Annotated in this window: 387 protein-coding genes, 9 tRNA genes, 1 rRNA gene, 1 other RNA gene, 3 pseudogenes and 2 riboswitches (2 of these 403 only partly in view); of the genes and pseudogenes, 108 read left to right on the top strand and 293 right to left on the bottom strand. The window is 43.1% G+C overall.

Going from position 1 to position 461,373, the window contains the following annotated elements:
* Window positions 1-361 carry the 3' end of an aldo/keto reductase gene (locus tag NSQ99_RS06460; RefSeq protein ID WP_340835813.1) on the top strand. 605 nt of this gene lie to the left of the window's left edge, so only the last 361 of its 966 coding nucleotides appear in the window; the start codon falls outside the window, past its left edge; it ends in the stop codon at window positions 359-361.
* 117 nt (window positions 362-478) lie between these two features.
* On the opposite strand, the gene NSQ99_RS06455 is transcribed toward NSQ99_RS06460, so the two are convergent.
* Window positions 479-1,468, bottom strand: coding sequence for a Gfo/Idh/MocA family protein (locus NSQ99_RS06455; protein ID WP_340835811.1), 990 nt, complete (start codon window positions 1,466-1,468; stop codon window positions 479-481).
* A gap of 20 nt (window positions 1,469-1,488) precedes the next feature.
* The gene (locus tag NSQ99_RS06450) at window positions 1,489-1,989 is read right to left on the bottom strand and encodes a CYTH domain-containing protein (protein ID WP_340835809.1); all 501 of its coding nucleotides are present in this window, start codon (window positions 1,987-1,989) and stop codon (window positions 1,489-1,491) included.
* Between the two features lie 138 nt (window positions 1,990-2,127).
* Between NSQ99_RS06450 and NSQ99_RS06445 the strand changes: the two genes are divergently transcribed.
* Window positions 2,128-3,306 (top strand): ParB/RepB/Spo0J family partition protein, encoded by a 1,179-nt coding sequence (locus NSQ99_RS06445; protein WP_340835808.1) that lies wholly within the window; start codon window positions 2,128-2,130, stop codon window positions 3,304-3,306.
* A gap of 70 nt (window positions 3,307-3,376) precedes the next feature.
* Here the strand turns inward: NSQ99_RS06445 and NSQ99_RS06440 are convergent, their stop codons facing one another.
* The 4 genes from NSQ99_RS06440 to NSQ99_RS06425 all read right to left on the bottom strand — a co-directional run bounded on the left by NSQ99_RS06440 (window position 3,377) and on the right by NSQ99_RS06425 (window position 7,611).
* Entirely contained in the window at window positions 3,377-4,984 is a 1,608-nt protein-coding gene (locus NSQ99_RS06440; protein WP_340835807.1) for a Na/Pi cotransporter family protein, read from the bottom strand.
* Between the two features lie 185 nt (window positions 4,985-5,169).
* Complete coding sequence (hisJ, locus tag NSQ99_RS06435) at window positions 5,170-5,991, bottom strand: histidinol-phosphatase HisJ (protein ID WP_340835806.1); 822 nt, start codon at window positions 5,989-5,991, stop codon at window positions 5,170-5,172.
* A gap of 132 nt (window positions 5,992-6,123) precedes the next feature.
* The gene (locus tag NSQ99_RS06430; RefSeq protein ID WP_340835804.1) at window positions 6,124-6,621 is read right to left on the bottom strand and encodes a pyridoxamine 5'-phosphate oxidase family protein; all 498 of its coding nucleotides are present in this window, start codon (window positions 6,619-6,621) and stop codon (window positions 6,124-6,126) included.
* A gap of 135 nt (window positions 6,622-6,756) precedes the next feature.
* On the bottom strand, window positions 6,757-7,611 hold the full coding sequence (locus NSQ99_RS06425; protein ID WP_340835802.1) for a VOC family protein: 855 nt from the start codon (window positions 7,609-7,611) through the stop codon (window positions 6,757-6,759).
* A gap of 264 nt (window positions 7,612-7,875) precedes the next feature.
* Between NSQ99_RS06425 and NSQ99_RS06420 the strand changes: the two genes are divergently transcribed.
* The 3 genes and pseudogenes from NSQ99_RS06420 to NSQ99_RS06410 all read left to right on the top strand — a co-directional run.
* Entirely contained in the window at window positions 7,876-9,615 is a 1,740-nt protein-coding gene (locus NSQ99_RS06420) for a collagen-like triple helix repeat-containing protein (protein WP_445670486.1), read from the top strand.
* A 407-nt stretch (window positions 9,616-10,022) separates the two neighbouring features.
* Window positions 10,023-11,933, top strand: coding sequence for a collagen-like protein (locus NSQ99_RS23240; protein WP_445670485.1), 1,911 nt, complete (start codon window positions 10,023-10,025; stop codon window positions 11,931-11,933).
* Window positions 11,934-12,205: 272 nt separating this feature from the next.
* A pseudogene (locus NSQ99_RS06410) lies at window positions 12,206-13,411 on the top strand (BclA C-terminal domain-containing protein); the annotation flags it as partial.
* Between the two features lie 110 nt (window positions 13,412-13,521).
* Here NSQ99_RS06410 and NSQ99_RS06405 read toward each other — a convergent pair.
* Window positions 13,522-15,339, bottom strand: coding sequence for a patatin-like phospholipase family protein (locus NSQ99_RS06405; protein ID WP_340835799.1), 1,818 nt, complete (start codon window positions 15,337-15,339; stop codon window positions 13,522-13,524).
* A 92-nt stretch (window positions 15,340-15,431) separates the two neighbouring features.
* On the opposite strand from NSQ99_RS06405, the gene NSQ99_RS06400 reads away from it, so the two are divergent.
* The gene (locus NSQ99_RS06400) at window positions 15,432-15,914 is read left to right on the top strand and encodes a GNAT family N-acetyltransferase (RefSeq protein WP_340835797.1); all 483 of its coding nucleotides are present in this window, start codon (window positions 15,432-15,434) and stop codon (window positions 15,912-15,914) included.
* A gap of 89 nt (window positions 15,915-16,003) precedes the next feature.
* Here NSQ99_RS06400 and NSQ99_RS06395 read toward each other — a convergent pair whose 3' ends face one another.
* The 3 genes from NSQ99_RS06395 to NSQ99_RS06385 form a co-directional block, all read right to left on the bottom strand.
* Window positions 16,004-17,242 carry an MFS transporter gene (locus tag NSQ99_RS06395; protein ID WP_340835796.1) on the bottom strand — a complete coding sequence of 413 codons (1,239 nt, stop codon included), beginning with the start codon at window positions 17,240-17,242 and terminating at the stop codon, window positions 16,004-16,006.
* 133 nt (window positions 17,243-17,375) lie between these two features.
* A complete protein-coding gene (locus NSQ99_RS06390) occupies window positions 17,376-18,230 on the bottom strand; it encodes a polysaccharide deacetylase family protein (protein WP_340835795.1) in 855 nt (284 codons plus the stop codon).
* A gap of 30 nt (window positions 18,231-18,260) precedes the next feature.
* Window positions 18,261-19,460, bottom strand: a complete 1,200-nt coding sequence (locus tag NSQ99_RS06385; RefSeq protein ID WP_340835794.1) for an acyltransferase — start codon at window positions 19,458-19,460, stop codon at window positions 18,261-18,263.
* Window positions 19,461-19,729: 269 nt separating this feature from the next.
* On the opposite strand from NSQ99_RS06385, the gene mgrA reads away from it, so the two are divergent.
* Both mgrA and NSQ99_RS06375 read left to right on the top strand, forming a co-directional pair.
* Window positions 19,730-20,740 (top strand): L-glyceraldehyde 3-phosphate reductase, encoded by a 1,011-nt coding sequence (gene mgrA, locus NSQ99_RS06380; RefSeq protein WP_251668034.1) that lies wholly within the window; start codon window positions 19,730-19,732, stop codon window positions 20,738-20,740.
* A gap of 11 nt (window positions 20,741-20,751) precedes the next feature.
* The gene (locus NSQ99_RS06375; protein ID WP_251668032.1) at window positions 20,752-21,588 is read left to right on the top strand and encodes an AraC family transcriptional regulator; all 837 of its coding nucleotides are present in this window, start codon (window positions 20,752-20,754) and stop codon (window positions 21,586-21,588) included.
* A 107-nt stretch (window positions 21,589-21,695) separates the two neighbouring features.
* Here NSQ99_RS06375 and NSQ99_RS06370 read toward each other — a convergent pair whose 3' ends face one another.
* Window positions 21,696-22,856, bottom strand: a complete 1,161-nt coding sequence (locus NSQ99_RS06370; protein ID WP_340835793.1) for a serine hydrolase domain-containing protein — start codon at window positions 22,854-22,856, stop codon at window positions 21,696-21,698.
* 202 nt (window positions 22,857-23,058) lie between these two features.
* Here NSQ99_RS06370 and NSQ99_RS06365 point away from each other — a divergent pair, with 202 nt between their 5' ends.
* Window positions 23,059-23,814: a YheC/YheD family protein gene (locus tag NSQ99_RS06365; protein ID WP_340838741.1), complete on the top strand. Its 756-nt coding sequence runs from the start codon at window positions 23,059-23,061 to the stop codon at window positions 23,812-23,814.
* A 389-nt stretch (window positions 23,815-24,203) separates the two neighbouring features.
* Window positions 24,204-26,110: pseudogene (locus NSQ99_RS23235) on the top strand (exosporium glycoprotein BclB-related protein).
* 95 nt (window positions 26,111-26,205) lie between these two features.
* On the opposite strand, the gene NSQ99_RS06350 reads toward NSQ99_RS23235, so the two are convergent.
* Both NSQ99_RS06350 and NSQ99_RS06345 read right to left on the bottom strand, forming a co-directional pair.
* Entirely contained in the window at window positions 26,206-26,577 is a 372-nt protein-coding gene (locus tag NSQ99_RS06350; protein ID WP_340835791.1) for a sensory rhodopsin transducer, read from the bottom strand.
* 182 nt (window positions 26,578-26,759) lie between these two features.
* Window positions 26,760-30,272, bottom strand: a complete 3,513-nt coding sequence (locus NSQ99_RS06345; protein ID WP_340835790.1) for a glycosyl hydrolase family 18 protein — start codon at window positions 30,270-30,272, stop codon at window positions 26,760-26,762.
* Window positions 30,273-30,751: 479 nt separating this feature from the next.
* On the opposite strand from NSQ99_RS06345, the gene NSQ99_RS06340 reads away from it, so the two are divergent.
* On the top strand, window positions 30,752-31,549 hold the full coding sequence (locus NSQ99_RS06340) for a hypothetical protein (RefSeq protein ID WP_340835789.1): 798 nt from the start codon (window positions 30,752-30,754) through the stop codon (window positions 31,547-31,549).
* Window positions 31,550-31,631: 82 nt separating this feature from the next.
* Here the strand turns inward: NSQ99_RS06340 and NSQ99_RS06335 are convergent, their stop codons facing one another.
* The 10 genes from NSQ99_RS06335 to NSQ99_RS06290 all read right to left on the bottom strand — a co-directional run bounded on the left by NSQ99_RS06335 (window position 31,632) and on the right by NSQ99_RS06290 (window position 44,122).
* Window positions 31,632-32,495, bottom strand: coding sequence for a sulfurtransferase (locus tag NSQ99_RS06335; RefSeq protein WP_340835788.1), 864 nt, complete (start codon window positions 32,493-32,495; stop codon window positions 31,632-31,634).
* 76 nt (window positions 32,496-32,571) lie between these two features.
* Entirely contained in the window at window positions 32,572-33,360 is a 789-nt protein-coding gene (gene map / locus NSQ99_RS06330; RefSeq protein WP_340835787.1) for a type I methionyl aminopeptidase, read from the bottom strand.
* Between the two features lie 119 nt (window positions 33,361-33,479).
* Window positions 33,480-33,668, bottom strand: a complete 189-nt coding sequence (locus NSQ99_RS06325; RefSeq protein WP_251668016.1) for a hypothetical protein — start codon at window positions 33,666-33,668, stop codon at window positions 33,480-33,482.
* A gap of 253 nt (window positions 33,669-33,921) precedes the next feature.
* Window positions 33,922-34,062 (bottom strand): hypothetical protein, encoded by a 141-nt coding sequence (locus tag NSQ99_RS06320; RefSeq protein WP_340835786.1) that lies wholly within the window; start codon window positions 34,060-34,062, stop codon window positions 33,922-33,924.
* A gap of 36 nt (window positions 34,063-34,098) precedes the next feature.
* Window positions 34,099-34,494, bottom strand: a complete 396-nt coding sequence (locus NSQ99_RS06315) for a PaaI family thioesterase (protein ID WP_340835785.1) — start codon at window positions 34,492-34,494, stop codon at window positions 34,099-34,101.
* Window positions 34,487-36,262 (bottom strand): long-chain-fatty-acid--CoA ligase, encoded by a 1,776-nt coding sequence (locus NSQ99_RS06310; RefSeq protein WP_340835784.1) that lies wholly within the window; start codon window positions 36,260-36,262, stop codon window positions 34,487-34,489. The genes NSQ99_RS06315 and NSQ99_RS06310 overlap by 8 nt, the downstream gene beginning before the upstream one ends.
* Window positions 36,263-36,277: 15 nt before the next feature.
* Complete coding sequence (locus tag NSQ99_RS06305) at window positions 36,278-38,062, bottom strand: acyl-CoA dehydrogenase family protein (RefSeq protein WP_340835783.1); 1,785 nt, start codon at window positions 38,060-38,062, stop codon at window positions 36,278-36,280.
* Between the two features lie 28 nt (window positions 38,063-38,090).
* Complete coding sequence (locus NSQ99_RS06300) at window positions 38,091-39,299, bottom strand: acetyl-CoA C-acyltransferase (protein WP_340835782.1); 1,209 nt, start codon at window positions 39,297-39,299, stop codon at window positions 38,091-38,093.
* Between the two features lie 19 nt (window positions 39,300-39,318).
* Complete coding sequence (locus NSQ99_RS06295; protein WP_340835781.1) at window positions 39,319-41,757, bottom strand: 3-hydroxyacyl-CoA dehydrogenase/enoyl-CoA hydratase family protein; 2,439 nt, start codon at window positions 41,755-41,757, stop codon at window positions 39,319-39,321.
* A 7-nt stretch (window positions 41,758-41,764) separates the two neighbouring features.
* A complete protein-coding gene (locus NSQ99_RS06290) occupies window positions 41,765-44,122 on the bottom strand; it encodes a (Fe-S)-binding protein (RefSeq protein ID WP_340835780.1) in 2,358 nt (785 codons plus the stop codon).
* A gap of 200 nt (window positions 44,123-44,322) precedes the next feature.
* Between NSQ99_RS06290 and NSQ99_RS06285 the strand changes: the two genes are divergently transcribed.
* From NSQ99_RS06285 to NSQ99_RS06275, 3 genes are all read left to right on the top strand, one after another.
* Window positions 44,323-45,150 (top strand): electron transfer flavoprotein subunit beta/FixA family protein, encoded by an 828-nt coding sequence (locus NSQ99_RS06285; RefSeq protein ID WP_251668002.1) that lies wholly within the window; start codon window positions 44,323-44,325, stop codon window positions 45,148-45,150.
* A gap of 1 nt (window position 45,151) precedes the next feature.
* Complete coding sequence (locus NSQ99_RS06280; protein ID WP_251668000.1) at window positions 45,152-46,153, top strand: electron transfer flavoprotein subunit alpha/FixB family protein; 1,002 nt, start codon at window positions 45,152-45,154, stop codon at window positions 46,151-46,153.
* Between the two features lie 94 nt (window positions 46,154-46,247).
* A tRNA-Asp gene (locus tag NSQ99_RS06275) sits at window positions 46,248-46,324 on the top strand.
* 130 nt (window positions 46,325-46,454) lie between these two features.
* Here the strand turns inward: NSQ99_RS06275 and NSQ99_RS06270 are convergent.
* The 8 genes from NSQ99_RS06270 to NSQ99_RS06235 all read right to left on the bottom strand — a co-directional run bounded on the left by NSQ99_RS06270 (window position 46,455) and on the right by NSQ99_RS06235 (window position 56,997).
* Complete coding sequence (locus NSQ99_RS06270) at window positions 46,455-47,117, bottom strand: hypothetical protein (RefSeq protein WP_251667999.1); 663 nt, start codon at window positions 47,115-47,117, stop codon at window positions 46,455-46,457.
* 342 nt (window positions 47,118-47,459) lie between these two features.
* Window positions 47,460-49,544, bottom strand: a complete 2,085-nt coding sequence (locus NSQ99_RS06265; RefSeq protein ID WP_340835778.1) for a methyl-accepting chemotaxis protein — start codon at window positions 49,542-49,544, stop codon at window positions 47,460-47,462.
* 196 nt (window positions 49,545-49,740) lie between these two features.
* Window positions 49,741-51,066, bottom strand: a complete 1,326-nt coding sequence (gene ltrA / locus NSQ99_RS06260; protein ID WP_251670020.1) for a group II intron reverse transcriptase/maturase — start codon at window positions 51,064-51,066, stop codon at window positions 49,741-49,743.
* 689 nt (window positions 51,067-51,755) lie between these two features.
* Window positions 51,756-52,793 carry a LacI family DNA-binding transcriptional regulator gene (locus NSQ99_RS06255; protein ID WP_340835777.1) on the bottom strand — a complete coding sequence of 346 codons (1,038 nt, stop codon included), beginning with the start codon at window positions 52,791-52,793 and terminating at the stop codon, window positions 51,756-51,758.
* Window positions 52,794-52,886: 93 nt separating this feature from the next.
* Complete coding sequence (locus NSQ99_RS06250) at window positions 52,887-53,723, bottom strand: carbohydrate ABC transporter permease (protein WP_251667992.1); 837 nt, start codon at window positions 53,721-53,723, stop codon at window positions 52,887-52,889.
* Window positions 53,723-54,565 (bottom strand): carbohydrate ABC transporter permease, encoded by an 843-nt coding sequence (locus NSQ99_RS06245; protein ID WP_340835775.1) that lies wholly within the window; start codon window positions 54,563-54,565, stop codon window positions 53,723-53,725. The genes NSQ99_RS06250 and NSQ99_RS06245 overlap by 1 nt, the downstream gene beginning before the upstream one ends.
* Before the next feature lie 91 nt (window positions 54,566-54,656).
* The gene (locus NSQ99_RS06240) at window positions 54,657-56,021 is read right to left on the bottom strand and encodes an ABC transporter substrate-binding protein (RefSeq protein WP_340835774.1); all 1,365 of its coding nucleotides are present in this window, start codon (window positions 56,019-56,021) and stop codon (window positions 54,657-54,659) included.
* A 322-nt stretch (window positions 56,022-56,343) separates the two neighbouring features.
* Entirely contained in the window at window positions 56,344-56,997 is a 654-nt protein-coding gene (locus NSQ99_RS06235; protein WP_251667986.1) for a histidine kinase, read from the bottom strand.
* 108 nt (window positions 56,998-57,105) lie between these two features.
* Between NSQ99_RS06235 and NSQ99_RS06230 the strand changes: the two genes are divergently transcribed.
* The 8 genes from NSQ99_RS06230 to NSQ99_RS06195 all read left to right on the top strand — a co-directional run bounded on the left by NSQ99_RS06230 (window position 57,106) and on the right by NSQ99_RS06195 (window position 63,544).
* Window positions 57,106-59,505 (top strand): Na+/H+ antiporter subunit A, encoded by a 2,400-nt coding sequence (locus NSQ99_RS06230; RefSeq protein ID WP_340835773.1) that lies wholly within the window; start codon window positions 57,106-57,108, stop codon window positions 59,503-59,505.
* A gap of 2 nt (window positions 59,506-59,507) precedes the next feature.
* Window positions 59,508-59,933 (top strand): monovalent cation/H+ antiporter subunit B, encoded by a 426-nt coding sequence (locus tag NSQ99_RS06225; RefSeq protein ID WP_251667982.1) that lies wholly within the window; start codon window positions 59,508-59,510, stop codon window positions 59,931-59,933.
* A complete protein-coding gene (locus NSQ99_RS06220; protein WP_251667980.1) occupies window positions 59,933-60,271 on the top strand; it encodes a Na(+)/H(+) antiporter subunit C in 339 nt (112 codons plus the stop codon). The genes NSQ99_RS06225 and NSQ99_RS06220 overlap by 1 nt, the downstream gene beginning before the upstream one ends.
* Entirely contained in the window at window positions 60,264-61,742 is a 1,479-nt protein-coding gene (locus tag NSQ99_RS06215) for a Na+/H+ antiporter subunit D (protein WP_340835771.1), read from the top strand. The genes NSQ99_RS06220 and NSQ99_RS06215 overlap by 8 nt, the downstream gene beginning before the upstream one ends.
* Window positions 61,743-61,781: 39 nt before the next feature.
* Window positions 61,782-62,258 (top strand): Na+/H+ antiporter subunit E, encoded by a 477-nt coding sequence (locus NSQ99_RS06210; RefSeq protein ID WP_340835770.1) that lies wholly within the window; start codon window positions 61,782-61,784, stop codon window positions 62,256-62,258.
* On the top strand, window positions 62,258-62,542 hold the full coding sequence (locus tag NSQ99_RS06205; protein ID WP_340835769.1) for a Na(+)/H(+) antiporter subunit F1: 285 nt from the start codon (window positions 62,258-62,260) through the stop codon (window positions 62,540-62,542). The genes NSQ99_RS06210 and NSQ99_RS06205 overlap by 1 nt, the downstream gene beginning before the upstream one ends.
* Window positions 62,535-62,915, top strand: a complete 381-nt coding sequence (gene mnhG / locus NSQ99_RS06200; protein WP_340835768.1) for a monovalent cation/H(+) antiporter subunit G — start codon at window positions 62,535-62,537, stop codon at window positions 62,913-62,915. Before NSQ99_RS06205 ends, mnhG begins: the two co-directional genes overlap by 8 nt.
* 302 nt (window positions 62,916-63,217) lie before the next feature.
* Window positions 63,218-63,544, top strand: a complete 327-nt coding sequence (locus NSQ99_RS06195; protein WP_340838738.1) for a single-stranded DNA-binding protein — start codon at window positions 63,218-63,220, stop codon at window positions 63,542-63,544.
* Window positions 63,545-63,839: 295 nt separating this feature from the next.
* Here NSQ99_RS06195 and NSQ99_RS06190 read toward each other — a convergent pair whose 3' ends face one another.
* Window positions 63,840-64,400: a hypothetical protein gene (locus NSQ99_RS06190; RefSeq protein WP_251667965.1), complete on the bottom strand. Its 561-nt coding sequence runs from the start codon at window positions 64,398-64,400 to the stop codon at window positions 63,840-63,842.
* A 60-nt stretch (window positions 64,401-64,460) separates the two neighbouring features.
* Window positions 64,461-65,186 (bottom strand): hypothetical protein, encoded by a 726-nt coding sequence (locus NSQ99_RS06185; RefSeq protein WP_251667963.1) that lies wholly within the window; start codon window positions 65,184-65,186, stop codon window positions 64,461-64,463.
* A gap of 299 nt (window positions 65,187-65,485) precedes the next feature.
* Between NSQ99_RS06185 and NSQ99_RS06180 the strand changes: the two genes are divergently transcribed.
* The gene (locus NSQ99_RS06180; protein WP_340834498.1) at window positions 65,486-66,445 is read left to right on the top strand and encodes an IS30 family transposase; all 960 of its coding nucleotides are present in this window, start codon (window positions 65,486-65,488) and stop codon (window positions 66,443-66,445) included.
* Between the two features lie 704 nt (window positions 66,446-67,149).
* Here NSQ99_RS06180 and NSQ99_RS06175 read toward each other — a convergent pair.
* The 7 genes from NSQ99_RS06175 to NSQ99_RS06145 form a co-directional block, all read right to left on the bottom strand.
* The gene (locus tag NSQ99_RS06175) at window positions 67,150-67,734 is read right to left on the bottom strand and encodes a sugar O-acetyltransferase (protein ID WP_340835767.1); all 585 of its coding nucleotides are present in this window, start codon (window positions 67,732-67,734) and stop codon (window positions 67,150-67,152) included.
* 55 nt (window positions 67,735-67,789) lie between these two features.
* Complete coding sequence (locus NSQ99_RS06170) at window positions 67,790-68,311, bottom strand: DUF402 domain-containing protein (protein WP_340835765.1); 522 nt, start codon at window positions 68,309-68,311, stop codon at window positions 67,790-67,792.
* Window positions 68,312-68,379: 68 nt separating this feature from the next.
* Complete coding sequence (bshB2, locus tag NSQ99_RS06165; RefSeq protein ID WP_340835763.1) at window positions 68,380-69,036, bottom strand: bacillithiol biosynthesis deacetylase BshB2; 657 nt, start codon at window positions 69,034-69,036, stop codon at window positions 68,380-68,382.
* Window positions 69,037-69,048: 12 nt separating this feature from the next.
* Complete coding sequence (locus tag NSQ99_RS06160; RefSeq protein WP_251667957.1) at window positions 69,049-69,393, bottom strand: YojF family protein; 345 nt, start codon at window positions 69,391-69,393, stop codon at window positions 69,049-69,051.
* A gap of 319 nt (window positions 69,394-69,712) precedes the next feature.
* Window positions 69,713-70,495: a hypothetical protein gene (locus NSQ99_RS06155; protein ID WP_340835762.1), complete on the bottom strand. Its 783-nt coding sequence runs from the start codon at window positions 70,493-70,495 to the stop codon at window positions 69,713-69,715.
* Entirely contained in the window at window positions 70,492-71,034 is a 543-nt protein-coding gene (locus tag NSQ99_RS06150; protein ID WP_251667954.1) for an RNA polymerase sigma factor, read from the bottom strand. The genes NSQ99_RS06155 and NSQ99_RS06150 overlap by 4 nt, the downstream gene beginning before the upstream one ends.
* A 235-nt stretch (window positions 71,035-71,269) precedes the next feature.
* Window positions 71,270-72,067 carry a DUF4097 domain-containing protein gene (locus tag NSQ99_RS06145; RefSeq protein ID WP_251667953.1) on the bottom strand — a complete coding sequence of 266 codons (798 nt, stop codon included), beginning with the start codon at window positions 72,065-72,067 and terminating at the stop codon, window positions 71,270-71,272.
* Between the two features lie 306 nt (window positions 72,068-72,373).
* On the opposite strand from NSQ99_RS06145, the gene NSQ99_RS06140 reads away from it, so the two are divergent.
* On the top strand, window positions 72,374-73,777 hold the full coding sequence (locus NSQ99_RS06140; RefSeq protein WP_251667949.1) for an MATE family efflux transporter: 1,404 nt from the start codon (window positions 72,374-72,376) through the stop codon (window positions 73,775-73,777).
* Window positions 73,778-74,428: 651 nt separating this feature from the next.
* Here the strand turns inward: NSQ99_RS06140 and larC are convergent.
* The 8 genes from larC to gndA all read right to left on the bottom strand — a co-directional run bounded on the left by larC (window position 74,429) and on the right by gndA (window position 83,289).
* Complete coding sequence (larC, locus tag NSQ99_RS06135; protein ID WP_340835759.1) at window positions 74,429-74,908, bottom strand: nickel insertion protein; 480 nt, start codon at window positions 74,906-74,908, stop codon at window positions 74,429-74,431.
* A 377-nt stretch (window positions 74,909-75,285) separates the two neighbouring features.
* A complete protein-coding gene (locus NSQ99_RS06130) occupies window positions 75,286-76,404 on the bottom strand; it encodes a LarC family nickel insertion protein (RefSeq protein WP_340838737.1) in 1,119 nt (372 codons plus the stop codon).
* 41 nt (window positions 76,405-76,445) lie between these two features.
* On the bottom strand, window positions 76,446-77,213 hold the full coding sequence (gene larB, locus NSQ99_RS06125; protein ID WP_432806933.1) for a nickel pincer cofactor biosynthesis protein LarB: 768 nt from the start codon (window positions 77,211-77,213) through the stop codon (window positions 76,446-76,448).
* A 43-nt stretch (window positions 77,214-77,256) separates the two neighbouring features.
* Complete coding sequence (locus NSQ99_RS06120; protein ID WP_251667935.1) at window positions 77,257-78,735, bottom strand: gluconokinase; 1,479 nt, start codon at window positions 78,733-78,735, stop codon at window positions 77,257-77,259.
* A gap of 41 nt (window positions 78,736-78,776) precedes the next feature.
* Window positions 78,777-79,583, bottom strand: coding sequence for an ATP-dependent sacrificial sulfur transferase LarE (gene larE / locus NSQ99_RS06115; protein ID WP_251667933.1), 807 nt, complete (start codon window positions 79,581-79,583; stop codon window positions 78,777-78,779).
* A 113-nt stretch (window positions 79,584-79,696) separates the two neighbouring features.
* Window positions 79,697-80,467, bottom strand: a complete 771-nt coding sequence (locus NSQ99_RS06110) for an SDR family oxidoreductase (protein WP_340835757.1) — start codon at window positions 80,465-80,467, stop codon at window positions 79,697-79,699.
* Between the two features lie 11 nt (window positions 80,468-80,478).
* On the bottom strand, window positions 80,479-81,747 hold the full coding sequence (locus NSQ99_RS06105; protein WP_251667923.1) for a lactate racemase domain-containing protein: 1,269 nt from the start codon (window positions 81,745-81,747) through the stop codon (window positions 80,479-80,481).
* Window positions 81,748-81,873: 126 nt separating this feature from the next.
* Window positions 81,874-83,289: an NADP-dependent phosphogluconate dehydrogenase gene (gene gndA / locus NSQ99_RS06100; protein WP_251667912.1), complete on the bottom strand. Its 1,416-nt coding sequence runs from the start codon at window positions 83,287-83,289 to the stop codon at window positions 81,874-81,876.
* Window positions 83,290-83,523: 234 nt separating this feature from the next.
* Between gndA and NSQ99_RS06095 the strand changes: the two genes are divergently transcribed.
* Window positions 83,524-84,687 carry an ROK family transcriptional regulator gene (locus NSQ99_RS06095; RefSeq protein WP_251667910.1) on the top strand — a complete coding sequence of 388 codons (1,164 nt, stop codon included), beginning with the start codon at window positions 83,524-83,526 and terminating at the stop codon, window positions 84,685-84,687.
* Between the two features lie 203 nt (window positions 84,688-84,890).
* Window positions 84,891-85,046: pseudogene (locus NSQ99_RS06090) on the top strand (GntT/GntP/DsdX family permease); the annotation flags it as partial.
* Between the two features lie 82 nt (window positions 85,047-85,128).
* On the opposite strand, the gene NSQ99_RS06085 reads toward NSQ99_RS06090, so the two are convergent.
* From NSQ99_RS06085 to NSQ99_RS06050, 8 genes are all read right to left on the bottom strand, one after another.
* On the bottom strand, window positions 85,129-85,800 hold the full coding sequence (locus tag NSQ99_RS06085) for a DUF4956 domain-containing protein (protein ID WP_340835755.1): 672 nt from the start codon (window positions 85,798-85,800) through the stop codon (window positions 85,129-85,131).
* A 29-nt stretch (window positions 85,801-85,829) separates the two neighbouring features.
* Window positions 85,830-86,540: a polyphosphate polymerase domain-containing protein gene (locus tag NSQ99_RS06080; protein WP_251667903.1), complete on the bottom strand. Its 711-nt coding sequence runs from the start codon at window positions 86,538-86,540 to the stop codon at window positions 85,830-85,832.
* Window positions 86,541-89,636 carry an exopolysaccharide Pel transporter PelG gene (gene pelG / locus NSQ99_RS06075; RefSeq protein ID WP_251667901.1) on the bottom strand — a complete coding sequence of 1,032 codons (3,096 nt, stop codon included), beginning with the start codon at window positions 89,634-89,636 and terminating at the stop codon, window positions 86,541-86,543.
* Entirely contained in the window at window positions 89,596-91,050 is a 1,455-nt protein-coding gene (gene pelF / locus NSQ99_RS06070; RefSeq protein WP_251667899.1) for a GT4 family glycosyltransferase PelF, read from the bottom strand. The genes pelG and pelF overlap by 41 nt, the downstream gene beginning before the upstream one ends.
* Window positions 91,051-91,058: 8 nt before the next feature.
* On the bottom strand, window positions 91,059-92,909 hold the full coding sequence (locus tag NSQ99_RS06065; RefSeq protein ID WP_251667897.1) for a DUF2194 domain-containing protein: 1,851 nt from the start codon (window positions 92,907-92,909) through the stop codon (window positions 91,059-91,061).
* Window positions 92,887-93,804: a hypothetical protein gene (locus NSQ99_RS06060; RefSeq protein ID WP_251667895.1), complete on the bottom strand. Its 918-nt coding sequence runs from the start codon at window positions 93,802-93,804 to the stop codon at window positions 92,887-92,889. The genes NSQ99_RS06065 and NSQ99_RS06060 overlap by 23 nt, the downstream gene beginning before the upstream one ends.
* Before the next feature lie 7 nt (window positions 93,805-93,811).
* Window positions 93,812-95,992, bottom strand: a complete 2,181-nt coding sequence (locus tag NSQ99_RS06055; protein ID WP_251667893.1) for an NAD-dependent epimerase/dehydratase family protein — start codon at window positions 95,990-95,992, stop codon at window positions 93,812-93,814.
* 99 nt (window positions 95,993-96,091) lie between these two features.
* Window positions 96,092-98,674, bottom strand: a complete 2,583-nt coding sequence (locus NSQ99_RS06050) for a right-handed parallel beta-helix repeat-containing protein (protein ID WP_340835750.1) — start codon at window positions 98,672-98,674, stop codon at window positions 96,092-96,094.
* Window positions 98,675-99,192: 518 nt separating this feature from the next.
* Between NSQ99_RS06050 and NSQ99_RS06045 the strand changes: the two genes are divergently transcribed.
* Complete coding sequence (locus NSQ99_RS06045; RefSeq protein WP_340835749.1) at window positions 99,193-100,416, top strand: MFS transporter; 1,224 nt, start codon at window positions 99,193-99,195, stop codon at window positions 100,414-100,416.
* Between the two features lie 124 nt (window positions 100,417-100,540).
* Here NSQ99_RS06045 and NSQ99_RS06040 read toward each other — a convergent pair whose 3' ends face one another.
* Both NSQ99_RS06040 and NSQ99_RS06035 read right to left on the bottom strand, forming a co-directional pair.
* Complete coding sequence (locus tag NSQ99_RS06040; RefSeq protein ID WP_251667887.1) at window positions 100,541-101,830, bottom strand: hypothetical protein; 1,290 nt, start codon at window positions 101,828-101,830, stop codon at window positions 100,541-100,543.
* On the bottom strand, window positions 101,820-103,418 hold the full coding sequence (locus NSQ99_RS06035) for a hypothetical protein (RefSeq protein ID WP_251667884.1): 1,599 nt from the start codon (window positions 103,416-103,418) through the stop codon (window positions 101,820-101,822). Before NSQ99_RS06035 ends, NSQ99_RS06040 begins: the two co-directional genes overlap by 11 nt.
* 209 nt (window positions 103,419-103,627) lie before the next feature.
* On the opposite strand from NSQ99_RS06035, the gene NSQ99_RS06030 reads away from it, so the two are divergent.
* The 5 genes from NSQ99_RS06030 (at window position 103,628) to NSQ99_RS06010 (ending at window position 108,959) form a co-directional block, all read left to right on the top strand.
* The gene (locus NSQ99_RS06030; RefSeq protein WP_251667882.1) at window positions 103,628-104,158 is read left to right on the top strand and encodes a GNAT family N-acetyltransferase; all 531 of its coding nucleotides are present in this window, start codon (window positions 103,628-103,630) and stop codon (window positions 104,156-104,158) included.
* Between the two features lie 13 nt (window positions 104,159-104,171).
* Window positions 104,172-105,098 (top strand): hypothetical protein, encoded by a 927-nt coding sequence (locus NSQ99_RS06025; RefSeq protein ID WP_251667880.1) that lies wholly within the window; start codon window positions 104,172-104,174, stop codon window positions 105,096-105,098.
* A gap of 204 nt (window positions 105,099-105,302) precedes the next feature.
* On the top strand, window positions 105,303-106,724 hold the full coding sequence (locus NSQ99_RS06020; protein WP_251667878.1) for a spore germination protein: 1,422 nt from the start codon (window positions 105,303-105,305) through the stop codon (window positions 106,722-106,724).
* A gap of 13 nt (window positions 106,725-106,737) precedes the next feature.
* A complete protein-coding gene (locus NSQ99_RS06015) occupies window positions 106,738-107,838 on the top strand; it encodes a GerAB/ArcD/ProY family transporter (protein WP_251667876.1) in 1,101 nt (366 codons plus the stop codon).
* Window positions 107,835-108,959, top strand: coding sequence for a Ger(x)C family spore germination protein (locus tag NSQ99_RS06010; RefSeq protein WP_340835746.1), 1,125 nt, complete (start codon window positions 107,835-107,837; stop codon window positions 108,957-108,959). Before NSQ99_RS06015 ends, NSQ99_RS06010 begins: the two co-directional genes overlap by 4 nt.
* A gap of 19 nt (window positions 108,960-108,978) precedes the next feature.
* Here the strand turns inward: NSQ99_RS06010 and NSQ99_RS06005 are convergent.
* From NSQ99_RS06005 to NSQ99_RS05995, 3 genes are all read right to left on the bottom strand, one after another.
* Window positions 108,979-109,052: transfer RNA gene (locus tag NSQ99_RS06005), tRNA-Ala, on the bottom strand.
* A 131-nt stretch (window positions 109,053-109,183) separates the two neighbouring features.
* Window positions 109,184-109,612 carry a VOC family protein gene (locus NSQ99_RS06000; RefSeq protein WP_251668052.1) on the bottom strand — a complete coding sequence of 143 codons (429 nt, stop codon included), beginning with the start codon at window positions 109,610-109,612 and terminating at the stop codon, window positions 109,184-109,186.
* 99 nt (window positions 109,613-109,711) lie between these two features.
* Window positions 109,712-110,419 (bottom strand): DNA alkylation repair protein, encoded by a 708-nt coding sequence (locus tag NSQ99_RS05995; RefSeq protein WP_251667872.1) that lies wholly within the window; start codon window positions 110,417-110,419, stop codon window positions 109,712-109,714.
* Window positions 110,420-110,557: 138 nt separating this feature from the next.
* Between NSQ99_RS05995 and NSQ99_RS05990 the strand changes: the two genes are divergently transcribed.
* Window positions 110,558-111,295: an HAD family hydrolase gene (locus tag NSQ99_RS05990; protein WP_251667870.1), complete on the top strand. Its 738-nt coding sequence runs from the start codon at window positions 110,558-110,560 to the stop codon at window positions 111,293-111,295.
* A 177-nt stretch (window positions 111,296-111,472) separates the two neighbouring features.
* Here the strand turns inward: NSQ99_RS05990 and NSQ99_RS05985 are convergent, their stop codons facing one another.
* From NSQ99_RS05985 to NSQ99_RS05930, 12 genes are all read right to left on the bottom strand, one after another.
* Window positions 111,473-113,269, bottom strand: coding sequence for a hypothetical protein (locus NSQ99_RS05985; RefSeq protein ID WP_340835744.1), 1,797 nt, complete (start codon window positions 113,267-113,269; stop codon window positions 111,473-111,475).
* A gap of 8 nt (window positions 113,270-113,277) precedes the next feature.
* Window positions 113,278-114,171, bottom strand: coding sequence for a hypothetical protein (locus NSQ99_RS05980; protein ID WP_340835743.1), 894 nt, complete (start codon window positions 114,169-114,171; stop codon window positions 113,278-113,280).
* Between the two features lie 2 nt (window positions 114,172-114,173).
* Window positions 114,174-114,425 carry a hypothetical protein gene (locus NSQ99_RS05975; RefSeq protein WP_251667858.1) on the bottom strand — a complete coding sequence of 84 codons (252 nt, stop codon included), beginning with the start codon at window positions 114,423-114,425 and terminating at the stop codon, window positions 114,174-114,176.
* Window positions 114,426-114,655: 230 nt separating this feature from the next.
* A complete protein-coding gene (locus tag NSQ99_RS05970) occupies window positions 114,656-115,267 on the bottom strand; it encodes a hypothetical protein (RefSeq protein WP_251667856.1) in 612 nt (203 codons plus the stop codon).
* A gap of 309 nt (window positions 115,268-115,576) precedes the next feature.
* Entirely contained in the window at window positions 115,577-117,187 is a 1,611-nt protein-coding gene (locus NSQ99_RS05965; protein WP_251667854.1) for a Na/Pi cotransporter family protein, read from the bottom strand.
* Window positions 117,188-117,517: 330 nt separating this feature from the next.
* Complete coding sequence (locus NSQ99_RS05960) at window positions 117,518-118,264, bottom strand: ABC transporter permease (protein ID WP_251667853.1); 747 nt, start codon at window positions 118,262-118,264, stop codon at window positions 117,518-117,520.
* A gap of 12 nt (window positions 118,265-118,276) precedes the next feature.
* A complete protein-coding gene (locus tag NSQ99_RS05955; protein WP_340835742.1) occupies window positions 118,277-119,203 on the bottom strand; it encodes an ABC transporter ATP-binding protein in 927 nt (308 codons plus the stop codon).
* A gap of 36 nt (window positions 119,204-119,239) precedes the next feature.
* Entirely contained in the window at window positions 119,240-119,656 is a 417-nt protein-coding gene (locus NSQ99_RS05950) for a DUF3021 domain-containing protein (RefSeq protein ID WP_340835741.1), read from the bottom strand.
* The gene (locus tag NSQ99_RS05945; protein ID WP_340838736.1) at window positions 119,646-120,107 is read right to left on the bottom strand and encodes a LytTR family DNA-binding domain-containing protein; all 462 of its coding nucleotides are present in this window, start codon (window positions 120,105-120,107) and stop codon (window positions 119,646-119,648) included. Before NSQ99_RS05945 ends, NSQ99_RS05950 begins: the two co-directional genes overlap by 11 nt.
* A gap of 188 nt (window positions 120,108-120,295) precedes the next feature.
* Window positions 120,296-120,973: a histidine phosphatase family protein gene (locus NSQ99_RS05940; RefSeq protein WP_340835740.1), complete on the bottom strand. Its 678-nt coding sequence runs from the start codon at window positions 120,971-120,973 to the stop codon at window positions 120,296-120,298.
* Between the two features lie 152 nt (window positions 120,974-121,125).
* The gene (locus NSQ99_RS05935) at window positions 121,126-121,446 is read right to left on the bottom strand and encodes an ArsR/SmtB family transcription factor (protein ID WP_340835739.1); all 321 of its coding nucleotides are present in this window, start codon (window positions 121,444-121,446) and stop codon (window positions 121,126-121,128) included.
* 1 nt (window position 121,447) lies between these two features.
* Window positions 121,448-121,870, bottom strand: a complete 423-nt coding sequence (locus NSQ99_RS05930) for an SRPBCC family protein (RefSeq protein WP_340835738.1) — start codon at window positions 121,868-121,870, stop codon at window positions 121,448-121,450.
* Between the two features lie 338 nt (window positions 121,871-122,208).
* Between NSQ99_RS05930 and NSQ99_RS05925 the strand changes: the two genes are divergently transcribed.
* Window positions 122,209-123,378, top strand: a complete 1,170-nt coding sequence (locus tag NSQ99_RS05925; RefSeq protein ID WP_340835737.1) for a glycoside hydrolase family 27 protein — start codon at window positions 122,209-122,211, stop codon at window positions 123,376-123,378.
* Window positions 123,379-123,563: 185 nt separating this feature from the next.
* Here NSQ99_RS05925 and NSQ99_RS05920 read toward each other — a convergent pair whose 3' ends face one another.
* The 5 genes from NSQ99_RS05920 to NSQ99_RS05900 all read right to left on the bottom strand — a co-directional run bounded on the left by NSQ99_RS05920 (window position 123,564) and on the right by NSQ99_RS05900 (window position 128,222).
* Window positions 123,564-124,397: an AraC family transcriptional regulator gene (locus NSQ99_RS05920; protein ID WP_340835736.1), complete on the bottom strand. Its 834-nt coding sequence runs from the start codon at window positions 124,395-124,397 to the stop codon at window positions 123,564-123,566.
* Between the two features lie 145 nt (window positions 124,398-124,542).
* Complete coding sequence (gene phnE, locus NSQ99_RS05915; RefSeq protein ID WP_340835735.1) at window positions 124,543-125,352, bottom strand: phosphonate ABC transporter, permease protein PhnE; 810 nt, start codon at window positions 125,350-125,352, stop codon at window positions 124,543-124,545.
* Window positions 125,353-125,366: 14 nt separating this feature from the next.
* Window positions 125,367-126,182, bottom strand: coding sequence for a phosphonate ABC transporter, permease protein PhnE (phnE, locus tag NSQ99_RS05910; RefSeq protein WP_340835734.1), 816 nt, complete (start codon window positions 126,180-126,182; stop codon window positions 125,367-125,369).
* Window positions 126,175-126,954, bottom strand: a complete 780-nt coding sequence (gene phnC / locus NSQ99_RS05905; protein WP_340835732.1) for a phosphonate ABC transporter ATP-binding protein — start codon at window positions 126,952-126,954, stop codon at window positions 126,175-126,177. Before phnC ends, phnE (NSQ99_RS05910) begins: the two co-directional genes overlap by 8 nt.
* Before the next feature lie 149 nt (window positions 126,955-127,103).
* Window positions 127,104-128,222 carry a phosphate/phosphite/phosphonate ABC transporter substrate-binding protein gene (locus tag NSQ99_RS05900; RefSeq protein WP_251667836.1) on the bottom strand — a complete coding sequence of 373 codons (1,119 nt, stop codon included), beginning with the start codon at window positions 128,220-128,222 and terminating at the stop codon, window positions 127,104-127,106.
* 186 nt (window positions 128,223-128,408) lie between these two features.
* Between NSQ99_RS05900 and NSQ99_RS05895 the strand changes: the two genes are divergently transcribed.
* From NSQ99_RS05895 to NSQ99_RS05880, 4 genes are all read left to right on the top strand, one after another.
* Window positions 128,409-130,001 (top strand): bifunctional metallophosphatase/5'-nucleotidase, encoded by a 1,593-nt coding sequence (locus NSQ99_RS05895; RefSeq protein WP_340835730.1) that lies wholly within the window; start codon window positions 128,409-128,411, stop codon window positions 129,999-130,001.
* Window positions 130,002-130,180: 179 nt separating this feature from the next.
* Complete coding sequence (locus NSQ99_RS05890) at window positions 130,181-131,080, top strand: AraC family transcriptional regulator (protein ID WP_251667832.1); 900 nt, start codon at window positions 130,181-130,183, stop codon at window positions 131,078-131,080.
* 247 nt (window positions 131,081-131,327) lie between these two features.
* Complete coding sequence (locus NSQ99_RS05885) at window positions 131,328-131,546, top strand: PspC domain-containing protein (protein ID WP_251667830.1); 219 nt, start codon at window positions 131,328-131,330, stop codon at window positions 131,544-131,546.
* A gap of 87 nt (window positions 131,547-131,633) precedes the next feature.
* Complete coding sequence (locus tag NSQ99_RS05880) at window positions 131,634-132,293, top strand: PspA/IM30 family protein (protein ID WP_340835729.1); 660 nt, start codon at window positions 131,634-131,636, stop codon at window positions 132,291-132,293.
* Window positions 132,294-132,388: 95 nt separating this feature from the next.
* Here NSQ99_RS05880 and NSQ99_RS05875 read toward each other — a convergent pair whose 3' ends face one another.
* The 8 genes from NSQ99_RS05875 to NSQ99_RS05840 form a co-directional block, all read right to left on the bottom strand.
* Window positions 132,389-132,688 (bottom strand): hypothetical protein, encoded by a 300-nt coding sequence (locus NSQ99_RS05875; protein WP_340835728.1) that lies wholly within the window; start codon window positions 132,686-132,688, stop codon window positions 132,389-132,391.
* 91 nt (window positions 132,689-132,779) lie between these two features.
* Window positions 132,780-133,385: a class I SAM-dependent methyltransferase gene (locus NSQ99_RS05870; RefSeq protein WP_340835727.1), complete on the bottom strand. Its 606-nt coding sequence runs from the start codon at window positions 133,383-133,385 to the stop codon at window positions 132,780-132,782.
* Between the two features lie 228 nt (window positions 133,386-133,613).
* Window positions 133,614-136,001 (bottom strand): glycoside hydrolase family 16 protein, encoded by a 2,388-nt coding sequence (locus NSQ99_RS05865; RefSeq protein ID WP_340835723.1) that lies wholly within the window; start codon window positions 135,999-136,001, stop codon window positions 133,614-133,616.
* A 380-nt stretch (window positions 136,002-136,381) separates the two neighbouring features.
* Window positions 136,382-137,953 (bottom strand): response regulator, encoded by a 1,572-nt coding sequence (locus NSQ99_RS05860; RefSeq protein ID WP_340835721.1) that lies wholly within the window; start codon window positions 137,951-137,953, stop codon window positions 136,382-136,384.
* Between the two features lies 1 nt (window position 137,954).
* Window positions 137,955-139,793, bottom strand: coding sequence for a sensor histidine kinase (locus NSQ99_RS05855; RefSeq protein ID WP_340835719.1), 1,839 nt, complete (start codon window positions 139,791-139,793; stop codon window positions 137,955-137,957).
* 196 nt (window positions 139,794-139,989) lie between these two features.
* Complete coding sequence (locus tag NSQ99_RS05850; RefSeq protein ID WP_340835718.1) at window positions 139,990-141,657, bottom strand: extracellular solute-binding protein; 1,668 nt, start codon at window positions 141,655-141,657, stop codon at window positions 139,990-139,992.
* Between the two features lie 38 nt (window positions 141,658-141,695).
* On the bottom strand, window positions 141,696-142,580 hold the full coding sequence (locus tag NSQ99_RS05845; RefSeq protein WP_251667814.1) for a carbohydrate ABC transporter permease: 885 nt from the start codon (window positions 142,578-142,580) through the stop codon (window positions 141,696-141,698).
* Between the two features lie 16 nt (window positions 142,581-142,596).
* Window positions 142,597-143,517, bottom strand: coding sequence for an ABC transporter permease (locus NSQ99_RS05840; RefSeq protein ID WP_251667812.1), 921 nt, complete (start codon window positions 143,515-143,517; stop codon window positions 142,597-142,599).
* Window positions 143,518-143,664: 147 nt separating this feature from the next.
* On the opposite strand from NSQ99_RS05840, the gene NSQ99_RS05835 reads away from it, so the two are divergent.
* A complete protein-coding gene (locus NSQ99_RS05835; RefSeq protein ID WP_340835715.1) occupies window positions 143,665-144,423 on the top strand; it encodes a glycoside hydrolase family 16 protein in 759 nt (252 codons plus the stop codon).
* A 265-nt stretch (window positions 144,424-144,688) separates the two neighbouring features.
* Window positions 144,689-145,474: a class I SAM-dependent methyltransferase gene (locus tag NSQ99_RS05830; RefSeq protein ID WP_340835713.1), complete on the top strand. Its 786-nt coding sequence runs from the start codon at window positions 144,689-144,691 to the stop codon at window positions 145,472-145,474.
* A gap of 102 nt (window positions 145,475-145,576) precedes the next feature.
* Here the strand turns inward: NSQ99_RS05830 and NSQ99_RS05825 are convergent, their stop codons facing one another.
* From NSQ99_RS05825 to NSQ99_RS05810, 4 genes are all read right to left on the bottom strand, one after another.
* Window positions 145,577-146,332, bottom strand: coding sequence for a stalk domain-containing protein (locus NSQ99_RS05825; protein ID WP_340835711.1), 756 nt, complete (start codon window positions 146,330-146,332; stop codon window positions 145,577-145,579).
* 170 nt (window positions 146,333-146,502) lie between these two features.
* Window positions 146,503-147,276, bottom strand: a complete 774-nt coding sequence (locus tag NSQ99_RS05820; RefSeq protein ID WP_340835709.1) for a helix-turn-helix domain-containing protein — start codon at window positions 147,274-147,276, stop codon at window positions 146,503-146,505.
* Window positions 147,277-147,546: 270 nt separating this feature from the next.
* Window positions 147,547-148,461, bottom strand: coding sequence for a formylglycine-generating enzyme family protein (locus NSQ99_RS05815; protein ID WP_340835706.1), 915 nt, complete (start codon window positions 148,459-148,461; stop codon window positions 147,547-147,549).
* A gap of 133 nt (window positions 148,462-148,594) precedes the next feature.
* The gene (locus NSQ99_RS05810) at window positions 148,595-149,227 is read right to left on the bottom strand and encodes a glycoside hydrolase family 11 protein (protein ID WP_251667790.1); all 633 of its coding nucleotides are present in this window, start codon (window positions 149,225-149,227) and stop codon (window positions 148,595-148,597) included.
* Window positions 149,228-149,616: 389 nt separating this feature from the next.
* Between NSQ99_RS05810 and NSQ99_RS05805 the strand changes: the two genes are divergently transcribed.
* Complete coding sequence (locus tag NSQ99_RS05805; RefSeq protein ID WP_340835123.1) at window positions 149,617-150,969, top strand: transposase; 1,353 nt, start codon at window positions 149,617-149,619, stop codon at window positions 150,967-150,969.
* Window positions 150,970-151,085: 116 nt separating this feature from the next.
* Here NSQ99_RS05805 and NSQ99_RS05800 read toward each other — a convergent pair whose 3' ends face one another.
* Entirely contained in the window at window positions 151,086-152,498 is a 1,413-nt protein-coding gene (locus NSQ99_RS05800) for a SulP family inorganic anion transporter (RefSeq protein ID WP_340835702.1), read from the bottom strand.
* A gap of 188 nt (window positions 152,499-152,686) precedes the next feature.
* Between NSQ99_RS05800 and NSQ99_RS05795 the strand changes: the two genes are divergently transcribed.
* Both NSQ99_RS05795 and NSQ99_RS05790 read left to right on the top strand, forming a co-directional pair.
* Window positions 152,687-153,295 carry a stalk domain-containing protein gene (locus NSQ99_RS05795; RefSeq protein ID WP_340835700.1) on the top strand — a complete coding sequence of 203 codons (609 nt, stop codon included), beginning with the start codon at window positions 152,687-152,689 and terminating at the stop codon, window positions 153,293-153,295.
* Between the two features lie 136 nt (window positions 153,296-153,431).
* Entirely contained in the window at window positions 153,432-153,989 is a 558-nt protein-coding gene (locus tag NSQ99_RS05790) for a glutathione peroxidase (protein ID WP_340835699.1), read from the top strand.
* Window positions 153,990-154,292: 303 nt separating this feature from the next.
* Here the strand turns inward: NSQ99_RS05790 and NSQ99_RS05785 are convergent, their stop codons facing one another.
* The 7 genes from NSQ99_RS05785 to NSQ99_RS05755 all read right to left on the bottom strand — a co-directional run bounded on the left by NSQ99_RS05785 (window position 154,293) and on the right by NSQ99_RS05755 (window position 163,209).
* Entirely contained in the window at window positions 154,293-154,880 is a 588-nt protein-coding gene (locus tag NSQ99_RS05785; protein WP_340835698.1) for a DJ-1/PfpI family protein, read from the bottom strand.
* A 54-nt stretch (window positions 154,881-154,934) separates the two neighbouring features.
* Window positions 154,935-155,015, bottom strand: a riboswitch (ZMP/ZTP riboswitch).
* Window positions 155,016-155,187: 172 nt separating this feature from the next.
* Window positions 155,188-157,470, bottom strand: a complete 2,283-nt coding sequence (locus NSQ99_RS05780; protein ID WP_340835697.1) for an MMPL family transporter — start codon at window positions 157,468-157,470, stop codon at window positions 155,188-155,190.
* A 29-nt stretch (window positions 157,471-157,499) separates the two neighbouring features.
* Window positions 157,500-158,126, bottom strand: a complete 627-nt coding sequence (locus tag NSQ99_RS05775) for a TetR/AcrR family transcriptional regulator (protein ID WP_251667753.1) — start codon at window positions 158,124-158,126, stop codon at window positions 157,500-157,502.
* Between the two features lie 134 nt (window positions 158,127-158,260).
* Window positions 158,261-159,019, bottom strand: a complete 759-nt coding sequence (locus NSQ99_RS05770) for an ABC transporter ATP-binding protein (protein ID WP_340835696.1) — start codon at window positions 159,017-159,019, stop codon at window positions 158,261-158,263.
* Window positions 159,020-159,023: 4 nt separating this feature from the next.
* Complete coding sequence (locus NSQ99_RS05765) at window positions 159,024-161,345, bottom strand: ABC transporter permease (RefSeq protein ID WP_340835695.1); 2,322 nt, start codon at window positions 161,343-161,345, stop codon at window positions 159,024-159,026.
* 15 nt (window positions 161,346-161,360) lie between these two features.
* Window positions 161,361-162,002: a TetR/AcrR family transcriptional regulator gene (locus NSQ99_RS05760; RefSeq protein ID WP_340835694.1), complete on the bottom strand. Its 642-nt coding sequence runs from the start codon at window positions 162,000-162,002 to the stop codon at window positions 161,361-161,363.
* Between the two features lie 247 nt (window positions 162,003-162,249).
* A complete protein-coding gene (locus tag NSQ99_RS05755) occupies window positions 162,250-163,209 on the bottom strand; it encodes a helix-turn-helix transcriptional regulator (RefSeq protein ID WP_340835693.1) in 960 nt (319 codons plus the stop codon).
* Between the two features lie 103 nt (window positions 163,210-163,312).
* Here NSQ99_RS05755 and NSQ99_RS05750 point away from each other — a divergent pair, with 103 nt between their 5' ends.
* Window positions 163,313-164,224, top strand: a complete 912-nt coding sequence (locus NSQ99_RS05750; protein ID WP_340835691.1) for an SDR family oxidoreductase — start codon at window positions 163,313-163,315, stop codon at window positions 164,222-164,224.
* A 191-nt stretch (window positions 164,225-164,415) separates the two neighbouring features.
* Complete coding sequence (locus tag NSQ99_RS05745) at window positions 164,416-165,120, top strand: glycosyltransferase (protein ID WP_340835689.1); 705 nt, start codon at window positions 164,416-164,418, stop codon at window positions 165,118-165,120.
* Window positions 165,121-165,204: 84 nt separating this feature from the next.
* On the opposite strand, the gene NSQ99_RS05740 is transcribed toward NSQ99_RS05745, so the two are convergent.
* A complete protein-coding gene (locus tag NSQ99_RS05740) occupies window positions 165,205-165,576 on the bottom strand; it encodes a PH domain-containing protein (RefSeq protein ID WP_251667740.1) in 372 nt (123 codons plus the stop codon).
* A gap of 117 nt (window positions 165,577-165,693) precedes the next feature.
* Window positions 165,694-166,635: a ribonuclease Z gene (gene rnz / locus NSQ99_RS05735; protein WP_340835687.1), complete on the bottom strand. Its 942-nt coding sequence runs from the start codon at window positions 166,633-166,635 to the stop codon at window positions 165,694-165,696.
* A gap of 307 nt (window positions 166,636-166,942) precedes the next feature.
* On the opposite strand from rnz, the gene NSQ99_RS05730 reads away from it, so the two are divergent.
* From NSQ99_RS05730 to ssuE (NSQ99_RS05700), 7 genes are read left to right on the top strand one after another with little or no spacing between them, the layout of a single operon-like run.
* Window positions 166,943-167,746: an ABC transporter ATP-binding protein gene (locus NSQ99_RS05730; RefSeq protein ID WP_340835685.1), complete on the top strand. Its 804-nt coding sequence runs from the start codon at window positions 166,943-166,945 to the stop codon at window positions 167,744-167,746.
* Window positions 167,747-167,763: 17 nt separating this feature from the next.
* The gene (locus NSQ99_RS05725) at window positions 167,764-168,594 is read left to right on the top strand and encodes an ABC transporter permease (RefSeq protein ID WP_340835683.1); all 831 of its coding nucleotides are present in this window, start codon (window positions 167,764-167,766) and stop codon (window positions 168,592-168,594) included.
* A 54-nt stretch (window positions 168,595-168,648) separates the two neighbouring features.
* Window positions 168,649-169,992 carry an LLM class flavin-dependent oxidoreductase gene (locus NSQ99_RS05720; RefSeq protein WP_340835682.1) on the top strand — a complete coding sequence of 448 codons (1,344 nt, stop codon included), beginning with the start codon at window positions 168,649-168,651 and terminating at the stop codon, window positions 169,990-169,992.
* A gap of 13 nt (window positions 169,993-170,005) precedes the next feature.
* Window positions 170,006-171,046, top strand: coding sequence for an ABC transporter substrate-binding protein (locus NSQ99_RS05715; RefSeq protein ID WP_340835680.1), 1,041 nt, complete (start codon window positions 170,006-170,008; stop codon window positions 171,044-171,046).
* Window positions 171,047-171,095: 49 nt separating this feature from the next.
* Window positions 171,096-172,424, top strand: a complete 1,329-nt coding sequence (locus NSQ99_RS05710) for an LLM class flavin-dependent oxidoreductase (protein ID WP_340835678.1) — start codon at window positions 171,096-171,098, stop codon at window positions 172,422-172,424.
* 60 nt (window positions 172,425-172,484) lie between these two features.
* On the top strand, window positions 172,485-173,699 hold the full coding sequence (locus tag NSQ99_RS05705; protein WP_340835677.1) for an MFS transporter: 1,215 nt from the start codon (window positions 172,485-172,487) through the stop codon (window positions 173,697-173,699).
* 23 nt (window positions 173,700-173,722) lie between these two features.
* Window positions 173,723-174,244, top strand: coding sequence for an NADPH-dependent FMN reductase (ssuE, locus tag NSQ99_RS05700; protein WP_340835675.1), 522 nt, complete (start codon window positions 173,723-173,725; stop codon window positions 174,242-174,244).
* A 237-nt stretch (window positions 174,245-174,481) separates the two neighbouring features.
* On the opposite strand, the gene NSQ99_RS05695 is transcribed toward ssuE (NSQ99_RS05700), so the two are convergent.
* The 3 genes from NSQ99_RS05695 to NSQ99_RS05685 all read right to left on the bottom strand — a co-directional run bounded on the left by NSQ99_RS05695 (window position 174,482) and on the right by NSQ99_RS05685 (window position 180,792).
* Window positions 174,482-178,936, bottom strand: coding sequence for a carbohydrate binding domain-containing protein (locus tag NSQ99_RS05695; protein WP_340835673.1), 4,455 nt, complete (start codon window positions 178,934-178,936; stop codon window positions 174,482-174,484).
* Between the two features lie 75 nt (window positions 178,937-179,011).
* Window positions 179,012-179,890, bottom strand: coding sequence for a carbohydrate ABC transporter permease (locus tag NSQ99_RS05690; protein ID WP_340835672.1), 879 nt, complete (start codon window positions 179,888-179,890; stop codon window positions 179,012-179,014).
* 17 nt (window positions 179,891-179,907) lie between these two features.
* The gene (locus tag NSQ99_RS05685) at window positions 179,908-180,792 is read right to left on the bottom strand and encodes an ABC transporter permease (protein ID WP_251668048.1); all 885 of its coding nucleotides are present in this window, start codon (window positions 180,790-180,792) and stop codon (window positions 179,908-179,910) included.
* A gap of 219 nt (window positions 180,793-181,011) precedes the next feature.
* Between NSQ99_RS05685 and NSQ99_RS05680 the strand changes: the two genes are divergently transcribed.
* Window positions 181,012-182,727 (top strand): sensor histidine kinase, encoded by a 1,716-nt coding sequence (locus tag NSQ99_RS05680; protein WP_340835670.1) that lies wholly within the window; start codon window positions 181,012-181,014, stop codon window positions 182,725-182,727.
* A 10-nt stretch (window positions 182,728-182,737) separates the two neighbouring features.
* Entirely contained in the window at window positions 182,738-184,369 is a 1,632-nt protein-coding gene (locus tag NSQ99_RS05675; protein ID WP_340835667.1) for a response regulator, read from the top strand.
* Between the two features lie 83 nt (window positions 184,370-184,452).
* On the opposite strand, the gene NSQ99_RS05670 is transcribed toward NSQ99_RS05675, so the two are convergent.
* The 4 genes from NSQ99_RS05670 to NSQ99_RS05655 all read right to left on the bottom strand — a co-directional run bounded on the left by NSQ99_RS05670 (window position 184,453) and on the right by NSQ99_RS05655 (window position 189,353).
* Entirely contained in the window at window positions 184,453-186,132 is a 1,680-nt protein-coding gene (locus NSQ99_RS05670; protein WP_445670538.1) for an extracellular solute-binding protein, read from the bottom strand.
* A 266-nt stretch (window positions 186,133-186,398) separates the two neighbouring features.
* The gene (bglS, locus tag NSQ99_RS05665) at window positions 186,399-187,112 is read right to left on the bottom strand and encodes a beta-glucanase (protein WP_340835666.1); all 714 of its coding nucleotides are present in this window, start codon (window positions 187,110-187,112) and stop codon (window positions 186,399-186,401) included.
* A 192-nt stretch (window positions 187,113-187,304) separates the two neighbouring features.
* Entirely contained in the window at window positions 187,305-188,471 is a 1,167-nt protein-coding gene (locus tag NSQ99_RS05660) for a cobalamin-independent methionine synthase II family protein (protein WP_340835665.1), read from the bottom strand.
* A gap of 177 nt (window positions 188,472-188,648) precedes the next feature.
* A complete protein-coding gene (locus NSQ99_RS05655) occupies window positions 188,649-189,353 on the bottom strand; it encodes an SDR family oxidoreductase (RefSeq protein ID WP_340835664.1) in 705 nt (234 codons plus the stop codon).
* Window positions 189,354-189,499: 146 nt separating this feature from the next.
* Here NSQ99_RS05655 and NSQ99_RS05650 point away from each other — a divergent pair, with 146 nt between their 5' ends.
* Window positions 189,500-192,526 (top strand): hybrid sensor histidine kinase/response regulator, encoded by a 3,027-nt coding sequence (locus NSQ99_RS05650; protein ID WP_340835663.1) that lies wholly within the window; start codon window positions 189,500-189,502, stop codon window positions 192,524-192,526.
* A gap of 87 nt (window positions 192,527-192,613) precedes the next feature.
* Here NSQ99_RS05650 and NSQ99_RS05645 read toward each other — a convergent pair whose 3' ends face one another.
* Together NSQ99_RS05645 and NSQ99_RS05640 are read right to left on the bottom strand one after the other, a co-directional pair.
* Window positions 192,614-194,878: an excinuclease ABC subunit UvrA gene (locus NSQ99_RS05645; RefSeq protein ID WP_445670481.1), complete on the bottom strand. Its 2,265-nt coding sequence runs from the start codon at window positions 194,876-194,878 to the stop codon at window positions 192,614-192,616.
* Window positions 194,879-194,960: 82 nt separating this feature from the next.
* A complete protein-coding gene (locus NSQ99_RS05640; protein WP_340835658.1) occupies window positions 194,961-196,415 on the bottom strand; it encodes a purine-cytosine permease family protein in 1,455 nt (484 codons plus the stop codon).
* A gap of 465 nt (window positions 196,416-196,880) precedes the next feature.
* On the opposite strand from NSQ99_RS05640, the gene NSQ99_RS05635 reads away from it, so the two are divergent.
* Window positions 196,881-197,708 carry a helix-turn-helix domain-containing protein gene (locus tag NSQ99_RS05635; protein ID WP_340835656.1) on the top strand — a complete coding sequence of 276 codons (828 nt, stop codon included), beginning with the start codon at window positions 196,881-196,883 and terminating at the stop codon, window positions 197,706-197,708.
* Between the two features lie 130 nt (window positions 197,709-197,838).
* Here the strand turns inward: NSQ99_RS05635 and NSQ99_RS05630 are convergent, their stop codons facing one another.
* From NSQ99_RS05630 to pepV, 7 genes are all read right to left on the bottom strand, one after another.
* Complete coding sequence (locus NSQ99_RS05630) at window positions 197,839-202,116, bottom strand: InlB B-repeat-containing protein (RefSeq protein WP_340835653.1); 4,278 nt, start codon at window positions 202,114-202,116, stop codon at window positions 197,839-197,841.
* Between the two features lie 482 nt (window positions 202,117-202,598).
* Window positions 202,599-203,582 (bottom strand): dimethylarginine dimethylaminohydrolase family protein, encoded by a 984-nt coding sequence (locus tag NSQ99_RS05625; RefSeq protein ID WP_340835652.1) that lies wholly within the window; start codon window positions 203,580-203,582, stop codon window positions 202,599-202,601.
* A gap of 127 nt (window positions 203,583-203,709) precedes the next feature.
* Window positions 203,710-205,161 (bottom strand): amino acid permease, encoded by a 1,452-nt coding sequence (locus tag NSQ99_RS05620; RefSeq protein WP_251667713.1) that lies wholly within the window; start codon window positions 205,159-205,161, stop codon window positions 203,710-203,712.
* A gap of 156 nt (window positions 205,162-205,317) precedes the next feature.
* A riboswitch (Lysine riboswitch) is annotated at window positions 205,318-205,497 on the bottom strand.
* A gap of 221 nt (window positions 205,498-205,718) precedes the next feature.
* Window positions 205,719-207,437 (bottom strand): 23S rRNA (uracil(1939)-C(5))-methyltransferase RlmD, encoded by a 1,719-nt coding sequence (gene rlmD / locus NSQ99_RS05615; RefSeq protein ID WP_340835649.1) that lies wholly within the window; start codon window positions 207,435-207,437, stop codon window positions 205,719-205,721.
* A gap of 102 nt (window positions 207,438-207,539) precedes the next feature.
* Entirely contained in the window at window positions 207,540-208,781 is a 1,242-nt protein-coding gene (locus tag NSQ99_RS05610) for an MFS transporter (RefSeq protein ID WP_340835647.1), read from the bottom strand.
* Between the two features lie 80 nt (window positions 208,782-208,861).
* Complete coding sequence (locus NSQ99_RS05605; protein ID WP_340835645.1) at window positions 208,862-209,338, bottom strand: MarR family winged helix-turn-helix transcriptional regulator; 477 nt, start codon at window positions 209,336-209,338, stop codon at window positions 208,862-208,864.
* Window positions 209,339-209,603: 265 nt separating this feature from the next.
* Complete coding sequence (pepV, locus tag NSQ99_RS05600) at window positions 209,604-211,031, bottom strand: dipeptidase PepV (protein ID WP_340835643.1); 1,428 nt, start codon at window positions 211,029-211,031, stop codon at window positions 209,604-209,606.
* Window positions 211,032-211,154: 123 nt separating this feature from the next.
* Here pepV and NSQ99_RS05595 point away from each other — a divergent pair, with 123 nt between their 5' ends.
* The gene (locus tag NSQ99_RS05595; RefSeq protein WP_251667706.1) at window positions 211,155-211,457 is read left to right on the top strand and encodes a hypothetical protein; all 303 of its coding nucleotides are present in this window, start codon (window positions 211,155-211,157) and stop codon (window positions 211,455-211,457) included.
* Between the two features lie 111 nt (window positions 211,458-211,568).
* Here the strand turns inward: NSQ99_RS05595 and NSQ99_RS05590 are convergent, their stop codons facing one another.
* The 5 genes from NSQ99_RS05590 to NSQ99_RS05570 form a co-directional block, all read right to left on the bottom strand.
* Window positions 211,569-211,793 carry a hypothetical protein gene (locus NSQ99_RS05590; RefSeq protein WP_251667705.1) on the bottom strand — a complete coding sequence of 75 codons (225 nt, stop codon included), beginning with the start codon at window positions 211,791-211,793 and terminating at the stop codon, window positions 211,569-211,571.
* A 33-nt stretch (window positions 211,794-211,826) separates the two neighbouring features.
* A complete protein-coding gene (locus NSQ99_RS05585; RefSeq protein WP_340835640.1) occupies window positions 211,827-214,475 on the bottom strand; it encodes an ABC transporter permease in 2,649 nt (882 codons plus the stop codon).
* Window positions 214,472-215,155 (bottom strand): ABC transporter ATP-binding protein, encoded by a 684-nt coding sequence (locus tag NSQ99_RS05580; protein ID WP_251668044.1) that lies wholly within the window; start codon window positions 215,153-215,155, stop codon window positions 214,472-214,474. The genes NSQ99_RS05585 and NSQ99_RS05580 overlap by 4 nt, the downstream gene beginning before the upstream one ends.
* Window positions 215,156-215,326: 171 nt before the next feature.
* Window positions 215,327-216,322 (bottom strand): sensor histidine kinase, encoded by a 996-nt coding sequence (locus NSQ99_RS05575; RefSeq protein WP_340835638.1) that lies wholly within the window; start codon window positions 216,320-216,322, stop codon window positions 215,327-215,329.
* Between the two features lie 3 nt (window positions 216,323-216,325).
* Window positions 216,326-217,009, bottom strand: a complete 684-nt coding sequence (locus NSQ99_RS05570; RefSeq protein ID WP_251667702.1) for a response regulator transcription factor — start codon at window positions 217,007-217,009, stop codon at window positions 216,326-216,328.
* Window positions 217,010-217,319: 310 nt separating this feature from the next.
* Here NSQ99_RS05570 and NSQ99_RS05565 point away from each other — a divergent pair, with 310 nt between their 5' ends.
* Window positions 217,320-218,063, top strand: coding sequence for a MerR family transcriptional regulator (locus NSQ99_RS05565; RefSeq protein WP_251667701.1), 744 nt, complete (start codon window positions 217,320-217,322; stop codon window positions 218,061-218,063).
* A 105-nt stretch (window positions 218,064-218,168) separates the two neighbouring features.
* Here NSQ99_RS05565 and ltrA (NSQ99_RS05560) read toward each other — a convergent pair whose 3' ends face one another.
* The 4 genes from ltrA (NSQ99_RS05560) to NSQ99_RS05545 form a co-directional block, all read right to left on the bottom strand.
* Entirely contained in the window at window positions 218,169-219,494 is a 1,326-nt protein-coding gene (gene ltrA / locus NSQ99_RS05560; protein WP_251670020.1) for a group II intron reverse transcriptase/maturase, read from the bottom strand.
* Window positions 219,495-220,212: 718 nt separating this feature from the next.
* Window positions 220,213-221,037 (bottom strand): carbohydrate ABC transporter permease, encoded by an 825-nt coding sequence (locus tag NSQ99_RS05555; protein ID WP_340835636.1) that lies wholly within the window; start codon window positions 221,035-221,037, stop codon window positions 220,213-220,215.
* Entirely contained in the window at window positions 221,037-221,909 is an 873-nt protein-coding gene (locus NSQ99_RS05550) for a carbohydrate ABC transporter permease (RefSeq protein WP_340835635.1), read from the bottom strand. Before NSQ99_RS05550 ends, NSQ99_RS05555 begins: the two co-directional genes overlap by 1 nt.
* Window positions 221,910-222,019: 110 nt before the next feature.
* Window positions 222,020-223,342: an ABC transporter substrate-binding protein gene (locus tag NSQ99_RS05545; protein ID WP_340835634.1), complete on the bottom strand. Its 1,323-nt coding sequence runs from the start codon at window positions 223,340-223,342 to the stop codon at window positions 222,020-222,022.
* 222 nt (window positions 223,343-223,564) lie between these two features.
* Here NSQ99_RS05545 and NSQ99_RS05540 point away from each other — a divergent pair, with 222 nt between their 5' ends.
* Window positions 223,565-225,331: a cache domain-containing sensor histidine kinase gene (locus NSQ99_RS05540; protein ID WP_340835633.1), complete on the top strand. Its 1,767-nt coding sequence runs from the start codon at window positions 223,565-223,567 to the stop codon at window positions 225,329-225,331.
* Between the two features lie 20 nt (window positions 225,332-225,351).
* On the top strand, window positions 225,352-226,857 hold the full coding sequence (locus NSQ99_RS05535) for a response regulator (protein WP_251667696.1): 1,506 nt from the start codon (window positions 225,352-225,354) through the stop codon (window positions 226,855-226,857).
* 361 nt (window positions 226,858-227,218) lie between these two features.
* Here the strand turns inward: NSQ99_RS05535 and NSQ99_RS05530 are convergent, their stop codons facing one another.
* The gene (locus NSQ99_RS05530) at window positions 227,219-227,911 is read right to left on the bottom strand and encodes a Crp/Fnr family transcriptional regulator (protein ID WP_251667695.1); all 693 of its coding nucleotides are present in this window, start codon (window positions 227,909-227,911) and stop codon (window positions 227,219-227,221) included.
* 123 nt (window positions 227,912-228,034) lie between these two features.
* On the opposite strand from NSQ99_RS05530, the gene NSQ99_RS05525 reads away from it, so the two are divergent.
* From NSQ99_RS05525 to NSQ99_RS05515, 3 genes are all read left to right on the top strand, one after another.
* Complete coding sequence (locus NSQ99_RS05525) at window positions 228,035-229,204, top strand: MFS transporter (RefSeq protein ID WP_251667694.1); 1,170 nt, start codon at window positions 228,035-228,037, stop codon at window positions 229,202-229,204.
* Between the two features lie 87 nt (window positions 229,205-229,291).
* On the top strand, window positions 229,292-230,005 hold the full coding sequence (locus NSQ99_RS05520) for an AzlC family ABC transporter permease (protein ID WP_340838734.1): 714 nt from the start codon (window positions 229,292-229,294) through the stop codon (window positions 230,003-230,005).
* Window positions 230,002-230,325, top strand: coding sequence for an AzlD domain-containing protein (locus tag NSQ99_RS05515; protein WP_340835629.1), 324 nt, complete (start codon window positions 230,002-230,004; stop codon window positions 230,323-230,325). Before NSQ99_RS05520 ends, NSQ99_RS05515 begins: the two co-directional genes overlap by 4 nt.
* A gap of 129 nt (window positions 230,326-230,454) precedes the next feature.
* Here the strand turns inward: NSQ99_RS05515 and NSQ99_RS05510 are convergent, their stop codons facing one another.
* Both NSQ99_RS05510 and rbsK read right to left on the bottom strand, forming a co-directional pair.
* Window positions 230,455-231,348 (bottom strand): Cof-type HAD-IIB family hydrolase, encoded by an 894-nt coding sequence (locus NSQ99_RS05510; protein WP_340835627.1) that lies wholly within the window; start codon window positions 231,346-231,348, stop codon window positions 230,455-230,457.
* Between the two features lie 73 nt (window positions 231,349-231,421).
* Window positions 231,422-232,357 (bottom strand): ribokinase, encoded by a 936-nt coding sequence (gene rbsK, locus NSQ99_RS05505; protein ID WP_340835624.1) that lies wholly within the window; start codon window positions 232,355-232,357, stop codon window positions 231,422-231,424.
* A gap of 578 nt (window positions 232,358-232,935) precedes the next feature.
* On the opposite strand from rbsK, the gene NSQ99_RS05500 reads away from it, so the two are divergent.
* From NSQ99_RS05500 to NSQ99_RS05485, 4 genes are all read left to right on the top strand, one after another.
* Window positions 232,936-233,361 carry a DUF1641 domain-containing protein gene (locus NSQ99_RS05500; protein WP_251667690.1) on the top strand — a complete coding sequence of 142 codons (426 nt, stop codon included), beginning with the start codon at window positions 232,936-232,938 and terminating at the stop codon, window positions 233,359-233,361.
* A 35-nt stretch (window positions 233,362-233,396) separates the two neighbouring features.
* Window positions 233,397-234,587, top strand: a complete 1,191-nt coding sequence (locus tag NSQ99_RS05495; protein ID WP_251667689.1) for an NAD(P)/FAD-dependent oxidoreductase — start codon at window positions 233,397-233,399, stop codon at window positions 234,585-234,587.
* 111 nt (window positions 234,588-234,698) lie between these two features.
* A complete protein-coding gene (locus NSQ99_RS05490; RefSeq protein WP_340835620.1) occupies window positions 234,699-235,868 on the top strand; it encodes a benzoate/H(+) symporter BenE family transporter in 1,170 nt (389 codons plus the stop codon).
* A gap of 73 nt (window positions 235,869-235,941) precedes the next feature.
* Complete coding sequence (locus NSQ99_RS05485) at window positions 235,942-236,691, top strand: NAD-dependent protein deacylase (protein WP_340835619.1); 750 nt, start codon at window positions 235,942-235,944, stop codon at window positions 236,689-236,691.
* Between the two features lie 107 nt (window positions 236,692-236,798).
* On the opposite strand, the gene ltrA (NSQ99_RS05480) is transcribed toward NSQ99_RS05485, so the two are convergent.
* The 3 genes from ltrA (NSQ99_RS05480) to NSQ99_RS05470 form a co-directional block, all read right to left on the bottom strand.
* A complete protein-coding gene (gene ltrA / locus NSQ99_RS05480) occupies window positions 236,799-238,061 on the bottom strand; it encodes a group II intron reverse transcriptase/maturase (RefSeq protein WP_340835617.1) in 1,263 nt (420 codons plus the stop codon).
* A 163-nt stretch (window positions 238,062-238,224) separates the two neighbouring features.
* A complete protein-coding gene (locus NSQ99_RS05475) occupies window positions 238,225-238,398 on the bottom strand; it encodes a hypothetical protein (RefSeq protein ID WP_251671621.1) in 174 nt (57 codons plus the stop codon).
* 184 nt (window positions 238,399-238,582) lie between these two features.
* A protein-coding gene (locus tag NSQ99_RS05470; protein WP_340835616.1) for an IS3 family transposase occupies window positions 238,583-239,703 on the bottom strand; the annotation gives its coding sequence in 2 pieces (ribosomal slippage) (window positions 238,583-239,454 and window positions 239,454-239,703; 1,122 coding nt in all).
* A 428-nt stretch (window positions 239,704-240,131) separates the two neighbouring features.
* Between NSQ99_RS05470 and NSQ99_RS05465 the strand changes: the two genes are divergently transcribed.
* Window positions 240,132-241,067 carry an MBL fold metallo-hydrolase gene (locus tag NSQ99_RS05465; RefSeq protein WP_251669062.1) on the top strand — a complete coding sequence of 312 codons (936 nt, stop codon included), beginning with the start codon at window positions 240,132-240,134 and terminating at the stop codon, window positions 241,065-241,067.
* Window positions 241,068-241,188: 121 nt separating this feature from the next.
* Here NSQ99_RS05465 and NSQ99_RS05460 read toward each other — a convergent pair whose 3' ends face one another.
* The 10 genes from NSQ99_RS05460 to NSQ99_RS05415 form a co-directional block, all read right to left on the bottom strand.
* Window positions 241,189-242,136, bottom strand: a complete 948-nt coding sequence (locus tag NSQ99_RS05460; RefSeq protein ID WP_340835611.1) for an alpha/beta fold hydrolase — start codon at window positions 242,134-242,136, stop codon at window positions 241,189-241,191.
* Window positions 242,137-242,445: 309 nt separating this feature from the next.
* On the bottom strand, window positions 242,446-242,913 hold the full coding sequence (locus tag NSQ99_RS05455) for a hypothetical protein (RefSeq protein ID WP_251669071.1): 468 nt from the start codon (window positions 242,911-242,913) through the stop codon (window positions 242,446-242,448).
* A 27-nt stretch (window positions 242,914-242,940) separates the two neighbouring features.
* Window positions 242,941-244,056 carry a hypothetical protein gene (locus tag NSQ99_RS05450; protein ID WP_340835609.1) on the bottom strand — a complete coding sequence of 372 codons (1,116 nt, stop codon included), beginning with the start codon at window positions 244,054-244,056 and terminating at the stop codon, window positions 242,941-242,943.
* Window positions 244,057-244,766: 710 nt separating this feature from the next.
* The gene (locus tag NSQ99_RS05445) at window positions 244,767-247,196 is read right to left on the bottom strand and encodes a heavy metal translocating P-type ATPase (protein WP_340838732.1); all 2,430 of its coding nucleotides are present in this window, start codon (window positions 247,194-247,196) and stop codon (window positions 244,767-244,769) included.
* A gap of 79 nt (window positions 247,197-247,275) precedes the next feature.
* Complete coding sequence (gene copZ / locus NSQ99_RS05440; protein WP_340835608.1) at window positions 247,276-247,482, bottom strand: copper chaperone CopZ; 207 nt, start codon at window positions 247,480-247,482, stop codon at window positions 247,276-247,278.
* A 93-nt stretch (window positions 247,483-247,575) separates the two neighbouring features.
* On the bottom strand, window positions 247,576-247,908 hold the full coding sequence (locus NSQ99_RS05435; RefSeq protein ID WP_251669084.1) for a metal-sensing transcriptional repressor: 333 nt from the start codon (window positions 247,906-247,908) through the stop codon (window positions 247,576-247,578).
* 312 nt (window positions 247,909-248,220) lie between these two features.
* Window positions 248,221-249,069, bottom strand: coding sequence for a carbohydrate ABC transporter permease (locus tag NSQ99_RS05430; RefSeq protein WP_251669086.1), 849 nt, complete (start codon window positions 249,067-249,069; stop codon window positions 248,221-248,223).
* A 3-nt stretch (window positions 249,070-249,072) separates the two neighbouring features.
* Window positions 249,073-250,041, bottom strand: coding sequence for a carbohydrate ABC transporter permease (locus NSQ99_RS05425; protein ID WP_251669087.1), 969 nt, complete (start codon window positions 250,039-250,041; stop codon window positions 249,073-249,075).
* Window positions 250,042-250,102: 61 nt separating this feature from the next.
* Entirely contained in the window at window positions 250,103-251,521 is a 1,419-nt protein-coding gene (locus tag NSQ99_RS05420; RefSeq protein ID WP_251669089.1) for a carbohydrate ABC transporter substrate-binding protein, read from the bottom strand.
* Between the two features lie 106 nt (window positions 251,522-251,627).
* Window positions 251,628-252,416, bottom strand: a complete 789-nt coding sequence (locus tag NSQ99_RS05415; protein WP_340835605.1) for a response regulator transcription factor — start codon at window positions 252,414-252,416, stop codon at window positions 251,628-251,630.
* 563 nt (window positions 252,417-252,979) lie between these two features.
* On the opposite strand from NSQ99_RS05415, the gene NSQ99_RS05410 reads away from it, so the two are divergent.
* From NSQ99_RS05410 to NSQ99_RS05400, 3 genes are read left to right on the top strand one after another with little or no spacing between them, the layout of a single operon-like run.
* A complete protein-coding gene (locus tag NSQ99_RS05410; protein ID WP_251669093.1) occupies window positions 252,980-253,309 on the top strand; it encodes a PadR family transcriptional regulator in 330 nt (109 codons plus the stop codon).
* On the top strand, window positions 253,302-253,859 hold the full coding sequence (locus NSQ99_RS05405) for an HAAS signaling domain-containing protein (protein ID WP_251669095.1): 558 nt from the start codon (window positions 253,302-253,304) through the stop codon (window positions 253,857-253,859). The genes NSQ99_RS05410 and NSQ99_RS05405 overlap by 8 nt, the downstream gene beginning before the upstream one ends.
* A 1-nt stretch (window position 253,860) precedes the next feature.
* On the top strand, window positions 253,861-254,709 hold the full coding sequence (locus NSQ99_RS05400) for a DUF4097 family beta strand repeat-containing protein (RefSeq protein ID WP_340835600.1): 849 nt from the start codon (window positions 253,861-253,863) through the stop codon (window positions 254,707-254,709).
* 59 nt (window positions 254,710-254,768) lie between these two features.
* On the opposite strand, the gene NSQ99_RS05395 is transcribed toward NSQ99_RS05400, so the two are convergent.
* The 12 genes from NSQ99_RS05395 to NSQ99_RS05340 form a co-directional block, all read right to left on the bottom strand.
* The gene (locus tag NSQ99_RS05395; protein ID WP_340835598.1) at window positions 254,769-256,337 is read right to left on the bottom strand and encodes a glycoside hydrolase family 43 protein; all 1,569 of its coding nucleotides are present in this window, start codon (window positions 256,335-256,337) and stop codon (window positions 254,769-254,771) included.
* A gap of 23 nt (window positions 256,338-256,360) precedes the next feature.
* Complete coding sequence (locus NSQ99_RS05390; RefSeq protein WP_340835596.1) at window positions 256,361-257,359, bottom strand: endo-1,4-beta-xylanase; 999 nt, start codon at window positions 257,357-257,359, stop codon at window positions 256,361-256,363.
* A gap of 112 nt (window positions 257,360-257,471) precedes the next feature.
* Entirely contained in the window at window positions 257,472-259,541 is a 2,070-nt protein-coding gene (locus NSQ99_RS05385; RefSeq protein WP_340835594.1) for an alpha-glucuronidase family glycosyl hydrolase, read from the bottom strand.
* A 462-nt stretch (window positions 259,542-260,003) separates the two neighbouring features.
* Complete coding sequence (locus NSQ99_RS05380) at window positions 260,004-260,930, bottom strand: carbohydrate ABC transporter permease (protein WP_251669104.1); 927 nt, start codon at window positions 260,928-260,930, stop codon at window positions 260,004-260,006.
* A 27-nt stretch (window positions 260,931-260,957) separates the two neighbouring features.
* Complete coding sequence (locus NSQ99_RS05375; RefSeq protein ID WP_251669323.1) at window positions 260,958-261,866, bottom strand: ABC transporter permease; 909 nt, start codon at window positions 261,864-261,866, stop codon at window positions 260,958-260,960.
* A gap of 158 nt (window positions 261,867-262,024) precedes the next feature.
* Window positions 262,025-263,716 carry an ABC transporter substrate-binding protein gene (locus NSQ99_RS05370; RefSeq protein WP_340835592.1) on the bottom strand — a complete coding sequence of 564 codons (1,692 nt, stop codon included), beginning with the start codon at window positions 263,714-263,716 and terminating at the stop codon, window positions 262,025-262,027.
* Between the two features lie 602 nt (window positions 263,717-264,318).
* Entirely contained in the window at window positions 264,319-266,052 is a 1,734-nt protein-coding gene (locus NSQ99_RS05365; protein ID WP_340835590.1) for a sensor histidine kinase, read from the bottom strand.
* A 15-nt stretch (window positions 266,053-266,067) separates the two neighbouring features.
* Window positions 266,068-267,633, bottom strand: coding sequence for a response regulator (locus NSQ99_RS05360; protein ID WP_340835588.1), 1,566 nt, complete (start codon window positions 267,631-267,633; stop codon window positions 266,068-266,070).
* Window positions 267,634-267,822: 189 nt separating this feature from the next.
* A complete protein-coding gene (locus tag NSQ99_RS05355; protein ID WP_340835585.1) occupies window positions 267,823-268,818 on the bottom strand; it encodes a phage lytic cycle repressor MrpR family protein in 996 nt (331 codons plus the stop codon).
* 362 nt (window positions 268,819-269,180) lie between these two features.
* The gene (locus NSQ99_RS05350; protein ID WP_340835582.1) at window positions 269,181-270,668 is read right to left on the bottom strand and encodes a methyl-accepting chemotaxis protein; all 1,488 of its coding nucleotides are present in this window, start codon (window positions 270,666-270,668) and stop codon (window positions 269,181-269,183) included.
* A 17-nt stretch (window positions 270,669-270,685) separates the two neighbouring features.
* On the bottom strand, window positions 270,686-271,240 hold the full coding sequence (locus tag NSQ99_RS05345; RefSeq protein WP_251669114.1) for a hypothetical protein: 555 nt from the start codon (window positions 271,238-271,240) through the stop codon (window positions 270,686-270,688).
* 212 nt (window positions 271,241-271,452) lie between these two features.
* Window positions 271,453-272,559 carry a M24 family metallopeptidase gene (locus NSQ99_RS05340; protein ID WP_340835579.1) on the bottom strand — a complete coding sequence of 369 codons (1,107 nt, stop codon included), beginning with the start codon at window positions 272,557-272,559 and terminating at the stop codon, window positions 271,453-271,455.
* 283 nt (window positions 272,560-272,842) lie between these two features.
* On the opposite strand from NSQ99_RS05340, the gene NSQ99_RS05335 reads away from it, so the two are divergent.
* The gene (locus NSQ99_RS05335; RefSeq protein ID WP_340835577.1) at window positions 272,843-275,236 is read left to right on the top strand and encodes a cellulase family glycosylhydrolase; all 2,394 of its coding nucleotides are present in this window, start codon (window positions 272,843-272,845) and stop codon (window positions 275,234-275,236) included.
* 134 nt (window positions 275,237-275,370) lie between these two features.
* On the opposite strand, the gene NSQ99_RS05330 is transcribed toward NSQ99_RS05335, so the two are convergent.
* From NSQ99_RS05330 to NSQ99_RS05305, 6 genes are all read right to left on the bottom strand, one after another.
* Window positions 275,371-275,496, bottom strand: coding sequence for a hypothetical protein (locus NSQ99_RS05330; protein WP_340835575.1), 126 nt, complete (start codon window positions 275,494-275,496; stop codon window positions 275,371-275,373).
* An 81-nt stretch (window positions 275,497-275,577) separates the two neighbouring features.
* Window positions 275,578-275,892 carry an MTH1187 family thiamine-binding protein gene (locus NSQ99_RS05325; protein WP_340835572.1) on the bottom strand — a complete coding sequence of 105 codons (315 nt, stop codon included), beginning with the start codon at window positions 275,890-275,892 and terminating at the stop codon, window positions 275,578-275,580.
* A 211-nt stretch (window positions 275,893-276,103) separates the two neighbouring features.
* The gene (locus NSQ99_RS05320) at window positions 276,104-277,441 is read right to left on the bottom strand and encodes a hemolysin family protein (RefSeq protein WP_251669122.1); all 1,338 of its coding nucleotides are present in this window, start codon (window positions 277,439-277,441) and stop codon (window positions 276,104-276,106) included.
* A gap of 142 nt (window positions 277,442-277,583) precedes the next feature.
* Window positions 277,584-277,736: a hypothetical protein gene (locus NSQ99_RS05315; RefSeq protein WP_340835570.1), complete on the bottom strand. Its 153-nt coding sequence runs from the start codon at window positions 277,734-277,736 to the stop codon at window positions 277,584-277,586.
* 60 nt (window positions 277,737-277,796) lie between these two features.
* Window positions 277,797-278,846 (bottom strand): anthranilate phosphoribosyltransferase, encoded by a 1,050-nt coding sequence (locus NSQ99_RS05310; protein WP_340835567.1) that lies wholly within the window; start codon window positions 278,844-278,846, stop codon window positions 277,797-277,799.
* Window positions 278,843-279,439, bottom strand: coding sequence for an ANTAR domain-containing response regulator (locus NSQ99_RS05305; RefSeq protein WP_340835566.1), 597 nt, complete (start codon window positions 279,437-279,439; stop codon window positions 278,843-278,845). The genes NSQ99_RS05310 and NSQ99_RS05305 overlap by 4 nt, the downstream gene beginning before the upstream one ends.
* 323 nt (window positions 279,440-279,762) lie before the next feature.
* Between NSQ99_RS05305 and nirB the strand changes: the two genes are divergently transcribed.
* From nirB to cobA, 4 genes are read left to right on the top strand one after another with little or no spacing between them, the layout of a single operon-like run.
* Window positions 279,763-282,204 carry a nitrite reductase large subunit NirB gene (gene nirB / locus NSQ99_RS05300; RefSeq protein ID WP_340835565.1) on the top strand — a complete coding sequence of 814 codons (2,442 nt, stop codon included), beginning with the start codon at window positions 279,763-279,765 and terminating at the stop codon, window positions 282,202-282,204.
* 11 nt (window positions 282,205-282,215) lie between these two features.
* The gene (gene nirD, locus NSQ99_RS05295; protein WP_340835563.1) at window positions 282,216-282,533 is read left to right on the top strand and encodes a nitrite reductase small subunit NirD; all 318 of its coding nucleotides are present in this window, start codon (window positions 282,216-282,218) and stop codon (window positions 282,531-282,533) included.
* 18 nt (window positions 282,534-282,551) lie between these two features.
* Window positions 282,552-283,391, top strand: coding sequence for a formate/nitrite transporter family protein (locus NSQ99_RS05290; protein ID WP_340835560.1), 840 nt, complete (start codon window positions 282,552-282,554; stop codon window positions 283,389-283,391).
* Window positions 283,392-283,395: 4 nt separating this feature from the next.
* Window positions 283,396-284,199, top strand: a complete 804-nt coding sequence (cobA, locus tag NSQ99_RS05285; protein WP_251669134.1) for a uroporphyrinogen-III C-methyltransferase — start codon at window positions 283,396-283,398, stop codon at window positions 284,197-284,199.
* 76 nt (window positions 284,200-284,275) lie between these two features.
* On the opposite strand, the gene NSQ99_RS05280 is transcribed toward cobA, so the two are convergent.
* The 21 genes from NSQ99_RS05280 to NSQ99_RS05180 all read right to left on the bottom strand — a co-directional run bounded on the left by NSQ99_RS05280 (window position 284,276) and on the right by NSQ99_RS05180 (window position 312,644).
* Entirely contained in the window at window positions 284,276-284,986 is a 711-nt protein-coding gene (locus NSQ99_RS05280) for an alpha/beta fold hydrolase (RefSeq protein ID WP_340835556.1), read from the bottom strand.
* Window positions 284,987-285,273: 287 nt separating this feature from the next.
* Entirely contained in the window at window positions 285,274-285,480 is a 207-nt protein-coding gene (gene copZ, locus NSQ99_RS05275) for a copper chaperone CopZ (RefSeq protein WP_340835553.1), read from the bottom strand.
* A 261-nt stretch (window positions 285,481-285,741) separates the two neighbouring features.
* Window positions 285,742-286,524 (bottom strand): ABC transporter permease, encoded by a 783-nt coding sequence (locus NSQ99_RS05270; RefSeq protein WP_340835551.1) that lies wholly within the window; start codon window positions 286,522-286,524, stop codon window positions 285,742-285,744.
* Window positions 286,496-287,413 (bottom strand): ABC transporter ATP-binding protein, encoded by a 918-nt coding sequence (locus tag NSQ99_RS05265; RefSeq protein WP_340835550.1) that lies wholly within the window; start codon window positions 287,411-287,413, stop codon window positions 286,496-286,498. The genes NSQ99_RS05270 and NSQ99_RS05265 overlap by 29 nt, the downstream gene beginning before the upstream one ends.
* Complete coding sequence (locus tag NSQ99_RS05260) at window positions 287,410-287,610, bottom strand: PLDc N-terminal domain-containing protein (RefSeq protein ID WP_251669144.1); 201 nt, start codon at window positions 287,608-287,610, stop codon at window positions 287,410-287,412. Before NSQ99_RS05260 ends, NSQ99_RS05265 begins: the two co-directional genes overlap by 4 nt.
* On the bottom strand, window positions 287,610-288,731 hold the full coding sequence (locus NSQ99_RS05255; protein ID WP_340835549.1) for a helix-turn-helix domain-containing protein: 1,122 nt from the start codon (window positions 288,729-288,731) through the stop codon (window positions 287,610-287,612). The genes NSQ99_RS05260 and NSQ99_RS05255 overlap by 1 nt, the downstream gene beginning before the upstream one ends.
* 201 nt (window positions 288,732-288,932) lie before the next feature.
* Window positions 288,933-291,047 carry a methyl-accepting chemotaxis protein gene (locus NSQ99_RS05250; RefSeq protein ID WP_340835547.1) on the bottom strand — a complete coding sequence of 705 codons (2,115 nt, stop codon included), beginning with the start codon at window positions 291,045-291,047 and terminating at the stop codon, window positions 288,933-288,935.
* A gap of 220 nt (window positions 291,048-291,267) precedes the next feature.
* Complete coding sequence (locus tag NSQ99_RS05245) at window positions 291,268-291,486, bottom strand: hypothetical protein (protein ID WP_340835546.1); 219 nt, start codon at window positions 291,484-291,486, stop codon at window positions 291,268-291,270.
* 152 nt (window positions 291,487-291,638) lie between these two features.
* On the bottom strand, window positions 291,639-293,801 hold the full coding sequence (locus NSQ99_RS05240; protein WP_340835544.1) for a heavy metal translocating P-type ATPase: 2,163 nt from the start codon (window positions 293,799-293,801) through the stop codon (window positions 291,639-291,641).
* The gene (locus tag NSQ99_RS05235) at window positions 293,794-294,153 is read right to left on the bottom strand and encodes an ArsR/SmtB family transcription factor (protein ID WP_340835541.1); all 360 of its coding nucleotides are present in this window, start codon (window positions 294,151-294,153) and stop codon (window positions 293,794-293,796) included. Before NSQ99_RS05235 ends, NSQ99_RS05240 begins: the two co-directional genes overlap by 8 nt.
* 535 nt (window positions 294,154-294,688) lie before the next feature.
* Window positions 294,689-295,744: a LacI family DNA-binding transcriptional regulator gene (locus tag NSQ99_RS05230; protein ID WP_340835539.1), complete on the bottom strand. Its 1,056-nt coding sequence runs from the start codon at window positions 295,742-295,744 to the stop codon at window positions 294,689-294,691.
* Between the two features lie 144 nt (window positions 295,745-295,888).
* A complete protein-coding gene (locus tag NSQ99_RS05225) occupies window positions 295,889-298,642 on the bottom strand; it encodes a beta-galactosidase (RefSeq protein ID WP_340835536.1) in 2,754 nt (917 codons plus the stop codon).
* A gap of 245 nt (window positions 298,643-298,887) precedes the next feature.
* Complete coding sequence (locus NSQ99_RS05220; RefSeq protein ID WP_251669162.1) at window positions 298,888-299,892, bottom strand: carbohydrate ABC transporter permease; 1,005 nt, start codon at window positions 299,890-299,892, stop codon at window positions 298,888-298,890.
* A complete protein-coding gene (locus NSQ99_RS05215; protein WP_251669163.1) occupies window positions 299,879-300,808 on the bottom strand; it encodes a carbohydrate ABC transporter permease in 930 nt (309 codons plus the stop codon). The genes NSQ99_RS05220 and NSQ99_RS05215 overlap by 14 nt, the downstream gene beginning before the upstream one ends.
* A 93-nt stretch (window positions 300,809-300,901) precedes the next feature.
* On the bottom strand, window positions 300,902-303,517 hold the full coding sequence (locus tag NSQ99_RS05210; protein WP_340835532.1) for a DUF5696 domain-containing protein: 2,616 nt from the start codon (window positions 303,515-303,517) through the stop codon (window positions 300,902-300,904).
* A 6-nt stretch (window positions 303,518-303,523) separates the two neighbouring features.
* Window positions 303,524-304,147, bottom strand: coding sequence for a Yip1 family protein (locus NSQ99_RS05205; RefSeq protein WP_340835530.1), 624 nt, complete (start codon window positions 304,145-304,147; stop codon window positions 303,524-303,526).
* A gap of 52 nt (window positions 304,148-304,199) precedes the next feature.
* Window positions 304,200-305,612, bottom strand: a complete 1,413-nt coding sequence (locus NSQ99_RS05200; RefSeq protein ID WP_340835528.1) for a hypothetical protein — start codon at window positions 305,610-305,612, stop codon at window positions 304,200-304,202.
* Between the two features lie 101 nt (window positions 305,613-305,713).
* Window positions 305,714-306,604, bottom strand: coding sequence for a carbohydrate ABC transporter permease (locus NSQ99_RS05195; protein ID WP_251669181.1), 891 nt, complete (start codon window positions 306,602-306,604; stop codon window positions 305,714-305,716).
* A gap of 1 nt (window position 306,605) precedes the next feature.
* A complete protein-coding gene (locus NSQ99_RS05190; protein WP_251669183.1) occupies window positions 306,606-307,535 on the bottom strand; it encodes a carbohydrate ABC transporter permease in 930 nt (309 codons plus the stop codon).
* Between the two features lie 42 nt (window positions 307,536-307,577).
* Entirely contained in the window at window positions 307,578-310,391 is a 2,814-nt protein-coding gene (locus tag NSQ99_RS05185) for an extracellular solute-binding protein (protein ID WP_340835526.1), read from the bottom strand.
* Between the two features lie 177 nt (window positions 310,392-310,568).
* Window positions 310,569-312,644, bottom strand: a complete 2,076-nt coding sequence (locus tag NSQ99_RS05180) for a hypothetical protein (RefSeq protein WP_251669187.1) — start codon at window positions 312,642-312,644, stop codon at window positions 310,569-310,571.
* 716 nt (window positions 312,645-313,360) lie between these two features.
* Between NSQ99_RS05180 and NSQ99_RS05175 the strand changes: the two genes are divergently transcribed.
* Window positions 313,361-315,706, top strand: coding sequence for a glycoside hydrolase family 2 protein (locus NSQ99_RS05175; protein ID WP_340835522.1), 2,346 nt, complete (start codon window positions 313,361-313,363; stop codon window positions 315,704-315,706).
* Window positions 315,707-315,805: 99 nt separating this feature from the next.
* Here the strand turns inward: NSQ99_RS05175 and NSQ99_RS05170 are convergent, their stop codons facing one another.
* From NSQ99_RS05170 to NSQ99_RS05125, 10 genes are all read right to left on the bottom strand, one after another.
* Window positions 315,806-316,348 carry an HPP family protein gene (locus NSQ99_RS05170; RefSeq protein WP_251669191.1) on the bottom strand — a complete coding sequence of 181 codons (543 nt, stop codon included), beginning with the start codon at window positions 316,346-316,348 and terminating at the stop codon, window positions 315,806-315,808.
* An 86-nt stretch (window positions 316,349-316,434) separates the two neighbouring features.
* Window positions 316,435-317,166 carry an ABC transporter permease gene (locus tag NSQ99_RS05165; RefSeq protein ID WP_340835519.1) on the bottom strand — a complete coding sequence of 244 codons (732 nt, stop codon included), beginning with the start codon at window positions 317,164-317,166 and terminating at the stop codon, window positions 316,435-316,437.
* Entirely contained in the window at window positions 317,167-317,877 is a 711-nt protein-coding gene (locus NSQ99_RS05160; RefSeq protein WP_340835517.1) for an ABC transporter permease, read from the bottom strand.
* Window positions 317,877-318,785: an ABC transporter ATP-binding protein gene (locus NSQ99_RS05155; protein WP_340835515.1), complete on the bottom strand. Its 909-nt coding sequence runs from the start codon at window positions 318,783-318,785 to the stop codon at window positions 317,877-317,879. The genes NSQ99_RS05160 and NSQ99_RS05155 overlap by 1 nt, the downstream gene beginning before the upstream one ends.
* A 214-nt stretch (window positions 318,786-318,999) precedes the next feature.
* Window positions 319,000-320,319, bottom strand: a complete 1,320-nt coding sequence (locus NSQ99_RS05150) for a HAMP domain-containing sensor histidine kinase (protein ID WP_340835514.1) — start codon at window positions 320,317-320,319, stop codon at window positions 319,000-319,002.
* Between the two features lie 32 nt (window positions 320,320-320,351).
* Complete coding sequence (locus tag NSQ99_RS05145) at window positions 320,352-321,020, bottom strand: response regulator transcription factor (protein WP_340835512.1); 669 nt, start codon at window positions 321,018-321,020, stop codon at window positions 320,352-320,354.
* 645 nt (window positions 321,021-321,665) lie between these two features.
* Window positions 321,666-322,328: an MBL fold metallo-hydrolase gene (locus NSQ99_RS05140; RefSeq protein WP_340835511.1), complete on the bottom strand. Its 663-nt coding sequence runs from the start codon at window positions 322,326-322,328 to the stop codon at window positions 321,666-321,668.
* A gap of 89 nt (window positions 322,329-322,417) precedes the next feature.
* Window positions 322,418-322,849 (bottom strand): MerR family transcriptional regulator, encoded by a 432-nt coding sequence (locus NSQ99_RS05135; RefSeq protein ID WP_251669204.1) that lies wholly within the window; start codon window positions 322,847-322,849, stop codon window positions 322,418-322,420.
* A 297-nt stretch (window positions 322,850-323,146) separates the two neighbouring features.
* Window positions 323,147-323,881, bottom strand: coding sequence for a glucose 1-dehydrogenase (locus NSQ99_RS05130; RefSeq protein WP_340835509.1), 735 nt, complete (start codon window positions 323,879-323,881; stop codon window positions 323,147-323,149).
* A gap of 203 nt (window positions 323,882-324,084) precedes the next feature.
* The gene (locus tag NSQ99_RS05125; RefSeq protein ID WP_251669209.1) at window positions 324,085-324,858 is read right to left on the bottom strand and encodes an alpha/beta fold hydrolase; all 774 of its coding nucleotides are present in this window, start codon (window positions 324,856-324,858) and stop codon (window positions 324,085-324,087) included.
* A 191-nt stretch (window positions 324,859-325,049) separates the two neighbouring features.
* Here NSQ99_RS05125 and NSQ99_RS05120 point away from each other — a divergent pair, with 191 nt between their 5' ends.
* The 3 genes from NSQ99_RS05120 (at window position 325,050) to NSQ99_RS05110 (ending at window position 328,112) form a co-directional block, all read left to right on the top strand.
* Window positions 325,050-326,654 (top strand): alkaline phosphatase family protein, encoded by a 1,605-nt coding sequence (locus NSQ99_RS05120; protein ID WP_340835506.1) that lies wholly within the window; start codon window positions 325,050-325,052, stop codon window positions 326,652-326,654.
* A gap of 83 nt (window positions 326,655-326,737) precedes the next feature.
* Window positions 326,738-327,325, top strand: coding sequence for a Crp/Fnr family transcriptional regulator (locus tag NSQ99_RS05115; protein WP_251669212.1), 588 nt, complete (start codon window positions 326,738-326,740; stop codon window positions 327,323-327,325).
* 52 nt (window positions 327,326-327,377) lie between these two features.
* Window positions 327,378-328,112, top strand: a complete 735-nt coding sequence (locus NSQ99_RS05110) for an SDR family oxidoreductase (protein ID WP_251669214.1) — start codon at window positions 327,378-327,380, stop codon at window positions 328,110-328,112.
* Between the two features lie 2 nt (window positions 328,113-328,114).
* Here NSQ99_RS05110 and NSQ99_RS05105 read toward each other — a convergent pair whose 3' ends face one another.
* Window positions 328,115-328,594: a DinB family protein gene (locus tag NSQ99_RS05105; protein WP_340835503.1), complete on the bottom strand. Its 480-nt coding sequence runs from the start codon at window positions 328,592-328,594 to the stop codon at window positions 328,115-328,117.
* Between the two features lie 178 nt (window positions 328,595-328,772).
* Between NSQ99_RS05105 and NSQ99_RS05100 the strand changes: the two genes are divergently transcribed.
* Window positions 328,773-329,324: a CGNR zinc finger domain-containing protein gene (locus NSQ99_RS05100; protein WP_340835501.1), complete on the top strand. Its 552-nt coding sequence runs from the start codon at window positions 328,773-328,775 to the stop codon at window positions 329,322-329,324.
* Window positions 329,325-329,516: 192 nt separating this feature from the next.
* Here the strand turns inward: NSQ99_RS05100 and NSQ99_RS05095 are convergent, their stop codons facing one another.
* The 5 genes from NSQ99_RS05095 to NSQ99_RS05075 all read right to left on the bottom strand — a co-directional run bounded on the left by NSQ99_RS05095 (window position 329,517) and on the right by NSQ99_RS05075 (window position 335,603).
* Window positions 329,517-330,869: a glycoside hydrolase family 30 protein gene (locus NSQ99_RS05095; protein ID WP_340835500.1), complete on the bottom strand. Its 1,353-nt coding sequence runs from the start codon at window positions 330,867-330,869 to the stop codon at window positions 329,517-329,519.
* Between the two features lie 64 nt (window positions 330,870-330,933).
* Window positions 330,934-332,559 (bottom strand): sugar ABC transporter substrate-binding protein, encoded by a 1,626-nt coding sequence (locus NSQ99_RS05090; protein WP_340835498.1) that lies wholly within the window; start codon window positions 332,557-332,559, stop codon window positions 330,934-330,936.
* A gap of 75 nt (window positions 332,560-332,634) precedes the next feature.
* Window positions 332,635-333,522: a carbohydrate ABC transporter permease gene (locus NSQ99_RS05085; protein ID WP_340835495.1), complete on the bottom strand. Its 888-nt coding sequence runs from the start codon at window positions 333,520-333,522 to the stop codon at window positions 332,635-332,637.
* Between the two features lie 17 nt (window positions 333,523-333,539).
* Window positions 333,540-334,502 carry an ABC transporter permease gene (locus NSQ99_RS05080; RefSeq protein ID WP_251669226.1) on the bottom strand — a complete coding sequence of 321 codons (963 nt, stop codon included), beginning with the start codon at window positions 334,500-334,502 and terminating at the stop codon, window positions 333,540-333,542.
* Between the two features lie 99 nt (window positions 334,503-334,601).
* Window positions 334,602-335,603: a LacI family DNA-binding transcriptional regulator gene (locus NSQ99_RS05075; protein WP_251669228.1), complete on the bottom strand. Its 1,002-nt coding sequence runs from the start codon at window positions 335,601-335,603 to the stop codon at window positions 334,602-334,604.
* Between the two features lie 376 nt (window positions 335,604-335,979).
* Between NSQ99_RS05075 and NSQ99_RS05070 the strand changes: the two genes are divergently transcribed.
* On the top strand, window positions 335,980-336,537 hold the full coding sequence (locus tag NSQ99_RS05070) for a DUF1697 domain-containing protein (RefSeq protein WP_340835493.1): 558 nt from the start codon (window positions 335,980-335,982) through the stop codon (window positions 336,535-336,537).
* 129 nt (window positions 336,538-336,666) lie between these two features.
* Here the strand turns inward: NSQ99_RS05070 and NSQ99_RS05065 are convergent, their stop codons facing one another.
* The 10 genes from NSQ99_RS05065 to NSQ99_RS05020 all read right to left on the bottom strand — a co-directional run bounded on the left by NSQ99_RS05065 (window position 336,667) and on the right by NSQ99_RS05020 (window position 347,973).
* Window positions 336,667-337,878, bottom strand: coding sequence for a response regulator (locus tag NSQ99_RS05065; RefSeq protein ID WP_340835490.1), 1,212 nt, complete (start codon window positions 337,876-337,878; stop codon window positions 336,667-336,669).
* Window positions 337,838-339,703, bottom strand: a complete 1,866-nt coding sequence (locus NSQ99_RS05060) for a cache domain-containing sensor histidine kinase (RefSeq protein WP_251669233.1) — start codon at window positions 339,701-339,703, stop codon at window positions 337,838-337,840. Before NSQ99_RS05060 ends, NSQ99_RS05065 begins: the two co-directional genes overlap by 41 nt.
* Window positions 339,693-339,833 (bottom strand): hypothetical protein, encoded by a 141-nt coding sequence (locus NSQ99_RS05055; RefSeq protein ID WP_340835488.1) that lies wholly within the window; start codon window positions 339,831-339,833, stop codon window positions 339,693-339,695. The genes NSQ99_RS05060 and NSQ99_RS05055 overlap by 11 nt, the downstream gene beginning before the upstream one ends.
* Window positions 339,823-340,836, bottom strand: a complete 1,014-nt coding sequence (locus NSQ99_RS05050; RefSeq protein WP_251669237.1) for a substrate-binding domain-containing protein — start codon at window positions 340,834-340,836, stop codon at window positions 339,823-339,825. The genes NSQ99_RS05055 and NSQ99_RS05050 overlap by 11 nt, the downstream gene beginning before the upstream one ends.
* A gap of 61 nt (window positions 340,837-340,897) precedes the next feature.
* Window positions 340,898-342,061: a multiple monosaccharide ABC transporter permease gene (gene mmsB / locus NSQ99_RS05045; RefSeq protein ID WP_432806947.1), complete on the bottom strand. Its 1,164-nt coding sequence runs from the start codon at window positions 342,059-342,061 to the stop codon at window positions 340,898-340,900.
* Between the two features lie 3 nt (window positions 342,062-342,064).
* The gene (gene mmsA, locus NSQ99_RS05040; protein WP_251669239.1) at window positions 342,065-343,594 is read right to left on the bottom strand and encodes a multiple monosaccharide ABC transporter ATP-binding protein; all 1,530 of its coding nucleotides are present in this window, start codon (window positions 343,592-343,594) and stop codon (window positions 342,065-342,067) included.
* Window positions 343,595-343,685: 91 nt separating this feature from the next.
* On the bottom strand, window positions 343,686-344,795 hold the full coding sequence (gene chvE, locus NSQ99_RS05035) for a multiple monosaccharide ABC transporter substrate-binding protein (RefSeq protein ID WP_340835484.1): 1,110 nt from the start codon (window positions 344,793-344,795) through the stop codon (window positions 343,686-343,688).
* A gap of 228 nt (window positions 344,796-345,023) precedes the next feature.
* Window positions 345,024-345,458: an Hsp20/alpha crystallin family protein gene (locus NSQ99_RS05030; protein ID WP_340835482.1), complete on the bottom strand. Its 435-nt coding sequence runs from the start codon at window positions 345,456-345,458 to the stop codon at window positions 345,024-345,026.
* Window positions 345,459-345,616: 158 nt separating this feature from the next.
* A complete protein-coding gene (locus tag NSQ99_RS05025) occupies window positions 345,617-347,083 on the bottom strand; it encodes an MFS transporter (protein ID WP_340835479.1) in 1,467 nt (488 codons plus the stop codon).
* Window positions 347,084-347,217: 134 nt separating this feature from the next.
* Window positions 347,218-347,973 carry a hypothetical protein gene (locus tag NSQ99_RS05020; protein ID WP_251669247.1) on the bottom strand — a complete coding sequence of 252 codons (756 nt, stop codon included), beginning with the start codon at window positions 347,971-347,973 and terminating at the stop codon, window positions 347,218-347,220.
* 747 nt (window positions 347,974-348,720) lie between these two features.
* Between NSQ99_RS05020 and NSQ99_RS05015 the strand changes: the two genes are divergently transcribed.
* Both NSQ99_RS05015 and NSQ99_RS05010 read left to right on the top strand, forming a co-directional pair.
* The gene (locus NSQ99_RS05015; RefSeq protein WP_340835476.1) at window positions 348,721-350,202 is read left to right on the top strand and encodes a catalase; all 1,482 of its coding nucleotides are present in this window, start codon (window positions 348,721-348,723) and stop codon (window positions 350,200-350,202) included.
* A gap of 289 nt (window positions 350,203-350,491) precedes the next feature.
* Window positions 350,492-351,220 (top strand): hypothetical protein, encoded by a 729-nt coding sequence (locus NSQ99_RS05010; RefSeq protein WP_340835473.1) that lies wholly within the window; start codon window positions 350,492-350,494, stop codon window positions 351,218-351,220.
* Window positions 351,221-351,697: 477 nt separating this feature from the next.
* On the opposite strand, the gene NSQ99_RS05005 is transcribed toward NSQ99_RS05010, so the two are convergent.
* Window positions 351,698-352,582, bottom strand: coding sequence for a helix-turn-helix transcriptional regulator (locus NSQ99_RS05005; protein WP_251669253.1), 885 nt, complete (start codon window positions 352,580-352,582; stop codon window positions 351,698-351,700).
* 139 nt (window positions 352,583-352,721) lie between these two features.
* Between NSQ99_RS05005 and NSQ99_RS05000 the strand changes: the two genes are divergently transcribed.
* A complete protein-coding gene (locus NSQ99_RS05000; RefSeq protein WP_251669255.1) occupies window positions 352,722-352,910 on the top strand; it encodes a hypothetical protein in 189 nt (62 codons plus the stop codon).
* 74 nt (window positions 352,911-352,984) lie between these two features.
* Here NSQ99_RS05000 and NSQ99_RS04995 read toward each other — a convergent pair whose 3' ends face one another.
* The 6 genes from NSQ99_RS04995 to NSQ99_RS04970 all read right to left on the bottom strand — a co-directional run bounded on the left by NSQ99_RS04995 (window position 352,985) and on the right by NSQ99_RS04970 (window position 358,796).
* Window positions 352,985-353,233: a hypothetical protein gene (locus NSQ99_RS04995; protein WP_251669256.1), complete on the bottom strand. Its 249-nt coding sequence runs from the start codon at window positions 353,231-353,233 to the stop codon at window positions 352,985-352,987.
* A 99-nt stretch (window positions 353,234-353,332) separates the two neighbouring features.
* Complete coding sequence (locus NSQ99_RS04990) at window positions 353,333-353,935, bottom strand: helix-turn-helix domain-containing protein (RefSeq protein ID WP_251669257.1); 603 nt, start codon at window positions 353,933-353,935, stop codon at window positions 353,333-353,335.
* A gap of 217 nt (window positions 353,936-354,152) precedes the next feature.
* The gene (locus tag NSQ99_RS04985; RefSeq protein ID WP_251669327.1) at window positions 354,153-355,097 is read right to left on the bottom strand and encodes a ring-cleaving dioxygenase; all 945 of its coding nucleotides are present in this window, start codon (window positions 355,095-355,097) and stop codon (window positions 354,153-354,155) included.
* 57 nt (window positions 355,098-355,154) lie between these two features.
* The gene (locus NSQ99_RS04980; RefSeq protein WP_432806949.1) at window positions 355,155-356,138 is read right to left on the bottom strand and encodes a ring-cleaving dioxygenase; all 984 of its coding nucleotides are present in this window, start codon (window positions 356,136-356,138) and stop codon (window positions 355,155-355,157) included.
* A 200-nt stretch (window positions 356,139-356,338) separates the two neighbouring features.
* Window positions 356,339-358,063 carry an ABC transporter ATP-binding protein gene (locus tag NSQ99_RS04975; protein WP_340835469.1) on the bottom strand — a complete coding sequence of 575 codons (1,725 nt, stop codon included), beginning with the start codon at window positions 358,061-358,063 and terminating at the stop codon, window positions 356,339-356,341.
* Window positions 358,056-358,796, bottom strand: a complete 741-nt coding sequence (locus NSQ99_RS04970; protein WP_340835468.1) for a MerR family transcriptional regulator — start codon at window positions 358,794-358,796, stop codon at window positions 358,056-358,058. The genes NSQ99_RS04975 and NSQ99_RS04970 overlap by 8 nt, the downstream gene beginning before the upstream one ends.
* Window positions 358,797-358,992: 196 nt before the next feature.
* On the opposite strand from NSQ99_RS04970, the gene NSQ99_RS04965 reads away from it, so the two are divergent.
* Entirely contained in the window at window positions 358,993-359,322 is a 330-nt protein-coding gene (locus tag NSQ99_RS04965) for an antibiotic biosynthesis monooxygenase family protein (protein ID WP_251669261.1), read from the top strand.
* A gap of 152 nt (window positions 359,323-359,474) precedes the next feature.
* Here NSQ99_RS04965 and NSQ99_RS04960 read toward each other — a convergent pair whose 3' ends face one another.
* From NSQ99_RS04960 to NSQ99_RS04945, 4 genes are all read right to left on the bottom strand, one after another.
* On the bottom strand, window positions 359,475-360,521 hold the full coding sequence (locus tag NSQ99_RS04960; RefSeq protein WP_251669263.1) for a siderophore ABC transporter substrate-binding protein: 1,047 nt from the start codon (window positions 360,519-360,521) through the stop codon (window positions 359,475-359,477).
* 270 nt (window positions 360,522-360,791) lie between these two features.
* Window positions 360,792-361,559 carry an iron ABC transporter ATP-binding protein gene (locus NSQ99_RS04955; RefSeq protein WP_340835464.1) on the bottom strand — a complete coding sequence of 256 codons (768 nt, stop codon included), beginning with the start codon at window positions 361,557-361,559 and terminating at the stop codon, window positions 360,792-360,794.
* Complete coding sequence (locus NSQ99_RS04950) at window positions 361,556-362,512, bottom strand: iron chelate uptake ABC transporter family permease subunit (RefSeq protein ID WP_251669267.1); 957 nt, start codon at window positions 362,510-362,512, stop codon at window positions 361,556-361,558. Before NSQ99_RS04950 ends, NSQ99_RS04955 begins: the two co-directional genes overlap by 4 nt.
* On the bottom strand, window positions 362,499-363,455 hold the full coding sequence (locus NSQ99_RS04945; protein WP_340835461.1) for an ABC transporter permease: 957 nt from the start codon (window positions 363,453-363,455) through the stop codon (window positions 362,499-362,501). The genes NSQ99_RS04950 and NSQ99_RS04945 overlap by 14 nt, the downstream gene beginning before the upstream one ends.
* 220 nt (window positions 363,456-363,675) lie before the next feature.
* On the opposite strand from NSQ99_RS04945, the gene NSQ99_RS04940 reads away from it, so the two are divergent.
* Both NSQ99_RS04940 and NSQ99_RS04935 read left to right on the top strand, forming a co-directional pair.
* Window positions 363,676-363,852, top strand: coding sequence for a hypothetical protein (locus NSQ99_RS04940; RefSeq protein WP_251669271.1), 177 nt, complete (start codon window positions 363,676-363,678; stop codon window positions 363,850-363,852).
* Between the two features lie 82 nt (window positions 363,853-363,934).
* The gene (locus tag NSQ99_RS04935) at window positions 363,935-364,720 is read left to right on the top strand and encodes a glucose 1-dehydrogenase (protein WP_340835455.1); all 786 of its coding nucleotides are present in this window, start codon (window positions 363,935-363,937) and stop codon (window positions 364,718-364,720) included.
* Between the two features lie 100 nt (window positions 364,721-364,820).
* Here the strand turns inward: NSQ99_RS04935 and NSQ99_RS04930 are convergent, their stop codons facing one another.
* The 7 genes from NSQ99_RS04930 to NSQ99_RS04900 form a co-directional block, all read right to left on the bottom strand.
* The gene (locus tag NSQ99_RS04930) at window positions 364,821-365,591 is read right to left on the bottom strand and encodes a hypothetical protein (protein WP_340835452.1); all 771 of its coding nucleotides are present in this window, start codon (window positions 365,589-365,591) and stop codon (window positions 364,821-364,823) included.
* 162 nt (window positions 365,592-365,753) lie between these two features.
* Complete coding sequence (locus NSQ99_RS04925; RefSeq protein WP_340835450.1) at window positions 365,754-366,647, bottom strand: aldo/keto reductase; 894 nt, start codon at window positions 366,645-366,647, stop codon at window positions 365,754-365,756.
* Between the two features lie 193 nt (window positions 366,648-366,840).
* On the bottom strand, window positions 366,841-367,782 hold the full coding sequence (locus tag NSQ99_RS04920) for a ring-cleaving dioxygenase (RefSeq protein WP_340835448.1): 942 nt from the start codon (window positions 367,780-367,782) through the stop codon (window positions 366,841-366,843).
* 132 nt (window positions 367,783-367,914) lie between these two features.
* Window positions 367,915-368,442 carry a YceI family protein gene (locus tag NSQ99_RS04915; protein WP_251669280.1) on the bottom strand — a complete coding sequence of 176 codons (528 nt, stop codon included), beginning with the start codon at window positions 368,440-368,442 and terminating at the stop codon, window positions 367,915-367,917.
* Between the two features lie 203 nt (window positions 368,443-368,645).
* Window positions 368,646-369,803: a DHHW family protein gene (locus NSQ99_RS04910; RefSeq protein WP_251669281.1), complete on the bottom strand. Its 1,158-nt coding sequence runs from the start codon at window positions 369,801-369,803 to the stop codon at window positions 368,646-368,648.
* Window positions 369,804-369,844: 41 nt separating this feature from the next.
* Window positions 369,845-371,248, bottom strand: coding sequence for an MBOAT family O-acyltransferase (locus NSQ99_RS04905; RefSeq protein ID WP_340835445.1), 1,404 nt, complete (start codon window positions 371,246-371,248; stop codon window positions 369,845-369,847).
* Between the two features lie 43 nt (window positions 371,249-371,291).
* Window positions 371,292-371,906 (bottom strand): DUF4358 domain-containing protein, encoded by a 615-nt coding sequence (locus NSQ99_RS04900; protein ID WP_340835442.1) that lies wholly within the window; start codon window positions 371,904-371,906, stop codon window positions 371,292-371,294.
* 261 nt (window positions 371,907-372,167) lie between these two features.
* On the opposite strand from NSQ99_RS04900, the gene NSQ99_RS04895 reads away from it, so the two are divergent.
* Complete coding sequence (locus NSQ99_RS04895) at window positions 372,168-372,869, top strand: Dph6-related ATP pyrophosphatase (RefSeq protein WP_340838731.1); 702 nt, start codon at window positions 372,168-372,170, stop codon at window positions 372,867-372,869.
* A gap of 128 nt (window positions 372,870-372,997) precedes the next feature.
* On the opposite strand, the gene NSQ99_RS04890 is transcribed toward NSQ99_RS04895, so the two are convergent.
* From NSQ99_RS04890 to NSQ99_RS04875, 4 genes are all read right to left on the bottom strand, one after another.
* Complete coding sequence (locus tag NSQ99_RS04890; RefSeq protein ID WP_340835439.1) at window positions 372,998-375,343, bottom strand: ABC transporter permease; 2,346 nt, start codon at window positions 375,341-375,343, stop codon at window positions 372,998-373,000.
* A 1-nt stretch (window position 375,344) separates the two neighbouring features.
* On the bottom strand, window positions 375,345-376,106 hold the full coding sequence (locus NSQ99_RS04885; RefSeq protein ID WP_340835436.1) for an ABC transporter ATP-binding protein: 762 nt from the start codon (window positions 376,104-376,106) through the stop codon (window positions 375,345-375,347).
* A gap of 136 nt (window positions 376,107-376,242) precedes the next feature.
* Window positions 376,243-377,418: a HAMP domain-containing sensor histidine kinase gene (locus tag NSQ99_RS04880; protein WP_340835435.1), complete on the bottom strand. Its 1,176-nt coding sequence runs from the start codon at window positions 377,416-377,418 to the stop codon at window positions 376,243-376,245.
* Between the two features lie 83 nt (window positions 377,419-377,501).
* Window positions 377,502-378,185, bottom strand: coding sequence for a response regulator transcription factor (locus NSQ99_RS04875; RefSeq protein ID WP_340835432.1), 684 nt, complete (start codon window positions 378,183-378,185; stop codon window positions 377,502-377,504).
* 355 nt (window positions 378,186-378,540) lie between these two features.
* Between NSQ99_RS04875 and NSQ99_RS04870 the strand changes: the two genes are divergently transcribed.
* Window positions 378,541-380,664, top strand: a complete 2,124-nt coding sequence (locus NSQ99_RS04870; RefSeq protein ID WP_340835429.1) for a pectate lyase family protein — start codon at window positions 378,541-378,543, stop codon at window positions 380,662-380,664.
* Between the two features lie 105 nt (window positions 380,665-380,769).
* Here the strand turns inward: NSQ99_RS04870 and ltrA (NSQ99_RS04865) are convergent, their stop codons facing one another.
* Together ltrA (NSQ99_RS04865) and NSQ99_RS04860 are read right to left on the bottom strand one after the other, a co-directional pair.
* Window positions 380,770-382,032 carry a group II intron reverse transcriptase/maturase gene (gene ltrA / locus NSQ99_RS04865; RefSeq protein WP_340834732.1) on the bottom strand — a complete coding sequence of 421 codons (1,263 nt, stop codon included), beginning with the start codon at window positions 382,030-382,032 and terminating at the stop codon, window positions 380,770-380,772.
* A gap of 163 nt (window positions 382,033-382,195) precedes the next feature.
* Window positions 382,196-382,369, bottom strand: a complete 174-nt coding sequence (locus tag NSQ99_RS04860; protein ID WP_251671621.1) for a hypothetical protein — start codon at window positions 382,367-382,369, stop codon at window positions 382,196-382,198.
* Between the two features lie 448 nt (window positions 382,370-382,817).
* Here NSQ99_RS04860 and NSQ99_RS04855 point away from each other — a divergent pair, with 448 nt between their 5' ends.
* Genes NSQ99_RS04855 through NSQ99_RS04830 form a run of 6 tightly spaced genes read left to right on the top strand, consistent with a single transcriptional unit; the run spans window position 382,818 to window position 392,027 of the window.
* Window positions 382,818-384,131, top strand: coding sequence for an extracellular solute-binding protein (locus NSQ99_RS04855; RefSeq protein ID WP_340835427.1), 1,314 nt, complete (start codon window positions 382,818-382,820; stop codon window positions 384,129-384,131).
* Between the two features lie 59 nt (window positions 384,132-384,190).
* The gene (locus NSQ99_RS04850; RefSeq protein ID WP_251669313.1) at window positions 384,191-385,060 is read left to right on the top strand and encodes a carbohydrate ABC transporter permease; all 870 of its coding nucleotides are present in this window, start codon (window positions 384,191-384,193) and stop codon (window positions 385,058-385,060) included.
* Window positions 385,061-385,115: 55 nt separating this feature from the next.
* The gene (locus tag NSQ99_RS04845) at window positions 385,116-385,955 is read left to right on the top strand and encodes a carbohydrate ABC transporter permease (RefSeq protein ID WP_340838730.1); all 840 of its coding nucleotides are present in this window, start codon (window positions 385,116-385,118) and stop codon (window positions 385,953-385,955) included.
* Between the two features lie 32 nt (window positions 385,956-385,987).
* Window positions 385,988-387,751, top strand: a complete 1,764-nt coding sequence (locus NSQ99_RS04840; protein ID WP_340835424.1) for a sensor histidine kinase — start codon at window positions 385,988-385,990, stop codon at window positions 387,749-387,751.
* Window positions 387,748-389,310, top strand: coding sequence for a helix-turn-helix domain-containing protein (locus NSQ99_RS04835; RefSeq protein ID WP_340835421.1), 1,563 nt, complete (start codon window positions 387,748-387,750; stop codon window positions 389,308-389,310). The genes NSQ99_RS04840 and NSQ99_RS04835 overlap by 4 nt, the downstream gene beginning before the upstream one ends.
* A 14-nt stretch (window positions 389,311-389,324) precedes the next feature.
* A complete protein-coding gene (locus NSQ99_RS04830; RefSeq protein ID WP_340835418.1) occupies window positions 389,325-392,027 on the top strand; it encodes a beta-mannosidase in 2,703 nt (900 codons plus the stop codon).
* An 84-nt stretch (window positions 392,028-392,111) separates the two neighbouring features.
* Here NSQ99_RS04830 and NSQ99_RS04825 read toward each other — a convergent pair whose 3' ends face one another.
* The 4 genes from NSQ99_RS04825 to NSQ99_RS04810 form a co-directional block, all read right to left on the bottom strand.
* On the bottom strand, window positions 392,112-394,490 hold the full coding sequence (locus NSQ99_RS04825; RefSeq protein ID WP_340835416.1) for a polyprenyl synthetase family protein: 2,379 nt from the start codon (window positions 394,488-394,490) through the stop codon (window positions 392,112-392,114).
* A gap of 345 nt (window positions 394,491-394,835) precedes the next feature.
* Window positions 394,836-395,036 carry a cold-shock protein gene (locus NSQ99_RS04820; protein ID WP_251670971.1) on the bottom strand — a complete coding sequence of 67 codons (201 nt, stop codon included), beginning with the start codon at window positions 395,034-395,036 and terminating at the stop codon, window positions 394,836-394,838.
* 235 nt (window positions 395,037-395,271) lie between these two features.
* Window positions 395,272-395,487 carry a cold-shock protein gene (locus tag NSQ99_RS04815; RefSeq protein WP_340835413.1) on the bottom strand — a complete coding sequence of 72 codons (216 nt, stop codon included), beginning with the start codon at window positions 395,485-395,487 and terminating at the stop codon, window positions 395,272-395,274.
* A 147-nt stretch (window positions 395,488-395,634) separates the two neighbouring features.
* Entirely contained in the window at window positions 395,635-397,077 is a 1,443-nt protein-coding gene (locus NSQ99_RS04810; protein ID WP_340835410.1) for a DEAD/DEAH box helicase, read from the bottom strand.
* Window positions 397,078-397,305: 228 nt separating this feature from the next.
* Here NSQ99_RS04810 and NSQ99_RS04805 point away from each other — a divergent pair, with 228 nt between their 5' ends.
* Window positions 397,306-397,542, top strand: coding sequence for a DUF6953 family protein (locus NSQ99_RS04805; protein ID WP_340835407.1), 237 nt, complete (start codon window positions 397,306-397,308; stop codon window positions 397,540-397,542).
* Window positions 397,543-397,624: 82 nt separating this feature from the next.
* On the opposite strand, the gene NSQ99_RS04800 is transcribed toward NSQ99_RS04805, so the two are convergent.
* Window positions 397,625-397,858 (bottom strand): DNA-binding protein, encoded by a 234-nt coding sequence (locus NSQ99_RS04800; RefSeq protein WP_251670977.1) that lies wholly within the window; start codon window positions 397,856-397,858, stop codon window positions 397,625-397,627.
* A gap of 215 nt (window positions 397,859-398,073) precedes the next feature.
* On the opposite strand from NSQ99_RS04800, the gene NSQ99_RS04795 reads away from it, so the two are divergent.
* Window positions 398,074-398,694 carry a DUF2179 domain-containing protein gene (locus tag NSQ99_RS04795; protein WP_340835404.1) on the top strand — a complete coding sequence of 207 codons (621 nt, stop codon included), beginning with the start codon at window positions 398,074-398,076 and terminating at the stop codon, window positions 398,692-398,694.
* Between the two features lie 156 nt (window positions 398,695-398,850).
* On the opposite strand, the gene NSQ99_RS04790 is transcribed toward NSQ99_RS04795, so the two are convergent.
* From NSQ99_RS04790 to NSQ99_RS04765, 6 genes are read right to left on the bottom strand one after another with little or no spacing between them, the layout of a single operon-like run.
* Window positions 398,851-399,720 carry a fumarylacetoacetate hydrolase family protein gene (locus NSQ99_RS04790; protein WP_251670979.1) on the bottom strand — a complete coding sequence of 290 codons (870 nt, stop codon included), beginning with the start codon at window positions 399,718-399,720 and terminating at the stop codon, window positions 398,851-398,853.
* A complete protein-coding gene (locus NSQ99_RS04785; RefSeq protein ID WP_251670981.1) occupies window positions 399,701-400,912 on the bottom strand; it encodes an amidase in 1,212 nt (403 codons plus the stop codon). The genes NSQ99_RS04790 and NSQ99_RS04785 overlap by 20 nt, the downstream gene beginning before the upstream one ends.
* Window positions 400,902-401,567 carry a cysteine hydrolase gene (locus NSQ99_RS04780; protein ID WP_340835395.1) on the bottom strand — a complete coding sequence of 222 codons (666 nt, stop codon included), beginning with the start codon at window positions 401,565-401,567 and terminating at the stop codon, window positions 400,902-400,904. The genes NSQ99_RS04785 and NSQ99_RS04780 overlap by 11 nt, the downstream gene beginning before the upstream one ends.
* Window positions 401,568-401,569: 2 nt before the next feature.
* Window positions 401,570-402,367: an ABC transporter ATP-binding protein gene (locus NSQ99_RS04775; RefSeq protein ID WP_251670985.1), complete on the bottom strand. Its 798-nt coding sequence runs from the start codon at window positions 402,365-402,367 to the stop codon at window positions 401,570-401,572.
* A 1-nt stretch (window position 402,368) separates the two neighbouring features.
* Window positions 402,369-403,136, bottom strand: a complete 768-nt coding sequence (locus tag NSQ99_RS04770; RefSeq protein ID WP_251670987.1) for an ABC transporter permease — start codon at window positions 403,134-403,136, stop codon at window positions 402,369-402,371.
* A 48-nt stretch (window positions 403,137-403,184) separates the two neighbouring features.
* Window positions 403,185-404,273 (bottom strand): ABC transporter substrate-binding protein, encoded by a 1,089-nt coding sequence (locus NSQ99_RS04765; RefSeq protein WP_340835390.1) that lies wholly within the window; start codon window positions 404,271-404,273, stop codon window positions 403,185-403,187.
* Window positions 404,274-404,555: 282 nt separating this feature from the next.
* Here NSQ99_RS04765 and NSQ99_RS04760 point away from each other — a divergent pair, with 282 nt between their 5' ends.
* On the top strand, window positions 404,556-406,253 hold the full coding sequence (locus NSQ99_RS04760; protein WP_340835388.1) for a PucR family transcriptional regulator: 1,698 nt from the start codon (window positions 404,556-404,558) through the stop codon (window positions 406,251-406,253).
* Here NSQ99_RS04760 and NSQ99_RS04755 read toward each other — a convergent pair.
* The 3 genes from NSQ99_RS04755 to ggt all read right to left on the bottom strand — a co-directional run bounded on the left by NSQ99_RS04755 (window position 406,228) and on the right by ggt (window position 410,081).
* Window positions 406,228-407,289, bottom strand: a complete 1,062-nt coding sequence (locus NSQ99_RS04755) for an amidohydrolase family protein (protein ID WP_340835387.1) — start codon at window positions 407,287-407,289, stop codon at window positions 406,228-406,230. The genes NSQ99_RS04760 and NSQ99_RS04755 overlap by 26 nt on opposite strands.
* A gap of 21 nt (window positions 407,290-407,310) precedes the next feature.
* Window positions 407,311-408,345, bottom strand: a complete 1,035-nt coding sequence (locus NSQ99_RS04750; protein WP_340835385.1) for a ring-opening amidohydrolase — start codon at window positions 408,343-408,345, stop codon at window positions 407,311-407,313.
* Window positions 408,346-408,500: 155 nt separating this feature from the next.
* Window positions 408,501-410,081, bottom strand: a complete 1,581-nt coding sequence (ggt, locus tag NSQ99_RS04745) for a gamma-glutamyltransferase (RefSeq protein ID WP_340835384.1) — start codon at window positions 410,079-410,081, stop codon at window positions 408,501-408,503.
* Window positions 410,082-410,277: 196 nt separating this feature from the next.
* Here ggt and NSQ99_RS04740 point away from each other — a divergent pair, with 196 nt between their 5' ends.
* Genes NSQ99_RS04740 through NSQ99_RS04730 form a run of 3 tightly spaced genes read left to right on the top strand, consistent with a single transcriptional unit; the run spans window position 410,278 to window position 411,910 of the window.
* The gene (locus tag NSQ99_RS04740) at window positions 410,278-410,781 is read left to right on the top strand and encodes an Lrp/AsnC family transcriptional regulator (RefSeq protein WP_251670998.1); all 504 of its coding nucleotides are present in this window, start codon (window positions 410,278-410,280) and stop codon (window positions 410,779-410,781) included.
* Complete coding sequence (locus NSQ99_RS04735; protein ID WP_340835382.1) at window positions 410,781-411,371, top strand: chromate transporter; 591 nt, start codon at window positions 410,781-410,783, stop codon at window positions 411,369-411,371. Before NSQ99_RS04740 ends, NSQ99_RS04735 begins: the two co-directional genes overlap by 1 nt.
* Window positions 411,371-411,910 (top strand): chromate transporter, encoded by a 540-nt coding sequence (locus NSQ99_RS04730; RefSeq protein ID WP_251671000.1) that lies wholly within the window; start codon window positions 411,371-411,373, stop codon window positions 411,908-411,910. Before NSQ99_RS04735 ends, NSQ99_RS04730 begins: the two co-directional genes overlap by 1 nt.
* Here NSQ99_RS04730 and NSQ99_RS04725 read toward each other — a convergent pair.
* The 4 genes from NSQ99_RS04725 to NSQ99_RS04710 all read right to left on the bottom strand — a co-directional run bounded on the left by NSQ99_RS04725 (window position 411,894) and on the right by NSQ99_RS04710 (window position 415,063).
* Entirely contained in the window at window positions 411,894-412,385 is a 492-nt protein-coding gene (locus NSQ99_RS04725) for an HNH endonuclease (RefSeq protein ID WP_340835379.1), read from the bottom strand. The two genes, NSQ99_RS04730 and NSQ99_RS04725, sit on opposite strands and share 17 nt — an antisense overlap.
* A gap of 60 nt (window positions 412,386-412,445) precedes the next feature.
* A complete protein-coding gene (locus NSQ99_RS04720; protein WP_340835376.1) occupies window positions 412,446-412,898 on the bottom strand; it encodes a DUF3237 domain-containing protein in 453 nt (150 codons plus the stop codon).
* Window positions 412,895-414,157: a flavin-dependent oxidoreductase gene (locus NSQ99_RS04715; RefSeq protein ID WP_340835374.1), complete on the bottom strand. Its 1,263-nt coding sequence runs from the start codon at window positions 414,155-414,157 to the stop codon at window positions 412,895-412,897. The genes NSQ99_RS04720 and NSQ99_RS04715 overlap by 4 nt, the downstream gene beginning before the upstream one ends.
* Window positions 414,158-414,469: 312 nt before the next feature.
* Complete coding sequence (locus NSQ99_RS04710) at window positions 414,470-415,063, bottom strand: TetR/AcrR family transcriptional regulator (RefSeq protein WP_340835373.1); 594 nt, start codon at window positions 415,061-415,063, stop codon at window positions 414,470-414,472.
* A gap of 158 nt (window positions 415,064-415,221) precedes the next feature.
* Between NSQ99_RS04710 and NSQ99_RS04705 the strand changes: the two genes are divergently transcribed.
* Window positions 415,222-415,980, top strand: a complete 759-nt coding sequence (locus NSQ99_RS04705; protein ID WP_340835372.1) for an MBL fold metallo-hydrolase — start codon at window positions 415,222-415,224, stop codon at window positions 415,978-415,980.
* Between the two features lie 84 nt (window positions 415,981-416,064).
* Here the strand turns inward: NSQ99_RS04705 and NSQ99_RS04700 are convergent, their stop codons facing one another.
* The 16 genes from NSQ99_RS04700 to NSQ99_RS04625 all read right to left on the bottom strand — a co-directional run bounded on the left by NSQ99_RS04700 (window position 416,065) and on the right by NSQ99_RS04625 (window position 435,090).
* The gene (locus NSQ99_RS04700; RefSeq protein WP_340835371.1) at window positions 416,065-417,168 is read right to left on the bottom strand and encodes an iron-siderophore ABC transporter substrate-binding protein; all 1,104 of its coding nucleotides are present in this window, start codon (window positions 417,166-417,168) and stop codon (window positions 416,065-416,067) included.
* Between the two features lie 360 nt (window positions 417,169-417,528).
* A complete protein-coding gene (locus NSQ99_RS04695; protein ID WP_340835370.1) occupies window positions 417,529-419,553 on the bottom strand; it encodes an amidase family protein in 2,025 nt (674 codons plus the stop codon).
* A 718-nt stretch (window positions 419,554-420,271) separates the two neighbouring features.
* Window positions 420,272-420,997, bottom strand: coding sequence for a Fic family protein (locus NSQ99_RS04690; RefSeq protein ID WP_340835369.1), 726 nt, complete (start codon window positions 420,995-420,997; stop codon window positions 420,272-420,274).
* 143 nt (window positions 420,998-421,140) lie between these two features.
* Window positions 421,141-421,542 (bottom strand): hypothetical protein, encoded by a 402-nt coding sequence (locus NSQ99_RS04685; RefSeq protein WP_340835368.1) that lies wholly within the window; start codon window positions 421,540-421,542, stop codon window positions 421,141-421,143.
* A gap of 302 nt (window positions 421,543-421,844) precedes the next feature.
* Window positions 421,845-422,208, bottom strand: a transfer-messenger RNA (tmRNA) gene (gene ssrA / locus NSQ99_RS04680).
* A gap of 261 nt (window positions 422,209-422,469) precedes the next feature.
* Window positions 422,470-422,952 carry an SsrA-binding protein SmpB gene (smpB, locus tag NSQ99_RS04675; RefSeq protein WP_251671023.1) on the bottom strand — a complete coding sequence of 161 codons (483 nt, stop codon included), beginning with the start codon at window positions 422,950-422,952 and terminating at the stop codon, window positions 422,470-422,472.
* 150 nt (window positions 422,953-423,102) lie between these two features.
* A complete protein-coding gene (locus NSQ99_RS04670; protein WP_251671024.1) occupies window positions 423,103-423,303 on the bottom strand; it encodes a cold-shock protein in 201 nt (66 codons plus the stop codon).
* Window positions 423,304-423,541: 238 nt separating this feature from the next.
* The gene (rnr, locus tag NSQ99_RS04665; RefSeq protein WP_340835367.1) at window positions 423,542-426,220 is read right to left on the bottom strand and encodes a ribonuclease R; all 2,679 of its coding nucleotides are present in this window, start codon (window positions 426,218-426,220) and stop codon (window positions 423,542-423,544) included.
* Between the two features lie 135 nt (window positions 426,221-426,355).
* Window positions 426,356-426,592, bottom strand: coding sequence for a preprotein translocase subunit SecG (secG, locus tag NSQ99_RS04660; protein WP_251671026.1), 237 nt, complete (start codon window positions 426,590-426,592; stop codon window positions 426,356-426,358).
* Window positions 426,593-426,733: 141 nt separating this feature from the next.
* Window positions 426,734-427,591, bottom strand: coding sequence for a sugar phosphate isomerase/epimerase family protein (locus tag NSQ99_RS04655; RefSeq protein WP_251671027.1), 858 nt, complete (start codon window positions 427,589-427,591; stop codon window positions 426,734-426,736).
* A 151-nt stretch (window positions 427,592-427,742) separates the two neighbouring features.
* A complete protein-coding gene (gene eno, locus NSQ99_RS04650) occupies window positions 427,743-429,035 on the bottom strand; it encodes a phosphopyruvate hydratase (protein WP_251671028.1) in 1,293 nt (430 codons plus the stop codon).
* 51 nt (window positions 429,036-429,086) lie between these two features.
* Window positions 429,087-430,622 carry a 2,3-bisphosphoglycerate-independent phosphoglycerate mutase gene (gpmI, locus tag NSQ99_RS04645; RefSeq protein WP_340835366.1) on the bottom strand — a complete coding sequence of 512 codons (1,536 nt, stop codon included), beginning with the start codon at window positions 430,620-430,622 and terminating at the stop codon, window positions 429,087-429,089.
* A gap of 1 nt (window position 430,623) precedes the next feature.
* The gene (gene tpiA, locus NSQ99_RS04640; RefSeq protein WP_251671032.1) at window positions 430,624-431,379 is read right to left on the bottom strand and encodes a triose-phosphate isomerase; all 756 of its coding nucleotides are present in this window, start codon (window positions 431,377-431,379) and stop codon (window positions 430,624-430,626) included.
* A gap of 253 nt (window positions 431,380-431,632) precedes the next feature.
* A complete protein-coding gene (locus NSQ99_RS04635; RefSeq protein WP_340835364.1) occupies window positions 431,633-432,817 on the bottom strand; it encodes a phosphoglycerate kinase in 1,185 nt (394 codons plus the stop codon).
* 159 nt (window positions 432,818-432,976) lie between these two features.
* Window positions 432,977-433,981, bottom strand: coding sequence for a type I glyceraldehyde-3-phosphate dehydrogenase (gene gap, locus NSQ99_RS04630; protein WP_251671035.1), 1,005 nt, complete (start codon window positions 433,979-433,981; stop codon window positions 432,977-432,979).
* A 59-nt stretch (window positions 433,982-434,040) separates the two neighbouring features.
* On the bottom strand, window positions 434,041-435,090 hold the full coding sequence (locus tag NSQ99_RS04625) for a sugar-binding transcriptional regulator (protein ID WP_251671037.1): 1,050 nt from the start codon (window positions 435,088-435,090) through the stop codon (window positions 434,041-434,043).
* A gap of 300 nt (window positions 435,091-435,390) precedes the next feature.
* Between NSQ99_RS04625 and NSQ99_RS04620 the strand changes: the two genes are divergently transcribed.
* Together NSQ99_RS04620 and clpP are read left to right on the top strand one after the other, a co-directional pair.
* Window positions 435,391-435,465 (top strand) — tRNA-Arg (locus NSQ99_RS04620).
* 270 nt (window positions 435,466-435,735) lie between these two features.
* Window positions 435,736-436,320: an ATP-dependent Clp endopeptidase proteolytic subunit ClpP gene (gene clpP, locus NSQ99_RS04615; protein WP_251671039.1), complete on the top strand. Its 585-nt coding sequence runs from the start codon at window positions 435,736-435,738 to the stop codon at window positions 436,318-436,320.
* Here clpP and NSQ99_RS04610 read toward each other — a convergent pair.
* Window positions 436,313-436,504, bottom strand: coding sequence for a hypothetical protein (locus NSQ99_RS04610; RefSeq protein WP_340835363.1), 192 nt, complete (start codon window positions 436,502-436,504; stop codon window positions 436,313-436,315). The two genes, clpP and NSQ99_RS04610, sit on opposite strands and share 8 nt — an antisense overlap.
* A 197-nt stretch (window positions 436,505-436,701) precedes the next feature.
* Here NSQ99_RS04610 and NSQ99_RS04605 point away from each other — a divergent pair, with 197 nt between their 5' ends.
* The gene (locus NSQ99_RS04605) at window positions 436,702-437,496 is read left to right on the top strand and encodes a formate/nitrite transporter family protein (RefSeq protein ID WP_340835362.1); all 795 of its coding nucleotides are present in this window, start codon (window positions 436,702-436,704) and stop codon (window positions 437,494-437,496) included.
* Window positions 437,493-438,413, top strand: a complete 921-nt coding sequence (locus NSQ99_RS04600) for an L-lactate dehydrogenase (RefSeq protein WP_251671043.1) — start codon at window positions 437,493-437,495, stop codon at window positions 438,411-438,413. Before NSQ99_RS04605 ends, NSQ99_RS04600 begins: the two co-directional genes overlap by 4 nt.
* Window positions 438,414-438,491: 78 nt before the next feature.
* Here the strand turns inward: NSQ99_RS04600 and NSQ99_RS04595 are convergent, their stop codons facing one another.
* From NSQ99_RS04595 to NSQ99_RS04495, 21 genes are all read right to left on the bottom strand, one after another.
* Window positions 438,492-438,761 carry an HPr family phosphocarrier protein gene (locus tag NSQ99_RS04595; RefSeq protein WP_251671044.1) on the bottom strand — a complete coding sequence of 90 codons (270 nt, stop codon included), beginning with the start codon at window positions 438,759-438,761 and terminating at the stop codon, window positions 438,492-438,494.
* A gap of 90 nt (window positions 438,762-438,851) precedes the next feature.
* Window positions 438,852-439,793 (bottom strand): DNA-binding protein WhiA, encoded by a 942-nt coding sequence (gene whiA / locus NSQ99_RS04590; protein ID WP_251671046.1) that lies wholly within the window; start codon window positions 439,791-439,793, stop codon window positions 438,852-438,854.
* 7 nt (window positions 439,794-439,800) lie between these two features.
* Entirely contained in the window at window positions 439,801-440,787 is a 987-nt protein-coding gene (locus NSQ99_RS04585) for a gluconeogenesis factor YvcK family protein (protein WP_340835361.1), read from the bottom strand.
* A 12-nt stretch (window positions 440,788-440,799) separates the two neighbouring features.
* Window positions 440,800-441,687 (bottom strand): RNase adapter RapZ, encoded by an 888-nt coding sequence (gene rapZ, locus NSQ99_RS04580; protein ID WP_251671050.1) that lies wholly within the window; start codon window positions 441,685-441,687, stop codon window positions 440,800-440,802.
* Between the two features lie 12 nt (window positions 441,688-441,699).
* Window positions 441,700-442,650 carry an ROK family glucokinase gene (locus NSQ99_RS04575; RefSeq protein ID WP_340835357.1) on the bottom strand — a complete coding sequence of 317 codons (951 nt, stop codon included), beginning with the start codon at window positions 442,648-442,650 and terminating at the stop codon, window positions 441,700-441,702.
* A 564-nt stretch (window positions 442,651-443,214) separates the two neighbouring features.
* On the bottom strand, window positions 443,215-444,954 hold the full coding sequence (locus NSQ99_RS04570) for a tetratricopeptide repeat protein (protein WP_340835354.1): 1,740 nt from the start codon (window positions 444,952-444,954) through the stop codon (window positions 443,215-443,217).
* A gap of 117 nt (window positions 444,955-445,071) precedes the next feature.
* Complete coding sequence (locus tag NSQ99_RS04565; RefSeq protein ID WP_251671062.1) at window positions 445,072-446,022, bottom strand: ribose-phosphate diphosphokinase; 951 nt, start codon at window positions 446,020-446,022, stop codon at window positions 445,072-445,074.
* 127 nt (window positions 446,023-446,149) lie between these two features.
* Window positions 446,150-446,818, bottom strand: a complete 669-nt coding sequence (gene hisIE / locus NSQ99_RS04560) for a bifunctional phosphoribosyl-AMP cyclohydrolase/phosphoribosyl-ATP diphosphatase HisIE (RefSeq protein WP_251671064.1) — start codon at window positions 446,816-446,818, stop codon at window positions 446,150-446,152.
* Window positions 446,815-447,573: an imidazole glycerol phosphate synthase subunit HisF gene (gene hisF, locus NSQ99_RS04555; RefSeq protein WP_251671066.1), complete on the bottom strand. Its 759-nt coding sequence runs from the start codon at window positions 447,571-447,573 to the stop codon at window positions 446,815-446,817. Before hisF ends, hisIE begins: the two co-directional genes overlap by 4 nt.
* A gap of 87 nt (window positions 447,574-447,660) precedes the next feature.
* Window positions 447,661-448,278 (bottom strand): imidazole glycerol phosphate synthase subunit HisH, encoded by a 618-nt coding sequence (gene hisH, locus NSQ99_RS04550; RefSeq protein WP_340835346.1) that lies wholly within the window; start codon window positions 448,276-448,278, stop codon window positions 447,661-447,663.
* 32 nt (window positions 448,279-448,310) lie between these two features.
* Window positions 448,311-448,910, bottom strand: a complete 600-nt coding sequence (gene hisB, locus NSQ99_RS04545) for an imidazoleglycerol-phosphate dehydratase HisB (RefSeq protein ID WP_251671071.1) — start codon at window positions 448,908-448,910, stop codon at window positions 448,311-448,313.
* A 187-nt stretch (window positions 448,911-449,097) separates the two neighbouring features.
* Window positions 449,098-450,381, bottom strand: coding sequence for a histidinol dehydrogenase (gene hisD / locus NSQ99_RS04540; protein ID WP_340838729.1), 1,284 nt, complete (start codon window positions 450,379-450,381; stop codon window positions 449,098-449,100).
* 24 nt (window positions 450,382-450,405) lie between these two features.
* A complete protein-coding gene (gene hisG, locus NSQ99_RS04535) occupies window positions 450,406-451,050 on the bottom strand; it encodes an ATP phosphoribosyltransferase (RefSeq protein WP_340835340.1) in 645 nt (214 codons plus the stop codon).
* Window positions 451,047-452,261, bottom strand: coding sequence for an ATP phosphoribosyltransferase regulatory subunit (locus tag NSQ99_RS04530; RefSeq protein ID WP_340835337.1), 1,215 nt, complete (start codon window positions 452,259-452,261; stop codon window positions 451,047-451,049). Before NSQ99_RS04530 ends, hisG begins: the two co-directional genes overlap by 4 nt.
* Window positions 452,262-452,456: 195 nt before the next feature.
* The gene (locus NSQ99_RS04525) at window positions 452,457-452,942 is read right to left on the bottom strand and encodes an acyltransferase (protein WP_251671076.1); all 486 of its coding nucleotides are present in this window, start codon (window positions 452,940-452,942) and stop codon (window positions 452,457-452,459) included.
* Window positions 452,943-452,944: 2 nt separating this feature from the next.
* On the bottom strand, window positions 452,945-453,598 hold the full coding sequence (ppaX, locus tag NSQ99_RS04520) for a pyrophosphatase PpaX (RefSeq protein ID WP_251671079.1): 654 nt from the start codon (window positions 453,596-453,598) through the stop codon (window positions 452,945-452,947).
* Window positions 453,599-453,620: 22 nt separating this feature from the next.
* Complete coding sequence (gene lgt, locus NSQ99_RS04515) at window positions 453,621-454,781, bottom strand: prolipoprotein diacylglyceryl transferase (protein WP_340838727.1); 1,161 nt, start codon at window positions 454,779-454,781, stop codon at window positions 453,621-453,623.
* A gap of 140 nt (window positions 454,782-454,921) precedes the next feature.
* Entirely contained in the window at window positions 454,922-455,404 is a 483-nt protein-coding gene (locus tag NSQ99_RS04510) for a DinB family protein (protein WP_340835332.1), read from the bottom strand.
* Between the two features lie 56 nt (window positions 455,405-455,460).
* Complete coding sequence (hprK, locus tag NSQ99_RS04505) at window positions 455,461-456,399, bottom strand: HPr(Ser) kinase/phosphatase (protein ID WP_251671083.1); 939 nt, start codon at window positions 456,397-456,399, stop codon at window positions 455,461-455,463.
* 151 nt (window positions 456,400-456,550) lie between these two features.
* Window positions 456,551-457,672, bottom strand: a complete 1,122-nt coding sequence (locus NSQ99_RS04500) for an ABC transporter ATP-binding protein (protein ID WP_340835331.1) — start codon at window positions 457,670-457,672, stop codon at window positions 456,551-456,553.
* Between the two features lie 88 nt (window positions 457,673-457,760).
* Window positions 457,761-458,882 (bottom strand): PucR family transcriptional regulator, encoded by a 1,122-nt coding sequence (locus NSQ99_RS04495; RefSeq protein ID WP_340835328.1) that lies wholly within the window; start codon window positions 458,880-458,882, stop codon window positions 457,761-457,763.
* Window positions 458,883-459,276: 394 nt separating this feature from the next.
* Between NSQ99_RS04495 and ssuE (NSQ99_RS04490) the strand changes: the two genes are divergently transcribed.
* Window positions 459,277-459,816, top strand: coding sequence for an NADPH-dependent FMN reductase (ssuE, locus tag NSQ99_RS04490; protein ID WP_340835327.1), 540 nt, complete (start codon window positions 459,277-459,279; stop codon window positions 459,814-459,816).
* A gap of 130 nt (window positions 459,817-459,946) precedes the next feature.
* Here the strand turns inward: ssuE (NSQ99_RS04490) and NSQ99_RS04485 are convergent.
* From NSQ99_RS04485 to NSQ99_RS04455, 7 genes are all read right to left on the bottom strand, one after another.
* Window positions 459,947-460,022: transfer RNA gene (locus tag NSQ99_RS04485), tRNA-Lys, on the bottom strand.
* A gap of 11 nt (window positions 460,023-460,033) precedes the next feature.
* A tRNA-Tyr gene (locus NSQ99_RS04480) sits at window positions 460,034-460,118 on the bottom strand.
* 12 nt (window positions 460,119-460,130) lie between these two features.
* Window positions 460,131-460,206: transfer RNA gene (locus NSQ99_RS04475), tRNA-Phe, on the bottom strand.
* Between the two features lie 26 nt (window positions 460,207-460,232).
* Window positions 460,233-460,309, bottom strand: a tRNA-Asp gene (locus NSQ99_RS04470).
* A gap of 8 nt (window positions 460,310-460,317) precedes the next feature.
* Window positions 460,318-460,393: transfer RNA gene (locus NSQ99_RS04465), tRNA-Val, on the bottom strand.
* A 3-nt stretch (window positions 460,394-460,396) separates the two neighbouring features.
* A tRNA-Met gene (locus tag NSQ99_RS04460) sits at window positions 460,397-460,473 on the bottom strand.
* A 138-nt stretch (window positions 460,474-460,611) separates the two neighbouring features.
* A 23S ribosomal RNA gene (locus NSQ99_RS04455) occupies window positions 460,612-461,373 on the bottom strand (it continues 2,168 nt past the right edge of the window).

Raw genomic sequence — 461,373 nt, 5'->3', positions numbered from 1 at the left:
ATATTTCCCTCTTGCTGGGGGCATTCTAACCGGCAAATATGCACAAGGCGTACCGGAAGGCTCGAGAGCAGACACAGATCCGAACTTCAACCGTTTTCTGCAAGAAAAAACGTTAACGCTTAGCAAGCAGGTTCATCGACTGGCCCAAGAGCTTAACACGACGGCCAATGTTCTTTCCATTGCTTGGCTGCTTCACCAGCCAGTTGTAAGCAGTGTTATTGTCGGCGCTACTAAGCCTGCTCAGCTTGAGGAAAATATGAAGGCACTCGATCTAAAGCTTAATGCAGAGGTGCTTAAGGAACTTGATGCTATAAGCTCAGAGTTTAAACATGGCGAGCCTTTTGCCATATACCGCATCTAAAGACTAGTTAGACCGTAAAAAACGAACAAGAGGATGCTCTATGTCGCGGATCAATAGACCGCTTTGCATAGAGCATCCTCTTACTTTTATTACGTTATTTAAACATGAAGGAAATGACTATTTCTCTAGATCTGCTGGATATACAAGACCAATCTGCTTACGTACCTCATCCATAATTTCCATCGTAATTGATGAGTTCTCGAATGAGTTAATCGGAGATTCTGTCTTCTGCTGCTCAATGAGTGATATAAAATGTTCAACCTCGTAGTACATGTCATGTTCAACTGTAGGCTGAGATAAATCAAGTGTTTCTCCAGAGCGAAGCTTCAATGTTATTTCATCTGGGTCACTTACTCGGTTAAGCACGAGTGCTCCCGCTTCACCTTGAATCTCAAACGGCAAGTACGAGCTGCTAATTTTAGAATACTGGATAACTGCATCAAAGCCATCATACGATAAGATGATGCTGCCTTGTCCATCAACACCTGATTCTAGCATGTAGGCTGATGCGACAATCTTGTTCGGCTTACCAAACAGCACAACAGCAGGATAGATGCAATAAACCCCAATATCCATAAGTGCACCATTGGAAAACTCCGGCTTAAATGCATTCAGCACCGTCCCTTGCTTGTAAGCATCATAGCGCGACGAGTATTGACAGAAGCTTGCAAAATACCGACGTACTGTTCCGATTTTCTCCAAGTGCTCCACCGCTTGTCTAAAGGCAGGTAGGGTCGTTGATTTCATTGCCTCCATAAATAGTACACCCTTTGAGCGTGCAAGCTCTATTAGCTCACTCAGCTCTCGACTATTCGACGTCACTGGCTTTTCGCAAAGCACGTGAATGCCTCTCTCTAATGCAAGCTTCGCATAATGAGCATGCAAATTGGTCGGTGATGCAATGTACAGTGCATTCACTAGCCCACTATCAAGCATTTCTTCTGCCTGTGTAAAGCGATGAGGTATATTATGCTTGTCCGCAAATGAATTTGCAGTCTCCATCGAACGAGAGCAAATAGCGGTAACCTCAAAATGATTAAGCATAGAGCCCGCGGCAATAAATCGATCACTAATAAAGTTCGTTCCAATCATTCCAAACGATACCATGGATATCTCACCTCTTACATCTATTGTTTCTCAGACTGCAGCTGCTTCCATACCGCTTTGTTGCTGTATTTCTTATTAAAGCTTATTTCCTCTCCAAACCAGCTAGGCGGTACGAAGGAGTCTGCTTCCTCCATTGAGCCGAATTCTACTTCTACGACAACAAAATCAACCTGATCATACACATCAATTTCGACGAGCAACTCACCGAACATTGCGGTAATTCTGTTTTTCGTTAAAGGCACAAAGCCAAATGCTTCAATGACCTGGTCGTAAATAACCTTCGTAATATTGTATTCGACTTCTTCTCGTGCTAAGCCCACACCGTTTTTAAAGGTATGAGTATATTCATAATCATTAGACGACAAATCTAGAATGCGGCGAACCCGCAGCTCTTGATCCTTGTCCATTGCAATATACGTTTGTTCAATTCTTTGCTCCGACTTAACTGTAATGATCCCCTGCTCAATAAGCTGCTGATAAGGAATCGTTAATAAATATTTCCGCTCTATCTCCAATGCCATGATCGTATGCCTCCACTTGTTCTATTACTCTCTACAAGCTATCAGAATATGATGCTCCGTGCAAGTAGTTAACGCTCGGCTAATATGGAATAGGCATGGTACAATAGAGAGTAGATAAGTGGAGAAGGGAGCCCTGGAATGGACATTACGTTAATTAAGCTGTCTCTTATCGATGAGGATAAGGATCAGCCGCGGTATCAATTTAGTCAGGACGCATTAGAAGAGCTAGCTAACAGTATTAAGGAAATCGGTTTACTATCGCCCATTAAAGTTAGAGACACCGGGGATGGTCGGTATAAAATTATTTATGGCAATCGGCGCTACAAGGCTTCTCAAATGATCGGACTTGAGTCCATTCCTTGTATCGTATCGGATGCTACCGATGAGATGGACATATACTTTGAACAAATTGCCGAAAACCTTACTCGTGAGGATTTCTCACCAATTGAAGAAGCAGAAGCATTTCATAAGCTTATGAATGAAGACGGCTTTCGCAGCTCAATTAAGCTGCTATCAAGCAAGCTAGGTAAAGCAGAAAGCTACATAAAAAACAAATTAGAGCTACTCAAATTCGGCAGCGCAGTAAAAAAGCTTATTGTCAGTGGAACACAAATTCGTAAGGATTGCTTGACTGAGGATCAGCTTATGCCACTTAAGGATCTGCCTATCGAGTTTCGTGATTCGTTAGCGTTAACTGCTGCACGTGATGAGCTGCCAGTAAGTGATGTTAAAAAAATTGCGAAGCTATTCAAGGATAAATCAATCTCTGATGCTACGAAGCAAAAGCTTTTATTAAAAACCGGCAGCGGTTTAATTGAGACTTGGTCCGTATTCGAGCAAAATCGTAAAGAAAAACTTGCTCGTGAAAAGCAGCAACAGGAGGAAGCAAGGCTAGCAGCAGAACGTAAAGCTGCGCAGGTTGCAGCGCTTGAGGCCGAGCAGGAAGCTTCTGCTTTCACTACAAAAGAACACGCGGAAAGCAGCGGCGCACCCTACGGCGAAGCAACGGCCACAGCTGCAGCTACACCAATTACGCAGAATACACATTTGCAGCTGGAAGGTAATTATATTGGTGCCGTCGAAGCGGATGATGCTTTGCTTCCAAGCAAGATCATGCATGCCGTTTCGCTTGATAATGCTAATTACAGCATTACGTTAGATCACGCTTATGCCGAGGCTGAAGCGCTGCTGGTGCAATTAAGGAATGGCGATATGCAGCAATTGGACGCTTGTGAGCAGCTATCTAACGATATGTTGATTAAGCTGCAGCAGCTTCAGGAGCTTTGGCGTACCATTATGCGAGAAAGCCAGGCGTAATCAAAATTTAATGGCGGATTGAATATAAAAAATATATAAAAAATACCTCGAGTCTCTATCTCGAGGTATTTTACTTTAGAATATATTCAGCTATGTTCTTGCTATGATCACCGATACGCTCTAAATTGCTTAACATATCCAGAAATATTGCCCCCGCATTGCCTTTGCAAAGATTTTCATTCAACCTTGTAAAATGTCCCACACGGAACTCGTGCTCCATCCGGTCAAGATCAGCTTCTCGTCCACGCACATCTGCAGCAGCTGAGCGGTCATTATGCTCTAGGGCATATAGCGTACGTCCAATTATCCAATCTGCAGCATCGATCATTTCATGCAGCTGGCTAATAGCCACTTCTGATAATTGAACGCGGTTACGCGTACTATACTCTGCGAGCTCGACGATGTTTTCAGCATGATCACCAATACGTTCAATATCGTTAACGACATGCAGCAGTCCAGTTAATTTCTCAGATTCTCCAGCTGTTAGATCATGCTGATGAATAGCTACCATATAATCTGTAATCAAGCGATTAAGCTCATTGACTAATGCTTCTTTTTTCAAGGCTAGATTAGCAGAACGACTGTCCTGCTCAAAAAAGTATTGTGAAGCGTGCATTAATGTTTCCCTTGCTATATTCCCCATGCGTAATGTTTCATTTTGCGCTTGCTCAAGTGCCATGCTTGGCGTTGCAAGGAAACGTTTATCTAAATATTGAGCCCCAAACATAACCTCCGCTGAAGGTTGATGTGTTTGTATTAAGGACTGGGTAATACGAAGTAACAAAGGTACGAAGAGTATACAGACCATTCCAGTCAATAGCTGGAACAAGCTGTAGGCAATCGCTAGCTCAATATTCATAGGTGCTGCTTGTCCTAGAGACAACGATAGCTCAATCAGTGGCTTCTGCAGCAGCAAAAACAACCCCGTACCGATAACATAATAGAGCACTTGAATAAATACTACGCGCTTTGCTCTAATGCTGGCACCAATGACAGCAATGCATGCAATGACCGCAGATCCGATGTTACTGCCTAACATAATTGGAATCAAGCCTTGAAAATCGATCAACCCTTCCTTGGCGATCGTTTGCAGAACACCCATCGCAGCATTTGAGCTTGTTAGGAGTAAGGTAAGTACGATTCCTGCTAATAAACCAATCACAGGGGTATCCGATAAATTCATTAAAAAAGAAGTAACTCCCTCTGTTGAGCTTTGGAGTCCGTCTCTTACAAGCGATAACCCGAGAAAAAGTGTACCGAAGCCTAGAATAATTTGCCCGATATATTGGATTCTCTTATAATGCACAAATAATAATAAAATTACACCTATCGTGATAATCGGTAAAGCATAATTCTCAATGCTAATACCTACGATGAACACGGTAAAGATCGTACCAATATTGGATCCAATAAGGACAGGAATGGCTTGCTTAATGCTTAATATACTCGCATTCATCAAACCAATGATTAATATTACAGCTCCGGTAGCACTCTGAAACAGCAACGTAACTATAATCCCAACAGCTATACCTAGCAAAGGGTGAACGGTATAGGATGCAAGCAAATGCCTGATCTGATCTCCTGCCGTTTTCTGCAAGCCATCAGACATATATTTAATGCCGAATAGAAATATCGCAACTCCGCCTACAAGATGAAAAATTAAATCTTGTAACCCCACATTACCCTCCATCAAAACTGGCACTAAATTCCACTGTAATGCCTGCAGTAAATTTGTAACATAAATGAAACATTACATTCATTTGTCCTTAATATTCTTTGTCTATACTTCTAATTGACCCCCTTTTTAATGATATATACACTTTTGAACCCTCAGCCCATTGCTGTGGGTTCCTTTTTTTTTATTTACTTACTACTAACTATTTGTTCGTACCAGTCCCAAAACAACCCAACCTGCTCCGGCTTATGCGCGTCAGAGCCATATACTACAGGTAAATCTAACTGCACACACTTCTTTATAAACCACTCTGGCACGTATTCCTGCTCACAGCTGGTCACTCGAAAGCCTGCAACATTTACGTCAACACCTACACCATTTGTCTGAAGTAAAGGCAGCAAGCGCTCTAAGCGAGCTTGAAACTGAGCCTCGTTTAATGGAGGCAATTGTTTTTGAAATTTACGAATTAGATTAATATGACCTATTCTCGCATTCATCGGCAGCTTACCTGCCTGCTGAATAGTCAGCTCTATATGATCAAAATAAACATCTACAAGCTTCTCCATGGAGCCGTAATAGGCTAACAGGTTCTGCTTGAGATCATCTGAGGTAAAATCAACACAGTAGTTTCCATCTGCAGCTGGTAAGTAATGTACGGAATAGATGACCTCTTCTAGCACATGCCCCCATTTTGCAACAAGCTGATCGGTGTAATCCTGACGACCATGCAAATAATCCAATTCCAGTCCAATAACAATTTCAATCTCTTTTTCGTATTTCTTTTTTATATTCATTACATATTGGAAATATTGTTCTAGTTCATGCTCGGGCATTCCTAGCTCATCAAACAACTTGCGATCATTTACCCAGCCGATTGGCAGCGATGGGTGCTCTGTCACTGAATAGCGCTGAAAGCCAAGTGCAATCGCGCGTTCAACATATTGTTCAATTGGCGCATCGCTTCCATGATAACAAAATTGAGTATGGGTATGACCGTCCCACTTTAACATCGTATCTCCACCTTCTACATCATCTCATTCTTAATATTCTACATGATTTGAATGGGATAAGGAATATACTCGGACAAGAAGCACTAACGAAAATAGACTCAGTCCTGTTGAACTGAGCCTGTCTGATATTATTTAGCCTTGCAATTTTACAATTTCGTTTGTATCTGATGTCTCAGCTTTATTACCTGTAAGCTTATTAATAATTTGTTTCATAAGCTTTAGTTTATTTCCCATGTCCCAATATTCAGCTGTCTCTGCTTTAACTTTAATTAGTATGAGATTAGGATCATCACTCGTTGTATCCAGCAGCTTCTCATAGGCGACATTCCAGAACTCTTTTATTTTTCCTCTATCATTAATTAACTCGGCTGTACCTCGAATCGATACATACGATTGACCAGCATAGGTAACATTAACCTGCGGATGCTGCTTCAGCTCATCATACTTCTCTGTATCCTTCATCGTCAAAAACCATAAGTCACCGTCAAATTCAACCTCCTGGGTTTTCATCGGACGTGATACAATGCCATCCTTGGTTAGAGAAGTGAGCATGGCGATATCAATCCCTTTAATTAAATCCCTCACTTTTTCGATTGCATCCTGATCATCAGTTACATTCTTATCTGTCATCTTCATACCTCACTTAGTGATTTTCTTTTGATTATCTTTTACAAAAATGACGATAGATACTCATAAGTCTGTAAATGAAAAAACGTGCAGTTCATGAATTTCTCATGAAGCCTGCACGTTTTTTCGTTACAACCTTTATTTCAATATAATGCCGATGCCGAATGGATCGACAGTATAATAATGATCTCCTCTTGCCTCTACCTCATGTCCGAACTGCTTTAAGCGTTGAACAACAGCTTCTCTTTCCTCTGCAGAGCTTAGATGGATTGTGTATTCCTTCAGTCCTGTTGCATTCGCAGGCAGTGGAGTCGCATCCCTGCCATTCCATATATTAAGACCGATATGATGATGGTAGCGTCCTGCGCCGGTAAATAAAGCACCATTAACTGACCAGTCCAGCTCTAATGAAAAGCCCAGCTCATCGCAATAATAACGTTTCGCCTTGTTGAGGTCAGATATATGAAGATGGATATGCCCCATCACGGTATTTTCATCAATGCTAGTAAATGGACGATCATCTGCCTCAGCTAAAATCCCTTCCCAATCGATCGGATCTGTCGCCATTCTCACCATATTATTATTGTCATATTGCCACTCTGAGCGAGGACGATCCCGGTAGATTTCAATTCCATTTTGATCAGGGTCGGATAGATACAGTGCCTCACTTACTAGATGGTCAGCTTGACCGACACCAATTCTTAATTGAACAAAATGCTTCAAAATATTCCCTAATGCCTTACGTGTAGGTAGTAATAATGCAAAATGATATAAACCTGTATGTCCACGACGACTTCCAGTATATGGTTCATTTACTACCACAAGCTCAAGCAAGATATCCTTTCCGTTAGCAGACAAGCTTGCTTGAGTCTCAGTGACTTGAATAGCCTTCAAGCCAATTACCTGTTCATAAAAAGCAACTGATCTTTCTATATTCGAAACTTTAAGCGCAACCTTCCCGAGACTAAGAGCTGGATCTATTTGGTTACTCATTTCATATCACCTCTTAAATTTATAGTTACTTAATTTAATAAAGTAAGTATATCGGATTGTTATATTTATGTCAACGTAGTTATTCCCTAAGGTAACAAGTTGTATTTTGAAAATTAGAAGCTGAACAACTAATATTGATAAGTTAAAAATCTATATAATCTAGAATAATATTTTAAAGATTTATTTCTATTAAAATAGTATTTTCACACATACGCTTTGGATGGCTCTCCCATATGCTATATAAGTTTAGGGGGTGATGAAATAATGAAGAATAAGTTCAACAATGAGTACTTACCTTCTCACAAGAAGGAAGTAACAACTAGTGGAATTCGTCCTGTCGGACGTCGTGGTCCAACCGGGCCAACAGGACCGACAGGCCCACCAGGAGGAGTTATACCAGGTACTTCTTTATTTTCTATTGTAGATCCGAGTAATAATAACGTATCTGTCGAAGCAGGAGGACAACTAATCTTCGATTCTTCCAGTCTTACTATCGAAGTATCGGAAGGATCTGCTATCGTAACCATTGATGTCGATGAGTCTATTATCGGACCTACTGGTGATACTGGACCGACGGGTGGCACGGGGCCAACGGGCGACACGGGGCCGACGGGCGACACGGGACAAACTGGTGACACCGGACCGATGGGTGATACTGGACCTACCGGTGATACTGGGCCGACGGGTGACACCGGACCGACGGGTGACACCGGACCGACGGGTGACACTGGACCGACGGGTGACACCGGACCGACGGGTGACACCGGACCGACGGGTGACACCGGACCGACGGGTGACACCGGACCGACGGGTGACACCGGACCAACTGGACCGACCGGAGATACTGGACCTACTGGCGACACTGGACCAACTGGACCTACTGGCGACACTGGACCAACTGGACCGACCGGAGATACTGGACCATCTGGACCGACGGGTGACACTGGACCAACCGGACCGAGGGGCGACACTGGACCAACCGGACCGACGGGCGATACTGGACCAACTGGACCGACGGGTGACACTGGACCAACTGGACCGACCGGAGATACTGGACCGACCGGCGACACTGGACCAACTGGACCGACCGGAGATACTGGAACATCTGGACCGACTGGTGACACTGGACCAACCGGACCGACCGGCGACACTGGACCAACAGGACCGACCGGCCCTTCTGGAGGACCTCCTGGACCAACGGGACCGACAGGTGATACTGGACCGACTGGGGATACTGGACCTACCGGACCTACTGGCGATACTGGTCCAACAGGACCTATTGGGCCGACTGGAACGTTAGGTTTCAACCCCTATGATGTCTATGTTCAAGCCGGTGCAGTTGGAGGAAACGGAACTCAAGCAAGCCCATTTGGAACAATTCAACAAGGTGTCACGGCTGTATTACCGACAGGCACTGTTCATATCCTTGGAGGAACTTACCCTATTACTACCCAAATTACGATCAATAAATCCGGGGTAACACTAAAAGGATATCCTAATACAGTAATATCACTTCAAGCAGCGACCATTGCATTTCTGGTAACTGGGGATGGAATAACAATAGAAGGATTAACAATTACTAGTAATATTCCGTATGCTGTCGAGTTTATTCAACTTGAAGGAACCAATCACAAATTAATAAATAACACTATCTATGGACCTCCTCAAGCGGGAGATAGCGGAACTTGGATCGTTAATCGTGGTTTTGTAACTCAAGGAAATATAGTTAATTTAATCGTACGAAATAATATATTTTACTCTCTTAGACAACCGGCTTATTTGAATCCGAACTCACGGGGGTTCATAACTAATAACGTTGTTTATAACACCCGAGGTTGGGTTGTTGATGGAGCTATTTTTGTATTTTCAGGAAATTCATGGGGAGTCCCTGAAAATGCAACAGATATAGCACTTTTACTAGGTACACCAACAGGTCCTCCTTATGATCCAATTGTTGATTTAAGCGCCAATAATAGTTCAGCATCCATTACTGATCTAAGATAATCTGTACTCAGTCACAGAAAGTAATGCGTACGATTGTAATGACTCTAACTGAAGTGACCTCTCGATATTAGTTAGCAATATTAACTGGTACTTATACATTTATATATGTATGGGTACCAGTTAATTTAATTTTACACGACCTGAACTTTTTAATCCTATTATTATCTATAAAGTTGCAGGAACTTAATTCAATATAGCTACAATCAAGTGAAAATGAAATAGGGGTATCAATTAAAGGCTAGTTGGTATTAAATCTATCTTAAAAAGGCTTCATAAATATAACGTTACTCTAATAATTTTAATTTGTTAATCTCTTAAATCATTTATTTCTATTAAAATAGTATTTTCACACAAACCCTTTGAAAAGTTCTTTCATATGATATAGAAGTTCAGGGAGGTGTTTAATATTGGGGAATAAGTTTAATAACGAAAACAATCCTTCTTACGAGAAGGAAGTAACAACTAGTGGAATTCGTCCTGTTGGACGTCGTGGACCTACAGGACCAACGGGACCAACAGGCCCACCAGGGGGAGTCACACCAGGCACTTCTTTATTCACTGTTGTCGATCCGGCTAATCAATCCGTATCTGTCGACGCGGGAGATCAACTTATCTTCGATTCATCTACTCTTTATATCGGTGTTTCAGAAGGATCTGCAATCGTAACTATTGATATGGATGAGAATTATGGAGCTACAGGCCCGACGGGTCCGACAGGATCTACTGGTGCTACGGGCGACACCGGACCTACCGGTGACACGGGGGCTACTGGTGCTACGGGCGATACTGGACCTACGGGCGACACGGGTGCTACTGGTGCTACGGGCGACACCGGACCTACCGGTGACACGGGAGCTACCGGCGCGACTGGTGATACCGGACCGACGGGCGACACGGGTGCTACTGGCGCAACTGGCGACACTGGACCTACGGGTGACACAGGTGCTACTGGTGCGACTGGTGCTACTGGCGACACCGGACCTACGGGTGACACTGGGCCGACTGGCGACACTGGACCTACGGGTGATACTGGACCAACAGGTGCTACTGGTGCGACTGGCGACACCGGACCGACGGGTGACACAGGTGCTACTGGTGCGACTGGTGATACCGGACCGACAGGTGACACGGGCGCTACTGGCGCGACTGGTGATACCGGACCTACAGGTGACACGGGCGCGACTGGGGCGACTGGTGATACCGGACCTACAGGTGACACGGGCGCTACTGGCGCTACGGGCGACACTGGACCGACGGGTGACACAGGTGCTACTGGTGCGACTGGTGATACCGGACCGACGGGTGACACGGGTGCGACTGGCGCAACTGGCGACACCGGACCGACGGGTGACACTGGACCAACGGGCGACACTGGACCAACGGGCGACACTGGGCCGACTGGTGACACTGGGCCAACGGGTGACACTGGACCAACGGGCGACACTGGGCCGACGGGTGATACTGGACCTACTGGTGATACTGGACCGACGGGTGATACTGGACCGACGGGCGACACTGGACCAACAGGTGACACTGGACCTACGGGTGATACTGGACCAACAGGTGACACTGGACCGACTGGCGACACTGGACCTACGGGTGACACTGGACCGACGGGTGACACTGGACCTACGGGTGATACTGGACCTACGGGTGACACTGGGCCGACGGGTGACACTGGACCGACTGGCGACACTGGACCGACGGGTGATACTGGACCGACGGGTGACACTGGACCTACGGGTGATACTGGACCAACAGGTGACACTGGACCGACTGGCGACACTGGACCGACGGGTGATACTGGACCAACAGGTGACACTGGACCAGCCTTTGAAGAAGGCTTCTCTGCAACATCAATCTTAGCTGGTGTTACTGCTACAGCTCAGATTGCTCCATGGACTGATGCAGCACCATACTTCAACTCTGGAGATTTCGACATTACTACCGGCACATTTACTGTTCCTGAAACAGGAAGATATGCATTTATGGCTACTATAAACTACTCCACTACTGCTGCTATCTCTGTAACTCTAGGAGCTGGAATAACACCTTCGTTTGTAATTCGTAGAACTACTCCGCTCCCTGCGACTGATCTGATTTCAGGTCTATTCCCTATCTTAAACGTTGACCTACCGCTTGGAGTCTTGTCATTAAGAGCTATTTTAGGAAGTGGTACAGTAACATTAGCTGGTGAAGTTGATTTAACAGCTGGAGATACAATTGGCCTATTCTATGAAGCGGACGGATTAACCATAGGACTTGATCTAGGTGGAGCCGCTGCACCAATTGTCTGGTCAGCACAGCGTATCACTTAAATCTATTAATCCAATATTCTATTAACCAAAAGATGTGAAAAAGACATTCTCTTTTCAGAATGTCTTTTTCTATTTTTCAATATATTCATACTTTAATTGGTACCAATAAGATAAATCTATCAATATAGTAAATTAGCTCAAGCACTTAATGTATCAATTACATATATTATAGTACAAGACTAAGGAGGTGAAATATATCTATGGAGAAACATCAGAAAGACATGACGGTTGAAAACGAAGTAACCATTAGTGGGATTCGACCAATTCGTCGAGGACCAACAGGACCGACAGGACCGACAGGACCGACAGGACCGACAGGACCGACAGGACCGACAGGACCGACAGGACCGACAGGACCGACAGGACCTTCGGGTTCAATTGGTCCAGCTGGAGCAACGGGTGCCACAGGTGCAACGGGTGTAACGGGTGACACAGGCTCTACGGGTACTACAGGAGCTACAGGAGCTACAGGAGCCACAGGAGCAACGGGTGCGACTGGTGACACTGGGCCTACGGGTGACACGGGACCGACTGGCGACACTGGGCCGACTGGCGACACTGGGCCAACAGGCGACACTGGACCGACTGGCGATACTGGGCCTACGGGTGACACTGGACCGACTGGTGACACAGGTGCGACGGGTGACACTGGACCGACGGGCGACACGGGGCCGACGGGCGACACGGGGCCGACGGGCGACACGGGTGCTACTGGTGCTACTGGCGACACTGGACCGACGGGTGACACTGGACCGACTGGCGACACGGGGCCGACGGGTGACACGGGACCGACGGGTGACACGGGACCGACGGGCGACACGGGACCAACGGGCGACACGGGACCGACGGGCGACACGGGACCGACGGGCGACACGGGACCGACGGGTGACACTGGACCGACGGGTGATACTGGACCTACGGGTGATACTGGACCGACAGGTGATACTGGACCAACAGGTGACACGGGACCAACAGGTGACACGGGACCGACGGGTGACACGGGACCAACAGGTGATACTGGTCCAACAGGTGATACTGGACCGACAGGTCCTACAGGTGCTACAGGTGCTACAGGAATGTCCAGCTTCTTGGCCGCCTGGAGAGAAGACCCTGGCACTGGTACAGATTCAGTTGCAGCGGGTGATGCACTAACGTTTACGAATGGAGCCTCTGTCGGAACAGCATTCTCACCATTTACTGCACCATCAGACACGATCACGATACTAGAAACAGGATTCTATCAAGTAACATTCACTGTTCACAATCAGGGGAATGCACAAGGTTTCGATCTAGAGTTAAATGGCACGCCAGTAACTGGGGTTCCATTTACCGGAGATGGAGGAGGACCTGTTTCTGCTGAAATTATTATTGAAGTGACGACAACTCCAAGTACACTCCAAATTGTAAATAACGATAACGTTGCAGTTAACCTTCATAGCGATACAAATGCCACAATTACTGTTCTTAAACTTGGATAGTGTATCTTAGACAACTATAATCTTTCTAAGGTCAAGATTAATTAGCTGTAGAATGAATCAAATATTCAAAGAAAAAAACGAGTGCAGTAAGAAAGTGCTGCACTCGTTTTTTATAGTTGTATTCGAGGATAAATCGCATGAATATGATGTCGTGCAGCTTCTGTACCCGCATCGACATAAGGCTGTAAATCCTTAAATCCTGTAACGATATGATCTAGATTAGGACGAATGACAATATCTGCGAGCTGTAATTCTTCCGTAACAATTTTCGTACTCATCATGTCGATTGTATTGAGCAAGGACTTTACAAAGTTCTTCGGTATACCTTTAGTAAAGTTCTCGGTACATACATTTACAGCGATAACTAAATCAGCACCCATGCTTCGAACTAAAGCTGCCGGCACTGGATGTACAACTGCCCCATCAACTAAGGTTTTCCCTTGATATTGCACGGGTCTCATCAGCGCTGGAATAGCTGTACTTGCTCTGATTGCTTTTGAAAGGGAACCTTCTCTCATAATATGCGGCTCACCTGTGTTGGCATCAGATGCAATTGCTGCGAATGGTTTCGGTAGCTCCTCTATTTTTAATTCTCCAAGATAGCTTTCAATAAATTGTGCTAACGGCTCATTATGAAATATAGATCGCTTCGGAAACGTGAAGCCAACGATATTATTCCATCTTAATCTCTTAATTACCTTCTCAAGATCAAGTAAATTCATTCCAGCTGCATATACTCCACCTATTACCGAGCCTACACTCGTCCCAGCAATATAATCAATTGGAATACCTTCTTGCTCCAGCACCTTCAACACACCAACATGACTAATCCCTCGTAAGGAACCGCTTCCGAGCGCAAGACCAACTCGTGGTCTAACACCGGGCGGCTTCGCTCTTGAAAATCTTAAATGCGTAGATTGAATCGTTCTACCTTCGCTCAATAAGAATGCTGCTTCAATAACAGAGATTAGCTCCGATACATTATTCATCAGGTAAGGAAATAGTGTTAACGTGCGGATTGCTTCTTCAGATATTAAGTCATGATTGCCATTTTCCTTCTGAACAAAATGCTTTGCCAACAATGCGATGTCCTGCGTGCGCTCTCTTAGTGGCGGTACGTGAATAGTAACAGCAGCACCCTCCAACCTTTTTAAAGAAGTGACAATAACATTCATGTTCTGTACAACGCTGAGAAGCTTGTTCCATTCATCCTTAGGTAGATTTTCTGCTTGATCAATAATGAGTGTACCTTTACCTACCGCGGATACAATAGAAGGCCATTCATTCCAATTTAATTCTTCAGCGCGAAGTGATAATACAGGTTCGGAATGGCGATGTGACTTATAATGAATTTGCTTAGCTGCATGTGTCTTTCCGACGCCTGCTTCCCCATAAACTACGATTAATCCGTTATGCTTACTGGCATGATGAATTGCTGACTTTACTGATTGTATTGCTTCACTTACGCCGATAAGCTCACCGAACTTTTCACGGTCATCGAGCTCATTGCGCTTCATAAAGTACAGGCTTTTTGAATACTCCTCTGCAACCCTATCATTCGACTGTTGAATTCTACGTACCATAGACTCAATCATATGCTTACGAAAGGCTTGACTTTGATCCATTAGATATAGCAAACCTTCACGATTGAGTGCTAACAGCTTAAGGGGGCAGCTTGCATAGACAGAAGCGCTAACTGGATCACCAGTCAAGCAGGACATTTCTCCGAAGAAGGCACCTTCTGATAAGGTAGTAATTGGAACAACACTAGGATTCTCCAATTGTATTCGAACCTCGCCTTGCTCTATAATAAACAATTGATTACCATTCTGACCTTGACGGAGAATAAGCTCCCCCTCTTCATAGGTGCAGCAATTGACAAACGATAACAGCTCATGTAGCTGTTCCTGTTGAAGTTGTGAAAACATGGGCAGTTGTTTTAATGTTGTCAACATGGTTCGGATCCTTTCTAGAAAAGTAATGAATGGGTTATAAGAGTAGATACATAAGGAGTGCGACAATGAAGTCGATGTTACAGCTTAGTGTAATGAGTGAATGTGATGCTAGAACTGTATGTACTTGGGTCTATTCATCCCCATATCATATTTATAATTGGCCCTCTTGGGAGGAGATGTGCAAGAAGGAACTAGAATTTTCTGATCATACGATTCGAACAGAACAATATTGCTGCATTTATCGCGAACAAGAGCTAATAGGCTATATTCAGCTATTCCCACTTGAGCAGGTTATACGATTAGCCATCTTCTTATCTCCACAACACTGCAACCAGGGTCTTGGACAAGAAGCAGTTGCTTTAGCAATAAAGGAAGCACTTAGAAGAAATGCTGAAGCAGATATTGATTTAGAAGTTGAGTGTTGGAATAGACGTGCTATCGCTTGCTATAAAAAAGCGGGTTTTAGCATTACAGATCAATATCAGTATATGCAAAGAGGAGTTAGCAAGGAAGTATTCTGTATGGTTTATAACCGTTTACTGTCCTAATGTAGCCTACATTTCTACATTTTTCAATACTTAATAAAGGAATGAGAAACAAGAATAGAACCTCCCTAAAAGCAGAGGTTCTTATTATACTACTCATTTGATGCTTCTGCAGATGAAACAGCTGGCTCGCCAGCTTGCAGCAATTTTCGATTTCGTCCAAATAATAAGCACAGGACAACGAGTATACCACCTGTAATGACGAGTAACGATTCAATCGACACAACATCTGCCAGTGGACCAAAAATTAACATTCCGATTGGCATCATGGATGTCGAGATCATACCTACTATTCCGAATACCCGACCTAAATAATTCGGGTCCACCTTTTCCTGAAATATAACGTTCATCGGAGAATTCATAAATGGCATCGCTACGCCAAACAATCCCATAAATACGAGATACACGATAAAATTAGGTACAATCCCAAGCGCAATCGTACAAATACTCATCCAAGCAATGGCTGCAGAAATGGTTACAATACGATTACGGAAGCCTCCCCACATAGATATGACCGCCCCACCAAGCATCATTCCTACAGAGAACACAATTTCAAGTGCCGTTAACCTCCATACATCATCACCAAATGACCGGGTTGTTTGCAGCGGTGTTAAAAATGACGCAGGTGCCAATAAGACAAAAAACAGGACAAAGAACACTAATAATGTTTTAAGGAAGGGATGCTGACGAACGTAAGCAATCCCCAGCTTCATATCTTCAAAATAACTTACCTTCTCTTGCTGCTTACTTCTTTCGTGTGCTGCAATTGGAACAAATAAGAGTAACGTAACGATGGCAAGTATCGCTGTGACGACATCAATAAAGAAAATATTGCTTAATGACGTAACTGATATCAGCCCCGCACTAATAATCGGTGAAATAAACATCATTAATGCTTGAATCGTTCCATTAATCCCATTGACACGCATGAGATGCTCTTCAGGTACAAATTGCGGAAGAATAGCACCTACTGCAGGAATATGTATACCCGAACCGACTGCTCGAATAGCCGCCATCAAGAACAGCAGCCATATTTCCTCGTAACCCATTAAAAACACAACAGCCAGTATTAATGTCGCCAACGCAATCATCGCATCTGCTGCGATAATAAGCTTTTTACGATCAAATCGATCTGCCCAAACCCCTGCAAACGGTGAAATAAAAAAACTAGGCAAAAAACCACAAATAATAAATATGGTCATCGCTATACCTGACTGTAAGGTTAATGTAATATGCCACATCATCGCATATTGTACAATCATCGAGCCGATCATTGAAATACTTTGCCCGGTTAGAAAGAAAGCGGTCGTTCGTTTCCACGAACTACTCATTACTTAGCACCATCCTTATCATCTACAATTCAATAGTTATAGTTTACCAACAAATGAAGCGAGATATCACATTTATTTTAGCAGACAAAAGAAAAAGCACTTGCCGCACGGACAAGTGCTTCTTACTAACCATTTAATCATGGTATTTATTTAGTAGCTCTACAAATTTATTTGCAGTCATTTTCGGTGTACCCGCATTAAGTCTGTATACTTCATCTGAGCCTGCTTTATTAATGCCAGGCTTGATTGTAAAGAACAAGCTAACACCTAAGTCTTTTAATACTTGTTTAGCTGTCGCATTATAAGCACCGTATGGAAAAGCAATAATTCCGTGTTCATTATTGAGCTCTTCCTTTAGACGTTGCTCCATCGTAGCTAAATCTTCAGTAATTCGCTCCACATATTCTTTTTGCGTTTCGACTCTGCCCTTTTCCTTAATGTAGATTCGATTAGTCAATAAAGGCCCTGTCTTGTTTCCACTTTTATCAAGAGGAGCATAGTTATGCATGTTGTAAGTGTGATTGTAGAAGCTGTGGCCTTTTTCCTTTAAGTCACGCATATCATCCCAAGTTAAATGGGCAGTTTTTACATTATGAAGATCAGAGCTTTGACCAATAATAAAATGAGTGCCAACCATATTGTATTTATCCATAAGTTTCACGCCATATGTGCGGTAGCTGTCATATCCGTCATCAAACGTAATGACTACAGCATTATCTGGAACATCTCCACCCTTTAGCTTAAAATCATAAAACTGATCCATCGATATCACATTGTAGCCACGTTCATGAAGTAGCTTCATATGGGTTCCGAAACGAGCGGGTGAGATCGTTGCTCCGCTTTCTACAGCATCGATATGGTGATACATCAACACAATGACCTTGTCGCGATAATACACCTTTTTATTTTTGGTTTTAGCAGATACCTCATTAACTGGCGCGAAACAAAGTAAAAATACAAGACCTAACAAAAATATGCGAGCCTTCAAACCTATTCTCCTCTCAGCTTTACAATCTACCTATGATTTAGCATCAATGCCACGAGCGGGCTGCTGTGGCGCTGTCTTTTTACGCTTGTTGCCAGGAATGTTGCCGAATAAAATCCAGTGCTGTGGCACAAACCGAGCGATGATGCTAACAACAATCCATGAAATAACAAGGGCTGAAACAAAACCACCTACATACCATGCATGATGCGCCATGACATTTCCTGTTTCGGGTGGAAACTTGCGATATATTAACAGCACGAAAGGGTGGAATAAATAAATACCAAAGCTCAATTCACCTAAGCGCATAAGCAGCTTATTTAACACTCCTGAACCCATTCGATAAATAATAAAGCTGAGCATCAGCAATACTAATGCTGTAGTTAAAGCATGCAAATTCCAAACTGCATCAATAAATGATGTATTGTAGCTATTAAGCTTCAATCTCATCTGATGCCAAATATAAACATGTGTAAGACCAGCAGTTAACCAGACGAGTGCTAAGGCTAACCAACCGACAAGTCTACTCTTGGTAAAGTTGTCCTTGCATACGATGAGCCAGTTTTTGCATTTATCCCAATGTATACCGAGGTATGCTCCTAGGAAATAATAGGAGAAATAGCTTAATGACCAGCTACCGCGCGCTTTTACTGGAGTTTCAAGAACATATTTATTGATAAGGAAAAAGCTCCATTGCGCGACAATACCGAATACGATAAGCCAAGGTGTTAGTCTCGGAAACTTTTTAAATAGCCACAAAAATATAGGAAACATCAAGTAAAACTGAACACTAATGAATACAAAATATAAATGCGTATAAGCATTGCCATGCAGCAATCTTGAGGCAATGTCGCTAATCATATCTCCAACCGGCGGAATCGCACCACTCTGATACAATCTTAAAAAATAGTAAAATAGCGAAAATACGATATAGGGAACAATGATGTATAGCATTCTGCGTTTATAGAAATTCGTAACCAACTTCGCCGTAAACGGACGAGCATAATAGTTATAAAACAACACAAAACTGCTGAGGAAAATAAATGTTGTCGTACCAAACTTCAAAAAGATGTTGGCAAAATTATAGAGAAAGAACCAATTGGAATCTATCATTCCTGTACTTACTGCTACAGAAGTTGAGTGAACAGACAGCACGCCAATAATCGCGATCGCCCGAACGATTGACAGTTCTGGAATATTCTCTCTCTTAGCGATCGTAGCTCCTTGAGCCATGCTAACTCCTTCTTTCTATCATTTTTATCGTGTCGAAAATACTCTCCAATTATCAAATATAATCATAGGTTTGTCAATTTACTTCAATATTTTGCTACTATCCTATTTAGCTTCTTGCAATATTGAATTACTTAAAATTACCTTATAATTAAAAGAGTTCATATTCGCAAATCAAACATTATGACATGTGGAAGTGACGATTATCTATATGCAAATCAACGGACAATGCGCATAATGAAAACTATCAAACTATGTTAGGAGAGGTAAAAATGACATATATTGCATCTACTGAACGCTATCAAAGTATGAAATATAATCGTTGTGGCAACAGCGGACTACTGCTCCCTGCCATCTCACTAGGCTTATGGCATAACTTTGGAGGACAAGACGTATTCGAAAATGGTCGTGCAATGGTTAGACGTTCTTTCGATCTTGGTATTACGCATTTTGATATTGCAAACAATTATGGACCGCCTCCTGGTTCTGCTGAAGAGAATTTCGGGAAAATAATGAAGCTAGATATGGCTCCATACCGCGATGAACTTATTATTAGTACGAAGGCTGGGTATGGCATGTGGTCTGGCCCGTACGGTGACTTCGGTTCCCGTAAATATCTTGTATCAAGCTTAGATCAAAGCTTAAAGCGTCTTGGCCTAGATTACGTCGATATTTTCTATCATCACCGCCCAGATCCACATACTCCAATCGAAGAAACAATGGCTGCATTAGACCATGTTGTGCGCCAAGGAAAAGCGCTGTACGTCGGTCTATCGAATTATAGTGCTGAGCAAACGGCTGCTGCCTCTAAAGTACTGAAAGAGCTTGGTACACCTTGCCTTATTCATCAGCCAAGCTACTCAATCATTGATCGCTGGATTGAGCATGGACTACAGGACGTCCTTAAAGAAGAAGGCATTGGTACCATTGCTTTCCTACCGCTTGCGCAAGGTATATTAACTAATAAATACTTTAACGGCATCCCTCAAGATTCTCGCGCAGCAGGTCACTCTGTGTTTCTTAATGAAAACAGTATTACAGAAAATCATGTCCATGTAGCGAAAGAGCTTAACGAGCTGGCTGCCGAGCGTGGACAAAGCCTAGCACAAATGGCTCTAGCATGGGTGCTTCGCGAAGGAAAGGTTACTTCTGCTCTAATTGGCGCAAGTCGCGTTAGCCAAATCGAAGAAAATGTAGCTGCTCTCGAAAACTTAAACTTTACTAGCGAGGAACTAACAGCAATAGATTCCATTGTCGAGAAATACTTAGGAAAGAAAGCGTAAGGACTACTAAAGTGGAAAAATTCATTGAATTTCTTCCGCAGCATATTCATCAGCTTGATCTGTATCTCATTCAATACGGTCGAGAAAAATGTGACCCAGGACATTCCTTCGGTCCTGCTATGCGGGAGTACTATAAGTTTCACTATATTTTAGACGGCAAAGGTATCTTCGAAATTAATAACGAGCGCTATGAGCTAAAAAAAGGGCAAGGCTTTCTCGTCACACCCGATACAATCTGCTACTACGAAGCCGACCCTCATGATCCGTGGACGTACTGCTGGATTGGCTTCAATGGCATTAAAGCTGCTGGCTTGCTCCGTCAAGCCCAGCTTTCAGACGAATCACCAATCTATACATGGGAAAAAAGTGAGTTCTTCGAACAAAGCATCGAGCAAATGATGAACTCTAAAACGATGAATGCCGGTCGCGAGCTAAGACTGACTGGTCTGCTATATCTGTGGCTATCCGCAATGATCGATTGTCGTGGCTCAGAAATGAAGCAGAAAGCAAGAGAAAATAACAAAGAGCACTATATATCCCAGGTTGTTCATTTTATCGAAGTGAACTATGCCAACAAAATTTCCGTTCAATCTATTGCTCAATTCGTCGGGTTACAGCGCAGTTATTTGAGCGCATTGTTCAAGGATGTAATGGGGATTAGCTTGCAGGATTATCTAATCTCTTATCGCATGCGTAAAGCGTGTGAGCTATTAAGCACTACAACGCTGACCGTTGGTGACATCGCACGTTCGGTAGGCTACGAGGATCCACTTCTGTTTTCTAAGATGTTCAAAAAAACAATGCAGCTTGCTCCAACTCAATATCGTGATCAACATAGCAATGATTGACCATTTCAAAAAAATAAAGGGACGTTATTCTTCATTTAAGGTGTCTGCACCTTATCTAACGAAGAAACGTCCCTTTTTGTTCCAGTACATTCTTTCTAATTTTGTAACTACTCTATGCAGCCATAAACGGTATTACGTACGCGAAGATGATGCTCTCGCTCCATATTAGGCAAGCGTTGATGCATATATACGATTGAAAGCTGCTCTTCAGGATCTATAACTACATACGTTCCAGTCATTCCTGTCCAGCCAAATTCACCAAGTGAGCTGTTGCCGTTAGATGCACCTATATTCATTAAGGTACGGACTCCTAGTCCATAGCCATACCCCTCTGAGTAAGGGTTATGAAATTGAGCCAGCTGATGCTCCGTTAATTGATTAGCTCGAAGGAGATCAATCGTCTTACGACCGATAATCCGTTTCCCTTCGTGCTTGCCTCCATTAGCGAGCATTTTTGCAAATTGCGTATAATCCTTTGGTGTAGAAAACAGACCTGAACCTCCACCATAAAACTTTGATTCTGGCTCAAACGCAACATCGTTACGACCTGGGATCGGTTTAATGCCACCTTGCTCATCAGGAGCATACAGTGTCACCATGCGAGATTTCTGGTCTCCTGAGAATTGATAGCCTGTATCTTTCATACCAAGTGGTTCAAATAACTCTTTGCGCAAAAACTCATCGATACTCATTCCACTCACAACCTCGATCAACCGTGCCAATATATCGTGGCTAAAGCCGTATGCCCAGTTGCTTCCAGGTTCAAACAGTAAAGGAGCTTGAGCAATCTTTTTGACAAGCTGCTCTAATGTATATGTACCTTCTGCGCCTAGCTCCTCCTGTAATTCACGCAGCCGCGTTGCTGTCAGTGATTGTCCATCGCTGTAAGGAATACCTGATGTCATAGCAAAAAGGTCCTTTACTAGAATAGGAGATTGAGCAGGCTTAGTCCACGCATAGCCGCTCGTAGAGGTGTGAACGACTTCCATCTCACTAAACTCTGGCAAATACTGAGATAAGGGGTCGTTAAGGAGAAATTTCCCACGTTCAAACAATAGCATTGCCGCTGTACATATAATGACCTTAGTTGTCGAGAACAATCTATGGATACTGTTCTCATCCATTAATAGATTACGTTCACGATCAGCATATCCATAGTACCCTTCAAATACAATATTGCCATGATGTGTAACGACACATCCACATCCTGCGATGTCCTTCTGTACAAAACCCGAAAGCAGCTCTTCCAAATGTTTAAATGAACTCATCACATTACCTCCTACATTAATAGATCGATAGACTTCCAAAATACAACCACTACTAGCCACATTATAATACAGAAGCTTAAGGAAGATCTAATTAATACATGGATAACAAACAATAACACCTTACTCCACCTAGGCTACTACCGTTATCGATGTGCTAATACATAGCATACTATGCATCATACTTCTCTGGGAGGTGTTTTAGATTCGTTATAAAAGTACATCTTATAAAAACAAGTGGCTAAAAACAAAGTGGTTGAATAGCAATGTTCAACTCAAGTCACATGTCCCTAAAACATTGTTATTTTCCAAAGACAACTTTAGAAAGATGCTTCATCGATTTAACACTATATATTTCAAGCCAACCAATGGCTCTGGCGGTATTAATATTGTAAGAATCAAAAAAACAAATCATCAATTTATCGCACAGCATAATACTGACAACAAAGTCTTCCACTCACAAAATGATTTATATTATTGGTTGAAAGATTTTGCAGGAAATCGTTCATTTATTTTACAAAAGGGTATTGCCTTAGCTAAAACAAATGGCAGACCATTTGATATTCGTGTAATGGTTCAAAAAACGAAAAAAGGTAAGTGGAAAACAACTGCGCTTGTTTGCAAGGTTGGTCAACCAGGCAAGGTCGTTACAAACTACCATCAAGGGGGAGAATCCCGATTAATTAACTCTACCCTTAAAAATGCAGGCTACAATAATGAAAAGACCAAGGAGTACAAGAAAAAGCTTAGGCATTTGGGCGTACGTGTAGCACGTACTTTTTCTCGATATAATAAGGGGTTTAAAGAACTCGGCTTAGATGTTGCTCTCGATCAAAATAAACGTATATGGATTCTTGAAGTTAATACTCGTCCTCAGATTTACCCATTGAAAGAACTTAAGAATAAATCGGTGTATAACAAAATAATAAAGTATGCGAAACATTATGGGCGAACGAAATAGTTTAATAGTTAAGTATGTTCTGTACACATACTGAAAACTCGAGCATTACCACAAATAATAGGTTGTTTTGTACAATCGACATTTCTATCACCTCCATATACTAATGCTAGGGGGTGATAGGAATAAGTAACATTAACTACAATGGTAAAAATCGATCCGAAGTAAAAGCCTATTTGCACGGTATTCGACCAAATCGCGGTCGTCGAGGTCCGACAGGGCCTACGGGTCCGACCGGACCAATGGGAGCTACTGGGCCGACGGGTATATCAAGCGACACCCCTCTCTATTATATTAAGGATAATAACGAAGATGAGATGAGTGTTACGTTCGGTGAATCAGTTGTTTTCAACTCAAACACTCTTGATATAAATCTCAGGCAAGGCTCTGTAATCGTAGATATTGAACTTAGGGACGTACCTTCTGGACCAACGGGTGATACTGGAGCTACTGGTGCGACTGGAGTTACCGGAGATACTGGACCTACGGGTGATACCGGGCCAACGGGTAACACCGGACCAACGGGACCTCCAGGAGGAGTCATACCAGGTACTTCTTTATTCAGTGTTGTAGATCCAAGTAATAATTCTGTATCTGTGGACGCAGCAGATCAGTTAATTTTTGATTCATCAACGCTTAATATCACTGTTTCAGAAGGATCTGCTATCGTCACTTTGGATGTTGACGAATCTTTAATTGGAGCTACGGGCGCGACTGGGGCTACTGGCAACACGGGACCTACTGGAGATACAGGACCGACTGGGAACACAGGGCCAACGGGAGATGCCGGATCAACCGGTGACACGGGTGCTACCGGTGATACTGGACCAACTGGTGACACGGGTGCTACTGGTGCGACTGGTGATACTGGCGCAACTGGCGACACTGGACCGACCGGTGACACTGGACCGACGGGTGACACTGGGCCAACCGGCGATACTGGACCGACCGGCGATACTGGACCGACCGGCGATACTGGACCGACTGGCGACACTGGACCGACTGGGGATACTGGTGCAACAGGCGACACTGGACCGACCGGCGATACTGGACCAACGGGGGACACTGGACCAACGGGCGCGACTGGGCGACGGGTGATACTGGACCTACTGGTGATACTGGAGCCACTGGCGATACCGGACCGATCGGAGCAACCGGACTGACTGGCGATACGGGTGCTACTGGCGATACCGGACCAACGGGTGCGACCGGACCAACAGGTGATATTGGAGCTACTGGCGACACGGGACCTACCGGAGACACGGGTGCTACTGGCGACACGGGACCTACCGGTGACACGGGACCAACTGGTGACACGGGTGCTACTGGTGCGACTGGTGCGACTGGTGATAATGGCGCAACAGGCGACACTGGGCCGACTGGCGATACTGGACCGACCGGTGACACGGGACCAACTGGTGACACGGGTGCCACTGGCGACACTGGGCCAACTGGAAATACCGGGCCAACGGGCGATACTGGACCTACCGGAGCAACCGGACCGACTGGAACAACTGGACCTACCGGAACAACCGGACCTACTGGAACAACTGGACCGACAGGCCCTACAGGGATTGGTACCACTGGAGCAACTGGACCAACAGGCCCTACAGGGATTGGTCCTACTGGAGCAACTGGACCGACAGGCCCTACAGGAGTTGGTCCTACTGGAGCAACAGGGGCGCCAGGGCCAACAGGACCTTCTGGTGCTACGGGACCTTCTGGTGCTACTGGCGCTACTGGTTCAACAGGGCCAATCGGGCCAACGGGCAATTCGACTACCCCAAGCGTTATCCCATATGCATCAGGTAGTCCTATCACAATTACAACGCTAGCAACTGGTTCAACTGGCCTTCCTGCTGTAGTTGGATTTGGAAGCTCTGCTCAATTACCTACCAACTTAGGAGCTACCATCGATTTAACAGGTGGACCTGGTATAGCTATTAACTATGCATTTTCTATGCCTAGAAGTGGCACTATTACAAATTTGACAGCCTACTTTAGTGTAGCAACAGCGCTTAATCTGACTGGTGAAAATATAACCGTTCATGCCCGATTATATCAATCTACAACCCCTAACAACACTTTTTCAGCAGTCCCTGGTGCTACAATAAATCTTCTACCGACGCTAAACGCTGCTGTTCCTGTTGGATCTATAAGCACTGGCAGCGTCACAGGCATCAATATTGGTGTAACGCAAGGTACGAGATTACTTCTTGTTTTTTTCGCCACACAAACAGGTACTGCTGTTGCCAGATCTATTAACGGTTATGCGAGCGCAGGTCTAGCCATTAGTTAAGTGTAAAGTATATAAAAAACAACCTGAAAGTGCACGCCATTTGGTGCTGCTCCTTCAGGTTGTTTTACATTTGTCTTAAAGAACTTTTATCTCGCTTATTTACATGGAAATGCCATTGTCGACATCAGAGCATTTTCTGCTTGAGTTGAATCTAATCTACTATATTGAACTACTATTGGAATGCTGCTCTCTACAAGAATAGCATAAGGAACCCCAACCGGAATAAATTCACTGTTTTTCTCTAACGAGGACGTTCTAATATGCTTTGTACGTCTAGCTGGAACGACATAGCGAATATCGCTAATCGGATTACGATCCTCAAAATAAATGGTTATGCTAAGCTCTGCATCCTCTACTGAAGTATTGAGCACGCAAATCGATTCATGACTAACTAATTCCCCTGAGCTTTCTGATGGAATATAACCATCAGGAATAACCCATTGTGTTTCTCCAAGCGCTTTGTTCATCAAACTTCTCCTCCGCATCGTTCGTTTAAGTTTTCTCTCAACACGTTGCTAGTCTGACTCGCTGCTTTACTTAGATTATACTCAATTCCATCTCTTATTGAATACAAAAACTTCCCTTACCATTGCAGGTTCTATTATGCAACCTGACAACGATAAGAGAAGCTTATTGATATTATAGAGTATTAAGATTCAATATGATCAAGTAAACGCATAATAGCTACTACAGCTTGTGCCTTCGTTACGGTTCCATACGGATCAAAACGAGAAGCGGATACACCCCTCATAATGTTTTGTGAGAACACGTGCCCAATAGCATCTTTAGCATAGGCTGAGAACAGCTCTTGATCATTTAAATGATTAAGAACATCTACTTCTACTTGACTACTAACATCTTGAGTTAATACCATTGCTCGATGCAGCACGACGGCCATTTCTTGGCGGCTAATTGCTCCCTCTGGATCAAACTTCCCTGGCTGCTTACCGTTGACTAGACCTAGAGCGAAGGCAATCGCGATATCCTCTGCATATTGAGATTGATGCTCCACATCCTCGAAAGTGAGCTTAACGTCAGCTTGTGGCAGCAATTCTAGCCCACGGACGATGATGGAAACAAATTGTGCGCGTGAAATCTGTGTCGATGCTCCAAAATGCTCCTCGCTTTCACCAAATACGATCAATCGATTCGAGGCACGATTAATGGCATCATTAGCCCATATCAGCTCTGTATCCTTAAAGCTAAAGAAGCTTTTCACAACCATATACGTTCCGCCTGCTGGAGCCTCTAGCTTTACTTGTATGCTGCCGTCTGCTTGTTTAACAGCCGTGGTTACTACTGAGCGGAATGTACTAGACTCTGGTAAATATACAATTCCTCTCACCTGCGTCTCTTCCACACTTCCTGCAGGCAGGACCACATCAATTGTTGTTCCTTTTAGCTGATTAATCGTTTCATACTTTCCATCCTCGCTCATAGCTTCAACCGTTAAGGCTATCGCACCTGATTGTGCACTTATGCCAGGTTGAAGAACTGATCCTACAGACTGCTTACCTTGCTCCTTCAATAGAATTCGAGTATCTGCGCCCTGATCCAATACATGAGCAGGGATGTGATACGTAACATCGCTCCAAGTAATGATAAGCTCTGCTTCCGCTCCTGCTGCGGTCAAAGCAGCCGCTACCTCCTTAGGTAAGTGCACTTCAACAGAAGGAGCTGCTGGATCAATCGTTAATGTAAAGGATGTGCTGGAGCTTCCTTTTATTACTGCAACTGCTCCCCCCTTATCTACAGAGACAATCCACTGATCTTCATTCTTAACGATAGTGTTGGAAAGCTCGCGCTGACTGGACGGTGGAATCACTACAGAACCACCACTGCTCATTGCCACTGTCCGAGCATTGAGCACATTGCTGCTTGCAGAAACGGCTGTTATATGTTCATCTGCCTTTTGTACAGCAAGCACATGCAGATCGTAATCACTTGCTGCTGAAAGCTGCTCAAATGTGAAATTCGTTTTTTCCGTGTAGCCAGCATAACGTCCATCTATATAAGCCTCGTAACCGGTTGCTCCTTCAACATTGTCCCAGCTAATCGTAAGCGCGTTATAGCTAGCCATCGTTAATGCAAGCCCTTCTGGTGCTGCAAGAGCATCGTCATTCACGACACCATTAATCGGTAAATCCTTATTCAATTGGCTAAGTAATTCGCCTGTACGGTCACCACTAACCTCCCAGCTCATTACACCAGCTAAATTTTTGGATTTAACGAGTGATGCACTATACATCATTGATGTTTGATCATTGTACGTCATAAACGTACGCTGCTCTGGACTATACAGATACGCCACCTTCGCGGCATCATTCCAATAGCGTTCATAACCGTCTGCGCCTATAAAAGTAATAATATCACTATAATCATAAATCCCCTTTTCCCAAGAGCCATCAGGGAAGCTTGTGCATTCCACATATTGCCCCGGCGCTTCACAGCCACTCCATGCTTTCCCGTAGAACGGTAAGCCCAGTACTAGCTTATGCTCAGGAACTCCTCCAGCAAGATGCCCCTCCACTCCACCGAGCACATGGTTTCGTGCTGAGTTTGGCTTTAACAGATTAGCATCATAATAAAGCGGAGCATTATGATTAGCTAGAGATTCCCAGCTTCCACCATAATCGTAGGTCATAATATTGATATAATCCAAGTATTTGCTTGAGTTTGCCAAGTCCGCGTTTACAACGAAGTTATCACCTTGGCCGGAAGCAATTGTCAATAAGTAATATTTATGATCCTCGGAGCCCGCTGCATCCAAAGCTGCTCTTACTGTTTGCATAAGCAGTGTAAAATTCAAGTTATCCTCTGGTGAATGATAGTTATGTGTTTCCCCACCCTCTACAGGATATTCCCAATCGATATCCAAGCCATCCAGCTTGTATTCTCTAATAAAATCAACAGCCGACTGTGCAAATGTTCTACGCGTTACCTCATTAGCTGCCATATTGGAAAAGTGCTTAGACCAAGACCAACCGCCAACCGATACGAGTAGCTTATACTCTGGATTGACTGATTTCAGATTAGTAAATGCGTTGAAATTTTCAATATCCTTTACTTGATCGCCTAACACGATTTCTCCGTCATGCACATAACGATTTTGCAAAGGAATGTCTTCTGACTGACATGCCGTCGTTCCTGTTCCATACTTTTTCCAGCACAAATCTGCAAATGCGTAATTAATATGTGTAATCTTAGAAACATCTACGTCGCTAGGATAGAACTGACGATCATAAACTGACCAAGAGGCATAATACGTAACGTTCGTGTAGCTCGCACCAGGCACTACTACAACAGCATCACTTACCTCAGACGTCCATAATGGATTAATCGCTTCAACCGTATACGAGTATGAGGTGCCTTCGTTTAGACCTGTTGCTGTAAAGCGATTTTCAGTGGATGATCCGATTAGCACATCATCCTGGTAGATATTATAGCTGGTTGCACCTGCTACTGGAGCCCAGCCCAAAACTGCAGTCGTCCGATTTACAGTTGTAGCCTGAACATCCTGAGGAGCCGCAAGCTCTCCCCATTTTATTGAAATCTTATTGCTGCCAGCAGAAACGATCGTCGGTTGTCCTTCCGCTGCGAGCTGGGCGGCAACTTGAAAAGTTAATTCTGTACCTGCAACCGCCTGCTCTTCCGTCAATGTATACGTATATTGATTAGAGCCATCCCAAACTCCAGATATCCATGCTTCATTCACGTAAATATCATAACCATTCGCATCGGGGCTTCCTATCCACTTAAATGAGACGGTTGATGCTGTTACACTAGTCACCTGAAAATTGAGTGGAGCAGGCAATGGTGCTTCCTTATACTCCGATGTATCTGGAAGTGTCGTAAATTCAATAGCATTGCTTTTCTCCTTCTGACTATCCCATGTTATATATATTCGGTAAGTCGTATCTGGCTGGAGTCCGCCAATTACTTTATTCCATCGATGACCCCAAGTAATATATTTGTCGTCATCAGCATGAAAAACTTGAATGTCATTAGGGTGTTCATCATCTCCGATCAAGTCCCATTCAATTTCGGCACTATTGTGAGTAATCGTTCCCTCTACTACTCGAAGATTTTGCGGTGGCTGACCTTCAGCTTCCGCTTCATTAGCATTTATTACAGCTGTGTTAATCCATGTACCAAACAGCAATGCAAAGCATAAAATCAACATAAACACTCTTTTTTGTGAAATAGAATACACACGATCACCTCTAATCATTTAGTCGTTGATGTACGAGCTCTAATGAAGATGGGCTGTGCTGTATCTAAGATGGGAAGAATCAAAGCAGAGGACAGCTCAAGTTGACGAGATTAATATCATTGCAACAAGCTGAGACTGTAATAAATAGTATTGTACACGCTTTCATTTATTGGGGTATTAGTTTGGGTTAGATTTCGTGGTGCATAGCTGTATCCTTAGTACGTTCTGTTCATCACCTTCTTATACATTCATTTAGTCTTACTACCCTATCTCGAAACCATCATAGCATGAGGCTACAGAGGGGAAGAGGGTAACATTTAACGACTAACGGGTGAAATATATATGATCAACCGTCCACAGAACTTACTATAAACAAATTGTAGTCAGGATGTTAAAATAAGGAAGAATTTAGTGTAAGGAGGGGCAGAATGATGAACAAAAAAATAATAATGGCCACTACTGTGATCATTTCACTTATCGTCTTAATCTTAGCAGTCGGTTTGTATATTTGGCGTGTACAGATACATTCACAAGCAAAGCCTAAACCACTACAAATCCCCTTTTCATACAATCTTGCTGGAGATCTGAATCCTGAGGCATTAACGACTGACATCATGCAAGCTATTGGTTATCCAGATGCTATTCCATTTGTAACAAGTGGGGATAGGTTTAACGTTATATTATACAGCCGCCCTCAAATGCAGGATGATGTAGAGTTCCATATCATGACGTCTATATTCAGATTTCTAGTACAAACTAACGATAATACACAAATGCTATCCTATGAATTTCTGCTGTCTCAGCAAAGAGATCATTTAGTATTGATTGACCGCCAGGAGACGATAAACGTAAAGTCATTAATTGATCGACCTATTCCGGTTGGTGCTTTTACTTTGAGCGAACTGTTCAGCGCAATACGAGACTTTCCAGCGGATTCTTATCGCGAGCATTCCCAATATGGGGAAGAAGATACCGACCTATACAGTATTCGTTTTAATGACAGCCTTATAGCAGAGAGCTTTTTCTATAGCAAACACGGCTATGTCAAGACGGTCGATACAGCTATTACAATTGAACGCGGCAATGAAATACCTCTCTTAATATCCCATCTCAACTGGGGGGATATCCGGGATGAATCGCTACCTTATGACGATCCTCGTCGTTATTATAATGCGAGCGGAATGGGTCGAGTTAATCTGCTATATATACCTGAGCACAGAAATTAGCCCGATTATAGTTTTTTTCTATAATGAAAGCCGATCAATCCAAAATATCTGGATGATCGGCTTCTATACTTATTCTTCTATTTTACTCCTCGCCTGTCGCAACAGGATTCTCCGGATTGCTGCTCCAATCACTCCAAGAACCTGCATAAAGCTGGACATTGCAGAAGCCCGCTTCCTTAAGCGCGAACACATTGGGTGTTGCTGTTACGCCAGAACCGCAGTATACAATAATGTTCGACTTCTTATCGATACCTTCAAACCGCTTTGCTTGCTCCTCTGGAGACTTCCACGTTCCATCCTCTCGCTTGCCTTCCTGCCAAAAATGGTTAATCGCCGTTGGAATATGACCCGCCGCACGATCAATGGGCTCATGCTCACCACGATAGCGCGCTCGATCACGTGAATCAATAATAATAACGCCAGGCTTCCCGATCTTCTCTTTCACTTGCTCCTGTGATAACACCATCGCTTCATTCAGCTGTACAGGCAGACGATTGTTATCGTAACGCTTAGGTATAGCGGTATCGACCGGCTGGCCTGCTTCAACCCAGCCCTTATAGCCCTTCTCAAGCACAACAACCTCACCATTAAAGCCAATCCATTCTAACAGCCAGCGCAATCTCGATGCCATCGCACCTCCTTGATCGTCATAAGTGACAACCGTTACCCCGTCCTTAATGCCGATTGAAGCGAAAAACGCTGCGACAGTTGAAGGCTCTGGTAGCGGATGACGACCTCCTGCTCCATCTGGACGCATACCACTCGATAGATCGTGACTTAAACTGGCATAGTGAGCTCCTGGAATATGTCCAGCTCGATAGGCTAGCTCACCTGCATCAGAATCTGCCAAATCATATCTTGTATCGACGATTACTAGCTCGGCTTGTCCGTTTTTTTGCTGCTCCAGACGTTCAATCAACCATTCATTATTAACAAAGTAAGACATCTATATCTCCTCCTATGTAGGGAGAGAAGCACCATTGCTTCTCCCCTTATATTTTAATTGTTGCGGGATTTGTACTTCAAGCTCGTTTTGCTGCATGAGATGTTTTCCGAGGCGTATGCAATGCTGTTAACAGCTGAGGACCTTGCTTTGTTACGGCAACTGTATGCTCGAACTGAGCGGTTAGTGAATGATCGATCGTACGCGCTGTCCAGCCGTCATGGGCGATGTACAACTCCGTCGAGCCTGCAGTAACAATCGGTTCAATCGTAATGACCATACCTTCCTGAAGCTTTATTCCTGTTGTCTCTGTTCTTACATGCAGCACTTGAGGCTGCTCATGGATTTCTCTGCCAATACCATGACCTGCAAAGCTTGCTACAACCTTGTAGCCATCCAGCTCAGCTCGCCGCTCAATCGCGTAGCCGATATCTGCTAGATCTCTGCCAATCTCGATTGCATTTATTCCAGCTCGCATCGCTGCTTTTGCCGTTCTTACAAGCTTTCTAGCTTCCAGTGATACTTCACCGATCATGTAGGTGTATGCAGAATCTGCTTTCCAGCCGCCGACATCTGCTACCATATCAACAGTGACAATATCGCCATTTTGTAGCTCATAGCTGCTTGGAAAGCCATGACATGCTACCTCGTTGACGGAAATACAGCTCACATATGGATAGCCCTTATAGCCTTTTTGTGCAGCGACAGCACCATGCTTTGCGAAAAATCCAGCAATAAACTTTTCGATATCATTCGTTTTTACTCCTGCTCTAACACGCTTTTGTAATTCCTTGTGGCACTGTGCCACCACTTTTCCCGCACGTCTAATCTTCTTAATCTCATCACTGCTCCTACAGACCGCTTCCATTCTAACACCTCCTACATTCTTACTTTCAATGTATTCCGTGCTTCGTTGTCCAATACACCGATAGGAGCAGAAAAAGAGCCTATGAAATTCGAGATTTCATTAGGCTCTAAATGTGTGATCTACACCGCAGAGGAGTTAATTCTGCTAAGCTCATCCTCTACGAGAGAGGTTAATTCATCCTCATAGCCGCCAGTAATTCGATACTTGCGTACATAATCCTTAACAAACTTCCTCGGATCCTTCGGCTGGAAAATTCTTGTCAGTTCCTTCAAACTTTCCCTAACTTCATTCTGGCTATGCTTTGCCATGAAATCTCCTCCCTTACACATTGGACGGTCTTCACAATCGATAACTTGGATTATCGAAACAGCTAATGCTGTCATTGTGCTCCTTTTGCTGCAATGATGCTCTACGAGGGTAGATCATTTATTTCAAATTTTCTTACTATTATAACATTTCAGATATCAATATAAAACAACCGTTAAATTAGAATATTTTATTTTAGCTTTCACAACGTTCGATTCAGAGGCTAAGAAGCGTCATCATTGTGTATAAATTGGGCTAACGCTCTGATTCGGAATCTTGTGACCGCGATTCATTATTATCTTGTTTTCGATACATTCGCAAATAAACGACAACTCCAACTACTGCAACGATAATCCCGAATCCTAATAAAACCGCCGCAGCTACGCTCTGCCACACTCCGAAACCCTCCCTATCACAATGATTAGCATTCTACTAAGATAATAAACGATATGAACCGCTTGCATATGCGAGCAGTTTACCGCTTTCATCATAAATAGAGGCTGTCATTGTTATAGTACGTTTCGTACGGTGTAAAAGTTCCGCTTTACAAAAAATTGTTCCAGTAGCAACATTAGACAAAAAGTGTGTATTCATCGTTGCCGTTACAGTTCTAACCGATGGATCAAGCATCAAGACAAGACCCATCGCATTATCTAGCATCGTCATAAATACGCCGCCATGAACAATCCCCATCAGGTTTAAATGATGCTGCTCAATAGCAAGTGAAATCGTTACCTTATCCTGCTCTGCTTTCTCCAGCTCGAAGCCTACATGTCCCCAGAAGGTTGACTGAGCTTGCCTTGCAAGCTCATCAAATGAGCTACTCATTCGTCCGCTCCTCTTCCTCCATTAATTGGCGTTTTAGCACCTTGCCAACCATTGTTTTGGGCAGCTGCTTACGGAATTCATAGATATGAGGAACCTTATATGAGGCTAAACGCTCCCTACACCATTGATTGAGCTGCTGGTCCGATACAGCAACGTTGTCCTTCAGCACAACAAATGCCTTTACGGTTTCACCGCGATAGCTATCCTTCACTCCAATGACCGCAGCTTCAGCAATGGCCGGATGCTCATACAGCACCTCCTCGATTTCCCGAGGATAAATATTAAAGCCGCTAGCAATAATCATATCCTTTATTCGATCCTTTATTACGAAGAACCCTTGGTGATCCATTAATGCCATATCGCCTGTACGCAGCCATCCATTGTGAAATGCCGCCTCCGTCGCCGCTTCGTTGTTCCAGTACCCGCTCATTACCTGCGGACCGCGCACAACGAGCTCTCCGACTTCACCCGGAGGCAAAAACTGTCCTGTCTCTAAAGAAAGAACGGCTGCTTCGGTATCGGGAAACGGTATGCCGATTGTACCGATTTTACGATATCCCCAAATAGGATTCGCATGTGTTACTGGTGAAGATTCCGTTAAGCCGTAGCCTTCGATTAGCTTGCCGCCTGTCATTTTTTCAAATTGATCCTGTACCTCTAGCGGCAGCGCAGCCGAGCCGCTTATACAGATTTCAATTGATGAAAGATCGAGTGGCTTTGCTTGCTTTGAGGCGGCTTGAATAAGGGCTATATACATCGTCGGTGCGCCTGGAAAGATCGTTGGCTTTTGCTTATCTATCGTTCGCAGCACTTCTTCCACCTCGAATTTAGGCAATAGAACAAGACAGCCCCCTGTACAAACAGATAGATTCATTAGCACTGTGAGGCCGAACACGTGAAAAAGCGGCAGTGCTGCAAGGTATCGCTCTTCTCCGAGCCGGATTCGCTCACACCACTCCTTGCTTTGCAGCGTGTTGCTCACAAGATTGCGATGCGTCAGCATGACCCCTTTCGGAGTACCTGTTGTTCCTCCCGTATACTGTAGTGCAGCAATATCGTGATGACCAGCTAACGTCGGTCTTTCATACGAAAGCGCACTGCGGCTTAGAAGTGACTTCCACTGCACATAGCCATCTGTTCCGTAAGGAATCTTAGCCTTAAAGCCATCTCTGCGCTGTTTAATTGGATAGAGCATACTTTTAGGAAATGGGAGGCCATCCTTAATCGAAGTAATCACGACAGTGTGCAGCTTCGGTATCGGGCCTTCCTCTGGGTTCTTACCTCGGACTCTCGCTATCCTTGGGTACAGCATATCTAGCGTTATCATTGCAACTGCACCGCTATCCTTAAGTTGATGAGTAAGCTCGCGCTCCACATAAAGTGGATTCGTCTGCACCACGATTGCTCCTGCAAGCAGTACACCAAAGTATGATATGACAGCCTGTGGACAGTTCGGCAGCATAATAGCAACACGATCACCCTTCTTCACACCGAGTCTTCCAAGCCCTCTAGCCATGAGGTCTGCTGACGTGTAGAGCTGCTCGTAGGTGAGTGTTTTTCCCATAAAGGTTAACGCTGGCTTTTTAGCATATTGTGTCACTGCATCAATAAGAAACTGTGCGACATTAATCTCGGGATAGTCTAGCTTATGCCTGACCTCCTCTGGATAATATCTCAACCAACGCTTTTCTGAAAAATCTACAACTTGCTCACTCTCGCTTCTCGCTGTCTCTTGCACATCCGACGGTTGTTGATTAGGTGTATCCATACCCAATCATCTCCTTCACACGGTATAGTGCTCACTTCCAATAACCTTTGCAGCGATTTGTCGTTTTAATGTAATAACATCTGTGAGTGTTGCCTTCATTAATTTCTTTACAATAGACAGTTGCATGCGCTGCATATCTCCAGCCTCCATGCGAACAATTGTCTGTCTGGCGTCGCTTTCTAGCTGCTCCATTGCTTCCTGTACATAAACCTTAGTCATAAGAGCTGCTAAGCTTTTATCGTCCTGATCAAGCTTTAATGCGATGCGTTTTTTCGCTCTCAGATAAGCGCTCTCCATTGCATATATAACAATCATCATATTGGCCAGCACTTCTAATATTTCTTGCTCCTTCTCCAGCTTCGTTCCATATCGCTGAACAGCAGAGCCTCCTAGCATAAGAAATAGCTTTTTGGCTTGCTCTATGCGATAACCCTCCAGCGCTAAAGGAGCGTCAAGCACAGGGGGCTGCTGAGGTTCTAGCAGCGATGCTTGCAGACCTTCAATCTTCTCTAGAAGTGGAAGCTCACCCTTCATTGCCTTTTTAATTAACGTTCCAGGGATAAGCAGACGATTAATTTCGTTTGTCCCTTCAAAGATACGGTTAATCCGAGAATCTCGATAAATGCGCTCGACTTTATATTCCTTAATAAACCCGTACCCACCATGGATCTGTACAGCCTCATCACTAACCGCATCAAGTGCCTCGGATGCGAAAACCTTGACGATCGAGCATTCCATTGCATACTCCCCGATCGCTTTAGCTGCCTGACGACCCGCTTCCACATCACTGCCGTCTGTAATCGAAGAGGACAATTTATCGTCCATCCAACCTGCAGTCCGATAAACAATACTTTCCGTAACATATGTCAGCATGTTCATATCGGCCAGCTTTCCTGCAATGAGCGGATAGGAGGACAGCGGCTCATTAAACTGCTTGCGGACGTTACTGTACGCTGCTGCAAGCTCGATTGCCTCCTTGCATGTGCCTAAGCATGCAGCGCCAAGCTTAAAGCGACCTATATTCAATATATTAAATGCGATAAGGTGTCCTTTGCCTATCTCGCCGAGCACATTCTCTACCGGTACATGCACATCCTCAAAGAACAGCGGGCATGTCGAGGAGCCTTTTATGCCCATCTTATGCTCCTCTGGGCCAACACTAAAACCTTCCATGTCGCGTTCGATAATAAAGGCTGTAAACTTGTCACCATCGATCTTAGCATACACGATAAAGAGGTCAGCAAAGCCTGCGTTCGTAATAAAGATCTTAGAGCCATTCAAAATATAATGCTTACCGTCCTCACTTAAGCGCGCTGTGCTTTTGGCACTTAGCGCATCCGAGCCCGAAGAGGGCTCCGTTAAGCAGTAAGCAGCAATCCATTCTCCGGTAGCCAGCTTTGGCAGGTACTTCTCCTTCTGCTCCTTCGTACCAAAAAATACAATTGGCAACGTACCAATTCCAGTATGTGCTCCTACGGACAGGGCAAAGGAGGAAGTTCGCGCAAGAGTTTCTGCGAGCAGCGTTGTGCTCACTTTATCTAGACCGAGCCCACCGTAAGCCTCTGGTATGTCTGCTGCTAAAAAGCCCTGCTGCCCTGCCGTTCGCATTAAGGATACCGTCAGCTCATAGTTCAGCGCCTCAATCTCTGCATCTCTTGGCACGAGCTCGGTGTCAATAAATTGCTCTGCAGATTCCGCAATTAAGCGCTGCTCACTTGTAAAGTCTTCAGGGATACACGTCGACATCGGATCGCTAGGTTCAATGATGAAGCGACCTCCAACTGCAGGTCCTACTGTCATGTGACTCACTCCTTCATTTTGTAGTGCTTCAGCTTGAATACACCTCAATGAGCCCTGCTGCCCCCATTCCACCACCAATGCACATCGATACGACACCTAAGCCCCCGCCACGACGGGATAGCTCATGAATTAACGTAACGGACAGCTTTGAGCCTGTGCAGCCTAGCGGGTGACCTAATGCAATCGCCCCGCCATTCACATTGACACGCTCCAGCGGGAGCTGCAGCTCTTTAATAATCGGGATACACTGTGCTGCAAAGGCTTCGTTGAGCTCGAACAAATCAATTTGATCTACATCTAATCCCGACTTATGAAGCAGCTTAGGAATAGCCTTGATTGGGCCAACTCCCATAATCTTTGGTGCAACACCTGCGACGGCATAATGTCTAAAGGCAGCCATCGGCTTCAAACCAAGTGATTCCGCCTTCGCCCGACTCATGACAAGCACTGCTGCAGCACCGTCACTCATCTGTGAGGCATTGCCTGCGGTAACAGAACCATTGAGGGCGAAGGACGGCTTAAGCTTGCTGAGCTTTTGCACGGAAGTCGTTGCCCGAACACCTTCATCCTGCTTGAATTCAAAGCTGCGTTCTACATAACGCCCTTGATCATTCACTGTAGATCGCGTAACGACGACAGGGACGATCTCATCTTCAAATGCACCAGAAGCGATAGCCCACGCCGCCTTCTGATGACTGGCTACCGCAAACTCATCCTGCTCCTGACGAGTAACGTCATATCGTCTAGCCACCTCCTCGGCTGTATGCCCCATCGTCATATAAACCTCTGGCATCGTGTCAACGATATCTGGATGAGGCGACAATCTCCAGCCCGACATCGGCACGTGACTCATGCTCTCAACACCACCAGCAATGATGACGTCCGCTTCCCCTGTACGAATACGCTCTGCGGCATATGCAATAGATTGCAGACCGGAAGCGCAGAAGCGATTAATCGTCACTGCTGGTACGTCTTGAGGCAGCCCTGCATATAATGCGATCGTACGGGCCATATTCAAGCCCTGCTCACCTTCAGGCATTGCGCAGCCGATAATGACATCCTCGATCTCATCAGGCTGAAGGCTAGGCACCTTCGCCAGTAAACCCTGAATCACTGCCTTGCCCAGATCCTCAGCTCTAACCTCAGCTAAGCTTCCTTTATTGGCCTTGCCGACAGCTGTCCTAACGGCAGCAACGATAACGGCATCGCGCTCCCCAGCATCGAAGTAATTACTCATCCTATCCCCTCCCTTCATATTAATTTCGCAGAGGTTTACCGTATCGAAGCATATGGCTCATCCGCTGCTGTGTTTTCGGTTCCCCGCATAAGCTTAAAAATGCTTCGCATTCGAGCTGCAACAAATATTGTTCACTAACAAGAGCTCCCGATGGCACATCGCCTCCGCTTAATACATGCGCCAGCTTCGTTGCGATCTTCTCGTCATGCTCACTAATATATCCGCCAAGCTTCATATTCTGAATCGCCAGCTTCATAACAGCCTTTCCCTCACGGCCCGCTACAGCAACGAGCTCCTCTTCTGGTGGTACATAGCCTGCTGCATCTAGTCTTAGCACCGCCTGCTTAGCTTCATAAATTCTCGATTCACCACGCAGCAGCACACGATCCTGTGGTCTCGCATAGCCGAGCCTTGCAATCTCGAATCCGCTTGTTGACGTTTTTGCCAGCGCGATGCTTTCAAACAAACTGTTCAAATGCGGCTGCAGGTCACCAGCCAACAGCTTGCGCTCTACACGACCACTCGGTCCTGCTCCATACGCTGCTCGCTGCATCGCTAGTATTGCCGCTTCCTTGCTTCCGCCCCCTGCCGGTATTAAGCCGACTCCAGTCTCTACTAAACCGAAATAGGTTTCAGGTGAAGCGACAATGATATCTGCTGGCAAGCACGCTTCTACTCCTCCACCAAGCGTCATGCGATGAGGCGCTGCAACAACTGGCCTAGACAAACGCTTGAGCTGCAGCATGCTTTGCTGGAACAGCATAATGATATCCTCGACCTCATCCCATTCCTCGTTCATCGCCTCCATTAGCAGCAGCATGAGGTTCGCACCAACGCAAAAGTTCTTGCCCTCGTTCGCGATAACTAGACCGCGCCAATTGCGCGTCGTCTCATGACAGGCATATCGAATCGCTGACAGAATATCAGAGCCAATCGCATTGCTTTTGGAATGGAATTCTAGGGCGAGCACCTCATCCCCTAGATCTATTAAGCTTGCTTCCCGATTGCTCCATACCGTCCCCTTCTCTTCCTTAATCCTTGCAAGCTCAATAACTCCTTCCTCTTGCTCCTGCAGTACGTAGCGCTGCTGATGAACATAGAAGGTATTGCCGCGTTCACGCTTATAGAACGACTCGTTCCCATCTGCAATCCATGCTTCTACCCAAGCAGGCAACTGATCGCCTTCGGCCTTCATACGTTCCGCTACTGCTGCGAGTCCAAGCGAATCCCATAGCTCGAATGGACCAAGCTCCCAATTAAAGCCTAAGCGCATCGCCTTATCAATATCTGCGATATGCTCCGCGATCTCGCCGACTCGCTCTGCAGCATACAGCAGTGTTGCCTTAATCGTCTTCCATGCAAATTGCGCGTGAGGATGCTCAGGTACTGCACCGATTAACGCCTCGACCTTGCCTTTAGCACCCTTCGCTTGCTTTGCTGCCTCAATCACTGGTGACGTCGGCTTCGTGCTTGGCGCATAGGTCATCGTGTCAAACTGAAGCGATTCAATATAGCTGCTGCCATCGCTGCCTTTGAGCTTACGATAAAAGCCCGCACCACTCTTCTGACCCAATGCACCCTGCTTCACTAGCTGCTCCAGAAGAGCTGGTCTAGTGAAAGCAGCTCTTTCTGCCTCATCCTCACTGCGTGAATGAACATTATCAACGACATGCAGCAGCGTATCGAGACCGACAAGGTCTAGCATGCGATAGGTCGCTGTTTTAGGTCTCCCCATAACCGGACCAGTCAGTGCATCTGCTTCGTCGATTGTTAATCCATGCTGAAGTGTTTCCTTTAATGTAACGAGCATGCCATAGGTACCAATTCGATTTGCTATAAAATTCGGCGTATCCTTCGCCTGCACGACTCCTTTACCAAGTCGCTGCTGGCATAGCCGCGTTAATACCTCGATGACTTCAGGCAGCGTTTCTTCGGTTGCAACAAGCTCTACTAAAGCCATATAGCGAGGCGGATTGAAGAAATGTGTAACTGCAAAATGCTGCCTCATCTCCTTCGAGCTATGCTGAATCATAACCGCGGCAGATAAACCAGATGTGTTCGTACTAACAAGGGATCCCTGACGGCGATGTTGATCGATCCAGCTAAATACTTGCTGTTTAATATCAAGTCGCTCAACAACCGCTTCCACAATCCAATCCATCTCATGAAGCAGCTCACCATCGTCCTCCATATTCGCCGCATGAATGCGTGCGCTGAAGCTAACGTCGTACAATGGTGCTGGCTTTTGCTTGACTAGCTGAGCGATGGCAGACAGTGGCAAGCGATTACGTACTTCAGCGCTTTTTAATGTTAAGCCTTGCGCTTGCTCTTGCTCTGTTAAGGTAGAAGGTACAATGTCATAGAGCCACACCTCAAAGCCGCCATTAGCCAAATGTGCAGCAATACCTGAGCCCATAATGCCTGATCCAATCACCGCAACCTTGCGTATTTCGCTCATTTTTACGTTACTCCCCTTCACGATTGGCACCCCTTTCCTCAGATTTAATTGTATGAACACCACTTGGCATCGTTCCATCTCCTAGTACGCTCGTTGCAAGCAGCTCCGCAAAATCACGCGTAAGTATGTTCTCATGCTCGAGAAGCGCCTTCACCCCATCCTCCATCATCGTTAGACAATACGGGCAAGCCGTACTAATAACTGATGCGTTAGTATCCAGTGCTTGCTGCGTACGAGCATAGTTGACTCTTGTGCCGCTATGCTCCTCCATCCACATCATGCCTCCACCAGCACCGCAGCACATCGCGTTATCTCTACTTCGCTTCATCTCAACAAGCTGAACGCCAGGAATGCTGGAAAGTATTCTTCGTGGTGCATCGTAAATATCGTTATATCGCCCAAGATAGCAGGAATCATGGAGAGTAATTTGCTCGGAAACCGGGAACTGCGGAATAAGCCTCTTTTCTGCTATAAGCTGATCAAGCAGCTCGGCATGATGCAGTACCTCGATATGCTGAGGCATTCCTAGGTCTGCATATTCCTTCTTGAACGTGTGGTACGTATGCGGACAAGGTGTAACGATACGCTTTACACCGTAGTGTGTGATTGTCTCAATATTTTGCTGAGCCAGCTCTTGGAACAGCATCTCATTGCCTATTCGACGCGCGGTATCGCCAGAGCTCTTCTCCTCTAACCCCAGCACTGCGAACGATATCTCTGCATGATCGAGCAACCGTATCAGATCATACAGCAGCTTACGACTGCGGTTATCGAACGAGGCCATGGAGCCGGCCCACAGCAACAGCTCAGGAGCTTGCTGATCAGCTTCGCATTCCTTCATCGTTTTGACCTTTATACCTGTTCGCTCATAGCAGTCCGCAATCCAATCTGCGCGTTGGCTTCGGCTAATCCCCCATGGGTTGCTCTGCCTTTCAATGTTCTGAAGTGCTCGCTGCGCATCACTTGGCAGGCTGCCTTCCATAAGGACAAGATGTCTTCTCATGTCTACAATCTTATCGACATGCTCATTGCCAACGGGACATTGCTCTTCACAATTGCGACACGTTGTACAGGACCATAGCTCCTCCTCTGTCATCACATCACCGATTAGCTGCAGGTCGCCAATCGGTTGCTGAGCGTTCCATGTCCATCCAGCAGCCTGCTTCTTCATCGTTAAGGATATATCTGTGCAATATGGACTTTGGTGATCGGAAGCGTTTCCACCTCCTGTTGCTATACCGCTATCCACTCCAGCTGCTCCATCTCTCGTTCGAAGATCCGTCATGTTCTCTACCCTTACGTCTTCCGTCTTCATTACATGCGCTCCAACGCGATAATCACCGATACCGTGAGGTGGATGCTCCCATATTCCTTTAGGCAGCCATGGAGATTTGGAGGTGAGAGCAGCTCCTTGTTCCGTGAGATGATCACGCAGCTTAACAATCATATGCATGGGCGACAATAACTTTCCGGTTGCGGCAGCTGGGCAAACCTCGGTACAGCGACCGCATTCTACACATGCATACAGGTCGAGCAGCTGCTTCTGATTGAACTGATGAATATGCCCAACTCCAAAGCTTTCCGCTTGCTCATCCTCGAGATCAAGTGTTGCGAGTTTACCGGTTGGCTCGTCACGCCGAAGCCAAAGATTGATCGGTGCAACGATAAGATGAAAATGCTTCGATTGTGGAACGTAGATAAGGAAGCTAAGCAAAATAACTAGATGCAGCCACCAGCACACCTCATAGCCAACAGTCGCAGCTGTGCTTCCCACTACCACACCTGCAGCTTCCAAACCATTTGCAAGCAAGGAGCTGAATGGTGAATATCGCTCAGCAAGCTGCTGCTCGTGTAGCAGGCGCTCAAAGCTCAAGGTAAGCAGGACGCTCAACATCAGTGATCCGATAAACCAGTAAACGATTGAAGGCTTAGCTCCTCGCTTTAACCGCTTCAGCCTTTCGCCATATCTGCGAAATGCGCCGAGCAGAACTGCAAGCAGCACTAGAACAACGATCCATTCCTGTGACCAAATAAAAACAGCATAAAGTGATGGCCAAGGAATTAGCGGTACTTCCAATAAGCCTTGAAGCATAATGTCAATGGCACCAAGCTGCAGCATAATAAAGCCATAAAAATAAAAGAGATGCAGTACACCGCTTTTCACGTCATTTAACAAACGCTTGTGCAGCAGCACCTCTTTACTTACCCGAGCCAGCCGAGGTCGCTTCATCCTTGACCAGCTGACTGGCACTCCAAAGGACAAGTAGGCAAGCCTGCGTCTTATCACCTCGATAAACATCCAGACCGAAGCACTAGTTACAATGAGAGCAAGTATCAGCTTAATGTAAGCTATTCCGTCCATCATGCTCCTCCTTTCCACTCATCGTGCGAGCTCTGCTTCATTTATATGAGCTTATATGAGCGATCATGCGTAAGGAAAAGCGGTCTAATTTAAATCATGCTGTCATATGGTAGCACTAGCCCATCGTACGTCTTGCTATAGATGTCTCGGCAGTGAAGGCCGAGCTCTTTGAATGTACATTTATTGAAGGGAGCTGCTCTAGTATGAAAATCATCGTACTTATGAAGCAAACGTTTGATACGGAAGAGAAGGTGGAAATTACGAATGGCATGATTGAGGAGCATGGCGCCAAATTTGTCATCAATCCTTATGATGAATATGCGTTAGAGGAAGCACTTCGCATCAAGGAGCAAAATGGTGCAGAAGTGATTGCCATTACGGTTGGTCCAGAACGCAGCAGCGTTGCTCTGCGTACGGGGCTTGCCCTTGGCATTGATCAGGCCATTATGATCTGTGATGCTGAGCATGGGGATCATAGCTACCGTATTGCAGCGCTGCTTGCTGAGGTCATTAAACCGCTGAAACCAGATCTGATTCTAGCTGGTCTGTTTGCTGTTGATTCTGGAAGCGGAAGCGTTGCACTTCAGGTTGCTCAGCTGCTGCAGCTCCCTCATGCCTCAGCTGCAGTTAAGCTTCGCTTGGGAACCGCAGAAGAGCTTCTTATCGAGGACGCACCATGGAGCGGTACACTGGCCCTCGTTGACCGTGATGTCGAAGGAGATGTGGAGACAGTCGTTATCCCTCTACCTGCCGTCGTCACCGCTCAGCAAGGGCTTAATGACCCGCGCTATCCATCACTTCCTGGTATTATGAAGGCGAAAAAGAAAGCCATTATTGAACGCTATCCATCAGAGCTGTTAGCTGAGGTTAATCAGGACGACTTAAGCTCAAGCCTTACGGTACGAACCGCTTTGTTCCCTCCTTCGCCGCGCAGTGCCGGCAAGCGGTTATCTGGCGATGGCTCGCAGCAGACGAAGCAGCTGCTGCATTCCTTGATTGAAGCTAATATTATTCAACGAGGAGGTAACTAATATGGGCACATCCATTCTCATCATCGCTGAATTAAAGGGCAGTACACTGCGACGCGTAACACTAGAAGCTCTTGGAGTCGCAGCCGCTTTACTTCATGAACGATCAGGTGATATCGCTTGCTTCTTAGCAGGCAGTAATAAGGCTGATCTGGAGCTAGCCTCCAAGGAGCTGGCAAGACACGGAGCTCATCACGTTTATGTAGCGTCTGGGGAAGCACATCAGCCCATTCAGGCTCTTACCTCTTTACCACCGATATTATCTATCATTAAGGAGCTGAAGCCGCAGTATATTATTGCGGGACATACCGCCTATGGACGCGAGCTTGCACCACGTCTTGCAGCCGAGCTGAAAGCTGGTTATATTGCTGATATTATTTCGATGGAGGAGTTTGAGGGTCAGCTGCAATTTACTCGACCGATCTATGCTGGTAAGGCATTTGAAACTCGTACGTTTCATGGGACATCACCACATCTATTAACGATTCGCCCTAACAACTTTGCTCCTGCATCTGTAGCTGATGACGTAGAGCAAGCAAATGTCGAGCCAATATTTATTACTGAGGAAGCGGCTACTCCGCTGCCTTCCATCGTCAAAAATGTGGTGCAGCGAATGAGCAGCAGCATTGATCTTACAGAGGCAGAGATCGTTGTGGCAGGTGGTCGCGGTGTGAGGGGCAGTGACGGCTTCAAGCTGCTGCAAGCTCTTGCAGATGAGCTCGGGGGGGCTGTAGGTGCCTCACGTGCTGCTTGTGATGCAGGGTATTGCGATTACAGTTTACAGATCGGGCAAACGGGTAAGGTCGTTACTCCGCAGCTTTACATCGCTTGCGGCATAAGTGGAGCAATCCAGCACTTGGCAGGCATGAGCCAGTCACGTACCATCGTTGCCATTAATAAAGATCCAGATGCACCAATCTTCTCGATTGCTGATTATGGTATTGTCGGTGATTTGTTCGAGGTTGTACCGCTTTTAACGGCAGAGCTGAAGGCACTTCATCAATAGATTAATAAAAAAATAATAGATTACTAGAAAATGTCTTGCTATTATCTATTCATTCATGGTATATTATTTCTTGTCTTTCAAAGATAAGAAATACGGAGCTGTGGTGTAGAGGCCTAACATGCCTGCCTGTCACGCAGGAGACCGCGAGTTCGAATCTCGTCAGCTCCGCCATCTAAAAACGTTAAGAGTCCAAGAGGGCTCTTTTTTTTTTTGTTTTAAATAACTGATAACCATAACAAACTGGAGCTATAATTGTTAGATATCTAACAATTATAGCTCCAGTTCAGGTCGATTGACTTCGTTATTTTCCTACTCCAGACAGCACGATTACTGTCGGGTACTCAACTACCTTACCATCATGTGTTTGATAAAGAAGTTCCTTAATTCCTTTTTCTTTTTCCTCTGCTGTCTGCTCGCTTCCATAAGTATATTTATCGTACTCCACTTCGGTAATAAGCCATGTTCCACTACGCTTCTCCAACGAATACTTCTTAGCTATTGCGGTGAACGGTTGATCATTCAACTCTTTATTTTCAAATGTGTATATGTTAACTTGATTGGACTGATTTCCTTCATATACATCCGATATACGAATTGTTGTAATAAGCTTATCCATACCCAATCCACGAATAATATTAAGCATATGTTCTTTGTGTTTGTCGTACTCCTCTTGCGGCATATTCACCATATCATCTCGAGTGTAAGTTGCATTATCATAACCGAATACGGTCTCTTCGCCGATTGATGCCATGTAATCCTCACTTACAATTTCGTTTATATCATTATGATATTGTTCATATGATTTGTTAAAGTAGATGAGATCATATTCATTCTCTTCAACTGTCTTCACATGTTCCACCATCTGTTTTTTCTCCGATTGACCCATTGATGTATCAGAAGTACACGCCGCTAATAAAGTAATAATCAATAGAAAAATAACACATAATGATTTTTTATGTTTCATTCCAAGCCCCCTTTTTTCTAGCATACATAGGATGCTGAAGTTTGCTGATTGTATCCGCCATAGCAAATAGACCCAATTTAAAAATATATTTAACTATTGGATAAAGGTGTGCTCAAATTCCTTGCCGTCTATATAACGAGTTCAAACTAATTAATGTTGCAAAAATTGGATAAAGCCCCATTATAACGCTTAATATATACTTCAACCTAATAGCCAATAACTAAAAAAGAGAGACTCTGAAAGTCGTCTTAATTGACTTTCAGAGCCTCTCGCTCTAGCTATAGCAAGCGCCATTAGCAGTGCTTCTTTTTTATTGGTCCCTGATGATAAGGTATGTGCTTGTTAGATTTTAAAGCGAGCGATGCGCTCCATCAGCTCTTGAACCATTACCGACAGTGATTCGGAGGAGGTTGCTACTTCCTGCATAGAAGCGAGCTGTTCCTCTGATGCTGCAGCAACCTCAGCTGCCACATTCATCGTGCCATTAGCATTACCTGCAAACTGCTCAACGGTTGCAGCTACATCAATCGAGCCAGCATGCAGCTCCTCCGCTGCTGCGGACACTTCAGAGATTTGCTCATTCACACGCTGCACCTCTGCATTGATGACAGAGAATATTTGACCTGCCTCATGCACAGAAGCAATACCTAGCGCCATTTGCTTCGTACCATTTTCCATTGCTGCAGAAGCTGTTAGTGTGTCGTTATACACCTCTTCAATTAACGCTGCAATTCCTTCGTTCGCTTGCTTTGTTTGATCAGCAAGATTACGAATTTCAGAAGCGACTACGGCAAAGCCTTTACCATGCTCACCGACACGCGATGCCTCGATGGCCGCATTAAGTGCTAATAGATTGGTCTGCTGACTAACCTTTGCAATTAGATCTGTAATTTGCTTGATCTCATTAGATTTTGCAGTAAGCGCAGTAACCGCCTCATTGGAATTCTCGACAGATTGCTGCAGTTCGATCATTTGATCCACCGTTTGCTGCATTTTCTGTTGCCCAACGACCGTATTCTCCTCAGCAATTTGTGATGATTGTGCTGCCACCTGGGAGGACTCTGCAATACGTTCAATTCCAGTAGCCATTTCCTTCATCTCAGCTGACGTTGTCAACGACTGATTATGTTGCGCTTCTGCGCCAGATGCTACGTGCTCGATTGCTTGTGCAATGTTTTCAGAAGCTTTTGCCGTCTGCTGTGAGCTAGCGGACATTTGCTGTGACGTTGCACTGACATTAAGACTAAGGTCAGTGACATGACGGAACATGTCGCTCAATTGGCTGCCCATATGATTAAAATTATTGGCCATCTCGCCAAATTCGTCCTTAGAGCGTATATCAAGACGTTGCGTCAAATCACCATTTGCCATTTGCTGTAGACTACCGTTCAGCTTATTTAGTGGTTTAAGTACTAAGAAGCGCACGAGTAATATGCTGCTTACTATAAATACGATAACCGTAATTCCAGAAACAATCATCGATATTGTTCGTGATTGAAATACATCACTTAGCACATAATCTCTAGATGTAACAATTTCAACATACCATGTATCCTCTTCACTAATAAACGGCAATGAAATAAAGTGTTGAAGGGTGTCTTTGTTTTCAATTTCGATCGTTTCGCCATTTAATAATTTTTCTAAATTATCGCCTAATTGAGCGGTATCTACTCTTTGTCCCAGTAGCTCTGGATTACTACCATTCGCAGCGTAATAGCCATTCTGTGAAAGCAAAGCGACACTGCTATTATCTGTTGTATATTCCATCGCACTTTCCTGTAATGCACTAAGCGATATCATATAGCCAATGACACCAATGATCTCATTGTTCTTATTATAGACTGGCGCATTAATAGAAGTATAAAGTAACGGGCTGCTGCTTGTTCCATAGTTAACAGGGTCAAGTCTAGTTAACTCGCCACGCTCCATGGTTTGTATGTAGAACTGAGCCATATCACCTTCATCCAAATTGCTCAGCGGCGAACGGATTGAACCTTTCCCAGACTGGATAATGCTGATTGCAAATCGTCCAGGGTTCTTTTCATTCTGATACAATTGTATATATTGATATTCATCGTCCTTGTTATCATAGGCATTCGGCTCAAACGCTATATTGACGTAGAAAACAGATTCGTTTCCTTGCATATAATTTTCAACGAGAGCAATGATATCCTCACGTGCTACATCTCCCATATTTTGCAGCTCAGTAATTGTACTGGATAATGTGGTCAATGAACCTGCTTGTTGATCTATAAAGCTTTGAAATGATGCTGTGTAGCCTTTACTAGCTTCGACTGATTCCAAACTGGCCTTCTCATAACCTGCCTTTTCCATTTGCATCATCATAATGGTCATTAATATAACATTTGTGATGAGAAAAATGCTAATTAATGTGGCAATGAGCTTAAATGATAGCTTTAGTTTCACTTGATGCCACTCCTTTTATTTATATCTAAAATAATTACCTCTAACTATATCGTCAAATTGTTTTTTTAATATTAGGAAATTGACGATATAACAAAAATATTGCTAGAAACAACAAAATCGAGTAGGCCTATGCGCATGCGCATAGGCCTCTCACAGATCCGGACATGCGGGTCATCGCATCCGGCTCCTCCAGTGACTATCCCCTCTGGGGATGAAGTTCTTTGTAAATCATAGATAGACTGCAAAGACCGATTTCTTCAAACCATTGATTTGGCATCGCATATTGAGCATAAGTGGAATGAGAACTGCGCCATGCTGTCATACGTAGCCCAGGTAGGTCACGGCTTTTCCATCCTCTTCTACGCATCTCTCGGTGAAGTTTCCGCACCTTTCTCCAGCTTCGCAACTGGACAGAACGAAGCCTTCTTCTTATCCATTTGTCCAGATCCCGAAATCTCATCTGTACATCTGCCATTCCAAAATAGTTGCCCCACCCACGGAGATAGGGATTCAATTTTTTCTTCACCAATTGCTGCACATCCACCGTTTGGTTTCGTCTTGTGATTTCCTTCACACGTTTCTTGAATTTTGTCATCGCTTTATCTGACGGTACCATCCATTTCCCTGGTTTGAATTCATGCCCAAGAAACTCGAAAGATTCCCTCTTGCTATTGACGATTTTCGTCTTTTCTGGATGAATGATAAGTCCCATTTCTCTCTCTAGCAGCTTCGTTACCGATTTTAGAATCCGCTCTGCTCCTTTTTGCGTACGACAACAAATCACAAAGTCATCTGCATAGCGTGTCAGTCGATGCCCGCGTTCCGTCATCGCCAGATCTAACGGATGTAGATAGATATTGGCTAGCAGAGGGCTGATGACTCCCCCTTGTGGTGTGCCCTGCTCATTTAGGTGAAAGCTTCCACCGTCTAGGATACCTGCCTTCAGGAATTTCTCCAACAAAGTTAACACACTTCCATCGACTACGGTTTCTTTCACCATGCGGATGAGCTTCTCATGCGGAATGGTGTCGAAATAAGACTTCAAGTCTGCATCAATCACATATCGATATCCATCGTTTAGATCTTGACGGATCTTCTTCAATGCCATGTGTGCACTTCTTCCCGGTCGAAACCCATAGCTACAATCCATAAACTTTGATTCATAAATCGGTTCCAATATGCGCCTCGTTGCGGCTTGAACCACTCGGTCTCCCACGGTAGGAATGCCCAGCGGCCTTGACGTTCCGTCTGCTTTGGGGATGTAGACACGACGTACGGGTTTTGGGTGATACGTCTTGTTCTTTAGTGTCTGCTGAACCACTTCTAGATGGTGTTCCAACTGCGATTCGAATGCCTGGATGGTCATTCGATCAATCCCTGCTGAACCTCGGTTTCGCTTGACCTCTTTAAAGGCTTCCTCTAGGTTTGGCTTCGCCCATATCTTGTCGATGAGGCTGTACCATTTGCGTTCCTTTTGATTTACTCCTTCACGAGAGTGATTGGTTGTTCCTTGTTCTTCCATGTTCGTTTTCCTTCCCGATTTCGTTCCATGATTTGTAGCCTTACGGCAATCTTCATTTCCAAAATAGTACTCGCCCCAGACGGCTTCTCCTTATGTTCATTCCCCGGATCTACGCACATCCTAGCTCCCCGGCTTCTGTCTGGCACATGGCTTCTCTCCATCTCTCTTCTTCCACGGTTTCGGGCTTCACACAAGTCTTCGCCTTTTGAGTCGAAGCTTGTATTGACGACATCGCGCCAATTCATTTGCCTTTGCGGTCTTTCCGGCAAACTTTGTAACTACTATCCCTACGTCTGACTTCTCACCACTCTTAACATTGCCTTGATCCTCACGATCTCGAGCAATGGTTACCACTTGATATGGAAATGATGAGATCTCCTTGGGTCACGTCAACCGACTTTCCCCCGAATCCAGTCCTCTTAACTTACGGAGTCTATGGTGGTACAGGACTTCCTCTTCTTTTGCAGAGTTATCCGACTCCGTCAGCCAACATGGTTAAACCGCCTATTCCGGGTTTTGCCTTCGCATCCTCCGCACGCATTCTCGCGAACTACGCACTATGCGTCAGCTATGCACTTCCGCCACCTGCGGTGTGCTGGAGACTTTCACTCGTTAGTCGATTGCGCTGCCAAGCGCACAAAAGCCTGTCCCCTAAGTCATTGAATGATGACTTAGGGGACAGCCCTAGCTTACTTATTTTTAATTGTTGCGGTTGAGGCTCGCTCTTTAAGCTCCGCTGGGAATTTTTTTTGAACATGAGTAACCTTTTTATGAATGAGATCAAAAATAATTTTTATTGCTTCTTCAGCCATTTCGGCAATAGGTTGTTCAATCGTTGTAATGGAGGGATGGTAATAATATGCCATGTCCAGACCATCGAAGCCAGCTACAGCACATTGCTCAGGTATACTTATTCCTGCTTCAAGCAGTGCTTTGCTAGCGCCAATCGCCATGGAATCAGAAATTGCATAAATTGCTGAAAAATCAATACCTTCATCAAGCATTTCCTTCGTTACAGCATAGCCATTTTCCATCGAATAGCTTTCAAGCTGTGATTTCATTGGACGAATTAGCTGCTCATCCAAAGGAATACCATGATCTTCTAGTGCCTGCTTATAACCCAAATAACGGAGCTGACCTATACTACGATCACGCATGGAAGCCGAGATAATTGCAATACGACGATGTCCTTGCTTACATAAATAATCGACCATCTTATAGCTTTCAGCATAATCGTCTATAGAAACATAGGAATAATTGTAGTTGTCGAACTCAGAGGATAGCCCTACTGTGCATAATACATAAGGTACCGTGAGCTGTTCGAGCTTTTCCTTAGAGTGAGACAAGTATCCGCCAAGAAAGATAATTCCTTTTAGCTTTTTTTCTTTGATTAGCTCATTCGCTACATCAATCTCATCTTGATGCTCATAGACACGATGTAAAATGAATGAATACTTTTTCTGTTGAATACCCTTCTCGAACAAATCAATCATTCGTATAAAGAAAGGGTTGTTCATCCCTTTAATTAATACTGCAATCGTTTTAGAGGCTGTTCGTTTTAGATTTCTCGCGTTATTGTTCGGAACGTAATTGTTTTCCTTTACAACCTTCATAATCATTGCCTTCGTCTCTTCGCTGATGTCAGGATGATTATTAATGGCACGCGATACAGTCGTAACGCCTACTCCACAAATTTTGGCAATATCAATAATAGTAAGAGAAGCCATATGCACTCTTCCTTCTACGCTTTTTTCGATGCTTTGCTACACAACTTAGTGTATAACATAACACTTACTACTTTATTCGCCAATAGGTAAGCCTTATCCTTTTACTGCGCCTGCTACAACACCTTCGATAATGTACTTTTGGCAAATGAGGTAGAATATGATGATCGGGATAATCGCAAGCACGAGCATCGCCATCATAGCCCCCATATCAATTGAGCCATATCCACCCTTCAAATATTGTACAGCAATTGGAATGGTTTGATATTCTGTACCAATAACGAGATATGGCAGTAGATAGTCATTCCACACCCACATTACATTAAGAATAGCTACCGTTATAGCGATAGGCTTTAGAATCGGTAAAATAACTCTAAAGAACATCTCGATTGGTCCACCGCCATCAATCATAACCGCTTCCTCAATCTCAAGCGGAATCGACTTCACGAAGCCACTGAACAAGAATACAGATAAACCTGAACCAAAGCCGAGATATATAAGCAGAATGCCGACTGGATTATCTAATCCAAGGACGTTTGCTGTTTTTGTCATCGTAAACATAACCATTTGGAACGGTACGACCATCGAGAACACAAACATGAAAAATAGCGCACTCGACCATTTTGTTTTTACTCGAGTTAAAAACCAGCCTGTCATCGATGTGAAAAATACAATCGCTGCTACTGACAGCACTGTAATAAACAAGGACATCCCAAAGGCAGAGAAGAACCCTATTTTTTGAATACCGCTTGTATAGTTTTCTAGACCAACGTAAATATCACCTGTTGGGAGCTTGAACGGCGCATCGTTAATAAAAAACTTACCTTTAAAGGAGTTCATTAAAACAATTAATATTGGAGATAGAAAGGCAACTGCCAATACTAAAAGGACTAAAAATAGAAACGGTCTATTTTTTTGTGTATCATCCACCATTAGTTTTCAATCTCCCTTCTTCTTGTAATGCCAAGCTGAATAACAACAATTAGTGCTACCATAATAAAGAACATGACCGCTTTTGCTTGACCTACACCTTCAAATCCAGCCTTGCTGTAGAATGTGTTAAATATATCTAGAGCAAGCATTGTCGTTTGTTTTGAAGGGGCACCTGCAGTTAATGCAAGGTTCTGGTCAAATAGCTTAAAGGAATTAGATATCGTTAAGAACAAGCAAATCGTAATCGATGGCATAACAAGCGGCAAAATAATTTTACGAAGAATCGTTCCATTCGTCGCTCCATCAATTTTTGCTGCTTCAAGCTGCTCCTTCGGCACGTTTTGAATCCCTGCAATATAAATAATCATCATGTAACCGATCAGCTGCCAGTTCATGAGTACAACTAGTCCCCAGAATCCATACTTCGGATCGGAAGTAAGGGTAACATCGAATTGATAAAGAATCCCGTTAATAATCAACTGCCAGATATAACCTAGTACGATACCACCAATTAGGTTAGGCATAAAAAAGATTGTACGGAACACATTCGTCCCTAATACTTTCTTCGTTAATAATAACGCTAGTAAAAATGCAAGCACGTTAATTGACACGACAGAAACAACGGTAAATTTCGCTGTAAACCATAATGCTTTCAAGAAATCTGGATCCTTGAACGCCTTCACATAGTTGTCTAGACCTACCCATCTTGCATCGGTTACTGTTGTAAATTCAGTAAAGGATAAATATATGCCTAGAACAAATGGCACGACGAAAGCTACTGTAAATGCAATTAATGTCGGCAATGCAAAGAGGGCAAAATATTTTTTAATCATCTTCTGCATAGCTTTGTCTCCTGTTCTGTTATAGCGTGTAAAGACATATGTCACTATGCGGTAAACCGAATAGTGACATATGCTTCATTACGCGCATAAACTACTTCGCTTTTTCGTTTTTCCACGACTCTACGACAACTGCTGAAACCTCTTCCCAAGTTTTAGAGCCTTGAGCGTATTCAAGCAATGCGTCACCAAAGTCATTCTTAAAGTCTTCACTTGGGAATGCCGCAAATGTCCAAGCAACAGCTGTTGTGTCCTTGTTCATCCATTCCATCACTTCTGCTGCAAGTGGATCTGCTGGCTTTTCTTCATCTGTGAACGTATTGAATGGTGCGATGAAGCCAAGATCATTCGTTACATATGCTTTACCTTTGTCACTGCTGAACAGCCACTCTAGGAATGCAACTGATGCTTGTTGCTTCGCTTCCGATGCTTTGCTATTGATTGCTAAGTAGTTCTCTGTTCCAATAGCAAGACCTTGCGTTTCTTCGCCAGCTACACCTGTGTAAATTGGCAGGAATTTAATATCCTCTTGATTCACTACGTTACCGCCAACTTCAGCGATTTGATTCCAAGCCCAGTTACCGTTTTGAACCATAGCTGCTTGACCAAGTGCAAACTCAGCCATGGAGTCAGCAACAGATTTTGAACCTAATAGTGTTGGTTTTACCGTTGAGTTGTTGATGTATAGATCAAAAATGTTTTTGAAGTTGTTGCCATACGTAAACTTAATTTCATCTGCTTCTAGACCAGCAAGCACTGTGCTGTCATAGCCGCCGATATCGTTGAACTCATAGAATAAAGGAATGTTCGCTAAATGCGTTTGCCATCTCCATTGCTCGCCAGCACTTAAAGAAGTAGAAGCAAATACACCTTTAATGCCAAGCGCATCAGCATTTGCTTGCATATCTTCAACAACCGCTTTCAATGTATCGAAATTATTAACTTCCTCCATTGAACTAACGCCTGTCGCTTTGTTTGGTAGAGCGAAGTAATTCTCCATAATTGCGTTGTTGTAGATAATACCGTAGCCTTCAACAACGTAAGGAATACCATAGACGCCATCGCCATCCGTTACAGCAAGGCTTGGATCCGAAAGATAGCTGTATAGCTTCGTATCTTTAAGGTCTAGCGTGTAATCCTTCCAAGCGTTATAACCAATTGGGCCGTTGATTTGGAAAATCGTTGGAGCTTCTGACTTAGCCATTTCGGATTTCAAGCGTGTTTCATATGTTCCTGCTGCTGCTGTTACTACTTTAACCTTAACACCTGTTTCTGCTTCATAATCCTTCGCAATTTGCTCGTAAACCGTTGCGATTTCAGGCTTAAAGTTTAAGAAATAGATCGACTCCCCGCCTCCTGAAGAAGTGCTGCCACCATTCTTATCGTTGTTGCCGCAAGCTGCAATAAATACTAGTGAAGCGACAAGCAATAGACTTAGTACTCTGTTAAACTTTTTCATTCTAAAATCCCCCTCTAAAATGAATATAAATAGTGAAAGCGTTATCCGAAAAGGTTTTCGGAAACGATACCGAAAACGATTCCATAGACACAATACTATCATAGCTTCAAGTTGATGACAATTACCTTTTAAAACTTTTTATTTAGCCTGACACTGTAAACTTTGTCGAATTCACGATAATTTTGTCAATGTGCTGTGGTCATTTAATAGCGTATCCATGACGTCACTATCCTATGCTTCCTTAAAAAAATGAAACGAAAAAAAGCCGCAAACGTATTACAATACGATGCGACTTTGTATGCCGATGCTTGAAGCTATGCATTTATATATTGACATGCTGATTGATGTCTTTTACGTAATCATCCTTTATTTTTACTTCAATCATATCTTCATCCTTCAAAAATTTGAAAAGACCGTTGTTGAAGTCAGTACCTACTTCTTTGTAGAAAATACCTTCATAGATGGCATGCTGGGTATGGTTAAAGCATAGTTTGTAGCCTTCATCAGCTTTAAGAAGATATGCACGAATTCCTTTTTCGTAAAAGCCATCAACATTTTTAATATCGCGTGAGACAGAAATAATATGGAGATCTACATATGGAATTTCATTTAGCAATACATTAATGAAAGAGCCTTTCGTAATCTCTTCCCAACGATTTTGAGCAGTTTGCCCGAGTACGACCTGAGTGATTTTTTTATCTGCGGCTACTTCGCCAATAACCTTTGCAACTGGACGTTTTTCATTATACTTAATTATAAATTCGGCGCCATGCTCGTGAGCTAGCTTTTTCCAGGCTGCAATATAATGAATCTTTTCGATGTTCCACTCATCCTCAGGTTGAGAGTCAACCGTAAGCACATATAGCGGGCATTCTAACATAGCTGCGAGCTTACCGCCTCTTCGAATAAGTCGTTCGCCGTTTGGTCCATAATAAACACAGACCAGTATGCATTCATTCACACCTGTAGTCTTCATGGTATTTATTCACCTCAACTTAATATTAGTTTTAGCCTACATAACTAGGGTGCTCTTGTCAATGAAGTTATTGTATAATAAATAGAAATTAATGAAGGAGGAAGTTATTTGTCGACCTTACATCTTGCGATTTTACTGCCCTTTATATTTGTTGTAATAATACCATTATTATACAAATATACTCGAGCTATACATACTGGCTGGATAGCTCTAGTTGTGCCGGTCACCTTGTTTGTATACTTTATACAATATTTTTCAATTAACAAGGCGATTGATCCGATCACTGTAACTGTCCCGTGGATTCCGTCCATTGGGTTAAGTTTAACACTTTATTTAGATAGTCTTTCCTTGTTATTCGCATTACTCATTACGGGGATTGGCACACTTGTCGTACTGTATTCGATCTTTTATTTGTCGAAGGATCGTGAACGACTCAACCATTTTTACACCTACTTAATGCTCTTTATGGGAGCTATGCTTGGCTCGGTGTTATCAGATAATCTACTGCTGCTATACAGCTTCTGGGAATTAACGAGCGTTTCTTCCTTCTTACTTATTGCATACTGGTATCAACGTAAGAGATCACGCTATGGTGCTCAAAAAGCATTGTATATTACGATGACCGGCGGATTTTCTATGCTGCTTGGCTTCATCATTCTATACGCTGCATCTGGAACGTTCAGCATTCGCGAGATCATTGCTATGGGTGATACCGTTACAACACATGCTCTGTTTATTCCAGCAATGTTTTTCATTCTGTTAGGAGCATTTACGAAGTCAGCCCAGTTTCCGTTTCATATTTGGCTGCCAGATGCGATGGAAGCACCAACCCCAATTAGTGCTTACCTGCACTCGGCTACAATGGTTAAAGCTGGAGTATATCTTGTAGCACGGTTAACACCGATCTTTGGTGCGTTTTTGGAATGGTCATGGACGATAATTATCGTTGGTGTCGTTACTCTAGCCATGGGCTCATTCAACGCATTGAAGCAGTATGACTTAAAGGCGCTGCTCGCATATTCCACAATTAGCCAGCTAGGCTTAATTATGAGCTTGTTAGGTGTCGGATCGCTGTCAATGAATAGCAACTATGCTCCTTATAGCGAGTATTTCATCGCCGCTTTCGTTGCTGCCATCTTCCACTTAATTAATCACTCTGTGTTTAAGGGAAGCCTATTTATGATGGTAGGTATTCTTGACCATGAGACAGGTACTCGAGATATTCGTAAATTGGGTGGCATTATGCATCTGATGCCGATATCATTTACATTTACGATGATTGGTGCATTCTCAATGGCTGGTCTACCGCCTTTTAGTGGGTTTATTAGTAAGGAGATGTTCTTTACGAGCGTATTAACGCTTGCAGAGCATTCAAATGCGTGGATTACGATCATTCCGATCATTGCATGGATAGCTAGTATTTTCACCTTTATCTACTGTATGATCATTATTTTCAAATCGTTCACGGGCACCTATCATGCAGATTTATTAGATAAGAAACCACATGAGCCGCCTTTCGGAATGTTAGTATCACCTGCAGTACTTTCTATACTAGCGATCGCATTATTTTTCTTCCCTGGCTTGGTCGATACTTCAATTATTGAACCAACCGTAAAGGAAATGGCACCAATTGCACCGTTATTTATAGAGAATCCTAACTGGCATGTCCATATTAGTGCTTGGCATGGTTTTAATCTTGAGCTTGTCATGACGATTGGTATTATATTGATTGGAACATGGCTTTACCTTACGTATGAAAAGTGGAAAACTCCGGTTTTCGACTTAATTCCAAGACACCTAAACTTATTTACACTTTACGATAAAGCGATTGAAGGAATGGAGAAGACGGCAACGCGCATTACAAAATCATATATGACTGGTTCAACTACTCATTATTTAAGCTATATCTTTTCATTCCTTATTATTGCGGCGTTAGCCACGCTAATTGGTACCGGCTCCTTTGTTCTAGATATGTCTCAGGATTCGCCGATTGAATGGTATGAGCTTATGCTGGGTATCGCAACGGTCATCGCAGCAGTCTTTGTTCTTTTCTCAACTTCGCGTTTAATGTCTATTATGGGCATTGGCGTAATTGGCTTTACGATATCACTATTCTTTGTTATTTTCCGAGCACCGGATCTGGCACTAACTCAGCTTGTCGTTGAAACGATCTCGACTGCGTTGTTCCTATTGTGCTTCTACTTCCTGCCAAAAATGAAGGCAGGCGTAGAGTCGATCCGTTTCAAGCTGACGAATGCCATCATCGCAATTGGTGTAGGCTTAACATTTACTTTGTTAGGATTATCCGCTTACGGCTATCGTGTATTCGAGCCGATTGCTGAATACTTTTCAAATTCCTACGAACTAGCTGGCGCTAAAAATATCGTCAATGCAATTCTTGTTGATTTCCGTGCCTTTGATACAATGCTGGAGATTGTCGTTCTCTTCTCTGCAGGTATTGGAATCTATACGTATATTAAGCTACGCTATGCAGGAAGGAATGATTAGACATGAAGTTCACCGATGTATATTTACAAACAGCTACAAAAATTTTAGTTTTTATCATCATGACGTTCTCCATATATGTACTGTTTGCGGGTCACAATAATCCGGGTGGAGGGTTTATCGGAGGTCTAATAACGGCCTCTGCTCTAGTTCTGCTTTATATTGCTTTCGATCTGCAGACCGTTCAGGAGGTCTTCCCTGTAGATTATAAGAAGCTTGCTGCAACCGGTGTTCTAGTATCTGTATTAACTGGTGTGGGGTCACTCGTGCTTGGCGTGCCTTTTCTATCGCAAACATTCAAATATGTTGAGCTCCCATTTCTAGGGAATACTGAGCTTACAACCGCAATGATATTTGACCTTGGGGTATATATGTGTGTTGTCGGTACTACGATGACAATTATTACAAGCATAAGTGAGGATGACATCTAATGGAAACGTTTATGATTATATTATCTGGCATCCTTTTTACGATAGCTACTTATCTCATATTAAATAAAAACTTTTTGCGCATTGTACTTGGTATCACATTATTCAGTCACGCTACACACATGATGCTTATGGCCATCAACGGTCTAAAGCGAGGAGCTGCTCCTCTGCTTGGCGAGCATGCGGATGCCTATACTGATCCCATTCCACAAGCGCTAATCTTAACATCCATTGTTATCAGCTTTGCACTTACAGCACTGCTGCTCGTTCTCGGCTACCGCACATATATTGAGCTGGGAACAGACAACATGAAAAAGCTGAGAGGAGAGTCGCATGAGTAATTTATTAATTTACCCGATCATTATCCCACTGTTAATGGCAATGGTGCTCGTTTTCTTCCGCGATCGCATTAAGCTGCAGCAGTGGCTTACCGTGCTCAGTCTTCTCGCAACGATTGGCGTCTCACTCTTTACCGTTTACTATGTATCAACCGAACAAATCCTAGTACTCGAATTAGGCGGTTGGTCTGCACCATTCGGTATCGTTCTAGTTGGTGATATGCTAGCTGTCGTCTTAGTTGCTGTAGCGAGCTTTGTGACACTCATGTGCTTGCTTTACGGCTTTCAGTCGATCGACACCGGCCATAAAAAGCACTTTGTATATCCGATGATTCTTGTCTTGCTAACTGGAGTCAACGGTAGCTTTTTAACAGGAGATATTTTTAACCTCTTCGTATTTTTTGAGGTTATGCTGATTTCATCCTATGTGCTCATTGCCTTGGGCGGTAGAAAGATTCAGCTGCGCGAGTCCATGAAGTATGTCATCATTAACATCATAGCTTCAACGCTTTTTGTTATTGCTACCGCTTATCTGTATGCTGCGACTGGTACGCTGAATTTAGCGCATCTCTCAGAACGAATCGCTTTAGCTGGTCAAGATGGTTTACTGACTGCCATCAGCTTTTTGTATTTGACAGTATTCGGATTGAAATCAGGACTCTTACTGTTCTTCTGGCTACCGGGCTCATATAGTGCACCACCTCCGCCTATTGCTGCATTGTTTGCCGCATTGCTTACGAAGGTCGGGGTCTATACCATCATCCGCACATTCACGCTGCTGTTCTATCACAAGCCAGAAATTACGCATACGGTAATGCTATGGATGGCGGCGCTCACGATGATATTGGGGGCATTGGGGGCAGTATCGCATTGGGAGATCAAAAAGATTCTATCCTATAATGTCATTATCTCTGTCGGCTTCATCTTATTCGGGGTTGCGGTTGGTACAGAGCAATCCTTAAGCGGTTCTTTCTACTACTTAATTCATGATATGCTGTCTAAAGCGCTGATCTTTATTACAGGTGGAGCAATCATCAATATATTCGGCACAGACAAGCTGAAGGAATTTAGTGGACTTATCTTATTCCGTCCACTGCTCGGATGGCTCTTCTTTATCGGAATGCTCGCGCTAGCAGGCGTTCCACCGTTAAGCGGCTTTATTGGCAAGGTCATGGTGTTGAAAGGTGCAATTGCTGCCGACGAGCTTGCTGTATCCATTATCGGCTTAATCACTAGCTTAATGGTGCTTTATTCTATATTGAAAATATTTATTCACAGCTTCTGGGGTGAAACCTTAATGAGCGAAGGGCAGGAATACTCCACAGGTAAGCACGCACTGCTTCCAGGGACGATATTAGTTGTTTGTATTGTAGCAATGGGTCTTGGCGCCGAATGGGTAAATACATACGTTGCTCAAGCAACCGAGGTCATGGTCAATCCAAACCTATATATCGAGGCTGTTCTCAAGCAATAAGTCCTTGATTCAACCTAAGTAAAAGGGAAGTGTAAATCTATGACAACACAGATTTTAATTAACCTGTTAATTGCGATTACTTGGATGCTGCTCAATGAGAACTGGGATGTAGTAAGCTTTACTGTGGGCTATGTGATTGGCTTCGCCATTATATCCTCGATGAGGCGCTTTTTTCCAGTACCTTTCTACGGAAAAAAGGCAATTGCAGTGATTAAGCTGCTGCTCTTGTTCATCATAGAGCTATTCAAATCAAGCATTACTGTACTAAAAGAGATTATGAGACCGAAAATTAAAATCAAGCCAGGGATCTTTCGTACAACAACGGTGCTCGAGTCCGATCTTGAAATTTCCCTGCTTGTCGCACTGATCACTCTAACGCCAGGCTCTGTCGTTATGGAAATTGATCAAAAGGCGCAAGTGCTTTTTATACACGCCATGGATGCTGATGATTTCAAAAACAACATTATGAAGACGAAAAAAAGATTTGAAAAAGCGATAATCGAGGTGATGAGATAATGTTTGATAAAATTATGCTAATAGCTATGTTTTTGCTTACGGTCTCACTTCTCCTCACATTGTATCGAATTATTAAAGGTCCAACTGTACATGACCGTATCTTAGCACTTGATTCTATCGGTTATATTGTCATTGGAATCGTTGCTGTCTTATCGATATATCTCGATTCACACGCTTATTTAGAAACGATATTATTAATAGGTATATTGGCTTTTTTAAGTACAATTGCCCTAAGCCGTTATATGGAAAGGGGTGTCGTCATTGGACGGAAACGCAATGATTGAGTGGATTGTCGCTCTGCTTATTCTCGTTGGCACTGCAATGAGCTTAATCAGCTCACTTGGTCTCCTTCGTCTGCCTGACGTTTACAATCGTGCGCACGCTTCAACGAAAAGTGCCACGCTAGGGATACTTTCGATATTACTTGGGGGCTTTATTTACTTCTTATTTACGCACGGCGTATCCAGTATTCGTCTACTGCTTGGTATCGTGTTCGTTTTCTTCACAGCGCCACTAGCAGGTCATCTGATAATACGCTCTGCTCATCGCTACGGTTCGCCGCTAGCTCCGATCAGTGTCCAGGATGATCTGAAGAAGCTGCATAGCAAGGAAGCGATGGAGGAAGAAATGGTAAGGCCGGTTGAAGCCGAAAGTTAATCTAATTCTAAGAATATGTCACAATGAAATTGGGCTGACCCGTCGTTAATGAACCTAACGCCGAGTCAGCCCTTATTTTTTTGACTTAGCAATATTTAATTGAATGTTAATTATTTCATAAAATCAAAAGATTTGTTGCACACAGACACAAGTTAATAAGTAAGTCGAGAGTTACAGAGCGAAACTCAATAAACAGGTGAAATTAGAGATTTAATAGTGTAGTTAATTGTAATTGTCGCTCAGATGCTGATAACTCTTGAGTTGAAACTGTAATACATTGGAATTTGTTGCGATGGCGTGCCGTGTGCGGTGTAAATCGCACGCACTTTACTAAGGAGGGAAAGGCTGGTGATAACATAGGTTCACCTATTCCAAGCCGTTTAGAAGTGACTCAGTTCACTAAAGTTATAGATCGGTCGTTTTTTAGATGGAGAGTGAGAATCGATTTTATTCCAGTTGTTACATGGAGACAGTTAGCTGAGACATGTGTAATTTTTTTATATAAAGGTCATTTAACTGTAGTTGAAGGTCGTATACGAGTTTGGAACTACGAGAACAACGAGTTGAAAAAAGTATTCGTTACAGAGATCATTGCCGATAACATTAGTGTCGAATCGAGATGGCAGTAACGATAAGTTGATAGTGGTGCTTGTCCCTTTCTCAATCATGAAGCAACATCAAAGACTCTTTTTTAATGGCTTTCATCCGTTCGATATCTCTGAAGACGATCTTCCGTTCTGCCCCTGTTCATATCTGTATAGTGTAAATATACCTTATTACGTAGCTATGCATATTTTTCAAAAAGAGAACCAATTCAAATAGTTCGAATTGGCTCAGTTACTATCAAGTACTATAAAATATATGCTTTAAGAAAAGAAAATCCTAATCATTGTTGTTAATATTCATACAGTTACAATAGAGTTATCAATTTATTAAGTATGCCTCAAGTTCTGGAGAAGGCGATATTTTCATTTTAAAGTAATCTTCAATCCGTTCACTATCTACAGTATAAGAAATTTTAATGTATATTGTCTCATATATACTTAGTATTTTATCGTCAATTTTTGTTGGTTCCAATACAAAGGCTCTAGATAAACTTGCACCTTCTACTTCACCAGCAGGAGTAATGTCAAAAGAATTGTCATAATCTGTGTTTGTGTGAAAAACGTTATTTGCATTCAAATAATTCATCATATCATCTGCTAAATGGAAGGACATTATTACTTCCTTCATAATTACTTTTGGATCTTGTATAAAAATCTCATACTCTAACCGTACTGCATCTTCTTCAATTAATAGTTTGGAAGTATTTATTAAGGAGTAATTATTCGGATTGTTTTCATAAGGATCATTTTTCATAAAATTTATTAAATCGCTAGCTTCAGAAACATACGTTGCTTTAGCATCTGAATGTTCATCGTTTGAACATCCCACAGGAATTAAAAGTAATATTAAAATGAGCGTGGTAATTATTTGTTTTTTCATCGTTGACTCTCCATTCTAATATTGAGACCTGCATTTAAGCAGGTCTCTTATTATTTAAAACTAATCCATCCAATCTTCGTCGGAGTATTTCTTATCCTGTAAATAGTTCAAGTAAGCTTGATTCATAATGTAAGAGTGGTTGTAATAATTAGGTGCAGCCTCCACTCTTATTGCAGAATATCCTGTAGCAGGAACGAAATCTTTTTGTGCCTGGCGGACATTCTTATTAGTATCATGATAGTAACCAGAATAATGCTTGTAAGTATTTCGATTTGTGCTCTCAAAATGAAGATTCCATTTGTTATTGTAATACACAAGTCCTTGTTTGGTAGGGAAATTATAAGAAATCTTTGTTTCTGCTTTTGCAGATTGTTGAACATCAATATTAGATAATGTTATGTCAAAAATCGATAAAATCAATGCTCTAACAGAAGTAGTTAGTGTTCCCAAGATTGTTACTGTAATATCTTTTATTAGATCAAACTTTCCCGTTTTTTCATCTTGAACTATTGGTGCACCATACCAAGCATATGTAACCGTCTTCACATCCAGAGAACCTGTCCCAGGCAAATCTGCATAAGGTCTAATTATTCCCTTAGAATGAACCTCGTCAATTATATCATTTTTTTCAATAAAGTTATTCCGTTTAGATAGCTCATAAGATTCACGCCAATCTTGCTTCTCTTCCTCAGAATAAAATGAACCTGCGCTTACAAGAGAACTTCCTGAAACAAGTGTTGTTGCGATCAAGCTAGATACCAATATTTTCCTGATTATCATTTTCATTAAATTTCCTCCATTTTTTTTGTAAATTTAATAAAACATTTAACTCCTTCCATTTTTTTGAAAATACTTCTATAAATTATCATATAAATTAATCAAACACAAGAATTATTTGTATAAATTCCTATATTATTCACTTATAGTTATATTTTTTGTAACCTTTTGCTGTAATTCATGTTTTATTGAAATTTAAGTATTATACTGGAAAGATTGTAATATGAAGTGCGACACCTAAAAAAATAACTCATGACGAATTCGTGTAGAATGAAGTTACCAGACACCACCTACAAGGAGAACTCGTCATGAGCTATACACATCTTACCATAAACGAGCGTACAAAAATAGAAACATTATTACATTTAGGATGGAGTGCAAGAGCCATTGCACAGCAGATCAAGCGCCACCATTCTACGGTTTCTCGTGAAATACAACGCATGAATAACCACTCTTCTACTTATGAGGCTAGCGACGCACAAGCCGATTATCAGCACAAGCGGATGCAAAGTAAACCAAAAGGAAAGTGGAACAAAGACAGAGCACATTACCTTACTCAAACTCTGGCTGCAACATGGTCTCCAGAACAAATTGAAGGTCGAATGAAACAAGACGATCCTGAGCACGCGGTATCCTTTAAGACCATCTATCGCTGGATTTACCAGGGGAAGCTCGTCCAAGGAAACACCATCTTCTTGCGACACAAGGGAAAGCGTAGAAAGCCTCGTGAAAGCAGAGGTCGCTTTAATCTTGGATTATCCATCAGGCAACGTCCAAAAGAAGTGAAGCAACGTGAAACCTTTGGTCATTGGGAGCTTGATACTGTCGTTTCTAGCCGTGGTAAAAGTAAAGGCTGCTTGGCTACCTTTGTCGAACGAAAAACACGCTATTACTACGCTGTAAAAATGCCTGACCGTTCAGCCTTGTCTATGGAGAAAGCTGTTGCTACGGCTTTAGAAGAGCTTGCTTTACCTATGTTTACAGCTACCGTTGACCGTGGGAAGGAATTCGCTTGCCATCAAGCATTGTTAGAAGAGCACGGCTTGATGGTTTACTTTGCTGATCCTTATTCATCTTGGCAAAGAGGCAGTAACGAAAATGCCAATGGGCTTCTCAGAGAATTCTTTCCTAAGAAGTTCGACTTAAACACGATAGATCAAGCTGAACTTGAATGTGCTTTAGATTTAATCAACCATAGACCACGTAAATGTCTAGGTTGGAAAACTTCTCACGAAGCGATTATGGACGAGTTGTCGCACTTAGCTTGACAATCTATCACTGTAAAACAAAGTTGTAGACTGGCCCTAGGCAGTTTGAAGACAAGTGTATCGTAGATTATATGACCAAAATATTTTTTAAGATAAGGGGAATGTACTATACTTTGTCTTTATAACAAGTAGTGAAGAAAATGGATTCTATGAAGACGAGGTGATAAATTATGATTGAGTTTTTCTTAAATCATCCCGTCTTTCTTATATTCATAGTGATCGTAGTTGCTTATTTTTTATTTAAGGTTCTTCGTAAATTCTATTATTTATAATTACTTCTGTTGTAAAGTTTGTTGAGTGGTTATTGATTACTAAAAATTAAACTAAAAATAAACAAAACCGATCAGACAATAGTCTGATCGGTTTTGCGTTTTCGAATTTTATATAAATCAAATACATTATCCGTGCTAGCAGCTGTAGAAGGAATAGATGTGTTATTCTAGAGGTTATTTACAAAAAAATTGATTATTTTCTAGTAATCCTTTGTAATTACAGTTATTGTTATGTACTATCGTAACTTGCAGGGTAAGATAAATCCAATCGACTTTTACGATACTCACTATCTCTATGTTATCTCATTGCGGTTTCATTATTCCAAATGGTCAGTCCGCGTTAACCTTTGACTATATTCACTTACAAGTCGAGCCATTTTACGTTAGGTTCAAGAGGTTCCAAATTCATCCTTAATCAACTAATCTATTATTTTATATTCTCAGTCCTTTATTATCCTTTTCAGTTATAGGCCTCATCACTCTGCATGGTACACCTGCTGCAATCACTTTTGCAGGTATATCTTTAGTTACAACACTTCCTGCACCAATAATAGCATTGTCACCAATTGTCACTCCTGGAACAATCGTAACAGAACCACCAATCCATACATTATCTCCTATAGTAATAGGCAATGATCTCTCGTAGCCAGCCTTACGCTCATCTGCATCTATAGCATGGTTGGGTGTATATAAACTAACATTAGGACCAATCAACACATTGTTTCCAATCGTAACCTTTGCACAATCCAAAATGGTACAGTTGGTGTTCGCATAGAAATTATCTCCAATTGTAATGTTATAGCCATAATCACAGTTAAAAGGTGATTCAATCCACGCATTTTCTCCTACCGTATGAAACAACTTTTTAATAATTTGGTTTCTTTCTTTGCGTTCCGAAGGCTTCAACTTATTAAATTCAAATAATAAATCTTTCGCTCTTTCTCTTTCTTCGGTTAGCTCTTCGTCCCAACATATGTAATATTCTTGATTTAACATTTTTTCTTTTTCCGATTTCATAGTGTTATTCTCTCCTTTTTACAAAGAATAGTAACCTACTCACTATTAATTTACATTATAGCACGCTTTCAAGAAGATGAGCATCGATCTCACCATTGAAAGGAAACTGCTCTCCTTCAATTAATTGCTTCAGCTCTTCAAGCGCTTGCTCCGCGCGAGCGACCAATTGTGGAGAATAGCCAAATTGCTGCTGATGAGCGATAAACTCTTCCTCGTCTACGACCTTCCACGACTCATCCGGCTCTTTGATATAGTCCAAGTCAAGATCTACAAAGGACAGGACTTGATCATCTAATACTGAAGGCTGGGCGATGTTACAGTAATACATCAATCGATCTGCACTTTGAAACGTAATTGCAACGGTATACCATTCCTTAAGAAAAAATAGCTCTATCGATGGATAGGGCATCGTAAAGGTTTTTCCTTTTGTATGATGCGTAAATGTTCGGCCTGCCCTGCATAAAACCATAACATAATCATCCGTTTGCTTGATCACTTCAGCTGGCCATTCATAATGAAGACGTTCTCCATATTTATAAGCTCGAATCGTTACTGGTGTCCCCATACTTCCCTCCATTAATTTGTTTCATGCAGCACTCCTCAAAGAAGAGGAGCAAGCCTGAGCATGCTCCTCTTTACTGAATCCTATTGAAATGAATACGTCCAAAACTTTTCTTTTCCGAAGCGTTGCTTAACCTCTTCAGAATGAATGTCTTCATTACCAAACATTTCACTAATTTGAAATTGAGATTGATGTGCAGCAATTGCATTTCTTTTTTGGACGAGATAATCTGTTATATCAATCGATACATCCGGCTCGCCGTTGTCTTGAACCATATTGTGAGAAAATCCGATGCACAGTACCTTTGGTCTCTCTTCAGCAGGAACCTCCTGCAGCACGCGGATGACTGATGCGCCTGTTGCATCATGATCCGGATGCACGCTGTAGCCTGGAAAGAATGTAAATACTAACGTCGGCTTTACTTCCTGGTAGATGCTGCGAATGGCTGCATCTACCACTTCCCTAGGCTCAAATTCAACCGTTTTATCCATAAAGCCAAGCATGCGAAGATCTTGAATACCGATCGCTTGGCATGATGCGATTAGCTCTTCCTTGCGGATAAGCGGCAACGACTCTCGATTGGCAATAGGTGGGTTGCCTAAGGCACGTCCCATTTCCCCAAGCGTCAAGCATGCATAAGTTACCTGTGCACCTTCAGCTACAAATTTAGCTAATGTGCCTGACAATCCGAATGCTTCATCATCTGGATGTGGAAATACAACTAAAATCTTTTCTGACATTCAGCTTCCCTCCTAGAATGGCTGCTTGCTAAGCTGGAAAGCTACAACAAGCTTGCCCTCCGAATTAATCCCTGCAAGGATAATACGTCCATCCTCATCCTCCACAGCATGTGTTAAACCTTCCGCATACACCCATCCATGCTCTAGCTTCAGTCCTACACGGTACGGACCATGTCCTTCAATGGAGCCTTGTGAATACTGAATGACGGCATTACGTATAAAGTTCGCTGCCGGATGCTTGCTGCTGTCAAAATGCGCAGCATAAGCGCCCATCGTTAGCTCCAAATGAATATATAAAGGCTCATTCGCAAAGGCATCTAATTGCTTCTGAATGGCATCTTTTTGTATTGGGATCATCCTGTTATCCTCCCTTTTTCTATTGCCTCAGCAGTTTACCTTTCTATTATACGCCTTTATATCTCGAATACATAGTGCACGATAGCAAAAAATGACCTGAATCCTCCTTAGCAGATTTATCTGCAGGGAGAAATCAGGTCATGAATTGCTTTGCTGCTCGACCCTACTGCACTGCTGAAGCTCTCTAAACATTTAGCTATACTTTCTTGCTCTAACCTTTGTCTCTACTCTCTTGATGCCGTTTCTGTTTATGCGCTTCGGTTTTGTTGTCATGTTAGCGCTGGGCTGAATTTTTTGCCTTACTTATCGCTCAAGCTGATTACCCCTCATTCGTAACAACTTCCTCTACGATGCTAAATTGCTGTAGCATATAATAGAAGCGTGCACCATGCCCTTCCGCTGCTTCTAGGAAGTATTTTTCTGTAATGATAAAGCTGCCACCTCGATCATTGGATAGCACGTAAATTTTAGATACAGGACTATTCCACTCATTCCCATCGATCGCCGACAACATCGTTGCAGTAAGTGGCTCGGTAACTGCTTCTGGTTCCTTAACCGTGGCATAATAGTCAGCTAGTTCCTTCTGTAAGCGCGCAACCGCTGCCTCTGGTGCTTCATCCTCAACCTGTTCAATACTCATTGAAACCTCTGGGTAGATGTCACCAAGCGGCTCTGCTGGTACGATAATATCTCTATCCGCTTCCTCTACCAGCTTGTAGCGCTCCTCGTCAATATAAATGACATAGCCTGATTTAATGGTATCCTGTAGCACAATTTCTTTCTCTTCTGGCATTCCTTCGATATGTTCCTCTACTTGCTTTTTCGGTTCAAAGTATTGCTTGATTTGATTTACTAATGCTTGACCTGTGTTCGTTGTCGTAAATACCCCAATAATACTCGCTGCTGCTGCTACGCTAATAATCCATGCTATACGTTTCCCTGCCTTGCTTTTACGCTTCGCATGCGTCGTCTTTCTGCTTGGCTCAGTCATAAATAATTCCTCCTCAATATTTTTCCAGATGTCCTCTTTATGCTTTAGCATGGAGTCGGAATGCTGCTCAAGGGAACGTTTCATTTTTGTATCAAATTGATCCTCCTTCATCCTTCTCCACCTCCTAACGTTGTTTGCAATCTCTGTCTTAACCTCTGCTTCGCCTTAAAGATTCTAGATTTGATCGTATTCAAATTTTCGCCTAACGTATCTGCTATTTCTTGATCCTTAAGATCATGGATATATTTCAAAATAATCGGTACTCGGTTATGCTCCTCCAGACGCTGCAGCTCATCATACAGCTCTGCATATTCCTCAAATTGATGCTGATCATAGCTGCCTCGTTCAAAGGCTTGCAGTGCTTCATCCCCTATCGCAATCAGCTTTCCATGCTTCGTTGCGATGCGTTTGCATTCATTCAATAAAACGGTATAAAACCATGGCTTAAATGACTGCTCTACTCTAAAGCTATCAGCACTACGATATATGCGAATAAATGCTTCTTGCACTGCATCAAGCGCCAGTGATGACTGATTACGAAGCACGATGGTTGCTACTCGTACTGCATAATCATAATAGCGGTCATACAGCGCACGAAAAGCGCTCTGGTCTCCCTGCTTGATCGCAGTCATGAGTTCATTATCGTTCAATGCCTTCTTCTCCTCTCTTAACGTTAAGCTATATACATTACCCGCCGTACGCTTAAAAAGTTTTCGCAGGTAGAAAAAAATATTTATTTGCGATCATTCGCTTATATAAACGCCCCCTATGTAGGGTTTGTTACTTGTAGCTTCATTAATAGTATGAACGAATATAGAAAAACACCTTCAAGCCGTATCCATATCTTTAGACATGAGCTACATTGCTCGAAGGTGTTATCCTAAGTTATTTAACAGTTACGCTAATATTTCCAACATTGACCCGTGCCTGTACTACCGCACCATTTGATCCGAGTTTACCTTGAATTTCATTTTTCTTATTTAGGGAGTAGTCCACATCATCTACTGTAAGCTTTACAGTACCCACTTCTGCTCGAAGATCATAGCTTGCTTGCTGCGGAGCTCCATCATATTCAACTTTAATATTTCCGGCGTCTACATGTGCTAGTATTCCATGCTCGCTTTTTGCTTTTAGAATTTCAAGCTCACCAGCATTTACTGTAGCATCGATATGACCTATCACTTTGTTTGTGTAGATATTGCCCGCATTCAGCTCGAGCGTCGCTTCATCAAGCACAAGATCCTCTAATTTAATACTTCCAAATGCATTGCTCACGTTAAGTGCCAGTTCTTCATTAGTCGGCAGAGTAATAAGTAATGTTCGCTCACCACTATTATCCTTCATCGATTTCCCACGTTCGCTAACATTAACCTCCAGCACCTCGCCCTGTATCGAGGCATCGAAAGTAATTTGGTCTTTAATCAGTTCATCCGTGAGAAGCTCTACCGATGCTTCGTCCTGATCATTTTGTGTAATGACAATGTTCATAGCTTCTGTTTGAATATTAACTTTACTAAACTGAGCTGCTTCAAAGCTCTCTACACTATGCGTTACGACTTCACCCTTGCCTGAGCCTTTACCAATTGCACTATTACTAGCGACATTTATTGCCGAAGAGCACCCCGCTAGCAGCAGCATTGCTCCGGTTATAAGTATTCCAGCACGCATTACGAGTTTATTCATGTTCCCGCTCCTTTATTTACCATGTGATAGCTTCAGTATAGTCGATGATTAGTTGCTATAAAACAGTCTATCGGCTAGCAATGCCCCTAGACTTAGGGCGAGGTCACAGTCCATCATAATGAAGAAGATCTCAACGAAAGGAATGCGAATAGATATAGTGAGGATAAAGTCATTAAATTAACTTAAAAGATAATAATTTTAGAACTAAAATATTTTTTTGTAAAACTATGAAAAACTAATGCAATTCGAATACAAATATGCTACGATACCTCTTGGCTCATTTGACTGTAGAAAGAAAGGGATCATATGTCAACAGACAACAAGACTATTAACCAAACGCCTAGCAAAAATGCTGCTGAATTAAGTTTATTCAAGCTAACTTGGCCTATTTTTCTAGAAGTATTTTTATTTATGCTAATGGGTATCGTTGATACCTTAATGTTAAGTGAGATTTCCGACAACGCAGTTTCTGGTGTTGGTGCTTCTAACCAGTTTCTTCATATCGCTATACTTATCCTTGAGGTCATTGGTAACGGTGCATCGATCGTTGTAGCCCAATACTTAGGCTCTAGGATGCTAATGGAAGCATCACGAATCTCTGCGCTAGCCGTATCACTTAATCTAATTGTTGGATTAATTATTAGTACTGTGTTCGTTATTATGGGTGAACATCTGCTAGTTATGCTTAATCTGCAGGGCGAAGTTCTGATGCATGCGAAAAAATACCTTATGATCGTCGGTGGAGCAATATTCCTCCAAGCTATCATTAACTCGCTTGCCGCCATCATTCGTGTTCATGGCTATACGAAGCAAGCCATGTTTGTGTCACTCGGAATGAACGTTATTCATATCATCTTGAACTACATCCTTATTTTCGGACATTTAGGTTTGCCGGCATTAGGCACACAGGGTGCAGCGATTTCATCTGTCGCAAGTCGCTTAATCGCAGTAGTCGTCTTCTTCTGGCTCCTATACAATGTGATGGAAGTAAGAATCAAAATAAAGGATTACTTCAGTCTTTCGAAGAACTATATTTTGAAAATATTAAAGATTGGTGTTCCATCTGCCTTAGAGCAGGTCATGTATCAATCATGTCAGATCGTATTCTTATTCTACGCAACGTATCTTGGTGAAGCTTCACTAGCAGCGAGAACATATGCCAACAACATTTCGATGTTTATTTATATGTTTGCCTTTGCAGTGGGGATCGGTACTTCGATTCTAGTTGGTCGATTTGTAGGTGCTGGCAAACCGGATGATGCCTACAGAAGAGTGTGGAGCAGTGTCAAATCTGCATCGATCGTCTCGCTTGTTATGATTGGTGTCGTTACCTTATTCCGTGTACCGCTTATGTCGATCTTTACGGAGGACACCAATGTTATTGCCATCGGTGCAAGTGTACTACTGTTAAGCATTATCTTAGAGTCGGGTAGAACGATTAACATTATTATTGTTAATTCACTTCGTGCTTCTGGTGATGCTTCGTTCCCGCTGTATGTTGGTATTTTCACGATGGTTGGAATGAGCTTACCGCTTGGTTATCTCTTCGTATTTAAGATGGATATGGGGCTTGCAGGTATATGGCTTGCCATTGCGGCCGACGAATGGGCACGTGCCTTCATTATGTCCTATCGCTGGAAGAGTCGCGGCTGGGAGAAGCATGCGCTTGTTAAGCCAGCATCGAAGCCAGTGGAATCAAGTAGTATGTAGCTTAATAAATATAAACTAGACGGGGGTGTCTCAGGGTCATGATTAATGACCTTGAGACACCCCTGTTTCATTTGCTCCGTAAATGATGTGGTGGTTTAGGCGCGACGGTTGTATTTCAGCGCTACGCAGAATGTTGAGGTTTCGATTGCTGTTGCCCTCTGATTTCAGCGCTACGCGGAATGGTTGAGGTTTCAATTGCTGTTGCCCTCTGATTTCAGCGCTACGCGAAATGTTGAGGTTTCAATTGCTGTTGCCCTCTGATTTCAGCGCTACGCAGAATGTTGAGGTTTCAATTGCTGTTGCCCTCTGATTTCTAGAAGGATATTAATTGTAGAAATCAGAGGACAAAGGCAACCGCTTCGCTTTTACACTCTCAACATTTGCTCCGCTGGGGCGGTTTGTATGCTGTGCTTCGATGTGTTCACTACGTCAGTTACTCCGTTGGGGCTATTTGTAGGTACTTGCTTAGATGTATCACCACAACGTTTACTCCGCTGGAGCGGTTTGCGGGCTGTGCTTCGATGTGTTCACCACGTCAGTTACTCTGTTGGGGCTATTTGTAGGTTCTTGTTAGATGTATCACCACAACGTTTACTCCGCTTGGTGCGGTTTGGGTATCGCTTCGATGTGACCCACATCGTTACTCCGCCGTTATCTTATAGTTCTGTTTTCGTATGTTCTGCGCACGGTGTCATATATTTCTTTTAACGGTAGCAGGTGCTGCTGTGCTAGGCGCTTGCATTCCTCGTACTCGGGGGCCCATTGAACGACTTTTCCTTGATGTAATCCTACTTTTACTGTAACCTCACCAAGCGCTGTCGTTACTTTTATGAACTCACGCTCTAGTCGATGCACGCTTAACGGATAGTAGCGAATGCCAAGCGTTGTCGTCTCTCGAAAAATTGTATCCTTCATTTGTTCAAGCAATGAAGCTGAACACAGCAGCTGCAGCATCACTCCTGGACGATTTTTCTTCATATAGATAGGCGTGTAGTACACATCGTTCGCACCCTGCTCAAGCAACAAATCCATGACGTAGCCGAGCAGTTCACCAGAAGTATCATCTAGATTAACCTCTAGCTTTATCATTTCGTTATCTATATGCTCATGCAGTGGTGGCTTAGTAGACATCGAGGTACTCCTTTACAGCTATATTTCGGTGCTCCGTAAATGATGTGGTGTTTTTTCCATCTGATACCATTTCAGCGCTCCGTAAATAGTGTGGTTTCAATTGCTGTTGTTCACCGATTTCTAGGAGTATTTTAATTGTAGAAATCGGTGAACAAAGGCAACCGCTTTGCTTTTACACTCACACTATTTACTCCGCTGGAGCGTGTTTAGGGTGGCGCTTCGATGTGACACCACATCATTACTCCGCTGGGGCGGTTTGTGGGTTGTCGCTTCGAGGTGACGCCACACCTTTACTCCGCTGGAACGGTTTGTGGGTTGTCACTTCGATGTGACACCACATCAGTTACTCCGTTGGGGTGGTTTGTGGGCTTTCGAAGCTATTCTTCGCCTACTACAACTCTTAGCACGTTGGGATGCTCGCCGAAGCTTTTGGTGCCCGCTCCGTAGCCTATGCTTTGCACGGTCATTGAAGGCATCGGACCGTATTGCTCGGAAAGCACGGCAACGATGGCTGCGCCTGTCGGTGTTGTAAGCTCTGAGCGGATCGGGGAATGCTCTATGCGAACACCCTTTAGAATCTCGAGTGTAGCTGGTGCTGGCACCGGATATACTCCGTGATCGATTCGGATCTTCCCAGAACCTACTGGTACTGGAGACGCTTTTACTTTATCAATCTTCATAGAATCAAGCAGTATCGCTGCTCCAATAATATCGATAATGGAATCGACCGCACCTACCTCGTGAAAGTGAACTTTCTCTAGTGGTAATCCGTGAATTTTACCCTCAGCTTCTCCGATTTTTTTAAATATTCGCAAGGAAAGATCACGAACTGGTGCTTCAAAGCCAGCATCCTCGATCATCTTAACAATATCACGGTAGGAGCGATGATCGTGGCTATGTGCATGGTTGTGACTATGCCCGTGGTTGTCGCTATGTGCGTGATCATGGCTATGTACATGGTCGTGACTATGTGCGTGATCATGGCTATGAGCATGATCGTGACTATGCGTATGGTCATGGCTGTGTCCATGATAGTGTTCATGCGTATGGTCATGGCTGTGTCCATGATTGTGACTGTGCGTATGGTCATGGCTGTGTCCATGATCGTGACTGTGCGTATGGTCATGGCTGTGTCCATGATCGTGACTGTGTGCATGGTCATGGCTGTGTCCATGATCGTGTTCATGCGGATGCTCATGGTTATGGGCATGTTCGTGATTATGTACGTGATCGTGACTATGTGCATGTCCATGGCTATGCCCATGATCGTGACTATGTGCGTGATCGTGACTGTGCGTATGTATGTGTCCGTGATCATGGCTGTGCCCGTGGTCGTGACTATGCTTCAGCTCAACATCAAACTTTGTTGCGGTGATGCCGTTTTTTATAACCTTCGTCCATTTAAGCTCATATTCATCATTGATCTTCAGCTTTTTAAGCTCTTCCATCAGCTTATTAGCATCAGCACCTGCATCTAAAAGTGCGCCGATAAACATATCACCGCTAATTCCAGAGATACAATCCAAATATAACGTTCTCATGCTTCTTCTTTAACTCCTTTTCCTGCAAGCTGATGAATGAGAGCTGCGTTGTAGCCGCCCCCAAAGCCATTGTCAATGTTTACAACACTAATACCCGAGGCACAAGAATTGAGCATCGTTAATAATGCAGATAGTCCATTAAAGTTCGCGCCGTATCCAACACTCGTCGGGACAGCGATTACAGGATGAGAAACGAGGCCACCAACAACACTTGGAAGCGCCCCCTCCATACCTGCTACAACAACTGATACAACAGCCTGCTGGATTTCCTGAGCGTGATATAGCAAGCGGTGGATCCCCGCTACACCAACATCGTAAATGCGATGCACTTCGCTGCCAAGCACCTCTGCCGTAATGGCTGCTTCTTCTGCAATTCGGATATCGGACGTTCCAGCAGCAATAACTGCGATATATCCTTTTAAGCGCTCCTCTGGCGGCACTTCAAACTTTTTATACAGCAGCTGCGCGGGCTCACTATAAGTGAGCTCCAGCGCAGCACAAGCCTGCTGTACAATATTAGCTTTATCTTGATCAAGGCGCGTTACGAGCAGCTGCTTCGTATGCGCACTTAATGATGTCAGGATCGAGATGATCTGGTCAGCCGTTTTGCCCTCACCATAGACGATCTCGGGAAAGCCTTGACGCTGCTTGCGATGATGGTCGACCTTAGCGAAGCCAAGATCCTCAAAAGCAGCAAGTTTCTGTTTTGCTTCAGCAATACTTAATGTACCGCGTTGAACCTCATGCAATATTTCGTCTAGCACAAGCTTCCCCCCCATAACTGTGATGGCATACTAACCATTTCGTTTATTTATAGAACGGTGCCATAGCAGCACCTAGCTTTTCGTAGTTCGCATAAAGCTGCTGATACAGCTTCGAACGCTCTGGATTCGGCAGCGTTGCCGAGCCCATCGGAATATTGTTTTTAATATCGTTAAAGGAAGCAGCATGTCCAAGAGCGACAAGTGCTGTCCACGCAGCGCCCCAAGCTGCGCCATGATGATTCTCTGATACATAGATTTCAGCGTTGAATATATCAGCCATCATTTGCAGCCAAAGTGAGGATCGGGACAAGCCACCATTTACGTAGATTTTTCGGCCTGCTTCTTCATTAGAAGTATCAAGTGCACGGTTGATCTGATAAAGGTTAAACGTGATCCCCTCGAGCACAGCACGAATAAAGTGTGGCTTCTTATGTGTGACCGTCACGCCGTAGAAGCTCCCCTTCGCATGCTGATTCCAGATCGGTGCTCGTTCGCCATTAATGTAAGGCAGGAAGATCAAGCCATCTGCTCCTGGTTCAACCTTCTCAGCATCACTTAAAAATTCACCAAATTCGCGCTCATCCTCTAGCAGATCCTTCAGCCATTGCATGACAATCCCACCATTGTTCGTTGGACCGCCTACAATGAATTGATCCTCGGTAAACGCATAGCAGAATGTCTCCTGCTGCTCACTAACTTTTACAATATGAGAGAACTGTCTAATCGCGCCGCTCGTACCAACAGAAACCGCGACCTCACCAGGCAATATCGCACCGATGCCCAGATTAGAAAGCTGTCCGTCCGCCGCACCAATAACAAATGGCAGCTCCACAGGTATGCCCATGGCCTCTGCAACTTCTGGCTTGACTGGAGGAAGCACCTCTGTAGGCGGTACAATGCGAGATAGCTGATCCTCTTCAACACCAGCTAATGCCAGCACCTGAGCATCCCAGTTAAGCTCTGAGGGGCTGAATAAGCCTGTAGCAGATGCCATCGAATAATCAATGACTCGCTCACCCGTCCAGCAATAGATTAAATATTCCTTGATCGACATAAAATATGCGGCTTGCATGTAAGGCTCGTACTCATTCTCCTTCATCCATAGCAGCTTCATAAGCGGCGTCATCGGATGCAGTGGTGTCCCTGTACGTGTGTAGATAACTTGCTTCATCGTAGAAGCCAGTTCATCCACTTGAGCTGCAGCTCTTCCATCTGCCCAGATGATCGCAGGTGAAACAGGCAATCCCTGCTCATTTACAATAAGCAGGGAATGCATAGCTGCAGAAAACGACAAGGCCATCAGCTCATCCTTATGAACACCAGCTTGATCTAGCGTTGCTTTAATCGCCTTCACAGCAAGCTTTTCAATATCTACTGGGTTTTGCTCCACCCAGCCTTGCTGTGGGTAATGAGAAGTAATCATTTCCTCAACACTGGCAATTAAGTTCCCTTTTAGATTAAACAAGCACGCTTTTACACTTGTTGTCCCAAGGTCTAGTCCAATTACAAACTGTTTAGCCATATGACATGATTCCTTTTCATTATCGTTTTTTGCATGTGAACTTATGATATATTCAGCATTTTGTTCATGCTACCGCTTTGGTAGCCCAGCAAATCTAGTGTAACATATTGGTAGCCATAAGACTGCAGTGCATTCACAATATCCTCATGATGCTCAACGACTGTCTGCAAGTCCTGCGGCTCCACCTCTATTCTAGCAATATTGTCATGCGTGCGCACACGCACCTGACGAATACGCAATGATTTCAAATACGCTTCTGCCTTCTCAATCTTGTTAAGCTTCTCGTTCGTTATATACTCGCCGTAGGCAATTCGTGAGGACAAGCATGCGAACGATGGTTTATCCCAAGTCGGCAAATCAAATTGCTGAGAAAGCTCCCTGATTTCCTCCTTATACAGCTCCGCCTCCAATAGCGGACCGCGGATACCGCGCTCCTTAGCAGCCTGCATACCAGGACGGTGCTCGTTCATATCATCAGCGATAACCCCATACACGATGTTAGAAAAGCCACGCTGCTCAAGCAAAGGTATCAGATGATCGAACAAGCTGCTCTTGCAAAAGTAACAACGATTCTTCGTGTTTTCTGCATAACCAGGAATGTTGAGCTCCGACGTTTCAATCACTTGATGCGGAGCTCCAATTAGTGCGGCAAGTCGCTTTGCTTCCTCAAGCTCACTGGAGGGATAGGTCTCAGAGTCTGCTGTTACTGCCAATACGTGCTGCACCCCTAGTGTATCAACTGCAGCTTTTAGCAGAAATGTGCTGTCTACACCTCCTGAAAAAGCTACAACAACTGATCCCATCTCACGTAATATATGCTGCAATGCCTCGTATTTCTGCTTCAGCATGTTATTGATCCCCATCCCTTCAATTATATTGCTATCGCACTCTCTTTTGATATATTCATCACTTTACTTCATTATCCATTAAATTATTGCAAGCTATATACTGCTTACCTACATTATATCGTCATGCTGCCAAATCCACCATCTACTCGAAGCAAAGCGCCAGTTACAAAGCTAGATGCCCGATCGGATGCAAGGAATACAGCAGCTCCCTTTAGCTCATCCGGCGTACCAAAACGATTCAGCGGTGTATGCTTTAGAATCGATTCCACACGATCAGCACTTAAAATCTTACGGTTTTGCTCCGCTGGGAAGAAGCCAGGAATAATCGCATTTACACGGATGCCATGAGGTGCGAATTCACGTGCCAAATATTGCGTTACGCTGTTGATGCCCGCTTTAGACACAGAGTACGTGAATACTCTTGACAATGGTGTCGTAGAGGATACAGATGAAATATTAATAATGCTGCCTTGACGCTTTTGCTCGATCATTTTTTTAGCGAAGATTTGAGTCGTTACAACGACACCCTTCAAATTCACGTCCATAATGTCATCCCACTCGTCCATACCTAGCTCAAGAAATGGCGTTGAGCTGTTTTTACCAGGAGCATTTAGAATAACGTCCCAGCCACCAGACCAAGCTTCAATCTCTTCGGCTGCTTTTTCTAGTGATTCTCTAGAGCTGACATCAGCTGCAAATGCTTTTGCTTTACCGTCTTTTGCAACGATAGCCTCTGCTACAGCGTTAGCCTTCTCTAAGTTTCTTCCGATAATTGCAATTTGAGCGCCATGCTCAGCAAGACCTTCTGAGATCGAAGAGCCTAGTGTACTGTTCCCACCAAACGCAAGAACGGTTTTTCCTGTTAGATCAAATAGCTGTGACATGCTGATTCCCCCTAAAATAAATTGCCTTCCTCGTTGAATGGGAGTGCGTATGGTTCGTTAATCAATTCCATCTGCGGATGCTGCTTCACATATTCAAACAAAGCTTCTGAAACTTCAATTTCGCTAATTTCCAGCGTATTATGAATGCGTACAAGCTTAACCTGATCAAAATCGAGGATGTTGCACGTTTTAATCGCTGCTTGGATGCACTGCATATCATTCGGCAGCGTCGTCGCGATTTTAGTAGGAGCAACAACGGTCGATGTTAAGCCGTTAGCATACGTTACTTCTAGATCCATCTTGTCAACAAGACGCTGCGTCGTAAAGTCTGCAGTCCCCACACCGTTCGCATTACCTTCTGTCTGCGGTGTAAGATCAAGCACAACCATCTTGTTCACATCTGGCCCGCCGTGGGCATAAGGTGTCGGATAGCGCCCTGTTATGTTAGGGTCCATTCCATCACCGCTAATATTTTTACCGATCTGATCGATAACGAGCACATCAATTTGATCAAAGAAAAGCTTCGGCAGCAGTGATTTTGCTTTTTCCTGCAGTGCAGGCTCTTGAGAGATAATTTCCTCAGTCGTTAGAGCTTCAATATATGCGACTTTATCAAACGCATTCTCAATGCTGGCAACACCGAACAAGACCGGCTTTTTTTCCATAATCATTTTCGCCATTGCTGGTACATTTTCAGCCATATACTTAAAGCCAAGCTGGTGACATGCTTCCGCGCCTTTTTGCTTACCTAGTCCGATGCTGATCATTTTCATAATGCCGCTCTCAACTGGACCACGGAATGCAGTATGCGGTTTAATTCGGTTAATGACGACGATGCCGTCTGCTTCAGAAGCGTATTTATCAACATACACAGGAAGTCCATTAGGCAAAGTTCCTAGCTGTATAACCTCCATAGAAGAACGAATCTCGCAATTGACACTTTCTTCTGTTACTCCCAAATGAGCAAGTACTTCTCGCTGGCCTTCTGCAGTTGCACCGCCGTGGCTGCCCATGCTTGGCACGATAAATGGCTTGGCGCCTGCATCTTTAAGGAATTGCACCGTTACTGCAGTAATCTCAACTAGACGATCAAGACCTCGGCTCCCTACAGCAATGGCAATTTCCATACCAGGTGTAATCAACTGCTTAATGCTGTCCTTTTCCAGCTTTGCACGAAGCTCACTGCCTAAGTCATCAAGCTGTCGATTATCAAAATTAACCTTTACCTTTGCCATCTTAGGCAATGGTATATTTTTCACAAGCTCTTGAAGAATCCCCAACCTACTCACTCCTCATACGTCGATATTCTAGCTTCTGTTAACGAATTTAGATTTATACTGCACAGTCAATGAAACACATTGTCATGCTGCTGCTCTTGAGGTATAGCTATAACATGCTAGTGAGGATTACGATTCCATCCAATTCGTATGGAAGACGCCCTCTTTGTCCACACGCTGATACGTATGCGCTCCGAAGTAATCGCGCTGTGCTTGAATCAAGTTCGCAGGCAGCACGTCTGAACGGTAGCTGTCATAATAAGCAATCGCACCTGCAAATGAAGGTACAGGAATACCATGCTGAATCGCTAGTGCAACAACATCACGCAAAGCACTTTGATATTGAACAGCGATATCCTTGAAGTAAGGATCAAGCAACAGATTAGCTAGCTTCGGATCACGGTCGTATGCATCCTTAATTTTTTGTAGGAATTGCGCGCGGATAATACAACCACCGCGGAAAATCATCGCAATGTCACCATAGCTTAGATTCCAATTATTCTCTTCTGATGCAACACGAAGCTGAGCAAAGCCCTGAGCATAGGAAACGATTTTGCTTAAGTAAAGCGCACGACGCACCGCTTCAATTAGTTCTTCCTTGCTGCCTGTATACGCTGCTGCAGCAGGTCCAGGTAATATCTTACTTGCCTGTACACGCTCGTCCTTCATTGCAGATATAAAGCGTGCGAATACTGATTCTGTAATAATGGATAGCGGAACGCCTAGATCAAGAGCATCTTGACTCGTCCATTTGCCTGTACCCTTTTGGCCAGCAGCATCAAGGATCACATCAACGAGTGGCTTGCCTGTCAGCTCATCCTTTTTACCAAAAATGTCTGCAGTAATCTCAATCAGATAGCTATCGAGCTCACCTTTATTCCACTCTTTGAATACGCCTTGAAGCTCTTCTGCATCCAGCTTAAGCACATGCTTCAAAATAAAGTACGCTTCAGAGATTAGCTGCATATCACCGTACTCGATACCGTTGTGAACCATCTTCACATAATGGCCAGCACCGTCTGGTCCAATGTACGTACAGCAAGCATCTCCATTAACTTTAGCTGAGATCGCTTCCAAAATGGGTCTAACTAGCTCATACGCTTCCTTCTTACCGCCCGGCATAATCGATGGCCCCTTCAAAGCGCCTTCTTCACCGCCTGATACGCCTGTGCCGATAAAGTTGAAGCCTTCTGCCTCAAGCTCCTTATTACGACGGATCGTGTCATGGAAGAACGTATTTCCGCCATCGATAAGAATGTCGCCTTTATCCAAATGCGGCTTCAGCTGTTCGATTGTAGAATCCGTAGCTGCACCAGCCTTTACCATAATTAATATTTTACGCGGTTTTTCCAGTGAAGCAACAAACTCTTCAATTGTGCGAGCACCAACAAACTGCTTGCCTTTTGCTTCTTGCTGTAAAAACTCCTCTGTCTTATCGTAAGAACGATTAAATACTGCTACAGAATAGCCTCGACTCTCTATGTTCAAAGCTAGATTTTTCCCCATAACCGCCAGCCCAATAACACCAATTTGCTGTTTTGACATTATGAATCACTCCTTGGAACACCACTAAAAATTTAATTTGTTTAGTAGGTGAATTAATTATATAATAAACGTAACAATTCCTAATCTCTTTGTCAAATTAAAATTCAATTTTATTGCTAGCACATTGACTAAAACTGTTGAAGATAGCATGCTATAATTAAAACACTGTTTCAATTTCATGTATTAAAAGCAGCTTACTTTGCAATGAGTCGCTACGATAGGTAGGAGGTACATATGGTTACTGGAGATGCAGCTTATATTAAAAAGATAAATCGCTCCATTATTATAAGAGAGATACTCAAGGTAGGTACGATCTCACGAGCTAATCTCTCGAAGGTGACAGCTCTAACAAGAGCAACAGTGTCAGCTCAGGTTGCCGATTTAATTGAGGATGGCCTTGTTACGGAAAAGCATATCGAGCACAATCATGTCGGCCGTAAGCCTATTATGCTCTCTTTGAATGCTGAAGCAGGGTACGCGCTTGGCATTGATCTAGAAACAGATCATATTACGTTCATGATCACCGATCTGCTAGGTAATCCAATCTCTACTAGTGTCGTGCAAAATGATTCTACTCGCTATGAGAGTACCGTAGAGCTGCTCATTAAGCAAATTACCGCCTACAAGAAAAACTATAGTGATCGACGCCATGGGATTGTAGGCATCGTAATCTCAGTTCATGGACTTGTATCTAATGATGAAATGATCCATTTTATCCCACGCTTGAATTGGTCACGTGCTCCGTTGAAGCAGGATTTAGAGGCTGCGCTTGGTGTAGAGGTTCATATTGATAACAATGCGAACTTAACAGCATTCGCTGAGCGTGTCTATGTACACCACGATACAGAAAATCTAATATCAGCGACACTTTACAGTGGTATTGGTATGGGCATGATCGTGAATAACAAATATTTCTGCGGGAAAGACGGGTTTGCCGGTGAGATCGGGCATATGATTGTTGTGCCTGGTGGAAAGCCTTGTGAATGTGGTAATAAGGGCTGTTGGGAGAAATATGCCTCGGAGAACACAGTGTTAGACCAACTTTCTCAGCTATATCCTGAGGAGAGCTTAAGCTATAATCTCATTTTGCAAAAATATTATGAAAAGGATGAACGGCTCACCGCAATTATCGATCAATTTATCTATTATTTATCGATTGGATTAAACAACGTCATCAACATCTATAATCCTGATGTTGTTGTACTTGACAGCGAACTGCTCCGGATCTATCCCCATTCATTAGAGAAAATTACAGCAAATTTGCATTCTAAAATTAGCCACTACCAGGGGCTATATATTTCAAAGCTAGGTAAAAAATCGTGCACATTAGGTGCTTGTGCCAAGGCGATACAGCTATTTTTAGATGTTCCGACGATTTCACTGCCTTATAAAAATTAATAGGTGCTTACCAGTTTTTGTTATTGAGGTATTAAAAGCAATTAAATGTCATAATACTTAATTTGTTGGTTAAGTAAACAAATTAACTATGTCAGTGCTTTTATCATGTTTAGACGTATTTCAATGCGATATGTGTACAACTGAATAAGCCTAATCATAGGTAAGCACACTAGACACGCACACATCAAGGAGCAGCCGGAAGTAACACGATTACGCATGTTAACGATGCTTCATTCTGGTTGTTCAAGGAATACTTTGGCTTGTCTATTAAGGATACGTTCAAATCTTGGGGATTGCTGCTCTTCACCACCTCGATTGTTGGTTTAGGTGTCGTACTCATCCTCGATCTGTTTATATAACAACAGCTCAATCATAATAAAGCAGGGGATGTCCAACTGTCCGTTCATTGAACGCGACCTTGGACATCCCCTGCTTTTTCTTCTATTGTGCGTAATCTCCTGTGTAATTAACTAGCGAAGCATCACTAACTCCCTTTATTTCAATGATCGATTGAAGGAAGGCGGTATTGTCATCTACTAGCTTAATTTCATAGGTGACTTCCGTATAGTTTTTACGTACATTTTTCGATTTCAGCTTTCCTTTTAGCTTTCTTAGCTCAGTTCTCAGCTCGTTGATCGCTTCATCAGTATGTCGAATGATGAGTAGATAAGCCTCTTCTCTAACCTTACGTTTACTTAGCCAGAAGATCACTAAACCAATAATAAGTGAACCACCAATGGCAAGCGGATAGATTTTAGCACCTGTTGCTATACCTGCCGATATCGCCCAGAACATATAAACGATATCAAGCGGATCTTTGACTGCAGTTCTAAAGCGGACAATACTTAGGGCACCAACCATACCTAAAGATAAGACGATATTGGTGCTGATCGTCATAATGACGAGTGTTGTAATCATCGTCATAAGCACGAAGGAAACATTATAGTTGTAGCTGTACACAACTCCGCGGAATGTTATGCGGTAGATCGCATAAATAAACATTCCGATTAAAAAAGAAATAATTAGTCCAACGACAACGTCGTAATAAGAAACCGTGCGGAAGCTCTCTAATGTTAATACACTCTTTTTAATAATATCCTCAAAGGTAGTCATCCATATCCCCCAACCTATTGTTCGTTACACTACTGAGTATGCAGCAGCATTTGTTGTTCCTTGCACAAAACGTATTTTGATATGCTGGATCGCAGATGATTAGCTGGCGTAATGAGCGGCTTCACAACGCTAGGCAGCATATCGTCAAACTTCACTTCCATAATCGTAACACTTGGAGGCATAATCTCGGCTAACGAGAGCTCCGGATGAAATAAATCAAGCTGATTACTTCCTACAGCAAGTCGTTTATCAAACGTAATCCTCACATTTCCCTGCGGGAATACATAGGCTTCACGCCAATAATCTACGATCGTAGTCGGAATATAACCCGATGCTGTTAATGCTGCATAGAAATCAAGTCTTAGTGGATCCTCTGTTTCATATAAGCTTTCATAGTTTCCAAGCAAGATTTGATCATATTGCGCTCTAGTAATCGTTACTGATTCCTTGGCAACATAGTCTCCAAGCTTGCTTTTTCGCTCCAATGCAATATGATTGTCTGACCCGTTGTAGATACGAATTCTAAACTTTTGCCGTTTAAACACACCGTCATTTTTTGTTTCAAGCGCCGTTCGTCTTGGATCATCAAAATACAAGCTTCGAATATTGTAGCCATCAATATCAATCGAATGCTCATCAAGCGTTAACAGCTGTGAAATTCTCATTCGAAGTGTAAGGTAGTCATGCATATGCAAATAATATTTTTGCTCTGTTCGCAGTCTTTTCCCTCTTAATTTCAATTAATTCACCTCGAAATCTTTAATGCCATAAAATAAATCATCTTCGACATCAATGTAGATCTCAAAGTTGTCCTGTCGATTTCCTTGACTATCGACGACAGAAACACCCCAGAAGTAGCGTCCCGGTTCTAGGCTTGGTATCGAATGCGTGATTTCTTTTATTTCTTTGTTTTCATAAACAACTTCCTGCATATACTTATCCTTCGCAATGACGATCTCATAAGTTAGCTCATCATCCTGCAAGTCGAAGGAAACGCCCCAATCAAAAAACAGTTTACCGTTTTCTTGACGTACATCATTTAAGTAGAACGGCTTCGGTTTCTCCAGGTCATCATAGTAGCGCTCCAGCGATCTTTTCGGTGTATTCAGGATCCGCTGAATATCGCTATCATAGGTTGATACATGATCTGGCAAGTATTTAACGTCGGGCATACGAGAGACGAATGGCGTTACAATGCTCTTATACTTGTTCAGCTGTTGCTGCACCGTTTCTTCATTGATGTACGTATACAGCTCCTCGATCTTCTCGGTGAGTTTATTAACATTCTCCGCGTTTCTAAAGTAACGATTATGCAGAACAACGCCCCAATAGTTACTAATACCGGATTGGTACGGACGAATAAAGTCCATATTCCTTTGAAGCTCCCATGCACCGTCATAATCCCACGGTAGGAAATACCACTTATCAATGTTTAACGGCGAATACAGGAAGAAATTGTTCGCGTCAGTATCCATATTGTCCATCAATATATTCATGGCGGTCCATGTTAAAAAATTATCGAGATCGAAGTATTTCTCAATCGTTTGTTCAATTGGAATGCTATAATCATTCACCGCATCGAGCATTTCAATGAGCTTGTCATGCTCCTCCCGCCCTTTAACCTCAAAGATTTGCTCAAAAGTTGCAATATCGTAGGCAGGATCATCTTTCGATCTAATTTGATCCGGGTAGCGGAAAAACTCAAAAAACTTAACCTTGTACAAGTAGCCATTTGGATCAAGCATATGTGCTTTTAGAAACTTCTTATTCGGCTGCTCTACGTGCGTATAAAGCCCGTAGTCCTCATAAGGAGCATCCTTCTCTCCGTTGGATAGATCCTTAACGTACACTTGAATGAACTGTGTTCGTAGGCTCGTCATATCCGGTATTGTCTCCATCAGATCAAAGCTGAGCTTATTACGCAAGCGAGACATATCATCAATATGCTTGTTCAGATTCAGTCTTTCCTGGTCCATGTATGTACCAGCGTCAGCATAAAACTTGAGCTTATAGGACTTTTGTACACGAGACCAAGCAGAATTGCCTCGTACTGCTATCGAGGCATTCGCTTTCGTAGCTCCATACTGAAACATACCTGCTTTGGGACCCTCGCCATTAGGCAGTCCCTCTTGAACAATAACTTCCAGATCCTTACCAAGCTCCTTATCGATCTGACGGTTTAACTCATACCAATCGAACGACACATCTCCATCCTTTTTCGGTAGAATCGTTAGGTAGAGTGCCTTCAATGTGTCGTCCTGGTCTCGTTCATACAGTCTTTTATCATCCATTAGCGCGTAGCTAACTTCTCCGGCTAAAGCAGCACTTCCGCTTTCTTTGAGATCATCAATGGTATCGTCGCCCAAGCTGCAAGCTGAAATCAGCATACAACAAGCAATTAGCATCGTGACTGCACCCGATCTAAAGCGTCTTCTCTTACTGGTCTGCTTCTCCTTCGTATGAATAGGCTGCGCACAAAACGTGTAGTAATCGATATTACGCAGTACATATAGCAGGCGAATAATTACAGCAGCTAGTGCTATAAACGCAGCTATAAACATACCTAAACCATCGTAATCCAGATTCATCGTCACGATAGTACATCCAATGTTAAGCAAGAAGAATAATGCCCCAATCATAAATACACCTTTCTGGTCATCAAAGTACATTAAAATATGAACAAGCGAGAACAGCATAATAAACAGATAATAGGCCAGTGACAAAATAATAAATAAGTCAAGCTGCTGCATCGTAAATCCTACACGCGGTAGCAGTAAAATACCTGCACCAATTGCCAGCACGGTAAACACAAGCTGTATTTCCATTAGGAAGCTGATTTCACGAACTAACGTATTCTGCATGCGCCGCTTTGCATTTTGAATATCCTGCACAGTCCCGCCCGTCAATATGTTCAAATAATAATGTCTAAACTTTTCAAAGAATGAGGTTTCTACTGAAACGACAAACGTAACGAGTGTTGGCAGCACGGTAAGGAATGCATAGAATACCGGCACATCGTATGGCATATACACTCTGTATGCTTCTGCAATATGATAGCCGTGCCCGCTGAACCAATACACAAAGTTATGCAGATAGATACCTGAATAAATCAGGCAGCCTGAGAAAAATAGGCTTGGATACTTCTTGAAGTAGGTCAAAAACTCAAAATAATACTTCGTATCTGCTTTAGGAAACTTTTGTTGAAAGTGAAAGCCAGTTAACGTGCAGATGATGAAGAAACCAACATCTAAGCCAATGAATGCAGAGAGCAGCGTTGAAATGGAGAAGAACTCCATACCGAGCCAAGCGACCAACACAGCTGCAACTGCACCGATAATAAAGCTTCTTGCAATCCTCACATAGTCTTTAAGTGCGGATAAATATACTCCCTGCAGCCAAATAATGACGAGAAATATAAAGAAGAAGTACGCGCTAATTTTATAGGATAAATCAGCCTGTACCCGACTTAGAAACAAAAAGGCCGCTAGTGAAGCGATGGGCAATACGAGGGTTAGTACCCCGTAATAGGAAGACATCAGCTTTCGATAATCCTTCGTATATAGACAATCCGATACGTACCGTGTAATGACTAGTGAAATGCCCGACGTCATAACGATTGAGAAGATAAAGCAATACGAAACTGTAGCGATGTACAGCTCCCAATCCATATAGCTTCCGTTATATCTAGACATAAGCCGCTGTAGGATAATAATCAATGACATACATAAAATCATAGGTCCAACCGTAGTCATCGAGGAATATGCGTAGGCACGTAAATTGTTAAGCAACCCTTCCTTATGAAAGAGCTTTCGCAGCTCGAACCCTATTCCTGCCATTTGCTTTGTCCTCCAATTCAACATATAGTTTGCGATAGCCTGCAATGACATCCTCTTGACGATAATGCCTACTTACACGCTGATAGGCGTTATGTCCATATTGTTCACGCAGCTTTTTGCTTTTCGCCAGCTTGATGATAGCCTGAGCTATCTGCTCCACATGCATAACCGGTGCAATTATGCCAGCAGGTCCAATCGCATCCTCCATACCCTCCAGCAGCTCCTTGCAGCTTCCTACATTCGTTGCAACAAAAGGCTTCCCTGCTGCCATACCTTCCAAGATAGCCAGTGGCTGGCCTTCGCTTATACTTGTCAGTACGAGCAAATCCATCTTACCGATATACTCCATAATATTGACCGAGCCTGTGAATATAACATCCTTTAGCTGCAGAGCATTCATCAGTCGAATACATTCCTCGTAATACTCCTCATCCTCTTCATAGGAGCCCATAACATAGAACACTGCGTTCGGAATTTCTTCCTTGACGATCGCAAAGCTTTGCAGCATCGTCTTTATGTCTTTAATAGGAACGACCCGAATGATTGCCCCGATATTAAGCTGATGCTCCGGCTTTTCAGTATCTAGCTGCTCGTATCTTGATACATTAACTCCATTTGGAATAATCTTTATTTTTTGCTCATCACAGCCCAGCTCGATCTCAATTTCTCGATTACGATTAAAGAGCGTTGTTACTTGATCTGCTTGCTCATAGGCACAGGCAGACAAACGATAGAAATATTGAATCCATAGATCTTTAAAATAGCCTTTAACCCAATCTGCTTTAATAATTTCTTCTTCTCTTTCCCGAGAATAAATACCGTGCTCTGTTAACAAAAATGGCTTATTATACAAGCCCTTCGCCAGCGCACCGACGACACCTGCATAGCCAGTAGAGACGCTATGATACAAGTCTGCCTCAGGGATTTGCTCGCGTATCGTAAGAAACAACGGTAGAATCATCGACCGTACAGTCCAGAACATCTCTGTGTAAGGAACGAGCGGATAGCATCGCTGACACAAATCTTGAAGTAAATCGTAGAAATCCTTACTCTGTAGGAAGTCAGCCACATGATCATATTGCTTTCGACGCAGCAGCTCAAAAAGCTCCTGCCAGTGAATCGCGCCTTCGTCACCAAGCAAACGCAACAAATTCTGACGATCATTGTCAGACAGCTTGAAGCGCTGTCCCCACTTGCCTTCTTCCGTTAGATAAGAATCAAGAAAAGTCTCTCTCACCTCAACGATGTTGGAAGGCAGCTTATACTTAAACTTTCCTCTTTGCGAACGCGATGCAGCAATCGTAAAAATTATAAATTCATGCTCCTGCATCTGCGTTGCAATCTCATGAATCCAACTGGAAACTCCTCCTGTGACATAAGGATAAGAGCCCTCAGCAATGATACATATTTTCATTGCTTCACCTACTTTAACTCAATATTAAAATGCTCATCTGTCGCTTCCACCAAATAGGTGTGCTCATCAATGAGCTTGACATTACAATTGGTCAATCTACCAATTTTTTTCTTAGAACGAAGAATAAAGTATTGATTGCTATTGAAATGGTTAATATCAACCTTGATCTCGGAATCCGTTTGCTCTCTAGTAATTTGACTGTTTAACACATGTGCGACATGAATAGCAGCCTCACCAGATGTTTGCGGCTTTAGCCATGGATACGTGCTTTCCATACGATTTAGCATGTATTCAAAATCTTTGTACAGCTCACCCCAGCCCTTGTTGCCACTTCGGTAATCGTCAAACATATCGTCAGGATGAATAAAGTGCGAGATGAAACCATAAGCGGTCATCACACTTGCCTCCAACCACATCATATCTGGCGAATCAGAATAACCAGATGTAATACGAGGCATTTCAATGATCCCGTCATCTGCAATCTCGAACTCCTGTACATAGGAGAAATCCTTTGGATCTTCCTCATACAGGCTTGAAATGACACGCAGCGTCTCCCAGTTGTCTACAAGTGCTTGACGCCCTTCTGCACTTAGTATGTTAGAAGGCGGTACATAGCTAACGACGTTATAATTCGGAAACGCGCTTTGGGTATACGATAAGACCTCTCTTATAGAAGCTTCCATATCCTCGTAGGAATTCCAGACGACGTAATCATATTCGTCTGCAATATCTTGCCTAAACTGCAGCGGCTGATGATTATAGCCGTGAATACCAACCTCACCACCTGTCTTAAGCACCTCTCTGCCGAAAACAATTAAATTCGTTAAATCCTCCTGACGGTACTTAGGCAGAGGAGCTTCGATCGCTTCGTTATAATCCTCTATCGCTACTGCTGTATATTTCAGATCATAGTTTTTGGCAAGCTTAATCATATCCGGCCACCAAATCTCTTTGAAAAAGGTTGCGACGTTGCGATTATATTCCTCTTTAATCTCTTTTCTTTCCTCTGTACTCATCGGTGCAGGATAATCGTCTATATAGAAGAGCTTGGCATTAAATATTGGATAAATATAATCCGGAATAAGCATGCTGATCGCACCGACGACTAAGCCGCGATTGGATTTAGTAAACAGATTATTGCCGTTATAGACTAGAACCGCACCATCTCCGTGCTCGTAGCGCCAAGCAATTGGTGTCTGGTTTTTACCTTTAGCAAGCAGTTCACTATTATGATCCAGCTCAACCGAGATCGAATCATTATAGAAGAAGTCATCGGTAAACAATGCATCCTTCTGCCCAATCAATAGATTGGAGGTGAAGTGGATATCATCATTGCCAACAACATACCAGTAATTTACGATACCTAGCTTACGATATAGCTTCGTAAACACCGGTCCTGGGTGATCCATTCGAGAAAAAAACACGTAGCCTCCATCATGTATATACTGCTCAAGCTCTGTAATGGAGTCGGTAAGCACCTCTATACTTGCTGTCATAATGACCGCTTGGCATGCATCATAGCTGAGCTCATCGCTAGCTGTATCCAATACGGTATAAGGCTGCTTTAAATAACTGTACACCTTCTCAAAGTTGTTATAGTAGCTTACGCTGAGTGAATCCTCACTGTTATATATGATGCAGTGTGCATCAACTCCAGCAATATCGCCGCCGTCAATATTCATAGAGACGGTAGTGACCGTTTCCTGAAAGGTTTGCCACTGCCCCAAAGACGTTTGACTATCATTCGACACGTATTTGAGCATTAGGTCAGATCTCGCAATTTGAGAAATGATGCCAAAGATGAGGATGCTGAGCATAATGATGTATACGTTTCTTCTAAATCTTATATTGTTCTTCATCTACTACCCCTCTTGACCAAAATCTAACCATCATTAGCCCTTGATTAGTTAGCCTAATTGGAGAGCTTTTCAAGCGTTCAAGTGTTTGCTGCAGCTTTTGATAGGATCGAATGACAAAGTATACACGCAGCAATGATAAATATGCTTGCTCACTTAACGGATAATGCTCAACGTATTGCAGTGCCGTTTGTTCTGCGTCGGAATAAATACCTAGCTCGATTTCAATATCCAGCTTAGCTGAGAATAACCACTCCTCCTGCTCCCCCTGCTGATAAGCGTGCGTTAATACAGATAGATAGGTGTACTGGTATTTACGCATCGTCCTTTCATCAAGAAAGCCGCTTTTTAGGTAAATGGCCAGCACCTCTATATATGCTTTTGCAACCTCTGGATTATGCTGTTCCTGCTCGTAGCGAACCTCGAGCTCCTGCAAAGAGATGAGCAGCTTGCGCTTCAATTCCATAATCGCACTTACCGCATAATGAGAGGTTTCTGTATCCTCATTGCTAATGGCTTGCTGCAGAATCTCAATATATTGAATTGTATCCTGCTTCAATACATCGATTAACACCTGTCTGCGATCCTTATGCTGGCTGACGACTAATGCATCCTCGATCGGCACTACATCAAGCTCACGCTGCTTCTCGATGCGGTGAAATACGCCAATTCGTCTGATCTTATGCTCCTGCTGCTGACTGTCTACATAATTTGCGAACTCTTGCTCGGAGTTGCGACGAGGCTTCCGTATCCATAGAATCGGCATAAACCAGCCTACAACCGGTAAACAAGCTACGATGGCCAGCTTAATGATTGCTGTAGGCTTGCTTTTCCAGTTAAGAAGCAGCAGCACGATGAAGGAAACCACTAGATAAATCCCATATGCTAACCACAGCATCGCTTCCTCACCCCTCATTCATAACTGAGAATGATATTTTAGGATGCGATAATCTCGCCAAAATCGATGAAATATCAAGCTCATTCGTATTAGATAGCAGCACTTGCAGCTGCTTCTCACCATTTAATCCCAAATAATCCGTCTCGCGCAGCAATGGCACAATAAATTGGGATGCTTCCTCTATCGATACATCGCCTAACTCACTTTGCAGCAGCAAGTAAGGCACCTGATGCTGATGCTTAATATCGTTCTTCGAGTGCAGGATTTCATTGAAAATCTCTGGCTGTAATATCATCGTGCCATCGATATAGCGGTTGCGTTCTGTTGCATCAATAAAAGAAAAGGCTTTAGTTAATGCTGAAGCGATCAAGTTCGCTGTTATCTGGAACAAATTCTGGTGATACAAGGAAAAGCTCTCGAATTTCATTCCGTCAATCGCTATAATCGCTGTAACCTGCTCTTTGTAATAGATCGGAGCAACCATGAGAGGAATGGTCGGCTCGAGCTCCTTGTTCAAGTAGATCTGACCCGTTTGCAGTACCTGCTGCAAATACGCGTAATCATCAACTCGCAATGATTTTTTAAGCTCCTCATTTCCATAGCCAGAGCTAGCTAGCAGCCTTAGATAGCTTTGATGCTTGTTGACGCGGTAGATCGTAACCTTCTCTACGCGCATAATTGACTTAACAACATTAACAGCGGAGTTGAATACGAGCTCTGGCTCGAGACTTTCTAGCTCCTTCGTTGCGTAGTAGATTTTGCCGTAGCTGTCATCTGAATTCAGAATTCTGAGCTGCAGCTCATCCTTTACATCTCTAACTTCTTGATAGATATTTTCCAAAAACTCATAGCGTTCACTTACGTCGGATACCTTCTGCTCCTGCTGCGCGATGCGAACATTTTTGCGCTCGATGGCATAACCAACGACAAGACCTATGAACAAGTAGATCGCGATATGGAAGAAGTAGTTCGTGTCATAGGTGAGCGATAAAAAGTCGCGGCCAGCCTCTAGCTGCTCATACGTAAGCAAGCCTATAGATAGTACGACTGATAACAATGCTTGTCGATTACCGTATAAAATTCCAATGATCGTTATATAGAACAATTTGATGTCGATAACGTTCATAATATTGTTAACAAGACTTAAGCTGAGCCAAGCAGTTAAACAGAAAGCTATCAGGTTCTCTGCAGTCGGCAATAGCCATTTTGATCGTTTAGGCCGCAGTTTTACTGGAGCTGCCTCAGCAGCAACTGATATAGCTACCTCTTTCTCTCCTTGCTTTCCAGCAAAATAAGCATATGTACGCTCTATGCCTTCCTCAAAGCTGTAAAGCGGTGACCAGTCTAGGTCATGCATAATCGCGCGATTATCAAGCCTAGAATGTAAAATATCTTTATCTCGCGGTGGCTTCTGCTGTACCTTAATATTAGGCTGCAGCTTGGATAGCACCTCTATTAGATCATTGACAGATTGTGCTTCATTCGTTGAGAGATTGTACACGCCTTCTATAGTGGAATGGACACTGCGATACATTGCATCAACAACATCCTCTACGTAAATAAAATCTCTTGTTTGCTTCCCATCACCATAAAGCTTCAACGGTCTATTGTTCAATGAATCGTTAATAAAGATCGATACGACTCCGCCTTCACCTTGATGGTTCTGTCTTGGACCATATACATTGGAGAAACGAAAACCAATGGTAGATAGCTTGTAAAGCTCACTCCATTTATTTGCATAAATTTCGTTAACGTATTTACTGATCCCATAAGGAGCAATTGGTTCAGCAGGATCATCCTCCGGGTGAGGAATATTGCCTTCAAGTCCATACACAGCTGCGGAAGAAGCGTATAAAAAGCGTTTGACTCCGTACTTCACAGACAGATCGAGCATGTTGACTAGACCTACCACATTCGCCTCCGCATCGAGCTGAGGGTTTACGACCGATTTGCTGACACTAACCTGTGCCGCAAGATGCACAACTACGTCAAATCGATATGCTCTGAACACTTCCTCGCATTTTGGATCCTGCACATCAAGAACATAGCCACGATGCTTGACCTGAACATTGGCTTTTTTTCCAGTAGCTAGATTATCAATAATGAATACCTCATAGCCCTCTTTGGAAAATCGATCTGCTACATGCGAGCCAATAAAACCATAACCGCCTGTAATTAATACTTTCATTGCCTCTCCTCTTTTCTTACATTTGTTAATTCTTCTAACTAAAAACACCTAATGACAGTCAAGGAGATTGATGTAAGTCATTAGGTGTCTTTTCATAAGTTAATTCTTCACTTGAAGCTTCAGTAGGCTATCGGTCTGTGGCAGTCTTAACGCTGCCTTATCATCGAGCAGCACACCATACGAGATCGTATCTCCGGCTTTTATGCTTAGCTGCTCTAGTGATAGCTTTAGCTCGGTGAAGGAAGAGCTTGCCATATAGCTCGTTGAATCGAGCGTAACTAGCTTATTGAAAACCCACGTTTTGTTATCTCCGGCGTACTTATACAGCACACCATTTTCAACTAAATACTCAGCGCCGGACGCTTTCCATCTGGAGGTTTGATATCCTGTAGCATGGTTATTGTCCGTATCCAAGTACAGCTGCAGTTTTTTCGTTGTCACAGATGATGAAAGTGCGAAGTAGATGTGCGTCTGATCGTTGGCTGCATATAGTGCCAATGTGCCATCGCTTGATTGAGCACGCAAATGCTCATTCGCCCATTCATCCTTTTTCCCATCTATATTAAAGCTTGGTGAAGGCAATGGCTCCTCTGTATCAGCTTGTTGGATAGCAATCATATCGCCTCCTGCTGGTAGCTGATTACTTTTGTTATCCTTCCATATATAACCTACAAGCAGCTCGTTCGTTTGACCGATATCTGCTAATGGAATTCCCATCTCAACTGCTGTGCTGTGAATGACTACCTCATTGTTACGGTAATCTTTTACCTTCTTCCAGCTCCAGTCCTTTCCGCTGCCTGTATACTGATAGAGCACTCCATTCTCTACTAAATAATCAGCCTTCTGATTCGACCAGAACGGAATGGAGAAATAAGCCTGGCCTGTTTGATTACTGTAAATATATAGCTGACCTTTTTCCTGAAGCAGCTGACCGGTAATGAGCAAGTAGAGCGTATTATTTTGAATCGTGCTCTTCAGGCTTCTCACGTTAGAGCTGCTCGTAGCGAGTGAAGGAGTATTATTCCAATCATCTGTCAATCCATCAATCTTGAACGGTGGTTGATTATCTACTGGTGGTGTTGTAGGTGGTGGACTTCCTACTGGCGGCGGTGTTGAAGATGGAGGTTGAGTTGTAGGTGGCTGTGCATTACCATCATACTCTGTCGCGCCAAGGTCGATCGTTTTACCAACAATTCGGCTAGTTCCCACAAGATCGAGAGTTCCGACCTCTTTATACGTTACGGTTCCTGCATCTATTGCTGGAGAGGTTGAGGCTAGCTCGATAGAGCTTTCATTTAATTGTACTAAGTTCGGATTAGCTACAATCGATTGCTGATCATGCTTCGTTGCTTTTTGATATTGATCAAGGCTAGTGTAGCGAACACCACCTATGCGCCAATACGAATGAGCTCCATCTACTGCGCTATAAAGATTGTAATTAATCGTATTGCCCGTATTTGTCGTTTTACTGTCGTAGAAATAAGGAGTCTGTTGATTCGTTACAAATAAATTATTAGCAAAAACATTGTTTCTCACTGAATTCTGAAACGTAATTTCTCCGTCTCCAGTGCGCAGTTCGTTGTTGCTGAAAAAAGTATTATTCAGAATAAAATTGTCGATTGCTCCACCGTTACTGCTAGAGGAGCCCCCCATAATTAAGCCTGACATATGGTTATGGTGGATATAATTATTCCGAACAATAATTTGTGTTGCTGCTTGTTTTCCCCATTCACTTGACACTTCGATTCCATAATTACTATAGGACACCGAATTACGCTCGATAACAATTTTTGTTCCGCCATCGACATAAATCCCCGCTGCCGCTCGATAGCCCCGGTAGGCAGGATTATCAATGGTATCAACATAGGAAACCTGGTTACCAGAAATCGTTCCATTACGTGCTTGATCCGTACAGCCCGCTGGACATGTTCCATAAAAGCCAGCTACATCAATGCCGATATTGTTAATCCGTTCAATGACGTTGCCTTCGATCGTAAATCCGTCTACGTTGCCTACAACGGTAAGTGCTTCACTAGAGCCGAGTATTAAATCATGCAAATAATTGTTGGCAATCTTAATATTTGAGATTGCTTTCTTACTATTACCGTACACAATAATGCCATTTGCATTACCTTTATTGGCTAGATGATTAATTTTATGAATATGATTGTTTTGTATGACAATATTTGAGGATTCATCGGTTACTTTTATAGCTGAAATATACTTGGACGCATCACTGACTTCAAAATCAGTGAGTTCAAACCCATCAAATACAATATAATGAGCATTGTAGAATTGAACGAGACTTGAGCTTTTACTAGCGGAGCCGCTTATAACTGGAGTTTCACCTGGATACGCCTGAAAGGTAATATAGCCAAACGTCTCTGAGCCTGAACTTCTTATCGTAATATTTTCTCTATACGTCCCTCCTCGCACGAATACTGTTTCCCCCGCCTTAACGACATTGGCAGCATGCTGCAATGTTTTCCATGGTGCCTGCTGGCTGCCGTCATTCTCATCTGAGCCTGTTGGTGCGACGTAGTAGATTTTTCCTGGTGTTTGAACATTTGCATTTGCAAATGCTGGTAGATTTACTATGAGAACCATTGCACTTAATAACAGGACAAAGCTAATTTTAATGCGCTTCATAGCTCGTTGATGCTTTGTGCTTGCTAGTATCATTGTGCAGTTCCCTCCATTTACAACTGACATATGCCTCAAGTACTAGTACAACTTAACTATTTATTCTATTATATGGTAGTTTTAATTGTAAATGTTTTTAGAAAAAAATCTAGTGGACATCCATATATTTTTACATTTTTTTCATAGTTTAATAGAAAGATAGTTGTTTGTTTATCAGTTAATTGCCCACTTGATAGAACGGATTGGTAAAAATGCACAACATAATGATATTACTATCCAGCACTCAACAAAAACTGAACTTAAAGGGCGCTTACAGCAATTGCACAAAAAAATATTGCTTCCACTTACGAATAATAAACCCTTAATTACCCATAAGTTACAAATCATACATCATTATACTACGACTTATTTGATTTGTATGTGAGCTACGTTACAGTATCCATTTTTATTAGCCCGAGATTTCCTTAGCTACAGTATTGCGATTTCTAAGGCAAATCGTCATAATTAGTAATAATTTCGTTCATAATGAAGATGAGCTATAGAAAACAGAGGAGTAAATGATGAGCAACTTTTGGAAAGATTCTAAGCAGCGCAAGCTTCTGATTAATGCAGGAATTAGCTGGCTGTTTGATGCAATGGATATTGGCATGCTGTCCTTTATTGTCGCGGCCTTAGCAGTTTCATGGAACTTAGATCCGGGTCAGGTTGGCTGGCTAACTGCTATTAATTCGATCGGTATGGCAGTAGGTGCAGCGTTGGCAGGAGCGATGGCTGACCGGTACGGACGGAAGGTTATCTTGCTAGGTACATTAGTGTTATTTTCGCTTGCTACGGGCTTCTCAGCACTAGCAACAAGCTTCGCCTTGTTATGTGTGCTGCGTTTTATCGCAGGCGTAGGGTTAGGCGGAGAGCTTCCAGTCGCTTCAACGCTTGTATCGGAATCAGTGCCTATTAAGGAACGTGGCAGAGTAATCGTCATATTAGAAAGCTTTTGGGCTGCAGGATGGCTTGTTGCAGCAATTATCTCGTATTTCGTAATTCCTGAGTACGGATGGCGGATCGCCTTTGTTATTGGTGCGGTTCCAGTGTTTTACGCAATCTACTTGCGGAGAAATATTGAAGATTCACCTCGTTACTTAAACCAGCAGCGTACAAAAAAGCTTGGACTTAAGCAGCGTATTTCCTTTATCTGGTCACAGCCTTATCGAAAGTCTACGGTTGTGCTTTGGATTTTGTGGTTTACCGTCGTATTTTCCTATTACGGAATGTTTTTGTGGCTTCCATCTGTCATGGTACTTAAAGGCTTTACACTTGTAAAAAGCTTTCAATATGTGCTCATTATGACACTCGCTCAGCTGCCAGGCTACTTTACAGCTGCATACTTTATTGAAAAGCTTGGGCGAAAGTTTGTACTCGTTGTTTACTTATTATTAACTGCCATTTGCGCTCTATGGTTTGGCTTGGCACAGACGGAAGGTTCTCTGCTCCTTGCAGGCGCATTGTTGTCCTTTTTCAATCTAGGCGCTTGGGGTGGAATGTATGCCTACACCCCAGAGCTGTACCCTACAGAAGCTAGAGCAACGGGTGTAGGGCTTGCGACATCATTCGGACGAATCGGTGGCATTCTGGGTCCATTTTTAGTAGGTATGTTTGTATCTGAAGGCATACCGATAGAGATCATATTCACGATCTTCTTTATATCTATACTAATCGGTGTCATCGCCGTATTATTCTGGGGAAAAGAGACAAAGGGCATTGACCCAGATCTTCAGCGTAGCTAACAAGCACCTGAAGCTGAAAGAAATAGCTACTGTGTATATTAAAGCATTCGTAATTTCGTAAAACGAGCAAGTACAAGATGTATTTCGACATCCTGTACTTGCTCGTTTGTATATGTTTAAGCAATTAATTCTTTTTCTTATAGGCTAGCGATGCCTGCTGCACCTGCTTCAGCTCCTGCTGATAGTGAAACGGATGAACGCTGCTTCGAGAGATTAGTCTCATCACAGAAGGCAGCTGCTCGATGACGGGGCTGGTTCGCTTCTGAAGAGCATGCATAAAGGCTTGCAGCTCATCATGCTTATTCTTCACATAGGTAATGTCTTGCTCTGCTCGTTGCTTAATTCCATTCTTTATCGCTTGACCCGCTTCTTCTATATCCTGCAGCGAGTCATATATTCGTTGGTGCTTGCGCTGCTTAATAATCAGCTTATGATTAAGCTGCTCCATCACCTTTCTTGCCAATTGGTGAAGCGCATCTACAAGCTCATCCTCTTGCTTTTGTGAGAACAGACGCTTGATGCTGCTTGATAATCGTCCGCCACCACTTGCTCCCGCATAGGCTCCAACCATTGCCCCAGTCATTCCACCAGCCGGGCCGAACAGCATCGTACCGACAATAATCCCTGCTTTTTGTCCAAGTGCACCAAGCACGACACGTGAAGAGGTATCACTAATGACATTGAACACCGCTTGATTCATAGAGACATCATCCTGCCATACTCTCTTAATATTGTTAATAGAGCTTACTCCTGCTGCAATCCAAGGAAGCTCAAAATCTAGCAAATCCTCAGCATGCTGAAGCGTCAAGGTTGTTGCTTCCAGCACATCGTCTCTTGATAAGCTCGATACATACACCATTGGATTACCTTCAAAGTAAGGAGCCAGCTCCTCATTAACATAGACGGGAATATCGGGATAGGTCGTCAGATGCTCTCTCACGCCATCTGGGTTAGCCAAATTCTTCACTTGGAACGGCTGTCCATCGACGAGAATATCCCAGCCTGCTTGGTTAGACGTTTCAGGAAATTCCACCTCATGCCCCTTTGCTTGCAGCTCAGCAGCAAGCATCTGCTCAGCAACATAGCCTTGCAGCTGAGCCATATCTCCAGTAAGTGTCGACGTGTCAATATGACTTGCAAATTGACTTAACGTAAACAACGAGGATAAATCCTCTGTTCTTGCAAAATCAAGCCCGCTTACAACCTCCGGCTGCAGCATGACAACATCATAAATAAATTCACCGACACTAATCATCGTAACTGCTGCTGTCTGCTTCATCTGATCTGGGGTACCAAACAGCATCGTTTGCAGCCGATTGGTTTGCTTAGGCTCTTCATGAGCAGCACAGCGCAACGCTGCTTCGTACTGACCTTTTTTCCAATGCTCCCAGAAACGCTGATTACTAATCCCCATAAGCTTCCTCCAATAGCTTCGGCTCATCCCACCCAAGATCAGCCAATCCATAGTTTGCTTGTTCCTGCTCATAGATAAGCTGCTCAATCTGGCGCAGCTGTTGATTCAGCTGTTTAGCGATGGCTTGCTGCTCGTCTCGAACGGTTTCTACACTAGCTGTTGTCTGTGACAATTCGTCAATCTCAGCCTGTAAAGCCCGGTATTGCTCGCGTTCAGCCTGCATAAAGACAGCTCCTGTTGCTCGTAATACTTCCTCTGCCATATTCGATACAATGGGCTCAAGCTTTTTCTGTTCATCATAAATGTCGAGTGACAAGGTCATCTTCTTAAACTGACTGCCAAGCTTATCAAAAAAACCTGTCGCTTCAGGACGATTCTGCTTTGCTTCACGAAGCTCGACAATCGTTTGCAGCACGCTAATATACTTAAGCACATAGCCGGAAAAGGCAGATGATATGGAAAGCTTAGTGACATCACTCTCTTTAAGCGTTTCGATGATGCTGTGCTTAATGCTCGACATCTCGGCTAGACGCACTCTTATACTCGCTTTTAGCTTGCCAATTTGTTCATTATGCTCTTCAACGACCGCTTCAACAGCAGCCTTCTCTCGACTAAGCACCGCTTTTTCAGCTTGCAGCTGTACATATTCTTGATAGCGGCTTTGCCATTCACGAATAAATTCTTCGTAGCTTGGCTCCTGACCACTAGAGCTCATATAAGGCAAGGCGATTTGCATTACAATAATCGGCAGAAGCTTCTTCTTCAGCGCCTTATTCTGATGTCTAACAAGCAGCATCCCTCCCCCTAGCAGCAGCGGAATAATAAACAGAGGATTAGCTAATACAGCAATCGTCGATGTTAAACCGGTATAAAACCCAAACGGCAGTGTAAGTCCGAATAGGCCTGCAAATGCAGCTACGAGCGAGGTTGCCGTAGTGTAGAAGGCAAAGCCGCTTACCTCTACAATGATGGCGAATACGATGCTTGTCCCACTTGTCGCAATCGCTTTTCGTACCATATCATCGGTAAGATCATTAATGCCTAGTTTATCTTTTATTTTGGCTTGCTTGTCTTCTGGCAAGCTATGAATATATTCATTCACTTGAGCAGCAAATTTCGTCTGATCCTCAATTGTAAAATCTTGAAAGCTTTGATCGAGCTCACTAAATACTTTGCTCATTTGATATGTAATCATCTGCTGCAGCTTCGTTGCAGAGCTCGATGCCTCTACAAATGCTCGAAACTGCTTATCCTGCTTCAGCAGCTGCTCATAGACATCTTGAATGATCAGCTGGCACTGATCCTCAATTTCTTTCCTTACTGCATACTTGGTGCCTCTCAGCTTTAACAGCTTCGTTATCTCTAGAAATAAGTCAACCTTTAGTACTTCATCGTCTATCGCTTCTAGCTTGCTAACCTCATTGGTTAGATGCAGTGTGAAATGATCCTTTTCTTCATCGAAAAACAAGTCCTTCGTTTTCGACGCTAATAAATGTCCGATATTCGTTCGGCACAGTAACGCATACACCATACGTAAATCTGTTCCGTGCAGTGACATTAACCCGCTAGCCAAAATTTGTCCGTCCAATCACTCCACCCCTACCATTTGATGTAGGTTCATTATACTATAGGACCTTTGATATAAATCTAGCCCATAAATTGGATATATGAACTTCTTGCTAGATCGCTTTATAGAAAGAACTTACATGCCTGTTCTCCTAGAGATCATGTATAATAGTTAAGAACTGAATATAAACTTCTCAGGCCATTGTACCTAACGAATGCGAGGAATATCTTATGAGAATCATCGATTTTGAGCAGTTAACTGAAGAACATATACTGGATGGAGTATGGCAGCTGCTATGCAAGTATGACCATTCGTTTATCCCCCCATTGTCCGCTCGCGAAAACACATTTCAAGCTGAACTAACGGGATCGCTGATTAAAAAAACAGAGCCTAGACAATATTTTGAAATATTAAAGCAGCAGGCCTTCTTAGTTGCGCTGGATCATCATGAAGTCGTTGGCTTTATGTCCTATCGTCCTCATTATCAGTGTGAGGATTTAAATGATCACATCAATACGATCTATGTCACGACAATTATTGTAGATGAAGCACAACGAGGTAAGGGCATCACGTCCAGCTTCTATAAGGAAATCCTTGCATTGGCGGCAAGCCAAGCTATGCCCGTAACAACGAGAACATGGTCAACCAACGCTAGCCATATTCATATATTAGAAAAGTTCGGCTTTCACGAGGTGAAACGTATTCAAGATGGACGCGGTCCGAATATTGACACGGTATATTACCGTAAAGTTACCGAATGAAAGGGAGAGCTGAATGCATCGTAAATTTTCTCTATGGCAAAAGCTAAAGGCCTATAAGCTGCAAAATAATATTTATGTTATTGTTATGCTGCTTGGCAGCATATTCGCCGCAATTATCGTATATATATCGCCGCTGCAGGAAGTAAGGTTTGTACCTGAGCTTACGCTTGCCATCGCTACCTCCTTATTAGCGACGATCTTTGGACTAGTATCTGATGTTTATGTAAAGTATAAAACGTTTGAAAACGATCAGCTGCTTGAGGGGATTCACGAATTTGGTATAAGTAATTTGCATTTTAATAAAAAGCTGCTGCTCGAAAACCTACTGCAATCGTCAGATAAGGAAGTGTGGATCTCAGGCTACCGGTTAATCCTAACTAGTAAAATTACAACAAGCATCGCACAGGCTATTAAACAAGGTGCAGTCGTTAAAATTCTTGTGTCACCACCTTGGAATGACAGCTTCAAGCTCGTATATGGGGATAACGATCGTGTTATTGATAATTACTGCAAGGTGTTCAGTGCGATTGCAAAGGCATGTGCTGAGATGGGTACCGATGTAGATAAAATATGCGAGGTTCGCTTTACACATAAGCCACTGTTCAATGATACGTATAAAGTCGATATGAATCTCATCACCGGGCCTTATATGCATAATCAAGACGAGGAGCATCAACGTATAACAGCAAATGATTTCTTTACCTATGATCTAATAAAAAAGAGCAGATTGTACACCTTAGTGGAAAACGAATACTTAACGGTGTGGCATGAAGCAGGTGAAATGCTGCAGTGGAGCAAATATATGACTGCAGCCGAATACATTCGAACAAACGATTTGCGTGAAAGAGAAAAGGTCGAGCTATTGCAAAACTCCTGCATACCTACTCCCGCACACAATGCTCCAAAAGAATCTGTAGCTTATATAAAACAGCAAGCATGATATCATGCCTGCTGCTTGGACATATTTGTTTTTCCTGATATCCCAAAAAGGTGGGCATCGATTACGCTTAATTGCGTTAGTCGATGCCCACCTTTTCATTCCTATCCACTTTCTCTCGATTACTTTCAGCTTCCTGTTTAAGTATAACTTTCTAAACAGTGGTAAAACATAACTAGAACAGATTGGATAAGGCGGAACTTGCAAATGACAGATTCTAATCACATAATTGCTCCTAGTCTTCAGCACACGCTCGACAATTTTAAAGATTGCATCGATCTTACTCATCGTACATTTCCAGAGATCAATGTGCATCTAGTGTACTTTGATCATTTAATTAATAGTGATGAATTATATCGATATATTACCCCACTGACCGAAGCTAGAGAATATGAAATTCAGAACCTGCTTATAAGAAGCCAATATCAACTCGCTTTGGATTCTGATACGGTAATTAAAGGGATATTATATGGAAAGATAGCTATTTTTCATAAGGACGATACTTATTTAGTCGATGCCTATAAACCAGAAGCACGTTCGATTGATGCATCTCAAACAGAAACCGTTATTACAGGTCCACACGATTCCTTTACTGAGCCTGCTTTATCAAATTTGTCACTCATTAGAAGTAAAATAAAAAGCTCACATTTGAAGGTTATAAAGCTAGAGGTAGGTGAGATTTCCAAAACGGATCTATATATACTGTATATCGATGGATTAGCTAACATGGACTATGTTAAAGAACTGGTTGAACGTATTGAGTTGATTGAAGTGGATGCGGTTCACGATGGAAATATGCTCATCCAATACATCGATGATTTTCCTAACTCCATTTTCCCTTTGTTCTCAACGTCAGAGCGACCAGATACCGCAATATCCAAGCTCGTTGCTGGAAAAATCATTGGTATCCTAGATGGCAGTCCTTCTGTATTTACAGCACCTTCCTCTTTCTTTGAATTTTTTGCATCACCCGACGACTACTACCAACGATGGATTCTAGGTACTGCAACACGTTTACTGCGGTTTGCAGCATTAGTTATTACGCTGACATTTACAGCCTTATACGTTTCAGTTACAACCTTTCATTATGAGATGATTCCTGAAGCATTGCTACTAACGTTAACGGAATCTCGAAGCAGAGTACCATTCCCCCCGATTTACGAGGCGCTGTTAATGGAGCTAACGATTGAATTACTGAGAGAAGCTGGAGCAAGGCTCCCTACTAAAATCGGACAAACGATCGGGATTGTCGGAGGTATCGTCATCGGTCAAGCTGCAGTCCAAGCAGGCCTAACGAGTAACGTGCTTATCATTGCAGTTGCATCTTCAGCAATTGCATCCTTTGTTATCCCTAGCTACGTGATGAGTGCCTCCATTCGACTAGTTCGTTTTGGCTTAATCATATTAGCTGGCACACTAGGAGATCTTGGTATTGCAATGGGAATTGCTTATATCGTTATCCATCTATGTGGACTAACGAGTTTAAATACATCTTATATCACTCCCGTCGCTCCCTCGTACTTCAACGATTGGCGTGACGTATTTATTAGAGCACCCTTATGGGCAATGCGTGATCGACCATCGCAATCCAATACACCAAACAAAGTAAAAATGAAGCAGAAGAAATAATTGGAGGATCAACATGAGGGAAAAATTGCATCCATTCCATATTGCAATACTCATTTATATGACACAATCTGGGGTCGTTATTTTCTCATTGCCGCGTGTGCTTGCACAGCATATGGGATATAACGGGTGGATTGCTTTAACTGTCTTCTATGTCATTGTGGCGTTAAATATATCGTTAATCTCACTTGCTTATCGTCTTGCTGATGGTAAATCGATCTTTCAAATTATCGAACATTTCTTTCCAAAAATAGCGGTGATTCCCCTTTATATTTTTTTACTTACGCTATGGATGATGATTGGTTGTATATCTGCCAAAAGATATATTATCATTTATCAGATTTTCGTCTTTCCAACCACTCATCCGATGCTTATTAAAATATTGGTAGATACGCTTGCTTTTCTCCTAATAATAAAGGGAATCTACAATATATCTAAAGCTGCAACGGTGTTTTTCTGGCTTGTCATTTGGACCATATTGCTGCTGCTTTTCTTTCTTCATGATTTTCAATGGATCAATTTAACATCATTTTATTTCCATGAATCGTCTGATATCGTAACAGGCAGCTTTAGAATATTTACAGCCTTTTTGGGATATGAGCTAATACTGTTGCTCTTTCCTTACGCTGAAAAGAGAAAAGGAGTTATGAAGGCAGTACATATCGGTAACCTGCTCACTTTTCTAACCTACATATTGGTATGTCTCGTATGTTATGGTTTCTACAGCTTCGATCAGCTAAAACGAATGAAATTTCCGATGCTCGATCTGTTAGCTTATATCGAGTTTCCCTTTGTCGAACGTATAGAGAATTTGATTTTCAGCCTTTATTTGTTTACCTCCTTAATCGGAATTGTCATGTATTGCTGGTCTGCCCTCGAAGCGGCGCAACGAATACTTCCGAAAGCTAACGTAAAGTGGCTAGCAGCTATTATTATGGCCGTAGCATACGTGGTCTCCTGGGTACCAACTGTACTGGTTGAAGTTGATGCTTGGCTTCAATATCTTGGGCAGATCGAGATCGGAGTAGCCTTCGGACTACCATTGATGTTGCTCTTATTTCTGCTACTCCAAAAGAGGAGGGATGAGCCATATATCGATTACAACGAGCCATCATGATGCTGCTTGTCATGCTTCTGCTAATAGGATGCGGGGACCAGCGAGTACTGGAGAAGCTGGGGTTTACACAAACAACCAGCTATGATCTTGATCCTAATACGGAGGAATCTTCAGATGACGAGAAACAAGGGCAACAAAAATTATTAATAAGCGTAACGATACCGAGAACTAGAACTGAGAATAGCAGAGAATTGATTACTGCTACAGCTTATACTAGCAAGGAAGCAAAGATAAAACTTTCAAGTCAAACCGAGCTTACAATAGTAAGCGGTCAGCTGCGTAATACGCTTTTCGGGCTTAGCTTAGCTAAACAAGGCATATGGGAGCATATTGATACGTTAGTTAGAGATTCTTCGATCTCCCCGCGGGTTAAAGTTACGATCGTCAACGGCAGCGCACATGAGTTACTATCTAAAGATTATTCACAGCATAATCGAACAGGAAAGTACCTTGATCGTATGCTAGAAAAGGAAGCAATCTCACAGACGGTTCCAGAAATTACTCTTTATCGATTTACTAGAGACTTTCTGGATGATGGGATTGATGCTGTAGCACCAATTATTAAGCAGCTTGACGAACATGTTTCAATAGATGGGATTGCCTTGTTTCAGGGTGATCGCTATGTTACAAAAGTAGAGCCTGATGATACGTTAATTTTCGCCTTCCTACGAGGGAGATTTAAAAATGGTGAGATGAGCGTAGACATGTCTGAAGTCGGTAGAATTAATGAGCATATTATGTTCAGCTCTATGATCAGTAAACGAAAGATCAAGATTAAAACGACCTCTGAAGGTCAACATTATCATGCGGATATTAGCATAAATGTTAGAGGTTCCGTGTTGGAGTATACAGGGAAGCTTAGTCTTGATAATGTCGAGCACCAAAAACAAATCGAGAAGCTTATTGCTGAATATATAAAGCTAAAGACTGAGGAAATGGTTGCTATGATGCAAAAAAACAATGTGGATAGCATCGGATTAGGGAAATATGTAAGGAATAAGCTTAGCTATGAAGAGTGGAAGAATCTGGATTGGAGAAGGATTTACCCCAATATCGAAGTAACATGCAACGTTAATGTTCGAATAAAGGACTTCGGTAAATTCGTTAATATTGAGCAGTAATGCCTGCTACAATGGGGTTTGGTGGAGCCACGCGGAATCGAACCGCGGACTGATCGCTGCCAGCGATCTGTTTTCCCCCTAAACTATGACCCCACACTTACTATTTCATTATTATACCAAAACTATATCATGTTGTTAAAGCAAAAACTAGAGAGGATGCCCATTCATGGCGATCCTCTCTTTCATTAATTATTTATGTTAGCAATGATGAGATAACTGCGTTATTATGACTGTTCTGCAGAGACATTCAATTGGAAGGTAACACCGAACTTGTCCCTTACAATCCCGTACAATGGACTCCACTCGGTCGCCTGTAGAGGCATGACAACATCTCCGCCGTCTTCTAAAGCTGCAAAGATTTCCTTCGTTTTCTCTTCATCCGGACTTTGGATCGAGATCTGAACATTATCGCCTTGTTGATGAGGCATGCCAGGGAAAGTATCAGAGAACATAAGATCAACATCTCCAACCTTTAAGTGAGCATGCATAACAAGCTCCTTCACGTCATCCGTTAATGGATGATTCGGGTCTGGTGGAAGCTCACCGAATGTCATTAGGCTTTCAATACGCCCAACGAGTACCTTCTCATAAAAATAAATAGCTTCTCTTGACTTGCCTTCAAAAACAAAATACGGGTTTAATCGAATCGTCATCATTGAACACCTCTTTCGAAGGATTGGTCTTGCTTTATCCATTATATACCAATAACGTCCAATGTAAAGCATTTTTACGAACAAATGATCTGTTTTTTTCTAGCATCTTACATATTTGCGTTTGAAGCCTATCTGCCCCTTTTCAACAGCTTTTTTTATCGTTTCCGAAGCTTGAAGGACACTCGTTTTTTTCTTATCACGCTTCACTTCTACCGGCCCTACTCTTTTTGCTGTCTCCACAGCCAGTTCGTGGAGCTGAGAGAAGGATATACCTACAGTATAAATAAATTGATTCATCGCATATTTGGCACGTTCAGGTGAGCTATGAATCGTAGCTTCTACTGCCTCTAGCATGCTCGCAAGCTTTTGTTCAGAAAATTCATGGTCTGGACGATTGCCTAACAGCCAGCAGTAACAGCTCCAGCCTGCAGACATTTTGAGCTCTTCTCCACTTGCAATCCACTCATCTGCAACGTCCTGCGCAATGTCTGTCTCTGAAAGAGTAACTGCAACGACGTAATCAGATAACATGTAGAAATAAGCTCTATCGATCCAGCGCTCGAAGTCTGCTGCTGTCATTGCTTTAGGATCAGCAATAACACCTGCAAAATACATCGCGTCATAGTTTCCTGTAGCATAGAGCTGCTCGGCTAATTCCTGGTCTTTTTTTATTATTCTCGACATAGGCTTCATTGCACCCGTCGCGACTCCAAAAAGAGGCTCCTGCGCTCCATTAGATACATAAATTTTCTTGGTACGCTCCTTGCCAAGTGCTTCAAGCTCCTGCATAACCTCTTGTAAATTCATATATAACCCACCTTATATAGATTTCTCTTTTATCGATGCAGCATGATCATTATACCATCTTGCAGCCAAGCATCGACAATCTCACTGCAGTTATAAAAAGGCAATACTTGTCACAGCAGTTGCCGGAGTCATCAAGCTATGTTACCGTTTAAATATATGATGAAAGGAACGATATTACTGAAGGATATGGAGGAGAGAGAGATGATAAAAGCGATTGTTTTTGATTTGGATGGCACGATTATAGATACCGAATCGTCTTGGTATACAGCATTGGTCGATATTTACGGTGAGTACGGAGCTACGTTAACGCTTGAGCAATATTCCACCTGTATCGGTACTAGCCTAGATGCTTTCGATCCTTATGAGCATCTCATTAAGCAAGGAGAGCTGGATGTCACGCTTGATATCGTCAAAGACAAGGTTAAGCAGCGCTATGATGAGCATATGCTTAAGGAGCAGGTTCGCCCTGGCGTTCCTGAATATCTCGAGCAAGCCAAGGCAGCAGGCTTAAAGCTCGCTGTTGCGTCCAGCTCGCCTAGAGAATGGGTAGAGCGTTATCTCAATCAGCTTGGATTGCTTCATTATTTTGATGTGATCTGCACAGCCAGTGAAGTAAAACAAGTGAAGCCTGATCCTGAGCTATATGAGCTTGCGTTACAGAAGCTGGGCGTTCGTCCAGAAGAGGCTGTAGCGATCGAAGATTCACCTAATGGTGCGCGGGCAGCTGTAGCTGCAGGCATTCACTGCATCGTTGTGCCAAATCCAATTACTAAAACGCTAATATTCGATATTCCGCATCAACGAGTAAATAGCTTGGCCGAGCTGGACTTCCAAGACTTAATGACTAAGCCACTGCAAACGACGCATAATGGTTAGCGTAAGTACATTTCATATATAAGTTATAAACTTGATCGGAGTGTGGTGGCCGCCACACTCTATTAAAAAAAAGCTATGACCGTCACTGAGCTGTTCTCACATAAGGTTACAATAATACATGTAACCTTATGTGAGAGGCGCTTCATACAGTCTTAGCTTTTCCTCTTATTATTGGTGCTACACGGAACGGATAACGTAGTTTCGCCATTCTTGATGAAAATCGATATCGAGCTTGTATATATGGTTCAACCGTTCAAGCTCAGGCAGTGCATCCTCCGTATAGAGATCCATAGCATTCATGCGATCCTTAATTCCATCGATATCTGCACGCAGCACTTGCAGCAGCTGCTGTGTATCAGCACGAAACTGCTGGTTAAGCTGCTGGGTTGCTGCTTGCAGCTTTTCACGCTCTTCCTCAAACATACGACGTATATTGGCAACGAGTAAGCCATGCTTCACGTTAAATAGATCCGCCTTCTCCAATACTAGCATCACCACATTCGCAGCAATGATCGTCAATATAATTTGCAACGGCTCCATTAACCAGTTCGGCAGGCCAAATTGCTTCTCTGCGTATTCCATAAGCAGCTCAATGACAATTGTCGTAATCGTTGCGCCTAGTATTTTCACGATAGAGTCAGCCTTCTGTGCAGCTGTAGCGTGCTTATCGCCGAGTACTTTAACACAGGAGACAAGTGACATAACAAGGCTTTTTACAAGCTTCAGCAGTCGCTTCACCGTCGCCTTTACAAGTCCAATAAGGATATCGAAGAACGACTTTAGAATTTTCCCAATCATACTGCTACGTATATGCTGGAAAATCGAGCGCATATTTTTCATTACATAGGCGGTAACTCTTCCTGCAGCTGCCTTCAGCTTAGATAAAAATCGATCCAGCGTCATCTGCTTTTTCTGGGCAAGCTGCTTTACCTCATAGGTAATCGGTGGTACCGCATAGTATAGCAGCTGACCGGCAAGCATTTTAGGAATGGAGCGCGCTGTCGTTGATAGCGCATCCTTCGCTACATTACCATATTGCGTATGCTTCAGCATTGTCACGCTTTCTGTATTCTGGGAGTGTCGTATATTATGCTCCAGCTCCTTACGAACACTGTCCTTCACTTTCCCTGACTCATCCAGATAGCCTTTATCTTTTAGCGTTTGCTGCTTATCACCGGAAGCTGTTTCCTTCTCCCACTGTGAGATGATCGCATCGGATAGCTGCTCCGGTGTTGCGCGATGCGTAATATCTTGTCCGCGTTTGTCGTATACACGTACATCTCCCTTTGATGTATTCGCTGAAGCATGTAGCATCTGGAAGTTATCGCTTGAGTTATAGAATTGACGCATGCTTTCAGCACCTGGATCTGACAAATAACGTGCGTTATATGTAGCAGCCTCACGAGACTGGATATGATCTGCATGCAGGTCACTAACTAGTATTTCCTTGCCGTTACGTACGACGGTCGTGTGTGAGCCTTCATAGCCCGTTAACTCATCAACGAGCTTGCCTTCAGCAGCTTGCTTGCTGTCACGGTATTGCTGCTTACCGCGCTTATCCAGCTGGTCCTTTTCACGATCCTGTGTAAAGAGCTTCCGCTGTGACTTATCATTGAGTCGCTTAAGCTCCTGCTGAGTCGCACTGTGCAGCTCTGAATCATTAATGTTGTATAGCTCCTTAACGTGACTATCCTTTAGCACATCATGATCCTGCTCATAGGTAAAGTGCTTAATGCGGTGGTACATCTGATCAGCTGTTATATAATAATCACTTGTATCAAAATAATGCCTTACAATTTCACCTGATAGATCCTTGGCGATCGATTCACCAAGCCGGATTCCTAAGCTCTGGTTCAATATGGCATGATGCTTCATATTGATCTGCTTTACAGCAGTCATCACGGTATGCTCGTAATCCTTCACATACTGATCTCTTCGTTCAATCAGTTCGGTTACACTCAATTGGCTCATCATCTTTCTCCTTAGCTTGATTTTAGCAGCATATGCTGCTCCAGCTGCTTCGATTGTTCCTCTAGCAGCGTTTGGTAATCCTCTAGCTCCTGAAGATCCTCTTCATCACTGGTATGCTCTAATAGTCGTGTCAGTACTGGCGTATTGTAAAATTTGCAGGAAATGACGTAGAAGAAGAAGGCATTTCGCACAAACTGATAATGCTTTTGGTACATCGTATCCTGAAGCAGCTGTATATCATAGTCATACTGCACCTCGCCAAGCGCTTGACCAGCAATGACCATATGCTTTAATGACTCTGCTTCAAAGAAGGCTATAATTAACGTCAGCTCTGGTATAATTCGTTCACGAATAAACGTTAAAATAAACCGTACCGTATCCATGTACAGGCTGCACAGCTCCAGCTCAAGCTCCGTTACTTCCTTCTTCATACGCAGCCGATGTAGAAGCTCCTCGAACTGTAGCTGTATTTTCGGAATTTCGAGTTCAAGCTTATCATTAGCTTTTTTATTGCGCCATGCAACGTAAAATGGTGTTTTCACAAGAGATTCGAGGAACATCCCTTTATCACTAAAATCCTTATCAACGATATATTGATCCAGCTGCTCAAACTCTGACTTTGGCCGTTTCATCATTAGCTTCATTTCTTCCTCGGCATACTCGCCTGAGGATTTTACATTGCCGAAGCTGCTCAAAAAGAGTTGCATCGGCTCAATTTGAGCCTGCCATGAGTTCATCCGCAGATCATTGACCTCTTCTATGCGCAGGTTATACTCCTCGTACAGCCGATTAATTAGCTGTACAAGCTCGGCTACCTCTTCGTTATAGCTTTCACGTAAATCCTCAAGCTCAGAGATCAAGGATTCATTCCTAGTTCGTCCCATAAATTTATCAAAAAATCCCATGCTTATTCTCCTTCGTAATAAACAAATTTCCTTGATCTGCTGCGATCTCGACTCGCTACAATCCGACCCTGCTTTACTAAAAAGTCGTATTGCTTGTTTTTGCTAATAATAAAGGTATCCTCGTCGCCTTTTATCTTAAATGTGCGACCATTAGCCTCCCTGTAGCTGGCAGTCACCTTTTTCACCCTTTTCTTACTTATGAGTACAATCATAGCAATGACGATGATGGCGAGTATCGCTATAAAGATATACACGTTCGCATCACACTCCTTTAGGTATAGTAGAGATTTCTATAAGTTTGCTATTATACTTTAAAGTATAATAGACAGCTGCGATATTTCACATCTAAAACGATGTCAGAACTGTAAAAAACTATGTGCTTTCACTGCAATTTAATATAAAGAAAGAAGCAATAGCAGCAAGCTTGATCCTTGGATCACCAGCCTGCGGCCATAGCTTCTTCATCGTTGTGCTGCTATGTCGATTATTTTCTTACCTTATGTATTTCCTTAATAAGAGAGCGTAACGTCTTACCGTTCATAACTTCCGCATATTCATCATCTACCGTTGAGAGCACATAGTAGTCATCGACAATATAATACGTACCGTAGCGCGAGAAGTAATATTTACCCTCGTGAGCGTCTTTACCTGCTCCTGTCGCTAGTATGAACCTCATCCCGTTTTTCAGCTCAGGCTCAAATCCAATAAACATCGCATTATGTGATAGATGAATAATATCCTCTGTTGGCTTGCCACTGATGACCTTCTCAACCGCCACTTCATATTGGACAAAGCTCGGCCGATGAGAAATAAGATTGATCTCATACTGCGGCAGCTGCTTGATGACCTTCACAATAACGATGGATTCTGCTTCCTGGGCAAGCTCAAGAAAGCTGCTTGGCATCACTTCTACTAGCTCTGGAAATGAATTGTAGGCAGGATATTCTAAGCGCAGCAGAGCAACTCGTTCAGGTGGCAGCATATCGTGCTCTTTCTCTAGCGACTTGTAAGTAAGGATGCTAGCGAACGCTACGAGCAATATTAACACAATGACTAGCCACAGCCACTTCTTCTTCGTGCTTCGTTTGCCCATCATGCTCACCCCATAAGTAAAGGATTGATTCGTCACGTCATGCTGTTCAGAGACCTAAGAAAACGGTCACCTCATTATACATGATACGCTTGCACTTTTATGTAAATAAACTAATGATCTTACTTAAGAAATTAAGCTATTAAAATAGACAGTACGCTAAGCTCATGCTCAACACAGCGATAGAAAAAAGCCGAAAGGATGCATCCCTTCGGCTTGTAACTAGCTCTATATATTTGCATATAAAGTAAGAAGCTGTAGCAGCATAGCTTGATCTTAGATCGCCATTCTGCTGCAACAGCTTCTCCAATACGTCTATTTAGACAATACAAACTGAGCAATATTTTTACTATGGTCACCGATTCGTTCTAAATTAGTTAACAGGTCGAGATAAATCGTTCCTGTACCGCCTGAGCATAAGTTCTGGTTCAAGCGATAAATGTGATTTTTACGGTACTCTGCCTCTAAATCATCCAGCTTAGATTCCAAACTCAGCACTTCCTCTGCAACCGCTGTATCATGATGTTCAAGTGCAATCAGAGCTTTTGTTACTGCTTCGTCTGCAACCTCCATCATAGTTCTAAGCTCGCCTTCCGCATCTGCGGACAGCTCAAGCTTATTCGTCAATCTGAACTCTGCTAATTCAACAATATTCTCAGCATGGTCGCCGATTCGTTCAAGATCACTAATCGTTTGAAACCATCCTGTAGCACTTTCAGACTCGCCTGGTGATAATCCTTTTTGATGGATTTTCATAATATAATCGGTAATTTTGCGATTTAATTCATTGACCAGATCTTCCTTCTGAAGTGCCTTCTCTGCGGATTTGGTATCCTTGTTAAAGAAGAATCCTGTTGCATCCTGAAGAGCCTGCTGAGCATATTGACCCATCCGTATAATTTCATGCTGTGCTTGGCCAAGTGCCATTGCCGGTGTCGCAAGAAGGCGATCATCAAGATAAATGGCTTTAAATTCAAGCTCGTCCGACTTGCCTCGTATCGCTTTCGTTACAATCCATGCTAATACCGGAATAAGCGGCAGGAAGATAAGTGTATTCACTGTATTGAACAATCCATGAGCATATGCAATCTGCATCCGGATATTCACACCTTCTCCAAGCCATAGTACAAGGCTATGTACTGGGTTTAGAAGAATCGTAAATATAGTTGCACCAACAACATTAAATATAACGTGGACAAGCGCTGTTCGTTTTGCAGCTACCGATGCCCCGATAGATGCTAATACAGCAGTAATCGTCGTTCCAATGTTATCTCCGAATAGAATTGGCAGGGCACCTCTTAAGCTAACCATACCTTCGTCCGCAATCGTCTGCAAAATACCAATCGTTGCGCTTGAGCTCTGTACGATCATCGTAAAAACAGTACCTACAACTAGTCCAAGAACCGGCATATGGGATAGTTCCACCATAAAATCAGTAAAAGCCTGCAGCTCACGAAGTGGCTTCAATCCACCACTCATCGTGCCAAGTCCTAGAAACAACGTACCAAATCCAAATATAATTTGCCCAATATACTGGAAACGTTTTTTGTTAATGAAAAACAAGAAAAATGCACCTACTGCGATAATAGGGAGCGCATAATTTTCAATTTTGATCCCGACAATAAATGCAGTCATCGTTGTCCCTATATTAGCACCCATGACAACTCCGATTGCTTGTCTTAATGTCATAAGACCCGCATTAACAAGTCCAATTGCCATAACGGTCGTACCTGTTGATGATTGGATCAACACAGTAACGGCTATACCGACAAGAACACCTAGAATTGGGTTGGACGTATACTTTTCAAGTATACCTCGCATTTTGTCACCGGCTGATTTTTGAAGCCCGTCCGACATGTACTTAATACCGAACAGAAATATCCCGAGACCCCCTACAAATTTGAACAACAAATCCTGCCAGTCCAATATATAAATCCTCCTCGATTTTTTTGTATTTACACATCCTTAATAATTTAGCATATTTATCGAGGAAGTTAAATTCACTTTTACGCTATAGTGCGACAAATTTTTTAAATTAGTACATAATTCATTCATTTCACTGGATATAACAGATCGAGAACCCTATGAAACACATCGCTTACTTTCTTTTCCTTAACAATTAATAGGTTGTCTTATTATGACGTTCAGTATTCTTGCTTAGACCTCAATATCTTATCTTCTCAGCATGCAGAACAGCCGGCAGAATATGTCTGCCGGCTGTTCATAGTAGCCTAACTCGATAAAGACCTATTTCTTCTATAATCCCTTCGAGGAATAACGCTTAAACAATGCGATTGCTCCTGCTAACCCAACTACGCCAATACCAAGCAGCAAAAACACCGCTTGCCATACCGTAGCTACATTCAAGCCAGAGCCATTTATCATCGCAGACTGCAATCCTTGTAGTCCCCAATACTGTGGAGTAAAACGGCCAATGGCCTGCACTGCATCTGGCAGCATCTCAAATGGGAACCATAGTCCGCCCAGTATCGCGCCCCCCATCGCAATGAGCTGTACAACACCAATCGCAGCATTCAAGCTACTAGCGATCATAGATAATGCCAGCCCAAGACCCGTCGCACAAATCGCAAGTGCTAAGACAAGGGCAATAACCGCTAGAACATTCCCGAGCTGCAAGCCGTATACCAAATACCCGAAGCCTAACAGAACGGTTGACTGAATTATGAGCACCAGCACATGTGGCAGCCACATACCGAGCAAGAAATGATACGGAGGCATTAAGGTTGAACGCAGCCTTGCCAGCATACCAGACTCACGGTCTCGTAAAAAGGACTGCACCATCGAGATCATAATGAAAAAGACAAACATTACGGTATAGCCGGGTATAATCTGTGCAATTGCTTCGCCTTGATTGTCAGATAGATTACTAAAGATTGCGGCAAAAATCACGATAAATAATATCGGAAGTGCGAACAGCCAAAAATAAGTGCTTTTATCTTTAAATATTAAACGTACTTCCTTAGCAAAGATAGAAATGATCACCGTAAACACCCCCTATTCATCTCTTAATGCTGCGCCAGTTAGCTTCATAAATACACTGTCGAGCGATGGCTGCTGTAGCTGAAGTGCACGCACACGATGCCCGCTTTGCAAAAGGTCATTCGATACATCATGCAGCAGCTGCAAGGCATTTTCACCTTCGATCAGCCAGCCTTTATTCTGTGCTTGGATGCGGCTTACGGCAGCTAACTCGCTTGGTGGATTCCAGCCATCTGCTTCGACATAGACAGCAGGCAAGGCATGCTGCTCAAGCACCTCATATAGTGGTCCTTCAGCAACAATTTTTCCATGATCGATAATTGCCAGTTCATCACAGAGCGCTTCTGCTTCTTCCATATAATGCGTAGAATAGATAATCGTTGTTCCTTCCCGCTTCATCTGTCGGATCATCTCGAATATATGGTTGCGGGACTGAGGGTCGATTCCTACTGTTGGCTCATCCAGTACAACAAGCTTAGGCTTATGCAGTAACGCAGCAGCGATGTTTATTCTACGCTTCATCCCCCCAGAATACGACATCACCGGCTCATTCGCGCGATCAGTCAGACCGACCTTTTCGAGCACCTCAGAAATTCGTTCCTTAAGCTGGCTGCCATTCAGTCCATACATTTTGCCAAAGAAATGAAGGTTTTGGCGCCCAGTCAGCTGCTCATACAGCGTCACATCCTGCGGCACATAACCAACATGCTTCCCGATCAGCTCACGATTAGCTGCTAATGGCTGGCCCAGCAGTGATATACTGCCTTGATCGGCTTTAATAATGCCGGAGATGATCTTCATTAACGTCGATTTCCCAGCCCCATTCGGTCCTAGCAAGCCGAAGCAGATCCCTTCCTTTACTTGAAACCCAATACGATCTACTGCAAGCCTCCCCGTACCATACGTTTTAACGATTTGGTCAACTTTGAGTACTGCATTCATCCTCTTCAACACCTCCATGATCTAGTGGAGCTTATACTATTTCTTATCGATCGATTCATTCATTTCCTTCGTAAGTCGCCAGTAATAGTACGCATAGCCACACCAGAATATACCGTACACAACTATAAAGATAACGAATCCAATAAGTAAGGACTTCCATTCTAGTGAAAGCCATCCCGTCCAAAGAGCAATTGGCAAGAAAACAAGAAACGATAAGCTAAAATGAGTAATAACCATCTTTAGCGGGCTCCAGTTTACAAATTGAAATAGGAATGAAGCAGCACCATAATATGCTCCTATGAGCATACTGCCGAGCATATTTTTCCATATTTCATCTACAGGCGGGTTTATGTCCTTAGCTAGCAGCGCGGTTAAAGCTATGAATGTAAAAATTGCGGAAAAGCCGAGCCCGTTCATTATACGTGCAAGCACATCACTGAATTTAATGCTCATCCTTGTCACCTCCCAATACGAGACGCTTCTTCAATTCTGCAACATAGGCGCGAGATACATATTCCTTGTTGCCTGAATGATAGTGCACGCATAGATTGCCATTGAACATTAGCTCAAAGCGCGCAATACGCTCAATATTGCCGATGACGGACTTTGAAAAGCGCATAAAACGATAGGGAGCCAGCAGTTCCTCCGCCTCGTATAGCTTCATGCGCAGCTCTATTCTGTTGCTGCCCTGTGCTGCGAGCACTCGCCTATTTTCAGCATAGACGAAATCAATCTCCGAAGGCTCAAGCAGCACGGTTCGCTCATTCTCCACTCCCATAAGACGTCCGGTTGTAGCTGACTGCTGCTGAAGCTTGCTGACGATAGCGGCGAGCTCCTCTGTCCATTCCTTTGCTTGAATCGTAACGATTGTCTCCTCATGCTTGGCGTCTACCTCGATACGCACCTTCAACGTCTTATCCCTCCTGCTTATAAATGATTATGTAGTAGCATCGATATTCCCGCTATATGAATGGTCTAACCTGCAGTAATTGAGGTATAACCTGTAGCTATTGCTGTATGAACTTCGGCTAAACACGAAAAGACCCCTGCTCGAGGTCTACATCATCCTTATTAATTCACTGTCAGCTATCCTTAATCCAATGGACCAGACAAGCTATTGAACACGAGCACATTCGCCTGATCACCAGCAAACTCAAGCACACTAACGCTCGCATTTTTCACTTCACCTTGATGCTCTGGATGTTCAGTGTATCGATCGAGCAATTGTCGAATGACGACGCCATGCGTAACAAGCAGCACAGCTGCGGCTTGACCATTCACATCCAACAGCAATTGCTCAATCCCTTGGTTAATACGTGCTTGCAGCTCATCTGCATCTTCCGCATCTGCCTCAGGATCCGCTTGCTTCATAAAGGCAAGCACCTCACTCATCGAATGATGCTCGAATACCTCTCGACTCGTCTCGTATTGGTAGCCATGCTGAGCCGCAACCTGCTTAACGATTCGGTCAACATGATCACCCTCAAAGCTTCCAAAAAACACTTCTCTAAACTGTGGCAGTCGGCATAGCTCCAGCGGGTCACTGTGCTTGTTCTGCTTAAGGATCAGCTCTGCTGTCTCAATCGTTCTACCCAAATCACTTGTATATACACGGTCAAAGGCGATGTGAGACAAGCGCTCTCCTGTACGTTTTGCAACTGCTTTTCCTTCTTCCGTTAATGGACTGTCTGCCCAGCCCTGCAGCTTATGATATCGATTCAAATACGTCTCTCCATGTCTAACGACGTATAGTTTTACTGTTTTACTCATGTCTTCCTCGCTTTCTTGTGCAGTCATTCATTTCCTTTCATAGTTCGTCATGCAATGCTCACTATCCTTTACGATCGAGCTACTTCTACGAATTCTACAAAAAAAACCGAGAGCTATGCTGCTTGCCCTCGGTTTCTGTGCCGTCATTGCCGCTATTCGGATTCTACATATTCCTTTAAAGCTAGTAGATGCTCGTCCCAATACTGCTCGAAAAAAGCAAGCCATTGCTGCAGTTCTGTTAACGGCTCTGCTTGAAGCTTGAAGCGAGTTTCTCTTCCAGCCCTGCGCTTACTTAACAATCCTGCCTCTGCAAGCACATGCAGATGCTTATTCACCGCAGTACGTGATATCGGAAAGCTTGCTGCAATCTGAGTGATTGGCAGCTCCTGGTCAGCGAGAAGGTGCAGCATTCTCCTGCGAGTCGGATCCGCAATCGCTTGAAACACATCATGCTTAGCTGAAGCTGCAGCCATCTTACTGCTCCACATAAGCTGGAAGCTTTTCGTTAACGATCTTCTCCCATCCGCCATCCATAATTCCGCGTATAACAGTATGCGGTTGCCCGAATTCAGTCACCTTATCCGGATCCCAGCCTGAGTGAATTAATGTAAACTCCGTTTCCCCTTCTTCAAGCTCTTTCAGCTCAAAGGTCAATTGCCAATCCTTCCCCCAGTTAAAGCTAAGTCGATGCGGCGGTTCGAGCTCCGTTACTTTACATGGCGAGTCCCCAAATTGACCAGTATGCAGTACAAATTCATGACCAACAACCGGTTCAAAGGTGCTCGGCATCCACCATGCTGCAATCCCCTCAGACGTTGAAACAGCCTTCCATACTTTATCTATTGGTGCTTTCAATACGATGACTTTTCGTATCTCTAATTGATGTGATTCCTTCATATTTAAACCCTCCACAGCATTAAGTAACACCAAAAGGTGTTATAACAATAGTAACACTTTTAAGTGTTATGTCAATCTGACTATGCACATACTTCACAATACTTACTTCCTGTTTATTGTATCCTAACCTCTAATCTATCATTCTACGTTTTCCAGTTCATGAGCTCAGCCTATATTAAGCGCTTCATACCTTAGAGGTGATTAATTTGCGAAGCAACATCTCTCCATATGAAAGCAACGTCAAGCTATAGGACTAGAATATTGGCTTATGCTTTAATCTGAGTATCAAAGCTATCTACTTCTACTTTATAAATGATAAGTTGAGAGGATGAATGAATGTGAACATTACGACACAGCAGCTTGGACTTAAGCCCGCTATGGGCTGGAATTCCTGGAACACCTTTACTTGGGACATTAATGAACAGCTTATTCGTGACGTTGCAGACCGCTTTATATCCGAGGGCTATAAGGATGCGGGCTATGAATATATCGTTATCGATGATTGCTGGAGCTTGAAGGAAAGAGACGCAGAAGGGAATCTAGTCGCTGACCCGGAGAAATTCCCAAGTGGAATGAAAGCGTTAGCAGACTACGTGCATGAGAAAGGTTTAAAGTTCGGCATCTACTCATGTGTAGGAACGCATACTTGTGCTGGTTATCCTGGAAGCTTCGAGCATGAATTTCAAGATGCTAAGCTGTTTGCCGAGTGGGGCGTAGACTTTCTGAAATACGATTATTGCTTTAAACCAAGACATATTTCTGGTGAGCTGCTCTACAAGCGTATGAGCTTGGCGCTTAAAAATTGTGGTCGAGACATATTGTTCTCTGCTTGTAATTGGGGCGCAGACAATGTATATGATTGGATTCGTGAGTCAGGAGCTCATATGTATCGTTCGACAGGAGATATTCGAGACAACTGGGATTCGATTAAAGAGCTGGCTCTATCGCAGCTAGACAAGGCTAGCTATACTGGCTCATTCTGTCATAACGATATGGATATGCTAATCGTTGGGATGTATGGTGGCAGCAACAATGATTACATAGGCAGAATCGGGGGCTGTACAGATAACGAATATAAAACTCATTTTGCATTATGGAGTATGATGGGCTCTCCACTAATGATGGGCTGTGATATTCGCAACGCTAATGAGATGACGAAAAGAATACTGTTGAACCCTGATCTTATCGCGATTAACCAGGACCTTGAAGGTAGAGGCGCTTACCGTATTAAGCCAGAACCTCAATGGTTCCATACTGATGAAGTTTTTATGCTAGTTAAGGTGCTAACAGATGGCGATCTTGCGATTGGCTTTTTCAATTTAAGTGACAGTCAGCGAGAAATATCACTGCAATTCTGGGATATCGGTCTCCCGTATGCATCGGGCATCTCACTTTCTCTATACGATTGCTGGGAGCATAAGGAGCTTGGCGTATTCAAGGAAAGATTCGCTCCTACCGTACCAGCGCATGATTGCTTAGTTGTACGAGCGAAGCTAGTTACGAAATGAGCAGTAAGCGCATCTGTACAAAGTGCAGTGTCCCGCTTATGACTGACGACGTTGCCATCTTCCTAAAGCTAATCTCTAGAACCTCGCAGAACTTTCTATGCATCGATTGTCTGGGCGTGAAGCTTAACTGCGGTCGCGAGCCAATCGAGAAGCTAATTCAATATTATAAAGACTCCGGCAAATGCTCACTGTTCCGTTAACCTGTCAGCAGAGCTGGAATGCAGCATCATATACTCCGAAGGCGTATATGATGTTGCTTTTTTAAATGCTTTTGAAAAGTAAAGCTGGTCCTTATAGCCGACAGAATAAGCGATCGATTTGATAGATAAGCTAGATGACTTTAACAATTCACTAGCTCTTTGAATGCGATAGGCTGTCAAATAGCTTAGCACCGACATCCCAGTTGCTGCTTTAAACAAGCGAAACAGATGGCTTCGGTCAATCTTAACGTTGTAGACGATATCTGAAACATTTATTGCCGAATTCCAATAATTATGATGAATGTATTGCTTCGCTAGACGTACGTGATCTGTCTGTTCCTGTTCTGCTTCCTTAGGATAATACTCCATATAATACGACAGAAGCAGACGCAGCTTCGCTTCTGCCCGCAAGCTTTGAAAATAACGCACATCACCTTCGTCTTCAATACGGTACCACGGCTCGAAATCGAAGCCTGCATTGGCGACAATAGGCTGCTCTGCGGTGAGCTCTGTCATAGATAGTAGCTCGCCAGCTTCTTCGCCTTTAAATTCAATCCATACATATTCCCAAGGATCATGTGAATGAGGATAGTAGAATATTTCAGAGCCCGGAAAAATAATAAAGCTGTCTCCAGCTTGCAGTGAAAATGAGCCGTTCTGTGTCTCTAGTGTCCCTTTTCCACTCACAATATAATGCAGCGCAAAAACATCTCGTACACCCGGTCCCCATTTATGAAGATTAGGAGGCTTATAGCCACTGTTTATCCAGACTAATGATCGACTACCGTTACCCATGCGGTAGGGTTGAGATCTGCTCACTTGTACTGCCTCCTATTCTCCAATGGTATGAAGCATATGTTAGAAAACCTTTACACACCCTTCATAATAAAGAAAGCGTAGCAGATCAAGCAGCGATCATCAACCTGTCATCTAGCATAAGTTTGAACGATTATTATAGCCTTCATTATTCACCTCTCACTAGCTTTGCACGCAAATAGTTTGACATGAGTTCAATCAGTAGAATTAATATAACTAGACCGATAAGAATCGCACCAACTTCGTCCCATTTGTAGCCTCTCATAGCGAAGATTAGCGGTGCTCCAATTCCACCAGCACCGACAAGCCCTAATATAGATGCTTCTCTCATATTCATATCAAAGCGATAAATGATGACCGATAAAAAGATCGAAAATAGCTGCGGAACGATACCAAAGCGAATTTTCTCAAATGTGGTGCACCCTACTGAGGTCATCGACTCCAGCACGCGAGTATCGAGCTCTTCAATCGCATCTACATACAGCTTAGCTAGCATTCCGATTGAAGTAAGACCAACGGTTAGTACACCAGCAAAGGCTCCAGTTCCCGTCACACGAATAAACATTAAGCCATACACTAGGGCAGGCACGGTACGAATAACGATCAGCAGCAGCCTTGTTAGCCATGAAACAGGCTTAGGCATAATGTTAGAGGCTGCTAAAAATGCGAGAGGGATCGCTAATATCGCACCTACAATCGTGCCCAAAAATGCAATTGCTATCGTCTCAAGCAATAAATATAAAATACTTTGCCTTGAAAAATTAAAAAGCATATCCATATTCGGATGCGTTAATCCGTAAAGTATATTTTTAGCAATGGAAAGTCCGCCCTGCCCGATATTCTGAACGTTAACTGCTGTAAGTGACCATACAAATAAAGCTGCAACCATCATAGATAAAACAGCGACATATAATAGGTTACGAGGCGCAGCTGACAATTGCTTCTCGATATGATTCATTCCTTACCTCTCCCCTAGATTAGTTTTTTCCTAAAATGCTCACTTACCCTTTCGATGATGTATACTGTAATGATCAGTACGAGGATGAGCAAGCCTACAGCCTGGTAGTCTCGCCAGCCGAGCCCTTCCTGAATAAGCAGTCCAATCCCTCCCGCTCCAACATATCCGAGTATCGCGGCATATCTCACATTCCCTTCAAAGCAATAGAGAGAGGTAGAGATATAGCCTGGAAGCACCTGCGGAATAACCGCATAGCGAAACGCTTGGATTCGAGTCATTCCTATCGACTGCATCGCCTCAAAAGCACCCATATCTACCGTCTCGATCTGCTCATATAGCAGCTTGCCTACGTAGGAGACAGTAAACAGCAAAATCGCAACCGCCCCTGCCGTCGGACCAAGTCCAAAGATAAAGGTCGCTATAAGAGCCGTAACAAGCGTTGGCAAAGTACGAAGAATGCTGAGCAGCGTTTTGCTAACAACAGTAATAACCTTTGACTTCGTGATGTTTGAAGCTGCGGCTACAGCGATAGGCAAGGCAAGCAGTGCTCCAAGCAGCGAGCCTAGCAAGGACATTTTGATCGTATCGAGCAGCGGCCTCCAAACCTTAGAAATATAGCCCCAATTCGGCGGGATCATCGCTTTAACGATAATGAAAAACTCGTCTATTCTATCGATCAATACTTTGAAGCTGAAGCCAGTAAAGTTTGCAGATAGCAGCGTACATAGTACGAGAAATAATACGATGAATGGTATGAATGAACGATTCTGCAGCACGATCTTTCCGTTAGGAAGCGTAATTTTTTTAGGAGGAAAAAGTTTATTAAGCATATATCGCCTGCTCCTCTGCTTCTTGATTCGACTCCCACTTCCCACCGTATATTTCCTGCAGTACGGCTTGCGTCACCATCGATGCATCGCCGTCGAATACAACCTTACCCTTGCGAATTCCGATAATGCGATCTGCATATTCCAGCGCCATCTCGACATGGTGAATATTCATAATGACCGAAATGTTCATCTCTTGATTAATTCGCTTAAAATCATCCATCACCACTCGCGCAGTGACTGGGTCTAGCGAAGCAATCGGCTCATCGGCGAGAATTATATCTGGCTGCTGTGCCAATGTTCTTGCTAGTGCAACACGCTGCTGCTGACCTCCAGACAATTGATCAACACGTACAAAGCTTTTGTCTAAAATGCCAACCTTATCTAAAGCCTCCAGCGCTTTTATTTTATGCTGCTTCGTAAATATACCTGTAACCTTCCTCCACATTGGTAGCTCCGGCACAAACGAAGCGAGCACATTATTAAGTACGGTCGTGCGAGTAACGAGATTAAAGGACTGAAAGATCATCCCTACTCGACGGCGAAATTGACGAATAGACTTTCCCTTAAGCCGAGATACATCTACGTTATCTACTATTAATTTTCCTTTTGTAATATCGTGTATTCGGTTAATACATCGTATTAGCGTTGATTTACCAGCACCTGAGCGTCCAATAATGGCGACAAATTCGCCCTGCTTTATTTTAAGATTCACCTGAGTTAATGCATGGGTGCCATTTTTATACGTCTTCTCTACATCGATAAATTCAATCATCGGAGCGCTTCATCCCTTTAGCTATAAATTTTGAATAATAAAATGAGAACATCATGACATGACGATGTTCTCATTTTTGGTGAGATGTACTTTTGATTCATTCGCTTGTTTCATTCATTCGAATTAGACAAGCTGATCGTTCTATATAGCTAGTTCAAGCTGCGTATGAATTCCTGTGCTTTACGCTCACTGTCATAGTCGGAATCTTTTGCAATCTGATATCCTTCATGTGAGTAGATGGCAATGACTTGCTTTCCTTCTTCCGTCTCAGAAATCGCTATGAACGCTTCTTGAAGTGCTTTCTTCAGCTCGTCATTCATAATTGGTGAGTTTTTACTTACACTTACCGTATCGTTGTAGATCGGATCTGTTACACCGATAACGTTGGTTTGATCCCAGATGGAAGCAGTTCCGTTATAGTCCGTCGTCCACTTCTCTTCGTTATCACGACGCGCATCAGCAAAAGCTACGACAATATCTACCTGCCCTACAGCTAGTCGTGCGAAGGATGTACCATAGGAATCCGCTGGTGTAACCTTCTGAAGATCGGTAATCTTCTTACCATACTTATCCTGCAGCCATAGCGTAGGATAGATATAGCCAGCAGAGGATGACGTAGACATAACCGACCAGTTTGCACTGTTCAGATCGTCCCAAGTCAGCTCCTCACCGTTGTTAACCTTCGCTGCTAGCTCTTGGCCTTTAGGAGAAGGGCCTGCAATAATTAATGAACGGTAGTAGGAAGCTTGTTTATCATCTAAGCCTGTAGTCGGCTTATTATCGTTCCAATCCTTAGCATTATCTGAGTCATTAGACAATGCCTTACGTGTTGACGTCAGGATAACCTCCGCTCCGTCATCGTACAGCGTATACGTCCCCCCTGGAATTAAGCCAACATCTGTCGTACCCGCACTAAGTGCTTCACCAACAGCCTCATAAGTCGTACCTACATCGATCTGAACATCGCCAACCTCATAGCCCTGCGTAGCAAGCTGACTAATCAATAATTGCTTTAGAGGCTCAGTCGTCGTAATAATTTCATCTGGATCCTTAGATGGAACAAAGCTTACCTTTAGCTTGTCAATGTTTATAGTTGGATCTTCAGCCGGCTTTTCACTCTCATTAGCCGAAGGCTGTGTTGATACCTGTGGTGATGGTTGGTTACTAGCGCCTGTGTTTGTATTCTTCGGTGTATTGTTAGCACCGCAGCCCGCTAGTAATCCAATAGTGAGCATTCCTACGATTAAAACCATGAGCCTCATTTTCATCTAAAATTCCTCCACTACTTTCTCTTTTTTATGCTCATTCGCATGCTTGAAGTATAGGGGAGTTTAGTTAATTCTATATAAAGATTAAGTTAATTTTTGGTAAATTTACGTTGGAAAGGTAATTTACTTGGCAGCATGTGATAGAATGTGCGTGTCTTATAATCTAGTTCGTAAAGGAAGATGAAAATGAGCAAATCTACATGCGAGCTTATTCTACTTGCAACAAGTGACCTTCATGGCTTCATCCTGCCTCGAAGCTATGCCGATCAACGTGAAGTTGGCTACGGGCTAGCACGAGTATCTAGTATCATTAAGCAACTGCGTCAAGACCATCCTTATACACTATTAATAGATAATGGAGATTGCTTGCAAGGGACACCGCTCACCTATTATCATGCCAAAGTTAATAGCAAGCGACCTAACCCAGTAATCGCCTGTATGAATAAACTGCGTTATGATGCAGCCGTACTAGGTAACCATGAATTTAACTATGGCTTGCCATACTTACAGCAGGCAGTCGATGCCTCTGCATTTCCTTGGCTGTCGGCTAACACGCTGGATGAGACAACTGGTCAGCCATTATTTAGGGAGCCGTATATCATAAAGCAGCTAGACAACGGACTACGCGTCGGCATACTAGGCTTGACCACCTCATATGTTCCGCATTGGGAGCTGCCTCAGCATATCGCTGGCATTCAATTTGAAGACCCAATCGAAACAGCTAAGCACTGGGTAGCTCATTTAAGAGAGGTAAAAGCTTGTGATATCGTTATCGTCTCTTACCATGGCGGCTTCGAACGAGATATCGAACATGGGAATGCTACCGAGCCATTAACCGGAGAAAATATTGGCTATGCACTCTGTGAGCAGGTGGGAGGTATCGATGTATTAATAACGGGCCATCAGCATCGCGCGATTGCGGATTGCTTCATTAATGGCGTATGTATTGTGCAGCCAGCAGCGGAGGGCCGCTTTCTAGGAAAAGTAACGCTACAGCTCGAGAAATCGGATAAACGCTGGCAATTGATCCAATGTCAATCCGAGCTGATTGAAGCAGCTATATACGAGCCTGATTCCGACATTGAGCGGCTCGTTGCAGAGGATGAGGCGTTAACACAGGCTTGGCTTGACCTGCCGCTTGGCTATGTAGATGGAGATATGCTAATCACTTCACCAGCAGACGCTCGTCTTACAGAGCATCCTTTCATTGAATTTGTGAACAAGCTGCAAATGCACGTTTCAGGGGCTGATATCTCCTGTACGGCGCTATTCGATAATGAAACGCCGGGCTTCCCCTCCCAAGTAACAATGCGTCATATCGTGACCAATTATATCTATCCGAACACGTTAAGAGTGATTCAGCTAGCAGGTCGTGATATTCGTGCTGCGCTAGAGAAAACAGCAGAGTATTTTCGGTTAGATGATCGAGGAAACGTGGTCGTAAGCGAAGCCTTCAATCACCCAAAGCCACAGCATTATAACTATGATATGTGGGAGGGCATTGACTACACCTTAGACATATCAAAAGCGATCGGTCGAAGAGTAGTTCAACTTGAACGACATGGTGAGCCGCTTGCAGACGATCAGCTCTATGAGGTCGTCATGAACAACTATCGTGCTGGCGGCGGTGGCAACTATGAGATGCTTCAAGACAAGCCGATCGTAAAGGACATCTCTGTCACGATGGTTGAGCTGATCGCGAGCTATATTCAAGCACAGCAACATATCGAGGCGTCGGTGAATAACAATTGGCGTGTTACGAATGGTGCGGTTACATGAGTAACATACGGACGTAACAGACACGAGGATTGCAGTGAATCGTTATCCTCCGTATAATGAATAGAATCTAGTTAAAATTGGTATTTAATTCTATTACGCTTGCAACTTATTTGTGCACAAAAAGTTGCTAAACAATTCTGCTTCTACTCTATACTTCATATTGAAAGGAGGGTGACGTAATGGAATGGCTTGATCGAATCAACTCGGCACTAGACTATATTGAAGCAAACCTAACAGAGGAGCTAGACTTAGCTGAGATCGCACGTAAGGCATGCTGCTCTTCTCATCATTTTCAAAGAATGTTTTCATTCATTACAGATGTGACACTAGCCGAATATATTAGACGTCGACGATTAACATTGGCCGCGCTAGAATTACAAAATAATCATACAATAAAGGTTATCGATATTGCACTAAAGTACGGCTATGATTCACCTACATCTTTCGCGCGTGCCTTTCAATCGATTCATGGGGTTACACCTGCCATGGCACGATCAAATGGCGTTGAGCTAAAGGCCTTTCCTCGTCTTTCCTTCCTTATTACGATTAAAGGAGCGGAAGCAATGAACTATCGAATTGAAGCAAAGGAAGCCTTTCATCTATTTGGACATGAGGGGATATTTCGCACAGATGGTAGCGGTGAAACACCAGCACAGGTTTGGCAGAAATATCATGAAAACGGTACGATAGCGAAGCTAGAGGAGCATGCTGGCGATTTACCCCCCTTTGTTAGTAAGGACCTGTACAAGGTTCATGCGGTGTGCGGTTATCGCGATACGGAAAAGGATACCTTCCCTTATGCAATCTGTGCCTTCGAAAGCACTAATAGTCAAACAGCAGGCTATGACGTCATATCTATCCCAGCGCATACTTGGGCGATTTTCCCTTCAGAGCCATTTCAATGGGGACAATTCGATGAAGTCATTACAGAATTATATCGACGTGTATACTCAGAATGGCTGCCGACTAGTGGATATGAGCAAGTCCACGGAGCTCAGCTAGAGATTTATGGCAGCAAGGATGGGCAGGAATATATAGAGCTATGGTTCGCTGTTACTAAAGGTGCTGCCTCGATCTAACGCGATAGTCCAGAATACAGCTAACATTATATAAGTAGACATCCTATAAAAACCGGGCAGTTTCTGCACCGGTTTTTTTGCATGTCATTATAACTTGATTTCTCCTTCATCCCTCTGCTCCCCCGCCTTACGTCGAGGTTAGACTCAACCTAAAGACCAGTAAAAAGAGTAGACTCTAGAACGTTAAAATACTTTGTGATTCCCTATACAATTACATCATAAGAACAAGACGAGAGGATGATTGAACGTGAAAAAACTATATCGGTCGATGACAGATTCTAAGGTGACAGGGCTATGTGGAGGTATTGCAGAATGGTTTGGTATTGATGCAACGATTGTTCGCTTAATTGTCGTGATCAGTGCATTGTGTAGCTTTGGAGCAGTAGCACTTTGCTACATTGTAGCCTCCATCATTGTACCAAAAGCGCCTTATGGTAATAATCCATTTTCGAACTATCACTATTAATCAATACTAGCTTAGCTATTACAAACTATGACTAATCAAAAAAGACTGAACATAACATATTATTCTATATTAAAGGAGAAATGAACGATGGGAATTTTACAACGTGTATTTGAAATGACAAAGGCTGTAACGAATGACATGCTGGATAAATTAGAAAATCCAGTTACGATGATGAATCATTACTTGAGAGATCTGGATGAAAAGCTTGCAGATGCGGAGCGTGCAATTGTGGAGCAGCAAGCGCAAGAAAGAATGCTAATGCGCAAGCATGAGGAGCTAAACAGTCAAGCTGCTTTATACGAAAAGCAAGCAGAGCAGGCTGCTTCAGAAGCACGTGAAGTTGAAGCTCGTACAGCGATTGAAGCGATGCTTAGATACAAGGAAGAAGCAGATGAAACTGCACGCTTTATTGAGCTCTCTAGAGAAACATCGATAGATTTGGAATTGCGTATTGAAGCATTGCAGGAAGAAAAAAGCAAGCTGCAAGCAAAGCGTACCGAGCTCATGTCTCGCTTAAATCGTTCGCAAAGCAAAGCAGAATATCATCTACAAGGCAGCTCTTCCGTAGAGGGCTTCGAGCGCATCGAAAGAAAGGTTATGGAGTGGGAGGCTCAGTCTGAATTAGGTGGAATGTATCCTGACCCATACCGCCACGTTAGCTCTAACACCGCTGCGGTCGATCCTAAGCAGGAGCAGCGCAATCTATTAGTAGAAGAGCACCTACAACGTTTAATGCAGAAGGTATAATCTTCAGGCTGTTCATATACATCATTAAGCACCGTGCGGCATTGCATGGTGCTTAATGATGTTATTTCGTCCTGCTTTTCTATTCCTCTCTTAGTCTAAGGTGCTCCTCCTACACTGGATACCGTCCAGAAAGGTCCCTTCTTTTGAAGGTAGAATACACCTATCTCTTCACCAGTGGCATGATCAATCAATCCTTCTACTTGATAATAATGGCCATATTGACGATCATACTGCTCCATATCTGTAATATTTGATGTAAATGCACTCACAAGCTGGAGTCTAGCAACCATATACGTGCGAATGGTAAGCTGCGGTATGAAAAAGCTTAGGAGCCACATTAAAAATAAAAAGATAAATAGAAGAGCAGCTATTTTGCTCCTTTTACTCTTTAACATAAAACACCTCTATATCTAAATATGGAATAGCAGAGCATCTCTTCAATTGTATCAGCTTTGAAAGATGAGAACTCTCGATCCGCCCGCCTGTTCATGTCTCTGGCTTTACCCATAGGAGGTGAACCATATTGAGCATATGACTCTCCGAACGCTCGATGAACATTCCTGATTGCCGTACAATATCAGGAATATTTCTCGTATGGTGACATCCAATCGTACGCAGCAGTAACGGATTAAGCACACGCTGTCCTATGGACACAACTTTATTCGAGCTAATCCCGTGCTCCATCAGCAATATGTGCCCATCCGGCTTGCACCAACGTTTAAGCTTTTGCATGACATGCAGCGGGTGCTCGTAGCTGCAGAAGGATAATGATGAGACAATCGTATCGAAGGAATGGTCTGGAAAGTCTAGCTCTTCGATATCAGCTAATATAAACGTAGCATCGAGTGAATATCCGGCCGCAGCTTCCCGTGCATGTTTAAGCATGTCCGGACTAAAATCAGTTGCTGTCAGCTTTATACCATCTGGATAATAAGGAAAATTAGCTCCTGCTCCCACAGCAAGCTCGAGTACTTCTCCTGTTGCATGACGCAAAAGCTTCTGGCGCCAGCTTCTTAGGGCAGCCCCTTCTTTTCTTGTCTTATATTGAACAGCTTGCTTGTTAAACAAACGAACCTGTCTCGTCTTATCCAACTTGCTCCACACTCCCTCTGCAAATATATTTCCAATATACAGAAAATGTTAAATGTTATATTCCTAGTGTATCGCACAGTGATATGAATAGCCACAGATCAACAGAGAATTCACCGCTGAATAGCCGGGCCTCATTAAAAATTTTACTGCTAAATATGACGCAAACAGGCTAGGGTAGCCCTAGCCTGTTTGCTTGCTGTGTTCTATATTCTGCTATGTTCTATCCACTTACTCAGGCGTGCCTTGCGTTACCCCATGAATATAAGTGAACCAAGGCGTATCTAGTGCTCCTTGTCCCGGATTATACGTGAAGGAATATTCGACCGTATCTCCAGCCTGCAGATTATTGACAGGGTACGTATAATTCCCGTTGCCTGTCGAAGTCATTGCCACATTCAGCTGCGGGCCGTTGTTCACTTTATAATGCAGATCAGCAAAGGTCGCACCGTTCACATAGAACAATAGATCATCGCCAGTCTTCTTCAGCCCCTTTTCTTCGTCACCGATAACAATGACATTCGACGGAGGATTCTCGTTGCCGTTGCCAGGATTACCGCCGTTACCGCTGCCTTCTTTATACACACGTACATAATCAATCTGCATCGTCGCAGGAATATCCGATGGGTCTGGCGTCAGTCCGCTGTCAAAATGACCGCCAATTGCCAAGTTCATAATGAGATAGAACGGCTGATCGAACGGTGCATTCGGATTGTTAGGTGCAGCGACTGAGTACCATTGATCTCTCGATACTTTAAAGAAGAAGTTTCCATCGACGTACCATTTAATATTATCCTCTTCCCATACCATCGAATAGACATGATAGTCATTCGCGAACGTTTGCCCTTCTGGGAAATGATACTCACCAGCAATGTAGCGATTCACTGGCCACTGGCCGCCGAAATGAACAGCACCGCTAGTCGTACCTGGTAAGCGCCCTTTCGCTTCCATAATATCGATCTCGCCTGATGCAGCCCATGCTCCGTACACAGAATCCTCTGGAAGCATCCATAACGCTGGCCAGATGCCATTGCCTGTAGGAAGCTTAGCTCGGATGTCTACTCTACCGTACTGGAAGGTAAAATGATCCTTTGTATTAACTTTGCCAGAGGAGTATTGCGCATAACGATTCGGATCCTGTGGGAATGATTTATAATCGTTCAGCGCTCTAATGTTCAGCTTCCCGTCCTGAAGGAATATGTTTTGCGGGCTGTCCGTATAGTGCTGCAGCTCCGCATTGCCCCAGCCCCAGCTGTTCGGATCATCATTAATGTAGTAGCCTTGCTCATAGCTCCACTTGTTCAAATCGAGCGTGCTGCCTTCGAATTCATCCTGCCAGATAAGATTCATGCCCGCGATCGTTGGATCGCTCGGTGTCCCAATCTCGATATCGTCATGATCAGAAACATCTGGACGCGGAGCATTTGGATTTCCAATAAACGTGTAGGTAACGTAATTGTTGCCGATGCTTCCGCCTGCCTGACCATTCAACGGGTACCCGATGCGGATCTGCATATCAACCTGTATCGGCTGGAACCACAATCCATAAATGTAATCAGCCCAGTATCCCCACTGATTGGCATCTGACATATTATTGTAGCCGCTGCCTGAGTATACGAAGCCGCTTTGGCTAGAGTTGCTCATGTCTACCCATTGACCATTGACGTTAATCTCATAGACAAAATTGCCAAGTTCAGAGCCGATTGCTGCACTTCCATCAATTTTCGGAAGCGGGATGCCAATTACGCCGCTTTGATCTGCTGTATAGGTCGTTCCATCATAAGCCGTAAGGGTATATGAATTTCTGACCGGTTCATTAAAAATAATCGTATAGATGACATTAGCGGAAGAGGTTTTCGATTCGAGCTTCACATTGATCGATTCCGTTACCGTAAACCAATAGCCACCGCCACCTTCAGTAAACTGTCCGAAGTTACTGTCATAAACCCAGCCGCTTGCCGCATTGTTGTCAATATCTATCCATGTGCTGCTGTTTACTGGCTTTACATACACCTTCAAATCATCAGCTACTGCTTCATAGGTGATTGCCGGATCATTGTTAAAGGTCGGGTACGTAAAGCCCGCCCCTCCTGTAAATCCTGCTGTTATGTCCGGTCCTTGTGTCGGTGTCATTGAAGTAATCGTTTGCTTGTTAACATTTTGAAAGACGAGTGTATAGTCGAGTGTAGCTGCACTTGTTTTGGAATACAGCTGAATTTCTGTCGTTTCAGAAAGCGTGAACCAGAAGCCATAAATACCACTGTCGCTCCAATGCCCCCAGTTTTGGTTATAAACAAAGCTGCCTGTTTGATCAATGTCAACCCAGCTGCCGCCGACCTTCACATTTACGCCTACATCATCGGAAACATCATTCCAAGTAGCAGAGCCTCCGTTGAATATTGGCATGACAAAGCCGTAGCTCGCTTGCTCAACTCCTGATTTTGAGATTACAGGTCCATCTGATGGTGAAAAGTAAGTCATAGAGGTAACGGTAGTTCCTGCCGCTGCTGCAGTCTGAACCTTCGAAGATGGCAATAGGACGACACTCATTGCCATCACTACTACCAAGAACAAACACAAAACCTTTTGCATGAACATCGGAATGTGGATTTGCTTCATTATTTACCCTCCTCGAACTTTAGTTGACGCATCATCTTCTCCCCTGTGTTCGAAAACGAAAAACGAACGAAAGGCGGTCATGAACAGTGATGCCCGAACATCCGTGATCACATAGCGCGGCTACAGCTTTCGATACATGGCTAGCTCATGTCTAATCGCTATAAAACCTACACTGTGGGAAAGCGAACATTCGGGCCTTCTTTAGCGAGCATTTCCGCCAATTTCGTAATGCGGCTCTTTATCAATTGGGTAGTAATCATTCTGTGGACGCGCTTAGGAAATCGCTTTCACAGGAGGACACCTATATTCTATCGAACATTAGTAGGTCATAAAAGGTACATTTGTTTTTATCATGACCCATTTTTTTGGCTTTTGCCCATTTATAGCGCTGGGTCCTTCAGCTTCCCTTCTTGTTCATATTTCCGTCGCATCAGCTCTCGATACTCTGTTGGCTGCATGCCCATCACATCGCGGAAGGCTCTAGTGAAGCTTTTGTAGCTTTCATATCCGACCATTGCAGCAATCTCTACGATTTTATGCTCAGTCTCTGCCAGCAAGCGTCTTGCCTTATCTAACCGCACATCGCGCAAATACTCTGCAAAGCCCTTGCCGATGTTCTTCTTGAACAGATTGGAGAAATAAGCATAGTTCAACGAGACATGGTTGGATACCATCGCAAGATCCAGCGGCTTGTAATAATTTTCATGAATAAAGCGTATCGCTTCGTTTAAGTCCTGCGTATTGCGATAGCTGCATTTAAACTCGTAATAAAACTGGTTCAATCTAAGCAACTGCTGCTGCAGCGCTTGAATATATTCACGAATACCTCGGTGATCGAAAAGATTACGTAGACACTCTATATCTAGCGCTTCCTCCCCCATATAAGGCCTGATGACCCGCTCATACTCCTCCAGCAGCTGAACAACCGCACGGCATAGCTGCTGAGTATAGCCGATATGATAGCGCTGCAATATATCTTTTCGAAACACGGCAGAAATACCATCAGCAATTTTCCCACTATTTTTCGTACCAATGAGATGAAACAGCTCATACAGCTCCTCATATGGGAGCTGCCATTGCTGAACAAGCCCCTCGATATGCGCAGGTTGGATGAGCTGCTTATCAGGAAACAGGTAGCTATGGCGATAGAGCTCCATCACTTGTGTATAGGCGGTTGGCAGTGACAGCAAGCCCTGCTGCGGATTGGTCATAGCGGTGATTACACCGATCTGCGCGTCCTTAAGCGCAGCAGGCAATGCCCCAGTATCTATAGCTGCATCAATCGCAATAATAAGATGAGGACGATGCTGCAGGCAAATGCATCCATTCTTACCGAAGACGCGATAAGCAATCGATTCTATGCTATGTGAGCTGCTTGCACTCGGCTGGTTAATCCATAGCTCCTCGCGCAGCAGGCATAGCCGATAATTACTCCACAGCTTAGAATGCTGCTGCTCGGTCTCACGCAGCCATACCTCATCGGTTGCTGAGCCCTGCATAAACATACACAGCTCTCTTCGATCTGTTTCTTCGGCCCGGCGAGAAAGATCCTCCATATTGCGTGACAGTGCCTCACTTGTCTTTACTTCTTGTAACACATGCTCTACTGCAGTTTGCAGATCCGCACGCTTTACAGGCTTAAGCAGATAGCCCTTGGCACCTAATCCAATCGCTTTTTGTGCATAAGCAAAGTCACTATAGCCGCTTATAATTAAGAACTCTACCTTAATCTGCTCCTCTTTGGCATGCGCCATCAGCGTTAATCCATCCATATCCGGCATCTTAATATCGGTAATAACAAGCTGAAAGCTGATTTGACGCAATAACTCAAGTGCCTCAACTCCACTTGCAGCACAATATATATGGTCAATATGCAGCGGAAACTGGCTCAGCATTGCCTGCAGACCTTCACGGATTTGCTTCTGGTCGTCCACAATCAAAATGTTGATCATTCTACCACCCCCCAAGATTCACATTTTCCCAAGGTAAATGTATCGTTACACATGTATAGTCGCCCTTCACACTGTCGATCCATAAGCCGCTGTCTTTTCCGTAGTGAAGCTGCAGCCGCTTATGTACGTTTTCTAGGCCAAGTCCATTTTTGCTTGCAACGATAGGTGTATCCAAATCTTCATGCAGCACCGCCTGTAGCTGAGCCAGCACTTGAGGCTCTACACCGACACCGTCATCTCGTATCTTAATGAGCAGCAAACTGTCACTTTCCACCTCAACGGTAATGTGAATACAGATAGTGCCGTGCGATGGAGCTGCATGATGAACAGCATTCTCCACGATTGGCTGCATACACATTTTAGGAATCGCGTAGCTAAGCACCTCCTGAGGAATATCAGTGGATAGCTCTAAGCCTCTTCCTTCCATAAAGTTAATAAATTGAATATAGCTCTGTATGTTCGCCAGCTCTTCTCGAAGTGCAACGGTATCACTGCGCCATTGCATGCTGTAGCGCAGCAGCGAACCGAGCGACACGAGCGCATCTGCGATAGCCGGCTGACGCTCAACCTCTGCCAGCATTCGAATCGACTCCAGTGCGTTGTATAAGAAATGAGAATTGATCTGCGAATGAAGCGAGTGCAGCTGGGCGTTTTTAGCAACAAGCTGCTTATCAACCACCTGCGTCATAAGACGTTGAAGCTCATCCAGCATTTTGTTATAGCTAATCGCTACCTCGTCGATCTCATCACCTGTTTCGTTCCCTTCAAGACCCGTATCGATCTTCTCGTTTAACTGACCCTTACGTACCTTGCGCATCGAAGACAACACAAGATCTAAGCGGCGCAGCATACGTTTCGTTGTCTGTGACACAATGAGCAGCATTAACAACAGCGCAAGGCATGTAACCGCTACCACAAGTCCGTACCAGTAGCGTGGCTCTTTCATTAAGGCGTGATGTGATGCAATATCGACGACATATGCCTCGAGCGGAGCGATGTAGCGATACAACGCATAGTAGGTATTGTCGCCTACCTTCACCTTAATCGGACTGTTCTGCTGCAGCATATCCAGCTGCTGGTGTATGCTGCCTAAAATTACTTCAAGTTGATCGCCTGCGTGTAGCGAAAATTGATGCTGGGCATTGTATACATGCTTAGAAGGATCTGCTCCATCCATGATGACAGAGAAAAAATCTCCACCCGTATCATCTAGCAGCTCACTAAAAAACACACTGTGATCCATACGAATTTCCATAATGCTAGGATGCTTTTGCTGCTGCTCCTGAAGGCGTACGAGTCGATAATAGGAGAGTGTATGCTCGCCATCTTTATAGGCAAACAGTCGGTAAGCCGCTCCCCCTTCATCGCGCAGGGTTAACCAATAATCCTGCGGCCAAAACCTATCATAATGATAAATTTCAGGCCAGATCTCATAGAGATTCGGGTTATCGACATAAAAGCTCAGCTCACTAATCATTTCATTGCTTTGAATAATATTGTGCATCTGCTCAAAGTGGTTTTGTCTGAATTTCACTAGCCGCAATCCATCTTCTCGCATGTTCGAGTGAATAAAGTCGATAAATGTCTTTTGAGTCAGCACGGTAGAGGACACATTCTCCAGCATATCCATCCTGCTCCGCAGCTGCTCGTTAAGCCGTGCGACATGGCTGCTGCCATTGGCCATTGCCTCATTGTACAGCTGTGTTTCCTGCGTGCGAATAAATAAGAAAGAAACGATAAATACAGGAATAGCAATGGTCATACTGAACGCTAAAAACAGCTTTTGAGATATACGGGCATTGCGGTAAAGCTTCCTCATTTTAGACAGCAAATATTCCATATCATTGCCCCTCCCCACCTCTGTAATATACCATATATTACAATTATGCTGGTATGTCATATCACGCTTGTACTGCAGGGAGAGCGTGATTGCGATAAAAGCAGAGAATACCAGCCGCCAATACGGCGGCTGGTATAAGCTATGAGCCTTAATGCTCTCTCACTTGCTACTCTTGCATATACTGCTCTAGCATTTACTATTCTGCCATTTTCGCTTTTCGTGCATCAAGCTCTGCTTGGCGGTATTCCATTACTTGGTCAAAGCCATATTCTACACGGCGATCAAGGAAGCTATTGAAAATTTTATCGAAGGCTGCTTCATCCTTTGCCATAATGAGCTCAGGCAGCACTTCCTCCCAGTTTTGAGAGATGCGAGACCATGCTACCGCTACATCAGAATCACCTAGTGGATCTAAGCCTTTATAGATACCGCTATCAATATCAGCTTGACTGTTAGCAAAGTCCTCCATTTGCTTAATCACTGGAGCCTTCTCTGGTCTCCATTGGTTAATAATAACTGGGTTACGCATCATCCAGTACGTATCCATAATGCCGTATTCCTTCTCTAGCTTCTCAATATCATTATCAAGTAGCTGGACCATTTCAGGCTTAAGCTGTGGCTTGCCATCTACCATATCCCACGTTTCGCCTTCTTTACCAAGGAATAAATCTCTTTGGCCTTCCTCACTCGCTAGGTACGTTAAGAAGCGAATCGCACGTTCAGGGTTTTTCGTAGACTTGCTAATCATCGTAACCATCCAGCCGTCCATATTACCAGGGAACAGCTTCGCGCTTTCTCCTTTGCTGTTCTGAGGTCCATCAACTGCGATGTAATAGGAGTCAGGGTTTTCACTGGCAGCAAGCATTGGATTAACAGCTGCCATTCCCGTCCATTCGCGAACCATCATAAAGTAACGAGCATTGTTTGTTTTTTCCTCTACCTGTGAATCAGAATCCACTAGAAAATCTACATTAATAAGTCCGCGTTCGTAGGCTGTACGGAATGTTTTTAGCCATGTAACATAATCTGGATCTGTTATGCGATCATACACCTTACCGTCCTGCTCATACGGAACAGCAAGTAGGTTTTGCAGATACTCTGTCATACCATATGGAACATTACCCTGTGCAAAGAAAGGACTGATTGGCTGACCTTTGTACTGACCGTATTGGTCCTTCAGCAGCTGCAGTGCACCAAGGAAGCCTTCTGGTGTTGTTAGATCTGGACTACCCATTTCCTCATATAGATCTTTACGTACGAGGAATGTTTGGTTAGCAGCAGTCATCCCTGTTTCATGCATAAGGTTAGGGCTATAGGAATCATTAGGCACACCATACGTGTTGCCGTTCTCCTGGCGGTACCACTTCAATGTACCATCACCAGCTACCTTGAAGAAGTACGGGTCATACTGATCTGCCAGCTCATTCAGTGCATAGACATGATCGCCTTCCCAAAGCTTTTTAACAGCAGTTTCCCAAGATCCCATCGATATGATGTCCGGCAGCTTGCCAGAGGTCATCATTAGTGTAATGTGCTCATTGGCTTCACCAGATGGCACCTCGATCGTTACGTTAACACCTGTTTTTTCTGTTACATATTGAGATGCTAAGCTTTCTCCCCAGCTATGAGGGTACCAGTTTGCCCCTACGAACCACGTTAAATCTACTGGGCTAGTATCTAGCTTCCATGCTGGTTCATCAGGGTTCAATGTTACTTCTGGCTGCAGCTCCTGTGACTGATTAGTTGGTGATGTCGTCGGTGTGTTATTGTCACTGTTGTTAGATTTGCTGCATGCGGCCATCGTTAGTATTAAAATTGCCGCTAGAGCTATCGTCATGCTTAATTTGTTGAGCTTGATCTTCATTACTAAATCATCCTTTCTCCGCTTTAATTGTATTGATATTACCCTTTAATCGCACCAATCATGACGCCCTTGACGAGATAGCGCTGAATGAAGGGATAGAACAATAGAATTGGCAGTGTAGCTACCATCATGGAAGCAAATTTGATCGAGTTGCCCGGCAGCCTTGCACCGAATTGCGCCATCGCTTGCTGCTGCATAAACGACATGGAGTTCTCCGCAATAATTTTGTAGAGCATCGTTTGCAGTGGCAGCTTATCCTGCGAGTGAATGTAGATAACCCCTTGGTAGTAGTCATTCCAATGATAGACCGCTGAAAACAGCGCGATCGTAGCGATAACGGCCATACTGTTCGGCAGCACGATTTTGAATAGTACACCGTAGTCCGAAGCACCATCAACCTTAGCAGATTCCTCTAAGCTTTCGGGAATGGTTCGGAAGAAGCTCATAAATATAACCATATTGAAAAAGGTGTACATCGCAGGAATGATGAATACTAAGAAATTATCGTACAAGCCAAGCTTCGTCATTAGTATAAAGGTAGGAATTAGTCCACCTGAAAACAGCATCGTAATTAAGGCGATCTTCATATAAATTTTTCGACCGATCAAATTCGTCTTGCTCAGTCCGTAGGCCACAATCGCCGTAAATAACACATGCACCACCGTCCCTATGACGGTACGCATTGTCGTTATATAAAAGCCGTTCATCAGACTTTTATCGTTAAACACGACGCTGTAGCTTGCCAAAGAAAATTCCGTCGGAAACCAATTAACTGTACCAAGCAACGCTTGTTCAGGTGCATTAAGCGAGTTAATGAATACAAACCACATCGGGTACAGTGTAATAAAGCAAACGGCCAGCATAAGCAGCGTATTGCAGACCTCGAATACTCCGATTCTTCGAAACCTTCTACGTATGTCCATCGTTCCGTCTCCCTTCTTAGAAAATTCCATCGCCCGTCAGCTTTTTGGAGGTGTAATTGGCTAAGAACAACAGCCCAAGTGCTACAATCGAGCGAACAAAGAGGACGGCTGTCGAGAACGAATGACGTCCAGATACGAGACCCATGTTATAAATGTACAGGTCTAAGCTTTCCGCCATCTTCATATTCATGTTGTTCTTCAGCATGAAGATCTGCTCAAAGTTGCTTCCCAGTATGCCTGCGACTGCAAGAATAAATAAGATCGCAATCGTTGGGCGAATACTTTGAACCGTAATATGCCACATTCGCTGCCAGCGATTGGCACCATCGAGCTCTGCGGCTTCGTACAGTCCAGGATCAATTCCCGCGATCGCAGCAATATAGATAATGGCGCTCCAGCCGGTCTCCTTCAGCGTATCGGTAAAGTACGTAATCCACCAGAAATATTTCGGATCGCTATTGTATAGAATTTCGCGCTCTTGAAGCCCCAGTCCCATCATCAACTGATTGACAACCCCACCTTCGCCCAGCCAATTGAGCGTAATACCACCGAATATCGTCCATGCGATAAAATGCGGTAGATATGAGATCGTTTGTACCGAGCGCTTAAACCGGATGCTCCGAATCTCATTAAGCATTAACGCAAAGAGAATCGGGATTGGAAAACCAAGAACAAGCTTAATCGTACTCATCCCCAATGTATTGCGGATGGAACGCCAGAAACGATCATCCGACAAAAAGCTTTCGAAGTGTTTCAAGCCGACAAAGGGTGATTCCAGCATCGGTTTCGCTATACTGTAATCCATAAATGCAATAATGAGCCAAAACATGGGGATATAACAAAAGATGAACATCCAGACAATGCCAGGGATAACCATACTTTGCAATTGCCACTGTCTGAGAAATGACTTCATAAGTCCTGTTTTGTGTTGATGCATATTCCCTGCCCCCTTCTATTTCATCGTATGAAAACGCAAACATAAAAAAAAGGCCATCATTTTTGTCCCTATCCCATTTTTTTAGATTTGTTTGACCAAGGGCTGAAAATCAGTATGCTGAAACTATACGAAAGGGGTGTAAATGTGATGAGTAAGCTTATATGGCATCAAGATTTCTTGAAGGAAGGCGCGAATTTGAAGGATTGGAATATTCGGATCGGCAATGACTTACTCGATGACGAGGGAAATGTCATCGTTGCGGGCTGGGGCAATGGAGAGCAGCAGTATTACACTGGGAAATCGAACAACCTATATATCGATGAATCGGGCCTTCATCTGTGCGCATGTCGTGAGGACGTTGAAACAGAGGATGGTCGAAGCTTCGCCTACACTTCCGCTCGTCTGGACACGAAGGATCATTTTTCTTATCAATACGGTAAGCTAGTTATTCGTGCCAAGCTGCCGGTAGGTCAAGGCTTATGGCCTGCGATATGGCTACTGCCGCAGCACCAAACATATGGACCTTGGCCTGCTTCCGGTGAGATCGACATTATGGAGGCGAAGGGTCGCTTGCCACAGCAAGTGTCGGGAACTCTCCACTACGGCAAGGCTTGGGATGACAAGGCAACCGATGAGTATGCTTACCAGCTGCCAAACAGTACGATTAATGAATTTCATGATTATAGCTTGGAGTGGGATGAGCATTCGATCCGCTGGCTTGTTGACGGGCATTGCTATGCTGAGCATTTATTGAAGAATGATAATACACCTTACGTAATCCCGTTTGATCAGCCCTTTTATGTTGTTCTCAATCTTGCCGTAGGCGGCTGGTACGATCGTGTGGAAGTGGACGAGACAGCCTTTCCAGCACATATGACCATTGAAGGCATATGGCTGTATGAGTAGTATCACGAAAGGATAACTACGCAAGCTGATTATGCTCCTCCTCTACGCAATAAATGGAGCGCTCACTGTTAGACACAACCGAAAAACTCTTAATGATGTGAATGGAGACACGCAAGCGGATACAGCACCCATACGATTAGACCCACGTCTAACGGTTTGAGTGCTGTTTTTTTATTGAATAAGCGAGTTGTGGAACAATATGGTATAATATATATAAAACTATGTTTCATTGTACGAAACTTATTATTGGAAGGAGTCGATCCCGTTGCCAATAAACTTTCACGATGAGCATAACAGACATACCTATGCGATGAGAAGCGCTGATGACTCTTGGAAATCACTCATACTCGATACCATTGATGTCTCGAATAAGCAAATTGCTGACATTGGTTGTGGGGGCGGCATTTATACAAAAGCGCTGCTAGAGATGGGTGCAGGTCATGTCATTGGTGTTGATTTCTCAGAAGTGATGTTAAAAGGAGCCGCTGCGAACTGTCAGCATATAGGCAATGCTACGTTTCATCAAGGTGACGCATACCACACAGCTCTCCCTTCAAAAAGCTTGGATATTGTACTAGAGAGAGCTCTAATCCACCATCTGGATAATTTAGATGCTTGTTTTGTCGAGGCTTCTCGCATTCTTAAGGAAGGCGGGGCTTTGATTATCCAGGATAGAACCCCTGAAAACTGTCTGCCACCGGGAGATGAACATCACATTAGAGGTTATTTCTTCGAAAGATTTCCCCATTTAATTAATAAGGAAGCTACGAGAAGATATGAATCAGAGCAAGTACAACAGGCACTAGAATCAAATGGTTTTCAAGTCATGAAAGTCGAGACACTTTGGGAGACTAGATATATTTATAATAGCTTCGAGCAGTTAGCAAATGACTTGATGCAGCGAACAGGGCGGTCTATTCTACATGAATTGAATGATGCAGAGCTTATTGATTTAATAGATTTCTTAAAGGAAAAGCTTAGCAATAAGCAGTCTCCAATCATTGAAAAGGACTTATGGACGCTATGGTTCGCCGTAAAGAAAAGCAGCTAGCCTTAGCCTAGCTATAACGAATAAAAGCTGTAAGGACATGTTGAGATGCCTTACAGCTTTTTGTTCTTATTGCCGAATATATTTCCAGCTAGTTTACTTCGTCTATTGGATTGTCAGTGGAATAGATGCCTCTAACGTATGCCATTGTGCTCCTGCTTCAACTTCATCATCAAGTTTATACTCAGCTTTTACGGTGATCGTATATTCACCTGGTGGAAGCATAGACGGACGATCTGCATTATTCAAGTAAGCATTCGCATCGTCAATATTGTCGAACCCAATTTTATTGAGATGATACACTAAGAAATCATTACGACCTAAGCTCATATTCAGCTCATCACCAGCTTGAAATGTGCTAGAACCCAATTCTAATCCAGCTAACAAATGGCTTGTGAAGTCGTCCTCGTCGGTGATGTAATAATTGATGAGAGTTGAGCCATGCCATATATTCACTACGCGATCCGTATCGTTAGATAATCTGGTCCAGATCTCGATAGGCTCTCCGTATTCATATTCCGATTTACTGGCGAAAGCATGCAGCGTAAATATATTATCTGAATCCTTAGCATTCACGGTAGACTTCTTCGTTGTTGTTGTTGACTGTTCTACGTAGATCGTTTGCTCGTCTTTGTTATAGCTAACATGTCCTCTCAGCCGCTCCGTAAAAGCTCGTAACGGAACGTAAACACTGCCATTAATATTAAAAACATCCTGCTTTAAGTCGACCATTTGATTGTTAACGACTAGCTTTCCTTTGAATAGATAAGCGCTTATCTTATCCGATGCAGCCAGCATTGTTGATGAACATAGAAATAATATAATGGTGATTGCAATAAGTATTATTCTTTTCTGTTTCATGCTTCCACACACTCCTATTAATAGAATACTTCATAAAACGATGACACGCTTTTATAAGTGCTATACTGTCCTGATTTACAATCTTGCTAAGGGGCTAAGCAAAGAGCGTTCCATCTTACGGGAATGCTCTTTGCTTAGATTTATGTTCGTTCACAACCGTTACTTGATAGTCAATCTGGCTTGCCTACCGTCACATTCATCGTCGCCCTTTTATTGATAGCTTGATGAATACTAACTAGTAATCGAACAGCAAGATCCGCATTAAAATTTAGTCGATAGCCACCGCGTACTCGATCTACGAATCCGAGCTCAATAGACTCTGTAATGACACGATCAAAATTAGTAGAATCCGGCAAGTAAGACTTCAACGTTATTTCATCCATCGCATAATCTGGCTTCAAATCATCCATATCTCGTAATAGAGCGATTAAGATTGGACGAATTTCATCGGGCAGAAGTGTGAGCGGGAACTCTGCTTCCTGCTCTAATGTTTCTAGTGCTTCCTCTAGAAACTGCGGTGTTACTATACAGGATATACGATCCTTCGCCCATAGACCTATTCCGGTTGGCCCTAGATAAATATCTACAAGCGCTGGATGCCGATACGACCCTACCGAGGGAATGAGGATTGACGGTTCTGTGGCTGTAATAACACCGCTAAGAAATTCAATTTTCTCATCCATCGCCATCGTAGCGAAGGCTTGATGAATCTGTGGTAGCAGTGTTGAAAGTCCACCTGACCTCCCCAACAAGTAATCGGTCGAGCAATCAAATATTTCCGCGAGCTCAACAATAAGCGGAAGATCGGGTAAAGAGTCACCATTCTCCCATTTGGAAACTGCTTGTGCGGAAACGGATAATTGTTTTCCAAGCTCTTCTTGAGTGATAGCGTGGGAACGCCGCAGCTTCGCAATTTTTTCGCCAAAACCATTTAACTTATCCATTTAGATAACCTCCCTTAAAGAATTACCACTATCGTAGCGTGCCTCTGATTGTTTTTGTATAGAGGTGAACGGGGGGTCTCAACCAATGGTTGAATTATACCGATCAACAGTTGTGTCGTGCATTCACAACTACTTCCTTCACCGGATATAAAAAATAAAAACCTATTGCCGCTAAAAGGGCGATAGGTCATGTGCAAGTTGAAATATTTCAACCAGTATAATTCTTCCAAATATAACTGTCAATAACAAACTTACTCTATATCTTTACTTTTATGAATCATTGCGTGCTAGACGAAAGCCTTGATCTGGCCCATATCCGCTTGCCTCGAACCTACCGCGGAATGCGACCTCATTGTTGTTCTCGCCACCCATCCAGCCGCCTCCCTTTACAACTCGCTGTAAGCCACTTTCGCTATCTTCATCTTCATACCAATCCCATATCCATTCTCTTACGTTGCCAGACATATCGTATAGCTGCAGCTCATTAGGCTCCTTAGAGCCAACTAATTGAGTTTGATTCCGATTGTTTTCTATTGCTGGCCAGTTCCAATCTCCTTCTAAGTAGTTGTTACCAGCGTTTCGCCAGTTCCATGCCACCTCGTTAACATCGTCTCCGCCACTATACAGGTATCCTTTACTTAATTGACCACCGCTTGCGGCATATTCCCACTCCGCTTCCGTTGGAAGACGATAGCCGTTTGCATCCTTATTGATCGTTACCGTCCATTTGATCGGATCGAACTCACTTTTATTATCTGGATCAAGATTACTTTTATCTATATTGTAATAAGGCTCTAGCCCTTCCTTTTCACTCTTTAGATTACAAAACTCGATAACATCATACCAGCTAATCATTTCGACAGGTCGCTGCTCGCCTACAAATGCTGAAGGATTGTCTCCTATGACGTCCATCCACTCTTTTTGAGTAACTTCATATTTTCCAATATAAAAGCTAGGTATCGTTTCTCCCTTAAAATTTGAGTGTTCACTTATGATACTACCGCCTTCTACGAATATAAATTCACCACTTACGACTATTTTTTCACGATGGTCTTCAGGTTTGTTATTATTCAACTGAGAAGACTGCTGAGTTGTTTGCTGTGCTTTCGTCTGAGCAGCTTCCTGCGAGCAACCACTAGCTATGATGGATAGTATTACTATAAAACACATTAATATGGCTCTCATTCGTATCGATCTCCTTTATGTGGAGTGGTAACAATAAATAATTTTAGTGAATCCGGATACTTGGCCTACCTTAGCAGACAGGGCCGCTGAAGTTAGCTTCAGCAGACCCCATCCAGAGCTTACAGGCAGCTTATTACCAAACCGTTACATTCGAGCTACCGCTGCTTTGGTAGCCTTCTGTTGCCAATACTTGATATGACCAGTTATTGCCTAGATGCATACCAGCATTTCTCCATGCGTTCACATGGTTGCTGAACGTAATAGAGACGTTGCTGCCTGTCGGTCTTTTAGATTGACGAACACTCCAGAATTGTTGGAATGTTTGTGTGCCATCGATGGATGGTGCGTTGTAACGCATCGTTGTATAGATGTCATATGTGCCACCATCACTGTGTACAGTGCCTTTATATTGACCAGTAGGTCTGTATGTGCCCCAGCTGTCAACGACATAATATTCAATAAGTGAATTTCTCGTCCAACCATATAGTGTTAAATATCCATTGCCAGATGGTGCCCATACTCCAGCATTGTAGTTAATCGTTCTGTTAGGAGAGCCAGTAGCCCAGCCTTTACCAACAACAAAGTTACCGGTATTGTACCAGTTAACGCTGTAATTACCACCAGATCCATTAACCGCATTTACAGTACCGCCGCCATCCGTCCAATTTTGCCAATAGGTGTTTGCACTTGCTGTTGTTGCAAGCATACAGAAGCACATCGTAGCTGCAATTAACAATTTCACACTTCTCTTATTAAACTTAATCATACTAACCAACCTCCTAAAAAATAGTTTTTGACACATTCTGTCTACTTCCCATTCTGTTAGTTGATTTGCCTTTGGCTGTGAATCTTGTTGTTGGCTAAAGCTTGTCCCTCCTTTCATTTAAAATTATAGAATGTAAGCGTATACAATACACTGTAAAAACTTTAGAATTAACTTCAATAATTAAACATATTTAGCAATTAATGGTATTAACTATGTAAAAAGAGAAGCGGTTTTTCTCCGCTTCCATAAATAATTATTAATTTGAATCAATTTCATAAATCTAAAGCCCCGATATGACTAGCTTTCTAAGGCATGAAAAAAGGAGAACCTCCCCAAATCTCGAAATTGTTAAGTACCACCAAAACAATGAGATGAAAGGATGAACCCCTATGCCATATATTCGACACGAAAGTCTGTTTTCCTTGCAAGACTTGTTTTCTATGGAGCAAAAATTTCGTTTTGAAGCCATATTTAGTGCAATAGATATTCAACCTTTACTGTCCGTGGTCAGTAAAAAATCAAGGCTTGGTGCTCCCGTTGAAGTTCACTACTCGGCGATGATTTACTCGTTAATCGCTAGACTCATTTCACGCATCCCGACAATTAAAGATTTAATCAAAAGGCTCCGTGAGGATCTTTTGTTTCGTCTGGATTGTGGCTTTATGCTGTCAGATTCCATTCCTTCTGAAGCATCCTACTCTCGGCTTATTCAGAAAATTAGTCAGAGCAACGCACTAGAGCAGATGCAACAACAAGTCATTACTCATGCACTGCAAGAAGGATTTATTCTCGACGATACGATTGCCATCGATGCTACACATGTAGTCGCTCGTGATCAAGCACCTAAGAAGCAAGCGAAAGAAAAGCCTGAACCTAAAAAACGTGGACGTAAGTCGAAAGAAGAACATAAGATTTGGCTCGCACAAAAACAAGCTGAAGAAGCAACAAAAACGATTTACCAACGAGAAATAGCTGATCAATTGACAACATCCTACGAACAGCTAAGCCAACAGATGCCACTAGACCCACAGTGGGGCATCAAGAAAAATAGTGAACAAAACAACGTCTTTTGGTATGGCTACAAGGCACATTTGGCGGTTGCCACAAGTAGTCAATATATTCTAGGTGCGTTGCTATCTTCAGGTAATTTAAATGATGGAAAAGCTGCTATTCCTTTATTAAAGGGGCTTGCCCTTCATCATCCGTGCTTTAAGTATCGCTATGCAACAATGGATGCTGGGTATGACCATGAACCAATTTATGAGCAAGTAAGAAAAGCAGAAGCTCATGCGATTATCGCCTACAACCGTCGACGAGAACCCGAATATATCGGATTCGATGAGCATTTTGCTCCAACCTGTGTAAGAGAACAATCCTATCGTTATGATAGCTACGATGCGAAATACGAGACGCTAAAGTATATCCGTCCGAAAGCATGTGAAGAATGTCCGCTTAAAAAAGATAGTTTGTGTCAAAAGGTGTACAAAATTAAAATAACATCCAGTCTTCGCAAGTATACGGCACCTGCACGAGGAACGGTATCTTGGGATCATATAGCTAAACGCCGAACCGCTGTTGAACGTGTGAATGCCTATTTGAAGGGGTATTTTCAACTGAATCATATTCGTCATCGTTCAGGTCAAAAAGCAAAAGCACATTTGACGCTGGTTTCTTTAGTATACAATGCAACGAAATTAGCAGTAGACCGCATCAATAAAAGATTAAAACATCAAGCAGCTTAAGCTTCAAAAAATAGGAATTAATAAATTCTGTTAGTCTGACTTTGTTTAGATAAGTGCATTATGAAATTGATTCAATTTAATTATAAATAAAATAACAATAAATATATTTTTTATAGCTAAGCACTTTGTTTTCTTGGACTAACTACCTCTACTTCTTTACCTTTTTCAGATAATCGCGTTACAATTTTATCAAGCGTCTGCTTAGCGGTGTGATCCCAGACATGAGCAGAGCTTAAATCAAGCTGTACCTTGTTAGCTTCATCTGTAAAATCAATGCTATCCAGCAATGCGTTACTGGATACGAAAAACAGTTGACCCTTCACCCGATAAACCGAGAGATTATCATTCGTCTCTTTCTCAATATCTAGGTGCGATGCTGAACGGTAGGCATACACGATAACACTCATCAGTACACCGACAATTACGCCAAGTGCTAGGTTATGAGTCGTAACCATCACAATGACGGTAACAACCATAATAAAGGTATGTGCAAATGGTTTGCTTCTAATATGGCGTACATAACTCCAATCGAACACTTCAATACATACCATCATCATAACCCCGACAAGTGCCGCAATCGGAATAATGTTCAGCAGATCATCGAGTACAAACACCATTAGCAGCAGCATAACAGCCGCAACTAACGTAGACAGCCTTCCTCGTCCACCAACCTTTACGTTGATGGCTGATTCCGCGATAAGCGCACAGCCTGCCATCCCGCCTACAAAGCCAGTAACCGTGTTAGCAATACCTTGTCCACGCATTTCTTTATCCTTGTCCGACTTCGTATCGGTCATCTCATCAATAATCGTTTGTGTTAACAGCGTTTCTGAATATCCAACCACTGCAAGTGACAATGCAACAGGCAGAATAATTATTAACGTTTCGAACGTAAATGGAACCATCGGAATATGGAACCAATTAACGGATGATGTATCGATCGCTGCGATATCGCCAACGGTTTGCAATGAGCCCGGAATAAATACGACTAGAAGCGTCATGGCAACGACTGCTAGCAAGGGCGAAGGGATTGCTTTGAAAAACTTAGGAATCACGTAAATCATAACGAGCGTTCCTATAACCATCGCATACATGCCCCACGACTGATTCTCAAAATATCTTAATTGCGATATAAAGATAAGGATTGCTAATGAATTAATAAAGCCTGTTATGACGGAATGAGGAACAAAGCTCATCCAGCGCCCCATCTTAAACCTGCCCATTAGATATTGAATAATGCCTGTCAAAATCGTAGCTGCAAATAAATACTCCACACCATGCGTTGCTACTAATGCCGTCATAAGCACGGCCATCGATCCGGCGGTCGTTGATACCATTGCAGATCTGCCGCCAAATATTGATATTAATACTAAAATCGATATCGAGGAAATAATACTGATCATCGGATTAACTCCTGCTATAAATGCAAAGGCAAGAGAATCTGGGATTAAAGCTAGAACCGTTGTTATCCCCGCTAAAACATCCGCTCGTATATTAGAAAACCAATCTTGTTTTATTCGTTGCAGCATTTGTTTCTCGTAAGCTCCTTTTCTATAATTCTACACTTCTACTACTTTAACATCTCTCTCACTCCTTGTGTATATAAGAATTATTGTAAATATCGATAATAACGTTATGATCATAGACAAATAAATGTATTGATGTTAAAATCTCCATGGAAATTACTGTATTACTTTTTAATGTAAAGGAGATGCATATGAAAAAGAAAGCAATTGTCGTGTTTTTCACTGTATTGATCCTTAGTGTAGCTTTTTCGGGCGTAGCTGGTTATGCCATTGGAAAGAATGAAGTGATTGCAACACTTGCACAGCACATTAAAATTACGAATGATGGCCGAGAAATCGATATCGGCAAAGACGTGCCACTAACCTATAATAATAGAACCTACCTGCCTGTCCGTGCAGTTAGTGAAGCATTAGGCTATAAGGTTGAGTGGTTTGGTAGTTCCAACACTGTTAATGTATCGATGCCAGAAGAAGCATACCCGATTGTTTCAGTGGACGGAATCGAAATCATCGATTCATTAACCTCGCTTGATTTAATGTCGAGTACCGCTATTCAACGTGTAGATGTCATTGTCAATCAGACGAAGGAGCTTGACTTTGAACCAACATTAATATTTGAAGTGTTAAAGAACGGTGTCGTTATTGATTCACAAACAGCACAGCTGGAAAGGACTTCAGGCAGATCGATCGTTCAATTAAAATCTCGCCAGTTCAGTCATCAGCTTGGTAGTAATTTGACCAGCGATGAAAGACTCCAAAAATATCACGAGCAATTCTCCTACCGCTTGAAAATAAAATAAACCGTATAAGGGACTGTGCGCAGAAGATGGATAGCTTTACTCTTCTGCGCAGTCTTTTTTTGTGGAATTTTATAGTTTAATAGAATATGATGATAGAAAGGCAGCAGAGAACATTACATAAAAAGGAGTAATAACGATGAGTATTTATAATTATCTAGCTAAGAAATCCAATGGGGATATTGTCTCCATGCAAACGTACAAAGGGCAAACTATGCTGATCGTGAACACGGCAAATAAATGTGATTTCACGTATCAATTCGAGGATCTTCAGCGCATTTATGAAAAGTATAACAATAAAGGCTTTACAGTGCTTGGCTTTCCGAGCAATCAATTCGCCAATCAAAACCCTGAGGATGGAGCAGAAACAGCTCGTGCATGCAGAACGAGCTACGGGGTTCAATTCCCTATGTACGATGTCATCGATGTAAATGGAGAAACGACACACCCACTCTACAACTATCTGAAGCATGAGGTCGAGCCTCGCCCAGTTGATACTAGTAATATTCAAGAAGTGATTCTTACGAATAAAGTTAAGGAAATCTATCCTGATTATTTAATTGGGAACAATATCCGCTGGAACTTTACAAAGTTTTTAGTCGATGCACAGGGTCAGGTCATCAAACGCTTCGAGCCATGCGATTCAATCCTAGAGATCGAGAATGCAATCGAAGAGCTAATAGCTGCTAACCAATAGATTAACTACTAGCGATCGATAATACGTTAGTCTATATAAAGACAGCTCCCCAGCAACGAACACTAATTAGCAGTGCGGGGGAGCTGTTTTAATGCCTTTATGATTGCTACGCTTTCTACATATAGTTTATGATTACAAAGCCTACACGACTTCATGAACGTAGGGAACTGTAAAGGATGTTCTCTCATCATTGCTACAACATGTTCTTCATCTTGATATTCAAAAGGCCGAATATGCACCTTGCAGTCCTCCCTTCATATCGATAGTGACAGCTAACCGATCGAATGGTTCCAAACTGCGCAATTAACCGTTAAAGTTTCTTCTTCCCGTTACATAGTATGGATAATCCATCTTTTCTTTAACTTGTCTGGCCACTTCTTCACTAGTCAACGATTCAATAACATACAAGCCCAGATCAATAGAAGCTGATACGCCACCGCCAGTAAAAATATTACCGTCTCTTACATAGCGTTCTTTCACAACCTCAGCACAATAAGGTGCCAAAAGCTCGTACGCGGATGGATTCGTTGTTGCTTTCTTACCTTGTAAAAAACCTGCCGCACCGAGGAGCAAAGCTCCTGTGCAAACGGACATCTTGTACTTTACATCCTGTGCAGTCTGAATCCAGCCTATAAAGTCATCATCGTACCGCAGCTGCCTAGTAGCTAGACCACCAGGGATAAAGATCATGTCATAGCCAGATAAGTCAGGATAAACCTTGCCTACTTTCATAATTAATCCTCGATCATCTTTAATTTCTTGTTGATTCGAACAAAAATCCCATTGTACATTTTCTTTAGCGTTAAGAATGCCTATCCACGTTATTGCTTCATAAAAGCCTACAAAATCGAGTGTCGTCATGTTGTCAAATAAAATAAATGCAATCTTCATAAACTAATACCTACCTTACATAAAAATAAAAAAAGTATCTGATCATGAGATCAAATACTTTGCCCAGGCGTACGGCATATGATCATATGTGCTCCCTCGTGGTACTCCACGTTTACGCCAGTTGCACATACCAATTACTTCCTATTACTCTTATATCAATAATTTCTGAATATTACAACAATAATTCAGCGTAATCATAATAAAACAAGGTCCGCTTCTAAAGCGGACCTCGTCGATGCTTTCAATATATCTATGTTGCCTATATTGTGCTTCGTTAGATATTTTTGCACTGATATGACGGAAACGATTATTGCTCGTTCTTTTCATTAAGCTTCGAAATGAGCTTATCTCCTTCAACATCCAGGTTAGGAAGCATCCGATCCAACCACTTCGGTATCCACCAAGCCTTGCTATCGAATATTGCCATAACTGCAGGTACTAGCGTCATTCTTACAATAAACGCATCAATAAAGATACCAATCGTTAAGGCAAATCCTATTTGCTTAATAATAATATCTTCTGTAAAGATGAAGCCTGCAAATACAGATACCATAATGACTGCAGCTGCTAGCACGACGCGACTTGCTTGGTTGTATCCATGAACGATGGATTCCGTGCCGCGATGTCCGTGCACGTATGATTCACGCATGGAGCTTACTAGGAATACTTGATAGTCCATCGCTAAGCCGTATAGTATACCTGTGATGATAATCGGCATAAAGCTAAGCAGCGGTCCACCCGTGTCAAATCCGAACAGCCCACTTAACCAGCCCCATTGGAATACCGCTGTCGTACAGCCGAATGTTGCTAGAATACTAAGCAGAAATCCAACGGTTGCTTTAATAGGTACAACAATCGAACGAAATACGAGCAGAAGAATAATAATGGACAGAATGACGATAATTCCAACATATAGTGGAAAAACATCTGCCAGCTTAGCTGACATATCGATATTTACCGCTGTAAATCCAGTTACACCAAGCTTAATATCATGAGACTGTACAATATTAAGATTAGGATCACGCAAATGTGTTACCAAATCTTTCGTTTCCTTATCGGAAGGCCCCGTCTCAGGAATTAAGCTTAGAATCGCCAAGCTGCCGTTTTCGTTCATACCTAGCGGAGAGACCTGAGCAACATTATCCAGACTATTAAGCTCCATGACGAGCTGTATGAGAGATTCAGGAGTGAATGCAGCCGAAGAATTATTTTGCTCTGCTACAATAACGAATGGTCCATTAAACCCTTCGCCAAAGCCCTCCGTTATTGCATCATAGCTCTGTCTTGCTGCTGTATCTAAATTCGCTGTAGCCGCACCTGGAATCCCCATATCCATTTTCGAAATTGGTGTTGCGGCAATACCAAGAACAACGATAATGATTAGAATGACTGGCCAGCGGAACTTAATGACACCTCTAACCCATCGATCAGAAAATCCACTTTTTGCTGATGTCGCTGACTTGCTATTATACTTTTGACGAGCTTTTTCGGAGCAGATTCGTTCTCCAACTAGACCAAGCAAAGCTGGCAATAGCGTTAAGGCAAGCAGAACGTTAATAAACACGGTTGCTGCAGCAACTAGCGCCATAATGGATAGGAAGGAAATATCAATAACGAGCATACCGCACAAAGCAATAATAACGGTTAAGCCTGCAAAGAACACCGCGCTTCCGGAGGTTCCGATCGCTCTGCTTGTAGCCTCCTGCGCACTAATGCCTTGCTCAAATATTAAGTGGCGCTGACGATTGACGATGAACAAGCAGTAATCTATTCCTACCGCCAAGCCAACCATAAGACCCAACATAGCAGAGACGCTTGTCATCTCAATCATGCTTGAAAGTGAGAATGCGCCCCCAACACCAAGTGCAACACCTAAAAGAGCTGTGAGTAGAGGCAATCCCGCTGCTACCATAGATCCTAAGGTCATTAATAGGACGAGCGCAGCAACGACTACACCAATAATTTCCCCAGCTCCGATGCCAAGGTGAAGCGGCAATAACGATTCGCTAGGCAGCACCGTAATATTCGCTTCTGTCTCAGCTACCTTTGCCGCATCTATAATTGCATCCTTAACATCCTGTGGAACAGAGTTTACATCTTTTAAGAATTGAAATTGGAACAATGCGATATTCCCATCGCTTGAAAGCAGTACCCCTGGAAGTGGGCCAGCCTCTGTCATCATGTATCCATATGGCGGCAGCTGGTCAGGTGTCGCATTCTGCATCATAAGTAAGCTTAAAGCATTAGCTTCTGTAGCTAATTCAGCTGTATTCAATACGTCTTCTAATTGATAGACGTCATTAATTACTTTACTAATGGCGGCAATACGTTCAGGTGTATCCATCCGCTCCTCGGCAGGAGCCTTAAACACGATGCTTCCTTGTCCGCCTGAAGCCATCGGAAGCTCTTGAGCAAGCTGATCAAGGATTCGTTGTGATTCTGTGCCTTCGATTTTCATATTACTGCTTACTTGAATCCCATTGACTCCCATTAATGTACCTACAACTGCTAATATAACTAGCCAAGCTGTAATAACGTACCATGACTTTCTGTACGCAAAATTACCGATTTTATACAAAAAAATTGACATCTGTCGAAAGTTCCCCTTTAGGTTCGATTTTAGAGATTAAATCCATTTTTCAAATATTGATAGATTTTATCTAAGTATTGATGAAAAGAGCTGTCTGACATCGTTTGCTCTGGCAGTACATTAAGGCTTCCGTTTACTACAGGCAAGATGGCTCCGTAAACTGCTCCTACGAGAAGATGAACATATACGTCATCATATTTCCCATTAGAAATTTCCAGTAAAATGCTATTAGCTTCGGTCTGCATCTGACTCATTTTGTCTAGTAAGTAAGGCTTAAGAGATGGGTACTCCGTGCATAGATTGACAATCTTATTCATTTTGCGAAGAAGCTCTAAGGTGATCTGCATGTTGATTAACTTAAAGAGCACATCAATAAGTAACATGTCCTCTGACAAATTCGCCAACAAGTTCTCTGCTTCAATCGTGTCATTAATCATAAAAGCTCCAGCAACGACTGCTTCCTCTTTACACGTGAAGTGATTGGCAAAGGTTCTTCTGGAATAGCCCGCTCTTTGGACAAGTTCATCAACGACAAAGCCCTCTAGACCGCGCTCCATCGTAAGCTCGAAAGCCGCATCAGCAAGTGCTTTAACCGTTGCTTCTTTTTTTGCAACGCGTAGATTAGGCTTGATGGTTCTTCTACTCCTTTCATACAAAATTCTTACAGTAGTTTACAACATAATTGCCCAAAGTGCAATGTTGCACTTTGGGCAATTATGTTACAGTATTAAATCATTCAATAAAAGATAACTCTGCTAGAATACGAGGCTATCTCTTCATAGGCGCTTAATCATATACCTACTTCTCGCATTCTTTGGGTGATGCTCTCAACCCGATCATCCATATTCAATCCAGTAAACCTAGGAAGCTTTAGCTCACTCACCACTTTTCCATCGCGCATAAACATCACTCTCTCCGTCCGTGCAGCAACCAACGCATCGTGCGTAACGAGCATAACCGCGGTACCGTCATTATTAATCTCCGTAAAAATGTCCATAATCTCCTGCGCTGACTTCGAATTAAGTGCACCTGTAGGCTCATCACCGAAAATAATTTTCGGGCTGTTCATTAATGCTCGGCATATCCCTGCTCTTTGGAGCTGCCCTCCTGATACCTGCGTAATGTCGCGCTGCTCCAGCTCCGCAATACCTACTCTGTTCATAAGTGCTCTTGCCTTCTTCACAATAGATGCCGTATGTTTACGCTGATCACGCATTGAGGGAAGAATGATGTTATCAAGGATATTCAAGTTTTTAAGCATCGTCGGCTGCTGAAATACAAAACCCATCGCTGTTCTACGAATCTCTGAAAGCTCATCACCCGAAAGCTCACTTAAATCTTTACCGTCAAACAGAGCTTTTCCTTTATCAATCGTATCCATTCCGCTAAGTGCGAACATAAGCGTTGATTTTCCCGAGCCTGACGGCCCCATAACTGCAACAAATTCTCCCTCGTTCACCTCTACTGACACGCCGTCAAGAACATTTCGTTTCTCAACACCCTCCCCATAGCATTTCACAAGGCTGTCACCGACAATTATCTTTTTCATACCGCTACTCCTTTATATGGTTAGAGATTTTTATGTGTCCCACATGCGCTACACCAATTAACGTCGCTATTATAACTGTGATCGCCATCAGCAGAGGGCTAAGCAGGTAAGCTGAGATCGGATCAATTGTAAATTCGAACGTCGATGCTCCGAATGAGGAGATAACTAAGCCGGCAAGCAGCTCTCCGAGCGTATTAGCGAGAATCGTACCTAGAAGCACTCCGATGATTAGGATGAATATTGAACGGGAAATAAATTGTACCTTCACATCCGTGCTGGTATAGCCGAACGCATTCATGACGGCAATCGAATATCTATCCTTAGCAACCAGCATTCTTATAAAGAGCATGCTGATTAGCAACGTTATAGCAATAGCTACAACAATTGCAACGTAAGAGGCTGTCTTAACCGCGCTGATCGTCGAGCCAAAGGTCTGTTTAACATACTCATCAATATCGGAAGTTTTAGCATAATCAAATGCTTCGCTATATTCCTTGACCTTCACAGCGACGAGAGCGGGATCGTATAGTTTAGCGCTAACGATACTCCACATTGTTCCAGCGGATTGGTCTGAGAATACAGCCTTCGCTGTTTTACCACCGTTGGTAATATCGGAATAGATTCCGCTTACGATAAGCTTCTTCTCTACATCCCCAATCACCAATGTCAGCGTTTCTCCCACCTCGTAGCCCATATCATCAGCATATAGCGTGGAAAGAGCGATATCATTCTCTGCAGCAGGAGCTTTCCCTTTCGTATAGGCAATAGGGAATATCGAATGATCACCTAGCTCGATTTTAATATTTTCTTCCGTTCCATCCCGCAGCTTCACTCTAAATGTTTTGGTCGTAAGGACCGCAAATTGCGATATCGCTTGATCGCTTTGCACCGCCCTAGCAATGTCAGCCACTTTCTCCGAGAGATTGTCGACATTGCCGGACAGCTGCATGCGAAGATCGTAGCTTCCAATCCCCATGTAGCCAGTGAAGCTTTTCGAGGAAATCGTGTTATACAGGTTTTGTGGAACGATCATAATAAATGATGAGAGCACAAGTACAGCCAGCATCGTAGCGTATAGTCTTTTTCTGGATATTACATCCTTCATGCCAAGAAAAACATTCGTATTTAGCAATCTGCTTCCACTTAAGGTGATACGCCTTGCGCCTGTGTGCTTTTCTTGCAAACTGCCAAAGCGTATAGCCTCTGCCGCGGAGATACGCCTAAAGCGTTTGAGCACACCGTTTACATAGATGACGATAGCTATAAACACAAGCAGGATACCAATCATAGCTAATACATAGGCTAACGCCGTATGATCACTTTCACCCATAAAAAGACGAATATTTTCTAGCAACATGCCTTTAAATACGAACGAAAGGGCGAAGCCTAGAATGGAGCCTGCTGCAGCAATCGCTGCATATTTAGCAAGATAGATTTTTTTAATATCTGAAATACGCAGCCCGATGGCCTTCATTACCCCAATCTCGCGATAATCCTCTTCAATCTTGGCAAGCAGCGTAAAGCGTATGCACAGAAAGGAGATCGCAACGACAAGAAAGCTAACAAGTAGAATAACCCCAACCATCATCCCATCGGAAATAGCATTCATCATGCGGAATAGCGCGTAGGTGACAGTCGGCCCGTTCATCTCAAGCCCTGCATTGGCATAAGCGGTTTCGAAAGAGCCTAGCTCAGTTGTATCCTTTAATCTAAACTCTATCAAATACTCAGGATGACCTTGCGGCTTTATATGTGCGTAATCGTTGCTGCTTACTAGAAATCGCTTTGAAGCAGATAATGATGAATTCATCGTCGAATCGCGAAGAAATCCAGCAACAGTAAACTCCTTTCCGCTAATTACAGCCCGATCCCCCACCTTCACCACGTTATCCTTCATATAGCCTACTGGAACATAAACCTCACCGTCTGCTGCTTGAATAACCTGACCATCAAGATCTAATAGATAGTCGAATGAACGACTCTGAACGCTTAGTCCATTATCCTGAACGCTGCTAGCGAGCGAGCGCTCACCAAACGTAAACTGCGAGCCATCTAGGTTCAGAAATTCGACGACCTGAAACTCCTCGACATTGCTATGCTGCTGAGCAAAGCTCGTTAGCCGGTCGATATCGATCTCACCAGCATGCATCTGCATAAAATGCGGTGTTTTCGCTTTAGTCATCAATGTATCCAGCGCACCGTACAGATTAACTGCGACGATTGCTGCGAGTGAAACTAGCATAGCTGCTGCGGTGACAAAGATCACCGTTGTGATCGTAATCAATTTGCTCTGTAGAATATCATTGCGAATTATTTTCTTATACATAATTCCCCTCTATCCTCAATGCTCGTTTTCTTCGTTACTAAACATTTGCATCACGATTGCTAGACTACCACCCTCAGCCCCGAGCAGCCTTTCAACGTTATATATAAATGCCTGAATACGCGAAATGCGCTCCTCATCCGTCATTGGAACGATATCTTCATCAAAAATAGTGTTTGCATAGATAATCACCATCTCCATGCTCTCATAAGGGAATGCTGTGTCGAACAGCCCTTCCTCGATGCCTTCGCGTATAATTTCCGTGAGGATTGGGGTTAAGCCGTTTATTAGCATCTTCAGAATCTTCTGATGCATAAGAGCGTTCTGCGGCTTATGAATATGCTCCATAATTTCATTGCTGCTTTCACCACTCAGGTTCATCGACATAACTACGCGAACGATTCGCTCAACGATAGGTATGCTTTTGTCTGCTGCAACCTCCTCAGCAGCAGCCAGTAGACGGACACTATACCTTTCAATTAAAACGTTAACCATCTCTTCCTTGGATTTAAAATGATGATACAATGTGCCTCTTGCAATCCCTACTTTTTTCAAAATATCATTGGTACTCGTACCGTCTAAGCCCTTTTGCCCGATGAGCTCATCTACTGCGTCAAGTATTTCGTTTCTTCGCTCCTCAGCCGTCTTAACTATTCTCATGAGTGCATCTCCCTTCACCGACCGACAGTCTGTCGGTAATATCATAACATAAATTATTGCATATATTTGTAAATTTTTTATTAATTTGAAATTTTTTTTCGAGATTGAAGGTCACACCATCAAGCATTGGCATAAAAAAAGCATGAGCTCGGTAGACCCGAGCCATGCCAACATAGATAAAAGTGATAGAGAGTTTCTTGATGATACATCAATAATCTCAACCTATAGGAAGCACTCCATTCCTTCCTCACTCATACATCTTAATCATAAGCTGCGCTTGCAGAACGACCTTCTCCCTCAAATATTCCGGCTGTGTAATTGTCATGGCTGCACCGAAGCCGAGTATATAGCTGATGGCCTCCTGTTCTGTGTTAAAGGTTAACGTGACGGGAGTTGGTTGACCATTGTGCGAATCACCTATAGTCGTTATATCTACAAATTTGTCTGTAAAGGTGAGTCTGCCCATAATCGCTGGATCCACCTCAACCTCTACCTGAAAGGAGGGTAAGGCTTCGACAAAGCTGAGCGTACTTTGCTTCCAATACTCACTGAGCTGGAATTGCTCTGGTCTTGTAAACCCTTCTTCTACTTGCTCCGCTTGAACGATTCTAGATAATCTAAAGCTGCGATATTGATGTTCCTCATTTAATGCGACGAGATACCAAGTACTCCCCTTCGCTACCAAGCCTAAGGGAGATACCACACGCTTAGTACGTTCCCCGTCAGTTTTTTGATAGACGATATGAAGCTTCATGTCCTCCCATAGCGCCTGCTGCACAATAAGTAAGTTTTTGTTATTTAGCTTAGATTGTTTCCAGGTACTAGTGTCTATATAGAGCTTTTCTAAAAAATTTCGACCAGCTGATTTGGTTGTAGGCGGCGTAGCAGCAAGCAGCTTCTCACGAATGTCTACTCCGTATGCCTGCACACCGAGATCCTCCAATACTTGCTCAGAAGGAAGAATAAATAATGCCTTCATCTCCTCTAGCTTCAACCCGCTTAGCTGCGATTGAAAATGCTCCATTAGTCGCCACCCACCTGCTGGTCCCCGCTCCGCTACAACGGGTACACCCGCTGTGCTTAGCGCATCCATATCACGTAAAATCGTACGTTCAGACACTTCAAGACGAGTAGCGAGCTCCTTTGTCGTCATTTTCATATAATTTTGCAGCAAAACCATAATACTTAATAATCGATCCGCCCTCATATTCTCACCTGCAATCTATTTATTCGAAGCATCTTATATATGACAATAGATGTCATCATTATAGGTTACAATGATGAATGAAGCAACAAAAGGAGGATATGCGATGAAGTCTTTACATGGAAAAATAGCATTAGTCGCTGGCGCAACACGAGGGGCTGGTCGTGGGATCGCAATGGAGCTAGGAGCGGCTGGTGCAACGGTTTACGTCACAGGAAGAACGACAAGAGCAGCACGCTCAGAATACAACAGGCCAGAGACCATTGAGGAAACAGCCGAGCTCGTTACGAAGGCAGGCGGACGAGGAATTGCGGTGCAAGTCGACCATTTAATTCCTGAGCAGGTACAAGCACTAGTGAGTCAGATTGAGGACGAGCAAGGAAGGCTCGACATACTTGTCAATGATATTTGGGGCGCTGAATATTTGGTGGAATGGAATGTGCCTATATGGGAGCATTCGCTGGAGAAAGGACTGCGTATACTGAGACTTGCCATCGATTCACATCTCATCACAAACCACTATGCCCTGCCTCTTCTAATTAAGAACAAGCATGGACTAGTCGTAGAGATGACAGATGGAACAGCAGAATATAACAAGACGCATTACAGATTGTCAATGTTCTACGATCAAGCAAAAACAGCTATTAATCGAATGGCGTGGGCACTTGCCGAGGAGCTTAAGCCATATCAATGTACTGCCGTGTCATTGACTCCGGGTTGGATGCGCTCCGAGATTATGCTTGAGCATTATAAGGTAACCGAAGAGAACTGGCGTGATGCGACAGTAGAGGAGCCACACTTTGTTATATCAGAATCAACTCGCTATGTAGGGCGTGCTGTTGCTGCTTTAGCTGGAGATGCCCAAGTGGGTCGGTTCAGCGGACAATCGCTTTCTAGCGGAGAGCTGGCAAGAATCTATGGCTTTACCGATATCGATGGCTCACAGCCTGATGCTATGCGGTACCTTGACGAGGTCGTGGACGCAGAAAAGCCTGCAGACGTTAACGGGTACAGGTAAGAAGCTCAATACGATAGATACACGCTTCACTTACATTCCTTCATGTAAATAACCGACAGATATCTGTTCCGCTAATCTTTCTTCATTATCATATTCTTCCCTCTCTTTTCGGATAAGTCTAAGCAAACTGCTATGGATACTAATACCATATAGTAGTGACATTGTACTAATACGAAATGGAGGGAAAGCTTTTGTACGAACCTGGTGTGTCCATTATTACGTGTACGAATCACCCTGGTTTTTTCAAGAACATTTTGCGCAATTATCGGTCTCAGCGCTATCAACGAAAAGAGCTCATTATCATTATTAATAAAGACAGCATTGATGTAAGAGAATGGAAGAAGAAGGTCGCTATGTATCCCGATATAACCATATATAGGGTTGCAGAGCGAGTCTCGCTTGGTCAATGCTTAAATTGCGGGATTAGCAAAGCCAAGTATCCACTCATTACTAAGTTTGACCATGATGATTATTATTCACCATATTATCTAAAGGAGCAGGTCCACACGCTCCTACGTACAGGAAGCGCGGTAGTGGGCAAGCACGCTTGCTTTGTCTATCTCGCCGCAAGTCAGCAGCTTCTCGTTCGCTCTCCTCTTGAAATGAACAAACCAGTAAGCTTTATTCAAGGAGGAACACTCTTGTTCCGAAGAAGTATACTAAAAGATGTACGTTTCTCTGACATCACGCTTGGTGAAGATGTCAAATTTTTAAGAGATTGCGCCGAAAAGGGCTACACGATATACGCGACCTCACCCTTTAACTACATCTATATCCGTCGAAAAGATAAAAATTCTCATACGTGGCAGGTTGGCGATCAAAAATTTCTCGAAGGCGGCCAGCCTATTGCTAAGACTAAGGATTTCCGTAAAATCTCCGTGCGTAAATTTGCTTAAGCTTGAGGGGTATAGGTTATTCCCCACACTAAATACGTACAACAAATACACCATTAGCCTTACAAATGGTGTATTTGTTATGTATTAATCTTTTAAGATAGCGTTAGCGATCAACCTATCGAATGCTCGAATATCCACTCCTTTTTGCAGCTTTACTTTGATATGACCTGCTCGTGTCCACAATTCTACCTCAGCATTGAAATCAAGAAAGCTTCCCGCATTCTCTGTCGACCACATGTTAATTGAAGAATAAGGCAACGAATATATTTCCACCTTTTTACCTGTGAAGCCTTGTGCATCTCTCACAATCAGTCTTTTGTTTGTAAAGATCGCGGAATCCCGGTAAGTTTGATACGCAGCAACCGCTACCTCACCTTCCACCAGCAATTGGTTTACATCCTGTGGAATTGGACACTCTGTGACAAAGGTCCATTCCAAAATACTAGCTTGTGACAATCGTTTCAGCCTCCTTTTCAATTAGTAATTCCACATACTAATCTATTAAAGCTAGCGTATAGCTATGACGCAATGAACAAGCGGTAAGCAACATTAATTAAAAACAAAGAAGGTCTGTTAGCCCGAGACCTTCTTTGTTTTCATAGGCACACTATATGGTTTAAGCTCTACAGCCGCTACCGTATTATCGAACACAGTTTTAGCCTCCGCTTCAAGCTCAGCTAATTGCTCATCCAAATATCGGGAGCTAAAGTGAGTTAAAAACAGCCTTTCAGCACCTGCAGCATGTGCAATCTGTGCTGCTTGTATCGTCGTAGCATGACCGTATTCATGAGCCTTGTCTGCCAAGTCATGGGCAAATGTTGCTTCATGAACAAGCACATCAGCTCCTGTGCCTAGGTACACTGCATTTTCACACGGCCTTGTATCACCTAATATCGTAATAATGCGGCCTGGCAATGGCTCGCCAACGGCATCTGCAGATCGAATCATCCGGCCATCCTCCAAGCTTACGTCCTTCCCTGCCTTGAGCTGTCCATATAACGGCCCAGGTGGAATCCCCATCTCTGCCAGCCACCCAGCATTTAATACCCCTGGACGCTCACGCTCCATCAAGCGATAGCCATAGCTATCGATTCGATGATCCAGCTTTGCTGCTTCGATCGTCATATCTTCATCCTCGAGGATAATCCCTTCTGCAATCTCCACAATGCTTATTGCATAATTCAAGTGCGTCTCCGCGATCCGCAGGTTGGTTTCTACGAGCTCACGCAAGCCGGGCGGTCCATAAATATGTAGTGGCTCTATACCACCTAATGATGAACGAGAGCTTAGCAAGCCCGGCAAGCCATAGACATGATCTCCATGCAAATGAGTAATGAATAGCTTACTCAAGCGGCTAAGCTTCAAGGGGGTATTCAGCAGCTGATGCTGGGTGCCCTCGCCGCAGTCGAACATCCAAAACTGCCCGCTGTTACGGGATATTTTTAACGCGATCGAGGTTACGTTTCTTCCACGAATCGGCATGCCCGCACTTGTCCCTAAAAACCAAAGCTCCATTCTATTCCGCCTCCCCAATACGTTATGCTTCATAGTTTACTCAAATTAGGGTTAAATTAACAGTTCGGAGCTTGAAGCTATTTTAACATTTTTTTAAAATAAGAGTTGACAAAACTTGGAAAACTGCTAAACTATCCCTATAAGAATACTATGAATTGAATTGCTCATAACCTATATGTTAGGCCGATTAGTTAACTAAAGGCTCCTACTCTCACCTTAACAAGTGAAGTGGGAGTCTTTTTCTTCACATGAACAATTCTTATAGGTTAACTCAAGTGATGTCAATTGTGATCAGGGAGTTGATTGGATGGGTGAGAAAATTAGAGTTGAACGCGTTTCGAAATCTTTTACAATTCGTGACCACACTCAGAATGGAAGCTCTAAGGAATTTACTGCAATTAGTAATATGGAGTTTTCCGTAAATGATGGTGAATTCCTTACCATTGTTGGTCCTAGTGGTTGCGGAAAATCTACGCTTCTTGATTTATTGGGAGGGCTATCTACACCGACAAAAGGACGTATTTTACTTGATGGCCAAGAAATTAAAGGTCCCGGCTTAGATCGAGGCACTGTCTTTCAACAATATGCCCTATTCCCTTGGAAAACAGCACGTGGAAATATTGAGTTTGGACTTGAAGCAAAAGGAATTCCCAAACGTGAATGGAGAACACAATCAGATCATTATTTAGATTTAGTCGGATTAAAGAACTTTGCTGATCGATACCCTCATGAATTATCTGGCGGAATGAAGCAGCGTGTTGCAATTGCTCGTAGTTTAGCCTTTAATCCTGATGTTTTACTCATGGATGAACCATTTGCTGCGTTAGATGCACAAACCCGAGAAACTTTGCAAAGCGAGCTTCTACGAATTTGGGAAAAAACGAAAAAAACGATAATTTTTATTACACATGGTATTGATGAAGCCGTATATCTTGGAGAAAGGGTAGTTATATTGTCAGCCAATCCAGGACGCGTAAAGAAAATCGTCAACATCCCGTTAACTCATCGCTTAGCGGATGCTGACATTCGATCAAACCCGGCATTTGTAAAAGCTCGTCATGAAGTATGGAGCTTACTTCACGAAGATGAATATGCAGGACAATATATTTAAATAAGGAGGTGTCGACCATGTTTGCTGTTAGTAAACAAGTTAAATCATCGTCTAAAAGGCTTCATAAGCTTACTTTTAATCCTATATTGGGACTACAAAAGCTATTCAAACAATCCATTGTACTTTCACTGTTCGTATTGCTCTGGGAGATTGCACCACGAATCGGTCTAGTTGATCCTGCCTTCTTCCCTTCTTTCTCTGATGTAGCATCAGCATGGTGGAATATGGTTATATCTAACGAGTTATTTTCTCATTTCAGTGCAAGTATTACGCGCTCTATTGCTGGTTTTGGTTTGGCAATCGCCCTTGCGATACCTTTAGGTCTTGTGATTGGTTGGTACCCGATTGCTCGAGATTTACTTAATCCAATACTTGAGCTTTTTCGTAACACAGCCGCATTAGCATTACTGCCGGTGTTTATCTTATTACTGGGCATTGGAGAGACCTCGAAAATTGCCATTGTTCTTTTTGCTTGTACTTGGCCAATTTTACTGAATACCATTGCAGCTGTTCGTAATGTTGATCCACTTTTCATTAAATCAGCACGTTCAATGAACATCTCATCCTTTTCTTTATTTTATAAAGTTATTTTACCTGCTTCCATCCCGACGATCTTTACAGGTATTCGAATGGCGGGAACAGGAGCAATATTAGTCTTAATCGCTGCTGAGATGGTTGGTGCCAAGGAAGGCTTAGGGTACTTTATCACCTACTCTCAATATAACTTCATGATCCCAGAAATGTATGCAGGAATTATTACGATATCGATACTTGGCTTGCTTATTAACTATAGCTTACTGGCGTTAGAAAAAAGATTGTCACGCTGGAAGCAAGATCCGACGGCTTAATTTTTTTCGCAATAAACCAAGTAAACCAATAAGAAAAATAGGAGTGTTTATTTTATGACAAAAAGACAATTAAAACTAGGTGCATTTTTCAATTTGCCTGGACATCATTTTGCAAGCTGGCGTTATCCTACGACTCATCCGGAGCGTTCACTTGACTTAGATTACTTTATCGAGCTTGCACAGATCGCAGAACGTGGTAAATTCGATACGATCTTTTTCGCAGATGGATTCGGTCAGGAGCTTCAACAAAATTCTCCTTCAGGTATTAAATTAGATCCGGTTATTATTCTTGCCGCATTAACTGCTGTTACGAATAATATCGGTCTAGTTGCGACACTAACAACAACGTATAATGAACCATTTCAAGTCGCTAGAAAATTTATCGGGATCGATCATTTATCGAAAGGTAGAGCAGCTTGGAATGTCGTTACTTCAGCTAATGGAAAGGAATCGTTTCTGTTTGGGAAAGAAAAGCATCTAGCCCATGCTGAACGTTACGTTCGTGCTGAAGAATTTGTAGAGGTTGTGAGAAAGCTTTGGCTCTCTATTGAACGTAAAGCGCTTATTATTGATAAAGAAAACGGCAAATATCTTGATCTGAATAAGGTACATCAAGTCGATCATGAAGGAATATGGTTCAAGGTACAAGGAACATTAGATGCTCCCGCCTCGCCACAAGGTCACCCTGTCATTGTGCAAGCAGGATCTTCAGAAGCAGGTAAAGAACTCGCTGCAAAAACAGCTGAAGTTGTGTTTACCGGTTGGCAGACATTAGAAGAAGCGCAAGCCTTTTATCGTGACCTAAAAGGTCGTCTCGCGAAATATGGACGTGAAGCCGATGATCTTAAAATTATGCCCGGTGTGTTCATCACGGTAGCAAAGACAGAGGCCGAAGCCCTTGCTAAACGTAAGGAATTAAATTCTTATATTTTACCCGAGGTAGGCCTGGCTTATCTTTCTCACTTTATCGGTGCGGATCTTAGTGGCTATGATGTTGATGGTCCGATCCCTCAGCATTCCGACAATGACGACCCAACCAATCCGCAAACTCGTGCCAATATTGTCCGTGGTATCGCTGAGCGAGAAGGCCTACAGACGATTCGTGAGCTTTATGAGTTTATTGCAGGTGCACGAGGTCATCGTGAAATTGTCGGTACACCAGCGCAGATAGCAGATCAATTACAAGAATGGTTCGAACATGAAGCAGCTGACGGTTTTAATGTAATGGCTCCTACTTTCCCTGATGGGCTAAATGATATCGTTGAGCTTGTCATTCCTGAGCTGCAACACCGTGGTTTATTCCGCACTGAGTATGAAGGAACGACACTACGTGAAAATCTTGGCCTACCACTTCCAGTACACCCTTCCCAACAAACGATAAACACCATTCAATCTTAAGGAGACATGTCCTATGCAAAAAATAAATAAATTTATCCTATTTATGCTGATCTGCTCCCTGTTCATTGGTCTACTAGCTGGATGCACTTCATCTAACAAAGTTGCTACAGCTAAGGGCGGTAACAATGCTAGCGAAGATAAAGTATTGCAATATCAAAGTTCGCCAGGATCTGTTAGCTATCCAGAATTAGCGGCTGATCTCGGTTACTTAGGTGATCTAAAGCTGGAAAAAGTAAGTAATTCCGTTGGTGGACCTGAAAGCATTCAGTTAACAGCGACAGGAGATATTGATTTTGGAGCTGCTTTTAATGGTGCAACGGTCAAAGCGGTATCTAAAAACGTAAAAATCAAAGCCGTGGTCGGCTCTTATGGTAGCGATGAAAACACGTATATTGGGGCATACGTAGTTGAAGATAGCACGATAAAAGAGCCTAAAGACTTTATCGGCAAGAAGGTCGGCATGAACATATTAGGCGCACATGCTGAATTCCTTGTAAAGGATTACTTACGTCAAGAAGGTTTAACTGAAAAGGAAATCGACGAGGTTATTCTAGTGACAATCCCAGCAAGCAATGCTGAACAAACGTTACGAAACAAGCAGCTCGATGTCATTATTTTCAGCGGTATAGCAAGAGACTTTGCCATGGAACGCGGTGGACTCGTTGAATTATTTAAGGATATCGATGTATTCGGTGGGGAATTTACAGCTGGCGATATTTTCTTTACAGAAAAGTATATTTCCGAGAATCCAACAACAGTCAAAACATTCACAGAAGGCGTGGCTAAAGCAATTGAATGGGCAAGGGAGGCCCCCCGTGAAGAAGTCATCGCTCGTTATGAAAAAATAGTAGCTTCGCGTGAAGGAAATGAGCCTACAGCTAACTTACAGTATTGGAAGAGCACTGGTATTGCGACTAAAGGAGGCGTTATTGAAGACAAGAACTTTAGCATATGGATCGAATGGCTAGAGAGAAATGGTGAGTTAGAGCCGGGTACCATTAAAGCAGAGGATCTATACACCAATGAATTTAATCCTTACGCTCAAGCTCAATAAAGGTACATCTTTAGCATTAGAATTTTAATCGAAGGATTGGAGTGGTTTCATGTCAAAAAAACAATTGAAGCTAGGTGCGTTTTTCAATTTTCCCGGTCATCATGTGGCAAGTTGGCGATTTCCTACAACAGATGCCAATCGCGTGTTTGATATCGATTATATTAAAGAGTTAGCTTTAACCGCTGAGCGGGGTAAGTTCGACATGATATTCTTTGCTGATGTTTTTGGGCAAACACCATCCAGCTATCTAGCCAATACTCTAAAACTTGATCCTATCGTTGTTCTATCAGCAATCGCTGCAGTTACGAAACATATTGGGTTAACAGCAACGGCTACGACAACGTATAACGAGCCCTTTCAACTGGCTCGTAAATTCGCTGCAATCGATCATTTATCTAATGGCCGTGCGGCTTGGAATGTCGTTACTTCTGGTAATGAAAAAGAAGCCTATTTATTCGGTAAGGATGCTCATCTCGCCCATGCGAGTCGATATGAACGTGCTGAGGAATTTGTAGAAGTGGCTAAAAAGCTATGGTCTTCTATCGAATCAGATGCACTCGTCATAGATAAGGAGGCTGGTCAATACCTTGATCTCGTTAAAGTACATCCCGTCAATCATGAAGGAAAATGGTTTAAGGTGCAGGGGACACTAGATTCCCCTGCTACCCCACAGGGTCACCCTGTAATCATTCAGGCTGGTTCGTCGGAGGCAGGTAAAGAGCTTGCTGCCAAAACCGCTGAAGTGATTTTCACAGCATGGAGCTCTATCGATGATGCTAAAGCATTTTACCGAGATGTAAAGGATCGTTTGGCCAAGTACAATCGCAAGCCTAATGATCTTAAAATTATGCCTGGTGTTTATATTACCGTTGCCAGAACTGAAATAGAAGCTCGTGCTAAACGAGAAGAGCTCAACAGCTATATCTCTCCTGCTATCGGCCTTGAGTATTTATCCAATTTTTTCCGTGTAGATTTGCGCGGATACGACATTAATGATCCTATTCCACCTCCAACTGAAAGTGCTGATAAAACGAATCCGAATATACGTTCCACCATCATTCAAGAGTTTGCAGTTCGTAATAACTTTACGACATTGCGTGAATTGTATGAGCACATTGCTGGAGGTCGCGGACATTTAGAGCTTGTTGGTTCAATAGAGCAAGTAGCTGATGTACTGCAAGAATGGCTCGAGCAGGATGCTGCTGACGGCTTTAATGTGATGGCTCCTACCTTCCCAGATGGATTAAACGACCTCGTAGATCTATTAATTCCTGAGCTTCAACGCCGTGGTATCTACCGGTCTGAATATGAAGGATCAACACTACGTGACCATCTAGGCTTAGCTTATCCATCCTCTCTGTTCCAGACAAATCAATAACTAGATAAGTCATCTAACGATTCAGATGACTTGTAAGTCTCGCGTAAGAAGGAGTTGAGCATGAGCGATAATAAAGTTTGGACACGAGAATTCACGAGTATGACCGTTATGAATTCCATGTTCACCATCATCTTTTTTCTATTTATTGTTACGATCACGCCATATGCCAAAGAGCAGTTTAATGTGTCGATTAGCATCGCGGGGTTAGCTGCTAGCGTATTCGTAATCGGTTCATTAATCGGCAGAATACTAGCAGGTGGATGGATTACAGCCTTTGGCGCAACGAAAGTATTGGAGTTAAGTCTATTAGCATTTATTATGGTATCGGCGTGTTACTTTTTAACATTTACAATCGAGCTATTACTCATCGTTCGAATATTACAAGGGTTTTGTACCGGAGTCATAAGTACAGCAACTGGAACCGTAAGTATGCAAGCCATTCCTATAACAAGACGTGCTGAAGGGATTTCGTACTATAGCTTTAGCGCGGTAATCGGTGCAGCTGTCGGCCCTTTTTTGGGAATCTCTTTGTTATCGCTTAAAGGCGGCTACCAGTGGATATATATCATCAACCTGATGATCGGCATCATTAGCTACATTCTATTGCTCATGACTAAGAAGCATATAAGCTATATACCCAAGCCTGCAGATGCCGCTGAATCACGCTTCTCATGGAATCGTGTCTTAGAAGTTCAAGCCCTTCCCATTTCATTGATCGCCTTATTATTTGGCTTTTGTTTTTCTAGCGTTACTTCCTATCTTGTGACGTACAGCCAACATATTAATCTTGAAGGAATAGCTAGCTACTACTTTTTCATACATGCAGCTTGCATCATCGTTACTCGCATGTTTACCGGCAAATGGATAGATAAGAAGGGTGCAAATATCGTCATTTATCCTTGTTTACTATTATTTACTGGGGGATTGTTCCTGTATAGTCAGGCCTATGCAGCATGGATGTTTTTGCTTGCAGCTGCATGTATGTCCACCGGATTTGGTAATTTTAATACAGGTGCCCAAACCCTTGCTGTCCGATTTACTGAACCGCACCGAATAGGGATGGCGACGGCTACCTACTTTATGTGTATCGATATCGGTTCAGGAATGGGGCCATACGTGCTTGGTGTCATTATTGAACAATTAGGCTACCGTCCACTTTACGTTACAGTCTCTATGATCGGGATGTGCTGTTTCCCTATGTATTACTACTTTTATGGACGAAAGGAAAAATCCATGTTGCGTGCACAGAAAAGTGTGCCGATCCGTCCGTCCTAATAAACTGAATGGAGGTTATTCATATGTCACATATCGTTATTATTAATGGAGCTAATGCCGCTAGTTCAAGAGTGAATGCGGTGCAGCAGTATATCGAAAAAACAATCAGCGATGTTACTTCGATTGAAGTGTTTAAGCTACCTGCTAAAGATTTACTTACTGCTAATTTTAATAGTGAGAGCATTAAAGTTGTAAACCAGCTTGTTGAGAAAGCTGAAGCAGTCGTTGTTATTACACCTGTGTACAAAGCCTCCTACTCTGGAATCTTAAAAACATACTTGGATCTACTTCCCCCAAAAGGACTTGAACATAAAACGATTTTACCGATTGCAGTGGGAGGATCATTAGCTCATCTACTATCATTAGAGTATGCATTAAAGCCAGTCTTGTCGGTTCTCGGAGCGACAACGATTCTGCATCCCGTTTATTTAATTGATAAGCAAATTGAACCGAATGATAACGGCGGCTTTACGATTGCGGATGAGGTCATACAACGTCTAGATAAAGAACTGTATCAATTAATTGCTGTCCGTGCTAAAGTTTAACAGTATAAGAAGCAAAAGGATGTCTCCGCAGTCCATACAGGACCTTGTGAGACATCCTTTTTCAGTACTTTCAGAGGCTATACTTTTAAACGTTTCCACCCCGATATTGCTGGGCGTTTTTTGTCCTTGATCGATTTCAACCATTGCTCGGTTTCTATTAGCTTATTACCAAGACTAAAAAGCCGTTGAACATTTTACTTTCGTAAAACTTCAACGGCTTTAAGTGCTTATCCTAGATTAATTCGCTGGTCCGATATTAACTAAGCTTACATCGGATATTGTAATCGTAGTATCGCTGTCACGTTGGCCTAACATATTCCCCATATCAAATGAAACTCTAGCATTGGCATAGCTTTCTTTATTAGCCTCAAATGTAAAGGTATAAAGCTGCTCTTCCGCTGTTAATTCCACCTGATGCTCAAAGTAACCATGCCAAGCGTAGTTGTTTTCTGCATCTACCCATCCGATGCCAATGCCTAGCTTTCTTGCATCCACTGCTTTGGCTTTAAAGGAAATCGTATATCGTGACCCTTGCTGTATCGCAAGTCCTTCGTAAATCACTTGCCGATCCCATGAGTTTTCTCCTGCATCGCCAATACTCGCTACAAGCTTACCATCGATGGTATCTATGGTCAGTTGGCTCTGATCGCCTGCTGCATAGGTGATCCATCCCTCAGACCCATTAGAAAAATTACCATTCGCAATCAAATTAACGTTGATCGGCTGACCGCCCTGATCTGCGTTCGGATTAATCTCATATAGCCTTACTTCATTAATTGAAACAGTATGTGCTCCATTAGAAGAAACACTATTTCCTAATCCAAAGGCAAGCACGGCATTCTCATCAAGTTGTGCACCCATCGCGATGGTAAATGCGTAGCTCTGCTTACTACTGCTTAGCTGCACTTCTTCCTCAAAATACTTGTTAAACTCGCCACCGTTCTGGGATAGAACGACCTGCAGCGCTTTAAGCTCTTCGGAAGTATATGCGTCAAATTCTAATCTGTAATATTTGTTTGCTTCAAGTGCGATTTGATCCTGCTGCAATAAGGCATCCCACCAGTTTGCCGTTGTTCCTGACAGACCTATCGTTAGATCTCCTGCCTCAGAGATAGATGCCGTTAAATCCGTCGGAATCAAGTGCCACTCGCTCAATTCAGATGAAAACTGTCCATCTCTCACTTTATTCTCTGAGAAATCAATCCATAGTGTGTTGTAATCGAACCCTGTAAATTCAACATAGTAATTGCGTCCGGCTTCTAGATTAACGGGTGCCAAAGGTATCGTCTTATAGGTTTGCCATCCGCCAGTGCTGCCAAGGTTAAATGCTGATTGCGTAACGATGCTGCCTGTTTCATCTTTAATTGTGAATCCGACAGTCGAATTGCTTTCCTCGCTAGCTAAACGAGCAGATAATACATAATTAGCATTACGCGCGACCTGAACCTTATATTGCAGCAGATCACCTTCGTCCATATAGCCTATATTTTTTCCACCTTCACTTGAGTCCTCAAGCTGCAAGCCTTGCATTAGCCATGCCTGCGTGGCTGGCACATGGGCATAGCCATCAACAAATATTGGTTTTCCACGCTTCACTAGACGGACATTATCGATATAGACCTTTCCAGTAGATTCACCAAATAAAAACTCGAGCGCAGCTCGTATATCTGATTCACCATCACCTACAACGATCTCGCCTGCATAGGTCTGCATGTCCGTTCCAAGCTGTACCGTTCTCCCTTGTGCAATCTGGATCGTATGATTGCTTGTACTTACAGCATCAATCGACAGACCTCTTGGCGAATCAGCCTTCGCATCATAATATAAACCGTACGTTGTATTCGCCTTAAGGCTAAGATCCGGCTGTGAAACAACCACTGCTTTCGGATCGCCGTTAGTTTCAGTAACATCAACGGTTAACTGGCGTTCCATAATAGGAAACTGGAGGAAGTTGTTGACACTTACCTTCGCTGCTGCTTCTGAAGCAATGCTGCTCTTCCAAAACGCTAGTCGATCCTTCCCTTGATCGAAGGTACCATTGTAGATTAAGTTGCCATCGAACAAGGCTGGGCGATCACCAGGAACCTCTGGTAATGGCGCTGCATCACCTAGCTCAATTAGTCTAACATTCGCTAGCATAACGGTTTCATCATTCAGGCCAAGATTAAATTCAAATCTAGCATTATTATCAGAGCTTGCATTCATATTAAATTCATATTCATAGGATTGCCATGCTGTAGTTAGCGCAAAGGATTGATCTCCTGAGTAATTCGTCCAGCTATTCTCGAACTGTGTGACCTTTGACATCAGGCTGCGCTCAGCTGACGCTTTTGCATCAAATTGAACCTTGTATCTCTTATGCTTCTCCACATAGATCGGCTTCTGTGTAAGCTGAATCGAATAGCTCTCGGTGCCTGCATCATCTATCGTGACCTGCGCCACCTTGCCCTTTAGCTCATCATTAACAACCTCTACGGAACCCGCTCCGTTAGCGTTCGTTAGAAATTCCCATTGATGAGGGACACCATCTGTATTAACCGCTTCAGTAAAATTAGAATTGTAAATCAGATTGCCATCGTCTTGCGGTTCACGCAGCTTTTCCGGCTTTGGCGGATTGCCTGTGACATCTGGCCAACGATCTAAATCGTTATACGAATAAACACGAACGAAATCTACTTCCATCGTATCGGATTCAAAATCATCATTCGGTGATCCCGGCCAATCTCCACCTACCGCAACATTAAGTATTAAATAAAACGGTCGATCAAATGGAGCTGGGAACGTATAATACTCTGGCTGTCCCGCTGCCTTTGTCTGCCAATCCTTCACCTCATGATGCATGACACCATCGACATAGAATCGAATTAAGCCCGGTAACCATTCCACTTGAAAATCATGATAGTCATCAGAGAACGACTGGCCTTCAGGCAGAGTCAAGCTGCCCTGCACATGACCATGTGTTCCATCAGCCTTCTTACTATCAAAATGCAGTGTACTGTATACACGATTTTTGTTCTGCTCACCGCCGATTAACTCCATGATGTCGATCTCACCGGAGGCTGGCCAACCGCCATAATGAGCTTCATCTGTTGGCATCATCCAAATCGCTGGCCATATGCCTTGCTGTACAGGAAGCTTAGCACGTACGACAACTTTACCGTATGTCCAATCTCCCTTGCCCATTGTAATCAGCTTACCGGAGCTATAATCCTTACCGCCATCCCCGCCCCTTTTCGCTTCGATCTGGAGTACACTGCGGTCGTTATCCTTGATAATTCTTGTATTGTTAGGACTGTAATATTGCAGCTCATTGTTGTATACGAGTCCCGTATCCATTACCGACCATTTTGAAGCATCAATAGCTGGTCCGTTAAATTCATCATTCCATACTAGCTGCCATTGATGATCAGGGATTGTCGTTGTCGGAACTGGCTTCTCACCAGTTGGGTTACTTGGCTGATATGGACTTCCTGTTCCGACTTGGTTATTATCATTATCTTCCGCTTTGCCTTTAATCGTTGTTCGCAATCCCGCTCGAACCTCCTCATTATTAACCATGACATGGCTAGCTTGAACGAGGAGCTCCTCAATCGAGCCCTCAGCTTGAATAACAGCATGATGAGCTTCAGCGTCTACATGTAATGTACCGATCGAGCTATCGTTGGACAGCTCAACGATTGCTTGTTGCAGCAGCAGTAGCTGCTGAATTCGACTAGTGTTGTTAATGGTAACCCTTACTGGCTTATCGTTCTTATCAATCACAATTCGATCAATATCTGAATGGTTGATATTCACCGAGTGGCTTCCGCCGCCTTTTATAATTACGCTTCCTGTAACCTTAACGCCCTCTAGCGTAATATCCCCTTCACCAATACCTTCAGCAAGCAATAGATTGCCATTAACAATCGTATTCTCCACTAAGACATCTGCAGTGCGAATAATGACATTTCCCTCTACCGTTGACGGTGAATACGTATCAGGCGAACTGATCACATCACCGATCATCGCTGAGAGCAGCTGCGCTGTTTCTGCACGCGTAATAGGTACTTTCGGCTGCAGCTTTCCATTATACCCCTTCATTATGCTCTCACTTACCATATAGGAAAGAGCATGCTTGGAGTATTCAGATACTGCGCTATAGTCATCGTACTTTTCTAGTACAGCATCGTCTTTCATCTCGGTCGACAGCTGAAAGGCGCGATCGATCATCACTGCAGCATCCTCTCTTGTTACGGGAGCTGCTGGTGAAAGTGTTGTGTCAGAGGTTCCTAACAGGATACCCGAACCATTCGCGCGCATCATCGCATCGTAATACCATGCGCTAGCCTGCACATCTTCAAATGTGGTTACATGACTACCTGTAAATCCAAAGATTCGATCAAGAACAGCAACAAATTCTGCTCGGCTAATGTGAAGCTCCGGTCTAAAATTACCGTCCTTATAGCCGTTCATTAATGCTAACGCACTCATATGCTTTACTGCAGGTTCAGCCCAATGCTCGGTCAGATCCTTCCATGGTTGTACGTTCTCTGATGTGTTAACTTCCGGCTCTTCTTCTTGCCCACTTACATTCAGATCGTGCTGACTTTGTCCTTGCTCAACATTTCCCGCTGCATGCACGTTTTCGTTCGCTGCAGAGACAAGCATTACGACTAAACAAATTGCCATACACAACGCTAACCACTTTTTCATCGTTGATCCTCCTGATATGATTGTTCACCTTGTTGACTGTTCTTGTCGGCTCAAATCCTTTCATGGCAGCTTTCTTTATTCCTTAACCGCCCCAAGGACTAATCCTTTAACGAAGAATCGCTGTAAGAACGGGTAAACCATTAAGATTGGAAGTGCTCCAATAAATATTTGTGCTGCACGCACTGTTCGCTGTGATACGTTCTCCAGCATCGACGCATCGACATTGATCTTACTGAAATCCTGCTGCACAATAATGGTCTGCAGCAGTGAAGCGAGCGGATAATTTTTAATATCCGACATATAAATCATCCCATCAAACCAAGCATTCCAGTGATAAACCATCGTGAATAATGATAGGGTCGCAACAGCCGGCATGGACAAAGGAATATAGACAAGCATTAACGTTTTGAATTGCCCTGCACCGTCCAGATAGGCAGCTTCCTCAAGCTCCTTCGGAAGACCGCGAAAGAAGTTCATCATGAGGATCACATTCCATACGGACAACGCCCCCGGTAAGATAAGCGCCCAGATCGTATCCATAATTCCAAGCTTCTGAACTAGAATATAGCTCGGAATCAATCCGCCGCTAAATAGAATCGTGAAGACAAGGAACCAAGTATAGAGCGAACGGCCTCGGAAATTCGCATCCTCCTTTGATAATGGAAACGCGGTTACTAGCACAAGCACCATTCCGATCACCGTAGCTAAAATCGTTCGCTGTGCTGAAACTAAAAGTGAGTTAATAAAGTTTGAGTTGCCAAATGTTTTTACGTACGCATCCGTTGTAAAGCCGATTGGCCAGAATCCAACCAAATTTGATGAAGCTGGTGCCATGCTACTGAATGAAACAGCCAAGATATGAACAATTGGCAATATACATAGCAGAGATAAGATCCCCAGAAAAATATAGTTAGCAATGCTGAATACTTTGTATCCTCTAGTTTTGTAATACAAGCTCGTCTCTCCTCCTTCTAGAACACACGGTAATTAGCTAGTTTATAAGCCAATCTGTACGAAACAATAATTAGAACAGTACCTACTGCTGATTTGAACAATCCTACCGTTGTAGCAAAGCTCATCTTCCCATTCAGAATCCCTAGTCGATAAACAAAGGTATCTATAATATCGCCCTTGTCATATACAAGCGGATTGTATAAGTTAAACACCTGATCGAAGCCAGCATTCAGGATATTACCTAGTGAAAGCGTCATAACGACGATCGTAATTGGCATCAAAGCTGGCAGCGTAATATGCAGCGTCTGCTTAAAGCGATTAGCTCCATCGACTTCCGCTGCTTCATACAAGGCAGGATTAATCCCTGCTAGAGATGCAAGAAATACAATCGTTCCGAAACCAAACTCCTTCCAGACATCACTGACGATCAACGTAAATCTGAACCAGTTGCCATCACCAAGGAAAAATATCGGTTCCCCGCCAAGGGCAACGACAAGCTTATTCACCATTCCACCTTGTGGAGAAAGAATATCAAGTAAGATCCCGCCAAGAATAACCCATGATAAAAAGTGCGGTAAATAAACGAGCGTCTGAGTCACTCTCTTAAAAGCCATTAAACGCACTTCATTGAGCAAGACGGCAAACGTTAAAGGGGCGATTAATCCAGCCACTATCTTAAACACCGCAATAATGAGCGTGTTCCATATAACCTGATCTACATCGGGATATAGAAATAAATAACGAAAGTTTTCAAGCCCCACCCATTCTGATTCAAAAAATCCAAGCCACGGCTTAAAATCCTGAAAGGCAATAATAATACCTGCCATTGGAACATACTGAAACACGATCGCTAACAGCACAGCAGGTATGAGCATGACATGCAGTGGCCAGTTTCGTTTCATGTTCCAACGTTTCTTGGTAGTAAGAGCCTCGTTAGGCCCTTTCTCCGCAACTAAATTAAGATCCTTCACCCCAACATCCTCCAAGTCTTTTGAAAATTTTGTCTTTTCTAGGTCGTCCAGACCTTGTATAGTTACGATTATAGCAACGACGATTTATGATCTATATCCTAATATTGCAAGAACGATATTGATATTTTAACTAGATTAGGGGGGATGACTTTGATTGCTCGATTAAATGTTTTTACAAAGGTAACGCTGCTTATCGTGTTGCTGCTCATACTCATGCTGTCACTTTACACCTATTCCAATCAGCAAAGCATTCGTGTCATCGAGCATGAAATCGAAACAAACACGATGAATCGCTTAACGACTTTTGCAGAATCTGTCGAATCCAACATTTATCAGCTTGCACTTTATGGCATATCAATTGGGCAAGATTCCAGCATTCAGGAGTACCAAAGACCCGACTTTAAGGATAGCCCGTATGAGCAAGTTAAGCTGAACAGAGCAATTCTCGAAAAGATCAATTTATACAATGCGGCAAGCAAATGGCACTCAACGATTACACTCTATTTCCCGCGTATGAAACAGGTAATTTCAACCGATTACTATTCATCGATTCCATACCTGGAAAGCGAATTTATAGAGCCTTTTCCGCAGTCATGGATCTATGCTGACAACAGCTTTATCTGGCATACGACCGACCCTATTACTGCAATGAATGATCCAAGTACAGCGAGATTAATTACGAAAATCAGCTTCCCAGCTAATCATCTTGCAGCGCTGCTAGACCAGAACAAGTTAAATAACAATGGCGATCCCTTTCTGTTTCATCCAGAGCTTGGCTTAATTAGCAATAGCTCAAAGCAAGAGGATTTAATGACGTTGCTGGCTGATCAGCTTAAATCCGCTGAGCTCCAGAATGATGGCGGTTTTCGTACGAAGCTTAATGAGACGGTATATTATGTGTCCTATATTAAATCCAGCAGCTTAGATTGGTATTATGTGGACTACGTACCGCTCCAGCAAATATTAAGTCCAATCACGAGCAGCAGAAATTTGTTCTATGCATCCGTTGCAGTTTTAATCGTTGTAAGTGTCATTATTTTATTTGCACTTTATCGCAGTATTCAGCTGCCTCTGCTGCAGCTTGTAAGAGGTACGAATCGATTATCATCAGGGGATTTTTCTGTGCGGCTAAACTATTCAGCACGCAATGAATTTAGCTTGCTGTTTGCAAGGTTCAACATTATGGCTCAGCGTATTCAAGAGCTAATTGAGAACGTGTATGAGGAGAAGCTGCGTCGTCGTGAGGCTACGTTAAAGCAATTACAATCGCAAATTAATCCTCACTTTCTATACAACTGTTTGTTCTTTATAAAAAACATGGCTCGCATGAAAAACGAAGAGGCTGTCGTAGCGATGTCATTGAATCTAGGGGATTATTATCGATATATTACGAGGTCAGAAACTGATCTAGCAACGATTGGTGAAGAGCTGAAAATGGTTACAAATTACTTAGAAATCCAATCACTTCGACTGGAACGAGTGAACTATACGATTGATGTACCCGATGAAGTATTGGATAAAACTGTCCCAAGACTAACGTTACAGCCGATTATTGAAAACGCTATAATTCATGGCATAGAGCCCAAGCCTGAGAATGGCGAGATAAAGATATATGGAGATTATAACGACAATGTGTACACCATTACAGTAGAGGACAGCGGAGTTGGTATGTCTGAGGAACAGCTTGAACAGATGACAGCTAATCTTCAACGACCGCTAGATGAAAATATGGGCTGCGGAACATGGAATGTTCATCAACGGTTATCCTTTATGTACGGTGAATGTGCAGGTTTAACCTACTACCATTCCCCGCTCGGTGGTGTAAAGGTCGTCATTACATGGCATAACAACAATTCGAATGAGTAGGTGAACAGACATGCTGCAATTATTATTAGTCGACGATGAACGTTCAGTTGTAGAAACATTAGCAGAGACGATACCGTGGGAGTCGTTAGGAATTGGCACCGTCCATGAAGCATTGTCAGGTGCAAAGGCGTTAGAAATTATGGAAAATAACGCGATTGATATCATTATTACAGATATAAAAATGCCCGGTATGTCTGGAATAGAATTAATTGCTACCATCCACGAGCGGTGGCCGCACGTCCATTCCATACTGCTAACGGGCTATGCAGATTTTGAATATGCAAAGCAAGCCATCACCCAACAGAGCTTTGATTATTTATTAAAGCCTATAAGTGATGAAGATCTGATCGATTCCGTCACGCGGCTCGTCAATCGCATTAAAGAGAAATGGGAAGAAGCAGCCTCCTATCACAAAGCTCTGTATACCTTGCAGGAGAATCTACCCTTGCTCCGTTCAACGCTGCTTAACGACTTGCTTACGGGAAAAAGCTTTACAGAAGCTGCATTAACGGACAAGCTACAGCTGCTCGAGCTCCCTTATCATGTAGACCAACAGATCGGAATGCTTGTTATAAGAATGGAAGAGCATTTATCTGAGATGGTAGACCAAGATGTTGCTCTCATAGAGTATGCTATATGCAATATTGTTAGTGAGGTCATGCAAAAGGACTTTCATATATGGCATACGAGAGATGCTCATGATTACATCGTTATTCTTGTCAGCCCTCGGCAAGATGGGTCGCCAAGCAAGGATGGGCAACTGAAAGCGAGGCTTGAGCTATATGCGGAGCAAATTCAAACGAATGTTCAGCTCTATCTAAAAGGGGCTGTCTCCATATTAGTGGGCAGCTGGGGACGGTTTCCTAATCAGATCAATGAAATCTACGAACGAGCGGTTAGGTCTATGCGAAAAAGGATGGGGCAAGGTCAAGGATTATTTGTTACCGCATTGGATGAGCCTAATCGCGACCCGATGCAAGCTATTCGAACGCTGTATGAGCCACCAACCTTAAATAATTTGCTCGAGGCTGGAAGATTTGATGATGTTGAGAAAAAGATAGATCACATATTTGAGGAATTGCTTCATAGCAGCAATCATGATATTGCTGAACAGATGGTCGAAGTGTATCACATTTTAGCAGGCTCATTTGCCTTCATCATTCATAAAAATGGCAAGCAGATCTCTGAGGTGCTTCCTAGTGAGTCTTATCGCTATTTCCAAGCACCTAACTATACGACCGCTCAGCAGCTGCTAGATTGGTCCAAACGAACGCTATACTATATTCGCGAGGATACGGAGCAAGAGCTTAAGGATAATCACAGCTCCATTGTACGCAGTGTAAAAAGCTTCGTAGATCGAAACCTGGCAGCAGATGTGTCTCTACCTGCCATTGCTGACCATGTTCATCTGCATCCCGTATATTTATCTAAAATCTACAAGCTAGAAACGGGTGAAGCCTTAACGGCCTATGTATACCGATTGCGAATGGAGAAAGCCGCATATTACTTAAGAACCTCTACAGCAAAAGTGTTTGAGATTGCTGAGTGGGTTGGATATAACAATACCGCTTATTTCATTCGTGTATTCAAAAAATATTATGATGTTACACCCCAAGAGTATCGAGATAATCTACCGTTATAGTCACATCATCTAATAAAACCTAAAAACAAGCATTCTACACACGTTGATCGTGTATAGAATGCTTGTTTTGTTGCTGTTAATGATTATTGACCACTAACCGATTGATACCATTCATTAACTTCCTCTGTAATCTGTTTTCCACCTGAGGAATACCATTTCTCAACAAAAGCATCGTATGCATCGATTGAAGTTTTTCCATAGATGATTTGTGAGAATGTGTCATTTTCCATCTTAGATAGAATATCGTTGTTCATCTGCATCGTTTTCGTTGGTGCACCTGTAAACATTTGCGGCATAACGATGTCCTTCTGAGCCATTACAATTGTTGCTGCATCCAGCATCGGTTGCGGCACACCTGTTTTAATCTTTTTCTCAAATGGTGTTGATGGTTCTTCCCCGCTTGCAAGCTTTGCTAATGTCGCCATGTTTAAGCTTGGAATACGCGCCCCATCGAACGTAAGTGTATATTTCTCAGGTGCATATCCGCCCGTTAGTGCTGAATCCGTTGTTGGCACGCCATCAACCACTACCCAGTCATAACCCTCTGCCAAGCCGTATTCGAACTCACCGCCAACCTCAGGATTCGCGTAGTGATCGAATAGGTAGTTTTGGTACGTAAAGAACGCTTCTGGATTTTCCATATCTTTATTAATAAGAATTACACCATTACCATTAGATGTTCCACGTCTGCCTGCTTTTCCATCAGGTCCTGAAGGAATAGGATACGCTTTGTATTCAGCGTCAGGATTGTTTCTTTTCACATCCTCAAGCGGCCATGACGGCATCCAGTGAGGACCAACAACGATACCTGCTTTACCTGCAGTGAACTCTTCAGCAGCTTTGGTCTCATCATAAAGGCCAGCTTCCTCTGACATATACCCTTTGCCCATCCAATCCTGCAGCAATGCCAATGCTTCCTTGGTTCCTTCGCCCACTGAACCGTATTCCAATGTTCCGTCTTCCTTCATGTTCCATTGATTCGGCATGGAACCAAATGCACCGAATATCCAACCAGCGTCAGACATCCATGTATTGATCGCATTCTTGAATCCAATCGACAAACCGTACGTATCCTTTTGACCATTACCATCTGGATCTTGATTAGTGAACGCTTCCAAGATTGGCTCTAGATCTGCTAGAGTCTTCGGTTCTTCAAAGCCAAACTTCTTCATCCAGTCCTCTCGAATCCACATTACAGGGTCACCGTTATAAGCGAAGTCAAGAATCGGAATACCGATTCGTTTGCCATCCTCCATGTACGGATACCATACCGTTGGATCTTCATTGACCGCTTCTTTCCAAACATCACTTGCATACTGATCGAATAGTTCGCCAGCATCCACAAATTTACCAGATTCGATGAGCTCTCTTACTAGATTAAATTCACCGCGATAAGATATAATATCTGGCATTTCAGCATTCGATGCAAGTGACAAGCGTAGCTTAGTCTCAAATGCATTATTCGTTGAAGGTGATATCCATTGATTTTTTAGTTCGATACCTAGCTTTTCTTTTGCCCACTGCGTATGAACGTTATTGTCTTGATCTTCGCCAGACTTAAATTTTACATCAGGTCCCCAAGGACGCAAATAACTGATTGTAATTGGCGGATCATATTTGCCATCCTTTAACTCAACACTCGTTGTATTTGTTGATGTTGAATTAGATGGGCTTGTCGCGTTGTTGCTCGGCGTATTATTCGCACCATTCCCGCCACAACCAGCTAGTATGGTCGTCATCGCTAATGCGCCTACCAATAACATACTGCTCCATTTACTAGATTTCACTCTGTTCAACTTTCATTCCCCCAGTCATATAATGTTATATACAAAACCAATCATAATGAATGTCCTGATAGCTGCCCATACTAACATTGCAACATTTATTGCACTAATTTAGGATATTAAAAATTGAATATGCGTTGTTTAAATAATGCTATTTCTATTAATGAATAGTAAGATGATTGCTCAATGAATGCTAGACTAACATAACACAAAAAGCAGCCTGCTAGGGCTGCTTTTGTGTTATGTTAGTTACTCGTATATTTTACCCAATCATATTCAGCGTACAATGGATTAGCTCCGTTATAAGGACCTAGCCAATCATCAACACCTGTACCATTCCATATATTCATCATAATTTTACCAGGTGTACTCGGTATATTATTCGTTGCTGTATGCTTTAATACCCCATCAACATACCACTTAATATATCCCGGCTGCCAATCAAAGGCATACGTGTGAAAGCCCTGTGATGCATCAAAGCCAAGATCAACTATTTTCTCATTGCCGCCAATTCCATTCGTGAAATAATTGAACTGCACCTTGGTCGTATCCTTGCCTAGAAATTCAATATCAATCTCATCCCATTGTGTACCATGAGCTGGTCCTGTGTAGGTGAAAAAAGAGGAAACAATTCCTGTGTTTTTAGCAGGCTTCATACTTACCTCATACAAGCCATACCCATAGGTGTTCGTCGAACGATACTCTCCACAATCAAATTGATTGTAGGCCGAGCTTGTTAGCCCGAGTCTTAGCTTGCCATCGTGGGTAAAGCTGGCGTTATTACTACGCCAAGTACAATTGAACATGCCGCCATTGGAGTAGCCATTTGCTTTTTCCCATGTCTGAGAGTTATGGTACGTTAGTGGTTCCCAAAACACAAACCCTGCAAATACATTAACCGCAAAAAATAGTGAGATAACACTCGTTGCAACTAAAGTAATCCAAGTTTTCTTCTTCATCTTACACCTCCATTAATGATTTCACCTTAATTCTAGAGTGATTAAGTAGGGGACTCTATAGCAAACTTTTAATATACATGTTCATTTTCTAAGCAAAGAGGATGACTCCTCGGTCAAGTGCGACCTTCAGAATCATCCTCTTACGAACACTTTACAGCAATTCACACGCTGCAAAGCTTAATTATCTCAAGCTTACTTCCCCCAATATTGCTGGGCAATTTTTTGTCCTTGATTGATCTTCAACCACTGCTCCGCTTCTGTCAGCTCATTACCACCATCGCAGGAAGCAAATCCACATTGGTGTGAAAGCAGCAATCTATCCTTATCAATAATGCTCGCTGCTTCATCTAGCATTCTTAGTACACGTGCTTCATCATCTAGCGTATTCGTCTTAGACGATAGCAGGCCAAGTACAATCTCCGTATTAGGCTTGTCTTTAAATACAGCCAATGCTTCAAGTGAACCAGCACGCTCATCATCCCATTCAAGGAAGAAGCGATCATAGTTCAGCTGCTTTAAGAACAGGTTAGCAATCTTAACATAGGAGCCGCCACCCATATTGCGAGAGTCGTAGTTACCGCGGCAGTTATGGGTCCACATTTTCAAGCCTAAGCTATGTCCGTAGTCGATTAATGTGTTGTTTATGTCAATGAATTCTGCAGCAAGTGCTTGTACTTCCTCTTGATTAATTTGCTCGCCCGTATATGGAGAATTCGGGTTGTCATCAGCAAAGAGCTCCCATAAGCAGTCATCAAACTGTAGAATCTTTCCTCCAGTTGCAGCATAATCCTCAACAAACTCCTTGTAAGCTTTAACTAGACCGCTCTTTAGCTCCTGACGATCCTTATAAACGGCTTCTGCTCCACCAATATTATCTGACCATGACAGCTCTCCATAAATATGGGATGGAGAAGGCACGCATAGCTTCGTTTCTTGATCTCCTGCAAGTGCTTGAAGCTTTTTATAGATATGAATAAAATGATGATTTTTTCCGCTTAGCTCACCTGTAATGCGAAGGCCGATATCTTTACGCGTCTCATATTTCGAGGTGCCGTCTATATCTCTGAAGAAGTAACCATGGTCTGCAATATAGCGTTTAATTCCTTGGAAGCCCCACACAAAGTCCAAATGCCACATTGACTTTGAATGCTCTCCATCTGTAAGCGGGGTGATACCATGCTCGATTTGCTTATTAACTACAGCATGAATGGAGCTTGCTTCGCATTGCTCATATCCTTCAAGCTCATTATAGAATGGGTAGCTGATATCGTCACGATGCTCGATTTGAGCCTTATATTCTAACAAATCTGCTGGACGCAAAAGGCTACCAACCAATTGAAATTTATGTTTATTACACATAGAAAAAACCTCCTCAGCTCGTACATGTCTGTTGTATTGCATTGATTGTAGCATGGAAGATTATTGTATAGGTAACATCTAAAAGTCATATCTAGTTATAGCTAAAAGCTATAGCAAAAATGAAATAAAAGAAGAGCATTCATCTCAAGGATGAGTGCTCTATTGTCATATTTATCCCTATGACAGCTTCCAGCCAAAGTCATCATGATAAATCATCTGCTTCGTCATTCCACCATCAATACATATATTCTCTCCAGTAATAAATCCTGCCTTATCAGAGCATAAAAACAACACCATGTTAGCAATATCCAGTGGATTCCCTACTCGACCTGCCGGGTGCTGACGGGCATTTGCCCCTTCGTACTCTACATAATCGGTGTCAATCCAGCCTGGAGAGATGGAATTCACTCTGACCTTCCCCGCAAGACTTACTGCAAGCGAATGCGTTAAAGCTGCTATACCACCCTTAGCTGCAGTATAGCTTTCGGTGTTAGGCTGGCTCATCCGATCTCTGCTGGAAGAGATATTAACAATGCTAGCTCCTTCTGTAAAATGCTCTCTAAATAGCTTTGTCAGCATAAATGGCGCTGTCACCCCTACACGGAGAGCGTAATTAAACTCTTCGTAGGAACAGCTATCTAATCCTTTGGACAATGGCAAGGCATTATTGATAAGATAATCCACATGACCATAATCAGTTATGATCTTTTTCGAAAAACGTACTAACGTCTCCTCTTCGCTAATATCTCCTTGGAAGTATGGATTTTCTTTTACATCGATAACACCTACCTTTGCACCTTGTTTCTCAAACTCATCACAGATACATTTCCCAATGCCCTGTGCTCCACCTGTTACAACGACAACTTTATTTTTGAATGACATAAACATCCTCCATTCTAAATGTAATCATGTTATAGAGTAGTATAAGCTGCAATAATTGTGGTTTAATGGAACTTAAGACACGTATACCATAAAAAGGGTTGAACATAAATATGTCAAAACGAAGAGTTAGCAAGTGGATTATATATATGATCATTTCAATGTTAGCCATTACTGGGCTGCGCCTCATCTGGCTGCAATATTTAAGTTCATTTAATTATATCGATAAACCAGTCGCTGTGCAGGGTGTGCTTGATTTACGAGGCTGGCAGTTTACAGATCGACACACACTTCGCCTAGATGGAGAGTGGGAGTTCTTCCCTTCACAATTCATTATGGACGATAGTGAGAAACCTCAATACCTTCAAATTCCCAGTGAATGGAAAGATGCATTTGCGAGTAGCGAGCGTGAGGGGGACGAGCACTCCTTCCGTTACGGCACGTACCGATTGACAATCTTATTAGATGCAGACCAGAATCAATCCTTTAGTATTAGACTAAAAAATACATCTGCGGTTTATGCCAATGGGATTTTAGTTGCTCAGATGGGACAACCAGCAACAACTATTGCTGATTATCAAGCTCAGAACATCCCTTATACCGCAACATTCACACCGAAAAATGGTCAAATTGATCTTGTTATACAGCTATCTAGTGATGCTGCAACAGGGGGCATTACAAATCCCATCCGGTTTGGTACGGCGGAGGCTCTTCAGCTGCGCATCTCAATCTCAGCCGCCCTACAGTTACTATTATGTATCGTTATATTGATTCATAGCTTATATGCTTTAATCCTGTACTTCATGGGATCGAAGAACAAAGGTTTATTTTATTTTTCATTAATTATGATCTGTGCACTGTTCAGTGTATTAGTCGTAGATGATAAGCTGCTATTTTTCTGGTTTGATGCGAATAATTACTGGATCATTAGACTTTTTTATCTTTCCTATGTCGGTGCGGTTGCCTTTATCCCACCCCTGTTTCACCATATACTCCCTGCTTATTTAAATATAAAAATATTGCGAGCCTTTGGTAGTTTATGCGGTGCATATGCCGTGTTTATTCTACTCGCTCCTACTGATCTGATCACTGCATGGGGAAGAATTCTTGCGATCATATTAATCTTATCTGTCATAATCTCAGCTTATATTTTATGGAAAGCACTGCGTGACAAAGAGGATATTATTTTCTTATTGCTTGCCTGCTTGTTTCTCGGAACGAATGTAGTCTGGGCGGTAGCAAATTTTTATTATGGAATCGAATTTATCCATTATCCTTTTGATATCATCTTTGCCCTCATTGCTTTCTCGGCATTTTGGTTTAGACGTTTTTTCCATGCAACAGAAGCAACGAAGCTATTGACGAAGCAGCTGCAGGCTGAACATAAGCGCAAGGATGAATTTTTAGTGAATACTTCACATGAACTAAGAAATCCTTTGCATGGAATTATTAATATTACACAATCGATTCTGGAAGATAACCAACGACCATTGCATCAAGAGCAGCAACAACGTCTCAATCTGCTCATCCATGTCAGTAAACGTCTGTCGTTGATGGTAGACGATTTGCTTGATGTAACAAGGCTAAAGGAAAACACCATTCGCATACAATCGACTGCTTTTCAATTACAATCCGTCGTCTCTGGTGTGTTCGATATGGCGAAAATCATGTTGTCAGAAAAACCGATCAAGCTCATTGTAGACATTGATGATTCATTCCCTCCTGTTCAAGGAGATCATAATCGAATCATTCAAATCCTTTTCAATCTCGTGCACAATGCTATAAAATACACCGATGAAGGCTCGATTATTATTCGTGCGGCTACCATTAAACATATGGCTCACATTCAAGTAGAGGATACCGGGACTGGCATTGAGGAGAAGGCACTTCAAAGCATATTTCTCCCCTATGAGCAGGCAGAGCGTAATGAAATCCGGGCAGGCGGAGGATTCGGCCTAGGTCTAAGCATATCCAAGCAGCTCGTTGAACTGCACGGCGGGACGTTAACCGTTCAATCAACGCCGGGTAAGGGTTCTGTGTTTACGTTTACGATTCCTTTGGCAACCGATTCTTCCGAAGCTTTAGAGTCTGCTGAACAGTTTACCGCTGCAGCCATTTCTAATGCAGATGACATCGTGACGAAACAGATCGATCGTGCTGAGATAAGCTTGGAAGCTCAAGATATAAAACCATTGATATTAGCTGTTGATGATGACACGATCAACTTAAGCATCCTTCGCAATATGCTTGCAGCTGAGCAATATGATGTCATTACAGCGACCAGTGCTCAAGAGGCTCTGGACGTACTACAAAACGAACAAGTTGATCTCGTGATCTCAGACGTCATGATGCCACACGTGTCAGGGTATGAATTAACACGAAAGATTCGTGAACACTTTTCGATTGTGGAACTACCTGTTCTACTCCTAACAGCACGAAGCCGTACGCAAGATATTGTTACCGGCTTCCAATCTGGAGCAAATGACTATATCGCGAAGCCTGTTGATGCATGGGAATTACGAGCTAGAGTGCAATCATTAACGAATCTAAAGCTTTCACTTAAGGAACGCCTTCGTCTGGAAGGGGCTTGGCTGCAATCTCAAATCCAACCTCATTTTATATTTAATACATTAAATTCGATTGCTGCCTTAGGGCTAGTAGACTTCAACAAAATGCAAGTGCTGCTAGAGGAGTTTAGTCATTATTTACGCTTAAGCTTTGATTTCCATAACTCTGATCCAATCGTTCCTCTAGAGCGGGAGCTAGCACTTGTTCGTTCATATCTATATATAGAGAAACAGCGGTTTGGTGATCGTTTGAATGTGCAGTGGGATGTCGATCCTGCGCTCGACTTTTGCTTGCCTCCTCTCTCCATTCAACCACTCGTAGAAAATGCGGTCATACATGGTGTGATGAAGAGAGTAAGTGGTGGTACCATCTGGATACGGATAACAAGCAAAGATGAGCATTACGAGGTGTCGATTCAAAATGATGGAGCAGGAATGACGGAGGAAGAACGAAGCCGATTATTCAGCCAAGCAAGACACTCTAATAAAAGAACTGGAGTCGGATTAAAGAATACTGATCGACGATTAAAACAGCTATATGGCCAAGGACTAACCGTAACTAGTACACCTGAGTTAGGTACGACGGTTACCTTCCATATTCCGAAATAAATTTCCACTAATCGCTTACTTTTCATTCAGCTTCCTCCATGGATAATATCTCGGTTATCAATGGAGGAAGCTGTTCTTGTCGCTCTATTATAATGTATTAACTACAGCCTTTAACCACTTTGCAGTAGGTGTCTCTGCTTGGAGCATTTCTTCTGGTGTACCTTCAAATATGACATGCCCGCCTTGCTTACCTCCACCTGGCCCAAGCTCAATGATCCAATCACTCGCGGCGATAAAGTCTAGATTGTGCTCGATCATGATGACGGAATTCCCTCTATTTACAAGCGTTTGAAATACGTCTAGTAGCTTTCCGTTATCCTCTGCATGCAGGCCTAATGATGGCTCGTCTAATACGTAGGTTTGTCCTTCCTTTTGTAGGTGGCTTGCGAGCTTTAGCCGCTGAACCTCTCCTCCGCTCAGCGAACTTGTCGTTTGCCCTAAGGTAAGATACCCCAATCCTACGTCCCTCAGCGTATTCACTCTTTTTATTATCTTCGGGACTGTAAAGTAGCTCATCGCCTCATCTACCGTTAAAGCTAAAATTTCTACTATATTTTTAAGTTGGTACCGATATGACAGTGCTTCGTCTGAATATCTCGAGCCACCACAAGCTTCACAGCGAACCGTCACTGGATCTGCAAAGGCTACATCAGGTAAGATCTCTCCTTTTCCTTCACAGACTGGGCATGCTCCTAGAGAGTTAAAGCTGAACAAACCGGCAGGTTTTCCAGTTTCCTTTGAAAATATGTTGCGAATATCGTCCATAATTCCCATATAGGTAGCGAGAGTCGAACGAGTAGAGATGCCTATGCTACCTTGCCCCACCATGATCGTATCTTGGTAGCGATCTGGGAATGCTTCTGTCATTAAGGAGCTTTTACCTGAACCCGAGACACCACACACAGCGACGAGAACATTTTTAGGAATATTTAAGCTAATGCTCTTTAAGTTATTGTTACTTGCCGCATCTATGGAAAAATAACTGTACCTTCGCCTTGGATTGTTATTTACAGATAGCGCTTGGTGTAGGATGGCTGCAGTTGGCGTCTGATGTAGACCTTCCAGCTTTCCTTGATAGATCACCTTTCCCCCGTAAACACCTGCTCCAGGGCCCATCTCTATGATCTCGTCCGCTGCTTTAATAACGGATAGATCGTGTTCGATGACGATGACCGTATTATGTTGTTCCTTTATGCTTTTTAACATCTGAATCAATCGTTCCACTTCTTCTGGATGAAGGCCCGCACTTGGTTCATCGAATATATATGTAATATTGTTTAAGCTGCTTCCTAGATGACGTGCAATCTTTACTCTTTGGGCTTCCCCGCCAGACAGCGTTCCTACTTTTCTTGAAAGGCTTAAATAACCAAGCCCCATATCGATAAGCTGCTGGATATGTGGAATCGCTTGCCATGCAATCACTTCTCCCATTGGATCTTGTATGCTACTTAGTTCGACTAGCAATTCTGTCAGCTCTAGTTGATCGTATTCTGCTATGTTTAAGCCACGTATCGTACATTCTAATACTTTAGGATTGAGACCGGAGCCTTGACAGGTCGGACATAAAGCGTGTGTAGAAACGGCTAACACATCCTCCTGAGACACTTCCTTTAGCTTGGTCACATCTCTATGGATATAGAGACGCGTAAATCTAGGCAATAGCCCATCCCACTCATGAGGCTGAGGCCCGTTCTTCGTATGAAACGGCGCATATACCTTCTCCCCCTTCGGAGGACCAAATAATAGCAGTTGGAGTTTTTCCTCGGAATAGTCCTTAATAGGCAGATCTGGATCAAATAATCCGCCCGTTATCATCCATCTGCCCTGCCAGCCTGATGGCGATAGCGGCTTAAACTTAACTGCATAATCACGCAATGACTTTTCGAAATCAACCAGCTTATTAAGATCCGGGGCAACAACTTCGCCAAAGCCACCACATGCCGGACATCGACCGAAGGTGCTTTGACTAGAAAAATCGGTAGCCGAGCCAATCGGCGGCGTTCCTATCCTTGAAAATAGCAATCGAATCAGTGGATCGATATCCATATATGTACCTACGCTAGAGCGGGTATTGCTTCCAATCGCTCGTTGTTCAACGACAACGACTGGGCTTAGATTCTTCATCAGATCAGCGTGCGGCCTTTCATACCTTGGCATTTGGTTTCTTACATAGAGCGGATAATTTAACGTCATTTGCCTTCTACTCTCTGCTGCTAATGTATCAAAAACAACGGAGCTCTTTCCTGATCCTGAGAGACCGGTAAATACGATTATTTTTTGTTTCGGTATGTTAAGATCTATATTTTTTAGATTATTTTCCTTAAGCCCTCTTAGTATCATCTCGTCATTCATTGGCGACACCTCATCAATCTATATCATATTAAAATGGCTCTAACCGCGAACAAAGCCGCTAATTAGAGCCATTATACTTTATTCAATTGGTGGTGGTTGCTTTTGTTGCTTTTTTGTTGATGTTGACCTTTGTGTTGCTCTTGTCCATATGCAGCTGTACGACCTTATTCATCGATTCCTGCTTACTGTAGTATTTCCCTTTCGTAAACAAAGCAATCAAAATCGTTAGTATGGACGCTAATACCGCAGCAAAGAAGGTCGCGGTGTTTTGCAGGAAGGTTCCCATATGGCCTAATGCAGCAATCGTACCGAGAACACTTGAAATGACTAATGGTACAACGCCAACTGGGTTCCATTTATATAATTTTTCTTGTCTCGCTTCATATTCTATCGGAGCGATCTTAAGCAGTTTCTTCACTACTAATGCTTCTGTAACTAATATAGCAGCCCATGCCATTAGAAGGACGCCTTGGAAGGTCATTGCACTTCCTAGATGATCCAATATGCCGCCAAGCATTAATGCAATAGCTGCGACACCGGATACAACAACCCAAAAACGACGATCGGGCTTGAAGCCAAACATATTTTCAAAGAAGTTAGATAACGATAACGATGCGCTATAAATATTGGTTACGTTTATACGCAGCTGCGTTAGCATGGTAAACACTACTCCACCTAATCCAAGCAGTGTGACAATGTAAATTCCCGGGTTAGATTCACCTAATTTTACGCCAAACCATACCCCAAGTAGACCCATAACCCCAAAACAGAAAATTTGAGGAATAAATCCAATCATGATGGATCCTAGTTTAATGTCTTTTGGTTTTAGGAATCGTGCGTAGTCAGATGCGATTAAAGCTGTTAATCCCATAATTCCGTGCTGCATTCCAATACATAGCAGTAATGCTGTACCACCTATTTGCACACCTTCTGGTAGATACGCCCAGAAATGTCCTTCGACTTGCGATGGTGTGTTGAACGCGACAATAATTGTAATCACTAAAAAGATACCGAAGATAGGTAACGACCATTTTTGTAATTTATCTAGTTGTTTAATGCCGAACCAATTTAGCGGGATGACTATTGATCCAAATACGATAATCAGAAGCCATAAAGGTATTGCGGGGAAATATGCGTGTACTGCGGCTACAAGGATCATACCTTCAAATGCACAGTACATAATAAAATTCGATGCGTATATAAATGAAGTTAACGAGGCACCGATATATCCAAAGCCTTGTCTGGACATAAGGTTGACGTTCATCCCTGATTTCGCAGATAAATAGGCAATTACTGTACCTAATACTCCGGCTATCACGATGGCATAAATCGCTGATATAATAGCGTTCATCGCGCCATACTGAAGAGCCATTACGCTGCCAGTTTGAAAATAGAAAATAGCAGTGGCAATACCAAATGTTATGTTGGTTACACTGAACCAACCCATATTGCGTTTTTCTTGTGGAACTTGATCAAATGAATAATCGTCTTTTACTTGTTCTTGTTCTGTGGGAGCAGTAGTTTGGACTACACTCATGCAATCTTCCTCTCTTAATGCCCCACATTCTGCCCTTCCCTTAGTTGCAACGTCACATTCACACCCCCTTTTCTAGATTAAATCCCTATACTAAGAGGAACAGAATGTGTAAATTACAGCATGTAGTTTATAAACATTCTACCTAACATTGTTACACATTTCACAAATATATTCAAGTAAATACAAATTCCATTTATTTAAAGAGACTTGTAAAACAAAGTATCTTTTATATGCAAGACTATACTTTTGTAGGTTTACATACTGTAGAAAAGTGCAAATTGAATCTATTGTCGAAACCTCGTTGACCATCATCGTCCAGCAGGGATGACCGTTCGAGACATGAAAGCGGTAGGTCTCTTTTTTCAACCGGGGGTTGAATATTATTAAATATAAAATAAGAAGTTATTGTTTCGTTCGTAGTGTTTTCAATAATATTAAATTATATAAAGGAGCGTGTAAGATTTGATGAGGGATAAATTAGCAAGAAACATAAGCATATACCGCAAGGAAAGAGGACTTACGCAAGAAGGACTTGCTCAAATACTCGGACTTTCTTTTCAAGCCATATCCAAGTGGGAAAATGCACAGACAATGCCTGATATTTCACTACTACCTCAGTTGTCAAAAACATTAGGAGTAAGCATTGACAAGCTTCTTGGGTACGTAGCGCAAGACAGACAGATTACGATTTATGAGGAAGAATATAAAACACAAGAATATTACTGGGGGAAGGAGCCTAATAAAGCGTGTTATCAAGTCTTACAACTTATGCCGCCAACAAAACACTTAAAGCTACTAGATGTTGGTTGCGGTGAAGGAAAGGACGCAGTATTCTTTGCACGAAATGGATATGATGTTAGCGCGTTTGATGTTTCGGACGCAGGCATCGAAAAAACAAGAAGTCTTGCAGAAAAGGTCGGTGTTCACGTTAATGTCTTTAAGGCAGATATTTTAGATTATCGACTTGATACGTATTATGACATTATCTTTTCTAGTGGTGTACTGCACTACATTAAGCCTGATTATCGTAAAGAAATATTTAATAATTATAAGCAGTTTACAAATGAAAATGGCATGCATGTCCTCAATGTGTTTGTAAATAAGCCCTTTATTGCTCCACCACCTGAAAATGAACCCAATGCTTTTAAGTGGCACTCAGGTGAATTACTGACATATTACAACGACTGGCTCATTAAGGATAGCTCAGAAATTGTTTTCGATTGCAATTCATCAGGCATTCCTCACAAGCATGCCATGACAGAAATGATTGCACAAAAGATAAGCTCATTATGATAAAGCTGCTATAACCCAACACAAATAACTGTGTCACAGGAGGATAGTGTTTGAAGGGCGTTCTATATAAAAAAGAGCCCATCAACCCAACTAGCCGGTTGATAGGCTCTTAACTACATTCTATTCTACCTTATAGCTTATTGAACAAGTTCAAGATGGCTTGCGCCGTTTCGGCGCGGTTAGCGTCGGAAGCAGGATCGAAGATTCCGTTTCCTTTACCTTGCAGAAGTCCTGCTGCGATAGCTTTATTCACTTCTTCTACTGCCCATGAAGAGATGCTTGAGCCATCCTTGAAATCGGCTGAAACAGTCTCTGTAATCAAGCTGTTCTTGTATTCATAAGCGCGAACGAGCAGCACCGCCATTTGTTCACGGGTGATTTTCGCGTTTGGATCGAATGTAGTTTCTGATACTCCCGTAATAAGCCCCGCTTCATAAGCGATGGCTACTTCGTCCGCATACCATTGGCCCGCTTGCACATCTTCAAACGGAACAGAGCTCGCAGCATTCGTCAAGCCTAATGCACGCACTAGCAAGGAGGTAAACTCCGCTCGAGTGGTAGGCCCATTAGGTGTGAAGTGTGTATCGCTTGTGCCGTTAATGATATGCTTCGCTGCTAGCACCTCCAGCGTCCGAGCAGCCCAATGGTTCGAAGGAACATCTGTGAATGACTTCGAATACTCCAGCACTGCATAGTTGCTCAGATGCTCAAGCGTAACCGTCACGGTATGGTTAGTGGTATCTACGCTACCTCCTACGTACTCCCACTCTTTGCTATCTTCATTGTAATAATAAATGCCTATCAGGTCTTCATCAGCCTTTTCGTTATAAGGCAAAGTGATTTCAACACCACCGTCAGCATTATTGATGTCGATGACTTGATCATTGTGCTTCAGCTTAAGCGTAATGTCGTAGATTACGCCTGCAACTTCCACACGCGCTTGACCACCTTTAGCTGGAGCATTCGCAATATCAGCAGCAGTTACTGGTGCAACAGTGACTTCAATGCTCGCTCCAGGCGGATTACCCGCTGCAGTCAGCCATTGCTTTAGTGCATCCGCTTGTACCGTTACAACTGCATTTGCGGCTTTCACCTGCAGAGATAGTCCACCGATATCCTGTACAGCAATCGACTTCGATGAGACACCGCTGCCCAGCTCCACAATCGCTTTGTCTCCATCCTTAACAACATCAGGCTGAGCTGGTGTCGATGGTGTTGACGGTATTGATGGTCCTGGATTGCTCGGAGGATTAGTTGGCCCCGGATTGCTTACTGGTGTCCAATGTGCATAGAAGGTGCCCCCTGAGGCAATTGACCACTCGCCCATAAATTCTCTAACTCCGTTACTGTTGTAATACTGTTGTCCCTCTCCGTTCGTGTCTGCGTAATAGCCTTGGAAGGAATAGCCTGGCTTTTCAGGACGGCTAATGCCAAGTGGTAATTTGCCGCCATAGTTAACCGATACGAATTCTGTTCCGCCTGTCCCATCTTGGGAATCAAGTGTAATATTGTAAGTATTCGGTGTAAAAAGGGCATAAAGAGTTAGATCGCCAACAGAGTTAACAGCAATACTGTTGAGACTAGAGCTCGGTATGAATTTCGAGTCGATGTACCATCCGTTAAAAATATAGCCTTCCTTAGGGCTCGGTGCGCTCAGGCTAAACGTCGCTGTTTCAACGTTATAGTTGTCTGGCGCGCTGTCTGGCATGTCTGCAGGTGTTCCATTGTCTATATAGTTAATGCCGTAAGTTACGATTTCCCACTTAGCGAAAAGCTTCGTCGGTGCCGTTACGGTGTCAGATTCAAAGTTCCACTCATGCTCGTAGTTAGAATCTTTATACCATCCAGCGAAAGCATAGCCATTTCTAACTGGCTGTTCTGGTTCGGTGATGCTACCTCCATCCACCACATTGGCGATCGACATGACTGGACTGCCGCCCTGAGGATCAAACTCGACTAGGAATTTGTCAGCCTCTAACTCGATCCACCCGGCATAGAGAGTCAGCGCATAAATAGTGTCACCGCCGAGATTGTTGATTACAGGAGTATCGAAATTATACTCATTTTCAAAATTCGAATCCGTATACCATTTGCCATCAAAGAGATAACCGCTTCGAGTCGGGTTAGTTGCCGGTCGAGTTGCTTGTTCTCCATCGCGAACATATTGATTGTCAATTAGGCTACCACCCGATGTGTTGAAAATGACGCCGTTGCGTCCAGGTGGGAATATACCACTAGCTTCGATGCCAATATTGTCGCCTGCAGTAAAGGCAGTATCCCAATCAACGCCATTGTTGATACCAAAGCCTGAGGCTCCATTGCCATAAAAGTATAATTGCTCATTGTTGAGCATAGAAGCACTGATTGCTGGTTGACCAGTTTGTTGCCCATTTGCGTTATTAAATATGATTCCACCAACGGCAGCCCGTGGCATGTTAATCTTGTACCAGTGAGTGTCCTCGCCATTGTATTTCATTCTCGTCATCGTACCTCCAGGCCATCCACCAAACAGCTCTGGATTAAAAGTGTAAACCCTAACTCCGAGAGGATGTTCACTCCATGCTTGGAAATCCTGATTGCCATTGATAGAGAAATAAACATTGACGTGTGTTGGCTCTTCAACTGGAGGGGCGATTACGCCTTCAGATTCGTACCACATATAAGTAAATTCCCTAGTAATCCAATCTCCTGAAGCGATTTGACCTATCAGCGTGACGATAATAGGCTCGTTGTAGTTGGCTTCCGCGCTAATGATCTCGTCATTCTCAAATTCCTTAGCATCGCCGTTATTAATGGCATACATTGCATTGGTCACATTAACCGCCGACATTCTGAGCTGCAGCTCATTGCCAGTATATTTGTTCCCAGCGATTACATCGTCATTGCTCGGAAAGGCAGCCAGAATGGCTGGGTTAGCACTCTCTCTGTCCATTAGAACTACAAGGCCTGGGTTTGTACTGGTGTCTGTGTTAGAAACTTTTGCGGGATTACCAGGTATTACTCCACTGATTCTGCCATTTGATACGGTAAAGACATTGGTTTGATCCAATGCGTTAACATAATGTCCATCCTTTAAGAATTTCACAGGTACACTGCCTAGAACGCGATCGGTTGTACTCGTGTTGAGAAGAACCGCACCACCACCGTCCTCGAATGTACCACGCTCGATCATAACGGCATTGCTACCGAGGCTTACCAGATTCTCATCAAGACCGGCCATAGCATTATGGAACTTATTGATTGCCACGACTTCGGGATGACTCCACTGCGGCTTGCTATTGGCTACGTGATCTGCAGTCCGTACGCTGATGCTTCGGCTCCCATCTTCATTAATATTACGGGCAAAGAATAGTGGGGAAGCGTCCTTGCGAGCGGCAATCATTGCCCAGCCCTGTCTGATCTGCTTCGGACTGAAGCCCATAGACTCCCCTTCGTTGTTGTAGGTATCGTGGGATTCAACCCAAGGTACTAAGCGGTCAGCTGTTAGACCTTCCGCTGAGTAATCCGCCCATTTGTCGAGACGGCCGACATCTCCTACTTCTAGGACGCCACGTACGTGATGCCCGTACATGGAAGCGGTCATGTCAATGTACTTAGCATAGCCCGCCATTCTGTCGTTGCTTGGATCTCCTCCTTGCAGGACTTCTCCATACTGGAAGTTTTCCTTGCCCTTCTCCTCAAAATAAGCCTTAGCGGCACCAGTTACATTTTTCACATAATCACTGCTGAACTGTCCTCCAGGATACTTATCATTGCTTTCACCAGCAGTTATGCTCGCTGGAGAAGGTATGTCATCGTCTAGCTCAATATGCTTAATGGCATCATAACGGAAGCCACTCGCGCCAGCGTCGATCAGGTCCTTTAAGTAAGAGATAAAGGATTCTTGGACAAAAGAGCTGTGTGTGTCCAGATCTCGCAGCCCACCGATCATCTCAGGCTGAGTTAAAAGAAAACGGTCATTATACCCTACGCTGCCGCTCACATTATGGAAGTGTGTGTCATCATTCCAAGGGTCATGAGCGTTGCTTTTACTGCCCATATGGTTAGGCACAACGTCTACTATAATTTTGATACCTAATTTTTCTGCGGCTGACGTCAGGCTGACAAAGGCATCCCTGTCGCCGTATCTATTGTCTTCGCCTCCAGCGATCATATTTCTAGGTTGATACGCAGCATACCATTCGGCCCCAGAACCAACGCCCATGATCGGAGAAGTCTGTATCGCAGTGTACCCAGCGTCAGCGATAGCCTGCAGGTTCTCCTCTATAACATTTAAGTTCCAGTCAAAGGCGTGCAGTATAACCCCATCACGAATTTTTTCTGGAGTGGACGACGCTGCCGTTACTGAGGCTTCCGATAAGGATTCAGCCCGGGCCGTCGGCATCATAAAGACCGAGCTCAACAGCATCAAAGCGAGCAATAAACTTAGAAAGCGCTTTCGATTTGGTAGAATGGTTTGTTTCATATAATAGTCTCAATCTCCTTCTCATAAAATGATTATTCCAGCTTTAAAATCACTTTCTCACTAGACTTTCCTTAATAACTTTGTATATCACCGCCTTCGTAATCAACTGGATGTAATCGCATTCAAATTAGCTCATTCGATTACCCGCGTGATGACCAATGCTCGCTCACCCACTTTATACAGTGAAGATATCCTATCTAAATATACCACTGTAAAAATCGCCCCAAGGTAGAGAGTAATTGCGAGTATAGTCGATTATTTATGCAAAAAAATGTTAGTTGCGAAAATTATCTACCTGCTTTTTGTCTAAATGCCTAACACGGTCGATTCATCACATAATAAAAAAACTGCACCTCCAATTGTAAAGTGTGTCTAGTAATTGGGGTGCAGTTCATTGCTGGTGGGTTTAAATTCATAGAAAATGACTATTCGTAGTCCCGGAGCAAAGTCAGCGTTACGCAATGGATACCCCCGCCTAGCTTGTATATCTCATCCACTTGTACAGGTATCGTCGTTATACCTTGTTGCTCCAAAAGTTTTATCGTACGAACTCCACTGCTGCTGATCACGACGCGACCAGGGGCAACCGTTAGTGCGTTGATCGTCAGCTCTGGGTCCTGCGGATCTACATGAATCAATTGTATGTCGCGTTTATGAAGCTCCTCCAAAAATCTAAAAGGCAGTAATGCTGTTTGAACAAGCGCTTTATTGTGGTCCACCATAAGAAAAGCCTCGTCCAGATGGATTATTGTTGATGGCAAATCGATTGAAATTAGTTCGATATTTTGAAGCGATAGAATATAACGAAGTTGTTCAACGCCCTCCGCATTAATACGTTCGGATAAGCCAACAATGGCAGTGGTGGAGTTCAGCATTGTGAAGCTTCCTCCCTCCATATACCCATTACCTTGTATCGTGCCAAGAATAGGCATGCCTTGGCGAGTTATCGTTTGGGCCATCATAGGAGTCTCCCCATAACGGATATAAAGCGCTAGCCTGGTAAGTATGATTCCAGAAGGGATAACTATTCCTAAATCCCGTGTAAACAGCCTCTCTGGCCAACCTCCAGAGTCTCCCTCCAAAGGAATAATCTCAATACCTTCCTTTATGAGTGCTTCTTGCAGACCATCAAACTGAGCCTGCAGCACTTCAAGATTAGGCTTTTCATTCTTTTGATCACTCTGCGGTGTTGTCCCAATAATTGATTCTATCAATACAGGTCCCGATTCAATATTCTGCGCTGAACCATGCAGCTGCATAATTTCTTGTCCTGGCCTATGCATGACTACCTTTCTAACTTTACTAATTGCGTCGGATACGCCCCATGCTTCTCCCCATATGTCTCGTAGTAGGTTTTTTTCATAAAAGTTTGAAGTTACTCGTTTTCGGGATAAGTATTTTTTCTTCATCACGTGCCTCCTTTTCGTAGTACCCATTGTAACCAATTCACTTGCTCGGCAATCCAGCTGAGAGGTATAAGAAAAGCCAAAGCGTTAAACCGCTTTGGCTTTAATCATCGCATGTCTCCACTTCGTTCTAGTCAAATTTACATTCTTGAAGTGGAATGACTTTGGTCTTGTACACAAATTTATAGCCTAGCCATATAGCCAGGAATAACGGAATTCCGATATAGGAAACAAGCACGCCATACCAATCGATCGTTTCTCCAGTAAATGCTTTAAAATTTTGGCCTATAATAACGACCATACATAATGCAAAGGCAAATAGTGGACCAAACGGGAACCATCTGGCTTTATAAGGAAAGTCATTTATATCCCGGCCTTGTGCAACATATGCCCTACGGAAGCGATAATGACTAATTGAGATGCCAAGCCAAGTAATAAATCCGCACATACCTGAAGCATTTAGCAACCACAAATACACTACCCCATCACCGAAGAAGGAGGCTAAAAACGCAAGCATGCCGATTGAAGTAGTAACTAGCAGCGCATTAATAGGAATACCGCGTTTATTTAATTTCTTCAGAAACTTAGGGGCCTTTCCTTCTTTGGCAAGCTCCCACAGTACACGTGTAGATGCATACATCCCCGAGTTTCCAGCAGACAGCACCGAAGTCAATATGACAGTATTCATAATTGCAGCTGCAAATGCGAATCCTGCCTTTTCAAAGACAAGGGTAAACGGACTAACTGCAATATTTTCAATGCCAGTTTGCATCAAGCTCGGATTGGTATATGGAATGATCATACCTATCACGAATATGGTGAAAATATAAAAAATGAGAATACGCCAAAATATTTGTTTTATTGCTTTCGGTACATTCTCCCTCGGGTTCTCACTTTCACCCGCTGCAACGCCGACAAGCTCAGTCCCTTGGAAAGAATAACCGGCTGCCATAAAGATACCAAGAAAGGCTAGGAAACCACCATGGAACGGTCCACCGTCTAGTGTGAAATTACTGAAGCCAGCTGGCTTCGAGCCGCCCATTATTCCAAATATCATCAGCACCCCAACAGCCAAGAAGATGATGACAACAGCAATCTTGATCAATGCAAACCAATATTCCGATTCACCATATCCTTTAACGGACAGTAAATTCAAACCAAAAATAATGGCAAGGAACAGTAAGCTCCATAGATAAGAAGGACTATCAGGAAACCAATATTTAATAATAAGCGTTGCTGCTGCAAGCTCCGAAGCTATTGTAATCGCCCAGTTAAACCAGAAATTCCAACCTAAGGCAAATCCCAAAGAAGGATCAACGAAACGGCTCGCATACGTGTTAAAAGATCCTGCTTCTGGCATATAGGTTGCAAGCTCTCCCAAACTCGTCATTAGAAAATATACCATAATACCTACCGTTAAATAAGCGAGGAGAGCTCCCCCCGGACCAGCTTCTGCTATTGCACTGCCACTAGCAAGAAACAAGCCTGTGCCAATGGAGCCTCCAAGTGCAATCATGGTGAGATGACGAGCCTTGAGCCCACGTCTCAGCTGCTTTGGCTCAGTTGAATGGTTTGATGACATTAAAACACTCCTTAATCATGATGTCGACCCATTGTTCTGGAGTGTGAAACCAAGAAGAAACTTTTACACTTCCTTCAGAACATACATTTCTTACGGTCAAAAATAAAAAAAACGATCACAGAGGTGAACGTTTTATATCATTCCCATCTTATCTTCTTTGAAGATAGCTCATCACAAATCAGATTTGTGACAGTTCTGCGCCTTCCGGCAACAGTCCCAGCCCAATTGCCCAGAGCAGCAATCAAACTTCGGCGGTAGTTCCTTTCAACAAGCTTCAATGACGTTCTCTGCGTCTCCACTGGCTTACTTCTAAAAACCGCGACCTCTACCTCACCGTTTGATATGATGAGGGCTGTATTCAATTTATTTTTACAACAACATTATAGCGAACAGTAAGAAGGTAAACAATGGTATATAAAGTATATTGACGCTATTGGCTTTAATCTCGCTTATATAAGGGGAATTATAGACAAATCCCTCCCTATCCGTATTGCATATCAAAAGCCCTCTCACAAAGGATTGGGCTTTTTGATATAGGTAAATGTGGCTCGGTTAGATTATTTCTTAATTAGCAGCACAACACATTCAACGTGTGAGGTTTGTGGGAACATATCAACGGGCTGTGCCCATTTAAGCTCGTAGCCGCCAGCGAGCAGCTCCTTGCAGTCCTTCGCAAGCGTGGACGGATTGCACGACACATAAACAAAGCGCTCAGGCTTTGCTTTAAGCACAGCTTGAATGAGCTCAGCATCAAGGCCTGTCCGTGGTGGGTCGACAACGATGACCTCAGGCTTAATACCTTGCGCTACCCACTCCGGCAGGAGGCGTTCCGCTTGCCCCTCATAGAACAGCGCATTGTCGATGCCGCTATACTGTGCATTCGCTCTTGCATCCTGCACTGCCTCAGCAATTACCTCGATACCGCGCACCTCGCGTGCCTCTGAAGCTAGCCATAGGCTAATCGTACCCGTTCCGCAATAAGCGTCGATCACAAGCTCATTGCCACTAAGCTCTGCTGCTTCCTTCACTGCCCCATACAGCTTAATCGTTTGCTCTGGATTCAGCTGGAAGAATGCGCGTGGAGACAGGGCAAATTGAATCGTACCAAGCTTCTCTGGTAGTCGTTCCTCTCCCCACAGAATCGTTGTCTTCGGTCCAAAAATAATCGAGCTTCGCTCTTTATGAACATTGTGCGCAATCGAGATCACTTGTGGCAGCTCTGAACGCATTCGATCTACCAGTCTACGCTGGTCAGGAATACGGTCAGTCGCCGTAACAAAGGTAACCTGAAGCTTTCCACTCGCTTTAGCTACACGTACAACGATTGTTTTGATTACACCCTCGCGTGTACGTTCTTCATAGGGTGGAATATTAAGCTCCTTAATTATATGCTTGATTGATTTATATACGTCGTTAATAGACTGCTCCTGTACAGTACATTCACTAATATCAAACAGCTTATGTGTCCCTTGTGCATACAGTCCCGCTACAAGCTCGCCTCTTTGCCAGCCTAGCTGCAGCTGCGCCTTGTTGCGGTAATGCCAAGGATCCTCCATCCCGTATATTGGACGAAGCGGCAGCTCGGTTATTCCTGTATATCGTTGAAATGCCTCGCGTACAATCTCTTCCTTTGCGCGAAGCTGTGTCTCATACGTCATATGCTGCAGCTGACAGCCGCCGCATTGCTCATACACTGGACATGGCGGCTCCTGACGAGATGGCGATGCCTTCTCAATGCCCGTCAGCTTTGCCTGTAAATAGGAGCGTTCGACCTTCGTAACTTCTGCCTTTACGACTTCATCCGTTATTGCACCATCGATAAAGACTGCTTTTCGCTTATAGTAGCCGACACCTTCTCCATTAATGCCGATTCGCTTAATCGTAACGACGATACGGTCACCTACTAATACATCTTCTGCTGATGCTTTGCTCACATGCTGCTTGTTCTTATAATGGCTGGATGCTCCCGGCTTACGGTTCGAGTTTCGATCCTGCTTGCCTAGACTGCTGCGCTTCTCATCGTTCATGGGGCGCTTATGCTCAGCATCCATCTGCCCCTCGTATCTTCTACCTTTATCCTCGCTCTTACGATTTTTGTGACTGCCACTACCGTTCCCGATGCTGCGTGACTTCATACGATTCTCACTGCTCTGCGAGCTTGCATGAGAAGGACGATCACCTCTATGTGTATTCGCGCTAGTATGGTTGTCACGACGATGCTCATCACGGTTAACACTTCGCGGCTTCTTATTCGTTGGGCCTGATTGCTGTTTCATCTCGATTCCTCTTTCATCCGTACTCTATAATAAAACGTCATAATATTGATTATAGCTTATTCTGTCCTCAGAGCCTACAAACGGATGAGCAATCCAAAGCGTTTAGCTTTTCTTACGCTTCCATACATACCAGACGATAGCGAGCAGAAAAATAATCATAAAGATCGACGATAGACGATACATCATGTCATAGGAAGTGAAGGTAACAATTACGCCAAGCAGTATAGCACCGATTGAAACACCGACATCTGTTGAGTTGTAGAACATTCCATTCACATCTCCATACTCTTCCTTGCTTGCTGAGCGCAGCATCCATGCTTGCAGAGTTGGCTGGATCGATCCAAAGCCTATTCCATATAGCAGTGCAGATACAATTAACATTCCCATGTTTGTCGTATACGATAGTACCAGCATACTGGCCGTAACAAATATAGCGGATGGAATAAGAACGAGAATAGGTCCTCTGCGATCGAAAATTTTGCCGGCTATAGGTCTAACGAGAAGAATGGTTAACGCATTAAATAGAAAGAATAAGCCAACCTGTGGTAATCGCAGCTCTTCCCCATAGACAGCGATAAAGCTCAATAGGCCGCTATACGTAATAGAAAGCAAGGCGTTAAGCATCGCAGGAAAGTAATTAGAAAAACGCCAGATTGATCGTTTGGAGCTTTGCTCCTGCTGGTTTGCGGTTTCTTCTTCGACTTTAGCCAGAGCTTCAGGCATTTGCTGTGTTCCTTTGTTTTTTCGTGACCGAAGATAAGTACCTGATATATACAGCATCGGAAACATGCAGATAACTGCACCTGCACCAAGCGTTGCCAGTGTTGTAAAGCCAAATTCCTTCATGACGAGCATTCCTGTAGCAGGCCCAATGGACATCGCTAAGCTCGTCGACAATCCGAAATAGCCGATTCCTTCCCCCATCCGTTTTGGCGGAATAATTTGCGATACGAGTGTTGGAATAACCGTGCTTCCTATACCAAAGCCAATGCCATATAAAGCCCGAATAAGCAGTAACGGCATTATCGTGCTAGGCAGAGAGGCCAGCGCAGTGGAAGCAGCTGCTATCAATAAACCGACCGTCAATACTTGATCCTTGGACCATCGCTTTATCCATCTTCCAGTCATTAGACGTGCGATGATAGCCGTAACAGCAAACATGCTTGTTGCCAAGCTTACATGTATATCTTCACCAGATAGGTTCCCTTTTATATGCATAGAAAAGGTAGATAATAGCATTTGCAGGTTCAAAAATAAAAGGAACGAAGCAAGTGTTAAAGTAACAAACTGCTTCGTCCATAAGGCTGGCTTCTGCTGAGCCATTTCTTGTGTTTCTCCATTCATGTTGTTCGTTCACTCCTGTTGTATGTTTGTATGACTTTTGTTAAAGAATGCCTAGTATCTCAGCTAAAGCAGCTGATTCTCTAATCATCAGATCTTTTCGCTCTAAAATGATCGTTAACCTTTAATAAAATATAGTTAAGCTGATCATGCCCCTCTTCACCTAAGCAGCGCTTCATCTCTTCATCAATGCTCTGCTCGATTGAATGCGTCTCAGCTATAATTTTCCGTCCATGCTCCGTACTGAAGATGCGATAAGAGCGGCGGTCAGATGGATCGGCTTCTCTAACGATGAATCCTTTACCTTCAAGCTGATGTAATATACGAGTGACCGTAGGCTTGTCCTTGAACGTTTGCTCCGCAATGTGCTTCTGAATCATACCTTCCTCGCTCACAATATGAAACAATACCGACCACTGCTCAGGTGTTATATCATATTCCTTTAATCGATGTTGAAGCAAGGCTACAACTCTTCGATGGGTAACACCAAGCAAAAATCCTGTAGACATTAACATTTGACCATCGCTCATCGTTTCACCGCTTTCCAAGTTAGTTGTCATGACAATTATATACCTTTAAGATAAACTTCGCAACGTAGCAATAAAAGTAACATTTCTAAAAAGTAATGCAAACAGTAGTATCGTAAACAGCTATAGCGTAAACAGTTAAGAGTAAACAGTTAAGAGTAAAGAGTAAACATGTAACGCCATAGCAGCAAACCATACAAAAAAGGTGGAGCTTGGCTATAGCTCCACCTTTTCTTACATCACATTTGTCTTGATCTATCGTGTAGATGAGCAGCCTTGCTTTCGTCATATGAGCCTATTATTGCTGCTTATCTGCTCCACACAGCTCTACGATCACCTGTGCATAGATCTGGGCTGCTTTTAGCATATCATCGATAATAATAAACTCATCGTTGCTATGCATCCGTGTATCAATGCCTGGCATCGTTGGTCCGAACGCCACACCACCTTCAATATCATGAACGTACGTTCCTCCGCCAATGGCGATGCAATCACCCTTTAGACCAGTATACTGCTCATAGACATGGAGCAGCGTTCGGACAAACGGTGAATCCGCTGGTGTATGATGTGGCTTCTCGAACCCGCCTCGCTCCAGTCGAATCCCATAGTCAGCAAGCTTCGGCTCCAATACATCGAATGTATTCGCCTCGGTCGCACATAGCGGTACTCGGCTGTCGAACATCCCCTTAAGCTGTCCATCGCTGCTATATTCAAAAATCGAGAAGTTCATCGTCAGCTTACCAGATTCTTTATCCTCCATCGCAAGTCCCGCTGCTTTCCCGTAATAATCCTGATGCGGGAAAATATCTGCTACACCACGCAGCATGCGATGTCCTTCCTCTTCACTTAACGGCAGCTTGCTAATAAGCGTTAGCAAGCCTGTAATAGCATTAATTGCTGTCTCCGGGGTCGAAGCATGACCGCCGACTCCGACTGCCTTAATATGAACTCTCTCCTTGCCTAGATCCTGCAATTCAAAGTTCACGCCAGTTTTTTCGGTCACTCGAAGTGCAATTTCACTTATATCGGGGAGCAGCATACCTTCAATCTCAGCGATTGCCTCAGGCGGCACAACGTTTACTTTATAGCCACCACTAACAGAAAGCACGCGTGGCAGCTTATCTGTCTTAGCAAAGCTTGCATCAAACGATGTACGAATTGCACCCTTTTCTATATTGATGACTGGAAATTCTGCATCAGGCGTAAACAGATATGGCGGTGTTTTTTCCTTCGTTAAATAATAATCAAGATCCTCCATACCGGACTCCTCATCGGTCCCGACGATCAGCTTCGTATTATAAGCAAGCGGGAATCCGAGATCCTTAACCGCAGCCAGTGCATACATTGCTGCGATGACAGGCCCCTTGTCATCACTTGTTCCGCGTCCGTACATCTTCCCATCTACAATCGTTCCTTCGTAAGGGTCGTAGCTCCAGTTCTTACCTTCGCCAACAACATCAACATGTCCGAGAATGCCTAGCTTTGTATCCTCTTCATTGATACTGATCGTACCGACATAATTGTCAATATTATTGGTTAGCAGGCCGAGCTCTTCCGCAATGATTAAAGTCTCCTTCAATGCTTCTGCAGGTCCTTCGCCAAACGGCATTCCTGCTTGCGCCTCTCCCTTTACACTGTGAATACGAACTAAACGGCGAATATGCTCTATAAATGCATCCTTATGCTCTGCAAAATACTGCTCGATCTGTTGTTTTTCCTTCATCATCAGCCCTCATTCTTATCAAATATCTTTCTTATCGTACCATATTTATAAGAAAATGATGCGTACCTGCTGGTAAATGATGTATATTAGAGCTATGTGATGCACGTAATAAGGAGGAATTTCAATATGGAGCATTGGCAAACGATTTTAGTCGTTAAAGGTGCAGCAGGAAAAATGACCTTATTTGCGAGAAAACAACAGCAGGAATGGGAATTTTGCTGTTCGTCGACTTCATCCACTTCCTCGACCTCAACGATTGGAGAGAGCGTCGTCCACAGCTTCCCTGAGGCGCTCGGATTGCTTGGATCGTCTTGGAAGTACCTGACTCCTGAATACATACATCCTGAATTTAAGCAGCAATGCTGGACTCATCTATCTAAGCAAAGCGGATTATTTGATAAAATCAATTGGCGAAAGGCATGTCTGTAAAGCAAGGCTCAATCAAAAAGGGTACAAGCACCGCTAGGAGATTGAATTCTCCTATCGTGCCTGTACCCTTCATTGCTTATATCATTTGTACCATGATGACAAGTCGTTAGACTACGCCATTACAGGAGCAGGTGTAGCTTGACTGACTAACCAGATTAATCGACTTCGCTGCTTGCTAGGCTCGAGATCGAAGAAGTCATAGTCGCGCCATATCTGACAAAGCACCTGCTTCGTAATCTCAATCGCAATCGAATCGCGTTGATGCAGCAGCATCGCCATCTGATACACGATAAGCTCATATTGTACTAACCTTTCCTTGCATCGAGCAGTTGCCAAGCTGCATTCCCCCTTCATCGAACGCTCATTGAGCTACATATTTTCTTGCTTAATTGCATCAACGATGCTCCCCTTCTTCACCTTAGAGCCAGAGTACATCATAGAAAGTCCAACAATCATAAATAATACGACGAACAATATCCCGAGATGGACCCATGGCAATTGGAACGGATAATATGAGGTTTTCAGTATGGACCAATAGATAAGCACCATAATCCCGAAGCTGATTGGAAGACCATACAGCAGTGCCTTTACTCCATACAGTATGCTTTCATAATTAATCATTCGGTAGAAGCCCTTCTCCGTCATGCCGATCGAGCGCAGCATCGCAAACTCTCTCCTGCGGAGCTGAATGCTTGTCGAGATCGTATTCAATATATTCGCAACGGAAATCAACGTGATCAGCACAATGAACCCGTATGAGAAGACCGACAGTATAAACATCGTCGCCTCTTCTTCCTGCTTATGCTTGAATACATTGCTAATATAGTAATTATCAAAATGCTGTGACTCTCGAATTTGCTCCTCTAAAGCTAGTGGGTTGTCACTTTTAATATATACGTTGTATTGAACACGAGGCTCGATATTGCTGTTAAGCTTATCCATAACGGCCTGACTCACATATAGCGTCATACCATTCGGACCGTGAGTCGTTCGTACAATCCCCATCGGAGCAAAATCTGTTCCGCCAACAAGTTCGATGGCTTCACCTTCAACCTCGTGCGACATATAGATCGTTTCTCCACTCTCGTCTGTAGAAGTCTCGTAGGTCCAGTTCGTAAGCTGAACCATAATGTCAGTCACTTGGCTCAACACTTTTCCAGCAACGTATCGCTTTTCTCTCTCGTGATAGTAACTAATCTCGTTATACAGAATCGCTTGCGGATGAGATATGTCGAAGAGCAATGAAGCATCTACTCCTGCGTATTCAGCAACCTCCTTAAGCTCCTCATCATCTAGCGCTTGAATGAATACATCATAATATAGATCATCTTGAATATCTTCCTCTTGCCCCATAATTGCGCTAACGTTCGTTGCCGGCACATACTGATATGGCACGCGCGCACTGCTCTGCGTAGATTGAATGATGCTATAATCAGTTATTCCATCAAACTCGAGCAGCAGTTCAAGATTCGGGTCATCTTTCACACCATAATTAACTTGCAAATCATAGTTCACACCGCTATTCGTACTGAATAATGCTTGCTTCATCGATTCTGTCAGATAAGAAACCGTCATAAACAAGATAATACTAATAACGAGCGAGAACACCGTAATCTGATATCTGCGCTTGTTGCGTTTAATGTTTTTCAAAGCGATTTCTGCTTCAATGCCAAATAGCTTACGTACAAGCTTGGATGTTTTCACTTGCTTACTAGAAAGCTTTACGTCCTGAGTCTGACGAATCGCATCAATCGCTGACACCTTGGCTGCACGCTTCGCTGGCCACCATACGGATAACAGCACCGTAATCAAGCTAATACCAATTGTCAGCAGCAGCGTCCATATATTCATCTTCACTTCGAACGAAACATCGAGCCCAAGCACTCCACGAAACGTAGGATTAACGACAGCAAATGTTATCGCAATTCCTGCTAGCCCACCTAATATCCCAAGCGGAATACTGATGACACTAATAATCATCCCTTCGAAAAATACAGAATTTCGTTTTTGCCGTTTCGTTGCACCTACACTTGCTAGCATGCCGAGATAACGTGAACGATCCGCGACCGATATACCGAACGCATTATAGATAAGTGAGATGGAGCCAATCATGATGACGCCCATAACGATGGACAATAGAGAAAATACCGTTGTTACAAAGCCATCATGTGAGCTAACAAAGGAATAGCGCAGCAGCGTCGTATTAATGTAATACTCATCAATCGACAATGCATGTTTCAAGCGTTCGCCTTCCTTAAAGATCTCTTGGTCTGGCTTAGCTGTATACAGTTTTGCTGTAACCGTTGCATCCTTCGGAAGCTTCGATGGATCTAATCCAGTCAGGAAGCTATAACCCGGGGAGATGCCGTACTCATCCCCTAATCGTTCTATGATGCCGACCACCGTAAACTCTGCTTCACGCTCTCCAATAACGGTCTCTTTCGTATGTCGCTCATCATCAAACAGAATGGAATAGTTCTGGTCTAATCGATCAACATAATCTTCCTCAACCAGGTCTGGATTGTAGCGCTCACCTAATGTCATCGTCATCGTCTCACCGATGATGTGTGAATCCTTATTAAAATGCTTCAAAAAATGCTCCGGCACTACAATTTCATTAGGACTTACTGGCAAGCGTCCCTCAAGCAGCTGCAGTGGAAGCCTATTTAAAGCTGCTTCATTATAGGCTAATACATGAATATACGGCTTATTGTCTTTACCTTCAAGACCTTGCTCAGATAACAGAGCATACCCTTCTTCATGTTCCAGGATGAGCTCATCCGCATATAAGCTATCCTCCAGCACGGGCAGCTTACTGACAGGCACCTCATTATATTGGATATGCCAATTTCCGTTACTAGCAATCGACTCACGCTTTAGTACATCGATAAACGACAATCCAATGGTTGTAACCGCAGTAATCATCGCTACAGAAATAATGACTCCAAGAATCGTAACAAGGGTGCGACGCTTGTTTTCCTTCATATGACGCAGCGTTAATTTGTTAATGATATTCACGGTCTGATCACCTCGACCTTGGCTAGCTTGCCATCCTCGATCGTAATGATGCGATCAGCCTGCAAAGCAATACGCTCATCATGCGTAATGACGATAAGCGTTTGATTGAATCTTTTGTTGAACATGACGAGCATATCCATAATATCTTTGCTGTTCTTACTATCGAGATTGCCCGTCGGCTCATCCGCTAATATAATTGCCGGATGATTAATGAGCGCGCGTCCAATCGAAACACGCTGCTGTTGTCCGCCAGACAGCTGATTAGGTAAATGATTCAGTCGCTGCTCAAGATTCAATGTGCTTACAAGATCATGCAGCTCCTGCTTGTTTACTTTATGACCATCAAGCAGAAGGGGCAGCGTTATATTTTCTTCAACCGTTAATACCGGAATCAAATTGTAAAATTGATAGATCAGTCCAATTTGTCTGCGACGAAACACAGCCAACTGCGTCTCTCCTAGCGCATACATATCTGTCTGATCGACTAGTACCTTACCAGTGCTTGGTGTATCGACTCCACCAAGTAGATGCAGCAGTGTGGACTTACCTGAACCAGACGGTCCAATGATCGCTACAAATTCGCCCTTCTTCACACTAAAGGAAATATCCTTCAATGCGTGCACTTGGTTTTCACCTTTACCATAAATCTTCGACAGGTTCTCTACCTTCAATATATCCATCATACGTCCTCCATCACTTTTCCTTAATAACTGTTCAAAATACTGTTCAAAAATCCCAGCTTTCAGTACCAAGAAGCTGTAATCAAAGTTGGTTTTTTTGAACTTCCTCTTAACGCACAGTATAGTGATGGCATATGACTTCCCAGTGACTCCAAAGTGACAATTTTGTCACTAATGATACCACTTCAAGGTAAAGACTGCTCCAAGCTGCAATCCATTATGAACCTCGATCACACCTTTTTGAGCCTGTAGAATGTGATACGACATCGCAAGTCCAATGCCTACACTGGACTCACTGGCTTGCTTTCCACGATAAAAACGTTTGAATAGATGCGGGATATCCTCCTTCGCTATTCCTGATCCCGTATCCGCTACAATTAATGCGGTATAGAGCTCATTGCGTGACAGCGTGAGCGTAATGGTCCCTCCATGGGGGGTATGCTCCACTGCATTTTTTACGACATTAAGGATCGCTTCAATCGTCCACTTTTTATCTACGTCAAGCGTCAGGTCGGTATCACCTTCAAGTACAATATGAATGTTCTTAATCTCAATCGGGATCTCTATCGGCGACAATGCCCTCTGCACAAGCTCAGCTAGCTTTACCCGCTCTGACTGAAAAAGGACGGTTCCCGCTTCCAGCTTCGATAGCTTTAAGAGTGATGTAATGAGCCACTCTAGACGCTCGAGCTGCTGCTGCATATACTTTAGAAATTCTTTCTGCTTATCATGTGGCAGATTCGGCTGCTTAAGCAGATCAAGCATAACGCCCATCGACGTCAATGGTGTTTTCAATTGATGTGAGATGTCTGAGATCGCTTCGCTCATACGCTCCTTGTCTCGAAGCAAATATTCGCTTTGCTCAGAAAGACGTACCGTAACCTTAAAAATTTCATTCTTCAGTATGCTTAATTCGCCCTCGCGATTATCACGAATAACGAAGCTGTATTCGCCGCTAGCGATTTGCCGCAAGTAGCGAGAAAGCTCCTCCAGCTCACGGTATCTCCAGCGTGTAAATAGATAAAAATTAATATAGGTAATAATAAGAGCTGTAAGCACTAACCCGGCAGCTGCCCAGCCTAGCCATAATGCTGCTACGACTAGTGCGACTGCTGAGATGAGCAGCTGCAGCCACAAGTATCGACGAAACTCATAATTACGAAGCATATGCTATTCCCCCATCTTGTAGCCTAAGCCTCTTACCGTCAGAATAAACTTAGGCTGAGCAGGGTCATCCTCTAATTTCTCGCGAAGACGCTTGATATACACCGTTAACGTGTTATCATTGACGAAGTCTCCAGCTACGTCCCAGATCCGCTCCAGCAGCTGACTACGCGACAATACTTGTCCGGGATGATTTGCGAAAATTAGCAGTAAACGATATTCAAGAGCAGTAAGAATAATCTCCTGATTACCCTTATATACCTTTGCTTCTACTGTATGAATATGTAGGTCCCCAATCGTAATCGTTGATCGGCTTGCTGGTGATCGCTGATATCGGCGCAGCACCGATTTCATTCGGGATAGCAGCTCACGCACGCGAAACGGCTTCGTAATATAATCATCGGCTCCCATATCAAGGCCCATGACAATGTTGACTTCCTCGTCTACAGCGGACAGAAAAATAACCGGGGCCTCATGTAATGATTTGACAAGCTTGCACAGCTCGTATCCAGTGCCATCCGGCAAATTAAGATCAAAAATATATAGACTAAATTCAGTATAGTGCTCACGTATGATCACTTCAGCTTCCTTCATATGATGCGCGATCGTTACCTGGTATTGTTCTTGCTGCAGTGAGTATTCAAGACCAGCTGCAATCGTTCGATCATCTTCAACAATGAGCACCTTCATATTTTTTGCTCCTTTGATGATAAATTACATAGAGTATTGAATAAAATAAGTATACAACGATATGACAAATTTATCCATAGTTGCCACATAATCGACTAATTTTGCTTCTGCACTTCCATCTATGCTATAGCTACGAATGATTGTAGAGGAGATTGTTAGCCAAGCTATTTCTTATATGACGTACATAAGCTTATCATAATCAGCAAGCTGCAACCAACTTACTGTCATTTCTCAAAAAATATAATGTCAAATTTGCTATTGACCCTCACGTAACGTTATCCTTTATGCTTTAGCTATCGGAGGTGGAATTATGAATGTAAAAGAAGTCGCTCAGCTCGCCAAAGTAAGTGTGCGCACCCTTCATCATTATGACGAGATTGGTTTGCTTATACCAGATCATGTGACTGAAGCTGGATACAGGCAATACTCTGAGCACAATCTACAAACCTTGCAGCATATTTTATTTTTCAAGGAGCTTGGCTTTAGCCTCAAGGAAATTCATCGCATCATTCACAATCCGAGCTTCAACACCTTCGAGGCTCTTCAGCTTCAGCGGCGCTCGCTAATCGCGAAACGAGAGCAGCTGGAGAAGATGATCGCAACGATTGATCGAACGATATCACATGTTAAAGGAGAATTTGAAATGAGCGCAAAAGATAAATTTGAAGGATTACAGTGGGATAACAATCCGTACGAGCAGGAAGCACGTGAAAGATGGGGTGATAAAGCTGTTGATGAAAGCAACAAACGTGTAGGCAAGCTTTCAGATTCAGAGAAAGCAGAGCTAGAACGTGAGTGGAATAACATTTATTATGGACTTGCTGAGCGTATCGGTACGCCTGTTGATAGTGAGGAAACGATGGCACTCACGAAGCGCTGGTTTGAGCTGCTTAATAAGATGGGCAACTACAGCTACGAAGCTTTCATCGGCTTAGGCCAAATGTACGTGCAGGATGAGCGCTTTACTAAAAATATCGATCACTACGGCAAAGGTCTTGCGCAATATATGTGCGAGGCGATGGGCCACTGGGGACAATTGCAGCTGCAAAAGTAACATTCCTCGTGTATATATAAGCTCAATCGAGTAGGCCTATGCGCATGCGCATAGGCCTCTCACAGATCCGGACATGCGGGTCATCGCATCCGGCTCCTCCAGTGACTATCCCCTCTGGGGATGAAGTTCTTTGTAAATCATAGATAGACTGCAAAGACCGATTTCTTCAAACCATTGATTTGGCATCGCATATTGAGCATAAGTGGAATGAGAACTGCGCCATGCTGTCATACGTAGCCCAGGTAGGTCACGGCTTTTCCATCCTCTTCTACGCATCTCTCGGTGAAGTTTCCGCACCTTTCTCCAGCTTCGCAACTGGACAGAACGAAGCCTTCTTCTTATCCATTTGTCCAGATCCCGAAATCTCATCTGTACATCTGCCATTCCGAAATAGTTGCCCCACCCACGGAGATAGGGATTCAATTTTTTCTTCACCAATTGCTGCACATCCACCGTTTGGTTTCGTCTTGTGATTTCCTTCACACGTTTCTTGAATTTTGTCATCGCTTTATCTGACGGTACCATCCATTTCCCTGGTTTGAATTCATGCCCAAGAAACTCGAAAGATTCCCTCTTGCTATTGACGATTTTCGTCTTTTCTGGATGAATGATAAGTCCCATTTCTCTCTCTAGCAGCTTCGTTACCGATTTTAGAATCCGCTCTGCTCCTTTTTGCGTACGACAACAAATCACAAAGTCATCTGCATAGCGTGTCAGTCGATGCCCGCGTTCCGTCATCGCCAGATCTAACGGATGTAGATAGATATTGGCTAGCAGAGGGCTGATGACTCCCCCTTGTGGTGTGCCCTGCTCATTTAGGTGAAAGCTTCCACCGTCTAGGATACCTGCCTTCAGGAATTTCTCCAACAAAGTTAACACACTTCCATCGACTACGGTTTCTTTCACCATGCGGATGAGCTTCTCATGCGGAATGGTGTCGAAATAAGACTTCAAGTCTGCATCAATCACATATCGATATCCATCGTTTAGATCTTGACGGATCTTCTTCAATGCCATGTGTGCACTTCTTCCCGGTCGAAACCCATAGCTACAATCCATAAACTTTGATTCATAAATCGGTTCCAATATGCGCCTCGTTGCGGCTTGAACCACTCGGTCTCCCACGGTAGGAATGCCCAGCGGCCTTGACGTTCCGTCTGCTTTGGGGATGTAGACACGACGTACGGGTTTTGGGTGATACGTCTTGTTCTTTAGTGTCTGCTGAACCACTTCTAGATGGTGTTCCAACTGCGATTCGAATGCCTGGATGGTCATTCGATCAATCCCTGCTGAACCTCGGTTTCGCTTGACCTCTTTAAAGGCTTCCTCTAGGTTTGGCTTCGCCCATATCTTGTCGATGAGGCTGTACCATTTGCGTTCCTTTTGATTTACTCCTTCACGAGAGTGATTGGTTGTTCCTTGTTCTTCCATGTTCGTTTTCCTTCCCGATTTCGTTCCATGATTTGTAGCCTTACGGCAATCTTCATTTCCAAAATAGTACTCGCCCCAGACGGCTTCTCCTTATGTTCATTCCCCGGATCTACGCACATCCTAGCTCCCCGGCTTCTGTCTGGCACATGGCTTCTCTCCATCTCTCTTCTTCCACGGTTTCGGGCTTCACACAAGTCTTCGCCTTTTGAGTCGAAGCTTGTATTGACGACATCGCGCCAATTCATTTGCCTTTGCGGTCTTTCCGGCAAACTTTGTAACTACTATCCCTACGTCTGACTTCTCACCACTCTTAACATTGTCTTGATCCTCACGATCTCGAGCAATGGTTACCACTTGATATGGAAATGATGAGATCTCCTTGGGTCACGTCAACCGACTTTCCCCCGAATCCAGTCCTCTTAACTTACGGAGTCTATGGTGGTACAGGACTTCCTCTTCTTTTGCAGAGTTATCCGACTCCGTCAGCCAACATGGTTAAACCGCCTATTCCGGGTTTTGCCTTCGCATCCTCCGCACGCATTCTCGCGAACTACGCACTATGCGTCAGCTATGCACTTCCGCCACCTGCGGTGTGCTGGAGACTTTCACTCGTTAGTCGATTGCGCTGCCAAGCGCACAAAAGGCTCGACCAGAGGCATGCTATAACCTAGCTAGCTCTGGTCGAGCCTTTCCTTTATCGCTTTTCGTTAACAAACTACTAGCCCTTCATAGCCCCTGCAGTCATTCCGCTAACGATAAATTTCTGTGCAAATACGTATAGAATAATGACCGGTAATGAGGTCAGCACTAAGACAGCGAAGATAAGATTCCAATCTCGGCTATACATCCCATAAAAGTTATATACAGATAGCGGCATCGTCCAGTTCGAGCTATCTGGTAAGAAATAAAGCGGAATCGAAATATCATTCCACACTCCCATGAAGACCATAATCGCTACTGTTGCATTAACGGGCAACAAAAGCGGCGTAATAATTTTCAGAAACACCTGCAGCGCATTGGCTCCCTCGATAAAGGCTGCCTCATCTAACGATTTGTTAAGTGATTTGACGAATCCACTATAAAGGAAAATACTAAACGCCATATTCAATGCCGCATAGATGAAAACAACACTAGAGATGGAGCCGTAAAAGCCCAGCCATTGTACTACTCGAATGGTCGTAATCGTAGACATCGGAGCAATCAATCCCATAAAAAAGAAAAGATACAGGAAGCTTGAAAGCTTCGTTTCACGTCGTGCGAGAATAAAGGCTGCTGCCGATGATGTGACGATATTTACGCTACACGATATAACAGTAATAACAACACCGTTTACAAATGCTCTTGCCAACCCGCCTTCCTTGAATACCGTCACATAATTTTCGAACAGCCACTTCTCAGGCAGCTGAATTTTGAATTGCATCACTTCGATATTGTTCATGAATGAACCTAATATCATAAGCAGCAGCGGAACAATGATTGTCAATGATAGCAGGATCAGCATCAATTCAACAATGATCGTTTGAACTCTTTGTCGTACCCTCATTATTCTGCAACCTCCTTACGTCTCATGAACATAATCAGTGGTACGGCGATGACAGATACACCAATGAACAACAGCGTATTCACAGCTGTACCAAGTCCCCAGTTTCCTTCACCAAAGGCACGCAAAATAATTGTACCGACAACCTGAGACGCGTTACCAGGTCCCCCGCCAGTTAATACATACACCTCTGAGAATACTTTTAAGCCTCCAATTAAAGTAAGCATAATGTTAATATTGATCGCCGGTAACAACAGCGGGAGCGTAATATTCGTAAAGCTTCTCCACGCGCTTGCACCATCAATTTTTGCAGCTTCATAATATTCCTTGGAAATAGACTGTAATCCGGCTAGATAGATAGCCATCTGAAAGCCTACACTTTGCCAGATCGATACGGCAGCGATCGTCCAGACTACGATGGAAGGATTAGTTAGCCAAGCCTGTGCTAATGACTCAAGTCCCAGCTTCCCCAGCAATGAGTTAATCATTCCCTCTGTCCGGAGAATTGGTGTAAAAATTATGCTAATAACTAGAATACTTAATATAGAAGGAGAAAAATAAACAGCACGCAGCACATTGCGTGTTTTTAGCTTCATATTTAAACCTATAGCCAGCAAAAGTCCGAATATATTTTTGCCGATTACAGTAACGACTGCGAAAATCAGTGTGTTTTTTAGTGCTAAGATTAACACCTTATCAGAAAAAATAGCCTTAAAATTATCCCAGCCTACAAATTGAATGGTGTCGCGATCCAGTCGCCAATCTGTGAACGAATAATAAAAACCAATGAGTGCTGGAAATGCAAAAAATATAAAGTAAATGATTAATGCAGGCCAAACCAGATAATATGGATACATACTCTTCGATTTATGCATGATGTCACTCCTTTTAGAGCTTGCTCAATAAGTCGAGACTTTTTTGAGCACTCTTTATAGCAATCAGCCGCCGATAACATCGGCGGCCAATCAGGTCTACACAAGCGAGCTTAGAAGCCTTCTACACCTTTTGCCTTCATGAGATCCTTAAACTTTACATCCCAATTTTCTAATACTTCCTTCGGAGTGATTGATCCAGTGAAATGATCCTGCAGGTTACGGTACCATTCGTTCTGATCCACCACGGTATGTGCATCCATCGTTAACGTTACTTTTTTAGGTGTAATATAGTTATCAATGATTTCTTGCTTGTATGCTGGTTGCTCAGGTGTCGTTACATCGCTTAAATTAGAAACATAACGCTCCTCATCAACGATTTTTTGAGCGATTTCAGGCGATGCAATAAACGCAAGGTATTGCTTCGCTTCGGCAATATGCTTAGAGTTTTTCGGAATAAACAATTGACCGCCAAGCGGGCTTGCCCCAATCGTAGGATCCTCACCGTAAGGAATCGCGAATAATCCAAGGTTCATCTCTGGATCTTGACTCTCGATGTTCTGAATGAGCCAATCCCCCATAAACATCATCGCTACTTCCTTATTCAAGAACTTACCTACTGCCATATCATAGCTGTCGCTTAGTACATCTGCATTCGTGTAGCCAAGCTTAAAGATCTGATATTGCTGATCCAGAATGCCTTCTAATTCCGGAATATCTGTCCAATTTTTCTTGTTTGCATTAATATCATCAAACAAGGTTGGATCATTTTTTGCTGCGTAGTCAGCAAAAGCTGCTGCTGGCCATATGTTAGCTGCCCAAGCGTCTTTATAAGGCATAAACACTGGAGTAATACCACTTGCCTTAATCGCTTCACTAACAGCTAGAAACTCCTCATAGTTCGTTGGAATCTCAAGGTTAAGCTCCTCGAAAATATCCTTGTTATATACAACCCCCTGCATGCCTGTATCTTGGCTCACATGAAAGCTATAAATATTTCCATACGCCGACAAAACATCAGCGTTAAGAATACGATCCACCCACGGCTCATTATCTAGTATTTCAAAGTTGCGCTCTAGGTTTAGATCGGTTACAGCACTTGCTAAGTTGTATTGGATCAGATCAGGCACTTCATTAACTGCTAGCTTAGTCTGTAGCACCGTTGTAGATTGCTCTGCCGGAATCAGCTGCAAATTAATTTTAATACCTGTCTCAGTCTCAAATTCCTTAAGCAACCAATCAGCGATAAACGGTGAATCCTGAGAGCTTTTTGAGATTGCCAGCTCAAGTGTTACATTTGATTTGCCGCCGCTATTGTTTTTATTGCTGCTATCACCTGCTGTTTCGCCCTTATTATCTGAACCGCAGGCTGCAAGCGAAAGTGCCATCGTACTAGCAATTACGCTTAACGCAATCGTTCTCATTTTTGGTTTCATTACAAATTCCCCCTTAGTTGTATCTTTGTATGTTACCGCTTACATTTATTATAAAGTTCATGATTTGGGTGGTACATGTTTGCTATTTACTGTTCATGTGTAAAATTCTGAACTAAGGCCTGTACGAAGTTCTGTACGGTGAGCCTTACCCTTGTTCAATTTATTATACTAATGATAAAGTAGGTTAATAATGTACTTCTTATAGAAAGAAGGGTCCGTGACATGAACAGCTGGTATAAACGAACAAGTATGCAAACTAAATTTTTCCTACGGTACATCGTATTGCTTGTCATCGTTCTTTGTTTCTTCTTGGTTTATATAAACTGGATCGTCATTATACCGCTGAAGGACGATATGGAAGATGAAAAACGCATGCTTGCTGTCAGCATTAATAATCAGATCGATGACTATATGATTGCTCAGAACCAGCTTTCTCAACGTATTCTATCAAATAAGCAAGTGTTTAATATACTAGCAGCAGGCCATATCTCGACCACGACAGAGGAAGGCTTGCGCCATAGTCGGATCTTAAAGGATTCGATGTTTCAAGCGATCGGACCTACGATGAATATTCGCGATATGATCATTTATGATGTACAGGGATCGAGAATCGCCGCCTTTCTAGGCTTCAATGATACACCTGATTCACTTAATTCTGAGCTAAAAGAGCGTCTTGATTCGAGGATGGTACATGAGACTAGTTATGTTCTACATCGTGAGAACAATGGCATCGTCACGTTTAACCGAGCAATCGTCGATCAAAACGGAAGCGTTTACGGCTATTTAACGATTCAGCTCGATCAAGCAAGGCTGAATAGTCCAACGGGAAACGTGGCAGACGGATTTGCGTTAATATTTGATGAGCATTACCAGCTTATAGCTGGCATGCCAAGTGAAGAATACGATGATAGCCAGCTCTCTCAGCAATTGCAGCAACAAAGCGAGCGAAATGGCATGTATGTGAATAAAGCAGGAGATTACATCACCTATGTTCAGTCCGAGATGACAGGCTGGAGCACCTTCGTCGTAACACCGCGTGATTCGGTACTTGGACCTGTAAATTCAGTAATCAGGCTTTCTATCCTTATTATTAGTGGTTTGCTGCTGGTGTTATTTGTGTACATCTATTTTTCAACGAAAAACTTGCTGCTTCCGATACGAAAGCTTCGCAATCAAATTTCACGCATTCAGTATAATAACCTGAATGTTCAAGTGAATCATCATACGCATAATAATGAACTCATATCTCTACATGAAGCGTTTCAGGATTTATTATTACGACTGCAGCAGTCGATCGAGCGAGAAAAAGCGGCCGTGCATGAAGAAGCTAAAGCGCGCAATTCCGCCCTGCAGGCACAGATAGCGCCACACTTCATTCATAACGTCCTTTATTTGATTAGCATCGCCGCACAGGAACAGAATTATAAGGCCGTTACCGAGATGTGTAAGCACTTGTCTGAAAATCTTCGTTATATTGTAAGTAATGCAACCCATCATGTTAGTCTGACAGAGGAACTTCAATATACACGACACTATCTTTCCTTAGTTCATGCGCATTATGAGGATGATCTAGAGTGGGAAATCATTGCAGATGAAAGTGCTGATAGCATCCAAATTCCAAGATTGACGATTCAGCCCTTTGTTGAAAACTGTATTGAGCATGCCTTCTCGAAGGCTGATCCTCCATGGCGAATTCGTATCGAGTACAAGCTGTTTAACGGGCTGTGGGCAATCGAAATTAGCGACAATGGAAGTGGCATTGCTCCAGAAAAAATTCAAAGCATTATGGATAATATTCATCGCGGCAATACATCTGACATTGGTCTGCAACCAGATCAACAATGGGGAAATATGGGGATCGTCAATACCGTCCATCGCCTTCAGTTAATGTATCGAAACCGGCTATTTTTTAATATTTTCAATCATCCTGGTCATGAAAAAGGGGTTACTGTGCTTATTATCGCTTCCTTAACGGATGATTTTTATTAAGGATTAAAGGAGTGTGTCATATGATGTACAACGTGTTGATTGCTGAGGACAGTAAGCCTATCTTACGTAATATTAAACAACTTATCGAGCGATCAGAGCTTCCGCTTAACGTTGTGCACACCGCATACAATGGAGAGGAAGCACTAGAGTATATTAAGACGCATTCAATCGATATATTATTAACCGATATTCGCATGCCTAAGCTGGACGGTTTAAGCCTTATAGAAGAAGCTAAATCCTATCTTCCTGAGCTTAAGGTCGTGCTAATAAGCAGCTATAGTGATTTTGAATATACGAGAAAAGCGATTAACTTACAGGTATTTGATTATTTATTAAAGCCGGTCGAGCAGCAGCAGCTGGATGATGTCATGAGTCGTGTCCTCCGCAAGCTTGATGAGCTGCGTAAAGCTCGCCAAGCTATGTTAGGAGATATCGTTGCAGAAGATTGGGTGCTTGAGCCTCATAACAGGCAAGACTTCTTCGACCAGCCCAAGCTTATGATGCTGCTGTGCAGTCAGCCGTTCACCTCACAGAGAAACTGGAGGCATGAGCTGATTCGTCCTCTATTGTCTAATTGCTGTGAGCCCTATCCAAGCTGGCTCCTCCCACTTAAACAGAATAACAAACTACTGCTGCTTAGCTCGGTAGCTCTACGAGATAAGGTTACTACTGGTACTGCTTGGCTAAAAGACATCCAAGAGCAGCTGAGACGCCAAGATATTAACATATCTGCTGTTTGTCATCTCGAACCCGTCGAGCCAGATCGCATCTACGCGACCTATCTATCGTTAGAAGCTATGTTAGATCAAGAGCTTACATTATTTAGTCCTATTCTCTTAGAGTATGAGCAAAGCCATATACCTACTTATTCACGAGCTGTCAATGATACATTACGAGTTCTTCAGGAATATATCGTACATCGGCAAAAGGAACAATTTTCGTTGAAGCTAGCAGAGCACTTAAAGCATATGAAGCTAACTGTGGCTTTATGGTCCGAACTAGTGCAGCTCGTCGCTGCCCTTGAAGGTGCCTTTAACGAGGCATGGCAGGAATCTGCTCCAGATGAATATAATGCTGATCCTACTCCCCTTCTGAAAAAGCTAAACTTAGAAGATTACGATAGCTTTTGCGTACAATTCATAGCTTGGTGCGAGGACCAATTTCAACGACTACAATCCTATAATCGCAAGAGCAGTGAAGAGTTGTTCGAGCAGATGGATCAGCATATTCAGCGTCACGTTTATTCCCAGCTGTCCATTGGTGAATTGGCGCTAAAATTTCACGTGAGTCCTTCCTATGTGAGCCGAATTATTAAACGATTTACTGGACAAACCTTTGTCCAATACTATATGAAATTAAAAATAGATGAGTCCTGTCGTCTAATGCAAAGTAAGCCAAGCTTGTTGATTAGAGAGCTGTCAGATGCTCTTGCATTCAGTGATCAGCATTATTTTTCACGTGTATTCAAGGAATATACGGGCTACACGCCAACGGAGTATAAAAATCAATGGCACTTACATTCATAAGCTATCGCTAGCTTTTTTTGAATTCGATAATGACTTTCCATAACAATTCCGATATAATAGTCATCTGTCTCTTTTTATATTTTCTGCTATGCACATTAGAATGTGAACAGACTGAATAACTTTAGTGAATATGTGTGGCTCTGCGTAGCTATCCACAGCGTTTTTTCTTATTTTTCACTTGTATCCACAGCGCTTTGAATAAAAAACACTATCCACATGTGCATAATGTTTTTCGTTAGCTATCCGCATGTGTTTATGTGCGTAAGCTGTTAGCAGTGTGGATGAACATAAAACAGACTGAGTCCTTTACTACGGACTCAGTCTGTTTCTTTATCAGTATTTATTAAATACATAGTTGTAGCTATTGATACAGATGCCCATCGCTGAGCTGCTTCAGCGCGTCGACATCTCTTATCACAATTTCACTATGTTGCTTTTCAATAATTCCACGTTCAATAAAGCTTTTAATGACTCGATTCAGATGCCGATAGCTTGTACCTAGCAGCTCGGCAATTTCCGTAAGACTGGTCGTTTCCAGCTCTCCACGCTTAAACCTCAATTGCTCACTATGATTGGTAATGGATAGAAGATAGCTGGCAAAGCGACGATCCACAGAGGTTAGCACATTCATGCTAGCTGACAACGAGATCGTGTTTAGCTTATGACAGACCTGCTCTAGCAGGTACTGTAGGAACGGTGCATGCTTCATATCGTTCTCCTGCAGTATGCGATGTGGAACAACGATAAGCTTTGTTTCGCTCACTGCCTCAACCTGAACGACGGCAGCCTCTTTATTGACTAGCTCAACATCCCCAATTAAGGAGATAGGTTGACAGAAACGCAGCAGCAAAGTTCGTCCATTCGGCATAACATTGACCACTTTTAATTTTCCGGTGACCTGAATATATAGAGACTGAAGAAGATCTCCGCTATTAACCAGTGTATCTCTTGGTTTAAGCTTCATCATTGACATCTGCTGTATCGTACTCGGATGAAACAATTGCCCCAGCTCATATTTCTCGAGCCAATTCTTGATCTCCTGATGCTGATCCATAAATGTACCTCCTAGCTGAAAAGGACATATGTCCTATGTTATGCGACTATTCTTCACTATAATAGAGCAGATACATGAGAACAACCTTAAATTCATACACCATAAAGGAAGAATGTATATCTAATGAACATCAAAGTTATTGCACTTACCATTTCAGCGTTCGTCGTTGGATTAGTCGAATTAATTATTGGAGGTATTCTTCCGCAAATCGCAGATGATCTTAACATTACGATTGCGAAGGCAGGCATGCTGATTACAATATTCAGCCTTGTATATGCGGTGACAGGACCATTATTGCTTACGCTGACATCTAGAATTGAGCGTAAAAAGCTTATGCTTGGCTCCCTCGTTATCTTCTTTATCGGAACGCTACTCGCTTTCTGGGGATCAAGCTATATGATGCTCGTTGCTGCGCGTGTTATTAATGCCGCATCCGGCTCGTTAATTGTAGTCCTTGCACTCACCATGTCTGTAAAGGTCGTGCCTGAACGCTTCATTGCACGTGCAATCGGATTTGTCTCGATGGGAATCAGCTCATCGATCGTTATCGGCATACCAGTTGGTGTCCTAATTAGTGACTACTGGAATTGGCGAATTGTATTTTTATTTGCAGCCCTATTAACACTGTTTGCCTTTATCATTATTGTCGCTTTCATCGATCCTGTTGCACCTGGCAAAACCATTTCATTACGCGATCAATTCCGTGCCATTAAACGCGTGAAGATATGGTCGGCACATTGCATGCTCATGTTCGCGATCGGGGGGCACTATGTTTTCTATGCCTATCTATCCCCGTATCTGACGCAATATTATCAATTAAGTGCGCAAATGATTAGTGTCATTTACTTTATTTTTGGATTCTCCGCAATTGCAGGCGGATATGTTGGGGGCCTGCTGTCGGATCGATTGAATCCACGCAAAGCGATAGTAGCGATTGTCTTTACGTTTCTACTCACCCTCATTACAATATCAGTAACGAGAGACAGCTTTGCAATGTTTATCATTATGCTAGTTTTGTGGGGCATGATGTCGTGGGCAGTGTCCCCTCCCGAGCAAGCTTATCTCATTGAAACAGAACCGGAGACTGCGGATATTCAGCAGAGCCTTCATAACTCTGCACTCCAGCTTGGGATTGCTGCTGGCTCTGGCTTAGGCGGCTATCTTATTAAAACAACGAACGATGTTGCGGTTACTTCGTGGGCTGCTGCGATCATGATGGCTATCTCCTTAGGTTTCGCCTTGTTCTCCATTACTCGCAAGGTTTCAAGCCATCATCAGAAGCAAGCTGCATAGATTGATTTCAGGTACAAGTATTATAGTTTAGAAGCTGCCGGGAGTATGCCCTGGGTACACCTGGCAGCTTGGTATCGCTTGAAAGGAATGAAAATAGAACAGATGCATGAGGATCGACAACAGTTCATTCAAGGAGTACGAGATTGTCTTCCTACTCTCCTTGGCTATATCGGTATCGGCGCTGCTTTCGGCATTGTCGGTGCCTCTTCTAATGTCAGCCTGCTTGAAATTGCGTTGCTCTCCTTGCTTGTATATGCAGGCTCAGCTCAATTCATCATTTGTGCGTTATTCGTAGTACATACGCCAATATCCGTCATTGTTGCTACGACCTTTATCGTGAACTTAAGGCATTTCCTCATGGGACTCGCAATTGCACCAGCCTTCTCGCAATATTCAATGAAGCAAAACGTGCTGCTTGGCACACTCCTGACCGATGAAACCTTTGGTGTTGCTACCTCGAAGCTAACGAAGCAGACTAAGCTCAATGCCAGCTGGATGCATGGATTGAATATTACCGCCTATCTATGCTGGCTGCTTTCAAGTCTATCTGGTGCCATGCTCGGACAATGGATCGAGGAGCCAACAGTTTTCGGGCTTGATTTTGCATTGCCAGCGATGTTTGTAGCCTTGCTCATTATTCAGCTTCAGCAGCAAGCTGCAGGCAAGCTCATGCACTTGCTTGCTGTTGTCGGCTATACGATTATATTTATGGTTGTGTTCAGCTTTGTCGTACCATCACATTTGGCTGTGCTGCTATCAACGATGAGCGCTGCAACGATTGGGGTGCTTACGAAGCGATGACCATCTCAACCACGATGCTGCTTATTATTATAGGCTGCTGCTTAGTTACCTTAATCCCTAGAATTGCTCCGTTTATTCTCGTAAAAAAGGTTAGCCTGCCAAAATGGATGACCGATTGGTTAAGCTATATACCGATCTGCATTCTAACTGCTTTAATCGTACAAGGCATGTGGACAGCTGAGCAGGGCAAGCTCATTATCAGCTGGCATTATATGCTTGCACTCATCCCTACCGTTATTACTGCGCTATGGACACGTAGTCTGGCAGTGACCGTCATCGTTGGTGTGGTCGCTATGGCATTGGTAAGAATGTTTTCCTAACCTCTATATAAGAAAAAGCCGAGAGCTTCCCTCTATCTGCATAGGCTACAGCCCTGCAGTAGAGTAAAGCGTCTCGGCTTTTCTATTTACTTTTCTCTTTATATAGTACAAGTTCAAAGATTAGACTACCTATTTGGCTGATGCTGATAAAGAAAGCTGATCGAGAAGCTCCCGGATCGCATGAGCGACACCGTGCTCTGTGTTTCGCTTCGTTCGATGCGGGATCAGTGCCTTCAACGCTTCAGGAGCATTGTCCATCACTACACCTTTGCCTGCCATTTGCAGCATGGACAGATCGTTAAAGCCGTCTCCCATCGCCATAATTTCAGCTGGCTGAATGCCCAGAGATGCTGCATATTGCTGCACGGCATAGCCTTTATTGCCTTTCGCTGAGTTTACTTCCAGGTTGCCATGAGCAGAAGATGAAATGGCAAGTCCAGTTAGCTGACGAACTCTTTCATCGGAGCGCTTAAAGCATGCCTCATCTGTTGTTAATGCGAATATTTTTAACACTTCAACCTGATCATCATTCAAATACGACTCGAACGATTCAACAAATTGGCAGCGTTCATTACGAATACGCTCCTCACACATGCGCAGCACGGTTGCATGACGCTCCGCTTCACTCAAATGTGCTAGCTCGATCTTCCCATAATAATGCGATATATCAACATACTGATCATAGCTTAGGCTGATCGCTCCATCTGGTGTCATCAGCTCAAAGTACATGCCCTCTTCCAGCAAGATGTCATGCACTAGTCGAGCCTGCTCCCTAGTCAGCGGTTGACTCGCAATGAGCTTGCCGCTTGCATCATGTGTCTGTGCACCGTTAAGACTTATAACCGGACATGAAATCCCCGCTTCGTCTAATAGGACATTAACATTCGTATAAGGCCTTCCTGTTGCAATGATGAATTCAATGCCTCTCTTCTGAGCCTCTAGCACTGCTTCGCGATTCTCATCGCTAATTCTCCAATATTTATTCAGCAGTGTTCCATCCATATCTGATGCTATCAATTTCATACAGTATGCCTCCTCTCCACTACACCATTATAGCTTATAATGGCGCGAGAAAGGCCGTAAACCGTATATTAAATTACCGTGAAATTAATGGCATTCCGTTAGCTGCGATGAACTCAGCCACCTGCTGCTTCTGCGGTATAGAGGCCTGTGCTCCATCCTTCGTGACCGCAAGCGCTGAAGCTGCAACTGCGTTGGACAGTGCTGCTTCAATCGTTGCCCCGTTAAGTGTTGCTGCAGCATACACGCCGATAAATGTATCGCCAGCCGCTGTCGTGTCCACTGCCTTAACCTCATAAGCAGCTACCGATACGTACATGCCCTCAGCATTGGTATAGATACACCCTTGCTCACCGAGTGTAACAATGACTTGCTTAGCGCCTTGACGGGTAAGCAGCTCAGCAGCAGCCTTGGCAGATTCCATATTATAAACAGGCTTACCCGTAATAAGTGCTGTTTCCGTCTCATTCATAATAAAGGTATCAATATCTTCCCACAGCTCAGCTGGAATTGAACGGGCTGGCGCCGGATTGAACCATACTGGAACATTAGCCTGATTCGCTTTAGCGATGATATGACAGGTCGTCTCCCAAGGAATTTCATTCTGCAGCAGTATGGCACTAGCCTTCTCCCAAGGTGTATGCTCGTCCACAGCCTGTGGCGACAGCTTTCCGTTGCTTCCTTCCGACACAACGATAATGTTCTCGCCCGATTCATTGACCATAATATATGCAGTACCGGAGGCTCCCTCCGTTCTTAGCACATGCTCGGTATTCACTCCGCTTAATTGAAGTTGATCAATGAGCTGGTCAGCAAAGCCATCACTGCCGACAGCACCGACCATGACACACTCCGCACCAAATCTTGCAGCAGCGACAGCCTGATTCGCTCCTTTACCGCCTGGGTAGTAAGCCAAATGGCTACTGTGGATCGTCTCACCTGCTTTAGCAAAATGCTGAATTCGGCTTACGATATCCATGTTCAAACTTCCGATAACGATCAGCTTGCTCAAATCCACTCTCTCCTATCGTAGTCTTTATTATGTATCTCTAGGTCCTGCTGGATAGTTATGTAAAATTATACCCTGTCCTTGTATATACGTCTAATTCGGTGCTGAAGGTTCAACTTTGAACTCGTACAAATTGCTTATTTTACATTAATAAGTTTTGGTCGATTGACATAAGCTATAGTCAAACCAAACGTGCACATGAATATTCTATTCGCACATTTCCGTCAAATTTTGAGCATTTTGCGAATTTATAATCATTTATTTGCCATAACCTCGAGAAAATGTTCACAAGGCTAGAGACGATTTCAACAACTTAGGCTATAATGGAAAGTAACAGCTTAGGCCGATCTTGAATTGGATCTGAATCTGTCTCGAGGCATATGATACTCATGTGCTGTATTTGCTATGAGCAGCTAGGATCGTTTAGATTGTTTATCTATGTCTAGATATCAAGACTATTCCCTTTCACTTTAGGTGAAATTTATCACAATACATGATGTTGGATAAATAGCAAGGAATTCATCATTGGCTTTGACGATTAAAAATCGGCTTAAAGTAGTTTATTTAAAGGAGACCTGGATATGTCAGAAACAAACACTCAAACGCAATCTGCAGTAGCTCCGGATCAGCAAGCTCTTCTTGAAAAGCTAGCTAACCCGGAAGTACAGGCATCACTGAACACGTTAGTGGATCAGCTTCCGCAGCTAACTGAATTAGTGAATACTTTAACAAAGTCCTATGCATTTACGAAACAGCTTGCAACAGATGAAGTGTTCAAAAGCGATATCGTGAACGCAACAACTGAAATTGTTGGACCAGTCATTGAAGGTGCAAGAACGATCGCACTTAACGCTGTTGAAGCGAGTGACCGTGCTGAGCAAAGCAATGAGGTTATCGGTGTTTTTGGACTAATGAAAATGCTAAAGGATCCTCAAGCGCAAAAGCTTTTCCGCTTCATTAACGCTTACTTACAAGTTGCTAACGAGCGTGAGCGTAATCAAAAATAGTAGAAACAATTTATCGTATGGACGGAGGACTAGCTATGTCTAAACATATTGTTATTTTGGGTGCAGGTTATGGCGGTATTCTTGCTGCGCAATCTGTTCGCAATTACATGGACAAAAACCAAGCAAAAGTTACAGTTGTTAACCAATACCCTACTCACCAAATCATTACTGAGCTTCATCGCCTTGCTGGCGGTACAATTAATGAAGAAGCCGTTGCGATTCCTTTAAAAACGCTTCTTAAAGGCTATGATGTTAATCTTAAAATCGCTAAAGTGTCTTCCTTCTCTGTAGACAACAAAGAAGTTAAGCTTTCTGATGGTTCTACACTTTCTTATGATGCACTCGTTGTTTCTCTTGGAAGCCAAACTGGCTACTTCGGTATCCCAGGCCTTGAAGAAAACAGCATGGTGCTTAAATCTGTTGATGATGCGAATCAAATCAACAAGCACATCGAGGATCGTATTAAAGCTTATGCTCAAAGTGGCAATGAAGCTGATGCAACGATCGTTATCGGTGGCGGTGGTCTAACAGGCGTTGAGCTTGTTGGTGAAATCGTGGATAACTTCCCGAAAATCGCTAAAAAATATGGGGTGCCATTCCATAACCTAAAAATCAAGCTGATCGAAGCTGGTCCAAAAATTCTTCCAGTACTTCCAGATCATTTGATCGAGCGTGCAACAGAAAGCTTAGCTAAACGCGGTGTTGAATTTATTACTGGCGTTCCTGTTACAGGCGTTGTTGGCAACAAAATCGAGCTTAAAACAGGCGAATCTATTGAAGCTAATACATTCGTATGGACAGGCGGCGTAGCTGCACTTCCAATCGTTGCGGAATCTGGTCTTGAATGCGACCGTGGTAAAGCAGCAGTTAACGATTTCCTTCAATCTAAATCCCACAACGATGTATTCGTTGTTGGTGACGCTGCACTTGCTTTCCCAGAAGAAGGCGGACGCCCATACGCGCCAACAGCACAAAACGCTTGGCAAATGGGTGAGCTTGCAGGCTACAACCTGTATGCTTACTTCAATGGCAAAGAAATGGAGAAATTCAGCCCAGTTAACTCTGGTACGCTTGCTTCTCTTGGCCGTAAAGATGCGGTTGCTACCGTTGGTGCAAGCAACACTGCGCTTAAAGGTATCTCTGCAACGTTGATGAAGGAAGCAAGTAACATCCGTTATTTGTCTCATATTCATTCTATGCGCACTGCGCTTCATACAAAGCTATAGTAGCTTAAAGCGTAATGGCTACGTATTAGCCTGAGCATTTCCCGCAGCCATCCTGTCCACTGACATGATGGCTGCTTTTTATTACGTGGCAGCATTAAGGAGCTTAACTTCATGAATCAAAATCAATGGTCATCTGGTCTGATGTCCGCATTAATGGCATGCACGGGCGGAGCAATTCTTGTTGTACATAGTGCCAATCATCTTGGACTTAATGAACGACAGCTACTATCATGGCTTTTTGTTTGCTATGTTTTAGGTGGACTTTTCAATTTCTTCGTAGCTTGGCGTTATCGTCTACCTATTGCAGGGGCCCATTCTGTAACGGGCATCGCGTTTTTAAGCACTGCAGCCGTTCAGCTGACTTTGCCTCAGCTTGCAGGAAGCTTTATATTAATCGGGGTCATTATTGCCTTGTTAGGCTTTACCGGTATATTCTCAGTGGTCTTTAAGCATATTCCTAGACCGGTTATCGATGCTATGCTGGCAGGCGTTATTGCTCATTATATTGTTTCATTAATTCCAGCCTTTCAAAGCAATCCGATCGTTGGACTGTGTGCAGCTGTAGGATTCTTTGTAATGCCGAAGCTGGTAAAATCGCTGCCTGCTATCGTAGGCGTTATTGTATTCGGCCTAATCGGTTTGTTGTTTACTTACTCCTTCCCGGCTGTGGAGCGACTGACATATGAATGGCCTGTATGGATCGCACCCGAATTTACATGGCAAGGGTTTATATCAGTCGCCCTGCCGATCAGCATTCTTATTATTAGTAACGATATCGCTGTTGCTGTAGCATCATTAAACAAGCAAGGGTATAACACTCCTGTTAATCGAATTATCTCTTATTCAGGTATCGCTACAGGCATTGGAGGCCTCGGACTTGGGCATTCTATCAATATTGGTGGAATGATGACGACGATGTGCAGCAGTGATGAGACAGGGGCAAAGGATGAACGTTATCGAGCTGCCCTCTTATCTAGCGTTTTATGTATTCTTTTCGGGTTGTTCGCTTGGCTTATTATCCCGTACATTACACTGTTACCTGACTACTTTATTGCCAGCATTATTGGCTATTCGCTGCTCAATATTTTCTTAAATAGTATGCAATCATCGTTTGGTAATAAGCAGTATCGGTATTCTGTCCTTTTTGCATTTATTATTTCCGTGTCTGGTGTAACGATGCTTGGTATTTCAGCTGCGCTTTGGTCATTGCTAATCGGTACAATCATCGCTTTCCTGCTTAAGGAGCATCGACCTACAGCCGCTGAGCAAGCGGAAGGTTAACCGTAAGCGGTGTAGAAGACAGCCACAGCCACTATCCATTGATCATTAATCTTGTTACGAGGAGGGATGAACCGTGGAAACAGAAACGAAAATATCCAAGCTGGCAGAAGAGATAACCGCTGCAAAGCATATCGTCGTGTTATCCGGAGCAGGCATTAGTACGGCTAGTGGTATTCCTGATTTCCGATCGGAGAATGGTGTTTATTCGAAGTTTGAGCGTGTGGAGCATTTATTATCTGAAACGTACTATCACCAGCATCCAAAAGAGTTCTGGATCAATTTCAAGAATATTTTTCAGCTCCAGCATATGGATAGCTACGAGCCGAATGCTGCACATACACTGCTCGCTGAGCTTGAGAAGCTGGACAAGAAAGTAACGATTGTCACGCAAAACGTTGATGGACTACATCGTAAGGCTGGCAGCACACATATCCTCGAGGTGCATGGAACGATTGCAAGTGCACATTGTCCAAAGTGCAAAGCGAGCTATTCGCTAGCCCATGTGCTGCAGCAGGAAGTACCGCGCTGCTTCAGCGATAACTTCATTCTAAAGCCGGATGTTGTGTTGTTTGGTGGCGGTGTGCAGCACCTAGAAGAAGCATATGAGGTTACTCAGCATTGTGACCTGTTTCTCACGCTAGGCTCCTCACTAGAGGTATATCCCATCAAGGAGCTCCCTTATTATGCTTCTCGTGCCGAGCGTCCGACTACAGCGATTATCAACATGACGGCCACTCCCAAGGATGATCTGTTCGATCTTGTTATTCATGATGAGCTTGTAGCTACATTCACGGAGCTGCGGAAGCTGCTGAATAAGTCTTAAGCGGTCAGCAATAGAGATCGTTCTAAACCTACGAGGAATCGAGTAGGAGGGGGCGGCTAGCCCCCGTCCTCTCACACCACCGTGCATACCGTTCGGTACACGGCGGTTCATGTCATATTCCGCAAAAGACTGTATCTGTCCGTTGAACTTCTCAGTCCAAGAGATGACCAATATTGGTTGTTCATTGACCGATGAAGAATCGGACTACATGCAATTCGCCAGTGTTTCTTCCTCGAATTTCCCCATTCATGTGCCTTTTGTTTCGAAACGCCTAACGACAGCAGTTTTCTGACCTTTGTCTTCGGCTGCTTCCATTCTTTCCATATACACATTCGAAGCCTTCTTCTTATCCATTCGTCCAACGCTTGGAACACACTTTTCGTATCGGCTAATGCATAATAACCGCACCAGCCTGTGAGATATTGATTAAGTTCCTTTATTCGTAGTTCGATCGGGATTGGCTTACTCCGAGAGGTGATCGCTTTAATCTTTGTTTTCACTCGATCCAGTGATAGCTTTGCGATCTTTATTCGCGGATTTTTCTTCTCCCAGCTGAACGTGAAACCTAGAAATTTACGCCTCCATGGACGGTCAACCGCGCTTTTCTCTCGGTTAACTTTCAACTTCAGTTTTCCTTCGATGAATGCAGTAATGGAGCTCATCACTCGTTGTCCTGCCTTCCACGTTTTCACATAGATGTTGCAGTCGTCGGCATATCTCACGAAACGAAGGTTCCTCTTTTCCAGTTCCTTATCTAACTCGTCTAGGACGATGTTCGATAATAGCGGACTAAGTGGACCTCCTTGCGGAGCCCCTTCCGTTGTCGCTTGAACGAGACCTCCTTCCATTACTCCCGCTTGCAGATAGCCGCGAATAAGTTTCAGCACCATTTTGTCTGTCACTCGTTCCGCTAGTTTTGCCATTAAGCGGTCGTGATGGATTCGGTCGAAGAATTTCTCCATGTCAATGTCTACCACAATGCGGTATCCCTCTTCCATGTAGCTTCGTGCTTTCCTTACCGCATCATGCCCTCGCCGTTGTGGGCGAAATCCATAACTTTGCTCGGAAAACGTTGGGTCAAATACAGGCGTTAATACTTGGATGATTGCTTGTTGAATGAGGCGATCTGTCACCGTAGGTATGCCTAAGAGCCGAGTTCCACCGTTCGGTTTCGGGATTTCGACCCGACGGACTGGACTCGGTTCATACGCTCCTTTCTTTATGCTTTCACGAATGGTTTGCCAATGTTGTACGAGGTGTCTGCGTAAATCTTTTACCGACATGCCATCTACGCCGTGGCTTCCTTTATTCGCTTCGACCCTCGCTAGCGCCGATAGCATATTTTCTCGTGACAGTATTTCTTCGATCATCCTTAGATACAACTCCCTTGCGTGAATGATTCTTTCTCTTTGTGCCGCTGATGAGCTCTGCCCTTCCGAGTACCCTCGCGTATTCACCGCTACTTTCCTCAGATAAGTCCTTTCGGATTGTCTGCTTTCATCGCCCATCCTCGAACGCCAAGATTCTTCATTCCTATTCCATGTTCGGTCCTTCCGCTAGCTGTTGCAACAGCCTGCGTACTATGACCTCTGCTGACTTCTGTACGTTCAGCTCGCCCTCGTGGGCAAGGTTACGAAGTTCACTTCGCATTCCGCACAGATCTCCCCAGGTAAGAACGCTATCTTCCTCTCCATCTATCTGCTTCATTTACTCTCGTACGCCTTCGGCAGTATGGACTTCAGTTTGTGCAGCAACCTCATCCAACGTACGCTAGCCTTGTATGAAGTTCGTGTCCCTCAGACCGGAGATTTGCCGCTGGCTTCCTTCAGATTCCACCTCGCGATGGACACCCTTGCCTTAAGCTATGGCTACTTGGATTGTCAACAGTAAATCAGACAACTTTTTTAAGGGCTTCTTGGCGATACTGAACAGGCGTCATATAGTCTAAGGTTCCATGAATACGATGCTTGTTGAACCAGTTAACGTAATCGTATAATTCCAATTCCAAATGACGAAGGCTCTGGAAGTTCATCTGGTTCACAAACTCTGTTTTCATGATCTTGTAGGTAGCTTCAGCCACTGCGTTGTCGTATGGACAGCCTTTCATACTTAGTGATCGACCAATTTCAAACGTCTTTAAAAGCTCGTCCATCTTTTGATTTTTGAACTCGCTGCCACGGTCGGTATGAAACCATTGAATCTGACGCAGATCACCCTTAACGGTCGCAAAGGCGCGTGTAATCAGGGCCGCGTCCTTGTTCGGGCCTGCACTATGACCAATAATTTCTCGATTAAATAGATCCACCAGCACACAAATGTAATGCCATCGGCTCTGGACTTTTACATACGTCAAATCACTGACCACGAAGCGTTTCGATTCCGTTTGTTCAAACTCGCGCTTCAGGACATTCGCCGTTGCAGCTTCGTTACAGTCCGTTTTAAGGGGCTTATATTGTGCCACCGTGTAGGTGGAAACGAGCCCTTGCTCTTTCATGATGCGACCAATGCGGCGCCTGGAGACGATAAACCCTCGCTCGCGGAGCTTCACTTTGATCTTGCGTGTGCCGTAGGCTTTTCGATTCTTGAGAAAGATATCTACAATAGCTCCAGTGATATCGTCCTCAGTATTCCGTTCTTGGGCGTCGTAATAGAATGTACTTCTTGCGATTTGCAGGACGTCGCACATTGCTGATACCGAGTATTTATCACGGTTATTCTGGATGATAGCTACTTTCGTCCCATGATCAGCGCGGCTTGCTTTAAAATGTCGTTCTCCATCTTGAGTCGTTGAATCTCTTTACGCATGGCAATGAGCTCATTTTCTTCCGAAGAGCGATTGTCCTTCTCCTTGAAGGAGCCCGTTGTCTGAGCTTGGTTGATCCAGCGGTCCAAAGCAGAAGCTGTAAGGTCATATTCTTCCACAATCGCTGCTCTGGTTTTCCCATTTTCGTAGAGCTGCACCATTTGCTTTTTGAATTCAGTCGTAAACGTACGTCGTTGTTTTTTAGGCATTGTAGAGATCCGCTCCTTAATATAATAGTTTTATTCTACAAGCCCTTATTTTTTCTGTCCAACTTAGTGTAGCCGATCCAACTACTGCCTTCACCATTCGGGACTTGAACCCTAGAGATAGCGCCCATGCTGGGCACACTGCTAAAAGTACTCCGCCATCTACATTGTGGCGGAGTACTTTTTTATTTTATTATTGGTACGGTATTTAAGCTCTACTAGGTTAGCTTTACTTAAACTTAACGTACATATAACGGATGATAAACCAATGCTAATCGTATATATAAATCAATCCTACTAAATTTGATCCCGCTGCTAAAAAAGCACATAATAGTACTAGATATGTACTAGATTTCTTCATGCTTATCAATGATCGTCATCACCTACTTTTTATAAATGATTGATCTTCCGAAAGGAGTCTGCGTTAAACTATGCGAAAACGTTATGTGAATTTAGATGGCTCGACGAATGCCAAGTCTTTCTCTCAGATGCAGCAATGGCAGAAGGAACGACGCGCTAAGAAAAAGGATTTATCGTTTCAGCTGCCTCGCGTCGCTCCTGACATTGATTTTTTAACGAATAACCGCGAGCAAACATCCGTCACCTTTATCGGGCACTCCACCTTTCTTATTCAGCTTGGCGGATTGAATATCGTGACAGATCCAGTGTGGGCAGCACGTATGGGCTTTGGTGCAAGATTGAATGCTCCTGGCGTGCCGATCGATCAGCTGCCTCCGATTGATGTCGTTGTTTTATCACATGCACATTACGATCATCTTCATCTAGCTAGCTTAAAACGACTGCCAGGAGATTATATGCTCCTAGTTCCCGAAGGCTTAGGAGATTGGGCGAGACGCAAAGGCTTTGCTCGTGTAGAGCAGCTATCGTGGTGGTCAGAAAAGCAGATCGGAGAGGTAACCTTTGGCTTTGTGCCTGCCAAGCATTGGACGAGACGTACACCTTGGGATATGAATTCGTCACATTGGGGTGGCTGGGTGATGCAGCACCAGCAGCAGTGCATATACTTTGCCGGTGACAGCGGCTATGATGATTTATTCTCTAAAATAGGTGAGCGCTACAGCAATATATCCGTTGCTTTGATGCCAATCGGGGCATATGAGCCGGAGTGGTTTATGCGTGATTCGCATATGTCGCCAGAGGAAGCGGTGCAAGCGTTCATTGATATTGGTGCAAGCATATTTGTGCCGATGCATTATGATGCTTTCCATCTTGCTGATGATACGCCTAAGGAAGCACTTGATCGGCTACTTGCTGAGTGGATTAAACGTGAACTGCCAGCTGAGCGGCTTTGGACGATGGAGCTGGGGAGAACAAAGATATGGAATAAAGACTTCGAAATGGTATGATCAAGCATTTCAACTATCAGATTGGCATTATATTGTAATATTAGAAAGGATAGAGGTTCTAGAAGTCTATGAGCCTCTATCCCTTTTTTACTCATTTACATGGTAAGAAACTAGAACTGCTTTAGTTTAACAAGCTTTTTATAGCTTCAACTACGACATGCGGCTGATAAATCTGAATGGAATGCCAGCTATCCTCTACCATTATTCGTTTCGTTCGTTTCGTTAAGTTTAACAGTTCCTCTTGACTCTTTTTCCAATCCTCGCTTTGTTTTCCAGCTGATAGAACGATGACAGGCATATCCTCCTTGAGCGGAGGAGCATTTTTCAACTGAACGGCACTTTCTTCTGTACAAATCAATTCCAAATATACGGCTCTAAAGGCTTTATTACTACGCCCTAAGGCAGTTACTTTACTTTGAATATGAGTAGGTAGCCTATTTGCCCCGATATGTCTTTTCAATAATCGCGGAAGGCCAATGGGCGACAATAAATAACCCAGTCTAAACAACCTCAGATTCTTTTCTCTTTCCACGTTTCTGTGTTGGCTCATGCTATCATCGAGATATCGGCTTTCATGAGTCGAGTCAACAAGGATTAGCCCCTTCACTTCCTCTGGATGTTGGGCTGCAAATAACCTCATCATCATTCCACCGTATGAATGCCCGACAAGGATGTACGGCGGTTTGAGATTCATTTCGTTTAGCAATAGACGTAGCTCCTGAACATAATTTTGGCAAGTAGCTCGATCCATTGCTCCTGTACTCCAACCAAAACTAGAACGGTCATAAGAGATTACTTTTGTATGTTTTGATATTTCTGGCTGAACTAGCGACCAATCTAATGAGAAGCCACCCATGCCAGACTCTAGTATTACGGTCGGTTGATCATGTTTAGTCTCTCCAGTAACGACTGCATGCAGACTACGTTGACCTATGCGATAGAGCTGCCCTTTTGGTTTGTTCTTATGTAGCTGATATTGGGTAACCAGAGTTTGACAAATGGATAATGGGAAACCAACTACTGATATTGCTGAACGAACACTTCTTTCGATAAAAGGTATCTGAGCCATACTGCTCCCCCTAATCATGAACTATTATTATTCAGGTCATTCAATGTCAGTTAAGGAACGTTCTTGGATTTTTCTCAAGGTTCGTACTCATTACTCGTTCCTTCCTAATCATATACAGGTACTGTTGTTAAACTTACCAGATAATGTTTCTTTTATTTTTATCTAAAAGAACTACACCGTCATCTTTCCCACCTAGTAAATTCGAAGATCAACTACATATCCGTTTACCTACAACAAAAATAATAGAAGGGTTCACTCCCAAGTCATTATGACAGGAGTGAACCCTTTTATCTAATGCGTCATCGGTGTCTACCGATCGCCATACAAAAGATTAACCACTTTTTTTGTATCATCTTCCGATTGAGCTGGTGCGATGATGTAATGGTTGTCGTCGTTTAAGTGGATCGAGAAATATTGTAGATCTTCAGCTATTTTTATATCTCCAGACATTCTGTTGAGATTAGATGACAATGCAGCGATGTAGCTCCCGCTCCCCTTGTCAGAAGAAATAATTTTGTGCGTAGTCCCATCTATTATCACTTCACCACTTAATTTGTAGTTGGAGAAAAACTTTCTCAACGAAATATCGACTTCAACTGTAACATTCTGCTCACTTATCGTGGTTGGGATTGTTTGACCATCCTCGATAATGAAATTCTCCACATACATCCCAGGAAGCTCTGTAGCTATCTTTTCATACTTAATATTAGAACCGATAAAAAGAATGATAAGTACACAGACAAGGATTAGTATTGGCCATAATATTTTTTTCTTCAAGATAGTTGCCTCCTGTTTATTTCATTCTTAATACATATGCGCGATAAAAGTAGGGTTATGCAAGTTAATAGTGATTTGATCATTCCCCATGGATTTACTTTTCAGTTTAACTTTCGTTAAGGTTCTCTTATCTGCATACCCATTATTGTATGCAGAATTGGCAAGCGAAAGTGAATTGTTATAGTCACCATATTCTGTTAGGTTGCCGTCAGTACCATCGTTATATATTTGGTTGTTGCGGATAATGTACGCGTCAACATTATATGCCACATTTACATAGTTTGTAGATAATGCAAAGAACCAGTACTCACTCGATGTGTTGTATACAAATACAAACTTAACCGTAGTTAGCGTTTGCAAGTGTGCCACCGTTGCATCACCAGTGGAAGAAATGGAGTTCGTAGGTTTGCTAGAGAACAATAACTCCCATGGCAGCAAGTCGAATTTCTTAAGGGAAGCCCCGATTAATTTATCTACATAAATAGACAGGACTTCATTTATCCAATAGGTCGCTTGCGTGCTTCCCGAGCTAAATTGGCTATAGACCGTTTTTGTTTGGTTTTTACTAAGGTATGGATCATTGCCTTTGTACATGAAAGTTAGATGGTATTGTGTTTTACCAGAGTAAGTCGTTGCATACCCTGTGACATTATACATGTAATTCCATGTATCAATAATATCTTCCATTTCATCATAAATGCTGCTCGTTGAATAATCTAGTTGAAGTTTATCCTCGAAAGCTTCCGGATTGCTTTTTAGGAATTCTAGTAACAATTCTTTAGAAGGTTTCTCAACGCCTAATTTAGCTAACTGTGTATCAATAGATTGCATCTCTGCATCAATTTGTGACATTCGAGCATGCGAGGAATCAAGTATAGATTTTTTGTTCGTAGCCGTTGCGTAGTTTTTTGAGATATATTCATTCTTTTTCTCTAGGATTAGTTTTTCATTGTTGAGTTTCATAATCTCCGTTTCAAGCTGTTCGATTTGCTTCACAGCAGCTGTACTTACCGGTTTCAGACCAGATAGCTTACTGTCAGCAGAACGAAGATCGAAGGAATTTGCTGAGGCTGTTGGTGCGACCAGTAAAAAGACTAAAACAAAAGACAGGATAACATTTAACCTACGTTTTGTACCTAACATGAAATCAACTCCTATTATATAGTATATCTGAATCATCTCAGATGGTAATAGGATAGCATTACTAATCATAGTATCGAATAATCTGTCATAAGTTTACATTTTTACATCATATTCGGATGTTTTTATAGGCCTTATTCATCTTAACTGTTACTTATTACCTAACACTGTAAAGGTAGAATCATTACGGAAGCATACATTCTTCACCAAGAATCCGCGACGCTGCACATGTAATTTCAGTTATTCCGAAAAACAAATAATTTTTTTTGTGGAATAACTGGCTTATAGTTACAGACTGGATAGAATAAGTTTTAGACTGAACACTTAATTGAAACAGCGACAGCCAAGGATGAGAAAATAAAATCCAAGACTGTGACTGTTTCAGTGTACTACTATTCTCCTTTAAACAATCAACTTCTCCATTTTCGCAATATTTAATGTCATTAAGGATAGACGTTCAACATCATAACAATCTAAAAACAGCTTACGATCTCTGTAAGCTGTTTTTAGATATCAAGGTAATCAAAGAAAGGAGATTAATAAGGATGGATTATATACTACTATGGAAGATATGGAGAGAATAGATAAATAGTATGCACTTGCTGAGAAAGAGATTGACATTATTTAATCGACATTATTGGCGCGGAAATGGTATGTTATATTTTTTGCGGAAAGGATACCTGCCACTGCATAGCAGTGGCAGGCGGTAATGACTATTTTAACTTCACTCGTTGTAAACGTAGTGCGTTCAATACAACGGACACAGAGCTGAATGCCATCGCTGCGCCCGCTACCCATGGAGCAAGCAACCCGATGGCCGCAATTGGAATGCCGACTGTATTATAGGCAAATGCCCAAAATAAATTCTGTTTAATATTACGCATCGTTTTGCGACTCATACCAATCGCATCGGCTATACTGTTTAAGTCGCCTCGAATTAGTGTAATATCTGCAGCCTCCATCGCAACATCAGTACCTGTGCCAATCGCCATCCCGATATCCGCTGTTGCAAGTGCAGGAGCATCATTAATCCCGTCACCAACCATCGCTACCTTCTTGCCCTGCTGCTGCAGCTTTTTCACTTCTTCTGCTTTACCCTCAGGAAGCACTTCGGCAATTACAGCATTCACACCGACTTCTTTTCCGATAGATTGAGCTGTACGTTCATTATCACCAGTCATCATAATGACGTTGATGCCCATATCTTGCAGTCTGCGTATCGCCTCCCGCGATGTATCCTTAATCGTATCTGCTACAGCTACTAGACCTGCATATTGACCATTAACACCAGCTAGCATCGCAGTTTTTCCGTTACGCTCTAGCTCCTCCATCCGAGGGAGCACTGCTTGAATATCGATCCCATATTGCTGCATCAGATTCCTTGTCCCGACCACTACACCTTGACCAGATACCGTTGCGATCACACCGTAGCCTGGAATGGCCTCGAAGAATTGGACGTCGCCAAGTGCGATATCTTTCTCTTGAATCCCTTGAACGATTGCTTCCGCTAACGGGTGCTCCGATTGCTTTTCCGCTGCACCGATCAAAGATAAAAACTTCTCTTCGTCTTGACCACCTGCTACGAGAACATCTGTTAATACAGGCTTACCATGTGTAACAGTACCCGTCTTATCTACGACAACCGTGTCAATGCTTTGCGTTTGCTCTAAATGCTCCCCACCCTTGAACAGGATACCAAATTCTGCAGCTCGACCCGAGCCTGCCATAATTGAGGTTGGTGTTGCTAGGCCGAGAGCACATGGGCAAGCAATTACAAGTATTGCAATTAACACTTCAAGCGCTGGTGTAAATTCACCAGGTGTCACCCATATTATCCAAATGAGGAAGGTAACCATAGCAATCCCTACCACAATAGGGACAAATACTCCTGAAATTTGATCGGCCAACCGCTGAATCGGCGCTTTTGAACCTTGCGCATCCTCGACGACTTTTATGATTTGGGCTAGAGCGGTGTCACGCCCTACCTTTGTCGCTGTCATTTTAATTGAGCCATTTTTGTTGAGGGTTGATCCGAATAATAGATCGCCCGCCTGCTTATCTACTGGTAAGCTTTCTCCAGTTAACATCGATTCATCAACAGAGGTCATGCCTTCTAAAACTTCGCCGTCTACTGGAATTTTTTCGCCTGGCTTCACTAAGATCGTATCACCGATCACTACTTCCTCTAGCGGTATCTCTATTTCAGCTCCATCACGTATAACGACAGCTGTCTTGGCTTGGAGCCCCATTAGCTTCTTAATGGCTTCAGATGAACGTCCCTTTGCCCTTGCTTCAAACAATTTGCCTAACAGAATTAGTGTAATTAATACTGCACTTGTCTCAAAGTATAGGTGTGGACCGTGGTGCGTTCCGCTTGTTACAATCGCTTGATATACACTATAAAAATAGGCTGCTGACGTACCCATCGCAACGAGTACATCCATATTTGCACTACCATTACGAAGTGCTTTATAGGCACCTACATAAAACTGTCTTCCGATCATAAATTGAACCGGCGTCGCTAGCACCATTTGGAACCACGGATTCATAAGGAGATCCGGTACATATAAAAACGATGTAAATGAAAAGTGCCCCACCATCGTCCATAATAGCGGTAAAGATAAAATCGCTGATAGAATGAATTTGCGCTGTTGAGCTTTAATATGCTTTTCGCGGTGGTCGACTTGCTCTATCTCTTCTTGCTTCTGATGCGCGCCATAGCCTAGCTTCTCTACCCTTGCAATGATGTCGGCGATGGTTACTTCTGAAGGATTGTATTCAATCGTTGCTTTTTCAAGCGCTAAGTTAACGTTCGCTACTGCTACGCCATCTAATTTATTTAGCCCTTTTTCAATCCGAGTCGCGCAGGCTGCACACGTCATGCCGGTAATATCAAATTCTGCTTTTTGCTTTACAACGCCGTAGCCAAGTAGCTCAATTTTCTTCTCAAAGTCTTGCTCACTCAGTTTGGAAGGGTCGTACTTAATCGATGACTTTTCTAAAGCTAGATTAACCGTCGCTTGCTCAACACCATCCATCTTATTGAGTCCTTTTTCAATGCGTGTCGCACAGGCTGCACAAGTCATTCCAGTTATTTGAATACTCGCTTCCTTTATCGCTACACTTTTGTCTGCTGTGCCCATAATCATGTTCACCTCTTCTATATCGAATACCCCTCTGGGGTATGTAAGTTTGAAAATAATAGAGTGCTTCTATAGCACTCTATTCTACCCCGTAGCCTTGATCCTCAATCGTTGCTTTGATTGTGTCTAGGGATACTTGCGAATCATCAAAAGTTACGTCAACTTGACCAGCATCTAGCTTTACAGTAACAAGGTCTACACCTGCTAGCTGACCAACGCTACCCTCAACCGATTTTACACAATGTCCACAGGACATACCTTGTACATGTAATGTTACATTTTTCATCGTACTCTCTCCTTTATGTGTAGCATATCTGTGTCATACAAATACTCTATGGGGGTATAAGGAAGATAAAAAAAATATTTCCCTCTAGCTACGTTATCTTTTCATTAGCTTATGGATCGTCCCTACTAACTCGTCTAAAATCTCTTCATCGCCTTCAGAGAGACGATCTACTACACAGCCCTTGAGATGACCCTCAAGAAGAATTTTGGCAACACTATTTAAAGCAGATTGCGTAGCGGAAAGCTGCGTTATGACATCGTCACAGTAAGCATCCTTATCGATCATACCTTTAATGCCTCTAATTTGGCCTTCGATCCGATTTAATCGCGTCGTTAAATCCTTCTTCACGCGTTCAGGATGATGGCTCTTACGACAAGACGTACTATCCTCTGTATGGCAAGCTACTTCCTTCGATGTTTCCTCCATGTAAGTCAACCTCCTATCTTGATTTTATACTAGCATACCCTAGTAGGGTATGTAAAGTGGCAAATATACTACGACATGAAATTCTTTTTACCCTTTGTTTATTATGTAACTGCTCCATAAATCTAATGTCACTGCGCTTCTTCTACACAATGTAAAGAACCTACCTGTGACGGTAGGTTCTTTAATAAAACCATATGGATATACTGCTCACCAACCCAGATTTATACTCCCCGGAATCGTATCGTTGATTTACATGTAATCAAAGCTTATTAAATAAAGTAAATCAGCCTAAGTACAATGCTCTTGACCACCTTATTCCTTTACGCCACCAAGTGCCACGCCTGCAATAATATATCTCGACAACAGGAAGTAGAACACAAATAGTGGCAATACCGTTAGGGAGAGACCTAAGTAGATCGATCCAAACTCCGTTCTATAAATATCTCCCCGCAGTAAGCTAACCATAATAGGTAAGGTATACTTATCCTTCTGTGTTAGTAGAATAAGCGGTGTAAATAGATTATTCCAGCTAGCTACAAACACAAAGATAGCTTGCGTTGCCAGCGCTGGTACCATAATTGGTAGAATAATTTTATTGTAGCCATAAAACTCACCTGCACCATCAATACGCGTTGCCTCTACAATTTCGAGTGACAGCGTAGCAAGCAAATATTGACGCATGAAAAACACGACTGCCGGCGACGCTATTGCAGGTAATATCAGAGGAAGAAAGTTGTTTGTCCAACCTAGCTGGTACATAAATTGAAAGAAACCTATCGCACTCGCCTGCGCTGGAATCATCATGACGCACAGAATAAAAGAAAAGAATGGCTGACGAAGCTTCCAGTTGTACGCAACAAGCCCATACGCGGTTAGTGCAGAGAAGTAAACTGCGCTTATCGTTGTTCCTGCAGAGACAATAAACGAGTTTAAGAATCCCTTGAACGGATCAAAGCTTTTATCAAGCAATACATTCCAGTTCGTCCATAAATGCGTGGACGGTATTAATGAAAGGCCGCTCTGTATCTCCGGTGTAGAGCGTGTAGCATTGATAAACATAATATAAAAAGGCACGATACTAAGTAAGGCGAAGAAGATACATACCGCGTATACGATAGCCTTGTTTATAGAGAAAGATTTTTTGTTCAGCAATGTCTCCATGAATTACACCTCTCTTGCGGCCGCTTTTGCAGCTTTTCTATTCTTCTTTTCTGCTTTCTTCAGTTCTGCTGCATCGCGGTCACGCATGAAGTAGAACAGAATTAAGGAAAGCACTACAGCGATAATGAACATAATCATGCTCGCTGCCGCAGCACGATTATACATATAGGTTCCTCTGAACGCTTGGTTATAAATGAACACAGATGCCGTCTGCGTAGCATTATCTGGTCCGCCTGCTAAGAACAGCTGCGGAATATCAAACATTTGCAGGCCACCAATCATCGATGTAATAAGCACATACAGAAGAATTGGTTTCAAGATCGGTAACGTAACACGGAAGAAGGTTTGTACATCTGAAGCACCGTCAATCGTTGCCGCCTCAAAGAGAGTTGGATTAATTCCCATTACACCTGCAATTAGAATGATCATTGTATTTCCATACCACATCCAAAATTGGATAAACCCAACTAGACCACGAGCAGTCGCTTTATCTTGTAAAAAATTAATTGGCGATTCTGATATTCCCACCAACTCATAGAAGCTGTTCACGGGTCCCATTGGATAGGCAAATAAAGCACTAAATAATACAGCAATTGTACCTGCTGTAATGATATTCGGCATATAAAGCAAAACCTTAAATGTGCCTTGACCTTTAATATTAAGGCGACGATTAGTAAACCATGCAGTAAGCAATAATGCCAATACGATCTGTGGAATAAAGTTAATAATCCAGATTAGGCCAGTGTTGTATAGTGATTTCTTAAAGGAAGCGTTGTCAAAGAGCAAGTCCTTAAAGTTCTGGAAAGGATTATCGAGAAATTGGATAGGCTTAGGGATTACTCCCTTCATATCAGTAAACCCAATGATCGCAGTATATAAAGTTGGGTATAACGAGAAAACTGCGAACGCTATAACAAACGGTAAGCAGAAGATATAGCCATATTTTGCATAGCTGACTCCTTTTTGCCGCATCTATACCACCTCATAAGTTGAAATAAGGGGCGGGAATACTTCTCGCCCCTTTGTTACTATTCTATTCGCTTTCGATACCCAATTGGTCTTTCACCTGTGCTTTGAAATCAGCAAGTGCTTGCTCACGGCTCTTGTTGCCCGCTGTGTATTCACGAACTTGATCACGCCAGATTAAGTTAATAGATTCGTCATACTGTGTTAAGTTTTTACCTGTTGCATTAGCGTTAGCTGGAACGAATACATCAAACATATTCTGTCCGCCTAACAAATCAACTTCACCGTTAGATTTATCCATAACAACAGAGGATGCTACGCTATCCTTCGTACCTTGCTCGCCTTCCTTCATTGTTCCATTAGCCCAGAAATATTGAAGTCCTGTGTCTGAAGAATCAAGTGTTACCCACTCAATGAAGTCAGCCACTGCTTGCTTCTTAGCTTCATCTTTTAGAACATTTTGGTTAGCTAGCAGCCATGTACCGCCCCAGAAGAAACCTTCAGGAGATTCAGCAATCGCCCAGTCGCCATGCGTATCTTTTACTTGACCGTTCATTACGTAGTTAATAAGCCATGCCGGTCCGAAGAATCCGAAAATTGGTTGGCTTCCAGTACCAGACATGTCTGCATACCATGATTCCGTCCAGTCTTCTGTATCGTTATGATAGCCATTATCTTTAAGTAGTTTTGCTTTATCCAAGAAATCCTCACGCTTAGGATCGATATGAAGCTTGCCATCTACAACCCAGCCTTTATCGGAACTGTTCTCAAATGCGTGCCAAATATCGCCGTCACCAGAAACAATACCGTAGCCTTTTTCTTTTAATTTTGCAGCTGCTTCAAAGAATTTATCCCAGCCAGGGCCGATTTCATTTTTAATAACTGCCGGATCATCCGTTCCAAATGTATCTTGAGCTAAGGAACGACGATAAATAAATGCTCCACCAGTCGCTTGATAGCCAAGAGCTTTCAGTTGACCTTCTTTACTACCGATATCAACCGTGTATTGAGCGATTCCAGCGTCCTTTACCATATCATCCGTTAATCCAAGATCTGCGTAATTAGCAGCGTAGTCTGACGCATCACCTTGAGAATATTTAAGAACAAATGCTGCTTCTGCTGCATAAATGTCTGGAGCGTCTTTTCCACCAGCCGCTAGTGCTTGGTCAAGTGCTGGTTGGTATGCCCCATCCGTTGTAGCAATAATAGTCGTATTAAATTCAACGTTAAGATCAGGATTCAGTTCAAGATATTTCGTTGTCATATTAGGAATTTCATCCGTAAAGCTCCAAAGATTGATCGTGATTTTTTCTCCGGAAGATGAATTCCCTGAGGATGAAGAATTGTCAGTAGTAGACGGAGTATTAGTAGAAGAATTGCCAGTGGATGAATTGCCATTGTTAGTTCCGTTGTTGCCACTACTGCAGGCTGCAAGCATAGATGCTAGTAAGACAATGATAGTAGTTAGAGTTAGAATGCGTTTCATAGTGAACCTCCCTTTATACCTCTTACTGTATTTTTGTAACCGCATTCATATTATAGTGCTTCTAAATAGTGGTTAAAAGGCAACGATATTGGGAAAAGTTCCAATATTATTGGGTCATTTCTTTTATACTTGTCATTTCCTTCCTATAATGTCTCGGGCTCATCCCTTCATTATCCTTAAATACTTGGATAAAGTATTTTGCTGTGCTATATCCTACCTTTTCAGCGATTTCCCATATTGGCATACTTGTCGTGATCAGCAGCTCCTTCGCTTTTTGTAATCGTGTGCGCGTCAAATAGTCACTAAACGTAACGCCTGTCTCCTCCTTGAACAGCACGCTGAAATAGCTCGCATTCAGATGGAAGTAGTCTGCTACCTGCTTCATGCTAATCGCTTCATGAAGATGCTCATCAATATAAGTCATCGCCATTTGAATTTGCGGGCCAAAACGAGCTTCCTCGCTTCGTACTTCAAGCAGCTTAGGGTCGACTAACTTCTCGATCGTATGAAGGCGTTCCATACTTCTATCAAGCTCTAACGCTTTTTGTATCGTTTCAATTAATAACGTTTTACCAATCGGCTTAACAAGGTATTCGAACACGCCAAGCTGCAGTGCTTTCTTCGCGTATTCGAACTCAGCATAGCCAGACATAACGATTACAACCGGTAATTGCCTATGCGAAGCCAATGCTTCTAGCATTTGAAGTCCGTTAATTTCTGGCATACGGACATCCGTAATAATAATATGAACGGTATTCTCCTCAAGCCACTTCAGTGCATCGACTCCACTCGGAGCCGTTTCAATCCGATGCTTGCCTGCTGACCAGACCTCTAACATTTTCTTTATGCCTAGTCTTGTGCGCAGCTCGTCATCTACAATTAATATCGTTTTCATAATAGTCAGTTCCCCCTTCTTGAATCTTGCTAATTGGACAAACATTATTAATAAACCCCGTTCCTCTACAATGTAGAGATACAGAATATCGAGTTTATATGTATTGGAATGTATTCAATTAATCCAATCACTTATGAAAGCGGTTTCAATACTTTACATTGAAAAACTAATCTACTAGTCGAAGTCACAATGCCTATAGCGTTCATCGCCAATGTCCTTCTCCTTTTACTTAGCATATCACATTATTATCTCTAGTTTACCTCGTATTAATCACTATGAACTAAATGTACCATTAAGCTAGAACTAGCGTCTATATTAATTTCTTATATTATATGAGCAGTTTCCAACTTTTTGAAGTAAAAACTGATCGCTGGCTGTTGCCATCTCTCTCTTCGCAAAAAGCCTATATATAATACAAATTTACCTATTTTATAAAAAATAGAAAAAATCAATTGTAAAAAAATACATAATTGGTTATGATGATTAACAGGTAGTGAATATAATACAGTAGTGAATGATAATTCCTACATCGAAGTGTTCGTTGATAAATGTGAGGTGAGTATGTGGATATTCATGTTCAATTCAAAAAAGGTGCGTTGGAGCTTTGTGTCTTAGTGCTAATACATCGAAAGCCTTGCTATGGCTTTGAGCTAGCCCAGCAGGTCTCTCAGCATATTCAAGTTGCCGAAGGCGCGCTTTACCCATTGCTAAGAAGACTTGTAGCAGACGGTCATTGTTCAACGTATTTACAGGAATCTAATGAAGGGCCACCGCGAAAATATTACGTTCTTACCCCTGAAGGAGAGCAATATATGAATACCATGGTTGAGGAATGGGATAAATTCGTCTCGAGTGTCTCCAAATTACTAAAGGAGGGTACAGCCAATGAATAAAGCGCAATTTTTAACGATATTGCGTAAAGAACTACGTGCTTTGCCGCAAAAGGAAAGAGATGAGCTAGTAGAAGACTATGAGCATCACTATGTCTTTGGTCAAAGTGCAGGCAAGAGTGAAGAGGAAATCTCGGCGGAGCTCGGCGATCCAAATGAAATAGCTGCAGAGGTGTTGGCGGAATATGAGCATCGCAACCCCATTCAACATTCGATAAGCAGCAGAAATAACCGTTCACGTACCATTATGGCGTGTATTGGGCTTTTCATCCTTAATTTTATGGTTTGTGTTGTACCACTCGGCTTATCGGTATGGGCGGCATGGCTGAGTCTTTTTGCTGGCTCCATTATAGTCGTCCTCTCCCCCTTTGCTGCTATAGTAGATTTTATTACTAACGATTATTATGGCGGTGGCAAATTATTCGCATCGATTGCGATGTCGGGGATTGGCATCATGTTGTCTATTGGTCTCTTTTCGTTAGGAGCCATGCTTAAGAAAGTGACCATTTCCTACGTTCGTTGGAACTTAAGCGTCATTAGAGGGGGAAAATAATATGAAGAGAAAGCTTTGGATTTTAGCCTTCCTACTCGTTGGTGTAGGCATTATTGGATTAGCGTTTAATAAGTTTCAGATCGGTGATGAAGGACTCATCCGTGTTGAAAAAAGCTGGTCTATTCAAGGCAATGAATTGAACGAGCTGATCGTAGACGGAGCTTCATCTGACGTGAAGATCGAGTTTATCGAGAGTGCAAGCGAGACGGCTAATATATCCATCTCAGGTAAAGTTGAGCCAGTTGTCGCCGAAAGAATAAAGAACACTGTCTTTGCGAATGAAGCATTAAAATTAGATTTGGAAACGAACGGTACTGTGAGATTTGTCCAGTTTGGCTTCACTGATACAGAAATCAACATTCAAGTAAGCATGCCAAAGTCTGATGAACTCAATCATTTACAAGTGTCGATGTCCTCTGGCAATGCAAAAGTAATCGGCGCAGCTGTAGATTACATCACACTAGAATCTAAATCAGGGAACGCAACAATAAGCGATATTCAAGCGATCGAAGCTGCAATTAGCTCACAATCTGGGAATCTTAAGATAGAGAACATTACGAGCAAACTAATGGCATCAACTGACTCCGGTAATATTAATATTAAAACTCTCACCGGAGAGCTAGATGCGGATTCCAAGTCTGGCAATATTACAATTAACCAAGAGGAATCTAGTGATGCTACGGTCACGACTTCTTCTGGTGACGTAAAGTTTATTGCTGCTAACAACTTTGATGGCTTCTATGATGTAAGAAGCAACTCGGGGACTGTGTCAGCTCCAGAAAACAATGGAAATTCTGACGAGATCATTAAAATAAAAACCAGCTCAGGTAATATTACAGTTAAGCAATAGCAAAAATCGGGATGCCCATGAACATGGATGCATCCCGATTTTTTGTTATAAAGTGAGTATTACAAAGCCTCATACTTGAAAACCGCAAAGCGAGCAGGCGCTGATGCCTGTTCCTTCGTACCGTGTGCGTACATTCCAACCGTTACACCTGTAAACGTCGTTCCGGAGTTTGGCGAGATATCACTTGCCGGAGCTGCTGCAAGCTTAATCCAGCTCTCTCCATCCAAGGAGTAAGATAGGCTATACTCCTCTTCTGTCGCCTGAATAGCAAGCTTAATCCCTCCGTTGCCGCTGAATGCAGCCGCATCGATAGGTTCGAAAGTATGCTCTGCACCCGCATTACGCATAAGCGTCGCTTGCACACTGAGCTTGCCGTTCTGCTGTACTAAGCCGATTGCAAAGTAATTATTATCGCTTAATCTAGCAGCAATACCTGCCTCCTCGCCATCCTGTACCGGCTCGTAGGCGAGCGTTGTCTCGACACGCATCGCATGATGCAGCTGTCTACGACATACATACACCGTGTTCTGCCCATCATGAAGTGTGTTCGCATTACCGACGAGAGTTAGATATCCTTCATGCGCACTCAAGCTAACTGCATCCGCAGCAGGCAGTACACGTGAGTAGATCCAGTCCAAGCTAAGCGGTGCTTCTGATGAGAACTTCGTTGTCAGCTGCTTCGGCTCTTCCTGCTGTTTAATGATCTGCTCCGAGGTGCTGCTCGATGGTACGGTTACCTGCATCTGCAGTCCAACATGCCCTTCATTGTTGTCGACCATCGGCCATCCATCTACCCAAGTAACTGGTGCTAGAAATGTCTCGCGACCTAGCACACTGCCTTGCTCATTGCGCAGACGTACACCTAGAAACATGACCCACCAGTTGCCATCCGTATCATCAATTAGCTCAGCATGACCTGTATACTGTATTGGATGATCCTTCAGTCCATTATGCGTCAGAATAGGATGCTCCAGCAGCTCAAACGGGCCATACGGATTGTCACTGCGACCGATAATTTCACGATGCTCCGGTCCAGTTCCACCTGAGGCGGTCATCATATAGTAAACACCGTTAATTTTATATAGATGTGGTCCTTCGACCCATGGTCCTTCATCGCCTTCGAATACGACAACTGGCTCGGTTAGCGCCTCGCCTGTTTTCGGATTAATCTCATATTGAATAACATGAGACGTCTCTGCAAAGCCAGACTGCACCGATACGTACACCTTGCCATCATCGTCAAAGAACAAGGATGGATCGATACCACCATGAGGAATGAGAATTGGATCGCTCCAAGGTCCTGCTGGATCCGTCGCTGTGACGAAGAAATTACCGATGCCGTATACATCTGTCGTAATCATATAGAATAGACCGTCATGATAACGAAGCACAGGCGCGTAAATCCCTTGTGAGCTTTTACGGTTAAGCAGTTGCACCTGACTTTCCGAATGCAGCACATGGCCGATTTGCTTCCAGTTCACTAAGTCCTTACTGTGGAAAATCGGCACACCAGGAAAGTATTCAAAGGTACTCGTTACGAGATAGTAATCCTCACCAACACGAATGGCGCTTGGATCAGGATAAAAGCCAGACAATACTGGATTGCGGTAGTGCAATGTTTTCGTCATTCTTATTACTCCTCCGTCCGAACCTACTTAGCAAAATCAGTAATACGCCAGAATGATTCCTTAGGCTGATGCTTCTCATCAAATACAAAAGGCCAGTTTTTACGTCCTCTTACAGGGAAATTATCCAGCCATGTATAATCCTCGGCTGCTCCCCAGAAGGTTATTGCAGTAATAACATCCTTATATTCACGGAACAGCTGGAAAATTTGATCGTAGCGCTCTGCCTGCAGCTCAAGCATCTCCTCAGTCGGTGCCGTCAGATCTGTTCGGCGATCCTCATGATCGAACACTGATACATCAAGCTCTGTTACTTGAAGCTGTAAGCCAAGTGCAGCATACTTCTCAATCGCTGCGCGAATATCTTCGATGCTTGGTCCCTTCAAGTTCCAATGACCTTGCAGGCCGATGCCATGAATCGGTACATCCTGATCAAGCAGAGATTGAACAAGCTTAATAATTTTGTCGCGTTTTACAGGATTGCACTCATTGTAGTCGTTGTAGAACAATATCGCATTCGGATCTGCTTCATGCGCAAATTGGAAGGCTTTAGCGATAAAGTCCTCTCCCACCTGCTGTAGCCAACGAGAATCACGTAAATATAGATCGCTTTTATCCTCGATAACTTCATTCACGACATCCCAGCCATAGATGAGACCTTTATAGCGACCAACTACGGTATCGATATGCGATTTCATGCGTGCAAGCAGCTGCTCACGTGTTGCAGGCTGACCATTGTCACCCTCAAACACCCAGTCGGTGGTTTGATTATGCCACACGAGCGTATGCCCTCTCATTTTCATACCGTTTGCTTTAGCAAAATCCATTAGCTTATCCGCCGCATCAAACGTATACAGCTTCTCTTCAGGGTGAACGCTTACAAATTTCATATCATTTTCAGCCGTAAGGCTATTAAAATGCGTCTGAAGCAGCTTTTCAGAACTTTTGATTGTAGTCAAATTAACTGCCGCACCAATATCAAAGTGATCCTTATACACTTCCCAAAGCTTCGGTACCTGTCTCATACTATCGTTCTCCTCTCAATGAGAAAATTTATGATCGCGCGTACATTACGAAGGGAGCCTTAGTAGTAAATTTCTTATCCTCTAAGGCTGTACCCTTCATTCCAATCTCAAATTAATATATTCTCCGGCCTTTTTCGTCAGCAATGCCGGACTTGCGATAGAAGTACGTGTTAACAATATCACGCCACTCTTTGCTATTCTCCAGCTGCATCTGTAAACGACCAAGTATATGCTCATAACGATCAGCATCCACCTTGTCCTTAAGCTCTTCCCAGCGTGAGATCCAATATTCCACACGCTCGACTCCTTCAAAATGCGTATCGTAAATATGCTGGATAACCGTTTTGCCGGAATGCAGCACATGCGTATACGGCACGTGATGGAAGAATAACAGCAGCTCATCTGGACAAGTGTCTAAGCTTTCATAGCGCGCAGCATGCTCCGGCTCATATTGGCTAGTGTAGCCTGTTCCGCTTGCAACTGTACGATTAACGCCAATGCCTTTGTTATCCGCAAAATGATACGTACCCCATTTTGAATATTCATAGCCGTCAATGTCTGGACCATAGTGATAATGCGGAGTAACCATCCAGCCTACACCTAGCGGTGAGGTGTATTTCTCATAGATAGACCAGGATTCCATCAAGAAGTCAATTAGCAGCTGCTGTACGTCTGTTGACGATGAGAACGTGAGCTGTGCCCATTCCGCAGCAATCTCCTCACTGCTTAGTTCAGGATTCCATAGTAAGCGACCATAGCCATAAAGGTTGGCTTGCGCAAGATGGTGTCCCGTCCAGTTGTCATCATCTCCAATATTCGTAACCGCTGCAATACCTGAATATTTATACGGATGAATATTTCCAGCAGCAATTTCCTTAACGGTGCTGCCATCACCCTTCACCTTCGTATCAAAATCCAGTACTTCCTTCCACTGTGGAATGAGATAGCATACATGACGCTGCTGTCCCGTATATTCCTGCGTAATCTGGAACTCCATCACTGCATTTGTATTCGGCATCGCTCCAAAAAGCGGTGAAACTGGCTCGCGAACTTGGAAATCCATTGGACCATTTTTAATTTGCAGAATGACATTATCCATAAAGCGCCCATCTAGCGGTTTAAAGTGATCGTATGCTGCACGTGCACGATCGGTCGAACGGTCGCGCCAGTCTTGATGACAGTCATAGACAAAGCAGCGCCACAGCACGAGACCGCCATATGGCTGAAGTGCTGTCGCCAGCATGTTGGCACCGTCTGCATGATCTCGACCATACGTAAATGGACCCGGGCGGTTTTCAGAATCGGCCTTTACGACAAAGCCCCCGAAATCAGGAATCGCCGCATAAACCTCTTCAGCCTTCTTCTTCCACCATGCCTGAACACGCTCATCAAGCGGATCTGCCGTGTCCACTTCACCAAGCTCAATCGTTGCCGCATAGTTAACGCTTAAGTAAAGCTTAATGCCATAGCTGCGGAATATAGCTGCGAATTTTTTTACCTGTGGCAGAAGCTTATCTGTGATCAGAAAAGTTTCCGCTCGATGCACGTTAACGTTGTTAATGGCAATCCCGTTAATTCCAATCGATGCCATCATCCGTGCATAATCAACAATACGAGGACTATCGACGAGCAGCTCATTATCCTTATACAATATAGATCTTCCAGCATAACCGCGTTCGATGCTGCCATCCATATTGTCCCAATGGTTAATCATGCGCAGCTCATACTTCGGTTGTTCAGCGATATTAAGCTGCTCAATGCTTTCGCCCTGAGCCATCAGTCGCAGCAAGTGGAATACACCGTACAGCACTGCACGTTCACTTGCTCCAGCAATGGCAAGATAGGATTGCTTCTCTGAAGTAATCGTTTTCAAAACGTAGCCTTCCTCATGGCTTAAAGCAGCGATTGGCCCGATAATGGCATCGTCAACGTATGCACTACTGCCGATTGTTCCCAGCACTAGGAATGAATTTTCCGCCTGCGCATCCTTTGCAACCTTTGGTGCTGCACCGGTCAGCTTAGGCAGTGCTAGCTCAAGCTCCTTAACCGCGGATGTAATTGGGCCTGCGTCAGTATTACCTGCAACGACAATCGTATTCGTCCAGTTTCGATACTGCTCTGCAAGCTGCTCATCTGTTACCGTATCATACCTGAGCCACGCTTCATACCCGTTAAACTTCATGTCTTTGTTTCATCCTCTCTAGCATGAAAAGCTGTGCTGTCCTAAATCGAACAGACACAGCCCTTCATTAAATTTTTGATGAAATGTTAATTGTCAGTTCAAAATTCGATGCCGAATAAGCTACCTAGTTTTACTTCGTGATCAAGGTTCAAACCAAGTCCAGCTTTCAGCACCGAGAAGGTTGGACGAAGCCAGAGCTTGAGAAGCGCAGCGTACGTTATGGGTACGTGAGCATCGGAAAGCTCGGCTGAGTTCAAGATTCGATGCCGAGTAAGCATTCAGTTACTCTTCGTGATCAAAGCTGAACCCAAGTCCAGCTTTCAGCACCGAGAAGGTTGGATAAAGCTAGGGTCTGAAGAGCGCAGCGTACGTAGTTGGTACGTGAGCACTGGAAGACCCAAGCTGAATTCAAAATTCGATGCCGAATAAGCTACCTAGTGTTGCTTCGTGATCAAAGCTGGACTAGCCTTTAACGCCACCTACCGTCATCCCCTGCACAAAATACTTCTGCAAGAACGGATACACGATAATGATCGGTAAGCTTGCAACAATCGTCATTGTTGCACGAATCGAAGTTGGCGTTACACTCGTCACGTTACCTTGTGCACCTGCAAAGGCATCTGCTGCAGTAGCGCCCGAGCTTGCTGCTGTATTCGAGGTTGACAATATCTTCATCAACTCATATTGTAAAGTACTTAGCTCTAATCGTGAAGAGTTATATAAAAATACGTCGAACCAAGAGTTCCATTGTGATACTGCAACGAACAAAGATACAGTAGCAAGTGCTGGAATAGTAAGTGGAAGAACGATCTTCATAAAGGTTGTAAACTCGCCCGCACCGTCGATTCTAGCAGATTCCATAATCCCTTCTGGCAAGCCTTCGATGAAGGAGCGAACGACGATCATATTAAACACACCGATGATACCAGGAATAATATATACCCAGAAGTTGTTTAATAGACCAAGCTCTTTTGTCAGCAAGTAGTTAGGAATAAGACCACCATTGAAGTACATCGTAAAGATAAAGGCAATCGTTACGAATTTTCTTAGTACATAATCCTGTCTACTAATCGTGTATGCTAGCATCGCCGTACAGAATACAGACACTAAAGTACCAATAATCGTACGAGCTGCTGAGATATAGGTTGCATAAAAGATTGATGATTCATTAAAAATATATTCATAGTTCGCCCATGTCCATTCCCGTGGCCAAATGTAGATATTGCCTCGGATCGAATCATTCGCATCGTTAAAGGAAAGAGCGAACATATTCAAGAACGGATATAATGTAACAATCATTAAGCAAATCATGAAAATGATGTTAGCTGTATCAAACAATTTATCAGGAACTGAAGAATACAATTTACGAGATGATTTGGCTCCACTCATGTTGTTAGCCTCCTTACATGATGATGATTAGTACAGTCTGCTTTCACCTAATCGTTTTGCTACATTGTTAGCAACCATTAGGAAGATGAAGCTGACAACGGTCTTAAACATACCAGCAGCTGTTGCTAAACCATAGTTGCCCATGTTCATCCCGTACTTTAAGACAAATATATCAAGGTTCTCCGAGTAATCCACGTTCATACCGTTTCCTAGTAGATACTGTGGCTCAAACCCAGACTCCAGAATATGCCCAAGGTTCATGATCAACAGAATTACAATTACGGATTTCATTCCTGGAAGCGTAATGTGCAGAATACGTTGTATGCGATTCGCTCCATCAATTTCAGCTGCTTCATATTGTGATGGATCAATGGTTGTAATGGCAGCTAAGTAAATGATCGTATTCCAACCAACATTCTTCCATACCTCTGTTGCCCCTAGAATACCCCAGAAGTATTCACCCTTACCAAGCCACAGAATAGGTTGATCAATTAGATTAAGCTTTAACATTAATACATTAATAATTCCTTCTGGTGCTAATGCTGTTTGTACAATGTTGGCCGCAACGACCCATGAAATAAAGTGTGGTAAATAACTAATCGTTTGTACCGTTCTTTTGAACATTAAGCTTCGAAGCTCGTTAAGCAAAAGTGCGAGCACGATCGCTGTTACGAAGCCAAGCACGAGGTTAATTGAGCTCATCACTAGCGTATTTCTTAATACGCGATAAAACGCTTCTTCCTGGAATAGCATCTTAAAGTTATTGAGTCCAACCCATTCTTGATTGAACAAATCTCTTGCTGGTCTAAACTTTTGAAACGCAATCGTCCATCCCCATAGCGGAACGTACTTAAACACAAACACCCATAATAGAAACGGCAGAGACATAAGCATAAGCATTTTTTGCTTAGATAGCTGTTTGAAAAATGTTCCGATACGCGAATTGCCAGTAGTAGCAGCTGCAGTTACGGTTTGTCCTGTATGTTTCCCCACCTTAAAATCTCCCTTCCGGCAAAAAATGCGTGCTTCTCTCCAACGGGTAGAAGGGAAAAGCGAAGGCTCGCTTCGCTTTTCCGTTAAGCTTTATTTACTTCTTACCAGTTGCCTGCTACACGCTCTTTTACATGTTTAGTCATGAATTCTTCATAGCCAGCAACATCTAGCTTACCGAATTCTGCTAGGTACTCATTCCATACTTTGTCGAACTCAGATGGAGCAGCAAATACTAGTTTTGGATAGAATTTTTGTTGAAGGTCACTAGCTTTTTGTGCATAGATTTGCTCTGGAGAACCTTGAGCTTTGTTGATACTCCAAGCAGGGTACCAAGGACGCTCGTCCGGCTCAGCGAACATGCCCGCAAACGTTTGAGAACCGTATGCATCAAGAAGTGCACGGTCGCCTTCTGTATAACCAGCGTAAGCTACTTCAGGCTGGTTACCTACTGCATAAGAGTTACCATTTTCAAATACAGAGTTGTTACCATAACGCGGCCAGCTGTACTCGAAGTACTGGAAGCCATATGAACGCTTGAAGTCGTTGTCGTTACGATTAGCAATTTGCTCATCGCTCATTACATAACGGCCATTCTCATCAACAGAGTATGTTACGCCTTCTTCACCCCATTGAACGAGAACTTGGTTTTCTTCTGTCAACAGGTTGTCCCAGTATTTAATAATACGAACTGGATCTTTCGCACTTACAGAGATACCGATACCGCGGTTGTTAACGAACGCTGGTGGATCGATATATTGGTCTTTTGTATTTTCATCAAATACAACTGGTAGACCTACATAACGGAAATCATCATTTCCTGCAGTTTTCAAGTTGTTCGTAGCATCGCCTACTTGCCAGCCGTAGTTAAAGTATCCTAGCACGCGGCCAGAAGTTAGCTTAGCAAGATATTGGTCTTTGTTCGCTGTGAATGTCTCAGGATCGAATAGGCCTTTGCTGTTCAACTCATTAAGAGATTGAAGCCATTGCTTTTCATAATCTGTTGTTGCATAAACTTTTGCTTCATGAGTTTCCATGTCAACGTAGATGTCACCGTCATTAGGATAACCAGCAAGGTGCATTGGAGCGTTCGTGATTGTGAAGAAGTTGTCCTGAACACCTGCAAATGTAATGAAGCCGATTGTATCTTTACCATCTACAGAAGGATACTTCGCTTGATATTGCTCAATAAGACCAAAGTATTGATCAAGCGTTTTTACTTCTGGATAACCGAATTCTTTAAGAACGCGGCGTTGCATCCAGAATGCGCCTTGAGAAACGTTTGGATCACTAATGTATCCTTGGTTTGCAGAGAAAGGCAGGATGTAGATGTTGCCATCTTCTGCTGTAAACTTGTCAAAATAATCGCCATAAACGCGTTTGATGTTAGGTGCATGCTGCTCAATCAGATCGTTCAATGGAATAAATGCTTCAGCATCTAGCAACTTCTCTATTTCACCTTCAGGAACGATAACATCTGGATATTCGCCTCCAGCAATCATTACCCCAGATTTCGTCGCAACATCGCCAACTGCAAATTCCATCTTCCAGTCAACGCCTGTTTGCTCTTGAAGGATTTTACCGATTGTTGTTTCACTTGCAAGTACATCCTTACCAGAACCAAAACCAAAGTAAGTAAATGTTACAGGATCCGTGCTAACCTCTGCGTTGTTACCAGAGCTTGCAGCGTTTTTATTCTCTTTATTTCCTGCATCATTGTTACCGCAGCCTGTAATGAGCAATATAGATGCCATTGCAACTGCTAGACCCGTCTTTAACCATTTTCTATTGGTCATTGATTTGTTCCCCTTCCTAACAATCTTATTTTGTAAGCACTTTCAGTATAGGATATTGTTAACTTAATCGTTACCCATAAAACTTTAGTTCGTCCTTTGTAAAATAAAGATATTTACTTAATGTAGTAAATATCCTATTTCGACACTATTCAACTTTTATCGCATAGGGCTGAATTCAAGATTCGATACCGAGTTAGCTTTCAGTATTACATCTTACGTTTGCTTGAAACTATCACCCGCGAATCGTTTTTGATTGACGACCTTGTTCCAAAGGAACACCGGAGGAAATCAAAAATCGATGAGCGAACTGAGGGGCGCAGCGTACGTTATTGGTACGTGAGCACCGGAAGGCCCGGCTGAATTCATGATTCGATGTCGAATTAGCTTTCAGTATTACTTCGTGATCAAAGGCGAACTTATTGAACTACCTCTTCAAATCGATGTTCAATAAGTTCAGCTTTCAGCACCGAGAAGGTTGAAAGAAGCCTAGGGACTGAGGGGCGCAGCGTACGTTATTGGTACGTGAGCACCGGAAGGCCCGGCTGAATTCAAGATTCGATGTCGAATTAGCTTTCAGTGAAACTTCGTGATCAAAGCTGTACTTATTGAACTACCTCTTTAATGGGTAAGCGTAGAATGATCCGTGTCCCATGCCCATGCTCACTCTCAATCTTGTACGTAAACTCATCGCCATAGCAGATTTTTAATCGAATATAGACGTTTTTCATGCCTACCGATTCACCCATACTATCATCCTCGGTGAAATAATGATGCAGCTCGTCCAGCTTTTCAGCACTCATTCCCATTCCATTATCGGTAATAACAAAGACGATTTGCTCATGCTCGCGTGCAATCTGTATCGTAATGAGGCCGATGCCAGGGCTGTTTTCTACGCCATGAATACTTGCATTCTCCACAAAAGGAAGAAACGTCATTTTCGGAATAAGCAGCTCCTTCAGCGCTTCCTCTACCGTAATTTGATATTGCAGCTTATTGGCAAAGCGATATTTTTGAATTTCAAGAAAGCTTTCGATTAGCTCTATTTCCTCTCGGATCGTAACAAAGCTTCGTTTCCAGGAGATCGACTTTCTAAAAATTTTCGCCATATTTTGAATCGTTTTTGCCGTTTCCGCTTCTCCCTTCATTAAGCTGCGCATCCGTATCGTTTCGAGTGCATTGAACAGAAAATGCGGATTGATTTGACTATGAAGCGCGTGAAGCTGAGCTTGCCGCTGCCTGATTTCGAGCTCTTTCTTTTGAATATCAGCCAAATACACATCGTTGATCAAATTCTCGATTCGCTCGATCATGCGGTTAAATTCAACAGCCAGCTCTCCGATCTCATCCCGCTCCTGAACATATGGAACAGGCTCGAAGTTTTTTCCTTTGACCTTCTTCATATGCTTCAACAGATGCTTAATTCTCGTATGAATCGAACGCGACATCATCAAAATAATAAACGTTGGAATAAAAAAATTGATCGCGGCAAGCCATACAATAAACTGACCCGAATGTCTAACCTCAGAAAGAACTTTCGCTTCATCTAGAACACCATAAAGCGACCATCCACCTAAGTAGCGATTATTCTCATACATTTGCTCGAAGGTGATGGCTTGCTGGGGCTTACTGATATTCTCCTTCAACATGGGCTCCATATTAGCTAAAAATGCGGGAGCATTACTGTAACGAACCTCATTGTTCTGATCCGTAAAATAAACATCGCCTTCAAACGATGATAGCGTAAGCAGCTGATTGACATATTCCATATTCAGGTCAATCTTTATAATATGCTCATACTTTCGATACCGCTTGTCCGCTATTTGCTGAATCACACTAATCGATGACGGAGTCACATATAGATTCGGGTACGCGTTGTTGTGATCCTTGATACTACGATACCAATCCGTCTCCCGCATAGAATCTTCTAAGTTAATAATGTTGCCTGAAGCCAGAATTGTAGGGTTATCAGTCATAATGTGAGCAGAGCTAACCGTTTTATACTCCTTATCTGAACGAATAAATATATTTTTTATCGAGGCAAGTGACTCAATGTACTGATCGTACGAAGCATAGTCCGTCTCAAGATGATTCTCCAGCAGCTTGTCGATCGAATAAAGGTAGGCAATACTTGCAGCATCATCGATGACAACACCTAGCTCATTTTTCAGCTGAATCATGGCCTGCTGGGCATCAACCGTCTTCTGCTTCTTAATGTTATTGGTCGTAACATTATAAAAAACGATATTCGTTAGGATGATCGGGATACACACACATACAATATAAATAAAGATTAGCTTACTTCTTAATTTTAGATGGTTAAAATGAAATCTGTGCACCGCCTGCTCACCTCATTATTTTTTGCCAAGCATTTTATTGCGATAGTCGGTAGGAGTTAGCTTCTCAAGCTTTTCGAACTGCGTAACAAAATAGTCCGCGTTTTGAAAGCCTACCTTTTCTGCCACCTCATACATACGCATATCCGTTTGCCTTAATAACCGCTTTGCCTCCTCCACTCTGAGCGAAAGCAAGTACTCATTAAAGTAAACTCCGTATGTTTTACGAAAAAGCTGACCTAAATATACAGAATTCATATAAAACTTTGCAGCAATACTTTTTAAATTGATATTTTCCTTGTAATGAGAATCGATATACTTTTTAATCTTTTCAATACTGCCCTTTCCTTGCTCGCTGCGCTTTTGAGCAATATAAGCAGCTGCCTGCTGTACAAACTGTACATAGATATGCTGAAGCTGGGTTAAATTGCGGTATTTGCGCTGCCAGGCAAGCAGCTCGTCAAGCAGGTCTAGTTCCTCTTCATCGCCTTCCATCTGTCTAATGCTGTTAATAATCCCAATTAAGCTGCGCGTAATCGTGTTCGATACTGCGCTTGGCGCGAATCGCTTCGTATGGAACTGTTCAAACATCGCTGCAATCGTCGCTTCATATGCTTCGTTTTGGTTTTCCTCAACCTGATCAATAAGCTTGCTATGCAGCTCTTCATCAACATCGAAATAATATAAAGACGTCTTCAGCACTTCCTCGGCAAATAGGACAGATTTGCTTGGCTCTACAAATTTATAATCCAAGCAATGATTCGCACTAATATACGAGTTAGCGATTTCTTTAAGATGTTCAACACTTTCACCAACATAGAGGGCAACCGTCTGCTCGAGCTCCTTCTCAAGCTGCTGACGAAGCCTATTGAAGAGCTCTGCTCTATCATTGTTCAATCCGCTTATAAGCTGCAGTGGAATAATCATCCCGTATTGATTATGGTCTCGAACTTGTATAGGCAGCGTCGTTCCATGGTGATCAAAGAACTGTTCCATAACGCGCTCTATCGCAGGCACATAATTCGTCATACCATCAGGCTGTAAATCTTGAACCTCAAGCAGCATGTAGGTATAAGGGGACGCTGCAGGAATTTGGAGTGCACCAGCAATTTGGTCTATGCTTTGCTCGCTTAGCTCGGACTGTAGTAGTGTTTCCAGGATCGATTCAGTAATCGGTCTTGCTCCCGATAGAATGCTTAGTCTCTTTTGATTCAGCGTGCTTGCCAGCTTTCGCAGTGTAGACGCTAGCTCCTCTTCATCAACAGGCTTTAGAATATAGTCCTGCACATTATAGCGCAGCGCCTGTTGAGCGTACGAGAAATCATGATATCCGCTTACAATAATAAAAAGAGGCTGGTGTACTCCCTCCTCTTTCACTCGCTTAATTAGTGCTAATCCATCAAGCACGGGCATACGAATATCTGCAATGACAAGGTCAGGCTTAAGCTGCTCAATCATGTCGATTGCCTGAAGTCCATTCTCCGCTTCGCCACATATCTCATACTGCAAAGATGCCCAATCCATTAAATTAATTAGTCCTTTTCTCACGAAAATTTCATCGTCAACAATTAAAACCTTATACATTATTCCGCCTCCCTTTGCTGACTGTACATCAATCTGAATTATTTATATTGTACTGATATGATTCGACATAAACAACAAGCGAAGAAAACAGTCTACGCTATTCAAGCAAAAGCTCCCCTTACTGCCTCAGGTTTGAAATACACCTGTCCACAGTAAGGGGAGCATATTCGTCGATCATAAAGTCTGGTTTTATTCAAGCTTGAGATCAGGATACAAGCTATGAATCATCTCCACATTAAGAAAGTCCTTCATCGACCACTTAAAGCGTACATTGAAGCGTTCACATACCTCTTGAATCTGTGCCCGCTCTAGCTCTCCATCACGCAGATACAACTGCATCGCATGATAAATCATACCACTTCGAACGATATTTTTCGTAACGAGCACTTTGGCAAGCTTCTCTAACTCTGACAAGCTTCGCAGCATTTCAATTCGATTGTATACCGTATAATGGGTCGTGAACGTACGAGCACCACGATGCTTTGTGTTGGAGTGCTTAAGGATATAGCTTGATTCTACCAGGTCTGCACTATCTGAAATCGCATTTTCACTACATTGACCATTTCGTTTAACATAAATTCGCTGTTCATTTGCCATCAAAGCGTAGGTACACAGCTGATCATCAAACGCAATAATTTCGCGTTTAACTTGACCCTGCTCGTCGTATATCGTAACTTTATTCTCCTCTGGGTGAACATGCTCTATCTTTAACGTGACTAGCTCCATCAGCTTTTCACCTTGAATTCCATTCCATAACGCTTCTACGATAAATTTATCTTGTGCATTAACGAGCGCTTCGAATATATATTGCTTCTCCTCGAAGGACATGTAGTTTTTCACGGGAATGACAAGACTGTATATATAAGCCGTGCTGCGCTTTTTCCAAGGATTTACTTCATGAATCGAGAGTTTAGATTGGATTGCCCACTCAATATAAGAAGAGATCGTTGAATAGATCGATCTCGAGCTTTCCTTCGTTTTTGGCTGTAGTACGTTAATAACAAATTCTTTTAATTGCTCTTCGGTAAAATCACAGAGATCTTTCTGATACTGCTGTTCTAACATTGCCGATTTCTTAAAAATACGCCCATAAACCTCTTTTGTATCCTCATTGTCATAACGGTCCAAGTATTGTATCTTTACAGGTTTATTGTACAGTATGGCGTCAATTCTGTGCTGATGCATCAGTCGACTCCTTCCCAAAGCTAATTATCATGATCAATATTAAAAGATAAATTTATTGTATTATAAACCACATAATGACATAATAACAACCATATATTTCTATTAAAATAATGCCTTGACAAATTAATTTATAATTATTTTATTGAAATTATGAATTAATCCCACGTAATACACATATTATTTTCATAAAATATTTTGCGTGATATTGTCGACATTTGTAGTCGATTTAAGTAAAAAAAACGACAGCTCCAAGTGTCATTACGAATGACGAATGGAGCTATCGTTTTTTAAATGGATCGCTTTGCTCTTACGTAAGCCTAGAGTAACTTGGGTTGCTCGCTGTATTGCTTTGAATCATGCTGCTAACGTCTAGCAACAAGTTGCTTAAGTTCGGACACCAACTGATCAAGCTTCTCAAACTGTCGACTCATGTCAACCATTTGGGCATATTGCTGCTCCATATTCGCGTTCACCTCTTGAACAGCACCCATGTTTTGCTGTGTCGTTGCAGATATACCGTTCATTCGATCAGCAAGCATAGACGACTGCTGAGCTAAGCTTTCTGTAGTGGCAGCTGCTTTTAATGTATGCTCTGACGCCTGCACCGAGTTCGACTCTGTCTGAGCAAGTGCTTCCGATGTTTCTTCCAATGATCTGCTGCTGCGCAGAACGGAATCGTTGCCTACTTCAACGTGATGATAGGCTGCATCGATGCTTTGGTGAATGACGGCAAGCAGCTCGCTGATTTGTTCAACGGAGCCTCTTGTATGCTCGGCAAGCTTACTAACCTCACCTGATACGACAGCGAAGCCTCTGCCATGCTCACCTGCACGTGCTGCCTCGATTGCAGCGTTAAGCGCAAGCAAATGAATCTGTGAAGCAATGTCATTAATCGTTGTAGCAATATCCTGCACATGCTCGTTGCTTCGCTTTAGACGCTCCATTTCCTCGAGCGCTTGCTGCGTAGATTGCTTTAACTGCAGCATTTCTTCCTTCATATGCTGCATTTGCTCTGTGCTTTGTGTTGTTAGTCTTGCATTCTCCTCGGTATACTTCTCAACCATATGAAAGCTGTCTGTCATTTCATTAATACTAGCATCCATCGTTTGAGTTGCATCATTTATGGCTACGATATGACTCGTTTGCTGCTCAACAGCTGAAGTCATTTCATTAAATGTAGAGGTTACCTCATGTGAGATGCTTGTTGCAGTCGTCACTTGCTCTTTTTGCTTGGTGCTAAATTCATTAAGCACCATAATCGATTGCTCAAGCTTATCGATAAGCTTATCTGACAGCTCCTTAGACGCTAGAGCCTCCTGCTCTCTCATTTGAATGTTGCGCTGCAGCCGTTGTGCAAAGTAAGCAGACACACTTAGAGCAAGCGCCGCAAAAATGAGATATAAATATAAATACATTAAGGAATCATTCGGGAAAATTCTATCTCGAATTGCTTCATCCATATACAAGTATGTCGTTAACACTCCACCAAGCACGCCAGTAATTACAATCGGACGATAATCCGAGTAAAGCGTTACAATCGCCATATTTACATAAATTAAAAAGTACGTGCTGACAATCGGCGCCGGATCACTCACAATAAGCACTGCAGTAATACTGACTAGCCCGAACGGAATAACGTACTTCACATACGGACTAAGCTTATTCACAAAGGTCATGATCGTCGCAACCGCAGAGATCAAGCCGCCAACGATGAGAAGCACAATGATCATATTCCAAGGTAACCCGATGCTGATGTCGGTAACGACACCCAACGCAAGCAAACACCATATTATCCAGACAAGCAATCGATTACGTTTATCCAGTTCTGTTAGAGCTATCTTCGTCATCATAAAACCTCATTTTCTATTTAATTGCCGCTGTTGACCAGAGACTTGTACCATGAAAATTGATGTGCATATTGATTGATATATCCAACATCCATGACGGCAGGCACAACGTAATCCCCTTTGTAAAAGAGCTTGCCACCCAGCTTCTGCATAGGCACCTTGTAAAGAATCCTTAACGCTCTCATAAATACTGGCTCTAGCAACGATACGATACATGTAATATTGTGATTCGCTGCATTGGCGCATATCGAAGAAAGGACGTAATCCGTATACCTCCCTTTTCCGCGATAAGAGCTTAATAATGCGATTTTGTCACTTTCACCTACTTGTCCTTTAGCGTTTACTACCCACGGATGACTAGCAAATGGTGCGACCTCATTTATGCTGCTTCGATGATCTGCATAATATCGCTTCAATTCTGAGGTGCCAATCGGTTCCCCGTTTTCATTGTAAATAATACTTCGTTCTAGAGCGTTCTCGCCAAATTCGAGCTCATACCCCTTTTCTCGCCAAACTGTGATCCAAACCCCGTTAAATAGTGCTAAATCCACTTCATTTGCTACTGATTTGTACATATAAGCTGCGTCCACTCCTACTAATATCCTATAAAAACGATGGTTACAATTACCATTATGTAATATATTATCATGCCAATAAATGGGACTGTCGCACTATTTTCATGTCATAAATTTCCATCTATAATATTAACCCAAAATTGTTGGTCGTTAAATTCAACAGCAAGCAGCCCTATTGAACGGAATCAATAGGGCTGCTTGCCATGCTATATTTATTGTCCTAGCTGAATCAAATGCTTCGGGTAGCTTGTTAGAACTTTCGCTTCTCCACTCTCAGCGATATAGATATTATCTTCAATCCGAACGCCGCCTAACGTCGGGTGATAGATGCCTGGTTCAACCGTAAACAGCATCCCAGCTTCAACCTGCTTGTTGTTCCCTGCTGAGACAGAAGGCTGCTCATGTACCTCCATCCCAAAGCCGTGTCCTAATCGATGTGTGAATAAAGCACCATATCCCGCCTCCACAATTAGAGCTCGTGCAACCTGATCGAGCTCGGCAAAGGTAATGCCTGATCGACTTGCAGCAATCGCAGCTTCATTTGCCGCAAGCACAGTATGGTAGATACGCTTTTGCTCTTCAGTGGGCTCTCCCATCACAAAGGTTCTTGTAATGTCTGAGCAATAGCCTCCTGCTTGTACACCGATATCGATAAGCACGAAATCTCCCCGCTGCAGCTTAGCGCCACTTGGCTTGCCATGCGGCAATGCAGATCTCGCACCAAATAGCACCATCGTCTCAAATGCTGGGCGATCTGCACCTTGCTTGCGCATCTGATATTCGATCTCAGCAGCAAGCTCCAGCTCTGACATGCCAACGGCAGCCAGCTTAGCTGCTGCTCCCATCACTTGTTCGACGATATCAACTGCCCGCTGCACCTTCATAATCTCATCATTGCTTTTTATGATGCGAAGCGAGAGAAGCGCATCCTCCAGGTCAATACAGATCGGATGATCTAATGCCTTAATGAGCTGCTCATAGCGTGCGACAGTCATTATTCCTTTCTCGATTCCAAGTCGTGCTGGCTCTTGCTTCATCGTACGAAGCAATACATCGTAAGGATTAACGCCATCCTCGATACCGATAATCGATGCTACATTACTTTCTTGTTTTGCAGCTTGAAGATCCAGCTGCGGGACGAACAACCATTCCTCACCACCTGAGTTCATATAATACGCTAGAAAGCGTTCATGTGGATCTGAATCAAAGTTCGTCAAATAATACACATTCGTTGGTGAGGTGATCAGCATACCATCCAGCTGCTGATCCTGCATATATGTTTCAAGCTTCTTTTTACGATTCACCCAAGTATTATCCATACTAGTTAGTTTCCTTCCTATTTCTACTGTTATCCTTTATTTTATTGTACAGGATCAAGCTCGCTTTTACGAAATATAGACTATTATGCTACCCAATATTAACGATTGGCCGCAAAAGCAATGCTGCATCTCCATTTTGCATATGAATTATTATCCAATTTATGATGTATTGTCCATTCATTATTATATGGTAAATTATTTTGGAAGCGCTGCCAATAATTCTACCTAGATCTGCAGCTCCGTATACTATTGAGGTGCTTTACCATTATATTAAGGAGGTATTATGTTGAAACACATTCGAAACACTATGCTTTCCCTAATTGTGCTGCTTGCTTTAGCAATACCAGCTGTAGGCTATGCAGCGGACGCTGAAAAGGATACGACCACGATTCAAGATTATGTAACAGCGATGCAGCCTGGGTGGAATCTGGGCAACACCTTTGATGCTGTAGGCACAGATGAAACCGCATGGGGCAATCCTCGCGTTACACAACCATTTATTGAAGAGCTTGCAAAGCAAGGATTTAAGAGCATTCGTATACCAGTTACCTTTGATCAGAGAATGGCAGCTGGCCCTGAATATACGATTGATGAAGCGTTTCTAGGTAGATTAGATCAAGTCATTCAATGGTCCATGGATGAAGGAATGTACGTCATGATCAACATTCATCATGATTCATGGATCTGGCTTGAGCAAGGCATGCATGAGAACCATGATGAGTCACTTGCACGCTTCGAGGCGATCTGGACACAGCTTGCAGACCGTTATAAAAATCACTCCACGAAGCTTATGTTCGAGAGCATCAACGAGCCTCGCTTCCATGGCAGTGACGAGGAAAAGCAAACCTATCTTGATGAACTAAATACTTCTTTTTATGAAATTGTTAGAAATTCAGGCGGGCATAACGACGTTCGTCCGCTCGTACTGCCTACGCTAGATACAGGCAGTGAACCACATAAAGTCCAAGCGCTTCAAGCCTTTATACAAGAGCTGGATGATCCTAATATTATCGCTACCATTCACTATTATGGCTTCTGGCCATTCAGCGTGAATATCGCAGGCTTCACTACCTTTAATGAAGAAACGAAAAATGATATTATTACAACCTTCGATCGTGCATATGACAGCTTTGTCGCAGATGGCGTCCCGGTTATTATCGGAGAGTTTGGGCTGCTCGGCTTCGATACGGATCTTCATGCGATCCAGCAGGGTGAAAAGCTAAAGTTTTTCGAATATATGCTCCACTATGCACAAGAAAAGCAACTGACACATATGCTTTGGGATAATGGTCAGCATTTTGGACGCAATTCTTACGAATGGTCCGATCAAGAGCTATATGACATGATGAAAGCAAGCTGGGCTGGACGATCAGCTACAGCGGACACGGACTCTATCTTCGTTAGAAAGAATGCTACGATTAAAGATGTAGACATCAAGCTCCAGCTTCATGGTAACGAGCTAGTCGAACTCAAGTATGGCAATGAAGTGTTAGTTGCAGGCGATGATTATGTACTTCATAACGATGTGCTTACGTTAAAGGCGAGCCTCATTCAAGAGCTTACTGAATCTAAAGCACTCGGATCCAATACCGTTCTAACTGCTACATTCAACAGCGGAAAGGATTGGAAATTCTTTATCATCACCTACACAACACCAACATTAAGCAATACGAGCGGAACAACTGAGCAATTTAAAATTCCTGTAGCGTTTAACGGTGATAAGCTAGCGACGATGGAAGCCTTCTACGAGGATGGCAGCATTGCCGGCCCTCAGAACTGGACGTCCTTCAAGGAATTCGCCTATACGTTCAAGCCAAATTATGATGAAAACACGCTTACGCTGACGAAAAACTTCTTCAACGAGGTTAACGATGGAGTGGTTAAGCTAACACTGCATTTCTGGAGCGGTGAAAAACTCAACTACACCATTACAAAAACGGGTGACAATATTATTGGCCTTAGCAGTGTAGCCCCTGGCGGCTCTACCGGCAATGGCGGTACTACTGGAAACGATGGTTCTACAGGTAACAGCGGTAACGACAACCCAGATAACAGCAATGGTGATGGAGATGGGAATACGCCTCCAGAGGAGCCATCTACAGATCCAGTGACACCAGTTGTTGTTTCATACAACGATATCACTTCTCATTGGGGCTATATCGGGATCTACCGTGCTACGAAGCTAGGATTAGTGAACGGTTATGCGGATGGCTCGTTCCGTCCAGATCAAGCATTAAATCGTGCGGAGCTTGCCGTGATTGTAGCTCGTGCATTAAAGCTGACTGTGAACTCAACAGACGAATCTAGCTTTACAGATAATGACAAGACTCCTTCGTATGCTAAGTCCTCTATAGCACAGCTTACGAAGCTTGGTCTGCTTAACGGTTATACAGACGGCTCATTCCGTCCAAATGAAAGCATTACACGTGCTGAGCTTGCCGTTGTCATTGCTCGCGCCTTGAAGCTTGAGGGCAGCGCAGCATCTAGCTTTACTGACCAAGCGAGCATACCAGCATGGGCACAGAGTGAAGCAGCACTGCTGGATGAGCTAGGTATTATGACAGGCAAAGCCGATGGCCGCTTCGCTCCTCAAGCAGAGACAACACGCGCTGAAGCAGCAGCAGTCATAATTCGCGTCATTGATTATCTTACAAGTGTAAGCTCCACAACACCATAAACGTTATCATATCGCCTTAGAGCAATAACGATAACTTAATAGGGTAGCTTAAAAGCAAAACGCTCCGATTCATAGGATCATTGTTGATCACTATGAAGACGGAGCGTTTTGCCTTCTACTGGTTCCACATCGGTCTACATATTCCTTTTGTTCTTGGTCGTCATGTAATATATCAAATAAGCAACAGCAAATACCATGCCTGCAATAGCGAGAAATCCTATGCCGATGATTAGCCAGAATGTAATACCAATACCGGACATCGTATCACCTCATCTATGTTTATGTACAATTTACCATAATTTTATATATTTAGCACTTATAATCGTATCAGCTCTTATGTTTCATTGCGATGAATCGATAAGCTTCTCCATGACAGAGCGCAGCTTCTGCTCCGATGAGCTCTCCTTATCACGACGATCATCAATTTTCACTGAGGTCGACACACGCTTAGCCCCTGATAGAAACGGCGCTTCATGCAGTGCAGCAATCGCTTTCCACACCTCATCCAACGGACCTTCAATAATTGTGCTCATCGATGTTAGTGTATAGCGAACGCCCTCCTGCTGCTGCAGCACGCGCTGCAGTTCAGCTACATAAGGACTCAAACTCGTACTTCCTGTTCCAATCGGAATGATTGTTACTTCAGCAATGGCCACTTTCCAACCCCTCCTTCTTAATTCCCCCTTACTTTAACGTTTACAACGGTGAAAGTAAAGCAAGTTTGTAGGCTTAATATGCGCTGCAGCTGCAAGTCATACGAATGAAGCATTCTACTTATTGTAGAGCAGCATCAAAAAAACCGTCATCGTTACACAGAACGATGACGGTTAGCTTATGCTTACTAATGACTCTTACTCATATCACCTATTAGGAAGGCTGTGCTTCCGGTATAAATTCAATAACTTCTGCCGGCTGCTTTTTCACTTCAATGAATTTCAGAACTAAGCCCTTTTTCTGCTTAATCGTAAACGCATAGCCCTCATGAGTAATGACTTTATTCAGATCAAGATCCGTGTTCTGCGCAAAGATCCAACCACCAAGCGTATCTACATTATCGTTTTCTAGTGAGATTTGCAGAAGCTCTGATACCTCTTCTAGCAACACTTTAGCATCGATAACGTAATGCCCTTCACTTACTGTACGTACATGTGCGACTTCATCACCGTCGAACTCATCGCGAATCTCACCAACAAGCTCTTCAATAATGTCCTCAGCTGTGACAAGACCAGATGTCCCGCCATATTCGTCAACAAGAATAGCTATATGAATACGTTCCTTTTGCATCTTCTGCAAAACTTCTTTAATCGGTGTCGTTTCAATTACATTGATCACGGGTTTAATAAAGTTTTTGAGTGCAAATGTTTTTGCTTTTCCAGGGTCTTCTAGACCTTTAATTAAGAAGTCTTTAATGTTAAAAAATCCGATAATATTATCACGATCACCATCAAAGATCGGATAACGCGTATATTTTTCCTGCGAGATACGCTTAAGAATTTCGTCATACGGCGTATCTATACTAAAAGCAACCATCTCTGTTCGCGGAATCATAATTTCACGAGCTAGACGGTCATCAAATTCAAATACATTGTTTACAAATTTCATTTCGCTATTGTTGATCTCACCGGACTTGTTGCTTTCTGCAATAAGCAATCGAATTTCCTCTTGTGTATGAGTTACTTCATGCTCACTTACTTGCTTCAAGCCGAACAAACCAACTAATAGACGTGCTGAACCATTCAAGAACCAAATAAATGGGAACAATACCTTATAGAAAATCATAATCGGTTTTGCGAAAGCAAGTGTAACCATTTCCGCTTTTTGAATCGCTACCGTTTTTGGAGCTAGTTCACCTACTACGACGTGTAGGAATGTTGCAAACAAGAATGCTCCACCAATTGTAAATACAGAGATTAGATTAGTAGGTATGCCGATCATTTCGAAAAATGGGTGTAAAATAAACTCGAAGGTTCTTTCTCCGACCATACCGATACCAAGGGCAGTTACTGTAATACCAAGCTGACACGCAGACAAGTATTCATCCAAATGCGTCGTTACATGCTTGGCTGCCTTGGAGCCTTTTTTCCCTTCAGCGATTAGCTGATCAATACGAGAACTACGAATTTTTACGATGGCAAATTCCGTAGCTACGAAAAATGCGGTCAATGCAATTAAAATGATAAAAACAAAAATATAAACTCCTGTCAAATGATTGTCCTACTTCAATAAAGTAGAACTCCACCTCCTACAATATGATAATTGATCTTAACTTCACGCAGATCGATCATATTGCAGAGCTGACCTTTACGCTAAGGAATGATATAACGATGGGCACCTCATTTATCCCGTATTAGCCAGCTGTTGCATATGAATCGCCATGCGCTTTTGTGCCGATGATCCCTGCAACGACTAGCTTACAAAAATGAAGCTTATCCTTCCCATTGCTCTTCCTCCTCGTCTCATAAATTTGCTTGACATCATTATTTACGTGAATTCCATTCACGTGGTTGCAATTTTTATTATACAACATTTCGACTCGGAGGGACTACTTTAATTCTATCTTCTATAAAGAGTGATCAGCCATCGCTAGCTTCCAAGCTTCATATCGCTTTGCCGCCGCACCACTCTCAACGATCGTCTTGCATATGTCCAAGCCATGTTCTATACCATTGACGCGCTGGGCTACATACAATCGCATCGCTGCATTAAGCAGCACTTGGTTCGTAAAGGCAGGATGCCCTTTTCCATTCAGCACCTCTTCCGTCACCTGAACCTGCTTGCTGGCCGTCCATTCTATCTCTGGAATCGTTGCAGCTAATTCATATAGCTCTGGATCAATAACGAGTAATTCCGATCTTCCAGACTCAACATAGTAAGTACGTGTTGGACGATCAATAAATAAATCCTCCGAGCCTTCTACGCCTTGAACAATGAGTGCTCGTTCATATGCTAGCTCCTGAACTAACTCACTCATTCGATTAAATACTGTGTTGTGAAATACACCAAATATGAGATAGGGAGAATGTGCATAATCGATTAGCTTTTCTACCGTACTCATTATTGTTCGCATATCCAGCTCCTCACGTATATTACGCAGTGCTTCTATAGCTGGACTCCAGTGCTGTGCGGGAACATATAATACACCTGTAGCCTGAGCTATATCGGCTGCACGCTCCCTGCTCAGTTGATCGAGCTCGACCCCTAGTGTAGTGATCATATCATGCAGGGTAATGCCTCGCTTAGGCGGAAGTGTCGGCGCACCATGCAGGGTTACCGGCAGGCCCGCTTCTGCTAATACAAATGAGGTTGCAAACGTAGCATAAAATGATCGCACTCTTCCATCATACGGACCTGTACAATCCATTCCTTCCATAGTTGGCAATCTATGAGCCTGTTCACGACATTTCACCACGAATGCCTTTAGCTCAGCCACACTTTCCATCTTAATCCGTTGTGCAACAAAAAAAGCACCAATCTGTGCAGGTGTAGCTTCTCCTGTTAGGATTGCTTCCGCTGCTCCGAGCGCTTCTTCATAGGTCAAGTCACGCGCACCTCTCTTGCCTCTTGCAACTTCCTTCAATAATCCTGTAAACATACGATTCGCCCCTTTCATGATTCCTCCAGCATTCGATATACATTAACTACTGATGACGCTACATCAATAAGCCGTTTCCGTTCATTCATCGCCTGCTTACGCAGCATATTATATGCTTCTGCTTCAGATACATTTTTCACTTTACATAGTATACCTTTCGCATGCTCAACCCATTTTCGTTCCTCGAGCTTTACTTTAAGCAGCTTTAGCTCCGTTGCCCATTGCTGTCGTTCAAAGCACTGCTTCGAGGCAAGAAATAGAGCCCAATGCAGCTCCTGTTCATTCATACCAGGAGTCAACATTCCGTCTAGCTGCAAATCACTGTCACAAAACGATTTGGAACGCTCACTTGATTGTGCACTGCACCACCATAGCATTGGGGTCTTCCTCGTCTTCATTAGTGAATGAACCCATTGCTTCGTTTCATCTAAAGTCATATCCAGTATAATAACATCAGCTGCTTGAATACTCACCTTTGCCTCACTCATACAATGTGCATGACTTACCATATAGCCGATTGACTCAAGTGCATCTATAAGAAGGTTCGTGTCGTTATTAGCTGAATGCATCTCGTCTAACTTCACACTAGAGATCATTAATATCGAACGCATAGGAAGCTCTCCCTTCTACTGTATAGCACTAATATTCCGCCCTAAACTCATGTTAATATATATAACACATGTGAGGTTGTCTTGTCGATAACAATAAATCCATAACTTTTTATGTTAGGTATATTTACATTGATTCCATTTTGTAGTATAGTTGGTGTAAGAAAGAAATCAGAACATGCTCGAATACAATGGCGTATTCACATGAAATGGCAAAGAAGCCTGTCTTCATATAACGAACGTATAATCACACCCAACGTGTGCCTAGTTCGTTATAGGAAGCAGGCTTTTTCTAGTTTTTTCGGGACCGGAGAGGAGAGAGAACGATGAAAAAAAGAGAGAAGCTTGTAATGATTGGTAATGGAATGGCTGGTGTACGTACCGTTGAGCATTTGCTAAAGCTAGCCCCCCATGCATATGACATTACAATTATTGGAGATGAGCCGCACCCGAACTACAACCGCATCATGCTTTCATCGGTGTTGGCTGGTAGCACGGATATGAAGGAAATCGTTATTAATGACTGGGATTGGTACAAGGAGAACGGCATCAAGCTTGTTGTTGGGGAAAAGGCTGTACGTATCGATACGAAGCAGCGCCAAATCACAACCCAGCTAGGCAAACACTTTGATTATGATCGCGTCATTATCGCTACTGGATCACAGCCGTTTATGCTCCCAATTGCAGGGTCTAATAAAGAAGGCGTTATCGCGTTTCGCAATATTAAAGACTGCGAGACGATGCTGGAAGCATCAAAGCAATATAAAAAGGCAGTCGTTATAGGAGGCGGCTTGCTTGGACTTGAGGCAGCTAGAGGCCTCATTCATCTAGGCATGGAAACATCCGTCGTGCATATTCATGACTATCTTATGGAAAGACAGCTTGATGAGCCTGCATCTAGAATGCTGCAGCGAGTGCTAGAAGCTCAAGGCATGACCTTTCTGCTGAATAAGCAATCCGCATTCATCTCCGGTCGCAAGCGTGTGAAGGCATTGCATTTTACCGATGGCAGTGAGGTTCAAGCCGATCTTATCGTAATGGCAGTTGGCATCCGGCCGAATGTTGAGCTTGCAAAAGCATCTGGCATTGATGTTAATCGCGGAATTATTGTAAACGATGAAATGGAAACCAATCTCCCTGGTATCTACGCTGTAGGTGAATGTGCGGAGCATCGCGGCATTGCCTACGGTCTAGTCGCCCCACTTTATGAGCAAGGTATGGTGCTGGCAAAGCGACTTGCCGGTATTGATGCACCAGGATATCAAGGCTCTGTGACATCGACTAAGCTGAAGGTTTCTGGCGTTGATGTATTCTCAGCAGGGAGTTTCATAGAAGATGCAAGCAGAAAATCTCTCCGTATTCAAGATGATCTTGCTGGCACATATAAGAAAATTACGATCGATTCTAACGGCAAGTTAATTGGAGCTGTACTGTTTGGCGATACCTCTGATGGAGCAGAGCTGTTCTCCCTTATTAAAAGAGGAGAAGTCGTAGAAGGACGTGAGAAAGAACTGCTCCTAGGCATCTCACTCGATCAGCTTAACGGCGGCAATCCTGCCGCTAGATACGAGGCAATGCCAGACGACGAAATTGTCTGCGGCTGTAATGGTGTTACTAAAGCAACAATCGTTGATGCCATCCACTCGAAGGGCTGCAATAGCGTATCCAGCATTAAAGCCTGCACAAAGGCTTCTGGCTCCTGTGGCGGCTGTAAACCTATTGTGGAAGGATTGCTGAGCGTATATGCAGGTGATGCAGCAGCTGAACCTGTAAAGGAAGGGATCTGTGGCTGTACTACACTATCTCGGGATGAGATCGTCGCTGAGATCCAGCGCATGAAGCTGTTAACTATAAAGGAAACGATGAATGTACTTGGCTGGACAGAGCCAGAAGGCTGCTCCAAATGCCGCCCAGCCTTAAACTATTATATTGGTATGCTTTATCCGGAGGAGTACGCGGATGAGAAGGAATCACGAATCACGAACGAGCGCTACCACGCTAATATCCAAAAGGATGGCACCTTCTCTGTCGTACCTCGCGTGTATGGCGGGGTTACTACTCCTTCCGATCTCAAAAAAATTGCTGAGGTTGCAGAGAAATTCAATGTTCCGATGGTTAAATTCACAGGAGGACAACGACTTGATCTACTCGGCGTTAAGAAAGAGGATCTCCCAAAAATGTGGGAAGAGCTCGATATGCCATCAGGTCATGCTTACGGTAAAACGTTACGAACCGTAAAAACCTGTGTTGGCTCCACCTTCTGCCGCTTTGGCACACAGGATTCGATCTCCATGGGGATTCGAATGGAAAAAGCATTTGAAAGACTTAATGCTCCTTCCAAAGTAAAGCTGGCTGTATCTGGCTGTCCTCGTAATTGTGCAGAGGCTACGATTAAAGACCTTGGTATCGTTGCGATTGACGGCGGCTGGGAAATTCATGTAGGCGGAAATGGCGGGGTTAAGGTTAGAGCGACTGATCTGCTCTGTGTTGTAAAAACTGAGGACGAGGTAATGGAATGGTCCTCTGCGTTCCTTCAGTTATATCGCGAGCAAGCGATATGGAACGAGCGTACCGCTCAATGGATTGAACGTGTAGGTCTCGATTATGTGAAGCAAGCACTACAAAAGCAAGAGGATCGCTTGGCGTTAATGTCGCGCATTAATAAAACATTAAGCCTCACTACTGATCCGTGGAAAGAAATCATTCAGGACAAAGAGCTACGCAAAAACTTTGAACAGCTTGCCGATATTCAAACGGCTGCTCAATAGGAGGTATTCCAATGGCGACTTCAAAAATTTTAGTAGGTAAACGATCTGAAATCGATGTAAAGAGCTCTCGCAAGCTTCGCATTGAAAATATCGACATTGCACTCTTCCACTTATCAGATGGCAGTGTGCTAGCTGTAGAAAACAAATGCCCGCACAAAGGCGGCTTACTATCTGAAGGTATGGTTTGTGACGGCAAGGTTCATTGCCCGCTTCACGATTGGAAAATTGATTTACGCAGTGGCAAGGTGCAAGATCCGGATGAAGGCTGCGTTACAACGTTTAAGACAGAAGTTGATGAGCAAAGCGGTGACATCTATATCCACATGTAAAGAAGGAGTGGCTGAGCCATGAGTTATGTAAAACCTATAGAGGTGCTGGAAACGATGGTTATTAACGGGGCGAACAAAGCCAATGCAACCCCACTGCAAATGCTGATCCGTGGCGGATTAGGAGGAGCAATTTTAGCATGTGCTACAACGCTTGCCTTTACAGCAACTGCTCAAACTGGACTCGGCCTTGTAGGTGCTCTTGTGTTTCCTGTTGGCTTTGTCATTATCGTATTGTTAGGACTTGAGCTTGTCACAGGTAACTTCGCACTAATTCCTCTTTCTGTATTAGAAAAAAAGACAACGTCTGCTGCTATGTTGCGCAATTGGTTCTATGTCATCATCGGTCATTTACTAGGCTGCGCCGTCTACGCTTTGCTTTACTGGGTAAGCATAACAAGCATAGGCAGCAATACAGAGCACCCGATGATCGCAAACATCATTAGTATCTCGGAAGCAAAAACATTAAGCTACAAAGCGCTTGGCATGGAAGGCTTGGTTCTCGTTTTTGTTAAAGCTATTTTATGTAACTGGATGGTTACCCTTGGCGTCGTCATGGGGTTAACCTCCAAGTCAACGATCGGTAAAATTACAGCGATGTGGCTTCCGATCCTAATCTTTTTCGCACAAGGCTTCGAGCATGCCGTCGTTAATATGTTCGTGATCCCGATGGGCATGATGTTTGGTGCTAACGTAAGCATGGGTGACTGGTGGATATGGAATCAGATTCCCGTACTTGCCGGTAACCTCATTGGCGGTGTATTGTTTACAGCTTTGTTCTTGTATCTTTCCCATAAACCATTACCTTCTTTTTCACAGCTTCAACCTAAAGCTTCAGAAACTGTTCAAGAAAAGAGTTGATTCTATGAGTGAAAGAAACAGAAAGACTTCGATAGCCAATAACAGCAGCGTTGCGATTGTCGGCGCTGGCCCTGGAGACCCTGAGCTGCTAACGCTAAAAGCATTGCGTCGCATTCAGAAAGCGGAGGTCATCGTATATGATCGACTCGTAAGTCGTGCCATCATCTCCTTTGCTAAACCAAGCGCCGAGCTGATCTACTGCGGCAAAGCACCAGGCAAGCATGCAATGACCCAAGAAGAAATCAACAGTACAATGATCCAATATGCTCATGCTGGTAAAAACATCGTGCGACTTAAAGGCGGTGATCCTCTCATCTTTGGTCGCGGCGGTGAGGAGGCACTGGCACTGGCTGAAGTCGGCATTCCCTATACGATCATCCCTGGCATTACCTCCGCAATCGGTGCATCTGCTTCTGCATCCATTCCGTTAACGCATCGTGGCATCGCTGCTTCATTTGCCTGTATAACCGGTTCACGCTGCCAAGACAGCAATAAGCCCATTCGTTGGGATCTGCTGGCGCATAGCGTCGATACGTTAGCGATCTATATGGGTGTCAGTCAGCTGCATGATATCCAGCAGGAGCTGTTACAGGCTGGAAAGCCACACGTCACCCCCATTGCTTTTATCGAGCAGGGAACGACCAGCAACGAGAGGATTGTTACGGGCGTTTTAGGTGAGATGAGCAAGCTTGCTGAAGCAAAAAAGCTTACCAATCCAGCGCTTATCATTATCGGCGAGGTTGTCCTCGTTCGCGATCAGCTGCAGTATGCGATGAAGCAAGCACTCAAGCTTCAGCAGATCGGATAAATACTTGCGTCTGCTGTCCCTGCAATGCGTCAACGTTTGACTGCGTTGTGAGGATGGCAGACATGTTTTTGTAAAGTTAGAGCTTGTCGATAAATTCCTTTATCGATTGGTTGAGCTTCGCTCCCTCAGTATCTCTTATATTATGACTACTGTTTTCTAGCCTGACTATCTCAATACAATTAAAACTATCCTTATACCGCTCTAGCTGTTCTGTAGTGATTAGTGACCCTTCCAATCCACCATATATAAGCAGCACTGGCTTATTAAACGCAATGCTCAGCTCTTCATCTGTAGAATCGCGTTGTATGCCAATTACTGCTTCCTCACGAATCAGTTCAATTCGCTTTGTCGGCTTCAAGTAATGCTCAATATAGTCATGAACCCAGTCTTCGTCCATGCTTCTATGCTCTAACGGATAATCTAGCAGCATTAAGCTTTTAATACGATCATTATTCCTTCTAGTATAGCCGAGTGCGTAGGACACTCCTCTTGAAAATGCCATCAGATGTAGCTCTCTGAGCTGTGCATCCATTATGACTTGCTCGAGATCGATCACGTGATCGTTTAGATTATACCCGTGTATTGGCGTATCACTTAATCCTCTTCCGCGGAAAGACAACACAATCGTTCTTCTTGGCAACATAAACTTAATAAAATCCAAATAGTCCTCAGCAGTTTCAGATAAACCAGGACATACCACCAAAGGGGCTAGCTTTTCATCAGCGAAAGCTTTTGAATCCAAGTAGGCAATCCTTATTTCTCCTTGCGTCTTTATTACTGAAGACAAATTCACTGAAATCCCCCATTTCACTATTGGATTAATATGAGTCAATAAGTATTTCCACATATTAGAAACTTTATAGATATTATACTCGGCATCACATAGCAAAGGGGGAATTCGATGAAAAAAATAATGATCAGCTTAATGTCAGACCTTATGGGAATCAAGCGAGCTCGTTGAGATGAAGTAATATTAGCACAAAAAGCCAAGTGGATATCGGGCTGAACCCTAACCACTTGGCTTTATCATTACTATCATTAGCTGCAGCTCTACCTGCTAACAGCTGATGTTCGTTAAACTACTGTATAGCCCTGATCATCAATCACTTCTTCGATCTGTGCGCGTGTTACTTTAGCTTCATCAAATTTAACAGCTACTTTGCCCTCTGCCAAATTCACTTTAACGTCACCTACACCAGCGAGCTCTCCTACACTGCGCTCTACTGATTGTACGCAATGGTTACAGCTCATGCCCTCTACTTTCAACGTTACCTCTGTCATGTTCATTCCTCCCTATTCATTAACGTTCCATCCTATACACTTACTATACATATGGCATCGCTATTGATTCATAGCTTCTGCATCGTTACAAGCATATATCTCAGCTGTTCAACAAGCATTGTTGCAAGCTTAATCCTAGTATAATATACCCCGTCAGGGTATGTAAAGCTTGAATTACACCGATAAAAAGCAATAACCTCGTATTGGACAGCACTCTTTCAGCCGCCATTCCGAGGTTATTGTTTAGCATCAGCATGTCTATTATACCTTTGTTCTCGAACGATTATATCGTGTCGCCCATACACCCGTAACAAGGCAGATGATGATCAAGCCGAACGTTATTGCCAACGTCTTCCAGTAATCATCATACAACGCTGTATCACTTCCGAGCATTACTCCATAGCTAACTAGCTTCCATGGTGAAGCATTCCAGAAGCTGCCGATGATTGAATCGATCATGCCACCGATCGGAATAACAATAATAGCGATCGTAGCAGCTAATCCCGTACTAAAGGCAGCACTGAGTGCGACGGTTAACGCCATAACAAAGAGCAACCAAACAGCATAAGTAACAATCATAATAAGGGCATCCTTGAATGAAACCGAGCCGTATAGCACCGATGTATAATACAGGCTGCCAGCATAGCCTAGCACAGCACTTAAGATCGCGACTAAGGCTGCAACTATCCACTTGCTCATAAACAATGAAACAGCTGATACTGGACGAATGTAGATCAAGGTCGCTGTCCCGCTGCTTCGATCTCGACTTATCGTTCCTACAAAAACAGCGATAAGCACGATAACACCGATTAATTGAAACTGACCCGTGGAAGCCATAAGCAGATCCAGCGGCTGAAGCTCGGGCATCATCATTTGAAAGCCTTCAGGCATATTTCCTACAGCCTTTAATATATCCTCCATGAAATAATTCATGACCGGATCACTTACCCCTAGCAGTATGAACACAAGTGGAATCCATATAAACTTGAAGCTACGCCAGCTTTCCCTAAATTCCTTAACGAGCAGTACTTGCAGTGAATTCACCAACACCAGCCACCTTCATGAATATTTGATCCAGCGATGCACTTTCACGCTCAACCTTAATAATTTCATAACGCGAGGACGACAGCAGTGCCATTAATGCGTTCATCGTTGGCAGCTGCTCATCAATCGGCAATGAGACATTGCTGCCCTCTCTCACTGCATGTTCTGCTAAGGACTGCGCGAAGGCTTCCGCTTCAGCCTCGTGTACAAATTCGATTGAATATCTAGGATTGGCATAGCGCTGTTGTATCTCCTGCAGCGTGCCTTCCTCCACCAGTCTGCCTTCCTTCATAAACAGCACCTGATCTGTCACCTTTTCAGCATCGTGTAAAATATGCGTGGAATACAGAATCGTTGTCTCCCGCTGCAGCTCTTTAAGCAGCTCCATCACCTCTGCACGTCCGATCGGATCAAGTGCAGATACCGGCTCATCGAGCAGCAGAAGCTGCGGCTTATGAACAATCGCTTGCGCGATTCCGAGTCTTTGCTTCATCCCTCCTGAGAAGGTAGACGTTAGCCGCTTCATATCCTTGCCAAGACCAACATAGGTTAATACCTCTTCACTACGCTTCTTCGCTTCTCTTGCAGAGATACCACTAAGTCTAGCGGTCATCTCAACGTACTCTAGCGCACTAAGCCACGAGTAAAACTTAGGATATTGCGGCAGAAAGCCAATATGCTTGCGAATGTCTCCGCCGTCTGCCAGCGTAACCTTCCCGCTGCTAGGCTCTAATAGTCCGCAAATCATCGACATCGTTGTTGTTTTACCAGCACCGTTAGGACCAATTAAGGCAGTGGCTGTATTAGGCTGAAGCGCAAAGCTCAATGCATCAACACTGACCTTACTGCCAAACTTCTTCGTTAATGCTTCCACTTTTAATAGGCTCATTGTTGTTTTCTCCCTATAATAAAATAAACGATAGAGGCTATCATTCCGCTAATTAAAATGAGAAGCAGCCACATCACTTTAGGTCCTTTTGTCTCTGGAACACGGATCAGGTCAATAATTGCAATAATTTGCAGCACAAGCTGAATAACAAGAATCGGCGCAATAAGCTCCCATGGGATTGCGGATAATTCGTTCATTACACATCCTCCTTAAGCTTTAAGACATGCTTTAGATTTGTAATTATAGCTTGAAAAGCGGGATCATCCTGTAACGGTGCAAAGCTCGGATTATGGAGCAGCAGATTCACAATATCCTGCTTAATCGACTCTTCATCGCGCGGCGCCTGAGCTCCAAGAAAAATTTCTTGAGCAATCCACTCGTCAATTAAATAAAAATATGCATCCCCTCTTAGCTGTAATGGAAATTTCATGCTACGGCATGCTCGATAATACTGCTCTAGCATGCGAAGCGCATCCGCTTCACGCTGCTGCTTCATATATCCTGCCGCGGCATTAAAGTAAAATGTTAGACTAAGATTAGGGTTAAGCTGCTCGACTTGGAACAGTTGAAGCATTTGTTCAATACGATTCACCGTCTCATCAAAATGCTCTCTGTTAGCTGCTTCCAGCGCTAGACTTTCCGTTGCACTGGTGATCATGACGATCATGTATTGGTACATGCTGACCTGTACGACCAGCTTTGCTTTATCTTGATCACCAAGCATCTCATGCGCTTTTGCGATTAAAAATTCTTCCCCATATTGAATAGAAATTTTGTCACCTAAAAAAGTGAGCAGCTCCTGAGGCTTACCTGTTAGAAGAAGCACATAGGCTTGAATCATTCTCGCTTGATGTGTCAGCTTATAATCGTCACAATGTGAGATCACTCGCTCACTAAGCTCTGCAATGCGATTCAGCACAGCTGCCTGATCTGAAGCTCGGGTATAATAGTTGAGATATAGCTGTGACATCTGCACCAATAGAGGGTAGCAGGAATAATACTCAAGAAGCAGCTTCTCTATATCTACCTGCACCTTATCGAAGGTCTCATCCCTGAATCGATTGGCAAATGCCGCATAATGCTCATTAATTTTTTTCCTTGTCAATTGAGGATTATAGCCTAATAGTGCATCTATCGATAAATCCATTAGCGTTGCAAGCCTAGGCAGCAGCGTCAGCTCAGGATAACTTAAGCCTTGCTCCCATTTGGATACGGCCGCATTCGATACTCCTACATAAGCAGCTACCTCACCTTGTGTCATGCGAAGCTGTTTGCGACGGCTACTGAAAATTTCTGCAAATTTTAATTGCTGCATCATTTTCGCTCCTTTCCCATTAAGCATAAAACGAAAAGCTAGCGTTTGCTAACGATTAATTGTAATTATTCATTAATAAAATCAACCAGTGGTTGAATCCAGAATTATAGAAAAGCACTGCCACAGGAATGCACATCTTCATATCTGACATTCACATATAGGCAGTGCTTCAATACGTTATAAGGCCAATGTTACCTCTTGCTCTTATTGCTGTTCTAATATAAATTTGCTTAGATCTGATTGAAGCTGTGTCGACATATCCTTCATCGATTGCGCAGCAGCTTGAATTTGCTCTGCTGATGCCAGCTGCTGCTGTGCTGCAGCAGCCATCGTTTCCGCCTCATTGGCGCTACGATCTGATGCTGATGCAATTTCTGATATCGAAGCGGTGATCTCTTCCATCTCGGCTGACATCTCCTCTGAAGTAGCCGACACCTCTTGAATCTGCTCACTAACAAGCTTTACGTCGTTAATAATACGATCGATCGTTGCCTTTGATTGGTAGATCGATTGTATACCGCGATGCGTTTCCAGCTGCATGACGTCCATCGCTTCCACATTTTCGTGAACGATTTTCAGTATATTTTCTAGCAGCTCTGAAATTTCCATACCGGAATTCGTTGTTTGCTCCGCTAAAGCGCCCACCTCTTTCGCTACAACAGCGAAGCCTCGACCATGCTCTCCTGCTCGTGCTGCTTCAATATTCGCATTTAGAGCTAGCAGCTTCGTTTGCGCTGCAACTTCCATAATGACATTAATAATTTTACTAATTTGAACCGATTGACCTTCCAGTCGCTTAACGATCTCAGCGCTCTGCTGCTGTGTTTTTCTTATACTATCGATCTGCTCTACGCTATTGGTCAGCTGCTCATCTCCTAGTATTGCCTGTTCACTTGTTCGAATGGCTGCGAATGCTACTTCAGACGCTGCTTCTGCTATGCGGTTGACGCCAACGGCCATCTCGTTCATTGCAGTAGAGGTTTCACCCAATGTACGCTTCTGACTCGCTGTCCCATCACTTACGACCTGCACTGACTCAGCGACTTGCTTCATTGCAGCAGACGATTGCTGTGCAATAACTGCCAAATTCGAGGAAGAATCTAGCGCACTATTCGCCAGATCTTGATTTTTCAGTAGCACTTCACTAATCGATGACTGCATTTCATTGAATGCATCTCCAACCTCACGTAGCTCATCTCTTGTCTGAAGTGCAATCGGTGTAGAAAAGTCTCCTGCAGCCATGGCTTGTGCGCGCGCTTTTAGTGTAGAGACCGTAATCATTACATTTCGGTAAAACGCGATGTACAGTAGGCTAATTAATATAAATATTACAACCAAAAGAATAGCAACGAAATTGCGAGCTGTAATGATTTCCGTTTTATTATTATCAAGCTCAACCAATAAATTTGAGGCCAACAAGCTAATCAATTCATCGATAGACGTAATGGATGCGGTTCCTTGATTGAAAAATTCATCTGGGTCCATCGTCAGCTGATCAGCAGCTAAAATATTTTGATTAGCCAGCTTCAGATAGTCCTCTGCAAGCGTACCAATACCCATAAGCTGGTGAACAAATTCTTCGTAGCTTCCTTCTTCTAATCGTAGAAATTGGTTAATCACTTTATTGACCTTTTGGATCGAACTCTCTGTAAATTCCTTCTGCAGACGAAGCTCATTAGCCACATCTGCGGACAGTATCCCCTGTGCAAGCGCACCATTCCCTTTGCCGCGAATAATAGCTGTTGATTCTACTAAGCTAGGGAGATCATTAACCAACAGATCCATCATATAATAGGTATCGATTGACTGATCTAACGTTAAGCCCGATTCATCAGCGATCGACTTAATGAGCTGCAGAAGCTCATCTATTCTAGCAGAATGCTCCTCGAAGCTATCCGACACCGTAAGATTACTATAGCTTTCGCTAAGCTCTTGCAGCCTTGAAGCCGTCTCTGTCCAACGAGTATAAGAGTCGGGGTATTGATGAACATCCAATGCATCCTCTATTACTTCGATACGACTCATTATTTCGGAGCGTTTTTCATCAAGCTGCGCTTTGGATGCTGTATTCCCGTTCAAATAACCATTCGCTAAGCCTCTATGCTGCTGAACCTCTAAAACTAACGGCCACACCTGCTGAACCTGCTTGATCCCGCTCATTTCATTCGCCAACAATTGAATAGAACGCTGCTTCTCTAAAAACCACGATGACGTTAAAATAATGATCGGTACAACAAATAACAAACTAATTAGCATAAATTTTTGTGCGTACTTTAGCTTCCCCATTAATCGAATAAAAGGCTTCAATACTACGTCCATCCTGCTCTCTCCCTTGATGTTAATGTTACTTAATAGAAATACGTCTTTCTACTTATATCGACATTTTTCTACAATTTCGATATGGACGTTTCGTTTATTTTTTCATAAAATTTGGTGTTGTTTTATAAATGTTCACGATTCCTTAATAATTTCGAGCAGCTCACGCCCTATTCAAGCATCCTTTGCTCTCATTAAGCACAAAAAAAGCACCCTCACGGTGCTAGGCTAACAGCTTTGATAGTTCTTGGAATAAATAGCGGAGTATATTCCATAAAAATGCTCCCGCGCCAAGCCTCCACAGGACGAATATGATTAAAACAAGCAGCAGACAGGTGCCGCAGCCTGGACTTTCAGATGTAAAAGCACCGATGACGATTAGGAGCAATACGACAATTATGATGACCCATATCATATCCGCTTTCACCTCCAACGTCATCATACATTATTTTCCATAAACATACAATAACTTCATTCCAGCCGCGCAAAAAAAGCTTGCAGCTAGTTTATGGACTTCGTTGCCATGATCTAGCTGCAAGCTTATTAAACACAGTTCATCAATCATATCTATTCCGTTAACTACCTTCTTATGCTTTACTCCTTCATACGCATTAATCGCATACTATTAAGTGAAACGGCCAGCGTAGCGCCAATATCTGCCGTAATGGCTATCCATAGCGTCAACCAGCCTGGAATAACGAGCAGCAAAGCAATCAGCTTAATGCCGATGGAAAAGGCGATATTGATCTTAATGATCTGCATCGCTTTACGACTGAGCTTTACTGTAAATGGCAGCTTGCTTAAGTCATCCGCCATCAGGGCGATATCTGCCGTCTCCAGCGCGGTGTCTGTTCCCGCTCCCCCCATCGCAATACCAACGCTTGAGGCAGCGAGCGCTGGCGCATCATTGACACCATCGCCTACCATCGCTACTTTGCCGTAACGCTCTTGCAGCTGCTTCACTCGCTGAAGCTTCTCTTCTGGCATCAGCTCAGCCTCAATATTCGTTACTCCTGCTTCTCGGCCAATATATTGCGCTGTGCTGTGTGCATCGCCTGTCAGCATAACCGTCTGCTTAATACCTAGCGCTTGTAGCTCCTGCAGCACCTTCCGACTTGAACTGCGAAGCTTATCGGCTACTGCAATTAATGCTAATACACGGTTATCCATCCCTGCCAGCATGACCGTTTTGCCCTGCTGCTGAAGCTCATCAATTCGCTGCTGCAGCGATTGTGGCAGCCGGATAGCAAGCTGATCTATAAATAATCTCGGACTCCCTACATAGAACGTAGTCCCTTGAACGCTGCCGCTAATCCCTTTACCTGTTATCGCGGTAAAGCCTTCAACTTTAACTGCTGAATCGTCAACGTCCTCTTCATGTGCCTTATTTACAATGGCTGAAGCAAGCGGATGCTGCGAGCGATGCTCCAGTGCAGCAATAATCGCCAGCAGCTGATCGGCGTCTGCTTCCTCAAGCACCTCATAATCCGTTACGCTTGGCACACCTTCAGTTAGCGTTCCGGTCTTATCGAAGGCAACAGCTTTCACTGAGCCCATTTCTTCTAGATAGATCCCGCCCTTAATTAACACACCTTGTTTAGCGGCATTGCCAATCGCTGATACAATCGAGATTGGTGTTGATATAACTAATGCGCATGGGCATCCCACCACAAGCACCGCGAGCCCTTGATACACCCAAGTCGACCATGATCCATCCAACAATAGTGGAGGCAGCACAGCAACAAGCGCAGCAACGAGCATAATAGCAGGTGTATAGACTTTAGCGAATTTATCGATAAATGCTTGGGCAGGTGCACGCTCAGCTTGCGCTTCCTCTACGAGATGGATGATTCGTGCAATCGTTGTATCCTCAACATGCTTCGTAATTTCAACCTCGATCCAGCCTTCTCCATTCAGAGTACCAGCAAACACCTCATCGCCAACACCCTTGGCGGCAGGAATCGATTCCCCTGTAATGGCTGCTTGGTTAACTGCAGATTGACCTTGAACAACGACTCCATCCATAGCGATCTTCTGACCAGGCTTAACGAGCATAATATCGCCGATTTTAATCTCTTCTACTGCAACCATTTGCTCTTGATTGCCACGGCGTATTAACGCTTCCTTAGGCGCAATATCCATAAGCAGCCGGATAGATTGTCTTGCTCGATTCATCGAATAACGCTCTAGCGCCTCACTAACCGCAAACAGGATAACAACGACAGCGATTTCAGCCCATTCTCCAATAATGGCGCCACCGATCACGGCAACGGTCATCAGCGTACGCATATCAAAATCTAATCGCAGCAAATTTTGCAAGCCTATCTTTAGCAGCTTAGCACCGCTAATCATTGTTGCTGCAAGAAACAATAAGATCGTAACGAGATTTTGCTCACCATTGATGCCGTAGGACAAGTAGCCTAGCACGATAAGCAGCACTGAATATAGCAGCAAATGATAGGTCTGCCAGAACGAGGGCTTTTCCTTCGCTTCATTAGATGTAGCTGCAGCAGAGCGGCTACTAGCCGGTTCATCAGTCGTAATTTTCAATGATTCGAATGCCCCTGCCTGCTCCAGCTGAGCAATTGTAACGCTGCCGGCAACTGAAATTTTTGAAGCGCCAAAGTTAACTTTAGCATCCTGCACCCCTTCGATTTCCTTTACGTTACGTTCAAATTTGCCGGCGCAATTCGCACAGGTAAAGCCTTCCACGCGATAGGAGTGATAGGTGTTCGCTTGCTCACTTCCATTACTCATGATGCTTCAGCTCCTTGCTATGTTCTAATGTGATTCCCATTAATGAGCGAACATGATCGTCATCTAAAGAATAAAAAGCTAGCTTACCCTCCTTACGAAACTTCACCAGACCTCTTTTATTCATGGCACGTAAATGATGGGAGGTTGTCGCAACGGTCGCACCGATAATATGGGCTAGATCACAAACACATAGCTCCTCTGATTGGCATAAGGCATAAATAATTTTCGAGCGATTCACATCGGCTAACGCCTTGAACAGCTGCGATACAAGCTGAAGCTCCTCAAGCTTGATCGCCGCTTGAATGCTGGTAACCTTCTCTTCGTTATAGCAATACATTTCACATAGACTCATGCCGTTCACCTCTTCATTCAAACATTTGCTTGAATATACTATAAGCTTTACCCTTACTTTATTCAAGCTGAGGTTAGAATGAATGTTGTCTAACATAATGTTTCCAGTATTCTAGGAATTTACTCGATATTCAGGCACTTTTATAGAGTGAAATAGCATCATGCCGCGACATTGTTTTTTCTATCTATCGCCACACATTTATGTTAAAATTATCCATATAGTAAGTTTATATATCTAACAAAAATATGGAGGGTATTATGGATATCCTATTTGCGTTGTTAGCATTTTTGTTCATGTTGTTCTTCTTGAGTACAATCCATTCATATATTAAAGATACGAAGAAACAAACCTCTCTAACCTTTATTACTTCAGCATTATTTGGAATGCTGTTTTGGGTTTGTATGTTTATTTTCACAAGTTGAATTCTTTAATGGACATAACAAAGAAAAACCTTCTGCACTGCTGTAACAATCACAGTAGCCAGAAGGTTTTAGTTTTCTCCGTTCAATATTCATCATATTCATTACTTCAACCATCAAGCTTGCTGCTTCGCAAGCGCTGCAATTGCTCGGGGTGCTGCCGAGCTTTTTCTAACCATCAGCTTAGGCTCAATAACGGTATGCTTCTTCACTTTCTCTTGATTCATCATCCGTTGCAACACCTGAATCGCCGTACGTCCAAGCTCATTTGCCTCCTGCGATACGGTCGTAATCTCTGGTATAAAGTGATGCGCAAGCGGAATATCGTCAAAGCCGACAATTGACATATCCTCTGGCACCTGAACGCCATGATCAATTGCGGTTTTAATCGCACCAATCGCTACAAAATCATTGACACAGAACACTGCGGTAGGCTGCTTCTTCAAGGAAAGCAAATGCTCCATTTGCTTCCGTCCGGAATCGATGGAAAAACTATCCGGCAGGATCCACTCCTCACGTACTTGCAGTCCAGCATCCTTCAAAGTCTTCTTGAAGGCACGCAGCTTACTGGAGGTCGTACTCATATGCATCTCACCGCCTAAAAAGGCGATGTGCTTATGCCCATTATCGATAAGATACTGTACAGCCATACACGCCCCCTTGTATTCATCGGTGGCTACTCGGGTTAGTACGTTACCTTTTACAGTACCATTAATCAGCACAGTCGGAATCGTTGATGCATGCTGAATAAGCTCTTGATCCAGCTCCTCATCACCATTTTTAAGATTGATTCGGCCTCCGAGAAATAACATGCCATCCACGCGTCGTTCACGCAGCATGCTCAAATACGCCGATTCCTTCTCATAATTACCGATTGCGTTCATCAATAGAAACGTATGCCCTGTTGAATATGCTTCCGTTTCAGCACCAGCCAACACCTCTGTATAGAACGGGTTAGTCAGATCCGGGACAATGATGCCAATAATCCCTGTTTCCTTCTTCAACAGGCTCCGTGCCATAGCATTCGGCTGAAATTGATATTGCTGAATGAGCGCTTCTATTTTTTTGCGTGTTGAATCCTTAACAGGTGCCGTATCATTAATCACCCTAGACACCGTTGCCACAGATACATTGGCAAGCTTGGCAATATCGTATATTGTCATCTGCTTCATCACAGTAGAACCTCCGAACTAATGTCCACATATTACTTTCACATATTATAGCAAAAATAATTAAAACCTAACATATTTATACATATTTATATACATGTGACAGTAGGTTCGTGCACGATGCACGAACCTACTACTTTATTACTATTAGATTAGAACACGACTTTTCAACTCTGTCCATGGCATAGATGTGTGATTGTCAAACAGCAGCTTTACGCGATGTGGCAATTTTCCCTGCTCATCGAATAGCTCAAGCGTATTGTTCCCATCGTTTAGCCAAGCAAGCGGAAGCTTGTAATCCTCTTGTGGGCCAACCTGCCAATATCGTCCAAGGTTTCTGCCATTCAGCCTAATAAAGCCCTTGCTCATTCCTGTTAGACGCAGCTTCAGCCTAGCATGTGATGGCATATCCGCTTTCGACCAAGTAAAGCTGCAGCGCTGCCACGCTGGTCCTCCGTTTTGTTCATTCGTGCTAGATCGCTCGCTGACTGGTAAATCGCTCAGTGAGACAACCTGCCACGGGTCTAGTCGATGCTGCTCATCGCATACAATAAGCTGCAATCGATCAATCGGAGAAGCTACATACTCCATTTCGAACGCATTCGATCCAGCTTGCAGATAGGAAGTGAGGTCTGCCGTATGGAATTTAAACCAATTGGCATAGCCTTCGAGCTCAACGTTAACCCCATTAATTTTCAGTGGTAAGCTTATTGCTCCAACAAGCAATACACGCTTGCCCGCTTCCATATGCCATGTCTTTTTTAACGTTTTCGTATCGCCTACAGCATTCACTTGCGACAAATCCACCATGGCATTCTCTAGCTGCCAACCGCTGCGGAAATCAACAACGTCTGCCTCTTTATATACAGCGCCTGAAATTCCTTTTTCCTCACCAAGATAAGGCGAAAAATTCAATCGGCCCATATGCTGTACGAGAAATTGAAGCTGATTACGTCCCTGCGGCAGCTGCAAGCGAATGCTTCCAGCTCCGACATCCCTTATGAACCCTTGCTCCTCACCATTAACGTAAACCCGAACAGGGTCCTGCAGAGCTGAGATCGCAATCGTTGTTTCGCCTGCGTGATCACAATGCAGCTCATGGGAATATAGCAAGTATCCCGCGTCTTGCCCGAATTCTGCAAAGCCAACTGGACGCTGCAGCACAATACCACATGGACTGCTTAGCATAACCTGTGAGCTGGACCAGCTCGTTAGCTGAGGCACTTCAGTCTGAGTCATAGTATTGCGGCTGCTCAGGGATGCCGGTGAATCATAAGAGAAGCTGCTGCTTTGTTCATCAATGTATAGCGTTGTTCTGCTATCATCCTGTACCCCTTCCAGCACTCCCTCTGCAGTAATCGAGATATCCTTGCAGCCAATAATCCAGTCCGCCGTTGAATGACTAACCCGCCAAGCTTGTTTCGTGCTCTCTGCATTCAACACAACAAGCTCTACGAGTCGACCCTTCACCTTCAAGGTAATAAGCTGTGGCTCCTCGAAGCTGTAGAAGTCAAGCAGTAATTGCCTTTTATGATGCCATGTATAGCGAACAGACGGATAATCACTCGCTGTCCACTCCAGCTCATCATCAGCTTCAAGCAGCACAGACAATCGCTGTCCCTTACCACCGCTAATGATTAGCACCTGACGATTCGCATAGCTTTCATTGCCAATAAGATAGCCACCCATCGTTAGGCTTAGACCGTCCATTACGTTAATCCGATCCAGCACCGGAATCATCTGCCCAGCTTCCAGTGTGAGCGGTAACGTTAACTCATCATGCAGGGTAATAAAGAAGCTGTCCCGCTCCTCCTTCTTATTTTCCACAAACAGAAGCCGCTGCTCATCGAGCTGCAGTCCAGCTATCGCTAGGCCTCCAGATGCTTTAAGAGATGAGACATCTGCCTCCTGCGATTCCAATAGGAACGAAGACATCACTCCAGTAAATTGTGACAGCTTCTTCGCTGAATAGTACTTTTCAGTCGTTCGCCCATATTCATTAAGCGGCGCATCATAGTCGTAGGACGTGATCATAAAAATATCGCTGCTGCCTACAGTTCTTCCGCCGTAGCTGCCAAAATTCGTTCCACCATAGAACATATAATGATTAATACCATCAAAGCCCGCTGCAATTGTCTCCAGCATTCTATTCTCATAAAGCAATGCTGTTTTCTGCAACGCTGCAGAGCCGCCCCAATGCTCGAACCATCCCGTCCAAAACTCTGTTACCAGCTTCGGAGTGTCTGGCTGCTTCGTTACTAATTGATTGTAATGATGCTTAGCACCTGACCAGAAGTTCGCACATTCAATCGTTTCCTCAGCCCCGCCGACACACGTAATAAGAGGAACCTCTATTCCGCGAGCTAGCATGCCATCACGAAGCAAGCGCATATAGTTTTTACCGCGTTCGCTCTCCGCCAGATAGCCGTATTCATTCTCTACCTGAACGAGAATGACGTTCCCGCCCTTTGTTAGCTGCCGAGACGAGATGATTGGCAGGAGCTGATCAAAATAGCGAAAGATGTAGCGTAAATGCTCCTCATGATCGATGCGATATTGCATATTCTCCTTTGTAGATAACCACCAAGGATAACCGCCAAAATCCCACTCTGCACAGATGAAAGGTCCTGGTCTAGCAATGACCCATAGTCCTAATTCAGCGCAAAGGTCGATAAATGCACCACAGTCGTAATCACCTTCAAAGTTAAAGCTGCCTTCCTCTGCTTCATGCACATTCCAAGCAAAGTAAGTATCAATACAGTTCATGCCAGCAAGCTTAGCCTTTGTAAGTACGTCTCGCCATTCCTCCTTCGGCATGCGAAAATAATGAATTGCTGCGCTATTAAGAAAAACGCGCTTGCCATCTATAACAAAACTTTTATTATCATACTGAATCGTCATAGCTGATCTCACCCATCCTATTTATTTGTTTATGGCCTAGTCGATCTATCCATATCACACACCGTAACCATCTTATTGAAATGGGTTACATAACCTACTATTAAATAGCAACTGTATGAGGCCAGATCAGCGTCAGTGATGCCTATCGTCTGATCAAAAAGTGTAGTAACAAATCCGAACTTTATGAACATTCCGCAGACCCACAGGCCGTCCGGATTTGTCACCATTACATCGCAAACCAAAAGTTAGCCAACAATACCTGACTGTTCAAAGTTCTGTACGAGTTTCTTCTGTACAGCGAAATAAATAATTAGCAATGGCAACAGATAAATGAATGCTGCCGCTTGTTTCACCGCATCAAACGCAAACACATTAGCCCCGGGTACATTGTACCAAGTTTGCACAGCATACAAAATGTTGTCTACATTAGCCGGTGAAAAGGTCTGAGCTAGCTTAATGCTTAAGTACGGTCCATCTGGATGGAAAAAGCCAGTGTAGTAGGTATCCCCATAGTTCCATACAAAGGACAGTATGCCAACTGTCATAATAGCAGGTATCGCATTAGGCAGACAGATTCGGAAATACGTCTGATAGAAGCCGCATCCATCAATGAGCGACGCCTCCTCCAGCTCCTTAGGCAGCCCTTTAAAGAATTGTCTAAAAATAAACACGAACATGCTCTGCTTCACACCAAAGCCGAAAACCGCCAATAAAATCAACGTAATCGGCTTATTGATCAAATCAACCGTGCTGCCACTAATCGCCGTAAAGATGCCGAAAATATCAAAGTTTTTGAAGCTCAAATATTGTGAGATGAGCAAGGACTGAGGCGGCACAACGAATGTAAGAATGACGAGAAACATGACAATGTTTCTTCCCCAAAAATTCACTCTGCCAAGCGTATAGCCTGCAAGCGCACAGACAAAGATTTGGATAGCTGCAATCATAGCCGAGTAGAGAATCGATTGTACCATCGGCATCCCATTACCAAACACCAGTCTTATTGCGGCTTCAAAGCTGACAATGGAAAACTCCATCGGCACCCAGACCACATCAGGATTCCCTAGATCCTCCAGGTTATTGAACACGGTCGGTATTAGCTTAATTAACGGATACAGAATGGCAAAGCCAAGACCGACAATCAACGATATGAACGCATACCAGAAAAGAATTTTCTTAAAGCTCTCTTTTACGTTGTATAAATTTAATTGCTTTGTTTGCTTTCTAGTTGATGTTTTAGTTTGAGTCATATGGCTTCACCACCCTGTTAATAACTAGCATCAAGATCAATAAGTCGATTAATACATTCAATAAATAGACAACGGAAAGCGCAGACCCCGTACCAATACTATTTTTATTAAATGCAAAATAATAGATTTCCGTCGAGATGGTCGATTTAAGAAACATATCCACGAACGTATAAATCATCGCAAATAACATAATGTTTGCAAGCAGCGGCAATGTAATTTTCCAGAATACCTCGTAGCCGTTCGCTCCCTCGATTTTAGCCACTTCATATAGGGAGGCATTAATCGACTGTAAGCCTGCTAGAAAAATGAGTGTTTGCACGCCTGTTTGTGAGATAAGCAAAAACACACCGTTAATTAGCTCCGAAATAAATCTTGTAACGTCACGCGGCAAGAAGGTATATTCTCTTAGGAAGTTTAATATAAACCCATTGTCAAACGTTTCTGTGATCGAAGCGTTTGCTACATCGCCACCTGTTGTCACTAGTGTTAAATCAACAACGACCTTCAACCCTAGTACGATTGGCAGGAAGAAGATAACGCGAGCAAGTCCACGCCCCTTAAAATTAGCATTTACAAGGATCGCACAGAACAAGCTAAAAATAACGATTACGGGCGTATTGATGAAAATATCTACATTCTCATCCGTAAATATCCGTAAAAACTGCGTACTTTGGCTTGAAACTTCCGTCGTGAACAAATCAATGAAGTTTTGAAAGCCAACATATTCAAGGCTCATCCCTCCGGAATCAGCAACGCCAACCTTATGGAATGAATACTTAATTGTGCTTATTAACGGATTTACAAAAAACAATATAAATCCAAGCAACCAAGGAAGCACAAAGATGATACCGTGAATCTTTCGCATATTCATATGTGAGATCTGAAATCTTCTGCTTTTATGTGCGGTATCTTCCATTACCCAACCTCCCAAAGCGTTTTGCCTGTCTATTGAATATACTTCTTAGCAGCAAAACGCTGCTTCGAAAGCATACTCTTAGCGTTTTGCCCGTTACTTAATGACGTAGCCAAGTGCATCAAGCTGGTGCCCTTCAACGGTTACGGCGAACTTATTATAGTTAACGATCACCTTGACTCTAGATGCATAGGTTGTTTCAAACACATTCTCATCTACCATACGATGGTTCACAATCTCTGCTGAGCCAATCTTAGCGATTCCTGCGCTATATTCCTCATATAGCTCCTTCATTCGTTGCTTAATCGCGCGATATTCCGTTGCAAAGTACTCTCTGAATTCTGAATACTTAAGAATATCAACGTTTTCTGCGGTAATGGTAAACTTCGGAATACTACCGAGCTCCAGTGCTTGCAGAATAAAATAGTCACTACGGTCAGCCGATAGATTCACATTTAGCGTCGTATATTGCGTTAATCCATTCATAACGAGCTGTCTAAATGGTACGGACGTATACATCGTTCCGTAATCACTGCTTTCACGAGAAATATTTGCCGCATATGTCGCATAAGGCAGCTTATCGCTATTCGGATTATCAAGTGCTACTTTTTTGCTTTCAGTTAGCTTTTGCAAATTGTCATGGACAATCGAATTTGAGATATATGGATTAACAATCTCCTTATCCTTATAGCTCGCATAGTAGGTAGATCCCATATCATTGACAAAAATAGAGTCAAACCCACTAGAGTCTTTAATGAATCGATCTACCGTGTTACTTAGATTTAACGGGTTTAACAGATACTGAGCGGTTGTATACGTATCGAATATGCCAAGGGCAAGATTATATTGATGAATAGCCTGTGGCTTATTGTTAAAGCCATATACTGCATTGCGTTTCGGTTTAAACCCGTCCTCATCATCATATACACGCATCAAATCAATATTGAAGAATAACTCATGCTCGTTGCTCGCAGCATAGTTCATGAGCTGCTCCAGCTCTTTCTTATCCCCATTAGCCTTCACTAGCTCGGCTTTGTTACCGATTGAATTGTGCAATCCACCGTTAAACACGCCTTTATAATTTACAACCGTCGGTATTCCCTCTAAATCCTGCAGAATGCCCTGCAGTTGATCATAGCTCGTCATAGACTGTGACTTTTCATAAGGGATCCCGAGGAAGCGCTTCTCTAACATAAGTCCGCCAATGACATCCAAGAATAGCTTCGGACGATTGTCATAGGACAGCTGCAGCCCGTGTTGATCGATTAGATAGCTCTGATAGGCCTTTGCTAATTCATAGTGAGTTACCTCACTAGCAAACAGCTTATAGCGAACGGTATAATCAATATCCATTACGCCCGTTGAAGCGGTATACCGCGCTTCCTCCTCACTATATGGACCGAATACCTTTACGCGAGAGAACTGCATCGCATCAAAGCTGCTGAACACCTTATTATTAGGCGTTCCACCAAGTGACGTATCCTCCACCCCAAGCTGAACCTTGATTTTCCCTAGCTCTGCTCCCTTTTCAACAATGCCGAGAAGACCGCTGCTTTTGCCCTTTTGATCGGTATAATATAGGCCAAACACTGGCATCATTAGATCCTCGGGGAATTCAGACATTTCATACAGCTTGTCGTAATAGGTGTTGTTGTAGATCGGCCGCTCATATTCCGGAAATTTACCGTTAAAGGTATTCATTTTGAATAAAGCGCCTGTGCCATCTGGAACAAAAATATAGCCGTCTGCAACATTTTTCGCTGCTGCCATACCGAATGAAGGAAGCACCGAAATATTTTGCATCGTGTAGAAGTCGTTACTGTTAGCAATCTCATAGGTCGGAACCTTAACGACGAGATCACCGTTGTCTAGTGTGACCTCCATCGTCACAATAAAGTTAGCTGGTTGAGTAATTTTAACAGTTAGTCCGTGAATGCTGCTCTCTTCAACTAACATATCTGTCGTGTAGTCAATCGCCTTCGTCATCGCGATTAGATCACGTACGAGTGACAACGGCGGCAGCCCTGCGAATCGGTAGTAATACAGATCATTCGCGCTATCATACTGATACGTTAAGGTTAGGGCATCCTTGAACTTCAAGGCCTGAGCCTCTGTAATTGCACCCTCTGCCAGCTTTTCATCAATCTTATCGATAAAATGAGCTTCATAATTCTCAGCTAATATCTTTTGTGGCACATACTCATTCAAGCGATACGATTCCGTCTCGAAGAAATCAAATATGATCTGAACACCGTTTTCAATTTGATTGAGCGTATAGCGTTTGTTTTGAATCGCATACGTATATGCATCCCATTCGTACAACGCCCCGTCCTTACCGAGATACTTAATAATAACCGGAGACTTATCGACGACACTGCTATCCTTATCGAGCGATAAGCTGCTCCATTCCGTACGAGTTTGTGTATCAATCACTTTAATATTGAGCGTTTCCGTATTAATATACAGATCCTTACCTTCATTGCTAGCTAATTTAATATTACCTGCCTGCTGATCAAGCTCACCAATTACTTCAGCTATTCCATCCTTAACGTATTCTGGCATGGCTTGACGCTTAATGCCTAGAGATTGAACCTGTGAAGGTACAAAAAATAGTGAAATAAAGGCTACAAGTAAAATCGCCGCAATGATCATCTCTTTTGCCCCCGCATTTCTGATGCGGTTGATTGCTGTTTCGCTAAAATTTCTAATCACATTGCGTCACCACCTTTTTGTTATTTCACTAAATACGGAATATACAAATCCAATCACTTTACCCATTAATGTAAAGTACAGCATCGCAAGAAAGATAATAATAACAGCTGCGATGAATGTAGCAATGAGCGTCAACACATTCGTTAATGCCGTATACTCATGCACCACGCAAAGCCCGCAGAACAATAGAAAGCAAAACCATACCGTGCCAATCATCGTAAAGGCATTTAACAGCGGTGCCTCCTCCATCGTCACGACATTACTTAGTAAAATGCCTGAGATATCAAAAAGCAGCTTCGGCACTAAGGCATAACACATCACGATGAATATGTCGCCAATGGAGCCGTTCCCATCAAACAGCGTTGTAATGCTCCAATTACTGATAAGAAACAGGACGATCGGGAACAAGGTCGTAATAAAAATCGTTACGCTGTTAATATAGTGAATCGGAAAAGTATTTAAGATAAAGCCTGTATATTGATAGGATAAAACACCAACAATACCGACAAGAATCAGAATTAAGGTAGGAAGGATATATCTTTTCTTCTCATGATTAATGACTTGATAGAATCCATCAAATGGATGCAATAACACATGAAACATCAGTTTTCCATCTTCGATAATAGACATAAATACAGATCATACCCTTTCTAAACGGATTTAATAGGTTATGGAACTATGCTTAACCGTTCTTCCTGTTATATCTGTATTCCGAATAAATCAAGTAACCAGCAAAGAGTAGAAACGGTATCACAAGCCAAATGAAGTTATTTTGAATGAAAATATTGCGATATCCTGCAAATGCTTTTGAGAAATAGCTGCGTGCGTTGCCTAGCTTGGAATAATACATCGCCTCTTCATATTCATCCTGCATGAGATAGTTTCTACCTACTCCTGTATAAGCAATATCATAGTTACTGTTCAGCTCAATGGTTTTAGCATAGCTTTCTGCAGCCTCTTCCCATTGTCCATAGTAATACTGCTTCTCTGCATACAATGCCGCTTCACCAAACTCTGTCGGTTGATACACGTGTGCGATGGCAAACTGTTTATCCGTAATGATTAGTTTGTCGCCAAACCATGTAATAGAGGTTGGTTCCCTTACATCACCCTTCGAATATCCAATCGAGCCAAAAATATTCAATAGATCTCCTTGAAAGTTGTAAAGGAATACTCTGCCCTTGTTTTTGTCTAGTAATGCATACACGCCATAGTCTGAAACAGCGATATCGACAAATTGGCTGCGATCATCTGCCGACAAGTAATTCACATCACCGATGACCCAAAAGTAACCATTCTCCATCAGTACATTCTCGCCCTTGGAATTAAAGCGAAACACTTTATCCTGAGCAGAAGAATCAAAGGTTGTTGCGTAGATCATACCTTCGGAATCAATCGAAAGGTTGTTAAAGGCTGGAGCAAACACCTTCTCCATCTTTTCCTTTTGCTCACTTGTTGCGATTGTTTTCCAGAAATGATCGATCACATTCACTCGTGGCTTGTTCAAGCCAAAGTATCTAGAGAAATTTCCATTGTTATGAATTTCAATAATGCCTTCGTAGCTGCCCTGGACAATGACGCTAATTTTTCCATCCTTATCTACCACGATTTTGGAAGGCTTGAATAATGTAGCGCCGACCATATTTTCTGGCCGTTCGATGATACGCTTAAATTGATAGGTAAGACCATCTAGGACAACAATCCGCTCTGCTCCCGTATCCGCAATATAGAGCTCATCGCTGTATTCATGATAGAATACCCCTTCTGGCTTATCTAGCATGAGCTGTTTGTTGGCAGCATCAACGATAATTTTATTGTTTTCGTCTCGAATGAGTTTAATGGATTGCAATAATTGTAGGTTGGCGTCTAGTACATTCACTCTACTTTCCAATGTATCGACTAGAAAAATACGTTCATCCTTGCTTACAAATACATCATCGATACTCCCCATCTTAATCTGCCCGAGCTGACCTTGATCGATCGTATCCATCCATTCAAAAGCAGGCAGACTTCTCGGGGTATCGCCCCAATAGTCATAGATGTAATTCGTTTCTTGCGTATGTTCAGCGAACACTGGAGTGGAGGGAAGAAGCATACATAATATTAAAACGAATAATAAAACCCTCTTTTTCTTCATCGCTGCTAGACTTCCTTTCCATATGTTTATTGACCTGCTGATCGTTATCTCAATCTCGCTTATTCTTTAATACCTGTAGTAGCCATCGTTGAGATTACATTACTTTGAGAGATAACGAATACGACAACAGGTACAACAAGCATGATTAATGTAACAGCAGAAGCAACCCCCGTTCTCGCTATACCTGCATTAACGATCTGTGATAACGCATAGCTGACCGGCTTCAGTTTCTCCGTAAAGATGACGCCCCCGCCTGTCGTTCCCCACAACGATTGGAAAGATAAAATAATTAACGTAATCCAAGCCGAGCGAGATAATGGCATCATAATTCGCCAGAAAATCGTGAGCTCCTTGGCACCATCAATTTTAGCCGCTTCAATTAAGGCATCTGGAACCTGAACCATAAAGTTCATCATCAAAAATAGTCCTAGCGTTCCACCAATAGAAGGCAGCAACAATGCCCAATATGTGTCAATCATATGCAGCTTTGACATAATGATATAGTTCGGCAAAGCCGTTACCGTACCGTTAAACATGAGAGAGTAAACAATCAGCTTTGACATCGTTTTGGAGCCAGGAAAAACATACTTTGCAAGTGGAAAGGCTGCCATTGAGCCAATAATAACCGAGCCCAGCGTACCTACCGCTGTAATAAAAAATGTATTGAAAATATATCTCGTGATCGGTACCCACGAATTTCCAATGACGATGAATAAGTCCTGAAAATTCGTAAGCGTCGGACTCATTACGAACAATCGTGGTGGAAAGATAAAGATCTCATTCAACGGCTTAAACGCGTTATTAATGATGAAGATTAAGGGCCATACGCTGAATAGACCGAACAACCCTAAAAGGATCGTTAGCGACATATCGCCCATAATGCTTCTGTTTCTACGCTTGAATTTTCTAGATACATAAGCTTTTTTTATTGTCGCAACAATACTACTCACATTACGCACCTACCCTTCTTAATGCTTTCTGCACGATAATGTTAGTAAACAGCATCGTAAAGAATAAGATTGTTGCAATCGCAGAAGCATAACCCATCTCATATCGAATGAAGCCATAGTCATGTAGGTGCGTCAGAATGGTATGACCTGAGTATTCAACGGATGGGAATCCAGCTAATTCAATCGATAACTGGGATACCGAGAATGAAGCTGTAATCTGCATAACCGCTCCGAATAGAAGCTGAGGTCTCATCGATGGCAGTGTAATGTACCATAGCTCCTGCCAACGATTTTTAATGCCGTCAATGCTGCCTGCTTCGTACAACGTTTTGTCTACATTTTGTAGTCCGGCAATAAAGGCCAGGAAGCTGACGCCTAAGCTTAACCAAAGCTGAACTAGGATCAGAATTGGAAATACGTAATCCTTATTATCAAAGAATAGAATGGGTTCTGTTATAAAGCCTAAGCGCAGCAGCCAGGAGTTAGCATAACCATACATATCGGAAGAAAAGATAAGCTTCCAGATTAAGTAGGCATTACCTGAGATAGAAGGTGCATAAAACACTAACGTCATAATGGCACGAACCTTAGGGGTAAGCTCATTGATTAACCAAGAGAACACAAAACACATTAAGTAACTGATTGGCCCTGTAATCAATGCAAAAAACAATGTGTTTTTTACGGCGATCAGGAATATATCGTCATTAACTATGAGATTAATATAGTTTCTAAATCCGACAAATGAAGGAGCTTCAAGCATATTGAAGGATGTAAAACTAATAACCATTGAAGCCATTACTGGTATCACAGTGAACACGATGAATAGTATCGCGAACGGCATGATTAATAGATACTTCGCCCCATGCTCTTTCCATATCTTCGAAAATGACCTATTGTTTTTTCTTCGCGTGATTGTTTGATTTGTCAGCATACTCTCTGTTTACTCCTTTTCCCATAGATTGCAAGACGTACTTCAATCACTGCTGATATAGGATAGATGGAACTCCTGACGTTTTTTTGTAAGCTCCTTATCGATCTGCTTGTTGTTCAGATATAAGGCTTCACGTGGACTTTCACCACTCGTAACGACGCCGCGGAACGCATAATCAATGGCCCTCGTTGTCATATATCCGCCAGGCACCTCTGGCACGCCTACAGTAGCCTCGAACTGTTCTTTAATCTGTGCGGCATCCTTAATTGACCACGGTAGTTGATCGAGTACCTCGACATTTGCGGTTGGATAACGAGCAGCAGATCCCATAATCGCTTCTAATGCATTGGCATATTCTGTTTGCGTTTCTGTCGACAGCCACCATTGCATAAACTCCCAAGCAGCCTCTTTGTTGTCAGCATCATCAAGAAGAACAGTATTAATTGTGCTCGATACGACCTGGTTATTGATTGTGCCATCCGCTCGCTCTATACCAGGCAGTGGAGAGAAGGACCATTGACCTCTAATCTCTGGAGCAAATACCTCTAGCTGGTTATAGGTCGTGTATTGCGCGATACCAGCTGGCATCTCACCCGTTCTGAAGCGGTTTGGAAAATCAGCAGAAACAGGCAGGCGATAGCTTGTAAAGAAGCGTGTCACACGACTGAATGCATTCATCGCATTGTCTTCCGTCAGTGCACTCTCTATGCCGTAATCGTTGCCTTCACCCTTGAATAGATCACCGTCGTATTGAAACACCATAGAAGGAACTAGCTCTTGACCTGGGATGTAAAAATCATAGTTGTTTGCGTGGAGCACTGAGATAACATGCTCTACGTCATCCCATGTTTTTGGCGGTGTAAGCTCAAGCTGCGATAAAATGTCATCGCGGTAAAACATCATGAGGAAGGTTTGCTGCTCTGGCAGCGCATATACTCCTTCTTGGAACGTAACCGTACGAAGTGCGCTATCATAGAACTTTTCGGCTATAGCATCATATCCCTCTAGCTTTGAAAGATCCGTTAGGGCGTTACGCATGGCGAAGTTAACAACCATGTCTTGCGGAATGGACAATGCCACATCTGGACCGTTGCCTGCTAAAGTAGCTGGCAATATAACGTCCTCGGGAATAAGCATTAAATTGACTGGAATATTACTTTGCGGAGTAAATTTTTGATCAATCATATCTTTAATAATTTGAGCCTGATCTCGACCAGACGATACCCACACCGTAATGGCATCCTCACTTGTATCTCCAAACATCTCTGTTTCGTCTACAAAGAATGTAGAGAAAAATCGAGACACACTGTTGTATGCGCTAACAAAAAAGTTTGGCTTCGCTTTTTTCAGCTCAGATCCAGGAGCATATAATGTGAAGCTGTCAAGCTGCAAAGGCATCTCAGAAATCGATGTAATCCAAGTCCCTAAAGAAGAAATATTGTTTGCTAACGTACCGAGCTCTTTAATGACTGTGTCAGGTTTAGCTGCAATCCCCGCTGCCTGTACCTGCATCTTCTCGACCATTGCTGTTTTCTCGCCCTTTTCGCCGGTGATTCTCACTAATTCGTCAACAACCCGCTTCAAGCGTTCACTCTCAGCTTGGAAAAGCTCAGAATAGTTAGGAATTTTTTTCGTAATTTCATAATCAATATAGTGGTCTGGTACTAGTCCAGTAATTTGCACAGTTTTTCGATAAAGATCGTTAAGAACAAATACACTTTTTTCTACTTCGGATAGAGGCATTGCAAATTCACCTAACACAACCTCTAAGGAAATCGTATTTTCCCCTTCCTGCAGCAGAACAAAATACTCTTCATCTTCCTGTCCAATGGTGTAATTGACGAATCCAGAGTGAAACGCAAACGGCACAGCCATCGCTTCACGATATGGAACTTCACCATTTACTTTTAGTTGTCTATAGGACATTACGCCACGGTTCGTATTTTGTACGCCTCGGAAGGATAGGTGGTACAAGCCTTCCTCTGGCACATCAATCTTCCACTCGATATAATCTCCGGGCGTTCTCCAGTTGGGTCCGCCAATAGCGTTTAGCTTAATTTTGTACGGATGATAAGGCTCCGTATTGGGATTGCTATAATCAGTAGCCATCGTAATGTCCACAGATGACTTTTCAATACCTAATGTGCTGCCATCGATACGTTCTGCTTGGTAGACAAGGTTTTCCTTGCTATACACGCTATACTTTTGCTTCCACTCGCTCAGCACTTCTTCATAGGATCTTACTTGTGGAGCAGTCTTTAGCGTAAGATCATGAATCTCCATAGGCTCTTTTACGGATTCAAGCGTAATCGTATGTGTGCCGGCACTAAAATAAAATTTGTAGGGCTCTAGATTTCTTTTTTGTGCATCACCGATATACACCGTCGTCAATCGCGGCTTTTCTACCGCTAAAGGTCTAATCTCATTACCGTTTCGCTCCATGATGGCTTCCCCGTTGCTATTGTCCCATACACGGTTAAACACTAATTGATTCATGCCCTTAAAATAGCTTTCACCATCAATAAGGAGCTTTCTTTCAATTTTCGAGTTTGTACCCTTTACTGGGATATACGACAGTGAAAGATTGTAGAAGCCCGCTTCCTTCACTTGAAAAGACCACTCAATCGCGCCTTGTTCACCCGTTGTAACCGTTTCCCCATTAACTAACGCTTCCATACCATCAAGCGCCTTAAACGTCGTCACATCCACCTTTACCTCAGCGGATGCCATGTTCCCTTCATACCCTTGTGCTGAGAGGTACTCGCCGTATGAATCCTCAATATATTCATGGCTTTCCTTCTCCAGCTCAATAGCAAAAGCAGGGTCAGTGTTACCTGACCCTAGCCCTGCAGGCATGAACATGGCTAAAACTAAGACTAAAACCATACTGAATCTGAACGCTCTTTTTTTCAGGCCCATACCTTACCTCCGTGATAATTACGAAGTGCCGCTATCATTGCGGTTCAACAACCTTATAGTGCGAGTTCAAAAAGTCCAGCTTTCAAAGGAGGACTTTTTGAACTACCTCGTTAATTACTCAACTTTTACCTTCAGCGTCAAATTCGCCGTATTTCCAGCAAAGTCTGTAACTGTAATTACTACATCGTATTCACCTGGAGTCGTTGCATCCAGTTCACTTACATCAGCCGTTAGATTCGCTTTTACATCAAAGCCGTCTTTATCAGCAGCAGTATCAATAAAGTCATCCTTCCAGTTAATCGCTGAAACATCTTCATCTACATTAACCGTACGATACTCTGCTTTTGCTGTAATGGTAGGTGCAGTTGTGTTATTTGGATCGTAAATAACGACATTAAACTTTTTGCTTGCTTCGTTGCCAGCAGCATCCTTCACACTTAACGCTAAGCCGCCTTCATATTTTGCTATTGCTGTAAAGTCAATGGCACTCGTATCTACAGCAACCGCTTCAAATGCAATGTCGCCATCAACACCATCTTCAGCTTTTACGAATTCATTCCAATTCACAGTTGCTGGATCAGTTCCTGCTGCTACTGCAATCGGAGTAACCGTTTCTGTAAAGAACGGAGGCATATTATCTACAGGCGCACTAGCACTCAATGCGCTTTCCGTCGAGCTCATCGCGTCAAGAATACGGTTTTTATTCGCATCAATTGCAGCTGCATATTTTGGCGTGCCGTTTAAGCCGTAAATCGAGCTACCCATGATTTGCTCTTCCCACATTGGGCCCCAAGATAGAATCGTTGCAAACTCGTTTGGAACGGGATCTGCAGATAGAGCAAGGAACGCTTCCATTACTGCCTCACCATAGGTTTCGTTCGTTACGTCTAAACCAAAGTTAAGTGCTGCAGCCTTCGCTTGAGTCGTTAAATAGTCAAGCGCTTTATCACTGTTAGCCAATGTTTTATATGCAGTTGACCAGTAGATTTTGTATGCTTCAAGTGCAAGCTTTGTACGCTCTTCGTCAATACCTTTCAGTACAGCCATTTGGTTACCAGGAGCAACGTGCTGTTGGTACTTCGGATCATCAGCAGACAAATGATCTGGTCTTGGGAATGGAACAACCCCCATAGACTCTCCACGCTCAGCTAATGCCTGACCTGCGCCAGCTGCTAGCCAAGGAACCATATTCGTAAATACCGTTTCACCATTACCGAAATCATTCGCATTCCAAGTCCAGCCTGGTCCAGGCTCGCTATCATTGTATCTAGCTGTAAACATTAAGTTTTTATTCGTCAGGCGATCAATGTACTCAATCGCTTGCTTTGCTTCTGCAGAATCAGCTGTTAGGCCATTTTCGCCATACACCGCACTACCATTGGAGTGGATTGCATGATAGGCTGTTTGTCTGTAGTCCGTTTGGAACGCTTTAATAGGCACATCCGTTCTAACTGGAGACATTTTGTTAGCATAGAACTCGTTAATTTTCGTTAAGTAGTCTTCGAATTTTGACCATGTCCACTCGCCCTTTTTCCAAAGGTCATGTGGATAAACAGTCTGACCATTTTCCTTCAAAGCATCAACCTGATCTAGATAGTCGATATTGTAGACAAGCGGCCATTGTGGCACGAATTCAAGAATGTAGTTCAAGAAATAAACGCCACCGAACATTTGGTTACCAAACATCCACTCGTGGTCTGGATCTGCAAAGATGTCTTTATATTGATCTAGTGGCTGGAAGATATTTTGTCCGAGCAATGTCCCTTGAGAACCACCCCATAGCAAAGCAATGTCTACGATAGGATCGTTAGCAAGGACAGATTTCAGCAATGATTCACGGATATCCTCAGGATATTGCTTCCACTCTATTTTTACGTTTAGTTCATTTAACACGGCTTCTTCAGCTGCTTTTCTCGCTGCAAGCTGATCTGGTGGCATACCTGGCTCACCAGTTACTGGATCTGTCCAGCTTGGGTCATCTCCAGGCTGCCAGTGAGTACCAAAAACGATAACCGTCGGCTCTCCACTCGGCTGATCATTGTTGCTTGTTTGCTCTGTGTTTTCTGTATTGGTATTGTTATTGGTCGGTTTCGGGGTATTCTCAGTTTTAGAACAAGCACTGAGCAATACTGTAGTAATTAGAACTAATGTCGTTAACAACGTAAAAGCTTTTTTTGATTTACTTACCATACTTTGCATCCCCCTGTTTTCGTAATTTGTAATCCAATCGTTCGATCAGAAAAAGAAAAACATTATGATTAGACAGAAGTTGACGAATGACTCATTTACACCACACATAAAGTAAAAAGTAAGCGCTTTAATTTCCAAGCAACATTCATTCAAAAAAAGCTTTTATCACCTTCCTATCCGTTCCCCTTATTCATAACCTTAATCAAATGATCCCTGCAAAATTAATCATAATGTAACCCGTTTTATGAAAGGGGTTTCACTTCTCTCAAAAAAAATAGGTGAATTAGTTCATCTCTTGTTTGATGCCATTTTATCGCCTCATACTTTATATTGTCAACACAAAAATTTTAATGCCATTCTGACCAAGCCTTACTGAGCTATCAACACAAAAACTTCAAAAATTTTGAAAATAACCGTTGTTTTTTAATGACGTCCTTCGTATAATGGTGTAAATGTAACCGCTTTCTATGATGATCCAGCAAATTTTATAAGCAAACTGTTCTTCACTTTAATCATACTTCTCTTTCATCGTTCTACTCTTGAATAGTTCTACTCTTGTATAGTTTCACTCTTGTTTTACTCTAGTTTTACTCTTGTTTTACTCTTGTTTTATTCATGAATTATTCTCTCTTGAATTTGTTATTTTCTTGGGTCTTCTTAGCCCTTTATGAAATGGGTTTCATAAAGGGTATGTTATTCGTAACTGGAGGGTGTGAATGACAAGTCAAAAAAAGATGCTCCTGATTGCCTTAGTTGCAGTCTTGTTTATCGTCTGTCTTGTTACTTTAACTATGAATATGAGGGAGAAAAAAATGATAACTAGTGATACTGACATGCTAGTAGAAAATACGGTTGTCCATTTGATTGAGCATGATGGCGTGCAGGTAGCCTATCAAAATGGATTACCAATCCCTGAGTTTTCTACTTGGAAGATGAATGAAGAACGCAGACAATATATTTCCTTGAATGGAGAATGGAAATTCGGACATGAGGATGACATCAATTGTCCCCAAGCTGATCTTACATGCAGCGATACTACGTATGATGATTCCGCTTGGTCTGTGCAACCCGTTCCAGCAAGTCTTGACCTAGCCTACGATAATAAGAAATACCAATATACATTCGGTTCATTTTGGTTTCGTAAAGTCTTTAAGGTCGAACAAGATTGGAACGACAAATTCGTTAAATTAAACGCGCTAGGAATGGGCTATCATTCTGTTGTTTATATCAATGGAACGAAGGTTGGAGTGAATGAAGGCAGCGCAACGCCCTTCTCCTTCAATGTTTCGCCTTACTTAAATTATGGCGAAGACAATATCATCGCTGTCCAAATTATTAGACCAGCACACGACCATGAAGATGTTGGAGCTCTGCCAGCTGGTGGGTTTGACTGGTGGGATTATTCCGGCATTACTAGAGATATCTACTTGGAGGCGACAGCTCCACAGACGATCTCTAAAGTCATTGTAGATGCTTCTCCTCTTAAGAAACGAGTCCGTGCTTCTGTCGTCCTACTAAACTACAGCAAAGAAGCTGCAACGCTAGATGTGCAGGTTCATCCAGGTGTGGACAATATAGAAGCTCAAACGAAAAGCGTAACGTTAGGTGCGGATGAAGTAAAGGTCGTTGGCTTTGAATTTGATACACCGGATATCGAGGCGTGGTCAACAGAGTCACCCAACCTATACCAGCTAACAGCTGAAATTGTAAATGGTGATCGGCTCAAAACACAATATGGCGCGGTAGACGTAGAGGTTGGAGATGCAAAGGTGCTGGTTAACGGCTCTCCAGAATGGTTCAAGGCGACAAACTGGCACGATGAGAACAAAGAGTCAGGCCGATCCATGTCACCTGAGGAATATCGTGCAGAGATTGATGTCGCTAAAAGCGCGAGCGCTAATCTTATCCGTAATGCTCACTACAATCGTCATCCATATGCTTATGAGTATGCTGATCAGATCGGAATCTTTGTCATGGATGAGATCGAGAATTACTGGTTGAGTGAGCAGGCGATCGGTCATCAATTGTACGAAAAAGGGTTATCACGCGAAAAAGCAATCGCTATGGCTTGGAATCAGGTGAATCATCCTTCTGTCATCATTTGGAGTGTAGCGAATGAAAATACACCGAATAATACGACACATTTGGCATGGTTTAACGATATGAGAGATGCGGTAAGATTGGTCGACCCTAAGAAGAGACCTGTCACCTACGCTTCGAATACCCAGCATCATCCGGTTGATATGTCCATGTCAGCGGCCGATATTATCGGATTCAACCAATATTATGGCTTCCACGGTGGCGAATCTGAGGATTACGGCGCCGAGCAGTACAGAAAGAAATTGCTAGAAATCCACGAGCGTTACCCTAGCAAGCCTATCATTCTATCAGAGAATGGAACATGGTCGAGCTTAGGCGATCGCGCACGCGAGCAGTGGCAAGCAGGCAATTTTGCTGCCCATTGGGACGTAACCGTTACTTATCCATTTACAGCAGGCTACACCTTCTGGAATCTAAAGGATTATCGCAGCAAGATGGAGTACACAAGCCGAGATCCTCAGCGCCTGTCGGGAATGGGAATGGTGGATTGGAATAATCGTGCACCTAAGGTTGTCTATTACTACTTCCAGGAAGCAACAGATCGCGGTGCGAATCGGATCATGAATCCTCGCTTTGAACGGGGTATTGAGGAATGGCAGGTTATCTCCTCTAATAAACAGTCGGTCACGCCTACTGAGGAAGGTCTGCAGCTCACATTAAATGCATCAGACTCTATTATGTTGAAGCAAAATGCATTTGATCTCTTAGCGGGCAAATATGTATTGGAGCTTCAATTAAGCAGTCCAGAAGATGCTGTAGCAGGAAAAATTGTGCTTAAATCCAGCTATTTGTCTGGCGGATCATTAGAGAAAACGTTTGATTCTAGCGGCACGATCAAGCTGCCATTTACGCTGACGCATAATGGGGTTACCAGTGTTTCTGTTCAGCTTCAATTAGAAGGCACAAAAGCGAATGAGCAGATCATCATCGAACAAGTGAATTTGTTTCCAGAGTTGAAATAGCAGGCAAATAAATAGGGCTGTTCAGCGAGTAAGCATCCGCTTACTTGCTGAACAGCCCCTTCTTGCGTTAAATGATAATTATTGCAGCTAGTCCATCGTTTAATGCCAATATGTAGGATACGCTCGATTGCTGCGTAAATTGTTAATGATTAATCCCATAATTACGATCGTTACCGATCCGATAAGGACTGGCGTAACAAGATACTGCCAGCTATAGCCACCTGCGATAATAATGATCGGATTAGCCGCGGCAGGCGGGTGCGTCGTTTTCGTCAGCATGACGACAATTAATGAGACGCAAACGGCTAGTGCAAGCGTCCATGCATAATAGCCAAATAATGCGTGCACAGCTATACCGATTGCACTTGAGAGCAAATGCCCACCAATTACATTACGCGGCTGAGAGTAAGGCACCTGCCATGCGCCAAACACAAGCAAGCAGCTCGCTCCGAATGGCGCCATAATCCATAGTGTTTCAGTAAAGCCAGTTAATGAAAGCAATATTCCGATGGTAACCGTCCCGCCTATTACGACTGTTAGCATATCTTTGATGTCAACGGTGGATGGATTATTCCCTCTGCCCGCCATCTTCGAGATATAGCGGTGCATCACATGCCCTGTCTTTGTTGCAGTACGATTCATTGTATATTTCTTCCTCCATTTCCCATCCATCAATATACAATGAACCGTACTACCTGTCAATTTTATCTAAGTGAAGCGTTGACCTACTAAACCTCCTTGCGCTGCAAGTAAATAAAGCCGGCTATAAAAAACAAGACAAAGCTACCTCCAATGACCGTGATGAGCTGCTCCCACGGAGCATAGAAAATATCACTCTCATTATCCGTAATATACATCATCAAAAAAGGCTGTCCCCACGGATAAAAGGGCGCAAGATCTTCCGAATTCAGAACAAGCATCGTAGGAATCGTAAAGATGACATTTACAGCAAATGAAGCAGCCAAGGATTGAAACAGCGTGGAAAGAAACAGCATAAGCGCGATTAGTGGCAGTGTTGCAAGCCAGCCCCCTATCGTACCGCGTATCAGCAGCTCTATCGGGAATGGTTCACCATACTGCTTCAACAAGCCAGCCACTAGCAGTGCGAGCAGCACAAGCAGCTGCATACATAAGCTTAATAGGCTAACGATTAGGAATTTGGCTACATATACCTTTCCCCGCGTCGTTGGTAAAGCAAACAGCTGCTTCCAGCCCCCTGCTTGATGCTCATAGCGACAAATTAGCGTTGCAAGCACACCGATCATTAGCGGCAAAAACAAAACGCCATAAGCTAGATTCGCATTTATCGCTGCATACACGTACTTTTGACCTGTTAGCTCCTCTGCATCAACATTAACATTCAAAGCAATCGCCAGTACGATTAGAGGTGCCAGCAATATAAAGGGAACGATATTCGTTTTCCATAGTTTAAACCATTCTGTCTTCAGCAATGCCTTCATTTAGCTCACATCCTTTCTACAGAAGTGCCACATGCCAGCTATAAACAGCAGCAAGCCAGCACTAATGCCAAGTACGATATTGATGAAAGGATTATTCCAATCATTCGCTAATGTTGGCCATTTCCATAGGAACCAATCGGGAAGAAAAAAGGCCATGAAAGTCAGAATTACTCCGACTACCCCTATGCTCACGGTGATGCCCTGATTGTTGTTAGCGACCGCAACCCACAGGTGAAACGCAATGAGCGCCTGTGACGCAAGCCACGGATAAAAGCTGACTTGCACAATCCGCAGCCACGGAATATCATCGCCCAGTCCCAGCGTTAGTCCGTATAACGTCGTGCCGATTCCTAGAATAATCGAGGATACGAATAATAGCGTTGTCGCGATTACGTACTTTGATAGATAGACTGACGATCGATTGACTGGTAGCGCCAGCCATTGCTTCCAGGCATTCGTTTGGTTCTCTATGCTTGCCATCATCGACGTCAAGATGACGATACCTAATACGAGTGCAAGTGGGGTTAAGCTAAGAATGCTGTCTAAGTAAACCGACCAGTCGTCATCGCTTATTGACAGCAAATAATCTTTGCGAACGCCATAATTCACCATCGTCAAACCGACTACACCTAGCGGGCCTAATACGGTTAGAAACCAAAGACCTTTTCTCTTAATTTTCATCCATTCTGATCGAAGTAATTGGCTGAGCATTATAAACTCACCCCATCCGTCATACTTAAGAAGATTTGCTCGAGCGACTGTTTATTTTCCTCCACCCGATAGATGTCATGTCCTTGATGAACGAGTAAAGAGACCGCATCTGCCACACTGCGATTCGAGCAGTTTTCTAGAATAAGCTGCTCTTGCTCATGAGCAGCGGCAAGCTCCAGCTGCTTTAGCGCAGCAACCGCTTTGCCAGGCTCGCTGCATTGAATTCTAATTGTAGAGCGCGCCAGCTTTCGCAAATTCGACATCTGATCCTGATAGATTAGCTTTCCTCTTGACACCACGCCTACCGCTGTAGCGATTTGATCGATTTCGGATAAGAGATGACTGGATATTAGTACAGTCATGCCATATTGCTGCGGCAAGCTTTTAATAAGCTCACGAATCTCAATAATGCCCGAAGGATCTAGTCCGTTCGTTGGCTCATCCAGCACAAGTAGCTTCGGCTGATGCAGCAATGCTGCGGCAATGCCCAATCTCTGCTTCATCCCTAGCGAGAAGCCTTTAACTTTACGATGAGCAGCCTCCGTTAAGCGCACCGTTTCCAATACCTCACTAATGCGCTTATGCGATACGCCTACGATCTCACGCACAACGTTCAAGTTTTCATATGCGGTAAGATGCGGATAGTAGGATGGATTTTCAACGAGCGAGCCGACCTGACGCAAAATGTCGAGCTTACTCTTCTGAAGCTCCTTACCAAAGATGCGCACTGTGCCAGATGTAGGTTTCATTAATCCAAGCAGCATACGAATGGTCGTCGTTTTCCCTGCCCCATTCGGACCTAAAAACCCGTAAATTTCCCCTTCACGAATGACCATATCGACATGATCAACCGCTTGCTGCTTCTGAAATGTTTTCGTTAATTGCTCTGTTTGTACAATAATACTCATGTTTTTCACCTCTAAAGCAAGTATAAATAGGCAAGGTTAAAGTGAGGTGTGGGGAAAGGTTAAATTTTGTTTAAATTAAAAACAGAACCTTCCCCTGTACTTTGGGAAAGTTCTGCTTAGTGGTTAGTCTTACGGAGTTGTTTTAATTTCTATTGTTTGACTTTTACAATTCCATTTCACTGAGAATCCAATGATTTCTGCTATGTCTAGAGGCTTAGTTTAGAGGATGTCGTATTTCTATGATGAATTCTTCATCTCTACGATAGTGCTGCCATGTTAAGCCCATACCTTCTACCATCATATGGACGATGGACAAGCCAATGCCTGCACCCTTGTTATCAGTCACGCCATCCATCCCTTGACCACGATCTACGACACGGATCGCATCATAACCTTCGCAGGCTTCCGTTTCGATCGCAACAAGCTTGCCATCACGAGCATGTCGCAGCACGTTTTGCAGCAGGTTATCGAACATTCGCTTCATCCAGATCGGATCTACCTCCCACGTCGGTACGTGAAGCTCTCCAAGCCTCATCTCAATCTCAAAGCCATTTTGCTCAAATACCGCATACCAAACCGCGATATGCTCACGCAAAAATCGATTAATTTGAAGCTGTGTCGGCTCATAGCGATACTGAGCACTCGATAATAGCGTATAGGCAAGTAAATTATCTACAAGCTCGTCGATATGACGGACGGAGCTATCCATCGTCTGCAGCGCTTTTGCTGCTCCATCAGGCAGCTCGTACTTGCTGACTGTATATGCATTAGCACGCAGCTTTGTTAGTGGAGTCCGAATATCGTGTGACAAATTAGCAATCAGCTCACGCCGAATCTGCTCCTCGTTCAGCTCTCTTTGGCGGCTATCATTCAATTGCTCCACCATATTGTTGAACGAATGCTCAAGCTGACCGATCTCATCTTGCTTCTTAACGTCAATAGATACTGGCAAGCCATCGGGATTACGCTTACTCATCGCACGCTGTAAGAAGAGCAGCCGCTTACGAATATTACGGAAAAATAAATACGAGATGACGATAAAGACGATAACAATAATTAAAATACCTGCCAGCAACCATATGCCGAATTTCTCAAAAATATCCGAATATGGATCTCTGAATAGCTCTCGAGGAAGCTCAACTACGACAAAGCCATTGTTCTCCTTGCCCTCTACAAAAGCAACGACTGTAAAGGGATCTTTACCATATCTGCTCTTCATAAAGGAAACAATGTCTGACTGTGACCATTGCTGTGGCAGCTCATATTGTACATTCCAGCTGCTCAGTAGCTGCCCGTCCTGGCTAATCCAGAACATACCTGCCTCTGGGTATTGCTCGCTCCATTTCTGATAAAGCAGCTTTACGTCCTCTTCAGTGGCAGAGGTGTCACTTGCAGCCTGATGCCAGCTGTTTTCTACTTTCTCATACTCGGGTATATCGTTTTGAGCCATTTGATTCGTTATACCGGTGAAAATAATTGCACCGCCAATATACGTTAGTTGAAACAGACCTAACGCACACAAAATAATAACCATATACTTAGCTTGCAGAGAGCCGAATAGCTTCCTCATAGCTTCACACGATAACCGATTCCGCGAATCGTCTCTATGATAGTTGGCTGTGATGGGTCAAGCTCGATCTTCTCGCGCAAATATCGGATATGTACCATAAGCGTTTTATCGCCTTCAATATAGCTTTCTCCCCATACCTGCTCATAGAGCTGCTCCTTCGTCAGTATTTGGTTCAAATGTCGAATAAAGCATTGGAACAACAGGAATTGTTTACCCGTCAGCAAAATCTCCTCATTCGTCTGCTTGTTGACTATGTGAAGCTCCTTCGTATGAATCCGCAAATGCTGGAGCTCTATCGTCTGCTCATTTTTCTGAAAGCGACGAAGTAGAACCTCGATGCGTGCAGCAAGCTCATCGGGATGAAAGGGCTTGGTCACATAATCATCCGCGAAGCTTAAGCCTTCGAGCTTATCCTCCACTGCTGTTCGAGCCGACAGCATTAGGATAGGCAGCGAGCTGTTTTCACGCTTTAGGCGCTTACCAACGGAAAAACCATCTAATCCAGGGAGCATAACGTCCAAAATTGCTAAATCTGCTTGCCCGGCGTACGCTTCAGCTCCCTCTCCTGATTGCAGCCAGCTTACTTCGTAGCCCTTATCCTGCAGCTCCTGTGACAACCACGAGCCGATCTCATGATCATCTTCAATGTATAAAATGTGAGGCATTCTTGATCAACTCCGTTCTAATCAACGATATCGTCATTATAGCCCACATGTTTTTAATCCAGCAACGGTTGGTTTGGTCTCGGTAAAGGCGTGAGGGTGGATACTTGGGTCGGGGGGCGGTGAATTGTGCGGCGTGGGGCGGTGACTACTTTCTCTGCGCGGGGAGATATTCGCCGCCCAGGAGGGATGAATGGTACGGCGCTAGGGCGATATGGTGGTGTGGGTGCGGTGAGTTGTGCGGCGTATGGGGGCGATATTGTGCGGCACGGGGCGATATCGTGGTGCGGGGCGTGCTATCTTGGGTGATTTTTCATACAAACGAGCCAATTACGCCGCATGGTCAACGATTTTTAGGTGGTTTTTCATACAAATGAGCCAATTATGGCGCTGAATCAGCGACTTTGGGTGCATTTTCATACAAAGTGGCGCATTCGGCGCACGATTAGCACCTTTTGTATGGTTTTTCATACAAATGAGCCACTTATGACGCTGAATCAGCGAATTTGGGTGCTTTTTCATACAAAACCGTCACTTACAGCGTACGATCAGCGCCTTTTGTATGCTTTTTCACACGAATGGGGCAATAACGACACATAGTCACCTACTTTTGGGTGAGCAGCTTTCAAGTAACAATATGCCGCTGAACTATCCAGCGTATTGCTTCATATACTCATCGATTTGCATATGTGCATCCTTTACATCATCACTATGCGTAATGCTTACAAGTGCAGGCTTTAGCTCACGAACGATACGACTGCTTGCAATTGCCTGATCCATATATGCGGTAAACATCCGCATCGGCTGCTGAAGCTGTCCTTTTTTTGAGGTAAATAGGTCTCCGCTGAGCAATACGTTATCCTTGGCATGATAATACACGACATGACCAGGTGAATGACCTGGCGTATGATAAGGGATCAGATCACCGAAGGCTTCAAGCTCACCATTTTCGTTTATTGGCAGGGGCTGCACAACGTTTGGAGGGACGAGTGCCTCCGCTTTCTTTCTACGTGGGAATGGAGCTTTGCCTTCCATATAGTCCAGATCAAAGGCATGAGCATAGACAGGAATATTTCGCTCACGAATGATGTTCTTCACCCCGCCGACATGATCAGAATGACCATGTGTCAGTAGGATTGCCTTTATCTCGCCAAGCTTTTCGGCCTCGCGCAATATATGTTTACTCATAAAGGCCATACCAGTATCAATGATGTAAACACCATTACTAGCCTGCACAAGCCATACACTAACCTTGAACAAACACCAGAATTCCAGCTTCGTAATATGCTCTGAAATTTTGCGAATTTTCATAAATAATCCTCCCTTATTCCTCTAAATGACTGGACTATCTAATAGTTTGACTCCTTCACCACTACACTTAAACAACCCCCACACAAACCTTAAGCTTCATTTCCTTTATCCGACATACTGAGATAAATGTCATCCACAAGCTCATCGATTTTCGATTGATTTTCGGCGTATTTTCCTTGCTCCATAAAGCTGCCAGCAAGTCGCAGTGCGTGCAGTGCATTTTCATAAAACTTAATTTTCCGCTCAATATCTTCAATCTTCTGAGTGAATGTTGTCACTGACGCAATATTACACTCCTGTGAAATCGGCTGCTGCTCCAACGTAAGCAAATATCGAATTTCTTGCAGTGAGAACCCTATTTGCTTCAGCACAATAATATACTTCATTGATTTTTCACATTGGTCATCGTACAAACGATAGCCATTATCTAAACGCTTCGGCTTCAGCAGCCCTTCTGCTTCATAATATCTTGCTGTATCACTCGTAATCTGATATTTCTCAGTAAATTGTTTAATATGCATCGTGTGCCCCTCCTCTTTAAGGGTAGCGTATCATTGGAGTATACTCCAAGGTCAATAGTTTTTTGATAATGAATGAATTAATTGTTTCGTGATGAATGTATTCATTATTTCATTGGTTAACGTGAACGAACAAAATTAGAAAAGGCTGTCTTAAAAGTCATCGTTTATGACCTTAAGACAGCCTCTATTGCGTTGCGCAATTGCTTTTATCTATTTGAATTGTCACCTTTAAGTGACGGAATGCTCACTTCGTATAAATTGAAGGGATTTCTACTTCGCACTAAAATTCAAATTTATCTACTGAGCAGTCAAACCGCCATCAGCGACAAATTCGGCTCCAGTTGAGTAGCTAGATTCATCGGATGCTAGAAACAGTACAAGATTCGTAATTTCCTCTGATTGGGCAATACGCTGCAGTGGAATGAATTTCGCAAACTGTTTAATTTGCTCTACTGCATCGCCTTCCGAAACCATCGGTGTTTCGATCACTCCAGGATGAACTGAGTTTACGCGAATTCCATACTTAGCAAACTCAATCGCTGCTGCTTTACTCATTCCACGAACAGCGAATTTTGAATCCGTATAGCCGACCGCACCAGCAACCAGCCCATTAATGGATGATATGTTAACAATGGAGCCCTTTTCAGTCTTTTTCATAGAGGGTAGCACAGTCTTCATCCCTAGAAAAACCGATACTTGGTTAATATCGATAATTTTTCGATATTGCTCCTCTGTCATTGCCTCAAAGCTGCTTGCTACGCTGATCCCTGCATTGTTAACCAATATATTCACTGGTCCGAATGCTTTTTCAGCTTCTGTAACAACACGTTCCCAGTCCTGTGAACTCGTCACGTCTTGTTGAACAAACATTGCATTTTCCCCAAGCTCAGAAGCAAGTGCTTGTCCCGCTTCTGCATTTAAGTCCGTAATAACGACCTTTGCACCTTCTTCAACAAACCTACGTGCGTGGGAAGCACCCATACCACGAGCTCCGCCCGTCACAATAGCAACCTTGTTAGCTAATCTACCCATCTGTCATTACTCCTTTATTGTGAAGTGTGAATTATGAAGATAAGTAAATTATAGCGCTCGGAAGTTTCGAAAGCAAAAATGTTGAAGTCCTACTTTCCGTTGCTTTCTCATACTGCAAAACCTCAAATTATGGTTAAAGTTTAGCTTATTACATTTATGCTCGAAAGTTAACTTATTGCCTTAATATTTCACAACATGAAACATTAACAAGGTTTACCCTCTGGTAATAAGCCTTGCTCAAGCCACGCTCTTAGCATATCATTGAACGCTTGAGGTGCAGCCATGGAAATGCCGTGCCCTATATTAGGCAGCACCACTGCATGGCAGTTAGGGTTGGCATCACTAAGTAGCTTTGCCGACTTACGCATCATCCCTTTTTCTTTATCACCTACAGTAACAAGCATTTGTGACTGTGCACGTGAAAACTGAGATGGGATTTGGAAGCTCATATTTTCTTGAAGAACGCGTATTAATGCTTCAGCTGTAATCTGCTTGCTTTCTTCAAAATAGCGCTCAAAATCGTCATCCTGAACGTACAGTGTTTTGGATTGCAGCCTTGAAAATGAACGATTGCGAATTAGCGGGTGCATTAGCTTAATTGATGGGCCGATCCATCTTGCCATCGCGGGCTGCGGTACAACGAGCGCACTATTAATCATGGCATAATCAATAAGATCAGGCTTCATGCTTAGCATCTGTACAAGCACCTGCGCTCCTAAAGAAAATCCCACCACATTGACAGACATCCCGTTCGCTTTGTTCTCAATTAGTTCAAGCATTGCTTCTGCGCTTGACTCCATCGAAAATGGCGGCGTCTGCTTGCTTAAGCCTTGCTCTGGAAGATCGGGCACTATACAGTAATAATCCGAAAAATGTTCAACCTGTCTTTTCCACATCCAGCCGCTTACTCCGCCCCCATGTAAAAACAGGAGAAGTGGGCCATTTTTATCGCCATACTCTTCATAGTGTACTGACATTTATTGCACCTCATCTCTTCATGCTGTCTGTTATTGAGGTAATTCTAGATGGTAGCACTTATGTCCTGCATTTCTATAGAATCATCACTAGTTAAATTGGGCATACTTCCCATACCTATACCTCTAACCTCTAAGCATTGCACTCATCACAAGCAACATGAACAATAATTCATAGTGAAGGAGACTTTTCCTTGTTAAACAATGCTAAAGCTTCAAAAAAACTATCTATGCTTGCCGCTATCCTACTCTTACTATTAAGCGTTGTTATGTGGCTAATAATTGCGCTGTCGATAACGCAAGAGCGAAGCATTGCTGCGCCGATCGAGAAAGCTAATAAGCCGGTCATTGTTCTACTGTTCGATTCACTGATGAATGAGCCTATGCAAGCTGCGGTTAAGGAAGGGATGACTCCCGCTATTTCTTATTTGATGAAGCATGGCACATTATATCCTGAGGTCGTCAGCGCTTATCCAACGATGTCTGTATCGATTGACAGCACAATCTTGACTGGCAGCTACGCGGACAAGCACCGAATTCCAGGACTCATATGGTTCAACGAGTCCGAACAGCAAATCGTTAGCTACGGTAGCGGACCTCATGAGATTTGGGATAATGGTGTAAAGCAAGTGCTGCAAAACAGCATCCTTAAGCTGAATGGGCAGCATTTAAGCGATGAGGTTAAGACGATTCACGAGCGATTAGCCGAAGCACAGATTCAAAGCGCCTCGATTAATGGCTTAATTTATCGCGGCAATACCCCTCACACGTTGACCATACCTGGGCTGCTGTCGCGTTCTAGCCTGATGCCTAGCAGCGTTGCTGCAGTGAATGGTCCAGATCTACTCTCGCTTGGTGTGTTAGCACAATATAACAAAAAGAACGATCATCATAATCTCGCGTGGGACCGCTTGGGCATAAATAATAAGTTTACAGTCAATGAACTTGCGTATCTCGTACAGAATGACAAGCTGCCAGCCTTTACGCTTGCATACTTCCCTGATACGGATGCAACCCTGCATAAGCATGGACCTCAAGACTTACAGGCTATAAAAAAAGTCGATGAAACCATTCAGAGCCTATTAAATTTGTATCCTTCCTGGGATCAGGCATTGGAGGAAGCGGTGTGGATCGTATTGGGAGACAGTGGGCAATCGCTTGTTCTTGAAGACAAAGAGCGTGGATTAATCAATATGAATGAGCTGCTGTCAGGCTACAGCTTATGGAGCAAGAAGCATCCGAACGGTCAGCTTGCCTTTGCGCTGAATGAGCGTATGGGATATATCCATATTCTAGATGAACAGCTACCCCAAGAGGAGCTCATTCAACGCTTAAAGCAGGAAAAAAGAATTCAATTTATTGCTTGGCATAAGGATGGTGTGAACTATGTTGCAAGCCCAGAGCATGAGCAGCTGCTCATCTATAAACCTAACGGACCTTATCGCGATTCATATCAGCAAACATGGAACATCGCAGGGGATTTATCCTTATTGAGCTTAACGCTTGATGACAAGCAGCAGCTTTATTATGAAGACTATCCTGATGCACTTGCTCGATTACATGGCGCTTTACATACACAGGAAGGGAATTTCATCATTATTGATGCCAAGCCCTCCTATGAATTTTCTGATCATCACAGCTATAACCATACAGGCGGCGGCTCGCACGGTTCTCTTCACAAAGTAGATTCACTTGTTCCGCTTATAGCTGCTGGTACAACGATAGAGCTCAAGGATACGAGACTTGTCGCGCTCCAAGAGTGGCTGCTATCGATCGTTCTCGGGCAAAATAAACTATAAATTGTTCGCATTAAAGGGAAGGGATTCATGTGACGCAACTGGAATAAAGCTATATTTCATATAATGTTAAGGGGACTGAAACGATGGAATTCGCATGGCTATCGCTTTACAGTAAACTTCAAACGATGTCAGACATTCCAGATGAACAATGGACTATATTCCAAAAGCTAGCTGAACCAATGACAGTCAAGAAAAATAGTTATTTTGCTCGACAAGGTGAGCCTTCTAATTCCATTGCCTTTTGTATGAACGGTTTATTGAGACTGTATTATACAACTGCGGATGGTACAACGTTCAATAAGAGCTTTTGCAGCTCAGGAGACTTTGTAGCATCTTATCGTGCCTTACTAACTAGCTCGCCATCATACTTCTCAATAGAAGCATTAATGGATAGTGAATTGCTAGTTATTCGTTACGAGCATTTTCAATCGTTATTTACAGAGCATATTTGTTGGGAACGATTAGGAAGAAATATAGTAGAGCAGCTGTATATAAAAAAAGAACAACGTGAATACGAGCTACTTATGCTCTCAGCGGAGGAACGTTATCGTCTATTTCTAGAAAGACATTCTCACATGATCAACGATATTCCGCAATATCATATTGCATCTTTTCTAGGAATTACACCCGTTGCCTTAAGTAGAATTAAAAGAAAAATTAACCTAGGTTAATTACAAGCTTTCTCTTTCTCGCTATATTGAGAAAAGAAAGGAAGTGGGAGCTATGAATCGATCAGGGCATACTGTGCTTATTACTGGTGGCGCTGCTGGTATTGGTCAGGCGCTAACAGAGAAATTTATTAGTACCCATAATGAGGTTATTATTGTGGGACGCAATGAACAGAAGCTGAAAATGATGAAGCAGCGCTATGCTGCTATCTCAACCTATACTTGCAATCTGAACGATAATGAGCAAGTAAAGCAGCTTGCTGAGCAAGTGATTCATAACCACCCGCGGCTCAGTGTACTCATTAACAATGCAGGAATACAATACAACTATTCTCTTGCTGGCAATGAACTTTATGATGCTCAGATTGAAGCTGAAATTATGACGAATTTGACCTCGCCGATCTTGTTGACTGCTCAACTTATCCCGCTCCTTAGACAACAAAAACAAGCAGCCATCGTCAATGTATCCTCTGCTTTAGGCTTTGTTCCAAAGCAATCGGCACCTGTCTATTGTGCAACCAAGGGAGGACTCCATATATTCACCAAGGCCCTTCGCTATCAGCTTGAGTCTACGCCTATTAAGGTGTTCGAGATCATTCCTCCCATTGTCGAAACCGACATGACAAAAGGCAGAGGACACGGGAAAATATCTCCCTATGAGCTAGCAGAGCAGTTTTTCCGCTATTATGAACAAGATCGCTTTGAGGCCCCTATCGGTAAATCCAAGTGGCTCAGTCTAATAAATCGCATACTTCCCACATTAGCTGAACGAATGCTACGAAACAGTTAGATTCATGCCCACTTGCTGCTAATTAACGTTATGATGCTTTTTATAGCGGCATAATGCATCGCTTCGTGGTATAGACAAAAGCTAAGGCTCTCACCTACTGTTGATAGCTGCAATCCCGTCGATGTTGCGTAGCTTTCAGGCAGAGGAGCGTTCAAGCGCTGTTCGTTCTGCGCTTGAACTCGCTCAAGCTGCTGCTTTAATAACGTGATTAGCTCCTCTTTCGTTGGCGCTTTTTTCGTCCACTCCTTAGGGGATGTACCTGAAGCAAACCATTCGTGAAAGTGCTCAGGGATGGTTGCCTCCTCGCCAGTCAACGTAAATGCGAATTTCTCTGTCACGACATAAATATGACCGAGATTCCATTTCACATGATTGTTCAGGCCCTCAGGAATAATCTCAAGCTCTTCTTCCGCTTGTTGTTCAATCGCTCGAATGGTCTGCAGCCGTGCAAATTCAAGCTGGTTAAATATCCAATCCTTCATCCACATCTTCTCCTTTTCATAACAAAAATTAACCGTATAACGCATGGTTTAATAGTTAAAATTATACATTGTACTCATTAACCCGTCAATCATGGTATAATAGGTTAAAATCGTAAGAGATTGGAATGAACGGATGAACACAGAATTGAAGTTCCCTTTGCTTTCTGGAGATCTATGCATGGATCTCGTCAATACGGAGGTCGTTAGCTATGGTCAGCGGCATGATTTACTTGCTGAGCCAAGTCATCTTATCGCTTGGATCGATACGTTAGCGGATGCCGGTTATATCAACTATGAGCAATTTCGAGCACCGATTGCGCAATGGGCAGAGGAAGCTTTGCCTGAACTGCGCAGCCTGCGCTCGTTTTTGCGTTTACAGTTTGAGCGAATGGCCGATGGTGTGCGAGCAGAGGAAGGCTGGATTACTCATCTGGAAGCGATAATAGAGCGCGCGCCATTTGCTTATCAATGGCGTAAGGAACGCATGCTTCCTGTTCCTGTCGGTGCTCCTGAGGCTGCATTATTATCGATCATTGCGCTTAATGCTATGCAGCTGCTAGCAAGCGGTCAGCTTCAGCACATTCATCGCTGCGGCAACCATGAATGTGTGCTGCTGTTCATCGATAGTAATCCGCGCCGCAAATGGTGCTCGATGAAAATTTGTGGAAATCGCATGAAGGTAACACGCCATCAGAAGCAAAAAAAGCAAGAGCAAGCCAAGGACATATAAGTAGATAAAAAAGAGCGTAAAGCCTCGTTATGCGTGCGTCCTATCACGTAGATAGTAGATGCAATAACAAGCTCTACTGTCTACCAAGATAGGAGCATATCACATTAGCTTTACGCTCTTAATGATTATTCATATTAATTATTCATCTTCCGAGATCTATTAAGGGTGTCAGTTGGTACCGATATAAGTTAATTAATCCCCAATCAACTGCACAGTTACGGCGCTCTTAGCCCCCAGATTCAGCTCGATCGGCTCATGACCCGCAAGCTCGATCAATACATTACTTGCTTGTTCACTATCATTGAAAGCAATAACGGCAATTGACCCATCAACGTTGCGCATCGCAACCGTATGGATTGCTTCATGATCTGCACTAGCTTCTATACGGAGCGCCTTCGGACGAACACATTTGCTAAAATGTGCAAGTGCGTAGTAATCAAGCGTATACTCCAGCGTTTTCGTTTGCTGATTTACCTTCAGCAGTCCTCTGCAGGTACTCTCCCCGAAGCCTGGAACGAATGGACCATTCTCCTCATCAAGCGCCATATTCCACAGCACAAAGCTCTTACTGTAATTGCGAAGGATAGCAATACCAGTGCGCATGACGTTGGAGAACGCAGGCTCAAAAGCAGGAATCCAATCACCGCCAGAGCCCTCCGTAAAGTGAACCTCTTTACTAGGGTTCGTAAGGAACACATCACTCTGTGCGCTCGGACTACCGCCATACCAATGCCAAGCTACGCCGTCTACAGCATCACCAGCCTCATCCAACACGTGAAGCGGATAATCTGGTCGATCCCAGTTATGATCGTAGCACAGTATCTTCGTCGTAATTCCTGCTGCAACGAAGGCAGGCTTGAGATGATGCTTAATAAATTCGCTTTGCACCACTGGCAGCATCAGCATGCCAGGATAGTGACCTGGACAATATAATGGCTCGTTCTGAGGCGTCACCGCATAGATGTGCAGCCCTTGTGCCGCATAGGCTTGAATGTATTTTACAAAATATTGCGCATACGAAGCGTAATATTCTGGCTTTAGCTCGCCACCGATCATCGAGCCGCTCGTCTTCATCCAGCCAGGCGCACTCCACGGAGATGCCATTAGCTTAAGCTGTGGATTAAGCATTTGCGCTTGCTTCGTCAGCGGGATAATATCTGCTTCATCATGTGCAGCAGAGAACCTTGCTTGATCAACGTCCTCCTCGCCCTCTGGAAGATCGTTGTAGCTGTAAAAATCTCTTGCATAATCAGAGGCACCCATCGGATTACGAATGACAGATAGTCCGATGCCCTGCTCTGGATGGAACAGCTTCTGCATCGCTTCCTCACGCTGTGCTTCCGTTAACACTTGATTCATTAAATATGCAGAGGAATCTGTAAAGGATGCGCCGAATCCATCAATTTCTTGATAGGCTTGCTCGGGATTGATCGTAATCTTTACCGCAGCCCCATCTCCCGCCTGCGGCTTCAGCTCCTCTAGCGTCTTTGAAGCGAACAGCTCATGCTCTCCACTTGAATAATACAATATGACGTTTCTTGCCATCGCAAACCACTCCTCTACTCTCTATGCTGACTACTTCTGAAAATCGGACGTTTTGAACAGGTACTTATAGACCAAGCTTTTCTTTGTTTCTTGCCATTTTTTCGTTGTAGATGCTTACAATTGCATCCCAGTTGTTATCGTTCAGGAATTGCTGGTATTCCTCTAGCACCGAATTGAAGGTAGCATCGTCCTTCGAACGGATCAGACTTACAAGTGTCGTATTCCACTGTGTATTAATCGCACTTAACGAACGCGCTTCAGCCGTACCTTGATCTGGATTGATGTTCTCTAGAATGAAGTGTGGTACAAGCTTGCCCTTACCCCATTCCTGCATTTGCTTAATGGAATCCGGGAAGGCATCATCACTCAATGTTTTATGACGATCATGACCGAAGAACATAAATTCCCCGAAGCGGTATTCCTTCTTAAATTGATCCGCATTGTTCAGCTGCATTTCCTTTACTTCTGGCATAAGTGCAACTTTACCCTCAGCATTGATCTCATACGTCTCGCCTTCAATGCCATAGTTCATCAGCATTTGTCCTTCTTCACTGAGCAAATACGTGAAGAGCTGAATAGACTTGGCAGGATCTATATTGGAGTTAGTAATGAAGCTAATCATCCAGCCTGTAATACCAGATTGATTCAATGTCGGTGAATTGCCTACGGTGCTTTGCGGTCCATCAATCGCTATATATTCCTTGCCTTCGTTGTTGCTTGCGAATATTTGAAGATTACCACCCTGCTGAGGAGTACCATCTAACATCATCGTAGCGTACTTTCCTGATTTGACCTTTTCCTCGAAAGCGGTACCATCATCTGCGAAGCTGTCATCACTAATTAGACCGCCGCGGTACGCTCCATTCAGCGTAGAGATCCAAGTTAAATAGTCCTCGTCGAGATTACGATTGTAGTGGTTTCCGTCTGCATCCGTTAGCGGAACACCGATGAAGTCCTGGAATACATCGCCTAAGGAGCCTGTGCCGGTTCCGATTGAGTTAAACCCAAATGGAATTAGCTCCGGAAATTGAGCTTTAATCGCTTGCAGTGTCGCAGTAAATTGCTCTGGTGTCGAGAAGTCAGGCTGACCTAGCGCATCGTAAACATCCTTACGAATAACGAAAGCTGTTTTCGCTGGAATGGTCCCTTGCTCATAATCCGCTTGCGTATTGGAGTAGTTCGGATAGCCATATGTTTTACCATCTGCTAGCTGAAACCAGTTTAACGTATCCTGAGCTGCAACCTGATTGAAGTATGGGTCGTATTTCTCAGCCAGATCATTTAGCGGCAATGCCCATGTATCCGCCTTTTGTACGATTGAAGAATTAGAATCAAACACGGAAATTAAATCTGGCATATCGTCACCAGCAAAAAATGTATTTAGCTTCGTGTCGTCCCCAGTAATGAACGTAATATCAAGATTTAAGTCCTCTTTAATCTTTTTCGTTACAACATCGTTGCCATAATCGCTATTCCACCAGTCGGCATTCACATACCAGGTCAATGTCGTTGATTCTTTCGTATCTAGCTTCCACGCCGGCGTATTCGGATCAAGCGTATAGCGATCCTCGATTGACGTATTTAACCCAGCACCACCGCTTTTTTCCTTGCTGCATGCCGACAATACAAGCACGACAGCCATTAACAACATCAGCAAAATTTTTGTCTTATTCTTTCTAGCTGTTCCCATTAAAAACCCTCCCTTTAATAAAAACGTTTTAATTTTTTAGTGCAACAAGCTGATATAACCTTCAATCCTTGAGCTCTATTCTTTTACCGCACCCAGCATCATTCCTGAAATGAAATAGCGCTGTAATAGCGGATAAATAGCAACAATTGGCAATGTAGTAATAACAATTGTCGCTAGCTGCACCCCTTTGGTCGTCGTTTCAATGATGACGGAGCCGCCGATGTTTTGCATCGATTGTGTTTGAGACTGAACAATGATCTCATACAGCTTCATCTGCAGTGGATAAAGTGCTTCATTCGTGACATACAGCTTCGTCGTCATGAAGTCGTTCCACTGATTCACACCATTGAACATCGCGATCGTTGCCATAGCTGGCATGGAAAGCGGAATAAAAATACTTAAAAATACTCGCCAATCTCCTGCACCGTCAATTTTGGCTGATTCCTCTAGTGAGGAAGGCACATTTCTGAAAAAGTTCATTAAAATAATGACATCATAAAAGCTTAACAGCGCAGGTATGATGTATACCCAAAAGCTATTCAGTAATCCAAGGGACTTGATCAATAGATAAGTTGGGATCATCCCTCCGGAGAAAAACATCGTAATGACACCCATCGTCACATAAAATTTACGTCCACGAACATTGCTCTTGCTTAGTCCGTAAGCGACCATCGCGCAAAAGAGTACGTGTGTAAGGACACCTATCACTGTTTTCGCGGCGGAGATAAAGAACGACTGACCGATCGAATCATCTCGGAATACGGCACGATAGTTTTCCAGCGACAGCTCGGAAGGCCAAAATATAAATCCTCCTTCAGCGAGTGCTTTGCTTGAGCTAAATGATGAAATAACGACATTCCACAGCGGTACTAGAATGAGTATCAACACAATCGATAGGCATGTAATGTTGATCGTATCGAATACACGACTATCCCAGTCCTTGCGCATAATTTTTCGTTCCATGCTTTTCCTCCTCCTGCCTACAATACCGACTGATTATCATTTAGCCTTTTCGTAACTGCATTAGCGGAAACGAGCAAAATGACAGAGACAATTGAAACACCTAGACCAACTGCAGTCGCGTAAGAGAAATCCCCCTGTGTCATACCCATTCGGTAAACGTATGAGTTAATAACCTCGGCCTTCTCACGGTTTTGCGAATTCATTAATACGAGTGTTTGATCCAAATTAGAGCCAAGCAAGCCGCTGATCGTCAAAATCAAATTCAAGCTGATCATCAGCTTCATATTGGGGATCGTAATATGCCAGATCTGCTTCAGACGATTAGCACCGTCAATTTTCGCAGCTTCATAATAGGTTGGATCGATCTTAGCCATGACGGCCAAGTACAGAATCGTTCCCCAGCCCGCTTCCTTCCAAATATCAGAGAGCGTGGCGATCCACCAGTACTTATCTGGATCCAGTAGAATGTTTCTCGGCTCATCGATAATGCCTAGTGCGAGCAGCAGCTCGTTAAACAATCCTGTCGTCGCAAACCAGTTAATCAGCATACCGCCTAGCACGATCCAGGATAGGAAATGCGGTAAATACGATATCGTCTGCACAAATTTCTTAAAGCCTCGTAAGCTCACTTCGTAAATCATAATGGCCAAAATAATCGGAACGATAAATCCAATCGCTAGCTTCAAGAAGCTAATGCCAAGCGTATTGACGACCGATTCCCAGAAAAACTTATCCTTCATAATAATTTCAAAGTTTTCGAAGGCTACCCAAGGAGCGGTATCAAGACGGTCAATGACCGTATAGCGCTTAAATGCAATCGTTAAGCCGTAAATTGGAATGTAGCAAAAAATAAACATAAAAATAACACCAGGCCAGATCATCGACTGTATTTCCCATTGCCTAGCAAAATCAACGAAAAACTGCTTAAACCGTTGCCCCATAGTTGGTTTCTCGCTCATATAGCCAGATGCTTTACTCATGTTTCAGCCCCCTCGCATAATAAAAACGTTTTTATTTTTCGTAAAAATTTTTTATGTGTGTTTTTGCAATATTTTTTTGAGCTATCACCCTTCTATGAATCAGCATTTGATTTGTGTAGAGCCTCTTACAATCATTTCACCTGGCAGCTTTTCGATTTTCCCTTGCTCTTTTTGCTGGATTAGATCGATAAGATGCTCAATCACCATAACGCCCTGCCTCTTAATCGGATTGCGAACGGTCGTTAATGGCGGGTTAAAGTAAGGAGCAATATCAATGTCATCGAAGCCCAATACACTAAAGTCCTTCGGTACATCATAGCCCTCTGACTTTAAGGCACGAATACAGCCAATTGCACTTAAGTCATTCCCTGCTAAAAATGCTGTCGGCAGCTTTTCAGCGTGCTTATGCATAAAATACTTAACCGCATTATAGGAGCCTTCTTCCTCGAAGTATCCCTGCAATATATAATCATCGTCAATCGGATAATTAAACTCTTGAAGTGCGGCCAGGTAGCCTTTTTTACGTTGTACGCTGTCGAACATCGAATCAACGCCCGAAATATAAGCGATCTGCTTATGGCCTAAGTTAATTAAGTATTTTGTTGCTTCATAGCCAGCCACATAGGAATCAAAAATAATACTGCCCATCGATTTATTGCTAAACATGCGATCTAAGAACACAGCTTTAATATTGTTCTTCTCCATCGCAGCAAGCTCTTTTTCTGCGATTCGTTCTTCCTCGAAAATAATGACGCCATCTACTCTTCCACCAAGAATATTGCTCATGATCGTCTTTTTATCCTTCGTCACAAAAACGTTCAGCCCATAGCCTCGCTTTTCGCACTCACGCGACATCGTGTCTACTAAAATATAAAAATAAGGACCGGACACGCTCGTCGTGAAAAAGCCGAGCATTTTCGTTTTTCCTGACTTTAGCAGCTTGCCGTTCAGATTCGGCACATAGTTTAGACGCTTTGCAACATCAAGCACATGCTGCTTCGTTACTGGATTTAGTACATCCACATCATTCAATGCATTAGAAACTGTGGAGATCGACACCCCAGCTTCCCTAGCCACATCTTTTATCGTCACTTTTCTCATGAAGTTCTTCCTTTTCAATAAAAACGTTTTTATATCTAAAAAGTTAGCATAAAAGCGTTTCCAATACAACTGTTTTTTACAGAAATTAAACTTTTTTATTTTTATACAATGAAATCGATTGCCGTAATGGAACTCTCAAGCTCTTATATATTCTAGTTGGTTTGTTTTTTTTCGATACGATTAATTAATTCATTTAGTTGGCTTACATTACTTTCAGATTTAGATTCGACATCATAGACAATACCTGCTTCCTTGACTTAGAAAAACTACTTGATCTCTTCCTATTCTAGTTGTTGCTTTATGTAAATTTCTGTTAGTATCTATAGTAAATCAACTCTCAAACTCTTTATGATCATTTAATCTAGGAGGTACCTATATGGTCTATGCGGCTCTGCTGCGCGGAATAAATGTCGGCGGCAATAACAAGATCGATATGAAAACACTGAAAGCAGCTTTCGAGCAAGTTGGCATGAAAAACGTCGTCACCTATATCAATTCAGGCAATATTGTGTTCACCACTGCTGACTACATTAAAACTGAGCTCGTGCAATTGCTAGAAAAAGCTATCATGGACACGTTCGGACTACAGATTAAGGTGCTTATCGTCAGCTTAGAAGATATGCAAAAGGTCATGTCCACTCTTCCAGCCTCATGGACAAACGACGACAAGATGCGAAGCGATGTGTTGTTTTTATGGGAAGCGATCAATGATGAATCTATCCTTGAAAAGCTCCCATATAAGCCGGAGCTAGAAACGGTGAAGTATGCACCTGGTGCCATACTATGGTCAATAGACAAAGCAACCGTAACGAAGGGCGGCATGACTATGCTAATTGGTACGAAGCTATATCAGCAGATGACGATTAGGAATGTAAACACGACTCGTAAAATATATGAGCTTATGCTGGCGGCAGAGAAACATTTAAAAGAATAAGGACATTATCCGAGACCTTTAAAGCCACGATAATGTCCTGCTTTGTACTGGCTCTACTCCCTAAGTTGTACCGCGATGTACTAGCGGTGGTATTCTAAGTTGTACTACGCTAATCTGCGTTAATCTGCGCTAATCCACCTTGCTTTTACGATACTGATTCGGTGATAAACCGATCGTCTTCTTAAAGGCGGTGCTGAAGTAATGCTGCGTATCATATCCGATCTGCTGGGCGATTTCATGAATCGGCAGATCACTGCCATGCAATAAATCAATCGCTCGCTTCATCCGTACATACGTCAAGTAATGAATAAAGGAACGTCCTGTCTCCTGTTTAAACAAGCGGCTTAAGTACACCGGAGAGACATTCAGTGACTTTGCCGCCTTTTCAAGCGACAGCTGCTGATCCATATAATGCGCTTGAACCCATTCCTTAGCCTGCTTAATTAGCGGTGATAGCTTCCAATCGCGATTAATATTGCTTTTCGCTTGCTGATATACGGAGTGAAGCTCCTCCATCCCTTGCTTGTTCGGCTCACAGCAGATCAGCACCTGAATGTTTAGATAATCCTGCACCGATTGAATGAGATGCTGCAGCATATCGTCAGGAGGCTGCTTCTGAAGCAAAAACACGAGATATTCATCATAATCTCGAAAATGAATGCAGTCCTTCTCACCAAGACATTCCAGTGCAATATTTTCTATCGCGAACAGCAGCAGCTGACGGTCCCGCTGCGAATACAGCGTTTCACCGCTCGACAGCTCAGGCCAGCGCAGCACGCACACCGCTGCGATCTCATGCTGTGGCAAATGAAGAAACATTAGCTGCTCACGAATTTCATCCAAGCTTAATTCACCGCGCATCCAGTCAAGACAGAATCGATCCCGCAGTAGATCAATATGCTTCTCAATCTGCTTAGAGGCTGCCTGCATCAGGTTTTGCTGCGTATGATCATTCTCAAGCCTGGAGATAACCTCCTCCAGCACCTCTGTTAAATGCTCTGGATTAACGGGCTTAAGGATATAGTCCGTTACTTCAAGCTTAATCGCTTCCTGCGCATAGGAAAACTCATCATGTCCAGTAATAATAATAATTCTGCAGGAAGGCAGCTGCTCATGAATGTGCCTGATTAACGTTAGCCCATTCATTATCGGCATACTGAGGTCAACGAGCATAATATCGACTTGATGCGCTAGCGCAAGCTCGAGCGCTTCCTCACCATCCTCTGCTTCACCGACAACAGTTAAGCCAAGCTGCTCCCATGCAATGGCTGTACGTATCCCTTCGCGAATAATCGCCTCATCATCGGCGATAATGATGCTCCATGTTCCCGCTCCGTTCATTACTATCCCTCCCCTGTGCCTTCACAATAGGGTGACGAATCGTCACAACGGTACCACTGCCTACCTTACTTTGTACGGTTAGGCCATAATGCTTACTGAAGCTAAGCTGAATCCTTTCCTGTACATTGCGCAGCCCATAGCCTGAACGGTTGCCGTTCAGCGTCAGCTCTGCGCTTTCTACTAGCTCCTGACTAGAAGCCGCTGATGCCAGTGCTTGCTGCAGCGCGTCCAATCGCTCCTCGGACATACCTGCGCCATCATCCTCAATGTGGAGCATTAACGAACCATCAGCGACACCTACTTTAATATGCAGCTGGCCCGGTCCTCTGCGTTCCTTTATCCCATGGTATATCGCATTTTCAACAATCGGTTGCAGGATCAGCTTAAGGACAATAAGACCTCTTGCTTGCTCCTCGACCTCTATCGTGTAATTAAGCTTATCCTTGTATCGCGTCTTCTGAATTTTCAAGTAGCTGCTTATATGATCAAGCTCATCCTCAAGCGGAATCAGCTCTTGGCCTTGACTTAGACCCATGCGAAACAGCTTAGACAGCGCTTCAACCATCTCTGTTGCTTCCTTCGCACCATCCTTGCGTGCCAGCCATTGGATCGTATCGAGCGTATTGTATAGAAAATGCGGCTGAATATGCGCCTGCAGGCTGCGCAGCTCAGCCTCCCGCTTTTTGCGTTGCTCCTTCTCTACTTGATGGATTAAACGCTTGATCTGGGCAAGCATCTTATTAAAGCTGCGGCCCAGCAAGCCGATCTCATCTGCTCGCTCGCCATTAATCCGTATGCTCATATTGCCCTCTTCTACCTTCCGCATCACAGAGGCAAGCTGGGAGATGGGACGTGAGATTGAATTAGCTAAAAAGTATGACGCGGTAATACCAAGCATACAAACAACAAATACGAACAGCACCAAATACAGGTTCATGTCCTTGATGGCCTGCAGCGTATCCTGCAGTGGAAATATGCCTACGGTCGTCCAGTTCGTAAAGCTCGATGCTTGATAGATGAACTGCAGCTTCTGCCCATTCACCTCGCGCGACAGTATACCTGAGTTGCTGCTTACAAGCTCTCGATACAGCTCACCATCCATTAGCGTCTGCCCACTTGGCGCATAGATCGGATCGCCATGCTCATCAATGACGACAAGATAGCCCCACTTGCCAAGCTTTACATCTCGTACAGTTTCAGCAATAACGCGCAGCTTTAGATCAATCAGCACAACGCCTTTATTGCGACCGGTGTATGGGTCCTGGATCGATCGCACGACCGACACTAGCTCATTCTCTTTATAATTGACATGCGTCGTAACGTTGCGGTTGTATGGGCGCCCGATCATTTTGAAGATGCCCTTCTCCTTTACCGCTTCCTTGTACCAATACTCCTCGGTCAGGTTGCTGTCGCCACGCGCATACATTTCATTGCTTAAATATTGTCCATCACTGCTTACGATCATAATACCGGCAATCTCAGGGTACAGTGTTGAGAAGCCCTGTAGAAACTTAAATACGCGATAACGGTCCTCATCCTTCGTAATCGAGACATGCCCATCATTCAAAAAGCTTTGAATCTCTGGATTCATCGAAATAAAGTAAGAGATATTTTGTATATTGGCGGCATGGGCATCTAGTGATTTGTTCACATGACCGATCAGCTGCAGCGTTTGTGAATTCGCCTGCTTCTCTAGCACATTGCTAACCGCCCAGGACAGTAGAATCGTAATACATAGCGAAGGCAGAATACTAATAAGCAAAAAGTGTACAATGAGCTTATTACGAATTGGCCAGTTGTTTAGTTGTAGTCGTTCACGCAGCATATCCCATCACCATCCGCTTATAATGCGTAGCCGCTTGCTTCAATGTTGCCGCAGGAGATGCAAAGATTAGACGGCCTACCTCCTCCGACCGCCCCATCATTCGATTCATCTCATCGTTGCTACTTCGCATAGAAATGATCGACATTATCTCTCGTCACCACCGTTACACCTGTATCTACATAGGTCGGTACCGGCGACACGTTAGCGCTTCGCCAATCAGAGATCGGCTCTGTGAGCTCATTTCTAAGATGAAATAGCTGCATGAGCGACCAATAGCCCATATTCCACGTGCCTTGCGCAATCGTTGCTGATATCGTTCCGGACTTAATCATATCTAGCGTTCCTTTATCGGTATCGAAGCAAATAATCGTCAGCTTTCTCTGCATGCTCGATGCAAGCAGCGCATTGCCTGCGCCTACTCCACCATTCGCTTCCGTCACAAAAATCCCCGTTAATTTATCGTAGGTCTCGATCATCTCAAGCGCCTTCTGCTCAGAAATCAGCTGATCCCCTTTGCCATCCGCGATAGAGACAACCTGCATATCCGGATATTCGCGCTCAATCGTTTCCCGAAAGCCCATCGTTCGCTGCTGATGGTTCAATTGATTAGGTAATGTAATGATGCCGATCTGACCTGTGCCGCCTGCTTGCTTTGCCATCTCTCTTGCCGCAGTTACGCCTGCCTCGTAATTGTTCGTTCCAATAAAGGAGTAAGCCTTGCTGTTAGGCGCATCGGAATCAAACATGACGACAGGAATACCCGCTTCTACCGCCTTCTGAATTGCGTCATTCAGCGCCTCAGAGTCGATTGCAGTTACTGCAATGCCCGCTGGCTTGCGGGCGATGACCTGCTCCAGCACGATGACCTCCTCCTGTGTATCGTACTGCGTCGAACCACGATACTCTACAGAGACACCTAAAGCTTCAGCAGCATCCTCGAATCCTTTGAGCACATTTTTCCAATAGTCGATGCCCGTAAGAAAGTTAACCATGACGTATTTTTCATCAAGCCCGCCTCGAAGGCCAGCCTCCTGCTCGATGAAGCTCGTCTGGTTTTCCCGAAAATGAACGACATACAAATAAGAAAGCAGCGTCACAATGAGAACGAGGTATAGCAGCAGCAGCTTCTTCATGAAACTCCCCCATATTCTTTCATTTATGGTAATCTAGCATTTAATCGTATTATACCACCATTTAGGAGGACTTGTTTTTATTGTAAATGTCAAATGCGACCGCAAGCAGCAGCACGAGCCCCTTAATTCCCTGCTGATAATCAATACCGAGACCGACGAGTGACATCCCGTTATTCATGACCCCCATAACAAGGCCGCCAACAATTGCTCCAATGACCGTTCCGACACCACCTGTTGCTGAGGCGCCTCCGATAAATGCGGCAGCAATCGCATCAAGCTCGAAGTTCACACCGGCCTTTGGTGTCGCAGCATTCAATCTAGCAGCAAAGACTAGACCAGCTAGTGCAGCCATTACGCCCATATTTACGAACACCCAGAACGTCATTTTTTTCGTTTTTACCCCTGATAGACGCGCGGCCTTCTCGTTGCCTCCAAGGGCATAGATATGTCTACCCATCACAGTTCTGCGCATCATAAAGGTATAGAAGGCAATTAAAGCAAACAGCAAGATGAAGATATTAGGCAAGCCCTTATAGGAGGCTAAGATAATCATAAAGTAGTTAATAATCGCCACGATCAGCACTTGCTTCGCGATAAACATACCAAAAGGGAGCACCTCCAGCTGGTAGCGCTGATCTATCATCCGCTTTCTCCATTCCATTAACACGAACAGCAGCGACAAGCCCACACCGATCATAATCGTTAGCAAATGCGTGCTGCCACTTGAAAAGTCAGGCAGGAAGCCGGTGCTTATTGCACGGAAGCCATCCGGGAAAGGTGCGACAGATTTGCCATCAAGCACAAGCATCGTCAAGCCGCGGAACAGCAGCATTCCTGCGAGCGTAACGATAAATGACGGTATTTTTACGTAGGCCACCCAAAAGCCTTGCCACGCCCCGACCGCTGCACCGATCAGCAGCGAAAGCACAATCGCTACACCAAAATGTATGTTGTAATTGACCATCATAATCGCTGACACCGCACCGACGAAGGCAGCGACAGAGCCAACAGACAAGTCGATATGACCAGTAATAATGACGAGCAGCATCCCGATCGCCAAGATGAGAATATAGCTATTTTGCAGAACTAGATTGGTAATATTAAGCGGCTTAAGCAAAGTGCCGTCTGTAATAATTTGAAAAAATAGCATGATAAGTGCTAAAGCAATAAACATCCCGTACTGTCTTATGTTGCCAACAAATAACCTCTTAACGGTATCCAGCATCGGTTAATCCCTTCCCTTCGTCATGTACTTCATAAGCAGCTCCTGTGAGGCGTCTTCACGACCCACCTCTCCTGTAATTCGACCTTCATTCATTACGTAAATGCGATCGCACATGCCGAGCAGCTCGGGCAGCTCGGAGGAAATCATCAATACACCCTTGCCTTGTGCCGCAACATCGTGAATAATCGTATAAATTTCGTATTTGGCACCAACATCGATGCCGCGCGTCGGCTCATCGAGAATAAGCAGCTCCGGATCTGTAAATATCCATTTACTAAGGACAACCTTCTGCTGATTACCGCCGCTCAGGTTACCTGTCTTCTGATGCACGCTTGGCGTCTTAATCGCCATCTTCTCTCTAAAGCTTTCGGCTTCAATGAGCTCCTGATGATCGTTCACCAAATAGCGCTTCGATATTTTCTTTAAGCTAGCAAGCGTGATATTGCGCTTAATATCCTCCATAAGAATAAGACCGTACTCCTTGCGATCCTCTGTTACGTAGGCAATACCGTGCTCGATCGCCTCCGTAATGGTATTCAGCCTGAGCGGTTGTCCGTTCTTAGACAGCTGCCCGCTAATTTTTTGACCGTAGCTTTTTCCAAACAGGCTCATCGCGAATTCCGTTCTTCCCGCCCCCATTAGCCCGGCTATACCGACAATTTCGCCTCTTCGTACATGTAGGCTTGCTTGATCGACGATTTTCCGCTCCGCCTGTGTCGGGTGATATACGGTCCAGTCCTTAACCTCAAAGAAGGCTTCTCCAATATTCGCTTTACGGTGTGGATAACGATGGGTCAGATCGCGTCCAACCATCCCTTGAATAATCCGTTCCTCGGTAATCTGCTCAAGATGTACATCAAGCGTCTCGATCGTTTTCCCGTCTCTAAGTATCGTAATCGAATCAGCAACCTTCATAATTTCGTTCAGCTTGTGAGAAATAATGATTGAGGTGATCCCTTCCTTCTTGAAGGCTAGCAGCAGCTGCAGCAGGTTTTCACTATCCTCTTCATTCAAGGCTGCAGTAGGCTCATCTAGGATGAGCAGCTTTACTTCCTTAGATAATGCCTTGGCGATCTCGACGAGCTGCTGCTTACCAACACCAAGTGAGCCGGCACGTACAGACGGTGATTCCTGTAAGCCAACCGTCGTTAAAAGCGCTCTTGTATCAAGCTCTGTCTTATACCAATCTATTAATCCTCTAGCTACCCGCTCATTGCCTAGAAATATATTCTCTGCAATCGAAAGCTGCGGAATTAAAGCCAGCTCCTGATGGATAATGACGATCCCCTTCGCTTCGCTGTCCGTAATCGTGCGAAACTGGCAGAGCTGTCCCTTAAAAAGTATCTCTCCCTCATAGGAGCCGCTTGGGTACACACCTGACAGCACCTTCATCAGGGTAGATTTGCCCGCGCCGTTTTCTCCCATTAAGGCGTGTATTTCGCCTTCCTTTACCTGCAAATTTACGTTTTCAAGCGCCTTGACGCCTGGAAACTCCTTCGTAATGCTTCGCATTTCCAATATATAATCAGACACTGTACTCACACTCCTGTCGTTATACTCAGTGAGACAGAAATGATTTAGCGCAGCATGTGCGCTAAATCATTCGTTCATTGCTTATCGTTGATTAATTCAGATCGCTTTCCTTGTAGTAGCCGGAATCAATCAGCACCTCTTTATAGTTCTCGATATCAACCGATACAGGCTCCAGTAGGAACGATGGAACAACCTTTACGCCGTTATCATATGTTTCTGTATCATTAATTTGCGCTTCCTTACCTTCTAGCACAGCCTCTGCCATACTTACAGCGACCTTAGCCAGCTCACGCGTATCCTTAAATATTGTAGATGTCTGCTCACCAGCAACAATTGACTTAACGGAAGCAAGCTCTGCATCCTGACCGCTAATAATCGGCATTGGCTTATCCGCTGTACCATAGCCTACGCCTTTCAATGAAGAGATAATTCCGATACTAATACCGTCATAAGGCGACAATACAGCATGAACATCCTCTGTTGTGTAATTCGCACTTAGCAGGTTATCCATTCGCGCTTGAGCTGTAGCTCCATCCCAGCGCAGCGTTGCAACTTGCTCCATTGTTGTTTGACCGCTCTTAACGACTACCTTGCCACTATCGATATATGGCTGTAGCACACTCATCGCACCGTTAAAGAAGAAGTATGCATTGTTATCATCCGGCGAGCCTGCAAACAGCTCGATATTGAATGGACCTTTGCCATCCTTCAAACCAAGCTTATCCTCTAGGTAGGAGGCCTGCAGTACACCAACCTTAAAGTTATCGAAGGTTGCGTAGTAGCTAACATGCTCGGAATTGCGAATAAGTCGGTCATATGCGATAACTGCTATATTCTCATCCGCTGCTTTTTGCAGTACATCCGTTAACGATTCACCGTCGATCGCTGCGATGACAAGCACCTTAACGCCCTTCGTAATCATGTTCTCGATCTGAGAGACTTGGTTCTCGATGACATCCTCTGCATATTGCAAATCTACTGAATAGCCAAGCGCTTCAAATTCCTTCTTCATGTTCGCCCCGTCATTCACCCAGCGCTCAGACGACTTTGTTGGCATTGCAAGCCCAACACTGCCCTTGCTTCCACCATTACTGCTGCCGCCATTGCTTCCACCGTTGCTTTCCTTTTGACCATTTCCAGCGCATGCAGCCAATACGACAGCCAGCATAACAACGAGCACACTTAACCACATTTTTTTCATCTCGACGATCCCCTCTTTCATTTGAATTCATCCCCATTGTACCGAGGGTTCCAGTTTATGTATTTCGAATGAATTAACCAGTTTTTATAAAAATTTAACTACTTCGATTTAAAACAAAACACCCCTTGAGCTTCGAACTGGATTCATTCGAATGAGCTCAAGGGGTATTTGTTCTCTTACGCATTGCTTAGCAGGATGTATCGTTTAGGAGTTTAATAATATATACGATTAATAAAACTCGATATCGATGCTTTTCCTTTGCTCGTCAGCAAGCTTTGGCATCCTCACTTCAAGCACACCATTTTTATATACTGCACTAATCCCATCTTGATTGACAGCGCAAGGCAGCGACACCGCACGCTCGAAACGGCCAACAACCCGCTCTTGCCTATGCATATGCTTTTCCTTCCCTTGATTCGAGTGCTTCACCGTGCCCGTAATGTGCAGCATATGGTCATCCATGCTGATCTGCACATCCTCTTTACTTTCTATACCAGGTAGATCACACGTCGCAATGACTTCATCGGCTGTTTCATATACATCTACACGAACACTGCCAAAAAGATAGTCACGGCTTATCGAAGAGAATTCCTGGAATATGCTATCTACTTCATGCCTAAATTGATTAAGCTGACGAAACGGATCATATGGCCATTGCGCCATAGCAAACGCCTCCCTTTTTCCTACTCTTAAAGTGACTTCTGAAAAAACTATATGCAGCATGCAAAAAAAGGTTAAAAAAATAGGCAGGAACATAGCACAAGTGCCGTTCCATGCCTATTGAGATCATTTGTTTACATTTATTTGTTATTTGTAGCTTGTTATTTGTTTATCGAGTGCTGCAGCACAGCTCCTGTTGCTTTCTTCAATAGAAGCACAAACAGTGCACCGAATAGCAGTAAAACACTCGTAACAATGAATAGCGTCTCAATGGAGGTTTGCAGCAGACCTAAGCCTGAAGAGCCTGCAACAACTCCTAAGGAGAAGAATGCATAGAAATATCCGTAAGCCTTACCTCTGTTCTCATTGTTCGTGCCGCGCATGAGCAGTACATTAATGGAAGGGAACAAGAAAGCGAAGCCGACACCATATAATGCGAGCACTCCGTAATAAACACTCACACTCTCAATCATTGCGAGCAAAAGCTGACTAATGCCAAGTAAGGATAGCCCTATAATTAAGCTGTAATGCGCAGGGATACGGTCGAATAAATTTTTAGTCCTCATGACGAAGATAAATACAACAACTAGACCAAACACACTTAGCAGCGTTCCACTAAATCTAGAGTCGTAGCCGAACTGTGCTACACGCAGCGGCAGCAAATAAGCTAGCGCCCCTTGTGAGAACATAAGTAGAAAAGCGCCTAAGAAAGAGAAGACCACCGGACGATTCCATGTAAATGGCTGTGATTCCTTCTTCTCCTTGTTAAATACGATATTACGCAAGTAAATTAACGTAATGATCGCAAGCAGTATTCCAAACACAGCCACGCATATAAATACGGTTGGAGCTGACGTTCTCGCTGCAACGATCCCGCTAAACGCTGGACCGACAATTGCGGCGATCCCTACAAATGCGCCCGTCACTGCATTTTGACTACCAGCTTTCTCTGCCTTACTCTGATTCGCTACAAAGGTAAAGGCAGCCGGTACGATAAATCCTCCGATAAACCCGTGAATAAATCGAACCGTTAACAGCGCAGCTGGTGTGCTTACAAAGCTATAGGATACAAGAAGTATGCTTGTTCCGACCAGCCCAACCGTCAGCATCTTAAATGCACCGAAGCGGTCTGTAAAGAATCCCGCTAATATATTTCCACCTGTATTAGCCAGTGAATATGCCCCTACGATAAAGCCTGCAACGGTCAGTGAAGCTCCTAACGACTCTGCAAAGGTACTCATAACGGGCAATTGCGTAAACAGATCAATAAAGGTGAAAAATATAATGCTATACACGACCCATAGTAACGGTATCGGCTTTGCAAGCAAGGACTCTTCATGCTTTTTCAAGTACCGATCGAACACAAAGTTTCCAAGTGGAATAAATGCTACAAGAACTGCGAGCAAGCTCCAATAGGGCTTCCATCGTATAAACAGCTGCGCAACAACGATGGAAATCGCATAAACAGTAAATATAAATCCATGAATCGCACCAACGATTGTAACGGCTAGTGGCATACCAGCCCAATATTTAAGAGGCATAGCGATGCATAGCAGCACAAGCAAGGATAAGCCATCCATAAGACCAAATAAACGTAAAAAACGTATTGGAAGTTTTTGATTTCTCATCTAACCATGTCCTTATCATCATATTTACTCTATTATAAAGGATTTAGCGCGAGAAAATATCACAATTGATAAACATTTTCATGCCAATATGATGACTTTTAAGCGAACAGCTTCACAAATTGCTTGGTAATTGCTCAATGTACTGCTTGAAAATGGTTCATCCACTCCCGAATAGATTCATCTAGCACGACCGGCTCGTCATAGCCGTAAAATAATACCTGTAGGCCGTTGTCGAGCATCGTATAGGAATAGGCAATGGGCTCGCCATTGAAGATATATAGTTTATAATAATTCTGTTGATAGCCATTATTGTTATTGGAGCTAAGCTTTGGCTCACCTTCTTGAAGCAACGTAACGAGCTCGTTACTTCGAGCTGCATCAAGTACAACTAAAGGAGCTTTCCCATCCTCCAGGCTATACCACTCTATCTTTTCAATATTTTTCTTCATGCCTTCGCTAAAGCTTGTTTTGAATGGATCCCGCTGGTCATTGGCTACATATAGACGGTAACCGTTAATGCTACGCTCATCAATTGCTGCAATCAGCACAGTGGTATCGTAGCCTTCTACCCGATACAGTTTCGTGCCAATGTCGAGATAAGCTGCATCTCCTGGCTGAATGCGATAGCTAGCATTGGTCACGACGTCACCTACTTTAAATTTTACCTCACCAACGACCTCATCCGTTACTAAAGCAGGGTCAGCGATTATCGCATTATGCAGCCCTGTGTACTGATTATTCTTTAGCTTAACAAAATCCACCCAGTCAATCGAAGCTTGAGGAACGCCTTTTATTGGATTTAGATATAGAATTCCTCGACCTCCGCAGCTGAACAAGGCAATGATCAGTACTACTGCAACGATCAATAGTATAGCGAGCTTCCTTTTCAATATCCTCAACTCCTATTCAGGAACTTCTCCTTCATCTAAAATTCCGATGTTATAAGTCTAGACGATACATACTCCTACGAGGTTACAGTGCTATCGTTAGACCAGTGTCATGGACTGTAGCTGTAGCTGTCGCTTCTAGATTCATTCCCAATTTATGATTACTATTATGGTGATCGTAGAAGGATGTCGGATTATCACTTTTTTTACATTTGAATTCAACATTTATATACAAAGTTCAGCCTAGAAGCTGTGGTGATTTTCGTTTATAGTAAAGACACGGGCTTGTACCCTTCTTTTCATTTTACCTTCTCTACGATACTCTCTATGGAATATAGCTTCTATTCCTTATGTATTTCTCTTCTAATTGACTAAAGTATAAGATTAGCTTTCTAGCTTTATACATACGTTCACCTTCGATGTACTTTTACCTTCAATGTAAGACAGCACTTCCATTCATCAGACTGTCATTCATCAATCCATCAAACCATCTGCGTATTTCTTAACACTTCTTAAGCATCGTTACCGATCTTAAATAACCGCCAACTGTTTTCAAGCTATGTTCAAGATAACTTGATCTATCTCAATCTCATTCTCAGTCTATTTTCATATCTATTACATATCTACTCGCTTTTTACAGTTTCCATTATCTCTCTTGAAATATCATCAGATTTTCATTTTACTTTTAGACTAAATATAATATAATACTTAGTATAAGTTCACTTATAAATTATTTCGGGAGGGATTAGCATGACAGATATTAACAAAAAACTTACAACAGCATTTGGTGCTCCTGTGGCTAACGACGATGATTCATTAACAGCAGGTCCTAGTGGACCGGTTCTACTTCAAGATGTATGGCTTCTTGAAAAGCTGGCTCATTTTGATCGCGAGGTTATTCCTGAGCGTCGTATGCATGCTAAAGGCTCCGGTGCTTTCGGTACATTTACAGTCACTAACGACATTACTAAATATACAAAGGCAAAGCTCTTCTCAGAACTCGGCAAGCAAACCGATGTATTTATTCGCTTCTCTACTGTTGCAGGTGAGCGTGGTGCCGCTGATGCTGAGCGTGATATTCGTGGTACAGCGATTAAGTTTTACACTGAAGAAGGCAACTGGGATATTGTAGGTAACAACACACCAGTATTCTTCTTCCGTGATCCTAAGCGTTTCCCTGATCTTAATCACGTTGTAAAGCGCGACCCTAAAACAAATATGCATAACCCTCAAGCGAACTGGGATTTCTGGACTAGCCTTCCAGAGGCACTTCATCAGGTTACGATCGTTATGAGTGACCGTGGTATCCCTGCTTCCTATCGTCAAATGCATATGTTCGGAAGCCATACGTTCAGCATGTACAACGAAAACAACGAGCGTGTATGGGTTAAATTCCACTTCCGCAGCGAGCAAGGCATTCATAACTTAACCGATGAGGAAGCAACGAAAGTTGTCGGCCAAGACCGTGAATCTCATCAAAGAGATCTATTCAACGCAATTGAAGAGGGCAATTTCCCTAAATGGAAAATGTACATCCAAGTGATGACTGAAGAGCAAGCGAACAATATGCCATACAATCCGTTTGACTTAACAAAAGTATGGTATAAAAAAGACTTCCCTCTCATCGAGGTTGGTGTGCTTGAGCTTAACCGTAACCCTGAAAACTACTTTATCGACGTAGAGCAAGCAGCATTCTCTCCTGCGAGCGTAGTACCAGGTATCGGCTTCTCACCTGATAGAATGCTTCAAGGTCGTCTGTTCTCTTATGGTGACGCTCAACGTTATCGTCTAGGAACAAACTACTGGCAAATTCCAGTAAACTATCCGAAAAACGTTGCAAACTTCTGCCCGTTCCATCGTGATGGTGCTGGTCGTGTATATCAGAACAATCCAAGCGTTCCATACGCTCCAAACAGCTATAATCAAAATGAAAGCAGCAAAGAGCATCAAGAGCCTGCTCTTGACCTATTCGGTGCTGCAGATCATTGGAACTTCCGTGAGGATGATGACAACTACTACGAGCAACCAGGTAAATTGTTCAATCTTCTATCCGCTGAAGAGCAGCAAAGACTGTTCGCTAACACGGTAGCTGCTATGCAAGGAACAACGAAGGATATCAAATTGCGCCATATCAACAACTGCTACAAGGCTGATCCTGCATATGGTGAAGGTCTGGCAAATGCATTTGGTATTGCACTAAGTGAAGTTGAAGCAGCTGCAGGCAGTAATTAAGCTAATGCTGAAGCTAGAAGCTTCTAAGCTTCTCGGTATATAAAAAGGATGGATTTCTCGTCATTGTGAGCTGACGGAGAGATCCATCCTTTTTTCTTGCCGCTAAATTATGTTACTTCATTGTGAAAAAAGCGAATAAATAAAGGACTTTAGTAGCATTTTGTAGAATAAATTAAGGTGAGATAGGTTGATTTCACTGTATTTTGCAACTTTCCGTAACATTTGTTAGTCTAATATCGGGGTATGTTATGATTATAGAAAACTTTAACCTAGAAAGGGGTATTTCTCCTTGTCCAAGCTTACAAAAACGGTAATCGTGCTTGGCTTCTTAGGCATCATATTATCGAGCTGTTCAAGCGCTGTAAATAATACACCTGCTAATAAAGCGCAAAATCAGCCTTCGGAAGTACCATTAACGGTTGATCAAATTGAATCTGACATTCTACTTATAGAAAATAATGGAATTTCTGTTACAGGAGCACTTCAAAAAGATGCAGAGATTATTGTACCTATCACCGTGCATATAGATGATAAATCGAAAACGTACCAATGGCAAAACGTTGCTGATCCAGAATACTACCCCAAGCTTATTGTGGACGATCTCAATCAAGATCAACAGGATGAGATCTATCTATTCCTAACAAAAGGCTACGGCACAGGTGTTATTGACACACAAATCCATATTCTACGTAAAGATTTTTCAGAAATTACCGCACCTAATCCATCCGTAGATCTAAAGGACAAGCTGCAATCTTCCGTAGAAGAGATCGATAGCGAGCAACACTATACTTTAAAACTACAGAATAAAACCTATACGTATACCTTCAAGCACGATGAAGCTGCGATGTGGTTCGAAGAGGTTGTTGTCGGCAAAACAACGACATACCGAATCGAAAACGGTCAGCTTATCGTATCGTTATCACTGCAGGTTGCTCCTACCCTTACAATCGGTATGCTGGAGATGAGCTATGAGTTGCTGGAGAAGCAGTTTAAGCTCGCACAAATCAAACTCGTGTAGAGGTTGTTTATAAAGTACGACTTTGATTTCGGTGTATAGCGCTGATGCATATTCGACTTCGAATATGTAGTGCTACCGAAAGGTTATGCTTCCGTAGTATGTTTTCTACGAAAACATTTTAGGTGCTCACGTATTAAAAACATACGCTGTGCTCCTCGCTTTTTAGTATCCAGTCATCTTCTTGGAACTGAAAGCCGAACTTTCTAAACTACATTTGCAAAGATGTTCAAAAAGTCCAGCTTTAATTACGAGGTAATCCGTTGTCGTTTATTCGACATCGAATATGTAGTGCTACCGAAAGGTTATGCTTCCGTAGTATGTTTTCTACGAAAACATTTTAGGTGCTCACGTAGTGGTACCTACGCTGTGCTCCTCGTTTTCTACTAGCCCTCCATCTTCTCGGTACTGAAAGCCGAACTTTCTAAACTTCGACTAACAAAACCCTCCTGCTGACCTTGGCCAGCAGGAGGGTTTTGTTTATTCACTAAAATCAAGGTTGGATGGCTGCTTCGGAAGTGCGTCTAGTGCCATCATATTGGTTACTGGTGTTCGATGATCGACTGCTTCAAACTTAAAGCCGTCTGCCCATACCTTACCCTTGCCGATAAGCAGCACCCCGAAGTGAATCGACGCACTTTCCTCGGGCACATCGAGCACTATTGAATAATGGTTCCAATCCGTAGAGCCAACGATTGGTCGATTCTCCATATTATCAAATTGAATTGGATCGCCAGCAGCACTGTCCACTCTGCACCATGCTGCACATCGTGCCGCATTCTCCGATTTCAAATAGCAGGACATTTTGATACGTTTGCCTTTATAATCATCTGCAAGAAAGCTTTGCATCATTGTACCGAATTGGCCTCCAGATTCATCCACTTCCTCTATCGAATATAGAACGCCTGATTTTTTTCCTGAATGAAAAATCTTTTCATCTACGCCAAAAGCATAACTCCCTGGATGTGAACCACTTAAAAACCAACCTTTTGCTTGCTTGTCATCATTGCTCATACCATTGTCCTCCGTTCCAATTAACGTGCTCATTATTTTTCGATATTTACCTGGTGGCATCGCATACAGCTCACGAAATGATCGAGTAAATGCTTCTTGTGACTGGAATTGCAGCTCAATAGCAATATGGAGTATCGGCTCATCCGTGTGCATAAGCAGCATCGCTGCAAGGGCTAGCCTTCGTACTCGAATATATTCACTAATGGCTAGGCCTGTTTCTTGCTTAAATATCCGTGTCAGATGAAACTTTGAATATCCTACTAGCTCTGAAAAGTCGTCTAAGTATAAGCTGCTGGTCAGATGCTCCTCAATATATTGAATGGTTCGCTGCGTAACGTTACTATATTTCATTCGCTCACCTCATCCTTATCATAACGTATCCGAACAAGATCGTTTTGATATAAATTGCTATGTTTTTGACGAATATTCGAGCGCTTGCTGTAAACAATAATGACAGCTAAACTCAATCATCGACTGTGAGGAAAACCTAATGAGAGAGCAATATTCATTTGCAGATCTGAACGATCAACCAGAGCTGCTTGAAGATCTTCAACAGCTTGAACAAAAAATTGAACAACAGCTAGGCAGAACCGTGAATTTAATTGCTTTTACTCCCGATTCTTCTATTGAATCAGATGTATCCAATGAGCAGCATGATCCAGATGACCAATCTCCATAATTAAAGGGTACGCCAATTCAGCAGCAGTTGAATTGGCGTACCCTTTTTTAGAATGACTGTCCTATGTTTTGTCGTTAATTTTCGTATGCAATAAACGCTACTTGATCTTTACCACAGCTCTCACATACTAGCAAATGAGGACATACCGGTTCATTAGCCGTATGAGGATAGCCATCCCCCATCTTCACGGTCTCGTCATCATTATAATGACCGTAAGGGTCAAGAAAATCGCTAACTTTGCCTGCATCGGTCATCTGAGCACGGCATACCGGACATTCATCATTTATTTGCCGTAGTGCATTACATAAAGGACATACTGCCATCGTTCATTCCTCCGGTAGCATCATGATGTAAACATGCAGGTTTAGTATATCCTTCTTTGTAGCTTGCATACGAGCATAATCATGTCTTATCGTGTGTCATTAAACCTTCTTCGATTTTATAAAATCCTGCTTGTACAAGCCATGCTTTGTACAATAGAAGTAAAGCGTACCGCGAGTCTGAATCGGCATGCGGAACTCTGCATTCTGCTCCGGATACAGCTTAATGAGGTTCATACGGTCATACGTAACGAACGCTGCGAAGGAGATATAGTGCTCCTTGCTCATCTCATGCTCCAGCGTCATATAATAGTCATTGTCTACCGCTTCTGCTTGTACTTGATGCTCAGCCTCTGCAGGTTGAGCCTTGAGTGGTTCTACAATTCTACCGCAGCAGGATAGTGTTGGATGGCCAGTACTCGTCATGACATTCCCACAATCTGTGCATACATAAAAGTTAATTGATTTCATATTTCCACGATCCTGTTCATTAGGTTTTAGATCCCCTTCTAATAGCTTATCGACATGAACGCCCAATATCGCAGCCAGCTCACTTAGCAAGGACACATCAGGGCAGCCTAGGCCGCGTTCCCATTTTGATATTGTTTTATCGCTAATATTCATCTGATCGGCTAGCTGCTTCTGCGTCATTCCTTTTTCTTTTCGTAATTGAAGAATTAGTGCACCGACTTTTACGCAATCCACCGTTCATTCACCTCCAGCTTCTCCATCATAACGCGAACCGATGCTCGCGCTCAATCAACGCTTCGTAGAGTTTACCGCTATATATCACAAAACAGGAGCTATACCATGCTAGCTCCTGTTTTCATTCGATATTTCCTGTTTAACTTTTCATCAGTATATCACACGTTCTGACTGATGCATTCTGAATCAATAGCTTATGCTCCTGTGCAGATACGTATCAATCACTCGTTAGCTCTCGCACCTCAATTGGAAGAAGCATTTGCTTTAAGCGGTCACGGTGCTGCTCGTACTGTACCGGCAGCATTAGCTTGCTGCCCATCGTCTCTGGCGATTCATCATAAGCAAATCCTGGCGGATCGGTCGCAATCTCAAACAGAATGCTGCCCGGCTCGCGGAAATAAATTGCATTGAAATAGCTGCGATCTCGCACATCTGTCACATGCAAGCCAAAGCTCGATACGAACTCCTGCCATGAGCGTTGATCTTGATCGTCCTCCGCTCTCCAAGCGATATGGTGGACGGTGCCTGGCCCCATCTTACCAAGCTGACCCTCGGTCATTTTTATATCGATGATGTTGCCGATCTGTGCAGTAGAAGCATATCTAGCATATACCCCATCCGTTCCAATTGCTTGAAGTCCAAGCACATCGGACAGTACAGTCGCTGTATGCTGCGGACGACTGGAATAGAGCACTGCACCACCGAAGCCTTTAATAGCTACATCCTTCGTAACTCCTCCGAATGTCCAGTGATTTAACGGACCTTCTTCACGCTCGACCAGCTCGAGATGCAGTCCATGAACATCGTCAAACTGCAGCAAGGTTTCGCCAAATCGCTCTGCCACGACATAAGGAATGTTAAAAGACGTTAGACGTTGCTTCCAATATTCAAGTGCGCCGACAGGAATGGCATACGTCGTAACTCCAACCTGACCATCGCCAATGACCCCAGGATGTGCGTTAGCCCATGGGAAAAACGTGATGATCGTCCCTGGACTTCCAGCTTCATCCCCAAAGTATAAATGATAGGTGCCTGGATCATCGAAGTTAACGGTTTGCTTCACTAAACGCAAGCCAAGCACACCTGCGTAAAAATCGATATTCTCCTGTGGATGCCCGACAATGGCAGTAATATGGTGTATGCCAGCAGTATGCTTCTTCATATATTTCATCATCTCCAATACGGTTTGAAAGCTTCTATTCACATGAAGCTTCCCCCATTATAAATATTCCTTTTCCAGCTTCAACGTACTGCGAACGGTGTCTATCGGTCGAACTAATCGTTCGATCTGCTCGCGCTGCGGCTCTAAAAACGGCGGCAAGGATAGCTTTTCACCGAGTGTCTCATAAGGCTCATCACCTAAGAAGCCTGGTCCGTCTGTTGCCCATTCGAATAAAATCCCCGGTGCAACACGCACATATAATGATTCAAAGAAGAAGCGATCGACGTGACCTGAGTTCGGGAATCCGAAATCGCTCATTCGTTTAATCCAATCATGTAGTACGCTGTTGTCCTCTACACGGAACGCAGCATGATGCACAGTCCCGAAGCCTTGTCGTCCAGGTGGTAGAACAATATTGTGTTCGACAATGACCTGGGCACCATTGCCCCCTTCGCCAGTCTCATATAGATATAACGAGCCTTCCTTCGCTACCTGACGCATCAGCAATACCTTTTCTAGCAGCTCCTGCATGTATTCAATTTTCATAACGCGTATATGAATCGGCCCAAGGCCTGTAATTGCAAATTCAAGCGGTACGGGACCGTTCTGCCACGGCGTACCAGAGGCAACGCCTTCGTTATGCTCATCGGATACAAGCATATATTGCTGATCATCAAAATCAACAAAGGACAATACTTTTTTGCCAAAAAGCTCCTCGATGCCTGTATGCTTGACCTCATATTTGTCGAAGCGTTTAACCCAGTACTCAAGTGCCGCATCGGTAGGCACGCGAAATGCTGTTTTATAAATTTCGTTCGTACCATGTGTTCCCTTTGGAATGCCTGGAAAATCAAAAAACGTCATATCTGTACCAGCTGAGCCGGTATCATCGGTAAAGAATAAATGATAGGTCTGAATATCATCCTGATTGACCGTTTTCTTTACGAGACGCATGCCAAGCACATACGTAAAAAATTGATAATTTTTCTCGGCACTGCTTGTAATGGCAGTAACATGGTGAATACCTTTTAATGGACTAATCATTTGTTTTTCCTCCAATATTATATGTCTTAATTTTAAGATATATATCCAAAAAAAATGTTACCCTTGCTTATTATGTTCAACTAGCGACCAATAAATAATCTTTAATTTAAGATAATTGTAGCATCTTTGTTTTCTCTCGTCAACCGTAAAGGCGCAGCAGATTATCTGCTGCGCTCAAGACTTCATATACGTACGTACTATATGGCCTCTGCCGAACGCTTAACAAGCTTCTGATAATAAGCATGACGCTCCAGCAGCTCTTGATGCGTTCCTCTTCCTGTAATCTCACCGTTTTCAAGTACAATTAATTGATCGGCATGTGTAACCGTAGATAGTCGATGCGCGATAATGATTGTCGTTCTTCCCTTCATCGCTTGCTGTAATGCTTCCTGCACATAGGCTTCCGACTCATTATCTAAGCTAGATGTGGCCTCATCCAGCAGTAATATTTTTGGATCTCGTAGTAAAGCTCTCGCAATGGCAATTCTTTGACGCTGCCCTCCAGATAGCTTAATACCAGCTTCCCCAACCTGAGTGTCGAGCTGCTCCTCTAGCTTGCTTACAAATTCCCAAGCGTTTGCATTTTTCAGTGCTGCAATGATCTCTGTCTCACTCGCGCTCGCATCACCGTAAGCGACATTTTCACGTATAGTTCCGTTCGTTAGTGGGCTTTCCTGTGATACATAGCCAAACAGCCCGCGCCACTCTGTAAGCTTAATCTGATCAATCGGCTGTTCTCCGAACATAATACTGCCTCCTGCCCGTTCATAAAAGCGCTCAAGCAAGGAAAAGATCGTCGTCTTCCCGCCGCCGCTCGTACCAACAAGCGCCGTCGTTTTGCCGTAAGGGATATGAAGAGACAGCTGATCGAAGATTTCCTTCTCATCGTATCGAAAGTTAACCTGATTGAATACGATATCTCCTTGCTTCGACTTCAGGCCTTCACTTCCAGACGACTCAACTGGCTGCTCCAGTATCTCGTGCAGACGCTCTGTCGCTCCTAAAGCCTTCTGGAAGGAGGTGAAAAAGGTCGCCATCTGCGTGAATGGAACGACGATCTGAACGAGATAGAACATAATAGCGACAAGTGCACCCGCTGTTACAGCACCAGACGCTACCTGTGCTCCGCCATAACCAAAGATCATAATAAGGACTAGCATAATAACGAGTGTCATAACCGGAGACAGAATCGATAATATTTTTGCTTCCTTTAGCCCGAAGCGATACAAATTATGAATTTGCTGCTGTCCCTTCTTATTTTCTGTCTCCTCTGCTTGATAGGACTTTACAAGACGAATATTGGTAAGGACACGTCCTAGATTAGCTGTGAAGTTTGCCATCTCATCCTGATTCGCAAGAGAAATTTTATTCATCTTCTGCCCAAGCGGCAGCAGTACAATAATCGATAATGGTACGGCGACCAGCATAAGAAGTGTCATTCTCCAATCAATCCATAGCAGAATCGCTACAGAGCCAACAACGGAAAGCATACCTGTAAAAAATGAAATAAAGTGCTGGGTAATCAGTTCCTTAATTACATTGGTGTCTTGTGTAATGCGGCTCATCGTTTCGCCTGACTCATGCTGATCAAAATAAGTAATACGCAAACGCAGCACATGTGACCATACTCGCTGTCTGATCGCTGCTACGATCTTACCACCAATCGCCGACATCATGTAAAAGGCAACACCTGATATCGCCGTCTGTACGATCAGCGCAAGTCCCACGAAAATCAGCGACAGCCACGACATGCCCTGCTCTGCAAATGAATTGACGACGTTCATCGTCAGTAAAGGCACCGCTAGTCCAAGCCCTGTTTCTATAATGCCTAGCAGCACGGCGATGATGATCATCCATGTTGGAGGATTGGCCTCCTTCATAAGCCTCAGCAGCTTACTCGGTTGAAATGCAGCCTTACTCATCGTTATTCCCTCCTAGTATGGACTTCTTCATAATTCGTTCAAGCCACTGCTCTTCTTCCTTTGTAAATGGCATATGAAAAAGCGATTCGTCAATTTCTGTTCCTTCATCTATCTGCTTTGACGCTTCAATAATACGAGTAAGTAGATGCTCGGGTATAATGGAAACCATCTCTTCAACAATAAGGAGAACCTCTTCATCCGGCAGCTGCTTGCGGTATGCTTCCTTCAGCTTCAACGTCGTTTCCAAATGATGTCTCGTGTAATCTGTAATGTTTTCCTTATACAATTGCTCTAGCTCATCTACCAAATCTTCAGGCAGAAGCGTCTTGAAGTAGGTATGCTGCTCATCGCTATGAATTAAATCATGTATGATCGATAAGAAGACGTCCGTATGAATCTCTTCCTGGTTCTCTGACAGTGTAATCGCATGCTCAAGAGTAGCAATCGTCTTTTCGATTTGTGCCTTTTTAATAAGCATCTCCTGCTTCTGCCTTACGAGCGATTTATGAAGATTAAGATCACTCGTAGCCAGCATGCTCTGTATATCCTCCAGCGGGTACCCTAAAAATTTAAAGGTCAATATTTTCTGTAAGGTGACCATATTGTCATCCTCATAATATCTTCGCCCAGATGGCGATACATAAGTAGGCTTAAGCAGCCCTTTCTCGTCGTAATAGCGCAATGTTCTAATTGTAACTCCGGTCTTTTTGGAAAATTGTCCTATCGTAAGCATTGTTTTCCCTCCCTCTCGCTTCATTATAAATGCTGACGTAACGGTAGAATCAAGCGCTATCTTTATAATTCGTTCTTCATATCTTTCGCCAAGCATTTACGCATATCGCTCGTTTAAGGTATACTATTGTTATTGGGATTGATTCTCATTATTATTTAACGGAAATACACTATTCCTATACTTAAGGAGGAGCAATATGTTTATACAGCTTCGCAAATGGATTGTAACTGAAGGGAATGCAGATAAAATACTAGAGCGATTCAAAAGAAAGCCTGAGGATGGACCTTCACTGATCGAGCAGCGTGAAGGCTTCATTGGTCGAGAGCTTCTAGTGAAGAAAACTCGTCGCGGTGACGAAGAGGTCATTATGCTTGTTCGTTGGGAGTCTGAGGAAGCGTGGAAGGCTTGGGAAAAAAGCCCCGAGCATATCGCTGGACACCGTGCAAAGTTGAAAGAAGGCGGCAAGCCTGCTCAGCCAGATTATGTAATCAGCATGGAGCACGGCGCGTACTACGTCGTAGAATAGCTCGGCAACAAGACAAGCTATTCCCTGTATCATGAATAAAGCGCAAAGCGTGCTATGTCCGCTTTGCGCTTTATTTTTTATCAAGCTCTCCTGCATAATAAAAAGCCGCGAGGCATCTGGAGCTACCAGATGCCTCACGGCTTTATTACATATTACTTCAATTCAGCAAGCACTTCTTCGATTTTAGCTAGCTCAGACTGCAAGCCACCGCCGCTTAGGTACCAAAGCGGTCCATCTAGGTATACAATACGGCCATTTTCATAAGCTGTTGTTTTCTTAATAATGTTGTTTTCCATATCAGCTTGGATGTTGGATTCTCCACCCGTTGCAGCTGTACGGTCGATAACGAACAATACTTCAGGGTTGAACTCTAGAATTGCTTCAAAGCCAAAGTCAGAGCCATGAGATGAAGACTGAATGTCTTCCGTCACTGGCTTAAAGCCATAGATGTCATAAATATATCCAAAGCGAGAATTCTGTGCGAAGCCAGACAATTTACCTTCGTTATACATCGTTACAAGAGATGTTTCAAAGTTGCCAGCTAGTGCATTAATTTCTTCAAGCGCGCTATCAAATTTAGCTAGGTAATCATCAGCTTCAGCTTTTTTATCGAACATTGTAGCTGCTACATCTACAGATGCCAGGAATGTATTCCAATAATCATCCTGCGTTGCACCTACAAAAATAACTGGAGCGATTTCTTTCAGCTCTTCATAATACGTAGATTGACGACCAGAGATAAAAATTACATCTGGAGCAAGCTCAGCGATATCTTCAAGCAATGGTGCTTTTAATGTACCTACGCTTGTATACTCATCACTTGCAAACTCTTGTAGATGTGCTGGCAAAGTAGAATCCTTAGGAAGTCCAACAACACCTTCAACACCTAGTTCATTTAATGTATCTAAGAAACCATAGTCAAATACTACAAGTTTTTCTGGCATTGTTTCAAACGTTACATCCTCATAATTAATCGTGCCTTTTGCTTCGTCTTCAGTAGATGCTACTGTAGAAGAAACCGTTAGAGGATAAGCTGAATTGCCTTGCTCATCTGCAGCTGGTTGTTCTGAAGTAACTGGTTGCTCTTCAGTCGTATTACCACCTGTCGTTTTGTTTGCTTCATTCCCCTTTTCAGTTCCACATCCAACAAGTAAAACTGAAATTGCCAAGATGGCACTTGCTAATTTCCACATTTTCATTTTATATCTCTCTCCTTATATATGTTCTATGTACCCCTACAAAAATGATAATCATTATCACTGACAACGATTCTCATTATAGATGCATTTGTCAGCATCGTCAAGTATATTTTGTAAAATTTATTTGTATCGTCATATTCTTTTCTGAAATGTTAACAATCATTCATCTATAGCTAACTAAAACTAACTAGTAACAAGCTTACTATTACAAAAGCCCCTTGCAGGTTAGATCGCTCTAATCTACAAGGGGCTATATCATTACATGAATCATTACGTATGAGAATTAAAATATATACAAATCCGGCAACCGTTCTGCTCCTGAATCGGAATATCCATGTCGTAAATGTCACGCAAAGCATCGGAGTTAATAATTTCGTGTGTTGGTCCGTCTTTTACGAGCTTGCCATCCTTCAGCGCTACAATACGATCAGAGTATACCGATGCAAAGTTAATATCGTGTAAAACGATAATAACCGTTTTGCCAAGCTCATCAACGAGTCTGCGCAAAATCTTCATAATTTGAACCGAATGCTTCATATCTAAATTATTGAGTGGCTCATCAAGCAGAATATACTCAGTATCCTGAGCAATAACCATCGCAATGAACGCACGCTGCTTCTGTCCGCCTGACAGCTCATCAATAAATTTATGCTGCATATCGCCAAGGTTCATATATTCAATCGCAGTATCCACGAATTTCTCATCTTCGGAATTCAGATGCCCTTTGGAATATGGATAGCGTCCAAAGGAAACCAGCTCGCGTACCGTCAAGCGAACACTAATATGGTTCGTTTGCTTTAGGATCGATACACGCTTTGCAAATTCACTAGATTTCCACTTCCTAACGCTGTTCTGGTCCAATAGTACTTCACCAGAATCTGCTTCTAGCAGCCGACTTACCATAGATAGCAGAGTGGATTTGCCGGCGCCGTTCGGCCCGATGAACGATGTAATCGTTTTAGGCTCAATCGTAATCGACACGTCCTCTACAACAGGCTTCTTGCCGAATCGTTTCGTTAACTCTTTGATTTGAATCATCCTGCTGCCCTACTTTCCTTCAGTAATAGATAAATAAAGTAAATGCCGCCAATAAAGTTAATGATGACACTTAATGTCGTTCGTAGCTCGAAGATATGCTCGACCAAAAACTGACCGCCAACGATCGCGATAATGCTAATTAGACTTGCCCCAAGAATAAGAACCGAGTGCTTATAGGTCGTTAAATATTGATAGGCTAAATTAGCTACGATCAGCCCTAGAAACGTAATTGGTCCAACTAGTGCTGTGGAAGTTGCAATTAAAACCGATGACAGAATAAGCACATTCATAACCATTCGATCATAATTGATACCAAGGTTCATCGCATTCTCACGACCAAGTGACATGACATCAAGCTTGCCCATCATACGATAGCCGTAAATAAACGCGACGACTAATATAGCGAGGGCGATATATAACAGATCCTTCTTCACATTAACAAAATTCGCGAATAGTCGGTTTTGTAGGCTGAGATATTCAACTGGATCAATAATGACCTGCAGAAATGTGACGAGACTGCCTAATAGTGTACCGAGAATCATCCCAATGAGCAGTAGCAAATAGATCGGGTGCTTATCTGCTCGGAATAGAAATCGGTACAGTATGAGTGCAAATAACACCATCGCAATGATCGCTGCCCCAAAGTTAAGATACTTGTTCAATACCCATACCGACATCGAGCCAGCAAAAAAGTAAATTAACGTTTGGACGACGGTATACATGGAATCCAGTCCCATAACCGATGGAGTCAGAATTCGATTGTGAGTAATCGTCTGGAATACGACCGTTGAATAAGCGATGGCGATACCTGTAAGTACCATAGCAGCTACGCGTACCATACGACGTGGAAATGCGTAATCAAAGCCGCCCTTTATATCATAAAAACCATAAAATAAGATGCAAATGATTGCTAGCACGCCAAGAGCAATAAGCTTTGTACTATTTTTTCGCATAGGCTCTCCCCCTAAATAGCATAAATAAGAAGATCGCACTACCGATAACTGCAACGGTCACATTAACTGGAATTTCGTAAGGATGAACAATGACACGCCCTAAAATATCACAAAGCAATAAAAATGCGACACCTAAAGCAGCAGTATGTGGAATCGTCTTGCGCAAGTTATCTCCCAAATATAATGACACGATATTGGGTACAATTAAACCTAAAAATGGGATTACCCCGACAGTAAGGACGACAGTTGTTGAAATAATGGCAACAAGTACGAGCCCTAGATTCAATACAAGCTTATAGCTCAGTCCTAGATTTTTCGCGAAGTCCTCGCCCATGCCTGCAACCGTAAACTTATTAGCATACAGGTAGGCAAGTATAACCGCTGGAATGCTGATGTACAGCAGCTCGTAGCGTCCTGATATCACTAGCGTAAAGCTGCCCATTAGCCAGGATGAGATATTTTGAATCAAATCATTTTCATAGGCGAAAAATGTCGTAACTGACGAAAGAATATTACCATACATAATTCCGATTAGCGGAACAAAGATGACATCCTTGAATTTAATGCGATCAAGAATTTGCATAAAGACTAACGTTCCGACTAAAGCAAAGAGAAAGCTAAATATAATTTGCTGCGTATACGTTACATTCGTGATAAACAGCATCGAAATTAATATCCCGAGCTTTGCTGCATCTAATGTACCAGCTGTCGTTGGTGAAACGAATTTGTTACGGCTTAAAGATTGCATGATCAATCCCGCAATACTCATGCCTGCGCCCGCCAATATAATCGCCATTAAGCGTGGAACCCGACTAATGAGAAAGATTTCAATTTTATCTGTGTTCCCATTAAACAGATCACTCAATCTAATATCGATTGCACCGATAAATAGCGATATACATGACAAGACCGCAATGGCAATCATTAACATCCAAAGTCTCATACGTCATCCTCATCATGTATTTATTATTTCAGTATGAAAATTGAAAACGATTATCATTCTGAGTGTACGATTTCAATTATAGTAAAAACAGGCCTTAAAATCAATGACTAGCTTGTTACGATGCAATGCCATCCTTTGGATTTGCTTTATATGCGTACATATTTTTGAGATTAGTTAACCATGCTAAGTCATAGGTCTAAGGAAAGGAGCGCAACGTAACATGAGTGATAGAAACTATATTCATAATGATCATGAACGCACAGACAATAATGGCCAGCGAAAAAACAAGGTACATGGCGGGGAATTCCGCAATGGACGTTTAAGCCAAATCAAGAATAACAATCCGCAAGGCGAAGACGTGCCGAATGAATTTATTAGCCATCGAGATCACGAATAGCATGATAAAGCTCGGCTGCAAAGCAGCAGTCGAGTTCAATTATAATTAAAAGCTAAATAAAAACTAAGGAGCGATACATACGATGAGTCATCGTTTTGAGGGTAAGGTTGTATTAATTACTGGCGGAGGATCTGGACTTGGTCAAGCCTCTGCCGTGCAGTTAGCTAAGGAGGGAGCGAAGCTTACCTTAGTCGACCTCAGCCAGGAGGGTTTAGAGGCTTCCAAGAAATTAATCGAGCAGGCTGCGCCGCAGGCTGAAGTACTGTTAATTACCGCAGATGTTTCTAATGAACAAGCGGTTCAAGACTTTGTTAATCAGACGGTTCAGAAATTCGGTCGTATTGATGGCTTTTTCAACAATGCAGGCATTGAAGGCAAGCAAAATCTAACCGAGGATTATGGCATTGAAGAGTTCCGTAAAGTTGTCAATATTAATCTAAATGGTGTTTTTTACGGGCTAAAATACGTGCTTGAAGTGATGAAAAAGCAAGGCTCCGGTGCGATTGTAAATACGGCTTCTGTAGGAGGCATCCGTGGAGTGGGCAATCAATCTGGCTATGCAGCAAGTAAGCACGGCGTAGTAGGCTTAACTCGCAACTCAGGCATTGAGTATGGGGAGTTTGGTATAACGATTAATGCCATTGCGCCAGGGGCAATTATGACGCCAATGGTGGAAAATTCTTTAAAGCAAATAGATCCCGTGAACTGGGAAGAAGCAGGTAAGCAGTTTGTTTCAAGCAATCCGATGAAGCGCTTTGGTAAACCCGTGGAAGTAGCTAATCTCGTTGCCTTTCTATTATCGGATCAAGCTTCCTTTATTAATGCGACAGTTATTCCTATCGATGGTGGTCAATCGTATAAATACTAAGATTGCCTCTTCAATATGGCTCCGAGATATCGAGCACAAAAAAGTCGACTGCAGCAATGCAGTCGACTTTTTATGCGAGCTAATTTAGTCCCTCATGCCTTTAAGGAATGAGATGGTATATCTCTATCTTTTCAATTATGCCATCCTTCACTTCCAGCTCCATAAAGTTGTATTCCATCGGGTCCTGAACAATATACGCTCCATTATTCTCCTTACTTCTGCCATCATTACTTAGAACAAGCTCTGGATATGCGATAAGCGCCTCATCTAACGAGCTGCCGACCTCAATGCCTTTAGTGGTGGGATAACCACTTGCTGTTAATGAGATGGACATTATCCAAAACTGCTCACGGTTTTGCTTAGGCGAGAACAGCTCGAGCTGTAGACCTTCATATATAGTCGTCTTCTGCAATGATCCTGTTAGTGTGTCGCCCTTTACTTCCTGTACATTTGTTGACATCGGCGCACCAAATATCGACTCGAGATCAACTTCATCGTCCAATGCTTTAAGTGGAATGACATGGTCCTCATAAACGATGGCATATTGATGTTCAAGCGGCACCAATTCGCCCTGAGTGGCAGGTGATGGATTTGGCTGATCATTCGTCAGCCCATCATGCTCGCTATCAGTATGATCGTCGGTTGAGTCAACACTCCCACCAATGTTCTGGTCTATGCCCTCAACTGCGATTTGGTCATTGCCCTCACCATTGATCTGTTCATTGCCTGCTCCATCCACTTGCTCCTCATGCTTATTAGATTGGTTTTGTGCCACGTTTCCAGCCGTGTCATTGCCTTTACCAGCGCATGCAGAGCAAGCCATTAGTATGACGAGCATTGATAGGATTGCTATCCAGCTTTTCATGCTCATATCACTCACACTTCCTATCGTTAGATTGTATTGCTTACCTAACGATAGGACGTCACCATATGTTGCTGTTCATAAGCTGTTTTATTAATTTTTTTCGCCTATTAGCATCACTCTAGTTTAGAGATGATGCGCTTCAGCTTGATAGCTTATCGTTTAACTACCTTAGCGATGAGCTGTGTATACATTCGCTTTGCTAATGGCGCGAATGCGGTCAATCTGCTCGCTAGTCAATGCTGGCATATCGGTAGCTGCTATATTCTGCTTTAGCTGCTCCAGCGTTCTAGCCCCAGGAATCGCAACGGCAACTGCTGGATGACTAAGTGAGTATCGAATCGCAAGCTGCGTTAAATTCGGATCAATGTTTTGCAGCTGGCTGCGCAGCTCACGAAGCTCCTCCAGCTCATAGCCTAACACACCTTTTACTGGCTCACGACCAGTTGCTAAAGCACCACTTGCTAACGGCCCGCGTGCAATGACACTAATTTCGGATTTTTGTAGCAGTGGAAGTACCTCCTCCTCTGCTCTACGATCCACGATGCTGTACTGGTTCATGACACTCGCGATAGAGGAACGAGCTACATATTCTCGTATTACATTCGGACGAATGGAGGAAATTCCATATGCTCGAATCACACCTTCTTGCTTGAGCTGCTCGAACGCTTCAATCGCTTCCTCTATGTTATCCTCGATCATTCCGCCATGCAGCTGGTAGAGATCAATATAGTCTGTGCCGAGACGCTGCAAGCTTTGCTTCACTGCACGTAATATGTATTCCTTAGAGGCATCCCACACCCATCCGTCTTGCCCTGGAATGCGTCGATTCCCAACCTTCGTAGCTAGAATCACTTGATCACGCTTGCCTGCAATAGCTTTTCCAACAAGCTCTTCATTACGACCCGCATCATATAAGTCAGCCGTATCAATAAAGTTGACGCCAAGCTCAATTGCTTCATGAATGATACGCGTAGCAGGCGCTTCCTCTGTGCCTAATGACATGCAGCCTAATCCAATCTCGCTCACCATAAGCTCTGAGCGACCTAATTGATTTTTCTTCATACGATCCCCCTCCTGTTCTCCTTTCATTATAACCAACTTATGAATACGAATCACGCCAATCATACCGATTCAGCATGTGGAACGAATCGACTTGTACGATATAAAAAGCGGCTAATCGGACATAACCGACTAGCCGCTTTCTATGAACTTTTATTATGGTCTTTACGATACTTTACAATGGACTTACGATGAATTATTCAATTGGCGTAAGCATCGCTTCAATCTCCGCACGTCTACCTTCCAAAAATGGCGGTAGATCAAGCCTTTGACCTAGCTCCTCTATCGATGTATCTACCGTTAAGCCCGGACCATCCGTTGCTAGCTCGAATACAATTCCATTATGCTCTCGGAAGTACAAGCTTTCAAAATAATATCGATCGGTAATTTTCATGACGTGAAAGCCATTCTCATTAATGCGATCATACCATTGACGCAGCTGCTCGCCATTCTTCACTCGTATCGCCAAATGATGAACGCTGCCTCTCCCAGCTCTCTCCTTCGGCCCTTGCTGCTCGACGATAACAATTTCACCGTATGCTTTTCCTTCTACGGACTGGTAAAGTAGTCCTTGCTCTGTTTCTCCTGCCAAAGCGTAACCGAAGATATGCTCTAACGTATGAGCTAAGCTAGCCGCTGATTCGACCGTCATCTCCACAGCACCCATCCCTAATATTTGGTGCTCCTTAGGAACCGTTGAACCCTCCCATGCCGTCCAGTAATCCGGCACTTCATCGCCACTCACATGCAGCAGCACCAGTCTAAGTCCATCCACATCCTCAACATGCAGTGCAGCACGACCGATATAGGTTGTCAGCTCACCATGGGACACACCATACTTGGAAAATCGCTCTCTCCAATAATGAAGACTTTCCACCGAAGGAACGAATAATCCGATACGCGTAATGGCGTTCGTGCCACGATGTGTTCTGCCGACTGATGGAAGCTCAAAAAACGTTAGCTCTGTCCCTGGACTTCCCGTCATATCACCATAAAATAAGTGATACATGCTAGGATCGTCTTGGTTGACTGTCTTTTTCACTCGCCGCATGCCTAATATTTCATTATAGAAACGATGATTTTGCTGTGCATTTTTTGTAATCATCGAAATGTGATGATGTCCAGCAATTTGAAGCATGCTCATAACCTCCATAAATTATCTTAATATTAAGATAATCACCCAAAAATAATGTCACTTTATTATATACGATTACAGCATGCTGCCCGCTCCAACTATAGAGCAGGCAGCATGCCGATAACCTTTGTATTATTATGCCGCTGGATTGATTTCCAATTCAACTTTAATTTTAATATCCTTACCTACGAGCACACCGCCAGTTTCAAGCGCTGCGTTCCAAGTCAAACCAAACTCTTCACGGTTCAGCTTAGCCTCTGCTTCAAAGCCGTATACTTCAACGCCCCAAGGATTTTTACCTTTGCCACCGTATTCCACTTCAAACGTAATGGATTTCGTTACGCCTTTAATTGTCAAATCGCCAGTTACTTCATAGTCGTCGCCGTCTTTCGTAATGCTTGTTGACTTGAAGTCAATCGTAGGATTGTTCTCTACATCAAAAAAATCAGCGGATTTCAAATGATTATCGCGATCCTCACTGCTTGTATCGATGCTTGCTACATCGAATGAAAAGGCAATCGTTGCTGTCGTTAGATCAGCAAGATCTGCTGCCTCAATATCTGCAGAATATGCATTGAACTTTCCTCTCACCTTAGAAACCATCATATGCTTCACTTCAAAACCTACAGATGAATGCGATTGATCTACTACCCATTTAGCCATTATAAATTCCTCCAATTCGTTATTATCTCTAAATTGAGATATGTGTTTGAAAAAAAATCATCTAGCTCTTCTTGCTCTGATGAAGTAATTAATCTTAAATTTAAGATAAATTTATCATAGATCGAATACACTGTCAACTGTATTTTAAGAATTATTTTCCATTTGGAGCTCACGATAAGCAGCAATCAGGGAATAAACGACAATTAGTATTTGAGCTTTAATATATTTTGTTCAGTTTTGAATGTCGAACTATTGAATAATAATAGTGCATCGTTAATCTGATGCTCCTCCATATAACTGTCGATGCTGCCATTGTAATAACGAATATCGATAACATGCAGCTCCTTGACATGAGAAACGAGGAATGGAAGCACGCTGTGAGCGTAAGAATCTTTAATTATTAAGAGCTTATCTAAATCAACCTGTTTAGCGTTTAGCTCCGTAACAATTTGCATCAACGCATGGACACCGCCTTGAAAATATGAATATTGATCCTTTTTAGTTAAATAAGTAGGATCATATAGCGAATGACTCGTCGTGTTCGTATCCGCAATATATAGCTCTGAGCTGACAGGTTTAACCGGCGTATAGATTTCAATGGAGTCTGGCTTTATCCCGCTAAATAAGCTTCTTGTATGATAGCTTCCAAGAAAGCTATCAGATACGGTTGTTATTGTGAAATCCTCCTCTGTAGCTGCATGCCATCCCTGCTGCTTAGCATAGGCTTCATAAGCTAAATAAGCACCATAGCTAGTCCAATGATGATCGGTTTTATAAAAAATCGGTTTACTGCTGTTTTTCATCGGCTCTAGAAAAGTATAGCCATCAATCCATGTCATATTAGCAGCTACCTGCTCAGCAATAAATTGATGGATGAGCTGCTGTGAGTAGGACTGTGCAAGCCAAGGAAGTTTATTTTGATAGAGCCCGATAGAAGTAGGAGCTAGCAAAAAAGTAATGTTCTTATCGTGATGACGCTTTGCAAACTCATTCACTGCATTCGTATACTGCTCAAGCTTATCATAATCGGGGGCCTCTAATTTTTCAAAGAGATAGCCATCCTTACCGCGGTATATGCCATTGTTCTCTTGCTGCAGCCTAAGCCGCTCTAATATAGATTTACTAACCACCCATTGATCCCGATAAGGAAAATGATCGGTAATGTAAGTCTCGGCATCTTTGGTGAATTGACCCTCGAACAGCTTCATCCAAGTAAATTGCGGAACACCTTGTAATTTTCGATTTTCCAACTCCGAATAATAGCTTTTGGGCAGCAGTATAAACAGAAGGAATAAGCCGCTCAAAATAGTAATAAAGCTCCACGTATACCATTTGCTTATCGTTGATGAATGTGATGACATGATGAGCGGCTCCTCCTTAATACACGATTGTGGCGAATACATTAAAACCTGAAATATAGAAACGGATTAAACGATGCATCGACCAAATAAGCAATCGATACAAGCAGCAAGATGATGTGCCAAATGAACGAGACAGATTGAAATACGAGCGAACGTGAATGTGATGCAATGAGACGGCTCTTACTGAGCGGCATCGATGCCAAGATAAGGATTAACAGCAATATACCGTTTGTATATAGCACGTATAGAAACTGTTCATTCCAAGCTGGCATACTATTCCCACCGAACATAGCTCTGAAGTAGCCGGCCATCTGTGGCATGGATTCAACAGCGAATATAACCCAACCAAGCAGAATGAAAAGTATAGCATAGCCATGACTCACCCAAGCCGGTAAACGATCCAGCATACGCAACATAAACCACTTCTCTAGCATCAAAATAACACCGAAATAAACGCCCCAAATCACAAAGTTCCAGCTTGCTCCATGCCAAGTTCCTGTAAGCACCCATACCATTGCTATGTTCCGTAATTGCTTGAGTCGCCCTTGCCTATTACCTCCAAGTGGAATGTAGACATATTGGCGAAACCATGACCCTAGCGATATATGCCAGCGACGCCAAAACTCGGTTATGCTCCGTGAAATGTAAGGAAAGTTGAAATTCTCATTGAATCGAAAGCCAAGCATTAAACCAAGTCCGATAGCCATATCTGAATAGCCGCTAAAATCAAAATAAATTTGAAAGGCAAAAGCTATAATACCGAGCCATGCCATGAGCATCGAGAGTGATTCAACTGGCTGTGCTGAAATTTGGTTCCAAATGATACCGATATTGTTAGCAAGCAGTACTTTTTTCGCAAGACCAATAATGAAGCGCCTTACGCCTTCAGCAAACATCGCATGACCAACCGTTCGATTCCGCAATTGCTCAGCAATCGTTGAATACTGAACAATTGGGCCTGCAACAAGCTGCGGAAATAGTGAGATATAGGCTGCAAAGTCAATCCAATTACGCTGAGCCTCAACATCTCTTCGATATACATCCATAATGTAAGAAATCGATTGGAATGTATAGAAGGAAATACCGATGGGCAGCGGCAATTCAAGCAATGGAATAGATGTACCCCATGCTGTATTAATATTAACAATTAAAAAATCAGCGTACTTGAAGAAACCAAGCACGCTAATATTCATTGTGACCGATGCAACGACTATAAGCTTTCTTTTCATAGCACCGTACGTTGGACTGCTAAGTAGTAAGCCGAAAACATAATCTCCTATCGTTGCAAAAATCATGAGCACAATGTAGACAGGCTCCCCCCAAGCGTAAAAGACGAGGCTAGCTACTAGTAGTACCACGTTTTTCAGGCGTTTAGGAGAAACATAATAAATGAACAGCAAAATAGGTAAATAGAGAAATAAAAATAATAAGCTGCTAAAGACCATACTGGCCTCCATCTTTTCCTAAATAAAAATTAGAATGGCTCAATTATGAAGCAAAAAAGCTATTGAACTGTTCAACAATATCATCAGCATTTTCAGATATTACGAAAAGCACATAATTGCCTTGTGTAACAATTTTGTAGTTTTTAGCATTTTCATATTGATCCGGCAGATAGGTTTCAAATTGTTTCTGAACATCTGTCGCACGTTGCTTTATGCCTTCTTCAATTGTAGGCATTGAAGCTGCATCTTTAAGCTTAAAAATAGCAATCTCATTCGTTTTTATATTCATCATTGGCATTTTGACGACGAATTGCTCTGCCAAAGCAGGGTCGAAATGATACATATCCTTGATCATCTCAGCATTCATATCTAATTGTGATGGCTCCTCTACAGCTGCAAGAATTGCATCCATCATGTCTGCAGGAGTACTTGAACCGTTGACTTCATTTAGTTCTTCTTCGCTTTCTGTCTGATCGTTGCCAGCATCTTCAGTTGGTTTATTTTGCTCACCAGCCGCATCATTATTCGAGTTATTGTTTGAACCTTGCTCGGTTGGTGGCGTGGATCCAGGCTTTTCCTTGTTGTCATTACCAGCGCAGGCTGTTAGTGCAAGTCCCATAGCGATGACTAATACAAATGCGATTGCTCTTTTTTTCATAGTTGTCATACTCCCTTATCTCATAGTTGTCGTTTCATGTATCACTAACGTATAAAATTTAAATATTGTTGCAAAGATTGTCGAATAATCTTTTGAAATCTGATGATATCGTTAGGTTATATGTTAAAAACCGGAATAATTCTAGAGCTATTATCGCTAAACTTATCCACTTATTTTTTCCGTTAATGCAACCAGGACGGGGACGGCATATTCAGAAGCATGATAATATAAGGTCATATTGAATAAAGGGGTATGAAAGTAATGTCCACTCATCCAAATTGGAAAACAGGTGCTACCGGATACAAATTTATAGCTTCCTTTAGCGGAGGTAAGGATAGTACCCTTGCCTTATATAAAGCAATGAAGACTGGGGAAGCCATGGGGCTTATCGCTATGCTGGAGGAAGAGGGAACACGCTCCAGATCTCATGGCATGCCTCCCGAGCTATTGCAAGCGCAAGCTGATTCTATAGGCTTACCACTACATACCACGGCTTCTAGCTGGCAAGATTACGAAGAAAAATTTATACGCATGCTAGAAACAGCTAAGCTTCAAGGTGCCGAAGTGTTAGTAACGGGAGACTTGGACATGCCTGCTCACGGCTGTTGGCACGATAAAGTAACAAAAATAGCTGGGTTAAAGCTCGCCATGCCTCTATGGGAGATGAATCATCGAGATGCTGTTGAAGAATTTATTCGGCTTGGATTCATCACGATCATTGTCACGGTTAATTTGTCATTAGGTATGAAAGAGGAGGATCTTGGGCGTATACTGACCCTTGATTATGTGGATGAGCTTATTGCACGCGGGATCGACCCATGCGGCGAAGGCGGTGAGTTCCATACGACTGTCGTTGACGGCCCTCTATTCAAACAAAGAATCAACGTAACAAAAGGTGAAATCGTTCGCAACGGGGAGTATGCTTTCTTACCATTAGCAACAGAGGATCTCAAGCGGAGCTAAGAACGTACGGGGCCATTTGCTTCAAATAAAAATCAACGATGGGTTAATGCTATCGCCCATCGTTGATTGGAACAGTTCATGAACCATCACTTATTGATTTGAACATTACTCATTTATTGCATACTCATTTACTCCTCTATCATTAAACGGCGTGTCGTTATCTTTTTTATTCCATAAGAAACAAGGAAGGATATGACATAGGACAACAGGATAAGAGCGATGCAAACGAACAGAATAAGCGGTATGTTTATAATAAATTGCACATTTCGAACCCCTGCACTGGATAGCAGCACGGACAACAATGGATTAGTATATATAGCGCCCAAGCCCCCACCTAACAGCACAGATAGTACAACGACCGGCAAAAAGCTCAATGATATTTGCGACATTAGCTGAAAGGTCGTATATCCTAATGACCTTAGAACGCCTAGCTCTTTTTTACGCTGCAGGATCATTTTCTTAATAACAAGGTACAGAATTAACACAACAACTAGAAAGGTGATCACCAATACGGTAACCATGACCGTAAACACCGCTGAAGTATAGATTTTACTCTGACTTTGGATCGTATCTGTAACATCAATAATATTGGTAATGTCATGTCCAAACTGAGCTTTTAGTTGTTGAATAAAGCTCGTATTATCAATACCTTCTATATACAGGTTTAACAATGTCCCCTCATAATGTGGCAGCACCTGCTTGGCCCCACTCACCGTTATATACGTCATCTGACCGAGATTACTAATGGACTGACTCAAACCTGTAATCAGATAATTGGACTTCAGCTCCCCTGCCTCAACCTCGACCATATCACCGATCGTTTTATTTAGCGCGCTGGCTACAACCCATGACACGGCAATTTCGTTATCATACTTCGGATATCTCCCCTCATAGACCAATTGATTATTCAATTTACTGTAGTCATCGGACATATTCATATAGAACGATTGGCCATCTACCTTCATGCTGGTCATATCCAGTACGGCAACTTTAGTCATATGCTCCATCTGTTCCAAGCTCGTCAAGACTTGCTCATAATCGGCTGCATCTGTAATTTGCAGCATAATATTTGAGGTTTCTGCACCAACAAGATGGATAAAAGCTGTTTTGTCTTTTCCAATATTGTAATAAAGCACAACCGAGAATACGGATGCAAAGGTAATAGCTGTTACGATAACTGAAATCATTATATTTTGCTTCATATTCGTAAGGGTCGTCTTACAGGCTAATAGCAATTGAAGAGGACCTTTCGCTTTATCGAGCGGAAATCTATTTTTCTTGAAGTTATGAGTAATAATTCCCCCTCTTAACGCGACGACAGGAGGTAGTCTGAAAATACGTAGTGAAGACATAACTACCACAAGCATGATTAATAGTAGAATTAGCGCAATGCTAATGAGATTAATGAGTGGTAAAAAACTTTTACTCCATAACAAGCCAGATAGTGTCGTCACAACACTACCGAATACAGGTAGAACGAGATAAGATATAGCTGCTCCTAACACACCTGCACTTAAAGTGATGATGACGAATTGCAGTAAGATCGATAATATGACTTGATAGCTTGTATATCCTAGCGCCTTAAGAACCCCAATATTATTCATGCCTTCTGTAATATGATTGCTTACTCTAAATTGAATGACGATTAATGCGACAGCAATAATAACTAGAGCAAATGCCATAAGAATCATCGTAATGATGTTGATGGTCATAGATCCCACACTCTTTACAATGTCACTATCTAGCGTTGTAAATAACGGAGCTGACGCACTTCTCCCAGGAGGATCTGGAAATTCCCCAGTAAAGTCGTTCAGAAAACCGGTGATCTGTCCACTATCCTGAAGCTTAATTGAATATAGAACGCCATGATCGGCAGTATACTCCTCTAGTTTAATAAATTCTTCCTCTGGCAAATAAAACTTTAAGATTCCGGTATTATGCATCCCCATCATTGCACTTTCAAAAAAACCAGTAATCGTGTAGTGGAATGACTGATCGTCAATATGCAAGGTAAAGGAATCCCCTAGCTGATACCCCGCATTCAGCTTAAAGTCATATGGAACATAAATCCCATTTGTAGCCTCTGGCTCTGATGACTGCTCGACCAGCTTTATTGGAGAAAGCTGTCTATCATGTTCAGCTTGCTGCACAGCTATACCAATGCTCATATCATTCTCACCATAGGAAAACCTTCCTGCGGCCCAAATGACAGTCTCTCTTTCCGAAGCGGCTACTCGAGGGTCTTGCTTAATGTAATCATAGTAGACTTGCTGTTCATCCGAGCGATCAAGTAAAAGGTTAATGTTAGGCTCCTGCAATTGCTCGAATTTGTTATCAAAAAATGTATTCATTTTTATAGCTATCGTTAGGCTGACATTCAGCAAAATGCTTGCTATCATAATCATGAAAAATAAAGATATAATCGAGCTTCTAGAGCCCTTCATATTAGATAGAGCAAGATTCCACAGCTTCATACTACCACCCCATCTCATTGAGAAAAGCTTGGAGCTGGTGCTGTCGTTGTTCAAGGTTGTTATTATAGTAGGAGTCCAGTGATAAGTCTCCACATATAACGCCATCCCGTAAATAGAGCACTCGATTACCACGAAGAGCTGTTTTCAAATCATGTGTAACCATAACAATACTCTGCCCATGTTCATTGAAGCTGCTTAAAATATCTAGCACGGCATCACTTGAAGAAGAGTTAAGCGCGCCAGTCGGCTCATCTGCAAATACGATTTGTGGTCTATTAATGAGTGCACGCACAATCCCCACTCGCTGAGCCTCTCCTCCAGAAAGCTGTGAAGGGAACTTGCCCCAATCCTTTTCTAGCAAGCCTACCTTTAATAGTAGCTCCTTCGCCCTTTTTACAACTTCTTTCTTATCTCTGCTTACCAGCAAACCACTAGCTAGAATGTTATCAAGGACACTCATATGATCCAACAAATTAATATGCTGGAAAATAAACCCACAATGTTTTCTGCGAAATAATGCGAGCTGATCTTGACTCAGCTTGCTTATATTTTGATTGTTCACGATGATGCTTCCAAGCGTTAGCTGATCCATACCGCTTAACGCATAAAGCAGCGTTGATTTCCCAGAGCCTGAAGCGCCCATAATTACGGTGAAATCACCGTTTTGCAGCGTTAGGTCTAGGTTTTTCGACACATGCTGCTGATTGCCACCACTAGAGTAGGTTTTACAAAGCTTTTCCGTTACGATTAAACTGTCAGACATGCTTGCACCTTCCTTTTGTATCGAACATTAATTTATTTATCAAGGTAGCTCTATCATACAAAAGAAGATATTATTGAATCTTTATCTATTCCTTAACTGATTCTTAATTGTTCAACTATTATCGATAACCCGCTAGCTATACCAGCTTAATTTGCAGGACAACCGTAAATCCATCGTTATGATTAAAACAGTAAATATCACCCTGCATTTTGTTCATGAGATATTTTGAAATATATAAGCCCAGCCCCGATCCGTTTTGACCGTCTGCATTACTTCCACGATAAAATTTCCGGAAAATGAGAGGGATTTCCTCCTCTTTCATTCCCTTCCCTTCATCTGTAATAGACAGCTCTAGATATTCATTGACCAGCTTGGCTTGAATAGCTACGCTGCCATCCGAGTACTTATACGCATTGCTAACTACATTATCAATAACCTGCTGCAATCTATTCGTATCGGTTAGAAGCATGCACTCTGGTATATAACCACAGATAATCCGGTTATCATAATTAACCGAATCGATCATACGCGTTAATACGATGCTTAACTCTTCAGATAATGTAACTTGCAGCTCATTCAATTCCTCCAACGTAGCATGAAACATATCCGTAACGAGTAGATTAATTTGCTCAGACTTGGAATAGATCATATTTAACTGTTTCACCGTCTTCTCATCTTCGGCACGAAGCAGCATTAGCTCGCTAATCGCTTTAATCGATGCTACAGGAGTTTTAATGTCATGACTTAAACTTGCGACAAGCTCCTTCTTACTGCGATTCGCTTCATATTCACTAGCTTTTGCAGCTGCCAATTCCTCTCGCATCATATCAAAGCTCTCTGTAAATGCACCAAATGGATTGTTTTTCATCATGTGCAGCGGAATATCGAGATTCCCTCTAGCAATATGCTGAGCAAAATGCTGCAGCTGCTTAAACGGCTTAAATATAACTTGATGGATATAGACGATATAAACCATTAAAAACATAGCAATAACGATAAAAATAATAATAAGTGCAACAACAAGCCTATGCTTAATATCGTTAATAACCGCTTCGTAGTTATTGTGAATGAGCACTTTCCCTACATGTTCTTGCATAATGGAGACATCGATGACGGTACTACGGTTTTTTATTGCTTCATTAATCGAAGAGTCCGCATTCTCATTATTTTGGTAGATGAGCTCACCTTTGTCATTTACAACTGAGAAAAGGAGATCGCTCTCACTATAGTTTCCCGCTTCAATATCTGACCAATGCTGTTCAACCAATTTCACAATTTCATTCACTGCCACTACGTCCACTTGACTGCTCATGTTTGTTCTCTGCAAGAGCAGCATGGTTATCGTAATACTGACAAAAAGCATAGCAGCGCTAATTAGAATTAGCCCTCTCATCCTCATAACGGTTGATCCTCGAGCATATAGCCTGTGCCCCAAATCGTTTTAATGTAGATTGGTTCATTAGGGTTCTCCTCTATTTTTTCACGCAAGTGACGAATATGTACATTCAAAGTTCCATCTCCCGTGATGACGTCTCCCCAAACCTTGCGGAAGAGCTCATCCTTGGAGATGATACGATTTTTATTTTCTACCAAATAACATAGCAGCTTGAATTCCATCGTTTTTAGCGATATCTCTTTGCCCTTTACTCGCACCCGATTTTTATCTCGATCAATATATACGTCACCAAATGCTAACGTTTCAAGCTGCTGCTGACCACCATATCGCTTTAGAACGGCTTTTACTTTTGCGAGCAATATACTAAGCGTATACGGCTTATGGATATAATCATCTCCTCCGATGTTCAACGCAATCAGCACATCATCATCACTCGATCTGGCGCTAATAAATAAAATCGGAATTTGCGTCGTTGCTCTTAGCTTCTTACATAAGTCAAAGCCTGAATCTTGTCCTAGATTAATGTCCAACAGGATAAGCTCTGTATTGTGATGCTCCAGAAACTGCAAGCACTCCTCCGCACTGGTAACATAGTAGGTTTTTACATCAAACATATTAAAGTATTCACTAGTCGTTTCTGCTAGCTCCAACTCGTCATCTACAATTAAGCAATGATAGTTCATGATCAATCTCCATATCCATTATTTAGCTAACCATAGCTCATCTCTAACATATCATATTTCTCGTTTACGATGCTGTTTATTGCATAGATTGTACGATGAGTATCATTTCACCTGATTAATAATCATTAGCTCAGAACTGGTCCTCATTGATTGCAGAGCATTTATTTACATATGACGTTATTGACGATATGAGCAAATGATTGTTTCGGAATCAGATTACCTACTGATATGCTAAATATGTAAATTTTTTGTAAATAAAACAATGATATAAGGAGGTAATGTTAAGCTTCGCTTCTGAGCTGCTTACCCTATGGATTCAATGTCATACCTAATCTAAAAATCAGGAGGGATTTCATTGAAGAAAACTATTAAAAGCGTCACCAGCATCGCTTTAGTGCTCTCACTTGCATTAACACTTATTGCTGCAGCAGCGGTTACGTCTGTACAGGCCGCAAGTCTAACCATCATCAATAGCGGTGGCTGGAATGAAGCTGCATATGTCGAATGGGCTTCTGTAAGCAATGCAGTAGGATATAACGTATATGTAAAAGCCGCCAATGCTTCTGATTCCCAATACCAACAACTCGATAATGAACTCATTCGTAAGTATCCTAATCATTGGAGAGCTGACGCGGTTGGTCTTGCGGCTGGACAATATGTGATGAAGGTGGAAGCTAGACTGTCTGGTGGTTCAACCGCAAGTGCAGTATCGGGTACATTATCTGTAGCCGCCCATGACCGATCTGGATTCGCATTCTCGAGTAATTCCACATACGGTACGGGCTCAGGTGCTTACAATAACAACGGAACACTTAAGCCTGGCGCCCAGGTGCTTTATATTACTTCGGAGACAGCTCGAACAGTTACCCTTAACGTAAAGACAAGCAGCTCTGGACAAATACAAACCGGTATTGGGATTGGAGAAATATTAAAGCTGCGTCAAAAAGGCTATGACACTACTCCGCTTGCCATTAGAGTAATTGGCAAAGTGACGGCAAGTGATATGAGCGGACAGCTGAACAGCAGTGGCTATCTTGAGGTGAAAGGTAAGAACAATTATTCAGAGATGAATATGACGATTGAAGGCATTGGAAATGATGCCTACGCTTATGGCTGGGGATTATTGCTTAGATATGTAGGCAATGTCGAGGTAAGAAATCTCGGCCTTATGATGTTCCCTGACGATGGGATCTCGATGGATACAGGTAACGTTAATGTGTGGGTGCACAATAACGATATTTTCTATGGAGCGGCAGGCGGAGATGCAGATCAGGCAAAAGGTGACGGCTCCACTGATCTGAAAAAAGGATCAACCTACATTACCATCTCCTACAATCACTACTGGGATTCAGGAAAAGCATCGCTTGTCGGGCTCAGTGAGTCCTCTGAATTCTTTGTTACGTTCCATCATAACTGGTTTGATCATTCGGACTCTCGCCATCCACGCATTAGAGTAGCCTCCGTCCATATTTACAATAACTACTTTGATGGTATTTCCAAATACGGCGTTGGAATTACAACAGGTGGGTCTGCTTTTGTAGAATCTAACTACTTTAGAAATGCCAAATACCCAATGATGAGCTCACAGCAAGGAACCGATACATTAGGAGCAGGTACGTTCTCAGGTGAGAACGGTGGCATGATAAAAGCCTACAACAATACCATTGTCGGTGCTACAAGTCTCATCTATGCAAACGCCAATGCGGGAACAGCTCCTGCACACGCCACATCCTTTGATGCCTATCTCGCTTCAACTAGAAATGAAACCGTTCCGAGCTCCTACAAAGCATTGAAGGGCGGAACCGTCTACAACAACTTTGATACAAGTGTCGATCTGGGCGTACAATCCTCCAATATTGATCAAGTAAGCAATGTGGTGCAAGTCGTTACGTCAAAGGCGGGACGCTTGAACAAGGGAGACTTTACGTGGCAGTTTAATAATGCCGTCGACGATACCTCCTATGCCGTTAACGCAGCGCTAATGAATAAAATTATAAACTACACCTCACAGCTTGTTTCTGTAGGCGGTAATTCTAGCCCAGCACAGCCTAGCCCTACTCCTTCAGCTACACCATCACCAACAGCATCTCCGACTCCAACACCGACCTCAACTCCTGCACCGACCACAACTCCTGTGCCTACAGCGGGTCAATATGTTCATAACTTTACGACCGATGGAACGACGAGCAATTTCTTCAATATTCAAGGTAATCTATCGACTAGCAAAGGTACAGTGTCCTATAACGGACTGACCCTTACGCAGTGCTTAAAAATTGAAAGCTCAACCAGCATTACCTTTACGACAACTACTTCCACAACGCTAACGCTAGTGCTTAATTCTGCAGATGGCACGAAAATTAAAGTAGATGGAACAAGTCATACGATATCAGGTGGTATCGTCACCGTATCACTTTCACCTGGTGCTCACACGATTACAAAAGACAGCGTGTCTAATCTCTACTACATGCAGCTAACGTAATCGCTAATAGCAAACTCGTGATATCGGTTATATTAATCGAGTAGGAGGGGGCGGCTAGCCCCCGTCCTCTCACACCACCGTGCATACCGTTCGGTACACGGCGGTTCATGTCATATTCCGCAAGTGATTATATCTGTCCGTTAAACTTCTCAGTCCAAGAGATGACCAATATTGGTTGTCTAGTGACCGATGAAGAATCGGGCTACATGCAATTCTCCAGTATTTCTTCCTCGAATTTCCCCATTCGTGTGCCTTTTGTTTCGAAACGCCTAACGACAGCAGTTTTCTGACCTTTGTCTTCGGCTGCTTCCATTCTTTCCATATACACATTCGAAGCCTTCTTCTTATCCATTCGTCCAACCCTTGGAACACACTTTTCGTATCGGCTAATGCATAATAACCGCACCAACCTGTAAGATATTGATTGAGTTCCTTTATTCGTAGTTCGATCGGGATCGGCTCACTCCGAGAGGTGATCGCTTTAATCTTTGCTTTCACTCGATCTAGTGATGGCTTTGCGATCTTTATTCGCGGATTTTTCTTCTCCCAGCTGAACGTGAACCCTAGAAACTTGCGCTTCCATGGACGGGCAACCGCACTTTTCTCTCGGTTAACCTTCAATTTCAGTTTTCCTTCGATGAATGCAGTAATGGAGCTCATCACTCGTTGTCCTGCCTTCCACGTTTTCACGTAGATGTTGCAGTCGTCGGCATATCTCACGAAACGGAGGTTCCTCTTTTCCAGTTCCTTATCCAGCTCGTCTAGGACGATATTCGATAATAACGGACTAAGTGGACCTCCTTGCGGGGCTCCTTCCGTTGTCGATTGAACGAGACCACCTTCCATTACTCCCGCTTGCAGATAGCCGCGAATAAGTTTCAGCACCATTTTGTCTGTCACTCGTTCCGCCAGCTTTGCCATTAAGCGGTCGTGATGGATTCGGTCGAAGAATTTCTCCATGTCAATGTCTACCACAATGCGGTATCCCTCTTCCATGTAGCTTCGTGCTTTCCTTACCGCATCATGCCCTCGCCGTTGTGGGCGAAATCCATAACTTTGCTCGGAAAACGTTGGGTCAAATACAGGCGTTAATACTTGGATGATTGCTTGCTGAATGAGGCGATCTGTCACCGTAGGTATGCCTAAGAGCCGAGTTCCACCGTTCGGTTTCGGGATTTCGACCCGACGGACTGGGCTCGGTTCATAGGCTCCTTTCTTTATGCTTTCGCGAATGGTTTGCCAATGTTGTACGAGGTGTCTGCGTAAATCTTTTACCGACATGCCATCTACGCCGTGGCTTCCTTTATTCGCTTCGACCCTCGCTAGCGCCGATAGCATGTTTTCTCGTGACAGTACTTCTTCGATCATCCTTAGATACAACTCCCTTGCGTGAATGATTCTTTCTCTTTGTGCCGCTGATGAGCTCTGCCCTTCCGAGTACCCTCGCGTATTCACCGCTACTTTCCTCAGATAAGTCCTTTCGGATTGTCTGCTTTCATCGCCCATCCTCGAACGCCAAGATTCTTCATTCCTATTCCATGTTCGGTCCTTCCGCTAGCTGTTGCAACAGCCTGCGTACTATGACCTCTGCTGACTTCTGTACGTTCAGCTCGCCCTCGTGGGCAAGGTTACGAAGTTCACTTCGCATTCCGCACAGATCTCCCCAGGTAAGAACGCTATCTTCCTCTCCATCTATCTGCTTCATTTACTCTCGTACGCCTTCGGCAGTATGGACTTCAGTTTGTGCAGCAACCTCATCCAACGTACGCTAGCCTTGTATGAAGTTCGTGTCCCTCAGACCGGAGATTTGCCGCTGGCTTCCTTCAGATTCCACCTCGCGATGGACACCCTTGCCTTAAGCTATGGCTACTACTGCCTTCACCATTCGGGACTTGAACCCTAGAGATAGCGCCCATGCTGGGCACACTACAAAAAAAGCGATGAAGTGTTTCTTCATCGCTTTTTGCCCATGATATTAACCAAGGCGATGTACACTGCCGTTATTATTTAGCTCGTCCCTCTCCTCTCATTATGCCACCTCTCGACCTCATTGCCGAAACATTTCTACCCTGCATCCGATATTTCTCACCTTACCCTCACTCTATTAAACGCTTACAATTACAACATATTCATATAAAGGGAGGAAATATTAAATGTTGAAAGCTGCAAAGTTAGGGCTAGTCGGAATACTCATCGTTGTTCTTCTTGCTGCGTGCGGTTCAAACTCAACGAGCGACGGCTCCACCAATAAGTCTACAGAAAAAATTACACTTACCATTTGGAATAACTGGTCCGGACAAGATGCTAAAGCGGTAGCCATGCGCAAAATATTAGAAGACTTTCAAGCTGAAAATCCAAATATTACGCTTGAAATTGAAGCACTGGCAACTGATGGATTGAAAACTAGACTGAGAACAGCTGCTGCTGCTGATGAAATGCCAGATTTATTCGTTATGTGGCCGGGTGCTATGACGAAGGAGTTTGTGCAGGGTGATCTATTGCAGCCTATTAATGAATTTCTAGATCAGAACGCGGAGTGGAAAAACAACTTTATTGAAAATGCATTGGTCGATTTCACGGTCGAGGATAATATCTACTCTGTGCCTATGAATCTCGCACCAAGCTCATTGCTATATTATAACGAGGATCTGTTCAAGCAGTACAACGTAAAGGTTCCTACCACTTGGGATGAGCTGCTACAAGCCGTCGATACCTTTAATGCCAATAACATTATCCCCATTGCTCTAGGCAATAAAGCAAACTGGGTCGCTCAATCTACTACCTTCTCCACGATCGGTGATCGAGTAACTGGGACAGAATGGTTCCTTAAAGCAGTTGATCAGAATGGAGCGAGCTTTACAGACCCAGAATTTATTGAGGCATTGAAGCTATATCAAGAGCTAGGAGAAGCAAAAGCTTATCAGGAAGGCTTCAACAGCATTGATGAAAACCAAATGCTGCAGCTATATACACAAGGAAAAGCGGCTATGGTGATCAACGGTGGCTGGGCAGTAGCTGGACTAGTAAACACTGCTTCCGAGGAGATATTAAACGCAACCAATATTACCATCCTGCCTACAGTCGACGGCGGTAAAGGTGCTGCGAAAACAACAGCTGGCGTTGTTGGGACTGGCCTTGGCGTCAACAAAAAGCTATCTGGTGCTAAAAAGGACGCTGCAATGAAGCTATTCTATGCGCTAGCTGGCCCAGATGGACAAAAAGCTACACTAGAGAGCAGTACACTAATTAGCTACAATCTTGAGCTTGATCCTTCTAAAGCTAACCCTTTATTTATTAAGCTGACAGAGCTCATGAAGGAAACAAAAATTGTTCCTGTCTATGATTCCAAGCTTAGCTCTGCTGCAGTAGAAGCCATCAATAACGGCTTACAGGAGCTGCTGCTTGGCGGAGATCCAGAGGATATTGCGAAACGAATCCAAGCTGCACAAGCTGGAGCTGTTAATTAATCGAAGGATTGGACGTAGCTCTCCATTATGGAGGGCTACTCTTTTAAAGGAGTGAGATCATGAATTCTGCAACCGTCAAACGTTTTATCGCTGTAGCGCTAGCTCCTTCGCTTATTCTATATTCGTTGTTTGTGTTTGTCCCTGTTATATGGTCAGCATATTACAGCCTATTTAACTGGTCAGGGATCGGGCAAGCGGCCTTTATTGGCTTGCAAAACTATAAAGAGCTCCTAAGCGACAGCATATTCTGGCATTCTCTCGGTAACAATGTGATTTTTGTACTCGCCTCTGTTCTTGGGCAAGTCCCTCTCGCCTTGCTGCTGGCGATTATTTTATATAAAAGCAATGCGCTTCAGCGCTTTCTTAGAGCAGCGGTGTTTATGCCAATGGTGCTATCAACGGTCGTCATCGGGCTCATATGGAACTATGTCTATCACCCACAAATCGGCATATTAAACTTTTTATTAGATGCCTTAAATCTAAGCGCATTAAAAATGGAATGGCTATCCGATCCTGACATCGCTATCTTCTCGTTAATTCCACCACTAATATGGAGCTTTGTCGGACTCTATCTCATTATTTTTATTTCTGCACTGCAAAATATTCCAGGGGAGCTTGATGACGCAGCTAAAATAGACGGCGCAAAGGGCTTCACGAAGCTGTTCAAAATTACATTGCCTATGATATGGGGAACCATTCAAGTTGCATTAATCTTGTGTATTGCAGGCAGCTTAAAATCATTCGATCTCGTCTATATCATGACACGTGGAGGTCCTGCACATGCGACTGAGCTACTCGCGACCTATATGTATAATGCTACCTTCTCAACCTTTCGATATGGCTATGGCAGCACCATATCCACAGCGATTGTGATCATTAGCCTATTACTCATCGGTACGAGTCAATGGTTAACAAGCAGAAGAAAATAAAGCAGCTGCAAAGGAGGTTATTATGAGTAAACTTGCGTTTCATTCCCCCTATTCTATGAAAAAAACGTATTCCATTCGTAGAATCGTATCTACGATCGGATGGATATTAATTACTATTTATGGCATTCTTACTATATATCCCTTGTTTTGGCTTATTCTAAGCTCATTTAAATCCAATGCTCAGTTCTTTAGTGAGCCTTTTGCATTGCCTAATCAATGGATGTTCGATAACTTTATTACCGCATGGACAACGTCTAAGATGGGCGTAGCTTTCCGCAACTCGACGCTCGTATCCATCATCACCCTATTGTTTACCTTATTGCTTTCTGGTCTGACCTCTTATGTACTTGCTAGATTTAATTTCAAACTAAAGGGCCTAACGATGCTCTTTTTTGTTGTCGGCATGTTAATTCCGATCCATAGCACGCTGGTCCCCCTTTTTATATTAATGAAGCAGCTATCCATACTTAACTCATACTGGGCGCTTATATTACCTTATACAGCTTTCGCCCTGCCGACAGCAATTTTTATATTAACGGCCTATTTATCTACCATTCCGAAGGAAATAGAAGAAGCAGCTTATATAGATGGTACTAGCTTATGGGGCGTATTCTTCCGAATTATGCTACCGATCTCACTCCCTGCTCTATCGACCGTATCAATCTTAACGTTTCTTCACTCCTGGAATGACTTTTCGTTTGCATTAGTATTTATAAGCAAGTCTACATTAAAAACATTACCACTTGCTGTTTCCAACTTCGCTGATGGCTTTCAGACGGATTATAGTCTAACACTGGCAGCGATGACGCTATCCGTCATACCAACCATTATCGTATTTTTACTATTTCAGGAGCAGGTGATGAAGGGCATGACCGCTGGAGCAGTGAAAGGTTAGATGATGCTTCGATTTGTGGAGGGGATATATTCTTGAAGCGATGGATTGATCAATCTTTACGTCAAAAGCTAACGATACTTATGATATTATCTACGATATTTCCGATTTTGCTACTAGGGATATATTCCTTCTACATCTCACTGCAGGGAAACCGTCAAAACATTGATCAAACAGGCAACGATATATTAAATCAGATGGAAGCGAGTCTCAAGTATCAGCTGCAGGATATTGAGCGAACGTCCATCTTTCTAATTGGCCTGCAAGAAATTCAAGCCTATGCTAACAGCACAAGCCCTACAGGACAACAGCAATCGGTCGTTCTGAGCATACTTACGAATCTCGTCAGCTCTAAGGACCATATCTTTGATATATCGCTATATACAAAGGGCTCACCTGATGTGATATCAACCTCGAGCCTGTACTCCTCCGACCTATCCAATCATCTAGATATCAGCTCCGTGAACAAAAAGGTATGGAGTAATCCTTATGCCGTCGTTAATTATGCAGGAGAGCATCGCATCATTACGTTCGCTCGCCCACTGCGTAGCATTAACAACTACGAGACATTAGGCTGGATCTCTATTAGTGTTAATGAACAGCAGCTCATTGACTCACTCCTCCATTTTCGACTGGACGGTAAGCAAGGTGACATGTACATCCTTAATGAACACAATATCATTATAGCTGCCTCACAAAAAGATAGGCTTACTGAAGCAATGGGCCACTATTATCCATTATTAGTGAAGGACGCTAGAGAAAAAGCTGAGTTTCATAAAGGGGTAAATCGATATAGCTATGAGGGCACTCGCCACGTCATGCTGTACTCCCCTAATTTCTATGAGCAATGGAGTATTATCGGTATGTATCCTCACGATATCTACCGAGCTGAAAGCAGCTCCATTCTAAAATTCGCCATCATTACCGTCGTCATATCGATTATGATTACAGGTTTTTTAATACTATTTACAGTGCGTCATATTACGAATCCACTACGACTGCTTACAAGATTATTGTCCAAGATCAATCCCGACGAGCCGATGCCTGTCTATCATAGCCGCTCTAATGATGAGATAGGTGAGCTGGCCAAGAGCTATAGCAGGCTCAGTAAGCATATTGAGCAATTAAAGAAAAAGGTTGTTCGGATTGAAGTTCGAAAAAAAGAAGCCGATATGCGTGCACTGCAATCCCAGATCAACCCTCACTTTCTATATAACACACTCTCCTCCGTCCAATGGATTGCTTTAATGGAGAACCAATCAAAAATTGCAGATATGATCGGCGCACTAAGTGACTTTCTGCGCTTTAGTCTAAACAAGGGCAATGAATTTTGTAAAATTGAGCATGAAATCGAGCATGTAAAAAACTATGTAACGATACAAAACATCCGATACCCTGATAAATTTGACGTCGATTATATTGTGAATGCTGACGTAACGAATCATTATATGCTCAAGCTATTGCTGCAGCCACTTGTAGAAAATGCGATGATTCACGGCATTCAAAAGCTTACTGGCAAAGGCAGTATTACCGTATGTATTGAGCAAAAGGGTAATCTTATTCACTATATGGTGCTCGATAATGGAGTCGGCATGAGCGCTGAAAGGCTTGAGTTTGTACAGCAAATGCTGCAATCCTCGATGCAGGATGAAAGCTCCGATGAGGTTTACGGCTTACGTAATGTAAACGAACGCCTCATCCTACACTATGGTCCCGATTCACGATTACATATAAAGAGCAGTGCTAACCAAGGAACTCAAATTTATTTCACCACTCCAATTATAGGAGATAAGCCATGATGAAAATTATGATTGTAGATGATGAAGTGATTATTCGTACCGGATTAGCCACCGTAATTAAGTGGGATGAGCTAGGACTAACCTTTTTAGAGCCTGCGGCATCCGCAGAGGAAGCGATGGAACGAATTCCAGTAGAGCAGCCTGATATCTTGTTAACCGATATTCGCATGACTGGAAAAACCGGACTTCAGCTTGCCGAAGAAGCACGAGAGATTTTACCTAGTTTAGATATTATTATTTTGACTGGCTATGATGATTTCAGCTATACCCAGCAGGCGATACGCCAAGGAATCAATGACTACTTACTAAAAACGAGCAGGCCCGATGATATTATCCGAACGGTTCTAAGAGCAAAGCAGCGTCTCGAGGAAAAAAGTCATCAGCATAATCAAGAGCAGCTTGCCCGTCGAAATCATTTACTCGAAAAGTGGATCATTCACGGTGAGCCTATTCAAGAACAGAATGAGCTTGAAGAGCTGCAGCTCTTGAATCCTGACAGTCAGGCGCAACAGATTTTGGGGTATCAAGTGTGGATGATTACAGGCAGCGGCTGGAATGAGTCACCTAAGAAGGAAAAGCTGCTCTCCTTTGCGATTGAAAACATCTGCAGAGAGCTGCTTCAATGTGAAACATTTATTCAACAGGAGCGTGTCATCGTGCTTATGCCTGTTCCTCACATGCAGGATGAACGTGAACGTGAGCTTAAGCTTCGTCGTAACGAGCAAGCTGTCATGAAGATAAAAAGCATGCTGCGTTGCCAGCTCAATGTCACGATTGGGCAGCTTGTTCATGACAAAGTACATTTACACGATTCCTATCAATCCGCCCTGCACATCGAGCCTTATCATCGTCTGATTAACGATTCCATTATTCGATATGACGATATGCTCTTACGAGCAGGTGCCCCTACCACCTGTACAGCAGGCCATGAGCATCAGCTAATTACAATTCTGCTTGAGGATGATCCGCTATCGTTGAAGACATGGGTGAATGATTACATCCAGCAGCATTTAGCGCATCCACAGTTTACACTTGATTCATTAGAAGCTGCGATGCAGCATGTCGTCACGATTGTGAATCAATGGCTAACAAGGGCACAGCAAGCCATCGACAGAGCAAGTCTCTACCCACTTAGCATACTTTTCCGTTATAGCAGAGAGATGGAGCCTTCTGTTTGCTTGTTCCAATATATTCATTCCGTCATGAAAATGTATCATCATCAGCTTGCTAGCTCGACAATATCACATGTTCAAAAAGCGAAAAGCTTTATTGAATCTAATGCTGAGCTAGATCTCAATCTTCAACAGGTAGCGAACCGAATCCATATTCATCCTAGCCATTTGAGTGAGCTGTTCAAGAAAGAAACAGGCATGACCTTTAGCGATTACATTACACAGCAGCGCATGAAGCGTGCAGCTCAGCTATTAAGCACGACGAGATTGAAGGTAGGCGAAATCGCAAACCATGTTGGCTATACCGATGTGAAGTATTTTAGTCAGCTGTTCAAGAAGGATACAGGTATTACTCCAAGTGAGTATAGAGAGATGACGTATCAATAGGAAGGAGCATATCGATGAAGCTGCATAATAATTGGAAGGTACAAGGCTTTGAAGTCGGAGAACGCAGGCCGCTGGAGCTAGCTGCTGCGGATCTGGATGATCGTTTTTGGATTAACACCTCCGTGCCAGCAGATATCCATTCGATCTATATTCAGCGTAAACTCATTCCTGATCCGTACTTTGGGCATCAGGATCAAGCAAGCCGTTTTATTGAGCGTAAGGAATGGTGGTATCGCAAGTCATTCCAGCATGAGACTGTTCATTCAACTCAGCAATCCGAGTCATCTACTGCATTAAAGCATGAGCTCATTTTTGAAGGCCTCGACACGTTTGCTACCATTTACTTTAACGGTTTAGAAATTGGCAAAGCAGAAAATATGCATCGCACGTATCGCTTTGATGTTACGAGGCTACTGAAGAATGGAAAAAACGTTATTGCGATACGCTTTGACCCGCTCCATCTTCACTATGAAAACAAAATGCTGTTCGACTGGTCGTCCTATACGAAGGAAAGACCATGGATACGTAAAGCAGCGATGAATTGGGGCTGGGATTGGGGCCCACGTCTCGTTACCGTTGGTATATGGAAAGAGGTTAGGCTCGAGCAGAAGCACAATATAACGATCGACCACCTGCATGTGCAAACGACTCAAATTCAGGATCAACACGCCGAGATTAAAGTAAATGTCGAGCTAACAAAAGCAAGAAGCTATTCACAATATCAATGTCGAGCTATGCTATGTGACGCCGAAGGCAGCATCGTGGCGCAGCATACCGTTGAGCTGGAACATAGCAGCGGTGCTGTCGCTAAGCAACCTGTTAACGTAGCTCACAGCCGAATCGCTCAGCAGACAGTTAACTCAAACGACAGTGCCAACAATATGCTTATTGCTAGCGCAAACGACATAGCTGTCACTCAGCAGACTGCCAGCGTAAATGGAAATGTTTGCGATATACTGCTTACTGTAGATCAGCCTCAGCTATGGTGGACACATGATTTAGGTAAGCCGTATCTGTATACCTTGCATGTAGAGCTCATTGATGCCGTTAATGATGTGTGCGTCGCTAAAAAGTCACAGCGTGTTGGGATTCGTACCATCGAGCTACAGCTAGACAACGAGCAAGGGCAGCCACATTTTCAATTTGTCCTTAATGGCGTAAAGCTTTTTGCCAAAGGAGCAAACTGGATTCCTGCAGATCATATGATAGCAACGATATCTGATGAGCGTTATATCGAGCATATTAAGCTGGCCGTCACTAGCAATATGAATATGCTACGTGTTTGGGCCGGAGGAATATACGAAAAGGACATCTTCTATGAGCAATGTGATGAACATGGACTGCTAGTATGGCAGGACTTTGCCTTTGCCAACACGTTGTTCCCGGACTTTAATCAGCCATTCGAGCACAATGTGAAGGCAGAGATTATCGATAATGTGAAGAGATTGCGCAGCTATACCTCCCTTGCACTTTGGTGTGGGAACAATGAGATCGACTGGCTCTATGATATGAAATCGTCCGAAGGCAGCATCACTTCCCCCTTTTATGGAGAAGCCATCTATCATGAGTGGATTCCTGAGCTGCTTGAGGAGCTGGATCCTGATCGACCTTATTGGCCCTCCTCTCCCTTTGGCGGTAATGATGCGAACGATCCAGATATAGGTGATCGTCACAACTGGCAGGTATGGCATGGCTCTGTATACCCGCGCCGCTCTGGAGAAATTCCACTGCTTGATTACAGTGTTGAGGGCGTTAGCTTTAAGCATTATAAGCAGGACTTTACGTTGTTCAGCAGTGAATTCGGCATGCACGCTTCGGCTAATCGCTTTACGCTGCAATCCTATATCCCAGAAGGTGAGTTTTACTGGAATAGCGATGAGATGGCTTATCGGAACAAGGACACGAATCATCTAAAGGGGATTCTATTAATGGAGGGATATACCGGTATCCCGCAAAACATTGAGCAGTACATGAACTTCTCAATGCTTACACAGGCTGAAGGATTGAAGTATGGTATTGAGCATTATCGTCGTCATATGCATCGCACAAGCGGAGCTTTAATCTGGCAGTTTAACGATAGCTGGCCGGGTACCAGCTGGTCCTTAGTCGATTATTTACTGCTTCCAAAAGCATCTTACTATTACGCTAGAAGTTTTTTTGCTCCTGTATTACTATCGATGGAACATGAGCCTCATGAGCCAATGAAATTTTATGTCGTTAATGATACGCTTGAGCGCTATTCCGGTAAGGTCACTGTCACACTTGCCTCATTCACAGGTGAACCGATTGCTTCGGAAAGCTATGATGTTGTTGTGGAGCCAGGCTGCTGCACACCTATTGGCATAATTGAAGAAGCTCTCTACTTAACGACATGGAAGGCAAGCGACGTCGTCGTTGTCATGTCCTCTAATGATCTGCCTGTCAGCAATAACTATTATTATTTACGAGATCATAAGGAACTTACACTTCCTTCTGCTGAGCTCGAGTGGAGCATCGACCATGAACAACAAAGCGTTACCGTTAAAGCAAATCACGCACTAGCACGTATGGTTAAGCTAGAAATCATGAATCAGGCCGTTAGCTTTGAGGATAACTACTTTGACCTATTAGCTGGTGAGCAGCGAGTCATTAACGTCGTTAAGCATGATGCTTCGATTCAGTGGGAAAATCTGCATATCACTGCTATAAATAGCGTGCAGCCGACTCATTCAACATAGGGCGTAAAAGCTAGCTCTATACCATACATGAATAAATGGCGTTGCGGGAGGTGATCCCTGCAACGCCATTATTGTTATAACCCCTTAACGGTCTCTATTGACTAAGTAATTCAATATATGCTGCAAGAATGTTGTTCGCCGCGGCATCTCCCTCAACGCTTCCGTAGCAAGACAGTAGTGCTTCCACATCTCCTTCTTCGCACCTTCCTGCCCTAATACAGTAACGAAATTCGACGTGTTGTTCAGAGCATCCTGACCTACGGATTTTCCAAGCAAATGCGCGTCTCCCTCCAGATCAAGTAAATCATCCTGAATCTGAAAAGCGATTCCTGCATGATAAGCGAATGTTTTTAGTAGCGATATTTCCTGATCATCAACGTTAGCAAGTATAGCCGGCATGAGTAAGGCAGCCTCAAAGGCTATTCCGGTTTTGTAGAAGCAAATCATATTCAATTGCTCCAGCGTTAATGCTTTCCCTTTAGCGTTTAGATCCATAAGCTGCCCCATACAGAGTTCCTCTGTCGTACGTGAAGAATAATGAATAAGCTTAAGTACGGCTTTCGGGTCGAATTGGTCAAGCGAGGTTTGATCCTGAATCGCCTTTTGAATGAGATATAGACCCGTTAATTCTGCAGTTGCACTATTGTGTATCTGGTGCAGTGTTGAGCGCCCTCTTCGAATAGACGCGTTATCCTGTGATGGTAAATCATCAAATATAAGAGAAGCAGTATGCATGTACTCTAATGAACGTAATAAAGGCACGATCGATTCCGGCTTGAATCCATATTCCTGCACACCCATGAACCAAGTTATAATTGGTCGCAGACGTTTAGCATCTCCTGCTAGGCTATAATTTGCCGCATCGACTAAGATCTCCTTCGTAGCAAGGAGCTTCTCGGACTTGGCGATCTGTAGCGTGCTATTAATTTGCTCACGTGTCTCCTGAATCGTCTTCTTAAACTCTTCCTTAAGCTTTCGTTCGTTTTTTAGATTGTTAATAAATTGATCTCGCAGTAGCTTGTCAAAGAAATCCACATCATCAGCTTTTTGAACCAGTCGTTGAATGATCCGATTCAACGCTGGGTTTCCGGAAGCGAATATGTCCATCGTTCGATTGTATTGTTCCGTACCGATTCTAGCTTTAAACCGCTTGAGACCGTTGATGGCACGACTAAGAATAACTTCACGGCTCTTAGCATCGGAATGATAGACCTCGTGAATCAAATAGTATATAACCGTCCAGTATAATTCATAGGGATTGATGAGATCTGGTCGCTGATCTCGGTATTTTAAATAATAGGTATAGGATGTTACCGCTCCATCCTTCGTATCGTCGAACATATCAGCAAAATCGTCTGCCAGCTGATTATAAATGCCATAGAAGAAGGTTCGATCCTCAAAGCCTTGATCAAGAGGAGCACGAATGACAGATCTTGCTATTAATCTGGAAGCAGCAGATTTCAATATAACAGGAATATACAGCTCTTCGTTCGTATACGCAGCATCGGATAAATCCTTAGCTCTATCACGCTCCTGAGAATGAAAGAATGTATACGCCAGCTCAAAAAATTGACTCTGCGCGTCTTGTTGATGCTGCTTAATATATTCAAAAGCCTCTGTTAGCTCTGCGTGAATATAGAGCATTAAAGCGTTGTTCTCTCCTGTCCATTCGCCAACCTGTGGCACCGTACCCGTGCGAAGCGCAGCTCGTATTACTCGAGAATATTCTGCTTTCTCTTGATCCGTTAACACCTGCGCATCGAGCAAATCATCTATGAATGGGTACGTCAATCCATAGGAATAGCCAAGCCTTATCGCTTCATCAAGTCTACGAGCACGTTCTTCAGGCGATGTCTCTTCACTTATCTCTTCACTCGCATGTAGGACAACACCTACAATAATCTTAATCAGCTTGCGCTGGGCATGCTCGGCATTCATTCCCTCGGGGATATGAGACGCAACATTCCGTAGCTTCTCTAACACCCAGATTACAGCTGTTTCTACATCTTCCTTCTGTGCCCACCGATACAGCTCTACTAAGCTGAAAAACTCTGACTGCTCGTCTTGCTTGCCTTTCGTAGAACGAAGCAAGCGCTGCTTAACGTCAGCAGCAACACGCTGAATTTTAGCCTCTGTATCAGGTGAATCCAAGGCTTTGCCCAAATCTCTCATATAAATATAGGAGATGCTTCGATCGAGGTAATCATCCAATTTGCCTGTACGATTCAGCCATTGAATATAACTATAATTATGCCCAGCATTTGATTTTCTTCTCGGTGACAGGAAGGATAACCAGGATCCATGTTGAATGTGATGTTCCTTCCATAATCTGAAGTCCTCTGTCAAAGCAGGAGCATACGTTTTTTCCTTAACAATCTTATATAATGATGCAAAATATTGCTTGGCTTTCTGTTCTGCCTGCCGAGAACTAGTATCGACATCAAGAATTAATTCTTTATTCATATAATGTATACCTCAACTTATCAAATCCGTGTCATACTAATACGAAGGGATAGTAGTCCGGTTGCATGCATGTCATCTTGTGGATTATATTGTTATCACTAACCATATGCGTTTTAGAAAGATCTTACTACATATTGTTATGGCAAATTTAGCCTCTAACTTAAGTTACTTCCTCATTCACAAATTCAACATAATGTAAAAACACCATCCGCATGCGAATGGTGTTTGAGATGATTAAGAAAAGCTGAAACCGATGAAATAACTGTGGAGTTAAGTAATAACCCTCATTAATTTCGGACATAAAAATTGCCCTGAACAAAAGTCCAGGGCAACGTAAAGCTTATATTAAAGTTTTACAACGTTTTCTGCTTGAGGACCGCGGTTGCCTTGAACTACATTAAATTCAACGCGTTGACCTTCGTCTAAAGATTTGAAGCCGTCACCAACGATAGCGCTGAAATGTACGAATACGTCGTTTCCACCTTCAACCTCGATAAAACCAAAGCCTTTTTCACCATTAAACCATTTAACTGTACCTGTTTCCATTATTAAAAACCACCTTTTTTCACTTTTACCAAATTTTTATTTTATAGGAATAAAAAAATTTGTACATTGCATAAGGCTATTGCTATCAATAACCCTCTACGCTGTACAAATCGTTAGATCGCTATTCAATAATTGTAATTATAACACTTCCGCAAACAAAACACAATGCATGGATTGAATAATCGTGTATTTCTGCTTTTGTTATCCTTATTTAATGCTTAGCGATTAAACCAGACTACAGCTTTTTCGAAGTAACTGGGCTATTATTCTCGATAACATCGAGAATTTTTTCATCTTTGACCATTGCGGAATGACATTGAGGGCATGTAGGACTTTCAGAAAAAGTAAAATTATCTCTCATCCACCCTTTACAGTTCTCATCCGAACATACCCATATTTCAGTTAATGCAGTTGGAACTTCTTCGATTGGTTTTCTCTTAGAGTTATACATGTTTACCTGCTTTCTATTCCATTTTTATTTCATGAACGAATAGCAACACTATATGATACATATGTTCATTGTTTACAATAATGTGTGAATTTTTAATAAAGTTTCCTTGTCATTAATCAGCATGCCCTTATTCGTTAAAACTAACTCTTATTTAGCTTTACGAACCTTTAATAGCTTGCCTTTTACCGTTGTATTTTTCATGATTTCTAATACATGCGGCCCCTTTCCATTAAGAATTTCTACATCAGTGACATTATCCAGTATTGTTATTATGCCAATATCATCAGCTGTTACCCCGTCAAGCTTCGCAATCGTACCAACAAAATCAACCGCTCTTAGCTTCTTTTTCTTTCCAGCATTGAAATTCAGCTTCATGATTTGTTTATTCAATTGCTCGCGTTTATCCTTTATCAAGACAGGACCAGCTTTTAACGTATTTTGAAACTCTTCTTGGCGAAGATTAACCGAAGTCTCTGAAGGTGCTTTTATGATAGGAATTTCAAATCCGATATAATTTTCGATATCAGATAGTCTTCTTCCGTCTTTTGGCGTTACGAAAGTAATGGCCTTACCTTGTTTACCTGCACGTCCAGTTCTCCCTGTACGATGAACGTAGCTTTCCTTCTCAAGAGGTATATCGTAGTTAATGACATGCGTGATGTTACTGATATCGATTCCTCTAGCAGCTACATCCGTTGCTACTAAATAACGAAATTGTCCAGATCTATAAGCTTTCATGACTTCAAATCTTTGTTCTTGCTCCATTCCCCCATGTATGCGACCAACTGGATATTTCAGTCTAAACATTTCACTATACAATTGTTCTACATGGTCTTGAGTGCGGCAAAAAATAATACAGCTCTCTGGATTCTCGACGATAAGCATTTTCTGTAACAGCTCAAGCTTATCTCCTTCACTAACCTTAATAAGTACATGATCTATCGTCGAAGTTGTTATACCACTAGCCTTAATCTCTACTTCAACCGGTTCATTCATATATTGATGAGATAGCCTAGCAACATCCTCTGGGAACGTCGCTGAAAATAACATCGTTACTCTCTCATTAGGCAATTTCTCAATAATTCCTTGTACTTGATCAATAAATCCCATATTAAGCATTTCATCTGCTTCATCAATAACTAAATATTGAATACGTTCGATTGATAATGTTCCTCGTTCGATGTGATCCATTACACGTCCTGGTGTGCCTACGACCATATGTGTTCTTTGCTTCAGCTCTGCTCGTTGAATATGAAATGGACTTTTACCATATAGTGCTGTTGATTTTATTCGCTTAAAGCGTCCAATATTCATCAGGTCCTCATTAACCTGTAGTGCAAGTTCACGAGTAGGTGTAAGAATTAATGCTTGAGGCTTATTTTCATTCCAAGTCACTAGTTCACAAAGGGGAATACCGTATGCCGCTGTCTTTCCGCTCCCAGTCTGTGATTTTACGACAAGATCCTTCCGCTCTAAGGAGTATGGTATTACTTTAGACTGAACCTCTGTCGGTGTTTCATATCCTAGAGTTTTCAAAGCCTTAACAATTTCTTCACTTAATTTGTAATCTGAAAACTGCTTTTTGCTCATTACTAACCTCTTCTACGGTATATTTGCTTGCCTACACATTGAATACCTTCAAAATCTACGCCTGCTATTATCATTATACCCTGTATTGAATAGTATAAGTGTGCTTTACTATGATTACGCGGTTCCATCTTATTTTGTTTTGAGAATTCTACTGCGAGCTGATCCAGCCTCGAGAAGAAAAATATGATAAGCTATAGACGAAAATAATAAATTTTAGGAAGTGAAACCATGCAGGAAAAAGCTGAGGAAATTGCACAATGGATGCTCAGTGTAGTAAAAGAAAAGGGTATACTTAAGCAAGAGGATGTCGTTTCACACATAAAGGAACATTATGGCGCTCAATATTTATATGTGAATGATCTAGGGCACACATCCATCGATAAAGAAGTGAAGAAAATATACAAGAAGCTTCATAAGGGAAGAGTAGCATGGGATCGTGATGGCTTCTTCTGGGCTTGGACATAGAAAGCATATAAGTTAACCATAGTAGTAGGAGCAAAGACAAACACCATCTACAATCGGATGGTGTTCTTCATCTTCATCAACTCTATTTCTTCCTATTGGCTACAATCTCATCTATTTCACACTTCAGTAGCAGGTACCTATGGGTACTTCTCATAATTGACACTTTAGTGAGATTATTTTTATCGACGAAGACCTTCATATGGTCTTTGGAAAGACCAAGTAATTCTCCAGCCTCCGTAACGGTTAATACCTCTAGTTTACTCGTTGCATTAAACGTCTCTTTCACTTTTAGATTCCAGTCTTTAAATGGTTTCATATTGAATATCCTCTCTGCTTCCTAATCGATCGGAATACTTCATTATATCATAGCTTCACACGAATATGATTACGTTAAACCAATTAACCCCTCACAAGGCCGTTCCAGGCAGAACTCCCCCACCAGCAATGGCTTGCGGGAGGTCACATCAACTTTATGTTAAACTAAGATAACTGACCAATCAGCAAGATCGATTTCTTTGGAGGTGGTACATTATGATGATGGTCATAATCATTTTAACGATAAATATCATATACGTGTCCTTTTTCACGATTCGTATGATTCTGACGTTAAAAGGTCAAAAATTTCTAGCAGCTGCACTCAGCTCTATCGAGGTGACGATCTATGTTGTCGGCCTAGGCCTCGTCCTAGACAATCTCGATGAAATTCAAAATTTAATTGCCTATGCCGTTGGATATGCGCTGGGTGTATTATTAGGCTCAAAAATCGAAGAAATATTAGCATTAGGCTATGTTACAGTAAGTGTCATTACGAATCGTCACGACGAATCGCTTCCAAATAAGCTTCGAGACGAAGGGTATGGTGTAACTTCGTGGATAGGCGAAGGCAGAGACGGTCCCAGGTTGATGATGGAAATTCTAACTCGGCGGAAAGAACAACGGGATCTGTACAATTCCATTATTGCCTTCGATTCAAAGGCATTCATTATTTCGCATGAGCCGAGACATTTCCACGGTGGATTCTGGGTTAAAGGAATGAAGCGACAAGCCAAGAAGCTAGGAGAAACCCATCTCGTTGTACATGAGAACAATCTCCCTGGCGTCACGGAAAAAAGCGTTCAAGAAGCGATTGCTAAGACTGAGGATGACAAGTAGCGTGCAGGTGCGATACATAACCTATGACGATGTTGACGCTAGCTTAGCTGTTACAACTTTTTTCTCTTACTCTCAATGGTTACAGGTCAAAGTAACTGCATGAATTATCAGACCTACTAAAACAAAAGCACCATCCTCTAGGATGGTGCTTTTGTTTTAACTAACTTCTTGGCCAACCGGGTTAATTAACTCCTCCATACCATCAATGTAGCAAGAAGCAACATCTCCGGCACGTATATGAACCGATCCTGGCGTGCCTGTCATTATGATATCACCAGGTTTTAGCGTCATCATCTTGGAAAAATATGCTACGATAAACGGTAGCTTATAGATCATCTCTGACACTGTATTACGGTGTATAACTTCACCATTTAACTTTGTTTCAATATGAAGCTCCTCTACATTTTCAATCTCATTAAGCGTAACAAGCTGTGAACCGAAGCTGAAAAATGTATTCATGACTTTCGAGCGTCCTAGAAACCTTGGGTTTTTCGCATGAATATCCTGAGCGGTCATGTCAAGCGTTGGAACAAGCCCAGCAACAGCGTCCATCGCCTCGCGTTCATCTACATTTTTGCAATGTTTACCTATTACGATTCCTAATTCAGCTTCAGCAGTAACATGCTCTACATCGTTAGGAATGATAATCGTATCCTGATGTCCGATTAAACTTGTATCTGGCTTGAAAAATACGATAGGTTCTTGATCTGGTGGAACAGCAGCTAAGTCCTCTGCTTTCTTCCAGTAGTTCATGCCGATCCCACAGATTTTGCTTGGATGACGATATAGCGGAGCGTACTGTACATTTTTAAGCGAAATAACCTTGAGTCGCTCCAGCTGCCCATGTGTCAGCCCTGTTAACCATTGATTCAATAATTCCCATTGTTCATCTAAAAGCAATCCATAAATACTTGTGTTCCATTCTTTATTAAACTCAGCGTTTAGCTGACTAATGGTTATTAAACCTGTTTTTAGGAAGACCGCAGCTTGCTCTATGCCATTTAACTTAATCGTGGCTAGCCTCATCAGATTTTTCCTCCCCAGATAGTAGTGCGGCATACTGATTCACAAAACGGAGCAAGCGTAGATCTTGACCATGTCCTGCGATAATCGAGATGCCAAATGGAGCGGATGTAGCTGCTTTATAAGGAATATGCACCTGAGGTAAGCCAGTTAGCCCTGCTATACTACTAAGCTGAAGCGTAAAGCTGCGACGTTGCTCCAATAACGAACCTGATTGATGAAGCAGTGGCGGTGTACCTGGCGTCGTCGGTAATATCAACAAGCCATTATTTCCCAATAAATTGATAACTCGTTCACGCAGCTGCTCTCTTAGTTGCAATGCGGCCACGCAATCAGACTCCTTAATCGTGCTTGCCCATTTAAAGCGATCGGAAATGCCTGGACCGAAGAAGGGATTATATTGCTCAATCCATTGACCATGCGCTTTCCATATCTCATAGCCCTGCAGATAACGAAACGTATCCATCCATGCAGTTAATCCTTCTTGAGCAAGCTCGGTGCTTGTCATTGGACCCAGGCTTTGTTCGATATGATTAACATGTGAGGTTAACACATTGGCACAGTCACCGTCTACTAAGGACCAGCTCTCCTTGCTTGTATACATCGCATGATATGCTAGATCTTGATCTGACTGCTGTTCAATGAGTACCTCTCCAACCTTTAGCAGCGTATCACTATCACTTGCCATCCATCCTAACGTATCGAAGCTTGCTGCAAGAGGAATAACAGCTTCCATAGAGATTATGCCGTGAGTTGGTCTAAAACCATATATCCCACAATAGGAGGAAGGGACTCGTACGGATCCCCCCGTATCTGTGCCAAGTGCAAAATCAACGAGCTTCGCTGCTACAGCAACGGCCGAGCCGCTTGAGGAGCCTCCTGGTATACATGGTGGTGCCTTTGGATTTATTGGTGTACCGTAATGATAATTTTCTCCGTTTAAGCTATACATCAGCTCATCCGTATGAGTCATCCCGAGCAGCTCAGCACCTTCAGCTAATAAACGTTCAATACTAGGTGCAGTCTTTGCGGAAGGAAGGTGTGTTCGAAGCCAATCTGGGTTTCCCGCTCCAGAGCTGTGATTCTTAACGGCGATAACATCCTTCGCAGCAAAGGTTAAGCCGTTAAGCCTTCCACTTCCAGTAGGTGCTAGGCTCACGTTATTGTCTATAAATGCCCCCCACTTATCTCTCAACTTCCACACCTCCATCACTGTTAGCTTTTTCATACCACACATGTATAAGCTCCTCGGATGTACATACTAGGCCAAAATGACGCTCAATATTGTTTAAACTCGGTTCATAGGCATCCAAATAAACACAGGTTGTCGCATCCTTAGGCAGCACCACATGGTAGCCCAGCATATGTGCATCACGAAGCGTTGACTCTACACACGTATTCGTATTAATACCAACGGCAACAATGCTTTCGATTCCTTTTTCGGTTAACAGCTGATGCATATTCGTTTCCACAAAGGCACTGTAGCGATGCTTCCACACTATCGTATCCTCAGCCATTGGTTCAAACTGCTCAATAATATCTGCCCCCCACGTCCCTGTACTGCAGCTTTGAGGATGCTTTTTTCCTTGTCTTCTTTGTATCCATGCATCGTTTTTATTGTTCGCCTCATTATGCGACATCGCTACCCATATAATAGGCATGTTAGCTTGGCGTGCTTGCTCGATAAGCTTTTTTATAACCGGTATAATCGTTTGGTACTGCCCCACCTCAAAGCCCGATTGAGAAAATACACCGCGATGATGTACAAAGTCATTCTGCATATCAATAATGAGTAGGGCAGTAGATTTTTTCATGACCGTTTCCAGCGTATATTCATTAGTTTCAAGCACCTTTACACCTCCGATAGCACGCCCTGTGATTGAAACACACTACGAATTTCATCAACGTATTGAATAAATCGTTGGTCTTTACGCGAGTTTATTCCTCTTGGGCGATCTAATTCAATTTTTATATCCTTTAATACGGAGCCTGGTCTAGGTGACATCACAATGACTCGATCGGATAAAAACACCGCTTCCTCAATGCTATGTGTAATGAAAATAACGGTAAACTTGAATTTAGAGTAAATTTTTAACAGATCATACATCATTTGCTCGCGAGTTAGTGCATCTAACGCTCCAAATGGCTCATCCATCATTAGCAATGTCGGATTTTGGATCAAGCCGCGGCATATAGCAACACGTTGGCGCATTCCTCCGGACATTTCAAATGGATATTTATCTTCAAACCCTTCCAATCCAACCATTTGAAGCAATTCCTTAGCCATATCTCGATTTGTTTTTTTATCTTTACGATCGAACCATGTAATATTTTTAAGCTCAAGTGGAAGTAATACGTTTTCGATGACTGTACGCCATTCTAATAGTACGTCCTTTTGAAACACAACAGCGTTACCAGTTTCAGAGCCCTTAACCACTTTATCATCCATGACTATCGTTCCACCTGTAGGCGCCTCTAAGCCAGCAAGGAGATTCATAAGCGTGCTCTTTCCGCAGCCACTTGGACCAACTATGGAGATAAAGCTAGAGGCTTCTATGTCTAAATTGACCTTTGTCAGTGCCTGCACATCACCGCTTCTAGTTTTAAACACCTTCTCCATATCTTGAATAACAATATGTTTTCCAGCCATATTATTCCCCTCCTCTTGATGCTTTGTACCATGGAATGGACATTCTCTCTAATATCGATACCAGATTATATAAGCCAAGACCTATAATGGCTAGAGCCACAATGACACAAAACTGTAAAGTAACGTCCAGCTTAGAACTTGCGACGAGCTGCAGATAACCAAGTCCTCGCTCAGAAGAGACAAATTCAGCAACGACAGCTCCGACTACCGCTAATGTTATCCCCACCTTAAAGCCTGCAAATATACTTGGTAGTGCCTTTGGAAGTCTAAAGTAGAGAAAGACCTGCATCGAATTCGCACGTAATGATTGTGATAGCATGAACATATCTTTTTCCATTGATTTTAAGCCAGCTATTGTATTGACTAATATCGGAAAGAAGGAGATCAAGAAGGCTATTAACACCTTAGATAACATGCCAAATCCAAACCAAACGATGAGTAATGGTGCTAAAGAAACCATGGGGATGCATTGCAGCCCAATTAATATTGGAAAAAATGCTTGCGAAGCGTATTTGGAATAGACGACCACAATGGCAAAGGGGATACCGATAACGATCGACAAACCAAACCCAGCAAAAATTTCTACCAATGTCACACCACTATGTCGTACTAACATTGCCCAATCTACAAAGATGCGCTGCAAAATATCTGTTGGGGTCGGCAGCAAATACTTAGGTATCTCTAGTACAAAGCATAGTAATTCCCATAGCGCAATTAAACCCAAAAGTGTTAAGACTACTGATAAAGAACGTGCCATCTTATTAGACATAGGTGTAACCTCCTTGATATCCTTCCTTATCTAGCTAGACTGAAGGATTTATGGCATAAAGTCGTTAGTTAAATAGCTTTCCATCGGTAATTTAGTATTAATTAAATCACTTTCTAATAAGCGATCGGCCATGTCATTAATAGAGTCCTCTTCTATCCAGCCATATGGCTTACCCTCCTGATATGCTAGTTCACCTGTACGATTAATTTGTTCAACGACTATTTCCTCATCTACAGTTTCAGGGAACAAGGCTTTAGCTATCGCTGCTGCTTCCTCTGGATTTTCTAGCGTATAAGCAAATCCTTCATTGACCGCTGCCAAGAAGCGTTTAATTGTATTTGGATTTTGCTCGATAAACTTATCATTAGAAATTAAGGACAGGCCCGCAATGTCGAAGTTATAGTCGGATAAGTATAGAGGTACTAATTCGACTCCTAGATTTTTTTCGAACAATGGGTATTCGTTCGTTGAGAATACAGCGACTGCATCTGCTTCTTTATTAAAGAACAATGTGTTTCTTGCGCCAGTTTCGACCATAATGTGCTCCACATTGTGGGGATCGGTATCGTTAAACTCTAAAAACTTTTCATAAATGCTTGTAAAGGTGGAGCCTGAGGAAGAAACAATGGATTTACCCTCAAGATCCTTAGGTGAATGAACTGGATTATCTGGATAGGACAATATAATAATTGGCGAGCGGGGCATATAGTTTGCGATCATTTTAACGGGCATTCCTTGTTCAATCCCTTGCAATGGCTCGACCGCAGATGTGACGCCAATGTCCTCGTTATTTTGTGCAATAACCTGTAGTACCTGCACTGAACCAGAACCTTCTAATAGATCTACTTCTATCCCATACTTTTCAAAAATGCCTAATTCACGAGTAACATAAAAAGGGGCGAACTCACCTTTGAACTTCCAGTTTAAGCGCAATGTAATTTTCTTTTTTTCAGCAGGCGGCAAATCAATATTCGTCACATCATCACCTTGTTCTTGTGGAGAATCCGTTACAGTAACCGATGCGGGGGTAGCTTGGGAACTATTCGATGCTGCACCATTATTTCCATTGGATGCACAGCCAGCAACCACCATCATACATAGCAAAAGTAAAATTATCGGTTTTAGTATAGTTTTCATTGTAAATCCTCCTCCAAATCCCTTTATGTTTATGTAAGCAAACCTGACATTGTTATCTGTTTTTAGTTGCTTAAGTTAATTACATGATATATTATATAACATATAAATTATATGTGCGCCGTGCACAATATAGGGTAGGAAAATACTAGCTAGACAAACAAACACCTTAATTTGGTCTCATAAGCGAGAAGGAAATGTCTATATAATAGCTGAGGTTTAGAGAAGGTATGCGAATAAGATTCAAATTAAATGTTATATATCCTTACATTAGAGGTGATTGTCATGAGTTTATCACTATTGAATTCTTTAAAGCTTCCCGTATTTTCGAATGCAAAGGTAATTGGAGGACATGATGGATTATCTAAAAGTATTGATACAGTTAATGTCATGGTAAAGCTGCCGGTACAGCTAGATTCGTTAGCAAATGAAAAACCCAATATTTTAAGCTGGCTCAATAAAAACCAGCTTGTCTTAACAACTGAGCTCGTTGTTAACGAAAACATTCATGCCCTTCTACAGTTTCTTAATCAAATGAGTTCTGCTCAAGCCACTGGGTTAATTATTAAAGCACACACGGATCACGATCTTCCTATCCTGCCCGAGCCCTTAATTATGAGGGCTAACAGCTTAAAGCTTCCACTTATTGTGTTACCTAATGACAATTCCATCGGGGAAATTATGAGTCAGGTTTTAGCCATTATTCTTAACGCCAAGCAGGTCGAGCTTGAAAGAACGATAACGATACACAACAAATTTTCCCGCTTGTTTTTGAGGGGAGCAAGCATGTCTGATATCGCACAAACGTTAACAAGCTTTATTCATTATCCGGTTATTGTAGTAAATACAAGATTTGATATACTTGGCTGTGCTGCAACTGCAAAGCCTTGGATCGACTCCTTAGCATCAGAAAAAGACTGGGTTCACTTTATCATCAACCAGCCTCCAACCAAAAGTCAGCTTACCTTTTATAAAAATGAGCAGCATAAAAAGCTAGGCATTTACCCTATTCATTCCTCTGGACTTCTCAAAGGTTATTTTATTATCTTAAATATCGACTCTACGATAGAGCCCTCCCTCATGCCACTTGAGCAGGCTGCACAAATCGTGGCCTATGAAAGCATTAAGCAAGCGGCTTTACTTGAAGGATCAAATAAGCTGAGAGATGAGTTTTTTAGCGACTTTTTTGAAAATCGCCTTACATCAAGTGAAGAAATATTAAAGCGAGGTGAAAAATACGGGTTAGTTAATTATGGATATTATTGGGTTGTTTCTTGCAAATTGCTGTCTCATGCCCTGCATGGACAACAATCTCGCCATATAAATTCAAGTCACTACGAGGCGTTAAAAATTGATATCGATACGTATCTGGAGCCAGAAAAGGCAACCTTTATATCTACGATAAAGGATGATAGTCTCATTATTATTTTTAATAGCACCACTTCAGAGCACCCTATTGATATGGAAGCAGAGTGGATTGAAAAGCTAACTCGCTTGCAGGAGCAATTAGCAGCCTGTAACAGTAATTGGGCGACCTGCTTCGGCATAAGTAACGCTACCGAGCAGCTAGAAGGCGTACCTCGTGCTTATCAGGAGGCAATGACAGCATTAACACAAAGCTTGAATGTCGGTAATAAGCCTTTCGTTGTTTCTTACCGTGTCCAACAGGTGCCCGACCTGATCCGCTTGCTCCCTTATCACAAATTAAGTGAGTATTATGTTACGGTGCTCCAAAAGCTCGCTTATCCAAAAACAGCTGAAACCCATGATTTATTGCTCACATTAGATACGTATCTACAAATGAATTGTAATGTAAAAGAGACGGCGAGCGCGCTGTTTTTGCATCGCAACACCGTCTTCTATAAACTCAATAAGTGTGAATCCATTCTTAACATATCACTTAAAGATCCTGTCGATCTTATCAAGCTCCGAATTGCACTCATTATTCACCAAATTCTTATAACGGGCGAGAAGCAAGATTAATATCCTTCTCCTTATCTGCTTGAGACATTACGCTTAGCGGCTTCGGTGCATGAGCTAAAAGCTCATGTATCCGATTCGTCTCATAGATCACCTGTTTAGATAGCTGCTCAAGCGCCTCTCTTGATAATACATCCACCGGCTTTTGCGTAATCATATTGATGATAGTCTGCATTTCACCAGGCTCATAAAAGCGCTGTATATAGGTTAGCATCTGTGCATAATTTAGCATACTCCCGCTTCCAAGCGGATTAAATAGGTCCCCTATATTGTCGCTTCCAAGTGTAATTCTCACCCCAGACTTTAGCAGCTCCTTCGTTCTTGTGATCGCTCTCGTTGCAATTGCAGTTGGACACACGATAACATGCAAACCAGCTTCTACAACCTGCTCTATAGCTGCTAATGCTTGATCATCAGATACATTAGCTAGCGAGTTACAATGTATAGCATACACTTTGCCATTCCATCCTCTTCGCTTCGTTTCTTGTGCAATATCGGGCAAGTGGAAATGCTCAGGTCTACCACTTTCATCGGTATGAAATTCTATCCACGGTACATCATGCTGCTCGGCTAAATTAAAGATGTGTTGAATATGCTTAGCGCCGTCACTATCTGTTAATGTATGCCCCCCTATACCTACTCGCCCCATCTTTAGAGCCTCGGCTAATAGCTGATCCGTTTCTGAAAAGCGTTCAAAGCCTTCCTGGTTAAAAGCAGTAATATCAATGACGATATCATTTTTATAGTTTTGCTTCAGCTCTAATATAGCTTCCATCCCTTTTAACCCAACAAGCGGATCAACATCTACATGCGTGCGCACATAGGAGGTACCATACTCCAGCATATTTAATAGTGCCTGCTCAGCACGTGAGTAAATATCAGCTTTCGTAAATTTCGCTTTATGCTCTCTAGTCCATCCCCCTCTAATAGGAGCTGGAGCATCTTCATAGCTCACTCCAGGTACTAGCATCCCTTTGTCTAGATGAGCATGTTCATTGGAAAACCCACTCATCTTCCACGTGTGATCAATTGTTTGCACTGGCGTTCGCCCCCTTCCTCATTAAGCTTTAGCAATTAGCGCTAACAAATTAGCTCCCTTAGGTCCTTGATGCTCTGAGCCAGCTGAGCATAGTATTGAAGCATCATTCACTACACTTCCTACAACCGCGTTGGCAACAGCCTTTGCTAATATTCCAGCGTGCATACTTAGGGCATCCGAATGCATCGTATGTCTTTGGTCACGAATATGAGGTAAGGCATCCGCGCCTGCGTTAACAAAAACTTGAACAATTCTTTGCTGATCCTCCTCTGACAGCAATGGATCAACCTTCATCCCCATGCCTTCTAATAGGTCATATAATCCATGAAGATCGAAGCTGTCGATCATCATGCCAGAGCCTACAACTAGCGAGCTATCGGCACCCGCTTTATTACCCATAACAATAACTCTAATCGCCTTCTGCTCGCCGCCAGCAGATACTGAGGTTCGAACAGAGTACAAGGAATGATCACCATTGATAGCTGAATCCGTTACAAGCTCTCGTTCTACTTCTCCTAGCGCTACAGCTGATCCCAATGCAGAAGCAGCCTTGGACATCGTCCCACCTACACCCCATGGGCATTTAATCTCTACACAATGCACATCCTCTAGTGATGTAATCCCTGCATCCTTGATCGCTTCAAGTACAGCTTCCGCTGCTACATCGACTTGTACAGCTGTCCCTATTTCTTCTGGAAGTAACACTCTGCTTGTTGCAACGCCAAACACAAACCGTTTTTCATCATTGCTTGCATACTCCTGGCTATCATCATCTCTTAGAAAAACCGTATAGTGCGGACTCATTAAGCCTCCGGTTTTTCCAATCATCATCATCGGTATACGGTCAAAGACCTCTTCATGTGTCCACCCTAAATATTCCGAGAGCAATAATTGAAATGCCAATGTCGCATAGCCTCTTGCGTAGCCATCACCTTCCGTTTGCGCGATAATCCCTTTTATATGCTGTGCTTTTATTTTTTCTGCTTTTAGCAGTGCCGCCAGCTCACTCACATCACCTGGATGATCCATCATCAGCTTTATAACATCGTATTTCATATTCATCCTTCCTCTCGACAATTAAAATAAAAAAGCCACTATGATTAACTAATTTAATAGTAATCGTAATGACTTTTTGAAAATATGTGCGCACTGCACAAACATGAACTTAAATTAATATCAATGATGAACAGTGCGGATACCCAGCAATCACACTACCATCCTATGGCTATGCCATCGCTTCGAGGATCAACGCCTCCATGCTTAAAGCCTTCATCATCAATGAGAATAGCATGGGCATGACCAGTGTATGAATCGTAGGCAGCAACCTTCTTTACACAGTGTCCGACGTCATTTAAGTTAGCGACGATCTCACCAGGAAGGCGGTCCTCCACCTTCAACTCTTGGGACTCTTCTCCCCACGTTCTCCCCCATACAAAGCGAGCAGCATCAATAGCCGCTTGAGGGTCCAGACCGTAATCAAGGATACGAGTCGCTATTAACGTTTGCGTTTGTGGCTGTCCTTCTCCCCCTTGTGTTCCATATAGCAGATAGGGCCTTCCTTCCTTGAAAATCATGGCAGGCATTAACGTATGGAAGGTGCGTTTATTGGGCTCAAGTCTATTAACATGTGTAGGATCTAATGAAAAAAACGAACCTCGATTTTGAAGCAATATCCCCGTATTCCCAGCTACTACGCCAGAACCGAACTCAAAATATAGACTTTGAATAAACGAAACAGCATTACCCTCATCATCAACAACAGCTGCGTATGCAGTATCATGGCCTACCGATTGTGTATCCATAGACACAGTAGAGCTAAAAGTGATCTCGCTTGCTAGCTCTTTGGCATATTGCTTACTTAACAGCTTTTCAAGTGGGATAGAGGTAAAATCAGGATCAGTAAGGTACCGATTGCGATCCCGAAAACTAAGCTTTAATGCCTCTACAAGGAGATGATAATACTCAAAGGAGCCCTCTGTAATGTCGCTCATCTTGAAATTCTCCACTATATTTAATGCCATAATCCCTACAAAGCCTTGCGAATTTGGAGGCACCTGATAAACATCAAAACCTCGGTAATCTCCCTTTAATGGTGTGAGCCAATCCCCTTTATGACTCATAAAATCCTGAAGATTCAAAAGCCCACCCTGCTCCTGTATAAACGACACGATTTCTTCCGCCAGCTCCCCCTTATAGAAGCAATCTCTACCCTGTTCTGCGAGTTTGATCAAGCTAGCTGCAAGCTGTTTTTGTATAAACCGACATCCTTGCTTCGGCACCTGTCCATTCGGTGTATAAATGTTTGATGTAATAGGAGTAGCTTGTAAAAGCTCAAATTGATCAACTGTATTCTTATGCTGATTACGTGAAAGTGGGAAGCCTTCACTTGCATAGGCAATAGCAGGCTCAAGCACTTTCGCTAAGCTCATCGTCCCATACTGCTTTAAGATGGCATCCCAGCTATCTACCATGCCAGGCACTGTAACAATACTTCGTATACCTCTGGTGGGGATCTTATCCTCACCGACAAAGCTATTCATGGTCACTTTCCCACCGGAACGACCGCTGCCATTGTAGCCTTTGACTTCACCACTCTGTTTGTTGTACATAAGCCAGAACGAATCGCCACCTACACCGGTCATATGAGGATAGACGACGGCTAAGCATGCACTAACTGCAATAGCAGCATCATATGCGTTACCACCTTGAAGTAAAATATTTTGTCCTGCTGCTGATGCCAAATAATGTGGACTAACGACCATTGCCCTTGTACCGATTACCGATTGATTCATACTCACTCCTCCTATCACATGCTTTCTTTTTTCAACATATCACCTCATTAAAATTTACACAACAAAAATTTTGTAATTTTTTTCTTTTATTTTTGTTGATTATGTTCGCTATTAAGTATATATTCTTACATAAGGTAATACATTTACTGAATAAACTTTCATATTGTCTTGATTGATTTTTCAGAATTGTTCAGTTATGGCATTCAGAGAAAAGGAGTGGATTCATGTGCATACACCTAGCTCACCATTACTCGCACTTGACGAGATTGATCGTCAGCTTTTATCCATATTAAGAGAAAATGGAAGGGCATCCTATACAGATCTAGCAAAGGAAGTAGGACTATCACGCGTAGCGGTGCAAACAAGAATAAATACATTAATCGAAAATGGTACCATCGAGCGCTTTTCATGCATTTTAAATCCGGAGAAATTAGGCATATCCGTATCCGCATTTTTTAATGTTGAGGTTCAGCCGAACTACCTGGCTATTGTCGCCGATACTTTAGCAGAGGAACCCGAGGTGACTAGTCTGTATCATATGACAGGTCCTAGTAAGCTGCACATGCACGGGCTATTTAAGAGTAATGAAGAGATGGAGCAATTTATGAAGGAGAAGCTCTATGTTCTTCCGGGTATTCAAAGCGTGGACTGTCAGGTACTAATTAAAAGATATAAAAGTCGTATGGGGATGAGACTATAGTGGACAAAAAAGAGTATTGGAATCTGACACTTGCTATGTTAAGAACGGGCTTGCTTGGCTATGGGGGAGGTCCCGCTACAATCCCATTGTTTAAACACGAGGCAGTCGATCGTTACGGCTGGATGGAAGACAGTGAATTTGCTGAAGTACTCGCTATCGCTAACACCTTGCCTGGACCGATTGCCACTAAACTAGCAGCGTATCTCGGCTACCAGAGACGCGGAGCGCTAGGCGCAGTACTAGCTGTCGCGTGTCATATCTTGCCGACCTGCATCGCGATTATTGCGCTATTCTCATTTATTTCTGTTTTTAGCTCATCGTCTATTATTTCCGGTATGATTGCAGCTGTTGTACCCGTTGTCTGTGTTATGCTGGCTATTATGGCATTTGAATTTGGAAATAAGGCCATTAAGGGACTTGGCTATCTTTTAGGCTTTGGATTATTGCTGTTAGCCTTTATTTTACTGTATGTGGTACATTTGCATCCAGCGATCGTCATTGTTATTTTTCTATTGTATGGCGCATTTCATTTTAGCCTACTTGGTAAGATTGCAGCAAAGAAAAAACGTAAAAGGGGGCTTGATAGCTAATGAAAGAATGGCTGGAGCTATTATATGGTTTTTTTGTAGCTAATGTACTTGGCTACGGTGGCGGCCCTGCATCAATCCCTCTTTTGCACCGTGAGATTGTAACGAATTATGACTGGCTTAACAATGCGGAATTCGCGAATATGCTTGCTTTAGGCAACGCACTACCAGGACCAATCGCTACTAAAATTGCTGCTTATGTTGGGTACGATGTCTCGGGTTGGTTTGGAGCATTTATCGCGATATTTGCTACAGTCTTCCCTTCAGCCACTGCTCTTATCATCCTCCTCAATATTATGAAGCATTATCGCCAGTCCACTGTAGTAAAAGGGATGACCCTTTTAGTTCAGCCTGTTATAGCTATATTAATGCTTGTTCTAACTTGGGATAATATTACGGAGTCTGTGAATCATATTGGTATTATTCAGTTTGTTGGTATTGCAGTGGTTTCTCTTGCGTTAATGACAATCAAAAAAATTAAAATACATCCTGCTTTCATCATAGTCCTTGCATTTATATACGGCGCTATCTTTTTATCCTAAAAACTCTTTTAGCTCTAAGGATGCGCCAACCGAGCTTGAGTAGATTCGGAATAGAAGTTACTTTTTCTACAAGATAGGCGAATGCAGAACGGTTCCCACGCCTTGAATTGCAGTCGCTGCATGAAGCTAGCAGATTATGCGGGAGATCCGAGCCTCCTTTACTCGATGGGATAATGTGGTCCACCGTCGTGGCAGGTTGTCCACACCATAAACAGGTGTAATGATCCCGTTTTAGCGCAGCTTTTCGATAATCTCGAAATAAGAACGGATTATATAGTAATTGGATGGTTTCCTCATCAATCCAGACAGCACGTGATCGATCAACCTCCCGCCAAGCCCGATGAGGCAAGCATGGTGTTAATTTTTGTCCATCCATATTCAGTACCGTAATCATGGTTTCCTCATGATGATTATCATTCATCGAGCTCACTCCATCTGTCGACATACTATAGCCTATAGTTTTAATATATATCAAAAACATCATCCTCATGCGGATGATGTTCAGTGGGATTGAATCCTTTAATATGCAGTCAGATTATTCACAAACATAAAATTTAAATGAGACAAGATCTTTTTGACGTGCACCAGTGCCAACAAATATACTTTTCGTAAGCCAGTCATACTTTCCCTTTTCTACTTCAAAGGTAGGAGAGGAACGGAAATAATATTGATCAGGGGATACTTCTTCCCCTTGTGCTAGCTTCTCTATAACGTCTGTTGGACCATGTCGATAGCCTTTATTAACAATATAAATAATAACACCATCATCCGTCTTCATCGTATAGTGCGCTTCAATTTCTGCTACTCCATCAGGTCGCACAAGCTGCCAATCTGCACCGCCAGGTAGTATGACACCGCTTATCTCCTGACCTACAAATGTCCCTCCTACAATGGGAATCATTCTACGTATTCCTTTACTAGTTACACCAACGTCCTGAACAGTGCCGACTTCCATTGTAGCCTCAAATGCCGGTTTTAGTGTAATCACTGGCTCACCTTCATTCCTACTTGGTTAAGCTTTTCCTTATGAAAACCAGCAATTTGCTTGTAGCGGTTAGAGATTTCCTCTAATTCAGCATAAGTAATCACATCTTCTAGACGCTCGAATCCTTGAGGTGCACGTTCGTGAACCATTTGCATTACAATTTCAGGACCATGCTGTCGATTACTACGTACAATGGATGCCGTTTTATGAATACGTTGTTGTTCGTAGTCTAATAAAGCTTCCTCAATGCTCTGATTTTCTATAAGAGATACATATAATGCTTCCGCATCTAAGATGGCTTGCGAAGCTCCATTCGATCCAATTGGATACATCGGATGCGCAGCATCACCAAGCAATGTTACTCGATTAAAGCTCCACTTTGGTAAAGGCTCTTTATCTACCAGTGGAAATTCATATACATATTCAGCACCTGAAATTAAGCTAGGCACATCTAACCAATCAAAGGTCCAATCTTGAAATGTATGTGCAAAGTCGGCAATATTAGCAAGCCTATTCCATTCGTTTCGATCGGGCGCTTCTGTTACAGATAATTCTGCGATCCAGTTAATATCGCAATAGCCAGAATGATCAGGGGCAGTAATCGGATATGCTACAAATTTTTCGTCAATATTTCCTGCCATAATCATCGTGCGACCAGATAAAAATGGCTTAGCCTTCGTCATTCCACGCCATAAAATTCTGCCGCCATATATAGGTTTATCATTTTGTGGATATAGTTGCTTTCTCATAGCAGAATGAATGCCATCTGCTCCAATTAGAAAATCACACTCCACCACTTCTAGCTGCTGTTCATTGCTTCGGTCTATAAAAGAGGCCTGCACCTTCTTGTTGTGTTGCTCAACGTGAGATAAATGCATACCTGTATGAACACAATCCTCACCAATTACTTGTTTTACTTCATTAAGCAATATCCCTTGCAGCCTTCCTCTGTGTAAGGAGTATTGTGGCCAATGATAGCCTGCATCGATACCACGCGCCTCTTGCCATATCAATTGACCGAATTTATTGTAATAGACTAATTCTTTCGTTCGAATCGCTGATTGGTCTAATGCCTCCTGCAACCCTAAATCCCACAGTATTCTTACAGAATGAGGTAATAGATTTATCCCTACCCCTAATTCCTTTATGGTTTTTACTGACTCATAGATCTGAACATTATATCCAGCACGATGAAGATATAAAGCCGTTGTTAATCCACCAATCCCAGCTCCAACAACTATTACTTTTTTATTCTTTGTCATTTTTGTGCTCCTCTCGACTAGAATATATTGAGTAGTATTTATATAAAGAAATATGTAAGCGTTTTATCTTAATTATAATATAGTATTTAGTATAAATATACATTTTTGTTCACTGTATACCAATACCCTAACATTCCTTTCATCAAGAAGAAGCAAAACAAAAACATCATCCGCATGCGGATGATGTTTTTAGTGGTCGAGGCTTGGAGATTCGAATCCCTGCCTGAAGACTACACACATAAGCCTTAAGCAAGTGCAGTCATAGCATTCATGTCGGTTGCAGGTCGGAGATGCAGTAGCAAGTTACTCACTTTAAACTGCCATATCTCGCTGAATATAAGACTTTACTTGGTTCGTGCAATACCGAATGTATTTATGATCATCATGCAGCTTGCTCAACATAACCCCGCCTTCGATCAGAGCAATAATTACACTGCATGCAGCTTCTACTTCGATATCCTCTCGAAACTGCTTCCGCTTTATTCCGTCCTTAATAATCTCCCCAAGACTCATCATTAATTCATTCATTGCATTTTGTGCTCTTTGTTTCAATAGAGGATGTCCATCGTCATTTTCAACAGCAGTATTTAATATTGGGCAGCCACCTTCCCATATATTATCTTCAACCAACTGAATATAAACATCACCTATCGCTAGTATTTTTTCTGCTGGCTCGGACAGCTCAGACAGAGCCTCTGCTAGAATACTTTTTAGCTTAGCAAACATATAGTCAAATGCACTTAGTGCAATTTCTTCCTTACTTTCGAAATGATTGTAGATGCCACCCTTGCGCACATTGGTACGCTCGATAATCTCTGACAGAGATGTGCCAGCATATCCCTTTGTATTAAATAAACCGGCGGATTGGCGAATAATTTGTTCTTTAGTAACCTGACCTTTTCTCATAGCTATCCCTCTTTCAAATAATACCGATTGGTCTTAAGTTAACACAATTTCTGTATACACTCAATCCAAAACTGGAAAATAATTGTTGATTAGTGAATAGCATTATGTTAAATTAAAAAGAGACCGGTCGGTATTAAAATTGAAAGGATGAATAATCCATGGGTATGTTATTTCAGCATATACGAAGTGCTACATCGGTATTAAGCGTGAACGGAAAAAAGATATTGATTGATCCTATGCTAAGTGCTCCTGGTGAGCTGCCGCCAGTTCCGTTCACTCGTACACTACGCCGCAATCCATTAACACCTCTTCCTGTTCCGCTCGATTTTTTTGAACAGATGGACGCCATACTTTTAACACATCGTCATTTTGATCATTTGGATAAGAAAGCCTTGTCTATACTGAACAAAGATTTACCTGTATTCTGTCAGCCTCAGGATTACACGTTCTTGCAAACAGCTGGCTTTAGCCAAGTATTTGCTATTGAGCAATCACATGAATGGTGCGGCATTCAGATGAAACGAATTAAAGGACGACATGCTCCAGGCTTTACCGCCAAGCTGCTCGGACCGGTATCCGGTTTTATTATAAGCACACCAGCTGATGGTTCGATATACATCGTTGGCGATTGTATCTACACACCCACGATTGAACGGACCTTCCGTGAATATCAACCGAATGTCGCTATATTAAATACCCCTCGTGCACAGATGCTATTAGGGACAATCATCACGATGACAGGAGAAGATATCGTACGTATTGCAAACTTGTCTCCAGATACGAAACTAATTGCCGTGCATATGGATGCAATCAGCCATTGCACATTTAAGCGAAAGCATCTTCGAGCTTTTTTGAAGGAACGAGGAATGGAGCACGCTGCTATCATACCTGATGACGGGGAGGTTATTACTCTCTAGGACGGAATTTCGTTTTCCATATTGCTAAAAAACAGACTACTTCTTATTGAGAAAACCCGACCTCCAATGGTCGGGTTTCTCCAGTCAGTCTATGATTTTTTCGATTGCCGCTGCGATCAATTCTAGATACTCATCAATGGTATATTCAATCGAGAGTGGGTTTGGATTACCTGCTGCAGCTAGTGGCGTACCATTTCCTATAAATACAACCGATCCCCGCTCTATCGCAGGAATTTTACCTAATAGTGAGTCTTCCTTAACTGCATCGTATAAGCTGTCATCTCCATAACCAATAATAAGATCGGCATCGTATAATAAATCAGCATTCTCAGAGCTTAATCTTAAAGAATAACTTGTCGGATCCTCAATTGCATTGACAAAACTTTCTGGATACTCCATACCTAGCTCAATTAAGAAAGAACCGCGTGGATCAGTCGGTGTATATGTATTTAATCTAGACATATCCTTTGCCGAGAAGTTTACCCACACTACTTTCACACCCTGCATCTGAGGATATTCAGCAGCCTTTTCTTGTATTAATTGCTCTATATCTTTAATTAATTGCTCACCTTCTGCTTCCATCCCCATACCTAACGCTGTGTAGGTTATTTGCTCTCTCCATGTCGTTACCCAAGGAGAGGTTTGATAAGCAACAACAGGTGCAATTTGCGTTAATAATTCATAATCCTCTTGCGTGATGCCAGAGTATGCAGCAAGAATCACATCTGGATTGGCATCAGCAATCGCTTCAAAATCAAGACCGTCTGTGTCTTGAAATACATTTGGATCACTAACTTCGAGCTCTTCCAGCTTTTTAGCTGTCCATGGCAGCAAACCGTTATCGTCCTGCACACCATAATTCGCTGCTGAAAACCCTACAGGTACAACACCAAGTGCTAGAGCAACGTCATGATTCGCCCATTGAATCGTTACAACACGCTCAGGCTTCTTCTCAATTACAGCTTCACCAAGAGCATGCTTTATCGTGATTGGATAGGTCGTTGTATCCTCTGCTGCTGCTTCAGTCGGTTCAGACGTACTTGTTGCAGGAACCTCAGATACAGTAGGACTTGCAGATTTCGTATCGTTACTAGATTGATTACCACAAGCCGCTAGCATGACAGCTAGACAAATGATGATGATAGACAACGTTATAGCTTTCGTATTTCTTGAATTCAGTAAGTTCATTACATTTCTCATCCTTTTCTCTTTAAATATTTTATATGTAAATCAACTACTCAAGCTTTATTGCACCTATGTCCTATAATCATTACCCCTTATGTCTATTTAATGAAATTGATAATCATTATCAATATGATTACAACCTTATATTAGGCACTTATTTCTAATTTGTCAATCCTTTATTTTTACAGCTCTATCCTTGAAAATACGGAAATGAATGAAACAAAAAGAACTTAGAATCCTTTAATACCAAGGTTTCTAAGTTCTTTATTGTTACTCCTATCCAATTGTAGTAGCCGGTCTTATAGAGATAATTTCAGCTGCTTCCACTTGCAACCTATTCCAAGACCATAAGTTGTAGTTAAACTATTTCAGATCTTTCATTAATTGAGTATAAAGCTTGTAGTATAAGCTATTGCCAGCACGATCAACATCGTATTGAGTTGCGAAGTTGTTTTTGTATACACTTGTCGCTTTTTCTAGAGCTTCACCTGTAAAGCCCTCAGCGGTTGCATCATCAATGATTTGCTTAAGTCGATCTTTAACTGCCATTCCTGGAGCAACACGAACCTTCGTTGCTTGCTCAAAGGCATAGCCCATCTCGATTAGTTTTTCTTCTGAGAACGCATCGCCTGTAATTTGCAAACCAATCGGCTCACCATTGCCCCCCTCAGCTGTACGATATCCAGCAGGAATCGTAATACTCGGATATCCTGCTTTTGCAGCAATACCTGTAGTCGCACCGTTCATTCCGATCAAGCCATCAAGCTCATATTTATCTAATAGATAGTTAATACCGTTTTTACGAGAATACTCAATATCAGCAGCACGTTGGCTCTCGTATTTTTTATAATCGTCTGAGCCTGGTGTCATATCATAGCCATTAGACTCTTCTAGAATCGTTTGCCCATATTTCAATAGAGCCAAGTTTTTCTTATTGTAAGCAATAACATCCGATAAGCTCTTTATCTCTGTTTCCCCGTCACTTGCAATGATAGGATTCTTCTGTGATTGAATATAGGATTCGATATCTTGCTTGAAGTCATAATATAATACCTTTGATGCTGGTGCAGAAGGAATCTCTCCCATCATGCCATCACCATCTTTACCGAACACGATTTTAGCTCCTTGCTCTTCAAGCACACGAATAGATTCCATGAATACTTCATAAATATCCGGCTGCGTTTCCTTGTCAGGAATTCGATAAACACCAAGCGTTTTACCCTTCAATCCATCTTCTTTTAAGTAATCTGTGTAGTTTTCCATCTTATCAGCTAGATACGCCTCATCTACAACAATTTCATTGTCAATTCCCATATTAATGTACAGGTCCTTTTCATCATAGCCTTGAATGGAGCTTAGCAGCATGGCTACATCGGCCACATTACGTCCCATTGGACCTGCAACGTCCTGACTATGAGCAAGAGGAATAATACCCGAGCGACTCACCAATCCTAATGTTGGCTTCAAACCAACCAATGAGTTACGGAAGGATGGAGATAAAATTGATCCTGAGGTTTCAGAACCAATTGTAATTGCCGCTAATGCAGCTGCTCCAGCTGCTCCTGAACCAGAAGAAGAACCCGAAACATCTAACACATTTGGCAAATATGGATTAAGAACCTGGCCGCCTAGCGTAGAATAACCATTTCTCATACCACTTGTAATAAAGTTAGCAAATTCAGAAAGATTTGTTTTACCTAGAATGATAGCTCCGTCCTCTTTTAGCTGCGAAACAATAAATGCATCATCAGCTACAAAGTTATTAGCTAATGCGATAGATCCAGCAGTAGTAGCCATTTCATCAGCTTTTGTTGTACCGATATTGTCTTTAATTAAGACTGGGATACCAAACATTCCAGTTGCTTTCGATGGATCTGCTTTTACAGCCTTATCAGCCTGAGTCGCTAACGCAAGAGCCTTAGGATTAAGCGTTGCAATCGCATTGATTTGTACGCTATGCGAGCTATATAGATTAATACGAGTTAGATACATATTCACTAGCTCTACATATGTAACTTTTCCAGCTTTAACCGCTTCTTGAATGTCTGCAATGGAGGACTTTTGGAGATCGATTTTCAAAGTGTCAACTGCCACCTGCAGATGAAGGCGTGTTTGATTGATCTTATAAACCGTGCTGTTCGGCGTAATATCGTTAACCATGCTAATCGCATGCTTCACTTGATTAGCATATTCAGCTGGATAAGCTGCAAGATTTATAGCTTTCGCTTCGTGATATAGTTTATATAAATTTTTCAACGCATCTGTAGCAGTGACAGAAGATTTTATCATGCCATTTGGAACAAAAGCACTTGCAGGTGCAGCAGTTGTCACCATCGATACACAAATTGCACAAGCAGCAATAGCGCCAATAACTTTCATTTTTTTCATAAAGAACATTCCCTTCAAGTTTAATGTTATGTCCACTTACCTTACATGAATATGTTACATCCATACGATATTTATTGTCAATCATTATTTTTTTTTTGCAGTTAATCATATAAAACACACATAAAACTAACATATTTGAACAGATCAAGTTGAAACAAAGTAAATTCCACAACATTTATGTAACATAACCTTACGTATGTGGGTGAAATACCTTTAATATTTCTTTTTATCCTCTTACCTCCCAACTAGACAAGAAGAGCTGTAATCACTTCGTATTCCACCTTTGCGTTACAAAAAAAGCATTAAGTATTTTATGAATAACTTTTAAAACAAAAAAAACACTCCTTAATAACATCATTAAGAAGTGTTCATATTGTGTTCATGGTCAAGGCTAGGTTATGGACAAGAGCAGTTTGTGTTCTAGATACAATAAACACAGTACCGTTCACACATGGATACCCGTTTTCTCATTTTCGTTCCTTTTTCATTCACTTTAACACCTTGGGCGACATATGGGCATCCAATCAATCTTCAAACAAAACAAAAACACCATCCTCATGCGGATGGTGTTCATGATGGTGGAGGCGAGGGGATTTGAACCCCTGTCCGAAGACTACGCCACATAGGCCTCTACGGGTGTAGTCACAGTTTTGATGTCACCTATAAGGAAGCCCCGTAACATATTTGGCTTCAACGCGGTAACCGCACACAATATTATCTATACTAGTCCTAGATACATATCAAATGTTTCTTCCAAAATATCCGTAACTAATGAGATAAACATCGTCTTATCTCCACTTGTGTGAGCGTGATCCAATGCTGTATAATACTCACTTCTTTTCTCTTTCGGGATGACAATAGGAGGATAGCCACTTTTCATTAGTTCAAAGTTCAACAACAATCTTGCTGTTCTTCCATTCCCATCAATGAAAGGATGGATTCCAACAAAATCAACGTGGATAATTGATGCCCTTTCAATGGGATGCAACTTTTGCCCCTCTAACTCATACCAGCGGATAAAACGCTCCATCTGTGAATGGATCTGTACAGCATCTGGCGGAATATGACGTGCACCGCTAATGATCACATTCTCATTACGATATACTCCAGCATACTCATCTTCAATGCCCTTTAATATTAGCCTATGGATGTTTTTTATCTGCCATTCCGAAAAACCCTCTTGATTTTTGACGATTTCTTCAACGTATAATATTGCATCCTTATGATTAATAGCTTCCAAATGCTCTTTTATCGTTTTACCACCCACTGTAATACCTTCGAGAGCTACCTTAGTTTCCGATAGGGTTAATGTATTTCCCTCAATAGCGTTGGAGTGATAAGTCCAATTGATTATCAAATGTTCTCGAATACTTCTAAGCGTATGGACAGGCAGGGGTCTTTTTTGATCGAGCAAGCTTTTCTTCTGATCAATTTGTTCAAACATTATTCTCACTCCAAACGTACTCAATATATCTTTAAGTCTTATTCGTCATTATATCATAAATGCTAAAATTGCAGCATTTAAACCTAGTACGGTCAAGATACTGGGTATTGGTATCTGAGTCCTCGAAAGAGCCAACGTATTTTCTAAGCTAAAGTTAACCCCCCGCCTGATCTTTGAAGCTCTTTTAAGAAACGATATCCCTCCAAAAATCCAAACACAAACTGTTCCTCCTCTTCAAGACCTTTCTCAGTGCTTGTTGCCTCCTCCATGATCCCGTATAATTCACGTTGAGTCTCATTTAAACTACTGTAAAGACGGTTAATTGCATGAGTTGCTTCTTCGCTCGCATTTCTGACACAAGGATTCATAGAAGCCATTCCACCTAATTCTAGATGTCTTCTAGCAGCTACCTCACTCAATATTTCTCTCATTCCATCAAGATAAGCATTTTCTAATGCTTCAAGTTCAGTTAATGTTTCTCTTTTCTTCGGAAAATTCTTTACTACTGTATCATGCCTAACCATTGAAATATGAAACGTTCCCATTTCTTATTCCTCCTCTCAATATACTATAATAGCATTCCCTGTTTGCTAGATTCTAAAACAATCATGATCTTAGCTAAGCATTATTTACCTCAGCAACGACTTCATTAGCCGTTAGCACGTGCCATGTAATGTATAACTTTTAACATAGCTTACAGAAATTCTATACTACCTGTGCACCATTCCACGCAAATACCAACGAAAATCGTTAGCCATTTAGATATATAGACCGATAAACTGCTAACAAGCTTTTTTAATATGAGAGCATAGCAAAAACACCATCCTCATGCGGATGGTGTTCATGATGGTGGAGGCGAGGGGATTTGAACCCCTGTCCGAAGACTACGCCACATAGGCCTCTACGGGTGTAGTCACAGTTTTAATGTCGGCAAAGCAAACGCCCCGTAACCGGCTTTCGCTAGGCCCAGCCTGATTATCTTCTTCCGTCGACCCCAGGCGGAGACCGAGCGGCGTATCCCACTAAAGTTGAGCCCCTATCCTAGCACATGGGCGATGCGAGGTAGAAGCACGCTAACAGGTTATTAAGCTGCTAAAGCGTAGTTTGTTTGTTGTTTGCCATTTAATAGGCTTTAGCGTTTTTAAGTGGACGACTCCCCACTACCCGCAACCCATGCTCGTTCAATCCCCGTCGAATCCATAAACGCCCCCTAAATGGCTCTAAATTAGCTGTTATGCTAATGAGCAGATAAGGGCGCTTGCTTCTTCGCGAAGTAAGCACGGATTAAATTTGTTGCATCAGCATCACGATCTAGCCACCGACTATCTCGTTTTGCCTCCTCACTGATCATCTCGATCAGCTATGAACATAGTATAACATGAATGTTAGTACATTACACGTTGTAATCACTGGAAGTAGGCGAAAACTTTGCTAAGGCGTGTATACAAACTTCGAAGGGAGCAGATAACGTCCTAACGAATAACCTTCTGCTTTTCACGCAATATACGTTGAATATCACGCTGTGAATCACGCTTCGCTGCAGACTCACGCTTATCATATTGCTTTTTACCTTTACCTAGACCGATTAGCAGCTTGGCATAGCCGTTGCGAATGTAAATCTTAAGCGGAACGATGGAATAGCCTTCCTGCTTCGCTTGACCATACAGCTTCGAAATTTGTGCCTTATGCATCAGCAGCTTTCTCGCTCGGGTCGGATCAGATGGGTTATGAATATTACCTTGTTCAAATGGGCTGACATGCATATTGTGAATGAAGATCTCTCCATTACGAATGGTCGCGAACGCATCATTAATATTTGCACGGCCGTTGCGGATCGATTTAATTTCCGTTCCTGTTAGCACCATGCCCGCTTCAAAGGTCTCTTCGATGAAATAGTCATGGGAAGCCTTTTTGTTTTGAGCAAGCGGCTTATCATTATTCTTTTGTTTTCCCATGCCCGTCACCTCTCTACATCATTCTCATGGAATTATATTGTAGCAATTTGCACCTTTAAAATCAACAATCGTGCTGGTCTGAACAAGAAAGACCGCCCCACCGAGACGGTAAAGGACGGTCTTTCACACGCATTATGCGCAGGTTAGCTATTAAAGCTTAACTACGTTTTCTGCTTGTGGTCCGCGGTTGCCTTCAACTACGTTGAACTCAACTTGTTGGCCTTCTTCAAGAGTTTTGAAGCCTTCGCCAGTGATCGCGGAGAAGTGTACGAATACATCGTTACCGCCTTCTACTTCGATAAAGCCGTAGCCTTTTTCTGCGTTAAACCATTTAACTGTACCTTGTTGCATGTGAAATAGCCTCCTTAAGAGAAAAAAATTAAATAATATGCGCCTATTTCGTTGTAAAACAAAAAATTCACACATTGAAAAAGGTTCATTTGTTGCTGATGATACCCTTTTCAATATGTGAATTCAGGTAGTTCAAATCAGATAGCTTTAGTTTATAATAGGAATCAGGAAAAAGCAAGACTATTTGCCTCCTCCTGATTCAAAAAAATTACAATCGATTGATCCCCTCTATCAGCCGTTATTTCTTTCGAACAAAAGCTGACATGGACTTTTTCGCTTTTACTTTCTTCTTCTTTGCTTTGTTCGCAGATGCTGAATTGCCAGAAGAGCCTGTAGCCCCTCCATTAAACACACCGCTTTCTGACGTTTTCTTTTTGCGTTTATTGCCTAACGCAACACCTCTGCCACTGCGATCTGTCGAAGCTCGGCTACCTTTCTTCTGCTTAACCCCTGCATCGAATGGGTTGGAATAGTAAGAGTCGTTCTCCGCACTGCGAATAAACTCTCCACTATGACCTGCCTCTTGATCATAAGCATCGAAATCTAACACTAATGGTTCATTTTCACTCCACGGACTGCTTTCTTTAGAAGTGTTCGCACTCGTCCGCGGACCACGTTTAAAGTCATTATTTTTTCTTCGACCCGTCCGTTGATCCCCACCACCTTGGCGTCCACCTTTGCCGCCACGGTTTTTCGAATAAGGACCCTCTGGTCGGTCATCCTCTTTACGCTTACGACGAGCTGCTGAGTAGTTGCCTCCACCGCCGCTTTGCTTCGTAAATTCGAAATCGATGGTATGATCGTTCATATTTACACGGCTTACAATGATCTCTACCTCATCACCGATACGGTAAATTCTTGATGTACGCTCGCCAACTAAGATCATATGATCAGGGTGGAAATGGTAGTAATCATCGTGCATATCGCCTAGGCGAATTAAGCCTTCTACCGTATTTTCCAGCTCAACGAACAATCCAAAGCTCGTCACACTGCTAATGATGCCGCTGAACGTTTCTCCAACTTTATCGAGCATATACTCACACTTCTTCAAGCGATCAGTATCTCTCTCCGCTTCAACCGCTACACGTTCACGCTGCGAGGCATGCTGAGCGATATCCTGCATCTTAGCGTTTAACGCATCCTGACGCTGTGGTGACAGTGTGCCTCCATTCTCGATGACCTCCCGAATTACTCGGTGAATCATTAAGTCTGGGTAACGCCGGATAGGCGATGTGAAATGCGTATAAAACTCTGCGGCTAGTCCAAAATGTCCTAGGCTTTGCGAGTCATACTTCGCTTGCTTCATCGAGCGAAGCATCATCGTTGAGATAACGGTCGCTTCCTTTGTGCCTTGGATTTTATCAAGCAGCGTTTGCAAAGACCTAGGATGAACCGAGTTGCCTTTCCCTTTAACGATATGTCCAAAATTAGCAGCAAAGGTCATAAACGTTTGCAGCTTTTCTTGATCGGGATCTTCATGGATACGATAAATAAACGGCACCTTTAGCCAGAAGAAATGCTCAGCAACTGTCTCATTGGCTGCAAGCATGAATTCTTCAATAATTTGCTCAGCGATTGTACGCTCTCGCTTCACAATATCGACCGGCTTGCCTTGCTCATCGACAATGATCTTAGATTCCTGGAAATCGAAATCGATCGCACCGCGCTTCATACGCTTTCTACGCAAGCCTAAGGCAAGCTCCTCCATAAGCTTAAACATATCAAGCAAATCTGCATAGCGTTCCTTAAGCTCCGTTTCCGGATTTTCCTCATCAGCCTTCAAGATACGTCTAACATCGGCATACGTCATCCGTTCCGTAGTCCGAATAACACTCGTAAATATGTCATGGCGCACCTGTTTAAGTGTTCCTGGCTCAAACTCCATCTCACAGCTTAACGTTAAGCGATCTACCTTAGGGTTCAACGAGCAAATTCCGTTAGATAAGCGATGTGGCAGCATGGGTATGACACGGTCTACTAAGTAGACGCTTGTACCTCTGCGCAGCGCTTCCTGATCAAGTGCGGAGCGTTCTTTTACATAATAGCCTACATCCGCAATATGCACGCCAAGCAGGTAATTCCCATTGTCTAGTCTTTTTATATGAACGGCATCATCCAGATCCTTCGCATCGGCACCGTCTATCGTCACAATAACCTCATGACGCAAATCACGTCGGCCTTGGCTAACAATCTCTTCTTCCGTAATGTGCTCAGGGGCAGCAATCGCCTCAGCCATTACTTCTTCCGGGAATTGCTCTGGCAGCTGATGCTTGCGAATAATAGATAAAATATCAACACCAGGATCATTTTTATGCCCTAAAATTTCAATAACTTCCCCTTCAGCCGCTGAGCGACCCTCTGGGTAGATCACTATTTCTACAACGACCTTCTGTCCAGTAACTGCCCCCATCGTTTTTGCTTTAGGTATAAAAATATCTCGATTAATTCGCTGGTCATCGGGCATGACAAATGCGAACGACTCGTGATCCTCAAGTACACCTACGACTTGAGTGATCGCTCGCTGTACGACACGTACAACCTCTCCTTCCATCCGTCCGCCAGCTTCACTTTTACTCGTTATGCGAACTAATACGACGTCTCCATTCATCGCACTTTTCAAATCATTCGCATGTAAATAAACGTCAGGGTGCTCACTGTCGTCTGGAATTAGGAAAGCAAAGCCCTTTGCATGTGCCTGTACTGTTCCTCTAAGTAAATTCATACGTTCTGGAACACCAAATCGTTCATTACGTGTACGAATGATCTTCCCTTGCTCTTCTAGAGCGACAAGCATTTTCAAAAAGCTCTTAAACTCAGCTGCATCGGTAATGTTAAAATGCTGCTCAAGCTCAGAATAGGTCATTGGCTTATAAGCAATTTCCTTCATAAATTCGAGCAATTGGCTCTCGTTTACCATTCTTTGGTCTCCTTTATAACTTAATTTTCAGCATATTCGACCGTTTAATTTAAGTATACACGAATCATCCGCATTGCATCCCTTTTTATTGAGAAAACAAAAAAAGCGAGGAAATCCTCGCTTTTTAATGTACGTTTATTGATTTAGAAAATACGAAACAACTAACGCCAAAATAAAGAAACCTGCTGCTAAACCTACTGTTAAACGCTCTAGAAACAAATCTAATCCGCGTGCTTTTTGTTTACCGAATAGATGCTCCGCACCACCTGAGATCGCACCAGATAGTCCAGCACTTTTACCTTTTTGAAGCAATACAGCTCCAATTAAGCCAAGCGCGAAGACGATAAGCAAAATTTTAAAAGCAACTGCCATTTCTTCCACCTCCAGCATAGCAATCCATACAAAAACAGATAATTTTATTGTAGCATACTAGGCTAAACGACACAATAGGACAGATTGGATAGTCGCTTACCAATATTGAGCACTGTGCTGTGCTCTGTCCATGTACGTATATCACCTGTTGCTTTGCGTGTTTGTATGAAATGACTGAGTATATAGGCCACTTGATTGTTGCATGGACGGCTGCATAGATGATTGTTGCTTAGAGGTTTCCAACAGCTGCGAGAGATATTGAAAGTTTTTTTCTGCATCTTCTAGTGCTTTGTTCTTATGAAACTGCTGCTCGATATACATCACCTTCGAATCTAAGTTTTTTAAGCTAGGCAACAATTTCTTGAAGTCAATCACACCATCCTCAAGTAAGCAATCTTTTCTCCCTTCTGTCATCGTACGGATATGCAGAAAGGGAGTTCTTGACTCATAACGATGGTAGATCTCCTTAGGATCTAAGCCACTTAGAAAGATCTTACTAAAGTCCAACTCAAGCAACAGCTGATCTTCACTTAATTTCTCAATTAGCTGATCCATTATATATTGCTCCTTGCTTATTTCTACAAACTCGCGGGTGAAATTGTGAAGCACGAGCTGAAGCTTTTGTTCCTCCGCAATTTTCACAAGGCGTTCAAGAAGCTGCTGAAAGAAGATGACCTCATGTTCCTTAATATCTTCACGAATAGGCAGCCATGGAACCACGATATAGCTTGCTCCAGTCTCGGAAACAAACTTAGCCGATCGTCCAAAATCCTTTTCGATCATTTTCTCATCATATATACGCAGAGGAACATGAACGGAAGGCACCTTTAGATCCAACCTTTTTAACATCCTTCGCAGCATGGAGGGCTTATACGTATAATATCCAATGAGCTCAATGGATTGATAACCGATTTCTCTAATTTTTTTGAGCGTATGAACCAAATCATCCTCTGCAACATGTTTCACCGAATACATTTGCAATCCAAGCTGATATTCCATAACAGAACACCTCTTTATGTCATAATCGTATGCCTACATTATGACCTACTACAAAAAATTCATGCGATCACGTCAATGTGTGCGAATATGGCGAGCACAAATAAAAAAGCACTATGCCGCAATGAACGGCATAGTGCTTTTTGTATATTGCTTATTTGAATTTTTTAAGGTTGTAGAACGCTGATTTACCTGCATATTGTGCAGTTGAACCAAGTTGATCTTCGATACGAAGCAATTGGTTGTATTTCGCAACGCGGTCTGTACGAGAAGGAGCACCCGTTTTGATCTGACCAGCGTTAGTCGCAACAGCGATATCAGCAATTGTGCTGTCTTCTGATTCACCAGAACGGTGAGAAATTACTGCTGTATAACCAGCACGTTTAGCCATTTCGATAGCATCGAATGTTTCAGTCAATGTACCGATTTGGTTAACTTTAACTAGGATAGAGTTACCTACGCCTTTGTCGATACCGTCAGATAGACGCTCAGTGTTTGTTACGAATAGATCGTCACCAACCAACTGAACTTTTTTGCCTAGGCGGTCAGTAAGAAGCTTCCAACCTTCCCAGTCATCCTCTGAACAACCATCTTCAATTGTGATGATTGGATATTTATCAACCCAAGATTCAAGAAGGTCAACGAACTCAGCAGAAGTGAAGGATTTGCCTTCGCCAGCAAGAACGTATTTACCGTCTTTGAAGAACTCAGTAGAAGCAACGTCCATACCTAGGAATACATCTTCACCTGGCTTGTAGCCCGCGCGCTCAATTGCAGAGATAATTGTTGTGATTGCTTCTTCGTTAGATCCAAGGTTAGGAGCAAAACCACCTTCGTCACCTACAGCAGTGTTAAGACCTTTGTCATGAAGAACTGCTTTAAGGTTGTGGAAGATTTCCGCACCGATGCGTAGCGCTTCTTTGAAGTTTTCTGCACCAACTGGAAGAACCATAAACTCTTGAACGTCGATGTTGTTGTCCGCATGCTCACCACCATTGATGATGTTCATCATTGGAACTGGAAGAACTTTTGCGTTGAATCCGCCAAGATATGTGTAAAGAGGTACATCTAGAGCATCAGCAGCAGCACGAGCAACAGCCATAGAAACAGCAAGAATTGCGTTCGCACCTAGCTTGCCTTTGTTGTGAGTACCGTCTAATTGAATCATTTTACGGTCGATTGCTACTTGATCAAGAGCGTCAAGACCGATGATTTCTGGAGCGATGATCGTATTTACGTTTTCAACCGCTGTAAGTACACCTTTACCAAGGTAGCGAGATTTATCGCCATCGCGAAGCTCAACAGCCTCGTAAGCACCAGTAGATGCACCAGATGGAACGATTGCACGGCCTTTGCCGCCAGATTCAAGAGAAACTTCAACTTCTACAGTTGGATTACCACGCGAGTCAAGAACTTCACGTGCGTATACGTCAACGATGATAGACATTTAGTGTAACACTCCTTTTGTTTTTATATTATTATTGTACATGTAATGACCTTACTTAATCAATGTAGAACCTGTCATTTCTTCTGGTTTCTCAAGATTAAGCAGTGAAAGCATCGTCGGAGCGATATCCGCTAGAATACCGTCATTGCGAAGCTCGATATCTTGCTTTGTTACGATAAATGGAACAGGGTTTGTTGTATGTGCAGTATGCGGGTTGCCATTCTCATCAAACACCATATCAGCGTTACCATGGTCAGCGGTAATAATACACACACCACCTGCTGCATGAACAGCCTCTACCACTTTACCTACACATTCATCTGTTGCTTCTACCGCTTTAATTGTTGGCTCAAGCATACCTGAGTGACCAACCATATCAGGGTTAGCAAAGTTAATAATAATAACATCATGCTTATCCGCTTCGATCTCACGAACAGTATATTCTGCAAGCTCATAAGCGCTCATCTCAGGCTGCAGATCATAGGTTGCAACCTTTGGTGAATTGATCAACACGCGCGTTTCACCAGGCAGTTCTTTATCACGACCACCACTGAAGAAGAACGTAACGTGAGGATATTTTTCTGTTTCCGCTGTACGAAGCTGCGTCAAATTGTTCTGCGCAAGCACTTCACCAAGCGTATTATCAAGGTTTTTAGGTGAGTATGCAACTAACCCTCCAACCGTTTCACTAAATAGCGTTAAGCATACATAGAATAAGTCTTTTGGCTGCTTGTCGCCGCGATCGAATCCACGGAAATCCTCGTTCGTGAATACCTGTGACAATTGAATCGCACGGTCAGGACGGAAGTTACAGAAGATAACAGAGTCTTGATCTTCAACTGTCGCAACAGGTGCCCCTTGATCATCTACGATAACTGTTGGCAAGAAGAACTCGTCATAGACTTCCTTCGCATAGGAATCTTTAACCGCTTGTAATGGATTAGTCGCTTTTTCTCCTTCTCCATATACGAGGGCGCGGTAGGTTTTTTCTACGCGCTCCCAGCGCTTATCACGATCCATCGCATAGTAGCGTCCAGAAAGCGTTGCAATTTTACCTACGCCTAGCTCAGCAATCTTTTGTTGCAGGTGCTCTACGAACCCTTCACCGCTGCTTGGAGATACATCACGACCATCAAGGAAGCCATGTATATAAACATCACTAAAGCCTTGACGTTTTGAAGTTTCCAGCAATGCAACAATATGATCGATGTGGCTATGCACGCCGCCATTGGATAGCAGGCCGTAGATATGAAGCTTTTTACCGTTCTCTTTCGCATTGCTAATTGCTTTAATGAAGGTTTCATTTTCGAAAAATTCACCATCGCGAATTGATTTTGTAATGCGAGTTAGATCCTGGTAAACAATACGACCAGCACCGATGTTTAAGTGACCTACCTCAGAGTTACCCATTTGTCCCTCTGGTAGACCTACTGCTTCACCGCAAGCAACCAAAGTTGTGTTTGGATATTGCTGAAGATAACGATCATAGTTCGGCTTTTTAGCTTGAGCAACAGCGTTACCCACTACATCATTACGAAGACCAAAGCCGTCCATAATAATTAAAGCTACTGGTTTACGATTAGCCATCTTACTTGGCCCCCTCAACAAGTGCTACATAGGAGTCTGGCTCAAGGCTTGCACCGCCAACTAGCGCGCCATCAATATCCTGTTGACCAAGATATTCAGCAACGTTGTTTGGCTTTACACTACCGCCATATTGAATACGTACTGCGTCTGCAGTCGCTTGATCATAAAGCTCAGCTACTACGCTACGCACATAACCAATAACATCCTGTGCATCTGCGCTAGTAGAGGATTTACCTGTACCGATAGCCCATACTGGCTCGTATGCGATAACAGATTGTGCTGCCTGCTCAGCAGAGATGCCTTCGTATGCAGCTACCGTTTGAGTACGGCAAACATCTTTTGTCGTACCTGCTTCACGCTCTTCAAGATTTTCACCGATACAAATGATCGGTACTAGGCTATGTTTAAATGCAGCATGAACCTTCTTGTTTACTGTTTCATCTGTCTCAGCGAAGTATTGACGACGCTCAGAGTGACCGATCAATACATATTTTACACCTAGATCCTTCAGCATAACGCCGCTGATCTCACCAGTGAATGCACCGTTATCTTCAAAGTGAAGATTTTGAGCACCGATTGCGATCGATGTACCTTTCGCTGCTTCTACAAGCGCTGGTAGGTTAGTAAATGGTGCACAGATAACACTTTCTACACCTGCAACCTCAGCTTTACCCTTCACAGCTTCAAAGAAAGCTACAGACTCAGAAACCGTCTTAAACATTTTCCAGTTACCTGCAATAATAGGTGTTCTGCTCATTTTTAGTCCTCCTAAAAACTTGTTTGATGCATTCCTTTGTTGCTTCTTCGTGAGAAAAAGTTACTACGGAAGCATTAACCCTTTTTCGGATATTCTTCCGAAAAAATACTTCGAAAGCATAATCCAAAACTTTTTGATGCATTCCTAAGAACCTCTTCGTGAGAAAAAGTTACCTTGGATGCATGCTGGTCATTAACAGTCCTCAAGGATGTACAATCCATCGCTGGATCACACATCCTTAATCGGGCTAATCTTATTTATCGTTAAGAGCTACAACGCCTGGAAGAGCTTTACCTTCCATGAACTCAAGGGAAGCACCGCCACCAGTAGAGATGAAGTTCATGCGATCAGCTAGGCCGAATTTCTCAGCAGCTGCTGCAGAATCACCGCCACCGATAACTGTGTAGCCTTCAGTTTCAGCTGTAGCTTGAGCTACTGCACGTGTACCATGAGAGAATGGCTCGATTTCGAATACGCCCATCGGACCGTTCCATACTACTAGCTTAGAGTTTTTAATAACGTCAGCGTAGATTTCACGAGTTTTTGGACCGATATCGATACCTTCCATGTCTGCAGGAATGCTATCTACAGGAACAATTTTAGTATTCGCATTTGCACTGAATTCATCTGTAACAACGATGTCCACTGGCAAATACAAGTTTTTGCCTGCTTTTTTCGCTTTTTCAATAAATTCAAGCGTTAGATCTAGCTTACTGCTATCAAGCAAAGATTGACCGATTTCATAGCCTTGTGCCTTGAAGAATGTGTAGGATAGACCGCCACCGATAATGATGTTATCTGCGATTTCAATCATTTTTTCGATTACAGCAATTTTATCCTTAACTTTAGAACCACCAACAATCGCTGTAAATGGACGCTCAGGGTTGTTAAGAGCTTTACCTAGTACATCAAGCTCTTTCTCCATAAGCAAGCCAGATACTGCTGGTAGATGATGTGCAATACCTTCTGTAGAAGCATGCGCACGGTGAGCAGCACCAAATGCATCGTTAACGAAAAGATCAGCAAGCTCAGCGAATTGCTTTGCAAGTTCTGCGTCATTTTTCTCTTCGCCAGGGTAGAAACGCACGTTTTCAAGAAGTAGAACATCTCCGTTTTGCATGTCAGCGATTTGAGCTTTAACAGCATCGCCTACAGCTTCATTAGCTTTAACAACTGGTTTGCCAAGAAGTTCGGAAAGACGTGCCGCACTAGCAGTGTGACGTAGCTCTTCTACAACCTCGCCATTTGGACGGCCCAAGTGGCTCGCAAGAATGACTTTAGCACCTTTTTCAATGAGGTAGTTGATCGTTGGCAACGTTTCACGAATACGCTTGTCGTCAGTAATAGCACCGTTTTCTAGTGGCACGTTAAAATCGACACGCACGAATACTTTTTTACCAGCTAAATCAGCCACGTCGCGAATACTTTTTTTATTCATGGATTAGCCTCCCAATGATTTGATTATGCAATATAAAAGCAGGCGTCCTTCCTAGGGAAGAAACGCCTGCTTATAACTAGCCCTCTCTTACGCTCATGCGTTCAGTAAGGCTAAGGACCGACATCTTCATGAAGAGTCATGCCCGTCGGCTTTCTTTCCTTATAGACCTTTTGCAGCGATGTAAGCAGCTAGGTCAACTACGCGGTTAGAATAACCCCACTCGTTGTCGTACCAAGAAACAACTTTAACCATGTTACCTTCAACAACCATTGTAGAAAGAGCATCGATTGTAGAAGAAGCAGGGTCACCATTGTAGTCAGAAGATACAAGTGGCTCATCGCTGTAGTTAAGGATGCCTTTAAGAGCGCCGTTAGCAGCTTCTTTAAGAGCAGCGTTAACTTCTTCAACAGTTACGTCAACTTTAAGCTCTGCAACTAGGTCAGTTACAGAAACGTTAGGTGTAGGTACACGCATAGCCATACCGTTCAATTTACCTTTAAGCTCAGGCAATACTAGAGAAACTGCTTTAGCCGCACCAGTAGAAGATGGGATAATGTTCTCAGCAGCTGCACGAGCACGACGAAGGTCTTTATGTGGTACGTCTAGTACAGATTGGTCGTTAGTGTAAGAGTGAATTGTTGTCATCATACCTTTAACGATTCCGAATTTATCATTCAATACTTTAGCGAAAGGCGCCAAGCAGTTTGTAGTACAAGAAGCGTTAGAAATAACTGTATGGCTAGCAGCATCGTATTTATCTTCGTTAACACCCATAACGATTGTAATATCTTCGTTAGTAGCTGGAGCAGAGATGATAACTTTTTTAGCGCCGCCTTGAAGGTGAGCTTCAGCTTTTTCTTTAGCTGTGAAGATACCTGTAGATTCAACTACGATTTCCGCACCTACAGAACCCCAAGGAAGATCAGCAGGGTTGCGCTCAGCGAATACTTTGATTTCTTTACCGTTAACGATAAGAGCGCCTTCTTTAGCTTCTACAGTACCGTCGAATTTACCGTGAGTCGTATCATATTTTAGCAAGTGAGCCAAAGTGTTAACGTCTGTCAGATCGTTTACTGCTACTACCTCAACGTTAGGATTGCTGAATGAAGCACGAAATACGTTACGACCGATACGGCCGAAACCATTGATACCAATTTTAACCATTGTTATTTCCTCCTAGTCATTTGGCAAATTTAATTTATTGCAAGACGAGTGTAATTGAATTACATTTCGTCATAATGCCCATTACTTTCATTAATCCGAATAAGCTCAAGCGCTGCACTTTCATCCGTGACGAGTGCGTGATTATGACCAGATCGCATAATCGCATCCATAGCAGCAGCTTTACTCGCTCCACCAGCTACCGCAATAATACATTCGATCTGGGCGATATCTTCTAATCGCATGCCCACAGTTTTCATCTTATGGACTGGCTCGCCATGCTTATTAAAGTAGAAGCCGAATGACTCAGCAAGCGCTCCTTCTGCAACCATCTTGCGTACTTCTTCAGGATCAGTTTTTCTTCGCCTTGCCATTACAGTAGCGTCACCAATACCGTGAATAAAAATTCTTGCATTCCGGATGACTTCGACAATTTCTTTAATGGTAGGCTCTTGCATCATGGATTCATAAGCTTCCTCACTGATATGGTCAGGAACGTGAAGCAATCGGTAATGGCCGCCTGTACGCTTAGCCATCGTAGATGCAATTGTATTCGCCTGATAATCCAGGCTTTCACCTAAACCACCACGTGCTGGTACGAATACAACATCCTTTATTGTGCTTGGTAAGCTTAAATAATTTGCAACCTGAGCTGTCGTAGTGCCACCTGAGACCGCGATTACATCTCCTGATCTAATAACTCGCTTCAGAAGTAAACCGGCAGCTCTTCCAAGCTCACGCTTCGACGCCTCAGACTGCTCTGAATTACCTGGAACTACAATGACGTGCTGCAAGCCATACAATGTCTGAAGCTTTTTTTCTAGATCTGAGCTAACAAAAACATGTGGATCAAGCTGTTCTAATTGCTCTAGCACCTTCTTACCATCTTCGCTTAGCGACATGCCTGAAGGTGAGATCAATAAAAGACCTTGTTCCTTTAACAGCTCCGTTTCCGCTCGCAGTACACGTTCTGTCATCGCCATCACATTAGCGAGTGCTCGACGCCCGATTGTTCCTGCTAGCATTACTTGCTGTAAAATCTTGTAGCGTTTGCTCATCACATCTAAAAGCTCAGGTACTAGCTGCCGCTGCAGTTCAATAAGCTGTCGCATTATACCATCACTCCGCGTGAACTATATTGGAAACACCCGACGTGGACAAAAATTGTCCCTGTGGTATTATTTAAGTCCCACATATATTGTACCTAATCTTTAACAGCATCGCAAGTGCGCTTTTACGATGTAAACGATTACTTATTTAATTTATGTATAAAGATATTTGATACAGTTTGAGTTTTACCATTGAGAATCCTAGTTATACTTTCGAATATCGCTTATGCAAAAAGGCATGAATAGGTTTTGATCGGATAAACACTTGATTCATTGAATAAAATCCAATACAATATAGTAGTTGCGCCCGTGGTCCAATGGATATGACGTAGGCCTCCGGAGCCTGAGATCTAGGTTCGATTCCTAGCGGGCGCGCCACTTACATACGTATAACATCATTAATGTTCATAGAATAAAGGGCAGTGCAATCATCTCCCCAGAATAAAACAGGATGGAAAATGACTATATCTCATTTTTCTATCCTGTTTTTTTATTCATAGCAATGAAGGTGATGTACATTCGGAGTGTTTAGCTACTAGCAAATCAGGTCATACTATGTAACGTAGAAGTGAGTTTGACCATCTTTGACTTTTAACAAAATTTCTATTATTATAAATTACATACTACTAAATAGGAGGATTGGTTAATATGAACTTTGTGCCTATGGTTATCGAACAAAGTAATCGTGGAGAACGCTCTTATGACATTTATTCTCGTTTGTTAAAAGACCGTATTATTATGCTTGGCTCTGGTGTTAACGACGTTGTGGCCAATTCTATTATTGCGCAGTTGCTTTTCTTGGCTGCTGAAGATCCAGAGAAGGATATTCATCTATATATCAACTCTCCTGGCGGTTCCATTACTGCTGGTATGGCCATTTACGATACGATGCAATATATTAAGCCCGATGTATCTACGATCTGCGTAGGTATGGCTGCTTCAATGGGTGCTTTTCTACTAACAGCTGGAGCGAAAGGCAAGCGCTTTGCATTGCCAAATAGCGAAGTTATGATTCATCAGCCGCTAGGTGGTGCTGAAGGTCAAGCGAGCGACATCGCGATTCGCGCAAAACGTATCATCAATATGCGTGAAAAGCTAAATCAAATTTTAGCTGATCGCTCTGGTCAGCCTATTGAGCGAATTAATCAAGATACAGATCGCGATTACTTTATGAGCGCACAAGAAGCTGTCGAATACGGCTTGATTGATAAAGTAATTGAAAGAGTTAACTAATTAACCATTCAGGTTGATTTGTCTCTGCTTGTACAGATCTTGCAGGACTGCAGTTCATCGGTTGTTCAGATGCAGCTGCAGTCCTTTTTATTTCACCTTTCTTATGTAGCGTGTAACCGCACATATCCAGCCAACAACGGTATAGTTCACCATGGCTATATAGCATCAGCATCATAAATCCCAATCCATCACTTTCTACATAAACAAACACACTTTCTACATAAACAAACAACATAAACTAAGTCAATAAAGCCCATATCATTTATCACATTTAATAATCCACTGCTCATTGTGATAAAAATCACATATCTATTTCTGACTGTCATATATGATGAAATTGTAATAGATCACAGTACGACTTGCATTGTTGGAGGAGTCAATATGGAGACAGAAGCATTATATCAAGTTGAAAAGCTGGCATTAAAAAAACTGAAAATTTACGATCAAAGTATTCTGCGCTATCTATTGCGTTCAATGGTTGCGAGTATGTTTATCGGCTTCGGCGTTATCGTTGCCTTTAAGACAGCAAGCTTCTTTTACGAGGTCCATTCTCCTTTTACGTATCCAGCAGCTGCTTTGACATTTTGTATAGCCATCATATTAATTTCTTACGGTGGCGGTGATTTATTCACAGGAAATACGTTCTACCTTAGCTTTAGCGCACTTCGCAAAAAGTTAAGCTGGAATAAGGTTCTACGATTGTTGTTGTTGAGCTATGTCGGCAATATCATCGGAGCTATCTTCTTTGCAGTGTTCACATGGGCTACGGGATTATTTGATAGTGAGCAAATTCATGGATTTTTGTTGAAGGTGGCACACAATAAAGTCGATGCATCGCTTATGGAGATTTTTTTTCGAGGCATATTATGTAATTGGCTTGTCTGCCTAGCGTTCTTCGTTCCCTTCATGATGAAAGCCGATGGAGCAAAAATGCTAGTTATGATTTTATTAGTGTTCAGTTTCTTCATTGCAGGTTTTGAACATAGCATAGCGAATATGTCTGTATTTGCCATTTCTATTGCAGCACAAGGCTGGGGAGCTTTGACGATCGAACAGATTTTACACAATTTAATTCCCGCTACATTAGGCAATATTATAGGCGGCAGTGTATTTATGGCTATGTTTTACTACTATATTAACAAACCTTATTTTAATGAAAGTGGGGATGACGTATGAAAACGAGAAAAGTTGTAGTTATTGGTGCAGGTTTTGTTGGTTCTACAACCGCCTATACACTAATGTTACGTAATCGTGTCAATGAGCTAGTATTAATCGATGTCAATCATAAGAAAGCTGCGGGAGATGCACTGGATATTAACCATGGTATGCCTTATATCGGAGGGGCAAAGCTATGGGCAGGAAGCTACGAGGACTGTGCAGGAGCTGAGATCATCATTATTACAGCAGGTGCAGCACAACGTCCTGGCGAGACGCGTACTGATTTGTTAAAGCGTAATGCAGATATTTTCGATAGCATCATTAAACAAATCCTACCTTACAACAAGGAAGCCATTCTGTTAATTGCAACAAATCCAGTTGATATTATGGCATACGTTACACTTAAGAAATCTGGCTGGCCTGTTAACCGTGTTATCGGCTCTGGTACATTGCTGGACAGCGGACGCTTCCGCTATCTAATCGGTAAGGAGCTAAAGATCGATCCGCGCAGCGTGCATGCTCATATTATTGGAGAGCATGGTGATTCTGAGCTTCCAGTATGGAGCCTTGCTAACGTTGCTGGTGTTGACATCGAGCTTGATGAAGAGACGAAGGAAAACCTCTTCCTACAAACACGTGATGCCGCCTATGAAATTATTGAAGCAAAAGGCGCTACCTATTATGCGATTGCGCTTGCCCTTGACCGAATTGTTACAGCAATATTAGATGATGAGGGCGCTGTACTCAATGTATCTACGCTGCTAGATAATTATTGCGGAGTTTCTGATGTCTATCTTGGCGTACCGTGCATCGTCGACCGAAGCGGTGTTCGTAAAGCGCTGGAGCTTACGCTTACGAGTGAAGAGCAGGCTTTATTCGAAAAGTCTGCGAATAAACTGAAGGAGCTCATTAAAAGCATTGAGCTTGACGATTAAATCCGAATAAGTCCGATTAATTAAAGAGGCTGCCAATGTTCCTAACATGAGGATAATTGGCAGCCTTTATTACATGAATTATTGGTTTTCGAGCTCTTCCTTGCTTACAAGTGCAATCAGTGCATTAACCGCTTGCTCTGCGTCAGAACCATCAGCACTAATTGTAATTTCTGTGCCTGAGCTAATTGCAAGACTCATGATTCCCATGATCGACTTAGCGTTCACTTTCTTCTCGTCTTTTTCCACAAAAACCTCAGAGGAAAATTTGTTCGCTTCTTGTACGAATAACGCTGCAGGTCTAGCATGTAAACCTGTTTTCAAACGAACAACTACTGGAAGCCTTGCCATGAAAAACATACCCCCTATATTTAAAGTCAAATATGATAATCGGACATTTAGAGCTTTATTAGTTATTATACCATTTTAAGCCCATTTCTACTAGGTTAAAGTTGAGCCATTCCTTATTTTTTCTGCCATCTCGTCAATTTTACGTAAACGATGATTCACACCTGACTTACTTACCTTAACCTTTAACAGCTCTCCAACCTCAGTTAGATTAAGATCAGGATGTGCCAATCGTATTTCAGCAACCTCACGTATTTTTTCTGGCAGATTCTCCAGTCCAATTTCTTTTTGCAGCAATTTTATATTATCGATTTGTCTGACCGCAGCCCCAATCGTTTTATTCAAATTCGCCGTCTCACAATTTACGATTCGATTCACTGAGTTACGCATATCTCGCATGATGCGGACATCCTCAAACTTGAACAATGCTTGATGCGCACCAATAATATTGAGTAGCTCAATGATTTTCTCGCCTTCCTTGATATAAAAAATAAAACCTTTTTTTCGTTCGATGCAACGAGCATTTAGATTAAAGCCATTAGCAAGCTCAACAAGTGCTTGGCAATGCTCCTCATACATAGATGCGATCTCCAGATGATAGGAAGACCCCTCTGGATTATTTACAGAGCCGCCAGCTAGAAACGCGCCACGAAGATAGGAACGCTTACAGCAGTTTTTGCGGATAATGTTGCGATCAATGCCCGAGTTAAACATAAAGCCTTCCGAAACAATACTTAGATCGGTCAACATGTCCTGCACTTTCTCTGGCAAACGAACAATATACACATTATTTTTTTTCAAGCGCATTTTTTTACGTACAAGTAATTCAACATGAACATCAAAATGCTTTTTTATGAGCGTGTAAATGCGGCGTGCTATTGCGGCATTCTCTGTCGAGATGTCCAATACGACCTTGCGGCTTGATAAGCTAACAGCGCCATTCATCCGAATCAATGCGGCAAGCTCCGCCCGCTCACAGCACGGCTCTGTTTCGACCATCGTTAATTCTTTTTTTGTTTGTGCCGCAAAAGACATGCTGCTCTCACCTCTTTCTAAGCATCCAGTTTTCAACCAATTTATAAATATGATGACTTAATCGCTCTGCATCATGTCGTAAAAACGTCCGGAATAGAACGAGTTGATCGGCAATAACCTGATAACCGCGCTTCGTAACCTCGTCTATGTCCAACTGGACGGCTTTTGCTCCAATTTCCGCATACTTACTTTCTACATGTGGCGGTATTTCTCCGTTATTAACGATTACATAATCGAATAAATGATGACCGATATGATCATAAATTGCATCCAAATGATCGCTTACAGAATAATTGTCAGTTTCCCCAGGTTGAGTCATTACGTTGCATACAAATAATTTGACAGCGTCCGATTCAACAATTGCCTGTGCCAGCTTCGGAACGATCAAATTCGGCATAATGCTTGTATATAAGCTTCCTGGTCCGATTAAGATCGCATCAGCCTGTTCCAGTGCCTCAACAGCCTCTGGCAAAGCTTCAACATCCTGCGGTTCTAAGAACACACGTTTAATCGATCCATTGGCCTTAGGAATCATCGATTCACCGGTCACAATCGATCCGTCGCTCATCTCCGCCTTTAGTACAATGGCACGATTAGCAGCTGGCAGCACCTTGCCTCGAACAGCAAGCACCTGCGACAACTGTCTAATACCTGTTACAAAATCCCCAGAAATATCTGTCATTGCGGCTAACATTAGATTACCAAGCGTATGACCTGCAAGTCCTGTACCATTCGTAAAACGATACTGCAGCACCTCAGCAAGCAGTGGTTCCGCGTCTGCTAATGCGGATAGCACATTACGTATATCTCCTGGCGGAGGAATATGCAGCTCATTACGCAATATACCAGAACTGCCACCATCATCTGCAACCGTTACAATTGCAGTTATATCAAGAGGCTTTTCCTTCAAGCCTCTTAGCATAACGGAAAGACCTGTGCCGCCACCAATAACTACAATTTTGGGACGTCTAACGACCTTTTGCACGATATGCATGCTCCCCTCTCATTATGTCCTGTCGCGCTCTGAATCACGATGGCTTACACGTATTTGCTCCGAGTCCTTCAGCTTTAAATATTTGCCCAAATACTCGGAAATCGCTACTGAACGATGCTTTCCTCCGGTGCAGCCAATTCCTATGACGACCTGACTTTTTCCTTCTTCATCATATTGTGGAATCAGATATTCAAGCATGTCGACGAGCTTTGAGAGAAAGGTGTGCGTTTCAGGCCATTTCATAACATATTCATAGACATCCGGATGTTGACCTGTATTTGGTCTTAGCTCATCAATATAATGCGGATTAGGTAAAAATCGAACATCAAATACAAGGTCAGCATCAAGAGGAATTCCATACTTAAAGCCGAAGGATGTAATATTAACAATAAGAGAACGCTGCTGCGTCTGACCAAAATGATTGATTAAACGCTCCTTCAGCATTGCCGGCTTCAGATCACTTGTATTAATCGTTAAAGACGCCTTCCCTTTTAAGTCTTCCAGCAGTGCACGCTCTGCTTTTATCCCTTCAAGCGGCATACTTTGCTGAGACATCGGGTGTCTGCGTCTGCTTTCCTTATATCTTCGAACGAGCGTTTCATCACTTGCATCTAAAAATAAAATTTCACAATTAATCGTATGATGCTCGTTCATATATTCTAACGCTTCAGAAAGTGCAGTAAAAAACTCACGCCCTCGCAAGTCAATGACAAGGGCTACCTTCCCAATCTTACCGTTTGATTGTTCTATCAACTCGGCAAACTTTGGAATGAGCACCGGAGGCAAATTATCCACGCAGAAAAAGCCTAGATCCTCTAAGCTTTGCACCGCGATCGTTTTACCTGCTCCCGACATCCCCGTAATAATAACTAGCTGGGACAAATTCGTTGCTGGTTCCATGAGCAACACCTACTATCCTCTTAAAATTAAACCTGCAGCACCTACAATACCTGCGTTATTACCAAGAACAGCTGGGACAATCTTCACATTTTCCTTAGAAGCGTCCTGTGTATACTTATCAAATACTTCACGGATTTGATCGAATAGGAAGCCTCCAGCCTTCGACACTCCTCCGCCAACAATAAAGCATTCTGGATTTAGGATAACAGCCATCATTGCCATCGAGCGACCTAGATAATAAGCTGCGCGCGCAACAATACGAGTAGCAACCTCATCTCCTGCTTTAGCAGCATCCAGAACATCCTTCGCCATAATTTTCTCTACATTAGAAAGCGTCGTACGATCACCTCGCGCAACCGCTTCCTCCGCCATACGAATAATACCCGTTGCAGAAGAAACCGTTTCAAGACAACCCACCTTGCCGCAGCCGCATTGAATCGCTTCAAGATCGGGAACGATCGCCATATGACCAAGCTCACCTGCTACACTTTGAAAGCCTTCAACAATTTTACCGTCAATAATAATTCCGCCGCCTACACCTGTTCCAAGTGTATACATGACGCAGTTAGCGATTCCACGACCTGCCCCTGCCCAAGCTTCACCTAGTGCAGCCACATTCGCATCGTTGTTTACTTTAATAGGCACTTGGAGTTCCTTCTCTAAAGCACCCTTTATATCAACATCGTTTATATATAGATTCGGTGAGTGCTTCATATAGCCATTAGGAATATCTAAAAATCCAGCAATTCCGATGCCAGCACCTTCTACTTGTTCCCATGAATAAGAGGACTCTTCAACAATTTGTTTTACGTATTTCGCAATGTTATGAAGAATAGCATCTGACCCTTTGTCGACCTCTGTTGGGCCTTCAAAGGTTTGTAATAAGTTACCTTCAGCATCGCAAATACCAAGCTTAATCGTCGTACCGCCTACATCAACACCAACATAAATTTTTTCGGACATGACTCCACCTCATTCATATATAAAGTTCCATTTCAACTATAAGCGTTCCGCCGTTTACGGTCAAGCATGACCACAGCAAGCAAAATCGCTAGTCATTAGGTTCAAATTCTAAGTCGACTAACCCCTCAGTTCACGCATCGTAATCAAAGTCGAACTTTTTGAACTACCTCTTCAATAAAGGTTCAAAAATTCGGCTTTCAGCACCAAAGCATACGCTTCCGATGCGCGTTTTTCCAAAACGCTGTATTTGAACGAAGCGAAGGCCTGAGGGGCGCAGCGTACGAATTGGGTACGTGAGCACCACAAGGCCAAGCTGAATTCAAAATTCGACGTCGACTAAGCCCACAGTATAACATCGTGATCAAAGCCGAACTATTTGAACTACCTCTTCAATAAAGGTTCAAAAATTCGGCTTTCAGCACCGAGAAGTTTGAAAGAAGCGCAGGCCTGAGGAGCGCAGCGTACGTAGTGGGTACGTGAGCACCACAAGGCCAAGCTGAATTCAAAATTCGACGTCGACTAAGCCCACAGTATAACCTCGTGATCAAAGCTGAACTTTTTGAATTACCTCTTATACCATGGTGCTTTTAGTTTGCTTTTTATCCCCAACACCGCATCAATCTCCTTCACACGCTTACTGATCGTCGTGATGCTCGTTCCATAGCGAACAGCAGCTTCATGATACGTAATCGGCTTATTGTACAGCTTAGCTGTCAAATACTCCAAAGCGGCTGCCCAAGCCTCCAGCTTAGTTAGCTTGGATGTCGATACATAACCCTTGGATAGATAGTTGATCCATAGCGTAATCATGTCATGCTGCCAGATGGCGTTATAACGCCTCGCTGTATGTGCAAGCGAAAGCTCTGCTACTCTCTCCCATAGCGGATCACAATCTGCGAGATTGCTGCTGCTTTCCAATGTTGGCACACGCTGCGCATCAACCTGCATCAGCTTGCCTCCAAGCATAACATCGAACGCATCCTCCATGCCCATGGATCGCAGGGCATACATCACAAGACGCTTAACGTAATCATCCTCGTCCTGCTTCAGTAAATATTGCTTTAGCATGTCTTCAACTGCGACATCATAGCATGCATCCAGATCATTAATAGCTTTTAGCTTTGCTTCACGATCACTATATTGAAAGGCCCAGAACAAATATGCTCGCTTGAATATAGACTCAAGCTGTTCGCCTCGTTCCCTTGCCTGCTGCTCCCATGCCTCCACCTGTTCTTCTACCGTACTAAAGTAGCTGTACGATAGCGAAGGCTGAAGCGGCAATCCTGGCTTCATTTGCTTCAGCAATATTAGGAAGAACTGCGGGAGCTGTGACTGCTCATCCATGCTGCGCGTCATCAGCCAAAACTTCTCTGCCAGCTCTAGCTTACCGATATTGCAGGCCGCGACAGCTGCAAAGTGGCTAATGCAAGGGTCCTTTTTCGCCTCACCCTGCTTCGTTAGCCGCTGAAAGTGTCGCAGTGCTGCAGCATGCTCCTTCACGATGCCCATCGTTGTTGCCAGCTTAAACAGATGCTCTTGATAGAACGGGTCCAGCTTAGTAAGCATAGCAACTAGCGGCTTAAGCTTATCTTGGCTACCCTCATAATGGTAGAAGATTGCCAGGTTACATAATGCATGCAAATTTGCGGGATCCTGCTTCAGCACAGCCTCAATCGCTTGCTTAGCGTCGTTAGTCATACCAACATAGTAATAGGCCAATGCAAGATTGTTATGAGCTGCTAGAAAGTCTGGTGTTTCCTCGGTTATCGTCTCCAACAAACGGATAGCCTCAAGAAACTTTCCTTCTTCAAGCATCTCTCGAGCACGAATATGCTCATACACACCAGCTCTAGCCTTTACCTTCGTAAGAGGTGTCGGCCGCTCTAGCTCATATTGAAGGAGCTCAATCATTTCCTCGGCTTCCTCTAGAAAGTGACCTTCCTCATCCTCTTGCAAATAATGAAGAAGCTCTCGCTCTGCTTCTTCAAAGTACTCCATATTCGCAAAATTGTTTGCCATGTAAAAATGGCACTCGGTCATATCTGGGTCGATCTCATTAATTACCTTTTGAAGTATATGATTAGATTCACCGTACTTGCCAATCTCTGATAGCACGCCGGCCATATTGCAATAATTTATAGGATTATTTGGTTCGTAATCAACAGCTTTTTGGAAGTATTTAAGTGCCTTGTCATAATGGAAACGGTCCAAGGAGCGAATGGCTCTCTCATAAAATAAATTAGCATCAAGCTGTAGTAATGTAATTCCGTGCTGTTCTCCTGATACTTTCTTGTTTTTCTTCATGGTCAAGGCACCTCCTTTTTTAATACGTCAATTATAGCACAGTCCCAACCGAACATATAATGACAAATAAAAAACCGCGGATGACTATTGTCAATCCGCAGTTTAATCCGTTTCCCATTACAGCCCATTGTTTTTGAACAATACGCTAATGGAACCACCATCAATAATAATTTTTGTAGCCTCTGCTAGAAGCGGAGCTACTGTTAATACTTTAAAGCGATCAGGTGTATCATTTGGCAACGCGATCGTGTCTGTTACAATGACTTCCTTGATGCTTGGATGATCTAGTCGTTTAATCGCATCGCCCGAGAATAGTGGGTGAGTTGCGCAGACGTAAACATCCTCTGCACCATGCTCCTTTAAGCTTTCAACAACATTAATGATTGTACCGCCAGTATCAATCATATCCTCTATAATGATCGGTGTTTGTCCAGCGACATCACCAATAACATGCGTAATCGATGATTCATTGTGGGCAGAACGCTTTTTAATCATAATAGCGAATGAAGTATCCAAATAATTCGCAAGCTTTTCAGCTGTTGTCGCGCGTCCAGCATCTGGAGATACGACGACCGGATTTTTAATATTTTTCGCTTTCAGATGAGCACTAATTAGATCTAATGCCGTCATATGATCAACTGGAATATTGAAGAATCCTTGAATAGCCGGGGCATGGAGGTCAATAGTAATGACACGTGTAGCACCAACTGTTGTTAACACGTCGGCAAGCATCTTAGCCGAGATTGGTTCACGCGGAGCTGCTTTTCTCTCCTGTCGCGCATAGCCGTAATACGGCATTATAATATTAATTGTACGCGCGGATGCACGTTTTGCCGCATCAATCATAACGAGCAGCTCAACAAAGTGCTCATTAATTGGATGGGAAAACGATTGAACTAGAAAAACGTCACAATTTCGAATCGTTTCCTCATAGTGTACATAGATCTCACCACTTTTGAAGCGAGATAATTTAATAGCTCCTAATGGCATTCCCAGATGTTCACTGATCTTTTGAGCTAAAGCCGGATTGGACGAGCCCGAAAAAATACGCACTTTGTCGCTTAACATGATACCCTCCTGAGTACTTCAAACATATAAATTAAATGTAAACGAAGCATTTCTACTTGTCCTATTATACATTGAATTTTTCAGAATTCAAAAAGAAATAGTACTATTTTTCGACAAAATGAAAAATTTAACGCATTTTATTCGTTGTTGGCTTTCCATGTCGATCTTTTAATTCGCCTAAAATCGCGTCAAACGGAAGTCCACGCTCACGCAGCAAAACCATAAGATGGAATATAAGATCACTTGCTTCTGCTCGCAGCTCATCATTATCTTTGTTTTTTGCAGCAATGATAACCTCCGCAGCTTCCTCTCCGACCTTTTTCAGTATTTTATCGACACCTTTGTCGAATAGATAGGTCGTATAGGTTCCTTCTGGTCTTTCAGCGAAACGCTGAGCAATCGTTGTCTCCAGCTGTCCAAGCATAGCAAAACGATCACTACCTTCTGAAGCTGCTGAAGCCTCTTGCTGTCCACCTTCAAGCTGTAATGGCTGTGTAAAGCAGCTATAGCTACCTGTATGACAAGCAGGACCGATCTGCTCAACCTTAACTAGCAATGTATCTCCATCGCAGTCATAGCTCATGCTCGTAATGCGTTGCTTATGCCCGCTCGTAGCCCCTTTATTCCATAGCTCATTACGCGATCTACTCCAGAACCAAGTATATCCCGTTTCCTGAGATAGCTTTAATGATTCCTCATTCATGTAGGCAAGCATAAGCACTTCTTTGCTTTGTGCATCTTGAACAACGGCAGGAACAAGACCGCTGGCATCCCATTTAATCTCACTTAAACTCATCGCACCTCTACCCCTTTTGCTCGCAGATCTTCCTTCACTTCAGCAATAGTCATTTCTTTATAGTGAAAAATTGTCGCTGCAAGAGCTGCATCTGCCTTTGCTTGCTGAAATACTTCAGCGAAATGCTCAACTTTACCCGCTCCTCCAGAGGCAATCACTGGTATGCCTACACTTTCACTAACTGCCTTCGTCAAAGCAATGTCGAAGCCATCCTTCGTTCCATCAGCATTCATGCTCGTTAGCAGAATCTCACCCGCTCCAAGCTCTTCCACTTTCGCAGCCCATTCTACCGCGCGTAGTCCTGCTGGCTTGCGTCCGCCATGCGTATAGACTTCCCAATCCTGCCACTCATCATTATATCGAGCATCAATCGCGACAACGATACATTGAGCGCCAAAGCGGCGAGAGCCCTCTGTAATTAGCTCTGGATTCAGTACAGCAGCGGTATTTATTCCAATTTTGTCTGCACCTGCGCGTAGAATGCGTGTCATATCGTCCACGCTCGAGATTCCCCCGCCAACCGTAAATGGAATCTTAATCTCTCCAGCAGTGCGCTTTACGACATCAACCATCGTTGCACGACCTTCTACAGAAGCTGAAATATCTAGAAACACTAGCTCGTCTGCGCCTTCCTGATCATAGGTTGCAGCTAGCTCTACAGGGTCCCCAGCATCTCTCAAATTAACAAAGTTAACCCCTTTTACAACACGCCCATCCTTTACATCCAAGCACGGAATAATTCTCTTTGCCAACATCTATACGCCTCCTTCTCAGGTCTAACACCTGTTCATCGTTCATCGTCCAAGCTCATACTGCTATATCTAAGCAGCCTCTCCTGCACACTAAACAGGTAAGCTGCGTGCTGACAATGCTAAAAAGTTTCGAAGCAGCTCCATGCCTAGCTCTCCACTTTTTTCAGGGTGAAACTGCATACCATACACATTTTCATTAGCTACAATTGCCGTCACAGGACCATAGTAGTCACCTGTCGCTAGAAGATTCTGCTTATTGTCAACGAGCGCATGATAAGAATGAACAAAGTACACATGACCTTCCTCCAGAGAGCTGAATAACGGAGATGACTGTAAGAACGTTAGCTTATTCCAGCCCATGTGCGGGATCTTGAAATCCCCTTGAAATTTCACCACTTTGCCCTGCAGCAGACCAAGACCTTGGTGCAAGCCATATTCCTCACTCTGCTCGAATAGCAGCTGCATACCTAGACAAATACCAAGCATCGGCTTCCCTGAAGCGGCATACTGCTTAGCTACGTCGCCTAAGCCTGTTTCGTTAAGATTATGCATCGCATCACCAAATGCACCAACGCCCGGTAATATGACAGCATCGGCAGACAGAATTTGATCAGGTTGGTCGGTTGTAATTACCTCATAGCCTAGTCGTTCTATTGCCTTGCTTACCGAGTGTAAATTACCCATTCCATAATCAATAATCGCGATCATATAAAACCCCCTTCTCTTTCCCCAAATTCAGCTTAAAGAACACCTTTAGTAGAAGGAACACCTTGAACACGAGGGTCTATGCTTGTCGCTTCATCCAGTGCACGACCTAGCGCCTTAAACACGGCTTCAATCATATGATGCGTATTCGAGCCGTAGTGAACAATAACATGTAAGGTAATCCGAGACTCTAATGCGAATTTCCATAAAAATTCGTGTACAAGATCAACCGCAAAGCTGCCTACAACGGAGGATGGATATTCCGCACGATATTCAAAGTGTGGACGATTACTAATATCAACAATGACCTGAGCCAATGCTTCATCCATTGGTACAAATACGCTTGCGGTACGTTTAATGCCTGCTTTATCTCCTAGAGACTGCAGCAAGGCTTGACCAAGACAAATACCAATATCCTCAACCGTATGATGGTCGTCAATTTCGATATCGCCCTTTGCATTAACCGATAAATTAAAATGTCCATGCTTCGTAAACGCATCGAGCATATGGTTCAAGAAAGGCACATCGGTTTCGATCTGTGCATCTCCCGTACCGTCAACAGCCAAGTTCAGCTTAATATCTGTTTCCTTCGTTGTACGAACAATTGAAGCTTCACGTTTATTCATATCCGTCATCTTTATCTCCATCCTCTTCTTTGCATATGGTTTTGAAATTCACTCGCGGTGCAGAATGCCTCTTTTACTTCGAGCTTTCTGCTATTGGACTAGAGCTTGAAGCTGCTTCTAGTATTATAGCTTCTGCTTTCATAGCAACAGCCAGCTTAAAGCTGAGACAGCTTCAAGCTAGCTATAGACTGCATATTTATACTTCCTTACTCAAACGCACCTCGATAGCGCGAGCATGCCCTTCAAGTCCCTCGTGACGTGCGAGCGTCATAATTTTATGTCCATTTTCAAGCAATGCCTGCTTACTATAACGAATGATGCTTGATTTTTTAATAAAGTCATCAACATTGACAGGCGAAGAGAATCTCGCGGTGCCATTTGTCGGAATAATATGATTCGGCCCTGCAAAGTAATCACCAACTGGCTCAGAGCTATAAGGACCAATAAAGATTGCACCTGCATTCTCAATATAGCTTAACAGAGACATTGGATCCTCAGTAATAATTTCTAAATGCTCAGGAGCAAGCTGATTGACAACGCTGAGGCCTTCCTCCATATTTTCAGTTAACAGCACAGCCCCATATTGCTCAATCGATGCTGCGGCGATGCCTGCACGCGGCAAGCTAGCTAGCTGTGTATCAACCTCAGCAATAACCGCATTCGCCAGCTTCTCCGACGATGTTACAAGAATTGCTGAAGCCATCTCATCATGCTCAGCCTGTGATAGAAGGTCTGCGGCGATATATGCTGGATCAGCAGTGTCATCCGCAAGCACAACAATTTCGCTTGGACCCGCAATGCTGTCAATATCGACTACGCCATACACCGAACGCTTAGCAAGCGCCACGTAAATATTACCTGGTCCACATATTTTATCAACGGGTGCAATCGATTCCGTACCATAGGCAAGCGCAGCTATCGCTTGTGCGCCTCCTACACGATACAGCTCCTTCACACCAGCTTCTGCTGCTGCTACAAGAATGTATGGATCAATACCAGCCTTACCACCTGTCGCAGGAGGCGTCACCATGACGATTTCTGGCACACCCGCTACCTGTGCAGGGATAACATTCATAAGAACAGAGGAAGGATAAGCTGCCTTGCCTCCTGGTACATATACGCCAACACGCTTTAGTGGACGAATCAATTGACCTAGCATCGTTCCGTCTGGTGATAGATCCATCCATGAATTGCGAAGCTGCTTCTCATGAAAGCGACGAATGTTGATCGCTGCTTCACGGATTGCCTCTAGAAAAGCTTGATCCACCTGACTATAGGCTGCTTGGATTTCCTCCTCTGTTACGCGGAGCTGATCTGCCGACAGCTTTACACCATCCAGCTTTTCCGTATATTGCAGCAATGCTTCGTCACCTTTTGTTTTTACATCAGCTACAATTTTTTGAGCGTCTGCATTTTGCTCAGGCGTACCGTATTCCACTTCACGTTTCAAGCCAAACTGCTCCGGCTTTAACAATTTCATACTCATATCGATTCTACATCCTCTCTAGCTGCGTGAGGCAAGCGTTTGTTGCAGCAGATCACACAGGCTTTGAATCCGTTCATTTTTCATTCGATAGCTTACACGATTCGCAATTAAACGACTTGTAATGCCAAATATTTCAGTTTGTTCAACGAGTCCATTTTCTCGAAGCGTCTGGCCTGTTTCGACCATATCGACAATTCGATCTGCAAGCCCAATCATTGGAGCAAGCTCAATGGAGCCGTTCAACTTAATAACCTCCACCTGCTGTCCAAGCTCACGAAAATAAGCTGAAGCAACATTAGGATATTTCGTTGCTACACGTGGATGTATTGTCGGCTTCCAGTCTGGAAGTGCAATGACACTCATTCGGCATCTCGCTATACCAAGATCAAGCAGCTCATATACATCCTTATTCTCTTCCATCAGCACATCTTTACCTACTATGCCAATATCAGTGACACCGTACTCTACATAAGTCGGAACATCGACTGGCTTCGCCATAATAAATTCCATCTTAGCATCTGGCAGCTCAATAATAAGCTTACGCGTGTCATCATATTCTGTAGGAATTGGAAGGCCTGCCTTACGGAATAAGTCCGAGGCTTGCTTGTATATACGGCCCTTTGGCATCGCTACCTTCAATACTTGCTGTTCATTTCCGCTCATTTGGCACCTGCTCCCTTCTCAGTAAAGGCGATCACATCAGCATATAATCTTCCCTCATAGCTTGTTGTACGTCCATTTTTTACAATCGAGGACAGCTCCTGAGCACCGCTTAGCTTGCTCGTTATTACAGCCTGACCTGCTTGGCGCATAGCCTGGGCACGTTGAATCGCTTCGCTGCGACTATATTCATCATAGACAATGATCGTCGGAAGCACCTCTTCGTTTCGCTCCAAATCAAGCAGCTCTAGAATGCGCGTCGTTTTAATAGCAAAGCCTGTAGCAGGTGCAGGATGACCAAATCCATCAAGTAATGTATCATAGCGTCCACCACTAACAACTGGAAAACCTAGATCCGCTGCATATCCCTCAAAGGTCATACCTGTATAATAAGAAAAATCACCGATCATCGTTAGATCAATCAATACATGCTCCGTCACATCATAAGCTTTAAGCACGGCCCATACTTGGCACAAATGCTCAATTGCAGCACGAGCAGTCTCGTTGCTGCTTACACGCAGCGCACGCTCGCATGTTTCTTCTCCGCCTCTTAGACGAAGGAGGTCTGCCAGCTCTTTGCTAATCTCAGATGATAAATTAAGCTTATTGAGTAAATCCTTATAGCCGACATAGTTGCGGCTAAGCAGCATCTCTTTAAGTGCAGCTTGATCCTCTGGACGCCCCTGCAGTGCATCCTCGAGTAAGCCGTTCAAAAAGCCAACATGCCCAATTGCAATCTTAAAGCGTTCAATGCCCGCAGCCTTTAATGAAGCAATCGCTAGAGCGATAACCTCAGCATCAGCTTCTGCAGAGCCATCACCTACCAGCTCAACGCCTGTCTGATAAAACTCAGCCTCACGGCCAGCCTCCTCTTCAATCGAGCGAAAAACATTCGCGTGATACGAAAGGCGCAGCGGCATTGCTTGATCCTTAAGCAGGGAAGAGACGACTCGCGCAATTGGAGCAGTCATATCCGAGCGCAGAACCATCGTCGTCCCACGATTATTTAGTAGCTTAAACAGCTTGGCATCCGAGGTAGCACTTGCTACACCTACCGTATCGTAAAACTCCATTGTAGGAGTCATGATTTGCTCATAGCCCCAGCTCTCCATACATCCTAAAACGCGGTGCTCAATAGCACGCAGCTTCTTGACAACATCAGGCAAATAATCTCTAAAGCCAATTGGTTTTTCAAATACTTTTGGTTTAGGCATACCGTTCTCCTCAGTTCTTTATTATATTAAAGCGTTAACTTATTACCATGCTAACAAAATAAAGGTTTTTGATATCTTAGCATGTTGCATGCGGCTTCGTCAAGTAACGAGCAAGCAAATGCCACGTATGCAGCTATGTCTCCAACTGAATAAGGCATGAAGCCGGCTTTACCAGCTTCATGCCTATAACGTTGCTTATTTCCCCTCACGAATGACCTGCATTGGATTACCGCCAACGAAGCTGTATGGAGCTACATCTTTATGTACGACAGAGCCAGCAGCTACAACGGCATGATCGCCAATTGTAATACCCGGAAGAATCGTACAGTTCGCCCCTATCATCACATTGGAGCCAATGTTTACTTCTCCTAGTCGATATTCGTGAATTAAGTACTCGTGCGTTAGGATCGTCGTATTATAGCCAATAATGCTATTATCCCCTACCGTTATTTTCTCTGGAAAAAACACATCAACCATCACCATGAGGGCGAATGACGTCGTCTTGCCTACCTTCATCCCTAGCATTTTCCGATAAATCCAATTTTTCATAGGGAGAATCGGACAATATCTGGCTAGCTGAATACATATAAAATTACGAACAGCTTTCCATGGGCTAACGGTAGAGTAAACTTGCCATAATGCATTGGGCCCCTTTGTTGGATAGCGAGTTATTTTCCGCAAGGTTAACGACGCTCCAATCCTACAATATCAACTAGCTCATTCATCGTTTGGATAACATAATGTGCGCCTACGTCGCGAAGCACCTGGCCTCCTTTAAGAGACCATGCAACACCTACCGTTGTAACACCTGCCTGAACACCTGATTCAATATCCATTGTGCTGTCACCAACCATTATCGTACGAGCAGGGTCTGCGCCAAGCGCTTCAATCGCTTTAAGTACAGGCTCTGGATGAGGCTTAGCGTTCTCAACATCATCAATCGTAATAACGACGTCCATGTATTTCGCAATATCGGTAAAGGCAAGACCTTTATCGGTTGTCAGTCTCATTTTTGTAGTGACCACACCCAATTTAATGTTCTCACGATGCAATATTGCCAGCACATCCTCAACTTGGTCAAAAAGCTTTACATATTCATCATGTAATCGAAGATTTACCTCTCGATAAGCTTCAATAAGATGATCGACTTTCTCTAATCCTGAGAATCGTCTCATCTGATCCTCTAATGGCGCTCCCATCGAAGGAATAATATGCTCGCGGTTAAAGCCTTCGTCAACCGTTCCCTTGAGTGCATGCAAAAATGAAGCAATAATTAACTCATTCGTATCTAGTATCGTTCCATCCAAATCAAATAGTACTGTATCGTAAGCTCTCATAGCTGCCTCCTATCCGTGCGGTCTAGTCGCCGCCTCCACCACCATCAGATCCGCCGCTGTCTCCACCGCTGCTATGTCCGCTGCTGCTGTCTGCAGAGGATTGCTGGTCGTCTGTTGTTTCTGTATTTGAGTTTGTCTTCTCTTTCGATTGATTTGCCGATGCATGCGAGGAATCTCCAACAACGGCTCCTGATTGATCTTTATTATTTTTCTTATTGTTAGCAATTTTATGATTCATAGCATTTTTTTCGGTAGCATGCTCTGCTTCTGCTTGCTGCTTCGTATTAACAATCGGATCAACATAGCGAGCTTTGGCGAAGCCTGCTGTACGACGAACGATGATAAAGACGATAACCGCTATAACAAGCAGCAATGCAAGCAGCTGTGAGCTGCGAACGTTGCCATACGCCGGATCTAAATAACCAAGCTCAAACACTGCAGTCATCGGAGACCACAAGCCATTTACTAGATCAACAAGCCACTGTGGTCCGGAGAATGCTAGTGAATCCGTCCGCAATGCTTCGATATAGAAACGACCAATAGAATACCAACCAATATAAACAGCCAGAAGTTCACCTTCGCGCAGGAATCGTTGTCTGCGAATAATGAATAATATAATCAAGCCAACGAGACTCCATATCGATTCATATAAGAAGGTCGGATGAACATAGGTTCCATTAATAAACATATGATCAACAATAAAGCTCGGGATATGTAATGTTTCTCTTAAAAATGACTCTTCAACTGGTCCACCATAAGCCTCTTGGTTAACAAAATTACCCCAGCGGCCGATCATCTGACCAATTAATAACGATGGAGCACATATATCTGCAATTCTCCAAAAGCGATAGCCTTTTGCCCGACTGAAAAAGTATCCGCACACTAAGGCACCAATAATTGCACCATAGATAGCAATACCGCCGTTCCAAATTTTAATAATATCGCCTAGATTGTCTTTATAGTAGTCCCATTGAAAGGCAACGTAGTAAATACGAGCAAAAATAATAGCAGTTGGCGCTCCGATCAACAATAAATCCATAAAGAAATCAGATTTAATGCCAAAACGCTTACCCTCCTGAATAGCTAGCAGCAGTCCTGCTACCGCTCCCAAGGCAAGTATGACTCCATACCATCTAATGGATAAAGAGCCAATCTCAAATATCACGGGATTAATCAATAATATTCACCCTTCCTTATCAGTTACATCTGCCAATAATAACAAACGTATTATAGCATAGTTAGAGGTGGTCATAACAAATTCACCTCCAAGACGTCAATCCTGCTTTGCTTTCGACTTGGAGGTGATTATGTAGTTATTAACTTTTAACGCTGCCCCATCATTTCTTTCGTAGGACCTTCTACTGGCGGTACGTTAAGCCCTGCTTGACGTAGCAATACCGTCATTTGACCACGATGATGGGTTTGATGCCCAATAAGCTTTGCTAGCATCTTGCCTTTTGTCGTTGGCCCTGTGAAGCCTTGAACCTCAGTCAGCAGATCCTCTTCAGTTAACTTCTCTGCTTCCTTAAGAATCGCATTAGCGATAATTTCATAGCGGTGTGTGATTTCCACTACACTGGATGGAACAGGCTCATCTCTTTTCGGACAAGGTACATCAAGACCGATGACATGCTTTGCAATTGATCCTGCAGCGCCAGTCAAATGCCATGCTAGCCAGCCCAATGAATTATGTCCTTCAACAATACTAAAATCTAATTTGTCGTTAGTCATTGCCTTAAATACAGATAAGGTTCCTCCTGCATTCTCATGCCAATCTTGTAAAAAATCTTCAACTACACGATACATTGCGCTCTCGCCTTCTTTCTATTTATATATGATATTGCTTTTTGTACATACAGCTTTTAATCATAATCTTCCATATCGTCTGCAATCGTTTCTGTAAGCTTGTTCGTAAACTGTAATGCTGCATTGTAGCCCATACGCTTCAACCTGAAATTCATCGCTGCCACTTCAATGATAACAGCTAAATTTCGCCCAGGTCGAACCGGAATCGTAACAAGTGGGACATTGGTTTCGATAATTTGCGTGGTCTCTTCATCAAGTCCGAGTCGATCATACTGCTTGTCTTGTTGCCAGTTTTCAAGACGAATAACAAGTCCTATACGTTTTTGCGTTCGTACTGCCCCAGCACCAAACAATGTCATAACGTTAATAATACCGAGTCCTCTAATCTCCAGCAGGTGACGAATAAGCTCTGGTGCAGTACCCGTTAGCTTGCCATCTGCTGTTTGACGAATTTCGACTGCATCGTCAGCGATTAATCGGTGTCCGCGTTTTACTAGCTCAAGAGCTGTTTCACTTTTACCGATACCACTTCCGCCTGTAATAAGCATCCCTACCCCGTAAACGTCAACTAATACACCATGGATTGTTGCTGTTGGAGCGAGTTGGTTTTCGAGGAAGTCTGTTATGCGGCTAGAGAGAATCGTTGTTGCAATCGAACTACGTAGAACAGGAATATTTAATTCGTTAGAGTTCTCAATCAATTCTGCTGGTGGTTCTAGTCCCCGGGTAATAATAATACACGGCGTTTCATCAGAACATATTTTACGCATCCGTTCTCTGCGCTCTTCACTTGTAAGCATATTGATAAAGGATATCTCCGTACGCCCTAGTAGTTGAATACGCTCGCTCGGATGATAGTGGAAATAGCCTGCCATTTCCAATCCTGGTCGATATAGATCATCTACCGTAATCAATCTTTTTTGTCCATCTTCACCAGATAAAATTTCAAGCTGGAAATGTCTAACTAAATCTGCCACCTTTACTTTTTTCGGCATACATGCATCCTCCTTAGAAAACAAGTACAGCGATGTTACTATTTCCATCGTATAGTAAAAAGAAACGAAACGCAACGTTTTAGCTATTCAAAAAAATAAAGCCCCACCGCAGATCACTGCAGTGAGGCCTTACTAACATATGAATGATAAATTAGTTCTCGAAAATGTTAAGCTCAGTTTCTTTGTCGAACAAATGAGCTTTGTTCATGTCGATTGCAAGCTTAACTGTTGCACCATCACGAAGAGTAGAACGACCGTCTACACGAGCGATTACAGACTCTGTACCGATTCCGTTAAGGTATAGGTACATTTCGTGACCAAGGTTCTCAGCAACCTCGATGTTCGCAGTTACAATTGTTTTTGGTGAAGCTTCAAGGAATACTGGCTCTTCATGAAGATCCTCAGGACGAATGCCTAGAACAACTTCTTTACCAATATGGCCTTTAGAACGTAGAACTGCTGCTTTACCTTCTGGTACAACTACATCTACGCCAGTAGCTTTGAAGTGTACTTCGCCAGCTTGCTCAGAAAGCGTACCGCTGATGAAGTTCATCGATGGAGAACCGATGAAACCAGCAACGAAGATGTTAACTGGGTGGTTGTACAGTTCTTCTGGAGAAGCTGTTTGTTGAATGAAACCGTCTTTCATAACAACGATACGGTCACCCATTGTCATTGCCTCGATTTGGTCATGCGTTACGTAGATTGTTGTAGTCTCTAGACGTTTAGTCAATTTAGAGATCTCCGCGCGCATCTGACCACGAAGTTTAGCATCCAAGTTGGAAAGCGGCTCATCCATTAGGAATACTTGAGGCTCACGAACGATCGCACGACCAAGTGCAACACGCTGACGCTGACCACCAGATAGAGCCTTAGGCTTACGATCTAGCAAATGTTCAATATCAAGAATTTTAGCTGCTTCACGAACGCGTTTGTCGATATCAGCTTTTTTGAATTTACGAAGTTTAAGACCGAACGCCATGTTTTGATAAACGTTCATATGCGGGTACAATGCATAGGATTGGAATACCATCGCGATATCGCGATCTTTTGGAGCTACGTCGTTCACTAAACGATCACCGATGTAAAGTTTACCTTCAGAAATTTCTTCAAGACCAGCGATCATACGAAGTGTTGTGGATTTACCGCAACCAGATGGACCAACTAGTACCAAGAACTCTTTATCTTTGATGTCAAGATTTACATCCGTTACAGAAGCTCTGTCGCTTCCTGGGTATCTTTTATAAATGCCTTCTAAACGTACGCCTGCCATGTGTATTTCCCCCTAAAGTGAAATTTTCTTATAGACCTATCTTATCCTAAGTCCCACTTGATGACTATGCACATACCTTACAAAAAAATTAATGCGTTTTCGTAACTTTGTACAATAACAATATAATCTTTACTAAAACCGCATCCCGGAACAGTCTTACATCAAGCCCTGTTTCCTGTTTCAGCTTGTCTAGACGATACAGCAGCGTATTTCGGTGAATATACAGCTTTTTCGCTGTTTCACTTACGTTGCAATCCAAGCTAAAAAATGTATCAAGGGTCGCAAGCATTTCAGGTTCAACAAAAAGCTCTGCTCGCTTTAGCGATTGCTCCAAATACTTTTGACGCTGAGGCTCTGGAATTGCATATAGAAGTGATTCCAAGCGCAAATTCCATGGTAGATGTATGTTGCTGCTCGGATGGAATTTACGTCCAATATGTATGGAGTCACGTAGTGTCGTCACGGTCTCAATCATGAGCTTAGCAGGAGCTGCAGGATAAGTAATAGCCAGCTGACTCTCCCCTAGCCACTCTGACGCTAGCATATCGTGCAGAGCATGGACAATATTCGTTAAAATGTCTTCTAGCGTTTCATCCTCTTCATGCTCTAATTCACTGCCTTCCTCATCCTTTAGCAGCGTTACTGGTCCCCATATGAGCCATTCATCATGACCTAAGGGAATAAGTAAGGCATCCTCAGATAAGAAGGAACGAAGCAGCTTGTCTAGCTCAGCGTAGCTTCCTTTATATTGACTTGAGCCATCTGCAACAAGCAGTATAGGAAGCATTTCATTATATAATGTATTCGCTAATACTAAGTGATCAGGAATATAGCCTGTCTTCGTTCCTTGTGCAATTTGACTTTGAAGCCATTCTCCAAGCTTCGTTGCTTGCTTTTCCTGCTTAGACATTCCTGCATATTGATGCTCAATATTTAGGTTCGGTCTATTGAATATAAGCATAGCGATCAGTTGCATCTCCGTTGAGCTTAGCTTCCGCTGTATGAACTCTAGGACCTCACAATAATCGGCATGCAGCTCTTTAATTAACCATATATCTTGATCTCCTTCTATGTATTGTCCCTTTTCAATTGTAGCATTTTCAAATGAAGGACCCATAAATTTGTACATATCCTCAAGACTACGATTGCTCGTGATGACAGAGCAATTAAGTATATATTCGAGCTGCTTCTGCAGATCATTGGAACTCATAAGCGGCACACTCCTATTTCTCTGTTTGTATACTACTATTGTATCATAATATTTTTATTATCATGAGCATCAGTAACAGGCTTATTCACTGATATTAGGCTTTATGCGTTTGTCGGACCTATGCCAGCTGCTCTTAAAGTTGAGTTATAGTCAGTAGTAACCTAGGGTAGAGGCTAGATGTTTTAGTGCTTTTAGTGCTTTTAGTGCTTTTAGTGCTTTTAGTGCTTTTAGTGCTTTTAGTGCTTTTCGTGTTCTTTAATACCTTATGTGCCTCTGCGATTTTAGAGTAGCTTGGGCTTTCTTGACGCACTTTCAGCTTCATGTTACGCTTGTTGCATATTCATGCATGTTAATGATAAATACATATATATATTGGATTGGAGGAGCTTTTGTAATGTCCAAAGTTGTTATATTATCAGGGAGTCCCAGTGTTAGTTCACGCTTGAATGGCATGGTCAATTTTGTACGGAAAACTCTTGCCGAAGCTGGATTAAACACGGCTATTATTGAGGTCGTGGACTTGCCACCCGAGGATCTTGTGTATGCAAACTTTAACAGCCCAACTATACTAGCGGCTAATGAGCTTATTGCTGCAGCAGATGCTGTTGTTATCGCTAGTCCGGTATATAAAGCATCGTATACTGGAGTACTAAAAGCTTATATTGATCTGCTACCGCAAAAAGGCTTTGAAAAGAAGCTCATTGCTCCCGTATTCATCGCTGGATCCATGGCTCATATGCTTGTCGTAGACTATGCACTTAAACCAGTGCTTGCTTCAATGGGTGCAACTCATTTTACAAAAACGGTATACGCTACTGACGACAGCATTACACGTGAACAGGATAAAGATGGTCAATATCGATTTACGATCGAGGAGAGTATTAAAGCTCGTCTGCAAGGCATTGCAGATGAACTCATTGAGTACTTAAAATAATTTATTCAACATACAAGCTGCTATAAGAATAGATACGTTTATCTTCTCTTATAGCAGCTGTTTTTATTAGACGATCATTTTACTTTAAAACAAAAAAAGAGAGGAATCCCTCTCGATCATTTGTAAAAACTGGTGAGCCATGAAGGACTCGAACCTTCGACACCCTGATTAAAAGTCAGGTGCTCTACCAACTGAGCTAATGGCTCTTATTAGGAAATGGTGGAGGCTGATGGATTCGAACCACCGAACTCGTAGAGAGCAGATTTACAGTCTGCCGTGTTTAGCCACTTCACTAAGCCTCCACATGGATTGAATGGTGGCTCGGGACGGAATCGAACCGCCGACACGAGGATTTTCAGTCCTCTGCTCTACCGACTGAGCTACCGAGCCACATCTATACTTCCTATAAGAAAAAATGGCGGAGCTGACGAGATTCGAACTCGCGGTCTCCTGCGTGACAGGCAGGCATGTTAGGCCTCTACACCACAGCTCCGTATTAAATGGTGGAGGATGACGGGATCGAACCGCCGACCCTCTGCTTGTAAGGCAGATGCTCTCCCAGCTGAGCTAATCCTCCATATGGTAGCGGCGAAGGGGATCGAACCCCCGACCTCACGGGTATGAACCGTACGCTCTAGCCAGCTGAGCTACACCGCCACATTTTTTTGACTTGTCCATCTTACTCAATTCTTATGGACTTGTCAACTACTTTTGCTCAATAATTTCATTGAGCTTTTCAAGGTTTGAACCTTGAAAACTGGATATGAAAGTTCTGAATCTCCAAAGTAAATCATTTAGGATAAGCCCTCGACCGATTAGTACTGGTCAGCTCCATGCATTGCTGCACTTCCACCCCCAGCCTATCAACCTCGTCGTCTTCAAGGGGTCTTACTAATTGGGAAATCTCATCTTGAGGGGGGCTTCACGCTTAGATGCTTTCAGCGCTTATCCCTTCCGTACTTGGCTACCCAGCTATGCTTCTGGCGAAACAACTGGTACACCAGCGGTACGTCCATCCCGGTCCTCTCGTACTAAGGACAGCTCCTCTCAAATTTCCTACGCCCGCGACAGATAGGGACCGAACTGTCTCACGACGTTCTGAACCCAGCTCGCGTACCGCTTTAATGGGCGAACAGCCCAACCCTTGGGACCTACTTCAGCCCCAGGATGCGATGAGCCGACATCGAGGTGCCAAACCTCCCCGTCGATGTGGACTCTTGGGGGAGATAAGCCTGTTATCCCCAGGGTAGCTTTTATCCGTTGAGCGATGGCCCTTCCATGCGGTACCACCGGATCACTAAGCCCGACTTTCGTCCCTGCTCGACTTGTAGGTCTCGCAGTCAAGCTCCCTTATGCCTTTACACTCTTCGAATGATTTCCAACCATTCTGAGGGAACCTTTGGGCGCCTCCGTTACTTTTTAGGAGGCGACCGCCCCAGTCAAACTGCCCGCCTGACACGGTCCCTTCACCAGATTCATGGTGACAGGTTAGAACTCCGATACGATCAGGGTGGTATCCCAACGGCGCCTCCACACATGCTGGCGCACATGCTTCAT

The organism is Paenibacillus sp. FSL W7-1287, from assembly GCF_038004245.1.
Lineage (GTDB): Bacteria > Bacillota > Bacilli > Paenibacillales > Paenibacillaceae > Pristimantibacillus > Pristimantibacillus camelliae.
This window is presented reverse-complemented; position numbering and strand designations above follow the sequence as displayed.

Coding starts and splice junctions, on each gene's coding strand:
- NSQ99_RS06455 (WP_340835811.1), bottom strand. CDS start 1,468: ATGGTATCGTTTGGAATGATTGGAACGAACTTTATTAGTGATCGATTT.
- NSQ99_RS06450 (WP_340835809.1), bottom strand. CDS start 1,989: ATGGCATTGGAGATAGAGCGGAAATATTTATTAACGATTCCTTATCAG.
- NSQ99_RS06445 (WP_340835808.1), top strand. CDS start 2,128: ATGGACATTACGTTAATTAAGCTGTCTCTTATCGATGAGGATAAGGAT.
- hisJ (WP_340835806.1), bottom strand. CDS start 5,991: ATGTTAAAGTGGGACGGTCATACCCATACTCAATTTTGTTATCATGGA.
- NSQ99_RS06430 (WP_340835804.1), bottom strand. CDS start 6,621: ATGACAGATAAGAATGTAACTGATGATCAGGATGCAATCGAAAAAGTG.
- NSQ99_RS06425 (WP_340835802.1), bottom strand. CDS start 7,611: ATGAGTAACCAAATAGATCCAGCTCTTAGTCTCGGGAAGGTTGCGCTT.
- NSQ99_RS06420 (WP_445670486.1), top strand. CDS start 7,876: ATGAAGAATAAGTTCAACAATGAGTACTTACCTTCTCACAAGAAGGAA.
- NSQ99_RS06405 (WP_340835799.1), bottom strand. CDS start 15,339: ATGTTTTCACAACTTCAACAGGAACAGCTACATGAGCTGTTATCGTTT.
- NSQ99_RS06400 (WP_340835797.1), top strand. CDS start 15,432: ATGAAGTCGATGTTACAGCTTAGTGTAATGAGTGAATGTGATGCTAGA.
- NSQ99_RS06395 (WP_340835796.1), bottom strand. CDS start 17,242: ATGAGTAGTTCGTGGAAACGAACGACCGCTTTCTTTCTAACCGGGCAA.
- NSQ99_RS06385 (WP_340835794.1), bottom strand. CDS start 19,460: ATGGCTCAAGGAGCTACGATCGCTAAGAGAGAGAATATTCCAGAACTG.
- mgrA (WP_251668034.1), top strand. CDS start 19,730: ATGACATATATTGCATCTACTGAACGCTATCAAAGTATGAAATATAAT.
- NSQ99_RS06370 (WP_340835793.1), bottom strand. CDS start 22,856: ATGAGTTCATTTAAACATTTGGAAGAGCTGCTTTCGGGTTTTGTACAG.
- NSQ99_RS06350 (WP_340835791.1), bottom strand. CDS start 26,577: ATGAACAAAGCGCTTGGAGAAACACAATGGGTTATTCCTGATGGTTAT.
- NSQ99_RS06340 (WP_340835789.1), top strand. CDS start 30,752: ATGATGAACAAAAAAATAATAATGGCCACTACTGTGATCATTTCACTT.
- NSQ99_RS06335 (WP_340835788.1), bottom strand. CDS start 32,495: ATGTCTTACTTTGTTAATAATGAATGGTTGATTGAACGTCTGGAGCAG.
- map (WP_340835787.1), bottom strand. CDS start 33,360: ATGGAAGCGGTCTGTAGGAGCAGTGATGAGATTAAGAAGATTAGACGT.
- NSQ99_RS06325 (WP_251668016.1), bottom strand. CDS start 33,668: ATGGCAAAGCATAGCCAGAATGAAGTTAGGGAAAGTTTGAAGGAACTG.
- NSQ99_RS06315 (WP_340835785.1), bottom strand. CDS start 34,494: ATGAGTAGCTCATTTGATGAGCTTGCAAGGCAAGCTCAGTCAACCTTC.
- NSQ99_RS06310 (WP_340835784.1), bottom strand. CDS start 36,262: ATGGATACACCTAATCAACAACCGTCGGATGTGCAAGAGACAGCGAGA.
- NSQ99_RS06305 (WP_340835783.1), bottom strand. CDS start 38,062: ATGACAGTAGGACCTGCAGTTGGAGGTCGCTTCATCATTGAACCTAGC.
- NSQ99_RS06300 (WP_340835782.1), bottom strand. CDS start 39,299: ATGAGTAATTACTTCGATGCTGGGGAGCGCGATGCCGTTATCGTTGCT.
- NSQ99_RS06295 (WP_340835781.1), bottom strand. CDS start 41,757: ATGAGCGAAATACGCAAGGTTGCGGTGATTGGATCAGGCATTATGGGC.
- NSQ99_RS06290 (WP_340835780.1), bottom strand. CDS start 44,122: ATGATGGACGGAATAGCTTACATTAAGCTGATACTTGCTCTCATTGTA.
- NSQ99_RS06285 (WP_251668002.1), top strand. CDS start 44,323: ATGAAAATCATCGTACTTATGAAGCAAACGTTTGATACGGAAGAGAAG.
- NSQ99_RS06280 (WP_251668000.1), top strand. CDS start 45,152: ATGGGCACATCCATTCTCATCATCGCTGAATTAAAGGGCAGTACACTG.
- NSQ99_RS06270 (WP_251667999.1), bottom strand. CDS start 47,117: ATGAAACATAAAAAATCATTATGTGTTATTTTTCTATTGATTATTACT.
- ltrA (WP_251670020.1), bottom strand. CDS start 51,066: ATGGAAGAACAAGGAACAACCAATCACTCTCGTGAAGGAGTAAATCAA.
- NSQ99_RS06255 (WP_340835777.1), bottom strand. CDS start 52,793: ATGGCTTCTCTTACTATTATTGATATTGCCAAAATTTGTGGAGTAGGC.
- NSQ99_RS06250 (WP_251667992.1), bottom strand. CDS start 53,723: ATGGTGGATGATACACAAAAAAATAGACCGTTTCTATTTTTAGTCCTT.
- NSQ99_RS06245 (WP_340835775.1), bottom strand. CDS start 54,565: ATGCAGAAGATGATTAAAAAATATTTTGCCCTCTTTGCATTGCCGACA.
- NSQ99_RS06240 (WP_340835774.1), bottom strand. CDS start 56,021: ATGAAAAAGTTTAACAGAGTACTAAGTCTATTGCTTGTCGCTTCACTA.
- NSQ99_RS06235 (WP_251667986.1), bottom strand. CDS start 56,997: ATGAAGACTACAGGTGTGAATGAATGCATACTGGTCTGTGTTTATTAT.
- NSQ99_RS06225 (WP_251667982.1), top strand. CDS start 59,508: ATGAAGTTCACCGATGTATATTTACAAACAGCTACAAAAATTTTAGTT.
- NSQ99_RS06220 (WP_251667980.1), top strand. CDS start 59,933: ATGGAAACGTTTATGATTATATTATCTGGCATCCTTTTTACGATAGCT.
- NSQ99_RS06215 (WP_340835771.1), top strand. CDS start 60,264: ATGAGTAATTTATTAATTTACCCGATCATTATCCCACTGTTAATGGCA.
- NSQ99_RS06210 (WP_340835770.1), top strand. CDS start 61,782: ATGACAACACAGATTTTAATTAACCTGTTAATTGCGATTACTTGGATG.
- NSQ99_RS06205 (WP_340835769.1), top strand. CDS start 62,258: ATGTTTGATAAAATTATGCTAATAGCTATGTTTTTGCTTACGGTCTCA.
- mnhG (WP_340835768.1), top strand. CDS start 62,535: ATGATTGAGTGGATTGTCGCTCTGCTTATTCTCGTTGGCACTGCAATG.
- NSQ99_RS06190 (WP_251667965.1), bottom strand. CDS start 64,400: ATGAAAAAACAAATAATTACCACGCTCATTTTAATATTACTTTTAATT.
- NSQ99_RS06185 (WP_251667963.1), bottom strand. CDS start 65,186: ATGAAAATGATAATCAGGAAAATATTGGTATCTAGCTTGATCGCAACA.
- NSQ99_RS06180 (WP_340834498.1), top strand. CDS start 65,486: ATGAGCTATACACATCTTACCATAAACGAGCGTACAAAAATAGAAACA.
- NSQ99_RS06175 (WP_340835767.1), bottom strand. CDS start 67,734: ATGAAATCGGAAAAAGAAAAAATGTTAAATCAAGAATATTACATATGT.
- NSQ99_RS06170 (WP_340835765.1), bottom strand. CDS start 68,311: ATGGAGGGAAGTATGGGGACACCAGTAACGATTCGAGCTTATAAATAT.
- bshB2 (WP_340835763.1), bottom strand. CDS start 69,036: ATGTCAGAAAAGATTTTAGTTGTATTTCCACATCCAGATGATGAAGCA.
- NSQ99_RS06160 (WP_251667957.1), bottom strand. CDS start 69,393: ATGATCCCAATACAAAAAGATGCCATTCAGAAGCAATTAGATGCCTTT.
- NSQ99_RS06155 (WP_340835762.1), bottom strand. CDS start 70,495: ATGAAGGAGGATCAATTTGATACAAAAATGAAACGTTCCCTTGAGCAG.
- NSQ99_RS06145 (WP_251667953.1), bottom strand. CDS start 72,067: ATGAATAAACTCGTAATGCGTGCTGGAATACTTATAACCGGAGCAATG.
- NSQ99_RS06140 (WP_251667949.1), top strand. CDS start 72,374: ATGTCAACAGACAACAAGACTATTAACCAAACGCCTAGCAAAAATGCT.
- larC (WP_340835759.1), bottom strand. CDS start 74,908: ATGTCTACTAAGCCACCACTGCATGAGCATATAGATAACGAAATGATA.
- NSQ99_RS06130 (WP_340838737.1), bottom strand. CDS start 76,404: ATGTTTATCGGCGCACTTTTAGATGCAGGTGCTGATGCTAATAAGCTG.
- NSQ99_RS06120 (WP_251667935.1), bottom strand. CDS start 78,735: ATGGCTAAACAGTTTGTAATTGGACTAGACCTTGGGACAACAAGTGTA.
- larE (WP_251667933.1), bottom strand. CDS start 79,583: ATGCTGAAGCAGAAATACGAGGCATTGCAGCATATATTACGTGAGATG.
- NSQ99_RS06110 (WP_340835757.1), bottom strand. CDS start 80,467: ATGTCACAGCTATTTGATCTAACAGGAAAAACCGTTCTTGCGTTTGGT.
- gndA (WP_251667912.1), bottom strand. CDS start 83,289: ATGTCAAAACAGCAAATTGGTGTTATTGGGCTGGCGGTTATGGGGAAA.
- NSQ99_RS06095 (WP_251667910.1), top strand. CDS start 83,524: ATGGTTACTGGAGATGCAGCTTATATTAAAAAGATAAATCGCTCCATT.
- NSQ99_RS06085 (WP_340835755.1), bottom strand. CDS start 85,800: ATGACTACCTTTGAGGATATTATTAAAAAGAGTGTATTAACATTAGAG.
- pelG (WP_251667901.1), bottom strand. CDS start 89,636: ATGGCAGGAATAGGGTTCGAGCTGCGAAAGCTCTTTCATAAGGAAGGG.
- pelF (WP_251667899.1), bottom strand. CDS start 91,050: ATGAAAATATGTATCATTGCTGAGGGCTCTTATCCTTATGTCACAGGA.
- NSQ99_RS06065 (WP_251667897.1), bottom strand. CDS start 92,909: ATGAAGAACAATATAAGATTTAGAAGAAACGTATACATCATTATGCTC.
- NSQ99_RS06060 (WP_251667895.1), bottom strand. CDS start 93,804: ATGCTGTGGTTAGCATATGGGATTTATCTAGTGGTTTCCTTCATCGTG.
- NSQ99_RS06055 (WP_251667893.1), bottom strand. CDS start 95,992: ATGAAAGTATTAATTACAGGCGGTTATGGTTTTATTGGCTCGCATGTA.
- NSQ99_RS06050 (WP_340835750.1), bottom strand. CDS start 98,674: ATGATACTAGCAAGCACAAAGCATCAACGAGCTATGAAGCGCATTAAA.
- NSQ99_RS06045 (WP_340835749.1), top strand. CDS start 99,193: ATGATGAGCAACTTTTGGAAAGATTCTAAGCAGCGCAAGCTTCTGATT.
- NSQ99_RS06040 (WP_251667887.1), bottom strand. CDS start 101,830: ATGGGGATTAGTAATCAGCGTTTCTGGGAGCATTGGAAAAAAGGTCAG.
- NSQ99_RS06030 (WP_251667882.1), top strand. CDS start 103,628: ATGAGAATCATCGATTTTGAGCAGTTAACTGAAGAACATATACTGGAT.
- NSQ99_RS06025 (WP_251667880.1), top strand. CDS start 104,172: ATGCATCGTAAATTTTCTCTATGGCAAAAGCTAAAGGCCTATAAGCTG.
- NSQ99_RS06020 (WP_251667878.1), top strand. CDS start 105,303: ATGACAGATTCTAATCACATAATTGCTCCTAGTCTTCAGCACACGCTC.
- NSQ99_RS06015 (WP_251667876.1), top strand. CDS start 106,738: ATGAGGGAAAAATTGCATCCATTCCATATTGCAATACTCATTTATATG.
- NSQ99_RS06010 (WP_340835746.1), top strand. CDS start 107,835: ATGATGCTGCTTGTCATGCTTCTGCTAATAGGATGCGGGGACCAGCGA.
- NSQ99_RS06000 (WP_251668052.1), bottom strand. CDS start 109,612: ATGACGATTCGATTAAACCCGTATTTTGTTTTTGAAGGCAAGTCAAGA.
- NSQ99_RS05995 (WP_251667872.1), bottom strand. CDS start 110,419: ATGAATTTACAAGAGGTTATGCAGGAGCTTGAAGCACTTGGCAAGGAG.
- NSQ99_RS05990 (WP_251667870.1), top strand. CDS start 110,558: ATGTTACCGTTTAAATATATGATGAAAGGAACGATATTACTGAAGGAT.
- NSQ99_RS05985 (WP_340835744.1), bottom strand. CDS start 113,269: ATGATGAGCCAATTGAGTGTAACCGAACTGATTGAACGAAGAGATCAG.
- NSQ99_RS05980 (WP_340835743.1), bottom strand. CDS start 114,171: ATGGGATTTTTTGATAAATTTATGGGACGAACTAGGAATGAATCCTTG.
- NSQ99_RS05970 (WP_251667856.1), bottom strand. CDS start 115,267: ATGATGGGCAAACGAAGCACGAAGAAGAAGTGGCTGTGGCTAGTCATT.
- NSQ99_RS05955 (WP_340835742.1), bottom strand. CDS start 119,203: ATGAATGCAGTACTCAAAGTTGACCAAATCGTTAAAACGTATGGTACG.
- NSQ99_RS05950 (WP_340835741.1), bottom strand. CDS start 119,656: ATGAGCATTAAATTCAGTGATGTGCTTGCACGTATAATGAACGGGCTC.
- NSQ99_RS05940 (WP_340835740.1), bottom strand. CDS start 120,973: ATGAGTAAAACAGTAAAACTATACGTCGTTAGACATGGAGAGACGTAT.
- NSQ99_RS05935 (WP_340835739.1), bottom strand. CDS start 121,446: ATGGCTGCAGCTTCAGCTAAGCATGATGTGTTTCAAGCGATTGCGGAT.
- NSQ99_RS05930 (WP_340835738.1), bottom strand. CDS start 121,870: ATGAAGGAATCACATCAATTAGAGATACGAAAAGTCATCGTATTGAAA.
- phnE (WP_340835735.1), bottom strand. CDS start 125,352: ATGAATCATATCGAGAAGCAATTGTCAGCTGCGCCTCGTAACCTATTA.
- phnE (WP_340835734.1), bottom strand. CDS start 126,182: ATGCTTAATAAACTTTTTCCTCCTAAAAAAATTACGCTTCCTAACGGA.
- phnC (WP_340835732.1), bottom strand. CDS start 126,954: ATGATTGAATTTATCGATGTAGAGAAGACGTATAAAAATGGCACCCAT.
- NSQ99_RS05900 (WP_251667836.1), bottom strand. CDS start 128,222: ATGAAAATGAGGCTCATGGTTTTAATCGTAGGAATGCTCACTATTGGA.
- NSQ99_RS05895 (WP_340835730.1), top strand. CDS start 128,409: ATGAGCAAATCTACATGCGAGCTTATTCTACTTGCAACAAGTGACCTT.
- NSQ99_RS05890 (WP_251667832.1), top strand. CDS start 130,181: ATGGAATGGCTTGATCGAATCAACTCGGCACTAGACTATATTGAAGCA.
- NSQ99_RS05880 (WP_340835729.1), top strand. CDS start 131,634: ATGGGAATTTTACAACGTGTATTTGAAATGACAAAGGCTGTAACGAAT.
- NSQ99_RS05875 (WP_340835728.1), bottom strand. CDS start 132,688: ATGTTAAAGAGTAAAAGGAGCAAAATAGCTGCTCTTCTATTTATCTTT.
- NSQ99_RS05865 (WP_340835723.1), bottom strand. CDS start 136,001: ATGAAGCAAATCCACATTCCGATGTTCATGCAAAAGGTTTTGTGTTTG.
- NSQ99_RS05860 (WP_340835721.1), bottom strand. CDS start 137,953: ATGATCAACATTTTGATTGTGGACGACCAGAAGCAAATCCGTGAAGGT.
- NSQ99_RS05855 (WP_340835719.1), bottom strand. CDS start 139,793: ATGGAATATTTGCTGTCTAAAATGAGGAAGCTTTACCGCAATGCCCGT.
- NSQ99_RS05850 (WP_340835718.1), bottom strand. CDS start 141,657: ATGAAGATCAAGCTCAACAAATTAAGCATGACGATAGCTCTAGCGGCA.
- NSQ99_RS05845 (WP_251667814.1), bottom strand. CDS start 142,580: ATGGACATACGTAGAAGGTTTCGAAGAATCGGAGTATTCGAGGTCTGC.
- NSQ99_RS05840 (WP_251667812.1), bottom strand. CDS start 143,517: ATGCATCAACACAAAACAGGACTTATGAAGTCATTTCTCAGACAGTGG.
- NSQ99_RS05835 (WP_340835715.1), top strand. CDS start 143,665: ATGAGTAAGCTTATATGGCATCAAGATTTCTTGAAGGAAGGCGCGAAT.
- NSQ99_RS05825 (WP_340835711.1), bottom strand. CDS start 146,332: ATGAAACAGAAAAGAATAATACTTATTGCAATCACCATTATATTATTT.
- NSQ99_RS05820 (WP_340835709.1), bottom strand. CDS start 147,276: ATGGATAAGTTAAATGGTTTTGGCGAAAAAATTGCGAAGCTGCGGCGT.
- NSQ99_RS05815 (WP_340835706.1), bottom strand. CDS start 148,461: ATGAGAGCCATATTAATGTGTTTTATAGTAATACTATCCATCATAGCT.
- NSQ99_RS05810 (WP_251667790.1), bottom strand. CDS start 149,227: ATGATTAAGTTTAATAAGAGAAGTGTGAAATTGTTAATTGCAGCTACG.
- NSQ99_RS05805 (WP_340835123.1), top strand. CDS start 149,617: ATGCCATATATTCGACACGAAAGTCTGTTTTCCTTGCAAGACTTGTTT.
- NSQ99_RS05800 (WP_340835702.1), bottom strand. CDS start 152,498: ATGCTGCAACGAATAAAACAAGATTGGTTTTCTAATATACGAGCGGAT.
- NSQ99_RS05795 (WP_340835700.1), top strand. CDS start 152,687: ATGAAAAAGAAAGCAATTGTCGTGTTTTTCACTGTATTGATCCTTAGT.
- NSQ99_RS05790 (WP_340835699.1), top strand. CDS start 153,432: ATGAGTATTTATAATTATCTAGCTAAGAAATCCAATGGGGATATTGTC.
- NSQ99_RS05785 (WP_340835698.1), bottom strand. CDS start 154,880: ATGAAGATTGCATTTATTTTATTTGACAACATGACGACACTCGATTTT.
- NSQ99_RS05780 (WP_340835697.1), bottom strand. CDS start 157,470: ATGTCAATTTTTTTGTATAAAATCGGTAATTTTGCGTACAGAAAGTCA.
- NSQ99_RS05770 (WP_340835696.1), bottom strand. CDS start 159,019: ATGAAAAAGATAATTGTCGGTGACAGCCTTGTGAAATGCTATGGGGAG.
- NSQ99_RS05765 (WP_340835695.1), bottom strand. CDS start 161,345: ATGTATAAGAAAATAATTCGCAATGATATTCTACAGAGCAAATTGATT.
- NSQ99_RS05760 (WP_340835694.1), bottom strand. CDS start 162,002: ATGAGAATAGTTAAGACGGCTGAGGAGCGAAGAAACGAAATACTTGAC.
- NSQ99_RS05755 (WP_340835693.1), bottom strand. CDS start 163,209: ATGAGGGCGGATCGATTATTAAGTATTATGGTTTTGCTGCAAAATTAT.
- NSQ99_RS05750 (WP_340835691.1), top strand. CDS start 163,313: ATGAAGTCTTTACATGGAAAAATAGCATTAGTCGCTGGCGCAACACGA.
- rnz (WP_340835687.1), bottom strand. CDS start 166,635: ATGGAGCTTTGGTTTTTAGGGACAAGTGCGGGCATGCCGATTCGTGGA.
- NSQ99_RS05730 (WP_340835685.1), top strand. CDS start 166,943: ATGGGTGAGAAAATTAGAGTTGAACGCGTTTCGAAATCTTTTACAATT.
- NSQ99_RS05725 (WP_340835683.1), top strand. CDS start 167,764: ATGTTTGCTGTTAGTAAACAAGTTAAATCATCGTCTAAAAGGCTTCAT.
- NSQ99_RS05720 (WP_340835682.1), top strand. CDS start 168,649: ATGACAAAAAGACAATTAAAACTAGGTGCATTTTTCAATTTGCCTGGA.
- NSQ99_RS05715 (WP_340835680.1), top strand. CDS start 170,006: ATGCAAAAAATAAATAAATTTATCCTATTTATGCTGATCTGCTCCCTG.
- NSQ99_RS05710 (WP_340835678.1), top strand. CDS start 171,096: ATGTCAAAAAAACAATTGAAGCTAGGTGCGTTTTTCAATTTTCCCGGT.
- NSQ99_RS05705 (WP_340835677.1), top strand. CDS start 172,485: ATGAGCGATAATAAAGTTTGGACACGAGAATTCACGAGTATGACCGTT.
- ssuE (WP_340835675.1), top strand. CDS start 173,723: ATGTCACATATCGTTATTATTAATGGAGCTAATGCCGCTAGTTCAAGA.
- NSQ99_RS05695 (WP_340835673.1), bottom strand. CDS start 178,936: ATGAAAAAGTGGTTAGCGTTGTGTATGGCAATTTGTTTAGTCGTAATG.
- NSQ99_RS05685 (WP_251668048.1), bottom strand. CDS start 180,792: ATGAAACGAAACTGGCCACTGCATGTCATGCTCATACCTGCTGTGCTG.
- NSQ99_RS05675 (WP_340835667.1), top strand. CDS start 182,738: ATGCTGCAATTATTATTAGTCGACGATGAACGTTCAGTTGTAGAAACA.
- NSQ99_RS05670 (WP_445670538.1), bottom strand. CDS start 186,132: ATGTTATTGGTAGGCGCATTAGCGATGACGACCATACTAGCTGGTTGT.
- bglS (WP_340835666.1), bottom strand. CDS start 187,112: ATGAAGAAGAAAACTTGGATTACTTTAGTTGCAACGAGTGTTATCTCA.
- NSQ99_RS05660 (WP_340835665.1), bottom strand. CDS start 188,471: ATGTGTAATAAACATAAATTTCAATTGGTTGGTAGCCTTTTGCGTCCA.
- NSQ99_RS05655 (WP_340835664.1), bottom strand. CDS start 189,353: ATGTCATTCAAAAATAAAGTTGTCGTTGTAACAGGTGGAGCACAGGGC.
- NSQ99_RS05650 (WP_340835663.1), top strand. CDS start 189,500: ATGATCATTTCAATGTTAGCCATTACTGGGCTGCGCCTCATCTGGCTG.
- NSQ99_RS05645 (WP_445670481.1), bottom strand. CDS start 194,878: ATGAATGACGAGATGATACTAAGAGGGCTTAAGGAAAATAATCTAAAA.
- NSQ99_RS05640 (WP_340835658.1), bottom strand. CDS start 196,415: ATGAGTGTAGTCCAAACTACTGCTCCCACAGAACAAGAACAAGTAAAA.
- NSQ99_RS05635 (WP_340835656.1), top strand. CDS start 196,881: ATGAGGGATAAATTAGCAAGAAACATAAGCATATACCGCAAGGAAAGA.
- NSQ99_RS05630 (WP_340835653.1), bottom strand. CDS start 202,116: ATGCTGTTGAGCTCGGTCTTTATGATGCCGACGGCCCGGGCTGAATCC.
- NSQ99_RS05625 (WP_340835652.1), bottom strand. CDS start 203,582: ATGAAGAAAAAATACTTATCCCGAAAACGAGTAACTTCAAACTTTTAT.
- NSQ99_RS05620 (WP_251667713.1), bottom strand. CDS start 205,161: ATGTCATCAAACCATTCAACTGAGCCAAAGCAGCTGAGACGTGGGCTC.
- rlmD (WP_340835649.1), bottom strand. CDS start 207,437: ATGAAACAGCAATCAGGCCCAACGAATAAGAAGCCGCGAAGTGTTAAC.
- NSQ99_RS05610 (WP_340835647.1), bottom strand. CDS start 208,781: ATGAATGGAGAAACACAAGAAATGGCTCAGCAGAAGCCAGCCTTATGG.
- NSQ99_RS05605 (WP_340835645.1), bottom strand. CDS start 209,338: ATGACAACTAACTTGGAAAGCGGTGAAACGATGAGCGATGGTCAAATG.
- pepV (WP_340835643.1), bottom strand. CDS start 211,031: ATGATGAAGGAAAAACAACAGATCGAGCAGTATTTTGCAGAGCATAAG.
- NSQ99_RS05595 (WP_251667706.1), top strand. CDS start 211,155: ATGGAGCATTGGCAAACGATTTTAGTCGTTAAAGGTGCAGCAGGAAAA.
- NSQ99_RS05580 (WP_251668044.1), bottom strand. CDS start 215,155: ATGGATATATTGAAGGTAGAGAACCTGTCGAAGATTTATGGTAAAGGT.
- NSQ99_RS05575 (WP_340835638.1), bottom strand. CDS start 216,322: ATGCTTCGTAATTATGAGTTTCGTCGATACTTGTGGCTGCAGCTGCTC.
- NSQ99_RS05570 (WP_251667702.1), bottom strand. CDS start 217,009: ATGAAGGTGCTCATTGTTGAAGATGATCGAACGATTGCAGCTGGTCTT.
- NSQ99_RS05565 (WP_251667701.1), top strand. CDS start 217,320: ATGAATGTAAAAGAAGTCGCTCAGCTCGCCAAAGTAAGTGTGCGCACC.
- ltrA (WP_251670020.1), bottom strand. CDS start 219,494: ATGGAAGAACAAGGAACAACCAATCACTCTCGTGAAGGAGTAAATCAA.
- NSQ99_RS05555 (WP_340835636.1), bottom strand. CDS start 221,037: ATGAGGGTACGACAAAGAGTTCAAACGATCATTGTTGAATTGATGCTG.
- NSQ99_RS05550 (WP_340835635.1), bottom strand. CDS start 221,909: ATGCATAAATCGAAGAGTATGTATCCATATTATCTGGTTTGGCCTGCA.
- NSQ99_RS05545 (WP_340835634.1), bottom strand. CDS start 223,342: ATGAAACCAAAAATGAGAACGATTGCGTTAAGCGTAATTGCTAGTACG.
- NSQ99_RS05540 (WP_340835633.1), top strand. CDS start 223,565: ATGAACAGCTGGTATAAACGAACAAGTATGCAAACTAAATTTTTCCTA.
- NSQ99_RS05535 (WP_251667696.1), top strand. CDS start 225,352: ATGATGTACAACGTGTTGATTGCTGAGGACAGTAAGCCTATCTTACGT.
- NSQ99_RS05530 (WP_251667695.1), bottom strand. CDS start 227,911: ATGGATCAGCATCAGGAGATCAAGAATTGGCTCGAGAAATATGAGCTG.
- NSQ99_RS05525 (WP_251667694.1), top strand. CDS start 228,035: ATGAACATCAAAGTTATTGCACTTACCATTTCAGCGTTCGTCGTTGGA.
- NSQ99_RS05520 (WP_340838734.1), top strand. CDS start 229,292: ATGAAAATAGAACAGATGCATGAGGATCGACAACAGTTCATTCAAGGA.
- NSQ99_RS05515 (WP_340835629.1), top strand. CDS start 230,002: ATGACCATCTCAACCACGATGCTGCTTATTATTATAGGCTGCTGCTTA.
- NSQ99_RS05510 (WP_340835627.1), bottom strand. CDS start 231,348: ATGAAATTGATAGCATCAGATATGGATGGAACACTGCTGAATAAATAT.
- NSQ99_RS05500 (WP_251667690.1), top strand. CDS start 232,936: ATGTCAGAAACAAACACTCAAACGCAATCTGCAGTAGCTCCGGATCAG.
- NSQ99_RS05495 (WP_251667689.1), top strand. CDS start 233,397: ATGTCTAAACATATTGTTATTTTGGGTGCAGGTTATGGCGGTATTCTT.
- NSQ99_RS05490 (WP_340835620.1), top strand. CDS start 234,699: ATGAATCAAAATCAATGGTCATCTGGTCTGATGTCCGCATTAATGGCA.
- ltrA (WP_340835617.1), bottom strand. CDS start 238,061: ATGATCGAAGAAATACTGTCACGAGAAAATATGCTATCGGCGCTAGCG.
- NSQ99_RS05475 (WP_251671621.1), bottom strand. CDS start 238,398: ATGAAGCAGATAGATGGAGAGGAAGATAGCGTTCTTACCTGGGGAGAT.
- NSQ99_RS05465 (WP_251669062.1), top strand. CDS start 240,132: ATGCGAAAACGTTATGTGAATTTAGATGGCTCGACGAATGCCAAGTCT.
- NSQ99_RS05460 (WP_340835611.1), bottom strand. CDS start 242,136: ATGGCTCAGATACCTTTTATCGAAAGAAGTGTTCGTTCAGCAATATCA.
- NSQ99_RS05450 (WP_340835609.1), bottom strand. CDS start 244,056: ATGTTAGGTACAAAACGTAGGTTAAATGTTATCCTGTCTTTTGTTTTA.
- NSQ99_RS05445 (WP_340838732.1), bottom strand. CDS start 247,196: ATGGGCACAGCAGACAAAAGTGTAGCGATAAAGGAAGCGAGTATTCAA.
- copZ (WP_340835608.1), bottom strand. CDS start 247,482: ATGAAAAATGTAACATTACATGTACAAGGTATGTCCTGTGGACATTGT.
- NSQ99_RS05435 (WP_251669084.1), bottom strand. CDS start 247,908: ATGGAGGAAACATCGAAGGAAGTAGCTTGCCATACAGAGGATAGTACG.
- NSQ99_RS05430 (WP_251669086.1), bottom strand. CDS start 249,069: ATGGAGACATTGCTGAACAAAAAATCTTTCTCTATAAACAAGGCTATC.
- NSQ99_RS05425 (WP_251669087.1), bottom strand. CDS start 250,041: ATGCGGCAAAAAGGAGTCAGCTATGCAAAATATGGCTATATCTTCTGC.
- NSQ99_RS05420 (WP_251669089.1), bottom strand. CDS start 251,521: ATGAAACGCATTCTAACTCTAACTACTATCATTGTCTTACTAGCATCT.
- NSQ99_RS05415 (WP_340835605.1), bottom strand. CDS start 252,416: ATGAAAACGATATTAATTGTAGATGACGAGCTGCGCACAAGACTAGGC.
- NSQ99_RS05405 (WP_251669095.1), top strand. CDS start 253,302: ATGAATAAAGCGCAATTTTTAACGATATTGCGTAAAGAACTACGTGCT.
- NSQ99_RS05400 (WP_340835600.1), top strand. CDS start 253,861: ATGAAGAGAAAGCTTTGGATTTTAGCCTTCCTACTCGTTGGTGTAGGC.
- NSQ99_RS05395 (WP_340835598.1), bottom strand. CDS start 256,337: ATGACGAAAACATTGCACTACCGCAATCCAGTATTGTCTGGCTTTTAT.
- NSQ99_RS05390 (WP_340835596.1), bottom strand. CDS start 257,359: ATGAGACAGGTACCGAAGCTTTGGGAAGTGTATAAGGATCACTTTGAT.
- NSQ99_RS05385 (WP_340835594.1), bottom strand. CDS start 259,541: ATGAAGTTTAACGGGTATGAAGCGTGGCTCAGGTATGATACGGTAACA.
- NSQ99_RS05380 (WP_251669104.1), bottom strand. CDS start 260,930: ATGAGTGGAGCCAAATCATCTCGTAAATTGTATTCTTCAGTTCCTGAT.
- NSQ99_RS05370 (WP_340835592.1), bottom strand. CDS start 263,716: ATGACCAATAGAAAATGGTTAAAGACGGGTCTAGCAGTTGCAATGGCA.
- NSQ99_RS05360 (WP_340835588.1), bottom strand. CDS start 267,633: ATGTATAAGGTTTTAATTGTTGACGATGAAATTTTCGTGAGAAAAGGA.
- NSQ99_RS05355 (WP_340835585.1), bottom strand. CDS start 268,818: ATGCATCAGCACAGAATTGACGCCATACTGTACAATAAACCTGTAAAG.
- NSQ99_RS05350 (WP_340835582.1), bottom strand. CDS start 270,668: ATGATGACGAAGATAGCTCTAACAGAACTGGATAAACGTAATCGATTG.
- NSQ99_RS05345 (WP_251669114.1), bottom strand. CDS start 271,240: ATGTACAAATCAGTAGCAAATGAAGTGGATTTAGCACTATTTAACGGG.
- NSQ99_RS05340 (WP_340835579.1), bottom strand. CDS start 272,559: ATGGATAATACTTGGGTGAATCGTAAAAAGAAGCTTGAAACATATATG.
- NSQ99_RS05335 (WP_340835577.1), top strand. CDS start 272,843: ATGTTGAAACACATTCGAAACACTATGCTTTCCCTAATTGTGCTGCTT.
- NSQ99_RS05330 (WP_340835575.1), bottom strand. CDS start 275,496: ATGTCCGGTATTGGTATTACATTCTGGCTAATCATCGGCATAGGATTT.
- NSQ99_RS05310 (WP_340835567.1), bottom strand. CDS start 278,846: ATGAAAGGGGCGAATCGTATGTTTACAGGATTATTGAAGGAAGTTGCA.
- NSQ99_RS05305 (WP_340835566.1), bottom strand. CDS start 279,439: ATGCGTTCGATATTAATGATCTCTAGTGTGAAGTTAGACGAGATGCAT.
- nirB (WP_340835565.1), top strand. CDS start 279,763: ATGAAAAAAAGAGAGAAGCTTGTAATGATTGGTAATGGAATGGCTGGT.
- nirD (WP_340835563.1), top strand. CDS start 282,216: ATGGCGACTTCAAAAATTTTAGTAGGTAAACGATCTGAAATCGATGTA.
- NSQ99_RS05290 (WP_340835560.1), top strand. CDS start 282,552: ATGAGTTATGTAAAACCTATAGAGGTGCTGGAAACGATGGTTATTAAC.
- cobA (WP_251669134.1), top strand. CDS start 283,396: ATGAGTGAAAGAAACAGAAAGACTTCGATAGCCAATAACAGCAGCGTT.
- copZ (WP_340835553.1), bottom strand. CDS start 285,480: ATGACAGAGGTAACGTTGAAAGTAGAGGGCATGAGCTGTAACCATTGC.
- NSQ99_RS05265 (WP_340835550.1), bottom strand. CDS start 287,413: ATGAGCCTATTAAAAGTGGAAGCATTAACGAAGAAGTTTGGCAGTAAG.
- NSQ99_RS05260 (WP_251669144.1), bottom strand. CDS start 287,610: ATGAACGAATTATCCGCAATCCCATGGGAGCTTATTGCGCCGATTCTT.
- NSQ99_RS05255 (WP_340835549.1), bottom strand. CDS start 288,731: ATGATGCAGCAATTAAAATTTGCAGAAATTTTCAGTAGCCGTCGCAAA.
- NSQ99_RS05250 (WP_340835547.1), bottom strand. CDS start 291,047: ATGGACGTAGTATTGAAGCCTTTTATTCGATTAATGGGGAAGCTAAAG.
- NSQ99_RS05245 (WP_340835546.1), bottom strand. CDS start 291,486: ATGATGACGTTGGAGGTGAAAGCGGATATGATATGGGTCATCATAATT.
- NSQ99_RS05240 (WP_340835544.1), bottom strand. CDS start 293,801: ATGAGTAATGGAAGTGAGCAAGCGAACACCTATCACTCCTATCGCGTG.
- NSQ99_RS05235 (WP_340835541.1), bottom strand. CDS start 294,153: ATGAGTCTATGTGAAATGTATTGCTATAACGAAGAGAAGGTTACCAGC.
- NSQ99_RS05230 (WP_340835539.1), bottom strand. CDS start 295,744: ATGAAGCAGATGACAATATACGATATTGCCAAGCTTGCCAATGTATCT.
- NSQ99_RS05225 (WP_340835536.1), bottom strand. CDS start 298,642: ATGACGATTCAGTATGATAATAAAAGTTTTGTTATAGATGGCAAGCGC.
- NSQ99_RS05220 (WP_251669162.1), bottom strand. CDS start 299,892: ATGACTCAAACTAAAACATCAACTAGAAAGCAAACAAAGCAATTAAAT.
- NSQ99_RS05215 (WP_251669163.1), bottom strand. CDS start 300,808: ATGGAAGATACCGCACATAAAAGCAGAAGATTTCAGATCTCACATATG.
- NSQ99_RS05205 (WP_340835530.1), bottom strand. CDS start 304,147: ATGTCTATTATCGAAGATGGAAAACTGATGTTTCATGTGTTATTGCAT.
- NSQ99_RS05200 (WP_340835528.1), bottom strand. CDS start 305,612: ATGCTTCTTCCCTCCACTCCAGTGTTCGCTGAACATACGCAAGAAACG.
- NSQ99_RS05190 (WP_251669183.1), bottom strand. CDS start 307,535: ATGCTGACAAATCAAACAATCACGCGAAGAAAAAACAATAGGTCATTT.
- NSQ99_RS05185 (WP_340835526.1), bottom strand. CDS start 310,391: ATGCCTGCAGGGCTAGGGTCAGGTAACACTGACCCTGCTTTTGCTATT.
- NSQ99_RS05180 (WP_251669187.1), bottom strand. CDS start 312,644: ATGGTAAGTAAATCAAAAAAAGCTTTTACGTTGTTAACGACATTAGTT.
- NSQ99_RS05175 (WP_340835522.1), top strand. CDS start 313,361: ATGACAAGTCAAAAAAAGATGCTCCTGATTGCCTTAGTTGCAGTCTTG.
- NSQ99_RS05170 (WP_251669191.1), bottom strand. CDS start 316,348: ATGAATCGTACTGCAACAAAGACAGGGCATGTGATGCACCGCTATATC.
- NSQ99_RS05165 (WP_340835519.1), bottom strand. CDS start 317,166: ATGAAGGCATTGCTGAAGACAGAATGGTTTAAACTATGGAAAACGAAT.
- NSQ99_RS05160 (WP_340835517.1), bottom strand. CDS start 317,877: ATGCTCAGCCAATTACTTCGATCAGAATGGATGAAAATTAAGAGAAAA.
- NSQ99_RS05155 (WP_340835515.1), bottom strand. CDS start 318,785: ATGAGTATTATTGTACAAACAGAGCAATTAACGAAAACATTTCAGAAG.
- NSQ99_RS05150 (WP_340835514.1), bottom strand. CDS start 320,319: ATGGTTATTATTTTGTGTGCGTTAGGTCTGTTTCAACTAACGTATATT.
- NSQ99_RS05145 (WP_340835512.1), bottom strand. CDS start 321,020: ATGCCTCACATTTTATACATTGAAGATGATCATGAGATCGGCTCGTGG.
- NSQ99_RS05140 (WP_340835511.1), bottom strand. CDS start 322,328: ATGAAAATTCGCAAAATTTCAGAGCATATTACGAAGCTGGAATTCTGG.
- NSQ99_RS05135 (WP_251669204.1), bottom strand. CDS start 322,849: ATGCATATTAAACAATTTACTGAGAAATATCAGATTACGAGTGATACA.
- NSQ99_RS05130 (WP_340835509.1), bottom strand. CDS start 323,881: ATGGGTAGATTAGCTAACAAGGTTGCTATTGTGACGGGCGGAGCTCGT.
- NSQ99_RS05125 (WP_251669209.1), bottom strand. CDS start 324,858: ATGTCAGTACACTATGAAGAGTATGGCGATAAAAATGGCCCACTTCTC.
- NSQ99_RS05115 (WP_251669212.1), top strand. CDS start 326,738: ATGGAATTCGCATGGCTATCGCTTTACAGTAAACTTCAAACGATGTCA.
- NSQ99_RS05110 (WP_251669214.1), top strand. CDS start 327,378: ATGAATCGATCAGGGCATACTGTGCTTATTACTGGTGGCGCTGCTGGT.
- NSQ99_RS05105 (WP_340835503.1), bottom strand. CDS start 328,594: ATGAAGGATTGGATATTTAACCAGCTTGAATTTGCACGGCTGCAGACC.
- NSQ99_RS05100 (WP_340835501.1), top strand. CDS start 328,773: ATGGATCTCGTCAATACGGAGGTCGTTAGCTATGGTCAGCGGCATGAT.
- NSQ99_RS05095 (WP_340835500.1), bottom strand. CDS start 330,869: ATGGCAAGAAACGTCATATTGTATTATTCAAGTGGAGAGCATGAGCTG.
- NSQ99_RS05090 (WP_340835498.1), bottom strand. CDS start 332,559: ATGGGAACAGCTAGAAAGAATAAGACAAAAATTTTGCTGATGTTGTTA.
- NSQ99_RS05085 (WP_340835495.1), bottom strand. CDS start 333,522: ATGGAACGAAAAATTATGCGCAAGGACTGGGATAGTCGTGTATTCGAT.
- NSQ99_RS05080 (WP_251669226.1), bottom strand. CDS start 334,502: ATGAGTAAAGCATCTGGCTATATGAGCGAGAAACCAACTATGGGGCAA.
- NSQ99_RS05075 (WP_251669228.1), bottom strand. CDS start 335,603: ATGAGAAAAGTGACGATAAAAGATGTGGCTAGGGAAGCTGGGGTGTCG.
- NSQ99_RS05070 (WP_340835493.1), top strand. CDS start 335,980: ATGGTCTATGCGGCTCTGCTGCGCGGAATAAATGTCGGCGGCAATAAC.
- NSQ99_RS05065 (WP_340835490.1), bottom strand. CDS start 337,878: ATGAACGGAGCGGGAACATGGAGCATCATTATCGCCGATGATGAGGCG.
- NSQ99_RS05060 (WP_251669233.1), bottom strand. CDS start 339,703: ATGCTGCGTGAACGACTACAACTAAACAACTGGCCAATTCGTAATAAG.
- NSQ99_RS05055 (WP_340835488.1), bottom strand. CDS start 339,833: ATGCGAAGTAGCAACGATGAGATGAATCGAATGATGGGGCGGTCGGAG.
- NSQ99_RS05050 (WP_251669237.1), bottom strand. CDS start 340,836: ATGAAGAAGCTGCTGCTGCTATACCTCGTTCTCATTGTGACGCTGCTT.
- mmsB (WP_432806947.1), bottom strand. CDS start 342,061: ATGCTGGATACCGTTAAGAGGTTATTTGTTGGCAACATAAGACAGTAC.
- chvE (WP_340835484.1), bottom strand. CDS start 344,795: ATGAAAAAAATGTGGTTAAGTGTGCTCGTTGTTATGCTGGCTGTCGTA.
- NSQ99_RS05030 (WP_340835482.1), bottom strand. CDS start 345,458: ATGGCGCAATGGCCATATGATCCGTTTCGTCAGCTTAATCAATTTAGG.
- NSQ99_RS05025 (WP_340835479.1), bottom strand. CDS start 347,083: ATGAGAAATCAAAAACTTCCAATACGTTTTTTACGTTTATTTGGTCTT.
- NSQ99_RS05015 (WP_340835476.1), top strand. CDS start 348,721: ATGACAGATATTAACAAAAAACTTACAACAGCATTTGGTGCTCCTGTG.
- NSQ99_RS05005 (WP_251669253.1), bottom strand. CDS start 352,582: ATGAAATATAGTAACGTTACGCAGCGAACCATTCAATATATTGAGGAG.
- NSQ99_RS05000 (WP_251669255.1), top strand. CDS start 352,722: ATGAGAGAGCAATATTCATTTGCAGATCTGAACGATCAACCAGAGCTG.
- NSQ99_RS04995 (WP_251669256.1), bottom strand. CDS start 353,233: ATGGCAGTATGTCCTTTATGTAATGCACTACGGCAAATAAATGATGAA.
- NSQ99_RS04985 (WP_251669327.1), bottom strand. CDS start 355,097: ATGAAGAAGCATACTGCTGGCATACACCATATTACTGCCATTGTCGGG.
- NSQ99_RS04975 (WP_340835469.1), bottom strand. CDS start 358,063: ATGAGTAAGGCTGCATTTCAACCGAGTAAGCTGCTGAGGCTTATGAAG.
- NSQ99_RS04970 (WP_340835468.1), bottom strand. CDS start 358,796: ATGCTTACGATAGGACAATTTTCCAAAAAGACCGGAGTTACAATTAGA.
- NSQ99_RS04965 (WP_251669261.1), top strand. CDS start 358,993: ATGTTTATACAGCTTCGCAAATGGATTGTAACTGAAGGGAATGCAGAT.
- NSQ99_RS04960 (WP_251669263.1), bottom strand. CDS start 360,521: ATGAAAATGTGGAAATTAGCAAGTGCCATCTTGGCAATTTCAGTTTTA.
- NSQ99_RS04955 (WP_340835464.1), bottom strand. CDS start 361,559: ATGATTCAAATCAAAGAGTTAACGAAACGATTCGGCAAGAAGCCTGTT.
- NSQ99_RS04950 (WP_251669267.1), bottom strand. CDS start 362,512: ATGCGAAAAAATAGTACAAAGCTTATTGCTCTTGGCGTGCTAGCAATC.
- NSQ99_RS04945 (WP_340835461.1), bottom strand. CDS start 363,455: ATGAGACTTTGGATGTTAATGATTGCCATTGCGGTCTTGTCATGTATA.
- NSQ99_RS04940 (WP_251669271.1), top strand. CDS start 363,676: ATGAGTGATAGAAACTATATTCATAATGATCATGAACGCACAGACAAT.
- NSQ99_RS04935 (WP_340835455.1), top strand. CDS start 363,935: ATGAGTCATCGTTTTGAGGGTAAGGTTGTATTAATTACTGGCGGAGGA.
- NSQ99_RS04930 (WP_340835452.1), bottom strand. CDS start 365,591: ATGAGCATGAAAAGCTGGATAGCAATCCTATCAATGCTCGTCATACTA.
- NSQ99_RS04925 (WP_340835450.1), bottom strand. CDS start 366,647: ATGAAGAAAAATCAATTAGGTCGCTCAGAGCTTATGGTGAGCGAGATT.
- NSQ99_RS04920 (WP_340835448.1), bottom strand. CDS start 367,782: ATGCTTCAAATTGCTGGACATCATCACATTTCGATGATTACAAAAAAT.
- NSQ99_RS04915 (WP_251669280.1), bottom strand. CDS start 368,442: ATGGCTAAATGGGTAGTAGATCAATCGCATTCATCTGTAGGTTTTGAA.
- NSQ99_RS04910 (WP_251669281.1), bottom strand. CDS start 369,803: ATGTCATCACATTCATCAACGATAAGCAAATGGTATACGTGGAGCTTT.
- NSQ99_RS04905 (WP_340835445.1), bottom strand. CDS start 371,248: ATGGTCTTTAGCAGCTTATTATTTTTATTTCTCTATTTACCTATTTTG.
- NSQ99_RS04900 (WP_340835442.1), bottom strand. CDS start 371,906: ATGAAAAAAAGAGCAATCGCATTTGTATTAGTCATCGCTATGGGACTT.
- NSQ99_RS04895 (WP_340838731.1), top strand. CDS start 372,168: ATGTCCACTCATCCAAATTGGAAAACAGGTGCTACCGGATACAAATTT.
- NSQ99_RS04890 (WP_340835439.1), bottom strand. CDS start 375,343: ATGAAGCTGTGGAATCTTGCTCTATCTAATATGAAGGGCTCTAGAAGC.
- NSQ99_RS04885 (WP_340835436.1), bottom strand. CDS start 376,106: ATGTCTGACAGTTTAATCGTAACGGAAAAGCTTTGTAAAACCTACTCT.
- NSQ99_RS04880 (WP_340835435.1), bottom strand. CDS start 377,418: ATGAGCAGTCAAGTGGACGTAGTGGCAGTGAATGAAATTGTGAAATTG.
- NSQ99_RS04875 (WP_340835432.1), bottom strand. CDS start 378,185: ATGAACTATCATTGCTTAATTGTAGATGACGAGTTGGAGCTAGCAGAA.
- ltrA (WP_340834732.1), bottom strand. CDS start 382,032: ATGATCGAAGAAGTACTGTCACGAGAAAACATGCTATCGGCGCTAGCG.
- NSQ99_RS04860 (WP_251671621.1), bottom strand. CDS start 382,369: ATGAAGCAGATAGATGGAGAGGAAGATAGCGTTCTTACCTGGGGAGAT.
- NSQ99_RS04855 (WP_340835427.1), top strand. CDS start 382,818: ATGTTGAAAGCTGCAAAGTTAGGGCTAGTCGGAATACTCATCGTTGTT.
- NSQ99_RS04850 (WP_251669313.1), top strand. CDS start 384,191: ATGAATTCTGCAACCGTCAAACGTTTTATCGCTGTAGCGCTAGCTCCT.
- NSQ99_RS04845 (WP_340838730.1), top strand. CDS start 385,116: ATGAAAAAAACGTATTCCATTCGTAGAATCGTATCTACGATCGGATGG.
- NSQ99_RS04835 (WP_340835421.1), top strand. CDS start 387,748: ATGATGAAAATTATGATTGTAGATGATGAAGTGATTATTCGTACCGGA.
- NSQ99_RS04830 (WP_340835418.1), top strand. CDS start 389,325: ATGAAGCTGCATAATAATTGGAAGGTACAAGGCTTTGAAGTCGGAGAA.
- NSQ99_RS04825 (WP_340835416.1), bottom strand. CDS start 394,490: ATGAATAAAGAATTAATTCTTGATGTCGATACTAGTTCTCGGCAGGCA.
- NSQ99_RS04820 (WP_251670971.1), bottom strand. CDS start 395,036: ATGGAAACAGGTACAGTTAAATGGTTTAATGGTGAAAAAGGCTTTGGT.
- NSQ99_RS04815 (WP_340835413.1), bottom strand. CDS start 395,487: ATGTATAACTCTAAGAGAAAACCAATCGAAGAAGTTCCAACTGCATTA.
- NSQ99_RS04810 (WP_340835410.1), bottom strand. CDS start 397,077: ATGAGCAAAAAGCAGTTTTCAGATTACAAATTAAGTGAAGAAATTGTT.
- NSQ99_RS04805 (WP_340835407.1), top strand. CDS start 397,306: ATGCAGGAAAAAGCTGAGGAAATTGCACAATGGATGCTCAGTGTAGTA.
- NSQ99_RS04800 (WP_251670977.1), bottom strand. CDS start 397,858: ATGAAACCATTTAAAGACTGGAATCTAAAAGTGAAAGAGACGTTTAAT.
- NSQ99_RS04795 (WP_340835404.1), top strand. CDS start 398,074: ATGATGATGGTCATAATCATTTTAACGATAAATATCATATACGTGTCC.
- NSQ99_RS04790 (WP_251670979.1), bottom strand. CDS start 399,720: ATGAGGCTAGCCACGATTAAGTTAAATGGCATAGAGCAAGCTGCGGTC.
- NSQ99_RS04775 (WP_251670985.1), bottom strand. CDS start 402,367: ATGGCTGGAAAACATATTGTTATTCAAGATATGGAGAAGGTGTTTAAA.
- NSQ99_RS04770 (WP_251670987.1), bottom strand. CDS start 403,136: ATGTCTAATAAGATGGCACGTTCTTTATCAGTAGTCTTAACACTTTTG.
- NSQ99_RS04765 (WP_340835390.1), bottom strand. CDS start 404,273: ATGAAAACTATACTAAAACCGATAATTTTACTTTTGCTATGTATGATG.
- NSQ99_RS04760 (WP_340835388.1), top strand. CDS start 404,556: ATGAGTTTATCACTATTGAATTCTTTAAAGCTTCCCGTATTTTCGAAT.
- NSQ99_RS04750 (WP_340835385.1), bottom strand. CDS start 408,345: ATGAAATACGATGTTATAAAGCTGATGATGGATCATCCAGGTGATGTG.
- ggt (WP_340835384.1), bottom strand. CDS start 410,081: ATGAATCAATCGGTAATCGGTACAAGGGCAATGGTCGTTAGTCCACAT.
- NSQ99_RS04740 (WP_251670998.1), top strand. CDS start 410,278: ATGGCATTCAGAGAAAAGGAGTGGATTCATGTGCATACACCTAGCTCA.
- NSQ99_RS04730 (WP_251671000.1), top strand. CDS start 411,371: ATGAAAGAATGGCTGGAGCTATTATATGGTTTTTTTGTAGCTAATGTA.
- NSQ99_RS04715 (WP_340835374.1), bottom strand. CDS start 414,157: ATGACAAAGAATAAAAAAGTAATAGTTGTTGGAGCTGGGATTGGTGGA.
- NSQ99_RS04710 (WP_340835373.1), bottom strand. CDS start 415,063: ATGAGAAAAGGTCAGGTTACTAAAGAACAAATTATTCGCCAATCCGCC.
- NSQ99_RS04705 (WP_340835372.1), top strand. CDS start 415,222: ATGGGTATGTTATTTCAGCATATACGAAGTGCTACATCGGTATTAAGC.
- NSQ99_RS04700 (WP_340835371.1), bottom strand. CDS start 417,168: ATGAACTTACTGAATTCAAGAAATACGAAAGCTATAACGTTGTCTATC.
- NSQ99_RS04695 (WP_340835370.1), bottom strand. CDS start 419,553: ATGAAAAAAATGAAAGTTATTGGCGCTATTGCTGCTTGTGCAATTTGT.
- NSQ99_RS04690 (WP_340835369.1), bottom strand. CDS start 420,997: ATGTTTGAACAAATTGATCAGAAGAAAAGCTTGCTCGATCAAAAAAGA.
- NSQ99_RS04685 (WP_340835368.1), bottom strand. CDS start 421,542: ATGGGAACGTTTCATATTTCAATGGTTAGGCATGATACAGTAGTAAAG.
- smpB (WP_251671023.1), bottom strand. CDS start 422,952: ATGGGAAAACAAAAGAATAATGATAAGCCGCTTGCTCAAAACAAAAAG.
- NSQ99_RS04670 (WP_251671024.1), bottom strand. CDS start 423,303: ATGCAACAAGGTACAGTTAAATGGTTTAACGCAGAAAAAGGCTACGGC.
- rnr (WP_340835367.1), bottom strand. CDS start 426,220: ATGGTAAACGAGAGCCAATTGCTCGAATTTATGAAGGAAATTGCTTAT.
- secG (WP_251671026.1), bottom strand. CDS start 426,592: ATGGCAGTTGCTTTTAAAATTTTGCTTATCGTCTTCGCGCTTGGCTTA.
- NSQ99_RS04655 (WP_251671027.1), bottom strand. CDS start 427,591: ATGGAATATCAGCTTGGATTGCAAATGTATTCGGTGAAACATGTTGCA.
- eno (WP_251671028.1), bottom strand. CDS start 429,035: ATGTCTATCATCGTTGACGTATACGCACGTGAAGTTCTTGACTCGCGT.
- gpmI (WP_340835366.1), bottom strand. CDS start 430,622: ATGGCTAATCGTAAACCAGTAGCTTTAATTATTATGGACGGCTTTGGT.
- tpiA (WP_251671032.1), bottom strand. CDS start 431,379: ATGAGCAGAACACCTATTATTGCAGGTAACTGGAAAATGTTTAAGACG.
- NSQ99_RS04635 (WP_340835364.1), bottom strand. CDS start 432,817: ATGAATAAAAAAAGTATTCGCGACGTGGCTGATTTAGCTGGTAAAAAA.
- gap (WP_251671035.1), bottom strand. CDS start 433,981: ATGGTTAAAATTGGTATCAATGGTTTCGGCCGTATCGGTCGTAACGTA.
- NSQ99_RS04625 (WP_251671037.1), bottom strand. CDS start 435,090: ATGCGACAGCTTATTGAACTGCAGCGGCAGCTAGTACCTGAGCTTTTA.
- clpP (WP_251671039.1), top strand. CDS start 435,736: ATGAACTTTGTGCCTATGGTTATCGAACAAAGTAATCGTGGAGAACGC.
- NSQ99_RS04605 (WP_340835362.1), top strand. CDS start 436,702: ATGGAGACAGAAGCATTATATCAAGTTGAAAAGCTGGCATTAAAAAAA.
- NSQ99_RS04600 (WP_251671043.1), top strand. CDS start 437,493: ATGAAAACGAGAAAAGTTGTAGTTATTGGTGCAGGTTTTGTTGGTTCT.
- NSQ99_RS04595 (WP_251671044.1), bottom strand. CDS start 438,761: ATGGCAAGGCTTCCAGTAGTTGTTCGTTTGAAAACAGGTTTACATGCT.
- whiA (WP_251671046.1), bottom strand. CDS start 439,793: ATGTCTTTTGCGGCACAAACAAAAAAAGAATTAACGATGGTCGAAACA.
- NSQ99_RS04585 (WP_340835361.1), bottom strand. CDS start 440,787: ATGCATATCGTGCAAAAGGTCGTTAGACGTCCCAAAATTGTAGTTATT.
- rapZ (WP_251671050.1), bottom strand. CDS start 441,687: ATGGAACCAGCAACGAATTTGTCCCAGCTAGTTATTATTACGGGGATG.
- NSQ99_RS04575 (WP_340835357.1), bottom strand. CDS start 442,650: ATGTCCGAAAAAATTTATGTTGGTGTTGATGTAGGCGGTACGACGATT.
- NSQ99_RS04570 (WP_340835354.1), bottom strand. CDS start 444,954: ATGAAGAAAAACAAGAAAGTATCAGGAGAACAGCACGGAATTACATTA.
- NSQ99_RS04565 (WP_251671062.1), bottom strand. CDS start 446,022: ATGTTAAGCGACAAAGTGCGTATTTTTTCGGGCTCGTCCAATCCGGCT.
- hisIE (WP_251671064.1), bottom strand. CDS start 446,818: ATGAGTTTAAGTGAGATTAAATGGGATGCCAGCGGTCTTGTTCCTGCC.
- hisF (WP_251671066.1), bottom strand. CDS start 447,573: ATGTTGGCAAAGAGAATTATTCCGTGCTTGGATGTAAAGGATGGGCGT.
- hisH (WP_340835346.1), bottom strand. CDS start 448,278: ATGATCGCGATTATTGATTATGGAATGGGTAATTTACACTCGGTAAGC.
- hisB (WP_251671071.1), bottom strand. CDS start 448,910: ATGACGGATATGAATAAACGTGAAGCTTCAATTGTTCGTACAACGAAG.
- hisD (WP_340838729.1), bottom strand. CDS start 450,381: ATGAAATTGTTAAAGCCGGAGCAGTTTGGCTTGAAACGTGAAGTGGAA.
- hisG (WP_340835340.1), bottom strand. CDS start 451,050: ATGAGCGGAAATGAACAGCAAGTATTGAAGGTAGCGATGCCAAAGGGC.
- NSQ99_RS04530 (WP_340835337.1), bottom strand. CDS start 452,261: ATGCCTAAACCAAAAGTATTTGAAAAACCAATTGGCTTTAGAGATTAT.
- ppaX (WP_251671079.1), bottom strand. CDS start 453,598: ATGAGAGCTTACGATACAGTACTATTTGATTTGGATGGAACGATACTA.
- NSQ99_RS04510 (WP_340835332.1), bottom strand. CDS start 455,404: ATGTATCGTGTAGTTGAAGATTTTTTACAAGATTGGCATGAGAATGCA.
- hprK (WP_251671083.1), bottom strand. CDS start 456,399: ATGCCGAAAAAAGTAAAGGTGGCAGATTTAGTTAGACATTTCCAGCTT.
- NSQ99_RS04500 (WP_340835331.1), bottom strand. CDS start 457,672: ATGGCAGGCGTACGTTTAGAAGGCATTTATAAAAGATACCCAGGAAGC.
- NSQ99_RS04495 (WP_340835328.1), bottom strand. CDS start 458,882: ATGAGTTCCAATGATCTGCAGAAGCAGCTCGAATATATACTTAATTGC.
- ssuE (WP_340835327.1), top strand. CDS start 459,277: ATGTCCAAAGTTGTTATATTATCAGGGAGTCCCAGTGTTAGTTCACGC.